Origin of the sequence: Pseudomonas lyxosi (genome assembly GCF_047758685.1) — a bacterium.
GTDB lineage: Bacteria > Pseudomonadota > Gammaproteobacteria > Pseudomonadales > Pseudomonadaceae > Aquipseudomonas > Aquipseudomonas lyxosi.
The window spans coordinates 3,808,587-4,256,772 of sequence record NZ_CP180481.1; the positions used below are offsets into that span (position 1 = coordinate 3,808,587).

425 protein-coding genes and 15 pseudogenes (2 of these 440 only partly in view) are annotated in these 448,186 nt (G+C 58.2%); 223 read left to right on the top strand and 217 right to left on the bottom strand.

All coding sequences use genetic code 11. The features are described 5' to 3' along the window. The 4 genes from ACMXYI_RS17475 to ACMXYI_RS17490 form a co-directional block, all read right to left on the bottom strand. On the bottom strand, positions 1 to 297 hold the beginning of the coding sequence (locus ACMXYI_RS17475) for an NADP-dependent oxidoreductase (RefSeq protein ID WP_415768291.1). The gene continues 702 nt to the left of window position 1, outside the view; 297 of the gene's 999 nt are visible here — the first part of the coding sequence; it begins with the start codon at positions 295 to 297; the stop codon falls past the left edge of the window. Between the two features lie 68 nt (positions 298 to 365). Further along, positions 366 to 1,235, bottom strand: a complete 870-nt coding sequence (locus ACMXYI_RS17480) for an alpha/beta fold hydrolase (protein WP_415768292.1) — start codon at positions 1,233 to 1,235, stop codon at positions 366 to 368. Between the two features lie 84 nt (positions 1,236 to 1,319). Continuing rightward, positions 1,320 to 2,108 carry an SDR family NAD(P)-dependent oxidoreductase gene (locus ACMXYI_RS17485; protein WP_415768294.1) on the bottom strand — a complete coding sequence of 263 codons (789 nt, stop codon included), beginning with the start codon at positions 2,106 to 2,108 and terminating at the stop codon, positions 1,320 to 1,322. A gap of 53 nt (positions 2,109 to 2,161) precedes the next feature. After that, a complete protein-coding gene (locus ACMXYI_RS17490; RefSeq protein ID WP_415768295.1) occupies positions 2,162 to 3,262 on the bottom strand; it encodes an alkene reductase in 1,101 nt (366 codons plus the stop codon). Between the two features lie 149 nt (positions 3,263 to 3,411). Between ACMXYI_RS17490 and ACMXYI_RS17495 the strand changes: the two genes are divergently transcribed. Next, the gene (locus ACMXYI_RS17495; RefSeq protein ID WP_415768296.1) at positions 3,412 to 3,999 is read left to right on the top strand and encodes a TetR/AcrR family transcriptional regulator; all 588 of its coding nucleotides are present in this window, start codon (positions 3,412 to 3,414) and stop codon (positions 3,997 to 3,999) included. A 70-nt stretch (positions 4,000 to 4,069) separates the two neighbouring features. Here the strand turns inward: ACMXYI_RS17495 and ACMXYI_RS17500 are convergent, their stop codons facing one another. Both ACMXYI_RS17500 and ACMXYI_RS17505 read right to left on the bottom strand, forming a co-directional pair. Continuing rightward, complete coding sequence (locus ACMXYI_RS17500) at positions 4,070 to 4,699, bottom strand: LysE family translocator (RefSeq protein ID WP_415768297.1); 630 nt, start codon at positions 4,697 to 4,699, stop codon at positions 4,070 to 4,072. 113 nt (positions 4,700 to 4,812) lie between these two features. After that, positions 4,813 to 5,055, bottom strand: a complete 243-nt coding sequence (locus ACMXYI_RS17505; RefSeq protein WP_415768298.1) for a hypothetical protein — start codon at positions 5,053 to 5,055, stop codon at positions 4,813 to 4,815. Positions 5,056 to 5,262: 207 nt separating this feature from the next. Here ACMXYI_RS17505 and ACMXYI_RS17510 point away from each other — a divergent pair, with 207 nt between their 5' ends. Further along, the gene (locus ACMXYI_RS17510; protein WP_415768299.1) at positions 5,263 to 5,604 is read left to right on the top strand and encodes a hypothetical protein; all 342 of its coding nucleotides are present in this window, start codon (positions 5,263 to 5,265) and stop codon (positions 5,602 to 5,604) included. A gap of 131 nt (positions 5,605 to 5,735) precedes the next feature. On the opposite strand, the pseudogene ACMXYI_RS17515 reads toward ACMXYI_RS17510, so the two are convergent. Together ACMXYI_RS17515 and ACMXYI_RS17520 are read right to left on the bottom strand one after the other, a co-directional pair. Beyond that, positions 5,736 to 5,990, bottom strand: a pseudogene (locus tag ACMXYI_RS17515) (GNAT family N-acetyltransferase); the annotation flags it as partial. 84 nt (positions 5,991 to 6,074) lie between these two features. Next, entirely contained in the window at positions 6,075 to 7,028 is a 954-nt protein-coding gene (locus ACMXYI_RS17520) for a diiron oxygenase (RefSeq protein ID WP_415768300.1), read from the bottom strand. Positions 7,029 to 7,227: 199 nt separating this feature from the next. Between ACMXYI_RS17520 and ACMXYI_RS17525 the strand changes: the two genes are divergently transcribed. From ACMXYI_RS17525 to yiaY, 3 genes are all read left to right on the top strand, one after another. After that, positions 7,228 to 8,184 (top strand): AraC family transcriptional regulator, encoded by a 957-nt coding sequence (locus tag ACMXYI_RS17525; protein WP_415768301.1) that lies wholly within the window; start codon positions 7,228 to 7,230, stop codon positions 8,182 to 8,184. Between the two features lie 155 nt (positions 8,185 to 8,339). Continuing rightward, entirely contained in the window at positions 8,340 to 9,086 is a 747-nt protein-coding gene (locus tag ACMXYI_RS17530) for a tetratricopeptide repeat protein (protein WP_415768302.1), read from the top strand. Positions 9,087 to 9,453: 367 nt separating this feature from the next. Then, complete coding sequence (gene yiaY, locus ACMXYI_RS17535; RefSeq protein ID WP_140679976.1) at positions 9,454 to 10,602, top strand: L-threonine dehydrogenase; 1,149 nt, start codon at positions 9,454 to 9,456, stop codon at positions 10,600 to 10,602. Between the two features lie 129 nt (positions 10,603 to 10,731). Here yiaY and ACMXYI_RS17540 read toward each other — a convergent pair whose 3' ends face one another. Further along, the gene (locus ACMXYI_RS17540) at positions 10,732 to 11,094 is read right to left on the bottom strand and encodes a winged helix-turn-helix transcriptional regulator (RefSeq protein WP_201180193.1); all 363 of its coding nucleotides are present in this window, start codon (positions 11,092 to 11,094) and stop codon (positions 10,732 to 10,734) included. 112 nt (positions 11,095 to 11,206) lie between these two features. Here ACMXYI_RS17540 and ACMXYI_RS17545 point away from each other — a divergent pair, with 112 nt between their 5' ends. The 4 genes from ACMXYI_RS17545 to ACMXYI_RS17560 all read left to right on the top strand — a co-directional run bounded on the left by ACMXYI_RS17545 (position 11,207) and on the right by ACMXYI_RS17560 (position 13,589). Beyond that, positions 11,207 to 11,941 carry an SDR family NAD(P)-dependent oxidoreductase gene (locus ACMXYI_RS17545; protein ID WP_415768303.1) on the top strand — a complete coding sequence of 245 codons (735 nt, stop codon included), beginning with the start codon at positions 11,207 to 11,209 and terminating at the stop codon, positions 11,939 to 11,941. A gap of 72 nt (positions 11,942 to 12,013) precedes the next feature. Continuing rightward, complete coding sequence (locus ACMXYI_RS17550; protein ID WP_415768304.1) at positions 12,014 to 12,613, top strand: NADPH-dependent F420 reductase; 600 nt, start codon at positions 12,014 to 12,016, stop codon at positions 12,611 to 12,613. An 83-nt stretch (positions 12,614 to 12,696) separates the two neighbouring features. Next, positions 12,697 to 13,125, top strand: a complete 429-nt coding sequence (locus tag ACMXYI_RS17555; protein ID WP_415768305.1) for a nuclear transport factor 2 family protein — start codon at positions 12,697 to 12,699, stop codon at positions 13,123 to 13,125. Positions 13,126 to 13,172: 47 nt separating this feature from the next. Continuing rightward, positions 13,173 to 13,589, top strand: coding sequence for a nuclear transport factor 2 family protein (locus tag ACMXYI_RS17560; RefSeq protein ID WP_415768306.1), 417 nt, complete (start codon positions 13,173 to 13,175; stop codon positions 13,587 to 13,589). A 60-nt stretch (positions 13,590 to 13,649) separates the two neighbouring features. Here the strand turns inward: ACMXYI_RS17560 and ACMXYI_RS17565 are convergent, their stop codons facing one another. After that, positions 13,650 to 14,102: a winged helix-turn-helix transcriptional regulator gene (locus ACMXYI_RS17565; RefSeq protein WP_415768307.1), complete on the bottom strand. Its 453-nt coding sequence runs from the start codon at positions 14,100 to 14,102 to the stop codon at positions 13,650 to 13,652. 161 nt (positions 14,103 to 14,263) lie between these two features. Here ACMXYI_RS17565 and ACMXYI_RS17570 point away from each other — a divergent pair, with 161 nt between their 5' ends. The 5 genes from ACMXYI_RS17570 to ACMXYI_RS17590 all read left to right on the top strand — a co-directional run bounded on the left by ACMXYI_RS17570 (position 14,264) and on the right by ACMXYI_RS17590 (position 17,910). Further along, a complete protein-coding gene (locus ACMXYI_RS17570; RefSeq protein WP_415768308.1) occupies positions 14,264 to 14,899 on the top strand; it encodes an NADPH-dependent F420 reductase in 636 nt (211 codons plus the stop codon). A gap of 52 nt (positions 14,900 to 14,951) precedes the next feature. Then, positions 14,952 to 15,893 (top strand): SDR family oxidoreductase, encoded by a 942-nt coding sequence (locus ACMXYI_RS17575; RefSeq protein ID WP_415768309.1) that lies wholly within the window; start codon positions 14,952 to 14,954, stop codon positions 15,891 to 15,893. A gap of 73 nt (positions 15,894 to 15,966) precedes the next feature. Next, the gene (locus tag ACMXYI_RS17580) at positions 15,967 to 16,587 is read left to right on the top strand and encodes an NADPH-dependent F420 reductase (RefSeq protein WP_415768310.1); all 621 of its coding nucleotides are present in this window, start codon (positions 15,967 to 15,969) and stop codon (positions 16,585 to 16,587) included. 90 nt (positions 16,588 to 16,677) lie between these two features. Further along, positions 16,678 to 17,094 carry a nuclear transport factor 2 family protein gene (locus ACMXYI_RS17585; protein ID WP_415768311.1) on the top strand — a complete coding sequence of 139 codons (417 nt, stop codon included), beginning with the start codon at positions 16,678 to 16,680 and terminating at the stop codon, positions 17,092 to 17,094. A 237-nt stretch (positions 17,095 to 17,331) separates the two neighbouring features. Continuing rightward, the gene (locus ACMXYI_RS17590; protein WP_415768312.1) at positions 17,332 to 17,910 is read left to right on the top strand and encodes an eCIS core domain-containing protein; all 579 of its coding nucleotides are present in this window, start codon (positions 17,332 to 17,334) and stop codon (positions 17,908 to 17,910) included. On the opposite strand, the gene ACMXYI_RS17595 is transcribed toward ACMXYI_RS17590, so the two are convergent. From ACMXYI_RS17595 to ACMXYI_RS17615, 5 genes are all read right to left on the bottom strand, one after another. Continuing rightward, positions 17,879 to 18,589: a class I SAM-dependent methyltransferase gene (locus tag ACMXYI_RS17595; protein WP_415773908.1), complete on the bottom strand. Its 711-nt coding sequence runs from the start codon at positions 18,587 to 18,589 to the stop codon at positions 17,879 to 17,881. The two genes, ACMXYI_RS17590 and ACMXYI_RS17595, sit on opposite strands and share 32 nt — an antisense overlap. Before the next feature lie 83 nt (positions 18,590 to 18,672). Continuing rightward, positions 18,673 to 19,365, bottom strand: a complete 693-nt coding sequence (gene arsH, locus ACMXYI_RS17600; RefSeq protein WP_415768313.1) for an arsenical resistance protein ArsH — start codon at positions 19,363 to 19,365, stop codon at positions 18,673 to 18,675. An 11-nt stretch (positions 19,366 to 19,376) separates the two neighbouring features. After that, positions 19,377 to 19,847 (bottom strand): arsenate reductase ArsC, encoded by a 471-nt coding sequence (locus ACMXYI_RS17605; protein WP_415768314.1) that lies wholly within the window; start codon positions 19,845 to 19,847, stop codon positions 19,377 to 19,379. 29 nt (positions 19,848 to 19,876) lie between these two features. After that, the gene (locus ACMXYI_RS17610; RefSeq protein ID WP_415768315.1) at positions 19,877 to 21,160 is read right to left on the bottom strand and encodes an arsenic transporter; all 1,284 of its coding nucleotides are present in this window, start codon (positions 21,158 to 21,160) and stop codon (positions 19,877 to 19,879) included. Between the two features lie 23 nt (positions 21,161 to 21,183). Then, positions 21,184 to 21,531, bottom strand: coding sequence for a metalloregulator ArsR/SmtB family transcription factor (locus ACMXYI_RS17615; protein WP_415768316.1), 348 nt, complete (start codon positions 21,529 to 21,531; stop codon positions 21,184 to 21,186). 209 nt (positions 21,532 to 21,740) lie between these two features. Between ACMXYI_RS17615 and ACMXYI_RS17620 the strand changes: the two genes are divergently transcribed. Further along, a complete protein-coding gene (locus ACMXYI_RS17620) occupies positions 21,741 to 22,313 on the top strand; it encodes a hypothetical protein (RefSeq protein ID WP_415768317.1) in 573 nt (190 codons plus the stop codon). A gap of 52 nt (positions 22,314 to 22,365) precedes the next feature. Here the strand turns inward: ACMXYI_RS17620 and ACMXYI_RS17625 are convergent, their stop codons facing one another. After that, positions 22,366 to 22,665 carry a hypothetical protein gene (locus ACMXYI_RS17625; RefSeq protein ID WP_415768319.1) on the bottom strand — a complete coding sequence of 100 codons (300 nt, stop codon included), beginning with the start codon at positions 22,663 to 22,665 and terminating at the stop codon, positions 22,366 to 22,368. A gap of 223 nt (positions 22,666 to 22,888) precedes the next feature. Here ACMXYI_RS17625 and ACMXYI_RS17630 point away from each other — a divergent pair, with 223 nt between their 5' ends. The 6 genes from ACMXYI_RS17630 to ACMXYI_RS17655 all read left to right on the top strand — a co-directional run bounded on the left by ACMXYI_RS17630 (position 22,889) and on the right by ACMXYI_RS17655 (position 30,773). Next, positions 22,889 to 23,911: a helix-turn-helix transcriptional regulator gene (locus tag ACMXYI_RS17630; RefSeq protein WP_415768320.1), complete on the top strand. Its 1,023-nt coding sequence runs from the start codon at positions 22,889 to 22,891 to the stop codon at positions 23,909 to 23,911. 324 nt (positions 23,912 to 24,235) lie between these two features. Then, positions 24,236 to 26,104, top strand: coding sequence for an amidohydrolase (locus ACMXYI_RS17635; protein ID WP_415768321.1), 1,869 nt, complete (start codon positions 24,236 to 24,238; stop codon positions 26,102 to 26,104). 18 nt (positions 26,105 to 26,122) lie between these two features. After that, positions 26,123 to 27,865 carry an amidohydrolase gene (locus ACMXYI_RS17640; RefSeq protein WP_415768323.1) on the top strand — a complete coding sequence of 581 codons (1,743 nt, stop codon included), beginning with the start codon at positions 26,123 to 26,125 and terminating at the stop codon, positions 27,863 to 27,865. 112 nt (positions 27,866 to 27,977) lie between these two features. Continuing rightward, the gene (locus tag ACMXYI_RS17645) at positions 27,978 to 28,718 is read left to right on the top strand and encodes a TorF family putative porin (protein WP_415768324.1); all 741 of its coding nucleotides are present in this window, start codon (positions 27,978 to 27,980) and stop codon (positions 28,716 to 28,718) included. 50 nt (positions 28,719 to 28,768) lie between these two features. Beyond that, positions 28,769 to 30,181: a purine-cytosine permease family protein gene (locus ACMXYI_RS17650; protein ID WP_415768325.1), complete on the top strand. Its 1,413-nt coding sequence runs from the start codon at positions 28,769 to 28,771 to the stop codon at positions 30,179 to 30,181. A 133-nt stretch (positions 30,182 to 30,314) separates the two neighbouring features. Continuing rightward, positions 30,315 to 30,773, top strand: a complete 459-nt coding sequence (locus ACMXYI_RS17655; RefSeq protein ID WP_415768326.1) for a GNAT family N-acetyltransferase — start codon at positions 30,315 to 30,317, stop codon at positions 30,771 to 30,773. A 15-nt stretch (positions 30,774 to 30,788) separates the two neighbouring features. Here ACMXYI_RS17655 and ACMXYI_RS17660 read toward each other — a convergent pair whose 3' ends face one another. After that, positions 30,789 to 31,649, bottom strand: coding sequence for a phosphotransferase (locus tag ACMXYI_RS17660; protein ID WP_415768327.1), 861 nt, complete (start codon positions 31,647 to 31,649; stop codon positions 30,789 to 30,791). 130 nt (positions 31,650 to 31,779) lie between these two features. Beyond that, positions 31,780 to 32,457, bottom strand: a complete 678-nt coding sequence (locus tag ACMXYI_RS17665) for a hypothetical protein (protein WP_415768328.1) — start codon at positions 32,455 to 32,457, stop codon at positions 31,780 to 31,782. 769 nt (positions 32,458 to 33,226) lie between these two features. On the opposite strand from ACMXYI_RS17665, the gene ACMXYI_RS17670 reads away from it, so the two are divergent. Both ACMXYI_RS17670 and ACMXYI_RS17675 read left to right on the top strand, forming a co-directional pair. Beyond that, positions 33,227 to 34,075, top strand: coding sequence for an exonuclease domain-containing protein (locus ACMXYI_RS17670; RefSeq protein ID WP_415768329.1), 849 nt, complete (start codon positions 33,227 to 33,229; stop codon positions 34,073 to 34,075). A 104-nt stretch (positions 34,076 to 34,179) separates the two neighbouring features. Further along, on the top strand, positions 34,180 to 34,764 hold the full coding sequence (locus tag ACMXYI_RS17675; RefSeq protein ID WP_415768330.1) for a hypothetical protein: 585 nt from the start codon (positions 34,180 to 34,182) through the stop codon (positions 34,762 to 34,764). Between the two features lie 22 nt (positions 34,765 to 34,786). Here ACMXYI_RS17675 and ACMXYI_RS17680 read toward each other — a convergent pair whose 3' ends face one another. The 4 genes from ACMXYI_RS17680 to ACMXYI_RS17695 form a co-directional block, all read right to left on the bottom strand. Continuing rightward, a complete protein-coding gene (locus tag ACMXYI_RS17680; protein ID WP_415768331.1) occupies positions 34,787 to 35,401 on the bottom strand; it encodes a hypothetical protein in 615 nt (204 codons plus the stop codon). 75 nt (positions 35,402 to 35,476) lie between these two features. Then, the gene (locus tag ACMXYI_RS17685) at positions 35,477 to 35,833 is read right to left on the bottom strand and encodes a DUF6572 domain-containing protein (protein WP_129436843.1); all 357 of its coding nucleotides are present in this window, start codon (positions 35,831 to 35,833) and stop codon (positions 35,477 to 35,479) included. Positions 35,834 to 35,860: 27 nt separating this feature from the next. Beyond that, on the bottom strand, positions 35,861 to 36,253 hold the full coding sequence (locus tag ACMXYI_RS17690) for a hypothetical protein (protein WP_046052545.1): 393 nt from the start codon (positions 36,251 to 36,253) through the stop codon (positions 35,861 to 35,863). Further along, positions 36,240 to 37,376 (bottom strand): polymorphic toxin type 44 domain-containing protein, encoded by a 1,137-nt coding sequence (locus ACMXYI_RS17695; protein WP_415768332.1) that lies wholly within the window; start codon positions 37,374 to 37,376, stop codon positions 36,240 to 36,242. Before ACMXYI_RS17695 ends, ACMXYI_RS17690 begins: the two co-directional genes overlap by 14 nt. A gap of 694 nt (positions 37,377 to 38,070) precedes the next feature. Here ACMXYI_RS17695 and ACMXYI_RS17700 point away from each other — a divergent pair. Further along, positions 38,071 to 38,430 (top strand): DUF6124 family protein, encoded by a 360-nt coding sequence (locus ACMXYI_RS17700; protein ID WP_140679954.1) that lies wholly within the window; start codon positions 38,071 to 38,073, stop codon positions 38,428 to 38,430. Between the two features lie 210 nt (positions 38,431 to 38,640). Continuing rightward, positions 38,641 to 38,982, top strand: a pseudogene (locus ACMXYI_RS17705) (isochorismatase family protein); the annotation flags it as partial. Between the two features lie 255 nt (positions 38,983 to 39,237). On the opposite strand, the gene cls reads toward ACMXYI_RS17705, so the two are convergent. The 3 genes from cls to ACMXYI_RS17720 all read right to left on the bottom strand — a co-directional run bounded on the left by cls (position 39,238) and on the right by ACMXYI_RS17720 (position 42,527). Continuing rightward, entirely contained in the window at positions 39,238 to 40,644 is a 1,407-nt protein-coding gene (gene cls / locus ACMXYI_RS17710; RefSeq protein ID WP_415768333.1) for a cardiolipin synthase, read from the bottom strand. Positions 40,645 to 40,807: 163 nt separating this feature from the next. After that, the gene (locus tag ACMXYI_RS17715) at positions 40,808 to 41,368 is read right to left on the bottom strand and encodes a YSC84-related protein (protein ID WP_415768334.1); all 561 of its coding nucleotides are present in this window, start codon (positions 41,366 to 41,368) and stop codon (positions 40,808 to 40,810) included. Positions 41,369 to 41,624: 256 nt separating this feature from the next. Then, positions 41,625 to 42,527: a LysR substrate-binding domain-containing protein gene (locus tag ACMXYI_RS17720; protein WP_415768335.1), complete on the bottom strand. Its 903-nt coding sequence runs from the start codon at positions 42,525 to 42,527 to the stop codon at positions 41,625 to 41,627. Between the two features lie 106 nt (positions 42,528 to 42,633). Here ACMXYI_RS17720 and ACMXYI_RS17725 point away from each other — a divergent pair, with 106 nt between their 5' ends. The 3 genes from ACMXYI_RS17725 to solA all read left to right on the top strand — a co-directional run bounded on the left by ACMXYI_RS17725 (position 42,634) and on the right by solA (position 46,589). Continuing rightward, entirely contained in the window at positions 42,634 to 44,031 is a 1,398-nt protein-coding gene (locus ACMXYI_RS17725) for an MFS transporter (RefSeq protein ID WP_415768336.1), read from the top strand. Continuing rightward, on the top strand, positions 44,028 to 45,302 hold the full coding sequence (locus ACMXYI_RS17730) for a glucarate dehydratase family protein (RefSeq protein ID WP_415768337.1): 1,275 nt from the start codon (positions 44,028 to 44,030) through the stop codon (positions 45,300 to 45,302). Before ACMXYI_RS17725 ends, ACMXYI_RS17730 begins: the two co-directional genes overlap by 4 nt. A gap of 108 nt (positions 45,303 to 45,410) precedes the next feature. Further along, a complete protein-coding gene (gene solA, locus ACMXYI_RS17735) occupies positions 45,411 to 46,589 on the top strand; it encodes an N-methyl-L-tryptophan oxidase (protein ID WP_415768338.1) in 1,179 nt (392 codons plus the stop codon). Here solA and ACMXYI_RS17740 read toward each other — a convergent pair. Both ACMXYI_RS17740 and ACMXYI_RS17745 read right to left on the bottom strand, forming a co-directional pair. Next, positions 46,579 to 46,881 (bottom strand): DUF7693 family protein, encoded by a 303-nt coding sequence (locus tag ACMXYI_RS17740; RefSeq protein ID WP_415768339.1) that lies wholly within the window; start codon positions 46,879 to 46,881, stop codon positions 46,579 to 46,581. The two genes, solA and ACMXYI_RS17740, sit on opposite strands and share 11 nt — an antisense overlap. Positions 46,882 to 46,947: 66 nt before the next feature. Then, complete coding sequence (locus ACMXYI_RS17745) at positions 46,948 to 47,517, bottom strand: acyl-CoA thioesterase (protein WP_415768340.1); 570 nt, start codon at positions 47,515 to 47,517, stop codon at positions 46,948 to 46,950. Positions 47,518 to 47,622: 105 nt separating this feature from the next. On the opposite strand from ACMXYI_RS17745, the gene ACMXYI_RS17750 reads away from it, so the two are divergent. The 3 genes from ACMXYI_RS17750 to ACMXYI_RS17760 all read left to right on the top strand — a co-directional run bounded on the left by ACMXYI_RS17750 (position 47,623) and on the right by ACMXYI_RS17760 (position 50,156). Then, positions 47,623 to 48,588, top strand: a complete 966-nt coding sequence (locus ACMXYI_RS17750) for a GlxA family transcriptional regulator (protein WP_415768341.1) — start codon at positions 47,623 to 47,625, stop codon at positions 48,586 to 48,588. A gap of 38 nt (positions 48,589 to 48,626) precedes the next feature. Continuing rightward, a complete protein-coding gene (locus ACMXYI_RS17755) occupies positions 48,627 to 49,016 on the top strand; it encodes a c-type cytochrome (RefSeq protein WP_415768342.1) in 390 nt (129 codons plus the stop codon). 78 nt (positions 49,017 to 49,094) lie between these two features. After that, positions 49,095 to 50,156, top strand: coding sequence for a sterol desaturase family protein (locus ACMXYI_RS17760; RefSeq protein ID WP_415768344.1), 1,062 nt, complete (start codon positions 49,095 to 49,097; stop codon positions 50,154 to 50,156). A gap of 64 nt (positions 50,157 to 50,220) precedes the next feature. On the opposite strand, the gene ACMXYI_RS17765 is transcribed toward ACMXYI_RS17760, so the two are convergent. The 4 genes from ACMXYI_RS17765 to ACMXYI_RS17780 all read right to left on the bottom strand — a co-directional run bounded on the left by ACMXYI_RS17765 (position 50,221) and on the right by ACMXYI_RS17780 (position 53,782). Further along, complete coding sequence (locus tag ACMXYI_RS17765; RefSeq protein ID WP_415768345.1) at positions 50,221 to 51,936, bottom strand: amidase; 1,716 nt, start codon at positions 51,934 to 51,936, stop codon at positions 50,221 to 50,223. A 181-nt stretch (positions 51,937 to 52,117) separates the two neighbouring features. Then, complete coding sequence (locus ACMXYI_RS17770) at positions 52,118 to 52,546, bottom strand: nuclear transport factor 2 family protein (RefSeq protein WP_415768346.1); 429 nt, start codon at positions 52,544 to 52,546, stop codon at positions 52,118 to 52,120. A gap of 147 nt (positions 52,547 to 52,693) precedes the next feature. Continuing rightward, positions 52,694 to 53,266 carry a chorismate mutase gene (locus ACMXYI_RS17775; protein WP_415768347.1) on the bottom strand — a complete coding sequence of 191 codons (573 nt, stop codon included), beginning with the start codon at positions 53,264 to 53,266 and terminating at the stop codon, positions 52,694 to 52,696. Between the two features lie 153 nt (positions 53,267 to 53,419). Then, positions 53,420 to 53,782, bottom strand: a complete 363-nt coding sequence (locus ACMXYI_RS17780; protein ID WP_415768348.1) for a hypothetical protein — start codon at positions 53,780 to 53,782, stop codon at positions 53,420 to 53,422. Positions 53,783 to 54,019: 237 nt separating this feature from the next. On the opposite strand from ACMXYI_RS17780, the gene ACMXYI_RS17785 reads away from it, so the two are divergent. The 4 genes and pseudogenes from ACMXYI_RS17785 to ACMXYI_RS17800 all read left to right on the top strand — a co-directional run bounded on the left by ACMXYI_RS17785 (position 54,020) and on the right by ACMXYI_RS17800 (position 58,959). Then, a complete protein-coding gene (locus ACMXYI_RS17785; protein ID WP_415768349.1) occupies positions 54,020 to 55,693 on the top strand; it encodes a hypothetical protein in 1,674 nt (557 codons plus the stop codon). A gap of 25 nt (positions 55,694 to 55,718) precedes the next feature. Beyond that, positions 55,719 to 56,162 (top strand): annotated as a pseudogene (locus ACMXYI_RS17790) (cupin domain-containing protein); the annotation flags it as partial. Between the two features lie 22 nt (positions 56,163 to 56,184). Next, positions 56,185 to 56,709: a hypothetical protein gene (locus ACMXYI_RS17795; RefSeq protein ID WP_415768350.1), complete on the top strand. Its 525-nt coding sequence runs from the start codon at positions 56,185 to 56,187 to the stop codon at positions 56,707 to 56,709. Positions 56,710 to 57,057: 348 nt separating this feature from the next. Further along, on the top strand, positions 57,058 to 58,959 hold the full coding sequence (locus ACMXYI_RS17800; protein WP_415768351.1) for a potassium transporter Kup: 1,902 nt from the start codon (positions 57,058 to 57,060) through the stop codon (positions 58,957 to 58,959). A 33-nt stretch (positions 58,960 to 58,992) separates the two neighbouring features. Here ACMXYI_RS17800 and ACMXYI_RS17805 read toward each other — a convergent pair whose 3' ends face one another. After that, complete coding sequence (locus ACMXYI_RS17805; protein ID WP_415768352.1) at positions 58,993 to 59,487, bottom strand: PaaI family thioesterase; 495 nt, start codon at positions 59,485 to 59,487, stop codon at positions 58,993 to 58,995. Positions 59,488 to 59,550: 63 nt separating this feature from the next. Next, positions 59,551 to 61,149 carry a winged helix-turn-helix domain-containing tetratricopeptide repeat protein gene (locus ACMXYI_RS17810; RefSeq protein WP_415773910.1) on the bottom strand — a complete coding sequence of 533 codons (1,599 nt, stop codon included), beginning with the start codon at positions 61,147 to 61,149 and terminating at the stop codon, positions 59,551 to 59,553. A 239-nt stretch (positions 61,150 to 61,388) separates the two neighbouring features. Here ACMXYI_RS17810 and ACMXYI_RS17815 point away from each other — a divergent pair, with 239 nt between their 5' ends. From ACMXYI_RS17815 to ACMXYI_RS17830, 4 genes are all read left to right on the top strand, one after another. Continuing rightward, a complete protein-coding gene (locus tag ACMXYI_RS17815) occupies positions 61,389 to 62,141 on the top strand; it encodes an SDR family oxidoreductase (protein WP_415768354.1) in 753 nt (250 codons plus the stop codon). Positions 62,142 to 62,183: 42 nt separating this feature from the next. Further along, a complete protein-coding gene (locus tag ACMXYI_RS17820; protein WP_415768355.1) occupies positions 62,184 to 62,597 on the top strand; it encodes a cupin domain-containing protein in 414 nt (137 codons plus the stop codon). Positions 62,598 to 62,692: 95 nt separating this feature from the next. After that, on the top strand, positions 62,693 to 63,790 hold the full coding sequence (locus tag ACMXYI_RS17825; RefSeq protein WP_415768356.1) for an HlyD family secretion protein: 1,098 nt from the start codon (positions 62,693 to 62,695) through the stop codon (positions 63,788 to 63,790). After that, positions 63,787 to 65,382: an MFS transporter gene (locus ACMXYI_RS17830; RefSeq protein ID WP_415768357.1), complete on the top strand. Its 1,596-nt coding sequence runs from the start codon at positions 63,787 to 63,789 to the stop codon at positions 65,380 to 65,382. Before ACMXYI_RS17825 ends, ACMXYI_RS17830 begins: the two co-directional genes overlap by 4 nt. A gap of 8 nt (positions 65,383 to 65,390) precedes the next feature. On the opposite strand, the gene ACMXYI_RS17835 is transcribed toward ACMXYI_RS17830, so the two are convergent. Then, positions 65,391 to 66,245 carry a LysR substrate-binding domain-containing protein gene (locus tag ACMXYI_RS17835; protein WP_415768358.1) on the bottom strand — a complete coding sequence of 285 codons (855 nt, stop codon included), beginning with the start codon at positions 66,243 to 66,245 and terminating at the stop codon, positions 65,391 to 65,393. A gap of 147 nt (positions 66,246 to 66,392) precedes the next feature. Here ACMXYI_RS17835 and ACMXYI_RS17840 point away from each other — a divergent pair, with 147 nt between their 5' ends. Genes ACMXYI_RS17840 through ACMXYI_RS17855 form a run of 4 tightly spaced genes read left to right on the top strand, consistent with a single transcriptional unit; the run spans position 66,393 to position 70,617 of the window. Continuing rightward, positions 66,393 to 67,445, top strand: a complete 1,053-nt coding sequence (locus ACMXYI_RS17840; RefSeq protein WP_415768359.1) for an agmatine deiminase family protein — start codon at positions 66,393 to 66,395, stop codon at positions 67,443 to 67,445. A 4-nt stretch (positions 67,446 to 67,449) separates the two neighbouring features. After that, positions 67,450 to 68,358: an N-carbamoylputrescine amidase gene (gene aguB, locus ACMXYI_RS17845; RefSeq protein WP_415768360.1), complete on the top strand. Its 909-nt coding sequence runs from the start codon at positions 67,450 to 67,452 to the stop codon at positions 68,356 to 68,358. Between the two features lies 1 nt (position 68,359). Then, the gene (locus ACMXYI_RS17850; protein WP_415768361.1) at positions 68,360 to 69,463 is read left to right on the top strand and encodes an extracellular solute-binding protein; all 1,104 of its coding nucleotides are present in this window, start codon (positions 68,360 to 68,362) and stop codon (positions 69,461 to 69,463) included. Further along, positions 69,460 to 70,617, top strand: coding sequence for an agmatine deiminase family protein (locus tag ACMXYI_RS17855; protein WP_415768362.1), 1,158 nt, complete (start codon positions 69,460 to 69,462; stop codon positions 70,615 to 70,617). Before ACMXYI_RS17850 ends, ACMXYI_RS17855 begins: the two co-directional genes overlap by 4 nt. Before the next feature lie 38 nt (positions 70,618 to 70,655). On the opposite strand, the gene phnE is transcribed toward ACMXYI_RS17855, so the two are convergent. From phnE to ACMXYI_RS17875, 4 genes are read right to left on the bottom strand one after another with little or no spacing between them, the layout of a single operon-like run. Further along, a complete protein-coding gene (gene phnE / locus ACMXYI_RS17860; RefSeq protein ID WP_415768363.1) occupies positions 70,656 to 71,423 on the bottom strand; it encodes a phosphonate ABC transporter, permease protein PhnE in 768 nt (255 codons plus the stop codon). Then, positions 71,420 to 72,247, bottom strand: a complete 828-nt coding sequence (locus tag ACMXYI_RS17865; protein WP_415768364.1) for a PhnE/PtxC family ABC transporter permease — start codon at positions 72,245 to 72,247, stop codon at positions 71,420 to 71,422. The genes phnE and ACMXYI_RS17865 overlap by 4 nt, the downstream gene beginning before the upstream one ends. Continuing rightward, the gene (locus ACMXYI_RS17870) at positions 72,241 to 73,038 is read right to left on the bottom strand and encodes a phosphonate ABC transporter ATP-binding protein (protein WP_415768365.1); all 798 of its coding nucleotides are present in this window, start codon (positions 73,036 to 73,038) and stop codon (positions 72,241 to 72,243) included. Before ACMXYI_RS17870 ends, ACMXYI_RS17865 begins: the two co-directional genes overlap by 7 nt. Next, positions 73,035 to 73,886 carry a putative selenate ABC transporter substrate-binding protein gene (locus ACMXYI_RS17875; protein WP_415768366.1) on the bottom strand — a complete coding sequence of 284 codons (852 nt, stop codon included), beginning with the start codon at positions 73,884 to 73,886 and terminating at the stop codon, positions 73,035 to 73,037. The genes ACMXYI_RS17870 and ACMXYI_RS17875 overlap by 4 nt, the downstream gene beginning before the upstream one ends. Before the next feature lie 214 nt (positions 73,887 to 74,100). Between ACMXYI_RS17875 and ACMXYI_RS17880 the strand changes: the two genes are divergently transcribed. Then, a complete protein-coding gene (locus ACMXYI_RS17880; RefSeq protein ID WP_046052594.1) occupies positions 74,101 to 74,409 on the top strand; it encodes a panthothenate synthetase in 309 nt (102 codons plus the stop codon). A gap of 45 nt (positions 74,410 to 74,454) precedes the next feature. Here the strand turns inward: ACMXYI_RS17880 and ACMXYI_RS17885 are convergent, their stop codons facing one another. From ACMXYI_RS17885 to ACMXYI_RS17905, 5 genes and pseudogenes are all read right to left on the bottom strand, one after another. Continuing rightward, positions 74,455 to 74,943: a GNAT family N-acetyltransferase gene (locus ACMXYI_RS17885; RefSeq protein ID WP_415768367.1), complete on the bottom strand. Its 489-nt coding sequence runs from the start codon at positions 74,941 to 74,943 to the stop codon at positions 74,455 to 74,457. 94 nt (positions 74,944 to 75,037) lie between these two features. Next, a complete protein-coding gene (locus ACMXYI_RS17890; RefSeq protein ID WP_415768369.1) occupies positions 75,038 to 75,841 on the bottom strand; it encodes a 2OG-Fe(II) oxygenase in 804 nt (267 codons plus the stop codon). Positions 75,842 to 75,924: 83 nt separating this feature from the next. Continuing rightward, positions 75,925 to 76,734, bottom strand: coding sequence for a glycosyltransferase (locus ACMXYI_RS17895; protein ID WP_415768370.1), 810 nt, complete (start codon positions 76,732 to 76,734; stop codon positions 75,925 to 75,927). A gap of 239 nt (positions 76,735 to 76,973) precedes the next feature. Continuing rightward, positions 76,974 to 77,110 (bottom strand): annotated as a pseudogene (locus ACMXYI_RS17900) (integrase); the annotation flags it as partial. Positions 77,111 to 77,127: 17 nt separating this feature from the next. After that, a complete protein-coding gene (locus tag ACMXYI_RS17905; protein ID WP_415768371.1) occupies positions 77,128 to 78,624 on the bottom strand; it encodes a methyl-accepting chemotaxis protein in 1,497 nt (498 codons plus the stop codon). A 296-nt stretch (positions 78,625 to 78,920) separates the two neighbouring features. Between ACMXYI_RS17905 and ACMXYI_RS17910 the strand changes: the two genes are divergently transcribed. After that, complete coding sequence (locus tag ACMXYI_RS17910; protein ID WP_415768372.1) at positions 78,921 to 79,391, top strand: anti-virulence regulator CigR family protein; 471 nt, start codon at positions 78,921 to 78,923, stop codon at positions 79,389 to 79,391. Positions 79,392 to 79,441: 50 nt separating this feature from the next. On the opposite strand, the gene ACMXYI_RS17915 is transcribed toward ACMXYI_RS17910, so the two are convergent. Next, the gene (locus ACMXYI_RS17915; RefSeq protein WP_046056812.1) at positions 79,442 to 79,876 is read right to left on the bottom strand and encodes a GFA family protein; all 435 of its coding nucleotides are present in this window, start codon (positions 79,874 to 79,876) and stop codon (positions 79,442 to 79,444) included. Positions 79,877 to 79,919: 43 nt separating this feature from the next. Continuing rightward, entirely contained in the window at positions 79,920 to 80,861 is a 942-nt protein-coding gene (locus ACMXYI_RS17920) for a carbon-nitrogen hydrolase family protein (RefSeq protein WP_415768373.1), read from the bottom strand. Positions 80,862 to 80,964: 103 nt separating this feature from the next. Here ACMXYI_RS17920 and ACMXYI_RS17925 point away from each other — a divergent pair, with 103 nt between their 5' ends. Beyond that, the gene (locus ACMXYI_RS17925) at positions 80,965 to 81,648 is read left to right on the top strand and encodes a winged helix-turn-helix transcriptional regulator (RefSeq protein WP_415768374.1); all 684 of its coding nucleotides are present in this window, start codon (positions 80,965 to 80,967) and stop codon (positions 81,646 to 81,648) included. Positions 81,649 to 81,736: 88 nt separating this feature from the next. Further along, positions 81,737 to 82,219 carry a hypothetical protein gene (locus tag ACMXYI_RS17930; RefSeq protein WP_415773911.1) on the top strand — a complete coding sequence of 161 codons (483 nt, stop codon included), beginning with the start codon at positions 81,737 to 81,739 and terminating at the stop codon, positions 82,217 to 82,219. 351 nt (positions 82,220 to 82,570) lie between these two features. Here ACMXYI_RS17930 and chrA read toward each other — a convergent pair whose 3' ends face one another. The 4 genes from chrA to ACMXYI_RS17950 all read right to left on the bottom strand — a co-directional run bounded on the left by chrA (position 82,571) and on the right by ACMXYI_RS17950 (position 87,155). Continuing rightward, positions 82,571 to 83,929 carry a chromate efflux transporter gene (chrA, locus tag ACMXYI_RS17935; RefSeq protein WP_415768375.1) on the bottom strand — a complete coding sequence of 453 codons (1,359 nt, stop codon included), beginning with the start codon at positions 83,927 to 83,929 and terminating at the stop codon, positions 82,571 to 82,573. After that, positions 83,922 to 84,866: a chromate resistance protein ChrB domain-containing protein gene (locus ACMXYI_RS17940; protein WP_415768376.1), complete on the bottom strand. Its 945-nt coding sequence runs from the start codon at positions 84,864 to 84,866 to the stop codon at positions 83,922 to 83,924. The genes chrA and ACMXYI_RS17940 overlap by 8 nt, the downstream gene beginning before the upstream one ends. A gap of 941 nt (positions 84,867 to 85,807) precedes the next feature. After that, complete coding sequence (locus ACMXYI_RS17945; protein WP_415768377.1) at positions 85,808 to 86,362, bottom strand: hypothetical protein; 555 nt, start codon at positions 86,360 to 86,362, stop codon at positions 85,808 to 85,810. 52 nt (positions 86,363 to 86,414) lie between these two features. Then, a complete protein-coding gene (locus tag ACMXYI_RS17950; RefSeq protein ID WP_415768378.1) occupies positions 86,415 to 87,155 on the bottom strand; it encodes a Mut7-C RNAse domain-containing protein in 741 nt (246 codons plus the stop codon). Between the two features lie 215 nt (positions 87,156 to 87,370). Here ACMXYI_RS17950 and ACMXYI_RS17955 point away from each other — a divergent pair, with 215 nt between their 5' ends. The 3 genes from ACMXYI_RS17955 to ACMXYI_RS17965 all read left to right on the top strand — a co-directional run bounded on the left by ACMXYI_RS17955 (position 87,371) and on the right by ACMXYI_RS17965 (position 90,888). Further along, positions 87,371 to 88,660 carry an NAD(P)/FAD-dependent oxidoreductase gene (locus ACMXYI_RS17955; protein WP_415768379.1) on the top strand — a complete coding sequence of 430 codons (1,290 nt, stop codon included), beginning with the start codon at positions 87,371 to 87,373 and terminating at the stop codon, positions 88,658 to 88,660. 257 nt (positions 88,661 to 88,917) lie between these two features. Beyond that, positions 88,918 to 89,931 (top strand): response regulator, encoded by a 1,014-nt coding sequence (locus ACMXYI_RS17960; protein WP_415768380.1) that lies wholly within the window; start codon positions 88,918 to 88,920, stop codon positions 89,929 to 89,931. A 3-nt stretch (positions 89,932 to 89,934) separates the two neighbouring features. Continuing rightward, complete coding sequence (locus ACMXYI_RS17965) at positions 89,935 to 90,888, top strand: sensor domain-containing diguanylate cyclase (RefSeq protein WP_415768381.1); 954 nt, start codon at positions 89,935 to 89,937, stop codon at positions 90,886 to 90,888. 166 nt (positions 90,889 to 91,054) lie between these two features. On the opposite strand, the gene ACMXYI_RS17970 is transcribed toward ACMXYI_RS17965, so the two are convergent. From ACMXYI_RS17970 to ACMXYI_RS18000, 7 genes are all read right to left on the bottom strand, one after another. Further along, on the bottom strand, positions 91,055 to 91,987 hold the full coding sequence (locus ACMXYI_RS17970) for a transporter (protein WP_415768383.1): 933 nt from the start codon (positions 91,985 to 91,987) through the stop codon (positions 91,055 to 91,057). Between the two features lie 307 nt (positions 91,988 to 92,294). After that, positions 92,295 to 93,308 (bottom strand): acyltransferase family protein, encoded by a 1,014-nt coding sequence (locus ACMXYI_RS17975; RefSeq protein ID WP_415768384.1) that lies wholly within the window; start codon positions 93,306 to 93,308, stop codon positions 92,295 to 92,297. A gap of 347 nt (positions 93,309 to 93,655) precedes the next feature. Next, positions 93,656 to 94,708 carry an alpha/beta hydrolase family protein gene (locus ACMXYI_RS17980; protein ID WP_415768385.1) on the bottom strand — a complete coding sequence of 351 codons (1,053 nt, stop codon included), beginning with the start codon at positions 94,706 to 94,708 and terminating at the stop codon, positions 93,656 to 93,658. 308 nt (positions 94,709 to 95,016) lie between these two features. Then, positions 95,017 to 98,217: a glycogen debranching N-terminal domain-containing protein gene (locus tag ACMXYI_RS17985; protein WP_415768386.1), complete on the bottom strand. Its 3,201-nt coding sequence runs from the start codon at positions 98,215 to 98,217 to the stop codon at positions 95,017 to 95,019. 599 nt (positions 98,218 to 98,816) lie between these two features. Continuing rightward, a complete protein-coding gene (locus tag ACMXYI_RS17990) occupies positions 98,817 to 99,260 on the bottom strand; it encodes a PRC-barrel domain-containing protein (RefSeq protein ID WP_149631315.1) in 444 nt (147 codons plus the stop codon). Positions 99,261 to 99,923: 663 nt separating this feature from the next. After that, positions 99,924 to 100,370, bottom strand: a complete 447-nt coding sequence (locus ACMXYI_RS17995; RefSeq protein WP_415768387.1) for a GNAT family N-acetyltransferase — start codon at positions 100,368 to 100,370, stop codon at positions 99,924 to 99,926. A 368-nt stretch (positions 100,371 to 100,738) separates the two neighbouring features. Beyond that, positions 100,739 to 101,872, bottom strand: a complete 1,134-nt coding sequence (locus tag ACMXYI_RS18000; protein ID WP_415768388.1) for an aminotransferase class V-fold PLP-dependent enzyme — start codon at positions 101,870 to 101,872, stop codon at positions 100,739 to 100,741. Positions 101,873 to 102,545: 673 nt separating this feature from the next. On the opposite strand from ACMXYI_RS18000, the gene tnpB reads away from it, so the two are divergent. The 3 genes from tnpB (at position 102,546) to ACMXYI_RS18015 (ending at position 105,154) form a co-directional block, all read left to right on the top strand. Then, the gene (gene tnpB, locus ACMXYI_RS18005; protein ID WP_140682487.1) at positions 102,546 to 102,881 is read left to right on the top strand and encodes an IS66 family insertion sequence element accessory protein TnpB; all 336 of its coding nucleotides are present in this window, start codon (positions 102,546 to 102,548) and stop codon (positions 102,879 to 102,881) included. A gap of 61 nt (positions 102,882 to 102,942) precedes the next feature. Next, on the top strand, positions 102,943 to 104,547 hold the full coding sequence (gene tnpC, locus ACMXYI_RS18010) for an IS66 family transposase (protein ID WP_415768389.1): 1,605 nt from the start codon (positions 102,943 to 102,945) through the stop codon (positions 104,545 to 104,547). A 289-nt stretch (positions 104,548 to 104,836) separates the two neighbouring features. Further along, positions 104,837 to 105,154 (top strand): hypothetical protein, encoded by a 318-nt coding sequence (locus ACMXYI_RS18015; protein ID WP_415768390.1) that lies wholly within the window; start codon positions 104,837 to 104,839, stop codon positions 105,152 to 105,154. Here ACMXYI_RS18015 and ACMXYI_RS18020 read toward each other — a convergent pair. Next, positions 105,114 to 105,524, bottom strand: coding sequence for a (R)-mandelonitrile lyase (locus tag ACMXYI_RS18020; protein WP_415768392.1), 411 nt, complete (start codon positions 105,522 to 105,524; stop codon positions 105,114 to 105,116). The two genes, ACMXYI_RS18015 and ACMXYI_RS18020, sit on opposite strands and share 41 nt — an antisense overlap. 169 nt (positions 105,525 to 105,693) lie before the next feature. Here ACMXYI_RS18020 and ACMXYI_RS18025 point away from each other — a divergent pair, with 169 nt between their 5' ends. Both ACMXYI_RS18025 and ACMXYI_RS18030 read left to right on the top strand, forming a co-directional pair. Then, positions 105,694 to 106,605, top strand: a complete 912-nt coding sequence (locus ACMXYI_RS18025; protein ID WP_415768393.1) for a LysR family transcriptional regulator — start codon at positions 105,694 to 105,696, stop codon at positions 106,603 to 106,605. A gap of 105 nt (positions 106,606 to 106,710) precedes the next feature. Continuing rightward, positions 106,711 to 107,745 (top strand): LLM class oxidoreductase, encoded by a 1,035-nt coding sequence (locus ACMXYI_RS18030; protein ID WP_415768395.1) that lies wholly within the window; start codon positions 106,711 to 106,713, stop codon positions 107,743 to 107,745. Positions 107,746 to 107,762: 17 nt separating this feature from the next. Here the strand turns inward: ACMXYI_RS18030 and ACMXYI_RS18035 are convergent, their stop codons facing one another. Next, positions 107,763 to 108,689: an enoyl-CoA hydratase/isomerase family protein gene (locus ACMXYI_RS18035; protein WP_415768396.1), complete on the bottom strand. Its 927-nt coding sequence runs from the start codon at positions 108,687 to 108,689 to the stop codon at positions 107,763 to 107,765. Positions 108,690 to 109,680: 991 nt separating this feature from the next. Between ACMXYI_RS18035 and ACMXYI_RS18040 the strand changes: the two genes are divergently transcribed. Together ACMXYI_RS18040 and ACMXYI_RS18045 are read left to right on the top strand one after the other, a co-directional pair. Next, positions 109,681 to 110,832, top strand: coding sequence for a polymorphic toxin type 44 domain-containing protein (locus ACMXYI_RS18040; protein ID WP_415768397.1), 1,152 nt, complete (start codon positions 109,681 to 109,683; stop codon positions 110,830 to 110,832). 82 nt (positions 110,833 to 110,914) lie between these two features. After that, complete coding sequence (locus tag ACMXYI_RS18045) at positions 110,915 to 111,232, top strand: hypothetical protein (protein ID WP_415773913.1); 318 nt, start codon at positions 110,915 to 110,917, stop codon at positions 111,230 to 111,232. Between the two features lie 562 nt (positions 111,233 to 111,794). On the opposite strand, the gene ACMXYI_RS18050 is transcribed toward ACMXYI_RS18045, so the two are convergent. Further along, positions 111,795 to 112,463 (bottom strand): polysaccharide lyase family 7 protein, encoded by a 669-nt coding sequence (locus tag ACMXYI_RS18050; RefSeq protein ID WP_415768398.1) that lies wholly within the window; start codon positions 112,461 to 112,463, stop codon positions 111,795 to 111,797. Positions 112,464 to 112,806: 343 nt separating this feature from the next. Here ACMXYI_RS18050 and ACMXYI_RS18055 point away from each other — a divergent pair, with 343 nt between their 5' ends. Further along, the gene (locus ACMXYI_RS18055) at positions 112,807 to 113,898 is read left to right on the top strand and encodes a DUF3616 domain-containing protein (RefSeq protein WP_415768399.1); all 1,092 of its coding nucleotides are present in this window, start codon (positions 112,807 to 112,809) and stop codon (positions 113,896 to 113,898) included. A gap of 161 nt (positions 113,899 to 114,059) precedes the next feature. Here the strand turns inward: ACMXYI_RS18055 and ACMXYI_RS18060 are convergent, their stop codons facing one another. From ACMXYI_RS18060 to ACMXYI_RS18070, 3 genes are read right to left on the bottom strand one after another with little or no spacing between them, the layout of a single operon-like run. Further along, the gene (locus ACMXYI_RS18060) at positions 114,060 to 114,542 is read right to left on the bottom strand and encodes a GNAT family N-acetyltransferase (RefSeq protein WP_415768401.1); all 483 of its coding nucleotides are present in this window, start codon (positions 114,540 to 114,542) and stop codon (positions 114,060 to 114,062) included. Between the two features lie 48 nt (positions 114,543 to 114,590). Next, entirely contained in the window at positions 114,591 to 114,953 is a 363-nt protein-coding gene (locus ACMXYI_RS18065; RefSeq protein WP_415768402.1) for a DUF6463 family protein, read from the bottom strand. 3 nt (positions 114,954 to 114,956) lie between these two features. Then, complete coding sequence (locus ACMXYI_RS18070; RefSeq protein ID WP_415768403.1) at positions 114,957 to 115,898, bottom strand: LysR family transcriptional regulator; 942 nt, start codon at positions 115,896 to 115,898, stop codon at positions 114,957 to 114,959. Positions 115,899 to 116,077: 179 nt separating this feature from the next. Between ACMXYI_RS18070 and ACMXYI_RS18075 the strand changes: the two genes are divergently transcribed. Next, entirely contained in the window at positions 116,078 to 117,088 is a 1,011-nt protein-coding gene (locus ACMXYI_RS18075) for a zinc-dependent alcohol dehydrogenase family protein (RefSeq protein WP_415768404.1), read from the top strand. 203 nt (positions 117,089 to 117,291) lie between these two features. Here ACMXYI_RS18075 and ACMXYI_RS18080 read toward each other — a convergent pair whose 3' ends face one another. The 3 genes from ACMXYI_RS18080 to ACMXYI_RS18090 all read right to left on the bottom strand — a co-directional run bounded on the left by ACMXYI_RS18080 (position 117,292) and on the right by ACMXYI_RS18090 (position 119,345). Continuing rightward, positions 117,292 to 117,741, bottom strand: coding sequence for a hypothetical protein (locus ACMXYI_RS18080; RefSeq protein ID WP_415768405.1), 450 nt, complete (start codon positions 117,739 to 117,741; stop codon positions 117,292 to 117,294). 248 nt (positions 117,742 to 117,989) lie between these two features. Beyond that, positions 117,990 to 118,460, bottom strand: coding sequence for a hypothetical protein (locus ACMXYI_RS18085; protein ID WP_415768406.1), 471 nt, complete (start codon positions 118,458 to 118,460; stop codon positions 117,990 to 117,992). Positions 118,461 to 118,739: 279 nt separating this feature from the next. Further along, positions 118,740 to 119,345 (bottom strand): hypothetical protein, encoded by a 606-nt coding sequence (locus tag ACMXYI_RS18090; RefSeq protein WP_415768407.1) that lies wholly within the window; start codon positions 119,343 to 119,345, stop codon positions 118,740 to 118,742. Positions 119,346 to 119,843: 498 nt separating this feature from the next. On the opposite strand from ACMXYI_RS18090, the gene ACMXYI_RS18095 reads away from it, so the two are divergent. Continuing rightward, positions 119,844 to 120,188 (top strand): cupin domain-containing protein, encoded by a 345-nt coding sequence (locus tag ACMXYI_RS18095; protein ID WP_123366411.1) that lies wholly within the window; start codon positions 119,844 to 119,846, stop codon positions 120,186 to 120,188. A gap of 11 nt (positions 120,189 to 120,199) precedes the next feature. Here the strand turns inward: ACMXYI_RS18095 and ACMXYI_RS18100 are convergent, their stop codons facing one another. After that, positions 120,200 to 121,153 carry a LysR family transcriptional regulator gene (locus tag ACMXYI_RS18100; protein WP_415773914.1) on the bottom strand — a complete coding sequence of 318 codons (954 nt, stop codon included), beginning with the start codon at positions 121,151 to 121,153 and terminating at the stop codon, positions 120,200 to 120,202. Between the two features lie 124 nt (positions 121,154 to 121,277). Between ACMXYI_RS18100 and ACMXYI_RS18105 the strand changes: the two genes are divergently transcribed. Both ACMXYI_RS18105 and ACMXYI_RS18110 read left to right on the top strand, forming a co-directional pair. Continuing rightward, the gene (locus ACMXYI_RS18105; protein WP_415768408.1) at positions 121,278 to 122,018 is read left to right on the top strand and encodes an AzlC family ABC transporter permease; all 741 of its coding nucleotides are present in this window, start codon (positions 121,278 to 121,280) and stop codon (positions 122,016 to 122,018) included. Beyond that, the gene (locus ACMXYI_RS18110; RefSeq protein ID WP_415768410.1) at positions 122,015 to 122,341 is read left to right on the top strand and encodes an AzlD domain-containing protein; all 327 of its coding nucleotides are present in this window, start codon (positions 122,015 to 122,017) and stop codon (positions 122,339 to 122,341) included. Before ACMXYI_RS18105 ends, ACMXYI_RS18110 begins: the two co-directional genes overlap by 4 nt. Here ACMXYI_RS18110 and ACMXYI_RS18115 read toward each other — a convergent pair. After that, positions 122,318 to 123,013, bottom strand: a complete 696-nt coding sequence (locus ACMXYI_RS18115; RefSeq protein WP_415768411.1) for an FMN-dependent NADH-azoreductase — start codon at positions 123,011 to 123,013, stop codon at positions 122,318 to 122,320. The genes ACMXYI_RS18110 and ACMXYI_RS18115 overlap by 24 nt on opposite strands. 106 nt (positions 123,014 to 123,119) lie before the next feature. Between ACMXYI_RS18115 and ACMXYI_RS18120 the strand changes: the two genes are divergently transcribed. Next, the gene (locus ACMXYI_RS18120; protein ID WP_415768412.1) at positions 123,120 to 123,974 is read left to right on the top strand and encodes a LysR substrate-binding domain-containing protein; all 855 of its coding nucleotides are present in this window, start codon (positions 123,120 to 123,122) and stop codon (positions 123,972 to 123,974) included. Between the two features lie 114 nt (positions 123,975 to 124,088). Next, a complete protein-coding gene (locus ACMXYI_RS18125; protein WP_415768413.1) occupies positions 124,089 to 124,652 on the top strand; it encodes a histidine phosphatase family protein in 564 nt (187 codons plus the stop codon). A 415-nt stretch (positions 124,653 to 125,067) separates the two neighbouring features. Here the strand turns inward: ACMXYI_RS18125 and ACMXYI_RS18130 are convergent, their stop codons facing one another. Next, positions 125,068 to 125,340 carry a hypothetical protein gene (locus tag ACMXYI_RS18130; protein WP_046056783.1) on the bottom strand — a complete coding sequence of 91 codons (273 nt, stop codon included), beginning with the start codon at positions 125,338 to 125,340 and terminating at the stop codon, positions 125,068 to 125,070. Between the two features lie 656 nt (positions 125,341 to 125,996). On the opposite strand from ACMXYI_RS18130, the gene ACMXYI_RS18135 reads away from it, so the two are divergent. The 9 genes and pseudogenes from ACMXYI_RS18135 (at position 125,997) to ACMXYI_RS18175 (ending at position 138,623) form a co-directional block, all read left to right on the top strand. Further along, positions 125,997 to 126,809: a hypothetical protein gene (locus ACMXYI_RS18135; protein WP_415768414.1), complete on the top strand. Its 813-nt coding sequence runs from the start codon at positions 125,997 to 125,999 to the stop codon at positions 126,807 to 126,809. A gap of 135 nt (positions 126,810 to 126,944) precedes the next feature. Further along, positions 126,945 to 127,136 (top strand): annotated as a pseudogene (locus ACMXYI_RS18140) (integrase); the annotation flags it as partial. A 272-nt stretch (positions 127,137 to 127,408) separates the two neighbouring features. Next, a complete protein-coding gene (locus ACMXYI_RS18145; RefSeq protein ID WP_415768415.1) occupies positions 127,409 to 128,962 on the top strand; it encodes a YaaC family protein in 1,554 nt (517 codons plus the stop codon). Between the two features lie 185 nt (positions 128,963 to 129,147). Then, a complete protein-coding gene (locus ACMXYI_RS18150) occupies positions 129,148 to 133,533 on the top strand; it encodes an NACHT domain-containing protein (protein WP_415768416.1) in 4,386 nt (1,461 codons plus the stop codon). Between the two features lie 168 nt (positions 133,534 to 133,701). Then, on the top strand, positions 133,702 to 135,060 hold the full coding sequence (locus ACMXYI_RS18155) for an MATE family efflux transporter (protein ID WP_415768417.1): 1,359 nt from the start codon (positions 133,702 to 133,704) through the stop codon (positions 135,058 to 135,060). Positions 135,061 to 135,086: 26 nt separating this feature from the next. Beyond that, positions 135,087 to 135,530 carry an arsenic resistance N-acetyltransferase ArsN2 gene (gene arsN2, locus ACMXYI_RS18160; RefSeq protein WP_415773915.1) on the top strand — a complete coding sequence of 148 codons (444 nt, stop codon included), beginning with the start codon at positions 135,087 to 135,089 and terminating at the stop codon, positions 135,528 to 135,530. 626 nt (positions 135,531 to 136,156) lie between these two features. Further along, the gene (locus ACMXYI_RS18165) at positions 136,157 to 136,804 is read left to right on the top strand and encodes a hypothetical protein (protein WP_415768418.1); all 648 of its coding nucleotides are present in this window, start codon (positions 136,157 to 136,159) and stop codon (positions 136,802 to 136,804) included. A gap of 192 nt (positions 136,805 to 136,996) precedes the next feature. After that, on the top strand, positions 136,997 to 137,692 hold the full coding sequence (locus ACMXYI_RS18170) for a phosphoribosyltransferase (RefSeq protein WP_415768419.1): 696 nt from the start codon (positions 136,997 to 136,999) through the stop codon (positions 137,690 to 137,692). 190 nt (positions 137,693 to 137,882) lie between these two features. Further along, positions 137,883 to 138,623 (top strand): transporter substrate-binding domain-containing protein, encoded by a 741-nt coding sequence (locus ACMXYI_RS18175; protein ID WP_415768420.1) that lies wholly within the window; start codon positions 137,883 to 137,885, stop codon positions 138,621 to 138,623. 127 nt (positions 138,624 to 138,750) lie between these two features. On the opposite strand, the gene ACMXYI_RS18180 is transcribed toward ACMXYI_RS18175, so the two are convergent. Then, complete coding sequence (locus ACMXYI_RS18180) at positions 138,751 to 139,506, bottom strand: SDR family oxidoreductase (protein ID WP_415768421.1); 756 nt, start codon at positions 139,504 to 139,506, stop codon at positions 138,751 to 138,753. A 206-nt stretch (positions 139,507 to 139,712) separates the two neighbouring features. On the opposite strand from ACMXYI_RS18180, the gene ACMXYI_RS18185 reads away from it, so the two are divergent. From ACMXYI_RS18185 to ACMXYI_RS18195, 3 genes are all read left to right on the top strand, one after another. After that, a complete protein-coding gene (locus ACMXYI_RS18185) occupies positions 139,713 to 140,282 on the top strand; it encodes a YceI family protein (protein ID WP_415768422.1) in 570 nt (189 codons plus the stop codon). A gap of 95 nt (positions 140,283 to 140,377) precedes the next feature. Next, positions 140,378 to 141,250 carry a helix-turn-helix domain-containing protein gene (locus ACMXYI_RS18190; protein WP_415773916.1) on the top strand — a complete coding sequence of 291 codons (873 nt, stop codon included), beginning with the start codon at positions 140,378 to 140,380 and terminating at the stop codon, positions 141,248 to 141,250. A 119-nt stretch (positions 141,251 to 141,369) separates the two neighbouring features. Continuing rightward, the gene (locus ACMXYI_RS18195) at positions 141,370 to 142,641 is read left to right on the top strand and encodes a YbiU family protein (RefSeq protein WP_415768423.1); all 1,272 of its coding nucleotides are present in this window, start codon (positions 141,370 to 141,372) and stop codon (positions 142,639 to 142,641) included. Between the two features lie 56 nt (positions 142,642 to 142,697). On the opposite strand, the gene ACMXYI_RS18200 is transcribed toward ACMXYI_RS18195, so the two are convergent. Beyond that, positions 142,698 to 145,748, bottom strand: a complete 3,051-nt coding sequence (locus ACMXYI_RS18200; protein WP_415773917.1) for an Ig-like domain-containing protein — start codon at positions 145,746 to 145,748, stop codon at positions 142,698 to 142,700. Between the two features lie 381 nt (positions 145,749 to 146,129). Between ACMXYI_RS18200 and ACMXYI_RS18205 the strand changes: the two genes are divergently transcribed. Continuing rightward, complete coding sequence (locus tag ACMXYI_RS18205; RefSeq protein WP_415768424.1) at positions 146,130 to 146,852, top strand: GNAT family N-acetyltransferase; 723 nt, start codon at positions 146,130 to 146,132, stop codon at positions 146,850 to 146,852. Between the two features lie 252 nt (positions 146,853 to 147,104). On the opposite strand, the gene ACMXYI_RS18210 is transcribed toward ACMXYI_RS18205, so the two are convergent. Continuing rightward, complete coding sequence (locus ACMXYI_RS18210; protein ID WP_415768425.1) at positions 147,105 to 148,235, bottom strand: P1 family peptidase; 1,131 nt, start codon at positions 148,233 to 148,235, stop codon at positions 147,105 to 147,107. A 226-nt stretch (positions 148,236 to 148,461) separates the two neighbouring features. Next, positions 148,462 to 149,565 (bottom strand): polyamine ABC transporter substrate-binding protein, encoded by a 1,104-nt coding sequence (locus ACMXYI_RS18215; protein WP_415768426.1) that lies wholly within the window; start codon positions 149,563 to 149,565, stop codon positions 148,462 to 148,464. Positions 149,566 to 149,676: 111 nt separating this feature from the next. On the opposite strand from ACMXYI_RS18215, the gene ACMXYI_RS18220 reads away from it, so the two are divergent. Continuing rightward, entirely contained in the window at positions 149,677 to 150,453 is a 777-nt protein-coding gene (locus ACMXYI_RS18220; protein ID WP_415768427.1) for a helix-turn-helix transcriptional regulator, read from the top strand. Here the strand turns inward: ACMXYI_RS18220 and ACMXYI_RS18225 are convergent. Further along, entirely contained in the window at positions 150,437 to 151,378 is a 942-nt protein-coding gene (locus ACMXYI_RS18225; protein WP_415768428.1) for a class I SAM-dependent methyltransferase, read from the bottom strand. The two genes, ACMXYI_RS18220 and ACMXYI_RS18225, sit on opposite strands and share 17 nt — an antisense overlap. A gap of 166 nt (positions 151,379 to 151,544) precedes the next feature. On the opposite strand from ACMXYI_RS18225, the gene ACMXYI_RS18230 reads away from it, so the two are divergent. The 6 genes from ACMXYI_RS18230 (at position 151,545) to ACMXYI_RS18255 (ending at position 155,115) form a co-directional block, all read left to right on the top strand. Beyond that, positions 151,545 to 152,165 carry a cytochrome b/b6 domain-containing protein gene (locus ACMXYI_RS18230; RefSeq protein ID WP_415768429.1) on the top strand — a complete coding sequence of 207 codons (621 nt, stop codon included), beginning with the start codon at positions 151,545 to 151,547 and terminating at the stop codon, positions 152,163 to 152,165. After that, positions 152,162 to 152,947: a molybdopterin-dependent oxidoreductase gene (locus ACMXYI_RS18235; RefSeq protein WP_415768430.1), complete on the top strand. Its 786-nt coding sequence runs from the start codon at positions 152,162 to 152,164 to the stop codon at positions 152,945 to 152,947. Before ACMXYI_RS18230 ends, ACMXYI_RS18235 begins: the two co-directional genes overlap by 4 nt. A gap of 68 nt (positions 152,948 to 153,015) precedes the next feature. Further along, positions 153,016 to 153,357, top strand: a complete 342-nt coding sequence (locus tag ACMXYI_RS18240) for a pentapeptide MXKDX repeat protein (RefSeq protein WP_415768431.1) — start codon at positions 153,016 to 153,018, stop codon at positions 153,355 to 153,357. 182 nt (positions 153,358 to 153,539) lie between these two features. Then, positions 153,540 to 153,947 carry a response regulator gene (locus ACMXYI_RS18245; RefSeq protein WP_415768432.1) on the top strand — a complete coding sequence of 136 codons (408 nt, stop codon included), beginning with the start codon at positions 153,540 to 153,542 and terminating at the stop codon, positions 153,945 to 153,947. Between the two features lie 175 nt (positions 153,948 to 154,122). Continuing rightward, positions 154,123 to 154,335, top strand: a complete 213-nt coding sequence (locus tag ACMXYI_RS18250) for a DUF1059 domain-containing protein (protein ID WP_415768433.1) — start codon at positions 154,123 to 154,125, stop codon at positions 154,333 to 154,335. A 111-nt stretch (positions 154,336 to 154,446) separates the two neighbouring features. Further along, on the top strand, positions 154,447 to 155,115 hold the full coding sequence (locus ACMXYI_RS18255) for an HAD-IA family hydrolase (protein ID WP_415768434.1): 669 nt from the start codon (positions 154,447 to 154,449) through the stop codon (positions 155,113 to 155,115). 10 nt (positions 155,116 to 155,125) lie between these two features. Here the strand turns inward: ACMXYI_RS18255 and ACMXYI_RS18260 are convergent, their stop codons facing one another. Then, complete coding sequence (locus ACMXYI_RS18260; RefSeq protein WP_415768435.1) at positions 155,126 to 155,785, bottom strand: methyltransferase family protein; 660 nt, start codon at positions 155,783 to 155,785, stop codon at positions 155,126 to 155,128. A gap of 121 nt (positions 155,786 to 155,906) precedes the next feature. Next, positions 155,907 to 156,854: a GlxA family transcriptional regulator gene (locus ACMXYI_RS18265; protein ID WP_415768436.1), complete on the bottom strand. Its 948-nt coding sequence runs from the start codon at positions 156,852 to 156,854 to the stop codon at positions 155,907 to 155,909. Positions 156,855 to 156,977: 123 nt separating this feature from the next. On the opposite strand from ACMXYI_RS18265, the gene ACMXYI_RS18270 reads away from it, so the two are divergent. Continuing rightward, positions 156,978 to 157,769, top strand: coding sequence for an SDR family NAD(P)-dependent oxidoreductase (locus ACMXYI_RS18270; protein ID WP_415768437.1), 792 nt, complete (start codon positions 156,978 to 156,980; stop codon positions 157,767 to 157,769). 67 nt (positions 157,770 to 157,836) lie between these two features. Then, complete coding sequence (locus ACMXYI_RS18275; protein WP_415768438.1) at positions 157,837 to 158,769, top strand: pyridoxal-phosphate dependent enzyme; 933 nt, start codon at positions 157,837 to 157,839, stop codon at positions 158,767 to 158,769. 52 nt (positions 158,770 to 158,821) lie between these two features. Here ACMXYI_RS18275 and ACMXYI_RS18280 read toward each other — a convergent pair whose 3' ends face one another. Next, positions 158,822 to 159,139 (bottom strand): DUF2388 domain-containing protein, encoded by a 318-nt coding sequence (locus ACMXYI_RS18280; RefSeq protein ID WP_415768439.1) that lies wholly within the window; start codon positions 159,137 to 159,139, stop codon positions 158,822 to 158,824. 753 nt (positions 159,140 to 159,892) lie between these two features. Between ACMXYI_RS18280 and ACMXYI_RS18285 the strand changes: the two genes are divergently transcribed. The 5 genes from ACMXYI_RS18285 to ACMXYI_RS18305 all read left to right on the top strand — a co-directional run bounded on the left by ACMXYI_RS18285 (position 159,893) and on the right by ACMXYI_RS18305 (position 164,398). Further along, a complete protein-coding gene (locus tag ACMXYI_RS18285) occupies positions 159,893 to 160,261 on the top strand; it encodes a DUF6124 family protein (RefSeq protein ID WP_415768440.1) in 369 nt (122 codons plus the stop codon). 205 nt (positions 160,262 to 160,466) lie between these two features. Continuing rightward, positions 160,467 to 161,405: a cyclase family protein gene (locus ACMXYI_RS18290; RefSeq protein ID WP_415768441.1), complete on the top strand. Its 939-nt coding sequence runs from the start codon at positions 160,467 to 160,469 to the stop codon at positions 161,403 to 161,405. 203 nt (positions 161,406 to 161,608) lie between these two features. After that, positions 161,609 to 162,397, top strand: coding sequence for an SDR family oxidoreductase (locus ACMXYI_RS18295; protein ID WP_415768442.1), 789 nt, complete (start codon positions 161,609 to 161,611; stop codon positions 162,395 to 162,397). Between the two features lie 44 nt (positions 162,398 to 162,441). After that, the gene (locus ACMXYI_RS18300) at positions 162,442 to 163,557 is read left to right on the top strand and encodes an NAD(P)/FAD-dependent oxidoreductase (RefSeq protein WP_415773918.1); all 1,116 of its coding nucleotides are present in this window, start codon (positions 162,442 to 162,444) and stop codon (positions 163,555 to 163,557) included. Between the two features lie 244 nt (positions 163,558 to 163,801). Continuing rightward, entirely contained in the window at positions 163,802 to 164,398 is a 597-nt protein-coding gene (locus tag ACMXYI_RS18305; RefSeq protein WP_415768443.1) for a DinB family protein, read from the top strand. Here the strand turns inward: ACMXYI_RS18305 and ACMXYI_RS18310 are convergent. Both ACMXYI_RS18310 and ACMXYI_RS18315 read right to left on the bottom strand, forming a co-directional pair. Continuing rightward, on the bottom strand, positions 164,319 to 165,239 hold the full coding sequence (locus ACMXYI_RS18310; RefSeq protein WP_415768444.1) for a LysR substrate-binding domain-containing protein: 921 nt from the start codon (positions 165,237 to 165,239) through the stop codon (positions 164,319 to 164,321). The two genes, ACMXYI_RS18305 and ACMXYI_RS18310, sit on opposite strands and share 80 nt — an antisense overlap. A 202-nt stretch (positions 165,240 to 165,441) precedes the next feature. Next, positions 165,442 to 166,341: a LysR substrate-binding domain-containing protein gene (locus tag ACMXYI_RS18315; RefSeq protein WP_415768445.1), complete on the bottom strand. Its 900-nt coding sequence runs from the start codon at positions 166,339 to 166,341 to the stop codon at positions 165,442 to 165,444. 118 nt (positions 166,342 to 166,459) lie between these two features. Here ACMXYI_RS18315 and ACMXYI_RS18320 point away from each other — a divergent pair, with 118 nt between their 5' ends. From ACMXYI_RS18320 to ACMXYI_RS18330, 3 genes and pseudogenes are all read left to right on the top strand, one after another. Beyond that, complete coding sequence (locus ACMXYI_RS18320; RefSeq protein ID WP_415768446.1) at positions 166,460 to 167,476, top strand: aldo/keto reductase; 1,017 nt, start codon at positions 166,460 to 166,462, stop codon at positions 167,474 to 167,476. Between the two features lie 2 nt (positions 167,477 to 167,478). After that, a complete protein-coding gene (locus ACMXYI_RS18325; protein ID WP_415768447.1) occupies positions 167,479 to 168,276 on the top strand; it encodes an SDR family NAD(P)-dependent oxidoreductase in 798 nt (265 codons plus the stop codon). Between the two features lie 27 nt (positions 168,277 to 168,303). Then, positions 168,304 to 168,713: pseudogene (locus tag ACMXYI_RS18330) on the top strand (SRPBCC family protein). Positions 168,714 to 168,836: 123 nt separating this feature from the next. On the opposite strand, the gene ACMXYI_RS18335 reads toward ACMXYI_RS18330, so the two are convergent. Both ACMXYI_RS18335 and ACMXYI_RS18340 read right to left on the bottom strand, forming a co-directional pair. Beyond that, positions 168,837 to 170,144, bottom strand: coding sequence for a sensor histidine kinase (locus tag ACMXYI_RS18335; RefSeq protein WP_415768448.1), 1,308 nt, complete (start codon positions 170,142 to 170,144; stop codon positions 168,837 to 168,839). After that, positions 170,141 to 170,881: a response regulator gene (locus ACMXYI_RS18340; RefSeq protein WP_415768449.1), complete on the bottom strand. Its 741-nt coding sequence runs from the start codon at positions 170,879 to 170,881 to the stop codon at positions 170,141 to 170,143. Before ACMXYI_RS18340 ends, ACMXYI_RS18335 begins: the two co-directional genes overlap by 4 nt. A 305-nt stretch (positions 170,882 to 171,186) precedes the next feature. On the opposite strand from ACMXYI_RS18340, the gene ACMXYI_RS18345 reads away from it, so the two are divergent. The 3 genes from ACMXYI_RS18345 (at position 171,187) to ACMXYI_RS18355 (ending at position 173,092) form a co-directional block, all read left to right on the top strand. After that, positions 171,187 to 171,450, top strand: a complete 264-nt coding sequence (locus tag ACMXYI_RS18345) for a DUF2790 domain-containing protein (protein ID WP_415768450.1) — start codon at positions 171,187 to 171,189, stop codon at positions 171,448 to 171,450. Positions 171,451 to 171,498: 48 nt separating this feature from the next. After that, a complete protein-coding gene (locus ACMXYI_RS18350) occupies positions 171,499 to 171,711 on the top strand; it encodes a hypothetical protein (protein WP_415768451.1) in 213 nt (70 codons plus the stop codon). Positions 171,712 to 171,880: 169 nt separating this feature from the next. Continuing rightward, positions 171,881 to 173,092, top strand: a complete 1,212-nt coding sequence (locus tag ACMXYI_RS18355; RefSeq protein WP_415768452.1) for a cytochrome c biogenesis protein DipZ — start codon at positions 171,881 to 171,883, stop codon at positions 173,090 to 173,092. Positions 173,093 to 173,101: 9 nt separating this feature from the next. Here ACMXYI_RS18355 and ACMXYI_RS18360 read toward each other — a convergent pair whose 3' ends face one another. Further along, positions 173,102 to 174,094, bottom strand: coding sequence for an AraC family transcriptional regulator (locus ACMXYI_RS18360; RefSeq protein WP_415768453.1), 993 nt, complete (start codon positions 174,092 to 174,094; stop codon positions 173,102 to 173,104). Between the two features lie 194 nt (positions 174,095 to 174,288). Here ACMXYI_RS18360 and ACMXYI_RS18365 point away from each other — a divergent pair, with 194 nt between their 5' ends. Together ACMXYI_RS18365 and ACMXYI_RS18370 are read left to right on the top strand one after the other, a co-directional pair. Next, positions 174,289 to 174,558, top strand: a complete 270-nt coding sequence (locus ACMXYI_RS18365; RefSeq protein ID WP_415768454.1) for a DUF4242 domain-containing protein — start codon at positions 174,289 to 174,291, stop codon at positions 174,556 to 174,558. 38 nt (positions 174,559 to 174,596) lie between these two features. After that, positions 174,597 to 175,409, top strand: a complete 813-nt coding sequence (locus ACMXYI_RS18370; RefSeq protein WP_415768455.1) for a class I SAM-dependent methyltransferase — start codon at positions 174,597 to 174,599, stop codon at positions 175,407 to 175,409. 137 nt (positions 175,410 to 175,546) lie between these two features. Here ACMXYI_RS18370 and ACMXYI_RS18375 read toward each other — a convergent pair whose 3' ends face one another. Further along, entirely contained in the window at positions 175,547 to 176,473 is a 927-nt protein-coding gene (locus ACMXYI_RS18375; protein ID WP_415768456.1) for a universal stress protein, read from the bottom strand. A gap of 154 nt (positions 176,474 to 176,627) precedes the next feature. Continuing rightward, positions 176,628 to 177,602, bottom strand: coding sequence for an aliphatic sulfonate ABC transporter substrate-binding protein (locus tag ACMXYI_RS18380; protein ID WP_415768457.1), 975 nt, complete (start codon positions 177,600 to 177,602; stop codon positions 176,628 to 176,630). 335 nt (positions 177,603 to 177,937) lie between these two features. Between ACMXYI_RS18380 and ACMXYI_RS18385 the strand changes: the two genes are divergently transcribed. The 6 genes from ACMXYI_RS18385 to ACMXYI_RS18410 are packed head-to-tail and all read left to right on the top strand — an operon-like array spanning position 177,938 to position 185,436. Beyond that, complete coding sequence (locus ACMXYI_RS18385; RefSeq protein WP_415768458.1) at positions 177,938 to 178,879, top strand: aliphatic sulfonate ABC transporter substrate-binding protein; 942 nt, start codon at positions 177,938 to 177,940, stop codon at positions 178,877 to 178,879. A 33-nt stretch (positions 178,880 to 178,912) separates the two neighbouring features. Continuing rightward, positions 178,913 to 180,238 (top strand): LLM class flavin-dependent oxidoreductase, encoded by a 1,326-nt coding sequence (locus tag ACMXYI_RS18390; protein ID WP_415768459.1) that lies wholly within the window; start codon positions 178,913 to 178,915, stop codon positions 180,236 to 180,238. Between the two features lie 29 nt (positions 180,239 to 180,267). Next, complete coding sequence (locus ACMXYI_RS18395; protein ID WP_415768460.1) at positions 180,268 to 181,341, top strand: ABC transporter substrate-binding protein; 1,074 nt, start codon at positions 180,268 to 180,270, stop codon at positions 181,339 to 181,341. Continuing rightward, on the top strand, positions 181,328 to 182,326 hold the full coding sequence (locus tag ACMXYI_RS18400) for an ABC transporter permease (protein WP_415768461.1): 999 nt from the start codon (positions 181,328 to 181,330) through the stop codon (positions 182,324 to 182,326). Before ACMXYI_RS18395 ends, ACMXYI_RS18400 begins: the two co-directional genes overlap by 14 nt. Then, the gene (locus tag ACMXYI_RS18405) at positions 182,320 to 183,114 is read left to right on the top strand and encodes an ABC transporter ATP-binding protein (RefSeq protein WP_415768462.1); all 795 of its coding nucleotides are present in this window, start codon (positions 182,320 to 182,322) and stop codon (positions 183,112 to 183,114) included. Before ACMXYI_RS18400 ends, ACMXYI_RS18405 begins: the two co-directional genes overlap by 7 nt. Positions 183,115 to 183,165: 51 nt before the next feature. After that, complete coding sequence (locus tag ACMXYI_RS18410) at positions 183,166 to 185,436, top strand: molybdopterin guanine dinucleotide-containing S/N-oxide reductase (protein WP_415768463.1); 2,271 nt, start codon at positions 183,166 to 183,168, stop codon at positions 185,434 to 185,436. A gap of 24 nt (positions 185,437 to 185,460) precedes the next feature. Here ACMXYI_RS18410 and ACMXYI_RS18415 read toward each other — a convergent pair. Beyond that, a pseudogene (locus tag ACMXYI_RS18415) lies at positions 185,461 to 186,906 on the bottom strand (methyl-accepting chemotaxis protein); the annotation flags it as partial. Between the two features lie 525 nt (positions 186,907 to 187,431). On the opposite strand from ACMXYI_RS18415, the gene ACMXYI_RS18420 reads away from it, so the two are divergent. Beyond that, positions 187,432 to 187,941 carry a hypothetical protein gene (locus ACMXYI_RS18420; RefSeq protein WP_415768464.1) on the top strand — a complete coding sequence of 170 codons (510 nt, stop codon included), beginning with the start codon at positions 187,432 to 187,434 and terminating at the stop codon, positions 187,939 to 187,941. A gap of 68 nt (positions 187,942 to 188,009) precedes the next feature. Here ACMXYI_RS18420 and ACMXYI_RS18425 read toward each other — a convergent pair whose 3' ends face one another. The 4 genes from ACMXYI_RS18425 to ACMXYI_RS18440 form a co-directional block, all read right to left on the bottom strand. Further along, on the bottom strand, positions 188,010 to 188,657 hold the full coding sequence (locus ACMXYI_RS18425; RefSeq protein ID WP_008156932.1) for a helix-turn-helix domain-containing protein: 648 nt from the start codon (positions 188,655 to 188,657) through the stop codon (positions 188,010 to 188,012). Next, positions 188,654 to 188,815 (bottom strand): hypothetical protein, encoded by a 162-nt coding sequence (locus ACMXYI_RS18430; RefSeq protein WP_415768465.1) that lies wholly within the window; start codon positions 188,813 to 188,815, stop codon positions 188,654 to 188,656. The genes ACMXYI_RS18425 and ACMXYI_RS18430 overlap by 4 nt, the downstream gene beginning before the upstream one ends. Positions 188,816 to 189,010: 195 nt before the next feature. Beyond that, entirely contained in the window at positions 189,011 to 189,451 is a 441-nt protein-coding gene (locus ACMXYI_RS18435) for a hypothetical protein (protein WP_415768466.1), read from the bottom strand. 179 nt (positions 189,452 to 189,630) lie between these two features. After that, positions 189,631 to 189,831 (bottom strand): hypothetical protein, encoded by a 201-nt coding sequence (locus ACMXYI_RS18440; RefSeq protein ID WP_415768467.1) that lies wholly within the window; start codon positions 189,829 to 189,831, stop codon positions 189,631 to 189,633. 196 nt (positions 189,832 to 190,027) lie between these two features. Here ACMXYI_RS18440 and ACMXYI_RS18445 point away from each other — a divergent pair, with 196 nt between their 5' ends. The 3 genes from ACMXYI_RS18445 to ACMXYI_RS18455 all read left to right on the top strand — a co-directional run bounded on the left by ACMXYI_RS18445 (position 190,028) and on the right by ACMXYI_RS18455 (position 192,925). Beyond that, a complete protein-coding gene (locus tag ACMXYI_RS18445; protein WP_415768468.1) occupies positions 190,028 to 190,258 on the top strand; it encodes a hypothetical protein in 231 nt (76 codons plus the stop codon). Between the two features lie 319 nt (positions 190,259 to 190,577). Next, positions 190,578 to 191,732, top strand: coding sequence for a hypothetical protein (locus ACMXYI_RS18450; protein WP_415773919.1), 1,155 nt, complete (start codon positions 190,578 to 190,580; stop codon positions 191,730 to 191,732). Between the two features lie 74 nt (positions 191,733 to 191,806). Further along, a complete protein-coding gene (locus tag ACMXYI_RS18455) occupies positions 191,807 to 192,925 on the top strand; it encodes a glycosyltransferase family 61 protein (protein ID WP_415768469.1) in 1,119 nt (372 codons plus the stop codon). Positions 192,926 to 192,957: 32 nt separating this feature from the next. On the opposite strand, the gene ACMXYI_RS18460 is transcribed toward ACMXYI_RS18455, so the two are convergent. Together ACMXYI_RS18460 and ACMXYI_RS18465 are read right to left on the bottom strand one after the other, a co-directional pair. Further along, entirely contained in the window at positions 192,958 to 194,175 is a 1,218-nt protein-coding gene (locus tag ACMXYI_RS18460) for a DUF3422 domain-containing protein (RefSeq protein ID WP_415773920.1), read from the bottom strand. Between the two features lie 153 nt (positions 194,176 to 194,328). Beyond that, complete coding sequence (locus ACMXYI_RS18465) at positions 194,329 to 196,008, bottom strand: thiamine pyrophosphate-binding protein (RefSeq protein ID WP_415768470.1); 1,680 nt, start codon at positions 196,006 to 196,008, stop codon at positions 194,329 to 194,331. A 300-nt stretch (positions 196,009 to 196,308) separates the two neighbouring features. Here ACMXYI_RS18465 and ACMXYI_RS18470 point away from each other — a divergent pair, with 300 nt between their 5' ends. From ACMXYI_RS18470 to ACMXYI_RS18485, 4 genes are all read left to right on the top strand, one after another. Continuing rightward, entirely contained in the window at positions 196,309 to 198,318 is a 2,010-nt protein-coding gene (locus ACMXYI_RS18470) for a putative bifunctional diguanylate cyclase/phosphodiesterase (RefSeq protein ID WP_415768471.1), read from the top strand. Positions 198,319 to 198,470: 152 nt separating this feature from the next. Beyond that, on the top strand, positions 198,471 to 198,737 hold the full coding sequence (locus ACMXYI_RS18475; protein ID WP_415768472.1) for a ParD-like family protein: 267 nt from the start codon (positions 198,471 to 198,473) through the stop codon (positions 198,735 to 198,737). Further along, entirely contained in the window at positions 198,734 to 199,525 is a 792-nt protein-coding gene (gene map / locus ACMXYI_RS18480; protein WP_415768473.1) for a type I methionyl aminopeptidase, read from the top strand. Before ACMXYI_RS18475 ends, map begins: the two co-directional genes overlap by 4 nt. A gap of 157 nt (positions 199,526 to 199,682) precedes the next feature. Then, complete coding sequence (locus ACMXYI_RS18485; protein ID WP_415768474.1) at positions 199,683 to 200,696, top strand: GlxA family transcriptional regulator; 1,014 nt, start codon at positions 199,683 to 199,685, stop codon at positions 200,694 to 200,696. 21 nt (positions 200,697 to 200,717) lie between these two features. Here the strand turns inward: ACMXYI_RS18485 and ACMXYI_RS18490 are convergent, their stop codons facing one another. Then, the gene (locus ACMXYI_RS18490; RefSeq protein WP_415768475.1) at positions 200,718 to 201,278 is read right to left on the bottom strand and encodes a hypothetical protein; all 561 of its coding nucleotides are present in this window, start codon (positions 201,276 to 201,278) and stop codon (positions 200,718 to 200,720) included. Positions 201,279 to 201,751: 473 nt separating this feature from the next. Here ACMXYI_RS18490 and ACMXYI_RS18495 point away from each other — a divergent pair, with 473 nt between their 5' ends. Beyond that, positions 201,752 to 202,627 carry an alpha/beta fold hydrolase gene (locus ACMXYI_RS18495; RefSeq protein ID WP_415768476.1) on the top strand — a complete coding sequence of 292 codons (876 nt, stop codon included), beginning with the start codon at positions 201,752 to 201,754 and terminating at the stop codon, positions 202,625 to 202,627. On the opposite strand, the pseudogene ACMXYI_RS18500 reads toward ACMXYI_RS18495, so the two are convergent. Both ACMXYI_RS18500 and ACMXYI_RS18505 read right to left on the bottom strand, forming a co-directional pair. Beyond that, positions 202,601 to 203,245 (bottom strand): annotated as a pseudogene (locus tag ACMXYI_RS18500) (metallophosphoesterase); the annotation flags it as partial. The gene ACMXYI_RS18495 and the pseudogene ACMXYI_RS18500 overlap by 27 nt on opposite strands. Continuing rightward, positions 203,212 to 204,423, bottom strand: a complete 1,212-nt coding sequence (locus ACMXYI_RS18505; RefSeq protein WP_415768477.1) for a diaminopropionate ammonia-lyase — start codon at positions 204,421 to 204,423, stop codon at positions 203,212 to 203,214. The pseudogene ACMXYI_RS18500 and the gene ACMXYI_RS18505, both read right to left, overlap by 34 nt. Positions 204,424 to 204,562: 139 nt before the next feature. Between ACMXYI_RS18505 and ACMXYI_RS18510 the strand changes: the two genes are divergently transcribed. Further along, on the top strand, positions 204,563 to 205,030 hold the full coding sequence (locus ACMXYI_RS18510; RefSeq protein ID WP_415768478.1) for an Lrp/AsnC family transcriptional regulator: 468 nt from the start codon (positions 204,563 to 204,565) through the stop codon (positions 205,028 to 205,030). A 38-nt stretch (positions 205,031 to 205,068) separates the two neighbouring features. On the opposite strand, the gene ACMXYI_RS18515 is transcribed toward ACMXYI_RS18510, so the two are convergent. From ACMXYI_RS18515 to ACMXYI_RS18525, 3 genes are all read right to left on the bottom strand, one after another. Continuing rightward, the gene (locus tag ACMXYI_RS18515) at positions 205,069 to 205,455 is read right to left on the bottom strand and encodes a DUF488 domain-containing protein (RefSeq protein WP_415768479.1); all 387 of its coding nucleotides are present in this window, start codon (positions 205,453 to 205,455) and stop codon (positions 205,069 to 205,071) included. 16 nt (positions 205,456 to 205,471) lie between these two features. Continuing rightward, positions 205,472 to 206,191 carry a phosphatidylcholine synthase gene (pcsA, locus tag ACMXYI_RS18520; protein WP_415768480.1) on the bottom strand — a complete coding sequence of 240 codons (720 nt, stop codon included), beginning with the start codon at positions 206,189 to 206,191 and terminating at the stop codon, positions 205,472 to 205,474. Between the two features lie 247 nt (positions 206,192 to 206,438). Next, entirely contained in the window at positions 206,439 to 206,864 is a 426-nt protein-coding gene (locus ACMXYI_RS18525) for a GNAT family N-acetyltransferase (RefSeq protein ID WP_415768481.1), read from the bottom strand. A gap of 171 nt (positions 206,865 to 207,035) precedes the next feature. Between ACMXYI_RS18525 and ACMXYI_RS18530 the strand changes: the two genes are divergently transcribed. Beyond that, positions 207,036 to 207,761: a tellurite resistance TerB family protein gene (locus ACMXYI_RS18530; protein WP_415768482.1), complete on the top strand. Its 726-nt coding sequence runs from the start codon at positions 207,036 to 207,038 to the stop codon at positions 207,759 to 207,761. Between the two features lie 227 nt (positions 207,762 to 207,988). On the opposite strand, the gene ACMXYI_RS18535 is transcribed toward ACMXYI_RS18530, so the two are convergent. Beyond that, positions 207,989 to 208,441: a cupin domain-containing protein gene (locus ACMXYI_RS18535; RefSeq protein ID WP_415768483.1), complete on the bottom strand. Its 453-nt coding sequence runs from the start codon at positions 208,439 to 208,441 to the stop codon at positions 207,989 to 207,991. Positions 208,442 to 208,635: 194 nt separating this feature from the next. On the opposite strand from ACMXYI_RS18535, the gene ACMXYI_RS18540 reads away from it, so the two are divergent. The 3 genes from ACMXYI_RS18540 to ligD are packed head-to-tail and all read left to right on the top strand — an operon-like array spanning position 208,636 to position 213,615. Further along, on the top strand, positions 208,636 to 210,021 hold the full coding sequence (locus ACMXYI_RS18540) for an iron-containing redox enzyme family protein (RefSeq protein ID WP_415768484.1): 1,386 nt from the start codon (positions 208,636 to 208,638) through the stop codon (positions 210,019 to 210,021). 10 nt (positions 210,022 to 210,031) lie between these two features. Beyond that, positions 210,032 to 211,027, top strand: a complete 996-nt coding sequence (locus ACMXYI_RS18545; RefSeq protein WP_415768485.1) for a methyltransferase — start codon at positions 210,032 to 210,034, stop codon at positions 211,025 to 211,027. Then, on the top strand, positions 211,024 to 213,615 hold the full coding sequence (gene ligD, locus ACMXYI_RS18550; RefSeq protein ID WP_415768486.1) for a DNA ligase D: 2,592 nt from the start codon (positions 211,024 to 211,026) through the stop codon (positions 213,613 to 213,615). The genes ACMXYI_RS18545 and ligD overlap by 4 nt, the downstream gene beginning before the upstream one ends. 119 nt (positions 213,616 to 213,734) lie before the next feature. Here ligD and ACMXYI_RS18555 read toward each other — a convergent pair whose 3' ends face one another. The 3 genes from ACMXYI_RS18555 to ACMXYI_RS18565 all read right to left on the bottom strand — a co-directional run bounded on the left by ACMXYI_RS18555 (position 213,735) and on the right by ACMXYI_RS18565 (position 215,479). Then, a complete protein-coding gene (locus tag ACMXYI_RS18555; protein ID WP_415768487.1) occupies positions 213,735 to 214,409 on the bottom strand; it encodes a DUF3313 domain-containing protein in 675 nt (224 codons plus the stop codon). A 146-nt stretch (positions 214,410 to 214,555) separates the two neighbouring features. Continuing rightward, positions 214,556 to 214,837, bottom strand: a complete 282-nt coding sequence (locus tag ACMXYI_RS18560; RefSeq protein ID WP_415768488.1) for a DUF3303 domain-containing protein — start codon at positions 214,835 to 214,837, stop codon at positions 214,556 to 214,558. A 240-nt stretch (positions 214,838 to 215,077) separates the two neighbouring features. Next, the gene (locus ACMXYI_RS18565) at positions 215,078 to 215,479 is read right to left on the bottom strand and encodes a hypothetical protein (RefSeq protein ID WP_129436701.1); all 402 of its coding nucleotides are present in this window, start codon (positions 215,477 to 215,479) and stop codon (positions 215,078 to 215,080) included. Between the two features lie 118 nt (positions 215,480 to 215,597). Here ACMXYI_RS18565 and ACMXYI_RS18570 point away from each other — a divergent pair, with 118 nt between their 5' ends. The 5 genes from ACMXYI_RS18570 (at position 215,598) to ACMXYI_RS18590 (ending at position 218,433) form a co-directional block, all read left to right on the top strand. Beyond that, positions 215,598 to 216,368: a DUF2092 domain-containing protein gene (locus ACMXYI_RS18570; RefSeq protein ID WP_415768489.1), complete on the top strand. Its 771-nt coding sequence runs from the start codon at positions 215,598 to 215,600 to the stop codon at positions 216,366 to 216,368. A gap of 1 nt (position 216,369) precedes the next feature. Further along, positions 216,370 to 217,035: a hypothetical protein gene (locus ACMXYI_RS18575; protein ID WP_415768490.1), complete on the top strand. Its 666-nt coding sequence runs from the start codon at positions 216,370 to 216,372 to the stop codon at positions 217,033 to 217,035. 47 nt (positions 217,036 to 217,082) lie between these two features. Further along, complete coding sequence (locus ACMXYI_RS18580; RefSeq protein WP_415768491.1) at positions 217,083 to 217,475, top strand: GFA family protein; 393 nt, start codon at positions 217,083 to 217,085, stop codon at positions 217,473 to 217,475. A gap of 33 nt (positions 217,476 to 217,508) precedes the next feature. Then, the gene (locus tag ACMXYI_RS18585; protein WP_415773921.1) at positions 217,509 to 217,967 is read left to right on the top strand and encodes a metallophosphoesterase family protein; all 459 of its coding nucleotides are present in this window, start codon (positions 217,509 to 217,511) and stop codon (positions 217,965 to 217,967) included. 85 nt (positions 217,968 to 218,052) lie between these two features. Beyond that, complete coding sequence (locus tag ACMXYI_RS18590; protein ID WP_415768492.1) at positions 218,053 to 218,433, top strand: RidA family protein; 381 nt, start codon at positions 218,053 to 218,055, stop codon at positions 218,431 to 218,433. A gap of 81 nt (positions 218,434 to 218,514) precedes the next feature. On the opposite strand, the gene ACMXYI_RS18595 is transcribed toward ACMXYI_RS18590, so the two are convergent. Both ACMXYI_RS18595 and ACMXYI_RS18600 read right to left on the bottom strand, forming a co-directional pair. Further along, positions 218,515 to 220,092, bottom strand: a complete 1,578-nt coding sequence (locus tag ACMXYI_RS18595) for an aldehyde dehydrogenase (NADP(+)) (protein ID WP_415768493.1) — start codon at positions 220,090 to 220,092, stop codon at positions 218,515 to 218,517. Between the two features lie 6 nt (positions 220,093 to 220,098). Then, positions 220,099 to 220,725 (bottom strand): isochorismatase family cysteine hydrolase, encoded by a 627-nt coding sequence (locus tag ACMXYI_RS18600; RefSeq protein WP_415773922.1) that lies wholly within the window; start codon positions 220,723 to 220,725, stop codon positions 220,099 to 220,101. Here ACMXYI_RS18600 and ACMXYI_RS18605 point away from each other — a divergent pair. Further along, positions 220,715 to 221,107, top strand: a complete 393-nt coding sequence (locus ACMXYI_RS18605; protein WP_415768494.1) for a winged helix-turn-helix transcriptional regulator — start codon at positions 220,715 to 220,717, stop codon at positions 221,105 to 221,107. The two genes, ACMXYI_RS18600 and ACMXYI_RS18605, sit on opposite strands and share 11 nt — an antisense overlap. Here ACMXYI_RS18605 and lipA read toward each other — a convergent pair. The 6 genes from lipA to ACMXYI_RS18635 form a co-directional block, all read right to left on the bottom strand. After that, positions 221,082 to 222,098, bottom strand: coding sequence for a lipoyl synthase (gene lipA / locus ACMXYI_RS18610; protein ID WP_415768495.1), 1,017 nt, complete (start codon positions 222,096 to 222,098; stop codon positions 221,082 to 221,084). The genes ACMXYI_RS18605 and lipA overlap by 26 nt on opposite strands. Positions 222,099 to 222,350: 252 nt before the next feature. Then, positions 222,351 to 223,607, bottom strand: a complete 1,257-nt coding sequence (gene glyA / locus ACMXYI_RS18615; protein WP_415768496.1) for a serine hydroxymethyltransferase — start codon at positions 223,605 to 223,607, stop codon at positions 222,351 to 222,353. 142 nt (positions 223,608 to 223,749) lie between these two features. After that, a complete protein-coding gene (gene gcvP, locus ACMXYI_RS18620; protein WP_415768497.1) occupies positions 223,750 to 226,605 on the bottom strand; it encodes an aminomethyl-transferring glycine dehydrogenase in 2,856 nt (951 codons plus the stop codon). Positions 226,606 to 226,615: 10 nt separating this feature from the next. After that, on the bottom strand, positions 226,616 to 226,993 hold the full coding sequence (gene gcvH, locus ACMXYI_RS18625; protein WP_415768498.1) for a glycine cleavage system protein GcvH: 378 nt from the start codon (positions 226,991 to 226,993) through the stop codon (positions 226,616 to 226,618). A gap of 281 nt (positions 226,994 to 227,274) precedes the next feature. Next, positions 227,275 to 228,783, bottom strand: coding sequence for a sigma-54-dependent transcriptional regulator (locus ACMXYI_RS18630; protein ID WP_415768499.1), 1,509 nt, complete (start codon positions 228,781 to 228,783; stop codon positions 227,275 to 227,277). Positions 228,784 to 228,840: 57 nt separating this feature from the next. Beyond that, positions 228,841 to 229,755, bottom strand: a complete 915-nt coding sequence (locus ACMXYI_RS18635; protein WP_415768500.1) for a LysR family transcriptional regulator — start codon at positions 229,753 to 229,755, stop codon at positions 228,841 to 228,843. 151 nt (positions 229,756 to 229,906) lie between these two features. On the opposite strand from ACMXYI_RS18635, the gene speB reads away from it, so the two are divergent. The 4 genes from speB to betA all read left to right on the top strand — a co-directional run bounded on the left by speB (position 229,907) and on the right by betA (position 235,812). Next, positions 229,907 to 230,911 carry an agmatinase gene (gene speB, locus ACMXYI_RS18640; RefSeq protein WP_415773923.1) on the top strand — a complete coding sequence of 335 codons (1,005 nt, stop codon included), beginning with the start codon at positions 229,907 to 229,909 and terminating at the stop codon, positions 230,909 to 230,911. Positions 230,912 to 230,938: 27 nt separating this feature from the next. Then, positions 230,939 to 232,447, top strand: coding sequence for an aldehyde dehydrogenase family protein (locus ACMXYI_RS18645; protein ID WP_415768501.1), 1,509 nt, complete (start codon positions 230,939 to 230,941; stop codon positions 232,445 to 232,447). Between the two features lie 105 nt (positions 232,448 to 232,552). Beyond that, a complete protein-coding gene (locus ACMXYI_RS18650; protein WP_415768502.1) occupies positions 232,553 to 234,121 on the top strand; it encodes a purine-cytosine permease family protein in 1,569 nt (522 codons plus the stop codon). A 2-nt stretch (positions 234,122 to 234,123) separates the two neighbouring features. Beyond that, complete coding sequence (gene betA / locus ACMXYI_RS18655) at positions 234,124 to 235,812, top strand: choline dehydrogenase (protein ID WP_415768503.1); 1,689 nt, start codon at positions 234,124 to 234,126, stop codon at positions 235,810 to 235,812. A 92-nt stretch (positions 235,813 to 235,904) separates the two neighbouring features. On the opposite strand, the gene ACMXYI_RS18660 is transcribed toward betA, so the two are convergent. Continuing rightward, positions 235,905 to 238,190 carry an Orn/Lys/Arg decarboxylase N-terminal domain-containing protein gene (locus ACMXYI_RS18660; protein ID WP_415768504.1) on the bottom strand — a complete coding sequence of 762 codons (2,286 nt, stop codon included), beginning with the start codon at positions 238,188 to 238,190 and terminating at the stop codon, positions 235,905 to 235,907. 2 nt (positions 238,191 to 238,192) lie between these two features. After that, the gene (gene potE / locus ACMXYI_RS18665; protein WP_415768505.1) at positions 238,193 to 239,596 is read right to left on the bottom strand and encodes a putrescine-ornithine antiporter; all 1,404 of its coding nucleotides are present in this window, start codon (positions 239,594 to 239,596) and stop codon (positions 238,193 to 238,195) included. Positions 239,597 to 239,780: 184 nt separating this feature from the next. On the opposite strand from potE, the gene ACMXYI_RS18670 reads away from it, so the two are divergent. Then, entirely contained in the window at positions 239,781 to 240,110 is a 330-nt protein-coding gene (locus ACMXYI_RS18670) for a hypothetical protein (RefSeq protein ID WP_415773924.1), read from the top strand. A 102-nt stretch (positions 240,111 to 240,212) separates the two neighbouring features. On the opposite strand, the gene ACMXYI_RS18675 is transcribed toward ACMXYI_RS18670, so the two are convergent. After that, positions 240,213 to 240,929, bottom strand: coding sequence for a glycosyltransferase family 25 protein (locus ACMXYI_RS18675; protein WP_415768506.1), 717 nt, complete (start codon positions 240,927 to 240,929; stop codon positions 240,213 to 240,215). 316 nt (positions 240,930 to 241,245) lie between these two features. Here ACMXYI_RS18675 and ACMXYI_RS18680 point away from each other — a divergent pair, with 316 nt between their 5' ends. After that, positions 241,246 to 241,899 (top strand): peroxiredoxin, encoded by a 654-nt coding sequence (locus ACMXYI_RS18680; protein ID WP_415768507.1) that lies wholly within the window; start codon positions 241,246 to 241,248, stop codon positions 241,897 to 241,899. A gap of 3 nt (positions 241,900 to 241,902) precedes the next feature. Here the strand turns inward: ACMXYI_RS18680 and ACMXYI_RS18685 are convergent, their stop codons facing one another. After that, a complete protein-coding gene (locus ACMXYI_RS18685; RefSeq protein WP_415768508.1) occupies positions 241,903 to 242,073 on the bottom strand; it encodes a hypothetical protein in 171 nt (56 codons plus the stop codon). 377 nt (positions 242,074 to 242,450) lie between these two features. Here ACMXYI_RS18685 and ACMXYI_RS18690 point away from each other — a divergent pair, with 377 nt between their 5' ends. The 5 genes from ACMXYI_RS18690 (at position 242,451) to ACMXYI_RS18710 (ending at position 247,490) form a co-directional block, all read left to right on the top strand. Then, entirely contained in the window at positions 242,451 to 242,948 is a 498-nt protein-coding gene (locus tag ACMXYI_RS18690) for a hypothetical protein (protein WP_415768509.1), read from the top strand. Between the two features lie 459 nt (positions 242,949 to 243,407). After that, the gene (locus ACMXYI_RS18695; RefSeq protein ID WP_415768510.1) at positions 243,408 to 243,965 is read left to right on the top strand and encodes a polysaccharide biosynthesis/export family protein; all 558 of its coding nucleotides are present in this window, start codon (positions 243,408 to 243,410) and stop codon (positions 243,963 to 243,965) included. An 86-nt stretch (positions 243,966 to 244,051) separates the two neighbouring features. Further along, positions 244,052 to 245,107 (top strand): hypothetical protein, encoded by a 1,056-nt coding sequence (locus tag ACMXYI_RS18700; RefSeq protein WP_415768511.1) that lies wholly within the window; start codon positions 244,052 to 244,054, stop codon positions 245,105 to 245,107. Between the two features lie 20 nt (positions 245,108 to 245,127). Then, a complete protein-coding gene (locus ACMXYI_RS18705; RefSeq protein ID WP_415768512.1) occupies positions 245,128 to 246,690 on the top strand; it encodes a GumC family protein in 1,563 nt (520 codons plus the stop codon). A gap of 68 nt (positions 246,691 to 246,758) precedes the next feature. Beyond that, entirely contained in the window at positions 246,759 to 247,490 is a 732-nt protein-coding gene (locus ACMXYI_RS18710; protein ID WP_256657768.1) for a CpsD/CapB family tyrosine-protein kinase, read from the top strand. A gap of 44 nt (positions 247,491 to 247,534) precedes the next feature. On the opposite strand, the pseudogene galE reads toward ACMXYI_RS18710, so the two are convergent. Beyond that, positions 247,535 to 248,510: pseudogene (galE, locus tag ACMXYI_RS18715) on the bottom strand (UDP-glucose 4-epimerase GalE). A gap of 242 nt (positions 248,511 to 248,752) precedes the next feature. Between galE and ACMXYI_RS18720 the strand changes: the two are divergent. Beyond that, a complete protein-coding gene (locus ACMXYI_RS18720; RefSeq protein ID WP_415768513.1) occupies positions 248,753 to 250,399 on the top strand; it encodes a phosphoethanolamine transferase in 1,647 nt (548 codons plus the stop codon). Between the two features lie 64 nt (positions 250,400 to 250,463). Here the strand turns inward: ACMXYI_RS18720 and ACMXYI_RS18725 are convergent, their stop codons facing one another. Further along, on the bottom strand, positions 250,464 to 253,088 hold the full coding sequence (locus ACMXYI_RS18725) for a glycosyl hydrolase family 5 (RefSeq protein WP_415768514.1): 2,625 nt from the start codon (positions 253,086 to 253,088) through the stop codon (positions 250,464 to 250,466). Positions 253,089 to 253,093: 5 nt separating this feature from the next. After that, on the bottom strand, positions 253,094 to 254,617 hold the full coding sequence (locus ACMXYI_RS18730; protein ID WP_415768515.1) for an O-antigen ligase family protein: 1,524 nt from the start codon (positions 254,615 to 254,617) through the stop codon (positions 253,094 to 253,096). A 95-nt stretch (positions 254,618 to 254,712) separates the two neighbouring features. Here ACMXYI_RS18730 and ACMXYI_RS18735 point away from each other — a divergent pair, with 95 nt between their 5' ends. The 12 genes from ACMXYI_RS18735 to ACMXYI_RS18790 all read left to right on the top strand — a co-directional run bounded on the left by ACMXYI_RS18735 (position 254,713) and on the right by ACMXYI_RS18790 (position 266,537). Further along, entirely contained in the window at positions 254,713 to 256,089 is a 1,377-nt protein-coding gene (locus tag ACMXYI_RS18735; protein WP_415768516.1) for an oligosaccharide flippase family protein, read from the top strand. 139 nt (positions 256,090 to 256,228) lie between these two features. Then, positions 256,229 to 256,423, top strand: coding sequence for a hypothetical protein (locus tag ACMXYI_RS18740; protein ID WP_415768517.1), 195 nt, complete (start codon positions 256,229 to 256,231; stop codon positions 256,421 to 256,423). After that, the gene (locus tag ACMXYI_RS18745; protein WP_415768518.1) at positions 256,420 to 257,889 is read left to right on the top strand and encodes an FAD-dependent oxidoreductase; all 1,470 of its coding nucleotides are present in this window, start codon (positions 256,420 to 256,422) and stop codon (positions 257,887 to 257,889) included. The genes ACMXYI_RS18740 and ACMXYI_RS18745 overlap by 4 nt, the downstream gene beginning before the upstream one ends. A gap of 142 nt (positions 257,890 to 258,031) precedes the next feature. Next, positions 258,032 to 258,649: an acyltransferase gene (locus tag ACMXYI_RS18750; protein WP_415768519.1), complete on the top strand. Its 618-nt coding sequence runs from the start codon at positions 258,032 to 258,034 to the stop codon at positions 258,647 to 258,649. Continuing rightward, positions 258,642 to 259,598, top strand: a complete 957-nt coding sequence (locus ACMXYI_RS18755; RefSeq protein ID WP_415768520.1) for a glycosyltransferase family 2 protein — start codon at positions 258,642 to 258,644, stop codon at positions 259,596 to 259,598. Before ACMXYI_RS18750 ends, ACMXYI_RS18755 begins: the two co-directional genes overlap by 8 nt. 8 nt (positions 259,599 to 259,606) lie before the next feature. Continuing rightward, positions 259,607 to 260,131, top strand: coding sequence for a serine O-acetyltransferase (locus ACMXYI_RS18760; RefSeq protein ID WP_415768521.1), 525 nt, complete (start codon positions 259,607 to 259,609; stop codon positions 260,129 to 260,131). Between the two features lie 43 nt (positions 260,132 to 260,174). Next, positions 260,175 to 261,152 carry a glycosyltransferase gene (locus tag ACMXYI_RS18765; protein ID WP_415768522.1) on the top strand — a complete coding sequence of 326 codons (978 nt, stop codon included), beginning with the start codon at positions 260,175 to 260,177 and terminating at the stop codon, positions 261,150 to 261,152. Between the two features lie 7 nt (positions 261,153 to 261,159). Further along, entirely contained in the window at positions 261,160 to 262,095 is a 936-nt protein-coding gene (locus tag ACMXYI_RS18770; protein ID WP_415768523.1) for a DUF535 family protein, read from the top strand. 75 nt (positions 262,096 to 262,170) lie between these two features. Continuing rightward, positions 262,171 to 263,373 (top strand): glycosyltransferase, encoded by a 1,203-nt coding sequence (locus tag ACMXYI_RS18775; protein WP_415768524.1) that lies wholly within the window; start codon positions 262,171 to 262,173, stop codon positions 263,371 to 263,373. Next, complete coding sequence (locus ACMXYI_RS18780) at positions 263,370 to 264,557, top strand: glycosyltransferase family 2 protein (protein ID WP_415768525.1); 1,188 nt, start codon at positions 263,370 to 263,372, stop codon at positions 264,555 to 264,557. The genes ACMXYI_RS18775 and ACMXYI_RS18780 overlap by 4 nt, the downstream gene beginning before the upstream one ends. Then, entirely contained in the window at positions 264,557 to 265,312 is a 756-nt protein-coding gene (locus ACMXYI_RS18785) for a WecB/TagA/CpsF family glycosyltransferase (RefSeq protein ID WP_415768526.1), read from the top strand. The genes ACMXYI_RS18780 and ACMXYI_RS18785 overlap by 1 nt, the downstream gene beginning before the upstream one ends. A gap of 82 nt (positions 265,313 to 265,394) precedes the next feature. Continuing rightward, the gene (locus tag ACMXYI_RS18790; RefSeq protein ID WP_415768527.1) at positions 265,395 to 266,537 is read left to right on the top strand and encodes a hypothetical protein; all 1,143 of its coding nucleotides are present in this window, start codon (positions 265,395 to 265,397) and stop codon (positions 266,535 to 266,537) included. 16 nt (positions 266,538 to 266,553) lie between these two features. Here the strand turns inward: ACMXYI_RS18790 and ACMXYI_RS18795 are convergent, their stop codons facing one another. The 5 genes from ACMXYI_RS18795 to ACMXYI_RS18815 form a co-directional block, all read right to left on the bottom strand. Next, entirely contained in the window at positions 266,554 to 267,978 is a 1,425-nt protein-coding gene (locus ACMXYI_RS18795; protein ID WP_415768528.1) for an undecaprenyl-phosphate glucose phosphotransferase, read from the bottom strand. A 416-nt stretch (positions 267,979 to 268,394) separates the two neighbouring features. Beyond that, positions 268,395 to 269,579, bottom strand: a complete 1,185-nt coding sequence (locus tag ACMXYI_RS18800; protein WP_415768529.1) for an acetyl-CoA C-acyltransferase family protein — start codon at positions 269,577 to 269,579, stop codon at positions 268,395 to 268,397. A gap of 224 nt (positions 269,580 to 269,803) precedes the next feature. Next, complete coding sequence (locus ACMXYI_RS18805) at positions 269,804 to 270,244, bottom strand: helix-turn-helix domain-containing protein (protein WP_415768530.1); 441 nt, start codon at positions 270,242 to 270,244, stop codon at positions 269,804 to 269,806. A gap of 4 nt (positions 270,245 to 270,248) precedes the next feature. Next, the gene (locus ACMXYI_RS18810) at positions 270,249 to 270,572 is read right to left on the bottom strand and encodes a DUF4258 domain-containing protein (protein WP_415768531.1); all 324 of its coding nucleotides are present in this window, start codon (positions 270,570 to 270,572) and stop codon (positions 270,249 to 270,251) included. A 198-nt stretch (positions 270,573 to 270,770) separates the two neighbouring features. Continuing rightward, a complete protein-coding gene (locus ACMXYI_RS18815; RefSeq protein WP_415768532.1) occupies positions 270,771 to 271,028 on the bottom strand; it encodes a DUF2790 domain-containing protein in 258 nt (85 codons plus the stop codon). A gap of 331 nt (positions 271,029 to 271,359) precedes the next feature. On the opposite strand from ACMXYI_RS18815, the gene ACMXYI_RS18820 reads away from it, so the two are divergent. Then, positions 271,360 to 271,581, top strand: a complete 222-nt coding sequence (locus tag ACMXYI_RS18820) for a hypothetical protein (protein ID WP_415768533.1) — start codon at positions 271,360 to 271,362, stop codon at positions 271,579 to 271,581. 17 nt (positions 271,582 to 271,598) lie between these two features. Here the strand turns inward: ACMXYI_RS18820 and ACMXYI_RS18825 are convergent, their stop codons facing one another. Continuing rightward, positions 271,599 to 272,501, bottom strand: a complete 903-nt coding sequence (locus ACMXYI_RS18825) for a LysR substrate-binding domain-containing protein (protein ID WP_415768534.1) — start codon at positions 272,499 to 272,501, stop codon at positions 271,599 to 271,601. Positions 272,502 to 272,650: 149 nt separating this feature from the next. Here ACMXYI_RS18825 and ACMXYI_RS18830 point away from each other — a divergent pair, with 149 nt between their 5' ends. The 5 genes from ACMXYI_RS18830 to ACMXYI_RS18850 all read left to right on the top strand — a co-directional run bounded on the left by ACMXYI_RS18830 (position 272,651) and on the right by ACMXYI_RS18850 (position 278,550). Further along, on the top strand, positions 272,651 to 273,952 hold the full coding sequence (locus ACMXYI_RS18830; protein ID WP_415768535.1) for an NAD(P)/FAD-dependent oxidoreductase: 1,302 nt from the start codon (positions 272,651 to 272,653) through the stop codon (positions 273,950 to 273,952). Positions 273,953 to 274,003: 51 nt separating this feature from the next. Next, positions 274,004 to 275,092 carry a polyamine ABC transporter substrate-binding protein gene (locus tag ACMXYI_RS18835; RefSeq protein ID WP_415768536.1) on the top strand — a complete coding sequence of 363 codons (1,089 nt, stop codon included), beginning with the start codon at positions 274,004 to 274,006 and terminating at the stop codon, positions 275,090 to 275,092. Positions 275,093 to 275,554: 462 nt separating this feature from the next. Then, on the top strand, positions 275,555 to 276,526 hold the full coding sequence (locus tag ACMXYI_RS18840; RefSeq protein WP_415768537.1) for a tripartite tricarboxylate transporter substrate binding protein: 972 nt from the start codon (positions 275,555 to 275,557) through the stop codon (positions 276,524 to 276,526). Next, on the top strand, positions 276,523 to 277,017 hold the full coding sequence (locus tag ACMXYI_RS18845; protein WP_415768538.1) for a tripartite tricarboxylate transporter TctB family protein: 495 nt from the start codon (positions 276,523 to 276,525) through the stop codon (positions 277,015 to 277,017). Before ACMXYI_RS18840 ends, ACMXYI_RS18845 begins: the two co-directional genes overlap by 4 nt. A 24-nt stretch (positions 277,018 to 277,041) precedes the next feature. Beyond that, complete coding sequence (locus ACMXYI_RS18850) at positions 277,042 to 278,550, top strand: tripartite tricarboxylate transporter permease (protein WP_415768539.1); 1,509 nt, start codon at positions 277,042 to 277,044, stop codon at positions 278,548 to 278,550. A gap of 53 nt (positions 278,551 to 278,603) precedes the next feature. On the opposite strand, the gene ACMXYI_RS18855 is transcribed toward ACMXYI_RS18850, so the two are convergent. From ACMXYI_RS18855 to ACMXYI_RS18865, 3 genes are all read right to left on the bottom strand, one after another. Then, positions 278,604 to 279,023 (bottom strand): organic hydroperoxide resistance protein, encoded by a 420-nt coding sequence (locus ACMXYI_RS18855; protein WP_415768540.1) that lies wholly within the window; start codon positions 279,021 to 279,023, stop codon positions 278,604 to 278,606. A 236-nt stretch (positions 279,024 to 279,259) separates the two neighbouring features. Further along, on the bottom strand, positions 279,260 to 279,766 hold the full coding sequence (gene msrA, locus ACMXYI_RS18860; protein ID WP_415768541.1) for a peptide-methionine (S)-S-oxide reductase MsrA: 507 nt from the start codon (positions 279,764 to 279,766) through the stop codon (positions 279,260 to 279,262). Positions 279,767 to 279,845: 79 nt separating this feature from the next. Beyond that, the gene (locus ACMXYI_RS18865) at positions 279,846 to 280,247 is read right to left on the bottom strand and encodes a GFA family protein (protein WP_415773925.1); all 402 of its coding nucleotides are present in this window, start codon (positions 280,245 to 280,247) and stop codon (positions 279,846 to 279,848) included. Positions 280,248 to 280,384: 137 nt separating this feature from the next. On the opposite strand from ACMXYI_RS18865, the gene ACMXYI_RS18870 reads away from it, so the two are divergent. Beyond that, positions 280,385 to 280,945, top strand: coding sequence for a nucleotidyltransferase family protein (locus tag ACMXYI_RS18870; RefSeq protein WP_415768542.1), 561 nt, complete (start codon positions 280,385 to 280,387; stop codon positions 280,943 to 280,945). A 112-nt stretch (positions 280,946 to 281,057) separates the two neighbouring features. Here ACMXYI_RS18870 and ACMXYI_RS18875 read toward each other — a convergent pair whose 3' ends face one another. After that, a complete protein-coding gene (locus ACMXYI_RS18875; RefSeq protein ID WP_111448695.1) occupies positions 281,058 to 281,489 on the bottom strand; it encodes a nuclear transport factor 2 family protein in 432 nt (143 codons plus the stop codon). 239 nt (positions 281,490 to 281,728) lie between these two features. Here ACMXYI_RS18875 and ACMXYI_RS18880 point away from each other — a divergent pair, with 239 nt between their 5' ends. The 6 genes and pseudogenes from ACMXYI_RS18880 (at position 281,729) to ACMXYI_RS18905 (ending at position 286,478) form a co-directional block, all read left to right on the top strand. Further along, positions 281,729 to 282,415, top strand: a complete 687-nt coding sequence (locus ACMXYI_RS18880; protein ID WP_415773926.1) for a DUF72 domain-containing protein — start codon at positions 281,729 to 281,731, stop codon at positions 282,413 to 282,415. A gap of 122 nt (positions 282,416 to 282,537) precedes the next feature. Continuing rightward, complete coding sequence (locus tag ACMXYI_RS18885) at positions 282,538 to 283,170, top strand: CDP-alcohol phosphatidyltransferase family protein (protein ID WP_415768543.1); 633 nt, start codon at positions 282,538 to 282,540, stop codon at positions 283,168 to 283,170. Then, positions 283,157 to 283,756, top strand: a complete 600-nt coding sequence (locus ACMXYI_RS18890) for a lysophospholipid acyltransferase family protein (protein ID WP_046049021.1) — start codon at positions 283,157 to 283,159, stop codon at positions 283,754 to 283,756. Before ACMXYI_RS18885 ends, ACMXYI_RS18890 begins: the two co-directional genes overlap by 14 nt. Further along, entirely contained in the window at positions 283,753 to 284,700 is a 948-nt protein-coding gene (locus tag ACMXYI_RS18895; protein WP_134418514.1) for a phosphatidate cytidylyltransferase, read from the top strand. Before ACMXYI_RS18890 ends, ACMXYI_RS18895 begins: the two co-directional genes overlap by 4 nt. A gap of 164 nt (positions 284,701 to 284,864) precedes the next feature. Beyond that, positions 284,865 to 285,620 (top strand): annotated as a pseudogene (locus tag ACMXYI_RS18900) (MCP four helix bundle domain-containing protein); the annotation flags it as partial. A gap of 132 nt (positions 285,621 to 285,752) precedes the next feature. Continuing rightward, the gene (locus ACMXYI_RS18905; protein ID WP_375154737.1) at positions 285,753 to 286,478 is read left to right on the top strand and encodes a methyl-accepting chemotaxis protein; all 726 of its coding nucleotides are present in this window, start codon (positions 285,753 to 285,755) and stop codon (positions 286,476 to 286,478) included. Positions 286,479 to 286,669: 191 nt separating this feature from the next. Here ACMXYI_RS18905 and ilvD read toward each other — a convergent pair whose 3' ends face one another. Beyond that, the gene (gene ilvD / locus ACMXYI_RS18910) at positions 286,670 to 288,352 is read right to left on the bottom strand and encodes a dihydroxy-acid dehydratase (protein ID WP_415768544.1); all 1,683 of its coding nucleotides are present in this window, start codon (positions 288,350 to 288,352) and stop codon (positions 286,670 to 286,672) included. Between the two features lie 386 nt (positions 288,353 to 288,738). Between ilvD and mqo the strand changes: the two genes are divergently transcribed. Continuing rightward, complete coding sequence (gene mqo, locus ACMXYI_RS18915) at positions 288,739 to 290,385, top strand: malate dehydrogenase (quinone) (protein WP_415768545.1); 1,647 nt, start codon at positions 288,739 to 288,741, stop codon at positions 290,383 to 290,385. Between the two features lie 116 nt (positions 290,386 to 290,501). Here mqo and ACMXYI_RS18920 read toward each other — a convergent pair whose 3' ends face one another. The 6 genes from ACMXYI_RS18920 to ACMXYI_RS18945 form a co-directional block, all read right to left on the bottom strand. Continuing rightward, positions 290,502 to 290,780, bottom strand: coding sequence for a hypothetical protein (locus ACMXYI_RS18920; protein ID WP_415768546.1), 279 nt, complete (start codon positions 290,778 to 290,780; stop codon positions 290,502 to 290,504). 136 nt (positions 290,781 to 290,916) lie between these two features. Next, positions 290,917 to 291,735, bottom strand: coding sequence for a diaminopimelate epimerase (gene dapF / locus ACMXYI_RS18925; RefSeq protein ID WP_415768547.1), 819 nt, complete (start codon positions 291,733 to 291,735; stop codon positions 290,917 to 290,919). 331 nt (positions 291,736 to 292,066) lie between these two features. Next, positions 292,067 to 294,322: a catalase/peroxidase HPI gene (katG, locus tag ACMXYI_RS18930; protein WP_415768548.1), complete on the bottom strand. Its 2,256-nt coding sequence runs from the start codon at positions 294,320 to 294,322 to the stop codon at positions 292,067 to 292,069. 378 nt (positions 294,323 to 294,700) lie between these two features. Continuing rightward, on the bottom strand, positions 294,701 to 296,737 hold the full coding sequence (locus ACMXYI_RS18935; protein WP_415768549.1) for an LTA synthase family protein: 2,037 nt from the start codon (positions 296,735 to 296,737) through the stop codon (positions 294,701 to 294,703). 32 nt (positions 296,738 to 296,769) lie between these two features. Next, positions 296,770 to 297,384, bottom strand: coding sequence for a hypothetical protein (locus tag ACMXYI_RS18940; protein WP_415768550.1), 615 nt, complete (start codon positions 297,382 to 297,384; stop codon positions 296,770 to 296,772). Next, positions 297,381 to 298,679 carry a sialidase family protein gene (locus ACMXYI_RS18945; RefSeq protein WP_415768551.1) on the bottom strand — a complete coding sequence of 433 codons (1,299 nt, stop codon included), beginning with the start codon at positions 298,677 to 298,679 and terminating at the stop codon, positions 297,381 to 297,383. The genes ACMXYI_RS18940 and ACMXYI_RS18945 overlap by 4 nt, the downstream gene beginning before the upstream one ends. Before the next feature lie 468 nt (positions 298,680 to 299,147). Between ACMXYI_RS18945 and ACMXYI_RS18950 the strand changes: the two are divergent. The 3 genes and pseudogenes from ACMXYI_RS18950 to ACMXYI_RS18960 all read left to right on the top strand — a co-directional run bounded on the left by ACMXYI_RS18950 (position 299,148) and on the right by ACMXYI_RS18960 (position 301,809). Beyond that, positions 299,148 to 299,800: pseudogene (locus tag ACMXYI_RS18950) on the top strand (DUF2238 domain-containing protein). A gap of 122 nt (positions 299,801 to 299,922) precedes the next feature. Then, on the top strand, positions 299,923 to 301,143 hold the full coding sequence (locus ACMXYI_RS18955) for a helix-turn-helix domain-containing protein (protein WP_415768552.1): 1,221 nt from the start codon (positions 299,923 to 299,925) through the stop codon (positions 301,141 to 301,143). A gap of 36 nt (positions 301,144 to 301,179) precedes the next feature. Continuing rightward, entirely contained in the window at positions 301,180 to 301,809 is a 630-nt protein-coding gene (locus tag ACMXYI_RS18960; protein ID WP_415768553.1) for a Vgb family protein, read from the top strand. Positions 301,810 to 301,825: 16 nt separating this feature from the next. On the opposite strand, the gene ACMXYI_RS18965 is transcribed toward ACMXYI_RS18960, so the two are convergent. Next, positions 301,826 to 302,686, bottom strand: coding sequence for a CAP domain-containing protein (locus ACMXYI_RS18965; RefSeq protein ID WP_415768554.1), 861 nt, complete (start codon positions 302,684 to 302,686; stop codon positions 301,826 to 301,828). Positions 302,687 to 302,859: 173 nt separating this feature from the next. Here ACMXYI_RS18965 and ACMXYI_RS18970 point away from each other — a divergent pair, with 173 nt between their 5' ends. Next, on the top strand, positions 302,860 to 303,267 hold the full coding sequence (locus tag ACMXYI_RS18970; RefSeq protein WP_415768555.1) for a hypothetical protein: 408 nt from the start codon (positions 302,860 to 302,862) through the stop codon (positions 303,265 to 303,267). On the opposite strand, the gene ACMXYI_RS18975 is transcribed toward ACMXYI_RS18970, so the two are convergent. Further along, positions 303,215 to 304,105, bottom strand: coding sequence for a DMT family transporter (locus ACMXYI_RS18975; protein ID WP_415768556.1), 891 nt, complete (start codon positions 304,103 to 304,105; stop codon positions 303,215 to 303,217). The genes ACMXYI_RS18970 and ACMXYI_RS18975 overlap by 53 nt on opposite strands. A gap of 82 nt (positions 304,106 to 304,187) precedes the next feature. Here ACMXYI_RS18975 and ACMXYI_RS18980 point away from each other — a divergent pair, with 82 nt between their 5' ends. The 3 genes from ACMXYI_RS18980 (at position 304,188) to ACMXYI_RS18990 (ending at position 307,498) form a co-directional block, all read left to right on the top strand. Beyond that, positions 304,188 to 305,519, top strand: a complete 1,332-nt coding sequence (locus ACMXYI_RS18980) for a PLP-dependent aminotransferase family protein (RefSeq protein ID WP_415773927.1) — start codon at positions 304,188 to 304,190, stop codon at positions 305,517 to 305,519. Between the two features lie 126 nt (positions 305,520 to 305,645). Then, positions 305,646 to 306,062 carry an organic hydroperoxide resistance protein gene (locus tag ACMXYI_RS18985; RefSeq protein ID WP_415768557.1) on the top strand — a complete coding sequence of 139 codons (417 nt, stop codon included), beginning with the start codon at positions 305,646 to 305,648 and terminating at the stop codon, positions 306,060 to 306,062. 173 nt (positions 306,063 to 306,235) lie between these two features. Beyond that, positions 306,236 to 307,498 carry an epoxide hydrolase family protein gene (locus ACMXYI_RS18990; protein ID WP_415768558.1) on the top strand — a complete coding sequence of 421 codons (1,263 nt, stop codon included), beginning with the start codon at positions 306,236 to 306,238 and terminating at the stop codon, positions 307,496 to 307,498. Between the two features lie 59 nt (positions 307,499 to 307,557). On the opposite strand, the gene ACMXYI_RS18995 is transcribed toward ACMXYI_RS18990, so the two are convergent. Continuing rightward, positions 307,558 to 308,346: an alpha/beta hydrolase gene (locus ACMXYI_RS18995; protein ID WP_415768559.1), complete on the bottom strand. Its 789-nt coding sequence runs from the start codon at positions 308,344 to 308,346 to the stop codon at positions 307,558 to 307,560. Positions 308,347 to 308,843: 497 nt separating this feature from the next. Here ACMXYI_RS18995 and ACMXYI_RS19000 point away from each other — a divergent pair, with 497 nt between their 5' ends. Further along, positions 308,844 to 309,788: an aldo/keto reductase gene (locus ACMXYI_RS19000; RefSeq protein WP_415768560.1), complete on the top strand. Its 945-nt coding sequence runs from the start codon at positions 308,844 to 308,846 to the stop codon at positions 309,786 to 309,788. 5 nt (positions 309,789 to 309,793) lie between these two features. Here ACMXYI_RS19000 and ACMXYI_RS19005 read toward each other — a convergent pair whose 3' ends face one another. Beyond that, positions 309,794 to 310,456: a glutathione S-transferase family protein gene (locus ACMXYI_RS19005; protein WP_415768561.1), complete on the bottom strand. Its 663-nt coding sequence runs from the start codon at positions 310,454 to 310,456 to the stop codon at positions 309,794 to 309,796. A 147-nt stretch (positions 310,457 to 310,603) separates the two neighbouring features. Here ACMXYI_RS19005 and ACMXYI_RS19010 point away from each other — a divergent pair, with 147 nt between their 5' ends. After that, positions 310,604 to 310,975, top strand: coding sequence for a nuclear transport factor 2 family protein (locus ACMXYI_RS19010; protein WP_415768562.1), 372 nt, complete (start codon positions 310,604 to 310,606; stop codon positions 310,973 to 310,975). Between the two features lie 44 nt (positions 310,976 to 311,019). On the opposite strand, the gene ACMXYI_RS19015 is transcribed toward ACMXYI_RS19010, so the two are convergent. Next, on the bottom strand, positions 311,020 to 312,411 hold the full coding sequence (locus tag ACMXYI_RS19015; RefSeq protein WP_415768563.1) for an aldehyde dehydrogenase family protein: 1,392 nt from the start codon (positions 312,409 to 312,411) through the stop codon (positions 311,020 to 311,022). Positions 312,412 to 312,511: 100 nt separating this feature from the next. Between ACMXYI_RS19015 and ptrR the strand changes: the two genes are divergently transcribed. Next, on the top strand, positions 312,512 to 313,396 hold the full coding sequence (ptrR, locus tag ACMXYI_RS19020) for a putrescine utilization regulator PtrR (RefSeq protein ID WP_415768564.1): 885 nt from the start codon (positions 312,512 to 312,514) through the stop codon (positions 313,394 to 313,396). A 37-nt stretch (positions 313,397 to 313,433) separates the two neighbouring features. Here the strand turns inward: ptrR and ACMXYI_RS19025 are convergent, their stop codons facing one another. The 4 genes from ACMXYI_RS19025 to ACMXYI_RS19040 all read right to left on the bottom strand — a co-directional run bounded on the left by ACMXYI_RS19025 (position 313,434) and on the right by ACMXYI_RS19040 (position 315,549). Then, positions 313,434 to 313,895 carry a MarR family winged helix-turn-helix transcriptional regulator gene (locus tag ACMXYI_RS19025; protein ID WP_415768565.1) on the bottom strand — a complete coding sequence of 154 codons (462 nt, stop codon included), beginning with the start codon at positions 313,893 to 313,895 and terminating at the stop codon, positions 313,434 to 313,436. 134 nt (positions 313,896 to 314,029) lie between these two features. Then, positions 314,030 to 314,470 carry an Ohr family peroxiredoxin gene (locus tag ACMXYI_RS19030; protein ID WP_415768566.1) on the bottom strand — a complete coding sequence of 147 codons (441 nt, stop codon included), beginning with the start codon at positions 314,468 to 314,470 and terminating at the stop codon, positions 314,030 to 314,032. Positions 314,471 to 314,579: 109 nt separating this feature from the next. Continuing rightward, entirely contained in the window at positions 314,580 to 315,032 is a 453-nt protein-coding gene (locus ACMXYI_RS19035; protein ID WP_415768567.1) for an Ohr family peroxiredoxin, read from the bottom strand. Between the two features lie 76 nt (positions 315,033 to 315,108). Beyond that, entirely contained in the window at positions 315,109 to 315,549 is a 441-nt protein-coding gene (locus tag ACMXYI_RS19040; RefSeq protein WP_415768568.1) for an Ohr family peroxiredoxin, read from the bottom strand. Positions 315,550 to 315,786: 237 nt separating this feature from the next. On the opposite strand from ACMXYI_RS19040, the gene ACMXYI_RS19045 reads away from it, so the two are divergent. After that, a complete protein-coding gene (locus ACMXYI_RS19045) occupies positions 315,787 to 316,794 on the top strand; it encodes an Ldh family oxidoreductase (RefSeq protein WP_415773928.1) in 1,008 nt (335 codons plus the stop codon). A gap of 33 nt (positions 316,795 to 316,827) precedes the next feature. Here the strand turns inward: ACMXYI_RS19045 and ACMXYI_RS19050 are convergent, their stop codons facing one another. The 15 genes from ACMXYI_RS19050 to ACMXYI_RS19120 all read right to left on the bottom strand — a co-directional run bounded on the left by ACMXYI_RS19050 (position 316,828) and on the right by ACMXYI_RS19120 (position 332,344). Then, entirely contained in the window at positions 316,828 to 318,408 is a 1,581-nt protein-coding gene (locus tag ACMXYI_RS19050; RefSeq protein ID WP_415768569.1) for an aldehyde dehydrogenase (NADP(+)), read from the bottom strand. Positions 318,409 to 318,626: 218 nt separating this feature from the next. Next, positions 318,627 to 320,024, bottom strand: a complete 1,398-nt coding sequence (gene abaF / locus ACMXYI_RS19055; protein WP_415768570.1) for a fosfomycin efflux MFS transporter AbaF — start codon at positions 320,022 to 320,024, stop codon at positions 318,627 to 318,629. A 72-nt stretch (positions 320,025 to 320,096) separates the two neighbouring features. Further along, entirely contained in the window at positions 320,097 to 321,014 is a 918-nt protein-coding gene (locus ACMXYI_RS19060; RefSeq protein ID WP_033056590.1) for a dihydrodipicolinate synthase family protein, read from the bottom strand. A 138-nt stretch (positions 321,015 to 321,152) separates the two neighbouring features. After that, positions 321,153 to 322,181 carry a trans-3-hydroxy-L-proline dehydratase gene (locus ACMXYI_RS19065; protein ID WP_415768571.1) on the bottom strand — a complete coding sequence of 343 codons (1,029 nt, stop codon included), beginning with the start codon at positions 322,179 to 322,181 and terminating at the stop codon, positions 321,153 to 321,155. 134 nt (positions 322,182 to 322,315) lie between these two features. Next, positions 322,316 to 323,038 carry an amino acid ABC transporter ATP-binding protein gene (locus ACMXYI_RS19070; RefSeq protein ID WP_008157200.1) on the bottom strand — a complete coding sequence of 241 codons (723 nt, stop codon included), beginning with the start codon at positions 323,036 to 323,038 and terminating at the stop codon, positions 322,316 to 322,318. Beyond that, entirely contained in the window at positions 323,031 to 323,681 is a 651-nt protein-coding gene (locus ACMXYI_RS19075) for an amino acid ABC transporter permease (protein ID WP_008157201.1), read from the bottom strand. Before ACMXYI_RS19075 ends, ACMXYI_RS19070 begins: the two co-directional genes overlap by 8 nt. 10 nt (positions 323,682 to 323,691) lie before the next feature. Beyond that, complete coding sequence (locus tag ACMXYI_RS19080) at positions 323,692 to 324,357, bottom strand: amino acid ABC transporter permease (RefSeq protein ID WP_008157202.1); 666 nt, start codon at positions 324,355 to 324,357, stop codon at positions 323,692 to 323,694. Continuing rightward, positions 324,350 to 326,128 (bottom strand): cis-3-hydroxy-L-proline dehydratase, encoded by a 1,779-nt coding sequence (locus ACMXYI_RS19085; protein WP_415768572.1) that lies wholly within the window; start codon positions 326,126 to 326,128, stop codon positions 324,350 to 324,352. Before ACMXYI_RS19085 ends, ACMXYI_RS19080 begins: the two co-directional genes overlap by 8 nt. A 10-nt stretch (positions 326,129 to 326,138) precedes the next feature. Then, the gene (locus ACMXYI_RS19090) at positions 326,139 to 326,957 is read right to left on the bottom strand and encodes an ABC transporter substrate-binding protein (RefSeq protein ID WP_008157204.1); all 819 of its coding nucleotides are present in this window, start codon (positions 326,955 to 326,957) and stop codon (positions 326,139 to 326,141) included. Positions 326,958 to 327,207: 250 nt separating this feature from the next. After that, positions 327,208 to 327,957: an AraC family transcriptional regulator gene (locus tag ACMXYI_RS19095; protein WP_415768573.1), complete on the bottom strand. Its 750-nt coding sequence runs from the start codon at positions 327,955 to 327,957 to the stop codon at positions 327,208 to 327,210. A gap of 74 nt (positions 327,958 to 328,031) precedes the next feature. Then, positions 328,032 to 329,288 (bottom strand): FAD-dependent oxidoreductase, encoded by a 1,257-nt coding sequence (locus tag ACMXYI_RS19100; RefSeq protein WP_415768574.1) that lies wholly within the window; start codon positions 329,286 to 329,288, stop codon positions 328,032 to 328,034. Continuing rightward, positions 329,285 to 329,521, bottom strand: coding sequence for a (2Fe-2S)-binding protein (locus ACMXYI_RS19105; RefSeq protein WP_415768575.1), 237 nt, complete (start codon positions 329,519 to 329,521; stop codon positions 329,285 to 329,287). The genes ACMXYI_RS19100 and ACMXYI_RS19105 overlap by 4 nt, the downstream gene beginning before the upstream one ends. Continuing rightward, positions 329,514 to 330,629 carry an NAD(P)/FAD-dependent oxidoreductase gene (locus ACMXYI_RS19110; protein ID WP_415768576.1) on the bottom strand — a complete coding sequence of 372 codons (1,116 nt, stop codon included), beginning with the start codon at positions 330,627 to 330,629 and terminating at the stop codon, positions 329,514 to 329,516. Before ACMXYI_RS19110 ends, ACMXYI_RS19105 begins: the two co-directional genes overlap by 8 nt. Further along, the gene (locus ACMXYI_RS19115; RefSeq protein WP_415768577.1) at positions 330,626 to 331,558 is read right to left on the bottom strand and encodes a 4-hydroxyproline epimerase; all 933 of its coding nucleotides are present in this window, start codon (positions 331,556 to 331,558) and stop codon (positions 330,626 to 330,628) included. The genes ACMXYI_RS19110 and ACMXYI_RS19115 overlap by 4 nt, the downstream gene beginning before the upstream one ends. Positions 331,559 to 331,672: 114 nt before the next feature. Continuing rightward, a complete protein-coding gene (locus ACMXYI_RS19120; RefSeq protein ID WP_415768578.1) occupies positions 331,673 to 332,344 on the bottom strand; it encodes a GntR family transcriptional regulator in 672 nt (223 codons plus the stop codon). A 177-nt stretch (positions 332,345 to 332,521) separates the two neighbouring features. On the opposite strand from ACMXYI_RS19120, the gene ACMXYI_RS19125 reads away from it, so the two are divergent. After that, positions 332,522 to 333,325: a hypothetical protein gene (locus ACMXYI_RS19125; RefSeq protein ID WP_415773929.1), complete on the top strand. Its 804-nt coding sequence runs from the start codon at positions 332,522 to 332,524 to the stop codon at positions 333,323 to 333,325. Between the two features lie 42 nt (positions 333,326 to 333,367). Here ACMXYI_RS19125 and ACMXYI_RS19130 read toward each other — a convergent pair whose 3' ends face one another. Further along, a complete protein-coding gene (locus ACMXYI_RS19130; RefSeq protein ID WP_415768579.1) occupies positions 333,368 to 334,111 on the bottom strand; it encodes a hypothetical protein in 744 nt (247 codons plus the stop codon). A gap of 246 nt (positions 334,112 to 334,357) precedes the next feature. Next, the gene (locus tag ACMXYI_RS19135; RefSeq protein ID WP_415768580.1) at positions 334,358 to 335,806 is read right to left on the bottom strand and encodes a M15 family metallopeptidase; all 1,449 of its coding nucleotides are present in this window, start codon (positions 335,804 to 335,806) and stop codon (positions 334,358 to 334,360) included. Between the two features lie 155 nt (positions 335,807 to 335,961). Between ACMXYI_RS19135 and ACMXYI_RS19140 the strand changes: the two genes are divergently transcribed. Continuing rightward, positions 335,962 to 336,123, top strand: coding sequence for a DUF2986 domain-containing protein (locus ACMXYI_RS19140; RefSeq protein ID WP_415768581.1), 162 nt, complete (start codon positions 335,962 to 335,964; stop codon positions 336,121 to 336,123). 142 nt (positions 336,124 to 336,265) lie between these two features. Here the strand turns inward: ACMXYI_RS19140 and ACMXYI_RS19145 are convergent, their stop codons facing one another. The 4 genes from ACMXYI_RS19145 to ACMXYI_RS19160 form a co-directional block, all read right to left on the bottom strand. Beyond that, complete coding sequence (locus ACMXYI_RS19145) at positions 336,266 to 337,831, bottom strand: amino acid permease (protein ID WP_415768582.1); 1,566 nt, start codon at positions 337,829 to 337,831, stop codon at positions 336,266 to 336,268. 154 nt (positions 337,832 to 337,985) lie between these two features. After that, a complete protein-coding gene (locus ACMXYI_RS19150) occupies positions 337,986 to 339,146 on the bottom strand; it encodes an iron-containing alcohol dehydrogenase (RefSeq protein ID WP_415768583.1) in 1,161 nt (386 codons plus the stop codon). Positions 339,147 to 339,149: 3 nt separating this feature from the next. Next, entirely contained in the window at positions 339,150 to 340,541 is a 1,392-nt protein-coding gene (locus ACMXYI_RS19155; protein ID WP_415768584.1) for an aldehyde dehydrogenase family protein, read from the bottom strand. 10 nt (positions 340,542 to 340,551) lie between these two features. Beyond that, positions 340,552 to 341,925, bottom strand: a complete 1,374-nt coding sequence (locus tag ACMXYI_RS19160; RefSeq protein WP_008157169.1) for a glutamine synthetase family protein — start codon at positions 341,923 to 341,925, stop codon at positions 340,552 to 340,554. 212 nt (positions 341,926 to 342,137) lie between these two features. Between ACMXYI_RS19160 and ACMXYI_RS19165 the strand changes: the two genes are divergently transcribed. Then, on the top strand, positions 342,138 to 342,455 hold the full coding sequence (locus tag ACMXYI_RS19165) for a carboxymuconolactone decarboxylase family protein (protein WP_129444989.1): 318 nt from the start codon (positions 342,138 to 342,140) through the stop codon (positions 342,453 to 342,455). Between the two features lie 8 nt (positions 342,456 to 342,463). Here the strand turns inward: ACMXYI_RS19165 and ACMXYI_RS19170 are convergent, their stop codons facing one another. Further along, on the bottom strand, positions 342,464 to 342,916 hold the full coding sequence (locus ACMXYI_RS19170) for a hypothetical protein (RefSeq protein WP_415768585.1): 453 nt from the start codon (positions 342,914 to 342,916) through the stop codon (positions 342,464 to 342,466). Between the two features lie 238 nt (positions 342,917 to 343,154). Here ACMXYI_RS19170 and ACMXYI_RS19175 point away from each other — a divergent pair, with 238 nt between their 5' ends. Continuing rightward, positions 343,155 to 343,427, top strand: a complete 273-nt coding sequence (locus ACMXYI_RS19175; protein ID WP_415768586.1) for a DUF2790 domain-containing protein — start codon at positions 343,155 to 343,157, stop codon at positions 343,425 to 343,427. Positions 343,428 to 343,490: 63 nt separating this feature from the next. On the opposite strand, the gene ACMXYI_RS19180 is transcribed toward ACMXYI_RS19175, so the two are convergent. The 5 genes from ACMXYI_RS19180 to ACMXYI_RS19200 all read right to left on the bottom strand — a co-directional run bounded on the left by ACMXYI_RS19180 (position 343,491) and on the right by ACMXYI_RS19200 (position 349,807). Continuing rightward, positions 343,491 to 344,429 (bottom strand): LysR family transcriptional regulator, encoded by a 939-nt coding sequence (locus tag ACMXYI_RS19180; protein ID WP_415768587.1) that lies wholly within the window; start codon positions 344,427 to 344,429, stop codon positions 343,491 to 343,493. Positions 344,430 to 344,702: 273 nt separating this feature from the next. Further along, positions 344,703 to 345,653 (bottom strand): aldo/keto reductase, encoded by a 951-nt coding sequence (locus ACMXYI_RS19185; protein WP_415768588.1) that lies wholly within the window; start codon positions 345,651 to 345,653, stop codon positions 344,703 to 344,705. A 23-nt stretch (positions 345,654 to 345,676) separates the two neighbouring features. Further along, entirely contained in the window at positions 345,677 to 347,167 is a 1,491-nt protein-coding gene (locus tag ACMXYI_RS19190) for an efflux transporter outer membrane subunit (protein WP_415768589.1), read from the bottom strand. A gap of 19 nt (positions 347,168 to 347,186) precedes the next feature. Next, positions 347,187 to 348,671, bottom strand: coding sequence for a DHA2 family efflux MFS transporter permease subunit (locus ACMXYI_RS19195; RefSeq protein ID WP_415768590.1), 1,485 nt, complete (start codon positions 348,669 to 348,671; stop codon positions 347,187 to 347,189). Continuing rightward, a complete protein-coding gene (locus ACMXYI_RS19200; RefSeq protein ID WP_415768591.1) occupies positions 348,671 to 349,807 on the bottom strand; it encodes an HlyD family secretion protein in 1,137 nt (378 codons plus the stop codon). The genes ACMXYI_RS19195 and ACMXYI_RS19200 overlap by 1 nt, the downstream gene beginning before the upstream one ends. Before the next feature lie 226 nt (positions 349,808 to 350,033). Between ACMXYI_RS19200 and ACMXYI_RS19205 the strand changes: the two genes are divergently transcribed. Both ACMXYI_RS19205 and mug read left to right on the top strand, forming a co-directional pair. Next, on the top strand, positions 350,034 to 350,660 hold the full coding sequence (locus ACMXYI_RS19205; RefSeq protein ID WP_415768592.1) for a TetR/AcrR family transcriptional regulator: 627 nt from the start codon (positions 350,034 to 350,036) through the stop codon (positions 350,658 to 350,660). An 8-nt stretch (positions 350,661 to 350,668) separates the two neighbouring features. Further along, on the top strand, positions 350,669 to 351,190 hold the full coding sequence (mug, locus tag ACMXYI_RS19210; protein ID WP_415768593.1) for a G/U mismatch-specific DNA glycosylase: 522 nt from the start codon (positions 350,669 to 350,671) through the stop codon (positions 351,188 to 351,190). On the opposite strand, the gene yghX is transcribed toward mug, so the two are convergent. Then, positions 351,187 to 352,074: a YghX family hydrolase gene (gene yghX, locus ACMXYI_RS19215; RefSeq protein ID WP_415768594.1), complete on the bottom strand. Its 888-nt coding sequence runs from the start codon at positions 352,072 to 352,074 to the stop codon at positions 351,187 to 351,189. The two genes, mug and yghX, sit on opposite strands and share 4 nt — an antisense overlap. A gap of 249 nt (positions 352,075 to 352,323) precedes the next feature. On the opposite strand from yghX, the gene ACMXYI_RS19220 reads away from it, so the two are divergent. Beyond that, positions 352,324 to 353,886, top strand: a complete 1,563-nt coding sequence (locus ACMXYI_RS19220) for an MFS transporter (protein ID WP_415768595.1) — start codon at positions 352,324 to 352,326, stop codon at positions 353,884 to 353,886. A gap of 113 nt (positions 353,887 to 353,999) precedes the next feature. Here the strand turns inward: ACMXYI_RS19220 and ACMXYI_RS19225 are convergent, their stop codons facing one another. The 5 genes from ACMXYI_RS19225 to glcD are packed head-to-tail and all read right to left on the bottom strand — an operon-like array spanning position 354,000 to position 360,442. Next, on the bottom strand, positions 354,000 to 356,180 hold the full coding sequence (locus ACMXYI_RS19225; RefSeq protein ID WP_415768596.1) for a malate synthase G: 2,181 nt from the start codon (positions 356,178 to 356,180) through the stop codon (positions 354,000 to 354,002). A 55-nt stretch (positions 356,181 to 356,235) separates the two neighbouring features. Further along, on the bottom strand, positions 356,236 to 356,637 hold the full coding sequence (locus tag ACMXYI_RS19230; RefSeq protein ID WP_008157093.1) for a heme-binding protein: 402 nt from the start codon (positions 356,635 to 356,637) through the stop codon (positions 356,236 to 356,238). A 20-nt stretch (positions 356,638 to 356,657) separates the two neighbouring features. Beyond that, entirely contained in the window at positions 356,658 to 357,875 is a 1,218-nt protein-coding gene (glcF, locus tag ACMXYI_RS19235; protein ID WP_415768597.1) for a glycolate oxidase subunit GlcF, read from the bottom strand. A 3-nt stretch (positions 357,876 to 357,878) separates the two neighbouring features. Next, positions 357,879 to 358,943, bottom strand: a complete 1,065-nt coding sequence (gene glcE / locus ACMXYI_RS19240) for a glycolate oxidase subunit GlcE (protein ID WP_415768598.1) — start codon at positions 358,941 to 358,943, stop codon at positions 357,879 to 357,881. Beyond that, the gene (gene glcD / locus ACMXYI_RS19245; RefSeq protein ID WP_415768599.1) at positions 358,943 to 360,442 is read right to left on the bottom strand and encodes a glycolate oxidase subunit GlcD; all 1,500 of its coding nucleotides are present in this window, start codon (positions 360,440 to 360,442) and stop codon (positions 358,943 to 358,945) included. The genes glcE and glcD overlap by 1 nt, the downstream gene beginning before the upstream one ends. A 234-nt stretch (positions 360,443 to 360,676) precedes the next feature. Between glcD and glcC the strand changes: the two genes are divergently transcribed. Next, on the top strand, positions 360,677 to 361,444 hold the full coding sequence (glcC, locus tag ACMXYI_RS19250; RefSeq protein WP_415768600.1) for a transcriptional regulator GlcC: 768 nt from the start codon (positions 360,677 to 360,679) through the stop codon (positions 361,442 to 361,444). A gap of 187 nt (positions 361,445 to 361,631) precedes the next feature. Here the strand turns inward: glcC and ACMXYI_RS19255 are convergent, their stop codons facing one another. Continuing rightward, positions 361,632 to 363,395, bottom strand: coding sequence for an L-lactate permease (locus tag ACMXYI_RS19255; RefSeq protein ID WP_415768601.1), 1,764 nt, complete (start codon positions 363,393 to 363,395; stop codon positions 361,632 to 361,634). Between the two features lie 171 nt (positions 363,396 to 363,566). On the opposite strand from ACMXYI_RS19255, the gene ACMXYI_RS19260 reads away from it, so the two are divergent. The 3 genes from ACMXYI_RS19260 to ACMXYI_RS19270 all read left to right on the top strand — a co-directional run bounded on the left by ACMXYI_RS19260 (position 363,567) and on the right by ACMXYI_RS19270 (position 366,250). Beyond that, positions 363,567 to 363,803 (top strand): hypothetical protein, encoded by a 237-nt coding sequence (locus ACMXYI_RS19260; protein ID WP_008151753.1) that lies wholly within the window; start codon positions 363,567 to 363,569, stop codon positions 363,801 to 363,803. Between the two features lie 98 nt (positions 363,804 to 363,901). Then, positions 363,902 to 364,285, top strand: coding sequence for a DUF1801 domain-containing protein (locus ACMXYI_RS19265; RefSeq protein WP_415773930.1), 384 nt, complete (start codon positions 363,902 to 363,904; stop codon positions 364,283 to 364,285). 561 nt (positions 364,286 to 364,846) lie between these two features. Next, positions 364,847 to 366,250: an MFS transporter gene (locus ACMXYI_RS19270; RefSeq protein ID WP_415768602.1), complete on the top strand. Its 1,404-nt coding sequence runs from the start codon at positions 364,847 to 364,849 to the stop codon at positions 366,248 to 366,250. A 57-nt stretch (positions 366,251 to 366,307) separates the two neighbouring features. On the opposite strand, the gene ACMXYI_RS19275 is transcribed toward ACMXYI_RS19270, so the two are convergent. The 3 genes from ACMXYI_RS19275 to ACMXYI_RS19285 all read right to left on the bottom strand — a co-directional run bounded on the left by ACMXYI_RS19275 (position 366,308) and on the right by ACMXYI_RS19285 (position 369,291). Further along, positions 366,308 to 367,234: a sugar ABC transporter substrate-binding protein gene (locus ACMXYI_RS19275; RefSeq protein ID WP_415768603.1), complete on the bottom strand. Its 927-nt coding sequence runs from the start codon at positions 367,232 to 367,234 to the stop codon at positions 366,308 to 366,310. 240 nt (positions 367,235 to 367,474) lie between these two features. Further along, positions 367,475 to 368,272, bottom strand: a complete 798-nt coding sequence (locus ACMXYI_RS19280) for a TIM barrel protein (RefSeq protein ID WP_415768604.1) — start codon at positions 368,270 to 368,272, stop codon at positions 367,475 to 367,477. Next, complete coding sequence (locus ACMXYI_RS19285; protein ID WP_415768605.1) at positions 368,269 to 369,291, bottom strand: Gfo/Idh/MocA family oxidoreductase; 1,023 nt, start codon at positions 369,289 to 369,291, stop codon at positions 368,269 to 368,271. Before ACMXYI_RS19285 ends, ACMXYI_RS19280 begins: the two co-directional genes overlap by 4 nt. A 212-nt stretch (positions 369,292 to 369,503) precedes the next feature. On the opposite strand from ACMXYI_RS19285, the gene ACMXYI_RS19290 reads away from it, so the two are divergent. Then, entirely contained in the window at positions 369,504 to 371,507 is a 2,004-nt protein-coding gene (locus ACMXYI_RS19290) for a sigma-54 interaction domain-containing protein (RefSeq protein WP_415773931.1), read from the top strand. A 228-nt stretch (positions 371,508 to 371,735) separates the two neighbouring features. Here ACMXYI_RS19290 and ACMXYI_RS19295 read toward each other — a convergent pair whose 3' ends face one another. Next, entirely contained in the window at positions 371,736 to 372,785 is a 1,050-nt protein-coding gene (locus ACMXYI_RS19295) for a LacI family DNA-binding transcriptional regulator (protein ID WP_415768606.1), read from the bottom strand. Positions 372,786 to 372,965: 180 nt separating this feature from the next. On the opposite strand from ACMXYI_RS19295, the gene ACMXYI_RS19300 reads away from it, so the two are divergent. The 5 genes from ACMXYI_RS19300 to ACMXYI_RS19320 all read left to right on the top strand — a co-directional run bounded on the left by ACMXYI_RS19300 (position 372,966) and on the right by ACMXYI_RS19320 (position 377,497). Then, positions 372,966 to 374,078 carry a fatty acid desaturase family protein gene (locus ACMXYI_RS19300; RefSeq protein ID WP_415768607.1) on the top strand — a complete coding sequence of 371 codons (1,113 nt, stop codon included), beginning with the start codon at positions 372,966 to 372,968 and terminating at the stop codon, positions 374,076 to 374,078. 37 nt (positions 374,079 to 374,115) lie between these two features. Then, positions 374,116 to 374,436: a MocE family 2Fe-2S type ferredoxin gene (locus ACMXYI_RS19305; RefSeq protein ID WP_415768608.1), complete on the top strand. Its 321-nt coding sequence runs from the start codon at positions 374,116 to 374,118 to the stop codon at positions 374,434 to 374,436. An 18-nt stretch (positions 374,437 to 374,454) separates the two neighbouring features. Beyond that, a complete protein-coding gene (locus ACMXYI_RS19310; protein WP_415768609.1) occupies positions 374,455 to 375,696 on the top strand; it encodes an NAD(P)/FAD-dependent oxidoreductase in 1,242 nt (413 codons plus the stop codon). Position 375,697: 1 nt separating this feature from the next. Then, a complete protein-coding gene (locus ACMXYI_RS19315; RefSeq protein WP_415768610.1) occupies positions 375,698 to 376,549 on the top strand; it encodes a sugar phosphate isomerase/epimerase family protein in 852 nt (283 codons plus the stop codon). A 507-nt stretch (positions 376,550 to 377,056) separates the two neighbouring features. Next, the gene (locus ACMXYI_RS19320) at positions 377,057 to 377,497 is read left to right on the top strand and encodes a cupin domain-containing protein (protein ID WP_415768611.1); all 441 of its coding nucleotides are present in this window, start codon (positions 377,057 to 377,059) and stop codon (positions 377,495 to 377,497) included. Between the two features lie 11 nt (positions 377,498 to 377,508). Here ACMXYI_RS19320 and ACMXYI_RS19325 read toward each other — a convergent pair whose 3' ends face one another. After that, entirely contained in the window at positions 377,509 to 378,939 is a 1,431-nt protein-coding gene (locus ACMXYI_RS19325) for an MFS transporter (RefSeq protein ID WP_415768612.1), read from the bottom strand. Between the two features lie 134 nt (positions 378,940 to 379,073). On the opposite strand from ACMXYI_RS19325, the gene ACMXYI_RS19330 reads away from it, so the two are divergent. The 6 genes from ACMXYI_RS19330 to ACMXYI_RS19355 all read left to right on the top strand — a co-directional run bounded on the left by ACMXYI_RS19330 (position 379,074) and on the right by ACMXYI_RS19355 (position 386,093). Next, positions 379,074 to 379,964 carry a LysR family transcriptional regulator gene (locus tag ACMXYI_RS19330; RefSeq protein ID WP_415768613.1) on the top strand — a complete coding sequence of 297 codons (891 nt, stop codon included), beginning with the start codon at positions 379,074 to 379,076 and terminating at the stop codon, positions 379,962 to 379,964. A 483-nt stretch (positions 379,965 to 380,447) separates the two neighbouring features. Next, on the top strand, positions 380,448 to 381,836 hold the full coding sequence (locus ACMXYI_RS19335; protein WP_415768614.1) for a diguanylate cyclase domain-containing protein: 1,389 nt from the start codon (positions 380,448 to 380,450) through the stop codon (positions 381,834 to 381,836). Positions 381,837 to 381,841: 5 nt separating this feature from the next. Beyond that, positions 381,842 to 383,170, top strand: coding sequence for a glycosyltransferase family 2 protein (locus tag ACMXYI_RS19340; protein ID WP_415768615.1), 1,329 nt, complete (start codon positions 381,842 to 381,844; stop codon positions 383,168 to 383,170). Between the two features lies 1 nt (position 383,171). Continuing rightward, positions 383,172 to 384,020, top strand: coding sequence for a hypothetical protein (locus ACMXYI_RS19345; protein WP_415768616.1), 849 nt, complete (start codon positions 383,172 to 383,174; stop codon positions 384,018 to 384,020). 6 nt (positions 384,021 to 384,026) lie between these two features. Next, positions 384,027 to 385,142, top strand: coding sequence for an HlyD family secretion protein (locus ACMXYI_RS19350; RefSeq protein ID WP_415768617.1), 1,116 nt, complete (start codon positions 384,027 to 384,029; stop codon positions 385,140 to 385,142). Between the two features lie 3 nt (positions 385,143 to 385,145). Next, positions 385,146 to 386,093: an NAD-dependent epimerase/dehydratase family protein gene (locus ACMXYI_RS19355; protein ID WP_415768618.1), complete on the top strand. Its 948-nt coding sequence runs from the start codon at positions 385,146 to 385,148 to the stop codon at positions 386,091 to 386,093. Here ACMXYI_RS19355 and ACMXYI_RS19360 read toward each other — a convergent pair. After that, positions 386,065 to 386,325: a hypothetical protein gene (locus ACMXYI_RS19360; RefSeq protein WP_046055896.1), complete on the bottom strand. Its 261-nt coding sequence runs from the start codon at positions 386,323 to 386,325 to the stop codon at positions 386,065 to 386,067. The two genes, ACMXYI_RS19355 and ACMXYI_RS19360, sit on opposite strands and share 29 nt — an antisense overlap. Before the next feature lie 296 nt (positions 386,326 to 386,621). Here ACMXYI_RS19360 and ACMXYI_RS19365 point away from each other — a divergent pair, with 296 nt between their 5' ends. Together ACMXYI_RS19365 and ACMXYI_RS19370 are read left to right on the top strand one after the other, a co-directional pair. Beyond that, positions 386,622 to 387,689: a hypothetical protein gene (locus ACMXYI_RS19365; RefSeq protein WP_415768619.1), complete on the top strand. Its 1,068-nt coding sequence runs from the start codon at positions 386,622 to 386,624 to the stop codon at positions 387,687 to 387,689. 15 nt (positions 387,690 to 387,704) lie between these two features. Continuing rightward, a complete protein-coding gene (locus tag ACMXYI_RS19370; protein ID WP_282480401.1) occupies positions 387,705 to 388,058 on the top strand; it encodes a DUF1428 domain-containing protein in 354 nt (117 codons plus the stop codon). 14 nt (positions 388,059 to 388,072) lie between these two features. On the opposite strand, the gene ACMXYI_RS19375 is transcribed toward ACMXYI_RS19370, so the two are convergent. Beyond that, entirely contained in the window at positions 388,073 to 388,267 is a 195-nt protein-coding gene (locus tag ACMXYI_RS19375; protein ID WP_008151815.1) for a hypothetical protein, read from the bottom strand. Positions 388,268 to 388,327: 60 nt separating this feature from the next. On the opposite strand from ACMXYI_RS19375, the gene thpR reads away from it, so the two are divergent. Beyond that, positions 388,328 to 388,867: an RNA 2',3'-cyclic phosphodiesterase gene (gene thpR / locus ACMXYI_RS19380; RefSeq protein ID WP_415768620.1), complete on the top strand. Its 540-nt coding sequence runs from the start codon at positions 388,328 to 388,330 to the stop codon at positions 388,865 to 388,867. A gap of 244 nt (positions 388,868 to 389,111) precedes the next feature. Here the strand turns inward: thpR and ACMXYI_RS19385 are convergent, their stop codons facing one another. From ACMXYI_RS19385 to ACMXYI_RS19405, 5 genes are all read right to left on the bottom strand, one after another. Further along, complete coding sequence (locus ACMXYI_RS19385) at positions 389,112 to 390,209, bottom strand: polyamine ABC transporter substrate-binding protein (RefSeq protein ID WP_415768621.1); 1,098 nt, start codon at positions 390,207 to 390,209, stop codon at positions 389,112 to 389,114. A 217-nt stretch (positions 390,210 to 390,426) separates the two neighbouring features. Next, positions 390,427 to 391,311 carry an ABC transporter permease subunit gene (locus ACMXYI_RS19390; RefSeq protein ID WP_415768622.1) on the bottom strand — a complete coding sequence of 295 codons (885 nt, stop codon included), beginning with the start codon at positions 391,309 to 391,311 and terminating at the stop codon, positions 390,427 to 390,429. Continuing rightward, entirely contained in the window at positions 391,308 to 392,189 is an 882-nt protein-coding gene (locus tag ACMXYI_RS19395; protein ID WP_415773932.1) for an ABC transporter permease subunit, read from the bottom strand. The genes ACMXYI_RS19390 and ACMXYI_RS19395 overlap by 4 nt, the downstream gene beginning before the upstream one ends. 29 nt (positions 392,190 to 392,218) lie before the next feature. Beyond that, positions 392,219 to 393,361, bottom strand: coding sequence for an ABC transporter ATP-binding protein (locus ACMXYI_RS19400; protein ID WP_415768623.1), 1,143 nt, complete (start codon positions 393,359 to 393,361; stop codon positions 392,219 to 392,221). Positions 393,362 to 393,575: 214 nt separating this feature from the next. Then, positions 393,576 to 394,337, bottom strand: coding sequence for a gamma-glutamyl-gamma-aminobutyrate hydrolase family protein (locus ACMXYI_RS19405; protein ID WP_415768624.1), 762 nt, complete (start codon positions 394,335 to 394,337; stop codon positions 393,576 to 393,578). Between the two features lie 280 nt (positions 394,338 to 394,617). Here ACMXYI_RS19405 and ACMXYI_RS19410 point away from each other — a divergent pair, with 280 nt between their 5' ends. The 5 genes from ACMXYI_RS19410 (at position 394,618) to ACMXYI_RS19430 (ending at position 401,189) form a co-directional block, all read left to right on the top strand. After that, entirely contained in the window at positions 394,618 to 395,994 is a 1,377-nt protein-coding gene (locus ACMXYI_RS19410) for a glutamine synthetase family protein (protein WP_056745147.1), read from the top strand. A 184-nt stretch (positions 395,995 to 396,178) separates the two neighbouring features. Beyond that, on the top strand, positions 396,179 to 397,669 hold the full coding sequence (locus ACMXYI_RS19415) for an aldehyde dehydrogenase (protein WP_415768625.1): 1,491 nt from the start codon (positions 396,179 to 396,181) through the stop codon (positions 397,667 to 397,669). A gap of 52 nt (positions 397,670 to 397,721) precedes the next feature. Beyond that, entirely contained in the window at positions 397,722 to 399,020 is a 1,299-nt protein-coding gene (locus tag ACMXYI_RS19420; protein ID WP_415768626.1) for an NAD(P)/FAD-dependent oxidoreductase, read from the top strand. Between the two features lie 530 nt (positions 399,021 to 399,550). Further along, the gene (locus ACMXYI_RS19425; protein WP_007895886.1) at positions 399,551 to 400,099 is read left to right on the top strand and encodes a cupin domain-containing protein; all 549 of its coding nucleotides are present in this window, start codon (positions 399,551 to 399,553) and stop codon (positions 400,097 to 400,099) included. A gap of 586 nt (positions 400,100 to 400,685) precedes the next feature. Beyond that, positions 400,686 to 401,189, top strand: a complete 504-nt coding sequence (locus ACMXYI_RS19430; protein ID WP_415768627.1) for a hypothetical protein — start codon at positions 400,686 to 400,688, stop codon at positions 401,187 to 401,189. 141 nt (positions 401,190 to 401,330) lie between these two features. Here ACMXYI_RS19430 and ACMXYI_RS19435 read toward each other — a convergent pair whose 3' ends face one another. The 13 genes from ACMXYI_RS19435 to ACMXYI_RS19495 all read right to left on the bottom strand — a co-directional run bounded on the left by ACMXYI_RS19435 (position 401,331) and on the right by ACMXYI_RS19495 (position 414,565). Continuing rightward, positions 401,331 to 401,666, bottom strand: a complete 336-nt coding sequence (locus tag ACMXYI_RS19435) for a GrlR family regulatory protein (RefSeq protein WP_415768628.1) — start codon at positions 401,664 to 401,666, stop codon at positions 401,331 to 401,333. Positions 401,667 to 402,013: 347 nt separating this feature from the next. Beyond that, positions 402,014 to 402,907 carry a hypothetical protein gene (locus ACMXYI_RS19440; protein ID WP_415768629.1) on the bottom strand — a complete coding sequence of 298 codons (894 nt, stop codon included), beginning with the start codon at positions 402,905 to 402,907 and terminating at the stop codon, positions 402,014 to 402,016. Between the two features lie 203 nt (positions 402,908 to 403,110). Then, complete coding sequence (locus ACMXYI_RS19445) at positions 403,111 to 403,692, bottom strand: hypothetical protein (RefSeq protein WP_415768630.1); 582 nt, start codon at positions 403,690 to 403,692, stop codon at positions 403,111 to 403,113. A gap of 139 nt (positions 403,693 to 403,831) precedes the next feature. Next, a complete protein-coding gene (locus ACMXYI_RS19450) occupies positions 403,832 to 405,484 on the bottom strand; it encodes a hypothetical protein (protein ID WP_415768631.1) in 1,653 nt (550 codons plus the stop codon). Positions 405,485 to 405,801: 317 nt separating this feature from the next. Continuing rightward, positions 405,802 to 406,095 carry a fructose-bisphosphate aldolase gene (locus ACMXYI_RS19455; protein ID WP_415768632.1) on the bottom strand — a complete coding sequence of 98 codons (294 nt, stop codon included), beginning with the start codon at positions 406,093 to 406,095 and terminating at the stop codon, positions 405,802 to 405,804. A gap of 567 nt (positions 406,096 to 406,662) precedes the next feature. After that, a complete protein-coding gene (locus ACMXYI_RS19460; protein WP_282482392.1) occupies positions 406,663 to 406,881 on the bottom strand; it encodes a PLD nuclease N-terminal domain-containing protein in 219 nt (72 codons plus the stop codon). A 51-nt stretch (positions 406,882 to 406,932) separates the two neighbouring features. Continuing rightward, positions 406,933 to 407,322 carry a VOC family protein gene (locus tag ACMXYI_RS19465; RefSeq protein WP_415768633.1) on the bottom strand — a complete coding sequence of 130 codons (390 nt, stop codon included), beginning with the start codon at positions 407,320 to 407,322 and terminating at the stop codon, positions 406,933 to 406,935. Between the two features lie 185 nt (positions 407,323 to 407,507). Continuing rightward, the gene (locus tag ACMXYI_RS19470) at positions 407,508 to 408,923 is read right to left on the bottom strand and encodes a purine-cytosine permease family protein (protein ID WP_415768634.1); all 1,416 of its coding nucleotides are present in this window, start codon (positions 408,921 to 408,923) and stop codon (positions 407,508 to 407,510) included. A gap of 376 nt (positions 408,924 to 409,299) precedes the next feature. Next, positions 409,300 to 410,448, bottom strand: coding sequence for an acetylornithine deacetylase (gene argE, locus ACMXYI_RS19475; RefSeq protein WP_415768635.1), 1,149 nt, complete (start codon positions 410,446 to 410,448; stop codon positions 409,300 to 409,302). Beyond that, complete coding sequence (locus ACMXYI_RS19480) at positions 410,445 to 411,122, bottom strand: DUF1028 domain-containing protein (RefSeq protein WP_415768636.1); 678 nt, start codon at positions 411,120 to 411,122, stop codon at positions 410,445 to 410,447. Before ACMXYI_RS19480 ends, argE begins: the two co-directional genes overlap by 4 nt. Positions 411,123 to 411,378: 256 nt before the next feature. Further along, positions 411,379 to 411,795, bottom strand: a complete 417-nt coding sequence (locus ACMXYI_RS19485; RefSeq protein ID WP_415768637.1) for a RidA family protein — start codon at positions 411,793 to 411,795, stop codon at positions 411,379 to 411,381. Positions 411,796 to 411,819: 24 nt separating this feature from the next. Then, positions 411,820 to 413,130, bottom strand: coding sequence for a flavin-containing monooxygenase (locus ACMXYI_RS19490; protein ID WP_415768638.1), 1,311 nt, complete (start codon positions 413,128 to 413,130; stop codon positions 411,820 to 411,822). A 160-nt stretch (positions 413,131 to 413,290) separates the two neighbouring features. Continuing rightward, complete coding sequence (locus ACMXYI_RS19495) at positions 413,291 to 414,565, bottom strand: flavohemoglobin expression-modulating QEGLA motif protein (protein WP_415768639.1); 1,275 nt, start codon at positions 414,563 to 414,565, stop codon at positions 413,291 to 413,293. Between the two features lie 149 nt (positions 414,566 to 414,714). Between ACMXYI_RS19495 and ACMXYI_RS19500 the strand changes: the two genes are divergently transcribed. The 3 genes from ACMXYI_RS19500 to ACMXYI_RS19510 are packed head-to-tail and all read left to right on the top strand — an operon-like array spanning position 414,715 to position 418,078. After that, a complete protein-coding gene (locus ACMXYI_RS19500; protein WP_415768640.1) occupies positions 414,715 to 415,377 on the top strand; it encodes a hypothetical protein in 663 nt (220 codons plus the stop codon). Positions 415,378 to 415,419: 42 nt separating this feature from the next. Then, a complete protein-coding gene (gene ppk2 / locus ACMXYI_RS19505) occupies positions 415,420 to 416,241 on the top strand; it encodes a polyphosphate kinase 2 (protein ID WP_415768641.1) in 822 nt (273 codons plus the stop codon). A gap of 49 nt (positions 416,242 to 416,290) precedes the next feature. Continuing rightward, entirely contained in the window at positions 416,291 to 418,078 is a 1,788-nt protein-coding gene (locus ACMXYI_RS19510) for a SulP family inorganic anion transporter (protein ID WP_415768642.1), read from the top strand. A 17-nt stretch (positions 418,079 to 418,095) separates the two neighbouring features. Here the strand turns inward: ACMXYI_RS19510 and ACMXYI_RS19515 are convergent, their stop codons facing one another. Together ACMXYI_RS19515 and ACMXYI_RS19520 are read right to left on the bottom strand one after the other, a co-directional pair. After that, positions 418,096 to 418,464 carry a DUF5064 family protein gene (locus ACMXYI_RS19515; protein WP_415768643.1) on the bottom strand — a complete coding sequence of 123 codons (369 nt, stop codon included), beginning with the start codon at positions 418,462 to 418,464 and terminating at the stop codon, positions 418,096 to 418,098. A gap of 194 nt (positions 418,465 to 418,658) precedes the next feature. After that, on the bottom strand, positions 418,659 to 419,024 hold the full coding sequence (locus tag ACMXYI_RS19520; protein ID WP_415768644.1) for a hypothetical protein: 366 nt from the start codon (positions 419,022 to 419,024) through the stop codon (positions 418,659 to 418,661). A 134-nt stretch (positions 419,025 to 419,158) separates the two neighbouring features. Here ACMXYI_RS19520 and ACMXYI_RS19525 point away from each other — a divergent pair, with 134 nt between their 5' ends. Together ACMXYI_RS19525 and ACMXYI_RS19530 are read left to right on the top strand one after the other, a co-directional pair. Then, the gene (locus ACMXYI_RS19525; RefSeq protein WP_415768645.1) at positions 419,159 to 419,638 is read left to right on the top strand and encodes a VOC family protein; all 480 of its coding nucleotides are present in this window, start codon (positions 419,159 to 419,161) and stop codon (positions 419,636 to 419,638) included. 221 nt (positions 419,639 to 419,859) lie between these two features. Further along, the gene (locus ACMXYI_RS19530) at positions 419,860 to 420,336 is read left to right on the top strand and encodes a GNAT family N-acetyltransferase (RefSeq protein ID WP_415768646.1); all 477 of its coding nucleotides are present in this window, start codon (positions 419,860 to 419,862) and stop codon (positions 420,334 to 420,336) included. Here ACMXYI_RS19530 and ACMXYI_RS19535 read toward each other — a convergent pair whose 3' ends face one another. Beyond that, a complete protein-coding gene (locus tag ACMXYI_RS19535) occupies positions 420,337 to 420,762 on the bottom strand; it encodes a hypothetical protein (protein ID WP_415768647.1) in 426 nt (141 codons plus the stop codon). A gap of 199 nt (positions 420,763 to 420,961) precedes the next feature. Between ACMXYI_RS19535 and ACMXYI_RS19540 the strand changes: the two genes are divergently transcribed. After that, positions 420,962 to 421,333 (top strand): PH domain-containing protein, encoded by a 372-nt coding sequence (locus ACMXYI_RS19540; protein WP_046049313.1) that lies wholly within the window; start codon positions 420,962 to 420,964, stop codon positions 421,331 to 421,333. A 65-nt stretch (positions 421,334 to 421,398) separates the two neighbouring features. Then, on the top strand, positions 421,399 to 421,821 hold the full coding sequence (locus ACMXYI_RS19545; RefSeq protein ID WP_415768648.1) for an HD domain-containing protein: 423 nt from the start codon (positions 421,399 to 421,401) through the stop codon (positions 421,819 to 421,821). Between the two features lie 303 nt (positions 421,822 to 422,124). Here the strand turns inward: ACMXYI_RS19545 and ACMXYI_RS19550 are convergent, their stop codons facing one another. Further along, the gene (locus ACMXYI_RS19550; protein WP_415768649.1) at positions 422,125 to 423,801 is read right to left on the bottom strand and encodes an MFS transporter; all 1,677 of its coding nucleotides are present in this window, start codon (positions 423,799 to 423,801) and stop codon (positions 422,125 to 422,127) included. 188 nt (positions 423,802 to 423,989) lie between these two features. Continuing rightward, the gene (locus tag ACMXYI_RS19555) at positions 423,990 to 424,781 is read right to left on the bottom strand and encodes an NAD(P)H-dependent oxidoreductase (RefSeq protein WP_415768650.1); all 792 of its coding nucleotides are present in this window, start codon (positions 424,779 to 424,781) and stop codon (positions 423,990 to 423,992) included. Positions 424,782 to 424,866: 85 nt separating this feature from the next. Between ACMXYI_RS19555 and ACMXYI_RS19560 the strand changes: the two genes are divergently transcribed. Next, entirely contained in the window at positions 424,867 to 425,760 is an 894-nt protein-coding gene (locus tag ACMXYI_RS19560; RefSeq protein ID WP_415768651.1) for a LysR family transcriptional regulator, read from the top strand. A gap of 4 nt (positions 425,761 to 425,764) precedes the next feature. Here the strand turns inward: ACMXYI_RS19560 and speF are convergent, their stop codons facing one another. Both speF and ACMXYI_RS19570 read right to left on the bottom strand, forming a co-directional pair. Continuing rightward, entirely contained in the window at positions 425,765 to 427,948 is a 2,184-nt protein-coding gene (speF, locus tag ACMXYI_RS19565; RefSeq protein ID WP_415768652.1) for an ornithine decarboxylase SpeF, read from the bottom strand. 137 nt (positions 427,949 to 428,085) lie between these two features. Continuing rightward, positions 428,086 to 428,973, bottom strand: coding sequence for a serine hydrolase domain-containing protein (locus ACMXYI_RS19570; protein WP_415768653.1), 888 nt, complete (start codon positions 428,971 to 428,973; stop codon positions 428,086 to 428,088). A gap of 297 nt (positions 428,974 to 429,270) precedes the next feature. Between ACMXYI_RS19570 and ACMXYI_RS19575 the strand changes: the two genes are divergently transcribed. Further along, a complete protein-coding gene (locus ACMXYI_RS19575) occupies positions 429,271 to 430,059 on the top strand; it encodes a DeoR/GlpR family DNA-binding transcription regulator (RefSeq protein WP_415768654.1) in 789 nt (262 codons plus the stop codon). A 10-nt stretch (positions 430,060 to 430,069) separates the two neighbouring features. On the opposite strand, the gene ACMXYI_RS19580 is transcribed toward ACMXYI_RS19575, so the two are convergent. The 3 genes and pseudogenes from ACMXYI_RS19580 to ACMXYI_RS19590 all read right to left on the bottom strand — a co-directional run bounded on the left by ACMXYI_RS19580 (position 430,070) and on the right by ACMXYI_RS19590 (position 431,717). Next, positions 430,070 to 430,321, bottom strand: a complete 252-nt coding sequence (locus ACMXYI_RS19580; protein ID WP_415768655.1) for a MoaD/ThiS family protein — start codon at positions 430,319 to 430,321, stop codon at positions 430,070 to 430,072. Continuing rightward, positions 430,318 to 430,494: pseudogene (locus tag ACMXYI_RS19585) on the bottom strand (cyclic pyranopterin monophosphate synthase MoaC); the annotation flags it as partial. The pseudogene ACMXYI_RS19585 and the gene ACMXYI_RS19580, both read right to left, overlap by 4 nt. A gap of 332 nt (positions 430,495 to 430,826) precedes the next feature. After that, positions 430,827 to 431,717: a LysR family transcriptional regulator gene (locus ACMXYI_RS19590; RefSeq protein WP_415768656.1), complete on the bottom strand. Its 891-nt coding sequence runs from the start codon at positions 431,715 to 431,717 to the stop codon at positions 430,827 to 430,829. A 288-nt stretch (positions 431,718 to 432,005) separates the two neighbouring features. Between ACMXYI_RS19590 and moaB the strand changes: the two genes are divergently transcribed. Together moaB and ACMXYI_RS19600 are read left to right on the top strand one after the other, a co-directional pair. Next, a complete protein-coding gene (gene moaB, locus ACMXYI_RS19595) occupies positions 432,006 to 432,545 on the top strand; it encodes a molybdenum cofactor biosynthesis protein B (RefSeq protein WP_415768657.1) in 540 nt (179 codons plus the stop codon). Then, positions 432,542 to 433,746 (top strand): annotated as a pseudogene (locus ACMXYI_RS19600) (molybdopterin molybdotransferase MoeA). The gene moaB and the pseudogene ACMXYI_RS19600 overlap by 4 nt, the downstream one beginning before the upstream one ends. Positions 433,747 to 433,925: 179 nt before the next feature. Here ACMXYI_RS19600 and ACMXYI_RS19605 read toward each other — a convergent pair. Further along, positions 433,926 to 434,825, bottom strand: a complete 900-nt coding sequence (locus ACMXYI_RS19605; RefSeq protein WP_415768658.1) for a bestrophin family protein — start codon at positions 434,823 to 434,825, stop codon at positions 433,926 to 433,928. A gap of 5 nt (positions 434,826 to 434,830) precedes the next feature. Then, positions 434,831 to 435,820, bottom strand: coding sequence for a GTP 3',8-cyclase MoaA (gene moaA, locus ACMXYI_RS19610; protein ID WP_415768659.1), 990 nt, complete (start codon positions 435,818 to 435,820; stop codon positions 434,831 to 434,833). Between the two features lie 331 nt (positions 435,821 to 436,151). Here moaA and ACMXYI_RS19615 point away from each other — a divergent pair, with 331 nt between their 5' ends. The 4 genes and pseudogenes from ACMXYI_RS19615 to ACMXYI_RS19630 all read left to right on the top strand — a co-directional run bounded on the left by ACMXYI_RS19615 (position 436,152) and on the right by ACMXYI_RS19630 (position 439,352). After that, positions 436,152 to 438,476 (top strand): FdhF/YdeP family oxidoreductase, encoded by a 2,325-nt coding sequence (locus ACMXYI_RS19615; RefSeq protein ID WP_415768660.1) that lies wholly within the window; start codon positions 436,152 to 436,154, stop codon positions 438,474 to 438,476. Between the two features lie 135 nt (positions 438,477 to 438,611). Then, positions 438,612 to 438,917 (top strand): annotated as a pseudogene (locus ACMXYI_RS19620) (cytochrome ubiquinol oxidase subunit I); the annotation flags it as partial. Further along, the gene (locus ACMXYI_RS19625; RefSeq protein WP_415773933.1) at positions 438,905 to 439,210 is read left to right on the top strand and encodes a hypothetical protein; all 306 of its coding nucleotides are present in this window, start codon (positions 438,905 to 438,907) and stop codon (positions 439,208 to 439,210) included. The pseudogene ACMXYI_RS19620 and the gene ACMXYI_RS19625, both read left to right, overlap by 13 nt. After that, a complete protein-coding gene (locus ACMXYI_RS19630; RefSeq protein ID WP_008151525.1) occupies positions 439,197 to 439,352 on the top strand; it encodes a DUF2474 domain-containing protein in 156 nt (51 codons plus the stop codon). Before ACMXYI_RS19625 ends, ACMXYI_RS19630 begins: the two co-directional genes overlap by 14 nt. Before the next feature lie 70 nt (positions 439,353 to 439,422). On the opposite strand, the gene ACMXYI_RS19635 is transcribed toward ACMXYI_RS19630, so the two are convergent. Beyond that, the gene (locus tag ACMXYI_RS19635; protein ID WP_415768661.1) at positions 439,423 to 440,274 is read right to left on the bottom strand and encodes a CAP domain-containing protein; all 852 of its coding nucleotides are present in this window, start codon (positions 440,272 to 440,274) and stop codon (positions 439,423 to 439,425) included. Positions 440,275 to 440,449: 175 nt separating this feature from the next. On the opposite strand from ACMXYI_RS19635, the gene ACMXYI_RS19640 reads away from it, so the two are divergent. After that, positions 440,450 to 441,070: a cell wall hydrolase gene (locus ACMXYI_RS19640; RefSeq protein ID WP_415768662.1), complete on the top strand. Its 621-nt coding sequence runs from the start codon at positions 440,450 to 440,452 to the stop codon at positions 441,068 to 441,070. 132 nt (positions 441,071 to 441,202) lie between these two features. On the opposite strand, the gene ahr is transcribed toward ACMXYI_RS19640, so the two are convergent. Then, complete coding sequence (gene ahr / locus ACMXYI_RS19645) at positions 441,203 to 442,234, bottom strand: NADPH-dependent aldehyde reductase Ahr (RefSeq protein ID WP_415768663.1); 1,032 nt, start codon at positions 442,232 to 442,234, stop codon at positions 441,203 to 441,205. A 278-nt stretch (positions 442,235 to 442,512) separates the two neighbouring features. Between ahr and ACMXYI_RS19650 the strand changes: the two genes are divergently transcribed. Beyond that, on the top strand, positions 442,513 to 443,415 hold the full coding sequence (locus ACMXYI_RS19650) for a universal stress protein (RefSeq protein ID WP_415768664.1): 903 nt from the start codon (positions 442,513 to 442,515) through the stop codon (positions 443,413 to 443,415). A 614-nt stretch (positions 443,416 to 444,029) separates the two neighbouring features. Here ACMXYI_RS19650 and ACMXYI_RS19655 read toward each other — a convergent pair. Next, a complete protein-coding gene (locus ACMXYI_RS19655; RefSeq protein WP_415768665.1) occupies positions 444,030 to 444,584 on the bottom strand; it encodes a YdeI/OmpD-associated family protein in 555 nt (184 codons plus the stop codon). 181 nt (positions 444,585 to 444,765) lie between these two features. Between ACMXYI_RS19655 and ACMXYI_RS19660 the strand changes: the two are divergent. After that, positions 444,766 to 446,124: pseudogene (locus tag ACMXYI_RS19660) on the top strand (transketolase-like TK C-terminal-containing protein); the annotation flags it as partial. 127 nt (positions 446,125 to 446,251) lie between these two features. On the opposite strand, the gene ACMXYI_RS19665 reads toward ACMXYI_RS19660, so the two are convergent. Together ACMXYI_RS19665 and ACMXYI_RS19670 are read right to left on the bottom strand one after the other, a co-directional pair. Beyond that, positions 446,252 to 446,929, bottom strand: coding sequence for a DUF3313 domain-containing protein (locus ACMXYI_RS19665; RefSeq protein WP_415768666.1), 678 nt, complete (start codon positions 446,927 to 446,929; stop codon positions 446,252 to 446,254). Positions 446,930 to 446,980: 51 nt separating this feature from the next. Continuing rightward, positions 446,981 to 448,186 carry the 3' portion of an OmpP1/FadL family transporter gene (locus ACMXYI_RS19670; RefSeq protein ID WP_415768667.1) on the bottom strand. 63 nt of this gene lie beyond the right edge of the window, so only the last 1,206 of its 1,269 coding nucleotides appear in the window; the start codon falls outside the window, past its right edge — the gene reads right to left on this strand; it ends in the stop codon at positions 446,981 to 446,983.

Below are 448,186 nucleotides of genomic sequence, written 5' to 3' on the forward strand. Positions count from 1 at the left end.
GGCGAACGTCCCGATCCGCGCTTCGGACGGGCGAGCGTAGACTTCGTCTCCCGGTTTGAAGCGTTTTACTTGCGAACCGACCTCAAACACGACGCCGGCCAGATCATTGCCCAGCACCAGCGGAAACGAATAGGGCAGGATCAGCTTGAATTCGCCGTTGCTGATCTTCGAGTCCAGCACGTTGACGCTGCTGGCGTGCACCTCAATCAGGACGTCGTCGGCACCCACTGCGGGGGCGGGCACGTCGCCAATGCGCCCGGTGTTCTTGCCATAGCGATCAATTAAAAATGCCTTCATCGTGATGCAGCTCTTGTCGGTTGGAAGGAGGGTAGCCGGTGCGGTTGCGGTGTTGCTGCGCCGCGATGTCAGGCGTCGAGGAACGCCAGTGCCTTGGCCACAAAATCAACGTAGTGCTGGAAAATGCCGCCGTGGCCAGCATCTGCATAAATAATCAGTTGTGCGTGGGGGATGCGGTTGGCCAGCGCAATCGAGTTAACGCTGGGCACCATGATGTCGGTGTCGCCGTTGACGATCAGCGTCGGCATCCGCAAGCGCCCGAGGTCTTGGGGTGCCTGTTTGCCCCACGCGGTGATGGCTTTCAACTGCCGCAGAAAAGCGCTGGGCGACGGGCCTTTGTCGCGATTTTTTTTGCGTTCTTTCAGGCGTTGCAAATACTGCGAGGCGGCTCGGCGGCCATTGGGCGTCGAAGTGAAGAACAGGTAGAACTTGGGATCGCGCAGGGTCAGCAAGCCTTTGAGTATCAATGGCCACGACACCGAGCCGACCTTGTCGATACCGCTGCCACCGGCCGGCCCGGTGCCGGTGAGAATCAAACGGCGCACCAAGCCCGGCGCCTTCAGGGCGATGTCCTGAGCGACGAAGCCGCCGAGCGAAAAACCGAGCACGTCAACGGTCTCGAACCCCAGCTCATGTATCAGCTGGAGGGCATCGTCAGCCATTTCACCGACCGTCAGTGGCGCGATTGCGCCAGAGCCGCCAATGCCGCGATAGTCGGTGGCAATGACGCGTCGTGTTTGTGCCAGGCCATCGATGATCGCGGGGTCGAAGTTGTCCAGCACCGCACCCCAATGGTTGAACAGTACGAGGGGCACGCCGGTCCTGGGGCCGATGTCGCGATAGGCGAAGGGAATGCCGTTGACCCTGATCGACTGATTCGCTGCGTTGACGAATGACGTCTGCGAACCTGCGGGGTTAATTGTATTCGTGGGCGTCATGTCTACTCCGAACAGAGGGCCGCAGTCGATGCAGTGCCTTGGGCGCCTGCATCGAATCCCGTACGGGTGTTCGCTACAAAATGATCACTGTTGGGTCTGGTAGCGCTGGGCAACCGCAGACTGGCGGATTTGCTGCAGCAGACCCTGACGTGCGGTCTGCAGGTCATCCCAGCGTTCTGCTTCGTGCAGCGGCGGGATCGTCACCGGCTCACGACGATCGAAACCGACCAGTGCGGCATCCACCAGATCGCCCACTTCCATGATTTCGTTCAAGGTGTTGATGTCGACGCCGGAGCGATCCCATATTTCCGTGCGTGTGGCGGCCGGCAGCACGGCCTGTACGTACACGCCCAGGGGCGAAAGCTCCAGGCTCAGGCCTTGGGAAAGGAACAGCACAAATGCCTTGGTCGCACCGTAGACCGACATGCCGAACTCCGGCGCCAGGCCGACCACCGAACCGATGTTGATGATCGCGCCTTCGCCTGCTTTGGCCAGGCGTGGGGCGATGGCGCTGGCGAGCCGCACCAGCGCCGTGGTGTTGAGGGCGACCAGTTGCGCAACGCTGTCGGTGCTTTGGTTGATAAAGTTGCCGGACAGAGCAGCGCCGGCGTTATTGACGAGGATGCCGATACGGACGTCGTCGCGCAGGCGGCTTTCAACGGTTGTCAGATCGCCGAGTTGGGTCAGGTCCGCCTGAATGACATCGATGGCGACTTCGTGTTCGCTGCGCAACCGGGCGGCAAGTGCGTCCAGACGTGCCTGGTCGCGGGCGACCAGTACCAGATCGTGGCCGCGTTGCGCGAAGCGTTCGGCGTAGACGGCGCCAATGCCGGTGGAGGCGCCTGTGATAAGAACGGTAGGGCGAGTGCTCATGGGCTCATCTCTCTTTCAGGATGTGAGAAACAGAAAACGCGATCACTGATCGCTCAGCTTGCGGTGGCGCTCGATTCAGCCAGCGTCGGGTAGTCGATATAGCCTGTCGCACCGCCGCCATAGAGGGTGGCGGGATTGAAGGCGGATAACGGTGCGCCACGCTTGAGGCGCTCCACCAGATCCGGGTTGCCAATGAACGGGCGACCGAATGCGATCAGATCAGCCTGGTTGTCGGCGAGCCTTGCAGTCGCCAGGTCCAGGTCATAGCCGTTGTTGGCGATGTAGGTGTTTTTGAAGCGTTGGCGCAGTGCGCCGAAATCGAATGGCGCCACGTCGCGCGGGCCACCGGTTGCACCTTCGACCACGTGCAGATAGACGACGCCGAGGGCGTTGAGTTGATCGACGACGTGATCGAATTGCGCCTGCGGATCACTGCTGGAAACGCCATTGGCCGGCGACACCGGCGACAAGCGCACCCCGGTGCGATCCGCGCCGATTTCATTGATGACGGCCGCCGTCACTTCGAGCAACAGGCGCGCACGGTTTGCAATCGAGCCGCCGTAAGCGTCGGTGCGCAAGTTGGCGCCGTCCTTGAGGAATTGATCGAGCAAATAGCCGTTCGCGCCGTGAATCTCCACGCCATCGAACCCGGCGGCGATAGCGTTTAACGCGGCCTGGCGGAAATCGGAGACGATTCCCGGCAGTTCGCTGATGTCCAGCGCACGTGGCTCGGAGACGTCTTCAAAACGGTTGTTGACGAACACTTTGGTGGCGGCGCGCAGCGCAGAAGGGGCCACAGGAGCGGCGCCGTTTTCTTGCAGATCAACGTGTGACACGCGGCCGACATGCCACAGTTGCAGAAAGATTTTTCCGCCCTTGGCGTGGACGGCATCGGTCACTGTGCGCCAGCCATCTATTTGCGCCTGTGTGTAGATCCCGGGGGTGTCTTGATAACCCTGACCCTGTTGGGAAATCTGCGTGGCTTCGCTGATCACCAAACCTGCGCTGGCGCGTTGGCTGTAATAGGTGGCCGCGAACTCGCTTGGCACAAAGCCTTTACCTGCGCGGTTGCGCGTCAGCGGCGCGAGGACGACGCGGTTCGACAGCGTGAGGGCGCCAAGCGTGTAAGGGGTGAACAGATTCTGGTCGGTCATCTGGTATGTCTTCCGTGCCTGTTGGTGGAGGTCGGTGGTGTGTGCAATTAGGATGATGATCGAAATCTAAGCTGTCAACGGTTTTGATTATGACCAGCATCTATGTATCATTGGGCGCATGATTTCCCAGTGAACATGAGGTATTGCACGTGAGAGTGACCAAGGCCCAGGCGCAGGCCAATCGAGAGCACATCGTTGAAACGGCCTCTGAGCTGTTCCGTGAGCGCGGCTTTGACGGCGTCGGTGTGTCGGATCTCATGGCGGCCGCCGGCTTCACCCACGGAGGTTTCTACAAGCATTTCGGCTCGAAGGCCGACTTGATGGCCGAAGCCTCGGCCTGCAGTCTTGGCAAGTCGCTGGCAGGCGCCCAAGCGCTCGACGTTCCGGGATTCATCAACGCCTATGTGACGAGAGAACATCGGGACGGACGTGGCAGCGGTTGCACCATGGCCGCGTTGTGCGGCGACGCGGCGCGCCAATCGGACGATGTGAAAACGACGTTTGCCGAAGGGATCGAGCACACCCTGCAAACCCTGGGAGACAAATATCCGACAGGGCCGGATGCTGCGCCGGGTGAGGGGAGAAGGAAAATGATCGACCTGCTGTCTCGAGCTGTCGGCGCGATTATTTTATCGCGTGCCTGCCCGGATGATTCCGCGCTGGCGGATGAAATCCTCGAGGTGTGCGGCGCTGAAATGTTTGCTTCGTTGCCGGACGATGAAGGGACGGCGGTGTAGAAGGGCGGCTCATTCAAAGCGTTGTATTCGGTAGAACCTCTAGCTATTGAGCGATATCGATGCGGCTGCTTTAGCCTGTCCGGTTCAGCGCCAGCAAACGCGCCGCCAGCGCCGTCATGACGACAGCGAAGCCATACGCACCCAAGCGCCTGGAGATTATGCCTGCGCGCAAGTGCCCATGCAGCTGCCCGGCACAGACGCTGAGCAGGGAATGAAAGATCAAGGCGATCAGCGCAAGCAACACACCCAATACCATCAGTTGCAGGGTGACACTGCTGGCTCCCAATGTGACGAATTGCGGCAGGAATACCATGAAGAACAACAGTGCCTTGGGATTCAGCAGGCTGTTGAGGGTCGCCCGGATAAAGATTTTGCGCAGCGATGCCAATGCTGGTTGAGCGTCAGCATCCGCCGGCGGAGTACTCAATGCCTTCCACGCCAGCCACATCAGATAACAAGCCCCGGCCCACCGCAGCAAATCAAATGCCGGCGTCCAACTCATCACCAACGCACCGAGCCCCGCGCTAACCATGGCGGTCATCAGCACGTCGGCCAGGGTGATTCCCAATGCTGCGGCGAAACCGGCACGCCAGCCATGGGCAACGGCATGGCTGGTGACGATGGCCATGTTCGGACCAGGCACGATCAACAACAGCAGGGCGGCGACAGTGAACAGGTAAAGGTTGGTGGCGTCCGGCATAGCGCAGATTTCCCTGGATGAGAGACAAGGCTAACCGTAGTCGTTGGGTTGAAGCAGATACAGTGGGGATGGACTTGATAGCTATAGTCAGGTGTGTGGAGGGGAAGAGTCGGTCAGGACGAAAGCCACGTATTCACTACCCGCCGATCCAGTTCTTCCCAATCCGCCATGCCCAACACCCGCGTGGTATTCAACCCACGCAAATAACCGCGCAACTGATTGGCGGTGGTCCGCGCAAGCTCTGGGTCGGGCGCGTGTTCGCCCAACAATACGGTTTCGTACTGGACCAGGTACTCGGCTACCCGGTCACGAAAATCGGGCAGAACGGCGTCGCGGATCAAGTCAAAAGTTCTCAAGGAGCAATCCTCATCCATCTTTTCCAGTGGTGATTGAGTGTGTATCCGTGTGCGCGGCGCACAACTATTGCTAGAGGTAATAGTGACCATCATGAAACGCAAGTTCTACTTTGATGGCAATAGCCGGAAAATCCCCCTCCAACGACACACTACTCACGAAAATTCGGGTGATGTGATGAACGAACCTTTATTTTCAGGATGAGACCGATGCGTCTTTTATTTGTGCCTGCCCTGGCCATTGGCGCTTTGTTGCTCGCCGGTTGTGCCTCCGCGCCGAACGACCCGACCCTGACCTTACAGACCAGTAAGACCCCGGCCCAATACGCTGAGTGCGTCGTGCCGAAATTGCAGGGCAACGCGTTGAACCCGACCGTTTCGCAGACCCAGCGCAGCTACCGGATCGTGGTACCGAGCAAAGTCTCGGCGGACAACGTGCTGGAAGCCTACAAGGCCGGGAACGGCGGCAAGGTGTTCATCTACGAGCGGCACTTGCTGGTCTCGAACTTGTTGCCTTCAAGTTTTGAGCGCGCCGCACAGGAATGCATCTGACCCTGGCCCGTAAACGCTTTCTACAGAGCTCCTTTGGTTGGCCGCAACCAACCAGTTTTTTGCCCCGCACCGCATTCGGTAGCGGGGCTTTTTTTGTCTGGGTGACTCGTATCGACCCAACTTTCAATCATCTAAATTGAAAGGCCAAACCGATACTCCTGGTCAGTCCCTGCTTGCCGGGATACATGTTCGATCAGGAAGCCACAGCGCTTGAGGACTTTTGCCGAGCCGATATTTTCAGCGTACACGTTGGCAACCAGCTGTTTTAGGTTCCAACGCAACTGCGCCTGCTGAATCAGATGCTTCACCGCCAGCGTTGCCAGTCCTTGCCCGCAAGCACTTTGAGCAATCCGATAGCCGACTTCTGCCGACCGCGCGGAATCGTCATGGCTGCCATCCTCAATCAATCATTTTCCGCACGTCATCCCACCGTCGCGCGACCGACGCGCGGTCGGTCGCCCCCTTGTTGATCAATTGCCCATGATGGGTGCCAGTGCGGTCTGAATCCTGGACATCTGTGCTGGTGTTGTCATGCGCGTAAGCAGCAGGCCAAAGTGTGGATGCTGCACGCCCGAGATAATGTATTGCCAGCGGTAGGCGCTCAGCACGGAGGCTTTGATTTGCGCTGTCTCATCGACACTGAATGATCGTGAAACATTGCGAATAAAGTAGTCGGCATCGGATGCCGATTGTGCCTGCAGGATTGCGTCGACGGCCGCCACCAGCGCAATCAGATCGTTCACTGCCTGGTCGCGTTCGGCTGGCGAGAGTTTCGCGTGCTCTGCCTTCCACTCCAGTTCATCGAGTACGACGTGCCGGCTTTCATCCTTCCAGTGAAATTTGAAGACATCCTTGAAGAGTGGGCACAACTCCTCGCGCGGGGCGATGCTTTGCACGTAGTGCGTCTGAACAAACAGCTCGATATGACAGGTCAGCGCCAGTACCGACCAAGTGCTGGCCGCCAGTACCGCGCGCGCCACATCGTTTGGATCGGCAACTTGACGATATCCCGCTGGCAATTGCGTACCCATCATCGTCTCAATGCGCCGGAACAGCTCCTGATGCTTGATCTCGTCGTTGGAAAAGCGCACCAGCGCTTCGAGTGCAAGCAGATCGTCAAATACATGGGCCCGACCTTGATCGAGCATTTTGGCGCTGATAAAACGCTCGACCAGGCCAAAAATATACGCATAGGTTCGGCCCTGAATCTGGCTGAGCAGGCGCGCCTCGTCCGCGGCGAGAAAGGTCAGGCGGTCGATCTGCGATAGTCCGTCGGGCAAGAATTTGCGCGAGAAGTCGAAGCTGCGGTCCTGTAGCAAATCGCGATCGATCTGCCATTCCGCTTTCTTCGATGATCTGACGATTTGAGCGTAACGGGCGGCGTTGCCCGAATCTGAGCTGGGTAGGGTAGCGGCGGTGTTCATATTGATCTCCGGCTTCCGTGGTCGAGTTGGAATGGGCCAATTACGGTTAACGCGAGAGTCAATGACCATCGGTGAAGCGTCTGGGGATCGTCTCGATCACTGTGTCCGCGTTGGTGCTAATCTGGGCCTTGCAGTTCAGGCGGTGAATGACCAGTGCGCCTGATTACATGCTCCGGACTCCGGAAAGGAGGGCTGGCAATTGTTGGATGCGCTTTCTGATGTCTTGCGTGTGATTCGGCTGTCTGGAGGGGTCTTCCTCGAGGCGGAGTTCACTGCACCCTGGTGCGTCAGCGGAAGAATCTCTGCAGACGATTGCAAACCGTTCCTGGCGGCACCTCGACATATCATTGCGTCGCATTTTGTCGCGGCGGGGCACATGCAATTGCGAATCGACGATGGCGCCACCCTCGACGTACGGGCAGGCGAACTGATTCTGCTTCCTCGCAACGACGTTCATACTTTTGGCAGTGATCTAAGCATTGCACCCATGTCGGCGCGCGAAGTTATTCAGCCGCCGGAAGTCGGCGGCATTTCACGAATCAAGTACGGCGGGGGCGGCGAGGCCACACAGTTATTGTGCGGATTCCTCGGCTCTGAAACACCGTTCAGTCCGTTGCTTTCGTCGCTGCCATCCTTATTGAAGTTAGACGTGCGCGCGACGGCTTCGGGAGCCTGGATTGAAAGCTCATTCCGTTTCGCTGTCAGTGAGATCGCGGCGGGGCGCGTCGGCTCGACAACGGTCATCGCCAAGCTATCCGAATTGCTGTTCGTCGAAGCCGTCAGCCAGTATGTCGCGAACCTCCCGGCTGAGCGGCGCGGGTGGCTGGCGGGTTTGCGAGATCCGCATATCGGGCGCGCATTGGCGCTGCTCCATGCTCGTCCAACCGAGGGCTGGACGGCAGAAGCCCTGGCGCTTGAAGTGGGCATGTCGCGTTCGGTATTCGCGGAGCGATTCACGGCATTGGTCGGACAGCCACCGATGCAATACCTGACGCTCTGGCGTATGCACGTGGCGGCTCAACACCTGCGCGAAGGTCGCGGTAATGTGGCGCAAATCGGCTTTGCTGTTGGCTACGAATCCGAAGCTGCGTTCAGTCGCGCATTCAAACGCCAGTTCGGCACATCACCCGGCACCTGGCGCAGACAATCAGCATGAGAAGGCTGCGGATTTCACGCCATCGCAGTGGCCGTTGCAACGGGAACTTCAGGGTACTGGCCAGGTCAACAGGGGCCCTGTTTCGGCGATGCCGAGCAGCGCTGGTGGCCTGTTTTACGGCAGTGCCGTCCTAGATCAGCCGAGTCCGCCCCCTGATGCCAACCAAGAGTTTTCTGCCAGGTCTCATCCTGGCGTTCTGCGCCGTCGCGTCGCTTTGCTCGGTTGCTGCCGAGCGAAAGGCGCCATCGCAAAGTAACAGCGCATCAACCACGCTAATCGAAACCGCCTCGCGGCAGTATGAAAATGGCCAGTTGGACCAAGCCGCTGCCACGCTGGAGCGTGCCCTGCATATCCAGCCGAACAATCCCGCGACGCTGCATTACCTTGGTGTGTTGCGTCTTCAGCAGGGGCAGTACCAGCAGGCTGAAACGTTGGCGGCGCGCTCGAACATGCGGGTTGGTCCTAACGTCGAGTTACGCAACCGCAACTTCCAATTGATCCAGGCGGCGCAGCAGGCCAAGGCTTCGAGTACCACACCCAACGCCAAAGAGGACCTGGTCGCAGTACAGAAGGGGCTCGAAGAGGAGGCCAAAAGGCGCCGCGAAGCAGAAATGGCCGCTGCTGAACAAGCCGACACTGGCAACTTCGCTGGCGCAAAGGCAGAGAGCGTATCGGATTCACCGACGGCTGGCAGGCCACGGCCCGAAGGAGAATTGCCAGTGGCTTCCGTCGAGCCAGAGCCCGCGTACGATGAGGTTGAGATTCCCCGCGGCCATTGGCCGCCGCCGGGTAAATGCCGAATCTGGTTTCCTGATCGCCCGCCCGGGCATCAGCCCAAACCCGGCAAATGCAAGAAGCTGCGATATCGGGTTCCGTCAGGAGCCTACATGGTGCGCGGTTGAGTTTCTGAGTGTCCTTTTGGCCGGTCAAGTTAACTGACTGGCATTGGGGCAAGCCCGGCTCCCACAGGTCTCGCGCCGGACTTGTCGGCGCGCATTACCTCCCAGTACTAAAGGAGGTGCCAATGAAAGCTAAAGGACCATTCCAGTCTGGCGTCATAGGGTTAGGCTCAACCCCATGATCAAAAGATACCGGCTGCGATGGCCCATCCACCTCTGCATCTTAAAACACTGTTCGCCTGAACACTTGATGCAGCACGTCCTCCGCTGAACTTCGTCAATGATGACAATCAGACCCGCCTCACAGCCTGCGATATGAGTAGAAGACCTCACCGGATTTCCGGGTTTCCAGAATAAAAGAGGATTTATCATGAGCAGCACCTTCTTCATTCCATCCGTGAACATGATGGGCATTGGCAGTCTCGACGAAGCGATGCTCGCAATCCGCAAATATGGTTTCCGTAAAGCCTTGATCGTCACTGATGCAGGTCTGGCCAAAGCCGGCGTGGCCGCCAAGGTAGCCAGCCTTCTGGCCCAGCAGGACATCAACTCCACCCTGTTTGATGGCGCCAAACCGAATCCGACGGTCAGTAATGTCGAGAAAGGCCTCGAGCTGCTTGGTCGTAGCGATTGTGATTTCATTATTTCCCTGGGCGGCGGTTCACCCCATGACTGCGCCAAGGGCATTGCCCTGTGCGCCGCCAACGGCGGGCACATCAGTGATTACGAAGGCGTGGATCAATCCGCCAAGCCACAGATGCCGTTGATCGCGATCAATACCACCGCCGGAACGGCGAGTGAAATGACCCGTTTCTGCATCATTACCGACGAAGTCCGGCACGTGAAAATGGCCATCGTCGACCGTAACGTCACCCCATTGTTGTCGGTCAACGATCCTTCGCTGATGGCAGGCATGCCCAAAGGCCTGACGGCCGCAACCGGCATGGACGCGCTGACCCACGCTATCGAAGCCTACGTGTCGACTGCGGCAACGCCGATCACCGATGCCTGTGCACTCAAGGCCGTGGAATTGATCTCGGCCAACCTGCGCACTGCCGTTGCCCAGGGTGACGACATGACCGCCCGGGAAAATATGGCCTACGCGCAATTTCTTGCCGGCATGGCCTTCAACAATGCATCGCTGGGCTATGTCCACGCCATGGCGCACCAACTGGGTGGGTTCTACGACCTGCCCCACGGTGTTTGTAATGCGATCCTGCTGCCCCATGTCGCCAGCTTCAACGCCAGCGTATGCCCGGCCCGGTTTAAAGACATCGCCAACGCAATGGGGGTCGACACCCAGCATCTGGATGCGGAAAAAGGTGCCGCTGCAGCCATCACCGCCATCCGCAAACTGTCTTCGGATGTCGGTATTCCGAGCGGCCTCGCCGAGCTGGGCGCCAAGGCCGACGATATCCCGATCCTGGCAACCAATGCCATGAAGGATGCCTGCGGCTTTACCAATCCGCGTCCTGCCAATCAGGACGAGATCGAGCAGATTTTCCATACCGCGATGTAACCGATGTGAAGTGACGCCAGCCAGATCAAAAGCCCCGCCTTCGGTTGAAGTGCGGGGCTTTTTTTGGTTCTTCACGGGTTACTCGACTTTGAACCCCGGCAAGCCCTGTAGCTCACCATTCCTTGAGCGCTAGGGCAAAGTGTCGCGCTTGGCGAAGATGCTTGCCATTTCCGCCGCGTTCTCGGTTCCCCAGGTGCACAGCGGGATGATCGCGTCAGCCAGGCTGCGACCGAGCGGGGTCAGCGCGTAGTCCACGCGCGGCGGCACTTCCTTGTAGTCGGTCCGCGCCAGCACGTGATCGGCTTCCAAATCCTTCAATTGCTGGATCAGCACCTTGTCGCTGACGCCTTGGACCAAGCGCTTGAGTTCGCCGTAGCGCTTCGGGCCGTCGCGCAGGAAAAACAGGACCAGCGGTTTCCACTTGCCCGAGATGATGCGCAGCGTGGCGTTGAGCCCGCAGCCGGTGCCGCAGATTTCAGAAGTCGTCGTCATTTTTTGATACTTACCTAAAAGTGCATACTTGTCGTTAGGTTATTAGGCCCGCATCCTTGGCCTCAAGCAAGCAGTTCCCTGCTTCCGTACACGCCAAGGAAAAATGAACGTCATGACCAGACTGAATGGAAAAACCGCCGTGATCACCGGCGGCGCTACGGGCATCGGCCTCGCCGCTGCAAAACGCTTCATCGAGGAGGGCGCCTTCGTCTTCATCTTCGGCCGCCGGCAGGAAGTGCTCGACGCAGCTGTGGCCGACCTCGGGCCCAATGCTCGCGCAGTGAAGGGCTCGGTCTCGGATGAGGCCGACCTCGACCGACTCTACGCGGCGGTGAAGGCCGAGCGCGGAACCCTCGACATCGTTTTCGCCAATGCCGGGGCGGGAGGCCCGCTTCCGCTCGGCAAGCTCACTGCCGAGCACATTGACGAAACCTTCGACACCAATGTGAAGGGTACGATCTTCACTGTTCAGAAGGCGCTGCCGCTGATGGGCCAGGGCGGTTCGATCATCCTGACCGGATCGAGCGCCGGCACCACGGGCGCCCCGGCATTCAGCGTCTACAGCGCGAGCAAGGCGGCAGTGCGCAACCTCGCGCGGACTTGGGCGGAGGACCTGAAGGGCACCGGCATCCGGGTAAACGTGCTGTCGCCCGGGCCGACGGCGACCGAACTCGCGAAGGCAGCGCTGGGCGAGGAGGGCATGAAGGTCTTCGCCTCGATGAATCCGCTCCAGCGCATGGCCGATCCGGCGGAGATCGGAGCGGTGGCTGCCTTTCTCGCGTCGCAGGACAGCAGCTTCATGACCGCCAGCGAGGTCGCCGTCGACGGCGGCCTAGCGCAAATCTGACGCGCTACGCCCTACGGCGCTCCATTAGATCGTCAGGAGCGCCGTAGGGCTCGGTAAACCCCAGGAGAATATATGAGCTACGCAATTATCGGCTTTGGCAATATCGGCCAGGCGCTGGCCAAGGCATTTGCCCGCAACGGCATCGAAGTCTCCGTGGCAACGACGCGCGATCCGGAAAGCTTCGCACCCGCCGCGGCCGCGATCGGACCCACGATCATTCCCAAAACACTGGCGGAAGCGGTCAAGGCGGACATCGTCTTTTTGGCTATCCGTTTCGAGTCGCACCCGGATGTCGCTAAGGCGTTGCCGACCTGGAAGGGGAAGACCATCATCGATGTGACCAATGCCTACGGCGTGTCCCCTGAGGAACTGGGAGGAGAGCCTTCTTCCAGAGTCGTCGCGCAGGCCTTTACTGCTGGACGACTGGTCAAGGGCTTCAACCATTTGGGCGCCGGCGTCCTTGGCCAGGATCCGGCCGTACAGGGTGGCAGGAGAGTCGTGTTCCTGGCGAGCGACGATGACGGCGCCGCAGCGGAAGTGGGTGCGCTTGCAGAAAATCTAGGTTTCTCGCCGATCAAACTGGACGGGCTTTCGGAAGGTGGACTGCTTGTGCAGGCGCGCGGAAATACCTGGGGTCAACTGATCTTCAAGGACTTGGTCAAGTTCGACTGATGAATCGCGATCGCCAATTTTGAGGCGGTCCTGGCCACAACTTATGTGACCAGGTAAGTGCTCAATAATGAAGGAGAGGAATGATGATGCTTAATAATGAAAAAATAGTCAGAGAGCTCTGCGCCGCCGCGGAAGGGCAAGGAACGGATATCGAGAAGTTTGTTTCCATGTTCTCTGAGGAAGGATACATGTGGGATATGGCATCCGGCATGAAGTTTCGCGGGAAAGCCATTGGTGAGTCTATCGCGGGGATGGTCAGTGCGTTCCCCGATGTCCACCGTGAGATATTTAACATCCATGTCGCGGGAGACGTCGTCGTTGTCGAACTCGCGATTCGGGGAACGCACAAGGGTGATCTGCCTCTTGCTTCAGGGACACTGGCTCCCACGGGCAAGACGATAGATGTCCCGTCATGCGATGTTTTCCACCTCGAAGGCGGGAAGGTCAAATCTTTCCATTGCTACAACGAGGCTTCTGCGATGCAGCAACAACTTGGCCTCGTCCCCGGCTGAAAGACGGACACTACACGATCCTCTGTAAGAGTAATGGAGAAGTCTTTATGAGCATTCAAGAGAATATCCAGATTGTGAAGGACTTTTTTGCAGCAATGGGCGGCGGCGATAGGCAAGGTCTGCTGGCGTTGTCTGCCGAAGATATCGAGTGGATCATTCCGGGAGAAGGTTGGCCGCTGGCCGGCACGCACCGCGGGCACGCGGGATTGGCAGACCTGCTTCAGAAGGCTTCCGCAGAGATGGAAGTTTCCTCCCCGCAGCCCCCCGAGTTCGTGGCGCAGGGAGACCGGGTTCTGGTAGTCGGTTTTGCTACGGGGAAAGTCAAAGCCACGAACAGGACGTTTGAGGATTATTTTGTCTTCGCCATCACTGTTCGCAATGGCAAGCTGACGAACATCCGAGAGTATGTCGACACGCAAGCACTGGCGCGGGCCTCAGAGATGGGCTCAAGCCCTCGGACCTGAGTCATCGGAACCGATACCAACTCATTTGCGCGCCGTGACAGGGCGCGTTTGCCGCCTTGTTCATCCCCCGCTCTCAGGAAAGATGCACCCGCCATTGCGGACCAGCGCCTTCACTTCCTCGCTCACCTGCATGGGGTTTTGACTTAATCGAGCAACTAAATCCTCGTGGCGCCGCACGTACGACTTCGAATCATGCTTCGCGCTCCAGAGCACAATGTTGATCACAATTGGAATGAGGTCCAGGCCCTTCTCGGTCAATGTGTAGAAGTCCTTGCGCCTGTCGTCGGGGCTGGGCGCCTTCGAGAGAACGCCTTGCTCCTCAAGAAAGGCAAGTCGGGAAGCAAGAACATTGGTCGCGATTCCCTCTTCCGATTTCAGAAACTGGCCATACGTCTTCTTTCCAACAAAAACGATGTCGCGAATGATCAAGAGCGACCACCGGTCGCCGAAAATCTCCACGCCGTAGTTCACCGCGCAATGGGATCGAAAGTCTTCTTTAAGAGTTGTCTTCATGGCTGGATCTTAGCATCGCTTGCATGTCGCAAGTAAAACTCCATAGTTCACTTGCGTTTTGCAAGTAAAGCGACCAGCATGGATCGCACGTTGAATGAGTTCGCCGGATCGCACCAGCAGCCTTGGAATGATCAACCCCCATATTTGCAAGGAAACTGCGCATGAGCACTATCAGCATTATCGGCTCAGGTGACATGGCCGCAGCGATCGGCGGTCTTGCCGCCAAAGCCGGACACACCGTCGAAGTGATGAGTCGTGACACCGCCAAGGCGGGGGCGCTGGCCGAGCAGATCGGAGCCGGCGCCACGACAGGAACGTTCGGCGCAGCCCCCGCCGGGGATATTGTCATCCTGGCGGTTCCCTTCTCAGCCGTTCTCGACGTGGTGAAGCAGTACGGCGAAGAATTGGCAGGCAAGCTTCTTGTCGACATCACCAACCCCGTCGCCCCCGACTTCACAAGCTTTGTGACCCCTGAGGACAGTTTCGGCGCACAGGAGATCGCCAAAGCCGCCCCTGCCGACGCCGAAGTCGTCAAGGCGTTCAACACCCACTTCTCCCACGTCCTGGCCGACAGTCCTGTCGAGGGCCACCCGCTGGACGTGTTCATCGCCGGGGACGGCGCGCTGGCGAAAGCACGCGTCTCGGCGTTCATCGAGAGCCTCGGACTGCGCCCGATGGACGCTGGGCCGCTGCTCATGGCGCGAACGCTGGAGCATGCCTGCCTGCTGTCGCTGGGCCTCATCGCCCACTCCGTCAAGCACACCAACTTCTCAATCGGGGTCAGCCTTCTCGGCTGAGTGCACCCGTAGCACCACTTCTCGCATCACATCACTCACAAGGAGCATTAACATGCGCGTTTTCGTCACTGGAGGGACCGGCCATTCCGGTCCGTATATCATTTCCGACCTCATTGCAGCCGGTCACGAGGTCACTGCGCTTGCCCGGTCGGACAAGTCCGCAGAGGCGGTGTCTGCGCTTGGCGCCAAGGTGCGTCGCGGCGACCTCGATGATCTCGACGGGTTAAAAGCGGCGGCAGCGGATTCCGACGGTGTCATTCACGTCGCGCACAGGCAAGACCTGCTTCCCACCGGAGGCCTCGACGCGGTGGCTGCCGCGGAGCAGGCGATCATGCTCGCATACGGCGAGGCACTGAAGGGGACTGGAAAGCCGCTGGTCACGTCTGGGAGCATCGGCTCGCCGGGTTGGGAACATCTCGGCCGTCCAGCAACCGAGGAGGATCCCACCCTCTCTGGCGGCGAGAAGTTCAAGGGCACCTTGCGAGTTCGTAACATCGTCGAAACGACCGTACTCGGTCTCGCCAAGCAAGGCGTGCGGTCCTCGGTCGTGCGGATTCCTACCATCATGCACAGCACCACCGACAACGCCGGCTTCCTCCCGATACTGATCGGACTTGCGAAGGAGAAGGGCGTCGTAGGCTATCCCGGTGACGGCAAGAACAACTGGTCGGCCGTGCACGCCCGCGACCTCGCCGCCGTGTTCCGTTTGGCACTGGAGAAGGGCCCTGCCGGCAAAAATTGGCACGCGGTTGCCGACGAGGCTATTTCGTTCCGCGAGATCGCCGAGGCCATTGGCAGCCGTCTGGGCGTGCCGGCCGTGAGCATTCCCGCAGACGTACTGATGCTGCCGGGATACTTTGGGTTCCTCGCGAATCTGGTCACGCTGGACCTCCCGGCGTCCAACCTCATCACCCGCCAGACCCTCGGCTGGGAGCCTGCTCAGCCCGGCCTGCTCGAGGACCTGGACAACGGCCATTACTTCCCTGCCGACTGAGTTCAGTTGAGCAGGCAGCCGGGTCGCAACTGGCCCGCAACGAGAAATACTCTAATTCACGAGGAGACTGCACATGAGCACTATCAGCATCATCGGCTCAGGAGGCATGGCTGCGGCGATCGCCGGTCGTACCGCCAAAGCTGGATACACCGTTGAGGTGGTCAGCCGCGACCCCGCCAAGGCGCAGGCGCTGGTCGATAAACTCGCAGCCGGCGCGATCACAGGGACGTACGGGGACACTCCGACCGGCGACATCGTCATCCTCGCCGTGCCGTACACCGGTGCGGCGTCGGTGGTGGCCGATTACGGGGACGCGCTCGACGGCAAGGTGATCATCGACATCACCAACACGGCCTCTCCGGACCTCACGGGCCTCGTCTGTCCCGCCGGAAGTTCTGGTGCGCAGGAGATCGCCAGGATCGCCCCCGCCAGCGCGCACATCGTGAAGGCATTCAACACCCTCTTCGGCCACGTCCTTGCCAAGGGAGGCCCCCTCGACGCGTTCATCGCCGCCGACGATCCGCAGGCCAAGGCGCGCGTCTCGACGTTCATCGAGAGTCTCGGGCTGCGTCCGTTGGATGTCGGTGGCCTGCACATGGCCCAGACGCTCGAGGCGCTCGGCCTGATGATGATCGGCCTGGCCAAAAACGGCGCCGGCACTTGGGACATCGCCTTGAACGTCGATATCGGCTGAATCACCGACACCACGCCCCTCACCGGCAGGTCAACAAGGTATCTGATTAGAACGGACGCGATCAGATGCGAGAGAAACGGAGATATTTCGATGAACACACAAAAGAATGTCCAGGTTGTTAAGGACTTCTTTACAGCAATGGGTCGCAGCGATAGGCGAGATCTACTGGCGCTGACTTCCGAAGATATTGAATGGATCATTCCGGGCGAGGACTGGCCGCTGGCTGGCACGCATCGCGGGCACGCGGGATTGGCAGATCTGCTTCAGAAGGCTTCCGAAAAGATGGAAACATCAGTCATGGAGTTCCACGAATACGTGGCGCAGGGAGACCGGGTTCTGGTCGTCGGTTTCGCCAGGGGGAGAATCAAAGCCACGAATAAAACGTGGGAGGACGATTGGGTCTTCGCCATTACTGTGCGAAATGGAAAACTGACGAACATCCGGGAGTATATCGATACGCAAGCACTGGCGCAGGCCTGCGAGATGGACGCGGGCTCCAGGCCCTGACCCATCGAGATCGATAACACACGAAACTATTCACAAAGTCAGCGAATACGTTTGAACAGCGACAAAGCCTTGCCGAAGCGCCAAGCTGAGGGGCATCGATCTTTCAGCACCATCGGTGCCAAGTTGTTCGTCGTGGATTAACTTTGGGGCGCTTGGTTCGGGACTACGCTAAAGCCATGCGGATCGTCGATCAATGGTGGCCCACTGTTCGCGCTGCGTCCGTCCCTGGAGCGCCCAATGTCGCCCATCACCACGCGCCTGGTGGCGCTGTTTGTTCTTTGCCTGACGCTTGAAGTGCCAGCCCAGACCAACGCCTGCCCACCTGGCGAGAAACAAGTGTGCCTGGACGGCTGCATCTGCCTGCCAGACCTGGTGCCTGATGGCATCTACCAGATCGCGGCACCTGCCCTGGCGCTGTGGCTGACCCAGGCCCGCGCTGAAGCAGCCAACGCCGGCATCCAACCCATTCCACCGCACATCCGGGAACAACTGCTGCGCTGGTACGACCCCAGCGTCCTCGACGCCGCGCGCTACAAAGTGAGCAACAACGGCCAATTCAGCGCCGCCAATGCCATGCTGCAAAACCCCGATGTCGGTGCCGTCACGCTGATCGACATCATCCTCTTCCGGGACGCTCAAGCCGCAGAACAGGACGTCGTGCTCTGGGCTCACGAATTAAAGCATGTGCAGCAGTATCAGGAATGGGGGGTAGAAGGATTTGCCCAGCGGTATACACAGGATTTCAATGCGGTGGAGGCGCCGGCTTATGCCATACAGGCTGAGGTCAGACGGTTGGTGCGGGAAGGGAATTACTGATGAGTAGCGAACCCCGCTGCTCGGCGACCAACAGCAATGACTGTGGCACAGGACTTTGCGGGTGCTGCGGCTCCTGCAGGGCGGCTAGCTGAAAACCGGCCATGTCCAGCGCATTGAGCCAACTGGACAAGGAGCGGAAATACCACGGCATGGGTTGCCATTGCCCCTTGAACCCGGCGAAGGTCTCTTCCCGCCAACCATCCTGATAGTCGCCCGCCGCCACGGTCCACGGATGCAGCGTCTGGATCACCAGCGCGCCGCCAGGGGCGAGCAGGGCGTTCATGGCGGCGAGCAGAGGGATGATGTCCTGGTGCAGCAGGGCGAAGTTGGCGCAGACAAGGTCGTAGTCGCGGCCGATGCCCACCTTCGCTTCCACCAACTCTTCATAGCTCGCCAAATGCACCCGCGAAGAGCCCGCCGCCCGCGCCGCCTCGACCAGCGTCGCATCGCCATCCACACCGACTGCCTCGATGCCCCGTTCAGCCAGCGCACGCAACAGCCAGCCCTCGCCGCAACCCAGGTCGAGCACGCGCTCGGGCTGGCGGCCCAGCACCGCCAGCAGGATTGCCTGGTCGGTGACCTTGAGGCGGCTTTCGATGGCGCCGGTGCGGATGGCTTCGATCCAGGGTTGGGCGTTGTGGTGCCAGCTTTGGAGAAGGGCGGATTCGGGGGCGGGCATATCGATGTCCGGAGTGGGTGGTTGGATGGAAGGATAGGACAAGTGCGGGTGGATCGCAGACGCTTTTGGCTTCATCCCAGCTTTCAAATCGACCGTTGATTCACCCGCTGAGTCAGTTCTTCCGCTGACTCCTTGCGTTCGGAGTAGCGATCAACCAGATCCGGGCGCTCGCGCAGCAGCAACGTGAACTTCACCAGTTCTTCCATGACGTCTACCACTCGGTCATACAGCGAGGATGGTTTCATGCGGTTGCCTTCGTCAAACTCCAGAAAAGCCTTCGGCACGGAGGATTGATTAGGGATCGTGAACATCCGCATCCAGCGTCCCAGCACGCGAAGCTGATTCACCACGTTAAAGGATTGGGAACCGCCGCTGACCTGCATGACCGCGAGCGTTTTCCCTTGGGTCGGGCGAACAGCGCCCAGGGCCAGCGGCACCCAGTCAATCTGGGCCTTGAATACGGCAGACATGGAGCCATGGCGCTCGGGTGAACACCAGACCTGTCCTTCAGACCATTGCATCAGCTCAAGCAATTCCTGAACTTTCGGGTGATCGCTGGGGGCGTCATCCGGTAGCGGTAGTCCCGATGGATTGAAGATCCGCGTCTCTGCACCGAAGTGTTCGAGCAGACGGGCCGCTTCTTCGACCAGCAGCCGACTGAATGACCGTGCGCGGGTTGACCCGTACAGCAACAGGATTCGTGGTTTGTGTCGGCCGTCGTCACTGGCAATGGACTGAATCAATGACGCGTCGAGATTAGGCAGTGAGTGGGTCATGGGGGGCTCCGTTACAGTGTGCTGATGCGGTCGAGTTCGCGTTTCAGAGCATCGCGATCAAGTTCGGCGAAGGGCAGGGCGAGGAACGCCCGGCAGCGAGTTTCGATGCGTGCAAGCGTCGAGTGGAATGCAGCGGCGACGGCCGCCTCATCACCCTTTACCTCTGATGGATCTTCCAATCCCCAATGGGCCTTAAGGGCCGGTCCGAAATAGACCGGGCAGGCTTCACCGGCGGCCTTGTCGCAGACGGTGATGACAATGTCCGGCGGGTTGGCCTCGAAGGCATCATTGCCTTTGCTGCTTAACCCGTCGATCGCAATCCCGGCCTCTTGCAACGTGGTCAGGCTGCGCGGCAGAACCTGCCCTTTGGGGAAGCTGCCGGCGCTGACCGCCTGGAAACCTTGCGGTGCGAGATGATTGAACATCGCTTCGGACAGAATGCTGCGACAGCTATTGGCGGTACACATGAACAGAACGCGCATGGCGACTCCTCTTTCCAGACGGGCAGGTGTTAAACGCCCAGGCGCAAGGCCAGGGCAGATAATGTGATGAACAGAATGGGCAGCGTCAGAACGACACCCACCTTGAAGTAATAACCCCAAGTGATGCGGATGCCCTTGCGTTCCAGAACATGCAACCAGAGCAGTGTTGCCAGGCTACCGATAGGCGTGATTTTCGGGCCCAGATCAGAGCCGATGACATTGGCGTAGATCATGGCCTCACGCACCACGCCGGTAGCGTCACTGGCCTGGATCGACAGCGCACCCACCAACACCGTAGGCATGTTGTTCATGCCGGATGACAGCAACGCCGTGAGAAAACCAGTCCCCAACGCGGCGCCCCACAGGCCGAAATCGGCAAAGTAGTTCAGGGCCACTGTCAGATAGGTTGTCAGGCCAGCGTTTTTCAGCCCATAAACGACCAGGTACATGCCCAGCGAAAAGGTCACGACCTGCCATGGCGCTTCACGCAACACACGTCGGGTTGAAATCACATGCCCACGCGCCGCAACGGCGAACAGCATCGCGGCACAGACCGCTGCAATGACACTGATCGGAATGCCCAGAGGCTCCAGCGCAAACAACCCAATCAGCAACAAACCCAGAACCATCCAGCCGACGCGAAACGTCAGCGGATCTCGCACGGCACGCCGTGGATCTTGTAGGTCATCCAGTGAATAGCGTTCGGGTATGTCGCGACGGAAAAACCAGTACAGCACGCCAAGAGTGGAGCCCACGGCAACAAAATTGACCGGGACCATGACCGAGGCGTATTCGCTGAAACCCAGGCCGAAGTAGTCGGCTGAAACGATATTGACAAGGTTCGACACCACCAGGGGCAGGCTGGCCGTGTCGGCAATGAAGCCTGCCGCCATGACAAACGCCAGGGTGGACGCGGGCGAAAAGCGTAATGCGAGCAGTATTGAAATTACGATAGGGGTCAGTATCAGTGCCGCACCGTCATTGGCAAACAGGGCGGAAACGGCTGCGCCCAGTAGCACCGTAAAAGCGAACAGGCGACGACCATCGCCCTTGGCCCAGCGTGCCACATGCAGGGCGGCCCACTGAAAGAAGCCCGCCTCATCAAGCAACAAGCTAATGATGATGACCGCGATAAACGTAGCGGTGGCGTTCCAGACAATGGCCCACACCAGCGGAATATCGTCCAGCGTCACGACACCTGCAATCAGTGCAAGAGCAGCCCCCAAGGAGGCGCTCCAGCCGACACCCAGTCCCTTGGGCTGCCAGATGACCAACACAATGGTGACGAGAAAAATGGCGAACGCAGTAAACATGAGCAGTCTCGACGGGTGATGGGTCAGCAGCAGGCGGCAGTGTTGATAGGGCGGTCGCCCATCACTTTGAGTCGAGTGCTGTTTTCCTCAAGCCAGTCGGCGTTGGCTTCCAGGGTCGTCTCAAGAATGGTGCGAACCCACTTTGGCAGTTCGGGGTTGAGCCGGTAGTAGACCCACTGACCCTGACGGCGGTCGAGAAGTAGACCGCATGCCCGGAGCTGGGCCAGGTGGCGAGATATTTTGGGCTGACTGTCGTTCAGGGCACAGACCAGTTCGCAGACGCATAACTCCCCCTCACGGGTGATCAGTAAGGTGGCCCGCGTGCGAGTTTCGTCAGACAGGCATTTGAATACGGCGGCAGGGTTCAGCATGGAGGGGCTTCAATACATGTGGTTGTCCGAATATACGGTTATCCATATGTATTGAGCAAGCCACAACAGATGGACGTCAGTAAGGCGACCTGTCGGAAGTGACTTTGCAAAGGGGCTCATCTTGAAAACGCAATTGCAAATTTGTATCATTCGTTTTCAATTCAGCGAAGCAGGGAACGCAGCGCCAAAACAATAATAAGGTCAAGGCAATGCTCAAAATGCTTCTCGTATACGGTCATCTGCTTGCTACGTGTATTGCCCTGGGGAGGGTGTTGCAGGCGGATCACAAGCTTTGGAGTTGGCGCAAGGAAATACCGGACCAGGCGAGGCTTGAGTACCTTGATGAAACTCAGAAGATCGTCTGCCTCGCACTGCTGGCCCTTTGGGCAAGCGGACTGTTGCTGGTGCTTCAGGGTTATCTCGATGAAGGCGACGCGTATCTGCTCAATCAGAAACTCTGGGCCAAGGTAACTGTCGTCGCGCTGCTTAGCCTCAACGGTGCATTGTTGCATCGAGTCGGCTTCCCGTTGCTGCAAAAGGCTCCATTCGTCGCACTGCGCAGTGCAGGCCGAACGCGGCTTGCCTTGTTGGGTGCGCTTTCCATGAGCGGTTGGTTATTCGCCGCTTTCCTGGGGGTGGCTAGAGCCTGGAACCACGTGTTGCCTTATCTACATGTGATGGGCGCATTCGCCGCGTTCTCGTTACTGGCTTGTTGCGTGGCACTTGCAGTCGCCGGCAGGGCGGGCAGTGTCGGTGCGCAAAAATCCTCGGTACCGGGGTAGCTATCAATAAGTGGTTGACCGCGAACCAAGCGGCCCGCTTCACTGCCCTCTATTAATTTTTGCACTCCGCCAACACCACTTTGCAGGTATCGGGCGTGCCACCGGATCGGCCGGCATAGCGTATGCAATTATCCAGGGATTTTTTGCGAGCCATGTTCAAGGTGGTGCCCCAAGCCAGGCCGCCCTCGCCGGCAGTGGGTAGCGCTTTTGCATAGCAGCTGTCGCCTATGCTTGAGGCCGAATAGCGAGCCGTCGCAGCTTTGCCTGCACATCCCGCTGCCAGCGCCAGGTTGATGGCGAGCAGGGAGGGCAGGATCCATGACGAGCATTGGCGTGCTGTTTTTCCGGTCATCCCATCTCCCCTGTATCAAGAGGCTAGAGGCATGTTTGTGGTCGTGCTTCATTCAGATTAGACGGTGTTGTGCCTGCCCCTGGGCCGGTTTAGCGGAATTAGCGCATTTGGGTCATTCTTGCAGACAGCCGGAGTAAACCGTACGACAGCGCTCGCTGGACGCCATAACCGCGCCTATGGCATCGTCAAAAAAATACGCCATGTAGTAAACAGGATGAGAACAATGGAGGAGGGTGATGAGGTCGGCGCCAAGGCGTCGATGGCCACGCTGACAGCGTTCAATCGCTGCGTGTTGCACCTGGGTCGGCTTGCTCGAGACCGCGGGGCATCCCAATTCATCGCAGACGGCTTGCAGGCCTTCCGCCAACTGGTGCCCTTCGCTTCGGCATGGTGGGGCGAGATGTCGACATCAGACGCCAGTACTCCTCCTCAAAGCTGGATGCACGGGCGGATCAATCTGCCTGAGTCGTTTGCCGTCGAATGGCACAAAGTGGCGGTCAGCGACAGATTTTCCCAGGAAACCTTAAGTCACCCCGGGGAAGTTGTGCGCGACAGTGGATTCACCGATCCCTGCGAAGAGGTGAACGATTTCGCACGGCGGCACGACCTCTACCACCTGATGTGCATCACGTTCGAGCTCCCTGAAAGCGGCTTGATGTTCTTCGTCTGTCTCTACCGTGGCCTTCATGCACCGGCTTTCAATGACAGCGAGGCCGGGTTGTTTTCAGCGTTCTGCGACCATCTGTTGCAGCTGTGGCGGTTTCAGGTGCAGGACATGATTCGCTGCGACACGGGCAACGGGGCGAGTGACTTCGGGGTCGTCCGGATGGACGGCAGTCTGCTGTATGTGGGCGCAAGTCTATGCGCCGCCATTCAGCGCGAGTTGCCCGGCTGGAGTGGTTCAATGCTTCCCGTTGATGTCATCGCGCAACTGCAAAAAGCGCCGTGTGTGATTCGCCTCGGTCGTTGTGCGCTGACGCTGAGTCCTAACGCCGAGCACGTCATCCTGTCACTCGAATCACAGTCGCGCGGGGCGGTGTTGGCGCCACGCGAGCGCACGGCTGCGATGCTGTTCGCCGCCGGTCATTCCTATAAGGAAATTGCCAAAATCCTTGCACTGAGTCCGGCCACAGTGCGCACCTATCTGCGCAACTGCTACTTGCAACTCGGCGTGAAGAGCAAAGTGGAGCTGGGTTCTGCCCTGCGTTCACCGACCTCGCTTGCGGAAACTACACGTCGTAATTAAGCGCAGCGCCTTAAGCCATAACGCATACCTTGTAGCAGCTGCCGAAGGCTGCGTTCGGCTGCGCAGCAGTCGTGAAGTCAGACTATGCGGTGTACCAGACTCACCGCGCACTTAGGGTTTACGACTGCTACGCAGCCGAACGCAGCCTTCGGCAGCTGCTACAAAGCATGCGTTGCTGCTCAACTGCCCGGTATTTGCCTTACCCCTCCTCATTTGTGGAGGTCCATCCGACCGCCGCGCTCTATAGGGTATGCCCTGCATATCAGGGGCTTGCGACCGTCCGTTCGGGCCACTTCCAAAACTATAAAAATAGAGGTGAGGCAGTTGAAACTTTCCAGGCTATTTATCGCCGTTGCCGCGACAACGGCATTTTCCTGTGTGGCGCTGGTGGGGTGTCAGACTCACGCTTCGACAGGCGCCGACATGGTCATGCGCAACGGCTATGTCTACACCGTCGACGGCAAGAATTCCGTGCAGCAGGCGATCGCCGTCACGGGCGGGAAGATCGTTTATGTCGGCAGCGATGCAGGGGTTTCCTCGTACATCGGCACGCAGACACAGCTGATCGATCTTGCCGGCCGCATGGTGATGCCGGGCTTCATCGATGCGCACATGCATCCGGGAGATGGCGGCCGCGCCATGACCTTGTGCGACCTGAAATACCAGACGATGACCCGCAAGGTTTTCCAGGAAACCATTCAGGCGTGCCTGGATGCCGACAAGGACAAGGGCCCCGATGTCTGGCTCGAAGTGGGCAGCTGGGACCGCATTGGCATGACCGGACTCGACGGCGACCCCGACAAATCGACACTGGACGCGCTCAAGACCAACCGTCCAATTCAAGTCCGTTCCACCGACTTCCATACGGTGCTGACCAACTCTCGCGGCCTGGCGGTCGCCGGCATCAACAAGCAAACGGCCAATCCTGGTGACGGCAAGTACATGCGCGACAGCGCCGGCAACCCGAACGGCATCTGCGAAGACGGAGCCGCCGAGGCCATGGCCGCCGTGGTGCCGCCCGCCACCGACGCAGAGAAACTCAATCAGACCCGCGCGGCGCTCGACGCCATGCGCCAGCAAGGCATCACCAGTTTCTTCGATGCCTTGTCGGGGCCGGAAAACGGCAAAGCGTTTACCACCCTGCAGCAGTCGGGTGAGCTGACGGCCCGGGCCTTGCTGGCGATCAAACTCGACCCTGCGGCCGCCACGGCAGACCCGGCGAAGACCATCGCCGACGCCAAGGCGTTGGCTGATACCTACGATCAGGGCGAAGCAAAAGTAGCGCCGGGCGTGAGCATGCGCCACGTCAAATTGTTCATGGACGGCATCATCAACGCGCCGGCGGACACGGGTGCAATGTTGACGCCATACCTGCGCAATGCCGGCACCGATACGGCGCCGAAGTGGACACCCGGCAAGAACACCGGTGAGCTTTACTTCCCGCCGCAAGTGCTCAACCCGCTGCTGCTGAAAGCCGTTCAGGCCGGCCTCGATCCGCACCTTCATGCCACCGGAGACCGCGCGGTGCGTGACTCACTGAACGGTATCGAATACGTGCGCCAGCAATTGCCTGGCAATGGCTTCCGCCCGGCCATTACTCACAACGAGTCGGTGGACCCTGCCGACTATGCGCGCTTCAAGGCGCTCGACGTGACTGCGAACATGTCCTTCCAGTGGGCCCAGCAAGCGCCGTCCACGGTTGACGGCACCAACGAACATCTGGGGGCTGCACGATTTGCCCGTATGGAGCCATCGGGCAGCATCGCCCGTGCCGGCGGCCGTGTGGCGTATGGCAGCGACTGGCCCGTCGATCCGCTTGACGAGTTCCTCGCGCTGAAGATCGGTGTCACCCGCTCAGGCGATCCGCTGAACCCACACAGCTACGGCCCCAAGTATGCGGGCAGGCTGAATGCCGACCCGGCGCTGTCGCGCACTGAAGTGCTGCGCACCATCACCATTAACGCTGCCGAGCAGCTGAAACTGGACGCTGTTGTCGGTTCGGTTGAGGTGGGCAAGTTCGCCGACTTGATCGTTCTGGACAAGAACTTCATGCAGGTCCCCGAGGAGGAATTGGCTCGAAATAACGTGCTGCTGACGGTCGTGGGCGGCCAGGTCGTGTGGGCCAAGGCGCCGTTCGTTGGCCTTGATCCGAAGGCGTTGTCCCAGGCATCAGCCGCCCGTCCTGCCCAATAAAAACAAGAGAGTGTTCCGATGCAGCGATTTATTCCAAACCTGTTGGCCGCAGCCCTGGCTTTTTCTTCGGTGCAAGCCATGGCCGCCGCTGATCTTGTGTTGTTCAACGGCAAGGTCTTCACCGCCGAACCCGGTCAGGAACTGGTCCAGGCGGTGGCCGTGCAAGACGGCAAGATTCTCAAAGTGGGCAGTAATGCCGAGATCAACGCCCTGGGCGACACCCGCACGCAACGGATCGATCTGGCGGGCAAGGTGCTGATGCCGGGAATGATTGATACCCACAGTCACCCGGTGGTGGCGGCCTTCAACAGCATGGGTGCCAACCTGCTGGATGAAGTCAAACCGTTGCCGGAGCTTGAACAGTGGATCATCGAACAGGATCAGGCGGGCATTGCTCGTGCCGGTGACGTGATCAGCATCGCCGGGGTGAGTTCGGCCTATTGGGAGAAGAGCCGTGAGCTGGGCCAGCGCTTCAATCAGGGACGCTGGGCGGATCAACCGGTGGTCCTCAGCGGGATCGACGGGCACACCGGCTGGGCCAACAACGCCATGCTCAAGCGCCTGAAAATCGACGCGACACTGGTAAAAGGCCTGTCGGAACAGGACCGCAGCTTTGTGGGTCACGACGGGGATTTCACCCCCAATGGTTATTTTGCCGAGTCTCGCTGGGACCAGGTACGCAGCCAGATCCCCGCGCCCAGCGACGAGATCATGTTGAAAGCCGCCCGCGAGGCGGTGAAGGTCAATAATCAATACGGCGTCACCGCCTGGATGGACGCGGCGGCGAATGCCGGCAGTGGCGATTCGCTGTTCGATTTCAAGGCAACCGAGCAGAGTTACGGCGTGCTGCCGCTTTACCGCGAACTGGCGGAGAAGGGCGAGCTCAATGCCCACGTCGCCGCGCTGCTGTTGGCCAACCCGAAAAGCCGACCGGCCGACCTGGAAGTGCTGGCCAAGGTCATGAAGAAATTCGAGGGTGTGCCCAACCTGAGTTTTCCTGGCATCAAGGTATTCGCTGACGGCGTTCTCGAGTTTCCGGGGCAGACTGCAGCGGTCATCGTTCCTTTCAAGAACAGCCATAAAAACGGTCAACTGCTGATCGACCCCGCGCACTTCGGTGAGTTGGTCGTGGCAGCGGAAAAGCGCGACTGGATCGTGCACATGCATGCGGTCGGCGACCGTGCGGTGCGTGAATCACTCAATGGTTTTGCCTATGCGCGCAAACTCAACCCGACACCGGTGGCCCATAGCATCAGCCACCTGCAACTGGTCAACCCGAAAGAGTTTGCGCGCTTCAAGCAGCTTGGCGTGATCGCTTCCATGCAATTGCTGTGGGCCACCGGCGAGAGCTACACCGTCGAACTCGTCAAACCCTATATCAGCGCGTTTGCTTACGGTTATCAGTATCCCGCCAAGTCCTTGCATAACGCAGGTGCGGTCATCGCCGGAGGCAGTGACTGGCCGGTGTCCAGCCCCAATCCATGGAACGCCATCGCTCAGGCCAGCACACGCAAAGGGCCGCTGGGTGTGTTGAATGCCAAGGAAAGCATCGATCGCCAGACCATGTTCTACGCCTACACGCTCAATGCCGCCAAGGCCCTGCGCCTGGAGCAGCAGATTGGTTCGCTGACACCCGGCAAACAGGCCGATCTGATCATCCTCGACCGCGATGTCTTCAAGGTCAGCGATGAAGAACTGTTCGACACCAAGGTCCTGAAGACTTTCTTCGCCGGCAAAGAGGTCTACGCGCCCGCGTCCTGACCCTCCGTTCACCCGCACCACGCAACAGACGCCTGGCTCCTCGTACGACGAGGGGCTCGGCATCGCCATGCCTGAAATTACCCGCACCTCCATATAAAAATAAGAGACTTGTATGAACGCACGCTCAGTATTGACCCTTGCCACGCTTGTATTGGCACCCCTGACCACCCAGGCACTGCCACTCAACGATGACTTCAGCCTGGACATGACCCTGGGAGTCTTCAGCGACTACCGCACCCGTGGCATTTCGCAAACCCTGGGGGATCCGGCGGCTCAGGCCGGCGCCACGCTGATGCACAGCAGCGGCCTGTACGTTGGCGCCTGGACCTCGAATGTCGATTTCGGCGGCGAGTTCAAGACGCGGCAGGAACTCGAGTATTACGCGGGCTACTACTGGCAGGCGACCGAGGCCATCAGTCTCGATCTGGGGTACATCAAGTACGACTACCCGAAAGAGGGCCAATTCAACCTGAGTGAGGTCTACGCCGTCCTTGACGTTTATGGCGTGAAGCTCGGCGCTTACTACTCAAAAGATACGCCGAACTTCTTTGGCGAAGACCAGGACACCCTCTACACCTACCTCAGCTACAAAATCGAATTGCCGGCCGAGATCGGCCTGGACCTGCGCGTGGGTCGCAACGATGTCAAGGATCCGGCTTTCTGGTCCGCCAGCGGCGAAAGCCGTGAGGTCTACAGCGAGTGGGAAGCCAAGTTGACCCGTGATTTCGTGGGCGTGACCTGGGGCCTTAGCTACATTGATACCGACCTGTCGAAAAGCGAATGCACGAGCTGGTACGGCTATGGTGATTTGTGCTCCGCCACGGTGGTTGCCAGTGCCAGCAAGGCGTTCTAAGCGTTCGGGCCCACCCCATAAAAACAAGCGCCTCAAAGGAAAACACCGTAATGACCAAGGTCAGCGATAGTCAGCAGCGAAGTCCCCTGATCGAGACACGTTCGATCGATTACATTCCCGAGGCCGAGCGTCATGGCAGCCTCTACAGCCAGTTCACCCTGTGGCTCGGCGCCAACCTGCAGATCACGGCGATCGTCACCGGCGCCCTGGCCGTGGTGCTGGGCGGCGATGTGTTCTGGTCGCTCATCGGCTTGCTGATCGGCCAGGTGCTCGGCGGCGCAGTGGTTGCCCTGCACGCGGCACAAGGACCGAAGCTCGGCCTGCCGCAGATGATCTCCAGTCGTGTGCAGTTCGGGGTCTATGGGGCGGCCATCCCGATTGTGCTGGTGTGCCTGATGTACCTCGGTTTCAGCGCCACCGGTGCGGTGTTGTCGGGGCAGGCGATTGCCCAATTGATCCATGTCAGCGACAGCGCCGGCATCCTGATTTTCGCCTCCTGCATCGCATTTCTGACGATCTTCGGTTACCGGGTCATCCACCTGGTCGGCCGGGTGGCCAGCGTGCTGGGCATCATCGCCTTCGTCTATCTGTTTACCCGGTTGATGACCCTCAACGATATCGGCCTGTTGCTGGAAAACCGTCACTTCGGCTGGAGTACGTTCCTGCTGGCGGTGTCGTTATCCGCGTCCTGGCAGATCGCCTTTGGCCCTTATGTGGCCGACTACTCACGCTACCTGCCGAGCAAGACCTCCTCGTGGAAGACGTTTACTGCCGTCGGGTTTGGAACGGTGCTTGGCGCCCAGGCGTCCATGGTGCTGGGGGTGTTTGCAGCGGCGTTGGCCGGTGCGAACTTCCGCGGTCACGAGGTGGCGACCATCGTCGGGTTGGGCAGTACCGGTGTGATGGCGTCCCTGCTGTACTTGAGCGTGGTGTTCGGCAAGGTCACAGTGTCCACGCTCAACGCTTATGGCAGCTTCATGTGCGTGGCCACCATCATCAGTGGTTTTCGCAGCCGTCTGGAGATTTCCGCCCGCCAGCGCATGGTGTTTGTGTTGGTGATTGTCGCGGCATCTACCACGCTCGCGCTGTTGGGGCAGTACTCGTTTCTCAACACTTTCAAGTACTTCATCCTGTTTTTGCTGACCTTCTTCACACCGTGGAGCGCGATCAATCTGGTGGATTACTACTTCATCAACAAAGAGCGCTATGACATCCCGGCGTTGTCCGACCCGGCGGGCCGTTATGGCCGCTGGAACATGCGCGGGATCAGCGTGTATGTCGTGGGCGTGTTGATCCAGTTGCCCTTCGTCGATACGCACTTCTACTCCGGGCCGATGGTCGCGCAGCTCGGCGGTGTCGATATTTCCTGGATCGTTGGTCTGGTGGTGCCGGGTATTCTTTATTACGGGCTGGCCAGGACATCAATGCCGGCGGTGGCCCTGAGCGGAACTGAAAGGCCTTAAGGAGGAAATCGGAAATTTGGGTGAGCCCAAAAAGATCGCAGCCTGCGTACGCCATCCCTTGTAGGAGCTACCGCAGGCTGCGATCTTTTGATCTACATTTCTCATCAAATCAATCCGCAAGGAGACGATCAACATGGACATCCAGGCCCTGCGCGCCGACGCATCCCACCTCGATAAAATCGCAGGCCTGTTCGACGCCTATCGAGGCTTCTACGGCCAGCCGTCGAACCTGCCGCAGTCTCGCGAGTTCATCGCCGAGCGCATTGCCCGGGACGAATCCGCGATTTTCTTCGCCCTGGCACCCAGCGGCGAGGCGCTGGGTTTCGTCCAGTTGTTCCCGACGTTCTCCTCCATCGACGCGCACCGCACCTGGCTGCTTGGCGACCTCTTCACAACACCCGCCGCCCGAGGGCAAGGGGTAGGCACGTTGCTGATGAACACCGCGCGAGCCTTTGCATTGTTGACCGGTGCCAAAGGTATGGTGCTGGAAACGGCCACGGACAATGTCGGCGCGCAACGGTTATATGAATCCCTGGGTTATGTGCGCGACACGGGTTACTACACCTACTGCCTCGATTTGAAACAAGGCTGAGTCAACCGCTGTCGGTTACCTCAACTCGTGCAGGAATGCAGCTTGGGCCTTGGGGCACGTGAGGATGCGGTAACGCGTGCTCCGGGAAACACCACGGTCTCGAAAGCGCTCATACACCGCCTGGAAAACCTCACGGTTCAATTGCGGGTGCTGATGCTTCAGGTAGCGTTCACAGCACGCGTTGTAGTGTTCAACCGATATGAACTTGTTGAACCAGAAGCGATAGAAATAACCCAGCAGAAACCCCAGGCTGAAGTCATGATCCAGCACCGAATGCGCGCAGCATTCGAAATCGATCAGGCGCAGCCTGCCATCGGGGCCAATCAGGATGTTCTTGGGGTGCGGGTCCATGTGCACAAACCCCTCGACCAGCGTCTGCCCAAACAGTTGGAAAATGTCCGACAGCAGCGTTTGCGCCTGCTCGGGTTGGGCGATCAGTCGATCATCGACGCTGCAATGATTGTCGAAAAAACTGACCAGCAAATACTCTTCCTTGAGAAACGGAAAACGTCCGACGTGGCCGAATGCAGCCACTCTGGGCGATGACTCCGACTTGGCGGACACAACGGACAGGTTGATGAATTCGTTGGTCAGGTCATGCAGCCCGAACACACGCTTGAGGCCCAGGAAATTCTGCAGCTGCTTTTTCCAGTGGGTCAGGCGGTTGTGTTTCAACACCCATTTGCGCTCACCTTCGAGCAGGAACACGCTGCGGGTTTCCTCGGGAATATCCAGCAAGGCATGCTGATCCGGCTCGGCAAAAAAACGCTGAAGCAAAGTCACCAGTTCGTTCTGATCAGACGGATCGAAATGGAACGTGACGCCAGCAATCTTTTGCTGATTCAGAGGCGAAGTAAGGTGTCTGAGGTGACGCATGTAAAGTCCCTGCTAAATGCTTTGCGGTCCATAAAACGCCGGCAATCGAGCGCGACGCTTTGTCGTTATCGGCAGGGCGCTGCAGACCCTTACACGCAGGGTTGATTTTTTATTGCTGGGTTGGTTGCACCTACGTCGCATCGGTGCTTTCCGAGACGCCAAAGGTTGACTTGCCGTAGCCCAACAGGACGGCACCGCGTGGGTGGTTGAGGCGGTATTTATCGGCGACTTTGGCCAGCACCTGGCCCAGCGAGTAGTCGGTGCCGGCCAGCGGCGTGGCCTTGGAGCGGGTCCAGCCGGGGCTAACTTCGACTAGCAGCAAGTCGCCCAGGTCTTTGGGTTGGGTGAATGTGGCCATGGGCTGTTCTGGTTGGCGGGCGGTGTCGGCGAGGCTGTCGATGGCCCACGACGGGGCGACCTGGTCGGCGGTGTCTTTGTTGAATCGGCTGATGAGCCATTCGCGGAAGCGGCGCCAGCGGTCGGCGCTGAGGTAGTGGCCGTGGTCGCTGAATTCGATGGCGCCTTGTTCGTCGTCAGCGAGTTCGATGGGGCGTAGGCCTTTTACTGATGGCGGTTGGGCGCCGAGGAACCCGACGTGGCGCAGGTAGTAGACACCGGGCACGGGGTTGTTGGCGGCGTCTGGGTGGTAGAACGAGGCGGAGATTTTTTTGTAGCTGCCTTTGGCGATTTGCTCGGCGAAGGTGGCGTCGACTTGTTGGGGTTCGGCGATCAGGCCTTGGGGGGGGGCGGATAAGGATTTGACCCAGCCGGCGGCCGGGGCGTCGTGCTGGGGGTGGCCGATGACCATGGGGGCTTCGTGGAGCGATGGGTTGTAGGCGGCGACGGTGGCGGTTAGGTCGATTCGGTGAAGTTGAAGCTGGTGCCACACATGGCGGTGTGGGTTTGAAGATGTGGAGGGGTTTCATGGTTGAGCACTGCACTGGAGTAATGAGCAGAGCGTGGGCTTGAAAGTGGCTTGGGGCTTTTAATCGGGTTTAAAGGGTTTTGGGTGGGAGTGCCAGGCGAGATTCGCGGCGGGTGTGATGGTTTTGATGAGCGAGATGAGATGGGAAGTGATGATGAGGGGAGCCAGTGCTGCGCAATGCGGCAGGCTGGCTTTATAAAGCATTTACGTCGTGTTCTTTGCTCAACCGTGACCCGCGACACGCAGTGTACCGTTGCTTGTGCCTTCTAAGACGACAGTGTAAAGCCTTCGGGTCTGGTCTTGGTCTGAGCTATAGCTAACGGGGTGAGCCATTGGTTTCAGTGGTGGAAACTGGCCGATTACTGCTGGTTACAATGGACGGCTGTGACCCGAAGCGGGCCGTGATAGAGGGCACGAGTCGGCCAGAAGTGGACGGTGGACACGGTGATGGCAAATGGGTAGGGTCACTGGCGCTGCTTTCGACTCTAGTAGCAGGGCTTGCCGTCATCCATGTCGCGTTTCTCCCTGAGCGATGTCTCTTATGCCGCGACCACCTCTAAGCTAGACAAGGACTTGCAGGACGACAAGGAACGTTATACGACACGCCATCGCGACAAGAAACGCGACATGGCATGTCGCCTAAGGAGGCACCATGGATTTCGTAGTCATTGACGTTGAAACCGCCAATCCAGACCTTGCAAGCATCTGCCAAGTTGGCATCGCCGTTTTCTCAAACGGACAATTCTCAGAGTCATGGAGCACGCTCGTTAATCCAAATGACTACTTTGATTCTCACAACGTTTCAGTTCACGGCATAAATGAGGAAATGGTTGCATCGGCACCGCATTGGATAGAAGTACATGATCGCCTGAGAGCCAATTTCTCTAATCAAATATTGGCTAGCCATACGCCATTCGACAGAACTGCAATTCGTAGGGCATGTGAAAAGTATTCAACAACCTCACTTGATTGCCAGTGGCTTGATACGGCGCGAGTTGTTAGGCGCACTTGGCCTATTTTTTCGCAGTCTGGTTATGGGCTTGCAAATGTTGCCGCTCACTTCGGCATAAGCTTCAAGCATCACGATGCAGAAGAGGATGCGCGTGCTGCGGGTGAAATATTACTTCGAGCAATTCAGGAAACTGGTTCAAGTGCTGCCGATTGGTGCTCTTTGGCATTGCGACCAACTGCTTCATTATCATCCTCCGAGGTTCGCACCGCCAATCCAGACGGCCCACTATTCGGTAATGTGGTTGTGTTCACCGGAGCACTTTCAATACCGCGCCAAGATGCTGCCAATGTTGCATCGTTAGCAGGCTGCGATGTCGCAACTGGCGTCACGAAACATACCACTCTGCTTGTTGTCGGCGACCAAGACATTCGCATGCTGGCTGGCGCAGAAAAGAGCGCTAAGCATAGGAAGGCCGAAGAACTCATGGCTAAAGGCCAGAAAATTCGCATACTCGGGGAAAGCGACTTTGGCCACCTCATTGGTGTGTAGTCGTCATGAGCCATATGGCGCATAACAAGTCATTCAAGGATCGACGTTTTTTGGAATGCACCAATACGTACCCTTAACTCCAAAGCTAGGCCCAAGAGGATTACATGGACAAACTCATATCACTGGTTTCAAGCCTAGAAGCAGCAATTCGCTACCTTCTGAGTGGCGCTGTGATTGTGACCATATGGGTAATGAGCCTGAATGATCCTTGGACCATCTTACAATTGGCTCTGTCCAATCAAGTTCCCACTGCATTGTGTGTGGCTCTTATCGGATTTACAGTTTTCTCAATCTACCGACTCGTTCTGTGGGTTGTTTTCGATTTTATAGCTTGGAAACTCAACGCGTCGGCACCGGCAGAGTATTCTGTGGATGGTGTTAGCTATGCCAAGCCATACGCTAAGTTTCTTCGCTGGAGGCACTCAGAAGACTTGCCTCAGTCGCTTAGCGGCTATCTAACCTACCGCTGGTCTGTCGCACATTTCGCCCTTGTTTCCGGACTGGCAGGTCTCGTCGCAGCACTCATTGGACAAAGCAATTCCGTTATGGTCGACCTACGATGCTGGGTATTGCCCGCTTCACTTATCGTCGCTGTGTTCGGCCTCTGGCAGATTTTTTTTCTTTACCGGGTGGAAAGGGAGCTGTGTCGTGATCGCATGCCAGTTGCGGCGGCGCAAGAGCCTAGCTAGCGGTTCAAGCCATCCGCTCCGCTCACTCGGGACGGGCTAAAGCCTGCCCCTTAACTTGAACGTTATGAATGCCTGCAAAGGGTCGTTTTCTGCCTCTCACGACGGACAGAAAACGGTCAAGAGCAGTTACCCAGCGACTACAAAACCAGGGCCGATTCAGCTTTAGCAAAACATCTCTGTCATTCAACGCGATTTCTATCACCTGCTCTGGCGATAATCTCTGCGAGTAACTGACATCGTTGAAGTATTCGTCTGGCCAGAAAATCAAATCGGAGATGCGTTCACTGGGTATATTGATTGCCAGCATGTTCAGCCAAAAATCGATGTCTTGTTCAGCCCCATCGCTCTCCATTACCCTTCGAGCCAGCTCTATAAGTTCACCCCTCGTTACATCTGCTACGGACCGCTCAAACGGTGCTGCTAAGATCTTGCGAACCCAAGTCTCATGGCCTTGGCCTCCATAAATACCCTGAAAGTCGATGAACCCAAGCTCTGTCATCGCCTCTCGGTTGAATTCCGACAACTGGCTCAGCGTCTGCTCAGGGTGTCCGCAATCAATTTCTTCAGCGAGTTTCGTTAGTCGAGCAACCATGGATTCATCAAGTGCAGGCGGCGTTAACTCAGTACGAAGCTCCATTTCATCTCCCAATTCGCTTGCTGTTCCTTGAATCTCTGCGAAGCCGAAAACGTTCAGACAGAGACATTGGCGTGATCACATATTACGTATTGCTTCGTCCGCTTTAAGCTCGAATTCAAAACCGATGCCCACTTCTTCTAGAGTCTCTGTGACACGGCCAATGAAGAGCTCTGCTTGCTCTGGTAACTCATACAGGCCAAGAACACGAATGATGGGATGTTTACCCAGTGCACCGGGAATTTCGGTGTAAATCTCACCGCTTTCGATGAAGGCGATGTACGTGTTGATTTTCTCTTGCAGCAAGAGCAAGTGTTCGCCTTGTTCAGCTTTACCACCCCATTCAAGGTGATCAGTGATAACGAGCACCAGGTCGTGTAGCTCTCGCTTGGGAATTGCCCAGAAATCGATCACACGTGGATTTGTTATGGACATTTATGCCCCCTATGGCTTGGCTAAATCCTACTTACAAACTTTCAATCGCTCTCCATCAGTGCCACTGCCTTCACTGGTGTCAATCTCGCCATTACGGTCAATATGAATTTCCGTTGTCGGCCATTGGGGCGTAATGCTGACGCAACGGTTCAGGCCCTTCGCATTCCACCAGTCGAGACGCATGAAGAACTCATCGTCAGGAAAGATATGTCCTACATCACCCATTGTCTTTCCGGGCAGCAGTTCACCGCGAACGATGGTGTGCTGTGTGTTCAGGACGTAACTAATTTTCTTGGTACCGTCTTTTGAGTAGAAAACGACAACTCGCGGTATAGCTACGTACCAGCACGCCACAGCACCAATAAGAAACAGCCCTATCCACCGCCCAATATGTCGTGGTCGCTTTTCACTTGCAGGCATGTTTTTGAACCCCTGTACCCCAGTCAGCAATTGGCACTGCCAACACTTTGTCCATGATGATTTGTGCAGTGACACCGCCGTTCGGATACTCCTTGTAGAGTTCCATTCCGAGGATGATCGACACCCTATCAGGAGCATCGTCCCATGCTCGCATCCCTTCGACGCCTTCCGTTCTTCGTGGGCCATCAAACCTCTTAGGGTCTTTGAGGAAGCGCCAACTGTCTGAGCCTATTTGCTCAACTCCAGCGCCGTCCAATTGCACGCTGTCAGAGAGTCCACCGGCTAAGCCGACATACCCATAATGGATGTTCGACCAGATGTCGTAGTAGAAGTCATACGCCCCTTGTTTGTGCCAAGGTGCACCAAACAGTTTGGCCAATTTGGGCTTGTGATCCCAATCCTGACCCTGACCCACCTGTTTCGTCCAGATGGCGAAAGCCATCGCCTTTTTTCCAAGTGCCATGTTGTAAAACTGGGGGTCTTGCCCTAGGCGCAGGTAGAGCGGAAGCTCCATAAATTTCTTGGTTTCCGCCTCAGGATCGAAGCTGTTTAGTTCTTTCATTTCCAAGACTGCTGGGTCTTTGATATTGCGGTTCATCTCATCGGCGATGTAATCGGCCAGTTGCTCCATCATGTCAGGGTCTTTGCACGTAGTAGGTGCTTCCGGCTCTGTCTTCGCTTCGGGTTTTTCGGTGCTGGCTTGCGGATCTACCAAGGCATTCGCCGCCAGAGCCTTCTCTTTCAAATTTGGATCAGCGAGCAAGGTCGCCATCTTTTCATCGTCCACGGTGCCATCTGGGCGGAAAGCTCCCAGTGCCATGAAGTTGATGATGGTTGCACCGCCAGCATCGCCCATGACAAACCCGCCACCTACATCACCTGACCCGGTGATGATGGTTCCGCCATGGCTGGTAGGACTGCCAATGTGGGCCATAGGACGGCCATTCACTTGAATCGATGGAAACCCTGTGGTGGTTACGGCGCCACAACCACATGTATCGCCAACACGTGCGGAGCCCATAAAGTTGATATTTACGTCGCCACTGGCGGAGGCAATCGGGGTGGTGCCATGGCCGGGCAAAGGGCAGACATGCTTGTCACCCAGTCGTGCAGAAGAAATCATGTATCGTCCTTGAGTCGTTGCGAGGAGTTCCAGCTTGGGGCTGGGGTAGTCTGACTTTATCGGGAAGCTCAAACAATGGCTGCAAGACAAATCCCAAAAGTCTTGCTGAAAACCTTCCGTGTTCCGTGTCAGTTACTTTCCATAAACGATACCGGGTCGTGGTGAACCGTCCCTAGTTTCGTAGACGCATCCGACTAACTCCTTTTGGCCGGAATCAGACTGATTCAAGAGTTCGCGCTACCCACCACACCTGCGACGCTCAACCTTAAAAATGTCGGATGCGTCCACGATTTTCTCAAGGTTTTACCTCGCGCAAGAAGCGTGCATCAGATTATTAAACATCTCCATAGGGTGCTTGTTTAAGCGCCCTCAAGGTTACGTCCTGAAAGCTACAAAACCTTGCGCCGTTGCCTACGGCTGCGCCAGAATCCGCCGGCTTGTGCGCCTTGGGGCCACTCGGTAACTTGATTCCTGTCACTGCTCATCAGTGATCGGGTTTAGCAGCCCGTGAACAACCTAAGTCGTACGACGCTTCTATCAGTCAGGTTTTGCGCCTGCATTTTGATGGTAGCTGTACGCAGGGCGCCCTTGGGCGCGCCGGCTTCTTAGGTTTCCCGGTCTGCTAACCTGCGTGCAGCTGCCACCCTCTTCGTTTAGCAGCAGGAGGGTTGGCACACCATTAGGAACCTAAGATATGTTCAAGGTCACACCCAACCCACCGGACACCGATCCGGTTTCCCCGTACGAACCCGATTCAAAAAAACTCAACGAAGCCGCCGAGCGGGCTCTCAATTACCACTTCCCGTCAATTGCCGACATCAAAGCCACCCCGCGAACACGCAGCACCCTGTTTTACGTGGACCCAGAGGCCACGACCGAAACCCTGGCGGTTTTTCTGGTCGAAACCCTGGCCTCGGTTGATGTGATGGTCCACGAGTTGGCGGACCTCTTGGAGGGTTGCTCGCGCTATTCCCTGTTGGGCATTTCCAACAGCGTCATGGTGGCTGAAATCACGGCAAACCGATTGCTGGATAAAATTGAACCACCTGCGTAAGTGCGGTCTGCTGGGGTGAGTGGGTAACTGACGTTGGGTTGGGCAGTTGTTCCCTTTTGGGGGCCGCTGCGCGGCCCAGCGGAAGTACGGTCCTTCGCCACAGGTTCCCGGTGTTTGTTGCCGCTGCTGGCCGGTGATTGGGTTTTGTGTCAGGTCCGGGATGCCGCGTAATCGTTCATCGCGAGCAAGCTCGCACACAGGTATTGCGACGACTTCATGCCCGAGTACAAGCCCTACATCCTCGACGGCAAAACCATCATTGCTTCACCGCACAAGGTTTACGGCCCGGAAACCAATGACCTGGCGCTGCAGCTGTGCAAGCACGGTGTGTCGCAAATCATATTGGCGGGCATGGCGGCGAACCTGTGCGTCGAGTCGCATCTGCGCGAACTGCTGGAGCTTGGCTTTGAAGTGGCCGTGGTTCGGGACGCAACCGCAGGCCCGACCACCCCCGAAGGTGATGGCTACCTTGCCGCACTAATCAATTATCGCTACATCGGCAATGCCCTGTGGAGCACGGCGCAAGCGGTTGAGTTTCTAAAGGCAAAATAGGTCAGGCGCGACCAGGCTGTGCCTCGCGATATGGGGTGCAGCCTTGCCAATGCGAGACGCTCTTCGACTCTATGCAAACCCGAGAAACGACAGGATAACCACGACAATCACAATTACCCCGACGATGTAGATGATGTTGTTCATGAATTCCACCTCTCAACCTGAATTGAATTGCGACGCGAGGGTGTACAAATACAAGGTAGTGCACCTTTGCTCCCACTTCCATTAGGCAGCACAGTTCCCGCGCCACTCGACTTATAGCCAGTATCCCCAGAGTCGCCCCATCTGCTCCTTGGCTCTTACTGCGATCGAACGGCGCTGCCACGTTTCCAGCTTGATTTCGTTCGACTTGGCCAGGTCAGCCATGAATGCCGCCTGCATCTTTTTTCCAAACCCGGTGCCCAGCACAACGGCGTTGACTTCATCGTTGTGCACGAAGCTGCGCCAGTCGAGGTTGGTGGAGCCGACACTCGACCACACGCCATCGATGACGGCAGTCTTGACGTGGAGTAGCGCATCACCGCGTTCGTAAAGCTTGACGTTGGCCTTCAGCAGTTCGCTGTAGTAGGCGCGTCCGGCATGGAACACCAGCCACGAATCGGTGCTACTGGGCAGCACCAGCTTGACGTCGACGCCACGTGCTGCCGCCTCCTTGAGTGCCGCCAGCAACTGCGGATCGGGCACAAAGTAGGCGTTCGTCAGCCATATCTCGGTCTGCGCACTATGCAGCGCCGAAATCAGCGTGGCATAGATCAGGCTGAACGGCTCGTCTGGCGAGCTGCCGATGGCGCGAATCACCTCGGTGCCTTTGCGCTCCTGTGGCGGAAAGTAGTGGCGAGGCGCGAGTGGTTCACCTTTCTGGGCCGTCCAGGTTCCGATGAACAGCTTCTGCAGGTCCGAAACCACGGGCCCCTCGATGCGCAAGTCGGTATCGCGCCAGGGCAAATCACCATTGGGACGAGTCTTCGAGTGAGCGCTGAACGAGCCCCCTGAATAGACGCTGCTGATGTTGATCCCGCCGAGAAAGGCAACACGGCCGTCCACTATCAACAGCTTTCGGTGATCGCGCTGGTTCACGTCCCAGCCCACTTTGGCCGTCGCCGGGTTGACTGGGTTGTACTCCAGCACTTTGATGCCCGCGTCGGTCAATCGAGAGAAAAACGCTGAGGGTGTTCCAAGTGTTCCGACGCTGTCACGGATCAGATTGACCTGTACGCCTTTCTTTTGCTGAGCGATCAGTGCGGCGGCGAAACGCTGGCCGACTTCATCATCGTCGAGGATGTAGGTCTCCATGTTGATGTGGTCGCGCGCAGCTTCAATGGTTTTGATCATCGACTGGTACGTGCTGGGACCGTCCTGCAGCAAGTCGACCTTGTTGCCTTCCGTTAGCGGGCTACCGGCAACGGATTCTTCGATTGCGAGGTGCACATCAAAGATATTGGTCTCTGCGCCGCTGGCCTTGAGTCGGTCGAGAATGGCTTTGCTGCGCTCAGCTGACAGAGGTCCGTGTATCCCGTCGAGTTGCACTGGCGCAGAGGGAGCGCGAGCCATGTCCGGCACTATCCTCGGCAAAGCACTGGAGCCAATCACAAATGTCAGGAGCACAACCACGCATAGCACCAGAGCAATACATGCACCCTTACATCTGGTTAGAAGATTCATCAGGACCCCTCTTGGTGAGGACGGTGATAGCGCTCAACAACCCAATGGTTTCGCCGTGCATCCTGTCCCAAAGGGGCGTCTTGCCTGGTACACAAGACGCCTTGGTAGAGGGGGCACCCACGCGGCACGCTTCAAAAGATCAAACCCCTTGAAGGGCAGGCTTTCAGCGCTTGATCAGGGAAATCTTCGTTCCCTCGATGCTGACCCCGGCCATTAACCCTTGCTGGTCGAATATGAACGCGTAGGCATCGTCCTTGAGTGTCGAACTCGACAGATTCTTCGCGACCCCTGAGTCAACCACGACAACGGTTGGCCCCACGCCGACTTCCCAGCCCTTGGTTTCACGAACATAATTCACGGCTTTGTCAGTCATCAGGAACAACGCATAACCGTACGATTGGGCGCCTGCCTGCAGCCCCCATGACCCCGTTACGGAGTTGTAATAACTCTCCACTTTCGAGCCCTTCATCAGCACGCCTTCGCCATAGCTGCCACCAAACACAAGGCCGGCCTTGATGATTTTCGGGAAGACCAGCACCGCTTTGGCATTCTGCGAAATGGTTTTGGCAAAGGGTGTGGTCTTGTAAAGCGTTTGCAACGCTTGATGGGAGTCGGCATTCAGGTCCTCGGCAGTTGCCGCACCTGCATTGTTCAGGAGGCTCGCTGATGCCAAAGATGCTGTCGCGAGGAAGATCGATAGGAAGAAGCGCATTGACTGAGTCATTTTCGTACTCCGGTAAGGGAGCAGGGGATGGGAGCAGCAGTCAGCGCCTGCACCAGACAGGATCCGAACCTACTGAACGTTATCCGGCGCACCCTGATGTGTGTGAATTGCAAAACGTCGCTTTTGAATGAACCAAGGCCAAGGCCTTTGATCAGTCGCGATGCCATCAGTTGGTTGGACCACTGCGCAACGGCCGGGTTCGTCGTCTGAGGCAAAGTGGTCGATGGCCCCAAAGAAACGCCAGGCAACGACAGACTCAAACGCCCCATCCCTCCCGCACAGCCCTGCGAATGCCTTCCAGCAACATCGCAAACGCCGGGTTGTCATTGTTCTCGCGCCAGATCAAATGCAGCTCGCTCTGCACCCCTTCACCCAGATCGATATCGCGAAACACCACGTTCTTGAACACCACGCTGGTGGCGCAGCGAGGCACCAGGGCCAGGCCCATTCCGGCGTTGACCAAGGCCAGGATGGTCAACGATGAGCCCAGCCATTGCACGTATTCCGGGGCGACGCGGGCAGAGCGGAGCATGCCGGTCAGCAGTTCGTTGAACGGTGGGTAGGCGGCGTGGGAGTACATCAGGAACGGCTGCGCATCGAGGTCTTTGACCGAGACGGCTTCTGCGCTCGCCAGTCGATGGTGGCTGGGGACGGCCAAGACAAACGGCTCGCGCACCAGGCATTCGGTGGCATAACCAGGCTCCAGTAACGGCGCGCGAACGATGCCCAAGTCGATACGACGGGCACGCAAGGCTTCATGCTGCTGGTAGGTGTTCATCTCCGTCAGGTCGATTTTCACATGCGGCTGTTTGAGTCGCGCTTCAGCGATGACCTTGGGCAGGAATTCATACACCGCGCTGCCGACGAAACTGATATTGACCGAGCCGATGTCGCCCTCGGCGAAACGGCGGGCGGTGACGGCGGCTTGCTGGGCGCGCTCCAGCAGGTTCTGCGCTTCGATGAAGAAGGCGCGGCCGGCGGCGGTCAGGGCAACGCTGCGGGTGGTGCGGGTGAACAGCTCGACACCCAGATGATGTTCCAGCAGTTGAATCTGTCGACTGAGGGGCGGTTGAGTCATGTTCAACCGTTCGGCGGCCCGACGGAAATTCAGTTCGGTCGCCACCGTGGTGAAACAGCGCAGTTGAGTCAGTTCGAACATTGATCTAATCCAGGTATCAATCGAATGCCAAGTTAGATTAGACGGGATCAATACCTGCGTCCATCATCGGCCTGTCCCTAAAAAAACAATGATTGGGAGTTGCCCCTTGAATACCGTCCAGAGTCCGCCGGACCCGAATGTACTCGCCCGCGCTGCGGCCAAGGTGAAACGCCATGTGCTGCCGCTGTTCGTGGTGATGTTCATCGTCAACTACATCGACCGGGTCAACATCGGCTTCGTGCGCAGCCACATGGAAACCGACCTCGGCATTGGCGCGGCAGCCTACGGCCTGGGCGCCGGGTTGTTCTTCATCGGATACGCGATCTTCGAAGTTCCCTCCAACATGCTGTTGCAGCGCTACGGCGCTCGCGCCTGGCTGACGCGCATCATGTTCACTTGGGGCGCGGCGGCGATGGCCATGGCGTTTGTGCGCGGCGAAACCAGCTTCTATGTGCTGCGTTTTGTTCTCGGTGCAGCCGAAGCAGGCTTTTTCCCCGGCATCATTTACTACTTCACCCAATGGCTGCCGTCGACCGAGCGCGGCAAGGCCATGGCGATCTTCCTCAGCGGTTCGGCCATCGCCTCGGTGATCTCTGGCCCCGTCTCCGGCGCGCTGTTGAATGTCAGCGGTTTCAGCCTGCATGGCTGGCAGTGGATGTTCTTGATCGAAGGCTTTGCCTCGATCGTGCTCTGTGGGTTTGTGTGGTTCTGGCTGCAATCCCATCCGCGCGAGGCGAAATGGCTGAGCGCCGAAGAAAAGGATGCACTGGTTGACGCCATCGCGCTGGAACAACAGGCCCGCGAAGCCACACAGACCGTCAAGCCGTCGATGTTCAAGCTGCTGGCCGACAAGCAGATTGCGCTGTTCTGCTTCATCTACTTTTCCATCGCCCTGACCATCTACGGCGCCACGTTCTGGCTGCCGAGCATGATCAAAAAAATGGGCAACCTCGGCGACTTCCAGGTGGGCCTGTTCAACTCGATTCCGTGGATCATTTCGATCATCGCGATGTATGGCTTCGCCGCCATGGCCAGCAAATGGAAACACCAGCAAGCCTGGGTGGCCTTGACCCTGGTGATCGCCTCGTTCGGCATGTTCATGTCCACCACCGGCGGGCCGATCTTCGCCTTCGTCGCCATCTGTTTTGCCGCCATTGGTTTCAAGGCTGCCTCGGCATTGTTCTGGCCGATTCCGCAAGGCTATCTGGATGCTCGCATCGCCGCCGCGGTGATCGCCTTGATCAACTCCATCGGCAACCTCGGCGGTTTCGTCGCCCCGACGGCGTTCGGTTTCCTGGAGCAAAAAACCGGCTCCATCGAAGGCGGCCTCTACGGTTTGGCGGCCACGTCACTGGTCGCGGCGGTGGTGATCTTCTTCGCTCGCACGGCACCTCGGGGCGATGCACGCCACTTGCTGGCCGGCAAACCTGCCGCCGACGCGGCACCACAAAAATCTATAAGTCACCCAGCTTTGAAACCTGATCCAAAGGGAGCCGCTTCTTGAAAATCAAACGAGTCACCGTCACCCCAATCGCTTTCCGTGATCCGCCACTGCTTAACGCCAGTGGTATCCACGAACCCTTTGCGCTGCGCTCGATCATCGAGATTGAAAGCGACAACGGCTACATTGGCCTGGGTGAGAGCTACGGCGACGCCCCGGCGCTGCTGATCCAGCAACAACTGCAAGACCAGCTGATCGGCCTCGACCCGTTCAACCTCAATCAGCTGCGCCGCATCGTGCAGGCCACGGTGGCGGCGAACAAACCCGCGAGCATTGCCGGTGCGGAACTGGCGCCGGGCTCCCATGCCAGCAAAGCGGTGAGCAACGCGTATTCGGCGTTCGAAGTGGCGTTCCTGGATTTGCAGGCACACTCGTTGAACGTGCCGTTGGTGGACTTGCTCGGCGGGGCGATTCGCGACGAGATTCCGTTCAGCGCCTACCTGTTCTTCAAGTACGCCCAGCACGTCGATTCACCCTACAAACCCGACAGTTGGGGCGAAGCGCTGAACGAAGAACAGATCGTCGCCCAGGCGCGGCGCATGATCGAGGCCAACGGTTTCAAGAGCATCAAGCTCAAGGCCGGCACACTCCCACCGGAGCACGAAGTGTCGTGCATCAAGGCGCTGAAAAAGGCCTTCCCCGGTTACCCGTTGCGCATCGACCCGAACGGCAACTGGTCGCTGGAAACTTCGATCCGCATGGCCGAACTGTTGGGCGATGACCTGCAATATTACGAAGACCCGACGCCGGGCCTCGACGGCATGTCCGAACTGCACAAGCGCACCGGTCTGCCGCTGGCGACCAACATGGTGGTCACCGATTTCGATGAGTTCCGCCGCAGCGTGGCGTTGAACAGCGTGCAGATCGTCCTCGCCGACCACCACTACTGGGGCGGCCTGCGCGACACCCAGGCGCTGGCGAAAATGTGCGACACCTTTGGCTTAGGCGTGTCGATGCATTCCAACTCGCACTTGGGCATCAGCCTGATGGCGATGGCCCATGTTGCTGCCGCGGTGCCCAATCTGGATTACGCCTGCGACACGCATTACCCGTGGCAGGAACCGGATGAAGAGGTGATCAAGGGCGGCAAAATACCCATCGTCAATGGCTGCGTGAGAATCACCCGCGCGCCCGGGTTGGGCCTGGAGCTGGATCACGACCAACTGGGCAAGTTGCATGACCAGTACTTGACGTGCGGCATTCGTCAGCGCGATGACGTGAAACAGATGCAGCGTTACAAGCCGGAGTGGAAGGCGGTCAAACCGCGTTTTTGATCCGGTGATGTGCCTCCCCGGAATACTGAAAAGCCCTGGCAACCCAGAGGAGCAATCCTTGGCCTATGCTGGTGGCTTTTCAACGAGCCGTTTTCGGCGGGGGCATAGATGGATCTTCGGTGTGAAGTAGCGGTTCTCGGCATGGGCGCAATGGGCGCGGCCACCCTGTATCAACTGGCGAAATCCGGCATCAAGGTGATTGGCGTCGACCGACATCATCCTCCCCACGATCAAGGTTCAAGCCATGGCGATACGCGCATCACCCGGCTCTCGGTCGGGGAAGGCGCCGAGTATCTGCCCATCGTCCGTAACGCTCACCGAATCTGGCGCGAGCTCGAAACGCTGTCCGGTGAGTCGCTGTTCGAGCAGTGTGGCGTGCTGGTCATGACCTCCAGCCCCACGTATGACGCTGACGATAAAAGTGACTTCACCCACAGCACCCTTCATCTCGCGAACACCTATGACATCGAGCACGAGGTGTTGTCGGCGGGACAGATTCGTCAGCGATTCCCGCAGTTTTCTCCGGTGCTGGACACGGCAGTCGGCTACTTCGAGCCGAGCGGCGGTTATGTCCGGCCTGAGCGCTGCATCATGGTACAACTCAAGCTCGCCGAGGAGCTGGGCGCGACGCTGCTGAAGGGCGAAACCGTCATGCAAATCACCTCGGACGAGCAGGGTGTCACCGTCATTACCGATCAGCGAACCATCCTCGCCGACAAGGTCGTGATCAGCGCCGGCATGTGGTCCAAGGGCTTGCTCGGCGAGCCTTTCGATCGGTTGCTGCGGGTGTGTCGTCAGAAGCTGTTCTGGTTCGAACTGGAGGAGAACGCCCGGTTCGCACCGCTGTCACCGACCTTCATTTATTCTCACGGGCCAGGCGATGAAGACTCTGTCTATGGTTTTCCACCGTTGCCCGGCGAGGGCAGCCTGAAGGTCGGCACCGAGCAATACCGCGAAGAGACTTCACCCGACACGCTGGACAGAACCGTCAGCGACGCCGAAGCGCGCGAGATGTTCGACACCCATGTGCGCGGCAAGATGGCGGGCGTCAGCTCGCGGGTCGCCAAGTCGGCGGTGTGTGCCTACACCGTCACACCGGACGGCAATTTCATCATCGACGAGCACCCGACACTGAAAAATACCCTGGTGGTGTCCGCTTGTTCGGGGCATGGCTTCAAGCATTCCGCTGCGCTGGGCGAGGCGCTGGCGCAGTGGTGTGTGCGGGGCAGCAGTGATCTGGATTTGTCGGCGTTTTCGTTGAAGCGGTTTGAAGGCGTTATTGAGTGAGTGCAGTGCTCAGGCGCTCGATCTGCGCCAGCTCCCAGGTGCTGAGCAGACTGACCGGATCGGTGCCGTAACGTTGCCAGCTGTCGAACACGCCCACGCGGCCGTCCGGGCTCTGGCAACGTTGGCAGTGGCGCAAGTGATTGCCGTCGAAGTCGAGGGTCAGACGCCAGCCCTCGATATCGACTTGTACCTGGCACGGCTCGGGTTGTTCGTCGAGGCGCTTTAGAAGCCGAACTTCCAGCGCGGCGTCGCGCAATTGCTGGTAAACCTCGCGGGCGGTCAGGGGCGGCACTGATGTCTCCGGTGAAATCGTGGCAAGCGTAGATTCGGGGGGCACAGGATAGCGGGAGCGTCGAATTTATTCGACGGTCTGCGGGCGCCGGGCAGGCTGTCCTTCTTCCTCTCGAAGCTCACGGCTCATGTCGTTGCAGCTTTGCGACCAGTCTGTCAGCCACGCCGGCATCGACGGCGACTGTTCAGCCAAGCCCAGCTCCCGGGCGTACTCGCCAGGTGCAACGGTGCCTTTGGCAGAGCGGAACAGACCCCGCATCACCACGACACCGACCACGCGTCCCTTGCTCACGAAGCGGTGCTCCATAAAGCTCCACTTATTGTCCCAGCCGAGCATCCTGGTGTGAATCTCGAACGTTTCGAACAGCTTCAGTTCACGCCGGAACTTGCCCCAGGTGTCGCCAACGATAGGCACGGCCTTATTGCGCAGCGCCACCCGGAATGCGCCGCTGCGCAACACGTAGTCCATGCGTCCTATATCGGCCAGGGTGAAATACCGGCCATTGGTAACGTGTCTGTTGAGGTCGAGATCAAGCGGCCAGACGCGCATGTGGACGACGGTGGTGGCCAAGGCGTCAACCGGCTTGCGCCATGGACGACGGAACAGCATGAGGAAAAGTCGGAACCAGAGATTCATAAGTACGCCGATGATTGAGTGACGCGTGCACTTTAAGGAGGAAGGATCGGGTAAGGTAGGTGCGCAAATGACATTTTTCATGCGAAAAGCGCAATAGGATCATTTATGCACGTCACGCTTTTACTGGCGGATCAATGTTCCGCCGCCAGCGCCACGATGGCCCTGGAAGTGCTCAGCGCCGCCAACCTGTTCGCCGACACTGCCGGTGCGCCTTTTGAGGTGGTCATCGCCTCGCTTGATGGCGCCGATGTCGCCGCGTGGGGAGGGCAGACACTGCGTGTGGACCTGTCCACCGTCGAGATCCCGCGAACCGATCTGGTGCTGATCCCCGGATTCCTCTTCACCCTGAAGGACGCCTTGCCGGCCTTTTCAGCTTATGGGCCGTGGCTGCGTTATCAGCATGCGCAGGGGGGCGTGGTGGCGTCGATGTGCACGGCGGCGTTCATGCTGGCCGAAACAGGCCTGCTGGAGGGCGTTCGTGCCACCACGCATTGGGCCTTTGCAGACCTGTTTCGACGTCGGTATGCCGAGGTCTGTCTGGACGAGACGCAGATCCTCTGCGAGGACAATCGCGTGATCACTTGCGGGGGCGCGAGTGCCGCCATGGATCTTCTGCTGCACCTCGTGCGCCGCTTCGCTTCTCTGGAACTGGCGCAAAAGTGCAGCAAATACTTGCTGGTCGACGCTGTGCGCAGCGAGCAATCGGTGTATGTCATGTGGTCATTGCCGAAGAACCATGGGGATGGCGACATCCTGCGGGTACAACACTGGCTGGAGGAACACTTCGATCAGCCGCTGCTGATTGATGACGTCGCCCAGCAATTCGGGTTCGGTGTCAGGAACTTCAAAAGGCGTTTCAAGGAAGCCACCGGTTACACACCCATTACCTACCTGCAAACCCTGCGTCTGGAGAAGGCAAAACAGCTTCTTGAATCCACCCGCATGACACTCGACAGCATTACTTACGCCGTGGGCTACGAAGACGGTAATTCGTTCCGTAGACTGTTCCGCCAGCGAGTGGGTTTGCTGCCAGCGGCGTACAGGAAAAAGTTTCAAGTGAGTGCGTGTTGATTCACTTGCGCCAAGCCACAGATGATTGGGAGCAAAAATTGCAGAAAGCCGCCGTACTCACCTTCGCCCTGATGCTCAATTCAGGGGTGTTCAGCGCACAAGCACAGGCCGCCGGCGATGCTGAAGCGGGTGCGACACTGTTCAAGCGGATATGCGGCGGCTGTCATCAGGTCGGGGAGTCGGCACGTGGTTCATTCGGGCCGCAGCTCAATGGCATTTTTGGACGCCCTTCGGGCAGCACCACGGATTACCAGTATTCCGATGCGATGAAATCAGCCGGTATCGTCTGGACCCGCGAAACGCTGACTGCGTACCTTGAAGCTCCAAAAGAAGTAGTGCCCGGCACCCGCATGATTTTCTGGGGGCTCAGCGATCCGGAAAAGATTGAAAACCTGTTGGCGTACCTTCAGACGTTTCAGCCGCAGTAGGACATTCGCCAGGCGCGGAACACCCGGTGGTTCTGATCTGATTTACAATTCCCCCTTTTGACGGTGGGGCAGCCGTTCATGGATGTACTCGCGTTTCTGTATGACTACCTGATCAACTGGGTGATCGAGCCAGTCACGGATCAGTTCCTTGGCATTTTCGATCTGAACGGCCGCTTCAGCATCGTGTTTCTCTGCGTGTCCTACAGCATCGCCTACAGCCTGTACCGCTTCAGAAAATATCGCGGGCTGACCGACGCACGTTCTTTCTGGCAGTTCATCGGCGGGCACCGGGTTCATTTTCATCCCTCGGCGTTGCTGGATTACCGGTACTACTTCGTGCGGGCCATCCTGAAGGTCGCGCTGGTGCTGCCCATTGTTGGCCTGGTCGATCCGTACGTCCTGCGTTCCGGCGACTACATCTCGTTTTTCAACAATCTTTGGGGCGCGCGCGTGCAGGTGGGGGAGAACCTCTCACTTTCCTTGCTCTACGGGATGGGCGTGTTTCTGGTGCAAGACTTCATCCATTACTGGGGCCATCGCGCCTTTCATTCCCGGTATCTATGGGCGTTCCACAAAGTCCATCATTCCGCGCCCGTCCTGGTACCAGCGACGGCAAGCCGGATTCACTTTGTGGAAAAAATGGTCGAAAAACTGACTGACACCGTCTTTCTCGGCGCTTTTGCCGGGGTCTTCTGGTACGCCTGTGGCGGGGAGATCAGCCGGTACACCTTGTTCGGTGTGACGTATATGGTCTTGATCCTCAATGCCTTGGCGGCCAATTTGCGTCACAGCCATGTCTGGCTGTCTTTCGGGCCCGTGGTCGAGCATGTGCTGAACAGCCCGGCACAGCACCAGATTCACCACAGTGACGCGCCCCGACACTTCAACAAGAATTTCGGTATCAACCTGTCACTCTGGGACTGGATGTTCGGTACGCTCTACGTCACACACTCGACGCCCGAGCCTATTCAGTTCGGCACCGGCAAGCAGGATCACGACCGTTACCTGACGCTCTATAGCCTGATCGTCACGCCCTTTGTGGACATCGCCCGCAAGTTTCCCGCCAGGCGTGCCATGGAATGGCCGTCGCGTTTCGCCGAAAAACTCTCGTTGACGCTCTTCCGTCGACGTTGGCGCTGAATTCCGCGGCGACGTTCAACCAGTGGACGGGATTGGAGCGTGTAAAGCTGCAATCCCGCTCTTTCTATTGTTGGTCAACCGGCAAGGGTGGGGTGCGAGGCGGGATCATTCGTTTTGACCCCATCGATTCGAACGCCGAAGCCAGGCGCAGCAGCGTCGAATCGTCATAGGCACGACCGGCGAATGTCAGCCCGACGGGCATGCCGATGTCCGGCATGACGCCCATTGGCACCGTGACTGTGGGGACGCCCAGGTGCCGGATGGCGAGGTTGCCGTTGGCGACCCAAACGCCATTGCTCCACGCGATATCCGCAGACTTCGGATCGACATCGGCATTCGCCGGACCCACGTCGGCAACCGTCGGGAATAGCACCGCATCGAGCCCCAGCCGATCCATCCAGTCCTCAAGATCGATTCGACGCGTCTGCTCAAGTCCGCGCAGTCCGTCAGGCACGGTGGTGATCTGGTCCCACGGTGTAATGCCGCGTTCGGCCATCTTCACGTATTCGTCCATGCCTGCGGCCAGGTCGTCCTCCCGGTTGGGGAGAGTGCCCGGGTCGTGGGGGAAGATCAGCGGTCCGTCGACATCGGCCAGGCGGTTCAACTTGGGATCGCCATTGGCCCGCAGAAAATCATCGAACGCCCAGGCCGACAGGTCCCACAACTCATGATGCAGGAACTCTTTGGATACCAGGCCCCGCGTAAATACGGTCGGCGCACCCGGGCGATCACCCTCGCAATTGGAGACCAGCGGGAAATCGACTTCGATGACTTCGGCCCCAGCGGCTTCGAGTGCTTTGCGTGCCTCTTCCCAGAGCCCGATCACGGAAGGGCGGGTGATGATTCGCTGCCCCGTCGGACCACCGATGCCAGGCGCATCGCTCGTGCCCGCATCCGGATCGGCGTTGATGTACATCCGCGGAACACCAAAGCGCTTTCCTGCCAGTGCATCGGAGTTCACGGCCAATTCGGCATAGGAAGCGGGGCGCACCGAAGCGACACTCGGAATCGGCACCCAGGGCTGCATCCGCCACAGATCGCCACGGGTGTCGGGATCATCCGCCACCACCACATCAAGGACCTCAAGGAGGTCGGCCATGGTTCTGGCAAACGGCACGACAACGTCCATCGTCGGCGTCAACGGCCAGTTGCCGCGAACCGAGATCACCCCGCGCGAAGGCGTATAGGCACACAGACCATTGTTCGATGCAGGACCGCGTCCGCTCGACCAGGTTTCTTCCGCGAGACCGAATGCCGCGAAGCTGGCGGCAGTTGCCGTACCGGCGCCGTTCGATGAACCCGAGGCGAAGGGGGCGGTGAGATAGTCAGCGTTGTACGGGCTTTCCGCACGGCCGTAGACCCCGCGCTGCATGCCGCCGTTTGCCATGGGCGGCATGTTGGTCTTGCCCATGCAGATCGCGCCAGCAGCGCGAAGCCGTTCGATCGTGAACGCATCGCGATAAGCAATCAGGTTCGCGAAGGCCGGACTTCCCGAGGCAGCGGTGAGTCCCTTGACCAGGTAACTGTCCTTGGCCGTATAGGGAATGCCATCGAGCGGACCCAGCGTCTCGCCCTTGGCCCGACGGGCATCCGACGCCTGCGCCTCGTTCAGCGCCTCGGGGTTTCGAACCACCACCGCGTTGAGGGCGGTGGGCGTGTCGGGACCGTCGTAGGCATCGATCCTGGCGAGATAGGCCTGGACCAGCTCAACCGCAGTGGTTCGGCCAGATTCGAGCGCAGCACGCAGTTCGGCAATGGAAACTTCGGTGACCTCGATCATGCTGTTACCACCGTCTGCTGATGGGCGACGCGATGAATGTTTCCATCACACTGAATGTTGGGCTCAGGGACATCACTAATCTCAAAATGGGTATTCATCGGTGTTCTCGTTGCGCTGCTTTACGCGCTCTATTTAACACCAAGCCGGGAGCAGAGGCATCGCCCAAGACGATGCAACGTCTTCAAGCTTTGCTGGCCGCCAGATAAGCGCCAAGGCGTTGTCCCATTTGCTCGCCCAAGGCTTGCAGGCCACTCAAGGGACGGACCATCACCTCAAACTCAACGATTTTCCCTTGTTCGTTGAACCGGATCATGTCGATGCCCTTTAACTCTTTTTCGCCGACTTTGGCGCTGAACTCCAGGACGACGTTCAGCCCGTCTGCGGTCGACAGTTCCCGGTGGTAGACAAAGTCCTCAAATACCTCGACGACCGTATTGAGAATCATCGATACCACGGCTGCACCCGGGTAAGGCGTGTGAGCCATCGGGGAACGGAATATCGCCTGTGGGTCCAACAAACCGGGCAAGGCGCTCAAGTCTCGCTTGCTGATCATGTCGTGCCACTGGTTCAGGGATTCTGCGGCTTTTGGATGCAGTTTCAGTTCAGACATTTCAACTCCGATGGTTTGCCGTGTGACATTCAATAGTGCCGCCAAGGCTGACTTGCGACCCTGCGGGTGCACTAAAAGTAGCTCACAAAGAAAATCCCGGTTGATCAGGCCGGGCTTCTTTTCAGAGACCGCTTTAAAACTACTCTGTCACTGATCAGCGACACACAGTTCCCCGGTGGCGCGGATCAGTGCCTGACCATGCAGGCCATCCTTGATCAGGCTGGATCGTTCTTTGGCTAGCCAGTCCGCGCATTGCGGGTCTTTGCGGTAGGGCGCGAAGGCGGCGTATTGCTGTAACAGACGGTTTTGCAGCTCATCGAGTTGTGGCCGGATTTGATTGGCGAGGTCTGGCCGCGGCGTGTCAGGCGCCTTGCCAGCCGCTCGCCATTGGGCCACCAGCCCGTACTGCACCAGCTTGTTGGCTTCAATCTGTGCGGCGATCAGTTCGGCTATTTCATCCGGGTCCAGTTTGCGCTCAACGGCCAGCTTCCTGGCGTTGGCAATGACTTGCGCTTCCCGGGCACTGTCCTGGATCGGTTTGCCACTGTCCCACTTGGTCAGCGCCACAAGATCAGCAATGCTCAGGCGTTCGTTCAACGTTACCAGCAGCGGTTGCAAGCTATCGGGCGCCGGGGAGGGCGCGCTGGCCTGTGCGCTGCAGGCGAGTAAGCCGAGGACGACGCAGGTCAGCAGTTGCGGTAAGCGTGGGGAGTGGAGCATGGGCAAACCTCATTGGGTACGGGACTCACAATCAGGTGTTATGTATCACAGGTGCGGCGGAGTCATTAAGCAGGGATCGATTTATTTTGTGCACGAAAAAGCCCGGCTTGTCAGGCCGGGCTTTTCGTTGAGTGCTTCGGTAAAGCTATTCATTTATGCCGCGCGGTTTTCGATCAAACGATCCGAGCCGCCTTCGGCAACGCGGTTTTCGATCAGACGATCCGAACCACCTTCAGCGACGCGGTTTTCGATCAGACGATCCGAGCCACCTTCAGCCACACGGTTTTCGATCAGGCGGTCGGAACCACCTTCGGCGACACGTTTCTCGATCAGACGATCGGAGCCACCTTCAGCGACGCGGTTTTCGATCAGGCGGTCGGAACCACCCTCAGCCACACGACTTTCAATCAGACGATCCGAGCCGCCTTCAGCGACAACCGGGTGAGCAGAGGCTGCGGCGAAAGCGTTAACTGCAAAAACCGAGAAAGCGATGCTGAGGAGGATTTGGCGTTTCATGATGGTGTGCTCCGGGGTGTAGTTGTTGGGTATGGCGCTGATGTTACGCCGCGGATTTTTTAAGAGAACTCCATTGAGTTGATGGTGACTATCGACGCCGGCAATGATCCTCCTGTCGTCGGCTGTACCGCTCAGCCAGAACCGCAGGGGTATGCTGGACCTCTTGAACTGTCGAGGCTCTCCAGGTCCGCAAGGATTTCCTGCGCGGTTCCCTGCTCTGGTCGAGAGGATAAATCGATGCACGACTATTACGATTTGGGCACCTACAGCCGCCCGGTGACGACCCAATCGTCCCAGGCCCAGCGCTGGTTCGATCGTGGCTTGGTGTGGTGCTACGGCTACAACCACGACGAATCCATACGCTGTTTCCAAAAGGCGATCGAACACGACCGCGATTGCGCGATGGCCTACTGGGGCATCGCCTACGCTTCGGGCCCCAACTACAACAAGCGTTGGGATGCCTTCATCGAACAGGAGTTGAAAGAGGCCGTGGCCCAGGCCCGACTGGCGACGCAAACCGCGCTGGCGCATATCGACGGCGCAACACCGGTGGAACAGGCGCTGATCCGGGCGCTGGAGCAGCGCTACCAGGCCGATCAGGCCACCAGCCTCGACCAACTCTTCACCTGGAACGATGCCTATGCGGCGTCCATGCGCGATGTCTACACAGCCTTTCCCGAAGATCCCGATGTCGTTGCGCTGTTTGCCGAAGCGTTGATCGACCGCACACCCTGGCAATTGTGGGATCTGAAAACCGGTAAACCGGCGCCGGGCGCCGACACGCTTGAAACGGTGGCCGTGCTGGAACGGGCGCTACGGCGGATGGAGCAGCACGGCGATGCGCCGCACCCCGGCGTGCTGCACATGTACGTCCACACCCTGGAAATGTCGCCCTACCCGGAACGGGCATTGCGCGCCGGCGATGTCTTGCGTGACCTGGTGCCGGACGCCGGACATTTGCGCCATATGCCGTCGCACATTGACGTGCTCTGCGGTGATTACCGTGGGGCCATGGTCACCAATAGCCGGGCGATTCTGGCCGACGGCAAATACCTGGAACAGGAAGGGCCGCTCAACTTCTACACCTTGTATCGATGCCACAACTACCACTTCAAACTCTATTCGGCGATGTTCCTCGGGCAATACCAACCGGCCCTGGAAGCCGCCGATCAACTGATGTCGAGCATCAGGGAAGAACTGCTGCGCGTGGAGCAACCGCCTATGGCTGACTGGCTGGAAGGCTTCGTGTCGATGAAGGTCCACGTGCAGATTCGCTTCGGCAAATGGCAGGACATCCTCGCCACATCGCTGCCGAACGACCAGGCGCTGTACTGCGTGACCACGGCGATGCTGCATTACGCCAGAGGCGTGGCGCATGCGGCCACCGGGTATATCGCCGCCGCAGAAGCCGAACAGCGACTATTCCTCGAAGCCTGGACCCGAGTGCCGGACACACGCTACCTCTTCAACAATAAATGCACCGACATTCTGGCGGTTGCCGCAGGCATGCTGCGCGGGGAAATCGAGTACCGTAAAGGCAATTACGACGACGCCTTCGCCCACTTGCGCCAGGCACTGTCTCTGGACGACAACCTGCCTTACGACGAGCCATGGGGTTGGATGCAACCGGTCAGGCATGCATTGGGCGCGTTGCTTTTGGAGCAGGGCAGGGTAGAAGAAGCGTTTCAGGCCTATCGAGCCGATCTGGGACTGGACAACACCCTCAGCCGTGCGTCCTGGCATCTGGACAATGTGTGGAGCCTGCACGGCTATGTGGAATGTCTGAAACGGCTGGGCCTGGATGCCGAAGCTGCAGCTGCCCAGACGCGCCTTGCTCTGGCCATGGCCCGGGCGGATGTGGAGATTAAGGCCTCGTGTTTTTGCCGTGTTGGGGCGGGGTGTTGTCAGTGACGCTCGAAAGTGCCGGAGATTGCCTATGGATCGCTTGTCTACGTTGTTGTCGCAGTTCGGCGTGCGCGTAAGCCTGTTTTACAACGGCAATCTTTGCGGCATGGCGTCATACGATGGCGCTGACCAGCGCGGGCATATTCACCTGCTGCAGGCAGGTAGCGTCACTTTGCAGGGGGCTGATCGCAAGGACTTGCTGCTCACCCAACCCAGTCTGATTTTTCTGCCACGCCCAAGTCGGCATCAACTGTTCGCGGGTGAGCCCGAGGGGGCTCAACTCTTGTGTGCGTCAATGAAGTTTGAGGGCGGGGTCGATAACCCGCTGTCCGCTTCGTTACCCGATTGTCTGGTGCTGTCCCTGGATGAGCTACCGCTGCTGGCCGATACATTGAAATGGATGTTCAGTGAGGCGGCAGGCGGACATTGTGGCCGGGAGGCAGCGCTGGATCGCTTGTTCGGCCGGAACATAATCGCCAGCCGCCCTGAGCGCATAAATGGCAGAGGTGGTTGGACTTGAAAACGCCTCGCTGGCGCTCGGGATCGGCGCGTCACTTGCGGCGGTCGCACTGTGGGTCTGGTTTGGGCTGGCCAATCAAAAAGCACTGATAAAAAGGCCCGGGATGAATGCCTGGGTCTGGACCGCCATGATGATTGGAGGCAGCCTGCAAACGCTCCTGTTCATCCCGGTAGGTACGGCCATGGATGTGTTCAACGCTCCCATGCTCGGTTTCGGGCAAAGCGCTTTCAGCCACCTCTACTTTCCCGCTTTTGTACTGGCGGCCGTTGCGTCGATTGGCGGCGCATGGGCCTGGACCATCGCCTCTCAGCGCCTTCCCATGACACTGGCCAGCCAGTTGCTGTCACTGGAAATGGTCTTCGCTACCTGCCTGGGGTTGCTGTTCTACTACCGGTGGCCCACGGCGCCTGAAGCGCTGGGCATCACACTGATTGTCGTGGGGGTCGTTAAAGCTATTGGTGCGTTCCATGGCGGCGCCGGGAAAGTTGCTGTGGCTCTTTGAGGATGCTGAGCGGTGAGAATGCGCAGTGAGTTTCGATCTGGTTTTGAGCGTAAATCAGCCCTACAACGTTTTCACACAGCCTGGACCCATCGCATAAATTCACAACGTTTAGGTTAAAGGGGCCAATACATGGTTCCGACCGAAGCGGACGATTTGAACCGCTTGTTAAATATGGCATTACTCGCCCAAATTTTTACGATTTCTTTACGGTAGGTGTTTTTACCCGCAACGATACTGGCCGCGATTTTTTAGATCGTCCATGTGCCAAGCATTTCCAATGGCCCTGGCAAATCGTAATGCCCAAGGATGGCATGCACTTCCTCCCCCGCAATCTGAGAGAAGCGACCCTTGAGTGAAACAGAGACCAGTGCACATGCAGATTCCCAATCCAGAACGTCAGGAGTGGGCTTGCTCGTCGCCGCTGTCGGAGTGGTTTACGGGGACATTGGCACCAGCCCCCTCTACACGCTGAAAGAAGTATTTTCCGGCCACTACGGAGTCCAGGTAAATCACGACGGAGTGCTAGGCATTCTGTCGTTGATCTTTTGGTCACTGATCTGGGTGGTCTCGATCAAATACGTTCTGTTCATCCTGCGTGCCAACAACCAGGGCGAAGGCGGCATCATGGCGTTGACGGCGTTAGCTCGACGCGCGGCAGCACCTTATCCGCACATGAGCAAGGTACTGGTACTACTCGGCCTGTTCGGTGCAGCGCTTTTTTACGGGGACAGCATGATCACCCCGGCCATTTCGGTGCTCTCTGCGGTTGAGGGACTTCAGCTAGCGTTTGACGGAATCGAGCACTGGGTTGTGCCCTTGTCAGTGATTGTGCTGGTGGCGCTGTTCTTGATACAGAAACATGGCACGGCTCGAATTGGCATCCTGTTTGGTCCGGTCATGGTGCTGTGGTTTGTGGTGTTAGGTGCGCTTGGGATTTACGGTATTTTGCAGCGCCCCGAAGTGCTGCAAGCACTCAATCCTGCTTGGGCGGTGCAGTTTTTCGTGGTTCATCCGGGTATGGGCGTCGCGATTCTGGGTGCCGTCGTGTTGGCATTAACCGGGGCTGAAGCGCTGTATGCCGACATGGGGCACTTTGGACGCAAGCCGATATCTCGTGCCTGGTTTATTCTCGTGCTGCCCGGTCTGGTGCTCAATTATTTTGGCCAAGGCGCGTTGATCCTGGGAAACCCGGAGAGCGTGCGCAACCCGTTTTATCTGCTCGCGCCTGAATGGGCACTGTTACCGATGGTCGCGCTCTCCACACTGGCCACGATCATCGCTTCTCAAGCCGTGATCTCCGGTGCTTTCTCCCTGACTCGCCAGGCCATCCAGCTGGGTTACGTCCCTCGCATGTTTATCCAGCATACCTCCAGCCAGGAGCAGGGGCAGATCTACATCGGTACGGTTAACTGGGCGTTGATGGTTGGTGTCGTGCTGTTGGTGATTGGTTTCGAGTCGTCCAGTGCTTTGGCCGCAGCTTATGGCGTCGCTGTGACGGGGACCATGCTGATTACCACCATCTTGTCCTCGGCTGTCGTCCTGCTCCTATGGAAAACGCCGCGCTGGTTGGCCATCCCGATGCTGCTCGGATTTTTGCTGGTAGACGGTCTGTATTTCGCGGCCAACGCACCAAAGATTTTTCAGGGCGGTGCGTTCCCGGTGATTGCCGGCATCGGCCTGTTCATTCTGATGACGACCTGGAAGCGGGGCAGGAAGATTGTTGTTGAGCGGCTGGATGAAACCGCGCTTCCTCTACCGCTATTCATCGGCAGCATCCGTATGCAACCTCCCCATCGCGTACAAGGCACGGCGGTGTTTCTGACGGCCAGGGCCGATGCTGTTCCTCATGCGCTGCTGCACAACCTGCTGCATAACCAGGTATTGCATGAGCAAGTGGTATTGCTCACCGTGGTGTCTGAAGACAGCCCTCGCGTCAGTGCTGACCGGCGGTTCGAGGTTGAAGCCTATGGTGAAGGCTTCTTCCGGGTCAGTCTGCATTTTGGTTTTGTCGAGGAACCTGATGTCCCCTTGGCGTTGAGTCTCTGTCACTTGGCTGAGCTGGATTTCAGTCCGATGCGAACGACCTATTTCCTCAGCCGAGAGACGGTGATCCCGACTAAACGCATAGGTATGGCCCGTTGGCGAGAAAGCCTGTTCGCATTTTTGCTCAAGAACGCCAATAGCAACCTGAAATACTTCAAGTTGCCGTTGAATCGGGTGATAGAGCTGGGTACTCAGGTCGAGATGTAAAAAATGATCAAGGAGCCCGGACTGGCGGACTTGCTACCGACTATGAGCAACGGCTGCCAGTTGCTCGGTATCTACGCGAACAAAAACGGAGTCTCCAATAGCCGTCAGCACATCCCCCGCGTAGACCTCGCAGATGACGCGAGTTTTGCGTCCGACTTCACCTTCGACTTTCGCGCGCAAGGTCAGCGGTACACCCATCGGTGTCGGTTTGATGAACTTGATGCCAAGGTTGCCAGTGACGCAATTGATGCGGGGGAGGCTCCCGACTTCGCGGTGTTCCATACGGTAGTGATAAGCCATCGCCGTCCAGTTTGAATGGCAATCAACCAGCATCGCTATCAGCCCGCCGTAAACCAGATCCGTCCAGCCGCAATACTTGGCATCAGGCAGGTGCTCGGCCATGACATGCACGCCGTCCTCATGCCAGAAGCTCTTGATATGAAGCCCATGCGGATTACTGCTGCCGCAGCCGTAACAAACGCCTTCAGGTGCGGCGGTGTCTTGCAGGGAGGTGTCGAGCCTGGACATACCGTGGTCATCCTCAAAAATGTGAACCAAACCGTCGGATTTTAACGCTGCAATCGGCCGCGGTCACTCGGGTAAACCGGCCAGCCGCAGTCCATCCGCGAAGCGCGATAGATCCTCGGGCCGTTGGATGGGCAGCCAGTCCTTCAGGTTGGAGACGCGCAACGAGGGTTCCAGCTCGTGCAGGCGCTGTATTGCCTGCTTCGCTTTGTCCATTTGCCCGGTGAGCGCATGACTGGCTGCCATCAGGGCAACCGAGGGCAGAAGGGTGGGCAGGTTCCCCAGCGCCTTCTCCGCCCAGGCCGAAGCGGCGTCGAAGCGCCCGGCGAAGAAATACGCGAGCGCCATTCCCACCTGCATCCGGAACATTTCCGGATCCAGCGGACTCAAGCGAACGGCATGGCTCAAATGCTCAATCGCTTCGTCTGTTTCACCGCGCAGTGCGCGCAGGATACCGCCCAGGTACCAGGCGGGGGCGAGGTTGGGATTGAGCAGGCGTGCCCTGTCGAGCAGGGCTATGCCGCCATCGACATCGCCAGCGAGATGGGCAAGCGCATGTCCGCCTCGCGTCAGTGCCACCGCATCATCCCGGCCGAGTGTCACCGCCAGCCGCGCAAGCCGTACGCCTTCGGCGATCTCTCGAGTCCGATCGCCCATCCAGCCATTCAACTTGCGCCAGAAGTGACACCAGGCCGCCATGCCATAGGCCGATGCAAATTCCGGATCGAGCTCGATGGCCTTGTAGAACAACGGCAGCGCCTCGTCGATGGCTTCCCGGGTGCCGCTGTGCAGTTTTGCCATTCCGCGCAGGTAGTAGTCGTAGGCGTCCAGGCTTTCCGTCGGTTTGCGCTTGGCGCGTTCGATTTCCGCCCGTTCCAGCTGCGGCGAGATGGCGCCGACGACGCTTTCGGCGATTTGATCCTGCAGTTCAAAGATGTCGTCGAGCAGGCCTTCGAAGCGCTCCGCCCAGATATGCGTCCCGGTTGTTGCGTCGATGAGCTGCCCGGTGATGCGTACCTTGTTTCCGGACTTGCGCACGCTGCCTTCCAGCACGTAGCGCACGCCGAGCTCCTGGCCGACGCCCTTGATGTCCACCGCGCGACCCTTGTAGGTGAAGCTCGAATTGCGTGCGATGACGAACAGCCAGCGGATACGCGACAGGGCGGCGATGATGTCCTCGACCATGCCGTCGGCGAAATACTCCTGCTCCGGGTCGCCGCTCAGGTTGTGGAAGGGCAGGACGGTAATGGAGGGTTTGTCCGGGAGGACGAGCGAGGAGGGAGGTGTTTGCTTCGGGTCCACGGGCGCGATTTCGCCGATGCCAGGCCCGTCAGGCTGTCGTGCTCCGTCGATCTCGGCGACCTTGATCTCGCCTACGAAGCGGTAGCCCTTGCGGGCGACCGTGCGCACCAGACGCTGTTCCTCGCCGGTATCGCCGATGGCCTTGCGCACCGCATTGATGTGGCTGGTGATCGTCGATTCCGAGACGATCCGGCCGTTCCACACCGCCTTGAGCAGGTCGTCCTTGCTGACGACGCGATCGCGGTTGTTGACGAGCTGCAGCAATAGATCGAAGGCCTGTGGCCCGACGGCCACGACTTGCCCGCGCAAGGTCAGTTCCCGGCGCTCCTGATCGAGCACGTAGTCTTCAAACACAAATGGCAAGGTGCGGATCCCCTGGTCGAGCGCCCTCGACTCCGTGTCCGAGCTGGCGATTGGTACGTGGTGCCGATAATACGGCAGCGCGTAACTCGCTGCACCGTCCAGCAAGCGGCTTCTTTGGACGAAAAACCAAGCTTGTCCGAAGACAAACTCAAGGCCGGCACAAGGACTTCCCTCGCGCGCGCGGGCACTCTCTTTTCACATCGACAGCAATGGTTGCCGTCGAGAAATGGAGAGAACCCATGAAGATCGTCGTCATCGGAGGCACCGGCCTCATTGGATCGAAACTTGTGCAGAACCTCCGCGAGCGCGGCCATGACGTGCTCGCCGCCTCGCCCAGTACGGGCGTGAACAGCATCACCCGCGAGGGCCTGGCCCAAGCAATGGATGGCGCTGAGGTTGTCGTCGACGTGGCGAACGCGCCGTCGTGGGAAGACCAGGCCGTCCTCGATTTCTTCGAAACGTCGAGCCGTAACCTGCTGGCTGCGGAAGCTGCCGCCGGTGTTCGCCATCATGTTGCCCTGTCGGTCGTCGGTAGCGAACGGCTGCCCGAGAACGGGTATTTCCGGGCCAAGGTCGCGCAGGAAAACCTCATCAAGGCATCCGGCATGCCTTACACGATTCTGCGTGCTACGCAGTTCTTCGAGTTTGTCGGCGGCATCGCGCAGTCGGCCACCGTCGGCGAGGAGATTCACCTGTCGCCGGCGCTGATCCAGCCGATGGCGTCCGACGACGTGGTGGCGGCGTTAACCGATGTCACGCTCGAAACGCCGGTCAACGGCACGGTCGAAGTCGCCGGTCCCGAGGCCATGCCGCTCGACGAACTGGTCAGGCGCTTTCTGCGCGCAACTCAGGACAACCGCAAGGTTGTGCCGGACGTGCACGCGCGCTACTTCGGCGACCTGCTCGACGATCAATCGCTGACCCCCGGCAAGTACTCGCGCCTGGGCACTATCCGCTTCGAAGACTGGCTCGGTCAGTCGGCGGCCGGGTAACGATTCGCGCCATCACCTCCCCACTCACGAAGGAGCAATGTCATGGTTACACGATTCGTATTAGCCGCTGCCTTCGCAGCGCTCTCGATCAGCGCAGTGTCGGCCGCTGAGCCGCCCGCCGGCAAGGTGACGGTCGTGTTTGACCGTCCCATTCCCAACATCCCTGGCAAGAGCATGAAGGGCGTAGTCGTCGAGTATGGGCCGGGCGCCGCGTCGCCGGCCCACACCCATCCGAAAACGGCCTTCATTTATGCAACGGTCCTGGAGGGCTCGTTTCGCATCAAAGTCAAAGGCGAGCCGGAAAAGATCTACAACGTCGGCGAAAACTTCGTAGAGGAACCGGGCTCCGTGCACGAAGTCAGCGCCAACGCCAGCGACACCCAACCCGCACGCCTGCTGGCCGTGTTCGTCCTCGACACCGATGAAACGCCGCTCGTTACACCGATCAAAAAGTGAGCCGGTCACGCGCTCATGAATGCACGACAGCCCGGCGGCAGACCACTGCCGCCCGTGGCTGCTGTAGTCCCAGGCATTGAACAGGAAATGACAACATGAATTCGCTTCAGGACAAGGCCGCCATTGCCACCGGCGCAAGCGCCGAGATCCCTGTCGTGGTGGCACGGCAAAGCAAGAGAAAGAAGATCGGCATCCTGCTGTGCATCGGTGCCGTGGTGGTCCTGGCTGGCGGATGGGCTATGGCGCTTTTGAGCGGTGCGACCTCCACCGATAACGCTTATGTGCGCGGCGACGTCACCTCGCTCGCCGCAAAGGTTGCCGGCTATGTCACTGCGGTCCAGGTCGAAGACAATCAAGCCGTCCGGGCCGGTGACGTCCTGTTCCGTATCGATGATCGGGACTATCGCGCACGGCTGGCGCAAGCCGTGGCCAATGTCAGCGCTGCCCAGGCTCGCCTGACCCATGTCGATGCGGAAACCCAGCTTCAGCGTGCCCTGATTCGACAGGCCGAAGCCCAGAGACGCTCGGGCGTGGCCGAGATGAATCTGGCGAACAAAACCCATGATCGCAGCCGCAAACTCATTCTCAGCAACGCGGTCAGCCAAGCCCTCGTCGATGAAAGCGATGCGGCACGATTGAGAGCCGAGGCGACGGTATCCGGCGCTTCCGCAACGGTCGAGGCGCAACAGCAACGCATCACCGTCCTCGTGGCGCAGCGCGAAGCTGCCGTTGCTGCGGTGACGCAGGCGCAAGCCGCACGAGATCTCGCCCAGATTGATCTCGACAGCACCGTGGTACGCGCGCCGGTTGATGGCGTGGTCGGTAACCGTCAGGTTCGCGTTGGCCGCTTTGTTACGACGGGTGTTGCCTTGCTCGATATCGTGCCGGTCAACGACGTATGGGTTGTGGCGAATTTCAAGGAAACCCAGCTCGAACAAATCCGCCCCGGTCAGCGCGTGCACATCACGGTCGACGGCTACCCCAACGGGGCACTTGAAGGCGTGGTCGACAGCTTTGCACCGGGTAGCGGGTCGGCGTTCAGCTTGCTCCCCACCGACAACGCGACCGGCAACTTTGTGCGTGTCGTGCAGCGCGTTCCGGTGAAGATCCGGCTTGTCCACAACCCGTTGCCGGGCCGCATCGTGCCGGGCCTGTCCGCGCGAGTCGAGGTTGCGCACGGGGAGGGATCATGAACGCAGATGCCAGCGCGACGCGGAGCAACACCAGCGCTATGACCGGTGTCTTGCTCATGGTGGGCATCGTGCTTGCCACGCTGACGGAGGCGATCGCCAGCACCGTTCTGTCGCTCGGACGCGGCGACATCATCGGCGACACCTATGCAACGCCTGATGAGTTCGCCTGGCTGGATATCGGCTACACCGCGCTCAAGCTGATCGGGTTCATGACCGCGCCTTGGCTGCTGACGCGTTTTAATCCGCGTCATGTGATCATCGGCTCAACCCTGGTCATGGGCATGGCATGCGGCATTGCCGCCATTACGGCTCGGCTGGACCTGCTGATCGCGCTTCGAATTATTCAGGGCTTCGCTGGCGGCATCCTGCTGGTCGGGGGGCAGGCGATCATATTTCGCGCCTTTGCGCGATCTCTCCAACCCATCCTTCAAGCCCTGTTTGCCATGGGCGCCGTTGTCGCGTCCGCGACGCTCGCCCCGGCCCTTCAAGGGTGGTTGATCGATAGCCAATCCTGGGCTTGGATTTTCTTCAGCGTTGTTCCGGTGGCTCTGGCGGCGACTGGATTTCTGCTGATCGCAGACGGCCCGATGCCAGCCAAGTCCCGGCACCGTCCGTTTGACTGGGTCGGCTTCGCGCTGATCTCTGCCACGTTGTTCTGCTTCACTTACGTTCTCAGCCAGGGCAGCCGATGGGACTGGTTCGAAGAGCCTCGCATCGTCTGGCTGAGCGTGATCGGCATAGCCGCGCTGCTGGCATTTCTCGGCCAACAAGTGTTGGCCAAAGGTGAAGGTCTGCTCGACTTCACCCTGTTCAAATCGAGCGATTTTTCCTTCGCCTTTATCGTCAGTTTTGTCGCCGGCGCTGCCTTGTTCGGAAGTGCGTTTTTGATCTCGGCATTCGCCCTGTCGGTCCTCGCGTTCACGCCTACCGATGCCGGCCTGCTCCTGTTGCCCAGTGGCGGGTTGTTTATCGGCGGACTCCTCATATCGGCTTATCTCATGCAGGTCCGCCGTGTTCCGCCGGTCGCCACAGTGCCCTTTGGAATCCTGATGATCATGGTTGCGATGTGGATGTTGTCCGGTTCGACCAGCGAAAGCGGCACGGACGACATGATGGCAGCCATCCTGTTGCGCGGTCTGGGCCTTGGCTTCCTGTTTCTATCGATCACGCTGATCGCTTTCAGCGACCTCAACAGCCGCAACCTCGCCTGCGGAATAGGCCTCTTCAATACGGGGCGCCAGTTGGGCGGTCTGATGGGCGTCGCAGGACTCCAGACACTGATCGACCATAACGTCTTCGCCAATGCCATGGTCCTCGGCGCCCATATCACCCCGGGAGGGGCCGCGGTCATCGAACGGTTGACGACCACGACAGCCATGCTAACGGCGAAAGGGATGGATGCAGCGGCCGGCGGCCGGGCAGCGGTGAGCCTCCTGGGCCGGGTCGTGTCAGGTCAGGCCACGGTGATTGCCTTCGACACAGCATTCATCGCTGTCGCCCTGCTTTTTGTCGTCGCCGCCCCCATGCTGGTTGGCATCAAGATCGGACTTTCGAAATACGCGAAAGTACGCGCTACGCGAACTCTAGCGTGAGGCTTCACTCAGTCCAGGCTACCCAGCAGCCACTCACTGAAGCTTCGCGCCAGCGCATTGTTCTCACTGTCACGATGGGTCAGCATGGCCCAGTTCGGGCCGCGAATGGTTTGCTCCACCAAGGGTTGCAACAATCCTTGGGCGCGCGCCTGCCGACTCAATAACTGGCTGACCAGGGCGATACCGAGCCCCGCGCACGCGGCGTCCAGCAGCAGGCCGGGGTCGGAGAAATTCAGCCCCTGATCTTTCTGGCCCACATCGATGCCAGCTTCCACCGCCCAGTGACTCCAATCCATTTCCCGCTCGCCATGAAGGGTGGTGCGCTGTTCCCGTGGCAACGCCAACAGGTTCGGGTGACACGCCGGATAGAGTCGGTCGGCGTGCAACACCTTGAAGCTGCACTCGGCTTGGGAACTGATGTCATCGCGCACGGCGAGGTCGATGGTCTGGGTGGTCATGTCCGGGACTTCATCGGTACTGAAAATCCACAGGTCAACGTCCGGATGCTCGCGGCGAAAATCCCCCAAGCGTGGCAGCAACCAGTGACGGGCGAACGCCGGGGTGGTGTTGAGGACCAGTTGGTTGGGTTTCTGGTACTGCCCCAGGCGGCGAATACCGACGGCCAGTTGTTGCAGCATTGCCTGGGTGGTGCTGAGCAGGTCGTGACCGGCATCGGTCAGGCTGACGCTGCGTCCACTGCGAAAGAACAAGGGTTGTTCCAGGTACGCCTCAAGGCTGCGAATCTGCTGACTGATCGCCGATTGGGTGAGGTGCAACTCGGCGGCCGCCTTGTGGAAACTGCCCAGCCGGGCGGCGGCTTCAAAGCCGCGAAGGGTGCTGAGTGGCGGCCAGTGTTTGAGCATATTGATAAGTTCCTCTAATCATTTGTCTGCAAAATCCATCGTTTGTTTGCCTGATTTTACGGCCGTAGCATGCATGCCAGAACCACCCAAGCAGTTTTGTTGAACACAATGGCTTAACTAAAAGGGCTTTTTATCATGCAGCATGTCATGCAGCAGAATGAAATTCGAAACAGTGGTTGGATGATGCCGGCCGAGTGGGTCAGGCACGCCGCCACCTGGATGGTCTGGCCGCACAACACGGCACTCTGGGAGTCCGGTTGGGGCGTGACATTGCCTCTGGTGCAAGAGGACTTCGCTCGCGTCGCCAACGCCATCGCCCGTTTCGAACCGGTGAAACTGGTCGTTGACCCTTCTGCTATCGCCAGCGCCAAAGCGTTATGTGGGCCTAACATCGAATTGATCGAGCTGGCGGTGAACGACAGTTGGTGCCGGGACTCCGGTCCGAGTTTCGTCTGCCATCCGCAACACGGCCTGGCCGGGGTGAGCTGGCGCTTCAACGCGTGGGGCGGTAAGTCGGCCCATGATCTGGACGAAAGCCTGGCGCGTCGCGCACTCAATCACTTGGGCGTGGAGTGTTTTGGTACCGCGCTGAGCAATGAAGGCGGGGCCATCCATGTGGACGGCGAGGGCACGTTGATCACCACCGAGTCGGTGTTGCTCAACCCCAATCGCAACCCGGGCATGAACAAGGCGGAGATGGAGGACATCTTCACGCGACTGCTGGGTGTGAAGAAGACGATCTGGCTGCCGGGGGATCCGGACTATGTGACCGGCGACGTGACCGATGGCCACGTCGATGGCGTGTGCGCGTTCGCCCGCCCTGGCGTGTTGCTGGTGGACGCCACCCACGACCAGCACTCGGTGTATGCCGAAGTGGCCCGCGAGAACCGACGTGCTCTTGAACTGGCCACCGATGCCCAAGGCCGACAGTTCGAGCTGATCGAATTGTATGAAGCCACCGAAGCCGTGGACACGGACGCTGAAGTGTTCTGCGCCTCCTACACCAATTTCTACATCGCCAATAACGCCATCATCATGCCGGCCTACGGCATTGATGCCGACAACGTGGCGGCCGCCGTGTTGGCTCAGGCGTTCCCCGGGCGCGAAGTGGTGCCGGTACGAATCAATCACCTGGCCCATGGCGGTGGCGGTGTGCATTGCATCACCCAGCAACAGCCTGCCTGGCCGGTGGAGGGCTGATGCCATGACGCTTCTGACCATCGCTACCACCCAGATGCCCTGCAGCTGGGACCTGCAACACAACCTCGATCAGGCTGAGCAATTGGTGCGCGAGACCGCGGCCAAAGGCGCCCAGGTCATCCTGTTGCAAGAGCTGTTTGCCACGCCGTATTTCTGCATCGAGCAAAGCTACAAGCACTTGGCGCTGGCCGAAGAATATCGATACAGCCCTGTGCTCAAGCGCTTTGCCGCATTGGCCAAAGAGTTGGGCGTGGTGCTGCCGCTGAGCTGGTTCGAGAAGGCCGGCAATGCCTACTTCAATTCCTTGAGCGTGGCCGATGCCGATGGGCGCTTGCTGGGTGTGTATCGCAAGACCCACATTCCCAACGCCATCGGCTATCAGGAGAAGGAATACTTCAGCCCCGGCGATACCGGTTTTCGTGTCTGGGACACGGCGTTCGGGCGCCTGGGTGTAGGGATCTGCTGGGATCAGTGGTTCCCCGAGACCGCACGCTGCCTGGCATTGATGGGCGCGGAAGTCTTGCTGTTTCCCACCGCCATCGGTTCTGAGCCTGGCTGCGCGACGCTGGATTCCCGTGACCACTGGCAGATGACCATGCGCGGGCACGCCGCCGCCAACCTGCTGCCGGTGGTGGCCGCCAACCGAATTGGTCGCGAGGTGGCTACCACCGATCCTGCCCTGCAAATGAGCTTCTACGGCTCGTCCTTTATCTGCAATCACAAGGGCAAGTTGCTCGCCGAGGCCGACTGCGACAGCACCGGCGTGCTGGTCCACAGCCTGGACCTGGCGGCCATGGCCGAAGAGCGCTTGAGCTGGGGCATTTATCGCGATCGCCGTCCGGACATGTATGGCGCGCTGTTGACTCAGGACGGTCGTCACACCCATGCACGCTGGAAGACTCAAGAGGTTTGATATGCACGCAATCAAAAAGCTATTGAGCGGCACCTTGGGCCTGGCGCTGGGCTGTGCCTTGCCGGCACTGCACGCGGAAGAGAAAACCCTCAGGCTGTACAACTGGGCCGACTATTTTGCCGAGGACACGCTGGCCAAATTCACCGCCGAAACCGGGATCAAAGTGATCTACGACGTCATGGATGGCAGCGAGACGCTGGAAGCCAAAATGCTCGCCGGCGGCAGCGGTTATGACCTGATCTTCCCGGGTGACACCGTCGCCGAACGCTTGATGCGCGCCGGCAGCCTGCAACCGCTGGACCGGTCCAAACTCACGGCCCTGGATGACATCGAACCCGGCTTGCAGAAGCTGCGAACGCATTACGAGTATTCGCGTCAGGCTACCGTCCCCTACACCTGGGGCACCATCGGCCTGACCTACAACGCCGAGCAGATTAAACAGCGTTTGCCGAATGCTCCGGTCAACAGCCTCGACATGTTGTTCAAACCGGAACTGGCTGCCAGATTTGCCGACTGCGGCATTTCGATGATCGACTCGCCGGACGAAGTGCTGGCAGTCGTACTCAATTATCTGGGCCGCGAGCCACGCAGCGCCAAGCCTGAAGACCTGGCCGCAGCGAGTGATCTGCTGCTGAAACTTCGGCCGTACATCCGCAAGTTCCAGTCGCAGCCGGTCACCGACCTGGTGAACGGCAACCTGTGCCTGTCGCTTGGTTACAGCGGGGACATGACGCAGGCGCAACGGACGGCGGATTCCGCCGGCAAGAACGCGATGTTCCAATACCGTATTCCCCGTGAAGGCACCACGGTGTGGATGGACGCCATGGCGATTCCGGTCGACGCCAGACATCCAGAGTACGCCTATGCCTTCATCAACTTCGTCATGCGCCCGCAGAATATGGCTGCGATCAGTAACTTCACCGGCTACCCCACCTCCAATGCCAAGGCGCGTCCGAGCGTCGATGCGACCATGCGCAACAACCCGGATATTTACCTCGATGAAGCCACTTATGCGCGGCTGATTCCGGGCAAGGATATTCCCCAGTCCGATATGCGGGCGCGCATGCGCACCTGGACCAAGTTCAAGACGGCCACCGCGAAGTGACTTCAGACAAATATTCCAGGGATCAACACACGTCGACGCGTCGTGAGTTCATCAAGCAAGTATCGGTGGTCGCCGGTTTGGGCGTGGCAGCGTCTATCGGGCTTGGCCTGACACCCCTGCGCACGCAAGCGGCTACCCCAGGCAGTTGGCGTATGCCGGATGAGGGCGACAGGCATCAGCGGGCCTTCATCGCCTTTGGCGCACAGGAAGCGATCTGGGAGGATTTCACCCCCGACGTACAAGCAGCTATTGGTCTGATCGCTCGCACCCTCGCGCGATATGAGCCGGTGACTGTGTTCTGTCGTGAGCGTGAACGGGAGCTGGCCGAAGAACACTGCGGCACGGCTAACATCACCTACGTCGCCAGCGAACTCGACGACATCTGGATGCGCGATATCGGCGCCAACTTTGTCATTAATGGGCAAGGCGGGCTCGGCGCCGTGGATTTCAACTTCAATGGCTGGGGCAACAAACAGCAGCATGGCGAGGATGCACAACTGGCCGCTTTGGTTGCGAGCACCGTGGAAGCCGGACATATGCGCAGCGAGTTGGTGGGCGAGGGCGGTGGTATCGAAGTGGATGGTCACGGCACGGGGATCATGACCGAAAGCAGCTGGATCAACGCCAACCGCAACCCCGATTGGAGCAAGGCCGAGATCGAGCAAGAGCTGAAAGCGCGCTTGGGCTTGCGCAAGATCATCTGGTTGCCGGGGATCAAAGGCAAAGACATCACGGATGCCCATGTTGATTTCTACGCCCGTTTCGTCAAGCCAGGCGTTGTGATCGCCAACCTCGACAACGACCCTCAGTCATACGATTACAGCGTCACGCGTGCCCATCTGGACATCCTTAAAAATGCCACGGATGCCGATGGCCGCAAGCTGCAGGTGCATACCGTGTCGCCACCACTCAACCCACGAAAGAGCAAGTTCAGCCGCAACAACCCGGACTTTGCCGCTGGCTATATCAACTATTTCGTGATCAACGGGGCGGTCATTGCGCCCGAGTTTGGTGACAGGGCGGCAGACTCCAAAGCCTTTGATTTGTTGTCTCAACTCTACCCGGACCGTGAAGTGGTACAGCTCAACATCGACGCGATCTCTGCCGGTGGCGGCGGTATCCACTGTGTGACCAGTCACCAACCGTTGGCTTAGTCTGGATCAACGCTTTGTCATCCGGTTCTGCGAAGCCTTCAGGCCTTGACCCAGCGTTGACGGCTCCAGCTACTCAATGTGTCGACGGCAAATACCAGCAACAGCATGGCCAGAATGACCGTGCTGGCTTGAGCTTCCTGGAACAGGCTGAGGCTGACATAGAGCATTTGCCCCAAACCACCGGCGCCGACAAAGCCGAGCACACTGGCCATGCGGATATTGTTTTCCCAGCGGTACAGGATGTAGGCCAGTAGCTGTGGCAACAGGTTGGGCAGTGATCCGTAACAGAACGCCCATATGGCATTGCTGCCCTGCAGGCGGATGGCTTCGGCCGGTTCGGGTGGGGTGTTTTCCAGCGCTTCGGCGAATAGCCGGCCGAGCACGCCGGTGGTGTGCAGGGCCAAGGCCAGGGTGCCGGCATTGGGGCCGAGCCCGGCGGCCAGGACCATCAGCGCAGCCCACACCAGTTCCGGAACCGCGCGCAAAGCGTTGAGCACCAGACGCGACGCGCTCTGCAAAGGCCAGCCGAAGCGCCCGGCCGCAGGCAATGCCAACAGCAGGCCGAATACCGCCGCGAGCAGGGTGCCAAGGGCGGACATGGCGATGGTTTCCAGGGCGCCGTGGCCGATGGCTTGCAGATGGCCTGCGCTCAGGTCCGGGCTGAGAAAACGCTGCGCATAAGCGCCCATCTGCTTCAGGTTGCCGCTGCCACCCAGTTCGCCGAGGTCGATGCCCAAGTAGATGAACGAGGCGACCACCGCGGCGCCGATGCACAGGAGCAGCGCCAGGTTGATCAGGCGATTCATGCCAGCCTCCAGCGCAGCAGGCGGCTGAGTTGATCGGCGAGCAGTACTAGGACAAGAAACGTCAGTAACAAACTGGCCACTTCACCGCCGGCGAACATGCGCAGCGACAAATCCATTTGCTGGCCCAGACCGCCGGCACCGACGAAGCCCATCACCACCGAGGCGCGGATTGCGCACTCCCAGCGGTACACCGTGTACGACAGCAGCTCCGCAGCGACATTGGGCAGGATCCCGTAGAAAAAGGCCGCGAGCCGGCCGCTGCCAGCCTGCAGCAGCGCGTGGGCCGGGCGTTGATCGACCGACTCGAAAATTTCCGCGTAGACCTTGCCCAACATGCCGCTGTAGGTAATGGCGATGGCCAGCACCCCGGCCGTCGGACCGAGGCCGACGGCGCGGACGAACAAAAGCGCCCAGACGATTTCCGGCACGCTGCGCAGGAAGATCAGTAAACCGCGTACCGGCCAACGCAGCAGTTGGCCCCAATAGCCCGGGTGGCCGGCACGGGAGGCGGCAGACAGCGACAGAGCCCGACTGGCCAGCAGGCTGGCGGGGACGGCCAACAGCAACGCGAGGGCCATGCCGGCCGTGGCGATAGCCAGGGTCTGCAAGGTGGCTTGCATTAACAGCTCAATGAATTCCTCGCCATGGGCCGGTGGCCAGAAGGCTGAGACGAACCGGCCCATCTCGCTCTGACTGTCACTCGCCACCAGCACACTGAGGTCCAACTCGCTGAAGCGGATGCCCGGCCACAGCAGGGCAAGGGCCAGCAAGGTGAGCAGCAGGCGGGGCCGGGTGGCCGGATCTCGGGTATCACGGGTCAGCATCGGGGAATCTGCACACTCAAGGGCGCCGGAGCAATCGGTGGGGATTGCAGTTGTTCGTTGGCGTAGAGCTTGTCGAGCAACTCGCGGTCGACTTCGCTGGCCGCAAGGTCGAACAGGATCTGTCCATCACGCAAGCCGATGATGCGCGAAAAGTGCGCCAGGGCCAGCTCCACCGCATGCAGGCTGGCGACCAGGGTGACATTGTGCTGCCGGGCATGGCGACAGAGCACCGAAAGCGTGTGCTCGGCCAACACCGGGTCCATGGCCGATACCGGCTCATCGGCCAGTAACACTTCGGGCGCTTGATACAACACGCGGGCAATGCCCACGCGCTGTAGCTGCCCACCGGACAGTTGCTGACATTGCGCGAACAACTTGTCGCTGAGGTCGAGCCTGGCCAATGCCGCGCGTGCGCCCGGAATATCCACCGGATGCAGCAAGTTCAGCAGGCTCTTGCCCAGACCCCATTGACCCAGCTTTCCAGCCAGAACCGCGGTGACCACGCGCTGGCGCGGTGGCAGCGGGGGTGCTTGATGGATCAGGCCGATGCGCGCGCGCAGACGCTGACGCTGACGGGCAGACAGCTGCCAGGCGCGCTCGCCGAACACCTGCAGCTCACCGTTGTCCGGTCGCAGGGCGGTGGCCAGCAGGTTGAGCAGACTCGACTTGCCCGCGCCGGACGGACCGATGATAGCGACCTGTTCGCTGCCACCGATGTGCAGGTCCACACCACGCAACGCCTCGACGCCGTTGGCGTGGGTAAGGCTGACCTGGGTCAGATGCAACGTCATTTGAGCAGTTCGGCGGCGCGTGCGGCTTCCTCGATGCCCTTGTAGTTCTCGGGTTTGGTTTCGATGAAGCGGCTGGCGGCCTGCAGATCCAGAATCTCCTTGTCCTTCGGATTCGCCGGATCGAGCGCCAGAAAGGCTGCCTTGATCTTGGCCGCCAGCGCTGGGTCGAGAGTCCCGCGCACCGTCCAGTTGTAGTCGTAGTAGGCCGGGGTGGTTGCAAACACTCTGACCTTGGTGGTGTCGACCTTGCCGGCGGCGACCAGTTTTTCCCATACGCTGGCGTTAAGTACCCCGGCGTCCACCTTGCCGGCCTGGACCCAGGCGACAGTGGCGTCATGGGCGCCAGAGTAGCCCACGCGACTGAAGTACGTTTCCGGTTTGATGCCGTCTTTCAGCATGAAATAGCGCGGCATAAGACTGCCCGACGTGGAGGACACCGAGCCGAAGGCAAAGGTCTTGCCCTTGAGATCGGCAAGTGATTTCACGGCTGGGTCGGCGGTGATGAACTTGCTGGTGAACTGGGCGTCCTGTTCGCGCTGTACCAGCGGAATGGCATTGCCGGTTTTAAGACGAGCCTGCACGAACGTGAAACCGCCCAGCCAGGCCATATCGATCCGGTCGGTGGCCAACGCCTCGACCACGGCCGGATAGTCGCTCACCGGCACGAACTCGACCTTCATGCCCAATTGTTGTTCCAGGTAGGTGCCCAGCGGCTTGAACTTGCGCAGCAGTTCGGTCGGGGCTTCATCGGGAATCGCGCTGACTTTCAGGGTGTCGGCGGCCTGCGCCAACAGGGTGCAAAAAGACAGCGTCACGCCGACAGCCAATGCCAGGGTACGGTTGAGCATGAAAATTCTCCGGTGCATTAAGGCAAAAATGTCGATACGCCAGGCGCAAGCTGGTTGCTGCATGGCGCTTTGTGAGGGTAGACGAAATGGAGCGAAATTGACCGCTTTTGGCCGCCCTGTTTCATGACCGCCTGTAACCCTGCAAGAGGGTTAGCTCACGCTTCGCTATTCTTGAAGAGACTACAAGGTTGCAAGTTGAACAGAGGATTGAATGATGAGGATGTTACTGATGGTCGAGTGCCCAAATGAACCCTTCAACTCCCTTGTCAAAGCCGGGAAGGTGGGCGAGGTTATCGAGCGCATCCTGACCAGCATCAAACCGGAGGCGGCGTACTTTACCGAGCAAGATGGCAAGCGTGGCGGGATCTTTGTGGTCGACGTACAAGACCCCTCCGACATCCCCGCTTTTGCGGAACCCTTTTTTCTCAACTTCAACGCCACCTGCAAGTTCCGTATTGTGATGAGCGCACAGGATCTGCAAAAGTCTGGTCTGGAGACGCTCGGGCAAACGTGGGCGTGCTGAGAGGCCATTTGGGGTCGGTATTGGCGACCCTGATCCGTCTGTTAGTCAGTTCCGTACAGTCCACAGCATGGTCTGAACCCTGATATGCGGATGACTGGCCAACGGTTCCCATTCATCGATGAAAGAGAAACCCTGCTTCAGATAGAAGTTCGAGGCTCTTGCATTGTCCGGGGAGACGTCCAGAAAAACGCGATCATGCCCTTTGCCGATCGCGCGAGATTTCACCGCCTCAACAAGCTGAGCGGCCACGCCAGAACCACGTGCAGCGGGTTCAACCCACATTCCGATCAGGTTATAGCGATTCGCTTGACTGACCACCCCGGCACCGATCATCCCCACCGGTTTATCGTCCTTGATGGCCAACCAGAATTCTGGTCCGGCAGCTGACGAGGCGCGTTCTTTCCACTGCTCGTCACTGTATTGAGCGGCCGTTTGGTAACTCACACCAAACGCTGTCGGCGTGTCCAAAAGCGCAGCGAGACGGACTTGCTTCAAAAACATCCAGTCTTTGGCTTCCGTCAATCGAATGTCCATGATCTTCCTTGAAGATGGCGAAACTTTATCGTCCCGTGGATTCAACCGGTCGATGCAACAGACCGGCTAAATCTTTCAGCGGGTGTTTCGTAGTTTAGTTTTTCTTCTTGATTAGTTTGCCCATGTAGTACTTTAGGCTGAAACGATCTTTGGGCCTTGGCTTGTAGTGGGTTTTGTTTCTTTGTGCGGGATCGACCACCATGGTTCCTGCGGTGTAGTAATAAAGCGCTATAGACCTGCGCGTGATGTGCTCTGGCGTTGTTAAAGGTTCTGGATGCCCATGATTACTGTCTTTGTCTGTATTGAAAATGACACATCGATTGTAAATGGGCAGGACTTTCTTAAGACAGGTCTTCATGCCGACATCCCAAAGTTCAAGGTTGCCGCCGTATTCCTCTCGCCAGTCTTCATTCAGATAAATGATGATATTCAGTCTGCGCTCAACATTAAGCTTTTTGTTGAGCCTGAAGTCCGAGTGTACCCCCAGGAAACCACCACTTTTCGTTTCATGCAGGCCGCCACCAGCAAAGTAGGGGTCGGGTATCAAACCTTCGATGCCTGTGAGCTTTTCAAGAAACTGCAACATGGGGGCCGAGTTAAAGGCGTTGAAAATAGTCTTCAAATAAGGGGTGCATTCGTTGGGACTGATTTGACGTTTTCGTTGACCTTTATAGCCGCGCTCGTAGAGCATTTCGTTGTTGGTTGGCTCGATTGGGAAGTGCGAGCAGATACTCGCAATCAGCGCTTCATCCAGGAAATTATCGATGACGATGTGCGGAAATGGCGTGGCCTGAATATAGCTACTGGCCAATGAGGAACCCAAGGCGCTGGCGGCGTTCTGGTCGAAATCAAGCTCCGGAGAGAGGGTCATAGGTAGTGCTTGAGTGATGGGTGCCATTGCCGCTCCAATAACTTGATATAAAGACTTGTGGGTGACTTCAAGCAGAGTCCAGCGCACTGCTCGTTGTGTCTCTTCGAAGTTTAACTTTTGCTGTCTTCTTGTTTCAGGCGCTTAAGGATATCGTTGTACATTTTGGTTCGTCTATGAGTCTTTTCATAGCCGCCAGCCGCTGCGACAGTACCGGACTGCATGTGATCCAGATAACTGAAGATTTTACGCGGTGATAACATTTCAACGACATAGCCAAGCTCGGTCATGCGGTCTTGGAGGGTGTAGCCTGGCACGCGATCATCCATCGAAAAATGCATGTTGTGCTGTTTGATAAGTTTGCAGTTCCATAATGTACAGAAACTCTTCAGGTAGACTTCTCTGTACGGTTTTGGCTCTCTGGAACGTAATCCCACGGAGATTTTCAGACGTCTGAAATGGTGTTTGAATAGTCGTGAGCTAAAGCGCCAAAGCGTTCTCGTGGTACCACGGTTTAATTGCTCGACACAACCGACGGCTACGACTTTTTGGTTGTTCAAGCATTTATTCAGCATCATCGGAAAGACATTTTTATCGAAAACAAATGTGTCGGTGTGCATCAGAAATAAATAATCAGTTTCAACTCGCTCCAAAACCAGGTCAAGTGCTTTGCCATGCGCGATATGCCCAGGTTCTGGTTCGGTAACAGAGCGCTCGATTAAATTGATCCAGTCAAGAGTTCGTAAGTACTCGGTGCTTTCATCGGCGGAATAGTTGTCAACGACCCATATTGGGACGTTATGGCTGCCCACATGTTGGTGTAGTAAGTCTAAGCATATCTTGGTGATTTCTGGTGTTTTGTAATTGACTATAACTATGCTGAAGGTTTTAGAATTGTCAGCCAGGAAACTCGTGTTATTCATCGTTCAGGCGCCCAATGATATTGCATGTTATTGTAGGAATAATTAAATCTGCATACAGCTTTCGCTTATTTGTCTGCGCAAAATTTTGCGTGACTATGGAGCGCAATTTGTTAAGCCGCTTTGTCATACATAATAACCATAGCTTACTTGGGCCTGATGGAGAGCAGTATGTGCGGGCCTCATCGTATAAGGATCTGCTCTGTCGGTAAACATCCGCGACTTAATTCGTTACAGGTTCCCCCGCTAGCTATCTCCCGCACACGCAGCCTGGTTAGTCGCAGGCACGTAGATTACTGTCGATCAGATCCCGTGTCTTTTCTGCGAGCTGGAGTCTTACCCGTATGGCCCAGATATCTCTGACTCGGAGTGGGGGCCTTCACTCCGCATTGAGCCTTACTGATGAAACGTGCGACCCAGTGCATCCAGGCGAACGGCAATGGGTGGCAAGCGTTGGCTGCTCAGGGCAAGGGTTTCGACATCGTCTGCGGTGTTTTGCGCGATGCTCTGCACGGACTGCAAACGCCCGACCACTTCGCGGCTTGCCGTGGATTGTTCGCGGGTGGTGGTGACAATGCGCCCATTGAGTTCATCGATATGGGAGATGTCGCTGCCCACCGCCTGCAACATCGCGGCCGCCAGCTGACTGTCTTCGACACAGCGCTCCACGCCTTCACGGCTGTCATGCATGGCCTCGACGGCTTTGCGGCTGCCTTGCTGCAAGGCCTCGATGATCGTCCTGATTTCCTTCGTGGAAAGGGCAGTGCGCTGCGCCAGGCTGCGCACTTCATCGGCCACAACAGCAAAACCTCGGCCTTGCTCGCCGGCGCGAGCGGCTTCGATGGCGGCGTTGAGGGCCAGCAGGTTGGTTTGGTCAGCAATACTGCTGATGACCTCCAGGACAGTACTGATTTGCTCCGCCTGTCCCGCCAGCACCTGCACGGTTGAGTGGGTGCCTTTCAGGCGCGACGCCAACTGAGTGATTTCCTGCTGCGCGCGGTTCACACTTTCCTGTCCTTGGATGATTTGCACACTGGCCTGGCCGGCATGTTCAACGGCATGCTCGACGTGAACGGCAATATGCCCCATCGCGTCCCCCATCCGCTGCATCGAACACGTCATCTGGGCAATTTCCGTCAGCTGATGCTTAGCCCCTTTTTCCAGCGTGTTGCTCGCCTTGGCCAGCTCCTGGCCCAGCTCACCCAATCCGTGAGAGTCGCGAACAACCCCGTCAACGAGGGCGGTAATCTGCATCAGGAATTGATCGAAACGATCCGCGAGCGATACATGTACCGTGGCCTTGTCTCCCTTGCCAGCATCGACGGCGAGCTGGGACGTGGCCGCGAGCATCTTGTCCAGCATGTCCTGGCTCTCCACCGCTTCGGCCTGACTGTGCACGGCCAGATAGAGCAGGGCGACCGTCTCCATGACCACATAGAAGGCGTGAACGAACACCATCGTCCACCCACCATGATGCGCCATGACGTAGACCGGAAAACCTTGATGCTGCAGCGCATGGAAGACCACGTGATGAATGGCGATCGTGGCAGCGGCGACCAGAATCGGTAGCCAGTCGCGATAAAAAGTCAGTACCGCCAACAAAGCGAAAATACCAAAGTGGGATTCAATGACGCCCTCGGCCTGATTGATATGCAGCGCGGCCATGACCATCAAGCCAATGCCCAGGCAACACCGCATCCATCGCGTGCCGCCCATTGCGCGATAAAGCACCGTTAGCAGCAGACTCGTGCCGCCACCCACCAAAAACGCCTGAATAAACGTGTCGTGCCAGAAAGCCAGCCCCAACGCGAAGAGGAACATCAGCCAGATCAGGCCCAGCATGATTCGGTCGGCTTTGCGGTAGTGGTCAAGAAAACGAGGGGGGAAGGGCATTCACGTTTACTCCATGTAATTGAGTCGGAACAAGGCAGGTCATTCCGGCATGTCGAGGCATACATGAGAAATCGTGAAGAGAGTAGCCGTTTGCCATCACGCCTCCCATGTTCGACGGTGAACACGGGAAACAATGTCAGAAATAGAGGCAAGTAATGCTGAAGTGACGCGCAGTACGACAGTTCCGTTGCAAACCGGCCGTGGGGACTTGGGTGTCGATGGAAGGAAATGGAACCCACATCACCGATAACGTCTAAATTCCAGAGAGAAGTCCCGCCACCCTGAAGGAACGACTCATGCTCAGATCTCGCTCATTGATTGCAGCTATTACATGCCTTGCGCTGGTTTCCGGTTCAGTGACTGCATTGGCCGATCCTGGTAATGGAAAGGGCCAGGGAAACGGCAAGGGACATCCACAAAACAGCCAGGTTCATGGCAACCAGGGAGGTCAGGGAGGCAAAGGCAAAAATGCAGGGGGCGGCGATTGGGATAATGGCCCAAGCATCAATCACGGAAGCATTCTTGGGATTATTGGCGGGTATCGGGACTACTGGAGCCCCGGACCTGCATTGCCACCCGGCATTCAAAAGAACCTCGCGCGAGGTAAGCCGCTTCCACCCGGGATTGCCAAAAAACTGGACGGCCGGTTGATCGGCAGGCTGCCTCATTATGAAGGGTATGAATGGCAGCAAGTTGGCACCGACTTGATACTGGTCGCGCTGGCAACCGGGCTCATCTATGAAGTGCTCAACGGTGCTTTTGATTAATGGGCATGATCCCTATGCCCATTTGAAGGTGGCAGCCGGCGCAACCCCCGCTATTCGTCCACGCTGATGCCCGATCCCCCTAGTTCGTTGGGGACATCCTTCAGCTTGGGCAATCCATCCTTGATGCGCAGCACGGTCTCCTGATAGTGGACGTGAACGCCTGGCGAATACGCGAGATCCGGGATGACTGCGGCATACACATCGATCAGCCCCATCCCCGGGTGTTCAGTGAAGATGTGCCCGCCGCACGTCTTGCACCACTTGCGGTAACTGCGCGGTGTCTTGTTGTAGGTGCCGATGTTGTCAGCACCCCGAGTCACTTGCACCGCCTCGGGTTTCCACAGCGTGAAGGCATTGACCGGCCCTGCTGACCAATGCCGACATGACTCGCAATGGCAATAACCCATCCCGACCGGCTCGCCACTGACGGTGAACTCGACTGCGCCGCAAAAACAACTGCCTTTGTAAGACCGTTCAATGCTCATGGCGTGACTCCTTGATCAATGGTTTGGGCGATACCGCCGGACTTCATTCGTCGATGTAACGCACCGCAGTCGCCGGCGTGCGCCGCACCTGCAGTTCGAAAATGTCAGGGCGCGCGTAATGCCCGGTAACGTCGAGCGCCCGCCGCGCCGGCGCCACGAGTGCGACGTCGATGTCCGCATACAGAATGCCTGCCTCTCGGTGTAACGGACCGGCCACGATCCGGCCTTGAGGACTGACCACTACCGAGTCGCCGTCGTTGATCCATTCATCCGGATCGGGAAACAGTTGCGCACGCGCCGGGAAGTCGTCGGGAATGTCACTGCCGCGCAGCACGGTGCCGCTGCCGAGCACCCAACAGCGGCCTTCGAGTGCAATGTGACGCATCGTGCTGATCCAGCCTTCGCCCGTGTCGTACGTGGGAGCGACGTAGATTTCCACCCCTTGGGCATACAGTGAATAGCGTGCCAGCGGCATGTAGTTTTCCCAGCAGATGAGCGTACCCAGGCGGCCGACCGGTGTATCGATCGTACGCAACCCGGAGGCATCACCGAAGCCATGCACCATGCGTTCGGGATTGGTTGGCATCAGCTTGCGGTGGCGGTTGAGCACTTCGCCGTTCGTGCCGATAACGACTACGCTGTTGTAGAGCGTGCCGCCTCCATTCCGCCGGTCGCATTCATCAATACCGCACACGATCGTCACGGCGTGAGCCCTGGCGGCCTCGCACAATTGGCTTAGGTCACCGTTTGCGATATCGACGGCGTTGGCCAGCAACTGCGTGTGCAACTGGCCGATTACAGCCCCGTCCTTACCCGCCGCCAGCCGCCAGATCCACGACGGGTAACCGGGAATGTACGATTCGGGCAAAACGATCAGCGAGGCTGCCGCTGCCGCTGCCTCGGCGACCGATTGCACGGCCCGGGCGATCGTCGCGCTGCGATCGAGCAGCACGGGCGGGCGCTGAATGATGGCTACCTTGGTCATGGCGTGCTCCTTTGGTATTTGGCTTTCGAGGTTTCAGCGTGCGCGTGGCGAAGTGGCGGGGCTAGTTCAGAATCTGAAGCGTTGTAATTGCGGAGCCAAGGCAATGGACGAAAGCTACGGTCAGTTCTGCACGGTCGCGCGCGGTGCTGAAGCCCTGTGCGAGCGCTGGACACCCTTGGTCGTGCGCGAGTTGCTGTGCGGCAGCAAGCGCTTCAATGAACTGCACCGCGGCATGCCCCGGATGTCCACCAACCTGCTCGCCCAACGGCTGCGGCATTTGGAAGAAATCGGCGTCGTGCACCGCACGGCCACCGGCAAAGTCTGGGAGTACAGCCTGACCGAGGCGGGCGAGGAGTTGCGCCCCATCATCATGGCGCTAGGGCATTGGGGCGCGCGCTGGATCGGCAGTCGCCTTCGCGATGACGAACTCGACGCAGGCTTGCTGATGTGGGACGTGCGCCGGTTCGTGCGCATCGAAACGTTCCCGTCCCGACCGGTGGTCATCCAGTTCAAGTTCCGCGACGCTCGACCCGGCGAGCAAGCGTGGTGGCTCGTGGTTGAACAGGGTGTGGCAGACCTGTGCCGCGACGACCCCGGCCGCGAACTGACACTCGTCGTGGACTCCAGCGTGCGCGCGTTGACCGAGGTGTGGACGGGCGACCGCACACCGCGGGAGGTTCTGCAGTCGCGAGAGCTGCGGGTAGATGGCGCGGTGAAGGATGCGGAAAGCTTGTGGCGCTGGCTTGGCACGAGCGCGTTCGCGGGTACCCGGAGCGCTGCACGCTAGCGCGGGCAGCATCCGTCGGTCGCAGGCCTTGAACTGTCTGCGGCTTATTGCGTCATAAGACTCGCGATATCAACCTATGGAAGCCATCATGCTTTTAAAGAATAAGAGTCTCGTTGCTGTAATGTCCTGCGCCCTGATGCTTGCAGCAGCCCCATTACTCCCTGCTGACCTGTCCATCATGAACTCCGCCTATGCGAAAGAGGGTGGTGGTGGTGGTGGTGGTGGTAATGGGGGCGGCAACGGCGGTGGTAATGGCGGTGGCCACGGCGGCGGTGTAGGCGGCGGTCACAGCGGTTCAGATCACGGCGGCTCTAACAGTAACGGCCGCGGCAATGGACTGAGCAGCGATCATGCCGGCAAGGCTGTTCGCGACCGTGGTGAAAGCGGAAACCACTACGGCAGTGTTCGCAATAGTGATAGCGGTCATGGCCAAACGACTTCAGGCATCGCCCACTCCAAAGATACTCGCGGCTTAGACAAAGCCAGAGCAGTCTCGACCACGACACCAGGCGATCACAACACGAAAGGGTTGAGCAAAGCCGGGACATCGGTATCGAAAAAATCGCACTGATCAGCCATAACGGCTGATAGGGAAGTACAGACTCAACTGCAAAGCTTGCCGCACGTTCGAGCTCAATTGGACTTCTTCGGTGGGTAGTTACCGCGCAAGCCCCCGGACTGGGTGCCTGATTTACCGGGCAGGGCAGGCACTACCGGGCGAGATCTGGGTTGGGGGTTGGAGCGGCTCCGGGGTTGAGGTTGTTTGCTCAATGTTTGCCTCCCGACTTTTCAGGGTTTCGCGAAAGCTTCCTGATAAAGCTTAGCTGCTGGCTGCGATGGTCTAAAACGGGCGCCCGACAAGGCGCCCGTTTTCGTTTGTTCCGCTGCTTGAGTCCGTAAGCGTCGACCGATTACATCCTCTTTAGCGCAGCAAATGCACCGCCAAGCCGACAAGCGCGCAAGCCATCAGCACCTGAATGACGCCCCGTTTGAAGCGGAACAAGGCAATTGCCGCCAAAATGGCGATCATTGCAGAGGGCCAGTCGAGGTTGCTGCTGAAGCCTTGTGGCCACAGCACGTGATAGCCGAAGAAACACGCCAGATTGAGGATCACTCCAACCACCGCCGCTGTGATTGCGGTAAGCGGTGCAGTGAACTTGAGTTCGTTGTGGGTCGATTCCACCAGCGGGCCACCGGCGAGGATGAACAGGAACGAGGGCAGGAAGGTGAACCATGTCACCAGGGTGGCCGCGACAGCCCCGGCCAGAAACACCTGATCGGCGCCGAACACTTGTGAGACGTACGCTCCAACAAAGCCGACGAAGGCCACCACCATGATCAGCGGCCCCGGTGTGGTCTCCCCCAGTGCCAAACCGTCGATCATCTGAGTCGGGGTAAGCCAGCCATAGTGACCGACCGCACCTTGATAGACATACGGGAGGACTGCATAGGCCCCGCCAAAAGTAAGCAACGCGGCCTTGGTAAAGAACCAGCCCATCTGGGTCAAGGTGCCTTCCCAGCCAAAAAGCGCGGTCAGGATTCCCATCGGCAACGCCCATAGCGCTGCGCCGATGAGGGCCAGCAGCGCCAGTTTCATCCAGCTGAACCGGGCATGTTCGGGGGACGGGGTGTCGTCATCGATCAAGGCTGGGCCAAAGGACTTTTTGGCGGCGCTATGGCCCCCGGCTCTGAACTTCTCAGGCGCCAACCGCCCTCCGACATAGCCGATTAACGCTGCCCCTAATACGATCAGCGGGAAAGGAACATTGAACGCGAAGATCGCGGTAAATGAAGCGGCTGCTATCACCCACAGCCAATTATTCTTCAACGCCCGAGTGCCAATCCTGTGTGCCGCCTGGACCACGATGGCCGTCACGGCAGGCTTGATCCCATAGAAGAGGCCGGCCACCACAGGCACTTCGCCGAACGCGATGTACATCCACGACAAAGCGATGAGGATGAACAGTGAGGGCAGCACAAACAACACTCCGGCGATCACTCCACCCCAGGTTCGATGCATCAGCCAGCCGATGTAGGTCGCCAATTGCTGAGCCTCTGGCCCGGGCAGCAACATGCAATAGTTGAGCGCATGGAGAAAGCGTCGTTCGGAGATCCAGCGCCGACGTTCTACCAGTTCCTGGTGCATGATCGAAATCTGTCCTGCTGGCCCGCCGAAACTGATGAAGCCGAGCTTCAACCAGAACCAGAATGCCTCACACAAGCTGATCGCCTCCGGCCTCGATAGATCCTCTTCAGTCGTTGATGCCAACACCTTACTCATTGGGTTGTTCCTCTTTCACAAACTCGGCGAGCAGGCCGTCGAAGATGGCGCTGGCAGCAGCCAGTAATTGGTCGTCATGGGTAATGGTTTCGCGCAGTCCTGCCAGCACACGCTCGATGCCGGCAGCCTCCAAAGGCTGGATACCGCCGATATCGAGGTAGTGCACCAAGGCCGCGATGCGGTTCAGGCCGGGTTCTTGAAGCTCAAAACTGGCTTGCAGGGTTTCGAAGGTCACGCGATTGCCGACATGACTGAAGGTCGCACCATCGAAGTCGAAGCCCAGCGCGTCTGCCGGACAGTCATGTGGAGTACTCAACCAGAGGATCCGGGCTTGAGGATCAATGAAGCGCCGAATCAACCAGGCACATGCCAGACGGTCAACCCACGGGCGCTTGCGTGTTGCCCAGACACGACGTTGATAGTCGCCACGGTTGAGTGCCGTTATGGGCTTGTCGCGGCTATGGGGTTCATCCGCAGACAACGCTCTGCTGACAGCTGTCTCAAGCTCCTGCAAGGCTGAATCAATCTGCTCCTTGGGCTTACCTGGAAAATAATCGATGTGGGTGAGCTGATCGTAGTTTTTGCGCAGCTTGCGAATTTGTTTGGTGGTGGCCAATGCGTTTTCAGGATTGAGCTGCCCACGGCACTCTTCAATCTCTGCGCGTAGCTTGCTGTAGTCATCGCTTCGGTCGAACAACTCGACAAAGCGCTCACCCTCCGGATCGACCACGGGCAGGATGTAAACGGTGCCATTGATAGAAAGGATGTCGCGCTCGACAGACGCCAGAGCTTCACGACAGACACCGGTGTCAGGCAACAGATACGCACCATCGCGCAGAACCGCCGCACCTGAGGCTTTCAGAGCACGCCAGGCTCGCATGCGCTCGGTGGCATTCGCGGTGGGTAAAGCGAGAATCAGTGTTAGCCAGTTTCTCATGTAGGAAGCGCTATTTATTTTGTAGTTGTTATTACATTAGCTGTGGTTTTGGCGTTTGGAAAGCCATCCTTAAAATCTGCATTCTTAATTTTGAAGTGAAGGCCGGCAATCCGATGGATGCTGGCGCACCTCTTTGTTTGCGGACACAAAAAACGGGCGCCTTCACGGTGCCCCGTTTTTGTTTATTCCGCTGCTTGAGCCCGTAAGCGTCAGCCGATCATATCCATCAAGTCGCAACCTATCGCGTAACGGAATGGTCAGCAGCGGGTTGCAATCGGCCAAAAGCAACCAGTGGATGGAGCGATGGAAAATGAGAGCTAAGCTTCCTTCTACTGTCAGGCTTATTGGGCAGATTGGGCTTTCCGTCCATGGCGTATAACCGCCTTCAGCGGTCACCACGCCGTTACAACATCCTGTCTGATCAGAAGGCAAGCGAGAGGACAGGGAATGCGGTCCACCAACCCCGCGAAGGCGCTATCACCCCACTGCGGTCTATTTAGAGTTAGCCCTTCACAACAGCCTCGGAGGGGAGCCAATGAAACGCTTCGTAATGCTCATAGCGATCTCTTTGCTTACCACTGCTTGTCAGAGCACAAATGATAACGGCATCACCCGACTTGACAATTGTGTCTGCTATAAATCGTCCGAGGGACAACAATTGCAATCATCGCAGATGGCATGGAAAGACCCCGAAACGTTGCAGAAACAATTCTCACATTGCATTTGCCGAGCCTTAATTGACCTGAAGAAGGTCAGTGATCCCAGTATATATTTCGTGCCCGGCACCGAAATAAGAACGGAACTGAAATAAAATACGTGTTGTGGTCTAACAGAGAGTGTGGCTTGCGAGCCACCCGTTCCGTATTCAGGGTGCGCTTTGGTGTTTGCGATCACTCACTATAGGTAGTGTGGCGTGCGAAACAGGCCGGAACTGTCTGGGTTCAACGTCCATATTCAACGTAGGGGGCCAAGTAGAAATCTTGCGTATCCCAGTTGATTCGATAAATCACTTCTTTCCTTGGCCTGATGTTGGTCGCGACAGTTTTGATCGCGACACCAGCACATAATCCAGACTCGGCGAGCCCGGTGCCGAGGTTCACTTCACCGGCAGGCAAAACGAAAGAGGCCTTCTGACCGGGAGCTATCTTGGCTGCGCGCTGACCATCAATGTAGAACACGACGTCACATCCCGCACCGACAAACCCGTCATCCCGGAAAACGGTCAGGCGTCCCGGATCTTGCGTACCCTGGCTTTTGAACGCGTACATCTCATTGGCCGGCACTGGCCGCGCTTCAGAAACCCGCATAGGTGATGTTGCGCAACCGCCCAAGGCCAGCAAGAGTGCCCCCGTTGCGATAATCCTTCGCATAATTTTCCCCTCCTGAAAAAGAGCGAATGTATCAGAGCAGTCATACTGCTTTGCTTCATAAAGCCATTCGCCAAAAACACCATCGCCAAGTACTACCAAGAGTGTCTGCTTTTGGCCGTTATCCACCTGATGCAATAGCCCGTTATGCCTGGTAACGCAGCCGGCCCGATGCGCTCGACTATCGGTACAGCAGAGGTGCCAGCAGTGCACACATGCCGCGCCAGTGCGAACCTTCCCAGTAAACCCGTTGGCAGGCGTCGCAGCGCAAGAAGTGCGAATAGAGGGCGCCAACGCGTGGCGGCACCTGCGACCGGGCCAGTTCCGGGCTGATCTCGTGCAGCGGCAGGTTGCAATGAAGGCACAGGCTGAATGGCCGCGCGCTACGCGCCAGGTCGAGGCGCTCGTACAATTCGCGCAACTGCAGGGACGGTTTCAGGGCATGCACGTAACAGCCGTGACTGATAATCCGTCGCTTGAGCAGTTCGCGGTCGCGGGTGAGCACGATGCGCCCTTGATGCGCAGCGATCTCGGCGATCTCGCCATCCTCGAAGCCATTGTCGTAGAGGGTGTCGAAGCCGCTCATGCGCAGCAGGTTGGCCAGCCCGCCAAGGTGCGCATCTGCGACGAAGCGCAGCACCCGTAAAGGTTGCGCACGAACCTTGAGCAGCGGGCTGATGTCCAGCGCTTCGAACTTGGGATACACCGCCAGCCGGTCACCGTCGAAAATCACCCGCTCCAAGCCCACCGACTCGCCGTTGAGCAGCACCAACTCGACCTCGGTGTGCGGTATCCCGAGCGCCTCGATCATGTGCTTGACCGTCGCCGCCCGCGCGCACTCGCAGGTGAATGACTGCCGCCGCCGTTCGGCCGGCAGGAAATCGTTGAGCTCCTCGTAGAAGCGGAAGGTTGCAGTGGTCATGTTGAACAGTATGGCAGGGCTGCAAGGATGAGCGAGTCTGGGCCGGACATCTTCTCCGGCAGGCACCAAACTACAATCAGGCCTATGACATACGCGTTCAGCAGGACATTATTCCCAACACCGCCCACACCGGAATATCGGTTGTGCCCTACGTCCAGGACTTTCAATTGCAACTAGGCGATTGAATCAAAACGTCGTCGAGGCCACATGAATTTATGAGCACTCATTACCAGCAAACCTTTTATGAAACCACGGCCGACATCACCACCTATCCCGCCCAATCGGGTCGTGTAGATACTAAAGTGTGCATTCTCGGTGGTGGCCTGGCAGGCCTGTCCACCGCACTCGGGTTGGCGGAGCGTGGTATCAATGACGTCGTTGTTCTGGAATCTCATAGCCTCGGTCATGGTGCCTCGGGTCGTAATGGCGGCTTCGTCTTTGGAGGCTACAGCCTGGGAAACGCTGACCTTCTGGCCGCCCTTGGCATCCAAGAGGCGCAGCGCCTTTACAGGCTAACGCTTGATGCCGTTGAGTTGATCCGTAATCGTGTCAAACAATACGGTATCGATTGTGACCTAGTTGACCAGGGGGTGATTCTCGCCAATTGGTTCAACGACCCGTCAAGACTTGAAACACCGCGAAAACTTATGAGTGACGTCTACGGGGTTGATTGGGAATACATGCCGCCAGGCCAGTTGAAAGAGATACTCAAGACTGAGCGCTATTTCGGCGGCCTGCTGGAGCGCAACGCTTTCCACTTTCATCCTCTCAAGTACGTGTACGGCATTGCTCGCACGGTGGATGAATTCGGTGTGCATATCCATGAGCAATCATCCGCCCTGAACATCGAGAAGCGTGGAAAGAAATATGTTGTGCAAACCGAAGGCGGGGAAGTGCATGCCGAGCATGTCATCTTTTCCTGTGGCGGATACGCACGCGGCGTCTATCGCCCGGTCGAGCGTGCTGTGTTACCCATTGCCACCTATGTCGTTGCAACCGAACCTCTCGGGGCTCGCTTGAAAGAAGTTATTGACTGTGAATCAGCGGTCTACGACACGCGGTTCGCTTTTGATTACTACCGGCCGCTTCGCGACAGCAGGATTTTATGGGGAGGGCGGATTTCGGTGCTCAATCGGAGCCCGGAAGCGATCGCCAGTCTGCTCAAAAAAGATCTTTTAGCCGTATATCCCCAGCTGGAAGGTGTAGAAATCCAATATTCCTGGGGCGGGTTGATGAGTTATGGCCGGCATCAAATGGCCCAGATTGGCCAGGATGAAGCAGGCGTCTGGCACGCCGTTGGTTTTGGTGGTCATGGCATGGCGCCGACGACGGTGGCGGGCGAGGTTCTGGCTGACGCTATCGCCAAGTCCATTCCGATTCCCGACGGTTTCCGCAAGTTCGGGTTGACCCGTACTTTTGGTCTGGCCGGTCTGGTCGCCGCGCAAATGACCTATACCGCATGCGAAGCGCGAGATGCTTTCGACGCTCTGCGCCTTAACAAGTAACGGCAACGACAGTAACGCTATCGGCGACACGACCTGTTTTGAGTTTCATGCGTGTCGTCTCCGCCATTAGCCAGATGATGGGCCAGCAGAGGACTCAGAACCACCGAATAGCGCCCGGCGTACGTGAAGCGCCGGTGTTGGCGAGTCAATAGTCATTGGCTCGGACGTCGCGCTCAACAAAACCCTATTTATACGGTGGTCTTTGTTTGCTTATGGGGCATGATGGGCCGTAGTGCTTTCCCTGATGTTCAACGCCGATGAGTGCCTATCTTTTGTCAGTGATTCCCCTACTGGTATGTGACGACTCCAACATGGCCCGTAAGCAGGTGTTACGGGCACTGCCGGCGGACTGGCCGGTTTCGGTCACCGAGGCCGGTAATGGGCGCGAGGCCATGGATGCCATACGCCGGGGTTTGGGGCAGGTGGTGCTGCTCGACCTGACCATGCCGGAGATGGATGGTTATCAGGTATTGAGCGCCTTGCGCGCCGAAGGATTAAAGGCGCAAGTCATCGTGATCTCCGGTGACATTCAGGAGGAAGCGGTGCGCCGCGTGCGTGAACTGGGCGCGCTGGCGTTCCTGAAAAAGCCTTTCGACGAAAACGAGTTGCGCCAGACACTCAGTCAGCTGGGGCTACTGACGGAAACCGGCCAGGCGTCGTTGGGGAGTCGTCCGGCAGCGAACACGGTCATCAGTTTTCACGATGTGTTCCGCGAAACGGTCAACGTTGCCATCGGCCGGGCGGCCGCCCTGATAGCTAAAGTATTGGGCGTCTTTGTGCAGTTGCCAGTACCGAACGTGAACATCCTCGAAGTCGGCGAGTTGCACATGGCGCTGACTGATGCCAGCAGCTGCAAGGAACTCACGGCCATCTGCCAGGGTTTTATCGGCAGTGGCATCGCCGGCGAAGCCCTGCTGATGTTTCACGACTCGGAAATCGCCGACATAGCGCAACTGATGCAGCGTCAGAGCACCGATTATTCGGACCTGGAAATGCTGCTAGACCTCTCCAGCGTTCTGATCGGTGCTTGCCTGAGCAGCATTGCCGAACAGATCGATGTGGTGTTTTCTCAAGGCCACCCGCAGATCCTCGGCCAGCACGCGACCATCGATGAGCTGATCCGGGTCAACCACAAGCACTGGAAAAAGACCTTGGCAGTGGAAATCAGCTACAGCCTGGAAGGGCACAATATTCGTTTCGACCTGTTGTTGCTGTTCACGGAAGACTCAATCGAGCGATTGACCCACAAACTCGCCTACTTGATGAACTGAGCCATGAACGATCCTATCGATCTGAACGAGTTTCACTGGTTGCTCGCGATTGTCCAGAACATCGACGTCGGTGTCGTAGTGCTCGACCGCGACTATTGCGTGCAGGTCTGGAACACCTTCATGGAGAACCGCTCCGGGGTGCAGCCCAAGGACGCTCAAAATCAGAATTTCTTAAATCTGTTTCCCGAAGTCGACCGTCAATGGTTCAGCCGCAAGGTGGAAAGCGTCGTTACCCTGGGCACGCCAGCGTTCACTATCTGGGAGCAACGCCCGTATCTGGTGCGGTTCAAGAACTACCAGCCGATCACCGGCCAGGAAGAGTTCATGTACCAAAACACCACGCTGTTACCGCTGCGCTCCACCGACGGCAAAATTAACCATATTTGCCTGGTGATCTATGACGTCACCGACGTCGCCACCAACCGGCATCAGCTCCAGGCCGCCAATGCACAATTGCAGCAACTCTCCAGAACCGATCGGCTGACGGGCCTGTACAACCGCGGCCATTGGGAAGAAAGCCTGAAAGTCGCCTTTGCTCGGCACCAGCGTTATGGCAATGCCACCAGCCTGGTGATGTTGGATATCGACCACTTCAAGCGGGTCAACGATACCTATGGTCACCAGGCGGGCGACAAGGTCATCGAGGAAGTCGCCAGGCTGATCCACGAGCATGTGCGCGAAACCGATGTGGCTGGGCGTTATGGCGGTGAAGAGTTCGGCGTGGTGCTTTCGGACACCGACAGGGCCGGTGGACGGGTTTTCGCCGAGCGTCTGCGTAAGGCAGTCGAAGGGCTGGAAGTGCTGCACAACGGCCAGAGCATCCGTTTCACCATCAGCCTGGGGGTGGCCGACCTGAGCCAGCCCTCGATCAACCACGCCGACCTGATCGCCTGGGCGGACCATGCGCTGTTTGCGTCGAAGAAGGCCGGGCGCAATCGGGTGACGGTGTATGAGTAGATAGATCGTAGTGCCTGGTTTTACGACTGCTGCGCAGCTGAACGCAGCCTCGCATGCTGTTCGGTGACCGCTTTGGCCGATTGCTGACTGTCACAAATGGCAGGTAACAAGCATCAGACAAAAGTCTCACGAACGCATAAATGGAATGTAGCGTAAGTCCTGAGTTTCAAAGCCCTCCGCCGAAGCGATACTGCCAGACTATGCCAATAGCATCGTATTCGCTGCCGGTACGGGTATGCGCACTTTCACTCGCAAACAGCTTTAGCGAGTTATTTCGATTCAACGGCAGCGAGAGGGTGCCCCCATAGCGTGTATTTTCCTGAAAGTCGTGGTTACCGATCCCATCGACTGAAGTACCCCCTCCAGCGGAGTAGGTCCCATCCAGCGAGGCCCAGACACCGTTGCTAAAGGCATAGATAAGATGCACCTGTGCCTGGTAAGTCGGGTTCTGGGAAAATGTTCGGTCGCCAAGGTACTGGTCATTGTCGGTGTAAAAGGTTCCCGCACCGGATAATTCCAGGGTCACGGGTCCCAGGCGCTTGGAAATCCCAAGTTCGGGCTTGAATGACCAGCGGTTGTTGCCGAGATTTACCAGCTTATTGGAGTCGTATTGGCCAAGTGGCGCCGTAATTGCCAGGCTGGCGCCGATAATCACATCCTGTTGATAGCTGGGGAACTCAGCCAGGGACATCGCCGGGGCGCCATATAAATTGACCGAGAACCGGAATCTTGGATCTATCAACCCAGTAACATTTCGCTCCTTGGGTTCACCAGCGAACAGAGCTGAGCCCGTCAATCTGGCTTCAGGCACGACGATATCGAACTTCCCGGAGCGGCCCCAGACGTCCAGGGACCTTGCAAAGGCAAACACGACAGTCTTGATGTTGAGCTTGGCATCCTGGAGTGGGACTGAGGGGTTGGCGGTCACGCTACCATGGAGATCGCTGTAGCCCATGAGCAGGAAATTGATCCCGACCGGCGTATTGGCGTAGGACCTGGGTTCGAGATCCTCTGCGACTGCACAGGGGGCGACTATGATGAGCGAAGCGGATGCGAACCGAGCCAGCCTGACGACGCAGAGTTGGTGTTTCATCCACATTCGCTCGCTTCCTGTCAGGACCTCAGGCTCTATGTATTGTTGTAGTGCATCTGCATACGTTGAGCACTTATAGCTGCCGCCAGCATTGTGCGACCGCACTTACTGTTTGATCGGATGCTCCTGGTCGATCAGTGACTAGGCGTACTGTTTAACGGATGAGGGTTGCCTCACTGGTTTCGTGGACCGCTCGAATTCTTTTAACAAAACGCTGCAAGAGACAGATCGTCTGGGTTTCTGAGACGAAATCGACCATCCGCTTTTGGCCGGAATTGCTTCCTGTCGTGCAGGACCGCAATCAACTGTGGACTCAACCGACCGATGTAACAGGTTGGCGAGCTACTTTCTTGGCAAATCTCTTACCAAAAGCAATCCACCATTTTTCATAATAGAAGGTCGAGATATGCGCGGTGATAAAAATGGCGGCGAACAACAAAGGGCGCTTCAAATATTTTATGACGGTATCTCCGCTACCCAGCCAGGTATGTATTAGCAGCGGATGAACAACGTAGAGAGCGTACGAGATGGTGGCGATATAAAATAGAGCGCGATTATTCAGGATCTGGGCAATTCGTGTCTGGCTATTGAGTAACGTGCTCCCCACCATTGCGGCGGCAAGATAGGGGCGGAAGTAGTTCATGAAGCCCGCATCGGGATGACAGGACAAGACAAACAGGAGGCATAAAAATATTTGTGCGATCCCCGTTTGTGTCGGAAGTTTGGCAAGGATGTTGCCCAGTCTATTGTTGTATATCAGTGCAAGTATGCATCCGGAAAGTATTTCATCAATGCGGTAATAAGTGTTGATTGCGACATGGACATCATTCATGACTCGGTACATCGTGACGGCGATGCAGAGACAAGGGATTAGCACTACCCACTTGTTTCTCATCAGAACTACCAGCAAAGCGATGGCGAAATAAAACTGGACCTCCATGCACAAACTCCATAGGTGGCCGTTTACACTGCCCAGCCACATAGGCGGCCAGTTGGCAATGAACAGAAAGTTTGCGATGTAGAAATCCGAAGTGCTGTTCATGACAGGTAAAGCAATGATCATGTACAACCAGGCGAGAGGTACAACCCGAAAGATTCTGCGGATTAAAAAATCAACGACGCTGCTGTTATTGAGCAGAAAATTTGTTATCAGGAAACCCGATAGCGTAAAAAATATAGCCATTCCCATAACGCCTGCGGCGGCATTGAATTGCCAAGGCTTTGGGCCAAGTGGTAGCAGGTGGCACGCTAGGACAAGCAAGATGCTTATGCCGCGCCATCCATCAAGTATGCTGAATCGAGAACCCGCTTCGGAACTACTGTTCATATTTTCATCCCGCTCTTGGGTCGATAGAGGGCATTCAATAATGGCAGTGCTGCGTCTGAATACTGTCTGAATTCATATAAAAACCCAGTAGTTGCAGCGGTGAAAAACTCAAGAAATCAGACCATTTAAGCCTGTAGTCTAGGACACCTTTTGCACTTTACACTTCACGCCATGAAAAAATTCCAGTCGCAAGGAGTTCGCTAAATGACTGGGTTTTTGACGTTGTTTGTTTGACGTTGCTTGATGGCATGGCGCTAAGTGAATCGCCCACTTTTGGTAGATACCCTGACCGGCGGCATTCGGCCGAAAGCAGCTGTTCGAGCTGCGGCAGGTCTCGTACCACGATTTTACAAACTGCCTTCTTTGTAGATAGATGACGGAAGAAACTCTGCTATCAGCGATGTAATTTGCTGTTGAATCACTCCACGCGGGCGAGCGCTGTCGCCATCCCGGCAAATGATGCCATCGCCTGGTACATCTTCTTCGAGCAATGCCTCCGCGCCAGGTTTGCACACCGACAAGAAGCTGAAGTGGCTTGCGTCGCTGATTTCGACGTAACGGCTTGACGCCGCAGGCAGGCGTTTGGCCAGGTTGGCAGACTCCAACTCGGCGGGAAGATCGTGCGACGGTACGCCGGCAGCGATCACCAGCGTTGGTACCGGCAGCGCGGCCAGGCTTTCATCGGTCAGGCCCCGTGAAAGGCCCAGGTCCAAGGTAACCACAGCAGTGACGCGTTTATCGCGCAAATCGGCGGCCAACGCGGCCTTTGATTCTGAGGTGCTTGCAGGGTTTATCTTTCCATAGACGGTGCAACTTGCTAACTGCGAGTGGGCTTTGCAGTCATGGGCGAAGCGGTCTGGATCGAAACGAGCACCGGCTATCTCCAAGGCGGTCAAGCCGCCGAGTGAATGGCCCACTACTGCAATTCGGTCATTGGCGACCAAGCCGAATTTTTCAGGTTGAGTCGTGACGCTATCAATGGCTCGGCGCACATCAACGGGCCGCTGCCATAACTGCGCCGCTGCTTGAGGGCTACGGTCATGAGTGGTGGTGCCAGGGTGATTGATTGCGGCGACGATGTAACCCCTATGAGCCAGAGCACTGGCAAGCCAGATCTGGTTGCTCCAGTTACCTCGGTACCCGTGGGAGAGCACCAACAATGGATGCTTGCCAGCAGCGGGCGGCGCGTTACGAACGGCAGAAGCCCCGACGAACACCACGTCATCGCCGATCAATTGCGTGGCGGCGGTAGTTGCACTGGGGTACCAGACGACCATCTCCAGTGCGCGGTTATTGTGCGAGTCCGCCAGTGTGGAAGAGTGGAAGCCGACAGGGTTCTCGTCAGCGAGTGCGATAGTAGTCAGACAGGTCAACAAAAGGGCGCCAAAAGCTATTTTCAATGTCGTTTCTTCCTTGATTAGACAAATGCATAGCAACCTGAACCCGCCGTTAGGCGTATCCACCTTTGTACGGAGTCGAAGCTAATGTGGCTGCATATAAGCACGGACATTAAAGCCCACAGCCGAAAGCTGTCAGTCACGAATGACCCCGCAGACGACCGTCGAACCGCTTTTCACCTTTCGGGGAATCGCCTTTACAGACGCGTACCCATCTCGAAAGCACGAGTCTCAAACCCGAACTCTGTGTACAGTGCTACGCCGGTTTTTGTCTGATTGCGGGGAGGCAATGCGCTCATCGCATCGGTGCTCTAACTGGTACTCATTATCCGAACAGGGCCATGACGGTTAAGGACTTCGATCATAACGTTCTTTCCCGAACGCCTCAGCATCACATCAGCCGATTCCGCCCCCACTGCCAGACGCTGAAGGGCTATGGTGTCCAGAAATGCCGGAAGTATTGGCTCGTCAAACATGATGTTGAGTTTCGTAGGACTGAAGCTAAGTCCCAGGCACGACTGAATCATCGAAAGCGGCGCCGCAGCAGCCCACGCCTGCGGCATGCAGGCGACTGGATAAAACGTCGGCCCTTGGGTGCGCTGCCGGGGAAAGCCGCAAAACAGTTCCGGAAGTCGGCGAAGATCAATGTACGTGGACGCGGCAAAAATCCCTTCGAAAATCCGCGCTGCTTCCCGACGAAAGCCGTAACGGGCAAACCCAGCCGCGATCAAGGCATTGTCATGGGGCCAGACGGATCCGTTGTGATAACTCATTGGGTTATAGCGTGGCTGCGAGGACGCGACGGTTCTCACGCCCCAGCCTGAAAAAGAGGAGCGGTCCATCAACGCCGCCACGACCGATGGCGCACGTTTGCGGTACGCGATGCCGGCGAACAGCGCATGGCCCGCATTGGAGGTGCGCACTCGACAGGGCATTTTGTTGCCGTCCAGCGCCAGGACATACGTGCCCAGTTCCTCGTCGAAAAATTGAGCATCGAACTGCCGGCGCAAGTGTCGGGCCTTTTCTTTCAAACGTAGAGCCTGGTCTGGCTCGCCAAGCCGTCGTGCAATTTGCGCGGCACCATTCAAGGCGCCATAGACGTAAGCCTGCACTTCAACGATCGCAATCGGGCCGACGGCCAATCGACCATCCGCATGAAACACCGAGTCATGGCTGTCCTTCCATCCCTGGTTGATCAGACCCTCGGCGGACTGCCGACCATATTCGACAAAACCGTCACCGTCGCGGTCGCCATACTCCTCAATCCAGGTCAGCGCTGCCTCGATGTTTGGCCAGAGTTGGCGGAGTGTATCCAGGTCATTGGTCCTTTCCAGGTAGGCCGCGGCCAACATCACAAACAACGGCGTGGAGTCGATGCTGCCGTAGTAACGCCGGAATGGCACCTCACCCAACTCAGCCATTTCCCCGAGCCTGACTTCATGCAGGATTTTTCCGGGTTCGGCATCGGCGCCAGGGTCGACGGTCGTCGCTTGATTGGCCGCCAGATGCCCTAACACGCCTCGCGCTATACCGGGGTCGAGCCAGAGCATCTGCCACGCGGTGATCAAAGCATCACGCCCAAAGACTGTGCTGAACCAAGGGATGCCTGCGTACGGATACAAGCCCTGTGGGGTTTTGGTCATGAGCATGTACAGGTCGGAAACGCTCCGACTCACCGCTTCGTTGAACACGTCATGAGACGTCACGACCGAGGCTGCGCGTGAAGAAAATGTGCGCGACTGTCGCCGGGCATCGCGCAGTGAAACGAAAAACCCGTGACGCACTGAATAGGGTGGGTTTTGAACGCCGCAATTGATATCCATGAACAATGACTGGATTTGACCGGGCGCCAATTCGATGTCGAACAGTGCCTGGTCGCAGGAAAGACAGGCTGGCAACGGGTCAAAGCGTAGTCGGGTGGTGCGCCGTTTGTGGTCCAGCCCGGTGTAGGAGAGAACGACTTGCTCACCCGCAATGTCCGCCCGATGCGCTTCTCCGCGTTGCGGACGCCGAGCACCGCGAACCTCGAACAGATCCTTGAAGTCGGCCACGAATTGAATTCTAAGTTGCAGACGATGTGGGTATTCGTCGAAGTTGCGCAAGGTCAGCCGTTCGTAACATGATCCTTCCCATAAAAAACGTGAGCGTCGCAGATGGATCAAATCATGGTGCAAGACTTTTTGGCCCTGAGCGTTGAACAGATCGGCGTTGGTAAGATCGCAAGTGAGCATCGCGTTATCGTCGCGCAGCGTGGAGCTGAGCAACAGTGGTCGCGTCCCGTTAAGCGTCAGATAGAACCCCGACAGATGCCGGGTATCGGTATGGAAAAGCCCCTGCGGGCTTTCTTCTGTAACCAGTACATCCCCATTCGGGTCAAATATCGCAAAAGTATCGTTATGTTTAAGGGTGCGTAAGCGCAACTCTTGCAACGACGCGGAGGCGGGAACATCGAAAGGCGTGTTGGGTTGACCCGTCGTGTGGCCCGTCGTCAGATGACGATACAGCTCCAGATAATGGTTGGTCATGCACTCGACCGTGAACCGTTCCTCGAACGCGGCCCGAACTCTGCGACGATCAAGCGCTTCCAACCGCTGGATAGCCGCTACCGCGCCCTCGATGTCGTCGACAATGTAACCGGACACTCCGTCATCAATCACTTCCGGGACCGCACCATGACGAAAGGCAATGACAGGCGTCCCACACGCCATGGCTTCGATCATCGCCAGGCCGAACGGCTCAGGCCAATCGATGGGGAAAATTAGCGCGCGGGCATTGCCAAGAAAATTGGCTTTTTGGTGATCATCGATCTCACCGATAAATTCGACGTTCGGATGCGTCGCGATCAACGGGGCAATGACGTCGTCCCAGTAAACCTGATCCGCCTTGTCTACCTTGGCCGCGATCTTCAACGGCAGACCCGCCCTGGTGGCAATTTCGATGGCGCGGTCCGGACGTTTTTCGGGAGAAATACGGCCCAGGAAAGCCAGATAGTCGCCTTTGGGCTCAGAGGTGAACGCTAAAAGATCGGCTGGAATCCCATGATAAACATTGCCCATCCAATTGACGTTGCCGATCAACGGCGCGCGTTGGGCTTTTGAAATCGAGACCAGCGGTACTTCGGGAAAATGGCTGTAAAACGATTGGTAGTCTGCGATATCCAGACGTCCGTGAAGCGTGGTTACACTGCGGCCGGCCAAGCGCCGAATTAACGGAAAATGATAGATGTCGACATGAAAGTGCATCACGTCGAATTGATCCGCCTGTCTGATCACTTGATCCAGCATCAGGATGTGATGAGGAATCGCATCCTTAACGCCCGGGTCCAGTCGCAAGGCTCGCTGCGACCCCGGTTCAAGGCGTGCCGAAGTTTGTGAATCCCCGCTGGCAAAGAGCGTTACATCGTGCCCTTGCCGAACCAGTTCTTCAGTCAGGTAAGAAACAATCCGCTCAATGCCGCCGTATAGGCGGGGCGGACAGCATTCGGTAAGCGGCGCAATCTGAGCGATCCTCATGGAGATGATCTCCGTTATTGAGTCGAATGAAAAAGCCTCCTGTGCCTTAGCTTCTTACGATTCCCTTTGCTCGCTTTATCCACGATTGATGGTACACCCACCGCGACAGTTCAATTCGATATGACGCCTTCAGCGTTCACCGGTCGCAAATCACTTTCATGGTGGTGACTAATGGGTGACGCGCGGCGCGAGCGTTCCGCACAGCTTCCGGATAGGACAGAAGCGATACATGTCAATCATCAGGGTTGCTCGGCCGGTAACGTTCCTAAGGCACAATCACTCGCCAGTTCGTCAGTGTTGTCGGGGTTGTCACCTTCTGGGGTCATCCATATGAGGAGAGTGTCAACTTATGGCCGTTCTCTGCCTCATACCTAGCAGTTATAGCTACCCAGTTTGGCTGTTCTGATGTGGGCGAATTCAGACGCCGCACTGCGGGTACGATGCGGCTGGGACCTAGCCTTGGATTCGATGGCGGTCAGCAGAATCCACCCTAAACCCTTGTTGCTTCGACAAACCTTTTTTCACCGCAATGCGCGCCGTTGTTTGCTCGGCGCGCATCACTCTTCGTTTCGGATATGGACATTAGCTTTGTCGATACTTTATCTCCGAACAGTATCGTAATCGTAGGGTTTAGTTCCATAGAAAGAATGGATTTCTGTTGCCCAAGACTCGTCGGCCATATTAGGCCAACTGTCCTTGTCAAAACCTGGTGCATTTTCCAAGCGTTCTTTCTCTACGTTTAGTACGAAGCGCTTATTTACTGTATCGAGTGTCAATGCGTTCCAAGGTACCGCAAACAGTTTTTCTCCCATGCTAAGAAAGCCACCAAAAGATAGAACAGCATAACTCACTCTACCGCTTCGAACATCCAGCATGATTTCCTTAATATCTCCCAAGTCTTCTTCATTATGGTTATAAACATCATTTCCAATGAGAGTATCTGCCCCCATCAGATCGGGGCCAGGCCCCTGTTCTTCAGAGCCGGCATCTCGTAGGAGGTTGGTTTTGTACATGCCATAGGTATCGCGATCTTCGTAGTTCATTACTATCTCCTATCAACAATCGTCAATCAATCAGAAAAATGTACCCACCGCCTTGATGGCTGTATTAGTGGGAGTCACCCGCTTTCGAAAAAGTTGAATTTTTTTTTCTGCATGACGACGAATGGTAAGTTGGGGTAAAAGTCAATGAGCTTTTAATCAGTGCGCTATCCATGTGTGATGTTTGTTTTTGTTTTGGGCATTAACCAGATCGATATCATAGATGTGTGGATGAAGCGATTTCTGAATATGACAACTGGTTTACATTTGACTTTATAAATATGACGATTAAGTTTGGGTCGCTACTGCGAACAAACTTATTTGAAGGATAGTTAATATAGGGGAAAGTCCAGCAAAATCTGGAGCAGGACATAAAATTGGCAGGTGAATGTCTGCTTCTGGCCGAGGCTGTGTAAAAACGTTTTTCAGCGCGACAGGCACTCAAAACCGGACTGGAAATCGCGCTTCTACGCAAAATCCACATCTGCTGACGTGCCGATAAATTTCAGATTTAACGTAGACGCGCACACCTTAATTTTGGCGAAGCGTTTTTACACACTCTGGGCCGATTGCGGACTTTCGCGAAGGGCTGCAGCCCAAAGCAGCCATTCACAGGACGCTTCTGCATGCATGAGTGGAGCCGTGCGTAGAAGGACTATCCATTAGTCATTTGATATGTCGATAGACCTTTGTTGTTCGGATCGAGAATCCTGCCCCCTCGTATAAACGATGGGCAGACTCACGATCTGGATTGGAGGTTAAATCCAGAGTTCTCGCGCCGAGGTCATGGTTTTTTTCTATTGCTGCTTGTATGAGTGCTTTGCCGATCCCTTGACCTCGAGCACTGGCATCTACTACGACGTCTTCGATCCAGGCACGAACGCCTGTCGGAATGCGAAAATGAATTAGGGTTAGCGCCCCCAAAATGCTTCCTCCACCTGCTGCTTTCACTACCAATAAATGGGAGCACTCTGAATCCACAATCTGCTTCAAATCTTCCATTGTCATCGCTTGAGCGTTTTTGGAAAGCTGTGGGAGAAGGTCATTCAAAGATCTGAGCAGCATAGGATCGGTTTCTTGAACCACCTCGACAATAGCGGATTGGTTTGTCATCAGAGATCCTCAAGTGAAGGGGGGTGAAGCTTCGATGGTTCAATTCGACACATTACCCAAGCGTCTGCGAGTGACCGCTTCTGGCCGATTTCTGCCTGTCGCTATCGTCAGCTTTGGGTCGATCCAAGTCATACAGCCGCCAATCATCCGCCCCGTGAAAGGCTTCGTTGGAAACCTTTTCTGATAGCGCTGAAGGGTGCACGTGTCAGTAAGACGCGTGCACGGGCTTTCCCTTATGGTTCTAACATGACGTCCGGGCGACCAGCGTCATATTCGTCGAAGATCAACGCCATGGGCCGGCAGTGCCCAGGGCAGAATGCCTTCCTGGAATTCACAAGTTTGGTATGTGCTGCGGGCAAGATGAGGGCTTAGTTAACCATCACTTCGTCCAGTGCCTGCTCGAGGATGCTGACGGTGCGCTCGATATTTTGCAGCTTTTCGAGTCCGAACAGACCGATGCGGAAGGTCTGGAAGTCGGCCGGCTCGTCGCATTGCAACGGCACTCCGGCGGCGATCTGTAGGCCGTGGTTGGCAAATTTCTTACCACTCTTGATGTCGGCATCATCGGTGTAGCTCACCACTACGCCAGGGGCCTGAAAGCCGGCTGCGGCCACGCTTTTGATGCCTTTGCCGGTCAACATTGCGCGCACCCGATCGCCCAGCGCCTGTTGTTCGCCGCGGACCTTTTCGAAACCGTAGGCTTGCGTCTCTTTCATCACTTCGTTAAATCGTGCGAGGGAATCGCTGGGCATAGTCGCATGGTAGGCATGTCCGCCCTGTTCGTAGGCCTGCATGATCTGAAGCCACTTTTTCAGGTCGCAGGCGAAGCTGCTGCTATGCGTCTGTTCGATGCGTTCGAGGGCCAAAGAACTGAGCATCACCAGGGCGCAGCAAGGGGAGGCGCTCCAGCCTTTCTGCGGTGCGCTGATCAGCAGGTCGACTGCACATTTCTGCATATCAACCCAAAGCGTGCCTGAGGCGATGCAGTCCAGCACGAACAGGCCACCCACTGCATGCACGGCGTCGCCGACGGCCCGCAGGTACTCGTCGGGCAGGATAATCCCTGATGAGGTTTCAACGTGGGGGGCGAAGACAATCTGCGGTTTCTGCGCCTGAATGGCTGCCAGCACTTCGTCCAGAGGGGGTGGGGTGTAGGCAGCCTGGCGACCAGTGTCGACCGGTCGGGCTTTCAGCACCGTGGTGGCCGCCGGGATGTTGCCCATCTCAAGGATCTGGCTCCAGCGATAGCTGAACCAGCCGTTGCGTATCACCAGGCATTGCTGGTCGGTGGCAAACTGTCGCGCCACCGCTTCCATGCCGAATGTGCCGCTGCCCGGGACCACCGCAACAGCCTGGGCGTTGTAGACCTGTTTCAGGGTCCTGGAAATGTTCTTCATCACGCCTTGAAATGACTGCGACATGTGGTTGAGCGAGCGGTCGGTGTAGACCACTGAGTACTCGACCAGCCCCTCGGGATCGATACTGGGATATAGCTTTGACATGGGTGACTCCTTTGGCAGAGATGTCAGTGGTATCGACCCTGCCCTAAGCCTTGGCAAATGACAAGATTGCTCGGGATTGAATTGCGACTTCTGTCGAGCGGCTGGCATCATCAGGTCGATTACTGGACGTAGCAATGCTCGCAGGTGGCTGCTGAGTTGTGGAAGGGTGGGCCTTAAAGGTTCCTACCTCCTTACGTTCGGTCGATAACGACCAGTTACGAAGGGCAGCAGCCGACCCATAACTGCCAGTCAACGATCGATTTCCAGGAAGGCTTTACCCCCACTGTACCTGGGATTTGATTAGCTACGCTTGGTGTATGACAAACAGCACGGACGGTGGCGAACATGCAAAAAAAGCTGTTTCTTTTCGATGATTTCTCAAAGAGTTGGCGGTTGATCAAAAGCTTGGTGTGTTCCTTATTTTTGTTGTGCGTCATCTGGGAGACGGCTTACGCAGCAAAGCGTTCCTCCGAATCGAGACCGGAGTTGTCGGCTGCCTTGGTGGGACGATATGTGGATAGTGGAATCTGTCGTAATGAGGAAGAGTGCCGTGCGTCACAGGTAATGTTGGATCGCGGTGGGAGTGATGGGTTTAATATAAATTTTTACCGAGTATCTAATCGCCAACTTCCGATCCTGAAGGCTGCGCCCGCTTTGTCCGTGGACTCGCGCAATGATTCGCGTCGATGCCATCTGGCTCGCCACCGAGCCCATGGATATGCGTGCCGGCACTGAAACTGCGCTGGCCAGGGTGATTGCGGTGTTCGGCGCGGCGAAGCCGCACTGCGCTTATCTGTTCGCGAACCGCCGCGCTACTCGTATGAAAGTGCTGGTGCATGACGGGATTGGCGTCTGGCTGGCTGCTCGCAGGTTGAATCAAGGCAAGTTTCACTGGCCAGGCATTCGACAAGGCTGCGAGATGGAGCTGGATACTGAGCAACTTCAGGCCTTGGTGCTCGGCCTACCTTGGCAACGCGTTGGGGCTGGCGGTGCAATCACACTGCTTTAACACCCGCCATTAGCCCATTAGTCTATCGCCGCGAACGGCCTGCTCTGGCAAAGTTCGCGGCATGACGTCCTCACCCAACCTCGACCAAATGTCCCCCGACCAACTGCGTGCCCTCGCGGTGCAGTTGCTGTCCCAGGTTGATTCTCTTGGGCAGCAAGTCGACAGGATGGGCAAAAAGAACGATCGCGACCAAACCATCATCGAGCAACTCACCCACGAAATCGCCTGGTTCAAACGGAACAAGTTTGCCAAGCGCAGTGAACAATTGAGCCCTGCCCAAGGCAGCCTGCTCGACGACCTGCTCGACACCGACATCGCGGCCATTGAAGCCGAGCTGAAAGCGTTGAATCCGCCGGCTGCGCCGGCCGAGCCACGCAAGCAGCCAAAGCGTGTTCCTTTGCCTGCGCAGTTTCCGCGCACCGTGATTTATCACGAACCAGACAACACCCAATGCGCCTGCGGCTGCCAGCTCCAGCGGATCGGCGAGGACGTCAGCGAGAAGCTGGATTACACGCCGGGCATGTTCACCGTGGAGCAGCATGTGCGCGGGAAATGGGTCTGCCGCGAGTGTGAAACGCTGACTCAGGTACCGGTTCCGGCCCAGGTAATCGACAAGGGCATCCCGACCGCAGGGCTGCTGGCTCACGTGATGGTGGCCAAATTCGCCGACCATTTGCCGCTGTATCGCCAAGAGAAAATCTTTGGCCGCGCCGGCCTGGCTATCGCCCGCTCGACACTGGCGCAATGGGTTGGCCAAACCGGTGTGCAGCTCCAGCCCTTGGTCGATGCGCTGCGCGAAACAGTGCTTGCTCAAGGCGTGATCCACGCTGACGAAACGCCGGTGCAGATGCTCGCACCGGGCGAGAGGAAAACCCACCGTGCTTACGTCTGGGCCTACTGCACCACGCCTTTTTCGGCACTCAAAGCTGTGCTTTACGACTTCAGCCCAAGCCGTGCGGGCGAACATGCACGCAACTTTCTTGGCCAGTGGAATGGCAAGCTGGTTTGCGACGATTTCGCCGGCTACAAAGCAAGCTTCCAGCAAGGCATCACTGAAATCGGCTGCATGGCCCACGCCCGCCGCAAGTTTTTCGATCTGCACGCGACGAACAAAAGCCAACTGGCCGAGCAGGCGCTGCACTCAATTGGCGGGTTGTACGAAATTGAACGGCAAGCGCGGGAGATGACCGTTGAAGATCGCTGGCGAATACGGCAGGAAAAAGCGGCGCCCGTTATCGACGCACTGCATACCTGGATGATGGCCCAGCGCGACCTTGTGCCCGAGGGGTCGGCTATCGCCAAAGCTCTGGATTACAGCCTTAAGCGCTGGACGGCACTGACTCGATATCTCGAAGACGGCGCTGTACCCATCGATAACAACGCGGTCGAAAATCAGATAAGGCCGTGGGCACTTGGACGCTCGAATTGGTTGTTCGCAGGTTCGCTGCGCAGTGGCAAACGGGCGGCGGCGATCATGAGTTTGATCCAATCGGCGCGGCTCAACGGGCATGATCCGTATGCTTATCTGAAAGACGTTCTGACGCGCTTGCCGACGCAGCGGGCGAGTGAAATCGAAGAGCTTCTACCTCATAAGTGGAGCGAATCACACTCGGACTGGATTGGTGAGCGCTACGTCTCGAATAGGGCCATTCCAAGCGATGGGTGAGAGTAGGAATACTACGATAAGAAAAGCTACCTGGGACAGGTAGAACGGCTCCAGCCACTGCTGCTTCAATGCGACGTAAAAAGTGTTATGAGTTACGTCGACCAAAATAATCGCTACCGTAAGCACGATTCCGGCTCTTGGTTTGATGAAAAGTAGCAGTGCTGCAAGCGGGTCAAAAAACGTAAGCGCCCCCCAGAAAATACGGCTAGCCAAGTAAGTGCTAGGCCCGTATCCGTAGTCCCAGAGCAATCCATGCGAAACGTCTGCACGGATGTGATTAGCGGTTGCGATGAAAAGGCAGCATGCGAACAAAATTCTGACGGCGAATGACAATCTTGGCATAGCGTTATCTACATTCGTGATCTACGCCCTGCATGATAGCGGGATCGATCAACGGCGCCAGCAGTTGCAATGGGAAGGTGTGATCGCTGAACGCTTACCTATCTTTGGAAAAAATGACGCCACGATCGGCCGCTTTTTTGGCCGATTGATGCCTGTCGCGAAGAGACAAATCGGCCTCCTGGGCGAGACACTTTTGTATCTCGCGATGCAACAGACTGATCAAATCATTCGCCAGGCGGGCCGACGTTATATTCCTCGTCGGTGACCTTTTCCAACCATACGACGCTCACACCATCCAGCGCTTCCTGGACCCCAATGTGAGTCATGGAGGTGGTGGCGCTTGCACCGTGCCAGTGTTTGTGGCCCGGCGGGCACCAGATGACATCGCCGGCACGAATTTCGACGATCGGTTCGCCTTCACACTGCGTCCAGCCGCAGCCTGCGGTGACAATCAGCGTCTGACCCAGCGGATGGGTATGCCAGGCGCTACGTGCACCGGGTTCAAAGGTGACGCTGACGATGGAAGCCCGGGCCGGTTCAGGTGGGGAGTTAAGGGGGTCCATACGGACAGTGCCCGTGAAGTACGCTTCAGGGACTTTTATCGATGGCTGCGAGCCTACGCGCTTGAGGATCATGGTCAGTCCTATTGATAAATGAACAGGGGCAGGGGGGCGCAAGGTAATGCAAGGCAATACACTCAAGAGCATCTTCCAGGCGCTTGTGGTTTTGTGACATGACCTGCTGGACAGACGATTATTTTCGCCCCCGCATACAACCTATGCAGGTCCTGGAGTAAAGCTACCCATGGAAGCCAACCGATTTGGTGACATCGCTGCATTTGTCTGCGCCGTGAAGGCTGGCAGCTTTACCGCAGCGGCGGCCTCACTCGGTCTGACCCGATCGGCAGTGGGGAAAAGTATAGTTCGACTGGAAAGCCGAATGGGCGCACGGCTTCTCAATCGCACGACACGCAAACTGAGTCTGACTGACGAGGGGCAGGTAGCCTATGAGCGCTGGCGCCAGATCCTCGAAGATCTGGATGAAGTGGACGCGACCATGGCCTTGCGCCGTGGGCGACCAACCGGCACTTTTAAACTCACTGCACCACTGTCCTTCGGTCAGCGCCACATTCTGCCGATTCTGGATGCTTATCTGAAACAATGGCCTGAATTACGGGCGGATGTCTGGTTTACCGATCGCTTTGTTGATCTGGTCGAAGAGGGCATCGACATCGCCATACGAATCGGTACGCCAAAAGATGACTCACAATTATTGACCCGTACCGTGGGTTGGCAGCAGTTCGCAACGTGTGCATCGCCTGCTTATCTGGCCCGTTGCGGTGTACCGCAAACGCTGGCTGAACTGGTCGGACATGACACCATCGCTTTATTCAGTGGCGAGCGGCCTATCGCCTGGCATTACCAGACACCTGCCGGCCTTCATCTATTCGAGCAGCCCGGGCGGCTGAACATCGACAGTTCAGAAGCGATGCGTGAAGCGGCGCTGGCAGGCATCGGCCTGATTCACCTGCCGACCTACATTACGGGTAACGACCTGCGCGAAGGCACGTTAGTGGAAGTACTGAAACCCTACCGCGCACCTCCCGATCCCATCAGAGTCGTCTACACAAGCAAGCGTCACCTGTCGCCCCGCGTTCGAAGGTTTATTGATCTGTTGATTGAGCATTGGGAAACGGGCGTGCCTTGGGAAACATAACGACATTGGGGACTCAGTGGACCGTGTAATGGTCGTGAGCAGCTGTTTATCCAGCCTGAGGATTCAATAAACATGTCAGCCATCGTCACTCACGGGACTGCCATCATGACTATCGCCACACACCTCACGCCGCAGGCGCAACCTGTCACCTTACCGACGGCCCATCCCTCGCTTGAACGTCACCCTGGGTTTCAACGCTTGTTTCAACCAGAGGCGCTCACGATTGGCCTGATCTTGCCCCTCGAAACCCACGCCGACCGACCGGCCCCGACCATGCGTGGCCACCTGGAGATGGCGCAGCGTGCCGAAGCGCTTGGTTTTGGTGCCTTATGGATGCGTGACATCCCTTTCTACGATCCAGGCTATGGTGATGTGGCGCAGATCTTTGAACCACTGGTCTACATCGGCTACCTGGCCGCGGCCACCCGCAGCATCGTCCTGCGCACCACGGGTATTGTGCTGCCTACCCGTGATCCCATGTATCTGGCCAAGCAAGCGACGTCCCTCGATCAACTCAGTGAAGGTCGCCTGGTGTTGGGACTTTCTTCGGGCGATCGATACAGCGATTACCCGATGCTGGGTATCGATTATGAATCCCGTGGCGATCGCTACCGTGATGCCTTTTCGGTGTTTCGAACCCTGATCGAGCAGAGCTTTCCCCGTTTCCGGTCCGAACGATTCGGTGGCTCTCCCGGAAGCCTGGATCTGGTGCCGAAAGCGCTGCATGGCCGCGTCCCCTCAATCGCGGTCGGCCAGGCGCAACAGAGCATTGAATGGTTGGCTCAGCACCTTGATGGCTATCTTGCCGGTGTTCAAAGTCCAGAGCGGTTGGCATCGTTGGGCGAGAGCTGGCACGCCACCGTGCGGGAGGCAGAGAATCGCGACGCCTTCAAACCATTGGGTCTGGGTGGCTATTTCGATCTCAGCGACAACCCGGATCAGCCCTTCCAGCGCATCCAGGGTGGCTTCCGGGCGGGGCGCAACGGCCTGCGCAATTACCTTGAGCAAGCGCAATCTGCCGGTGTCTCGCATATTGCGCTTAACCCCAAGGTCAGCCGTCAACCCTATGACGAAATCCTCGACGAACTCGGCGAGTACGTTCTGCCGCACTTCCCGTCACATCCAAAACGCACTCTGTGAGGTTATGGAATGCAGGATTATTTCGACTCCTCACCTAAGGTGCCGGTGTAATGGGCCAACCGTTTCTCGACATCCGCTTTCTTTTGCAGACCAAGCTCCATCAGCTGTTTGATCCGTGCCTGTGCCGCCGGGCGTTTAACCGAGCCGATGAAACCATCCCATTCGGCGGCAATGGCTTCATTGGGTGGCAGGCTGGCCGCGTCGACCAGGTGCTTGATGTCGGCAATCGACTGTTTGTCGAATCGAGCGATGCGGCGTGCCATGGTGTCGACGAATTTGTCGAGTTCGGCATCGGGTAGTGCGCGATTGACGTAGCCATAGCGCTCGGCGAGTTCGCCATTGATATCGTTGCCGGTCAGCAGCACTTCCAGCGCACGGCCACGCCCCATCAGACGTGGCAGGCGCGCCATGGGACCACCTCCGGGCACCAGGGCGGCGCCGATTTCCCATTGCGACAAGATGGCTTTCTCTCGGCTGGCAAAACGCATGTCGCTGGCCAAGGCAAGCTCGCTGCCGACACCGGTGGCACGACCGCGAATCGACACGATCGAGACCACCGGCGCCTTGCTCAATCGCACCAGCATGTCGGGCAGCGGTGGCAGGCCAGTCGGGCCGTTGGGCAGGCTGGTGGTATCGGTCAGCGGGGGCACGAAGTCATAGTGGGTCAGGAAGAAATCCGGAACGTCGCTGTCGAACACCACCACGACCAGTTTCGGATCGGACTCAATGGCGGTCACCACCTCGTTCAATTGCGGCATGGTTTCCGGGCCATAGATGTTGTACGGCGGGTTATGGAACGTGACTCGCCAGTATTGGGGCGTGACGCGCGTGAGCTTGATTTCCTGCTTGTCCGCGCTGGTGGGGGAAGCTTCACCAGCGAGCGCCGCCCCCGTCGTTGCCATGCTGGCGAATATCAATGCAGCCGTGAGCAAATGAAGTCTCATGAGAACATCTCCAGGGGTTGCCTGATAGCATGTGGGTTCCCGTTTGAGCAGCCGTTGCGGTTTGCTTAATAATCGGAGCGCGCTAAAAATCCCCGCATTGCTCGGTTCCTTCACGGGTAAACACATGAACATGATTTTCGTGCGGAGCCGGGAGGCGGCAAGGCACGATCGGGGGTAGGGACAGGAGGCGGCAGTATGCGAGGCGGTAGGTGGGTTGATCTATTGCGAGACACTCGGGATCAACAGTTGGCCGGAATATGTCGTCTTTCGTCGGTAGCTCCGACCCTTCAAGCGTAGCAGCGCCTCTTCACTTAGCCAGTCACATAATCAGATGGGATCGGCCCTGTTGAAAAGGTCTTCAGCGACCTCAACAGTCGAAACCTCGGCAGCGGAATAGGCTACGAACCGTAGCGTGAGACAGCCCACGCCAACTGGCGCAGGATCGGTCTTGCCCTGGCGAATGCATCATTTTCGGGGACGAAATGGCGTCCGGCCTGACAACCTGGCCACCCCAGTACGAATTGCAGCGGGTATCGGTTTAAACATCCTGTCTTGAAACCCAGTCTAGTGCTGGGGTTAGTTGTTTTTGGAGGCAGCAGTGAGAGGTGGCCGGTCTTGCTTGGTGATTGCATGCAGCTCGGCGAATGTCTTCATTTGGCCGGAAACGGACCTAGGACGGGTATCCGCTTTTGGCTGTGAGGTGCCCGTAATCTGGATAAAGGTTGACCGCCAGATTTGTGTTTAATCGCCAAATGATTGCGGACTCCTCTTTGCGCTGGCTCGTTATCCAGCCCACTATCAGTGAACTACTGATGCCTACGGCGACTAAAGCTGTGAAGGGCGAGCAGGCTTAAGTCTCGGGCAAGCGCGTGACACGCGTTCAGATTTTTCCTACAGGCCATTCACCATCACATGCGTTAATCTCGCGGCGCCTACAAAATGCTCTTCGCCTCCACTGACGGGGGCTTGTTATGCACAACAAGGACGACGAATGATTTCCTCTGCTCGATTGGGTGACAAACATGTCTGCCCAATGCCCGGTCATGGCACCACCCCGATTGCCTCTGCCTCCGCTGACACAAACATCAACTTCATGGGTTCTGCTCGCGTGGGCGATACCTGTGGGTGTGGCGCTGTTATCACGACAGGGTTTCCGTCCATCCAAGTGAACGGGCGTCCTATGGCTCACTTGGGCAGTCCTACCAGCCACGGCGGAACCATCATCACTGGGTCAGGCGATGTCGGTGGCGGCTTTGTCATGGGGGATGGTGGTGGTGCAACAATCATCAACTTCATGGCGCTCGGAGCATTCCGGCCAGATGGCACTGTGGACGATGAGAAAATGGCCACACTGCTGGCTGATCCAAAGCTGACAGAGAAGGCAACCGCTGCAAATGCTCTTGTAGACCCTAAGGCCGCTGCTAAACGGCCGGACGCGAAGCCTGAACCAGGAGCGGAACCCGCCGTTTGCAATCATCCCGACGAAATGGAAGGGCTGGCCAACTACATCGCTGATGAGATGAGCCGAAACATACAGAGCCCGGAAGTTTTAAGGATGCAAAGGCTTAACAACTATGATCCCACTGCGGCAGACAGGGAGCCTCCACAACTCTCAGGCTTGGGCGGACCAGCGGCCCGCGCCCTGAGCAAGTACAGAGACACAGCTACATCGTGGGTAATCTGGGCAAGTAAAGTGGGCCCAAGGATGGATTGGGATCACAAGCCGAAGCTTCGTAAGCTGTTTGTTGGCCTGCACCATAAACAGGGGGCTTACGAGTACTTTTACGACATCTGGTCGAACATTCACTATGGATACGTAGGAATCATAGGTGGCTTGTCAGAGAGCGAGCTACTGGATGGCGCTGGCGCTGCACAATTTTTGTCGGACGCCGCTACCAAAACTGGCGAGATGAGCAAGCCTGAAGCGGAGAGAGTGCATCCCGGTCCACATACTACGGCGAGTCCATGGACTGAACCGCGATCATGGGACGACGTTGCCGATAGAGTATCCATTGAAATTGGGATGAAACTCGCTAAACAGCATCCCACAGGGGGAGTAACCGCGAAGATGATCATGGATGAAATGTTAGCAGTACCACCAGAGAACTGGGGGGATGGAATTCGTGCCCACAAATGCCAGTAAGCGTCGGACATGGTACATACGGATACTGTGGATACCTGTGTTGTATTTAGTGGTCACTCACTGGGACATAGCTTTGCCGACCGTGAATGTTCACTACTCGAAAGCTGGGCGAGATGAGTTCCGGTACATCTGGAACGTCCAAGACCGGATTTACAAAGGCGGAATGCTTCCTGGAGGCGGTGCGGTTGATAATGGGGTGCTCTTCCCTGACGACGAATTCTTCATGGAGTTTTCGTGGTGGAGCAAAAAAGAAGGGCGTAATCATTGCATCAGCATCGCGCCGAAGTGGCCCAACACCGACATCTACCTAGACGCAGACGGCAACATCGACATGCGAAAAGAGAGCGGAACTGATGCAGACAGATTGAAAGAGTGTCAATGGGACCGAGCCAAGCCTTAGATGCATGCGTTGCTGGCTGAAAATAAGCTAGCGGTTCGCCCACACCAAAGGACTGTCATCCTGCACGGCGATAAAACGGAGGATGTGGGCGAGCGAGTGAACTCTATACTATGAGTCGTAGTTGATTTAGTAGGCACCTCCGACCGGCAGCTAATGGCCGATAGCTGCCCATCGCGAAATGGTGCAAATCGACCGAGCCCTTAAGGTTAGTTAACTCAATCCAGCACCGGGCGCAGGAAAGAGCGTTCATAATTCAGGATAAATCTTCTCTGGGTAGCCTCCGCCACCCATCTGATGCATTCCTCGTCCCGCTCGCCTTCTTTGCGATAGTGAACGTGATCGCACCATGTAAGGATGCGTGCCGCCACCTTCGACACCCGCCTGTGATAGCAGCGTATCCCACTGTTTGCGCACGCATGGTTTTGAAAGGCTTCGAGGGCATCTGCCGCCCGTGCTGTTGAGTTCACTGACAGCTAGCCACTTGGTAGCCGATCGACGAGGAAATCCACTAAAGTCTTCACCCTTCGGATCGGCGTGCCAACGGTAGTGCCTAAAGAAGCAACTAAATGTTGTGTTGGATCTCCAGCATCCTGAACGTCACTTTTCCGCCCTCGGTGGGATAGCCTGTGTTGTCCTGCACATACGCACCCGCTTTGAAATACAGTGGTTTGGTCTTCCAGCTCGGGTCGATGGTGGTTCTCCAGTTGTATCCTGCTGCGCTGATGCCCAGCGCGCCCTTCGGGCTGAGGTGGATCTGGTAGGAAAAGTTGCGGTCGAGCGGCACACCCGTCGCAATGGTAATGACCTGGCCCTCTTCATCGTCGGGGCGCATGCGCACCTTGGCGACAATGTTTCCCGTCGAAGACGACGTTTTGTATTGGTATTCCAGCTTCACCATGGGGTTATTGCTGTCCTTGTTGTGAATCTGACCAATCACGATCTTGCCGGTGCTGGGCACCTGATTGACGGTCACACTCGCCCGCAGAATGTTATCCGCCGCTGAATACTGCCAGTTGCGCAGCGTTCCATCGCTATAGGTTTCCCGCAACTCGCTGCGCGGGTATATAGCGTTGGCCGTCCTGGAACCGGTCACAGGTGCCCAGAAGAAAAGGGTAGCGGCTTCAGAACTGAAATACTGGTCCTTGAAGCCTTGCGCCAGTCGAGGCGTTTCTATCGTGGCCGGTGGGCTGCCTTCAGGGATGCTCAAATTCCAGGTGGCGAGATCGATCATGTCAATAATCCTGTATGCGGGGAATGTTGCGGCCACAGTTGCGCTCGAACCAACGCTATTGAGCTGTGTCAATTGGGTCTGCTGATTAGGAAATCCGTATGGCGGTAGATTGACGTCAAATGTTCGTCGAGATGGTTATTGCAGGCTTTGTGCCTGCCGGGGTCACCGTTCGTCGGCTATTTTGGGAGTTGATGGAACTAATTCGGATTGCTTGGCTAAGGGGCCTAAGCCATCAGCGGTGGACGGGTCGGCCAGGACGAGTGCATGCTCTGGACGAAGAGCACACGCAGAAATCCGGTTCTGAATAACCGGCGCGCAGCGCCATAAAGACAGGAAACCGCTCATGAGCCACCGAAGCAATTTTGCGCTGTTGAGCTTTGATCCGGCGTTTGCGTCGTTGCGCGATGGCCTTTCGGTCGTTCAGCAGATTGACGACACACTCTGGGTGGCGAACGACGAAACTACGAGCCTGGAACGCCTGAAAATCCAGGATGCTGCGCCCGGCGGCGTCGTAAGGTGCGACGAGCACCAATCGTTTCCGCTCCTGGAATATCTGGATCTGCCCATACCGAAACAAGACGCCGAGATCGATATCGAGGGCTTGGCCTATGCCCCTGACAGTGGTTACCTCTGGGTGGTGGGCTCCCATAGCCTGAAGCGCAAGAAGTCCGAGGCCGGCACTTCTGCACGGAAGAATATCAAGCGCCTGTCGACGGTAGAGGCGGACGGCAATCGTTTTCTGCTGGCCCGCATCCCTGTGGTGCAGCAGAACGACAGCTATGTACTCGCCAGGAAAGTGGATGCCGATGGACGTACAGCGGCGCGGCTGCAGGGCAACGAAGTTGGTAACGACCTGACCGCGGCCATTGCTGAAGATCCTCAGCTACGCGACTTCCTGCGTATCCCGGGTAAGGACAACGGCTTCGATATCGAAGGGTTGGTGATGATCGGCTCGCGCCTTCTGCTGGGGCTGCGTGGACCGGTGCTACGCGGCTGGGCCGTGTTGTTGGAGATCGAACCCGAGCTGAACGACGCCTCGTCTGACACGCTGGTGCTGAAGAAGATCGGTCCGGATGGGCGCCGCTACCGCAAGCACTTCTTCGCGCTCAATGGCCTGGGATTGCGTGACCTGTGCACCCGCGGTGACGATCTGCTGATCCTGGCGGGCCCCACGATGGAGCAGGACGGTCCGGTAACGGTCTTCCGATGGCGTGGCGGTTTCGCGTCCGACGAGGAAAGCGTGGTCTTCACCGATCAATTGGAGAAGCTGCTGGAGGTGCCTTTCGGGCAAGGCAACGATCACGCTGAGGGCATGTGTCTGTTCCAATCGGGCGAGCAGCCTGGAGAGGTTCTGATGATCGTCTACGACTCTGCGGCGCAGAGTCGTAAACACGGCGATACGGATGTGGAAGGGGACCTGTTCATCCTGGATTAGCCACGCACATAGACGTCAACGCGGCCTGTAGATCAGTTTGCCTGGGGCTTCATTGTCTTCGGTTACTGGATGGCCCGGACCGCTTCTGGCCGAAAGTTGTCAGTTACGAATGACCCAGCAAAAGTCCCTCGAACCTCTTTTCACCTTTAGGTGAATCGCCTTTACAGACGCATGCCCATCTCGAAAGCACGAGTCTCAAACCCGAACTCTGTGTACATGCGAGCAGCACGTGCATTGAACGGCCAGACGGACAACCTCAAGTCCTGAGCATCATTTTCGATTGCCCAGTCTTTAACGAGTTGAATAAGCCTGCGTCCAATACCTTTCCCCCAAAATTGCTCGGCAACACATACCGATCCGATGCGAACAACGTTCAGCGGTTGCATCAGTGGCCCAGAGCTTGCCGACAGGCTGGCAGTAATGAAGGCTGCGGCCTGGTGACCGACATTCGCGATGAATACAACCTGACCCGGTTTCTCGAAAAGACCTGACCAGTGAGGAAGGTCGCGCGAAAAGTCTTGGGTGGCAGCCGCGTAAATATCGGGACGGGCAGCGTGGTGCACCGCGTTAAGCAATTGTCCCAACTCACAAATGCTCAATGCGTCTTCTACCGTTGCAGCTCGGTAAGTAATGGCTTCGTCCATGATGTGCAACTCTCCTTGATTGTGTGGGTGGTTCGCAGCGCTCGTTTGTCAGGCGTACAAGCCATACCCTGCCGCGATGATCAGCGGAGAAACCAGCAGCGTTGCCCAGAACCCCGATTTTGGAACAGCAATGACGCAAATGATCGAGATCATAAGCACATAGATGCCAACAATTTTAAGTAGCGCGAGATCGCCAACGGCTACGGCGTGAATCGCTGTCTGCCCTGCGAGCATAAAAAGCGGCCCCAGCATGGTGAACCAGAGGGCAGTACGCCGATCTTCGTGCGCTTTGAATTGGTCAACGAAGCCAGAGTCTACAGCGGCGGCGAATGCTGTTTTGAACTTGATAATACCGAAAGGAATATGGAGGACGCCCAAGGCGAAAAGGGTCCATGCGACGATGTTTGACATGTCTTACATGCTCCGTAACGGTGAGGTTGGATATTGTTCCAGCCAGTCTGGATGGAGCTGCGGAAAGCGCTCTTGCAACCATTCAATAAAAACCTGCACCTGCGGCGCCAAGTGCGTCCGGCTTGGGTATAGCACCGACACAGGACGAGGGGCAGGGCGATAGGGTTTTAGAATCTCCACCAGGGCACCGCTGTTCAGGTACTGGCTTACCGCAATGCCGGGCGCTTGAATGATTCCGAACCCTGCCACGCCACATTGCACGTATGCGTTTGACTCCGTAACGGTGATTCCAGCGTTGCTGGTATAAGTCCTGTCCTTGCCCCCAACCGAGAAGTGCCACGGCAGTGTCCTGTTGCTTTGTCCGGACAGGAAGTTGACGCCTTGATGTGACTTCAATTCCTCCAGCGTTTCGGGTTCGCTGTGCTCATGAAGGTATTGGGGGGCGGCGCAAGTCACCATTGTCGCTACACCAACAGGGCGCGCGATCAAGGTTGAGTCCGGCAGATCGCCGATGCGCAACACGCAATCAACGCCTTCTCCCACCAAGTCAACGGTCCTGTCTGTGACGCCAAGAATCACGTTGATTCCCGGGAAGTCTGCGGTGAACACTTTCAGGCTGTCCATGAATTCAACTTGAGCGAAAGCGGTCGGAATATCGATACGAAGCCGTCCACCAAGGGTGGCTCTGGATCGATCAAACATTGAGGTCGCGGCAGAGACGCTTCCGAGAATGTCCTGCACACGCTCGTAGAAACGCTCACCCTCTGCTGTGAGCGTCACTTTCCGCGTAGTCCGCTGGAACAAGCGCACACCCAGTGACATTTCCAGTTCCTGGATATACCGGGTGACTTGCGGACGCCCAATGTCCAGCGACTCGGCGGCTTTGGTGAAGCTTCCCAGTTCGGCAAGCCGGGCGAACAGTCGCATCGATTGAAGCAATTCCATGACCTTCTCTCTAAAGCCTGTGCTGATTTATCTCATACGAACCCGACGATTGTTGCCTATAAATACAACAAACATGTCATTTGAAGTGCATTTATTGCGCACCGATAAAAGCCAATCATGGGTTCAAGGCACAAGAGATCCAGTTCGTGCCACCACTGACTACTTTTTTGGAGAGCGCAATGAAGGCTTGGTTATTGAAAGATTTCGGACTCGACAACCTAGAACTGGGTGACGTTTCGACCCCTGATCCAAAGGCTGGCGAGCTGTTGGTAAAAGTCGGCGCCGTCTCGCTTAATTTCCGCGACAAAGCCATCGTCGATGGCATTTATGAACCTCACAAAGTTCCCAAGCCGCTGATCCCTGTCAGCGATGCCGCCGGCACTGTGGTTGCGGTCGGCGATGGCGTTACCCGTTTCAAAGTGGGTGATCGGGTCAATTCGCATCTGTATTCCCGATGGCTCGACGGTGAACCAGGGCCGCATGAACCCGAATACTGCTTCGGCTCCCCGCTGCCCGGCGGGTTGGCTGAATACATGATTATCCACGAAGACAGTGCAGTTCGTGCTCCTGACAATATGAGCGACGAGGAGGCGGCCACATTGCCCATTGCTGCGCTCACGGCCTGGTACTCGCTCGTCGACTTCGGGCAGATTCAGCCAGGGCAAACCGTGCTGGTTCAGGGCACCGGCGGCGTGTCCATTTTCGCTGTACAGATTGCTACGGCGCTTGGCGCGAAAGTCATCGCGACGTCCAGCAGCGACCAGAATCTGCATACCGTGAAGGGCCTTGGTGCCGTGGCCGGGATCAATTACCGAAGCACGCCAAACTGGGAAGAAGAAGTGCTGAAGCTGACCGAGGGCAAAGGCGTCGACCTGCTGCTCGATGTGGCTGGCGGAAGCGGCATCAATCAGTCAGTCGCGGCCACCAAGGCAGCCGGTCGCATCGCGCAGATTGGATTTTTGACTGGGCAAACCGTCCAACTGAATCTGATGCCGCTCATCTTTCGCCAGACAACCATTCGTGGTATCGCCGTAGCACCGCGCTCGTCGTTTGATCGAATGAATGCATTCTTGAACGAACACAAGATTCGACCTGTCATCGATTATGTCTATCCATTTGAACAGGCACGAGAAGCCTACGAGCATCTTGCCAGGGGGGCGTTTGGGAAAGTGGTCATCAAGATTGCTTAATAATTTCAAGGCGCCGAACAGGCGCCTTTTTTCATCACTGAGGCGCAGTGAAAATCCAATCGTAATCGTCTGCTTCTGGCGGATAACAGCCTGTCGCGAAGGGCGGCAATCGACCCAAATCTGACGATGGCGACAGGCAGACTTCGGCCAAAAGCGGAAACAAGACGCCATGCTGGGCAGGTTTAGGAATATGCGCGGGCTTTTTACATGAAAATGACGAGCACTATTGTGATGTTTGCAACTAATCCCCAGAGCTGGAATGTAATGCTGCGTAGAAATTGCCGGCTTGCCGGTGCTGCATTTGTACGATCACAAAAAGAGGTCACTGTTCCGGCTATCCAGAGGCCCGGGTAAGTGAACCAATAAAACAGCCAAGCCAACGCTTCCGGATGCGGGCGCGCGTGAACCCAGAGGTAGAAAAGCAGCAAGTAGTCAACAGCGACCATCATCGCGCCGATCTTGGCAGCCGAAGAAGCACCAAGCGCGTGCATCAGCCCCAATGTGAGTAACCATGGCCCCGAATACCAAATGAACCTCCCAAGCGTCCCCATAGAGCTTGGATCCGCCATAAGAACGCCTAGAACCACGAAAAAAAATAGACTGCCAAAAAATGCGATGTGCCAACCACTATTAACACCTGAAGCAAATCGCATTCACGCCTCTCGTGGCATAAGCTCTTCTGAATATCTCCACTTGTTGTAACACATCAGGGTGAGCCAACACACGCTGCTGAATTAGGCGCGTCCAGTTATACCGAGACACGTAACATGGGATGCTTTGGTTTGAAAGCGGGCTCAGGTTGTACACCTGCTTTTGGCCGATTGCTTCCTGTCGCGGAAGGGCTGTAATCGACCCAAAGCTGTCCTTCAAACCATCTCATTTAAAGTAAAGGTATGGTCCATCACGCCTTTTTCTTAATAGCGCGAATGGCTGCCATGTAAGCGCTGTTTCCGATTCCGATCTGACCCCAGACCTCGCGGCTTTCTCCTTCCTGGCGGTCGTATTGTTCATCCGCATCCCACAGTGAGAGGATTTGGTTTGGAAACCAGTATTCATATGAGGTGAAATCATGAGGGCCAGAATTATCTGAAGCAGCCATCAATGAAAACACTTCGGTGGCAGAGCGCGCGAAGACATCGATGCCCTTGAACACGAACGTGAAATTCGGGTTTCCGCAGACACCAATAAACCAGACTTCATCGCTTGGCCCGTAGGAAAGCTGCATGCAGGATTCGCAAAAATAATCAACGCCGTCGTGGGAGTTCTCGAGTGGGAATCCAATGGCAGCCATTGTTTGCCTCGCTACAGCGCGTGGTACGCCAAGCCGCACGGGACCAATGGCTTCGAGTGGTGAGATTTCAAAAACAGGCATCTACTGCGCTCCATAAAAGCGAAAAGCCTAGCTAATAGTTCAGTGCCATTACCAGTACTAACGCAACCTTCTCAACGACTGCTTTTGGCCGTTTGTTGCCTGTTGTGAAAGGCAGATATCGACCCAATGCAGCCCTTCTTTTTCATTGCGTCTGTAACTGTCGGCAGCCGACTGTCGGCTCTCGACAGGCCCGGCGCATCGGGCTTGCATTGGATTCTTGCGCTGCAATTGCTGCTGGGACTGTTTCACTCGAAAGGTCAGGTCAGGTCAGGTCAGGACTTAGGATCCGGCTGAGCGATTCTTTCCCTGCGTACACGGATTAAAAATCTGGTAAATACTCTCGCTGGATCCTACATAGGTTTTGGTACCTGGAACCGCCAAAGCCGAGTAATTCTTGCGATCGGTGACCTGAATAAAATTCCCTTGCGCAGCCGTGAAGCTCTCAGTGTTTGGCGGCACTAGCACGCTCAGGAACTGGGCTTTCTTATCGATGGCCAAGGCACCTCCCACGGTAATTGGCGCCAGCATGGCGGCCCAACGTTCACTGAATAGGTAGAAGGTATCGGCTGCGGCTCTGCCACTTTGCAGGTGGGCACACTGCACATCGCTGGCGTTGATGACTTCAGCTTGCTGGTAGATGCCGCCCTTATAGAAGGCCAGCACTAGCTTGCTCTTGGTCAGTACACCCAGGCCTTGCTTGGGTCTGCACACTTGCAAATCACCATAGGGAGATAAACACCAGTTGGTTTCGGTGATAGTGACGATTTCGTCTGCTCTGAGCTTCAGATCGCGTTCAATATTGGCGCGGGCTTCCGGGGTTTCGTAAGGGATGGCGCATGCGCTCAATAGAGCTGCGAGGGTAAGGGCGAGTAGCGGGGTTCTCATCAAGCGTCCTTTGCTGCTGGAAGGTACATGTAAATGACGAATATTTTTTGCAAATTTCTTCCTTCAACACTCTACGAGTCAAGCAATCGCGAGAGCAGGAGAAAATAGCCGTCGTTGAGATTGGGTTCTGAGACAAGAACATCAAAGCGGACGATGTGATCGACAAACTCTGGCCGCTGATGGCGGCTGAGCAGATCCTCAACCGGTCACGCACCGGGAAAATTATACAGATCGCGCTGAGTTTAAAGAGCTGTTGGAGAATCTACTAAAACTCGTCGTTTGAATTTCTCGACAGCTAGCGCGACTGAGATCCATTTTGAGTCAGACGCCGCGTCGTGCGCTGACGTCCAAAAAGCAGCTATCGTGAGAGTCCGCTTTTGGCCGATAACAGCCTGTCGCGAAAGGCGGCAATCGACCCTTTGTCGCCTCCCGACTGATCACACCTTTTTAGGGTCTCTACTTCTAGTCAGACCCTGTACGTACAGAGGGGAGCGCGCGATGAGCAACGAACAGGCGGCACCCGAGACGAAAGGGGTCACGGTGAAGTTACTGGCAACGATCGACCTGGGTCCTGAGATTGAGGGTATGGCAGGGCGCCAACTTAGAATGCGCCGGGTGACCATCGAGCCTGGAGGCGTCTTCGGGCCGATTCACAACCATATAGACCGACCAGGCACCGTCTACATTCTGCAAGGAACGATCACTGACCATCGAAATGGAGTCGCCACGGATTATGGGCCGGGAGTGGGCTGGCCCGAGGACAGGAACACCACACACTGGCTTGAGAACAGAGGCACGATTGCGGCGGTGGAGATCTCGGTTGATATTGTCAGGCAAGAGTAAGTTCATTTACTTCACTTGAACTGAGCAACCAGCCAATCCTTCAATCGCCCACACGCCGGATCTTCTGCCTTTTTCTCATTAATCATCAAATACTGAACCGATTCCCTGAGCGTCAGTTCCTCCGTCACCGGCCGAACCAGGCGCCCCTGCTGTACTAGATGTCTCACCAAATGATCCCAGCCCAAGGCGATACCTTGATCATCCAGCGCCATTTGCACGAGAAGGCTGTAGTCATTGCTGCTGAAGTAGTGCGGGGTTTCCGAGGCCGGGATCTGTAGGTCATGGGACTGGAAAGCGAACCACACATTCCAGTCGACCTGTTCTGACAGTTGGGAACGGCCATAAGGGTTCAGATCCAGCAATACGCTGTTGCGCATGCCCTCCAGGGTGCTCAGTTCTGGATGAGCCTCCAGATAACGAGGCGTGCACACGGGATAGACGACTTCATTAAACAAAGGTATTCGCAGATAACCGGGGCGCAGATCACTGTTCTTGGTGATGAAGATATCCGGATTTATCCCGGGCTCCATCACCAGAAAATGCTGGGTGGTGATGATATTCAGGTCGACATCGGGATTGGCACTGAAGAAGTCTTTCAGTCGGTGGGATAGCCAAAGCGCCGACAACGCGGGTGAGCAGCAAAGGGTGAGGGTGCGCTTATCGCTTTTTTCCCGGCGGATTCTTTCGGTTGCTTGAAAGATGTTGAGCAGCGACAGCTGTGCAGCATCGAAGAGTGCGGTGCCCGACGCTGTCAGCCTGACTTCCCTCCCGGTGCGGGTGAACAACTCAGTCCCCAAGTAGAGTTCAAGCTCGCGAATCTGACGGCTGATCGCCGCTTGCGTGACGCACAACGCCTCGGCGGCCCGGGTAAAGTTTCGATACTTGGCGGCGGCCACGAAGGATCTCATGGCCTTGAAGGACGGCATTGAGAGCAGGGCCTGATCAGGCTGGGAGCTTTTAGCCATAACAAAAACTACCTGTTTTCTCGAAAAAAAAGTCGGTTCTGCCCATCGGGCTCCGGGTCCACACTCTACCGCACGATGGGTCGCAATCGAACCGGCGGCGGGAAGACAAAAACAAGGAGACGAAATGCGGTACCAATCAGGAAGAGAAGCGTTCATGCAAGGTGTCCGGGCGCTCATTCCATTGAGTCCCGGTGTTGTTCCTTTCGGTTTATTGACGGGGGTCATGGCGATCAACATGGGCATGTCGCCCGGCACGACCATGGGCATGACGCTGCTGTTCTACTCTGGGTCCGCTCAGATGGTTGCACTGCAACTGCTCCATACGGGCGTTGTACCGCTGGCGATTGTGGTGACGGCCCTGGTCATCAACTTGCGCTTCATCATGTACAGCGCGTCGCTGGCTTCCCATCTGCACCACTTGCCCCGGCGCTGGACATGGCCGCTGTCCTACATGCTTTCTGATCAATCCTACGCGCTGTGCAGTCTCAAGCTTTCCTCTGGCGAACTGGGTCAATTCGCACACCACTACTATGCCGGCACCGCCGCTGCGATGTGGCTGTCGTGGCAATTGTCGGTATTGGCGGGCATCTACCTGGGCGCAAGCATCCCCGAGACCTGGTCATTGAGCTTTGCCATACCCCTTTCGTTTCTGGCGCTTCTGGTTCCCGGCATACGCAGCGCGGCGAGCCTGGCCGCCGCCTCGGTCGGCGGGCTGATCGCCGTGTTGGCGGTCAACATGCCCTATAACCTTGGGCTGATAACCGCTTCCATCGGCGGTGTCATGGCGGGTCTGTTGATCGAGAGTGTTCGCAAGCGCCCATTGAGCGATGCGCTGACCCATGACGTCGAGAGGGAGACACCATGAGTGATCTAGCCTTGTGGGGGATGTTCCTGGCGGTCGGTTTGGGAACGTTCGCGATGCGTCTTTCCTTTGTCGAACTGTATGGCCGGTTGCGCATTCCGTCAGTGCTGAGTCGGGCCTTGCTTTACGTACCGGCGAGTGTGCTGGCGGCCCTTGTACTGCCCGCTGTGGTGTACCCCAATGGGCAGGGTGAATTCGTATTGAATAACCCCCAGATACCCGCCGCCATTATTGCGGCCTGGGTCGCCTGGCAAACTCGCAATACTGTCCTGACGCTGGCGGTGGGTATGGGAGGGCTGTGGCTATGCAAGTTTTTCGGTTTGTAATGAGTCGATGTGCAGCCGAGGGGCCTGAAGCGTCAGCGACAAACTGTCTGCCAGGCTCCTGGCCTGCTGAGTCGCGTCCTCACGTGCGCGCCGATCAACGTCTTCCCCCAGGATGGTTTTCTCCACAATCACCGAATGCACATCCGTGACGCCGATAAATTTCAGCCAGGCTTCCACGTAGGGCTTCTGGAAGTCGAAGCGCTCCGCCGGTGTGCTCGACTGCGCCGAAAAATCCAGGCCGCGGGCGTACATCACCACGGCGAGTTTGTTGTGCAGCATGCCTTCCAGACCACGTTCCGGGTCAACGCTGAACAGGATGTCTTTCTGCGATACCAGGTCGATGAAGTGCTTGAGTTTGTACGGGATGCTGAAATTCCACAGCGGTACGGACATCACGAGAACATCCGCGCGGTGCAGATGACCTGCCAACTCTTTTAACGTGCTCCAGGCGTCTTGTTGTGCGGGGGTCAACGGCGTGCCATTGAGCCCGGCGTATTTGGCCTCCATTGCCAGATCATCGAATTCCGGCAGAGCCATGTTCCAGAGGTCGAGGGTGATGATTTCGGTGTCCGGGGTGTTTGCTTGATAACGCGCAATGAAGCTGCGGGCGACTTCAAGGGAAGCCGAACGCTGCTTGCGTGGAGAACACTGAATATGGAGAAGAGTCGTCATGGCACACCTTGAATGATGGGGAGGCAGGGCAGGTGGGAGCATTGCAACATAGTTGTATTTGAAATATAAATCGTAAATTCCAACTCGATTGATCGCGTATAAAACTATGTTCGATGCTCTGCTGCTCAAGACATTTGTCACCGTCGTCGATGAAGACGGCTTCAGCCGTGCAGCCCAGAAGCTGCACCTGACTCAGTCGGCGGTCAGTGGCCATGTGCGGCGATTGGAAGAACAGGTTGGTAAACCCCTGTTGACGCGCACCACCCGTTCCCAGCAACTGACGGCCGATGGCGAGCGCCTGGTCTCTTATGCGCGCACGATCCTCGCGCTGAACCGTGATGCCTGGACCGACCTGACACGCACGCCGTTTCACGGGCGGCTGCGGATCGGGGTGTCCGAAGATTTTGTCGAGTCTCGATTACTGCGCACTGTTCAGGATTTCGCAGCGCAATACCCCGGCATGAAGATCGAGGTGCAGGTGAACATTCCGGGTACGTTGCTGGCGTTGATGAAGCAAGGGCATCTGGAAGTGGTCATCGGTTCGCTGTGCGAAACCAGCGAAACGGGGCTATTGCTATGGCAAGAACCGTTGGTTTGGGCCTGGTCCGCGCAACCCGTCGCCCGGTTACCCACGCCGTTGCCGCTGGCCCTGTTCCCCGAACCGTGCCCTTATCGCGAGGTCGCGCTGACGAGACTGGCGCAGGCGGGGATCGCCCAACGCACGGCGATGTTGTGCAGCAGCACCGCCGGGTTGCGGGCGGCGGCACTGGCAGGCTTTGCGGTAGCGCCCATGCCACTCAGTCAGTTGGGGCAAGGATTGGCGGTTATTGGGGCTGAACAAGGGTTGCCGGAGTTGCCGGATGCGCAATGTCGGCTGTTCACCTCGCCTGACGCGGATCAGGCGATTGTGGCTGCGGTGACTCAACTGATTGTGGAGTATTGCTCTACGCGGAGGGCTTGATTGTTATTTCAAGGGCTTGCTTGAGCGTCTCGGGTAGCGGTTATTATTGCGCCCCGCTAAACAGGATTGCTCAGGCACGAGCATTCCGTTCGCTAAATCAAGGATGTGATTCCAGTGAGCAAAGAAATTATCTTAATGCGTCATGGTCAGCCGAATCTGGCTACGCTCGACAAGGTTTCAGCACTTGGTATGAAGCGCTGGATTGAGCAATACGACTTATCCGAAATTGCGGACCAGCCTGCCCCTAAAGCGAGTTTGGAACTGGCCGCTACCGCCAAAGTAATTGTCTCAAGCAGCGCGCCCCGTGCGCTCACATCTATCCGGGCCTTGGGCCTTCAACCCACCATCGTGGATGAGATTTTTTGCGAGGCACAGTTACCCTATGGACGATGGGCACTGCCGCGACTTTCACCCTTCACGTGGGCATTTATTCTTCGTATTTTATGGTTGTGCGGTTTCTCCGGAAATGTTGAGTCTGCCCGCAAGGCGAGGGTGCGGGCCATTGAGGCAGCACAACGACTTCAGTCCCTAAGCTGTGAAGGCTCAGTTCTTCTGCTCGGTCATGGATTCATGAACCGAATGATCGCAAAGCAGCTGGAAGCTGCTGGATGGACTCGCCACACAAATACCGGCAATCGATACTGGAGCGCTGCGACCTACCGAACGAGTCATGGTTGAGGCATATATTTTGATTAGCCAAATGACGGATATTGCCTGGCGCGTATTCGCCAGACGCTGACCGTCCGGTGGATGCTGCGCAGCTCTTTGTTTGCGGACACGAAAAAACGGGCGCCGTCATGGCGCCCGTTTTCATTTCTTCCATCGCCCTAACCATGGCCGACCGCACATAGCGGCTTTTTACCGTATGAAAGGCTTCACATTTTATTTCACATACTGACTTGATGAAGAGGCGCTAATTTACTGGCCTCCAGAGGTTTTGTAGGCTCTTAAAACAAAAATATCTTCACATTTTATTTCACATATTTTTTGTGAAATGACTTCGGTCAATGGACTCACGAAAGGATCCGTCAGCCGCTTACGCACAGATCGCAATTACAGAAAAACGGGCGCCCATTGAGGCGCCCGTTTTTACTTACTCCTTCACCTGCGCTCGTAAGCGTCGACCGATCACGTCCATCAAGTCACAGCCGTCGCGTAACGGAATGACTAACAGCTGAGAAAAGTCTTTCAACACCACCGTGTCGCAACCGAGTTCGGCGCGGTAGGCGATGTTTTCCAGCACCTGCGTGACCGTGCGGATGCGGTAATCGGCCATGGCTTGCAGGACGTCGAGTGGGGCTTGAGTGTCGATGAGCAGGGAGGCCGGGATCAGGTCGATTCCGGTGAGGGGCATGTATCTTTCCATAGGTGAGATCTCGTTCAGTTAGATGAGACCGCCAACAGATCGTCGCCAAACGAATAGGGTGGCAGTTGCGCGCAGGTTGGCGAACCGGGAACGAGTAACCGGCAGACCCGAAGGTCTCCCGCGCGCAACCGCCATAGTACAGCGGTTTTGCAGTTGCGACGACGCCTGCAAATGAGCAGGCGGCCCTCGCATTCGTATCTCGGGTCGCCAAACCCGAATCGCCATTTCGGGCGACGAGATGGACTATAGGCCTCATCAGAACAGCGGGAAAGGTGAGGGATTCCGAGGTTTGTGTAGGAATTTTTATGGTGGTCCTAGGACCGTTTCGCCCCTTTCGCCGGCAACTGCTATCGGCCAAGAGCGGACGCTCGATCTAGGGCTGCGTCGGCCAAAACAGACATTGAGGTCATGCCATCTTTGTCTATGGTGAAATTTTCAAAATCTGCGAAAGCAGGTGGGGCTAGTCGATTCGTGTTTTGATACTGTTATGCCTCCGCAAGCGACTAGCAATCAGTGCAATTTGTCACGATATCCTGAGTCGGGCATTGACGCTGCCTATCCTTAGGTATGTTCTTTATGCCAGTAAATGAAAGTCTCAAGAGCGCGACATCACTTCCTAGCCTGTCGTTGAACTAGTGTATTCAGGATCTGAAAAAATGGAAATTCACCACTACACGCGAGCATCAACACTTCCGTTAATCTTACAAAGCGGCAAGCTCCGGTTCACTAGAGCTGACCACTTGGATGACCTTGCGGAGTTACCTTTTGAAACTTTTCACTTGTCGCGGCAGGCATACTTTATAAACTCTTGGGTCAAATCAGCTGTTGAGAAATCGGGGCAGTGGTATCGGTACGCTGATCAGCACCGAGGCGTCCGCGTGAGCTTCAAAGGTTCCCCATTCCCGCTGACAAAGCTGCGTCTTGAACTTAGTCGTCCATGTAAAACTAAGGACGGTGAGCTAAAGACGTTGGGTTTTAGACTCAATCGAGTGCCAGCACCATTCACAAGAGGAACAATGTTCGGCAAAGGCTTTGTGCTTATGCCATGGGTGGACGAGGAGTCCTTCGGTGGCGACGTTCTATATGTTGAAGATCCTGCTGCCTATGTTAGGCAGTTCGTTTGCTCAACTCCGGAAATGACTGAGATTACCGGAGGCTCCAGGCTAGCCCGGGTAAAGGCCACTCATTGGGAAGATCAATCTGAGTTTCGGTTTACCCTGATGGCCATACAAGGACCAAACCTAATCTATCAAGACGATCCTGATCAATATGAGAATGAGCTCCTCAATCTGATGGAACAGTGGCATTCCTTGGGAACAGGTGCGGCAGCGCCAGAGGTTCCTTTTATCGATCTGCCAATAGATACCTTGATGCTTGACCGTATGACAGTAACGTTGGGGTCAAATATTAGCGATGAGGATCGCAAGGCTGTATTGCATTCGATCCAGCGATATGCACCAAAGCCATAGTTTCAGAAAGCGCGATACAGGCACGGTGAATCCGGAAGAGCCGCACACAAATGACCGTCAGCTATCGGGCGGATAGCGACCATCATTCACTGCAACTGATCCATCCTTGTCCTCCCTCAACGTAGAGGACGAGCCATGAACAATATTGCTACATACGGCCATCAGCCTTGGAATAAGGGAAAGCTTGTCGGGCAGAAAGCCCCGCTCCGAGTCAGAGATATCTGGGCCATCCGCGTAAGACTTCAGCTTGCAGAGAAGACACGTAATTTAGCGCTCTTCAACTTGGCCATCGACAGCAAGCTGCGTGCCTGTGACTTCACCAAGATAGCCCTTGAAAGCACTCAGATACCTGGGAATCTAGGTCGATGATGCCCTGGAAATGGCGGAACAGACGGAAGTCTGACCATCTAGTGACGGTAGATGCTAGAGCGTCGCTATCCGACCCAAAGCAACCTGTGATGATGGAGCAAGGCTCAGATGTTCAGAAGTCCCGGGAGTTAGGGAATCAAAAAATGGAGCATTTCTCGGTATCTATGGAAGCATATGCGTTGTCAGTCTGGTGACCTCTTTCTGATAATGTAGTTTTTTGATGTCGGGATTTGATCGACTTCGAGGCCCAAAAAATTCTAAAAGACGGAGAAAAGGCGATGGCAGGAAGCGGAGTAGAGCTGCGAATGGGGATTTTGCGGGACACCGCTAATCAACAGATCCTAAAGCCTTTGTTATCTCATGGGTGGACTGCCACAATCGTCTCAGAGTCTGAGGCAGGAGAGTATTTGTTGGTTAATGCTGAGAAGGCCGGCAGCTCACATGCCGTGGCCCTCATGTATAGCTCCGCAACGGATAATCGACACTACAAGGTGTTAGATAACAAAGTTAGCCATATATTTATCAATGGGCAGCTCTATCTTGTTGAAAGCTTCGCATTCGGCATATCAACTCCTGTGTCATCCGTGGGTGACTTTTTTCCCCTGCTTGTTCAATGGAATAGAGAGGTCGCCCCGCCAAAACTAATTAAAAACCTCAAATGCTCTAGTGGGACGATAAGAAGGATCGTTTCGGAAAGCCCTCTGGCGGGGATCTGGTCGCATATGGGCCAGTTTTCAAGTTTAGAGCTGGCGAAAAAGCTGGTAGCAAGGCGTGCAGAGATTGAAGGAGTTGAGTTGACCCACACTCAGATTCAATCTAAAGCATCTGGTATCGCGTTTTCGGTGAGTAACGCCGCTGACTACTACAAAGGGGCGCCTTACGAAAGTCTGAACAAGAGGGTCTTAAGTCTATATTACGGTACCCTAAGTCTAGCTTTCGCAGAGATGCTCGCTACACCCCATGGTCCCGCTGACCTTGATGAGCTAGAGGGTATGACTAAGCAGGGGCACGGGCTTTTTGCTTTGGCTTCCGAAACAGGGAATTTTAGTGACCTAACCGTAGGAGTGCTGGCAACTGGCTTCTACCCGCAATGGGCTAGTTTTCTAGGGTATGACACCTCCGCTTATCCGAGAGCCAAGGCCAAAGCCGCGGGAGATCTTGAGAATGCTGCTAAGTATCCTGCACAAAGTTTCGCGTCGATGGCAGTGCTACTGTCAGCGATCCCTGAACTGGGGGATTTATTCTTGCAGGTTTACGAGGATGAGCCTGCATGGGTTATCCCCCATGTAGACACTGCATCTCTTCATAGCCAGCGAGGAACCTCGGCATCAAGTAGTTACATCTTCCTATCAAATCACTTTCGGCGAGTTTCGGAAGCTAGGATTGCCTCTCAGGACTGGCCTTTCGCAGAGCTGACGAAGGTGAAAGATAAAGATCAAGAGAGCCAATATCGAGTTCGAGTAGATCATCCGGGACTGAATTACTGGTATGAACCGCTGCTTTTACATCGAAGCCCTTACCTGCAAAGCCCCGTGTTAATTATGCCGGTGCTTGGCGGCGTACAAGATTACAGAGCAATCGCTCTGGCAATTTTGTATTCGCTCTCAATACTTGTGAGGTATATGCCAGGGTCGTGGCGACGGGTAGAAGGTGGGGATTGGGATCAACATCTAGGCGTAATGCGCGCCACTCTGGATGTGTTCGAAAGGGTTCTCCCTCAAGAGTTCCTGGAAAGTATCTCTGGCGAGCGTGTCCACACCAGTTTGCCAGGAAGTTTAATCTGACCATCCTAAAGTGGAAAACAGGGTGCTATTTGGCCAATTGGGAACGATTCCAATTGGCCAGTTTTCGCCTTTCACTCTGCTCGTTGAAACTGAATGCAACTGGGCACACACTGAGTTTTTGCGTCTCAAGACCATTGGCTATATCACATTTGGTAGAGCTGTAAATTTTCACTCCAGAATTTTGAATGTCTATGCGCGACGATTTCCGGGCCCAAACCATTCGTAATCTTGCCGCTCGTGTGGGCTACCACTGCTCGAATCCATCCTGTATGCGCTCGACATCCGGCCCAGCATTAACTGAGGAAGGGACGGTCAACATCGGTGTCGGCGCGCACATCGCAGCAGCGGCACCGGGAGGGAAACGTTACGATCCCAACATGAGTTCGGCCGAGCGCAGCAGCCCCTTGAATGGCATCTGGATGTGCCAGAGTTGTTCAAAACTCATCGATTCCGACGATTCGCGTTTTACGGTCGCACTGCTGCACGAATGGAAAAACACGGCGATACAACGGGCGCTGGATGCGATCGCCGGTGGCGAACCGCTAGGTTCTATTAGGCCTGCTGAACTGCTCGACGATGCAGACCAGGATTTTCTTCGGGGGCTCAATCTTCCAACCGTTGAAGCGATCGATGCGGTCGGAGGCCGACTTCGTACGGCGACATTAAGAGACATCCAAGGATTTCGTGCTGCACCCGGTCAACCCGCGCGAACCATTGCGCTAACGCTAAGGCTTGAGGGCAGTTCCACACCTCAAGTGACATTTGAAAGCTTTGCGCGACTTGTATCGCTTGCTGAGCCGGTTGGCGTTGTCGCGGTAGGTGGCACGGGGAAATCGACCACGCTTTTACAGCTAGCAGAATGCATGGGCAATCAGGAAGGTTTGATTCCTTTGCTTGTCCCCTTCGGTGAGTGGTCTGACCGACAGGAAGACTTTTTCGATTTCGTCCTGCGTCGTAACGCTTTCTATGGCATCCGGCGAGAACACTTGATGCAACTGGCTTACCACGGGAATCTTGCTCTGCTGTTGGATGGCTGGAATGAGCTGCCAGCCGATGCTCGGTTGCGAGCAACTCGTGACCTAAAGGCGTTACAGCGTGACTACCCGCAACTCGGCATTGTCATCAGCTCAAGACGTCAGGCTCTACCGGATGTTCGGTCGATTATCGTGATCGATCCTCTTTCCGATGAGCAACAGCTAGAGATCGCGCAAGCGGTGAGGGGGGATGAGGGCGTTGGTTTTGTGGATAGGGCATGGCGAACGCGTGGTGTGCGCGAGTTAGTGAGCAATCCACTTTATCTAAATGCCTTGCTGACGTTGCCGACAGGTGCGGAATTCCCGGTAACGAAGGAAGCGGTGTTGCGCATGTTTGTGCAGCAGAATGAGAGCGCACCTGAGAAAGTCGAACGTTTGCAGCGAGATGCTCTTGGTGAACATAACGCTTTTTTGATTGGGCTCGCGGTCGAAGCAATTCGTGGTGCGAATACTATAGTCGCCGACACCAGCGCCAATCGCATCATTTCAGACGTCACGACGTGTCTTATCGCCGCTGGACAAATTGGCTCAGCACCGCAACCCCGTTCAATTGTTGATGGGTTAGTTGCTGCGCACTTGCTGGTTCGCTCGACTGGCACCGACGGAGCTGTGAGTTTCCAACATCAGTTGTTCCAAGACTGGTATGCGTCTTTGGAAGTAGGACGTGTGATGCTTGAAGCGTCAGCAGGGGATGCGGATGCGCTCAACAGGCTGCGCGAACAAATGCTCAATTGGCCGAGCTGGGAGGATTCGGTCCTCTTCGCATGCGACAGAGTTTCACGTGAAGGCGAAGAAGGAGCTCGGGCGGTCGCAGTTGCGGTGAACGAGACGCTGAAAATTGACCCGGTTTTGGCTGCGGTAATGCTCGAGAGAGCCGATGATTTGGTATGGCGGAAAGTACGCGATGAAGTTCTTATTTTTATCGAGCGTTGGCACAGTCCGGGAGAACTTGATAGAGCGGTGCGATTCATGGTCGCCTCTGGCAAGCCCGATTTCGCGCAAGCAATTTGGCCGTTTGTGTCAAATACAGAGCGTCAAATTCAGTTCGAACTGTTCGGATTAATTGATCGCTTTCACCCCAGTGTCCTTGGCGTCGATAGCGCGATCCAGTTGCGTGAGATGCCTACGGCCCAGCGACTGATAGCTTTCCCTGAGATCGCACGCAATAGTGGATTCGATGGCTTGGAACTAGTGGCTGAACTGGCTGTTTCCGAACCTGATCCGGAGATCGTTGTTGCTGTCGTAAAGGCTCTGGCGTTCCGCCGAGCGGACCGGCATGTGAACCTAATTCTGGAGACTGCTTCGGATGCGGTTTGGAGATCAATTGCGCAGGAGGGTTTCCCAGACCACCTCACAGACGTGCAGCTTGATGCTCGCCTTATGAGTCAGCGCGAAACGGCCCGCATTGCTGGCGCTACGCCAGGGCGACTGCTTGAGTGGATCTTGCAAGAGAGCCCAGAGGATGCGGAGTTCCAGATTACGCAGCTAATTGGGACGGCCGAGTTCGAACCCAATGGCGGGGGGATCGAGCATGCAGTGATGACTTCGTTCTTTAAGTATCCGTTCGCTGTTGCTGCTGGGCTTGTTGCCAGAGTCGCCGCGGATTTACCACTTCCTTATCACATAGAAGACTATCTCAATCAGACGCCACTGATCGATTCAGGACCGGTTGCTGAGGCGGCTATCGACCCACTCACCTCGGAGCGTCGTTTAAATGCTGCGGCGGCCGTCATTGGCCCGGTCACCATCGCTGGGCTCTTCGAGCAGTTATTTGTAATAGATAGCCAAGTGGAGGCGCTTGGGCGATACGATGAGCAATTGTCGAAAGCCCATCATCGATTGGTAGGTGCGCTATCCGGTACACGGCAAAACGCCTTTGCACAGGTACTTGTATCCAAATCAGAGGAGGCTGACTATCGTCGCATCGGCTTACTAGCTGATGTCCTCGCCCGTCATGGCCGGGGCGGAGGTGATACGAAGCCTCCGTTTGACGATGAACATCGCTCGAATTTGTCTCGAGTCGTTCGCACTTGGATGGACACACTACAAGCTGCACCTCAGCTACCCCGTAATGTTGCATCCGAGGTGGCTCGAGCCGCTGAAAGAGTTGCGGATGCAGAGTTGGCGGAACCTCTGCTAACTCTCATTGAGCGTGACTTGGTCGAATATGAGATTGCACGCTCTGGTTGGCTTCAGGCTGGGGGACGTGGAGGTGTGATCCCAATGGGGCATTCGTTGATGTACACCCGGGCCTTGGCAGCTATGCATGATGCACCTGCCGTCGCAGTCCTCATTCACGGGTTGAGTGACTTACGCTGGGGCAAGGAGGCAGCAGGGGCGTTGCTGGAGATCTGGCTGGTCGATCATTCCCCATCAAATAAACCGAACTTCAATCGGTCGACCGATTACTCGCATCATCTGATCCGGAGGGCGGAGCGCGTCACGCAACGCCCTGCGACGTCGGATTTCGCGGAGGCGGTCTTTGCTGTGGCGATGGATTTCGGCGTTGCTTCAAAGACCGATGCTGAGCAAAAGCATGCTCTCGTCCTTGGCGGTGTGGGTCTCGCTTTACCGCATGGAGCAAAGCGATCAGAAATAGATTTGCTTCTGTCGCTTCCTCAGCCGACACCGTGCAAGCATCGCTTACTGGTAAACGCTGCTCGCGCAGGCGAAGTTATTCCCTCTGCGATACTGATGGAAGGTGTGCAGGCGCTACTCTCCGAAGCCCGGGAGCAAAGATGGCGACTTGACGAGGATCGTGGGGAGTTGATGGGGTGGATTGATCTATTCCCTTTTTCCGACAGTCCAGAACGGGTACACGATGCCATTTTCATGTTGTCGGATCAGCACCGCAGCCCTAACGCTTTACGGCGTCTGTTGGAGACCATTCCCCAAAGTCCCGCCAATACTGCGTTTGTCATGCTCGAACGTCTGGCCGCTGACATCCCCGAGTTTTTGCGTGATTCCCAATGGACAGGCGCGATGTTGAAGTTGAACACTCAAGAGGCGGCTGTTGCTGTGCTTGAGCATCTTAGCGAGGGCCGAATACCAGCAGGGGATGGCTTCCACCTGTCGTCTGAGTTAACCAGGCTTGCCAATTTGCTCCCTGATTTTCATAGGATTCTGATCGAGCGCTACCTTGCACTGCCACCCGGGAACACTCGCCGTGTTCTCGAAATGGCAATGGATGACTTACCTGGTGAAGACAACTTCATGGCACTTTTTGAAGGTAACGTCGAAGCCCCTCATCCTTTTCAACATCTGGGTAGGGCGCTAAGAAATCTAGCTGTTGCTAGGCGGCCCTCGGAGCAATGGAGGGGAGCCTTTGAAGAGTTTGGATTGCCATTGACAGGGATACGTGCACGACTATTCGCAATGCTGCCTGTCAACGATGCATGCTCACGGCTGGCCAAACAGTGCTTGCTGGCGATTGAAGAGTACCGAGACGAAAAGGGGCGGATTAATGACGAGCCACGGCATCCGGATATAGCGACGGGCCGAGCATGGCCGCCGGAGGCCGAAACTCAATCCGTGTGATGCGACTTTTGAGTCAGACTACTAGTGGGTTGCCGGCTCTACCTTAATAGACATGGCCGAAAGCAAACATTACTCACGCTACCCAAATCTGCAAAATCGAATCAGGTGGTGCCCAGTCCCCTAGCGTAGAATTTCCAAAACACGAGCCCACCCCGAGACGGACCCTCAATGCAAACCCCCGCCACCCAACACCCCCTCTGGAAAACCTACCTCCTTTTCCTGGCCCCCATGGTCCTCTCCAATTTCCTCCAATCCATGTCGGGCACCATCAACAGCATCTACATCGGCCAGATGCTCGGCACCCAAGCCCTGGCTGCCGTGTCCGGCATGTTCCCGATCGTGTTCTTCTTCATCGCCCTGGTCATCGGCCTCGGCGCGGGTGCTGGCGTGCTCATCGGCCAGGCCTGGGGCGCGCGTGAACCGCATCTGGTGAAAACCATCGCCGGCACAACCTTGCTGTTAGGCGCAATGATCGGCCTGACAGCAGCCGTACTCGGCAGCGTGTTCGCAAGGCCAGCACTGGAAGGCTTGGGCACACCGGCCGACGTTATCGACGACGCTGTGTCCTACGCCCACGTGATGATGTGGATCATGCCGTCGCTGCTGGTCTACGTGCTCTTCACCCAACTGCTGCGCGGGGTGAGCGATACGGTGTCGCCGTTGATTGCGTTGGTGGTGTCGACGTGTATCGGGTTGGCGCTGACGCCGGCGTTGATTCGCGGTTGGTTCGGGTTGCCGATGATGGGGATTCAGAGTGCGGCGTATGCCGGGTTGGCGGGTAATTTGTCGGCGATGGGGTGGCTGGCGTGGCGGTTGATTCGCAAGGGGCATCCGTTGGCGCCGGATCGGGAGATGTTTGCGGCGATGCGGCTGGACCTGGTGATTCTCGGCAAGGTGTTGCGCATCGGGTTGCCGACCGGGTTGCAGATGGTGGTGTTGTCGGTGTCGGAGCTGGTGATTCTGGCGCTGGTGAATCAGCACGGTTCGCAGGCGACGGCGGCGTATGGCGCGGTGACGCAGATCGTCAATTACGTGCAGTTCCCGGCGCTGTCGATTGCGATCACGGCGTCGATCCTCGGTGCTCAGGCGATTGGGGCAGGGCGCCTTGAGCGCATGGGGCCGATTCTGCGCACGGGGCTGTTGATCAATGTGTGCCTGACCGGTGGGTTGGTGGTGTTGGGTTATCTGTTGTCGCACTGGTTGCTGGGGTTGTTCCTCACGGATGATTCCACCCGGGCGAAGGCGGAGCATTTGTTGCACATCATGCTGTGGAGTCTGTTGGTGTTCGGCTTCCAGGCGATTGTCGGCGGCATCATGCGCGCCAGCGGCTCGGTGCTGGTGCCGATGGCGATTTCGATTGTGTGTGTGGTCGGGGTGCAGTTGCCGGTGGCGTATGTGCTGGACGGGCACTTCGGGTTGCAGGGTGTGTGGATGGCGTTTCCGGTGGCGTATCTAGGGATGCTGGTGTTGCAGACGGCGTATTACAAAATGGTCTGGCAGCATCAGAAGATTGAGCGGTTGGTTTAGGCGGGCAGGAGGTGACGGTGCTGAACATGCAGATGATTAAAGTAGACGACAACGGTCTGGATCAGCTCCGTGATGCTCTGCGTCAGGCAGTATTGCCCTGCGATGATGTCGGCGAACCAGGCCGACAGTTTTACCGTTTCGAAGTGGCGGGGAAATGGGTGGCTTTTGGAGGGCTGGAGGGTTCGGCTCCCGACCTGTTGCTTCGTTCAATGGTGGTGTGTGAAGCGCGTCGTGGAGAAGGGTTGGGCCAAGCCGTGTTACTTGTATTGGAACAGTGTGCGGCCTCGCAAGGTGCGCTTCGACTGCATTTGTTGACCCAAGGGGCTGCCGGTTTTTTTGCCGCCAATGGTTATGAACAGTTCGACAGGCAGGCGGCACCTGTTGCCATCACCCAAACAGCCCAGTTCAAACATCTATGTCCGGCGTCTGCGAGCTATCTACGTAAAACATTAAGTACGCCGGTTGCATAGTCCGTTGATGTTGCTCTAACAACTCATCTTAAAACGACAACTTTGGCTCCCGTATTGGCGCTGGCGATGTTGTCATCCCTTCCTCGACGAGTGGAATGGTAAAAGTATGACTTTTTAGTGTGGGCAGGTCCCAAATACGAGCAGCCGCGCTAATGCACTTTTCGTAAGTAACCTAACAACTAATGGATCCAATAAACACTATTGGAAGCCCCTGTAATTCACCAGCCCAGTTGTCATGGGGCTGACAGGGAAGTTGATACGTTAGTACCGGCGTGTGGGGCGTTCACAATAACCGCCGTTTGTCGGTGGACTGCTCAAAAAATGAACATTCCAGGATCCCTGGCCTCTGATCCTGCAGCACGTCACCCAAGACCTGCTCCTGCAGCCGCAGAAAAGAAGTGGAAAATTAACCTCATGTGCATTGAATGCTATGGGGATTTTTTTACCCGAAATTCAGGAGGCAATAAATAAGCCGGTCATTGATTTGCCAGGCGAATCAATGGGCTAAGCAGTGCCAAGTCTATGAGTTGGCATATCTTATAAAAGTAAGATCGCGCAGGGTTTAGAAGAGTGGAATGCCCTGTTAAATACCGATCTGTACTATCGAATAAGGTGGAGAAAGTACCGTGGCGATAAATACAATTATGAGCCTGCTTGAAAATAAAGAATGTATGGAGTTTTTGCGTTTGGGCGTTATTTACGTTCATTTAGTGTCGTGTTGTGTGGCCATTGGTTTGGTATTGACCAGTGATATTGCGATGGTTAGAGACTTGTTAAAACGGAAAACATTCACTGAGCATGATAATGCTCACATGGAAAGTCTTCAGAAGTCTGTCGTCACTGCATTGATAGCGTTGTGGGTGACGGGTGCCGCTATCATCGGTATTGATTACCTGGAAAAAGGTATGAATTACTTTATGAATCCAAAGCTTCACGCCAAAGTGATTATTGTCGTGTTGCTGAGTTACAACGGCCTCTTGTTGCATCGCCTGGTATTGCCCGCGTTGCAAAAGGCCGGCTCGTTGCTCAATCTTGGCTTCAGCGCACGGATGATGGCGCTGTTCTGCGGCTCGCTGTCGGCCGTGTCCTGGATGTATGCGGCCATGCTGGGTGTCGGGCGCCCGTTGGCCTGGAAATACTCCCTTTCCGAACTGTTGATGGCGTATCCGGTACTGATTGCACTGGGTTTCCTGACGATGCTGGTGTTGACGCAGCGTTTGAAACTACAGAACTCCGTCGTTGTTTCTCCACGGACAGTAGCGAGCGCATGTTAGGCCTTGTCTAGTCCTGAAACAGGTTTACACCTGTTTCACCCTGACGCCCGATGCACCGCATCGGGCGTTTTGTATTTTAAAGACAGGCGCGTGCGTCGTGCCTGAGCTTGATGTCAGCCACTGTCAGACCGACAATCCTGAGTGACCGCATGATGCGAACCGACAGGCGTGATCGCCTGGGGAGGTTTTCAAATGAGTCCCTCATCGCCCACCATCCTGCAGGACCGGGCGGCGGCCGGTCGACGGCTGGTGGAGCCGCTGCTCCAATACGCGCATCGACCCGATGTCATCATCCTCGCCTTGCCCCGTGGCGGTGTGCCGGTGGCCTATGAAGTGGCCGCTGCCCTGGACGTTCGTCTGGACCTGATGCTGGTCCGCAAGCTAGGCGTCCCATCTCATCAAGAGTTCGCCATGGGCGCCATCGCCAGCGGCGGCATACAAATCCTCAATGAACATGCGCTACGGGTTCATCCGATTGACCCGGCCACGTTCGATGATGTCGTCGCACGGGAAACCCGGGAGCTGCTACGCCGCGAGCAGGTTTACCGGGGAACCCGCGCGCCTGTGCAACTCAAGGACCAAGTGGTGATCCTGATCGACGACGGCATCGCGACAGGCGCCTCGATGATGGCGGCGATCCAGGCGGTGCGTGTGCACGCGCCGTCTTGCATCGTCGTCGCCGTGCCGGTGGCGCCGATTGAGACGGCGGAGGCGCTACGCAGTGAGGTGGATGAGCTGATATGCCCGATCATTCCCGACTGGATGATGTCGATCAGTCGTTGGTACATGGACTTTACCCAGACCTCGGATGCCGAGGTCATCAAGCTGTTGCAGCGGGCGTGGCTGCGAGAGTCCGACTCCGCGCAGCAGCGCTCCGGTCATCGTTGACAAAGATCAGAGTCCTCACTGGATAACGCGTTGCCCGGCGTGCTTCACTCAGCGTCCTCAAGTCAAGGATTCTTCCGTTGCGATACGACCTCGCGAGCCTGGACCTTTTCATCACGGTGGTGGAGCTGACGCCGGCCGGGCAGTCGATGTTGTTTTATGCGCGGGAGCAGGTTTTTTAATGGAGCAAATGATGAGTGCTATCACCCCCGCAGTTCTTGAAGATCTCGCCCCGCACGGCGTCCTTCGCGCCGCGATCAATTTCGGTAATCCGGTATTGGCTCAGCAGGGCCAGGATGGCTCGCCACAAGGCGTCTCCGTCGCATTGGCCAAGGCACTGGCGCAAGAGCTTGGCGTGCGTCTGGAGATGGTGACGTTCGATGCCGCCGGTAAAGTGTTTGCTGCGCTGGACGAGGGGGTCTGGAACCTTGCGTTCCTTGCCATCGAGCCCGTGCGCGAGCAACAGATCGCGTTCAGTGCGCCCTACGTGATCATTGAAGGCACTTACCTGGTAGCGGCCGATTCGCCCTTCATGGCCGTCGAAGATCTCGATCAGCCAGGGTTGCGGCTGGCGGTCGGCAAGGGCGCGGCTTATGACCTGTTCCTCGCGCGCACCTTGAAACACGCGCAGCTGGCGCGGGCGGAAACCTCCGCGGCTGCGGTCGACCTGTTCTTCGACAAGGACCTGGATGCCGCGGCGGGTGTGCGCCAACCGTTGCAGAAAGTAGCCGATGCAGACCCGAGTTATCGCGTACTTGAAGGGGCCTTCACAGCCATTCGCCAAGCGATGGCTGTGCCTCGAGATCGAGAGGCAGGTGCTGCTTATGTGAGGGCATTTGTGGAGCGCAAAAAAGCAGAAGGGTTCGTGCACGCGGCACTGAAGGCCAGCGGTCAGGCGGATGTCACGGTGGCGCCGCAGGCTTCGATCTTTTGATCCGCTGATATTGACTCTGTCCCGCAGCCCGTTTTGCTTGCAAGCCATTGCCTGTGAAGGGTGACCCCTGACCGCGAGAGCGGGTTCAGTTTCGCTGGACCCGCTGATCATCATCGCTACTGGCGACTCAAGAGGGATGCGCGATCTCTAGCCAATCTTCAAACCGGGTCGCTCCAACAATGGGGTTGTCGCCTGGCGTGAGGGACTTGTCATTGATCGGGGCGCCGAAGTAAGGAACCGTGTCATCCGAAACGGCTTCGCGCGGGTCCTTGGTATGTTTCAGGTACTCACTCACGAACTCGACAATAGGTCGGCGATCCGGCCCGGCCACTTCCACGGTCTGATTGATCGGCGCTTTTTGAGCGATAGCCGTCAGTGCGGCCGCGACATCCACCGAGGCCACCGGTTGCAACGCGGCGGACGTTAAATGGATGGTGTTGCCGTCTTCGCGACCCGAGTAAGCAATGGCACCAATGAACTCGAAGAACTGCGTGGCGCGCAGGATGGTGTAGGGAACCCCCGAGGCCTTGATGAGTTTTTCCTGGGCCATCTTGGCCCGGAAATAACCACTCTCGAGCATTCGTTCGGTGCCGACGACTGACAGGGCAACATGGTGTTTGGTGCCGGCTACCTTCTCGGCAGCGAACAGGTTATGCCCGGCGGTCTCAAAGAAATGCAACGCCGCGTGATCCTCGAAGGAGGGGGAGTTGGCCACGTCGACCACCACGTCGGCGCCCTTGAGCGCGTCCGCGAGGCCCTCGCCGCTGATGACGTTGATGCCGGAACTCGGTGACGCTGATATGACTTCATGCCCCAGGTCCTGGAGGTTCTTGCAGACTTTGCTGCCGATCAGCCCGCTTCCTCCGATGATGACGAATTTCATGGCCGGTCTCCCGATGCGGTGTGTTGGGACCGTCATTAAACACCCGGACAGCGGCCCTATCGGGGCGGACATTTGCGTGGGCCGACAGGTGGTCGGAAGTCTGAGCGGCAGGTGGAATTAACGGCGTTTGTTTGCTTTAGTCCACCTATCGCTGGCATACATGTACGGCGCCTGAGCTCATGACGGGATCCCAACCGGAGAATCCCATGAAGCATCGATTCCCGACCTGCGCCGTGTTGGTGGCCGCCCTTGCATTCGGCGCGTTGCCTTGCGTCCAGGCGGTGGAATACACGCAGGTGAATGAAACCGCCAGCACGATTTCCTTCACGTATAAACAGTTCTCCTCGCGGGTATACGGTACGTTCCGCAAGTTCGAGGCCACGCTTGATTTCGACACGGCGAACCCGTCGGCAGGCCGGGCCGCGCTCACCATCCAGCTCGACAGCATCGATGCCGGAAGCAGCGACGCCAACAGCGAACTGCAAAAACCAGCCTGGTTCAACACGGCAACGTATCCAGTGGCGACGTTTGAATCGACCGGCGTAAAGGTACTGGGCAATAACCGTTACTCGATCACCGGCAAACTCACGCTCAGGGGGATCACGCATGTAGTGGAGGTACCGGTCCTCCTGAAAACCGACAACGCCATCGGGATCTTCGATGGCCAGCTGACGCTTAAGCGCAGCGACTTCAAAATCGGTGAAGGTGAATGGGCTGACGGTGTCGTCTCCGACAAGATCAATATCCGGTTTCGCATGGTTGCACCGGAGCAGTAACATGCGTGCGGCCCCCCAAAGTGGTCATCGCCGCTGAACCGGAGCCCATCCGCCATGATCGGGAAGTCCAGGGCATGCAAATGCCAACCCAGCCTATGAAGCCAAGTTTCGAGAAAGTCCCCACGTCCGTCGATGCGTCCTGGTCAATGCTGAACCGTCGGTTACCCGACGACATTCCGTTCGAGTGGCACCATCACCCGGAATACGAATTGACCCTGACGCTCAATAGTCGCGGTCATCGCTATGTGAGCAGCGACGTGCGGCTGTACGACGATGGCGACCTCGTGCTGTTGGGACCGAACGTGCCGCACAGTTGGTGTTCGGGTGAGTTGATCGATCCGGCCAAGCCACATGTCGCGCTGGTCATCTGGTTCTCCCAGGCGTGGGCCGATTCGCTGGTGGCGCTGTTTCCGGAGATGGTTTCGCTGCAAGCGCTATTGACGAGCGCCCAGTGCGCCGTGCATTTCAGTGATGAGGTCTCAAAGGCATTGCGGCCGTTGATTGAAGCGATGGTCGAGCAGCAAGGGCCTGAGCGTCTGGTCTCCCTGCTACAGGTATTGACCCGGTTGTCCCGGGACACCGCCGCCCAGAAAATCATCCCCGGTGAGATGACCGAACCGGTGAGCGCGGCGAGTGAGGATGAGCGTCTGCAACGGGTGCTCAATCACATCCACGCTCACTACGCCGAGCCAATGACCATCCCCGAATTGGCCGACCTCGCCTGCATCAGCGTCTCGGCGTTTCATCGCATGTTTCGACGCCATACCCACTGCACCGCGCTGGACTACATAACCCGGCTGCGAATCGGCCGGGCCTGTTCGTTGTTGCTGCAAGGCAATACCCACATTTCGCTGATCTGCGAGACGGTGGGTTATTCATCGCTGGCGCTGTTCAACCGCCAGTTCAAGGCTCAAAAAAGCCTGACGCCGAGCGCGTTTCGCAAACTTCATGGGCATCATTTCCGCTAGTTGCTCCCACCCGTGACGCCACAATCGTATTGGTGAACGCCGCAAAACCCACTGAGTCGAGAAAGGCGAGAGTGGTGTAGTGCCTCTGGTTTTTAACCAACAATCACCAGGTCGCCACCATGAGCAAGTATCACGCCTTCGAAAGTGCAGTGCTTCCAGAACACTACCCAGACAACATCGTGCGGATGAAGCGCGCCTTGCGTGCGCAAATAGGCGACGTGGACGCGCTTTTCGCCGAGGTCAGTGCGTTTATCGAAGCCGAAATCGCTTCGATCAAGGCACAACAAACCCAGGCCGGCAGTGCCTGGCCAATCCTGGAGTACCGGGCCATTGCCGACGGCGCGGTCACGGGCGACGAGTTAGCGATGATCAAGCGTCGTGGCTGCCTGGTCATCAAAGGGCACTTCCCCACAGAGCAAGTCGCCGCCTGGGACAAGGGCTTGCTGAATTACCTGGATGACAATGTTTTCGACGCGATCTATCGGGGCCCGGTCGATCAGTTCTTTGGCAACCTTGACGCGTCGCGCCCCGAGATCTTTCCCATCTATTGGTCCCGCTCGCAAATGCAGCTGCGCCAGCACGGACGCATGGCGACGGCGCAATCCTTCCTCAACAGGCTCTGGAAAACCCATTCCGAGGGCCGGCAATGGTTCGATCCGGACGTGAATGCGCTGTATCCCGATCGAGTCCGCCGGCGCCCACCGGGCACCACCTCAAAAGGGCTCGGCGCCCATACGGATTCGGGGGCGCTGGAGCGCTGGTTGCACCCGGCTTACTTGAAAGTCTTCGACAAGATCTACAGCAACGACTTCAAGTCCTACGACCCTTGGGATGCGGCCTATCGCACTGAAGTCGACGAGTACGCCTACCAGGACACGGTGAAGTGTTCGGCGTTCCGGACCTTTCAGGGCTGGACGGCGCTCTCCGATATGAAGGCTGATCAAGGCGTGCTGCATACGTTGCCCATTCCCCACGCCATGGCTTACTTGCTGCTGCGACCGTTGCTTGACGATGTGCCGGAAGATGAACTGTGCGGCGTTATGCCCGGCAAAGTGCTGCCGGTCTCGAAACAGTGGCATCCCTTGCTGATCGATGGCATGAGTCCGATTCCGGACGTTGAGGCCGGTGATTCCGTCTGGTGGCATTGCGACGTGATTCACAGCGTCGCACCGGTGCAAAACCAGCAAGGCTGGGGGAATGTGATGTACGTACCCGCTGCACCGATGTGCCCTAAAAACCGGCGTTACGCGCAGGATGTTTTCAACGCCTTTTGCGCCGGCGTCTCGCCGAGTGATTTTCCGCGGGAGGACTATGAACAGCATTGGAACGGAACGTTTGGGGTCGATGAGTTGAATGACATTGGGCGGCTGGGTTTGGGGCTTGGGAAGTAAGCGCCCGTCGTGCAGTTCCTCCCCCAAGAGGAACTGCACAGCCGACCGATCTCCCTTTAGTGCGCCGCTATCGGCACCGCCGCCGTGCTGACGGCCACGGACACGGTCGCTGGTTTTTCCGAGACCGCGCCCAGCTTATCGCTGGCTCCGTAGGTGAAGGTTGCCGTGAACGGCGCAGCGACGATGGCCGGTGGCGTGTAGATCACACGAATCCCGTCGGTGCTGACCGTGCCCTTGCCGGCGTCCGGTTGGCTCAGACCCACCACCTTGAGCGGCAGGTTGCCGTCGGGGTCGGTGTCGTTGGCCAGCACGTTGATGGTCAGCGGCAGGCCTTTGTTGCTGGTGGCGCTGTCAGGGTTGGCCACGGGGTTCTTGTTTTTGCTTTCGTCATTGCCGGTGCGGAAAGTCGGCAGCGCCACGGAGTTCACGTAGGTGACACCGTCCCAGCCAGGCAGGGGCGTTGGCATCAACTGGAACTGACCCGGATGCTCGACATCCCAGCGTAGCAACATCGAGGTGTCCTCATGCTGGGTGTTGTGGCAGTGCTCCATGTAGGTACCGGCGAACTCGCGGAAGCGGAGCGCCACGTCGACATCCACTGAACTGTCGATGCCTTCGCCGATGCGAAGGACGTCCTTGCGCGCCCATTTCTCCCATTCCGGCGGCGCCTTGCCGTCGCGGCTGAGGATGACCCCTTCTTCGAAATGCACGTGCACCGGGTGGCTCCAGCCGTTGCCGCCATTCTTGAGCTTCCACACTTCGAGTGTGCCGTCTCCGGAGAACCCGGCATTGGTCGGACCGGTGGCCAATTGCGGCGCGGCACTGATCCGGCGAGGGTCCATGTTGTAGCCAATACCGCCGTCAGTCTTGATCGTCCACGGTGCTTCATCGGTGCCGTCGGAACGGCCGAAAATGAACTCGCGATGCCGCGCCACTTTGAGTTTGGCCTGGTCGCTCGGGTTGTCGCGGTCGATGGGCAGCGGGATCATTTTTTTGCCAGCGGGTTTGCCCGGTTTGGCTGGCTCATAGGCCACCGGGTCCAGGCTCTGATCCTGGCCGGCGTAGGGCTGCACAAGCAGTTGCAGAAACTTGCCCACCACGGGGTCGCCTTTGTCCCATTGCGGACCTTTGCTGGTTTGCTTGATCACGGCTTTGTATTTTTCGGACAACACGTCCGCCAGCGCCAGTTCGTCCTTCTCCGGACCCTTGCCCGTGCGGTGTTCCATCAGGTTGACGAAGTAGATTTTGTCGCCGGTTCTGATGCCGTTTTTCGCAAAGTTGATGATGATGTCGAAGCGCTCGGAAACGCCTAGCGTCGGCAGGATTGCATTGTGGTCTTGCCGGTCGCCATCGCCATCCAGGTCCATGCTGCCGTCGAAGGGCACGGCGTGCTCCAAGAGGTTGCCGTCGTTGGCAATCAGGTGGAGCGGCACTCGGTTGTAGGACACCCCGGATCCTGCAGGTCCTGGGAATTCACCGCCATTGCCGCTGATTTCACGCACCACGGCAAACTTGAAGAAACGTGACACCGAGCCGTTCAAGATGCGGAACCGATAGCTGCGCGCCCGGACTTTCAAACGGGGTTGGTACTGCCAGTTGACCAGCATCTGATCCCCGAGAAAGCCGTCGGTGTTGAACGGGTTGAACCACAACTGACCGGCCTGATCCCACGCCTTGTCGGCGACCACCAGGTTGACGTCATAGTCGCGGTTGCCCCACGGCAACGCCGAGCCACTGGGAAGTCGCAGGTTGACGCCGTCATTCACCGACTCATTACCGCGGTCCAGGGCGCTGTAGTAGTTCATCATTGTCGCGTTGCCCTTGTAGACGTTCTGCGCGGTGAAATCGAGCATGTGGTCGTGGAACCAGTGGGTACTCATGGTTTCGCGCCAGTCGCCACGGATCTTGATGCTGCCATTTGCACACGTCTTCAGGCCCGGGTTGGCATCGTTGACGTACAGCGTTTCGCCCGGCGAGCAGGGGAACGCTGCGCGCGGATCCTGCGCGGTGGTGTTGATGGTGTCGTAACCGGCCAGTTGCAGCGGCCAGCGATAATCGTAGTACTGCCCCGGAAAGAAGAACGCATTGGCATAGCCGTCGCTTTCGGCGGGGGAGTGACCGTTGTGTTCGTGGGTGGTGATGGTGTGCAGACCGAAACCGGCGTTGGCCGCAGGGTCGATCGGCAGGGCGTTGTAGTGACGCATCAGCAACGGTTGGCCGTTGCGGACCATCAGCAATTTGGGCGGCACAGTGCCGTCGAAGGTCCATAGCGAGTTGTGATTCTGCACCGGCATTCTGAAATGAAAACGCGCGTCGATGCCCCGTGTGGTACCCGCTGTTGCCGGGACGTCCGAGGTTTGGTAATAGAGCCCGCCAGGCGCGAACTCACCGTTGGCGTAGTTGTGCAGTTGCTTTCTGTCGCGCAGGCCCTGGTTGGTCCGTACGCCCATTTGCACGGTCTTGAACTGGACCTGAGGATAAAACTCGTTCCAGCGCTGATGCGACCAGCCTTTTCCCGGCGGCCGACCTTCGGCGGGCGAGCCCACCGGGTGGCGATTGAGGAAGGCTTCGATCTGCGCCTTCCACGGGTTGCGGTCCAGCACATTGGAAAACTGCGACGGGAACGGAAACAACCCCGGTTGGCGCATGAACGCTTCGATCGCGGCACTCGACGGACCGCTGCGGGCGACGTTGTTCGGATCCTGCTGGGGCGCCGGGCCGGTGGTGGGCACCGGGAATGTCAGGAGCGGTGGCGGGGTGGTCGGGTCGAGTTTTTCCGAACCGAACTCTTCGAACAGCAGCAGTTGCTGGGTGAACGGTTGGGCCCCAAACAAGGGGCTGGGTTTCCCATTAGTGGGGAAGTTGAACGACGTCTGCAAGTTCGGCGGCAGCACGTTGTCGGCCCGCGGTGTGTTTCTGTCGCCGAATGCACCATTGGGCAGGGCCAGTGCGCCTTGATTGGCCGCCGGCAAGGTTTTCAGTGCCTCCAGCGCCGCCTTGGGATCGGCGGGCTGATTGGCGAAGGCCGAGGGGTCCGCCGGTGGCGGAGGCCCGAAATCATCGAGCGGTGCAGCACTGGCCGTGGTCAGGCTGAAGGTGATTAGCATCACGGAGAAGGCTCCCGGCCCGCGAAAGAAGACGAGTGAGTTGTGCTCCGGTGCTGCGATTTTCATGGTTTTCCCCTCGCACCATGCCCAAATGGCAGCTGCGTTGCAAAGGCCGATGCAAAAGCCGAGCCATACCCGGATATGAGGAGAAAACTATTAATAATCAGTAAGTTGAATTGAATCTATGCCGTCGACAGTTAAAAGCAGCGCTTGCAGATGGGGGATATTCCTCACTGTCGGGGAACGATCATCAAGGCCAGGTTGATCGTTCCCACGCAGAGCGTGGGAACGATCGTGCTGCGGCGCTCGCTGCCTCGGCACGTTATGATAGGCACGCCCGCGAACACACTCTTCACGTCCGCCCCAGAATCAGAGCCACGAATGCCCCAGATCACCCATTTCAAAACCCCGTGCCCGGAGCACATCAATAGCCAGATCCTGCAAATGGTGGTCGATTACCTGACCGACATCAGCATGGTCGCTATCGCGCCGAGCAACCTGTTGTACAACGTGTACCAGTACGCGATCGGCTACGAGGTTCACCTGTATCTGGAAGCATTGAACGGGGCGAAAGGGATTGCGGTGGAGTTGCTCGTCGCGACCGACGAAGACGACCCGGAGAAGGTCGTCGGCTTCTTGCTGTACCTGCCGGTCAAGGACGATCCCGATGCCTGCGGTGTTGCGTATATGGCGGTGAGTGCCAGCCATCGACGCCAAGGTATTGCCCGGCGGATGCTGCAGGAAATGGTCGGCCGCTACCCGCATGCCGAGCTGACGTGCGCGGTGGCCAAGGTGCCGTATTTTGAGGCTATGGGGTTTCAGGTAGTGGGTGTGCGCGCGACTCAAGTACTGATGAACACCCGCAACCACAGCACCGATGGCTTGATGGCCGTGCTGGACGTGGCGTCGATCTACAGCTCGCTGGAGGTGCGGCAGATTCATACATACCTGCTGCAAAAACACGGCAAGCGAGCGATGCTCGATGCGGAAAAACAACGTGACCGACATCTGGACCAGATGACGCGCAAGGCGAATGAGTTTGTGCGCGAACGACTGGGTGACGGGGCGGTGCCAGCTCTTTCGCCTCGACTGCGGTTGGTCTAGTCGCTTCGACTCAACGTAAAAAAAGCCCTTGGTGCGGACAACGCGCCAAGGGCTTTTTCTTGTCTGGAATTCGTGCAGATAAAAAAGAGCCTCAAAGCTCTTTGATGGGGAGGAAGTAGAGCCCTCGAGGCTCAAGATGCGCATGAAACAAGTGGTGAGCTTGTTGGGGGTTCAGTTCACTCACCACTTACGCAACGACTTGAGCAAACAAGTGGCTGCGTAGAATCATCGTAGAAAGATGGGGTTTCACACTCAAGTACCGCTAGTCGAATCACCCGGCCAACCCGCCCGACGCAAGGCGTTGAGCAGCGTCCCGGCATCCAGTCCCGGCACCACATGGCCATTGCCTTCGGCGGTGTCGGAGGCCAGCAAGGCATTGATGATCGCTTCCTCCACCGCCTCGGTGGCGGCCAGGAACAACTCGCTGATGTGGTCGTTGTTGACCATGCTCAGGTTGTCGGTGGTCGGCGCACGTTTGCTCTCGTAAGCGGCGGGCGGAACGTGCTGGTTGCCGGTGGCGAAGGCGATGAAGATGTCTCCGCTGTGGTCTTCATTGCCGCCGCCGGTGCGGGCAAGGCCGAGGCTGGCGCGCTGCGCGAGGCGCGTGCACTGGTGTGGCAGCAACGGCGCATCGGTGGCCAGGCAGACGACGATCGAGCCCATGCCCGGATGCGGCAAGGACGCCTTGAGGAACGGCGAGTCGGCCTTTTCCATGTAGCGCCCGACCGGGTAACCGTCGACGCGCAATTCGTTGCGGATGCCATGGTTGGCCTGGACGATGGCGCCGACGGTCCAGCCGCCCTGAGTACTGTTCAGGCGTCGCGAAGCGGTGCCGATCCCACCCTTGAATTCGTGGCAGATCATGCCGCTGCCGCCACCGACGGCGCCTTCGATGACCGGGCCACCCACCGCCGTGCGCAGCGCTTCGGCCACATGTTCAGGCTTCACGTGGAAACCGTTGATGTCGTTGAGCAGACCGTCGAAGGTTTCCAGCACCACTGGCATGTTCCAGTAGAGTCGCCCGTCATCGGGCTGGTTCTGGCGATCCAGCGTCACCAGCGCATCGCGCACCACACCCAGGCTGTGGGTGTTGGTGAAGGCGATCGGGCTGGTCAAAAGGCCTGCTTCGCGAATCCACTCAAGCCCCGTGGCATCACCGTTGCCGTTCAGGACATGGACGCCGGCAAAGCACGGTTGCAGGCTGGTGGAACCGGCACGCGGCTCGATCACGGTGACGCCGGTCAGGATGTCGCGGCCGTTCGCGGTGCGTCCTCGCACATTGCAGTGGCCGACCCGTACGCCGGGCACATCGGTGATGGCGTTGAGGGGGCCGGGTTGCAGTTGGCCGAACTGGATGTTCAGGTCGCGGGCACGTGGTTTCATCGTTTCTCTCATCTTCAATTTATTCAAAAAAGTTATTGGCTAACGCAATCCCTGTAGCAGCTGTCGAGCTTGCGAGGCTGCGTTCGGTTCGGGCCGCGTTCGGACGAAGCAGTCGCAAAAACTGAGTACTCGGTACTTCAGGGGAATCGCGTTAACCGGATTCACGACTGCTTCGCAGTCGAACGCAGCCTCGCAAGCTCGACAGCTGCTACAGATTCCATAGGGATCACTGACCGTTTTTGACTTTGCTCCAGATCCGCGTCCGTACGCGCTCGGTGGCGGGCGGCAGAGGCTGAAGGGTGAATAACGTGGCCATGGCTTCGGCCGACGGATACACGGCAGGATTGTTGCGGGTCGCTTCGGCCACCAGTGGCGTCGCGCTGCGGTTGCCGTTGGGGTAGGAGAGGTGATCGCTGACCGGCGCGATGACGTCGGGGCGCATCAGGTAATCGATGAAGGCCAAACCCTGTTCCGGATGTGGCGCGTCCTTGAGCAACACCAGGGTGTCGAACCACACAGGCGCACCTTCTTTCGGCAAGCTGTAGGCGATCTTCACGCCGTTGTTCGCCTGCTCGGCATTGGTCTTGGCTTCCAGCATCGCGCCGGACCAGCCCACCGCTACGCAAATGTTGCCGTTGGCCAGGTCGCTGATGAATTTGGACGAGTTGAAGTAGGCGATGTGCGGGCGCAGCTTGAGCAGCAGTGCTTCGGCCTTTTTGTAGTCCTCGGGGTTGGTGCTGTTGGGTGGCAGGCCGAGGTAGTGCAGGGCAACCGGCAGCATCTCTGCCGGCGAGTCGAGCATGGCCACGCCACACTGACCGAGTTTGGCCAGGTTCGCTTCGTTGAACACCAGATCCCAGGAATCCACCGGCGCCTTGTCGCCCAGCGCGGCGCGGACCTTGTCGATGTTGTAGCCGATGCCGTTGGTGCCCCACAGATACGGCACGGCGTACTGGTTGCCCGGGTCGTTGTTGGCCAGTTTCGCCAACAGATCGGCATCCATGTTTTTGAAATCAGGCATCTGAGCGTGGGGCAGAGGCGCAAGGGCGCCGGCCTTGATCAGGGTCGGCAAGCTGAAGTTGCTGGCCACCACCACGTCGTATCCGCTGCGGCTGGTGAGCAATTTGCCTTCCAGTACTTCGGCGCTGTCGAAGGTGTCGTAGACCGGCGCAATCCCGGTGTCACGCTTGAAATCCTGCAGGGTCGTAGGGCCAATGTAGTCATACCAGTTGTAGACGTGAACCGTCGGGCCCTCGGCGGCAACCGCCGACAGTGAGACCGACAAACAGGTGCCCAGTCCAAGATTGATATACGAGCGGTGACGACTCATGATGCGGCACTCCTGGCCTGCTGCAGGCCGGTGATGATCAGGTGCTTGCAGCGTATCGGCCGGGAGTGGACTCACCCATTCCCATCATGGGTTACTCGAAAGGGGTAGGGCGTGGACGCGTTGTTGAAAGAGTTACCGGTGCACCAAGGGCTGGCGCGGGTATTTGGTGCCTTGGGGCAGGACGGGTTCTGGCGTGCGCTGGTGGACACGCTGCGGCTGCTGGTGCCGATGGACAACGCGTTGGTCGCGGTGATGCGGGCCGGGCGGGTGCCGCGCCTGTTGATCGACTTCGACTCAAAGGGCGGTGCTACCGAGCAAGAAGAACTGGCGGATTACAGCGCCGGCATGTACCTGCTCGATCCGTTTTATCAGGCCGCCTGTGCCGGCATTGCCGACGGCTTGCACAGCCTCGAATCGGTGGCACCCGACCAGTTCCAGCAGAGCGAGTACTACCTGAGCTACTTCCGCACCGTGGTGGGCGGTGACGAGTTGCAGTTCATGGTCAACGTCGAGGGCGCCGTACTCGGTTTGTCGTTGGGACGCTCGACGCGATTCACGCTTGAGGAACAGGGCCGCCTGCTTTGCGTGCGCGATTGGGTGCTGGCGGCGATGCGCCGTCACCTGCAATTGATGCCGCCGGAAGGACCGGCAACCGAGGCGGTGGCCGGGGATCTGGCGACCCTGCTGGATCGTTTCGATGCGCGCCTGTCAGTGCGGGAAATCGAAACGGCGCGGTTGATTCTTCAAGGCTTCTCAAGCAAGGCGATTGCTCAGCAACTAGGGATCTCCCCGGAAACGGTGAAGGTGCACCGGCGCAATCTCTATCACAAGCTCAAGGTGAATGGGCATGGCGAGTTGTTTGCGCTGGTGCTCAATCCTCCAGCCTGAACACCAACGCCTTCAACCCACATTCAACATCGGCGTCTGGAAACTCCGGCGGATTGTCCAGCCGTTGCTCGAACCGCAGGCTCGGTGCTTCGCGGGTGACGCCGTCGATGAGGAAGTCCGCACCGAACGCCGGATCGTTCATGCACGCCAGCACCGTACCCTGAGGGCTGAGCAATTCCGGCAGTCGGCGCAGCACGCGCTGGTAGTCCTTGGTCAGCAAAAAACTGCCTTTCTGAAAGGACGGTGGGTCGATGATCACCAGGTCGTAAGGGCCCTTGCCGATCACCTTGCCCCAGGATTTGAACAGGTCGTGACCGAGGAACGTCACCTTGCTCAGGTCGTGGCCGTTGAGCCGATGATTGTCGCGGCCACGGCTCAGGGCCGGGCTGGACATGTCCAGATTGACCACGTGCGTCGCACCCCCTTCGATGGCGGCTACCGAGAATCCGCAGGTGTAAGCGAACAGATTCAGCACACGCTTGCCCTGGGCATTGGCCCGTACCCAGTCGCGGCCATAACGCATGTCGAGGAACAGGCCAGTGTTCTGCTTGCGGCCCAGGTCCACCCGGTAATGCAGGCCGCCCTCGGTGATCGTCATCTCGTCGATCGCGTCCCCCAACAGCCACTCGGTGGTGCTTTGCAGCAGGTAGCGATGTTGCAGCAAGAGCGTGTGCGCGCCGGATTGCGTCCACGCAGGCGATTGCGTGACGTCCATCAGCTTCTGTTTCAACGCTTCCAGCTGCGACGCTTCGGGTTCCTTGAACAGCGACACCAGCACCACGCCTTGCAACCAGTCGACAGTCAATTGCTCCAGCCCCGGCCAGCACCGGCCACGGCCGTGGAACAGCCGGCGGGTTTCTGCGGCGGCAGTTGCCAGGGCCGTCAGTAAATGGTCGTGGAGGGTGGAGAGAGCGTCAGCGTTCATCGGGCAGGGCCAGCAATTTGGTGGGGCGGCATTTTAACCACAATTGCGGCGGGAGCACCGCCGTCAGGCGTCGAGAGTTATCACGTTTAATTTAACTTTACGTGAGGATTTGGCGATCTGTAGGCCCACATACTCGGCTCCAACGATCAACCGCCGGGAGCCGAACATGTCGCAGTTAGCTGCTTCACCCACAGTCAGCACTCATCCCCGCTGGCTACGGCTGACCCATTGGCTGAACGCCTTGGCGGTGTTGGTCATGGTCACCAGCGGTTGGCGAATCTATAACGCTTCACCGCTTTACGACTTCAGTTTTCCCAAAACGATCACCTTGGGTGGCTGGCTCGGTGGCGCATTGCAATGGCATTTCGCGGCGATGTGGTTTCTGGCCGTCAACGGTCTTGTCTACCTGATCATCAACCTCGTCAGTGGTCGTCTGAAACGACGCTTTTTCCCGGTGTCGCCCAATGGGGTTTTGCATGACCTGTGGGCGGCATTGCGGGGCCGATTGGGGCATGCCGATCTGAGTCATTACAACCAGGTGCAACGGGTGGCGTACCTGTTCGTGATGGTCGACATCACGCTGCTGGTGATTTCCGGGCTGGTGCTGTGGAAGTCCGTCCAGTTTCCTCTGTTGCGTGAATTGCTGGGCGGTTACGAAGGCGCGCGGCATGTGCACTTCATCGCGATGTCGCTGTTGGTGGCCTTTGTCGCGGTTCATCTGGTGATGGTCGCGCTGGTTCCCAAGACGTTGTGGGCCATGATTGTCGGTCGCAAGGAGGTCGTATGAAAAAGCGCATTCAAGGCTCAGGGCTGGACGAGTCATCCATCCTGACAGACGCCAGAAAGATCCTAGCACCACAGATCGAAGACCGCTCACGTCGCTCGTTCCTGATGCGCAGTCTGACCCTCGGCGGCGTGGCCATGTTGTCCGGCTGCAACATCACCGATAACAAAAGCGTCGAGACCGCGTTGTCCTCGATGTCTCGCTTCAACGATCGGGTGCAGGGCTGGTTGTTCAACCCCAATGCCCTGGCACCGACTTATCCCGAGTCGATGATCACCCGGCCGTTTCCTTTCAATGCCTTCTACGGCATCGATGAGGCGCCGACGGTGGAGGAAGAGAGTTATCGACTGGAGGTGACCGGGATGGTCGCCGACAAGCGCAGCTGGCGCCTGGAAGAACTGCGCGCCATGGCGCAGACCGAACAGATCACCCGGCACATTTGCGTCGAAGGCTGGAGCGCGATCGGCCGCTGGGGCGGCGTGCGATTCAGCGACTTCCTGAAGCGGGTCGGTGCCGACTCGGATGCCAAATATGTCGGCTTCAAATGCGCGGACGACTACTACACCAGCATCGACATGGCCACCGCACTGCATTCGCAAACCTTGTTGACGCTGACCTATGACGGCACGGTGTTGCCTCGCGAATACGGCTTCCCGATGAAGCTGCGCATGCCCACCAAGCTGGGCTACAAGAATCCCAAACACATTCAGGCGATTTTCGTCACCAACACCTATCCGGGTGGCTACTGGGAAGACCAGGGCTACAACTGGTTCGGTGGCAGCTGACGGCGCCTGGCCACATCACTGCGCAGCTCGCGCTGCGCTTCGCAACCTGTGCTTCAAGGAGTTTTATCATGAAAAAGTTAGCGACCACCGTACTGTCCATGTGCCTGGCGTTTGGCGCCGCGAGCGTGTTTGCCGCCGATGCTACAACCAATAACGGCATGAGCAACGACAGCATGAGCAAGGATTCAATGTCCAAAGACGCCATGCACAAAGACACGATGAAAAAGGACGCCATGTCCAAGGATTCCATGAGCAAGGACGCGATGAAAAAGGACGCCATGTCCAAGGATTCCATGAGCAAGGACGCGATGAAGAAAGACACCATGTCCAAGGATGCCATGAACAAGAATGGAATGAAGAAGGATGCGATGTCCAAGGACACCATGAAAAAAGACGCTCCGTCGTACTGATCCGAACACCCTTCTTTCGAGGCCAGACCCTGGTTTTCAGGCGCCCATACAGCGCTGTATGGCGCCTGATTCATCGCCCGATTGCATCAAAAATGAATTTCCGCGAAGTCCGCTGCTCATACCTGATAAGCAGCGGATTTAAGCACGCGAAATCATTTAGGCAATCAGGGAGTGGCACAGTCATGAGACCAATATCGACGGAGGGCGATCATCTCCCTGACGGGTTGATTCTTGTGGTTGAGGACGACCCGCTGATCCTGGAGTTTCTCTGTGAAATTCTTCAGGACGAAGGTTTTGTGGTCGAACCGCATGTCAGCGCAGACGCCGCATCAGCGTATCTGGAACAACACTCCGAGGGCGTCCGTCTATTGCTCACGGACATCACCATGCCGGGCAAACTCAATGGCGCGGACCTGGCCAATCTGTTTGGCGACCGCTGGCCGGACAAACCGATCATGATCATGTCCGGTTTCGAAACGCCGGAAAGCGCCGGGGTCAGGCATTCGGTGTCGTTCATCAAGAAACCGTGGGCGCTTGGGCAGTTGCTGGACTGTGTGGAAGGTGCCTTGAAGTCGAAACGTACCCTTTAGAACCTGCGGCACATCAGACCACTACAACCTTTCACGATGCGCCTTGTGGCGGGCCTATACTTCAAGAGTCGGCACACTCGGTGCGACCTGCAATCGTGTTTGATGGATGGGGTGACGCGTCGAGTGATCGTTCACGCAGGCCACGGCCTGCCTTCGTCGTAGGGAGGAGAAGATCATGGCGCGTAAATACATCGACTGCCGCGAGTTTCCAAGCGAGGCCAAATGCTCGGTCGCACTGTCCGCAGACTCTGAAAACGAACTGCTCGAAGCCGCCGCACAGCATGCGGTCAGTGTTCACAAGCACACCGACTCACCGGAACTGCGTGCTCAACTGAAGACGATGTTTCACGACGGCACCCCGCCTGTTGAAGCACCGCGTCCCGCTTAGCAGGAAATCCTCTTCAGGAGTTGCCGAAGGCTCGGGCCGCGCTCGGCAGCTCCTCGCAAATGCTACATTGTTCGGCGAACCCGCCTGGCACTTGCGAGAGGTAGCTCCCCCTTGTCTGCTCAAGAATCTGTCTTCAACACCCCGTACCGCGCTTTTCTGTTCGATATGGACGGCACCGTCCTCAATTCCATCGCCGCTGCCGAGCGGATCTGGGCGGCCTGGGCCTTGCGCCACGGCGTTGATGTCGTCTCATTCCTGCCCACCATCCATGGCGTTCGCGCCATCGACACCATCAATCGCCTGGCGTTGCCCGGGGTGGATGCCGAGGCTGAAGCGGCGTTCATCACCGAGGCGGAAATCGAGGATGTCGAGGGGATCATCGAAGTGCCAGGCGCGGCGAATTTCCTGAAGTCGCTGCCCGCCAACCAGTGGGCCATCGTCACCTCGGCGCCGAAGGCATTGGCGCTGCGGCGGATGGCCGCGGCGGGCATTCCGCAGCCTTTGGTAATGGTCACTGCCGAAGACGTCAGTGCCGGCAAACCCGATCCCGCGGGCTATCGACTGGCGGCCAAGCGCTTGGGCGTTGAACCGGCCGATTGCCTGATTTTCGAAGACGCCACCGTGGGCATTCTCGCCGCCGAGGCGGCGGGTGCGGGCCTGATCGTGGTGACCGCGACCCACGACCATCCGCTCCAGACCCCGCATACCACGCTCGCCAGCTATGAGTCGGTCGTCGCCCATCTGGATCACGACGACAAAATCCGCCTGCACACTATCTAATGTGGATTGACTAATAAACCCCGGGAATCAACCGCCAACTTCGGGCGCAGTAAGCCTCGTATTCGCTGCCGAACTGCGCCCTTAACAGCCCTTCTTCGGAGTGAATGCGGGCGATCAGCGGGATCAGCGTCACCGCGGCCAGCAACAGGCCAACGCCGGAGCGAAAGGCCAGTGCCCAGCCCACAGCAGTGATCATCAGCCCCAGGTAACTGGGGTTGCGCAAGGTGTGATAAATCCCGTCGGTGACCAGCGTGTGCCCCGGCTGAATCGCCACCAGTCCACTGAAACGCTTGCCCAGCACAAACACCGGCCACAGCCGCAGCGTGCCGCCGATGATGAACAACAACGCCCCGAGCCAGCGCACACCTTCGCCACCAAAGGTCCAGAAGTCGATCCGGTCGGTGTAGGCCGGCAGGTACCCGCTCAATAGACCGATCACCCCGAACGCCGGCAGCACCCAGCGATTCGCCCGGTCTTCACGTTCGCCGGAACTCAGGTTGACTTCAGTGAACAAGGACGCGATGGCCATCACCAAAGTGGCCAACACGATGACCACCAGCGGTGCATGAGAGAAAAACGCCGAGAATCCGCCAAGTCCCCACACCGCGAGCCCAAGGTAGGCGAGGGTGGAAACAACGGCGAAAAACGCCAGTTTGGCCGAGATTTTCATCTGCACCTCCACAAACGGACCTGACACCGTTCATTGTAGGAGCTGCCGAAGGCTGCGATCTTTTGATCTTGAGCGGTATTGAGGACGACCAAGATCAAAAGATCGCAGCCTTCGGCAGCTCCTACGTAGAGGTGTCGGCCCTGGCATTACGCCGAATCACCTGCGGCGGCTGCCCGAACGCCCGAAGGAAGGCTTCGCGCATGCGGCGGCAGTCGCTGAAGCCGGATTCTTCGGCGATCTGATCGAGGGTCAGGCGCCCGCATTCCAGCATCTGCCGTGCCGTTTCCAGGCGCAAGTTTTCGATGGCTTTGGCCGGTGATTGACCGGTTTCCGCCCGGAAGGCCCGGCTGAATTGCCGAGGGCTGAGGCGCGCGACGTCTGCCAGTTGCTCCACCGACAACGTCTCGGTGAGGTGTTCTCGCGCATAGCCGAGAACAGTTTGAATCCGGTCGGATTTCGCTTCCAGTTCCAGCAGCGCCGAGTGCTGCGACTGGCCGCCCGCGCGGCGGTGGTACATCACCAGTTTCTGCGCCACGGAACGGGCCAGAGCAGCGCCGTGATCCTTTTCGACCATGGCCAGCGCCAGGTCGATGCCGGCGGTCATCCCGGCAGACGTCCAGATCGAACCGTCGACGACGTAGATGCGGTCTTCTTCGACCTTGATCGACGGAAACCGCGCTTGCAGCTCCCGCGCATAAGCCCAGTGGGTGGTGGCGCGCCGTCCGTCGAGCAAACCGGCCTGGGCCAGGACGAACGCCCCGGAGCAGATCGACGCCGTGCGCCGTGCGGTTTTAACGTTTGCGCGCAGGTAGTTCAGTACGCCCTCGGGTGCCTGCTCGAGGATGGCATCGCCGCCCACCACGATCACCGTGTCGAACACCCGCTCACCAAAGGCCTCGGTGCCGACGCTCAGCCCACCGGAAGCGCGCAATGTGCGGCCGTCTTCGGACAGTACGCTGACGTCATAAAGCGCCTCGCCGGCGCTGAAGTTGGCGTACTCGAACACCGGCATGGCCGCCAGCGCCATGGACTGGAACCCTTCAAACACTACAAATGCCACGGAAGTCATCCAGATGTCCTCAAAAGGTCATGTCCGAAAAACGTACTTTAAACGTCATTTGAGACGAGCGTTAGACCATTTATAACGGTTCACACCCGGCGAAGTTATCGCCTCACTGTGAAGGAAATCGACATGGCTCTCTCATCCAAAGGTACCGCGCTGATCACTGGCGCTTCTTCGGGCATCGGCGCGGTGTACGCCGACCGTCTCGCCCGGCAGGGTTACGACCTGATTCTGGTCGCCCGCAGCCAGGCAAAACTGAACGCCCTGGCCAACCACCTGAGTAACGAAACCGGTCGTGCCGTCGAAGTGGTCGCTGCCGATTTGAAAGACAAGGCCGACGTGCGGCGGGTCGAAGAAATTCTGCGCTCCGACGCCAGTATCACCCTCTTGGTCAACAACGCCGGGGTTGGCGCTGTCATGCCGCTGCTCGGCAGTCCCGTGGATGACATGGAAGACATGATCACCCTCAACGTGACCGCGTTGATGCGCCTGGCTTACGCGGTGGTGCCAGGCTTCGTCGCTCGCGGCACCGGGACGGTGATCAATATCTCCTCGATCGTTGCCATCGCGCCCGAAATTCTCAACGGCGTATATGGCGGGACCAAGGCGTTTGTCCTCGGCCTGAGCCAATCCATGCACCGCGAGCTGGCGGACAAAGGCATTCGGATCCAGGCCGTATTGCCCGGCGCGACCGCCACCGACTTCTGGAGCGAGGCCGGCAACCCGGTGGAAAACCTGCCGCAAGAGATCGTGATGTCGGCCCAGGACATGGTCGATGCCGCGCTGGCGGGCCTGGCGCAAGGCGAAGTCGTGACCATTCCGGGCCTGCACCAAGACGACCAGTGGGATGCCTACGAAGTCCAGCGCCAGACGCTGTCAGGCTTGTTCGGCAACTCCACGGCAGCACCGCGTTATCGCTGAAGCGGTAGCCGCCGGGCAGGGTGAACTAAGCTTGGATAAGGACCGTTCACCCTTAAGGAGCTTCACCATGCTTCACATCAGAACACCGTTGATTCTGCACCCGGGCCTGTCGACGCCGGCCCGGCGGATCTGGCTCAAGCTGGAAAACCTGCAACCCAGCGGCTCGTTCAAATTGCGTGGCATGGGCCTGTTGTGCAGTCAGGCAAAAGCGCAGGGCAAACGCAAAGTCGTCTGTCCTTCCGGCGGCAACGCCGGGTTCGCCACCGCCGTGGCTGCTGCCAGCCTGGGGTTGAAAGCCTGCATTGTGGTGCCGCACACCACGCCGGAAACCACCCGCGCACGGATCAGGAAAACCGGCGCCGAGGTGATCGTCCACGGCAAGCTCTGGGACGATGCGAATCAACGGGCGAAGGAACTCTCGCAAGGCGTGGACACTGAATACGTGCCGGCCTTCGATCATCCGGTGTTGTGGGATGGGCACAGCACGATAGTCGATGAAATCCTCGAAGACTGTCCTCAGGTCGATGCAGTGGTGACGTCGGTCGGGGGCGGTGGTTTGCTGGCGGGGATCCTCACCGGGTTGATTCGTCATGACCGCATGGATTGCCGGATCATTGCTTGCGAAACCCAGGGGGCGGCCTCTTTTGCGGCCGCGGTCGAAGCCGGGCATCCGGTCAGACTGCCGCGGATCGACACCGTTGCCACTTCGCTTGGCGCTGCTCAGGTGGCCGCCTGGCCGGTGCAGCACATCCTCGATTTCCCCCACGAGTGCGTGGTGCTCAGCGATGACGAGGCGATCATGGGCGTGGTGCGTTACGCCAACGACCTGCGTCAGTTGGTCGAGCCGGCGTGCGGCGTTTCGTTGGCAATTGGATACCTGGACCATCCGGCGATTGCCGAAGCCCATGATGTGGTGATAGTGGTGTGCGGCGGCGTGAGCATCAGCGCGCAACTGGTGGCGGGTTGGGCGCGATTATCCACCGGTGCTGAAGCAAGGTAGGGCTGCAAACGCTATCCGGGCGCTGCAAGCCCCACCGCTACTTTTTCAGCCTTTATTTGCCCGCAGCAACGCCTTCCTGGACGAGGATCGCCCTGGCCAGATCTTCGTCGCTGGCGTTGAGGCCGGGATTTTCCTGACGAATCTGCTTCAAGTAGGACTCCAGATAAACACCACGAATCGCGCCGCCACTGGCAACGAAGCTGGAGGCGTCATCCCGGGCAGGAATCATGAGTTTGTGGTCCTTGAAGGTCGAGTACAACGATGCGGAAACCCCAGCCGAGGTGGCGACATCTTTTGCATCTACATCGGCCATGGCTGAACCAACGGGCAAACAAAGCACTAGTGAAGAGATGATAATCAGACGGCGCATGACGGTGTCCTCTGAAAGCGTGAAGCAAAAAAGGAAGTACCTCATCTGTAGGATGCGTGGCGGCCGTCAGGAGTTCCCTGCCGAAGCGTTATCAGTTCAATGCCTGCGCCTGAAAAAGCTCAACCCTCGCCGCGCAACCCCTTTAGACCGCGAAGCTAAAGCAAAGGAATGCTGTAGCTCACGATCAAGCGATTTTGATGGGCCAGTTAGATGGATGCTGGATGAGCCGCCGTCATCGTCGGAACGCCGCCCGGAGCAAGCTCGCTCCCACATTTTGTTCGATGTTGTTCGCGAGATTTGTAGCCGACACGGAACCCTGTGGGAGCGAGCTTGCTCCGGGCGGCGTTCCGACGATTGCGTCAGCCGGCACACCGCATAAACACGTTTAACGACATGCGTTTAAAGACACTCGGTGTTACGTCATAAGCGGCTACAACACCTTGCGTCGTTACCTACGCGTACGCCAGAATCCGCCGGCTTGTGCGGCTGTGGGGCGGGCTATATCGTTTCCCGGTCACTGAAAAACAGTGATCGGGTTTGGTAGCCCGCTTCGAAAAACGGTCGCATGGCGACACCTATGCAGTCTCTTTTTTTGGGACTCGGCTTTATATGGTGGGCATGCGTGGGGCTCCTTTGTGAGCGCCGGGTTTCCCGTTTTCGACCGGTCTACCAACCCACGTATGGCCGCCACCCTCGTTTGGTAGCGAAGGTGATGGCTCTTCAAACTCAATATTGAAAATGGGAGCTTCATCTATGTTCAAAGTCACACCCAACCCCCCGAATACCAGTCCGTTACCCTACGACGCCTTTCTCGATCTTGACCCCAAGAAAATGAAAGAGGCGGCCGATCGCGCACTCAGCTTCTACCTCGACCCCGGGGCGTCGAAAACGCAGATACCGCCCCGCAAGCCCAGCACCATTTTCACCATCGACGCAGCGGTGGATGACGAAACGTTGCTCGTCGAGGCCTGCGAATCGTTGGCATCCGCCAGCGCCATGGTCAACGATCTCACCGACGTAACGGACGGCCCGCGACGGCAAACGATGCTGGTGCTGCAACGGGTGATCATGTTGGGTGAGTTAGCGGTCAATCGCGTACTGGATAACCACAAGCCTGGGTAGCAGCCAGGCACTGTAGGAGCAAGGCTTGCCCGCGATGAACGATCACGCGGCGTGTCAGGCCTGACGCCATCGCGAGCAAGCTTTGCTCCTACAGCACTCGCATTACTCGTGACAATCCAGAACAAATGTATTGCCCGTTCCTGTCTGTTTCCCCACAGAAGGGCTGCGTACCTTGGGTCCACTGCAACCTCACAAGGACCCCCTCATGCTCAATCGATTGGTACTGCCGTTTGCCCTGTTGTTCACCCTCAATGCCGTCCACGCCGCGGATGCCGAGAAATGGTATCCGTCAAAATACGGCGCCAACGATGAAATCGGCGCGCTGAACCTGCTCAACGCGGAGTCGGTGATCAATGCTTCGAAACTGATCAAGACCGGCAAAACCTATCCCTTGGCCGTGCCCATCGACAAGTCGTTGCCGGCGTTCCGTCATCGCAGTTTTCACCTGACCAACATCCAGCCGGGCGAAGCGGGCGGCACCACGATGGGGCCGAACAAATTCACCTTCAACGATGAACTGGTGGTGGGCTGGACCGGTGTCGGCACCCAGCTCAACGGCATCGGCCACATCGGCATCGACAACGTCTACTACAACGGCAATCGCGCCGCGGATTTCGTGACCGTTGAAGGGGTGAAAAAGCTCGGCATCGAAAAGGTCCCGCCGATCGTCACCCGTGGCGTAGTGCTGGACATGACTGCCGTTTACGGCAGCGCCATCGTGCCGGAGAATACCGAATTCAGCGTTGCCGACATTCAAAAGGCACTCGACCTGCAAGGCATCAGCATTCAGAAGGGCGACGTGGTGCTGTTCAACACCGGTTGGCTGGAGCTGTTGGGCAAGGACAATGAGAAATTCCTCGCCGTGGAGCCGGGCATCGGCATGGAAGCGGCCAAGTGGCTGGTGGACAAACAGATCGTCGCGTTCGGCGGTGACACCTGGGCTTCGGAAATCTACCCGGCCAAAGACGGCCAGGAATTCCCGGTCAACCAATTCATGCTGGCCAAAAACGGCATCTACAACCTTGAATTGATCGACAGCCGAGCGCTGGTGAAAGACAAGGCGTGGGAATTCATGTTCGTGCTGGGGCAGCCGCTGTACAAGGGCTCGACCCAGGTCAACATCAACCCGGTCGCGATTCGTTGATAGTGATTGCTCGCCAGTCGAGGCGAAAAAGCAATTCGGTCAGTCCCTCTATCTCCGGGCGGTCACGTTTCGGGAGGGCTAGGGTGAGGGCTGGTTCTCGAGCCTGATGAAAAGGCAAAGAACGCCTCGTCCTCACACCCCAACACAGTGCTAACTTAAAACATACGCAGCCGTTCCCCCTAACAACCAACAGGAGCAATGTCATGGATTTGGCTATTTCGGGGCGCTGGGCAATCGTCTGCGCCGCCAGCAAGGGCCTGGGCCTGGCCTGTGCGCGAGCACTGGCGAAGGAGGGCGTCAATCTGGTGATCAACGCCCGTGGCAACGAAACCTTGCAGGCCGCCGCCGATGAATTGCGCCAACTCGCACCGAGCATTGAAGTGCGCACCGTGGCCGGGGATATCAGCGCGCCGGCAGTGCGCGAGCAAGTGTTGGCAGCGTGTCCGCAGGTGGACATCCTGGTCAATAACGCTGGCGGTCCGCCGCCGGGTGACTTCCGTGATTGGCAGCGCGAAGACTGGTTGAAAGCGTTGGATGCCAACATGCTCACGCCCATCGAGCTGATCAAGGCCTGCGTCGATGGCATGGCCGAGCGCGGTTTTGGGCGCATCGTCAACATCACGTCGGGCGCGGTGAAGGCACCGATCGATGTGCTGGGCCTGTCCAACGGTGCCCGCAGCGGGCTGACCGGTTTCATCGCCGGGCTCGCGCGTCAGTCGCGGCTGGCCGGGCACAACGTGACGATCAACAATCTGCTGCCAGGCCCGTTCGAGACTGAGCGTTTGCACAAAACCCTCAGTGCCGCCGCCGAAGCCAACAGCACCACGGTCGAGAGCATCAGCGAGCAGCGGCGCAAGCATGTGCCGGCCCAGCGTTTCGGCCAGCCCGACGAGTTCGGCGCCTACTGCGCGTTCATCTGCAGCGCCCACGCCGGCTTCCTCACAGGGCAAAACCTGTTGCTGGACGGCGGCAGTTACCCCGGTACGTTCTGATCGATTATCGGGAGGGGGGCTGGCGTGAAATGAGCGAAGGGCAGGTGAGCGTCGATATCGAATGTGTGGTGGTCGGGGCCGGAGTGGTCGGGCTGGCGGTCGCCAGAGCCCTGGCCCGCAGCGGGCGGGAAGTGATCCTCGTCGAGGCGGGCGAGGGCATTGGCGTGGGCATCAGTTCGCGCAATTCGGAAGTGATCCACGCCGGCATTTACTACCCGAGCGGCAGCCTCAAGGCGCAAGTGTGCGTGGAGGGCAAACAACGCCTTTACGCCTATTGCGATGAACGCGGCGTCGATTATCGGCGGCTGGGCAAGCTGATCGTGGCCACCGATGACGGTCAGTGCGCGGCCTTGCGGACGTTGCTGGAGCAGGGCCGGCGCAATGGCGTCGATGACTTGCAATGGCTGGACGCCGAACAGGCGCGGGAACTTGAACCGGCAGTGTCCTGCGTCGCTGCGCTCTGGTCGCCGTCCACCGGGATCGTCGATTCCCATGCCCTGATGCTGGCGCTTCAGGCAGATGCCGAGGCCAGCGGCACGTCGCTGGTTTTTCATACGCCGCTGGCGTCGGCCCGTTGCACCGAGCAAGGTTTCGAACTGCAGATGGGCGGCGCCCAACCGATGGTCTTGAGCTGCCGCGAGTTGATCAATTGCGCCGGATTGTCTGCGTCTGAGGTGGCGAGCCGGATTGAAGGCTTGCCGTCGCAGCACGTTCCTGAGGCACGATTGTGCAAGGGCAGCTATTTCAGTTTCAGCGGCCGGGAGCCGTTCCGGCATCTGGTGTATCCGGCGCCGGAAAGTGCGGGGTTGGGTGTGCACATGACGCTGGATCTGGGCGGCCAGGCGCGCTTCGGGCCGGACGTCGAATGGGTCGATCACGTCGATTACCGTGTGGATCCACGCCGAGCCGATGGCTTCTACGAGGCGATCCGGCGTTACTGGCCGGCATTGCCCGATAACAGCCTGCAACCGGCCTACAGCGGCATCCGCCCAAAAATCACGGGCCCGACCGAACCGGCGGCCGACTTTGTCATCAGTGGTCCGGCGGAGCATGGTGTGCCGGGGCTGGTGAACCTGTTCGGTATTGAATCGCCGGGGCTGACCAGTTGCCTGGCGCTGGCCGATCGGGTGGTGGAACGTCTGACTCCGCATTCCTTGTAGCAGCTGCCGAGCAGCGCGAGGCTGCGTTCGGCTGCGCAGCAGTCGTAAATCCTGCGAACTCGATTTATCTGATACACCGCGGCGTATGGTTTGACGACTGCTGCGCAGCCGAACGCAGCCTCGCGTTGCTCGGCAGCTGCTACACCGGCTGCGTCGTGACGAAGTGCCGGTTATCAGCCGTTGCAATGCCGCTCGCCCTGAGGGCTATGCTTGGCAGTGCGCCCATCACAATGGGAGACCTCCGATGATTAACGTACGCACTGCCCGCATGCTTGCCGATTACAAGCGCTGGGCCAATCAACGCCTCTTTGACAGCCTGGCCGCACTGCCGCCGGGTGAGGTCAATAAAGAGCGCGTGTCGGTGTTCAAGAACATGATCGGCACCCTGAACCACATCTACGTGGTGGACTGCATCTGGCGGGCTCACCTCGAAGGCCGAGGGCACGGCTTCAAGACGTCACACGATCTGCTGCACCCCGACCTCGCCGAGCTGCGCCTGGCGCAAAAGGACATCGATCACTGGTACTGCGACTGGAGCGAACGGCAGACCGATGCCTCGCTGGATAAACCCGTCGAGTTCAGCTTTGTCTCAGGGGAAAGCGGCATCATGAGCGCCGGCGCGATACTGATGCATGTGGTCAATCACGCCAGTTATCACCGCGGCTGGGTGATCCAGATGTATTTCGAGATTCCGGTCATGCCGCCGGTCACTGACTTGCCGGTGTACCTGCGCGAGACCGACCCCGAGTATTTCCAATCGATTAATGCCCCGGCAGCGGCGCCGACATGTGTTGGGCAATTCGCGAGCGCAACCAACGTTCTGCCGGATCGTTATCGTTGACCCCGTTCCAGACCATGGACAGTTCGGACAGGTTGATGTCAAACGGCGGGTCGTCGGCACGCAACTGGCTGCTGCCTTCGATCAGCGCGCACGCCGCGTAGTCCGGCACCGTGGCGAGCATATCGGTGCCGGCCAGCAAGGCGCGCAAGCCGGCGAATTGCGGCACCGCCAGCACCACCCGGCGTGAGCGGCCGATGCTCGCGAGGTCGTTGTCGATGGCACCGGTCAAATCCCCGGAAAACGACACCAGCGCGTGCGGACGTTCGCAGTATTCATCCAGGGTCAGGGTGCCGGGACGATTGTCGCCGCGCAGGATCTTGACGCTCAGGTCACGCAACTTCTTGCGCTTGGCGTTGGCCGGCAGCTCCGTGGTGTAGCTGATTCCGACGGAAATCTCCCCGGAGGAGAGCATCGATGACATCAGCAGGAAGTTCACCCGACGCACCACCACCACGACGTTCTGCGCCTCTTCGCGTATTTGCTTGAGCAGCGGCGGAAACAGGCCGAACTCGGCGTCGTCGGACAGGCCGATGCGAAACACATCGCGGCTGGTAGACGGGTCGAAATCCTTGGCCCGGCTGACCGCACCGGAGATGGTGTCCATCGCCGGCTGCAATTCCTTGAGAATCGCCAGGGCCCGTTGGGTCGGCTCCAGCACGCGACCGTTACGCACCAGCAGCGGGTCGTCGAACAGGTCGCGCAACTTGGCCAGTGAGGCACTGACGGCGGGCTGGCCGAGAAACAGTTTCTCCCCGGCCCGGGTCAGGTTCTTTTCGAACATCAGGGTTTCGAAAATCACCAGCAGGTTCATATCGACGCGGCGCAGATCGTTGCGGTTCATGCGGGCTTCTCGCTGGGTTTCGGGATCTTTTCAGTAAAGCACCAAACCCGAGTGAGCAAAAAATCGAGGATGTTTAATCGACGCAGTAACCGATCGTTCCCACGCTCTGCGTGGGAATGCCTCAAGGGACGCTCCGCGTTCCAGCTCTCGAAAGGGACACGGAGCGTCCCGGGCTGCATTCCCACGCAGAGCGTGGGAACGATCATGCGGCTGGGCCTGGTTCGGTCAGCACTTTCCTGAACGTCTCCACCAGCGGTCGCAAATTGATCCGGTGCCACGCGGCCCACAGCGGCGTGGTGAAGGAGATCCACGGCACTTCCCGCAGCACCACGCCGGGCGGTGCGTTGCGGCTCAGGCCTTTCTGGATCATCGCGATGCCCAGCCCCGATGCCACCAATCCTAACGCGGTAAACGGTTCAGTGGCTTCCATGCGAATGTCCGGGGTGAAGCCGGCGCGGATGCAGGCGCTGACGAAGTCGTCGCGGCTGGCGGCGTCCTGGCGGGGTTGCACGCCGATCCATTCCTGATCGGCCAGGTCCGCCGGGGTCAGTATTGTGTGGTTCGCCAAAGGATGGTGCTCGGGCAGGGCCAGCAGCATCGGATCGTCCAGCACCTGAAAACCCAGCAGGTCCGGGTCGTCGGCGACGGGCGGTTCGCTGACCAGAGCGATATCCAGACTACGCTGACGCAGGCCTTCGAGTTGTTCGGCAGAATTGAGGTTGTACAGCGCGACGTGCACGTTCGGCCGGTCGACCCGCAGCACCCGCAAGGCATTGGGCAAGACGCCGGCGTGCATGGCGTTTTCGATGTAGCCGATGCACAAGCCGCCTTCTTCGCCACGACCGAGGCGCTTGCCCAGGGATTCCAGACGATTGGCGTGGGTCAGCAGGGCACGGGTTTCGGCCAGGAAAGTCTGGCCATCGCGGGTCAGGCGAATGCGCTGCTGGCTGCGTTCAAACAGGGTCAGGCCCAGGCGCTCTTCGAGCTGGGCGATCTGCCGGCTCAGGGGCGATTGGGAAATGTGCAGGCGTTCGGCGGCGCGACCGACGTGTTCTTCTTCGGCGACGGCGACGAAGTAGCGCAATTGGCGGATGTCGATCATATCAGACCTATCAGGACTCAAGTGCTGCGGATTATGTCTTGGACGGTCCGATCATCGCAATCTAGCATCTGCTCAACGGTCACCTCTGCTGACCTCTGAAACTGACGAGGATTGAATCATGAGCTTGAAAGACAAACTGCCCGGCGCGCTGGGTTTCGGTACCGCCCCATTGGGCAACATGTTCCGCGCCATTCCTGAAGAAGAGGCGATGGCCACCGTCCACGCCGCCTGGGATGCCGGTGTGCGTTACTTCGACACCGCGCCGTTTTACGGTTCGGGCCTGTCGGAAATTCGTCTGGGCACCGCACTGGCCCAGTACAACCGCGACGACTATGTACTCAGCAGCAAGGTCGGCCGAGTGATTCTCGATGAGATCGAAGACGCCGCGGCCCGTGACTTGGGCGAGAAGAGTGGGGTGTTCGAACACGGCCGCCCGAACAAGATCGTCAACGACTACAGCGCCGACGCCACGATGCGCTCCATTGAAGACAGCCTCAAGCGCCTGCAAACCGATCGTCTGGACATCGTCTGGGTGCATGACATCGCCCAGGACTTCTACGGCGATCAATGGCTGGAATACTTCAATCAGGCCCGCACCGGCGCCTTCAAAGTGCTGACCCGTTTACGTGAAGAAGGCGTGATCAAGGGCTGGGGCCTGGGCGTGAACAAGGTCGAACCGTGCGAACTGACCCTGGATCTGACCGAAGCCCAGCCGGACGGTTTTCTGCTGGCGGGTCGCTACACGCTGCTCGACCACGATCGTGCCTTGCAACGTCTGATGGACGCAGCCTTGGCGCAGAACGTCGAGATCGTGGTCGGTGGTCCTTACAGCTCGGGCATTTTGGCTGGAGGTACACACTTCGAGTACCAGAAGGCCAGCCCGGCGATCATCAATAAAGTCGAGCAGATCAAACGCATCGCTGCCGCGCATGGTGTCGACATCAAGGCAGCTGCGTTGCAGTTCTCGTTGGCTAACCCGGCCGTGGCGGCGGTGATTCCGGGGTCCAGCCGTCCGGACCGGATTGCTGAAGACGTTGCGGCGATGTCGGTCGTCATTCCCGCTGCTTTCTGGCAGGCGATGCGCGACGCGAAACTGGTGTCCGAACGTGCGCCATTGCCAATCATTGGAGGTTGAGCATGAAAATCGATCTGACTGGAAAACTCGCCATTGTCAGCGGCAGCACCGCCGGCATTGGCCTGGGCATCAGCAAGGCGCTGGCCGAATCCGGCGCCACGGTGGTGGTAATCGGCCGCGAGACGGCCAAAGTCGAACAGGCGCTGGCGAGCATTCGCCAGAGCGTGCCGGACGCGCAGTTGCGTGGCCTGACTGCAGACCTCGGCACGGCCGAAGGCGCCGAGTTGTTGTTCGCCGCCGAACCGCGGGCGGACATCCTGGTGAACAACCTCGGGATCTTCAACGACGTGGACTTTTTCGACACGCCGGACAGCGAGTGGACGCGGTTTTATGAGGTCAACGTGATCTCCGGCGTGCGCCTGTCACGGCATTACGTGCCAGACATGGTCAAGCAGGGCTGGGGGCGGGTGATCTTCCTGTCCTCGGAATCCGGGATCGCGATCCCGGCCGACATGCTCAACTACGGCGTGACCAAAAGCGCCAACCTGGCGGTATCCCATGGTCTGGCCAAGCGGCTGGCGGGCACCGGGGTGACGGTCAATGCAATCCTGCCTGGCCCGACGTTGACCGATGGGCTGGAGCAGATGCTCAAAGACGCCACTGCCAAATCGGGGCGCAGCGTTCGGGAAGAAGCTGACGCCTTCGTGCGCAAGGCCCGGCCGACCTCGATCATCCAGCGTGTGGCGGATGTCGAGGAAGTCGCGAATCTGGTGGCTTATATCGCCTCGCCGCTGTCTTCGGCCACTACTGGCGCGGCGTTGCGAGTCGACGGCGGCGTTGTCGACAGCATGGCGATTTGAACCTTATTGATTGAGAGAGAATATTTCATGGCTACAGCATCAGCATTCATCGACATCCCGGCGACCGCCGACCAGGTTTGGCAATTGATTGGCGGCTTTAACTCGCTGCCGGACTGGCTGCCGTTTATTCCCAAAAGCGAGCTGAGTGAAGGCGGCCGGGTGCGTAGCTTGCAAACGGCGGATGGGGCGGTGGTGGTTGAGCGGTTGGAGGCGTTTGATAACGCTGGGAAGACTTACAGTTATTCGATTTTGCAGGCGCCGTTTCCGGCTACTGACTATCTGGCGACTATCAGTGTGAAGCGCAGGGGCAGGGCGCGCGAGTGACTTGGTCCGGGCGGTTTGCACCTGTCGGTGTGAGCGACGAGGAAGTGGTGGCGCTGTTTACCGGTATCTACCAAGGCGGCCTCGAGGCCCTGCGCGCCAATTACCCGGCCTGACCCTGAACTGATCGTTCCCACGCTCTGCGTGGGAATGCAGCCCGGGACGCTCCGCGTCCCATTCGAGAGCTGGAACGCGGAGCGTCCCTTGAGGCATTCCCACGCAGAGCGTGGGAACGATCATCACACTGCTTGACGCGGTAATTTGAGCTCCGCGCACAACCCCCCCCCCTCACGATTACTCAACGTCAACGATCCCCCGATCGCCAACGCCAACTGCTGTGCAATCGCCAACCCCAACCCGGTCCCGCCGGTGCTGCGGTTACGTGAGTTCTCCACGCGATAAAACGGTTCCATCACCTGAGCCAATTCTTCCTCGGCAATCCCTGGCCCGCGGTCCATCACCTTTACCGACAAACTGCCGTCAGCCTTCGACTCCACCCACAACTCGGCGGCGCCAGCGAACTTCAGCGCATTGTCCGTCAGGTTCACCAGCACTCGCCGCAAGGCGTGCGGCCGGGTGTTGATCACCGCGTCACTTTTACCGCCGAGCTGAACGTCTTTGCCCATGTCCTGATAGTCAAACACCAGGCTGTCGAGGAACGAGTCCAGATTGGTGCGGCGACTTTCCTCGGTGGCGCCATGAACGCTGCGGGCATAGGCCACGCCTTCGCGCACCAGGTGTTCGATCTCGCCAAGGTCATTCCAGAGTTTGTCCTTCTCGGTGGAGTCGTCCATGAATTCGGCGCGCAGTTTCATGCGGGTGATAGGGGTTTGCAGGTCGTGGGAAATCGCCGCCAGCAGTTGCATGCGTTCCTTCAGGTAAGCGGCAATGCGCGCTTGCATCGAATTGAAGGCCATGGCGGCATGGGCGACTTCGGTCGGGCCTTTTTCATCCAGGTGCACCGCGTGGGTGTTGGGGTCCAGGGTCTCTACCGCTTGGGCGAGGCGGGTGAGGGGGCGGATGGCGATTCTCACGGCCAGCCAGGTGCAGATGAGCATCAGTGCCAGTTGCCCCAGCAATACGATGGGTAACCACGGCGACAACGGCACCATCGAGGGTCGCACGTCGATGGTCACCGGGCTGCCGTCCGCCAGTTTCAGGTGGACCTGAAAATGTTTATCCGGCCCGGGGATGTCGGTCATCGTCATCGGGTAATCCTTGCCGATGGCCTCTTTGATCGACGTCATCGCTATGGGTGAATCGCTCATGGGCGTGCCCGGCGAGCCTTCGTTCAACAAATAGCGGTAGTTACGTCGATCCAGTTGTTGCAGCCAGCTCATGCGTTCTTCGGCCGGCAAGCGGTCGAGGATGGCGATGGAGGTCGAGACGTCGGTTTCCAGATTGCCCAGCATGGTGTTCTTCGTGCTTTCGTACCGCTCGTAGTACTGCGCGCCGAAAGACAGCGCCTGCGCGAGAATCAAGCCGATCAGGAAGATCAGCGACAACCGCGAGGCGAGGGTGCGGGGCCAACGAACGGTGAAGTTCATGATGGCGCCCCGAGGACTTCCACCGGCAGGGAGAACACATAGCCTTCGCTGCGCACGGTTTTGATGCAGGCCGGTTCGCGGGCATCGTCCAGCAAGCGCTGGCGCAAGCGGCTGACCAGCAAGTCGATGGAGCGGTCGAACAGGTCGGCATCGCGGCCTTGGGTCAGGTTCAGCAGTTGATCGCGATTGAGCACCCGCTGAGGATGATCGAGGAATACCCGCAGCAACCGATATTCCGCGCCACTGAGCGCGACCATCGTGCCGTCTTCATCGAGCAAGTGCCGGGCCGAGGTGTCCAGCCGCCATCGCCCAAAGGCCAGCAAGCGACCGCTTTCGGTGACCACCAGGTTGGGCGGCAGCATCCGTGTGCGGCGCAGCACGGCGTTGATGCGGGCGAGCAATTCACGGGCAGCGAACGGCTTGACCAGGTAATCGTCGGCGCCCATTTCCAGGCCGATGATGCGGTCGGTTTCATCGTTGCGCGCGGTGAGCATCAGCACCGGCGTGGCCTTGTGTTTGCCGGCGCGCAACTCACGGCACAGCATCAGGCCATCGTCGCCCGGCATCATGATGTCGAGCACGATCAGGTCCACCGGCGTGGATTCCAGGAACGTGCGCATTTGCCGTCCATCCGCCACGACGGTGGTGCGCAGACCGTTTTTCTTGAGGTAGTTGCCTACCAGTTCCCGGATCTCGCGGTCATCGTCCACGATGAGAATGTGATCGACGTGTTCCATTTGGCCAGGCCTCTGTAGATGGGGGATGTCGCGCAGTCTATCGAGCCTTGGCCCGCTCGCCCGCAGTCCTTTGTATTGCAGTGTATCTGGCATGTTGGTGGATACACGTGGACGCAAAAACACTCATTTTCAGGGCTTTTGTATCGCTCTGTATCCCGGCCCGGTTTGGATACGTACCGATTTACACGCGCCTGTTCCCGACACAGTCGGGATACCTCGCGAGCTTCTAATAGGTTCCATCGAGGCAAGCCAAGTCGCCTCGGCCCAATCAACGATTGCCCTATTGAAGCCTTGAGGAAACCACCATGAACACCAAAGCCGTCTACGCCGCTTGCCTGTTTGCCGCCCTGAACATCTGCACCCTGTCGGCCCGAGCCGAAGCCGATATCTCCGCTAAAACCTACACCTACGGCACGCACCTGGACATCAAGAAAGTGGTGTCGCTGAAACAGGACGCCTCGACTTCCTGTGGGGTTGTGGATGCCCAGCTGACTTACCTGGATTCCCATAACAAAACCCAGGTTCTGGACTATCGCAAATTTGCTGATGGCTGCAACTCAGACAACTGAGTCCTGCGCTGACCCATTGCCCATCCCAATTGAAACAGGAAGAACATCATGAACAACGTCACCCGTTTTTTGACTGCCATTGCCTTCTCCGCGGCTGGCGCCGCTGCCCATGCCAACGCTGCTGTTGAACAGAAAAGCTGTGGCAGCGCGACTTGCTTTCAGCTGACGCCGGTGGCGGAGAAGGGTGGGAACGCCTTTCTGGCAGAGGATGGATCGAGCCGTACGCCGCAGGGGCAGCAGCTGGAAAACCAGACGGCCTGAGGCCAGAACACGGTTTTGTGAACACCACCGATCCCTGTGGGAGCGGGCTTGCCCGCGATGACGGCAGCACATTCAAAATCTTTGTGACTGCCAGACCGCCATCGCGGGCAAGCCCGCTCCCACAGGGGATGTGTGTAAACCGCCGCACTCAACTTTTCAAGGTGATCCCATGTTTCTCATCGCTTTCCTCGGCGGCATATTGACCGTCCTCAGCCCTTGCATCCTCCCGGTCGTGCCGTTCCTGTTCGCCGGTGTTAAACGCACACGTTCCTCGATCCTGCTCACCCTCGGCGGCATGGTCGTGACCTTCGCCCTGATTTCCAGCCTGGCCGTGGTCAGCAGCGAGTGGGTGGTACACGCCAACAACACCGGTCGCCACGTAGCGCTGATCGTGATGGCGCTGTTTGCCCTGTCGCTGATTTCCGCCCGTGTCGGTGACTGGCTGGCCCGTCCCTTCGTGGCGCTGGGCAACCGCCTCGATCCGGACACCCGCAAAATGTCCGGCCCGCTGGGTTCGGTCATGATCGGCGTGGCCACCGGTCTGCTCTGGGCACCGTGTGCCGGGCCGATCCTCGGGGTCATCCTCACGGGCGCCATGCTGCAAGGTGCAAACGCTCAAACCAGCCTGTTACTGGTGGCGTACGGCCTGGGCAGCGCATTGTCCCTGGGCACCTTGATCTTCGCCGGTCGGGGCCTGGTCAATCGCCTGAAAGCGTCGATCCCGGTCACCGGTTGGCTGCGTCGTGGGACGGGTGTTGCGGTGCTGGCGGCTGCGGCGGTGATTTCCACCGGCGCCGATAAAACACTGCTGGCCGGCACCTCGTCCGAAGGCGTCAGCAGCATCGAGAAAAGTGTGTTGGAAACCGTACCGAAAGTCGTCGATTACTTCGTCAGCAAGGTCAACGCAGACTCGTCCATGGACAACGCCAAAGGCGCCATGCCGTCCATTGCCGGCGCAGTGCAATGGCTTAACTCGCCAGCCCTGACCAACGAGTCCCTGAAAGGCAAAGTCGTGTTGGTGGACTTCTGGACCTACGACTGCATCAACTGCCAGCACACCTTGCCGTACGTGAAGGACTGGGCGAAGAAATACGAGAAGGATGGTCTGGTGGTGATCGGCGTGCACACCCCTGAATACGGTTTCGAGCGCATCATCGACAACGTCAAGGATCAAGTGAAAAAGCTCGGCATCACCTACCCGGTGGCGATCGACAACAACTACGCGATCTGGCGCAACTTCGACAACCAATACTGGCCCGCTCACTACCTGATCGATGCCAAGGGTCAGGTGCGTTACACCCACTTTGGTGAAGGCAGTTACGAGACTCAGGAGAAAGTGATTCAGCAGTTGCTGGAAGAGGCTAAAGCACCCGCTGCGTAACGCTTCAAATCAATGGCTCACAGGCCCCGCGCCGTGGGCCATTGGTTTTTTCTCCTGATTGCGCCGCCACGCCGCCGGTGGCGCTCCATACTCTCGGCGAAACGCCCGACTGAACGCCGTGTCAGTCTGGTAGCCCACCTCTTCGGCAATCCGCATCAACGAACTGTTACTGCTGCGTAACAGGTTGGCCGCCAGCAACATCCGCCATTGCGTCAGGTACTGCATCGGCGAACTCCCCACCAGTTGCTGGAAGCGCTCCGCCAACACCGATCTTGAAGTGCCGGCAGTGCGCGCCAGTTCATCCAGCGTCCAGGCGTGACACGGTTTTTTGTGCAACGCATTGAGGGCGGCGCCGACAATCCGGTCGCCCACACCCGCCAGCCAACCGGTGCGACCTTCGCCCTGTTCGTGCATGTACAGGCGCAGCACCTCGATGAACAACACTTCGGCCAGTTTCGCCAGCACACCTTCGCCGCCGGGGCGGGGCGAGCGCGCTTCGGCCAGCGCATAACGGACCGACGATTCCAGCCAGATACCGGCATTCGAGCCGCGCACATTGACCCGGACCACCGCCGGCAACCCGGTCAGCAACATGCCGGCCAGACGGGTATCGCACGCCAGATAGCCGCACACCAACCGTGTTACCGCGCCGCCACCGCCATAGCTCAATTGCCGTGGACGGCGCGCCAGCACCACGTCCAGCCGCGCACCGGTGGCGGGTGGGAGCCCCGGTTTAGAGCTCATGCGGTGGGCATCTCCCTGGGGGAAAACCACCACATCGCCGGCCGTCAGCAGGAGCGGGGGATCATCACCCAGTTCGACATAACACTCGCCTTCGGTGATCAAGTGGAAGATCACCACGCGTTCGGCGCCGGGCTCCAGAAACGGCGCCGTCGTGTCGGCGCTCGGCGATTGGTAGCACCAGGGGGCAGTGAACCTGGCATTGATGAAAATCGCGCCGACCAGGCGGACGACGCGCAGCGTCTGGGACAGGGCGTCCATGGTGGTTTTCCCGTGTTGGCGGGCAGCTTTGGGTGGTGAGCTTGATTGTGAGCCAGTCGCGGCGGAGCGTGAAATCTCCGGACGATCGGGCAGGGTTGGCCGACGATCGGGCAGGACGCCAGCGTTGCCCGGCGCGATAGTTGACTCACAGGGTCTGCCGACCCTGTCATCAATAACAAGAATGAGAGGTTGCCATGCCTAAGTTCGTTATAGAACGCGAAATTCCGGGTGCTGGAACACTGTCAGAAAGGGATTTGAAAGCCGTCTCGCAAAAGTCGTGCAGGGTCTTGCGCGATCTGCCAGAGGTGCAGTGGCTTCAGAGTTACGTCACCGGTGACAAGCTCTACTGCGTGTACATCGCGCCGAACGCAGAGCTTATCCGGGAACACGCCAGGCTGGGTGGTTTCCCTGCCAACAGCGTTTCCCAGGTCGTGAACATTATCGATCCCACGACGGCGGAATAAGCCGGGCCTGCATTCCAACCCGCAACGGAGCGGAATTCATGAGTACACCCATTGATCTTACTGCCTTGAAAAACCGTCAGATGGCCGCTTGGGCCAGTGGCGACTATGCCGTGATCGGCACCAAGTTGCAGATCGTCGGCGAAGAGCTCGCCGAAGCCTGCGACGTGCTCTGCGATGAACGCGTGCTCGATGTGGCCGCCGGTAACGGCAATGCGACACTCGCTGCCGCGCGCCGTGGATGCCACGTCACCTCCACCGACTATGTGGCCGCGCTGCTGGAGCGCGGCGAGGACCGGGCCAGGGCAGAACACCTGGAAGTCATCTTCCAGGTGGCCGACGCCGAGGCGCTGCCCTTTGAGGACGCCAGCTTCGATGTCGTGCTGTCGACCTTCGGTGTGATGTTTACGCCGGACCAGCCCAAGGCCGCCGCGGAACTGGCGCGGGTCTGTCGTCCCGGAGGGCGGATCGGCCTGGCGAACTGGACGCCCGAAGGGTTTGTCGGCCAGATGTTCAAGACCCTCGGCCGCCACCTGCCGCCACCGCCGGGCGCTCAACCGCCTTCGCAGTGGGGCACCGAAGCCTGGCTGCACTCGCACTTCGACGAGCGCGACTTCCTGGTCCAGGTCACTCGCAAGCACTTCAACTTCCGCTACCGCTCGGCCGCGCACTTCATCGATACGTTCCGCACCTGGTACGGCCCGGTCCACAAGGCGTTCGCGGCGCTGCCTCCCGAGGGTGCCGAGGCTCTGGAAAAGGACCTGACCGAACTGTTGAACCGCTTGAACCGGGCGGGAGACAAGTCGCTGGTGGTGCCGAGTGAATACCTTGAGGTGGTGATTACGCGGCGTTGACCTCATTCACCTGCCTGAAGAGGCCACTGTAGGAGCTGTCGCAGGCTGCGATCTTTTGATCTTCACGGTTTTGCGTCGAACAAAGATCAAGAGATCGCAGCCTGCGGCAGCTTCTACAGGGGCTGCGTGTATCGCAGCTATTCATCCAGCCGCTCGGTGTACACCACCCAAACGCTGCACGGCATTTTGTACAGCAGATGCTCCACCGTACTGCCGATCAGCCGGCCCATGCCGCGATGGCCGATCCGGCCCATGACAATCACGTCAACGTCATAGGCATCGGTATAGCGGGTGAGGACCTTGGCCGGGTTGCCCATGATCATGTGCCGCTGCTCCGGCGCGATGCCGTTGCGCTCGGCCAGGTCGTTGAAGGCATCCTCCTGGTAATCGAATACGGTCTTGGCTTTGCCCGAGGAGAAAAACGCCGACCCGTTGTCGAAGCCGAATTCGTCGGCGCTGATGGATGAAAGGTCATAGGCGTAGACCACATCGAGCTCGGCATTACAGGCGCTCGCCAGTTTCGCCGCCTCGTGAAGGATTCGGTCGTTGAAGGTTTTGTAATGGTCATCGCGATGAAAAGGGTCGACCGCCGCGACGATCTTTCGCGGCAAGGCGTGCACGGCGTGGCTGACGAAATGCAGCGGCACCGGGCATTCGCGCAACAAATGCACATCGAGCGGGGTAAACATCAGCCGCGACAGCAGCGATTCGTGCTCCAGCGCCTTGATCAGCACATCCATCGGCTGCTCTTTGAGGTGAATCAGAATTTCCTCCAAGGGGCGTTCGACCCAGGCCACTTCGGTGGTGACGTGCACACCGATTTTGCGCAAGGGGCGGGCCTGTTCCTCAAGCCATTGGCGGTGGCGCTCGACGTAGCCCACGCGCACCTGTTCCAGGGCCTTTTCGTTGACCAGGCTGGCGGTCGCCAGGCCTTCCAGATAATCGAAGGCGACGATGTGCAGCGCGGCGTCTTCGGCCTTGGCCAGCGCGGCGGCCCTGTCGAAAGCGGGGCTGTGTTCCATCAGCGGTGATGCAACCAGCATGAAGCGGGATTGACCAGACATGACGAACCTCCCGTGGATTAGCCGCCCGACGTGCGGCTCGTGCGACGTACATCCAGTCTCTAAGTATTGACCATGATCAACCTCCCGTCCGTAGCACCGACGCAGACATTCTGCGGGGTGAATGCCCTGTGGCTATAACGCCCTGCGGTTGCCCTCACGGCTTCCAGATATCGACGTCTTTCGCATCGACTGCCTTGGGCAACAAACCCGCGGCAAAAAAAGCATCGGCGATTTTCTGCTGCTCACCCAGTTGATCGCCTTTCACCGGCTGGACCTGGTAGCTGCGATGGGTGTTCGCCGTCTCGACGGTGTCCAGATCAAGGTTGCCCCACAATGGGCTGAGTATTTGCGCCGCGTCACGTGGGTGGGTTTTTACCCAGTCGCCCGTCTTGTGCAGTTGATCGTAAACCAGCTTGAGGACGTCGGGATGCGCCTTGGCGTAGCTCGTACTGGTCAGGTAATAGCGTTTGTAACTGGCCAGGCCGGCACCGTCCGCCAGGGTGCGCGTTGGCAGTTGACGTTGCGCGCTGGTGAGGAAGGGTTCCCAGGTGACCCAGGCGTCGACCTTGTTGTTTTCGAAGGCTGCTCGGCCATCGGCGGGCGACAGGTAGGCTGGCTGGATGTCCGAAAACGCCAGGCCTGCTTTGTTCAGGGCGGCGATCAGCAAATAATGGGAGCCGGCCGCCTTGGTGACCGCGACTTTCTTGCCTTTCAAATCCGACAGTTGCTTGAGGGGCGAGTCCTCGCGCACGACGATCGCCTGGGCGGAAGGCGAGGGCGCTTCCTGCGCAAAGTAGGTCAGTTTGGCCTGCGCGGCCTGAGCAAAAATCGGCACCGTATCCGCCACGTCAGCGCTGATATCGACGTTGCCGACATTCAGCGCTTCCAGCAGTGGCAAACCACTTGAAAACTCATGCCAGCTCACATCGATGTTCTTCTGCGCGAGGGTTTTTTCCAGCGTACCTTGGGTTTTCAACAAGGTGATGAGGGTCGATGACTTCTGGTAACCGATTCGTACCGTTTCCCGGGCCTGGGCCGGGAAGGCGAACGACAAGGCCAGTGCAACGACCAGACCGGCCAGGACCGGACGACGGAAATTCGCTTTAACGTTTTGGGTGGATTTCGACATGGCACGCTCGGCATTCAGCAAAGGGAAGAGCTATCTGCCATGAATCATATGGTTCTAAAAAATATTCGATAAATAATTTTTAGGAATTAGCTTAGGGGTTTCATATATTCGATTAAGGAATAAATAAATCATTATATATTCCTTTTGTTGTTGGCTTGGGTGGTGCAGGATCGAACCCGTTATAACCCTATAATTATTTGATTCTTTCATAATTACTTGTCACTAATATAATCAAAGTTGTTTTCTGGCGCAGCCTCGGAGCCTCGCCGGACGCAACATTGCTGACTCGATTTTTTGTGCAGCCTCTTCGAAACCCACTCATACCAAGGCCTTTCATGAAGTTGAAAAAACTCATCGTCGCCGCCAGTCTGTTGTTCGCCGCAGCGGGGGCTCATGCACAACAAGCCATCGATATCAGCTACCAGCGTTCCTCGACCTTATGGATTCTGCTCAAGCAGAACGGCCAACTCGAAGAGCGTCTGAAACCCTTGGGCTTCACCGTCAACTGGCATGAATTCAGCACCGGCCTGCTCAGCTCGCTGAACGCGGGCAGTGTCGATTTGCATGCCGACGTGGCGGATGCCTTCGCGCTGTTCACCCAGGCTGCCGATGCGCCGCTGACCTATTACGCCCGGGAAAATCCGTCGTCCAGCGCGCAAGCGATCATCGTTCAGCACAAGTCGACGATTCATAGCGTCGCCGATCTGAAGGGCAAGACCGTCGCGGTCTCCAAAGGCTCGGGCAGTAACTTCCTGCTGATTTCGGCGTTGAAAAAAGCCGGCCTGACCCTCGCCGACATCACACCGCGTTACCTGGAAGCACCGGATGGCGGGGCGGCGTTCGCCAACGGCAGTGTCGATGCGTGGGCCATCTGGGACCCGTTCCTGGCGACCCAACAGCGGGAACATCACGTGCGCGTGCTGGCCGATGGCAATGACGGAGTAGCCAACTACAACCGCTTTTACCTGGCGACCACCAAGTTCGCCAACGCACACCCGGAGGTGCTGCAAGTCACCTTCGATACCCTGCGCGAGACCGGGCAGTGGGTCAAAACGCACCCGCAAGAGGCCGCGAAGATTCTCGGGCCCGTGTGGGGCAACATTCCGCCCGCCACGGTGGAGCTGGCGAACACTCGCCGCAGCTACGACATCGTCCCGGTCAAGGTCGATGAACTGGCCGAGCAGCAACGCATCGCCGACACCTATTACGCAGCGAAACTCACGCCCAAGCCGCTGAAGGTGTCCGACATCGCGGTCTGGACTCCGAAGACGAAGTAAGCACGACCACTTCCAGCCCTTTGGAGCATTGCCATGAGTCGTCAAATTCACTTGTCTGCTTTCTTGCTGACCGGGCCGGTCATCCACAGTCACGCGGTGTGGCGCCATCCGGACACCGTTGGCAATTACCTTGAGCCCGAGTACTACGCGCGGGTTGCAAAAGTCGTGGAGGAGGGGTTGTTCGACTTTCTGTTCTTCGCCGATCGCCTCGCGGTCGGTGACCAGATGGGCGGCTCCCGGGATCTGGCCTTGCGTTATGGCGCCCAGGACGCGACACGCCTGGACCCCTTGCCGATCCTGTCTTACCTGATCGGGCAAACCAGCAAGCTGGGCCTGGGCGCAACCCGTTCCACCACGTATTACGAACCGGCGCATATCGCCCGGGAATTTGCCACCCTGGATCACCTGTCCAAGGGCCGTGCCGCATGGAATATCGTCACCTCGATGAACGACAGCGAAGGGCGTCTGTTCGGCAAGGACAAGCACCTGGAGCATGACCTGCGTTACGACCGCGCCGACGAATTCGTCGAAGTGGCATTGAAACTGTGGCGCAGCTGGGGACCGGACGCGCTCAAGCTGGACCGCGAAACCGGGGTGCTGGCCGACCCGTCGAAGATCCACTCGGTGCAACACCAAGGTGAGTGGTTCAAGGTCGAAGGACCGCTGAACATCCCGCGCACGCCACAAGGGCGACCGGTGCTGATCCAGGCCGGTTCGTCCGGTCGTGGTCGGCGTTTCGGGGCGCGTTGGGCCGAGGCGATCTTCACCATTCACCCGCATTTGAGCGCCATGCGCGCCTTCCGTGACGACGTGCGGGCGCAGGTCGTGCAACAAGGGCGCGAGGCCGACAGCTGCAAAGTGCTGACGGCGGTCATGCCGTTCATTGGCGGCACCGAAGCCGAAGCGCGGGCCAAGCGTGATCGGCATAACGCCCTGGCGCGCCCCGAGTTGGGGCTGGTCACGCTGGCCTCACAACTGAATGTCGACCTGTCACCGTTTCCGTTATCCGCGACGCTGGCCGAGATCGCCCAATCGCCGCTGATCCATCCGGCCGCCGCCGAAAAGCTGCTGATGCAAGGCGCCGAAACCACGCTGGAGCAACTGGGGCGGATTTTCGCCAGCAGCGTTCGCGTACCGCAACTGGTGGGCACCGGGGCACAGATTGCCGATCAACTGGCCGAGCTGTTCCTGGGCGAAGGCTGCGACGGCTTTGTGATCTCGCCGGGTTACCTGCCGGGATCGTTCAGCGAATTCGTCGAAAGCGTGATTCCCCATCTGCAACGCAAAGGCTTGTTCCGCCGCGCTTACGAAGGCTCGACCTTGCGTGAGCACCTGGGGCTCGGCGAGCTGAAGGACTGAACTCTTCTACCAACCAAAGGGATATTTGAATGGATGTTTTCGATCGATTGACCCGTCGTCACCTGCTGGGTCTGGCCAGCGTCGCCCTGGCGAGCCCACTGCTGATGTCGTTGCCGCGCTCCAGTCGGGCTGCCGATGAACATGCAGGACACGCTGTCGAAACCGGCGCCGAGCCCACCGGCACGGGCGACTTCATCCGCCTGGACACACCGCGCGCGCTGAAACTGGCGGTCAACCTCAATGCGGTTTGCCTGGCGCCAGTGGTCATCGCCCACGGGCAAGGCTTCTTCAAGAAACACAACCTCGATGTCGAGCTGGTCAACTTTGGTAACTCCACCGAAGTGCTGCTCGAAGCTATCGCCACCGGCAAAGCCGATGCCGGGGTCGGCATGGCGTTGCGCTGGCTCAAGGCGCTGGAGCAGGGCTTCGACGTCAAGCTCACCGCCGGTACTCACGGCGGTTGCCTGCGCTTGCTCAGTGCGGCCAATGGCAACGTGCTCAAACTCGAAGACCTCAAAGGCAAATCCATTGGCGTCACCGACATGGCCAGCCCTGACCGCAATTTCTTTTCGATCCTGCTGAAAAAACACGGCATCGATCCGGTGCGTGATGTGGACTGGCGACTGTACCCGGCCGACCTGTTGGGCACCGCACTGGAGCGCGGCGAAGTTCAGGCGGTCAGCGGCAGTGACCCGTTCATGTACCGCCTTATCAAGTCCGGCAAAGCCCAGGAACTGTCCACCAACCTGGTCGAGGAGTACGCCAACCTCAGCTGCTGCGTCGTCGGCGTCACCGGCAAATTGGTGCGCGAGGAAAAACGCCTGGCGGCGGCCCTGACCCAGGCGATTCTCGAGGCCCACGATTACTCGGTGAAAAATCCTCAGGCTGTGGCCAAGGGTTTCCAGGCCTATGCGCTGAATACCTCCACCGAAGAAGTTGAGGCGATCCTGCACGACCATACCCACGGTCATCATGCCGTTGGCGCGCTACTGACCAAAGAAATCACCACTTACGTCACCGACCTGCAAACCGTGGAAGTCATTCGCCAGAGCACCAACGCCGGCGAGTTTGCCAAGGAGATCACCGCCGATGTCTTCAGCTGAGATTTCGACACTGGCCGCACCGGCGACGCAGCGGGCTTCCAGGGTTTGGCGACAAGGTGCGGTCGCGGTGGCGGCGTGGGTGGCGGTCGCGCTGTTGATCAGCTATTGGCCCAATGCCGCGCGCACTTGGCCGATGACCCAGGGCTTGGCGAATCTGTGCCTGGCCGTGGCGGCATTGGTCGGTCTGTTGGGCATCGTCGGTCACTGGTCGGTAAAGGTCGCCACGCGTATTCGTGCCGCGGGCGCCTGGTTGATCGCGTTGCCGATTCTGCTGGCTATCTGGGAACTGCTCACCGCCAAGCTAGGTTTGCTGCCGGTGCCGTTCTTCGCACCACCACAAGCGTTGCTCGCGGTGTACGTGGAAGACTGGCCGCGTCTGGCGGACAGCTTGCTGCATTCGGCACTGTTGCTGGGGACGGGGGTGGCGCTGGGTGCCGCGACCGGTTTTGTGGCCGGGGTGGCCATCGGTTGGTCGAGCAGCATCGGCTACTGGTTGCACCCGGTGTTGCGCATTCTCGGGCCGGTGCCTTCGACGGCATTGTTGCCACTGTGCTTCTTTCTGTTTCCCACCAGTTGGAGCGCCAGCGTGTTTCTCATCGCATTGGCGACCTGGTTTCCGGTCACAGTGCTGACGTGGTCAGGTGTGGCCAGTGTCGATAAAGCCTATTACGACGTGGCGCGAACTCTGGGCGCCAAGCAGGGCTTTCTGATTTTCAAAGTGGCGATCCCGGCGGCGTTGCCCCATGTGTTCGTCGGTTTGTTCATGGGGTTGGGCGCCTCGTTCTCGACCCTGGTGGTCGCGGAAATGATGGGGGTCAAATCCGGCATCGGCTGGTACTTGCAGTGGGCCCAGGGTTGGGCGGCCTACGCCAATATGTACGCGGCGCTGTTGATCATGGCACTGGCTTGCTCGGGGTTGATCTCCGCGCTGTTCCTGATCCGTGACCGGCTGTTGGCCTGGCAAAAAGGAGCGATGAAATGGTAGCGCAGGCACACACATCAACTGCCCCGGTTTCGGCTGGGCTGGCGTTGCGCATTAACAATCTGAGCCACGGTTTTGCCCTGGACGGTCAGCACTTGCCGGTACTGGAGCGGGTTTCCCTCGACGTGGCACCCGGTGAATTCGTCGCATTGCTCGGGCCTTCGGGCTGCGGCAAGTCCACGCTGTTGCGACTGGTGGCAGGGCTGGAACCGGCCGACGCCGGTACGGTGCTGGCCGATGGTGCACCGATTACCGGCCCGGACCCGAGCCGGGTCGTGGTATTCCAGGACCCGACGCTGTACCCGTGGCGGCGCGTGTGGGACAACGTCGCCCTTGGCCTGGAAGCCCAAGGCCTGCTCAAAACCCATTCCGCCAAGGTCGATGCAGCATTGGAGAAAGTCGGCCTCAGCCCGTTTGCCCGGGCGTATCCGCGGCAGTTATCAGGCGGCATGGCACAACGTGTCGCGTTGGCCCGGGCGCTGGTTAACGAACCGCGCCTGCTGATTCTCGACGAGCCGTTGGGCAAGCTGGATTCGCTGACCCGCATCACCATGCAGAAGGAACTGATCGACTTGTGGCAACGCCAGGGCTACACCGCGCTGCTGGTGACCCATGATGTTGAAGAAGCCTTGCTGTTGGCCAACCGAGTGATCGTGTTCAGTGACCGGCCCGCTGCGATCAAGGCACAACTGACTATCGAGCGACCTTATCCGCGTCATCGCGACGATCCGTATCTGGTGGACTTGCGACGCCAGATCATGGGCTTGCTCGGGCTGGGTGAGAGTTGGTAGCAGGGGGGTTATTCTCAGCCAATAAAGAGGTATCAGGGAGTTCATCGCACCATGAGTTTCACTTCCATGCATTGGGGGGCGTACCGCCCGCAGGTCGTCGACGGAAAACTGCACGCCATGGTCCCGGTGGAGTGGGACCCGGATCCATCGCCCATCGGTGCTTCGGTTCCCGAGGCCATAACTTCGCCGACACGGATCATGCGCCCGGCCGTGCGCCGCAGTTATCTCGCTGAGCCCGGTGCTCACCCCGAGCTGCGCGGTCAGGAACCCTTCGTCGAAGTGTCGTGGGACGTCGCGCTGGACCTGGTCGCCAGGGAGTTGAAACGGGTCAAGGCCGAGCACGGCAATCAGGCTATCTTCGGTGGCAGCTATGGCTGGGGCAGTGCCGGGCGCTTTCATCACGCGCAAAGTCAGTTGCACCGCTTCCTCAATCTGTTCGGCGGCTATGTGTTCAGCATGGACAGTTACAGCCTTGGCGCCGGACGGGTGTTGATGCCGCACATCGTCGGCAATATGGATTGGCTGCTGGCAGCGCACACCTCATGGAAAAACCTGGCGCAGCATTGCGAGCTGTTCGTCGCCTTCGGTGGCCTGCCGGCAAAAAATGCCCAGACCAGCCCCGGCGGCGCCAGCGAGCATCTGTTGTCCCGCGCACTGGAAGCGATGTCCGAGGCCGGCGTGCAATTCGTCAACGTCAGTCCCTTGCGCGACGATCTGACCGGGCCGAATAACAATCAATGGCTGCCGGTTCGCCCCGGCAGTGACACCGCGCTGATGATGGCGTTGTCTTACGTGCTGGTCAGCGAAGGTTTGCACAACCAGGCCTTCGTTCAGCGCTACACCGTCGGCTACGAGAAATTTCGCGAGTACCTGCTCGGCCATGTCGACGGCCAGCCCAAAGACCCATTGTGGGCGCAGGCACTGACGGACATTCCAGCGCAGCAAATCACCGAACTGGCGCGACGCATGGCCAGCCAACGCACGATGATCAACATTGCCTATTCCCTGCAACGCTCGGTACACGGCGAACAACCGTTCTGGATGACCGTGACGCTGGCCGCGCTGCTCGGGCAGATCGGCCTGTCGGGGGGAGGCTTCGGCCTGGGTTATGGCTGCATGAACAATACCGGCAGCGGTCGCAAAGCGTTTTCCGGGCCGCGCTTTTCCCAAGGGATCAACCCGGTCAAGGATTTCATTCCGGTGGCGCGGGTGACCGACATGCTCCTCAATCCGGGCGCGCCGTTCGACTACAACGGCAAGCAACTGCATTACCCGGACATACGCCTGGTCTATTGGGCAGGCGGCAACATCTTCCATCACCACCAGGACCTCAACCGTTTACTGGACGCCTGGAAGCGTCCCGAAACCATTGTTGTTCATGAGCAGTTCTGGACGGCCCAGGCCAAGTACTCGGACATCGTGTTGCCAGCGACAACGGCCCTGGAGCGCAACGACATTGGCAGCTCCGCATCGGACCGCTTCATGATTGCCATGCAACAGGCGATCGAGCCGGTGGGTGAAGCCCGGGACGATTATTCGATCTTCGCGCAGGTCTCCGAGCGCCTGGGTTTCGGCCAGACCTTCACCGAAGGACGCGACGCCGAGGCCTGGCTGCGTTTTACCTATGACGAGTCCCGGGGCAGGGCGCAGGATCATGGGATTGAGCTGCCGGACTACGACACCTTCTGGCGAGACGGATTGTTCGAAATCGCTTATCCCGACACCGATACCGTCTTGCTCAAATCCTTCCGTGACGACCCGGATGCGAACCCGCTGCCGACGCCTTCGGGACGGATCGAAATCTTTTCCGAATGCATCGCCGGTTTTGGTTACGCCGATTGTCCTGGTCATCCGGTATGGCTGGATAAACCGGTGACGCAGTTCCCGCTGCAGTTGCTATCGAATCAACCGAAAACCCGCCTGCACAGTCAATACGATCACGGTGCCTACAGCCGATCTTCGAAGATCCAGCAGCGTGAACCGCTGACCCTCAACACCGAGGATGCGCGCGTTCGAGGCCTTGTCGAGGGTGACGTGGTCAAGGTGTTCAACGAGCGTGGCGCCTTTCTGGCCGGAGTGATCGTCTCGGACAGGATTCGCCCCGGTGTGGTGCAAATCGCCACCGGGGCCTGGTTCGATCCATGGGTGCATGGCGAGCGAAGCAGCCTGGAAAAACATGGCAACCCGAACATGATCACGGCCGATGTCGGGGCTTCAAGTCTGTCCCAGGGCTGCTCGGCGCAAACCGCTTCGGTAGAGATCGTGAAGTGGGATCAAGCGTTGCCGCCCATTACGGCGTTTGAGCCACCGTTGATGGTTTGATGAGACTTTGCTTCCCAGGATCATTTAGAAACTGAACCGCTGCAGAATAACGCCCAGTCCGTCGGACATCGCCTTGAGTTCCTGGGTGGTTCGCACGATTCCGTTTTGGGCTGTGGCGTTCTCTTCCACACTTTGCGCCACTCTTTCGACGTTGCAGGCGACCTGTTCACTGGCGGCACGCTGTTCCTGCAACGACAACGAAATGAAGCTGACGGCCGCAAGGGATTCGTCCAGTGCACCCTTGATCCTGCTCATTGAATCGCCAGCGCTTTCGACCAGCTTCTGGCCATGGGTCACGCGCTCACAACCGGCGGCCATGCTGTCTTTGGCTTTGACCATGCCGTTTTTGATGGCATTGACCAAGGCAACGATTTCCGTGGTGGATTGCGCTGTGCGGGCGGCCAGGCTGCGCACTTCATCGGCGACCACGGCAAAACCACGACCTTACTCGCCCGCGCGTGCCGCTTCGATGGCGGCATTGAGGGCCAGGAGGTTGGTCTGTTCGGCGATGCCCCGAATCACCCCGACAATCAGGCTGATGTCGTTCGACTGGATCGCCAGTTGATCGATGTCCGATGAACTTTGTGCAACCAGGTCGGCAATCTGCCCCATTTCCTTGATGGACGCTTGCATCACCGCCAGGCCTTCGCCGGTGATTTCGCCCGCCTTCTGCGCAGTGCTCTGGGCCTGTCGAGCATTGTCGGCGATGTGAGTGATGCTCACGGAAAGCTCTTCCCCCGTGGCCGCCATGGAGGAGGCGGTCTCGCTTTGCAGTGCAGCGCTGCTCAATCCCTGTTCGGAGGACGCAGACAATTGCAGCGTGGCACCCTCGATCTGCTCGGAGGCCTGGCTGATCTTGCCAATCATGTCGCTCAGACTGTGGCGCATTGCCTGGACAGAGTGCAGAACGCCAGTCGACGGCTGTTGCGGATCACGCTGCGTAGCGGCCAGTTTCCCGTCGGCGATGTTCGAACTGATGGCGGCAAGTTCTGCAGGTTCAGCGCCGAGTTGGCGGCCCAACAGTCTGGTGAAAAAGAACGTATAGGCGGCGCCCGCGATCAGCGCCAATACCAGAATCAGCAGGCTGGTTCTGAGGTTGGAGGTGTAGGCGATCTGGTTCTGTTCGAACTGGTTCTTGGCTTCCACCAGTTGAACCTCGATCAACTCGGAAAATTTGTCTGACAAGGGGTCAATCAGCGGATACAACTGCTCGGTCGCGAACCGTGCCAGACCCGCGTCGTCGTTCTGGCGCAGCAGGCCCAGCAAGTTTTGCAATGGCCCGCGGGTGGCTTCCATCAACGGGTTGATTTGCGCGATCAGGCGCGTTTCTGCCGGAATCAGTTGCGTCGCTTTATAGGTTTGCCATGTCTGGTCGATTTCCTTCTGGGCCTGCTCGATTCGGCTCAGTGACTCAGCTTTGGTGAAGTTGCCATTGCGCGCCTTGTGGGTGGCGTCGACGATGTTCACGGCATCCATAGTCCGGTATTCCTAGATCATTTCATTCAGGAGAGCGATCGAGAGGTCAGAGTCTGTGGCTTCAGTGCGCAACGAAGGCACATTGGTATCATTTTCTGTATGGACGAAAAAAACCGCTGCGTTACCGGTGTGTATTTACGAATTTGCGACGTTCGATCGTTGCCAGGATCGCAGCGTGCGCCAGGCTGCCATTTTTTGGGGAGTTGGGTGACGAGTCACTGACATTGAGTCGCTGAACTAAAAAAACCGCACCCTGTTTAGATCGATTATTTCTTTCGGTTATTTATATAGCTGTTGTTCGCATATCCATAACCCACAAAGCCGCGTCATGGCTGTGCAGGTATTCGTGATGACAGCGGCTTGTTCGTTGTAGCAGCCATTGTTGCCCTGAAGGCCACACTAGGGTGGTTCCAACATCTATTTTTGCTGTTCGGTCATCATCTTGCCGGCTCTGCGTCAGTCCTTAGAATCGGCTCCATCAGCTTCGTCCAACTATTCGATGATTCAGGGAGCAACACCATGATGAACGCCATGCAGATGCAAATGCCGATGAACACCTCCATGCCAATGATGCCGATGATGGGCATGCCGATGATGATGGCGACCATGTCGTGCGAAATGATGGACGACGGCATGATGTGCAAGATGATGCCGGCGGCTGGCATGGACATGGCCATGTTCAAGAACAGCGCTGAAATGATGCAGATGATGATGAACTGCGGCATGCCGATGATGATGCATTGCGGCAACATGAGCATGATGTGCATGTCCCAGGCGAGCATGGCCATGCCGATGATGAGCACCATGATGCCAATGCCGATGATGGGCATGCCGATGCCATCGATGAAGTGCGTGATGGAATGCACGCTGATGGCTGACTGCATGATGTGCAAAATCATGCCGATGGCGGGCATGAACATGGACATGATGAAAAACTGCTGCACCCTGATGATGAAAATGATGAACGACTGCAGCATGCCGATGATGATGAGCTGCAATGGCATGCCGCTGATGTGCTGCACCTGCTGATCGTCTGAGCAGGCATCAAAACGCCCGGCTAATGCAGATTAGCCGTGCTCCTACAGTTTCGGTGTCGTTCAGTCCAGGCGTTCCGGGTACGTCACCACCAGATAGGCCACCGCCTCGCTGTCGGCCGGGTTGCGGTAGCGGTGGGGCTGGTCGGCATAGAACAGGATCGAATCGCCGGTGGAGAGCAGGTAGCGTTCGTCGTTGACGCTGATTTCCAGCACGCCCTGAGACACCACCAGGTTTTCCTGTACGCCGGGGCCATGGCCCTCGGAGACGTCTTCGCCTAGCGGGCTCAGGCGCAGTTCGTAAAACTCCGATTGGCGCGCTACGTCGAACGGGAACAGCGCGCGGCTGACAAAGGCGCCGCTGGCACTGACCAGGCGTTTGCTCTGGCTGGCCGACAGCACCGCCACCCCTTCGAAGGCCCGATGCTCAAGAAACGCGGCCACCGACACCTTCAAGCCCTTGGCGATTTTGCACAGCACCTTGATCGACGGCACGCTGCGTCCGGATTCGATCTGCGCCAGCATGGCCCGGCTGACACCGCACTGTCTGGCGAGGGCGTCGAGGGACAGGTGACGCTTGCCCCGCAGACGTTGCAGGTTCTGTGCGACGCGTTCGCAGATCGGGTCTTCTTCCAGTGGTTCCAGGTTATTCAAATCCAGCACGGGTTCGTCGGCGCTCGCCAGAAAGCGCGAGGGTTGCTGCGCGTTCATGCGTGACGCGTCTCGGTGGCTTTAGCGGCTTGCACCCACTGAAAAGCCTGTAAACCTGCATTGAGTGCATACATTTCCCACATGGCCCGCGCCCGTTGCTGAGCCTGTTTGCGTTTGCGGTAGCTGGCGAAGTCGATGAGGTTGTCAGTCGGATTCATGGGGCACTTCACTGTGGTGATGAATGACGGGATGAAGTGAGAGTACGCGGATATTTTTATAACGATAAATACTGATTTTGTATTTATTAATTCTTTTTGGTTCTTATTAAGACAGCGCATCAACTCGAGTGAGTGGCGGATGGGTGCAAGTGTTGGTCTTTGGCCGCAGGGTGGGGCGTAGGGCACTGTTGAACACTAACTGCACATGACGCTAACGGCCTTCGCGGCGCGTTGCAGTTCTTGTTTAACGTCGACCGGTATCCGCTGTTTCACGAGTCGTTGTTCGAGGAATGTCTGATCGCCTCGGGTATCAACCTGAGCGTCAATAGCCGCATCCTCTGCTTCTATGGTGGCCGCGTGAGCCTCTATGACCGAGTCGACTTCAGCGTCGCTCTTGGCGGCGTCGAGCGCACCAATGAGTGTCGCCACTTCGTCTTCTTCAGCCTTGCCATAGGCTTCTACAGACAGTCCGGCAGCCAACGCCCGCGCCCGGATTTCCACGCCTTTCAACGTCTGCTTGGCCTGTCCGCACAGCATGTCGTGTTTTTGGCTTTCGACGATTTTCCATTGGAAAAATCCATAGGTCATCGTGCCGATAATCGCAACGGTGATACCACCGACCAGGATCAATTTCATGGCTACAGTCGTGAGTCCGGGGGTTGAGAGTTCGGTGGCCATCGCTTCGTTCTCTATCAGGAAATGAAAGCGTAGCACCGGAACCGATCCAGCCCAGTCCAAAGTCAATGCAAATGCATTGACGAAGGAGAGGAGCGGCGTGTCTTCAAGATTATAGCCTCACAGCCCTCGGCATCCTGCTAGTTACCGTCCGCCACTTTGCGTTCTATCTCCGCTATTTTCCGACTGAGCTCCTCAGCTTCCTGCTCCTTGGTTCGAGTTGAAGAGGGCGTAACGGTTTCATCCACATCTTTGGCGTCCGTGTCCCTGTCCTCAAGATCTCTTTCGGCGTTTGACGTTGCGTCCGGTTCGACGTCGTTGACACTGTTATCGCTGTTCATATCACTGACCTCCATTGACCTGAACATTGGATTCGATGCCATGGCTTGAGTTCGAGATTTTTTGTCGGCGTCGATCAGCTTGGGCAACTAAACGTACCGGCGGTCAGACTGCCTGAATTTTCACTGGTGACGGTACTCCACCGTCCAAGGAGCAGCTGCTCCTTAATAGCGGTGTAATCCGCCGGGGGAACATGTAATGCCATCGGTCGAAGATTTCAGAATCCAGTCTCACGCTTTCCTGATCGAGCTGGACGCTGCAACGATGGGCATGATGACGCTGGTCTCTTCCAAATGTGTTTCAGGACCAGAATGGGAAGAGGCGACCAAACGGCATCACGATGCTTACGAGATTTGGAATGCCTTCCTTAATGTCTCTGCTTCACGCGCTGACGTCGTCACTCCGTTAAATACTTCGGGCGCTGACTAAGGACGATTTGGGGGGCATTCCACGTCAGTTAACAGGGTGCTTCCATTCCTCGACGGCCGGGACCGGGGGGGCGATCGAGAACGCCATACTGACGGCGCTTCTACTGGGTCTGGAAGAAAAATTGGCGTCATGAAATAGACGGCGGGCGCCACCCTCATGTCGCTTGCAAAGTCGCTACCTTGATCTTTACTAGTCACTGAACGTGAGAGCGTTCCTCATTAAATATGTCTTTTATATCAAGGTTTAAGCACGCCTCTTGAAGTTCCGCCTTGATCTTTTTCTGATCTACCCAAAAGAAAGCTCAAAGGATGACGAAGAAATGAAAGAGAACTTGGCGGCAGTTATCCGCAAACTCATATCTCCGTCAATGCGGTATGAGATAAGAAACGCTTTGAACTGGTTGCGAGACATCCTTGGACGTGCGTGTTTCTGGCGCTGGGAAATTGCCAGGTTCAGAGTGCAGAACGAAAGTCCTTACGAAATCCTTTATATCGGAAGGAAAAAGAAGCGGGAGATGGCCAAGCTTCTCATAAGGGGAAAGACTCAAGGTGATTCCCCTATGGTCGACAGTGAACCGGAACCTGGCGCGTCGAGTCATGTGGTAGTGGTCAGTGAAATGCCGACCTCGGGGGCCTTGTATGTGCCCTTGTATCTGAGCGCCGTCGTACCGCTGGGGCGATCCATCGAGGAGATCACCACAAAATACGATAGCGAATTGCGTCGAAATATACGCAAGAACCGACCACGCTACCGAATGGTCCAGACGCTGTTGGATGAAGACATTGAAAAGGCAGACAGGGAAATGCTTCGACCTTATGCCACGGCAAGGCAAGGTATCCATGCTGCGCAATTTGCCACGCAGGAGGTTTTCAGGATCGCCAAGACTGTCGGCCGGCTCGACCTGATCATGCTGGAGGACGAGGTTGTTGCATGTCACCTTGGCTGCGTAATAACCCGGGGCGGAAAGCGTTACTGGAGCACGCTGCGTTTTGGATATACCGAGGCGATTTTTTCAGATGCCAAAAGACTGCGTGAAGTGAACTCGATTACCACCTTCATGGCACTTGAATGGGCGATAGACAATGGCTTCGATTATTACGACATCGGTCTTTGCCTGGCACGGCCAGACGACGGACTTCTGAAATGGAAAAGAAGGCGCGGCGGTGATATTGATTCCCTGGGGAACCACGCTTATATGTTTGTCCGGCTGCCCAAGACAGGTACAGCCAAATTCCTCTGGGACACGCCGCTATTCGCTGTCGAAGGAAAGGAATTGACCCTTCATCTTGGCTTGCCGGACGGGCCAAGCGATGAGGAGGTCGCCAGCCGTTATCATGAAATGGTATTTGGCGGGCTGCACAAGATTTATCTTTATTGCGCCAAGAGTTCTGGCGAACAGTTTCTCGAAACCTTGCGTAGTCGCTACGCCAGTTTGCAGACCCCACCCATTATGAAAAGGATTGCATCCAGCTGAGCAATTTCCACGACTGAAATAAATAGTGCGCTTCGCGTCTGGCTATTGACCCTGTCCCGCAGGGAGGACTCTTCATGGAAAGCGATGTCTCGCAAATAAGCACTTCGACCACTGGCAATCGGAAAAAATGGACCCTTGCCGCCTACAGGTATATGGCAAGAAAAAGACTCGCACGTAAGGCGGAGATCAGCTTGAAAAGCCTGGCGGTGAAAACCTGGGATGTTGCTCCGGGTGGGATATCGCATTCTCCGCCGGCTTTCTTCCTGCCCAATCAAATGGACCGTGTGACAGGATGGGAGGCGAAGCGCTTTTATCCTTTCGAGCATCCCGCTCGCACAATGGAAGGGCTGGGCGACGTAGTGCAAGGCCCGACACGTGGCTACCTGATCAAGGATGTCTGGCTGATCGATGGCGCGCTCTACAAGGACAATGCAAGTTTCTGGTTGTCTCTCAAGCCTGGTATGTTTCCGCGAATTCTCGTGGAAAACGAGATCGAGCGCGGTGCCGCCTACTGCACGCAAAATGGAAATACATGGTTTGGTACATGGTTGATGGAAAACTGCCCGACCTATTCATTGGCATGCGATGAAGGCGTCCCGATAACCACCGCGCCATCCGCCAGGTTTCCTCTATTTACCCAGGCCCCCGCCTATGAGGACTGGTTTGATATGAAGCCGCTTCGCTTGAGCAGTGCGTTTTTTCGTGAACTCGTGCTGTTCGACGATGTGAGCAACAATCAAAGCAGGCATTTACGTTTCCGTGCCATGGGAGAAAAGCTACTGTCGCACGTGAGCTATGAGTCTCACCCTGGTGTGTTCATTCTCCGGGGTGGCGACGGTGACTTGCGCTTTTTGCGCAATGAAATGGAGCTCGCTGAACATCTGCGCAAGACCAGGGGTTTTCGCATAATCAATCCTTTGAAAACCGATGTCCCGACCATAGTGGCGACGTGTGCCGGGGCGCGAACCGTGATGGGGGTCGAAGGGAGCCAGCTTGTACATGGTGTCAATGTACTGCCGCAGGGTGGTTCGTTGCTGGTACTGCAGCCACCGAATCGTTTCGTCAGCTACTTCAAGTACCTGACGGATCGCGACAATCAGAATTTTGGCTTTGTGGTCGGAACGCCAGAGGGCGATGGCTTCAAAATCGACATTCAAGAGGTTGAGCGCACACTGGACCTGCTCCCATCCTGATGGGTGATGGCGCCTCCCTGCGATTCACCGTATCAGTGTTCTTTGACTTTCTTGATGCGGAAAATAATCAGCGCAAGGATCGCGATCGCGAGGGGCGTCATGGCCAGCATGGCGTCCCGTGGGGCCACCTCGGCGCCGAGCAGGTGCAACCCTGAGTAGCCGAGCTTGAGCAGGTTCAGCAGGTAGTAAGTAATGGCGATAATCGACAGACCTTCGACGGCACGCTGGATCTTGATCTGGGCGTCGGCGCGGGCGTTCAGGCTTTTGAGAATTTCCGAGTTCTGTTCTTCCATTTCCACCTGAACCCGGGCTTGCAACAGGTCGCCCAGGTTGGCCACGCTTTTGGCCAGGTGCTCCAGGCGTTGTTCGGTGGCGGTGCAGTACCTGACGGTGGGCTTGAAACGGCGTTCGATGAACACCCCGAGGCGTTGGCAATCGCCTACGTGACTTTCCCGCAATTCGCCCAGGCGTTCGTACACGAGTTGGGCATAGGCCTGAGTGGCACTGAAGCGGTGGCGGGTTTTCGCGGTACTGCTGACCACTTGGGCTGACAGGTTGGAGATGTCCGCCAGCAGGGCTTTTGCGTTGCCGCTGTCAGCGTCGGCGTTACGCTCGGAGAGGGTGACCAAGGTCTTGTCAAAGACATCGAGTTGCGCGCTCAAGGTCTTGGCCGTGGTCAACGACAGCGAGGCCATCATGCGGTAGGTCTCGATTTCGAGCAGACGGCGGATCATCCGACCTTGGCGGTAAGCGTTGAGGCGCCGGTTGACGAACAGGATGTGGTTGTTGCCGTCCTCGCTGAGACGAAAATCGCTCCAGACCACCGCATCGCCACCACCCACGCAGGAACCGCACGGGTCCTTGAAGCCGTAGCCAGCGAGGTCCAGGCCGGCTTCGCCACGCACTACGATCTGCACCGAGTTGATCAGCTGCGGCAAATGCGCTTCGACCTTTTGCGCCAGCACCTCGGGCAGCGATGTCCAGGACAGGTCATCGCAGGATGAAGTGACCACCAGGGTCAGGGTGAAGAACTCGGCGTGGCGTTCCCATTTCAGGGCGTGGCCATCGAGTTGGGTGATGCCCTGGGCGGCATGAGGATCGATCGGGGTAGGGCAGCAGTGCTCCAGCAGCGCATTGCACTCCGGTTCCCCGCCAAGGAAAGCCAGATGAAACACATGGGCCGGTTCGTCGAAGTACAGTGACGGACGCGCGTGCAGTTCGTTGTGCAGGGTTTGTCTTTGCGGATGCATGCTGTTCAGGCCATTGATCGACTGCTGTTGTAGGTGGGACAGGTCGATGAACTCACGAGTCACAAGCAGCAATCCATGGTTTTGCGCGGAACAATCAAAAAAAGGCGCCTTCTACAACGTGAATTCGGCGCCCAAAACTGAAGCAATTGCCGCTCACTTTTTGCTTGATTGCTCTCTGATCTGAGTCAGGCTGAGTCGAGGGGTCAATGCTTCAGGGTCGACTCTGACCTCAATCAAGGATGGTCGGGACATTTCGAGGCAGCGTTCAAACGCTGGCGCAAATTCCGACGTGGCGGTGACCACCTCGCCATGCAGTCCATAGGCCTGGGCGAGTGCGGCGAAATCCGGGTTGCGCAATTCAGTGCCTGACACGCGTCCAGGGTAATTGCGTTCCTGGTGCATTCTGATGGTTCCGTACATTCCGTTGTTGATCACAACGAAAATCACATTGGCGCCATATTGCGCTGCAGTCGCTATCTCCTGGCCGTTCATCAAGAAGCAACCATCTCCTGAAAACGAAACCACCACTCGGTCCGGGCACGTCAGTTTGGCGGCCACAGCGGCAGGAACGCCGTAGCCCATGGAGCCATTGGTCGGGCCTAGCTGGGTGCGGAATTGGCGGAACTGATAGAAGCGTTGAAGCCAGACGGCATAGTTTCCGGCGCCATTGGTCAGGATCGCCTCGTCCGGAAGTCTGCGATTCAACCACTCAATGATTTCCGCCATTTGCACATCGCCAGGGGAGGGCGAGTGTTGCAGATTTTCGCGGTAGTTTTTGTTCAGGGTGCGCGTCCATTCACTCTCTATTTGGCTGGTCGCCGCCGGAAGTTTTGCGGCTGATTTGGCAAAGGTCGACATACTGCTGTTGATCGCTAACGCAGGTTGGTAAACCCGTCCCAACTCCTCGATGCCTTGGTGAACATGGATCAAGGTTTGCTTCGGTACCGGGATGTCCAAGGCAGCATATCCGCCCGTTGAAACCTCACCCATTCTGGAGCCCACGACCAACAGCAGGTCGGCGTTTTTTACCGCTGAGGACAGCTGCGCTGACGCGGCGAAACCAAGATCACCGACATAATTTGGGTGTCGATTGTCGAACAGGTCCTGGCAGCGAAAAGAGGCGGCAACCGGGATATTTTGCTGTTCAGCAAAAAGCCGGATGTCGTGCACTGACTCGGTGTCCCAACCGCTGCCACCCAGCACCATCAATGGCCGCTCTGATTGCTCAAGCAGTTGCTGCATGGCGGCCATTTGCTCGGCTGCCGGCGTCATCAATACACGTTTGAACGGCCCGGCATCACTGACTTCCGCCATTTCGGTCAGCATGTCTTCCGGCAGCGTGACCACGACAGGCCCAGGCCTGCCATTGACCGCTCGGTGGAACGCCTGGCTGATCAGTTCGGGAATTCTGCGGGTGTCGTCTATTTGCACGACCCATTTCGCCAAGGGGCCAAACATCTGGCGAAAATCAACTTCCTGAAAGGCTTCGCGATACTGCTGATCGCGAGCGACCTGGCCAATGAACAGAATCATCGGCGATGAATCCTGGAACGCAGTGTGAACGCCAACCGAGGCGTTCGTTGCACCCGGGCCTCGGGTCACGAAGCAGATGCCTGGCTCTCCAGTGAGCTTGCCGTAGGCTTCTGCCATATAGGCCGCCCCCCCTTCCTGGCGGCACACCACCAGATCGATTTCATCTTGCACGTCATGCAATGCATCGAGCACCGCGAGGTAGCTTTCTCCCGGAACACAAAAAGCTCTTTTGACGCCATGGATGCGTAAGGCATCCACCAATATCTGACCTCCGCTACGACGAGAAATGGTTTTATTCATTGTTATCTCCTGAGTCGAATGGTGCGGTGTGAAAGGGTGAATCGGGCTCTTTCTGACAGGTACTGACTCGATCAATTGGAAGAACAACGGCTAATGTCTGCGCCACGAATTCTGAGCATCATCGAGTGGGGGTACAAACGATGATTGCTCAGCACTTCATTCCCTCAGCTATTGAAGTCCCTTGGGTAGGCGCACAGCCACTATTGAATAAACAAGGTCAGTTTCGTTTTCGACTAAGCTCAAGGTTTGGTGGATATTGCCAGGAAGAATGGAAGCAGCCACGTCTACATGAGGTAGCGCATGAGCAATTTACCGCCAGCAAATCCAGAGCATCCCGAAGCCTTTGCACGTGTCATCGCCGTATCCAGGCTTATACATTGGAGTAACACCATACCCAGCAGGTGGGCGCGCTATGGTCTGGTCGTCGTACTGCTGACAATCAGCGGCTTTGCGGTGTGGTCTTCAATCACCACCGGGCGCCTGGGGCAGGAGGCGATCGCCTCGAGCGTTCTGTCCGACCACTACACAGCGGCGGCGACCGCGGTGGCTGCCGCCGAGTCGCTGGAGCGCCTGTATCGCTTGGAACCGGGGCCGCAAGTGCTTCGTCGCTTCAATCAAAACGTGCAGGTGCTGACGCATGCACTCGAGCGTATTCGCCACTCCGGATCGTCTGTGGACCGCCTCCTTGTCGAGGAGGTTCGCACGGCACTGATTCTCTACCTGGAAAGCGTCAACAAGTTGTTCAAGGCCGTTGACGGTGGGAATGAAGCCGAGGTACGCAGGATCGACAATGACGAGGGCGACCCGCGGTTTGAAAAGATTGAAAGAGTCGTTTTGCAAGCCGCTGCCGATCACCACGAGGAGTCTATCGTGGCGCTGGAGAAGCTGCGCACACGGGAGGCTTTCAACGCCAATAGCACGCCAATCGTTTTTATCGCCGGGCTGCTTCTCGCTGGCCTGTTCGCCCAAGTGCTGCGGCGCACACGTGTCGAGCTCGACAGTCAACGCAAGGACGCCTTGCACGCGTCGCTGCATGACAAGCTCACCGGACTGGCTAACCGGACCCTCCTGGCTGACCGTTTCGAGCAGGCACTGCGCCTTGGTCGCCGACAGGGGTCAACCACGGGCCTGTTGCTGATCGATCTTGACCGATTCAAGGACGTCAACGACACCCTGGGGCACCACTACGGGGACAGCCTGCTCGACCAGATCGGCAAGCGGCTGATCAGCGAGGCGCGGGAAATCGACACGGTCGCCCGGTTGGGAGGTGATGAGTTTGCGATTCTGCTTCCCGCCGTCGAAGGCCTGGAGGGGGCATTGAAAGCAGCGCAACGGCTGCACACCGCGATTACCGCATCGTTCGAAATCGACGGGATCGAACTGGATGTCGAAGCCAGTTTTGGGGTGGTGGTTTCGGGTCTGCACGGCGACGATCCTTCGACGCTCATGCAGCGCGCCGACATCGCCATGTATGCGGCCAAGAAGCAGGGCAAGGGCATACTCGCCTACGACCCGGGAGGGGATCGACGCTCTCCGGAACGCCTGGCCATGCTCGGCGAATTGCGCCGAGGTCTGGATCGCGGCGAATTGTTCCTGGAGTACCAGCCCAAGGTCAGTCTGAGCACAGGAGAAGTCACCGGCGTCGAGGCGTTGGTGCGCTGGCAGCATCCGGTGCGCGGCCGCGTGAATCCGGATGAGTTCATTCCGTTTGCCGAACTCACCGGGATCATCGGCTCCCTGACTCAATACGTGCTGAACCTCGCGCTGTCTCAAGTGCGGGCCTGGGCCGATGCCGGGATATGCATACCGGTTGCCGTGAACATTTCTGCACGCAACCTGCTGGACGACAAGTTGGTGGCTCAGATCGTCGATCTGCTTGAATACCACAAACTGACCCCGAACATGCTCGTACTCGAAGTGACCGAGTCCGCCATCATGCTCGATTCCGATGCTGCTCGTACCATCCTGACGCAGCTGCATACGCTGGGCATCCATATCGCCATCGATGATTTCGGCGTCGGCTATACCAGTCTGGCTCAGTTGAAGGATTTGCCCATCAGTGAACTCAAGATCGACAAATCCTTTGTACTGGCCATGCAAAGCGATCAAGCCAATGAGTTAATCGTACGGAGCGTTGTCGATCTTGGTCACAATCTTGGCATGGCGGTCATCGCCGAAGGCGTAGAAACATCCGACGTGCTTGATGCACTGTGCGGTTACCACTGCGACATGGCCCAGGGTTTTCACGTCTGCCGACCGGTAAGCGCCGAAGCGTTCATGCAGTGGTATGAAGAGCGAGAGCGCAAGTAGTTCAGCAGCCTCTCACCGATTCGGGGTACATCCGCTGATATTGACCAACCGCGACCAGCGACCTCAGCGCACCCGTTCTGTCCATGAAATTGCAATTTCACACGACTACCGACTAATATACGATCCATATACATTTCATATTGGATTGAGCAGTGGGTATCGTAAAAATTTCAGAAGCCATGCACGAGAATCTGCGCGTCGCCAGCGATGCGTTGAGTCGCTCGATCAACGCCCAAGCCGAGCACTGGATGCGCATCGGGATGCTTGCGGAGTTACATCCCAACCTGGACCACAGCGACATCTGCCGCTTGCTGATTCGTGCCGAACTGGCTGGCGGCCTCGATGTAAAACAGCTGTGCGCACTCGCCGATTATTCGCAAAGCACCCAGGTTGATGCAGCATCAGGAGCCAAGCAATGAAGGCCAATGTTGCTATCAATACCCCGGCAGAAATAGCCATGTCTCGTGCTGCGGGCACGCTGGCCGCCGAGGTCCTGGCCATGATTGCTCCGCATGTCAAAGCGGGGGGCACCACCGACGAACTTGATCGGCTCTGTCACGACTACATCGTCAACGTGCAGAAAGCCATTCCGGGCAATGTCGGCTATCACGGCTTCCCGAAAACCGTGTGTACCTCGGTCAACCAAGTGGTCTGCCATGGCATTCCTTCGGCCACGCCACTAAAGGATGGCGACATCGTCAATATCGACATTGCCGTTATCAAGGAGGGTTGGTACGGCGACACCAGCCGCATGTACTTCGTGGGTGAGCCCGGCCCGGATGCCCGGCGCCTGGCAGATACGACCTATGAAGCGATGTGCGCCGGTATTCGCGTCGTCCGCCCCGGCGCTACGCTGGGTGACATTGGCCATGCCATTCAAAAGGTGGCCGAAAGAGACGGGTTCAGCGTCGTGCGCGAATACTGCGGTCACGGTATCGGCAAGATTTATCACGATGAGCCGCAGGTGCTTCACTATGGCTTCCCAGGCCAGGGCCTGACACTGAAAGCCGGCATGATCTTCACCATTGAGCCCATGTTGAACGCTGGCAAACGCCATGTGAAAACCCTGGCTGATGGTTGGACCGTGGTCACCAAAGACCACTCACTCTCGGCTCAGTGGGAGCATATGGTGGCGGTCACTGACGACGGCTTCGAGGTTCTGACTCGTTGGCCCGATAGTGTCGATGGGTATGCCGCCATCGTTTAGGCGCGGCTTGCGAGTGATTCAAGGCTGCGTCACGGCTTTCAGCTGGCCTGATCAATCGCAAAATGGCGCTAGTGGTTTTGAAACTTCTACAGTTAGCATTGAGGTTTATCAACGCACCCAATGACCGGTTGGGTTACGTAACCGAGTAGGCCGAACATTGATCGAACGACGTCAATTTAGCGGAGGCATGAAGGGGAAGAATCTCCGCTATCTGAATGAGAACCCCAACGAGAAAACTCAAATGGTTCGGGCAGGATTTCTGTTGCTTGAGCATTTCTCGCTGCCCGCATTCACGCAAGCACTGGATACGATTGTCACCGCGAATCTTCTGCGACCCGGGTTGTTCTCTTCCCGAACGTTCGGTTTGACCGATGAGGAAGTCATCAGTGACCTGGGCCTGGTCATTCGCCCGGATGCCCGTTTCGATTGTTCAGCGATCCACGACCTGGATCTTCTGGTCATTTGTGGCGGCTACAGGACAGAACTCAAAGCGACGGATGAACTCATCTCCCTGTTGAGGGCTGCATCAGACCAGGGTGTCAGTCTGGCCGGGTTGTGGAATGGCGCATGGTTCCTGGGAAGGGCAGGCTTGCTTGACGGATATCGTTGCGCGATTCACCCCGAACATCGCCCCGCGCTCGCGGAAATCTCCAAGGCGACGCATGTCACCAGTGAGCCCTACGTCATCGATCGAGACCGGCTCACGGCTTCCAGTCCCTCGGGGGCATTCCACATGGCGCTGGACTGGATCAAAGGCTTGCACGACAAAGCCCTCGTCGAGGGTATCGAGGACATCCTGGCTTTCGAGGAGTCGCGTTATCGGCGCATAAAACCGACTGAAAATGTCTGCGTGAGTGCGCCATTACGCGAGGTGGTGAAGCTGATGGATGCCAACCTCGAAGAGCCTCTGGAGTTGGAGCAGTTGGCCGTATATGCAGGCCGATCGCGTCGACAACTCGAGCGCTTGTTCAAGGAGCAACTGGGCACAACGCCGCAACGGTATTACATGGAATTGCGGATTACCGAGGCGCGTCGGTTGCTCCAGCACACGGAGCTGTCCCAGGTAGACGTGTTGGTTGCGTGTGGCTTTGTATCGCCCAGCCACTTCAGCAAGTGCTATAGCTCGTACTTCGGATACAGGCCTTCCAAGGAAACGCGACTGGTCAAATAGCACTGCTTCTTGAGTCTGTGCTTACGGACGGCGGCTTGCCCGGTAGGTATGTCGCAAAGCAATCAACATAAACAGGGTGATCAGGCCGAAGGCCAACCCACGAGTAATCGCCGCTTTAACCAATGGCACAGGGTTGTCTTGTTGGCAGGCTGCGCTATCGGCTTCCGCGACGGTGATTTGCCCGTAGTCTGTCAGGTGCCGCTTTTCGCCATTCAGGATCGCCGACTGTTGCTCCAGATCCAAAGTCTGATACTTCCAGAGCGTTGGCGATCCTTCTCGGCAATAGGTGAACGTTTTCGGGTTTGACGCAGCAATGATACAAGCGTCGTTGATGCCCCGTTTTTTCAGCGTTTCAGCAGCCGACCTTGTGAAGTCCAGGTCCAAGACGGGAATAATCCCTGTGGCAGACGCCGCGACCGAAACCAAAAGGCTGCCCGCGACGCAGATGGTTGAAATTTTCAAGGCAGGGTTCCCCTTGTTGATTTTTTGTTTTTGTGTTTGCGCGCGGAGCGTGGCCAGCCTGCCTTTAAAGAAGCTTGGCAATAAATAAGCCAGCCAGCTCTGGCGGGCGAAAGTCCCCAACCTTGGGGGGATTCCTGAAAGTGGGGTGGTCTGCCTCAGCACCAGCGCTCGCCTACCAAGCCCTGTCAGGCATAAACACTCGACATTCCGCAAAGATGGCCAGGTACCGCAAAGGTCCCAAAGCAAGGCCTGGGCCAATAGCCAAGTTCGACCATCACGCCGTCTCCGACGCAATAACTTGTCTGCGTTCTTGCAGACGAGGAAATCCCTGCTTAACTCTGAACATATGGTCAGTCAGTGACTATTTGGTCACGGTAACCATCCGAGCACCCTCGCGCTGTTGTCGCTTGTCCGTGTTGCCAGATTAAGCCCGAGGAGGCCTATGCGTTGTCGCTTGAAAATCACCCTGAGTTATTAATGTATTGGCCTGGCATTTCGCTGTCAGGTCCACGTGTTCTGCTGTCTGCGATAGGGCCCTGTGGGCATCCCAAACGCTGTGCGCTTAGTCCAATGGGTTCAAGGAAGTAAATGTCATGATGCCGAAAACTGCCATCGTCGAGATCTGCGGGAAGTACAAGGTTTATACCGAGCACTATCTCAACACTGCCGCTGACAAGACCATCATTCTGGTCAATGGCTCACTGGCAACGACCGCATCTTTTGCCCAAACGGTGCGTTACCTGCAGCCGCGATTCAATGTGGTTCTCTACGACCAGCCCTACGCCGGTCAGTCAAAGGAACACAACCTCCACGGCCAACCGATCCGAAAGGAAGACGAGGCCGCGATACTGCTGGATTTAATCGAACACTTTGGTGCGCACCACGTGCTGTCCTTTTCCTGGGGCGGTGCGGCCACCTTGCTGGCGCTGGCTCAGCGGCCGCGACGAATCGAGAAGGCGGTGATCAATTCATTCGCAGCGCGTATCAATACACCGATGCGCGACTACCTGGAGAGCGGCCTGAACCATCTTCAGGCTTGTGACCGCCTCAATGTCGGTCGCTTGATCAACAGCACGATTGGCAAGCACCTGCCATCGCTGTTCAAACGCTTTAATGACCGCCACGTCAGAAGCCTGGACGAGCACGAGTACAGGCAGATGCATTTCCACGTCAATGAGGTGCTGACCCAAGACACCCATTGCTATGTCGCCTGTGCCGCTGCCATCGAAATACCGCTGCTGTTTGTCAACGGCGAATGGGATGAGTACACCTCGGTCGAAGACGCCCGGCTGTTCGCCGATCATGCGTCTCAGTCCCGGTTCCATACCATCAAGAACGCCGGGCACTTCCTCGATATGGAACATGTCGCGGCCTGGCAAGAAACCCGGCAGGCCTTGCTCGGTTTTCTGGACCCGGCTTCCAGGAGGCAGGGCCGCGTTGCCTCAGATATCCAGGTCAATCACGTATGAGCCATTGAATTCCGGATTTTCATTAATGCCATTTTTTGCATAGCCCCGGGCGTTGCAAATGACGCGAGTTTTACCCACTTGGTAGTCAAAGCTCCCATGGGTATGGCCATGCAGCCAAAGTGCCGGCTGCCAGACCTTGATCCGGTCTTCGAGGTCTGAAACAAAACTCGCGTTAATCGGCGAACGCTCAAACAGCGGGCCTATGCTCAACCGTGTCGGTGCAAAATGCGAAACCACCACCGTGGGAATGGTTCTGTCGCGGGTGAAGCAGTCTTCCAGCCAGGCGACGGTCTGTAAGAAAATCAGTTGGGAAATTGCCGGGCTGAACAGGTCTGGAAAATCTGGCGAGATTTTTATGTGGGTGAAGTCCCGCATGAGCTTCGTAGCCAGATCAACACCCTGTGCCCGATCCTCCGCAGAGTCGAAAAGTCGATAGTCAGACCACAGCGTGCAACCCAAAAAACGCACGCCGTTGTGAAGATACTCCGAGCGTTCCAATACGTGGATCTGTGTACCTTCCGACAACCTGTTCAAGTGCTCGCAGGTAGAGATCAAGTCGCTGCCATAAAACTCGCCGCCACACCTTATTTTCGTTGCAGCCAGAGGTGCTGGCGTTGCAGCACCGATTGAGCCGTCTCTCCCACCAGTTCGCTGTAAACGGCAGGAGCGGTGGCGCCTTCGGTGCTGATGAGCAGAATCCGTGAAGACTCATCAAGGCCTGCTTCAGCAGCGAGGTGTGGCGACTTGAGCAACTGGATCAGCCCCGCGAGCCCGGCCACCGCCGACTCACCGGCCACCAGCGGAACGTCCCGATCACTGCCCCGCGCAAGCATGCGCATGGCGCTGACGGCATCCTCATCTTCAATCGTCATGAAATGGTCGATGCTGTTCTGCAGGAACTTCCAGGCCAGAGGTGAAGTTTCACCGCAGGCCAGCCCGGCCATCACCGAATCCACCGAGCCTTGGGTTTTCGCCGCATGGCCGGCGAGGGCGCTTTGGAACAGGCAGTCGGCCTGTTGCGGTTCGACGACGATCATCGCCGGTCGTGCAGCGCCGTAAAGCTCCCAGAAATAACTGGCGAGGCCCGCCGCCAGACCACCCACGCCGCCCTGAAGGAATACGTGAGTGAAGCCTTGGCCATCGACCTGCTCAACGATTTCCGCGGCGATAGTGCCGTAGCCTTGCATCACGTCCCGGGGAATGTCTTCGTAGCCCTCGTAGGAGGTATCGGACACCACCTGCCAGTCGTGCTCGACGGCCAGCGCTGCGGCTTCTTCAACCGATTCATCGTAGTTGCCGGGGACTCGCACGATCCGTGCGCAATAGGCGGCGATGGCCTGTTCCCGTTCGATGCTGACGTTGGCGTGCAGCACGATGACGCAACGGCAACCGACGCTTTGTGCCGCAGCGGCGAGGGCGCGGCCATGATTGCCGTCGGTGGCGCTGATCACCGTAAAGTCCTTCAAGGCGTCGCCGTAGTCGCCCATCAGCAGGCCCCAGGGTTCGAAAGGGTGTTCGGGGAACAGCCGCAGGATTAACCGCACCAGGGCAATCGGTGCGCCCAGTGCCTTGAAACTGCCCAGCTGCGAACGGCTCGACTCATCCTTGATCAGGAGCCCGGCGATACCGAGATGGGCGGCCAGGTCGGGCAGGCTGAACAAGGGTGTGCCGGCGCGGTTGAGGGTGTTCCAGTTCGCCAGCCAGGTGCGGCTTTCGGCGGCTGTCTGAATGTTCAGGATGGCCTTGAGGTCATCGGGGTAGGTATTACGGCGGGCGTTGGGGTTGGCGATCAGCATAGTCGGCTCCAAGTGGTGGGCAGCGGAGTGAAATAATATCTCGCGGCTGTCACACTCATTTCTTGAAATCGGCATCGTCGACGCACTTCCATTACCCATTCATGCGGTTTACATCAATTTTATTGCGAGTCCCCTCACCATGAGTCTCGATGCCTTCGACCTGAAGCTGATTGCCGAAGTCCAGCAAGATGCCGGCCTGTCCCAGAGCGAACTGGGCGCGCGGGTCAATTTGTCCTCGGCCGCCGTTAACCGCCGCCTTAAACGCCTGACTCAGGATGGCTTCATCAAAGGCACTGTGGCTGTGGTGGATCAGGAGAAACTCGGCTACCCGCTGACCATCGTCGCCCAAGTCGAAGTGGAGAGTGAGCGTCTGGATCTGCTGGACGCCATGAAGCGCAGCTTCGCCAACTGCCCGCAGGTGCAGCAGTGTTACTACGTGGCCGGGGAGTGGGACTTTGTGCTGGTGCTGGCAGTGCGCAACATGGAGCAGTACACGGAGTTGACGCGTGAGTTGTTTTTCGAGAACAACAATGTGAAGCGGTTCAAGACGCTGGTTTCCATGAGCAACGTCAAGGTGGGATTACAGGTGCCGGTGGAGGTTGCCTGATCTTGAGCGGTCAATGTCCCAGTCGCCTGCGCCAGCGACTATTTGAGCTGCGCACCACGTGCTTCTAACAACTCCCGCAATACCGACCGATGGCAATGCGCTTCATTTTCGCAATAACAGCCAATGGCCATTGACGTTTGATGGGACAACGCCGCCAACAAATCGAGTAATTGGCTGGGCGCCGGGTGGTTCATTTCAGTCTTGAACTTGCGCTTGAACACTTCCCACGCCTTGTCGTCTTCCGCCACTTTGGCTTCTGCGACCAATTCTGCACTCGGAGACAGCAGCGGCTGCCACACGTCATAAAAATCACGACTGGCAAACTCGGCCTTGGGCACGCCACGCGGTGGGCGACGTACCGTGCCCAGGCGCAGGCCTTCATTGGCTGCGCGCGGTGAACCGAGGCGCACAATATGGATGGGCATGGTCGATGTGTTCCCCTTACCCCCGCGTGTTTTCGAACCACTCCAGCGCCGTGCGCCAGATGCAGATCCCCAGGAAGTAAGCCGACATCAGTAGCCAAAGCCCCATCACCAGCGGGTTGATCACCGGATGGTTGACCACCAGCGACAAACTGCACAGCAGCCAGATGGCCGTCACGGCGATGTTGATCGGCATGAACTTGCGTACGCGGAACGGGTGGAGGAACTTCATCCGGGTCACGGTCAACAGCGCCAGGCCGATGATGGTGAGAAAAGTGATCCACGGCGACGGGGCGATAATGTAGAGGCACAGGGCAACCACGTTCCAGGCGGCGGGGAAGCCCTGGAAGTAGTTGTCCTTGCTCTTCATGTTGACGTTGCAGAAGCAAAACAGCGACGAGACCAGAATCAGCGACACGGACAGCAGCAGTGTGTAGTCCGGCAAGGGGATGTAACGATAAATGAACAGCGCGGGGATAAACACGTACGTCAGGTAGTCGATGACCAGATCGAGGATCGAGCCATCGAAACTTGGCAGTACCGACTGGACATTGACCTTGCGTGCCAACGCGCCATCCAGCCCATCGACGATCAGGGCGACGCCCAGCCACAGCAGGCAGTTTGTGGCCTGGTTTTCCAGCAGTGCGAGGGTCGCGAGGAAGGCGGTGACCACGCCGGTGGCGGTAAAACCATGGGCGCCCCATGCTTTGAGCCTGGCGATGTGTAAGGTCGATATCACGGGGGCGTTCTCCAGAAAGTGAAGCAAGCCTGTTATCACCCTTCAATTGGGGGTGTCGGCAAACCAAGTCAGGTTGCATGTATCGACCGGGTATCCGGGGATAAGGTTCACCATCTGTAAATCTTAGCTGGGCCGCAAAAAAATACCCCGGATAAATCCAGACGTATTAAATGAAACATCGGCGCAGGGCGACAGCTTTTATTCAAACGCGGTAATCGGCGGATGGATCGACTGTAGACAGGCTCATTCACAGCGCCTTGCTCATGAACACCCGACTCGTGCCTGGCGGGTCGCAAGGCACTTCGCCGAAGCGCTGCCAGCCGTGTTTTTCATAGAACTGCGGGGCCTGGAAACTGAGGGTATAGAGCACCGCCGAGCGGCAACCGCGACGACGGCCTTCGTCCTCGTACGCGTTGAGCAGCCGAGAGCCGAGCCCGGAGCCGCGCAGTGACTCGGGCAAGTAGAAAAGATCGAGAAACAGCAGACCGAGCGACGTACGCCCGGTAATACCGCCCAGCACTTGATGGGTATCCGGATCACGGACCGTTACTGCCAGCGACTGGCGGTCGTTGATGCCGGTCATCTGATTATTGAAGGCACTCAGCCCGGCGCTGAGTACGTGCTCGACTTCAGGTTCGATGACGTCGCTGACGACAATCAGGTGGCGGTGCATGTGTTCGTTGATCCTGTGGGCATCGGGTTAGCGAGGGTAGAACACTCGCAGCCGATGGTCATCAGGGTCAAGGGCAATAAGGGTTTCATGTCAGCCAAACGGTGGTGGCGCATTTGCCGGCGAGGACTATCGTTGCCTGACTGGACCACTCCAACCGATGAGGACATCGTCATGAACACCAGCGATCTGCTCGAACAATTATTAAGGGCCGGCCAGGGCTCAGCGTCGCAACAGAGTGGCGGTGGCGCGTCGGCCCAAGGTGGTCTCGGCGGTCTCGGTGGGTTGCTCGGCGGCCTGTTGGGCGGTGGTGCCGGGTCGAGCGCCGGGGGCGGTGGCCTGGGTGGTTTGCTCGGTGGTCTGCTGGGCGGTGGCACCGCCATGGGCGGTTCGACCCAGACTCGCTCGGGTGGCGGCACCAACTATGCGGCGCTGGCTTCGCTCGGAATGATGGCATTCCAGGCCTATCAAGCCTGGCAACGCAGCCAGGCCTCGGCGCCGCAACAGGCACCGCGCACTGTCGACCTGTTGTCCGGCCCGGAAGTCGAGGACCACAGCCATGCGATTCTTCGTGCATTGATTGCGGCGGCCAAGGCCGATGGCCGGATTGATGACGCCGAGAAGCAGATGATCAGCACCGAAATCGGCCGCCACACCGACGACCCAGAGCTCCAGCAATGGCTGGATGACGAAGTCGCGCGGCCGCTGGACGCCGCCGATGTGGCGCAGTCGGCCACGGATTCCGGCATGGCGGCGGAGATGTACCTGGCCAGTGTGATGCTGGTGGACGATCAGCAGGACGCCGAACGCGGCTATCTGGATGAACTGGCTGCGGCACTGAGTATCGATCCGGAGCTGCAAGTGCATCTGGAGCAGCAGGCCAAAGGTGGCGTGGCCTGATCATAAAAAAACGGTTTAAGAAGGCTGATGCCAATCATTTAATGAACGACACAACCCGTAGCAGCTGGCGAAGCCTGCGTTCGGCTGCGCAGCAGTCGTGAAATCAGACGATGCGGTGTTTCAGGAAGACCGCAAACTCAGGTTTTACGACTGCTGCGCAGCCGAACGCAGGCTTCGCCAGCTGCTACATTACCCAGCGAAGGCCTTTTTTTTCGTTAGTCTGGCCTCTACAGGGGTTCAGGCGCTTTCGGCACCAGAAACGTAACCCCGAAACTCTCGGCGATCTCCAGTATCCGCGGCAAATCCTGCGGCACTTTGAGTTGATCCAGCGCGGCAAAGAACTGACCTCCGCGCGGATCAGACACCACACCAATCATCTTCGCCGTCGCGCTGATGTTCTTGTAAGCATGAACAGTCCCACCGGGGATATGCACATAACCCCCGGGGAAAACGGTGGTGGCCTTGCCCGCAACTGTCACTTCCACCTGCCCGTCGATGACGTAGAACGCTTCGTCCCAAGGGTGAAAGTGCGCAGGCGGCCCGCCGCCTTGCACGCCTTCCTGGATATGCATTTCAAAAGGTTTGCTCAGATCCCCGCCCGCAAGAATGGTGATGGCCTCACCCACGACACTGACCGGGTCGGGTTTTTTTTCGGGCTCGATGACATGAACCGTTCGCATGATTGCTCTCCGAAGGATGAGTCCACACCCGCTGAGTATATTCACTTGATCTGGCGCCGGGTGCCGCGTCACAAGCCCGTCTGTCCGGGGGATTTCAACGCCGATGGAATTTTCTTCCGGGGGTGTCGCTCTGCTGATGTAGAGACGTGCTGATTCAGCGTCCTGCCACTGGCCTCAGACCGAGAGACACGCCCATGACTGCCCTGACACGACTTGAATCCCAGCCGGCTCACGAACGTACGAGCCTGACCGCCGGCAGCATAAAACCTGTCTATGAACAGTTATTGCTGAGCGACGATATCGAACACCAGCGCGCACTCGGTAAAACCTTCCTCGAGGCTCAACTTGCGCAGGCAACGGACCTGCCTGAGGACATGCCGCGAGACCTGTCGGCCCTGCAAACCTTTGTCGAACAGCACTGCGCCGACGTGGCTCGCCAATACGCCGACTACCTGCAAGCGCGCAAGGACGGCGGGCCTCGGCAGTTCTTCACCAACAAGGCGCACGCATTGTTTTTCCTGCAAGCCGTTGCCCCGACCAAACTGGTGGACGGCGCGTGGCTGTATGGCCTGCTGCGGCACTGGCATGACCCGCGTTTCGAAGGGCTGATTTGCACCTATCTGGAAGAGTTGGGCGACGGCAACCCGGCGCAAAATCATGTGGTGATTTACCGCAAGCTGCTCGCCGAACATGGCTTGCTGGACAACGCGTTCATCCCGGACGAGCGTTACCTGCAAGGCGCGGTGCAATTGGCGCTGGGTTATTGCAGCGACGATTTTTTGCCGGAAGTGATCGGCTACAACCTCGGTTATGAACAACTGCCGCTGCATCTGCTGATCAGCGCCTATGAACTCAGCGAACTGGGCATCGATCCGTATTACTTCACCCTGCATGTGACCATCGACAATGCCAGCACCGGCCACGCGCAAAAGGCCGTGCAGTCGGTGCTGCAATTGTTGCCGGTGGAAGCCGACCGTGAAGACTTTCTGCGCAGGGTTGCGCTGGGGTATCGGCTCAACGATCTGGGGCAGGGCAGTCGCGCGATCATCGAATCGTTCGACCTGTACGGCGAATTGCTGAACATGCTTGAACGCAAGCGCCCGTTTGGTCAGCACATGCATTCCGACTACTGCCGGTTTGAAGGCAAGACCGTCAATCAATGGTTGTCGTCGCCGGAGCAGTTGCCAGGTTTCCTCATCGCGATGGAAAACAAGGGCTGGATCAAGCGTCACCAGGACCCGCAAGCCAGCCGTTTCTGGCAATTGGTCGAGGGCGACGGCGCGGCCATGTTCGGGGTGTTCAGCCCCTACGAAAAACAGCTGCTGCACGACTGGATTGCCGGGAACTGGCGACCTGAGCGAGCGCCGGCAGCGGTTCGACGCGGTAGCAGTGTCGCGACCGAACCACCAGTGCCCGTCAATGACCCAGATGTCCAAAGCCTGCACGCTACACTTAAAGGGCTTACCGCCGACGAGCAAATGCAAGTCTTGATTCCGTGGTTGTCCGCCCATCGGCACGCCCACCCCGCTGGCCTGATGGCCACGCGACGGTTCATCGAACTCAAATCCGGTTTTCGATAGGGAGCCCGTCATGAATCAGGAAGAACACCTTAGCGCCGCCGATCTGGCCTTGTTGCAACTGGGGCGCCGGTTGCAGGCCGACGGTTACCGTTTCATCACGCCAACGCCACTGACCCATCAGCGGGTCAATGATCGCTCCTTCGGGCAAAGTGCCCGGACCCTGCGCGAAGTGTTCGGCTGGTCGCGGTGGTTTGAGCCCGGACTGTTGTCGGTGGATGAGCAGCGGCAGTTGCAACAGGCGGGCGTCCTCGAGGAATGCAATGGTCGACTGAAAAGTCATGTGCGCTGGTCAAGCCTCGATGACCTGTTGTTCGTGCATTCGGGTTACCCCACTGACGCCGCTGACGCGGTGTTCTTCGGCCCCGACACTTATCGTTTTGCACAACTGATTCACGCCCATCTGCAACAGAGCTTCGCGCCGATCAGGCGCGCCGTGGACATTGGTTGCGGCGCTGGCGTTGGAGCGATCGTGATTGCCCGCGCCCGCCGTGAAGCCGAAGTGCTGGCCGTCGACATCAACCCGTTGGCGTTACGCATGACGGCGGTCAACGTCGCGCTCGCCGAGGTGGCTAACGTCAGCATCGAGGCCAGCGACGTGCTGCAGGACGTCGACGGCCACTTCGACTTGATCGTCGCCAATCCGCCCTACATGGCCGACCCGGCCGAGCGTGCTTACCGGCATGGCGGCGGCGCGCTGGGCGAGCAATTGTCGTTGCGCATTGTCGAGCAAGCCCTGCATCGATTGGCCCCCGGTGGGTCCCTGGTGCTGTACACCGGCGTGGCGATGATCGATGGTCTCGACCCGTTTCTGGATGCGGTGACTCCGTATCTGGAATCGCCGATGTTGGGCTGGACTTACCGCGAACTCGACCCTGACGTGTTCGGAGAAGAACTGTTGACCCCTGGCTATCAGCGGGTGGAACGCATTGCCGTCGTCGCCCTGATTGTCACGCGTATCGGCCCCGGCATCGGGGGCACCGTCACCTCGTCAGCAGGTGCGCCATGACCAGGAGCCTGGACGATTACAATCGCATGCGCGATTTCTCGGAGACCTCTGAACCGGCCGCCGGTAAATGTTCGGGCAAAAAAACCGCGAAAGACCATGCCTTGCAGTTCTGCATCCAGAAGCACGACGCCTCGCGCCTGCATTACGACTTTCGCCTGGAACTCGATGGCGCACTGAAAAGCTGGGCAGTGCCCAAAGGCCCGTCACTGGACCCCAAGGTCAAGCGCCTGGCGGTGCACGTCGAAGACCATCCAATTGATTACGCAACGTTCGAGGGCAGCATTCCCGAAGGGCATTACGGCGCTGGCGATGTGATTGTCTGGGATCGGGGGGTGTGGATTCCTCAGGACGATCCGGCCAAGGCGTACGCCAAGGGCAAGCTCAAATTCGAGCTAAAGGGCGAGAAGCTCGGTGGCCTGTGGAACCTGGTGCGCACGCACATGCCGGGCAAACAGGAGCAATGGTTTCTGATCAAGCATCAGGACGGCGCGGCCAAACCCGAAAGTGATTACGACGTGGTCGCCGCCGAGCCCGACAGCGTGCTCAGCGACCGGACTATCGTGGCCAAAAAGCCGAAGACCGCTGCAAAACCCAAACCGGTCAAAAAACCCGCCACCTCGGCGCGCAAGGAAAAGTCGGCGTCATTGACGGGCGCCCGCAAAGCCAAATTGCCGGAGCTGCTCAAACCGGAACTGGCGACGCTGGTCGAAAAGGCCCCGGGCGGCGAGTGGAGCTATGAGATCAAGTTCGATGGCTATCGGATCATGGCGCGCATCGACCACGACGAGGTCAAACTGTTCACCCGCAACGGTCACGACTGGACCCATAAACTGCCCGCACAAGCGGAGGCGTTGGCGGCGCTGGGTCTCGAATCCGCCTGGCTCGACGGGGAAATGGTGGTCGCCGACGAGCAGGGTGTACCGGACTTCCAGGCCTTGCAAAACGCCTTCGATTCGGGCCGCAGCGGCAACATCGTTTACTACCTGTTTGACATGCCTTACCTCAACGGCGTGGACCTGCGCGAAGTGCCTGTCGAGGAGCGAAGGGTTGCGCTGTCGACCGTGCTCAACCCCAACAAAGACCCGCTGCTGCGCTTCTCCGATGCCTTTAGTGAAGAACCGGAAGCCCTGCTCAATAGCGCCTGCCAAATGCAGATGGAAGGGCTGATCGGCAAGCGTCTGGGCTCGCCTTACGTGTCGCGACGGAGCAGTGACTGGATCAAGCTCAAGTGCAAGCATCGGCAGGAATTTGTGGTCGTCGGTTTCACTGACCCGAAAGGCTCGCGCAATGCCTTCGGTGCGCTGCTGCTGGGGTTGCATGACCGCGACAGCGGTGAGTTGCGTTACGCGGGCAAGGTCGGCACCGGGTTCAACGAGACGACGCTCAAGCGCATTTACGAGCAACTGAAACCGTTGCAAACCAAAAAGATTTCAGTGGTCAATCCACCGAGCGGTTTTGACGCCAAGGGTGTGCACTGGCTCAAGCCCACGCTGCTGGCTGAGGTCGCTTATGCCGAAATGACCAAAGAAGGTTCAGTCCGTCATGCGGTGTTCCATGGCCTGCGTGACGACAAACCTGCCGAAGACATTACCGAGGAGCGTCCGAAAGCCGTGAAGACTTCAGCCGCGAAAAAAACCACTGCCGAAAAACCTTCCACCCCTGCCAAAGAGAAAGCCGCGCCCGCGCCCTCACAAATCGGCCTGGGCGAGGGCAAGGTCCGCATCACTCACCCGGACCGAGTGATCGACGCCAGCAGCGGCACCACCAAAGTGCAACTGGCGGAGTATTACGCCAGCGTTGCCGAATGGATTTTGCCCGAGCTCAAGGACCGGCCCGTGGCGCTGGTGCGCGCGCCGGACGGCATCGCCGGCGAACTGTTTTTCCAGAAGAACGCCGAGCGCCTGGCTATTCCGGGGATCACCACCCTGGACAAGGCACTCACCGGCCAACCGGTGATGATCATCAACAACGTCGAAGCCCTGATCGGCGCCGTGCAGATGAGCACCGTCGAGTTGCACACCTGGAACGCCACCTCGGACAACCTCGACAAACCCGACCGCTTCGTCCTCGACCTCGACCCGGACCCGGCGCTGCCCTGGAAAAGTATGGTCGAAGCCACCCAACTGACCCTCTCGGTACTCGATGAACTGGGGCTCAAGGCGTTCCTCAAGACCAGCGGCGGCAAAGGGATTCACCTGGTGGTGCCACTGACTCGCAAGCTGGGTTGGGATGAGGTGAAGGACTTCAGCCACGCGATCGTCAGCCACATGGCCAAGTTGCTGCCGGAGCGTTTTTCCGCCGTGTCGGGCCCAAAGAACCGGGTCGGGCGGATCTTCATCGATTACCTGCGCAATGGTCTGGGCGCCACGACCATCTGCGCCTACGCCGTGCGCACCCGTGAAGGGCTGCCGGTGTCGGTGCCGATCTTTCGCGAAGAGGTGGGCGAGCTCAAGGGGGGCAATCAGTGGAACGTGCACACGGTGCATGAACGCCTGGCCGAGGTCGGTGATGAGCCTTGGAAGGATTTGAAGAAAACCCGGCAGTCGATTACTGCCGAGATGCGGCGGCGGGTAGGGATGAAAAAATAGCGGTTGGGGTGAACACTATCGGTGTAGGAGCTGGCGCAGCCTGCGATCTTGGCGACGGTTGTTACACCGACAAAATCAAGATCAAAAGATCGCAGCCTGCGGCAGCTCCTACGGGGGTGTTACTTGATAAATGCTTGTAGATCACTGGTCAGCTTGTCGATCGCCACTTTGAAATCCTTGGTGGTGATCTTCTGGCTGGCGTTTTCCAGTGTGCTGCCGAAGACTTTGCGCACGACTTTGGCCACAGTCTGGTTGTTGCTGGCGTCGACAAACTCGGCTTCGATGAACAGTGTGGTGTCCTGATCGCGATGACCACTGGCAGCGGAAACACCCCCCACGACGGCGGCAACCGGCACCACTTCATACCATTTCATGCCTTCGTTTTCAGCGTTCACCCCGGTGATCGCCGCGCGCATGATCAGGGTTTTTGAACCGGCCGGCGCTGATTTTTCGCTCGACACTACCCGATATTTCTGGCCCAGCACGCCTTTGGCCTTGCTGGTCATGTAGCTCTGCAACTCGTCCAGGGTTTGCCGGTTAACCCGCTCATTGGGCTTGGGCGCCGGGTAGAGCTCCAGCTTGTTGAAGACCACGGTGTTATAGGCATCCGGATTCCAGGACGGGCTCACCCAGCGCATGGCTGTTTCGCCGCTGGTGGTGGTGACCTGCTGCAAGTTGTTGTAGTTGGACAGGAAGCCGGAATACTGCTCACGCTCGGTGACTTTCGAGGTGCAACCGCCGAGCAGCAGGCTGGCCAGCGCAGCGCCGATAAACAGCTTTCGGGACAGATTCATTGTGGTATGTGCTCCATGGATTTATGTCGGTGACCTGATTCAGAGCATAGGTGGCCGGCCGCAATGCGCCAGAATTCGCCCATGGGAAAATAAAAGTTCGTGCGAGGAGGGCATGAGGCGGCGAGCCCGGCTCGCCGCCCCAACAACTATTGCTTGCCGACAGCGGCCGCAAGCAGCGGGGCTATCTGTTCATCGGTCAGTGCCGCCTGGACCTCCATGGTCATGAGGTCGCTCCATTCCAGCACCCACTTCTGAATGGCTGCCGGATCACTGGCCTCTGCCACGCCAAAACCGGATGCACCACCGACGGCGTGCCAGCGTCCCAGCATTTTGACGCCAGCGGGTGGAGCCCCCCCGGTCTTGAGGAACCGCTCGATCGCGCTGTTACGATTTGCCGAACTGATAGACCAATTGACTATGAATAACATTTGCCACCTCCTGCTACGGATTGGCACCTGTTGCTCTTCGCGCACCTGGTTGGTGCCGAGACCACGATCACGCTTGAGTTTCCAGCTTCATCCCTGACTGGCTTGAAACCATTGCTCCCATGAGAAGGCATAGCAGCGGGCCAGGCTCTGCGTATGACCGCTGATCCTGTTTCGTTGCCTTTTTATCAGTCCGTGGATGACGCCTGTATCACCAACGATACAAGGTTCATCAGGCTGATTTCACGCGTCGCGCAACAGGTCGTTGGCGTTGAGCAGCTCGTAGGCAATCTCCGGGCGCTTCTCCAGTGCGCGGCGAATCGCGGCCGGGATCGACTGGCGGGTTTTGCGGCATAGCCCCGGTTGTTCGCCGAGGTTAATACCGATACCGCGCATGGTGCGTACTTCGTTGAAACTGGGAACGATGTCCACGCGGATGCCCAACTGCTCGTACATTCGCTGTTGCAGGCGTTCCAGATCACTCAGGCTCTGGAGGTTTTCCAGGCGTTCGACCAGGCGCTTTTCCTCTGAACGGGTCAGAAACAGGATGCGCACGTCCGCCCCCGGTGTTTCCAGCAGCGGGTCACGCCCGCAGTCGCAGGCGCCGGGTGGGCAGGGTTGGCGGATCGGAGGCGTGGTGGTCATGGGGTTCAATCATAGAGTGGTCCAATCGGGTTTGCCCATAGGGCTTTTTGCCCTTCTGGCGAACGGGTCACGTCGGGTCTAGGCTTAAGAGTCGTGCACAGGCCCAGGAGCGGGTTCAATGAAAGCCAACGCGAGCGTTTTCTGCCTGTTGTTCACCCTGGTGCTGGCCCCGGGCGCTCGTGCCGACGATCCGCCAACACCGGACGCCACCCCGACGATCAACCCGCAAGTCGTCGATAAACTCATCGATATGGGTACCTACCTACGCAGTCTGCCGACGTTTCAGGTCGACGCCGAAGTGTCCCGGGATACCGTTCTGGAGTCTGGCCAGAAGATCAAGACCGAGGCCTCTACTGTGTTGAAAGTGGTGGGTCGCGATCGGATGTATGCCAAGACGGAAGGCGATGTTCGAACGCGAGAGTTCTTCTACAACGGCAAGAAACTGACCCAGTATTCGCCGTTTCTCAAGTACTACACCACCGTGGATGCGCCGCCTGAAGTCTCCGATACGCTGCACTTGATAGAAAACCATTACGGGATTCAGGTGCCCATGGAGGACCTGTTTCTGTTTGGCAGCGATCAGGCACAGATCGATGCGCTGAAAGAGGCGCTGTATGTCGGCCCGTCGACGATCAAGGGGCAACTGTGTGATCACCTCGCCTTTCGGCAGGAGGGTGTTGACTGGCAGTTGTGGATCACCCGATCCGACAAGCCACTGCCGTGCAAACTGGTGATCACCACCACCGATGAACCGGGTTTTCCGGAATACAGCGCGGTGTATCGCTGGAACCTGAAACCGGCCATCAAGGACTCGATCTTCACCTTTGCACCGCGCAAGGGCGATGTGGCGATTCCTTTGAAGAAAGCCAGCGGTCAGGGAGGGGAATGACATGAACAGGACGATGTCGTGGAGCCTGTTGTTATCGCTCGTAACCACCTCGGTACTGACGCTGAGCCTGGTCACTTATGTGGATGCCCGACCCCAGCGCGCCCAAGGGCACGCCAGGGCATCAGTCAATCGTGCGCCGCCGCCCTCGGCCCAAAGGGCTCAGCGCATCAACACCGGCAATACCGCGCAACGCGCTACCAACGTCAATGCGGGCAATCGGGCCAATGCTGGCAACAGAGTCAATTCTGGAAACCGGGCCAATGCCGGCAACAGAGTCAATTCTGGAAACCGGGCCAATGCCGGCAACACAGTCAACTCTGGAACTCGGGCCAATACCGCAAACACGGTCGGCAACCGAACCAACGTCAACAACAGCAACCGTAACGTCAACATCGACAACAGCCGTGACGTGGACATCGACGTAGACGGGAATGGTCGCTATGGCTACGACGATCACTACCATCCGATCGCCACGGCGGCGGCCGTCACCGCAACGGTCGCGGTGACAGCAGCGGTGGTCGGATCGATCTTCACGCCTGCGCAACTGCCCCCCAGTTGCGTGCAAGTCATCCAGTACAACACGGCTTACATGCAGTGCGGTTCAACCTGGTATCAACCGCAGTATCAGGGCAGCGATGTGACTTATGTCGTGGTGAATGCGCCTTGAGTCGGGGGGATCATCTTCCGACCGCTTGATTTCAGAGGAGACGCAGCATGGAGCGATTCACGGGTGGTTGCCTGTGCGGCAACGTCCGAATTGAGGCGTCGGGACTCCCGTATCGGGTCGGCCTTTGTCACTGTCTCGATTGCCGCAAGCATCATGGGGCGCTTTTTCATGCTTCCGCGATATTCCCTCAGAGTGCGGTGACGATCGAAGGCGAAACACGCGACTACGCCGGGCGGTTTTTCTGTCCCCGCTGCGGCTCGTCGGTTTTTTCGCGCACCGACGACGAAATCGAAGTGAACCTGGGGGCCCTGGATGCCCCTGACCAACTGATGCCAACCTACGAAAGCTGGACCGTGCGTCGCGAGTCCTGGTTGCCGCCGTTTCCGCTCACGAGACGATACGAGCGAGATCGTGACGCCACGGGTCGGTTTGAGGAGTAGGTGCCGATGCTTGAACCGGTTCTGGAGCGCTGCATGAAAGTGGGCGTGATTTCCGATACCCATGGCTTGCTCCGCGCCGAAGCCCTCGCTGCACTGCAGGGTTGTGAACGGATTATTCACGCGGGCGACATCGGCAGCCCCGAAATCCTCGATCAACTGGCATCAATAGCCCCGTTGCACGTGGTCCGCGGGAACAATGATCTGGACGCCCCTTGGGCGGAAAATCTCGCTGACTGCCTATGTTTCGACCTGAACGGATGGCAGGTCTTTCTGGTACATGACAGTGCCGATGTCCCAGCCGTGCTTGATGCAGGCATAAAGCTGGTGATCACCGGCCACTCGCACAAGCCCCGCATAGAATGGCGCGGCGAACAGCTACACCTCAATCCCGGCAGCGCGGGACGCCGGCGCTTCAAGCTGCCGGTGACGCTGGCTCTGCTTGAGGTGCATGAGACCTCAATTGAGCCGCGTCTGATCTCGCTACTGGAATGACCTTTCCCTGGATTGTAGTTTTTGCTGAGTTTTCCAGCCGCTATATACTCGACGGCCCCTTTACCCCTTCAAGCAAGAGATCCCCATGGCAAACCACGACATCACCTTCCTCCCCGACCCTGATCCGGAATCCATCTCCTCGGATGTCGCCGGTTTCGGCGGTCTACTGGTCTCCACTCAGATCCCCACCCGCGCCGACGGCAGCCTGGAACTGGGCGACATTACCCTGCAGAGCGAATGCACCCTGCAGGCACTCAAGGTTGCGCTGGAAAATGCCGGCAGTTCCATGGACCGGGTTCTGCATCTGACCATCTACCTCACCGATATGGCCGACCGCGCCGCGTTCAACGTGGTCTACCAGCGCTTCTTCGCCAAGCCCTGGCCGGTTCGGGCCGCCGTTGGCATGGCCTCCCTGGCGGTTGAAGGCATGCGCGTGGAAGTCACTGCGATGGCGGCCAAGGGCTAAGTCCGCGGACTTGTCCGACGGTCCCGCTCAACGAGCGGGCGCCACCGGGCGGGTTGGCAAAGACTGCGTCAAGGCTGGCTTTTATTGGCCGTCTACGAGGCGAGGCAGCCCCAAGGGATTAACCTCGCGCAATGACTCAGGCAATAGCGCATCAGGAAAACCCTGGTAAGACACCGGGCGCAAAAAGCGTTCAATCGACGTCATGCCAACCGAGGTGAAGCGGCTGTCCGACGTTGCCGGAAACGGTCCACCGTGGACGGTGGCGAAAGACACCTCCTGAGGATGCGCGAAGGCGTTGACAACGATTCGCCCGGTGCGCCGCTCCAGGACCGGCAGCAAGCGATGAGCCAGTGGCATATCGCGCTCATCAAGCTGTATGGCGGCGCTGAGCTGGCCCTTGAGCGAGCGAGCGACGGCGAGCAGTTCATCCTCATCCTTGACGTTCACCAGCAGTGCTGAAGGACCGAATACTTCTTGCGCAAGTACCGTCTCGGTCAGGAAACGTTGGCCGTCGACTTCATGCAACACCGATCGGCCATCAAAATCCGCACTGCAAGCCAAGCCTTCGGCGACGCGATTTGCACCGACGCTCTCCATTGCGGCGAGGCCGCCCAAGTAGGACGCATGAATACCCGGCGTCAGCATCGTGCGCGCCGATGCTTCGGTGACGCGCTTGACCATGGTGGCGCGCAGCGCTTCAAAACCAGCTCCATTGATCGCGATAAGGAGGGCGGGTCTGAGGCAGGCTTGCCCCACATTGACCAGCATGCGCTCGATAAAGCCATCACCGATTTGCGCTCCACGCGCAGCCAGCGCATGGGACAGGATGAACGTGGGGTTGACGCTGGTCATTTCGGTGAACACGGGAATGGGATCGGGGCGTTGCTGCGCACGCCGGTACAGCGCCATGCCGCCACCCTCCGAGCCGGTGAACGTCACGGCCTTGATCAGCGGATGATCGACCAAGGCTTCGCCGATTGTGTTGCCACTGCCACTGCCACTGCCACGCACCATCGAGAAAACACCCTCAGGCAGTCCGTTCTCTTGCAACGCCTTGCGGATGGCACGCGCCTGAATTTCTGATGCGCCTGGGTGAGCGTTATGCGCCTTCACGATGACGGTCGCGCCTGCTGCCAACGCTGAAGCGGTATCGCCACCTGCGACCGAATATGAAATGGGAAAGTTGCTCGCACCGAAAATAGCCACCGGGCCGATCGCCATTTTCTGAAGTCGATGATCCATGCGTGGGCGAGGCTGACGATGAGGCTGCGCCGGATCGATGGCCAACTGGAGAAAGCGTCCTTTGCGTACGACCTCCGCGAATTGGCGAAACTGGGTGGCGGCTTTTGCCGCTTCGCCCTCAAGCTGAGCCTCAGGCAGGCCCGTTTCGAGCGCGGCCCGTGCGGCAAGCTCATGGCGGACAGCGTCGAGATTGTCGGCAATGCTTACCAGAAATGCCGCGCGCCCGGCGAGCGAGGTATGGCTGTAACGGTCGAGTGCCTCCTCGGCGAGCGTCGCAGCCTGGTCGACTTCCGCCACGCCACCGAACGCGAAATCCGGTTCGATCAACTGGTTGGTTGCGGGGTTGAGCGCCTTCATCGTCCCTTCAGTGGCCGGGACTTCGTTTGCACCAATGATGAGGTTTCCAGTCAATTTCATAGTGTGTTACCCCTGCTGTGCCAGGGACGCGATCAGCTCGTCCGTCGCCACAATGGCGTGGGCGAACGTGGGACCGTTGAGTTCATGCGCGGCATGCATCATTTCCGGTTTGAAGGCAGCGGTCGCATCACGCACCAGTGTGACGTGGTAACCGAGTTCCACGGCGTAGCGCGCTGTTGCCTCGATGCAGGTATTCGCCAGCAGGCCAACGATGATCACGTGCGTGATGCCTTTTTGCTTGAGGCGAAAATCAAGGTCGGTATTGGCAAAGCCGCTCGAGCCCCAATGTTCCTTAACGACGATGTCGCCATCCTTTGGCGCGAAATCGGGGTGCCATTCGCCGCCCCATTCCCCGCGTGCGAAGTGATGCATGTGCATGACCTTGCATTGGGTGGGGCTTGGATGATCCCAGCCTTCGTAGTCGCCTTGCTCCCAACGGCGGTGCGGTACGATGACCACCGGAATATCGAGTGCACGGACGGCGCGGTCGAGGGCGCGCAGATTGTCGAGCAGGCCGACTTGCTCGGCAATCGGTTCGATCAAGGGGTAGACCTTTCCGCCTTCCGACAGGAAATCATTGTAAGGATCGACCAGCAGATACGCGGTTCTGTTGAGGGGATAAATGGCCGAGATCCAGGCGCAGACCGGAGGAACCCCGCAAATGATCGCGGCGCGCCTGAAAAATATGGAGGCTGATGGACTCGTCGCACGCCGTCCTTACAACGAGCGGCCGCCACGCTACGAATATCACCTCACCCCGAAAGGGCAGGCCTTCTATTCTGTGGTGCTTGCACTGCGCGCCTGGGGAGAAACCTGGTGCAAGTCGCCGGAGGAGGGGCTGGCAGTCGTTTACACCCACAAAACCTGTGGCCAGCCCGCAGGGCTAGGGCCGCTTTGCGAACATTGCGGCGAACTCTTGCGCCGTGAAGAGCTGATCAGCGAGCCGAGCGCCGCCTACATCGAAGAACGAAACGCACGGCGTGAGGCTTTCAAAGGGGGGCGAATCCAGCAGTAAGGAGGGAATCCACAGTGTTCGTTGCTCCCTTAACTTGTTGGTCTGCATGGTAGGACGAGCGCACCAGAGGACCGGAGGCAACGTTCTTGAAGCCCATCCGCGTACCTTCCTCGGCGAACCAGGCGAACACGTCCGGGTGCACGAAACGCTGGACCGGCAAGTGACTGCGAGACGGTTGCAGGTACTGGCCGAGGGTGAGCATGTCGACATCGTGCTCACGCATGCGCTGCATGACTTCGATGACTTCCTCGTCGGTCTCGCCAAGGCCCAGCATCAGGCCGGATTTGGTGGGTACACGCGGGACCATTAGCTTGAACTTCTGCAGCAGATCCAGCGACCACTCGAAATCCGAACCCGGCCGCGCGGCTTTGTACAGGCGCGGGACGGTCTCCAGATTATGGTTGAACACATCGGGTGGCTCAGTGGCGGTGATCGCCAGGGCAACGTCCATCCGGCCACGATAATCCGGCACCAGGGTTTCCAGCTGCACGCCCGGCGACAGCTTGCGGATTTCGCGCAGGCAATCGACGAAATGCTGGGCGCCGCCGTCGCGCAAGTCGTCGCGGTCCACCGAGGTGATCACCACGTACTTGAGTCGCAGGTCGGCGATGGCCACGGCGAGGTTCATCGGTTCGTCGGCGTCCAGCGGTTTCGGACGGCCGTGGCCGACATCGCAGAACGGGCAACGGCGGGTGCAGATGTCACCCATGATCATGAAAGTCGCCGTGCCACCGGAAAAACACTCGCCGAGGTTCGGGCAGGAGGCTTCTTCACAGACGCTGTGCAGCTTGTGTTTGCGCAGCAGCTGTTTGATCCGGTCGACCTCGGGGGAGATCGGTATGCGCACGCGAATCCAGTCGGGTTTGCGTGGGAACTCATCGGTCGGGATGATCTTGACCGGAATTCGCGCGACCTTTTCTGCACCGCGCAGTTTGACCCCGACTTGCATTTTTACCGGGCTTTTGCCGGTCGATTCCACAACTTCGCTCATGTCATTTTTCCTTTTTCGCGACTGGGGGGCGGCCCGCACTTTGTAGCAGCTGGCGAAGCCTACGTTCGGCTCTGTAGCAGCTGTCGAGCTTGCGAGGCTGCGTTCGGCTGCGCAGCAGTCGTAAAACCCAAGTGCGAGGTTTTTTTGAAACACCGCATCGTCTGATTTCACGACTGCTGCGCAGCCGAACGCAGCCTCGCAAGCTCGACAGCTGCTACAGATCGCGTTGTGGACCAGCCCTCCCGCTGCAGATCAGTCGCGGTAGACCGGGAAATCGCTGCACATTGCAGCGGCTTGCCGGGCGACGTGGGCCTCGACATCGGCATCGCCGAGGTGATCGAGAATGTCGCAGATCCAGCCTGCCAGCTCGATGCTCTGGGCTTCCTTGAAACCGCGGCTGGTGATCGCCGGCGTGCCGATGCGCAGGCCGGAGGTCACGAACGGCGATTGCGGATCGTTCGGTACGGCGTTCTTGTTCACGGTGATACCGGCACGGCCTAGGGCGGCGTCGGCGTCTTTGCCGGTCAGGCCCTGACGAATCAGGCTGACCAGGAACAGGTGGTTGTCGGTACCGCCCGACACGACGTCGTAGCCTCGATCAATGAAGACTTTAGCCATCGCCTGGGCGTTGCGGATCACTTGCGCCTGATAGGTCTTGAAGGCGGGCTCCAGCGCTTCTTTGAAGCACACAGCCTTGGCGGCGATCACGTGCATCAACGGGCCACCCTGACCGCCGGGGAACACCGCTGAGTTGAGTTTTTTCTCCAGTTCCGGATTGGCCTTGGCCAGGATCAGGCCGCCACGCGGACCGCGCAGGGTTTTGTGGGTTGTGGTGGTGACGACATCGGCAAAGGGAATCGGGTTCGGGTACAGACCGGTCGCCACCAGCCCGGCAACGTGGGCCATATCAACAAACAGGTAAGCGCCGACCTTGTCGGCAATCGCCCGGAAGCGTGGGAAGTCCAGGGTCTTCGAGTAAGCGGAGAAGCCGGCGATGATCATTTTCGGCTGATGCTCGACGGCCAAGCGTTCGACTTCGTCGTAATCGATCAGCCCGGTCGTGGTGTCGATACCGTACTGAACGGCGTTATACAACTTGCCGGAAAAACTCACTTTGGCGCCGTGGGTCAGGTGGCCGCCGTGGGCCAGGCTCATGCCCAACACGGTGTCGCCGGCTTGCAGCAACGCCAGATAGACCGCTGCGTTCGCCTGGCTGCCGGAGTGCGGCTGGACGTTGGCGTAATCGGCGCCGAACAGCTGTTTGGCGCGGTCGATGGCCAGTTGTTCGACCACGTCGACGTGTTCGCAACCGCCGTAATAGCGCTTGCCCGGATAGCCTTCGGCGTACTTGTTGGTCAGGCCGCTGCCTTGCGCTTCCATCACCCGTTGGCTGGTGTAGTTTTCCGAAGCGATCAGCTCGATGTGGTGCTCTTGCCGTGCGTCTTCGGCGTTCATCGCCGCCAGCAGTTCGTCGTCGTAGCCTTTGATCTGGTCGTGCTTGCTGAACATGGTGGAGTCCTCTTTTTTTGTTCTCTGGATGAGCTGACCCGTAGGAGCAAAGCTTGCTCGCGATGAACGATGACGCGGTTCATCAGGCGGACCGTGAAACGGCTATCGCGAGCAAGCTTTGCTCCTACAGGGGGTGGTGATTTCAGGCGTCCTGGTAGTCGGCAATCGACGGGCAGGCGCAGATCAGGTTGCGATCACCGAACACGTTGTCGACGCGACCGACGGGCGGCCAGTATTTGGCGTCGATCAAGGTTTCGAGTGGGTAAACGGCTTGCTCACGGCTGTACGGATGCGTCCACTCGCCGACGATTTCCGCCGCGGTGTGCGGGGCGTTTTTCAGCGGGTTGTCGTCCTTGTCCAGGGTGCCGTTTTCCACCGCGCGGATTTCTTCGCGGATGCGGATCATGGCGTCGCAGAAGCGGTCCAGTTCTTCCTTGGATTCGCTTTCGGTCGGCTCGATCATCAGCGTGCCGGCGACCGGGAACGACATGGTCGGGGCGTGGAAGCCGAAGTCGATCAGGCGCTTGGCGACGTCATCGACACTGATGCCGCTGCTGTCTTTCAGCGGACGCAGGTCGAGGATGCATTCGTGTGCCACCAGGCCGTTGCTGCCGGTGTAGAGCACCGGGTAATGCTCTTCGAGGCGGCGGGAAATGTAGTTGGCATTGAGGATCGCCAGTTGCGACGCGCGCTTCAGACCCGCGCCACCCATCATCCGAATGTACATCCAGGTGATCGGCAAAATGCTCGCGCTGCCGAACGGTGCGGCGCAGACCGCGCCTTCCTTGCGCTCCATCTGCGCGTGGCCCGGCAGGAACGGGGTCAGGTGCGATTTCACGCCAATCGGGCCGACGCCCGGGCCGCCACCGCCGTGGGGGATGCAGAAAGTCTTGTGCAGGTTCAGGTGCGACACGTCGCCGCCGAACTTGCCCGGGGCGCAGAGGCCGACCATCGCGTTCATGTTGGCGCCGTCGATGTACACCTGGCCGCCGTGGTCATGGATGATGCCGCAGATTTCGCGGATGCCTTCTTCGAACACGCCGTGGGTCGACGGGTAGGTGATCATCAATGCCGCGAGGTGTTCGCGGTGCTCGATGGCCTTGGCGCGCAGGTCTTCGATGTCGACGTTGCCGCGGGCATCGCAGGCGGTGACGACCACGCGCATGCCGGCCATGTTGGCGGTGGCCGGGTTGGTGCCGTGGGCGGACGAGGGGATCAGGCAGATGTCGCGACGGTCTTCGCCACGGCTCTGGTGATAGGCGCGAATCGCCAACAGGCCAGCGTATTCACCCTGGGAACCGGCGTTCGGTTGCAGCGAGATCGCGTCGTAACCGGTGGCGGCGCAGAGCATCGCTTCCAGCTCAAAGGTCAGTTGCTGGTAGCCGGCGCTTTGCGCGGCCGGGGCGAACGGGTGCAGGGCACCGAATTCGGCCCAGGTCACCGGGATCATTTCGCTGGCGGCGTTGAGTTTCATGGTGCAGGAGCCCAGCGGGATCATGGTGCGATCCAGCGCCAGGTCCTTGTCCGCCAGCTTGCGCAGGTAGCGCATCAGCTCGGTTTCCGAGTGGTAACGGTTGAACACCGGGTGGCTGAGGATCGGCGACTGGCGCAGCAGCGCGGCCGGGATGGTGCTGTGCACGGTGGCAGCCAATGCCGCGAAGTCCGGCAGGTTTTGGCCGTCGGCCAGCAGGGCCCACAGGGTTTCCACGTCCGCTTGCGAGGTGGTTTCGTCGAGGGACAGACCCAGACGTTCGGCATCGACCACGCGCAGGTTGATCTGCTGGGCACGGGCCTGGTCGTGCAGCTTGGCGGTGTTGGCGCCGGTCTTGAGGGTCAGCGTGTCGAAGAAGCTGGCTTGCTCGACGTTCAGACCGATGGTTTTCAAGCCTTGGGCCAGAATCGCGGTCAGGTGATGCACGCGATTGGCGATCTGCGTCAGGCCTTTCGGACCGTGGTACACGGCGTACATGCTGGCGATGTTGGCCAGCAGCACTTGCGCGGTGCAGATGTTGCTGGTGGCCTTCTCGCGACGGATGTGTTGCTCGCGGGTCTGCATCGCCAGGCGCAGCGCCGGCTTGCCGAAACGGTCGACGGAGACACCGACCAGACGGCCCGGCATGTCGCGCTTGAACGCATCTTTAGTCGAGAAATAGGCGGCGTGCGGGCCACCGAAACCCAGCGGCACGCCGAAGCGTTGCGCGCTGCCGATGGCCACGTCGGCGCCGAACTCGCCCGGCGGGGTGAGCACGGTCAGGGCCAGCAAGTCGGCGGCGACCGCCACCAGCGCGTTAGCGGCGTGGAAGCGTTCGGTCAGTTCGCGGTAGTCGAAGACGTCACCGTTGCTCGCCGGGTATTGCAGCAGGGCACCGAAAAACGGCGTCACGTCAGTCAGTTCAAGTTCATCACCCACCACCACGTCGATGCCCAGCGGCTCGGCGCGGGTGCGCAGCACGTCGAGGGTTTGCGGGTGGCAATGCACCGAGGCGAAGAAGGCGTGGCTGCCCTTGTTTTTGCTCAGGCGTTTGCAGAAGGTCATGGCTTCGGCGGCGGCGGTGGCTTCATCGAGCAGCGACGCGTTGGCGATTGGCAGGCCGGTGAGGTCGCTGATCAAGGTCTGGAAGTTCAGCAGCGCTTCGAGGCGGCCCTGGGAAATTTCCGGTTGGTACGGGGTGTAGGCGGTGTACCAGGCCGGGTTTTCCAGCAGGTTGCGCAGGATCGGCGACGGCGTATGGGTGCCGTAGTAGCCCTGGCCGATGTAGGTCTTGAACAGCTGGTTTTTGCCGGCGATGGACTTGATCAAGGCCAGGGCATCGGCTTCGCTCAGGCCGTCTTCGAGGCCGAGGACGCTGGTGCCCTTGATGCTGTCCGGAATGACGCTGGCGCTCAGGGCTTCCAGCGAGTCGAAGCCCAGGCTATTGAGCATGGCTTGCTCGTCGCCGGCGCGCGGGCCGATGTGGCGGGCGATGAATTCATTACGGGTGTCGAGGAAGTTAGTCATGCAGAAGTCCTCAAGCGTCGTCGTGGGTCAGGCGCTCGTAAGCGGCCTGGTCGAGCAGGGCTTCCATTGCGCTGGCATCGCTGGGGCGCATACGGAAGAACCAGCCCTCACCCAGTGCGTCTTCGTTGATCAATTCGGGAGAGCTTTCCAGCGTCGAATTCACCTCGACCACTTCGCCGTCCAGCGGCATGTACACGCTGCTGGCGGCTTTCACCGACTCCAGCACCGCCACCTCATCGCCAGCGCCGAAGGTGCGCAGTTCAGGCACCTGAACGAAGACCACGTCACCCAACGCTTGCTGGGCATACGCGGTGATACCCACGGTGATCAGGCCATCGCGCTCAAGACGCAGCCATTCGTGATCGACGGTAAAACGCAATTCGCTCATATCAACTCCTCATTGTTCAGACTCATCCACTGCTGGTGGCGGATGGCGATGGGCAGGCTCGTGTCGGGCAACGAGCTTGGCTTGAGGGTTGATAGCAAGGGTGGTGCCAATCCGATTAAATCGTTATAAATCAATAGTTTTAATAATATTTCTGGATAATCGACGGAGTGAGTCCGTATTGAAATCAATACAGGTATGCACGGAGGAGGGGACTTAGTGCGGGCCAGGCGAGACGAAAGGTTTTGTCTTGAATTCGATACGCTGTATCGATTTGCAGACAGTCAGGGTTTTCCGGGAATGCCGTACTTACGCAGCCGGATAGCGATCGCACTGTGGGAGGTTTGCAGACGTGCCGCCAGTAACCGGCTGGAGGGATAACTGCTGTAGAGCTGTTCCAGCAGGTTCTTTTCAAACCCTTCGACGGCATCCTCCAGGCTGCCGACCTCACCGTCGTTTTGCCGCTCCACCGCCGTTCTGGCGATGTCGAGGTCGTCAATGTCCACCAGCGGATTTTCGCAAATAGCGGCGGCGCGAAAAATCACGTTTTGCAGTTGCCGCACATTGCCCGGCCAACGGTTACCGAGCAGCGCCGGATAGGTCCCGGGCGCCAGTCGACAGACCGGACGCTGGATTTGCGCGCACGCCTGCTGCATGAAGTGGTTGGCCATCAACAGGATGTCGTGGCCGCGCTCGCGCAACGGCGGTACTTGCAGATTAAGCACATTCAGGCGGTAAAACAGGTCCTCGCGAAAGCTGCCTTCGCTGACCATTTTCTCCAGGTCACGGTGAGTCGCGCTGAGGACGCGCACGTTGACCCTGACCTCACGATCGCCACCCACTCGACGGAAGCAGCCATCGCTTAAAAAACGCAGCAACTTGGCTTGCAAGTAGGGCGACATTTCGCCGACTTCGTCGAGGAACACCGTGCCCTGGTCGGCCAGTTCCAGCAGGCCGAGTTTGCCGCCGCGCTGGGCACCGGTGAAGGCGCCAGCGGCATAGCCGAACAGCTCGCTTTCGGCGAGGCTCTCCGGCAGTGCCGCGCAGTTCAGGGCCAGGAAGGGTGAGTCATGCCGTGTGCTGATCGCGTGGCAGGCACGCGCCACCAACTCTTTGCCGGTGCCGGTTTCTCCCTGAATCAGCAGCGGTGCGTCGAGCGTTGCAACGCGCTGGGCGCGGGCCTTGAGGGTCCGAATCGCCGGTGACTCGCCGAGCAGCGCATCGAAACCTTCGGCATGATCATGATGCAGCGCCGAGAGACGCTCACCGATGCGGTTCGGCTGATACAGAGTCAGCAGGGCGCCGGCATCGGTGATCGGCATGGCGTCCAGCAGCAGCGTCTGGCCACCGAGGCTGACCTCGTGCATGGGCAGGCGAAAACCGTGTTCGATCAACGTCTGTTGCAAAGAGGGATCATCGAAGAGTGCCGTCAACGGCTCACCGGCCGGTTCACGGCCACAGAGTGCGATCAGCGCCGGATTGGCCAGCAGCACATGACCGCGCTCATCCACCGCCAACACCGGGTCGGTGCTGGCCGCCAGCAAAGCATCGAGTTGCAAGCGTCGGCGCTGCCCCGGGAGGATGTCGACCATCGTCACCGCTTGCACGCCCCGCACCCCAAGAAAAGCCTCGCGCAACTCTTCCAGAACATCGGCGCCGAGGGTCGGGGCATCGATGTAAACGTTGGGTGGCACCATCTCGACGGCATCCAGATTGAAACGGCGCCCACCGAGCAGGGCCAGCACTTCCTGGGTGATGCCGACGCGGTCGATGAAGGTGACGTGAATGCGCATAGGGTGGCCTGCAAGGGTTGCGAACAGAATGAGTATGACCGGCACGCGCCGTGTCTGTCAGGTGTTGCCGGTGGTGCGCGAACAGGCGGCCAGATCTTCGAGAAAGGCCTGAAGGATCGGCGGCGGGGCAGTGCCGCGTCGGGTGATCACGTCGAACGGCGACATCAGTTGCAGGCTGGTGGGCGCCAGTTGGTGCATCTCGCCGGTCTTGACCCACTGAGCGGCGAAGTGCATCGGTAGAAAGCCCAGATAGGCGCCGGAGATCAGCAGAATCGCCAGCGCTTCGATGTTGTCCACCGTGGCCGCAGCCTTGCTGACGCCCAGGTGTTCCAGGTCGTATTGCTGCATGTAGCCCCTGACCACAATCCGACTCGCGGCGATCTCTTCGAGCAATTCGTCGCCCTCGGCCTTGCTGCCATACAGCGGATGCCGCCGCCCGCAATACAACCCCAGTGCTTCCTGATACAGCGGCGAGTGCAACAGCCCCGGAACGTAGATCGGGAAGTGCCCGATGGCCAGGTGCAGTCGGCCGTCGAGCACGCGTTCTTCCAGTTCCGCGGGGGTGCCGACGTACACGTTCAGGTGCACATCATGCCCTCTGGATACGAAGCGTTGGGTGGTTCGCGGCAACGGTGAATCGGGATCGGTAATGGTGGTGTCGATGATCCCCAGATTGAGCTTGCCGCTGATGTGCTGCTTGAGCACGTCAGCGTCCATGCAGAAATTTTCGACCGCCGAGAGCAGACGCTGAGTGGCTTCGTGGATCGCCACGCCTTGCTCGGTCAGGCGAAAGCCGCTGCGCCCGCGTTGACAGAGTTTGACCCCGAGTCGGGTTTCCAGATGAGTCATCTGTTCGCTGATGGTTGACTGGCCGGCATTCAACGCCGCCTGCGCGGCAGAGAAACCGCCACACCTGACAATCGTGGCAAACACCCTGAGCAGTTTCAGATCGACATCGTGCAGCTGGATCACCTTGAACCTCCGGCGTGTGGATGCATCGGTAATGCCGATATGAGTATCTGATGTTTAGCATTTTTTCCACGAAAACCTGCGCCCATAGTCATTCCAACGGCGGTCGCCTTCCAAGTCCGCTAGCTGATAACAAGAATTGGAGATGCCTGAAATGTCGAACAACGGTTATGAATCCGGTCGCCTGAACCTGCCATTCGTGGGTCACTGCACCTTTGGCAAATCCCCGGTGTGCACCGATTGGGATGCATTGGATGCGGACGTGGCGGTCCTCGGCGTGCCCAACGACATGGGTACCCAGTGGCGTTCCGGCGCACGCTTCGGACCACGCGGCATTCGTGAGGCATCGACCCTGTTTTCCTTCGGCCATGCCGGCGCCTACGACCACGAAGATGACGTCATGTACCTGACCGCCGCCGACGTGCGCATGGTCGACGTCGGTGACGCCGACATCGTGCACACCGATATGGTCACCAGCAACGAGAACACCGAGTACGCCGTGCGCAAGATTCTGGATGCCGGTGTCATGCCGGTTGTACTCGGTGGCGATCACTCGGTTCACGCCCCGGTGATCAAGGCGTTCGAGGGCCGCGGCCCGATCCACATCATCCACTTCGACGCACACCTGGACTTCGTCGACGAGCGCCACGGAGTTCGCTACGGCCATGGCAACCCGCTGCGTCGCGCGTCCGAAATGAACCACATTGTCGGCATGACCCAGATGGGTATCCGCAACGTGTCGTCGTCCAATCGCGACGACTACGAAGCAGCCCACGCGGCCGGCTCGAAGATCCTTTCGGTCCGTGATGTGCGCCGCCTCGGCGTGGAAGGTGTGCTGGCGTTGATCCCGCAGAACATCAACTACTACATCACCATCGACATCGACGGTTTCGACCCGTCCATCGCCCCTGGCACCGGCACCCCAAGTCACGGCGGCTTCCTCTATTACGAAGTGCTGGAAATCATCCAGGCCCTGGCCAAACGCAGCCAAGGCAACATCGTTGGCATGGATCTGGTCGAGGTTGCACCGGTCTATGACCCTTCCGGCATGACCTCGATTCTGGCGGCGCAACTGCTGCTCAACAGCATCGGTTTCATCTTCCACGAGCGGGCTAAAGCTCGGCAAGTCACGAGCGAAACCACCACGGCCACGGCGTGATCTGACCGCCGCACAGAGGGTATGAAAATGGACACGATCGTTAAGCAGTATTTGCAGAAATTCGGTGTATCCGAAGCCACCCAGACCTTCCTCAGCAAGGTTCAGAAAATGTTCATCGGTGGCGCCTTTGTCGAGGCCAGTGACGGGCAGACATCCGATGTTATTGAACCGTCGACCGAGGGCCTGATCACCCGCATTCCGATGGGCACTACCGAGGATCTGGACCGCGCCGTGCAAGCCGCCCGCGCACAGTTCGACGGTGGCGCCTGGCATCAGGCCAAACCGGCAGAACGCGAGCGGATGATGCAACGCCTGGCGGACCTGATTGAAAGCAACGCCTTTGAGCTGGCGGAAATCGAATCGATCGACATGGGCAAGTCAGTCGCCTTCGCGCGGGATGTCGATATCCAGGGCACCGTCGATACACTGCGTTATTTCGCCGGTTGGGCGACCAAGCTGCATGGCCGGACCGTTGAGCCGTCGTTGCCCGGCAACTACCTGGCCTATACCCGCAAGGAAGCGGTAGGTGTGGTCGGCGCCATCGTGCCCTGGAACTTCCCGCTGCAAACCATGGCCTGGAAGCTCGGCGCGGCGCTGGCAACCGGTTGCACCGTGGTGGTCAAACCCGCCGAACTGACTTCGCTGTCGGCCTTGCGCTTTGCCGAACTGGTGCAGGAAGCCGGCATCCCGGACGGGGTAATCAACATCGTGACCGGACGCGGCAGCGTGGTCGGTGCGGCGATGGCCACGCACCCCGGTATCGACAAGCTCACCTTCACCGGCTCGACCCCGGTCGGCCGTACCGTCGGCCGCGCCGCGCTGGACGAAATGAAGCGACTAACCCTCGAACTCGGAGGAAAATCACCGGTAATCGTATTGGCCGATGCCGACGTGCCGGCCGCCGCCCAGGCCATTGCCAACGGCGTGTTTTTCAACTCCGGTCAGGTGTGTGATGCCGGTACTCGCGCCTACATTCATCGCAGCATCTACGACGAATTCCTGCGCGAACTGATCGCCTACACGCGCACGCTGAAAATCGCACCGGGTCTGGATCCAGACTGCTTCATCAGCCCGTTGGTCTCGGCGTTGCAGAAGGAGCGAGTGACCGACTACATCGAAACCGGCAAGCAAGAGGGCGCCGAACTGGTCTATGGCGGCCAGCCTGTCGAGGGCCCCGGCTTCTTCGTCGAGCCGACCATTTTTGCCCATTGCCGCAACGATATGCGCATCGTCCAGGAAGAGATCTTTGGGCCGGTGCTGGTCACCGCACCGTTCGACGATGAAGAAGAGGCCCTGGCCCTGGCCAATGACTCGCCTTACGGCCTGGCGGCCGCACTGTATTCCAATGACCTTGGAAAGGTGCACAGCCTGATCCCGCGGTTGAAAGCGGGTTCGGTCTACGTCAACGCCCACGGCACTCTCGACCCGTCAATGCCGTTCGGTGGCTACAAGCAGTCCGGGTTCGGCAAGGACCTGGGCGCGGAGCAGCTCGATTACCTGCTCGAAACCAAGGCGGTCTGGATCACGCTCCCCTGAGTCATGGCTGACTCAACCCCTGTGGGAGCTCGCTCCCACAGGTGCGTCGTTTACCCAAAAGAACGCAGTTATCTCGTCATGATCTTCCAAAAATAAGAGTACATCATGAACATTGACGCCAAAGCCGCCCCAAGCGTGTCTCTCCTCGACGACAAACCTATCGTCGAAGGGCATTCAATCGATTTCATCCCGGAGAACGAGCGCACCGACAAACTGTCGAGCCAGGGACCGTTCTGGTTCCTCGGCAATTTCACCTTCTTCACCATGACCATTGGCTTCGTCGGTCCGAGCGTCGGCCTGACCGCGCTCTGGACCACACTCGCCGGCACGCTGGGCATCATGTTCGGCACGCTGTTCATGGCGTTTCACGGTTCGCAAGGCCCGCACCTTGGCCTGCCGCAGATGATCCAGTCCCGTGCGCAGTTCGGCTATCGCGGTGTGATCCTGGTGCTGCTGGCGACGCTGTTTGTGTTCGCCGGTTTCAACATCGTTAACCTGGTGTTGATGATGCAGGGGCTGCACACGCTATTCGGCTTCAACCCCGCGGTGATCGCGGTGGCGGTGACGATACCGGCGGCGGTGTTGGCGATCCTCGGGCATGACTGGATGCACCGCAGTTTCAAATGGGCGTTGTACCTGTCGCTTCCGCTTTACGGCCTGGTGACGTTGGCGGTGTTGATGGGCTGGGTTCCCGATGCCGCGGTGCCGGTACTTGCGGCCGGCGAAGTGGCCCCGGCGCCGCTGGGCTTCAACTGGACCGGCTTCATCGCCCAGTTCGCGGCAGCGGCGAGTTACAACATCGCTTACGCCCCGTATGTTTCAGACTATTCGCGTTACCTGCCGAAGAACACCTCCAGCGGCAAACTGATCGCGGTGGTGTTCCTGGGTGCCTCGTTGTCCGGCGCATGGATGATTTCCGTGGGTGGCTGGCTGGCCGATCACCTGCACTCAACTGATGTGCTGGTGGCCCTTGGGCAAGTGGGCAACACGGTGTCGCCGCTGATGGGGACCGTGGTGGTGGTCGTCACGATCCTGGCGTTCCTGCCGGTCATTGCGATGAATATCTACAGCGCGAAGTTGACCACGCTGACCTGCGTCGACTCGATCAAACACATTGAACCGACCCGCAAGGCACGCATTCTGGCGATTGGTTTTGTGATCCTGCTGCAACTGGGCGTGGCCCTGAGCATTCAGAGTTCGGGCAAAGGCCTGTCGGTGTTGGGCATCTACCTGGTGGTGATGCTGTACTTCCTGGTGCCCTGGACCTCGGTCAACCTCACCGACTACTTCTTCGTCCGCAAGGGTCGCTACGCCATCCCGCACTTCTTCATGCCCCACGGCAACATCTACGGCAGCTGGGGCCTGCGCGGCATCGCGGCGTATGCCATCGGCTTCATCTCGATGATCCCGTTCTTCTACATCTACGACGGTGTTGAACAGCGTGAGGTCTATGTCGGCCCGCTCGCCAAAGCGCTCGGCAGCATCGACATCGCCTGGCTCGTCGGGCTGATCGTGTCGGGGCTGGTGTACTACTGGTTCAGCCGCTCGATCGACCTCAAGCGCGAAGAAATCGTCATCCAGCACATCGAAAAAACATCCCCGCAATACACCACCGGCGACACGTTGACCAAGCCGTCGTTGCCCGTTTTCAACAAATCGGCGGTCCGGAGATAATCATGGCTACGCAAAAGTACGACTACATCATCATCGGCGCCGGCTCGGCAGGTTGTGTGTTGGCCAACCGCCTCAGCGAAGACCCAGCCACTTCAGTTCTGGTGCTGGAATTCGGCGGCAGCGATCGTAGTGTGGTGATCCAGATGCCGAGCGCGTTTTCGATCCCGATGAACACCAAGAAGTACAACTGGCGCTACGAAACCGAGCCGGAGCCGTTTCTCAACGGACGTCGTATCCACTGCCCAAGGGGCAAGGTGCTCGGTGGCTCATCGTCAATCAATGGCCTGGTGTACATCCGTGGCCACGCCTATGACTTTGACGAATGGGAGTCGCTCGGTGCAGAGGGTTGGGGCTATCGCAATTGCCTGCCGTATTTCAAGCGGGCCGAGCATTACGAGGAGGGTGGTGACGGCTATCGCGGCAGCACCGGCCCCTTGCACACCACCAACGGCAATCACATGAAAAACCCGTTGTACGGGGCTTGGGTCGAGGCCGGCGCAGAAGCAGGCTACATCAAGACCGAGGACTGCAACGGTTACATGCAGGAAGGTTTCGGCGCGATGCACATGACGGTGAAAAACGGCGTGCGTTGCTCCACGGCCAACGCTTACCTGCGTCCGGCCATGGGGCGTCCGAACCTGACCGTGATCACCCATGCAATGACTCGTCAGATCATCCTTGAAGGCAAGCGAGCCGTTGGCGTCATGTATGACCACGAAGGCCAGACCCATCAGGTGTATTGCAACCGTGAGGTGCTGATTTCCTCGGGTCCAATCGGTTCGCCGCACCTGTTGCAACGCTCCGGTATCGGCCCGGCCGAGGTTCTGCGCAAAGCCGGAATTGGCGTGCGCCATGACCTGCCGGGAGTAGGGGAGAACCTGCAGGATCACGCCGAGGTGTACATCCAGTTCGGCTGCAAGGAACCGGTGACGCTCAATAGCAAAATGGACCCGCTGAGCAAACTGTTGATCGGCCTGCGCTGGCTGTTGTTCAAGGATGGACTCGGCGCCACCAACCATTTCGAGGCCGGTGGTTTCATCCGCTCGGACAAGGGCCTGCGCTGGCCGGACATTCAGTTCCACTTTCTGCCCGCGGCCATGCGTTATGACGGCAACAAACCGATCAAGGGCCATGGCTTCATGGTGCTCACCGGGCCGAACAAACCGAAGAGTCGCGGTTACGTTCGGGTGCGTTCCGCTGACCCTTACGAACATCCAGAGATTCAATTCAACTACCTGCAACGCGAAGAGGACCGCGAAGGCTTCCGCCGCTGCATCCGCCTGACCCGCGAGATCATCGGCCAGCCGTCGATGGACCGCTTCCGCGACGGCGAGATCGCGCCCGGGCCACAGGTGAATACTGATGAAGAAATCGACGCCTTCGTGCGTGAAAACCTCGAAAGCACCTACCATCCCTGCGGCTCGTGCCGCATGGGCGAGGATGAGATGGCAGTGGTTGATTCCGAGCTGCGTGTGCGGGGCATCGCGGGTTTGCGGGTGATCGACTCGTCGGTGTTCCCGACCGAGCCAAACGGCAACCTCAATGCGCCGACCATCATGCTGGCCGAGCGGGCCTCCGATCTGGTTCGTGGGCGCACCATGCTGCCGGCGTCCGATGCGCCCGTCGGGCTTGTCCAGGATTGGGAAACCAGCCAGCGATCATCGTTGCCGGGGCGCAATGTCAGGGTTTGAACCCGACGGGTTAACCGCTCAGGAGAAAACATGTAAAACGGGCGCCTTCAGGGCGCCCGTTTTTTTACTTCGCAACACGTACAGGTGCTAGCTCATTTCAACACCAGCAAGCTATAAACTCCGCCCTCGCTTTCGATCCCGTGGGTGTCATGGGTGAAACCCGGGAAGGATTTGTCGAAGGCTTCCAGCGCCTTGAGATAGGCCAGCAACGGCCCGTCCGCAGGACCGGCGTTTTCACCCGGCATCAGCAATGGAATGCCCGGTGGATACGGCACGATCCCTGTCGCGGCGATACGCCCGGCGGCTTCTTCGAGTGTCACCCGTTCGATGTCGTTTCTGACCAGTTTTTCGTAGGCCTCCACCGGGCTGAACTCGGCTTTCGGCAGTGTGCCGAACGCCTGGGCCATGTTGGCGGTGGTTTTGTGTTTCTTCATGGCGGCGAAGATTTCGTCGGCCAGGTCCTTGAGGCCCATGCCGGCGTAGCGAGTCTGGTTGGCGGCCAGCAGATCCGGCAGGCACAGTTCCAGTTCGACGTTGTCGTCATAGTCGCGTTTGAAGTCGAGCAGGGCATTGAGCAAGGTGCCCCATTTGCCTTTGGTGATACCGATAGAGAACAGGAACAGAATGGTGAAGTCGGTGGTTTTCTCGACCACGATGCCCTGACGTCCCAGGTAGGCCGTGAGCACACAGGCCGGGATGCCCGAGTCGAGCAGGTTGCCGTCGTCGCCCATGCCGGGGCTGAGCACCGAGACCTTGATCGGGTCGAGCATGCAGTAGCCTTCTTCGATGTCACCGAAGCCGTGCCATACCGCGTTGGGATGCAGTACCCAGCAGTTCGGCTCGGTTTTCAACAGCACCGGGTCGACTTCATGGAACGGCACGGTGGCCGCGCCAACCTGCACGGTCGGCGGCTGCCAGCAGGTAAAGAACCAGTCATCCTTGCTCAGCATCTCGTTGTGCATGCGCGAGACGACCTGGCGGAAACTGATGGCTTCTTCGATCGATTCGGTGGTGAGGATCTGCCCGCTGGGCGCTTCCATCATCGCCGAGCTGACGTCGCAGGAGGCCATGATCGCGTAGTTGGGCGAGGTCGAGGCGTGCATCATGTACGACTCGTTGAAGCGCCCGTGTTCGATCGGGTTGCGGCCGTTACGCACGTGAATCATCGAGGCCTGGGAGAGGGCGGCCAGCAACTTGTGGGTCGACTGGGTGGCGAACACGGTCGGCTTCGAGTCGTCGTGATCGTCCGGGCTGCCGTGCATGGCGTGGCGCTCGCGGTACAGCGGGTTGAAACGCGCATAACCGTACCAGGCTTCATCGAAATGCAGACGATCGACGCTTTGCCCCAGCAACTCTTCGACGCGGGTGACGTTGTAAGTCAGGCCGTCGTAGGTGGAGTTGGTGATGATGGCGTGGACGGGTGTCGGGTCGATGCCTTGCTTGACCAGCGGGTTGCTGGCGATAGCGGCTTTCACGCCTTCGGCGCTCAGGGTTTGCGGCAGGATCGGGCCGATGATGCCGTAGCGGTTGCGGGTCGGCACCAGATAAGTCGGAATCGCACCGGACAGGGTCATCGCATGCTCGGCGGACTTGTGGCAGTTGCGGTCACACAGGGCGATCTGATTGCGCGTGACGCTGGCCATGAGGATGACGCGGTTGGACATCGACGAGCCGTTGGTGACGTAGTAGGTGCGGTGGGCCCCGAAAACCTTGGCGGCGTAGCGCTCGCCCTGGCCGATGGGGCCGCTGTGATCGAGCAGCGAACCGAGTTCGCCGACCGAAATCGACAGGTCGGAACGCAGCAGGTTTTCCCCGAAGAATTCGTAGAACGCGCGCCCCGCGGTGCTCTTCAAAAACGCTGTGCCGCCGGCATGTCCAGGGGTGTGCCACGAGTATTCATAGGTTCGGGAAAACTTCACCAACGCCCCGAACATGGGGGGCAATGCGGCTTGGCGATAACGTTCGATGGCCGCCAGGATGCGCCCACTCAGAAAGCGGCTGGTGTCCTCGGGCAACCAGATGAAGTCGTCGGCGTGTTGCATGACCACCAGCGGAATGCTCGACGCGGTGCTGCGGTCGCTAATCAAGAAAACCGGCACCCGGGTGTTGCGTTCACGCAGGCTGACCAGCAGTTGGATGCATTCCTCGTGGCCTTCGCTTTTGTCCATTTCCCAACTGAGCAGTACGCATTGAATGGCCGGGTCCGAGCGCAGGATCGACGTGGCGTCGCTCAGGGTTTCCGACGCCAGCACCCGGACGGCGCGTTCCTCCACATCGTTGATCAACTGATCCAGGGCGCGACCAAAGACGGTGCGTTTGTCCGGCGGGCTGCTGACCAACAGCGTGAGCATTCCGAGCGAATGTCTATATTCCGTCATGATCAAGCCTCCACTCTGACTGCTTGCAAGTTATTGACCGGCACCGGCTCGCCCGTGATGTGCTGAGCGCTGACGGTCTGTGTCGGTACGCTGTTGTTGAGCGCTTCGAGGCGGATCAGACGGTTGTTGACGAAGCCGAACAGCGTGTATCCGAAGATGGTCGCCACGCCGCCGAGCATCAGTGCCTGCGCGCCCGAGCTGTACAGCGCCAGGTAGCTGTAAGCCGCTGCGACCCACGCAATGATGTTGGTTATCAGCGCCGTGCCCGCCGGAACGTTGGAGACCTTTTGAATGGTCATCAACGCGGCCATGGAGAGGATGTAGGGCACCAGGTTGGTGACCACCGCGAGGTTGACGAGGGTGTCGAACTGCTTGCTCAGGTCAGGGCTGATGGTGAGAAAAGCCAGCGCCGTCTGCACTGCCAGCAGCACCAGCATGCCGACAATGGGTGTTCCGGCCTTGTTGGACTTGGCAAAGATCGACAGAAAATAACCGGTGTCCGCGGAGCTTTTGTAGACCTGCGCAATGGTGAATTGCCAGCCCAGCAGCGAACCGATGCACGCCATTACCATCGCGGCCATCACAATGTCGCCGACCAGAGGGGTGAACATCTTGGCAAAGACCAGCCCGAACGGTGCGGTGGAGGAGGCCAGTTCCGGGTTATCGACGATACCGGCGATGACGTTGGTGGAGACGATGTAGATCACCGCTGCGCCGAGGGTGCCGCCGAGTACCGCAATCGGTACGTTCCTCTCCGGATTTTCCACGGCATCGGTGTTGGCGCACGCCGACTCCAGGCCGAGGAATGCCCACAAGGTGATCGCCACCGATGCACCTGCGGCTTCGAACCAGCCCATGTTGTGGGGGTTCCAGCCGGCGGCGTAGACACTGCTGTCGAACCAGAACCAGCCAATGGTGGACACCAGCACCACCGGCGCTATCACCCCCCAAACCGTAATCGCACCGATCCGGCCGGTAATCCGCGCGCCGCCGAAGTTGGCGAACGTGGTGATCCACAACAGAGCGATGGTTGCCAGACCCACTTGCAGTGAACCCAGTTCAACATGGAACAGCTCCTGGATATAGCCGACCGCGGTAATACTGATCGCCACGTTGGCAATCAACAGCGAGAGGCCATAGGTGTAGTTCGTGATGTAGTTGCCCGCCTTGCCGAAGGTGTATTCGGCATAGCCGCCCATGCCCCCGGTCTTTCGGCTGAGCATCCCGCAGCGCGCAAAGGCATAGGCCAGCGCCAGGGAGCCAGTGGCCGTGATCAGCCAGGAAAGGATGGAAATTCCGCCGACTTCGGCAAGTTTTGTGGGGAGCAGCACAATGCCGGAGCCCAACATGTTGACGGCTGTCAACATCGTCAGTTGCCCTACTGTCATTTTCTTTGCGGCTGACATTCCGTTGCCTCATTGGTTGGCGGGAAAGAGTGTTAGCTATAGCAAAGGATTGAAATGCCGCAAGAAACGTCCGTACGACACGGAGAAAACAAGCTATAGCGCATTTAAGGCATTTTGCTGGCCCCGAAGACTGAAACTTTTGACCAAAATCAATTTATTTTCAGTTAGTTGGGATCGAATGCAAATGCGGAATGTGATGGTTGCGCTGATTTCGTTAGGCCTGGCGAGCGTTGCTGCTTCTGTCCAGGCCAAAGAACTGGCCTCGAATGATCGTTACCTTTGCAGCTGGGGCGCAGGTACCGCGGCGAGAGCCCAGGAACTCAAGCTGTCCGGGGTTTCACTGTATGCAGCGCGGCAGAAGTTACGTACCTACAAGTTCAGCAAGCCGTGGATGCACATGATGGCGATGGGCATTACCGAGCAGACCTATGACAGTAATTCGCGGATGAAGCCCGCAGCCCTGCGCGAGAGCTTTTACGAGGAGTGCGTCCGGTACAAGTTGGCGCGCAAATGAGCAGGGCGGTCCGCCACAATCACCCGGACACGGCTCCTGCGCCGTGCCGGGTTGGTTACGTCAGGCATTGGGTACTTCAGACCTTCCCTGATAGAGAGAAAACTATCGGGTTCTTCTCAGGTTTTTTGCCTTTAACCTCCTGAGCATACCCATTACCGGCCGCAGGAGAGGCACCCGGTCAAAGATGGAAAGCTCATGCAGGTCCGTCCGCGAGGGCCTTTGATAGCCACAATTCCACGTAAAGTAGTAAGCCAGTATGTCTTTATTCTTATGAATAAGCGTATTGAGAGCAGCGTCATAATGCATCGGACCTCCGTCGGGATGTCCCGGTGGCCGCTCCAGAATCTGGAATAAAAAATCCCTCAATTTTCCAAAGCATTTCCCGTTTACAGCATAGAAATGGGCCAGATGTATTGGCCGGTCGACTGCCTTCCAAGCGGGCAAGTTTGAATTTTCTTCAAACGGATGCCCAAAATAGACGATGTCCCACTCCATACCTTCCAGAGACTCGATCGCCTCCCTCCCATATTGAGAAATATTTCTGGAAAACTGTATGTCGTCCTCCATGATCAAGATGTTTTTCAAGTTCAGGCGCATAGCCTCTTCCAGCACCCCCAGATGACTCAAAAAGCAGCCTCTGACGCCGACGCTCGGGAAGCCATTTCCCTCACTGGGCGTAACAGCCTCAAAAAAGCCTATTTTTTCATCATCAATGTGAAAGCCGTTGCGAGTGAATTCTTCAACTGTTTCTAAACGGCGATCCTTTCTTGACGAGATATTGATGATTCTTACTCGATCAAAATATTCGATCACATTCATCTGTCAGGTCCTTAGCGCAGACAATCAGGGCAGTTGGATTGGGGAACCCGCAGATTTCGGAAAAAATCGTACGTAAGCACTGCCGACAGGAGGCCATCCCTTACGTCTTCTGGGTTGTGTCCGTTTTCTCTATCGACCCCGGATTGCAGTATAGGCAGCATTTGCGGATGAAGTTTCAGTCTCGTAAATCCGCGTGCAGCACCAGTTCGAGAGGAGGGCGCCAGCCCTTCGGCGGGGTGCAGAGCGAAGTCTTCAAGGTCTCCTATACTGGGTCGTTCCGATAGTTTCCCTACCCTTCACAGCGAGGAGAACGCACATGACTGTTCGTATTGGCGACGAAGCACCGGATTTCACCGCCGAAACCACCGAAGGCACGCTCCATTTCCACGAATGGATTGGCGACAAGTGGGCCATCCTGTTCTCACATCCGAAGGACTTCACCCCGGTCTGCACCACTGAACTCGGTTATATGGCCGGGCTCAAGCCGGAGTTCGACAAACGCAACACCAAGGTTGTCGGCCTCAGCGTCGACCCGGTCGGTAACCATCAGACCTGGGCCAAAGACATCGAAGAAACCCAGGGCCATGCGGTCAACTACCCCATGATCGGCGACGAGAATCTGGTGGTGGCCAAGCTCTACGACATGATTCACCCGAACGCCGGTGGCGGCGCTCGTACTGCCGTAGACAACGCCACGGTGCGTTCAGTGTTCATTGTCGGCCCGGATAAAAAGATCAAGGCGATGCTGGTCTACCCGATGAGTGCCGGGCGCAATTTCGATGAAGTGCTACGGCTGCTCGATGCTATCCAGTTAAACGCCAAGCACACGGTTGCCACGCCGGTGAACTGGCGTCCGGGTGAGGATGTGATCATTCCTACGTCGGTATCCGACGACGACGCAAGGAAGAAGTACCCGGATGGCTTCAAGACGGTGAAACCTTATTTGCGTACGGTGGCGCAACCGAAGTAATGGTCATTCATTCATCCTGTCTTCAATCGCGATACCTTTTACGCGCATTGCATTGATCTGCTCGGCGCGGGTGCCAGGGAGGTTGAACAGGGTTCCCTGGCGCAGCGCCGAGACTTCTACAGTGTTCAGGACTGGGAATGCACGGGGAGCCTTTACCTGCCATGCCGTCTTCATGCGTCAAAAACTCTCACCAGTCGGGTACTTTCAGAAAGTTGCCGATAAACCCCGCCTTTACAGGCGTCGTCGGCGGTCGAGCCCATGCCATTGCCCAGGTGCCTCGTTGCCCGGTGTAGGGCGCTGCGCCGGGTCGTGGGCTAGCATCCTGATGCGGGCTGACGCCCATGCGTGAGACTATTTCACATAGATAGAATTCACTGGGCTGACGTGCTTGTTGTGGCGTTATTTTGACGCCACCCTCCCTAAAATGAAATTTCAATTTATTATTGTGACGAGCTATTGACGTAATGGCGATGTGCTTATAGGCTCAATTTAGCCGATACAGATTCCTTCAACCGACAAAAGAATAACCCCCTACGCAAGGAGGCGGTGTTATGCGCTCAACACTTGTCATTAAATTTGTGTTGTTGTCTGTGACCCTGAATGGTGCAGTCGTTGCTAGCGCTCAGGCGACCAGTTTGGCCTATGAAATTAGTCGCATAGGCAGCGCTTGCGAGGAGTTAGGGCCTCAACTTTGTACGGCTCTCAAAGAGCATACGGGTGGCGCACTGCTTACTGTTGGAAAGGGCCTTGGCTTGCCTTCATTGATCACTGATATTTACGTTGATGATGCCCATTCTGCGAAAGTTAACAGTGTCATACATCAAGCTGACTCGGGCGTGGATGTATCCGTCAATTCTTCTTCGCGTGACGGATTAATGGCGGCGGTTGACAATAAGCCATTCAAGATTGATTCATCTCTCCAGGATAAAAGTCTGGTGGGGGTATCTGATATCAACCATCCCAATGCAGTACCGCTTTCTGCGGCAGCATGGTTATTTTCTTCCGCCTTGTTTGGTTTTATTGTGGTCGCCAATCGACGGAAGATATAGGTGGTAGTTAACGTTTTTGGCAGTAATGGTTATTTAGACAGTCACTTTGGTGGCTGGGTAGACATACAGCTTTATGTATTGTTTTTGCGGGTGATGTCAGTCTTGCAATGATACTTGGTTTGTAATCGTTGATATCAGTTAGTTGCGCTGGCAAACGCAATCATAACCAGGTTGACAGTGTCGCAGTTGAGCTGGCTCAAGCGGGCATGGTGTAGTTAATATTGGCGCGGAATACATCGGGGGTGAATTGCTTGCTCCAACCTATTGTTAAATAACACTATTTTGCTGTTTTGCACTAACGTTCCGGTTTCAGGTGTGTTGCATTGGCGGAAATGACCGCCCAAAAGCTCAAGGTGATTGCTGTTTAGTAGTTTCTTTGGCTTGAAATAGGCTAGAGTGATTTGACTAGGTTTTTTTGTTCTAAACTCTTTGCATGGCTACTTAGACGGAGGGATCCCGATGTTCCGTTCATTGATACCTGTGCTGTGCGCGCTGGCCGTTTGGCCCAGCATTTCCAATGCCGTCGAAAACGATCCGACTTACCGGCTGAGTCCGGGAGATAACCTTTCTGTTTCCGTGTGGGGCGAAGACAAGCTCAAACAGGATGTACGCGTACTCCCCGATGGCAGCATTACCTTTCCGCTGGCAGGGCAGGTCAATGTTTCGGGGCTTGATGCCTCCGCTGTCGCGAAGCTAATCGCTCTCAAGCTTGAGGCTTTCATCCCTGATCCGCAGGTGAGCGTTGTCGTCACCGGCACCGAAGGTAATCTCGTCTACGTTCAGGGCAAAGTGCTGAAACCCGGCAGCGTGCATATGTCAGGTCAAACGTCAGTGCTGCAGGTAATAAGCATGGCGGGCGGGCTCGACAAATTCGCTGATAAAGACGACATTAAGGTCGTTCGGCTCAATGGGGCTAGACAAGAGATCCTGCGCGTCGACTATAGCGAGTTGATGTCAGGGAAAGACATGACCACCAATTTTCTACTTAGAGCCGGCGATACGCTGGTCGTGCCTTAGCCTTGCGCGAGGCACTAGGGATTACTTTGCTTGGATTTCGAACTACCGGGGTTGCGACGGCAATCCTGGCTTTGTCGTGTTCGGACATGGCCTATGCTGCGACTTGGCAATCAGCAATAGCAGTGCCTTCGACGGTCGAGTACGACAGCAACCCACTGCTGCTCACGAGTGATGAGAAGGGGGTGACCCGTACCATCATCGCCCCCGATTACAGCCTCGTGGGTACTTCCGGACGGGATGAGTTCCAGTTCGGTCTCGGGGTAAATGTCGTGCGTTCGTCGGATACGTCCATCGTTTCGGACCGTGAAGACCCCAGGTTAAGGTTAGGGTGGCAGCGCGAAACCGAAACGGGTGCTTTTGGACTCACGGCCAGATATGAAGAAAACTCTACGCTTTCCACGGTGGTTCAGGAAACCGGCGTAGTTGCCTCTGATGGCACGCAAAAGATGTATTTGGTGGGCGGCAACTGGAGCACTGCTCTCAGCGAGCGAAGCACCCTGGTTAACGAGACTGACTACACTCATGTCACTTACGATATTGCTTCACTGACCGACTATGACGAGCTGGCGACCCGCTTCAGCTGGAACTATGCATGGAGTGAGCAGGTCGAGCTGTTCACCCGTCTTAGCGTGAGGCGCTATGAGCCGGAGGAGGGATCTGCGGTGGCTTCCTCAAACAGCTACACCCCAACGGTCGGCTTGAATGTCCAACTCTCCGAGCGGCTTAAGGGGACGGCCTATGCGGGTCTCAACCAAGTCTCCGGCACAGGTAGCGGCCCCAAAGGCCAGGGCGGTTTAATGTTGCAATATGCCGGTGAGCGTATTGATACCAGCATCGACGCCAGTCGTAGCACTCTCGCCAGCGGGGACGGTGGTTTCGTCGAGGTTGATGCCCTGAGGGGTTCATGGAGCTATGCCGTCGATGAGACCCGGCGCACCGGTTTCGATGCCTCCTGGCAAGACTCCAAAGGCCGGACGCCTAATACCCTGCAAAATTACAGTGCCTGGTTTAGCCAAGAACTCTCGCCTTTTTGGATTGCGCGCCTATCCTACACATACAAACAACGCCAGCAAGATGGCTTGCCGGATGCCACTGCAAACGTCGTCGGGCTGACGCTGACTTATAGTTATCCCGGTCTCTGACATTCAGCTGTGTGAGAAATATGGCCTCTGACTACGAAATGTCGTTCAACGACTACCTAGCTATCATCAAGCACCATGCCCTGCTGTTGATCCTGAGTTTCGTGGTCATACTCGGCGTGTGCATAGCGGTAGCGATCTCTCTCCCGCCTACCTACGAGTCATCCGGCACGATTCTGGTGGAGTCTCAGCAGATTTCGCCAGACCTGGTGGCGGCCAACAACAATACCTTTGCCGATGAGCGCATCGAAGTCATTCGCCAGCGCGTGATGACCCGTGAGCATCTGGAAGGGATCATCAACAAATACAATCTTTTTGCTTCGCAAAGTCGGCAACTGAGCGTTACCGAGAAGATCGAAGAAATGCGCAACGCGATTGTGGTCTCCCTGGTCAGTGCTGCCGTTAAGGGGCGCGGAGAGGTGACGATTGCTTTCCGTCTTTCCTTTGAGCACAGGCAGCCAGAGATTGCGAACAAAGTTGCCAAGGAGCTGGTGACGCTGTTTCTGGATGAAAACATCAAGCAGCGCACCGAGCGCGCCAGTGAAACGACAGAGTTCCTGACGCAGGAGGCGGACAAACTCAGGGTGGAACTGGAAGCCCTTGAGAACCGGTTGGCGGACTTCAAACAGGCACACAGCAACGCGCTGCCCGAGCATCAGGAGCTGCGCATGAATATGTTGACGCGCGCCGAAACCGAGCTTAAAGAGGTCGACCGTGACTACAAAACTGCCCGTGAGGAGTTGCGCTTCAATGAGTTGGAACTTTCCGCCGCGAATGCCGGGCTAGCGACCAAGCCTGGGGCTCCCGGTGCGGCAGTTGATAAACCACAGGATCTGGCTAGCCTCAAAGCGGAGTACACCAGGCTGCAGTCGCTGTATACGCAAGCCCACCCCGACGTGCGTGCCGTCAAACGCAAAATCGCTGCACTTCAGGCTGGCAAAGGTGCTGATGGTGCAGCGGCATCGGTCAATCTGGACGTTGCCAAGGCCCAGGCGCGGATCTCCGCAGCAGAAGCACGTATCAAGTCGCTGGCCGATCAAAAGCAACAAATACTCGGAAAAATAGCCGAATACGAGGCACAAATTATTGAGACGCCGCAAGTCGAGCGTGGCTTGGTCACGGTGATGCGTGACCATGATAACGCTCGTAAAAAATATGAGGAGATTCGCACGAAGGAAATGAGTGCGAAAATTTCCGAAAGCCTGGAGCAGGAAAACAAAGCCGAGCGTTTTGTTCTACTGGAGTCACCGCTGATGCCCGAAAAGCCGGTGCGGCCGAACCGTAAAAAAGTAGTTGCCATGGGCTTCTTGCTTGCCCCGGTGGGTGCTGGCGCGCTGGTGATGCTCCTCGAGATGATGAGTCAGCGTGTGCGCGGTGCCCAGGCCTTGGCCAGCGTGCTGGGTAGACGCGTATTGGTTTCCATTCCCTACATTCACACCAAGGCTGAACTGGCACGCCGCAGGAAATGGCGAATGCTATTGATCGTCTGTGGAGTCGCGACAATCGCGATCTTTCTGGTGCTCCTGCACTTCCTCTACATGCCTCTGGATCTTCTGATGTTTAAAGCTCTGGGCCGGTTTGCATAAGGAATATAGCCATGGAAATAATCAATCCCGATACCGAAAAAGCCGAGCAACAGACCTCGTCAAAAGCCATGACACCGACCGCGCAGTCCACAGGTCTGAATGCACTCAGTTATGTGCAAACCAAGGTTGTACCTTTGCGACCAGATCACCTTGAGCGCAACCGCATTGTGGCTTACAACAAAAACTCGAGTATGGGCGGGGCATTCGATCTGCTGCGTACACAAGTGCTAAAAATCATGGAAGAAAATGGCTGGCGCACGCTCGCCATCACCTCGCCGACTCCAGAGGCAGGCAAAACGGTGTTGGCTATAAACCTGGCAATGAGTATCGCGCATCACACGACCAAGACGGCGTTACTGGTGGACTTCGACTTGCGTCGTCCGAAGGTGGGTGAGTATCTGGGTCTGCCGATGGATAAATCGCTTAATGAATTGTTGGCAGATGAAGCTGAACTGCAAGAAGTACTGGTCAATCCGACCTTGCCGCGCTTTGTGGTCCTGCCGACGCGTGAGCCGATTCCTCTTTCCACCGAGGTGTTGTCATCGCCTGCAGTGAGCCATTTGATTGCTGATCTGCGCGAGCGCTACAACTCACGCATCGTGATTTTCGACTTGCCGCCGTTGTTGAGTTCGGATGATGTGATTAACGTCTTGCCCAGGTTCGACTGCGTCCTGCTCGTTGTCGCCAATGGATTGAACAGCAAGAAAGAGATCGAGGAAAGCCTGCATCATCTTGGGACCGCCAATCTGATTGGCACGGTGTTGAACAAAGCCGAGCGCGAAAACCGCTCTTACTACTAGAGCATCACCCGCAGGAGATCGGCGCTATTGGCTAGCGCCGACGCTCAGTGCCAAGGGTACTTCTGCTCCCAGCTCCAGGCGTGCGCCACTATCTGTTCAAGTGAGCCAAATTGCGGTTGCCAGCCAAGTAATGTGTTGGCCCTTCGGGGATCGGCCACTAGGCGTGGTGGATCACCCGCGCGACGTGGCGCTTCGCTGACAGAGATATCCTGGCCGGTCACGTAGCGCGCGGTATCTATCACCTGCTGTACTGAGAAACCTTGACCGTTACCGAGGTTGAACGCCGTGCTTGCCCCCCCTGCCAGCAGATAATCCACGGCGAGCGCGTGAGCGGCAACGAGGTCGAACGTGGACGTAGTCGCGAATGCAAGTGCCGTCAGGCGTGTCGTAATCACGGCCATAGACGGTGATGGTTGCGCGCCGTCCGGAGGCGGCTTGCAGGATCAGGGGCAGCAGGTGGGTTTCCGGTTCATGGCGTTCACCTAACTGTCCTTCAGGGTCTGCTCCGGCGGCGTTGAAGTAGCGCAGGCAAACCGATTTCAGCCCGTATGCGCGGTCGAAATCTTCAAGCATCTGCTCCACCATCCACTTGCTGCGACCATAAGGGTTGATCGCGACCTTGGGATGCTCCTCGTCGATAGGGACATACACCGGGTCACCGTAGACGGCGGCGGTCGAGGAGAAAATGAAGTTTTTAACCCCGGCGCGAACCATCGCCTGGAGCAGCGTCAGGGTGGCGGCGAAGTTGTTTTGATAGTACTTGGCAGGTTCAGCGACGGATTCGCCCACCTGTATAAAGGAGGCGAAGTGGAACACGGCATCGAAGTGGTGTCCCGCAAACAGGGTGTCCAGCGCCTGTTCGTCGGCTATGTCCAGTTCGACCAATGTCCCGCCCCTCAACGCACTGCGATAGCCTGTTGAGAAATTGTCTGCCACCACAAGATCGTGGCCTGCACTCAGTAGCTGCTTCACCATGTGCGAGCCGATATAACCCGCGCCACCCACCACCAAAAATTTCATCCTGATCTCCGATTTCCTGGGCGATTGCTGTGCAAGCACCGATTGAAACGTCAGTGCGATCCGCCTGACCATTACATTAAAGGACAAGTTGGATTTTTCGCTACAAGCTTGCTGGCAATAGCCGAGACTCGCTACGTTTGGAGCGCCAAAGGAGAGAATATTTCGAACAAGATACAGCGAGCGCGCCAATTGGAGCTACCCTCTGAGGAGGCATTTGGGCATCCTGCGAGAATAATTATCAAATGAAAAACTCTGCCAAAGTTATCGATTACTCATTGAAAATATTTAAAGCAGAGTGGCCAAATTTAGTCTTGTGGTCATATCTGCTATCACCGTTGATTATTAGAACGCTAACAAACTATCAATACTCTAAAATTGATTTATTGGTCTTTTACACCCTTGGCATGTCGGTGTTGTGGCTTTTGGCAATTCGATTTATTTCATCCAATCAATTCAAGGTTCACCTCATTCTACTGCCATTCTATTTGGTAGCAGCTGTTGATCTCTTTTTGGTTTTGAATTTCAACTCGAGATTAACAGCTGCCTATATATTTATTGGCTTGACAAACCATCAGGAGGCAAGCGAATTTCTACCGACCTATTGGCAGCCCATCAGTATAGTTTTGGTGATTTTCATATTTTGCTATGGTGTTGGATTAATTGGCCTGCATAAGCGCGAATTATATAAAAACAAAGGTATTTTTGTTTTGGTTGTCAGCGCTTTGCTAGTGGGGTATGGGGCGTATTTTTATAAAACCGTCAAACTTAATTCTTTCGGGAAATCTGCAGTCATGGATCTCCTTGCAAAAGATCAAAGTACTCCAGCAGGTTATTTGTCGCAAGTTGCCCTTACTGCAAACTTGTATTTTGGGACGGAGGAGCTGATCAAGCGCCGTCGGGAATCTGATGTAAAAATAACCAGCATGTCGGATCAATCAAATATAGAAACTATTGTTTTTGTAATCGGTGAGTCATCGCGGCCGCACAACTGGTCCCTCTACGGTTATAACAAGGACACCACCCCGAATCTCGGTAAGCAGGCGGGGATTTTCAAGTTTAATCAGATCTGTACGACAGCCCCCTATACCTCGTTCGCGGTTCCTTCAATGCTGAGCCTTGAGCCTATATCGGATTGGGACGCCATTGCGTCAACCAAATCATTGGTGGGTATATATCGCGCAGCCGGGTACATGACCTATTGGTTGTCTGTTCAGGAGGTTGATAGTTTTGGCGGAATAATTCCACAGATAGCTGCAGAGGCACAATACCGTCAATATTTTGAGAGAAGCTATGATGGAGCATTGATTTCAGAATATGAAGAAATACTAAATAAAAGCGATACAGGAAAGAAAGCCATATTCATTCATGTCAAGGGTAGTCATTTCGAGTATTCCCGCCGGTATCCGGAAAATTTCGATAAATTCAAGCCGTCAACAGACAGCTTCAAAGACAAAATTACCGCAGAATATGATAATAGTATTTTGTATACGGACTGGCTGTTAAGCACAATTATTGATCGGTTGAAGTCAAGCAAAAAGCCATCTGTCTTGTTTTATTCATCGGATCATGGTGAGAACATGATGGATGACAGTCGAGGGCTCTTGGGTCATGGAATTGGCAATAAATATGATCTTCCTGTTTCGGCATTTATCTGGGCATCCGATAATGTTTCAAGCCAACAAACGCTTAAGCTTTTAAAGTTGAAGGAGAGAGAAAGTCAGAAAGTAAGCGTATCCTCCTTGCCTCATACTCTTTTAAGTATCACAGGGGTTTTAACGAGCAAGTATAAAAGTTCGGATGATTTATTAAGTGATGATTTTGTATCGTCGAAATGTCCACATCTGCTCGGCGCAGGCTATGTTCCATCGTTTGATTTTGACGCCCTTTGAATAGCCCTCGCGGAACAACACCGCAAGGTGTTGTTCCATCAGGTTGAGGTCGGCTGCGCATCGCCTAAGGTTGTGCTTGCGTGACGTCTTTTTTCAAGAACAACCAGTTCGACGCCTGCAAGCCGTCGAACTTGATTGTATAGCGGCCATCAAGGTAGGTCGCGGGCAGCTTCTTCATTTGCCTCAGAATGCCGTGGGTGAACAGTGTCAAGCCTTGCGGGGCCTGGATGGTTAGCGTGCCCTCGAGGGGCTCAACGTAAAAAGGTATTTTGTCGCCGTCCTGGGGGATGGCACGGGTGCCTAACGAAATCAGTAAATCCTGTGATCGACCCAAAGGCGCGTCGTCCAGACTTTGCACCACCACACTGGCGTTGGCGGTCTTCACTTGCACCTTAATGTTGCCAAGGCTGATCGACTCGCCGCCGATCCAGCCGGTAGCGGCCTGGGTACGCGGTGTATTGATGGTGTAGATGCCTTGTTTCCAGTTGCGCTTTAGCTCGCCCGTGTCGGTCGTGGACTCGATGGCATTGGCGTCCAGCAGCGACTGGTCAGGGTCATGAAATTCCTGTGCATTGCTTGGGATAACGCTCTGTTGCAACCAAGGCAATTCAGGCGTCTGTGGCATCGCGATTTCCAGCTTGCCTTTCTCCATGGCTGTGCGCAGGAAAGCAGAGTTGGCCGGTGTGATCATTTGGTTGAACAGGGTGCCTGGCGTCGGCGCGAAGACGTAGGTCGTTGTTGCTTCGCGAACGTCTGCACGGCGATAAAGCAAGGCGGCGGCGGGCAGGGTGGCCAGCATTGCAGGGTCGTTATAGGCGTGCCAGTTGTTGGCACTCATCCCTTGGCCCCCCAATGGCTCCTGACTGTAGGCATATTGCATCAGTGCATCCCAGCCTTGGTGGCGGGCGGTGCCGGCGATATAGAGTGGCAGCGAGTGACGGTCTGGTATCGGGAAGGGCTCATTGTTCCACTCGGTGACGGTCAAGGGTTTGCCGATGACCTGGCCGGCGGCAATCCAATTCACTATGCCGTCGCTGTAGAACGGGTTTTTCTCGACCTGTCCCGAGCCACCGTAGCTATGGACATCTATTACGTCGCCGGCAGTAAGGGCCGGCAGGGAGTTCAGGCCATTGCGGCCCCAGCTACTGGTCGTGGCGATGGGGACCTTCACGCCTATTCCACGCAGGTGTTGAATCATGTCGACGTTGAAACGTCGCTCCAGATCGTTAAGGAACATCTTGGAGGGGCCTGGCTCCCAGGAGCGCCAGGTCTGGTCTGCAGACAGATTGTGCTGTTTGGCAAAAGCCTCGGCCTCCGCCATGTAGACGCGGTTGTGCTTGGGCAAATTCTTGTCTGGCAACAGGGCGTTGCCAAAGTGGTTGGTGACGTCGTTTTCGTTGGTAATCAGTACGGCGGCGATCGCGGGGTCGTCTTTGTAGGCGAGACCGGTATAGCTGTTTACATGGGTCAGGTAGTCTTCGGCAAAGCGCTTCATGGCTTTCTGAATGGTGAGATTCACATAGGAATAGCCCTTGAGATAGGTAAAATTCTGCTCTTCTTTTGGCAACTCATCGAAGCCATAAATGTTGTCGTTTTCAGTAAAGACTCGCTGGACGTGCAGATCGAGCCACACATAAATGCCTTCGTCTTTCAGGCACTTGATCCACCAGTCGATTTTTTTCTGCGATTCCGGGCTCAGTTGCTGGGTGCTGCGCGTGACCCTGCCGTCGCCAAAGATGTTCGGCAAGACCCATGGCGAGTCATGGTGGTGCAGTCGAACAAGATTGAAGCCCAGTGCCGACAGGCGTTTGGCCTGCAGCTTGATTGCATCGTCTGACGTTTGGAACAGCGTGTAGGCCGAAAGGTTGGTGCCCCAGAAACGCGCCGCCGTGTTGTCGGCAAATAGCAATTGCTCGCCGGAGGCTTTGATGAAGCCGCGCTTGCCTGCAGGTTTTTCCTGAGCGTTGAGAAAGGACAGGTCGACCGGTGAGGTTTTCCAGTCGAGCTTGTCAGTCGGCCAGCTCTTTGGGTCCGACAACCCGAAACGCTCGGTAGTGGTCGGGCCGATCGCTACATCGCCAGAAACGCTCAAAGTGGCTGTGAAATCCAGGCGGCCAGGTTTGATCGTGTTCTTGAAGAAAAAAGCACGCACCTCGGATTTACTGCCCGGTTCCAAGTACACACTCGCCAGTGCGGGCTCGAAGCGCATTTCGATGCGTCGCCCTTGTGCATTGCCCCAGGTCCAGCCGCGGTTGTCGGGTAGCAAAGTGGGCTCACCCATTTCTCCAGCAAAAAGAGCGGGGTCGAATTCGAAGACGATGCCGCCACCTGAAACGCCAGACTTCCCGCTGTGTGCATCCACGGAAAAGTTCCAGGTCAGCTTTTGCTCGTCTTGCTTCTGAATCTGTGCAGTCAAGTCGAAATCCAGCGCTTTGTTTTTACCTGCAAGGGAGTACCGATAAGGGGTATTTACCTTGAATTCGGTCTGCAAATACGTCCAGTCCCAGTTGCGCCCAAAGAACGAGAATGTCGTAGCAATTGCCGGACTGCCTCCACGCTCCATCATTGGCAGGCCGTTGCGCTCATCCACACTGACGACCCAGTCCGACGCCCAGGTACGAAACGGCCAAATAGCAAAAAACAGCAGTGGCAGGAGCAGTATCCGGGGGCGACGAAACAACTGGACCATGGGTTCTACCTGAGTTGGAGGTGGGCGCTCGCCGTGACGGCCGTCGAGGTCTGTTTGAGCCTGCGTGCCATCTGAGCGTAGGCCACGCCCAGTCCGGCCACCGACCAATACACCACGGGGATTACCGTGATACTGCTAACGGTAACGATGGTGATCAGGATCCCGGCCAGTGTCGCCAGAAGTGCACGTCCGAGTCGGCGTGCCTCATCGTCTTCGTTGGGGAACGAACGCATCCCCTTGCGGATGCCCTGCAGAACACTGGCGAAAAAAACCACGAAAAGCGTCAAGCCAATCAAACCGAACGACAGCGCGATGCCGATATAGGTGTTCACGATATCGATGATCCCCTGGCCCTGAATCATGGACTGCATTTCCGGTGTGCTGCGGAAATTGAAAGAACCCAGCCAAGGGTTGCGCTGGATAACGATCACGGCGTTATCAATCAAGCGCTGCCGGTAGGTGATATTTTCGACTTCCACCGTGCCGATAAACGGTAGCAGATCAATGACTTTTTGCCCGCCCGGCACGACGGCCAGCAAGGGAAGGGCGAGCACCCCGGCGGCGGCCAGCAGCATCAGGCGTTTGATCGCTTTACGGCCGGTGCCGATGAACACGACGATGATGACGGCTGCACCGATCCAGGGGCCGCGCGACAGCGGCGCGAACAGACCACCGGCGAGCAACAGTGCGCCGAGGATGCGCTGCAATTTGCTACGTACATCCTCCTGCAAGTACAGGTAAAAGCCAATGGCCACGCTGATGACGAAGCCCAGCGCAATGGCCTGGCCGGTCGTGGCGCTGGCGCGTAATGAGCCACCTCGGCTCAAGTAGCCGGGATCCCATTGCATGCCCATGGCGAAGACAACCCCGCTGTACAGCTGCCAGTGCTTGGAATATTCGAAGAGACCTATAAGCGACAGCACCATGGCGGCGAGTACAAAACCGAACAGAGCATCCTTGAAGTCGCTGAGGTTCTTCAGCGCCCGGCTGGCAACGTAGTAAGGCAAAAAAACTTCGAGGAACATGTAGAGCATTTGGCGCAAGGTGTCAGTGACGGTGGTTTCACGCAGGAAAAGCAGACTCGTCAGCAGGAGGTAGGCGGCTAACAGTTTGTCAGGCCAGGTGCGCCCGAAAGTGATCGTGTCGGCGCGCTTGCGCAGAGCCAGAAAAGCCGGAAGCAACACGCACAGTGCCAGCAGACGAATATGGTTAAGGGCAAAAAAATAGTTGATCAGGCCGAAGCCCGGAATCTCCGACGTGGCCGGCGGGATGAGAAACACCAGAAGGAAAAATAGCGCCACGGGATTGCGTTCGCGATTTCGTGCGAAGGACAAAACGATCGCGGCAATGCCTGCGTACACCCAGAAACTGTGCGAAAAAAATGCCAGTAGCGTCAATACGAACCACAGATTGCGCCGACGAGTGAAATTACGGTCGGGAATCAGGTCTGCTGCTGGTCGACGTGCCATGGCAAAAACGATACCAGCAAGGACCAGAATGACGATTAACGCTCGGAAATGCTCAGGCATGGATGATTGGACTTATTGATTGATGAGCGACGGCTAGTGGAATGGCCAAACGCGACTATAGTTCCTTTTGAGCCATTGAGTCCGGGGATGATGTTATGTCGTTAGTTGAATTGTCGCCAACGTCGGGCCTTCGTAAGCGAGCGATCTCTGCCGGGGCATGGAATCTGGGGGCGCTGGTTACGTCTCAAGCCTTTCGCTTGGGCGGCAACCTGATAATGGCCCGTCTGCTGATGCCGGAGATGTTCGGCATCATGATGATCGCCATCACTGTTTCTCTGGTTCTGCACATGCTTTCCGATGTCGGCTTGCGCCAGAACATCATCCAGAGCCCGCGTGGCGACGATCCGGTATTTCTCAATACCATCTGGACCGTGCAGATCGTGCGCGGCTTTATCCTTTTTGCTTCGACACTTCTCCTCGCGGCCCTCGCCTGGTATGCACAGACCATTAATCTGTGGTCGCCCAATTCCACCTACGCCGCACCCGAGTTGCCGCTGGTGTTGGCCGTGACCGGTTTCTCGGCAATCATCGTTGGCTTTCAGTCGACCAAAATCGACCTGGCAGTGCGCGCTTTCCAGCAAAAGAAAGTGGTGCTCACCGAGTTTGGGTCTCAGGTCGTCGGGCTGGTGGTCATGCTGGCCATCGGTTACTTCACCCGGTCCATCTGGTCGCTGGTGATTGCAGGTCTGGTCCAATCGATGGTCAACACGCTGCTGGGGCATCTCTGGTTTGAGGGCCCTTCTAACCGTCTGCAGTGGGAGCGTTCTGCGCTCGATGAATTAGTCGGCTTCGGCCGTTGGATCCTGTTGTCGTCGGCAGTGGGCGTATTGGCCATGTACGGTGATCGTGTCTGGTTCGGCGGCAGCATGACGCCCGCTGAACTGGGCGTTTACTCCATTGCCGTGCTGATTTTGGGAGCTGTTCAGCTTGCGTTGCAAAAGATAGTCGGGTCCGTGGCCTTGCCGGCTTTCAGTGAGGCCACAAGAACTAATGACACCGTACGGCTCCACGCTTTGTACTACCGCTTGAAATTGATGCTCGATCTTGCCTGCCTGTTTCTCTGTGGACTGTTCCTGACCGGCAGTCCACTGCTCATCAGCGTCTTGTACGATGAGCGTTACGCTCAGGCCGGCAACATGATGGCCATTCTTTCACTTTCTTTTTTCACAATGCGCTACGGGCTGGCGCATCAGGTCTGGATTGCCTTGGGACTCACCAAGTACCAGGCCATGGATAACATTATTCGCGTGGTCTCGTTGTGGGTGCTGCTGCCTCTGCTGCTGGCGATTGGTGGGGTCAAATATGCGATTTGGGGCGCTGCCCTGTACACGTTTCCTACGCTTGTCCTGGTTTTTTATGTCAATTGTCGTCTGGGGCTGTTCAGTCTCAAGCGAGAACTGGTAGTGCTGCCAATGCTGGCGGTGGGGGCTTTGTGTGGGGAATTATTGACGGGTCTTTTTAAATGGCTTTGATCTGATCTATTTCTCTTGATGTTTCCAAAGCTGTGGCACAGCGTCGCCATTGAGGAATTGATGGCGGTCGCCAAAAAATGTGGCCTTGATATGTAGTTGAAAATTCCAACGTAATCTCGGTGTCGTGGAGCTTTGAATCATGAGAAAAACTGATTTGAATACCTCTGTGATGGGGCGCAGAGGCTTCCTCCAGGCTTCTGCTCTATTGAGTCTTGGGGGGCTCATGTTCGGATTTTCCAAAGCCGTTGCCCGACCTTCTGCTGCTAAATCCGAGTTTGTTGTCATCAACGGATGGGTGCTGCCTGCCCGGCATTTTCGGCAAACACAAGCATGATCAAAGACTACCAATCGCAGAAAGAACTCCGCGACCACTATGACGTCTGCATCATAGGCGGGGGGCCGGCCGGCATTACGCTGGCCTTGCGTTTGGCCGGTAATGGCCGGCGTGTGGTGCTTGTCGAGGGCGGCGGGCACGAGTATTCACCGGCCTCGCAGAACCTCTACAACGTCTCATCGTCAGGCCTCGAGGTCTACGCTCATGAAACACGCCTGCGCTTTCTTGGCGGGACCTCCAATCACTGGGCCGGGCGATGCCGTCCATTCGAAAAGTCGGACTTTGCCGTAGGCCCTCCGGTGCCCGTGCCCGGTTGGCCCATCGCGTTTTCCGAGATCGAGCGCAATCTGTCGGCGGCCATGGATATTGTCGATCTTCCGCCGAACTCCGGATTCAAGGCTATCAACGCGACTTTGGACGGCACCGACTTTGAAGCTGATCGTTTTCTGCTAAGCCCGCCGACGCGATTTGCACAAAAATATGCCAGGGAACTGAATGAGACCGAGGGGCTGGATGTCTTCATCCATTGCAATTGCGTCGATCTTGAGTTCGACAGCAAGACCGGCCGCATAGCAACGATAGTCGTCTCGGACTACGAGTTGCATCGAGAGCGAGTCAAGGCAAAACAATTCATTCTGGCGACAGGCGCGATCGAGAATGCCAGGCACCTGCTCAACAGCGAGTCTCTGGCCGCTGGCGGTATCGTCACCAAGGATGGTTTCGTCGGCAGATGCTTCATGGAGCACCTGAACGTCGAAATGGGAAACTTCATCCTGAAAGACGGGCAGGGTACAGGTGCTCGGCAAGAGTACTTCACGACCGATGCATTCGTGATGGAGCACAAGTCAGGTAAAGGGAATGTGACGGCCACGCTTGTAGCTGAAGTGAAATCCTATGGGCGAATGGCCTCCATCAAGAGCTTTTTCGAGAACCTCGTTTGCGAAGTGGGTGCGGAGCGCAAGGTTGAATTTATTGCCAAGTTCGATTGCCCTGGAGATGGGGTGCTTGGCACGCTGATTGAGCAGTTTCCCAACCCCAATAGCCGCATCTCATTGCTCGACGAGCGAGATGCGCTAGGGATGAGGAAGGTCAAGATTCATTGGGAGCTGACTCCTGCAGACAGGGAAACCGTCAAGTCCATAGGGCTCGAAGTGGCAAAGTGTTTTGCCGACACAGGGCTGGGCTTCGTCAAGTTGGAAGAGTGTGTGTATGACGTCGATTTGCCACTGAAGCTCAATCCCCATGCTCATCATATGGGGACCACGCGGATGGCGACTTCGCCTGAGTTTGGTGTGGTCGACGAGAACTGCAAAGTGTTTGGTGTTGAGAATCTTTACGTTGCGGGCAGCAGTGTTTTCGCTACAGGCGGTGCCTGTAACCCCACGATGCCTCTTTTGCAACTCGCTCTAAGGCTGGCAGATTATCTCAACCATCAGATGGGGCCCGGGGTGGGCAGATATTCATGAAGGGTGGGGAGGGGAGCATGTGTGGATTATTTGAGTGTTGGGTTTTAGGGAAGCGTCTACGCTTAGGGTAGTGGTAATGAAGAATCAGGGTGTATCTAACTCTGGCACAGATGTCTATCGCTGAATTATTGAGGCTAACAGGATGATTGGTCTACTAAAACGTACTATTGCTTATATTGCAAAAACAACGGGGCATGGGACCTCTATCTATAAAAAGTTCTGTAAACCGAACGGGTATGATTGGGCTAAACATATGGTTCGGTGGGGGGGGCTGCACTCCATCGGTAAAGGTGTATGGATCAATCCTGCTGCCAACATAACTGACCCTTCGCTAGTACGACTTGGAGATAATGTAGGTTTATCGTGTTGCACGCTGTTCGGCCACGATGGAGTAGTTGGCATGCTCGAGGTGCGCTATGGTAAAAAACTTGACTCTGTCGGCGCTATCGACATACGTGATAATTGTTTTATCGGCTATGGCTCTATCATCATGCCGCGTGTGACTATTGGCCCAAATTCGATTGTCGCAGCCGGTGCTGTAGTCATAAAGGATGTTCCTCCTGGGGTAGTGGTTGGGGGTAATCCAGCCAAGGTTATTTGTACGCTGGATGAGGTGTTGGCGAAAGTCGAAGAGCGTAGCGCCACTTATCCGTGGATTGACCTTATCAGGCAGCGCAGTGGTGTATACGACTCGGCACTTGAACCGAAGCTTATAGCAATGAGAGCGCAACACTTTTTTGGCGAGCAACCCAATGGTTAGTGCTCCCCTTGACGTGTTGGTAGTTAATTACAATACAGCGGCGCTGTTGCAACCGATGTTTAATGCGTTACGCCAGTCAAACAGTGTGGGTCGCACGCGCTATTTGGTGGTGGACAACGCCTCTGCCGATAATTCGCTGGAGTGTCTGGCAACTATCTGTCCAGAGGCGTTGCAACTGGCCAATGAAAATAACGTGGGATTTGGTCGTGCCAATAATCAATTGGTTGAGCACCTGCAGGGCAAGTATGCGTTGCTGCTCAATACCGATGCCTTCGTTTCTGCGGATACCCTGAGCAAGACCCTCGACTACATGGAGACTCATCCTGATTGCGGTGTCCTCGGCGTTCGGTTGGTTGGACGAGAGGGCGATTTACAGCCCTCCTGTCGCTATTTCCCGACGCCGTTGAATATCTTCCTCGGGCGTACAGGGCTTGAACGCTTTTTCCCTATGGTGAAGAGGGTCGACGACATGGCCTGGGATCATGCTTCGGTGCGTGAGTGCGACTGGGTGCCCGGGTGCTATTACCTGATCCGCCGTGAAGTCATCGACCGGGTTGGCTTGTTCGATCCGCGCTACTTCCTTTACTTCGAGGAGATAGATCACTGCAAACGCGTTAAACAGGCCGGCTGGAAGGTCGTTTACTACCCGCATACCACGGTGGTGCATATCGGCGGTGAAAGTGCCAAGTCTGTCGACAAACTCAATGCGGCTAGTCGTCAGCTACCCACGTTACAAATCGAAAGTGAGCTTTTGTACTTCCGCAAGCACCACGGTCTGCCTGGTTTAGCCTCACATATGCTACTGGTGAGTCTGGGTGATCTGATTTTGGCGCTCAAGGCGATATTGAAAGGCCGCGGTCTGGCCGCTTTAGGGACGTGTTGGCAGCATACTCGTGTGACCTGGGCTCTGCTGCGTGATACCAAATTCGCTAGCCAACCAACACGGTAGAGCCAGTTATGTTCGAAAACATACGTGCGGACTTGCATGCATACGCCGGAGATTGGGGGGCTCAGGGGTTTTGGGTGATGGTGGTTTATCGCTTTGGGCGCTGGCGTTACGGTGTGCGACCGGCACTGTTACGCAAGTTGTTTTCCTTTATATACAAAGTGCTCTTCAAACTGGTGCAGATCGTCACGGGTATCGAGCTGCCGTGTGAGGTTGTGGTCGGGCGCAACTTCGTCATCGATCATTTCGGCGGAATCGTGATCAGTGGCTATGCGCAGTTCGGCGATGATTGCCGTATTCGCAATGGCGTCGTTGTGGGTCTCAAGAATGTGAGTGAGCCGATTGCTCCGGTGATGGGTAACAATGTTGATATCGGTGCTGGGGCCAAGGTGCTGGGCAATATCCGCATTGGTAACAATGTCGTGATTGGTGCCAATGCTGTGGTGCTGACCGATGTACCAGACGACTCGGTGGCAGTGGGCGTGCCTGCGACTATCAAGAAGAGGAAGTACGCAGAATCGAGGGAATTCTCATGAACCACCCGATGGATTACTTCAATTGCGTCGCTGAGTGAACGCCATGGCTATGGGTATGGGTGTCGTTGTTATCGGTCGCAACGAAGGCCTACGGCTTGAGCGTTGTCTGACTTCCCTTGTCGGTTCGGCGCAGAAGGTTGTTTATGTCGACTCTGGATCAACGGACGGTTCAGTGCAGATGGCACTGAGGCTTGGGGTCGAGGTGGTCGAGTTGGACATGACCGTTCCCTTCACTGCAGCGCGTGCGCGCAATGAAGGATTTGCCTGCATACAACGCTTATTGCCGGCGATGCGTTATGTGCAGTTCGTCGACGGTGATTGTGAGGTTGTCGGCGGTTGGCTGCCCCGGGCGCTCGCCTTTCTTGATACACATCCTGACGTCGCGGTGGTCTGTGGTCGGCGCCGTGAACGTTTTCCGCAGCACTCTATTTACAACTTACTGTGTGATTACGAATGGGATACGCCGGTAGGTGAGGCCAAGGCATGTGGTGGCGATGCGCTGATGCGGGCTGACGCCTTTGCCGAAGCGTCCGGGTTTCGACCGGGCCTTATTGCCGGGGAAGAGCCTGAATTGTGCGTGCGTCTGCGTGGGAATGGTTGGAAGGTCTGGCGTCTGGGTGAGGAAATGACCTTGCACGATGCAACCATGACGCGGTTTGGCCAATGGTGGCGGCGTACCCTGCGCGGTGGTTATGCCTTTGCCGAGGGCGCATTTTTGCATGGGGCCGCACCGGAGCAACATTGGTTGCGTGAGTCGCGCCGTGCCTGGTTCTGGGGATTGGGTGTCCCGCTGGCGACGGTTATCGCGAGTTTGGTGTTGGGATGGTTTGGGCTGCTTGTGCTGCTGGTCTATCCATTGCAGGTCGTGCGCCTCGCCCGCGGGGGCGATAGATCCACGCGCGAAAACTGGCTGCGGGCTTTCTTTCTCGTGCTGGGGAAATTTCCCGAGATGCTCGGGCAAGTCAAGTTTCTACTGAACAGATTCGGTGCCGGCAAGACGGCGTTGATCGAATACAAGTGAGACTTATATGAATAATTGGGTGATATTAAAGAGCGTGTTTTTTTTACATGCCGGGTATTCTTTAAGGGCGTTGAATAATAAATTTAAAATGTTGGTTCTGGTTGCAAAAAACTGGTCCGAGCTGAAGTTGTTTTGCGGGCGGATGTCGAACGCCTTGGGTAAGTCCGGTGTTGAAAAATTAGGCGGGGATTGTGTAGGCGTTGTTCATTGGCCATACATCAGTAAAAGCTGGAGTCCCAAGAATAAACTTAGTGTTTTAGCCTCGCATTACGAAGTGGTGACCAAAAGCTGTCCGCAGCTATTGCTGTTGGGGCGAAGTGACAGTTTGCTGCTGAGTGATTTGTCGGAGTTTGCGGCTGGTTGTTCCCTGGTGCTGGATCGTCCCTTCTGGTTTATGCGTGAAGGGGAGTTGGTGCTGAACTTGTTTCAGGGGGATCTGCGCATTGCTTCAATAGCCTTCACCTTGTGTCGCACGGACACTGAGTTATGTATTTTTATCGGCGCCGTTCAAGGGATACATAAAGGCGTCGAGAGTGAACTGTCGTTGAGTATCTACAGGGACCTGACTAAAGACTTTGAAGGCCTTCGGCCAAGAAGCTTTCTGATCGAAGTTATTAAATACATTGCCATCAATATCGGTGTTGAAAAAATTTATGCGGTAGGGGATGGGTATCGCCACCACCGTCATCCGTATTTTGGCGCTCACAAAGCTCTGGAGTTGGCGGCAAATTATGATGTGATCTGGTTAGAGCATGGAGCGACTCCATCAGAGCGCGAAGATTTTTTTGAGATTCCCATGATGCTGTCCAGGAAACCGCTCGACAGTATTGCTTCAAAAAAACGTGCCATGTATCGCAGGCGCTATGAGTTGCTGGATGACACCTTTAAAAAGATAGACAGCGTGTTGATAGGTAGTTATAGCAACAGCCGTGTGGCTAGTTGACGTTCCTGATACCTGTACTACTGTGGGATTACTTGCAGTAATAATCCACCGCAACGACAACTAAGTCTGGTTCCTATGCGTATTGCTTATTTCATCAATCAATACCCCAAAGTCAGCCATAGCTTCATTCGTCGCGAGATTTTGGCGTTGGAACGTCAGGGTTTTGTGGTGCAGCGCATTGCCCTGCGTGGCTGGGATGCCGAATTGGTGGATGCCGAGGACGTGTCCGAACGCGATAAAACCCAGTATGTGTTGCAGGGCGGAGTCAAAGAGCTATTAGTGCCTGTGCTTCAGGTGCTGCGCGCCCAGCCGCGACGTTTTTTTTCGGCGCTGTGGCTGGCGCTACGCATGGGCCGGCGTGCCGATCGCCCCTGGCCATACCATTTGGTTTATTTGTCTGAGGCGTGTCGCGTGCTGACCTGGTTGCAGGCGTTCGGGGCCGAGCATGTGCATGCGCATTTCGGCACGAACTCAACCGAGGTGGTCATGCTGGCCAATGTACTCGGTGGGCCGGCGTACAGTTTTACCGTGCACGGCCCGGAAGAGTTCGACAAACCGCAGTTTATTCATTTGGGCGAGAAAGTCCGGCGCGCAGCCTTTGTCGCTGCTATCAGTTCTTATGGGCGCAGCCAGCTGTTTCGCTGGGTGGCTCATGCACACTGGGCAAGGGTAAAGGTGGTGCATTGTGGGCTGGAGCGGGCGTTTCACGACGTGCCAGCGGTTGCCGTGCCATCCGCGCCGCGGTTGGTTTGCGTAGGTCGTTTGTGTGAGCAGAAGGGTCAGCTTTTGCTGCTTGAAGCCGCCCGCATCCTGGCAGCTCAAGACGTGGAGTTCGAAATAGTACTGGCGGGCGATGGAGAAATGCGCGCGGAAATCGAAGCCCTTATTGCACGGCATGGCTTGCAGGCGCGGGTGCGAATTACCGGCTGGATCAGCAGCGATCAGGTGCGGGCGGAGATTCTTGCGGCGCGGGCCTTGGTGTTGCCGAGCTTCGCCGAGGGGTTGCCGGTGGTCATCATGGAAGCCATGGCGTTGCGCCGGCCCGTACTGACGAGCTATGTGGCGGGCATTCCCGAGTTGGTGCGACAGGGGGAGAACGGTTGGTTGTTTCCCGCTGGAGCGGTGGATGAGTTGGCAACGGCGCTGGCGGACTGCCTCGCGCAACCTGTCGAGGTGTTGCAGCGGATGGGCGAGGCGGCTTATCAGAGAGTGCTGGAGCGACACGACATCGATATCGAAGCGGCCAAGTTGGCTAATTTGTTTAGGGCGCAAGCATGATCACATTACTTGGTTGGCTGTTCAGCTCACTGCTCATATTCATCCTCTTGCCGGTGTTGGTGCTGTTTGTGCAGGTGCTGATGGCCTGCCTGCCTGCACGGTCACGCTCGTCGGCGCAAGGATCGCGACCGCGGGTGGCGGTGTTGATACCGGCACACAATGAATCCTCGGTCATCGTCGCGACGTTAAATAGCATTCGGCCGCAGTTGCTTTTGGGTGATCGCCTGGTGGTGGTGGCGGATAACTGTTCTGACGATACGGCTGCGCTGGCCCGCACGGCGGGCGCCGAGGTGGTGGAGCGCAGCAATGATCAGCAGCGTGGCAAGGGTTTTGCGCTGGACTGCGGGGTGCGTCATTTGGCGAGCGATGCGCCGGACGTCATGATTGTTATCGATGCGGATTGCCAGGTGGCCGCGGGGTCTATTGAGCGTTTGGCAATCTGTTGCATCGACTCAGGGCGGCCAGCGCAAGCACTTAATTTAATGCGTGCTCCAGCAGGTTCCGGGCTAAAAGTGCGGCTTGCCGAGTTTGCCTGGTGTGTGAAGAATCGGGTAAGGCCGCAGGGTTGGACCCGACTTGGTTTGCCCTGTCAGCTAATGGGCACGGGAATGGCTTTCGTCTGGCGGGATATGACGTTGATCAATTTGGCCAGTGGCCACATCGTTGAAGATTTGAAGATGGGCCTGGATTTATGCCGAAGCGGCAAGCCGCCTGTGTTCTGCCCCGATGCTTTGGTAACCAGTTACTTTCCGCGCAGCGATGAAGGTTTAACTACCCAGCGTACGCGCTGGGAACATGGTCATCTAGGGGTAATCCTTGGGGATACGCCAAAGTTGTTGGTGGAATCGATTGGCCAGCGTAACTGGAGTCTGCTGGCGATGACGCTCGATTTGCTGGTCCCTCCGTTGGCCTTATTGACGCTGGCCTTGGCGGCGGCATTTGGTCTGTCATGGTTGGTATTTATGCTGTCGGGAGCTTTGGCGCCAGCATTGATAGCTTCTTGCGGGGTGGCAATATTGGGGGTGACTATCTTGCTGGCATGGAGCCAATTTGGTCGCGGGATTATTTCTTTTTCAGCCTTGTTGTATGCGCCGTTCTACGCGGTGAAGAAAATCCCCCTGTATATCGGGTTTTTGCTTAAGCGCCAGGTTGAATGGGTGCGTTCGAAGCGAGATGACAGCTAATGCGTGCTTTATCCTGGCAGCACAGCTGGCAAACGATTACCCGGAAACTCAGGGTGGTCAGCGATGTTGATGACGAGCAAGCATTGATTGACGCGTTATCCAGACCTGATGCGACGACAGTGCTCGGGTTCGCCAATGCCCACGCCATGAATCTGGTGGCGGCCAATACCGACTACTTCAACGCGCTGCTGGCTGTGGACGTGTTATTACGGGATGGCTCCGGCATGGGCATCCTGTTTCGTCGCCTCGGTCGGGAGCCGGGACTGAATATGAATGGCACCGATTTCATTCCCAAATTGCTGGCCGCGTTCAAGGGGCGGCGCGTGGCTTTCTGGGGCACAGAAGAACCCTTTCTAGCCAACGCGGTGCAGCGGAGCGAAGCGCTATTTGCGGTCAATGTAGTCTCTGCTCACCATGGTTTCGCGCCGGTGGATGCTTACATAAATCTTGCCCGGCAGTTTCAGCCGGAACTGGTTGTGTTGGGTATGGGCATGCCCAGGCAAGAAGCCGTTGCTGCCAGGTTAGCCGTCGGTGGCGTGCCCTGTCTGGTCGTGTGCGGAGGGGCGATTCTGGATTTTCTCGGCGGCAAGGTCACTCGTGCTCCGCAATGGGTGCGTCGTCTCGGTTGTGAGTGGGTGTTCAGGTTACTAGGTGAGCCAAAGCGTTTATTCAGACGCTATGTGGTGGGTAATCCGATGTTCTTGTTGCGCACATTGATCTACAGGGACAAAGGAAAGGTCACGTGTTCAAAATAGATGGCGGATTGTGTCAGTGTCGTAATCAGGGTTCATCGCACTAAAGTCAAATACCCCTTCCTTGAATTGTGCTGATAACCAAATGAAAAAACACATAGCAGAATTGATGCGTAAGTTCATATCTCCTTCGATGCGATTTGAGCTAAGGAAAGCGGCTGCCTGGCTGCGGGATATACTTGGGCGAGCCTGTTTTTGGCGCTGGGAAATTGTCAGGTTCAGACTGCGGGAAGACAGCCTTCACGACATTCTCTATGTAGGCAGGAAAACACAGCGGGAGTTTGTGAAGGTTCTACTGGGCGCTGAATCTCAAGCGGTTGATAGTCAGTTGAAGTTGGAGACGTCAGACCGGACGGTGTGGGTCAGTGAAATGCCGACCTTGGGTGCATTGTATGTGCCTCAATATTTGAGTGCCGTCGTTCCGCTGAGCAGATCAATTGAGGATATTACGGCCAGATACAATACCGAGTTACGTCGAAATCTGCGCAAAAACCGGCTGCGCTATCGTATGAAACAGGCCTTGAACGACGACGAAATTGAAATCGCAGATCGGGAAATGCTTAAGCCCTATGCCAGAGCAAGGCATGGCGCATCCGCCTCTCAAATTGAATCGCATGAGGTTCAAAGGGTGGCAAAAAATGCCGGGCGGCTCGATCTGGTACTGCTGGAGGATGAAATTGTTGCATGCCATCTTGGGTGCGTCATTACCCGGGCAGGAAAACGCTACTGGAGCACGATCCGTTTCGGCTATCCCGATGTTGTATTTTCAGATGCCAAGAAGTTACGTGAAATCAACTCGATTACCACGTTCATGGCGCTTGAATGGGCGATAGAAAATGGTTTTGACTACTACGATATCGGCACTTGCCTGGCACGCCCGGACGATGGACTTCTTGAGTGGAAGAGAAGGCGTGGCGGTGATGTTGATACGCTGGGCAATCACGGCTATTTGTTTGTTCGACTGCCCAAGGTGGGCGCAGCGCAATTTCTTTGGGAGACGCCTCTATTTGCTGTCGAAGGCAAGAAGTTGACACTTCATCTTGGGTTGCCGGACGGCCCGAGTGACGAGGAAGTCGCTAATCGATATCGCGAAATGGGTTTTGGCGGCCTATTCAAAATATACCTCCATTGTTCCAGGGAGCCGGGAGAAGCGCTTCTCGACACCTTGCGTAGTCGCTACGCTCATCTGAAGTCACCGCCGGTCCTGGAAAGTATCGTATCCATCTGAACGCACTCAGGAATGGCTAGTAGGCATGCTTGCCGGAGAAGGCAAACACCGTTCGTACAAGGATGACGAAATCGAGCCAAAGCGACCAGTTATTGATGTACTCGATGTCCGAGTCAACGCGTCGGATCATCTGCTCTATGTCCCTCGTTTCACCACGATAGCCACGTACCTGAGCCAGGCCTGTGATGCCCGGCTTAATGTTGTGACGCGCAAAGTAGCCAGAGACATCGGGCGAGTACTGCACATCGTGTTGAATAGCGTGCGGGCGAGGCCCCACCAGAGACATTTCCCCCATCAAAACGTTGAACAACTGCGGTAGTTCATCCAGGCTGGTCCGCCGAATAAAGGCGCCAACCCTGGTCATGCGCGGGTCATTCTTTTGCGCCTGCTTGACGACGCCGTCTTCCGGCTGATGGACGACCATGCTTCTGAACTTCCAGATCCGGAAAGCCTCTCCACTCCACCCCATGCGCTGCTGACGAAAGAATATGGGGCCGGGGCTATCGAGCTTGATGGCAATGGCGACGGCTACCAGGACTGGCGCTGCAAGAACCAAAATGAGAAAGGCCAGGACTTTGTCCTCAAGGTTCTTCAGAAACAGACGCATGCCCATCAGCGGAGTTTCAGACAAGGTCAGCACGGGAATGCCGGCAATCTCGCGAACACTGTGGTTGATCAGGCGCAACGAGAAAATGTCAGGCACCCAGTTAACAGAGATGTGTTTATCGAACAGCCTTAAATAAACATCCTGGATGACCTCCGAGCCACCCAGAGGGGTCACGAAATAGACGGTACGAATGGCATGTTTAACAACTAACTCATCAAGGTCGGAGATATCGCCCAGTATCGACAGACGTTGCGCGCCCTCCAGACTTTCCTTTCCCCGATCATCGTCCGCGCCAATCAACACACAGCCGACTATGCGCTCACCGAGCCAGGGATTATTGCTGATTTTCTTGTGAAGATAGCTGGCCAGTTCGCCCGAGCCAATGATGAGCGAGTTTTCCAATTGAGTGGAGTGGGCCAAAAACTTCTTCTGCATCTCGCGTGTCGCGAGGTGCAAAAGCAACTGAGCAAAATATCCAACAACAAATAACTGCCCGACCAATAAACGCGAGTACTGTTCGCTTTGCTTGGTAAGAAAGGCCATGGCAACAAGAAAGCCAAACGTGGCAGTCCACGCCTTTAAAAGCTTGAAGGCTTTGACGGTAAAAACAACATTGCTGCGGTAAATGGCATAGTGGTCGTATACGACGGCCAACGCCCCCAGTAGCAACAGGAGCAGGATGACATAGGACTGTGTTATGAAGCCGATATGATAATTGATCAAAAACCACGCAACGCCCGTCACTGCAACACAATCGAGACCAGCCTGAATAACGATACTGGTACTGCTTCTTCGCTGGAGAACGGAACGGGTACTGTTGGGCTCAAATATCATATTTAGACCTCATGTCTGCTGCCCCTCGCGTTCGATGATGACGCGATTCAGTTCATGCTGCCCTCGCTTGAGAGCGTTGGCGTCACCGTGATTAGCCTCCCACCTTCGAAATTGCAGGCTTTGGGAGCATGTGGCGACGCGTGCTATCACTTTAGCAGTGCTGTGAAATCATTCACTGAATCTGCGTAGTTCTGAGTAGTTTAGTAGAACCTCCGGGCCTGAAAAAATGAAGCCCATCGAGATACCGACCGGCCTGCAGTAAGGTCGTGCCTGGTCAGCATCGGGTATGGGGCGCGAGTGTGGTCGCGCAGTGATCGAGGCTTACACCGAGCTGAAATCGGAGTGCATTGCGCACAGATTCCATCGCGGTAAAACGAGACGGCGCCCACAATGGGCGCCGTCTTCGTTTGGGGCGATCAGACGCGTTCGAACAACACGGCGATGCCTTGGCCGCCGCCGATGCACATGGTTGCCAGGGCATAACGACCCTGAACACGGTGCAGTTCGTGAATCGCCTTGGTGGCGATAATCGCACCGGTCGCGCCCACCGGGTGGCCCAGAGAAATCCCCGAACCGTTCGGGTTGACCTTCTCCGGGTCGAAGCCCAGTTCCTGCGCCACGGCACACGCTTGGGCCGCGAATGCTTCGTTGGACTCGATGACATCCAGGTCGGCAACGGTCAGGCCGGCGCGTTTGAGGACCAGGCGGGTGGCGGGAATCGGTCCCAACCCCATCAGCTCTGGCTCCACACCGGCATGGGCATAACCGACCAGTCGGGCGATGGGCTTGAGGCCTTGGTCGAGAACCATCTGACCCGTGGCCATGATCAATGCACCGGCACCATCATTGAGACCGGACGCGTTGCCGGCGGTGACGCTGCCGTCTTTTTTGAAGGCCGGTTTCATCTTGCCCAATTGCTCGGCATTGACCTCGGCGCGGACATGCTCGTCCGTCGCAAACGTCACGGTACCTTTGCGGGACGCCACTTCGATCGGCACGATCTGGTCGGTGAATCGCCCTTCAGCAATCGCCCGGGCTGCCCGTTGCTGGCTGAGCAGCGCCAACTCATCCTGAGCCTGACGAGTGATGCCATAGCGCTCGGCGATGTTTTCCGCAGTAATGCCCATGTGGAAACCGCCAAACGGGTCTTGCAGAGCGCCGAGCACGTAGTCGATGGCTTGCATATCGCCCATGCGTGCGCCCCAGCGCGCCTGCGGCAAGATATAGGCCCCGCGGCTCATGGATTCGACGCCACCCGCCAGCGCAGCCCCGGCATCCCCCAACATCAAACTTTGAGCGGCACTGACAATGGCCTGCAAACCAGAACCGCAGAGGCGGTTGACGTTGAAGGCGGGCGTCTCTTTCGGCAGGCCGGCATTCATCGCCACGGCACGAGAGAGGTAGGCGTCACGTACTTCCGTCGGGATCACATGACCCATCACCACGTGACCGATGTGTTCAGGTGCCAGACCCGAACGTTCAATGGCGGCGCGGCAAACGTCAGTGGCCAATTGAATGGGCGGCACATCTTTTAGCGAACCGCCAAAGCTGCCGATAGCCGAGCGGACGGCGCTGATAACAAAAATGTCGGATGGGTTCATGCGGGTTCCCCTGAAACAGTTCTGGACTCAAGTGTGCTTTCGCACTGTTATATGGGGGTGAGTCTAGACACAGCGATGAGTTTGACCTATGCCAAAACTGCTCAAGGGGGGTGGCGTTTTTGGCCATTTCAGTTGAAGTCGCTTTTTGATCCGTCTGATCCGGTCAAAAGCGCAGAAAAGAAAAAAGCCCGGTACACGTCCGGGCTTTGTAATTCAGGTCTTTGTCAGGCGCACGTTTGGTCTTGCTTGTGCCATCCATCTTCAAACTGAAGGTTGAGCTTATGAAGCTCATGATCCAGTTCGTTGATCGAGTCAATGGCGGCCATCAGATCCGCCTCGCCAGTCTTGGCTTCCAGGTATAGCCCGCGCAGGTAGCGATCATTTACAGTCGGAATCTTGTCAGTCTTTTCCCAGATCGCCACCGCTTGGGAGGTCAGCCCGACAATACTGGCCAGTCTTTCTTGAGACAAACCCAGCTCTTTACGCAGGAACCGAAACTCTGCACCGGTCAGAGCTGCCGGTTTTTGCGCAATCGTCTTGCCGATAAAATCGTGAAGACCCTCGACATCCGTGATAGCAACCGCCTCGCCATAGGCCGTTTCTTTCATCCTGTAGCCGTTGCTAAGCCAGACGTTCGGTAGCCCGCTCTCAACGTAGTGGTACATCAAATTATCTCTCCCTTTGCATCGTGGTCACTATGACGAGATATCTCCCGTCTTCGTCGACATCGATTGCGCCGACAATTTGGAGGGGTGACCCAGCCCTGAACCATGAAATAGTGAATCTCCAATCGCCCCCGGGTGCTTGATAGGGGCCATCAGTGACCTGTCCTCTGTGGAGGCAATCCATGACGTCAGGCATGGATATCTCTCGCTCAATCATGCGAGACCGTGCGTGCTTAGAGTAAAAAACACGCTCAGATCTTTGCGAAAGCTCCCTAATGATTTCCAAGGCTTTCTTTTTGGACAGCGGAAACGGCAGTAGGTCGCTCATGGTTATCTATAGTATTTATAGGTCGCGACAGACTAAAGCTCAAGCGCCAATTGTCAAAGCAGGGAAATAAAATGAGACATGTAGCGGAGCCGCGACGGGCAGATTCAGCTCATACGAAAGGCCGGTCGCGGCGGCGGGCTACAGAGGTCAGCCAGTGGCGCCAGTGCAGCCCGATCCTCTGTGAGTACAGGCGACTGATCAGTTACCACCAAGGCAATCCATGCCCTGTACCTGGTAATCCAGCACGTGCTTGCGACCCTGATGGTCGAGGTAAATCAGCTGCGCGGGGACGATGCCGCAATCTTGCGTGATGATATTGCTGGACAGGTCTTTGGCGATATCCAGGGGGACGAAGAAACCGGTCTTGTCGTGGATGACAGGTTGGGCAGTCTGCGTATCGGCAAACGCCGAACCGGTGACGAGGAGGGCCGCAAAACCGAGGATTAACATTTTCATGATGATTCCCTCTATTCAGAGGCGGGTTGGCTGCCGATGGGTTGCCTGGCAGTGAATTCAGGTTAACCAGGCGATCCGCACAGCCGACCCACAGTTGAATGACAATTTTGTAATGAAACGGCGCCGAAGTTACGGTTGGCGACCGGCGGCTTCGAGGATCAGGTCAGTGTTTTCTTTGTATGAAGTGAGGGTGCTGGCTACGCTGACAACTCAATGACAAGTTTGTAATGCACGGCGCGACTGGCTTTATGCCTGACGGCCGTATGTCGGGAGCGAGGAACGCCACCCATGAAAAAACTTCCAAATGAAGACTGTCTTTGGGAGTTTGAGCATGAGTGATGATCAAAAGAGCGAAGCCCTGGCGGCCTGGTATCAGCTCCTGAACGTGCCCGAAATCCGGATGGATGTTGAAGAGCAATATGACGAGTTGCTCAAGGCTGCCGATGAGATGGAGCGCGCCGGACTCATCAACAGCGTTGAATGGCGCAAGCTGGTTCAAGAGGCGAGCGCTGCTTTTGCCAATGCGACACAAGGGTTGGGGCGCGGAACGTAGTGTTCAAACCCTGGTGGTCAAACTTCGCCTGCCGGCTGTTCGGCCTGTTGGGCAAACCACTGCATGATCAGCGAACAGGCTGGATGAGCGGCGGCGGAAGGTTGCAGGTTCAAAGCGTAAATGCCGCGGGTCTTCAAGGGGTGGCCGAACGGAACGACGAGCACGCCTCGCTCAAGTGATTCGCCTGCGAGGGTCAGGTCAGTCATGGCGACCCCCAGCCCTCGCGCCGCCGCATCGAGCGCCAACTCGTCGAGGTTGAAGGGGATGTGGCGGTAGTCCTCGAGTGACTGGCCGCCATTGGCTTGCAGCCACCGGAACCAGTCATGTTTGTCCGCCGAGCGATGCAACAGCGGGAAGTGCACGAGATCGGCCACAGACTCCAACGGCTGGGAGGTGCTGCCCAGGCCTGGGGCGCACACCGGCACCAGCGCCTCCTCGAACAACGTCAGGCAGTCAGGATCGCGGGACGGCTCTGGCAGATAGAGGATGTAGGCGTCGCTGTCGATGGCCGGTTCCACCACTTCCGTGGCCACGGTTTCGATCGACAGCGAAACCTGCGGATGACTTCGATAAAACTCGCTCAACTTTGGCAGCAACCATCGAACCGCCAGCGACACATGCATGCGAATGCGGAAGGGTCGTTTCTGCGGTGTCAGCCGATCTTCAAGGGTTTTCAGTTGCGCCAGGATACTTCGGGCGGTCGCAAGTACCTGTTCGCCTTCCGGTGTCAGTCGAACACTGCGGCTATTCCTTACGAACATAGGCAAGTCGAAGTGGCTCTCCAACTGCTGGATTTTTCGGCTCACTGCGCTTTGGGTCAGGCACAGCTTTTGCGCCGCTTGCGTGAAGCTGCCCGAGCCTGCGACCTCGACCAGCGCCTGCAAGGCCTGGAGAGAAGGAACGTGGTGAATTTTATCCATGCGTTTTTTGAATGACTCGATGATTTTATAACGTTGGTTGTATCACTACAGGCCTTATAGATTCTAGCTCTAGCCAGCACCAGCCGGAAATACTCATGCGATGACGTCATGTGCGGTGCTTGCAGAACGACAGGCAGATGAGGTGATGCATGACCAATGTATGTGGCTGGATTGCGCAGGCGGGGAGTTCTCCCGCTCGCGATGCTCTCAAAGGCACGAAAAAAGCCGATTGGCTGATTGTCGGTGCCGGTATCACCGGGCTGTGCGCCGCTCACACACTCGCTGAAATGCACCCTCAGGCGCGGATCATAATTGTCGACAGACAACGGGCCGCACAGGGCGCCTCGGCGCGCAATTCAGGTTTCGTGGTGGGTCACGAACATCCGGCCAAGGATGAGCTGATCGGCAACCCGGGGTTTGCCGGTTTTGAAGTCGATACCTCGATTTCCCGTGCCGCCAGTGACGAAGTGCGCCGGCGCATTGCTCGTCTGGGGATCGAATGTGAATTCAGGGAGTCGGGCTACTTCTTCGCCGTCAACGATCCCGGCAAGTTGACCGATGTCGCCGCCAAACTGGCAACGCTACGCGCTGTCGGCGCCTCTGCGCACTTTCTGGAAGGTGAGCAGCTCAGCAATAAACTGGGCACCTCGCATTACCAGGCCGCGATCTGGTGCGGCAATGGCAACGCACTGCTGCAACCGGCGAAATACGTGAAGGGCCTGCTGGATACGCTGCCGGCCAACGTGACCCTGTTTGAGAACACCGATATCACTGGTCTGGAGCGCTTGGGCAAAGGGCGTATTCGCGCCAATGGCACCGATGGAAGCATCGAGGCCAGACAAGTCCTGGTGTGCCTGAACGCATTCATCCCGCGCTCCGGAATAGAAGACAGCGGGACGTTCCCGATGGAACTCAGCGCCAGCCTCACACGACCGCTCAGCGACGCCGAGTTCAAGTCCATCGGCGCGGTTGAGCCTTGGGGCGTGCTGTCCACCCGGCCCCTGGGCGCCACGGTGCGATTGACTCCGGACCGCCGCGTGATGATCCGCAACACGGCGGAATACCGTTCTCGGGATTTATCCGACAGTGAGCTGCTGCACCGTCGCAAACACCATGTGCTCGGCTTGCAACGCCGCTTCCCGTTCTTGAACGAGCAGGACATTCAATACACCTGGACCGGACACTTGAGCGCTTCACGCACCGGGCAACCGTATTTTGCCAAGGTCGACGAAGGTGTGTTTGCGGTGGCCGGCTGCAATGGTTCGGGCGTCGCACGCGGCACCCTTTGGGGACGCTTGCTCGCCGAACTGGCATCGGGTGCCAGCTCGCCCATCCTCGAATCGGTGATGCGCAGGGCCCAACCGGGCTGGCTGCCGCCGCGGCCCTTGCTCGATATCGGTGCCATGCTTCGAATGCGCGTGGAGGCGGTCAGGGCCAAAACAGAAATCTAGAACACCCGGCGATCAAAGAATAAAAACTCATCAAACACACGGTGATTGAACATGCGCGTCAATAACATTTCCCTGATGGTCGTGCTGACGACGTTGTCGGCAGCCACTTACGCCGACGAAGTCGTCAATATTTCAAACTGGAACGGCTACATCGCCGACGACACCTTGACCACGTTCACCAAGGAAACGGGGATCAAGGCAACGTACGACATTCACGACAGCAACGAAGTGCTGGAAACCAAACTGATGACCGGCAACACCGGCTATGACGTGGTGAGCCCTTCGAACCATTTTCTGTCTCGATTGATCAAAGCCGGGGCGGTTCAAAAACTCGACAAAAGCCAGCTGCCCAACTGGAAAAACCTTGACCCGGCGTTAATGAGAAAACTTGAGGTCAATGACCCGGGCAACCAATACGGCTATCCGTACATGTGGGGCACGGCGGGTATTGGCTACAACGTCGAGAAGATCAAGGCGATCTTCGGCGACACCGATGTCACCCATTCCTGGAACCTGTTTTTTGATGAAAACAACATCAAAAAGCTGAGCCAGTGCGGCGTGGCGATTATCGATAACCCTACGCAGATCCTGCCGATCACCCTGAATTACCTGGGGCTGCCGTCCCATAGCCACGAGCCGGCGGACTACAAGAAAGCCGAGCAGGCGCTGCTCAAAATCAGACCTTACGTCCAGTATTTCCACGCCTCCAAGTACATCAGCGACTTGGCGAACGGCAATGTTTGCGCAGTGATCGGTTTCAATGGCGACATCGTGCAGGCGGCCGCGAGCGCCAAGGAAGCCAACAACGGCATCGACATCGCCTATTCGATCCCTGACGAAGGCTCGACGCTGTGGTTCGACATGGTGGTCATGCCCAAGAGCGCGCCGCACGAGAAGAATGGCTACGCCTACATGAACTACCTGCTGACACCTCAAGTCATTGCCAACATCAGCAACAGCATCCATTACGCCAACCCCAACCTTGCGGCGGATGAATATGTGACTCCGGTAGTGAAGCAGGACCTGGCGATTTACCCGCCGACACGTGTGTTGGACAAGTTGTTTACCGTCGAGGAACTCCCAGCGGCCATCGCACGGTTGACGACCCGCCTGTGGACCAAGTTGAAAACCAACACATAACAACATCGGCACGACCCTTGGGGGCGTCGCATCAGGCGCCCCTCAGGAGTACAGACTTAATGCCTAATGTCAGTCAGTTAAGCCGCAATGCAATCCGTAGCAGCTGGCGAAGCCTGCGTTCGGCTGCGAAGCAGTCGTGAGTCCAGCTAACGCGGTGCGCCTGACGCACCGCAGTTGCTGATTTTACGACTGCTACGCAGCCGAACGCAGGCTTCGCCAGCTGCTACATTTCAGCGTGCCTGGTGAGTTGTATTTCGGCCGTGCGTATCACTTCGGGCACTCAGGCAATCGGCGAGAATTCGCGGAAAGTGTCCAGGTCTTATTCCAAGAGATTCTTCGTTGTATGTCATCCCCCTAACCATGGCCTACGCTTATCCCGAGATGGATATTCATTGATCAGGGTTTATTCCTGATCGACGTTCAACGGGTGCCCATAAAAACAAAAGTCTCGGGAGACAACTTATGTCCGCTTTGTTCCGTCGATTCAGCCGCTGCATCGCAACGGCCGTTACCGCAGCTGCGCTCGCGACACCGGCCTTTGCGCTGGACACCGTCAAGTTCATGGCCCCGGGTTCTGTGGGTGGCGGCTATGACCAGACCGCCAGGGTCCTGGGCAAAGCCTTGATCGAGGCCAACACGGCCAAATCCACCACCTTCGAGAACAAGGGCGGAGCAGGGGGGACGTTGGGGCTGGCGCAGTTCGCCAACAGCACCAAGGGCGATCCGAATGCGCTGCTGGTTGTCGGCGCGATCATGGTCACTGCCATTGAACAGAACAAACCGCAAATCACCTTGAAGGACGTAACGCCGATTGCCCGGCTGTTTACCGAATACAACGTGATTGCCGTGCGCAAGGAGTCTGAATTCAAAACCCTGGAGGACTTGCTGAAAGTCTTCAAAGACAAGCCGACCAGTATTTCCTGGGGCGGTGGCTCCAAGGGGTCGATCGATCACATCGGCATTGCCGAGTTGGCCGCGAAAATGGGTGTCCCGGTCAACAAGGTGAATTACGTCGCCTTCGCGGGTGGGGGGGAAGTCGTTGCTCAGGCATTGGGCGGGCAGATCAAGGTGATCACCGGTGGTTATGCCGAGCTTGGCCAATACATCAGGAACGGCCAGTTCCGAGTACTCGCCATCGGCGCGCCAGAACGCATTGAAGGCATCGATGCGCCGACCCTCAAAGAGAAAGGCTACGACGTGACCATCGGCAATTGGCGCGGTGTTTACGGTGCAGCGAACCTCACGCCCGAGCAGCGTAAAGAAGTGATCGACGCTGTCGTGGCCGCCAGCAACAGCAAAGTCTGGAAAGACAATATCGACACCAACAAATGGTCACCCAACGTCCTGACCGGTGATGAGTTCGGCAAATTCGTCGACGAAGAGCATGTGCGGCTGCGTGCGATGCTGGTCGAGGTCGGGCTGGTTTCGAAATGACTCAGCCTCGCGCAATCGTGCCGGTGCAACTGGCGATCGGCGCCGGAGTGATTGCCATCAGCGCTGTGTTGGCGGTGGGCGCATTCCGGTTTCCACCCGAGATGGGCTTCGTCATCCTGGGAGCCCACGTCTATCCGTACGCCGTCGCGATGTTCCTGGGCGTTGTCGGTCTGTTGCTGTGTTATCAGGCCGTCACCGGTGGTTTTCGCGAGCTGGCAGATCACAGCGACGAAGCTGCCCAAGCGCTGCCCGGCGGCAAATCCGGCGCAGCCTGGGTGACGGCGGGACTTGTGGGGGTGGCCGTACTGATTAACCTCATCGGCTTCGTATTGGCCGCCGGGCTGCTGTTTGCCTGTTCGGCGCGGGGTTTTGGCAGCCGTCGGCCGGTGAAAGACCTCGCTATCGGCATTGCCTTGACCCTGCCGATTTACTGGCTGTTCAACGCCGGGCTAGGGGTTTCCCTGCCGCCCCTTGTCAATGCCTGGATCTGACCCAGGCCGAAGGAGGTAATCAAGGTGGAAACTCTCGCGAACCTGGCCATTGGTTTTTCCGCTGCGCTGACACCGATCAATTTGATGTGGGGCTTTATCGGCTGCTTGCTCGGCACCGCCATTGGTGTCTTGCCGGGTATTGGGCCGGCGCTGACGGTAGCGCTGCTGCTGCCGATCACCGCCAAGGTCGATCCTACGGGCGCCTTGATCATGTTCGCCGGTATCTATTACGGCGCGCAGTTTGGCGGCTCGACCACCTCTATCCTGCTCAATACGCCCGGTGAATCGTCCTCCATGGTCACGGCCCTGGAAGGCAATCTCATGGCGCGCAACGGCCGGGCAGGACCGGCCCTGGCAACGGCCGCGATAGGCTCATTTGTTGCCGGCACCATCGCGACGGTGTTGCTGACGTTGTTTGCCCCTATTGTTGCCACGCTGGCGCTCAAGTTTGGTCCTGCCGAGTATTTCGCGATTCTGGTGTTGTCCTTTACGACGGTGTCTGCGGTACTCGGCGCTTCGATGCTGCGCGGTTTTGTCTCGCTCGGGATTGGACTGACCATCGGCTTGATCGGCCTGGACTCAACCTCGGGCATTGCCCGCTACACCTTGGCGGTGCCGGAGTTGGTTGATGGCATCGAAGTCGTGCTCGTGGCAGTCGGGTTGTTTGCAGTGGGTGAAGCCTTGTACAGCCTGCTTTATCAGAAAGAAGAAGCGTCCGGTCGGCACCGCTTGACCTCGTTGTGGATGACGCGCTCTGACTGGAAACGCTCGGTTCCCGCCTGGCTACGGGGCACGTTGATCGGTTTTCCATTCGGGTCGATTCCGGCCGGTGGCGCTGAAATTCCGACGTTCCTGTCCTATTCGGCGGAACGCAAATTGAGCAAGTACCCGAAAGAGTTTGCGGGCAACAAGGGCGAGGGGGCGATCGAGGGGGTTGCCGGTCCCGAAGCGGCCAACAACGCGAGCGCGACGGGTTCTTTGGTGCCCCTGCTGACGCTCGGCATTCCGACGTCCGCCACCGCGGCGATTCTGTTGGCCGCGTTTCAGAACTACAACCTGCAGCCGGGGCCGATGCTCTTCCAGACGTCGGGGGAACTGGTCTGGACCCTGGTGGCTTCGCTGTATGTCGGCAACGTGATCCTGTTGGTGTTGAATCTTCCGTTGGTGGGCCTCTGGGTCAAACTCCTGCAGATTCCCCGGCCGTACCTGAACGCCGGCATTCTGGTGTTTGCCACCATCGGCGTGTACGGCATGCGTCATTCTTCCTTCGATCTTTTGCTGATGTTGGCGATCGGTTGGGGCGGGGTATTGATGCGTCGTTTCGATTTCCCTGTCGCGCCCGTGATCGTCGGCATGCTGCTAGGGCCGATGGCTGAAAAGCAGCTGCGCAATGCGTTGTCCATCAGCGAGGGAGACTGGCTGGTGTTTGTGACGCAACCGATATCGGCCGCGTTCCTCGCGCTGACGCTGCTGGTGCTGGTGGTTCCGCACCTGCTTCACGCCCGCGGTATCAAGTTGCATGAGGACGATTGAGCGAATTGGCCAGCGCAACCTGCCGGGAAGGCAGGCTGCGTGGGGTGTTGCTGTTAAACCAGATTGATCGTGACGTCGATGTTGCCACGGGTCGCCTTGGAGTACGGGCACCGCTGGTGGGCGCCATCCACCACGGCCCGTGCAACAGCAGGGTCCAGGCCCGGAAGGCTGACATTGAGGCGCGCCTGGAGGAAAAAGGCGTCTTCGGTCTTGCCCAGGTCCACTTCGGCATCGACGGCAACGTCGCTCGGCAGGGTCACCTTCAGTGCGACAGCCGCCTTACCCATTGCACCGATGAAACAGGCCGACCAACCGGCGGCCAGCAGCTGTTCGGGATTGGTGCCGCTCCCTGACGAGCCAGGCGCGGAAAGCTTGACGTCCAAACGTCCATCGTCGCTTCGCGCCTCGCCGTTACGGCCTCCGGTCGTGTGGGTCTTGCCGGTGTAAAGCACGGTATCGATTTCATTGATCATGAGGTGGTTCCTGCTTAGGGGGTGGATTCTTTCGCCTGTGTTCATCGCAGAACGCCAGGTTGGCGACGCCACCCACTTTTTCACCTTCATGTACGGCGTATGTGTCCTGATTCAGTGATTGTGTATCGCTGTGTAAGATCGCCCGCGAACATACAGAGCGATACAAATCTGCCGGCCGGAGCTGGAAATGACGGTCAAACGTTGGGCCTCCACAACAGGCTGGACCGGCCGAGACATCACCCTCGTTTAGGCAGTTTCCAGTCTGGCCGAATGAAATGGCAGGTGTAACCGTTGGGATAGCGTTCGAGGTAATCCTGATGTTCCGGCTCTGCTTCCCAGAACGGGCCTGCGGGCACGATTTCCGTTACGACCTTGTCGGGCCACAAGCCAGATGCATCAGCGTCGGCCACCGTGTCCTCGGCCACCTGCTTCTGTTCATCGTTGAGATAGAAGAGTGCCGAGCGATAGCTCATACCCACATCGTTGCCCTGACGATTCTTCGTCGTCGGATCGTGGATCTGAAAGAAAAACTCGAGGATCTGGCGATAGCTGATCTGGTCCGCATCGAACACGATCTCGATCGCTTCGGCGTGCGTGCCATGGTTGCGGTAAGTGGCATTGGGCACATCACCGCCCGAGTAGCCTACCCGCGTGGACACCACGCCGGGGTAACGTCTCAGCAAATCCTGCATGCCCCAGAAGCAGCCACCGGCCAGGATGGCAGTGTCAGTTCGCGTCGTCATAGTACGGTCCCTCCCATCAGTGAATTTGGGATCAGGTAACAATGTACCTCATGTGCTTTCGCTTTTTGGCCGAAAGCGCTCACTCCGTCCGTGACCAGCGATCTTCGATTGCGTACCACGGCGCTTTCGATGCAACGCACACATGTTTCTGTTTTTCACTCAGAAACGGCGTATCCAGCGTGCCTATCGCCACGGACATCCATTCCGAAAACTCACCTTTGGAATCAGACCAGAACAGCGAAGAGCCGCACTCGCCACAGAACTGTCGGGCGACGCCTTCGGACGAGTGATAGGTTTTGAGCTTCTCGTCCCCCGCAACGATCGTAATCGCTGATCTGGGCGCGCTTGCATACGTCGCGAACGCTGCCCCGTGACCCTTGCGACATTGGCTGCAATGGCAATGGGTAACCGCTTTCAGCTCAGTGGCCACTTGATAGTTCACTGCGCCGCACAGGCAACTTCCGTGGTGAAGTGCATCCATGTTCATCGTTTCTCAGGTGTCGGTCGCGTCACTGTAGCGGTCTGCCGAGTTGAGTGAAACCCAGGTACCCGGTCTTTCGTCAGGCGGTTTTAATGTATCGTCAGCCCCCAGGATTTGATCCATCCCATGGAGAGAGCATGACGTTAACCGCTGAAACGTTGATTAAGATCGCGACGGCCAATCCGGCAAATGCCGAGATTGCCCGGCGCTTGCCTTCACTCGGCCTGGACCAATGCATGTTGACGGCGGGCTGCCTTTTTCAGACGGTCTGGAATCATCAAGCCGGGCTTCCCGCCGCTTGGGGCATCAAGGATTACGACGTTTTCTACTTTGATGAAGACGTGTCGTGGGAGGCCGAGAATGAAGTCATCGTTGCCGCCCGGAAGCTCTTTCACGACGTCGACGTAAACATCGAAATCAAGAACCAGGCACGGGTTCACCTTTGGTACGGTCAGCGATTTGGCAGGGCTTATCCCAAGCTTCAGTCGGCAAAGGATGGCATCGATCGGTATCTGATTGCGGGGACGTGTATTGGTCTGGATGTGGTGACCGGCGAGGTGTATGCGCCTTACGGTTTGAGCGATGTCGAAGAAGGGCTTTTACGGATCAATCCGGTGAATCATCAGCCCGATCTGTTCGGTCAGAAGGCCCGGAGTTATCAGGCTCGCTGGCCTTTTCTACGGGTGGTCGCAGTTTGAATCGGCAGAATTTCCGCCGCGCACTCGCGGTTCAACGGTCGTCTTGCAGTAAAAGGAGAGGGCAGGGGGCACCGTAACCTGGCTTACCGGTGCCCCCTTCGTTACACAAAAATCAGAACTTGAACGCTTGTCGACCGACCAGCAACCAGTGGCCTTTCTGTTTTTGCCAGATCTGGAAGTTCTCGATTTCGGTTGGCACCACTTCAGTGCCCTTGAGCGCTTGTGCTGAGAAGTGATGGCGCACCAACGCTACGTCACCCGATATGGTGATGGTCTGGTTCTGCATCTCCAGGGTTTTGAACGCGCTTTTGCCTGTTTCGATATCGTCGATGAATGCTTTCTTGTCCTGGATCTTTCCGCTGGAGTGCCCGTAGGTCAGGTTCTCGGCGGTCAGCGCCTTCAGTTCGGCAATGTTCTTGTGCAACATGGCTTGCGTCAGGTGATCGACGGCTTGCGCAACATCCTTGTCCGCGGAAGCAGGGGCGGCGGCTACGTAGCCACTGAAGAGGCACAAAAATCCAATCAGCAGTTTCACTTTTTTCATGGGTGTTTCCTTGTTGTTGTGGGTCGTCAGAGCGAGAGTGAAAGTGTCACTCATCGGTCGTCGTACAACCTAGCATGCGGCCAAGGAAAAAACGAACTTGCGTTGAGGGCTTGTCTCGAAGTTAAAGGTCGGGACGCTGTTCCGAAAAAAGAAGGTAAAAACTCTTGGCCGGGGCGACGCTGGGTTCGTTGTTTCACATCGGTTGTGCGGGCTGGAACCTGACTCGTGAGCACTGGCCGATGTTTCCTGCCCACGGCACGCATTTGCAGCGGTATGCCTCGCAGCTGACGGCGGTAGAAATCAACAGCTCGTTTTATCGACCGCATCGACCACAAACGTATTTACGCTGGGCGCAGTCGGTACCGGTGCCGTTTCGGTTTTCGGTGAAGGTGCCCAAGCTCATCACTCATGTGCAGCGATTGCAGGGTTGCGAGCAGCTGCTGGACGAGTTTCTTTCCCAGTGCACGGCGCTTGGCGATTCGTTGGGTTGTCTTCTGGTTCAGTTGCCGCCTTCGCTGGCTTACGACGAGGGCACCGCCACACAGTTCTTCCTGGCTTTGCGGCAGCGATATGCAGGGGCCTTGGTACTCGAGCCTCGGCATGAAACCTGGCTGAACGCAGATGCTCTACTGGTGGAGCAGAAAGTCGGGCGAGTCGCGGCTGATCCGTCGCCGATGCCAGGTGGTGGGACACCGGGCGGCTGGCCTGGCATTCAATACTGGCGGCTGCATGGCTCGCCACGCATTTATCACAGTGACTATGAGCCGGATCGATTGCAGGCGTTGGCGCAGCAAATGCAAAAAGCGGCGCAGGCGGGGATCCCCACCTGGTCCATCTTTGATAACACCGCCAGCGGTTTTGCACTGGGCAATGCCCTGGTTTTGCAGGCGCACATCGACGAGTTCGGTATTGCTTGGGGTTCCTGATCGCTCATGAAAAACCCAAAAACCACAACCGAAGCAAAGTCTTCATTTGCTGGGTGTAGTCAGCGCGACTCGCCACTACAATGCGATCTGTAGTAACTCATCATTTATAGGGATATTGGCTAGTGGATGACAACAGAAGGCCCATCAAGACGCGCTCTGCGGGCTGGGCAAAACGCATCACCGACATTCTGGTGAAAAGAGACATTTCCCCCAATCAGATATCCGTCGCCAGCATCGCCTTCGCGTTTGCCGGCGTCGTGGCGCTCAATATCGATAGCGGTGTCATTGGATCAATCTTCTGCGCGGTCGGCATTCAGTTGCGCCTGCTGTGCAACCTCTTCGACGGGATGGTGGCGATAGAGGGCGGCAAGAAGTCCGACATCGGCAGTCTCTACAACGAATTTCCGGACCGGATAGCCGACAGTTTGCTGATCGTCGGGTTGGGGTATGCCATTGGGCAATCCGACCTCGGATGGTTTGCTGCCCTGGCCGCTGCACTGACGGCTTATGTCAGGGTGTTCGGCGGCTCGATTGGCCTCAAGCAGACCTTCATCGGCCCTATGGCCAAGCAGCATCGAATGGCCGTAATGACCGCAGGACTGCTGCTGAATGCCGTCGAAGTCAGCGTTTATGGCACCCACTACGTACTGTTGATCGCGCTCGCTGTCATCGCCATTGGGTCAGTCGCAACCTGCGTCACACGAACGCTGGCGATCGCCAAGCAGCTGAAGGGGACCGACCATGTGGATCAGTAATGCGCTGATTTCTGTTCTTCGACTGCTGATTGGCGTCACCGCCAGGTGGGAGAGCCCACCGGATCTCACGCGTCAGCGAATCTATTTCGCCAATCACACCAGCCACATGGACACCTTGGCCATCATTGCGGCCCTGCCGCCCGAGGCCAGGTTAAATGTGAAGCCGATCGCCGCTGCCGATTACTGGGGAAAAAACCGGTTTCTGTCGTACATCTCCCAGAAAGGCCTGAATGCCGTGTTGATTGACCGTAAACCGGCGCCCGGTAAAAACGCGCTGGAGCCCATTTTCGATGTGGTGCAGGCGGGTCATTCGATCATCTTCTTTCCGGAAGGCACTCGATCATCCGAGGCACTGCCCGGGGAATTCAAATCAGGTCTTTTCCGGCTGGCCGAGACCTTCCCCGATGTCGACCTGGTGCCGATCTACCTGGAAAACCTTCATCGCTCGATGCCCAAAGGCAAACACGTCCCTCTGCCGATCATCTGCACGATCCGAATCGGCAATCCGATGGAAAGGATTGCTGGCGAGGATAAACAGGTGTTTCTGGAACGCGCGCGTAACGCCATTGTGGGGCTGTCGAAATGAGTCTTGAAGCAAAGTTCTTGTGGTTCTTTTTTGGATTGGCGTGCTTGCTGGCGATTGCTTCGCTGGCCGGTCGACTGCTGGCCCGGCGGGCCAAAACAGAAGGCGCTGTCTCGACCATCGAAAACCTCAATCAGCGCGTGAATGCCTGGTGGGGGATGGTCATCATCTTCTTCGCTTCCTACCTGCTGGGCGGCAATGCAACGGTCGTCCTGTTCGGATTCATCTCACTGTTCGCGCTCAGGGAGTTCATCACCCTGACACCGACCAGGCGAGGTGACCATAACGCCCTGTTTTCGGCGTTTTTCATCCTGATCCCGCTGCAATACATTCTGATCGGTACGCACTGGTATTCGATGTTTACGCTGCTGATTCCGGTGTATTCATTCCTGCTGCTACCGGCGATTGCGGTGCTGAGCCAGGACACTGACGGCTTCCTGGAAAGGACGGCAAAAATCCAGTGGGGCGTGATGATCTGCATTTATTGCATCAGCCATGCGCCCGCGCTTTTACTCCTGGATCTGGAAGGATTCACCGGCCAAAACGCGCTGCTGCTGTTCTATCTGGTGTTCGTCGTTCAGTTGAGTGACGTGTTGCAGTACGTGTTCGGCAAGCTCTTCGGCAAGCACAAAGTTGCGCCGCTGGTGAGTCCGTCAAAAACGGTCGAAGGTCTGGTCGGTGGCGGCCTGTCTGCAACGCTGATTGGCGGCTGCATGTTCTGGATGACTCCCTTCAGCTTCTGGCAATCGCTGATGATGTCGTTCGTCATCGTGGTGATGGGCTTCCTCGGTGGTCTGGTCATGTCAGCGATCAAACGCAGTTTGAGCGCCAAGGACTGGGGAACCATGATCAAAGGTCACGGCGGCATGCTCGACCGGATGGACTCGATTTGCTTCGCAGCACCGATCTTCTTTCACCTGACGCGCTACTTCTTCTCCGCTGCCTGATTCGGGCGCCTTCAAAACCGAAAAAAATACCGCATGTCGTAAAAGACATGCGCGTATGGATATTCGCTTCATTAACCACTCGTGCCAGTCGATAACCTTTTCAGCAAACCAATCCGCAGTTGGCTTTACGCCACTGACAAACGTGCTGAGAGAGGATCCACAGAGTGTCCATAAAATTACGTTTGATTCTGCTGATTGGCACCGGGCTGATTACCGCGTTGATCATGAGTCTGGTCAGTTACCTGGGAAACACCCAGATGGCTGAGGCGGTGAATGACAACGAGGTCAGTATGGCCGTGCTGCGCAATCACCTCGAAGCCGACATGATGCACGACGCGTTACGCGCCGACGTGCTGTCCGCGATGTTGGTCGGGTTGGGTAAAAGCACCAGCAGCAAAGCCGAGGTGCGCACCTCCACCGAGGAGCATGCGGCGCATTTTCGTGAAATGCTCGGTGAAAACCTCAAGCTGCCGGTCAATGACACCCTTAAAGCGGGCCTGAACAAGATCAAACCCAGCCTCGATACCTACATCAGCGCAGCCGAACGCATCGTCGCGCTGGCGCTGGAAAATCCGGAAGCCGCGCAGCAACAACTGGGCAGTTTCAGTAGCGTATTCAGCCAGCTGGAAGACCAGATGGCCGCCCTCAGCGAGCTGATCGAAACCAACACCCAACAGACCAGTGTCGGCACTCAGAAAGTCATCAGTAACGCCAACTTCACCCTCGGCGGCGTCCTGATCGCCAGCCTGTTATTGCTGCTGGCCCTCGGGCGCGGGGTGATGCTGAGCATCATGGGGCCGTTGAAAACCGCCAGCCGCATCGCCGACAGCATTGCCCATGGCAACCTGAGCGAACCGATTGTCGAGCCCACTCACAACGACGAAGCGAGCGCCCTGATTCGCAGCCTCGCGACCATGCAGCGTGATCTGCGCGGCATGATCGAAGCCGTGCGCAGCAACGCCCATGGCGTGAGCGGTATGAGCGAGCAATTAAGCAGTGGCTGCCACGAAGTGGCCGGCAGCAGCCAACAGCAAAGCGTAGCCGCCAGCACCATGGCGGCGGCGGCCAGCGAAATGACCGCGAGCATCGAGGAAATCACCCGGCATGCCGAGCGTGCGCTGAACATGGCCAATCAGGCCGAGGCACTGGCCAAGGATGGCGGTCGTGTGATCCATCAGGTGGTCAACGACATGGACGGTATTGCGCGTTCGGCGCAGCAATCGGCCCAGGTGATCCGCACGCTGGACAAGGAGTCCGAAGGGATTTTCAGCATCATCCAGGTGATCAAGGGCATCGCCGACCAAACCAACCTGCTGGCGCTCAACGCCGCGATCGAAGCCGCTCGTGCCGGTGAGCAGGGCCGTGGATTTGCCGTGGTAGCCGACGAAGTGCGCAGCCTGGCGGGACGCACCAGCGCCTCCACCCAGGAAATTGCCACGATGGTCTCACGCATCCAGCAAAGCACCCGCGAGGCGGTGACCAGCATGGAGGCGGGCGTGGCGCAGGTCGACAAAGGCATGGCCGTAACGGCTGACGTCGAGCGCGCCATCCGCGAAATCCTCGACGCCACGTTGAACACCACGCAACTGGTCAACGACATCACTCGCACCATCGGTGAGCAGAGCCTGGCCAGCAATGAAATCGCCCATCAGGTCGAAATGATTGCCGGCATGTCCGAAGGCAACAGCAAGGTCATTGGCCGGACTGCCTCGACCACCGATGAGTTGTCTACCCTGGCGGGCAAGCTGTCGCAGTCGGTGGATCGGTTCAGACTTTAAGCCATAACGCGGCCTGTAGCAGCTGTCGAGCTTGCGAGGCTGCGTTCGGCTGCGCAGCAGTCGTAAGGTCAGACAATGCGGTGTGTCAGATTCACCGCGCACTCAGGGTTTACGACTGCTGCGCAGCCGAACGCAGCCTCGCAAGCTCGACAGCTGCTACAGAGCCGGACGCAAGCTCGCGCGTGAAACGCCTAGAGATACTTGTCCGTAACCGCGCCTTCCGAAGCGCTGGACACGGTCTTCGCGTACTTGGCCAGCACTCCGCGTTTGTATTTGGATTCCGGGCGCACCCAACGGGTCTTGCGCTCGGCCAGTTCGGCGTCGGAGACATCGACTGTAATCTGCCGTGTTTCGGCGTCGATGGTGATTTTGTCGCCATCTTCAATCAGCGCGATTGGCCCGCCATCAAAGGCTTCGGGCGTGATGTGGCCCACCACAAACCCGTGTGAACCGCCGGAGAAACGGCCGTCGGTGATGAGCGCAACATCCTTGCCCAACCCTTTGCCCATCACCGCCGAAGTCGGCGAGAGCATTTCGCGCATGCCGGGGCCACCTTTTGGTCCTTCGTAGCGGATCACGATCACATCGCCGGCTTTTACTTCACCGTTGAGGATACCGGCCAGCGCACCTTCCTCGCCGTGATAGACCCGCGCCGTGCCTTCAAAGCGCAAACCTTCCTTGCCGGTGATCTTGGCCACGGCACCGGTGGGCGAAAGGTTGCCGCGCAGCACCACTAAATGGGAGTCCTTTTTGATCGGTTGGTCGAAGGGCAGGATCACGTCTTGTCCCTCGGGATAGTCGGGCACGTTTTCCAGGTTTTCGGCCAGGGTTTTACCGGTGACCGTCAGCGCATCGCCATGCAGCATGCCGGCGGCGAGCATGCGCTTCATCAGCGGCTGAATGCCTCCGATCGCGACCAGTTCACTCATCATGTATTGACCGCTGGGACGCAGGTCGGCCACCACCGGGGAAACCTTGCCCAGCTCGACGAAATCATCCAGCGTCAGCTCGACATCCACGGCATGCGCCATGGCCAGAAGGTGCAGCACGGCATTGGTCGAGCCGGCGAGGGCGATCACCACCCGAATCGCATTTTCAAAGGCTTTGCGGGTCATGATGTCGCGCGGTTTGATGTCTTGTTTGAGCAGCTCCATGACCTGCTGACCGGCGCGGAAACTGTCCGACGCCTTGTCGCTACCGACGGCGTCCTGAGAGCTGGAGCCGGGCAGGCTCATGCCCAGCGCCTCAATCGCGGAAGCCATGGTGTTGGCCGTGTACATGCCGCCACAGGAGCCAGGGCCTGGAATCGCCACTTCCTCGATTTGCTTGACCTGAATCTCGCTGATATCCCCCCGCGCGTTCTGACCCACGGCCTCGAACACGGAGATGATGTCGGTGTGGCCGGCGCCCGGCCGGATGGTGCCGCCATAGACGAAGATGGAAGGGCGATTCAGCCGCGCCATGCCGATCAGGCAGCCCGGCATGTTCTTGTCACAACCGCCCACGGTCACCAGGCCGTCAAAGCCTTCGCAGCCGGCCACCACCTCAATGGAATCGGCGATCACTTCCCGCGACACCAGCGAATACTTCATGCCTTCGGTGCCATTGGCGATGCCGTCGGAAATCGTGATCGTGTTGAAAATGACACCCTTGGCACCAGCGGCATTCGCGCCTTTTTCGGCTTCAATCGCCAGTTTGTCGATGTGCATGTTGCAGGGCGTGACCATCGCCCACGTGGAGGCGATGCCGATCTGCGGTTTCTTGAAGTCCTCGTCCGTGAAACCCACGGCGCGCAGCATGGATCGTCCCGGCGCGCGTTCCACGCCATCGACCACTTGGGAGGAATATTTGCGCAAATCGTTTTTGTCGCTCATGACTGCTCCTCACAGGCTCGTCGAGAAAATCACGATGAGTATAGTGGGCTCAGCGCTCCTGCCCGGACTATCAAGTCGGGAACAGACGCGCGGGTTTGCCGTGTCGTGATATTCTTCGCCTAACTTGCTTTGACCTATTCAGTTTGCGCGTCCTCGAGACACGCCAACAGAATCACTGTCGCTCAAGTAGCTGAAGCCAATAAAGATAAAAAGTCAGTTCAGTAGGGACATATAAACTGAGGTCGATGGAGACACGTCGGCCTTGTGTGCCCACCCTCCAATCCTTATGAGTGCGGAACCCACAGCATGCTGCCTGCATGCCGTGAACCAGGGGCCTCAAGCGTGGGGATGGAAGGGCGGATGGCGTTTTATCATAGGTGCTACACATGTTTAAAAAAATGAACACGGCCCTGCTGGGGCTGGCTTTGTCGATGGGGATCGCGTCCGCGCAAGCGGAAGAGGCAAAGAAAGTCGATGTGCTGCTCATTGGCGGCGGCATCATGAGCGCGACACTTGGTGTTTGGCTCAATGAGCTGGAACCGGGTATGTCGATGGAAATGGTCGAGCGCCTCGACGGCGTCGCCCTGGAAAGCTCCAATGGCTGGAACAACGCCGGTACCGGTCACTCCGCCCTGGCCGAGTTGAACTACACCCCGGAAGACGATAAAGGCAACGTTCAGATCCCGAAAGCCGTTGAAATCAACGAAGCCTTCCAGATCTCCCGTCAATTCTGGGCCTGGCAGGTTCAGCAAGGCGTGCTGAAAAACCCGCGTTCGTTCATCAACTCCACGCCACACATGAGCTTTGTGTGGGGCGATGACAACATCAAGTTCCTGAAAAAACGCTACGAAGCCCTGCAGGCGAGCCCGCTGTTCGCCGGCATGCAGTACTCCGAAGACCCGGCTGTGATCAAGAAGTGGGTTCCGCTGATGATGGAAGGGCGTGACCCGAACCAGAAAGTCGCGGCCACCTGGTCTCCGATCGGTACCGACGTGAACTTCGGCGAGATCACCCGCCAGTTCGTTGCGCACCTGCAAACCACGCCAAAATTCGACTTGAAACTGTCTAGCGAAGTGCAAGACATCACCAAGAACGAAGACGGCAGCTGGCGCGTCAGCTACAAAAACCTGAAAGACGGCACCAAAACCGAAACCGACGCCAAGTTCGTGTTCATCGGCGCGGGCGGCGGTGCACTGCACCTGCTGCAGAAGTCCGGCATTCCTGAAGCCAAGGAATACGCAGGCTTCCCGGTTGGCGGCTCGTTCCTCGTGACCGAGAACCCGACCATTGCCGAGCAACACCTGGCCAAGGCCTACGGCAAAGCCTCCGTTGGCGCACCGCCGATGTCGGTTCCGCACCTGGACACCCGTGTCCTGGACGGCAAGCGCGTCATCCTGTTTGGCCCATTCGCGACCTTCAGCACCAAGTTCCTGAAAGAAGGCTCGTACCTGGACCTGCTGACCACCACCACCACGCACAACGTGTGGCCAATGACCAAAGTCGGCATCAAGGAATACCCGCTGGTCGAGTACCTTGCCGGCCAACTGATGCTGTCTGACGAAGACCGCCTCAACGCCCTGAAAGAATACTTCCCGAACGCCAAAGCCGAAGACTGGCGCCTGTGGCAAGCCGGCCAACGCGTGCAGATCATCAAGCGTGATGAAGCTGCCGGTGGCGTGCTGAAGTTGGGTACTGAGATTGTTGCCTCGCAAGACGGCACCATCGCTGGTCTGCTGGGCGCATCGCCGGGCGCTTCGACCGCTGCACCGATCATGCTGACCGTGCTGCAGAAAGTGTTCAAAGACAAGGTTGCTTCGCCAGCCTGGCAGGAAAAGCTGCATCAGATCGTGCCTAGCTATGGCACTCAGTTGAATGGCAGCCCTGAGAAAGTGGCTGAGGAGTGGGCTTACACCGCCAAGGTGTTGCAGCTGACTCCGCCGCCGGCGATTGGTCAGGTGGTGGCTCCGGCTGCTGCTCCGACTGCTCCGGCGAAGGCGCCAAAAGCTAATGCTGCGACTGATATGGCTCTGTAACTAGAGGCCAAATCAAAAGCCCACTGAACCGGTGACGGTCAGTGGGCTTTTTTGTGGGCGGAATTCAGTTCTTACAGGTTACGTAACACTAAGGCCGAAGCGGGTGGACCGCTAACTCAGTACTGCGTTGGTTTTTTCTCAACGTCCTTAGAACCGCTAGAGGTGGCCGCATCTTTGTCCGTCTCTTCCGATTCGGCACCGGAGTTTGAACCCGCAGCTTCCTCACCTTTTTTGTTGGCCTTGTCCTCCTTGGATTCAGAGCCCTGAGCGTGGTTGATGCCGGGAAGCGCGGCAGGTGGCACAGCAGATTCTCCAGCCGTCTTTTCGGCAGCCAGTGCGAAAAGCGAGCAGGCGAACAGGCCCGCGATCGTGAGAGCAGCAATTGTCCTGTTCATCATTTAGGCCTGCCATGTGAGGGGTGTACAGCGTTGGAAAAACCGCGAAGGGGAAGGTGCTGAGGAGCTGACAAACGGCAGGGAGGAAAAGGTTCTTCGTCGTGAATGATTAACGCCTCTGGTTACGATATAGCAGCTATAAGCCTCGCAATAAGCTATCCATGATTCTTCCCGAAAAAGTTGTCTCGACCGGTCCGATGAGAAAGACCGGTCCCACGCCATCCCATTGAACCGTTACGGTTCCGCCATCACATTCAACCTCAACGGAATCGTCTAGCAAACCACGACGAATTCCGTTAACAGCGGCACCACAAGAGCAGGAACCTGAACCGAGCGGAACACCACCCCAGCGCTCCCAGATGCGCAACCGAATGTGCTTTCGGTTAATGATCTGGACGAAATGCACGTTCGTCCTGAGGGGGAATAGGGGATTGGTTTCGATTGTCGGGCCGATTGTCGCTATATCAATGGCCGTTAGATCATCCACAAAATAGGTGCAGTGCGGATTTCCCATGCTGCAAGCTGTTGGGTCACCAGCAAGAGGCAAAGCAGCTGTATCCAGTTCCATTGCTAGGGGAATATCCGACCAGCCGAAACGCGGCTCCCCCATGCTGACGGAAATTGCGCCGGTGGAAGTTCGTTCGCAAGTGAGTAGACCGCGGTTGGTTCGGAGCGCTATCGAAGTGGTATTTGATTCGCGCATCAACATATCCGCGGCGCCCCGCGTTGCGCTGCCACAAACATCCAGCGTGGAGCCATCTGCATTCCAAAACATCAAACGCGCATCTGCATCATCACAATCGAGCACCACCGCGAGTTGATTGAATCCCACACCTCGGTTTCGATCACCCATTCGCCGAGCCAGGGTACTTGTCATTGGATTGGCCGCGTTTCGCGAGTCCACAATAATGAAGTCATCGCCATTGGCGTGCATTTTATGAAAGCTCAGCGGCATAAATAGATCCTGGTGGAATTGACGTTTAAAGGCGATCTAGCCCCGATTCGGTGTTCTGATCCGTATTTTCCTGAGCTATCTGCATCTGTAACGCACACAGCCGTCGGCTCACAATAACGGCACGCTCCGCAGTCGCGGAAACCGCTGCACCGCAAACTCATAATGTAGGAGGCCCAATGGGCAAGATGGCGATTTTCCTGGGTGGATTTCTGGTGTTGACCATTTTGATTGGTGCCCTGGCCACGATTTCTCCCGCGTAGTCCTTTCTGCGATCAAAAAGCACAACGCCTCCACAGTGGGAGGCGTTGCAGTTTCAGCACTACCGCTCGTGTTACTTAACGTCGAAGCGATCCAGGTCCATCACTTTGGCCCAGGCGGCTACGAAGTCTTTGACGAACTTCTCCTGCGCATCAGCGGTTGCATAGACTTCGGCCAACGCTCGCAACTGCGCATTTGAGCCGAAGACAAGGTCGACACGGGTGCCGGTCCACTTCACTTCGCCGGTTTTGCGATCGCGCCCTTCAAACTGCTCATTCGCCTCCGACACCGGTTTCCATTCCACGGCCATATCCAGCAGGTTTTTGAAGAAATCGTTGGTCAACGCTTCCGGCTGCTTGGTGAATACACCGTGCTTGGTTTGCCCGACGTTGGTGTTCAGCACGCGCATGCCGCCAATGAGCGCGGTCATTTCTGGTGCGGTGAGTGTCAGCAGTTGCGCCTTGTCGATCAACAGCTGCTCGGCCGCTACGCTGTATCTGCCTTTGAGGTAGTTGCGGAAGCCATCGGCGATGGGTTCGAGGAAGCCGAAAGACTCCACGTCCGTCTGCTCTTGGGAGGCGTCCATCCGTCCTGGTGTGAACGGCACTGTCACGGTTTGACCGGCATTTTTCGCCGCCTGTTCGACGCCCGCGTTACCGGCCAGCACGATCAGGTCTGCCAGCGAGATCTTCTTGCCGCCGCTGTTGAACTCGCTTTGGATGCCTTCGAGTTTCGCCAGCACGTTCCCCAGTTGGTCAGGCTGGTTGGCCTGCCAGAACTTCTGCGGGGCCAGACGCAAACGCCCACCGTTGGCGCCGCCGCGTTTGTCGGAGCCACGGAAGGTCGAAGCTGCCGCCCAAGCCGTAGATACCAGCTGCGAGACGGTCAGGCCCGAGGCGAGGAGTTTGCTCTTGAGTGCGGCGACGTCACTGTCGTTGACCAGGGCATGGTCGACCTCTGGAATCGGATCTTGCCAAATCAGCTCTTCGCTCGGCATTTCCGGGCCGAGGTAGCGGGAGAGGGGACCCATGTCGCGGTGGATCAGCTTGAACCAGGCGCGGGCGAACGCGTCGGCCAACTGGTCTGGATTGGCCAGGAAGCGCCGCGAAATCGGTTCATAGATCGGGTCGAATCGCAGCGACAGGTCGGTGGTCAGCATGGTCGGATTACGACGTTTGGACGGGTCGTGAGCATCCGGAATGATGCCGGCGCCGGCGTTGTTTTTCGGTATCCACTGGTTTGCACCGGCCGGGCTTTTACTCAGTTCCCACTCGAAGCCGAACAGGTTCTCCAGATAGTTGTTGCTCCACCGGGTGGGCGTGGTGGTCCAGGTTACTTCCAGGCCGCTGGTGATGGTGTCAGGGCCCTTGCCGGTGCCGAAGCTGTTCTTCCAGCCAAAGCCTTGGGCTTCGAGGCCAGCGGCTTCGGGCTCGGCGCCGACATTGTCGGCAGGTCCGGCGCCGTGGGTCTTGCCGAAGGCGTGGCCGCCGGCGATCAGTGCCACGGTTTCTTCGTCATTCATCGCCATGCGCGCGAAGGTTTCGCGGATGTCCTTACCCGCAGCGACCGGGTCGGGGTTGCCTTCCGGGCCTTCCGGGTTCACGTAGATCAAGCCCATTTGCACGGCGGCGAGCGGGTTCTCCAGAAAGCGCCCCTGGTCGGTGCGGCTCTCCTCGTTTTCCCCAGGCTCAGCTACGAGTGGGCCTTCGCCAGGCTCCTGCATGGGCTCGTTTTTCTTGCCATAGCGGGTGTCGCCGCCCAGCCACTTGTTTTCCGAGCCCCAGTAGACGTCCTCATCCGGTTCCCAGACGTCCGGACGACCGCCGGAAAAGCCGAAGGTCTTGAAGCCCATGGACTCCAGCGCGACGTTGCCGGTGAGGACGATCAGATCCGCCCAGGAAATTTTACGACCGTACTTTTGTTTGATCGGCCAGAGCAGCCGCCGCGCCTTGTCGAGGCTGACGTTGTCCGGCCAACTGTTGAGCGGCGCGAAGCGTTGCTGACCGGAACCGGCGCCACCACGACCGTCACCGGTGCGGTACGTACCGGCGGCGTGCCAGGCCATGCGAATGAAGAGTGGCCCGTAGTGACCGAAGTCCGCCGGCCACCAGTCCTGGGAATCGGTCATCAACGCAGTCAGGTCTCTTTTGACCGCTTCAAAGTCCAGGCTTTTGAATGCTTCGGCGTAGTTGAAGTCCTCGTCCATGGGGTCGGACAGGGACGAGTGCTGATGGAGGATCTTCAGATTCAGTTGATTCGGCCACCAGTCGCGGTTTGTCGTGCCACCGCCAGCGGCGCCAATGAACGGGCATTTCGATTCGTTTGCCATGTGTGAGCTACCTTTGGTCGTATTCATCCGGCTATCCGGCCCAAGTGGGCGTTAAACAGCAACGGGCGAAACCAATGACACAGGCTGCAGGGCCAGCAGTTTGATCAACTGATTGTTTTGATCACACGGGAATTCTGAACAGCGGCAATCGAGTTGCCTGCACGGTGGCCTACGGCAGGTTTAGTCAGGCTTCTGACCCATTCCTATCTCCTTATCAGCTCTTGACCGGCCGGCTTATGGTGCCGGCGCTCGAATAAGGTTAGACCCCAGTTGGGAAGTCAGCTAATAGGGGGAGTATTGGGTCGTGATAGGCAGAGTCTTTTACTGGCGTCACGGGCAGGTCCCGCGTCTATTTGAAGCATAGACGCGGGAAAGTCGTTACTTACGCACGTTCTGGTACAGCATCAACCTTGAGGTTTCATGCATGGCGCGGGTCAGCTGCGACAGGCGCTTGAACTCTTCAGGGTTTTGCTCGGCGACGTTGTCCAGCGGCGTCGGTGAGGCCAGGTCATGCAGACTTGGCGAGCTGCCGTCATGCTCCATCTGCACCATATAGTGCTGGGTGACGCCGGCAATCAGCGGGAACGTACCTTCGCGCAATACCAGCGGCACCACGCGTTCACCCTCGGGCGCAGGCTGCTGAATGTCACGGCCCATGCCGCTGTTGCGAAACTCAAGGCCGGCCATGCCCGCCACGGTAGGCAGCAAGTCCACCAGGCCGACCGCTTCCTTGACCTTACGCGTCCCCAGCAAACCCGGTGCGTGGATGATCATCGGTACCGCGTTGCTTTCCAGACCCAGTTGCTCGTAGGCCGGCGCCAGGAACGGGATCTGCGCGATACGGGTGTTGTGGTCGCCAAACAGCACGAAAATGGTGTTGTCGTACCAGCCGCCTGCTTTGGCGATTTCCATCAAGCGACCGATGTTGAAGTCCAGCAAGCGCACGGCGTTGTACTGCTCGACACTGCGCGATCCTGCGGCCTGCACTTCCTCCAGGGTAGGGTGCTTGACCTCGAATCCATCATTGATCTTGGGAATCGTGAAGGGACGATGGTTGCCGGCCGTCTGCACATAGGCGAAGAACGGTTTGTCCTTGGGCAGTGCTTGCAGGATCTGGTCGGTTTCCTTGAACAGGTCCAGATCGGAAATCCCCCAGACATCCACCACCGGGGACTTCCAGTCCCGCTCTTCGAACAGGCGAACGCCGTCGATGCTTTGCCGGATCAAGGCATTCATGTTGGCCCAGCCGGAGTTGCCGCCGATGGTGTAGATCTTGTCGTAACCGGTGAAGGCGTTGATCAGTGTGTTCTGCTTGGTGATCAACGGATTACGCGTCGCGGTTTCCTGTCGAGTGACGTCAGGCACACCGCTAATGCTGGCCCAGACGGTTTTTGCGGTCCCCGTCACCGGCACATAGAAGTGCTCGAAGAACCAGCTCTGCGTGGCCAGACGATCGATGTTCGGCGTCGGATTGATCGGGTTGCCGTAGGCCCCGACGGCGCTGGTGCCCAGCGATTCGAGCATGACGAACATCACGTTCGGCGGCCGCGAGCCCGGTACTTTGTAAGGTTGTGGCGCCTGGTGACGGACGAAGTCAAGGGTTTGCGGGTCGGGTTTGTCCACGCCCAGGTAGTTGGCCATCACCGCGTAGTGTTCGCGCACCTGCGCTTCGTCATAGCGCGACTGGCCGACTTTGACCGTGTCGTAGAGGAACAACACCGGGTTCAGGCCCAACGCAGCGATCTGGTTATTGCCCGAGAAAAACGCATCGCTCCAGCGCAGCGGGACCGGGTTTTCAAGGTTCATGTTTTCGACACGACCCAAGATGCCCAGCAGCACCACCACGACCATCAACGCGCCACCCAATGTCGCGGAGAGCCGGCGAATGGCTTTGTGAGGGCGATCCAGCGTCACGCGCTCCAGACGCACCAGGGCCAGTGTCACCAGCGCGACCGTTGCCAGCCAACCCAGTGAAATCCAGATCACCGGGTAGGTCTGCCAGACCATGTCACGGGATATTTGCGCATCCTCGATGAAGCGCAGCACGGTGGCGTTGATCCTCACGCCCAGGTAGGCGTAATGACCAAAATCGATGATGTAAATCAGCAGCAGGACGCTCAGGGCCGCGACCAGATACACGCGCGCGATCCGGCGAAGCAGGCGGCTGCCGACCAGGTTCCAGCGAGGAGTCCAGGCCAGCAACGCCAACGGCAACATCGCCAGGATGGCCAGGCGCAGATCGAAACGAAAGCCGATCCCCAGGGTTTCCAGGACGTCATTTTTGTCGATCAGGGCGTTGGCGTCGAAACCGGAATAGCCGAAAAAAAACATGACCCGAAGCACAGCAAACAGCGCGAACGTAATCGCTGTCGCGCCCAGCCAATAATGTAAACGTCTCGAGTGCAACCAACCCATCCATGTTCCCCTGTTAATAAAGTCGTTAAATCTCAAACGGAACTGGACACATCGCCCACGGCACCGCGGCGCTTGGTTGCCCGGCGATACGTCCAGCGTATGGCAAGCATCAGCAGGGCCAGGCTGCAATACAGACCCAGCAGCGGATCAACCAGGTAATCCCAATAGTTTTGCGAAGGTTTGATCCCGGCAATGAAGGCCAGGGTCGCGCTGGCCAGCATCACGACCGCCAGGCTGTTGCGCAGGTAAAACAGGCCCAGTGTCAGCACGGCGACGAAAATCAGCATGGGGCGTGGGCTGTAGCCAAACCGATAGGGGTCCAGATCACTCATGCCCAGGGTTGCCGGGTACAGCACCAGGGCCATCGCGGCGAAGAGGATCAATACGCCGGTTTTGCCCCGTGCAGGCGGCAGGATGTCCAGCCGACGCAAGCAGCTCCACGCCATGAACACCATGGAGGTGATCGCCAGGTCATCAATGTAGCTGCGCATATAGGCGGCCAACGACAACCCGTCCAGCGGTATGAAGCTGGCTGCCAGCAATGCGGCCAACAGTGCGATCCGCCAGGTCCTGGGCAAGCCGAAAGAAGGCAGCACCAGGAAGATGATCATTGCGAAGCTGGCATGGGCTTGCCACAGGCTGATCATTTGCGACGCTCGTTGAGCCAGGCATCGTTGAAGGTGACGTGCTTGATGAAGGTGTTGTTCCAGGAATAAACCAAGTGATACATCCCGTCGGGGCTGCGGATGAAGTACGGGTATTCATATTCAAACTCACACCCCTGGCTTTTACAGACACGGTTGTCGAGGTTGTCCAGGAACTGTGCTTCCAGCGGTTGACGAAGCGCGCCGCTGGAACCGCGGAACTCCTTGCCGATGATTTCCTTGTAGGCCTCGGGAGAAAACGGAGCGCCTTCGGGATCAGGTGACTTGTCCAGGTCCCGCAACGAGCGCCAATCGTCCATTTTCGCGTCGGTCCCATAAAGACTCAGCTTGAAGCGCCCCTCCTGCAGGTCGTTGAGCGCCACCAGCAACCCATGTTCGGGCGTCGCGACGGCGGCCAGAGATGAGTTCGGATTCGAGGGATCGAGCGGATAAGGTTCGCTCCAGGTTTGACCGGCGTCTTCGGTGCGGGTCGCCAGCACACGGTGGTGGGTGTCGCCGGCATAGCGCAGCAAGGCGATGCCGCGCTGGCCGTCCAGCGGAACCACCGTGGGTTGCAATGAATTATTGCCGTAGCTGATGCGGAATTTGTCGATCACATTGCCGTCTGCGCTCAAGTAGAGGTACTCGGCAAACTTGCCCAGAAACTCGTGGTAGACCGGTAAGCCGATGGAGCCGTCGGCATGAAACACCGGTGCTGACCGGACCAGCGTGCTGATGTTCAGAAAGGGTGAGGTGATCAGTTGGCGCGGGGCCGACCAGCTTTCACCGAAGTCGTCTGACACCATCACATTGACCGCGCTGCCGGCCCAGCCGCCCATGGACACGGACACGTAGAACAACCACACGCGATTATCCGGCGCGAGGGCAACCACCGGGTTACCCAGCTTGCGAATGTATTTTCGCGTGCCCTGTTGGGTCGAATCCCGAGTCGCCAATACCTTTTCAGCCCCCCACTCGCTGGTTTTCGGGTCGAAACGGGCGGAGCGCACCTGCACATCGGCCGCGCCTTCGCGGGAGCCGGCGAACCAGACCGTCATCAGGCTACCGTCGGGCAAGGCGGTCACCGCCGAGGAATGCACGAAATCCACCAGCCCGGACGAGGCGAAGCGGCTGGTATAAATGGGCTTGGCCACTTTACCGGCTACGGCCATCACTGGACTGATCAGGGCAAAAGAGGAATGCGTATTGGCGGGGTTGAAGAACCATGCGGCGGCAAAAAGGCAAGAGAGCGCAAGGTATGCACCGAGGGCAGGAAGGCTGGGAAGTTTGATGCGCATAATTAAGACTTTGGCATCTCATGGCCCGATAAAGCGGTCAAGCTAACACTCGCTAGTACAAGATCGGGTTTAATGAGTTTCTAATTTGTAAGCATTTATTTGCAGCGTGCTGGGTTGTCGATGATCCAAGTCTGATTGAGTGGCTGAGACTACCGGATTAGAGGTTTTCACTTCGGCCCTACGGGACTTGCCGGGCATTTCCACCGTTGGTCGCAAAAGCCGGACCCAAGCCGTGGTGAACCTGGAAAGGAAACTTCTATCCATCCCCTGCAAAAAGGGCTCTGAGTATTTTCTGGGCCGGATTTAGCTTGGGTCTCTTCGCGGGCGAGCTTGAACTGGTCAAGCAATTCCGGACACCGGTTACGGTTTTTATGCTGCCTTTTGTCGAAGTGCCTGAACCAGATTCGCGATCGGTTGATCCATGTAGAAGGACTCAGGCGCCATTCTCCGATGTGAGGAACTCAAACCATGCAGCCCAAGGCACACCTGCAATACGACCTGACGCTGCTGATGCTGTTTGTGTTGATCGTCGTGTGTCGGGTTATTCACCCCGCAGCCGAGTGGATTGGGCACTGGAAAACCTGCTGGTGCTATTCCTTGTGGGAGCGCTGGTGGCTGTCTCCGGCCGGTTTCGCCTGTCTGCTGTTTCCCTCAGTCTGGTATTCGTTTTCCTGTGCATTCACGAACTGGGTTCTCACTACACCTATGCCAAGGTGCCGTACGACCAATGGTGTTCAGCCTTGACCGGGGTCAGCTTCGATAAAGCGCTGGGGTTGCATCGCAATCATTTTGATCGGCTGGTCCATCTGAGCTATGGGCTGCTGATGGTTTATCCCATTCGAGAAGTGCTGGTGCGCCTGACGCCGTTGCGGGGTTTCTGGCTGGTGTTTATGGCGTTGAACATCATTCTGTCGACGTCGGCTATTTACGAACTGGTGGAATGGATCGGTGGCGCCTACCTGGGCGACGACACCTCGCGTGCCTTCATCGGCGCGCAGAACGATCCCTGGGATTCACAGAAAGACATGGCGCTGGCGGTGGCCGGGGCCTTCGTCAGCGAGTGTGTGGTTTTGCTGTGCCAGCAAAAGCGCGCCGTTCCTCAGGCCGAGCAACCGTTTTAAATCACCCGCTAAGAAAAACCGATACCCGCTGGCCGCTGGCGGAGCCTTCGTGATGGGTCATCGTGAGATAGACTCAACAGCGAACATCCGACGGTGGGAGTGACAACGGTGGCGGGATTGCGATGGACTCGCTGATCACGGCCGCAGCGCAGGCGCTGGCTGCGGGTGATCCGCTCGGCGCGCTGGACCGGGTCGCGTTGCGCGACGATGCGCCGGCGCTGGCGTTGCGCGGGATTGCGATGGCGCAACTCGGCGATCTGGTGCGAGCCAAGGCGCTGGTGCAGAGGGCGGCGCGGGCCTTCGGGCCGAAGGAGGCCTTGGCTCGGGCGCGCTGTGTGGTTGCCGAGGCCGAGATCGCGCTGGCCTCCCGGGAGTTGGGCTGGCCGGTGAAGGCACTCGAGTCGGCGCGGGTGACGCTTGAGGCGCACGGCGATCGAGTGAACGCTGCTCATGCGCGGTATCTGCAGATTCGGCGTTTGCTGCTGATCGGGCATCTCGAAGAGGCCGACGTGCTGCTCGCCGAGCTTGATCCCGCGCCATTGCCGCCGGCATTGCGCACCGCCCACGAACTGGTCGTGGCGGGGATCGCGATGCGACGACTCGAGACGAACAAGGCGCGGTCTGCACTCACGAGGGCCGAGCACGCCGCGCGCGACGCCGATATTCCTGCGCTGACGGCCGAGGTGGAAAACGCGGCCCTTGTCCTGGACACGCCCGTCGCGCGTTTGATTGCCTATGGCGAAGAACGGCCTCTGTTGCTGGAGGAGGTTGAAGCGTTACTCGCGTCCACGTCGATGGTCGTGGACGCCTGTCGCTACGTGGTGCGTGGCGCCGGCATGTCGGTCTCCCTCGCCACACGCCCGGTCTTGTTCGCCCTCGCACGGGCACTGGCCGAAGCGTGGCCGGCCGACGTGTCGAGGGAAACGCTGATTGCCCGGGCCTTTCGTTTGAAGCACGCCGATGAGTCACTTCGCGCGCGGTTGAGAGTCGAAGTCGGGCGACTGCGTGCGGCGCTTAAACCCTTGGCCGGCGTGACGGCTACCCAGCGCGGTTTTGCGTTGGTTTCTCTGGTTGCCTCTGACGTTGTGGTGCTGGCGCAACACGTCGAAGAGAAGCACGGGTCGGTGTTTGCTTTCCTCGTCGACGGTGAGTCGTGGTCGAGTTCGGCCCTGGCACTGGCCCTCGGTGCCAGCCAGCGCACGGTGCAACGGGCACTCGATGAACTGGCCCGCGCGGGCAAGGTGCAGTCGTTCGGTCGCGGCCGGGCACGTCGCTGGATGACGCCGCCGGTGCCGGGTTTCGCGACGACCTTGTTACTCCCGGTTCCGTTGCCGGGTGACTAGGATGAACGCCACCCACCCGTAACGAGGAATGCCAACATGAAACAGTCAGCAGCCAAAATCGTTCGTGAATATGGACCCTTTGCCGGTGTCGACAAGGTGCATGGCGTCACCTGGGACGGCCAGCACGTGTGGTTTGCCACCGGCGACAAACTCAACGCCCTGGACCCTGAAAGTGGCAAGACACTGCGCTCAATCGATGTCGCCGCCCATGCCGGCACCGCCTTCGACGGGCAGCACCTGTTCCAGATCGCCGAGGACCGTATCCAGAAAATTGACCCGCAGACCGGCCGTGTACTCGCGACTATTCCGGCGCCTGGCGGCAGTGACTCAGGGCTGACGTGGGCAGAAGGGACGCTGTGGGTCGGCGAATATCGGGATCGCAAGATTCATCAGATCGATCCCGAGACCGGCGCGATTCTGCGCACCCTTGAATCCAACCGCTTTGTCACCGGGGTGACCTGGGTCGAGGGGCAGCTGTGGCATGGCACCTGGGAAGAAGACGAGAGTGAGTTACGCCATATCGATTCGACCACCGGCGAGGTGCTGGAGAGCGTGAAGCTGCCGGCCGGCGTCGGGGTGTCGGGGCTTGAATCGGATGGCGGCGATCAGTTTTTCTGCGGCGGCGGTGGCAGTGGGAAGGTGAGGGCGGTGCGGCGCCCCAAATGAGGCGCCGCTCAATCACTCACGGCGCGCCAAACAACATCGTCCAATAAACGCCTTCATCGCTACGCGCGTCCGCCGCATAGGCTGCGCCCATCTGGGTAAACATCGGGTTCATCAGGTTGGCGCAATGCCCCGGGCTGGCCAGCCAGCCCGACATGGCCTTGCTCGGTGAGCCCTGGCCGGCAGCGATGTTCTCGCCGATCTGCCGGCCACGGAAACCAGCGGCTCTGGCCCGGTCTGCGGGCATGTCACCGTCGGGGTCCTGGTGGGCGAAGTAGTTGCCGTAGGCCATCGCCTTGCTATGCCCTTGCGCCGCAGCGCCCAAGGCTGCGTTCCAGGCCAATGGCCGTGCGGCGGCGAAGCGCTGACGACCGCAGAGGCGCGGCTTTGAGCGTGCCGCATTGACCTGTGCCAGCAACGCTTTGCTGACGGCTCGCGAATCACCCACACGACTGTCCAGCACGGGTTGCGCCAGTACCACCTGCCACTCACTCCGGGCGCGACTGACGCCAATGTCGGCATATTGGGTATCGAGCAATGCCCCGCAGTAATCACTCTGGAGCATGTCGAAGGCCTCATCGGCATCCTGCGCACCGACCACACGAATCGTGCGCACGGTCACCGCCTGATAGCCGGACGCTTTCAATCGATCGCGCAAACCGCCGCCATAGCCGATCGGCAAGGCCAGGTTCGACTTCAATGCCAGCGGCGATAACGCTCGACCCGCGCGCCCCAAGCAGCGATCGGGGTGAGCGCGGTAGTCGTTGATGGCTTCCACCAACTGCCTTTCGGCACCGGCGTGGGCGGGGTTGGCGAACAGGGAAAGCAGAGGAATGAAACAGAGCGAGGCAACGCGAACGGACAGGACGGTTTGGCGCATGGATGAATAGCTCTGAGCGGGCAAGTGGAATTCACGGCTCGGCTATGACTGGCGCTTCAACACATGGTTCACGGGCGAAAGAGACATATTTGCGCTGGACGCAGTGCGTCCGCCAAAGAGGACATGGAGGTGTCGTATGATGGCTTCTTTTTACCCGTCACAAGGACGCAATCATGCCGCTAAGCAAACGCGATCAGGCGCACATCGAGCGTCGCCTGGTGGCCACCCTGACCGAGGCGTGTGAGACGGCCAAAGTGGAAATCCTTGGGTTCTGCTGGCTGACCCACGAGATCGATTACGACCTGTTTCCCTCCAGTCTGCGGGTCATCTGGGTCTTCGATACGCAGGCCAACAAGGATCAGGCGCTGGCCAGTGGGCAGGGTGAGCGCATGCTCGAGTTGACCGCCATAGCGTTAAGCGAAGCGGATGTTCCCGTCAGCCCGGTATCGGCCCATGTGCAGTTCGATTCTGAAGAAGAATGCCAGCGCGCCAATGGCGGTAACTGGCAGCAACGCTTGTCGCGCCCGCTTACTTCGAAAACTTCTTCGCTCCGGCCACGCAAAGGATCACCGCGACGGTAACCCCCAGCATGCCGATGCTGACGTGTTCGTGAAGCAGGGTGGCCGCCAGCGCCAAACCAAAAAACGGCTGCAGCAGCTGAAGCTGGCCGACGGCGGCAATCCCCCCTTGGGCCAGCCCGCGGTACCAGAATACGAAACCGACCAGCATACTGAAGATCGATACGTACGCCAGGCTGAACCACGCGGATGGGGTGATTCCCGAGAACGAGGCAGGAGCAAGAAACCAGGTCAGCGGGACCATGACGGGCATCGACAGGACCAATGCCCAAGAGATGACCTGCCAGCCCCCCAGTGTTCTTGAAAGCTTTGCACCTTCTGCATAACCCAGCCCGCAGGCGAGGATGGCCAGCAGCATGAGAATGTCGCCGGTGGGCGAAGCGGTCAGGCCTTGCGAGACAGCAAACCCCACGACCAACGCGCTGCCCAGCACCGAGAAGAACCAGAACACCGGCCGTGGACGCTCCCCGCCACGCAACACACCGAACACCGCCGTGGCGAGTGGCAACAGGCCAACGAAGACGATGGAATGCGCCGACGTCACGTACTGAAGCGCCAGCGCCGTCAGCAGCGGAAACCCTACTACAACGCCCATTGCCACGATCGCCAAAGGCATAAGCTGATGCTTGGCGGGCCGTTTTTCTTTGAACAGAACCAGCATGCAAAGCGCCAGAAGCCCGGCAATCGCCGCTCGGGCAACGGTCAGGAACACCGGGTCGAACTCCAGCACGGCCAACCGTGTGGCCGGCAGCGAGCCGCTGAAAATCAGCACGCCGATGAACCCGTTGAGCCATCCGCTCGCGGTCTTTTCCGTCATTGGGTTTTGCAGGGTCCGTTCCATCTGAGGGCACTCTCAATTTGCAGAGATCCATCGTATGATCGACGATCACTACAATCAAAAAATTGTCATGGATACATCTGACATGCCTCGCTCACGGTACAAGTCATTAGTGGATGCTTTGGCGGCTGACATCCGGTCAGGCCGATTGTTGCCGGGCACGCGCTTGCCGACGCATCGCCAACTGGCGGCAACAGAAGGGCTGGCATTGGTGACCGCCTCTCGGGTCTATGCAGAGCTCGAAGCCATGGGCCTGGTCAGCGGCGAGACGGGGCGAGGCACGTTCGTGCGGGAGACGTCGTTGCCGCCTGGCCTGGGTATCGACCAGAAAAACATTGCCGTTGGAATGACCGACCTCAATTTCAACTATCCCTCGCTGCCAGGGCAGGCAGAACTCTTGCGAAATGCGCTGCGCCAGCTCGCCTTGGGCGGTGATCTGGAATCCCTGTTGCGCTACCAGCCACACGCCGGGCGTCTGCATGAGCGCGCCTCGGTGGCGCGCCATTTGCTCGCCCGAGGGCTGACGGTGGATGTCGAGCAAGTGTTGATGGTCAGTGGTGCCCAGCATGGGCTGGCCGTGACGATGATGGCGCTGCTGCAACCCGGTGATGTGATTGCAGCGGATGCGCTGACCTATTCAGGATTCATCGTGCTGGCCGAAGCCCTGCACCTTGAAATCGTGCCCATTCCCGTGACCGAACAGGGACCTGATCTGGAGGCGCTGGATCGTCTGTGCCGGAGTCGTCGTGTGCGGGCGGTGTACTCGATGCCGACGCTGCACAATCCGCTGGGATGGGTGATGAGTGCCGATCAGCGCGAGTCGCTGGTGACGATTGCACGCAGGCACGACTTGCTCATCATCGAGGACGCCGCCTATGCCTTTCTTGCCGAGAACCCACCTGCACCGTTAGCGCAACTCGCTCCCGAACGGACCGTTTACGTTTCAGGGCTCTCCAAGAGTGTGGCCACTGGACTGCGCGTAGGTTTCGTCGCAGCCCCGGCCGAAAAAGTGCCCGCGTTGGAGCGAACAATCAGGGCGACCACCTGGAATACCCCGGGCGTGCTGACGGCAATCGCGAGCACGTGGCTCGACGATGGCACCGTCATGCAACTGGAAACTGAAAAACGCCGGGATGCACAGGCCAGGCAAACCATGGCCGCCGAAGTGCTGGCGGGCCTTCCGTGCATTCGTCATCCGTCGTCCTATTTTCTTTGGCTGCCTTTGTCTGAAGATGCGAGGGCAGACCAGATCGCTGCGGCGCTGCTGCGTGAAAAAGTGGCGGTTTCAACCGCTGAGCCTTTTGCCACTTCTGCTCATGTACCGCATGCGATTCGCTTGGCGCTGGGGTCGGCAGAGATGGGCGCACTGCGTGAGGCGCTTGAAAAAGTTAAGTGGGTGATTGGGGCTTATTCTTAGCCCGAAGTCGCCCACCGCCATCTATATTGAAAGGTCCAGTCCGCTGCGGGTTACGCAAGAAGGACTGGTCGATACGCTCACGGAGGGCAATTTTTTTCATCCAGCATTTTCAATCAGGAGATCATCATGACCCAGATCGAAAAAGTACTGTACACCGCCAAAGTCCACACCACCGGTGGGCGGGACGGCGCATCACGCAGTGATGATGGACGACTCGACGTCAAGCTTTCGTCCCCCGGCACCAAGGGCGACGGCACCAATCCGGAGCAGTTGTTCGCCACCGGGTGGTCAGCCTGCTTCATCGGTGCGATGCAGGTCGCTGCCGGCAAAATGAAGGTCACGCTCCCGCCTGACCTGGCCATTGACGCCGAAGTTGACCTGGGCACCAACGCAGGCGGTTACCTCCTGCAGGCTCGCCTCAACATCAGCCTGCCGGGAATGGACCGCGAAACAGCCCGAGCGCTGGTGGATGAAGGGCACAAGCTGTGTCCATATTCCAAAGCCACGCGGGGCAACATCAACGTTGAAATCAACCTGATCTGAGCCGGACCTGTTACGCAATATGGGCAAGGTATCGCAAGGGTGAAGCTTGGCGTTTCGCCCTTGCGATATGGCTCACGTGCCCAATGTCTTCTCTGACTGGCTGGTAAAGCGTCTTCGGTGACCGATAAGCGCAAACTCATCACTCATCGTGACCCTCAACTGAGGTAATGAAGATGAAGCCACTATTCGCGGTTGTTATCGCTACCCTCGCGCTTTGCGTCTCGGCCTTCGCCAGCGCCGCTGATTCCCCAACCATTCAACCCTTCCACGCCAATGTGGCGGACAAGGAACTCGTCGATCTGCGCAACCGTCTCGCGGCGACCCGCTGGCCGGACAAAGAGACGGTTTCCGATCGATCACAGGGCGCACAGCTGGAACAGCTGCAGGCGCTGGTTCGCTACTGGGGCACGAGCTACGACTGGCGCAAGGCCGAGGCGCAGCTCAATGCCCTGCCGCAGTACGTGACCACCCTCGACGGGGTCGATATCCACTTTATCTGGGTGCGCTCCCCCCACCCGAACGCTTTGCCAATGATCATGACCCACGGTTGGCCAGGCTCGGTGTTCGAGTTCATCAAGGTCGTCGGTCCGCTCACCGATCCGCCCGCGCACGGGGGCAATGCGGCGGATGCGTTCGATGTGGTGATTCCGTCCATTCCTGGTTACGGCTTCTCTGGCAAGCCGAGTGGTATCGGTTGGGATCCGGACCACATCGCCCGGGTCTGGGCGCAGCTGATGCAGCGCCTCGAATACACGCACTACGTGGCCCAGGGTGGCGACTGGGGCGCGCCCATTACCAGCGCGATGGCGCGCCAGGCGCCGGCCGGGTTGCGCGGTATTCACCTTAACCTGCCAGCCACGATACCGGCGGAAGCGAGCGCGGCGCTCGCTGTTGGCGGACCGGCGCCAGCGGGATTTTCCGAGGAAGAACGCGCGACCTATGACGCCGTCGCCACGCTCGTCAAACAGGGAAACCTGGCGTACAGCGCGATGATGGCCGCGCGGCCGCAGATGATCGGTTATGGCGCGACGGATTCACCGGCCTTCCTCGCGGCGCTGATGCTCGTGCATCCTGGTTTTGCCCGGTGGACATACGGCGCCGACCCCCAACAATCGCCGACGAAGGATGAAGTGCTGGACGACATCACACTCTACTGGCTGACGAATAGCGCTGCTTCGGCAGCAAGGCTCTACTGGGAGAACATGGGGCGAAGCCCACTTTCTTCGGCCGCACAGAAGACCACCGAGATTTCGCTGCCGGTGGCCGTCACGGTGTTTCCAGAGGATGTCTACTGCCCGCCGGAGTCGTGGGCACGGCGCGCCTATAGCAACCTGATCTACTTCCACCAGGCCGACAAGGGCGGCCACTTTGCGGCTTGGGAACAGCCGCAGCTGTTTACCGAGGAACTTCGCACGGCGTTTCGATCGCTGCGCTAAGTCACAAGGCGCGCACTTCGCAGAAGCATGTGTCTTCTAGGCGCGGTGGGCACCGCCACTCACAAACCATCGCCCAACACCTTGAGGTACTCGGGACTCTCGGATATCGAGTTGTGCCCCGTACCCGGTATGACCTTCAGCGACGCCACCCCCTTGGCGAAATGCGTGAAGAGCCGCTCGGTGCTGGAACGCGGTATCACTTCGTCGTGCTCAGCCGCGATCAACAGCGTCGGCACCGTGATGTGGGCGGCGTACTTCCAGGATTCAAAGGTGTCCTTGAGCAACCACTTCACCGGGAAGATGGGGAACTGCCGGGCGGCGAGTTCTTCAACACTGTTGTAGGGCGTGATCAGCACCAGACGCGCCGCCGGGCGTTGGCTGGCGAGGCGCACGGCGACGCCCGAGCCGAGGCTGCGACCGACCACCGTAATGTGTGGATGGGTGGCGTAGACCAGGTCAAACAAGGTCAGGGCGTCGCGCGAAATCATCTCCTCGGAGGGCGATCCGGAACTGCCACCGTAGCCTCGGTAGTGCAGCAAGTAGACGGCGTGACCGGCAAAGGCTGCGGAAAACGAAGGCAGGCTCCGGGAGACGTCCTCGGCATTTCCACCGAAATAGATCAACGCTTTGGCCCCCTCGTGCGGCCTGAAGGACACCAGCACCTGAGCGTCGTCGACGGACAACGTGAGCAGCGTTGCCGAGGTGCCGACAGCGCGCGGTTGCGGGAAGTAGATGAGGGCGCGCTGGAACACAAACAGCGCAGCGCAGAGCGCCAGATACACGACGGCGATGATGACGACGATTGACACCAGGATTCGTGGCATTCGGCTAACTTTAGTGGGCGGCATTGACGGCTCTGGCCGGAAGACGGCTATCGCTTGATCGCTGTCAGAGTGTAGTAGACCGATAGCGTCACGCACCGGGAGGGCACCCATGCCCATCGCTGCCAAATGGCTCAACGTTCTGCCGTCCGAAAGAGCGGCTAATGCCGTTCAGTTAAGCCAAAACGCGATCCTTGTAGCAGCTGGCGAAGCCTGCGTTCGGCTGCGAAGCAGTCGTAAAACCTAAGTTTGCGGTGTTCCTGAAACACCGCATCGTCTGATTTCACGACTGCTGCGCAGCCGAACGCAGGCTTCGCCAGCTGCTACAAGGATCGTGTTGCGGCTTAACTGATTGGCATTGGGCACTGAGGCTGGGCTTTGCTTTCCATTTCTGCGTGCGGGTGCTGTTGGAGGTTGCGGTGCTTGTGTCGCCGGTAGCTATGCTGATGTGGCTAGCCTCGTGCGTCCGGCGCGAGAAGTGCTGTGGACCGTGGCTGACAGCAAAAATGTGGAAGGACAATTCCATGAGCCACACTGATGGGTACACGCGTCGAAAAATACTCACGCTGGCTGCCGGTGCTTCGGCGGTTTTCACCTTCGATCCGGCTTTCGCAGCATCCACGCCGTCGACCGAAACAGGAGGCAAGAACATGCTGACCCGGGCCATTCCATCCAGCGCCGAACTACTACCGATCGTTGGGCTGGGCACGTATCGCGGTTTTGATGTCGAGCCTTCAAGCCCCGCCTACAAGCAGCTGCCTGCGGTGCTGCGCGCGTTGTTCGAGAAGGGCGGGAAGGTGATCGACAGTTCGCCGATGTACGGTCGCGCCGAACAGACGACCGGTGAGCTGTTGTCGATTCATGAACCGCGCTCGCCGGCGTTTCTGGCCACCAAGGTGTGGACCCGTGGCCGCGAAGAAGGCATCGCGCAGATGGAACAGTCCTTCAAACTGCTGCAGACCGACCGGATCGACCTGATGCAGATTCACAACCTGCTGGACTGGAAAACCCATTTGCCCACGCTGCGCAAATGGAAGGAAGAAGGGCGCATTCGTTACATTGGCATCACCCATTACACGGCGTCGGCGTATGACGAAGTGGAAGCGGTGCTCAAGGCCGAGCCATTGGACTTTTTGCAGATCAACTATGCCCTGGACGATCGCGGCGTCGAAAAACGCATCCTGCCGCTGTGTCGCGAACGAGGCGTGGCGGTGATCTGCAATCGGCCTTTCGGCGGTGGTGATTTGCTCGCCCGCTTGAAGGGCAAGCCGCTACCGGGGTGGGCCGCGCAAGTGGGGATCACCAGCTGGGCGCAACTGGCGCTCAAGTTCCTGCTGACGCATTCGGCGGTGACCTGCGTCATCCCCGGCACCGGCAACCCGCGTTACATGGCGGACAATGCCGGGGCAGGTTTCGGTCCAATGCTGACGGGGGCGCAGCGCGAGCAGTTGATCGATATTGTCGCTTAGGCGCGCTAGCGAAACCGCTCCGGGATGGCTTCGGCAAACGGATACATCGAGAAGTAGGGCCTGGCTTCGTCGATGACCCGCTGGACGGACGGTCTGCTCGTGAGCCTGTCGAAATAGGCTTTCAGGTGACCGTAGTCGTTGGGAAACGGCTCGAGCGTACTGGCATAAAACAGGGCCGGGGCCGCGGCGCAATCGGCCAGGTTGAAATCATCACTGGCGAGCCAGATTCTGGAGGCCATCTGGTGATCGAGCATGCCGTACGTCGTCTGCAGTGTGGAACGTTCTCTGCTCAAATCGCCGTGAGTGCCGCGCAGGCGATCAAACACGATCTGTTGCAGCGGCGCCTGGAGATAGTGGTCGCAGACACGGTCCCACAGACGGACCTCCAGTGCGGTGTCCCAATCGTTGGGAACGAGTGGATGTTCACCGGCATAAAATCGGTCCAGGTATTCGATGATGATCGTGGTCTCCGCCACGTTGCGCTGGCGAGCGTGGTCGCGGATGACCGGGAACTTGCCGAGCGGCCACAGCGCTTGCAGCTCTGCTCTGTCTGCATCGTTCGCAAGATCGATGATCCGCTTCTCGAATTCGACAGCGTTTTCATAGAGCGCGATGAGCACTTTGTGGCAGAACGACGACAGCGGATGGTAGTAAAGAGTCAGCGACATCTCTCAGCTCCTCGAAAGGCAGGTGACCCCCATCATCATAGTCGCCGTCCGGGGCGGTTAAGCGCGCGGTGCTAGACTTTCAGGGTGGGATGGATGATCGAATAACCTGATCCGGCGGTGCGATGGTGAGAACGCTGGAGGTATGACATGACGACTCAACTGCTGGCTAAAGAACACATCAACGTGGTGGTCCGCAATTATGTAGAAGGCATGGTGTTCGCTGATGAAGCCTTGCTGCGACAGGCCTTCCATCCTTCTTGCCGCATCATTGGTCATTACGAAGGAAAGCTTGAATGGGCATCCCTGGAGGAATTTATCAGCGCGATCAAGGCCGAGGGGCCGGCAGCCAAAGAGGTCAAACCGTTTTGGGAAGTGCTCAGCATCGATGTCACGGGCGATGCCGCCGCGGTAAAAGTCACTGATGATTATCTCGGCATGCGATTTACCGATTATCTCTCGCTACTGAACATCAATTACCGCTGGATGATTGTGAACAAGCTGTATTACCTGAACGAATAGCGCTTGAGCCCGGGAGCCAAAAGCTCCCGGGCATCGTTATGCGATCAGTGCCGATCCAGCCACACCGTCTGGGCATTGCAGAACTCGCGCACACCGAAATGCGAGAGTTCACGGCCAAACCCGCTTTTCTTCACGCCGCCGAAGGTGACACGTGGGTCGGAGGCGCAATAACCATTGATGAACACACCACCGGTTTCCAGTTCACCGGCCATCTGCTCGGCAAGCTCGACGTTGCGTGTGTAAATGGTTGCAGCGAGGCCGAACTCACTGTCATTCGCCAGTGCCAACGCATGCGCCGCATCGCGCGCGGTGATGATCGAGGCCACCGGGCCAAACAGTTCCTGTTTGAACGAGGTCATCTGGTCGGTGACATCACCGAAGACAGTAGGCTCGTAAAAGTTGCCAGGGCCTTCAGCCTTCTTGCCACCCATCAGCAACGTCGCGCCTTCTTCCAGGGTATCGCGCACCTGTTGATCCAGTTCATCACGCAGATCAAAGCGAGCCATCGGCCCGATGTAAGTGTTGGCGGCCAGTGGATCGCCGACCACCAGTTTTTGCGTGGCTTCGACGAACTTGCGCGTGAATTCCTCGACGATGCCTTGCTCGACGATCAAGCGTTTGGCCGCCGCGCAAACTTGCCCGGTGTTCTGATAACGGCCAATCACCGCGGCTTTGACCGCTTCGTCGAGGTCGGCATCGTTAAGGACAATGAACGGATCGGAGCCGCCCAGTTCCAGCACGCACTTCTTCAACGCCGCACCGGCTTGAGCGCCGATGGCGATGCCGGCTCGCACGCTGCCGGTGAGGGTGACTGCCGCAATGCGTGGATCGGCGATCGCGGAGGAGACACCGTCTGGCGTGACATTGATCACCTCGAAGACGCCTTCGGGGAAGTCGGCTTGCTTGAAGGCTTCCCGCAACAGATAAGCGCTTCCCATCACGTTGGGCGCATGTTTGAGCACGTAGGTGTTACCGGCGATCAATGCTGGAACCGCGCCACGCAGGACCTGCCAGATCGGGAAGTTCCACGGCATCACCGCGAGAATCGGGCCGAGCGGGCGATATTCAATGCGCGCTTTTCCACCTTCAACCAGCGTCGGTTCAGCGCTCAGCATCGCCGGGCCGTGTTCGGCGTACCACTCGCAGAGTTGCGCGCACTTTTCGATTTCGCCGCGCGCCTGAGTGATCGGCTTGCCCATTTCCAGGGTGATCATGTTCGCCATCGCAGCGGCGTTGTCGCGCAATGCCTGAGCCAGGGTGATCAACAACTGTGAACGTTGATCAACCGGTTTGCTGCGCCAGGCGCGAAACCCGGCAGCAGCGCGGGACAGGGCGGCGTCCAGTGCCGATGCGGATTCGAAAGGGTAGTGGCCGATCTGCTCGCCGTTGGCGGGGTTGATCGAAATGGCATAGGTGAGGCTGGAAACTTGAGTCATGGCACCGTCCTGCTAGGTGGGGATGCGCTCAGGTTACGGTGGCGTTTGTTTTCTGGAAACTGAATAATACTGAGCATATCGTTCACGTTTGGAGAATGCCTTGGATCTGGTTCAGCTGGAAATTTTCAAAGCCGTCGCCGAACACGGCAGCATCAGCGCGGCGGCTCAGCACATCCACCGGGTGCCGTCGAACCTGACGACGCGGATCAAGCAACTGGAGCTGGATCTGGGCGTGGACCTGTTTATCCGCGAGAAAAGCCGCCTGCGCCTATCGCCGGCCGGCTGGAGTTTTCTCGACTATGCCCGGCGCATCCTCGACCTGGTCCAGGAGGCTCGCGCGACGGTGGCGGGCGAAGAACCGCAGGGATCGTTTCCGCTGGGGTCACTGGAGAGCACCGCCGCGGTGCGTATCCCTGAGTTGTTGGCCGCATATAACCAGAAACACGCCAAGGTCGAGCTGGATCTGTCCACCGGACCTTCGGGGACCATGATCGACGGGGTGTTGTCGGGCAGATTGGCGGCAGCGTTTGTCGATGGACCGGTGCTGCACCCGGCACTGGAAGGCGTGCCGGCGTTTGAGGAAGAGATGGTGGTGATCGCACCGCTCAACCATTCCCCCATCCACCGTGCGCGGGATGTTAATGGCGAAAACATCTATGCCTTCCGCTCCAATTGTTCCTACCGACACCACTTCGAAAGCTGGTTCGCCAAGGACGCGGCGGTGCCCGGCAAGATTTTCGAAATGGAGTCCTATCACGGCATGCTGGCGTGCGTCAGCGCCGGTGCAGGCTTGGCGCTGATGCCCCGCAGCATGCTCAACAGCATGCCCGGATGCACTACGGTGAGCGTCTGGCCGTTATCGGAATCGTTCCGCTATTTGCGCACCTGGCTGGTATGGCGCCGGGGGACGGTGTCGCAAAGTCTGACCATGTTTGTGCGCTTGCTGGAGGAGCGCGGGGTGGTGCGGGATGACGTGGCGCGCTAGTTCGCGCGCTTGAGAATGTCCAGATCGGCGTGCCGGCTCATTCCCCGGCTTTCGTCGACTTGATCAGATTGTTGCGCAGCTTCACGATCGCCTTCTGCATGGTCGTGAACTCGTCGAGCGTCAGGCCCGTCGCGTCGGCGAGGCCCATTTCCGGTTGGCTTTCGCGCAGCTGTCGGCCGTTCTTCGTCAGGCTGATCCGCACCTGGCGCTCGTCCTCGGGATCGCGCTGCCTTTGCAAAAAGCCCATCGCTTCCAGCTTCTTCAGGATTGGGGTCAAGGTGTTCGATTCCAGAAACAGCTTCTCGCCCAGGCTGCCGACGGTCTGATCGTCTTCCTCCCATAGCGCGACGATGGTGATGTATTGCGTATAGGTCAGCCCAAGCTGCTCGAGTATCGGCTTGTAAGCCTTGCCGAAGGCCAGGTTGGTGGAATAGACCGCAAAACACAGGAATTCGGAGAGCTTCAGGTTATCGGGGGCGGTGTTGTCGGTGGGTTTCATGTACATCCTCGTTGGCCAAAGACGGATGGCTCGCAAAAAAACGAAATATACCTCGTATGCGATTGTGTCGGAACGACTCTAACTGACGGTGGCGACCGGTTCGACGGCGAAAGTCGAACCGGTCGTATGGTGCATCACGCTGTCAGGGCGTTGATGACCACGTCGATATTGCCGCGCGTTGCCTTCGAGTACGGGCAGATTTGGTCTGCGGCGTGCGCCAGCTCCGTCGCGACGTCTTGCGTCAAGCCTGGCACGCGAAGAGTCAGCCGGGCCTGGAGGAAGTAGGCCGGACCGGTCTGGCCCAGATCGACTTCAATATCAATGGCCAGATTGGGCGGCAGCGTCACCTTCATATTTTTCGCCGCCAGCTCGACGGCAGCGGTGTAGCAGGCCGACCATGCGCCGGCGAAAAACTGCTCTGCCGTTGGGTGCGGCACGATGGCTGCGAACTCGTGTGCCAGTCTAGGGTTTCCAGGTGACGAGAGCTGGATGGAGAGGCCGCGGGAAGAGTTGTCACCGTCGCTGAACGTCGTGTGGGTTTTGCCTGTGGCCAGGACTTTTTCGATCTTGCTCATGGTTGAGTCCTCAACGTTGTGTTGGGTTTGTTATTCGTATGCGCTTAAAGCGCATGCGATATTAGTGGCGTACCGACCCTGCCGATCGATAGCAACGCCGCGCGGTGCGTCAAGCCGTGAGGACGTTCAGGGCCACGTCAATGTTACCCCGCGTCGCTTTCGAGTACGGGCAGATTTGATCGGCGGTGTGCGCCAGTGTCGTCGCGATGTCGTGGGACAAACCCGGCACGCGCAGGGTCAATCGAGCCTGAAGGAAGTAGGCCGTACCGGTTTGACCCAGATCGACTTCGATGTCGACGGACAGGTCAGACGGCAGTACCACGTTCATCTCACCGGCCACCAGCCCGACGGCGGCGGTGTAGCAGGCCGACCATGCGCCGGCGAACAGTTGCTCGGCAGTTGGGTGCGGCTGGGTGGCTGCGAACACGTGGGCTGGCTTGGCGTTGCCAGGCGTCGACAGGGTGATGTCGAGACTGCCGTCATGGCCGCGCGAGGTGTTGCCAGCGTCGCTGACGGTGGTGTGGGTTTTGCCGGTGGCCAGTACTTTTTCGATCTTGCTCATGATGATTTCCTAAGTTCTTACTGTTTTCGTATGCGCTTATATCGCATGCGACATATTTAATGGATTAAAGCGATCTTCACGCCGTCAGGACATTCACTGCCACGTCGATGTTGCCCAGCGTCGCTTTCGAGTACGGGCAGAGTTCGTGTGCGGCGTGCGCCAGTGCGGTTGCGACGTCGTGTGCCACGCCCGGCAAGCGGACAAAGAATCGAGCCTGAAGGAAGTAAGCCTGACCGGTCTGGCCCAGATCGACCTCGATGTCGACGGACACATCGGCCGGCAGCACCACTTTTTTCGCCTTGGCTATGTGTTCGATGGCGGAGATGTAGCAGGCCGACCATGCACCGGCGAACAGTTGCTCGGCGGTCGGGTGCGCTTGGGTGGCTGCGAACACGTGGGCCGGTTTTGCGTTACCTGGCGACGACAGCTCGATGTCGAGGTTGCCGTGGGCACGGGTCGCATCGCTGAACGTGGTGTGGGTTTTGCCGGTAAACAGTACTTTTTCGATCTTGCTCATGGAATGAATCCTCAACGTTTCAATAGGTGGTGCTTGTCTGTCGTATACGTTTGTATCGTATGCGATTGAAATAATACTCGCGCAGAGCTCAATCGGTGTCAAGGGGTGGTGCGCGGCCCAGCCGACGAATGGTCGGGTTGCCGGGGTATGCCGAATTCGTCGTCGACCGGGCCTAAAGCGATCAAGCCGTGGCGTCTGGAATGGGCCAGTCTGGGCGGTCTGTCCAAGGAGTTGATGATGAAACGACTGTCCCTGGCCGAAGCTCGCGAGCTGGCCGAATCGATCTTGCTGCACAACGGTTTCAACCTTGCCCACGCTCAGGCGGTGGCCGCCACGGTGATTGCCGGCGAGCGCGATGGCTGCGCCTCCCACGGTTTGTACCGGGTATTGGGGTGCGTGAACTCGCTCAGGGCCGACAAGGTGGTGGCCGATGCCGAGCCACGGGTGATCGACCAGGCACCTTCGATCGTGCGGGTCGATGCGGCGGGTGGTTTTTCCCAGTTGGCGTTTCAGGCGGGTCTGCCATTACTGGAGGAGAAAACCCGGGCAAGCGGGATTGCGGCTCTGGCGATCAATCGCTGTGTGCATTTTTCCGCCCTGTGGGTCGAGATCGAGCAACTGACCGCTGCCGGCCTGGTGGCGCTGGCATGTAATCCCAGCCATGCCTGGGTCGCGCCGGCGGGAGGCAGTCAACCGGTGTTCGGCACCAATCCCATTGCGTTTGGTTGGCCGCGCTCGGGCAACGATCCGTTTGTGTTCGACTTCGCCACCAGCGCGATTGCCCGTGGCGAAATCGAGTTGCATCGACGTGCCGGCAAAGCGATTCCCGAAGGTTGGGGCGTCGATGCTGACGGGCAGCCGAGTACCGATGCGAACGTGGTGCTCGATACCGGCGCGATGCTGACGTTCGGCGGGCACAAGGGCTCGGCGCTGGCTGCCATGGTGGAGTTGATCGCCGGGCCGTTGATTGGTGACCTGACCAGTGCCGAATCGCTGGCGTACGACGCGGGCAGCAAGTCGTCGCCGTATCACGGCGAGCTGATCATCGCCCTCGATCCGCGACGCTTTCTCGGTGAGGCCACCGAGCAGCACCTGGCCCGTGCCGAAGTCATGTTCCAGAGCATACAAGGGCAGGGCGCACGCTTGCCGTCGCAACGGCGTTACGAGGCGCGAGCACGCAGTTTGGTGGAGGGCGTGCAGATTCCCGAAGCCTTGTACAACGACTTGAAGGCACTGCTGGATTGAAGGGAGACGGGCGCCAGTGGCGCCCGCTTGGTTTTACAGCGGGTCGCGGTGGCTGCTGCCATCGACCAGACGGGCGATGCCCAGCGGATTGGCGTTTTTCAAGGCATCGGGCAAGAGCGCATCCGGGCAATTCTGGTAGCACACCGGACGCAGGAAACGCTCGATGGCCAGGCTACCGACCGAGGTGCCACGGGCATCGGAGGTGGCCGGGTAGGGCCCGCCATGCACCATCGCATCGCAGACTTCGACACCGGTCGGGTAACCGTTGAACAGTACCCGGCCGACTTTCTGTTCAAGTAGCGGCAGCAGTTCGTCATGGGTTTGCAGGTCACCGGCTTCGGCAATCAGCGTGGCGGTGAGTTGACCGTGCAAGCTGTGCAATGCCCGTTGCAGTTCGGCCTTGTCGGCCACTTCCACCAGCACCGTGGTGGGGCCGAACACTTCTTCCTGCAACAGATGATCGCCATTGAGCAGCAGGCTGACGTCGGCCTTGAACAGTTGCGTCTGGGCCTGTTTGCCCTGTTGTTCACGACCGGCCAGGTGGCTGATGTGCGGATGCGCGTGCAGCGCCTGCACGCCCTTGGCGTAGCTGGTTAACGTGCCGGCGTTGAGCATGGTTTGCCCCGGCTGGTCGGCCATTACCGTGCTGAGCGATTCAATAAATGCGCTGAATTCAGGGGAGCGCATGCCAATCACCAATCCGGGGTTGGTGCAGAACTGGCCGCAGCCGAGCACCACGGACGCGGCAAGTTCGCTGGCGATTTTCTCGCCCCTCAGTTGCAGCGCTTCGGGCAGTACCAGCACTGGATTGATGCTGCTCATTTCGGCGAACACCGGAATCGGCTGAGGCCGTGCGGCGGCCATGTCGCAGAGGGCGCGACCGCCCTTGAGCGAACCGGTGAAGCCGACCGCCTGGATCGCCGGATGCTTGACCAACGCTTCGCCGACACCCGCGCCGTAGATCATGTTGAACACACCCTTGGGCATGCCGGTTTGCTCGGCGGCGCGGATGATTGCATCGGCCACGAGCTCGGCAGTCGCCATATGCCCGCTGTGAGCCTTGAACACCACCGGGCAACCGGCGGCCAGGGCGGCAGCGGTGTCGCCACCGGCGGTGGAGAACGCCAGCGGAAAATTGCTCGCACCAAACACCACGACCGGGCCGACGCCGATCCGGTACTGGCGCAGGTCCACCCGTGGCAGCGGCTGACGTTCGGGCAAGGCGCGGTCGATGCGAGCGCCATAGAAATCACCACGGCGCAGGACTTGAGCGAACAGGCGCATCTGACCGCTGGTGCGACCGCGCTCACCCTGAATACGCCCGGTCGGCAGTGCCGTCTCGCGGGTTACCACGGCAACGAACTCATCGTCCAGTGCATCCAGTTGCGCGGCAATGGCCTCGAGAAATTCCGCGCGCCGGCTCGCCGGCAAGTTGCGGAAGGCCGGGTAGGCGGCAGCCGCGGCCTGGGCAGCGGCGTCGACTTCCTCAATGGTGGCTTGCGTGAATGAGTAGGGCAGCGCTTCACCGGTGCTGGCGTCATGGCTTTGCACGCTGATGTTGCCAGCGGCACTGCGCGCACCGCCGATGTAGTTGTGGCCGATGATGTGGGGCATGAATAACTCCTGTCGGAATGTGAAGCTAAATACGTTGCCAGGTGCAGCGCATGACCTGTAGCAGCTGCCGAAGGCTGCGTTCGGTGCGGGCCGCGTACGGACGAAGCCGTCGTAAAACCATGCAACGCGGTGTCTCAGTCACACCGTGTCGCCAGTCTTGACGACCGCTACGCGCTCGAACGCAGCCTGCGGCAGCTGCTACAGGTTGTGTATTGAGGTCAAGCCAGAGAATCACCCCGACGTGCAGTGGCGGGTTCGGCGGTGCCCAAGGCGGCGATGCGCGCAGCGGATTCGCTATCCACCAGGTGCAGCGACTTACCACGGGTTTCCCGAGTCAAACCGACGGCGACAATGGAGATCAGCGCGGCACAGACCAGGTACCAGGCGATCGGTGTCGAGCTGTGGTACTTGTTGAGCAACGTGAGGGCAATCAACGGCGCCAACGAGCCGGCGAAGATCGGTGCCACCTGATAGCACAGGGACAACGCGGTGTAGCGCACGTGGGTCGGGAACATTTCGGCCATCAGCGCCGAGTAGGGCGCGTAGGTCATCGACTCGATCGCCAGGCCCAGGGTGATTGCCCCGATGATCAGCCAGTTGTTGCCGGTGTCCATCATCGGGAAGCCGACGAAGCCCCAGAACGCGGTGAGGATTGCACCCGTCAGGTACACCGGTTTACGCCCGACCAGGTCGGACAGATAACCCATCAGCGGGATCATGAAGAAATGCAGCAGGTGCGCGCCGAACATCAGAAACAGAATCTCTGAAGTGTCCTTGTGCACCACCAGCTTCAGGTAGGTAATCGAAAAGGTTACGACGGTGTAGTAGAGGATGTTCTCGGCAAACCGCGCACCGATACCGACCAGCACCGCCCGCCAGTGATGGCGCAGCACTTCGACCACGCCAAGCTGTTGTTGCTTGTTTTGCGCCTGACGGGCCTGGGCTTCCTTGAAGATCGGCGCGTCATCGACGCTGGTGCGAATCCAGTAGCCGATCAGCACCACCACCGCCGAGAACCAGAACGCTACACGCCAGCCCCACGCGAGGAATTGTTCCTCCGACAGGTTCGACGACAACAGCAGCAACGCGACGGTCGCCACCAGGTTACCGGCCGGCACACCGGCTTGCGGCCAACTGGCCCAGAAGCCTCGACGATTGTCCGGACAATGTTCGGACACCAGCAGAATCGCACCGCCCCATTCACCACCGAAGGCGAAACCCTGGATCAGCCGCAGCAGCACCAGTAACACGGGCGCGGCGTAGCCGATCTGGTCGAAGCCGGGCAGGCAACCCATCAGGAATGTGGTGATGCCGACTACCACCAGGCTCAATTGCAGCAGGCGTTTGCGGCCGAATTTGTCACCGTAGTGACCGAACACCAAGCCGCCCAATGGGCGGGCGAGGAAGCCGACGGCATACAGGGCGAAGGCGGCGAGGATGCCATCGATCGGGCTGTCGGTCTGGCGAAAGAACAGTTGGCCGAAAACCAGTGCCGAGGCGGTGCCGTAGAGGAAGAATTCATACCATTCGGCGACGGTGCCGGCCATGGCGGCGGCCACGACACGCTTGAGTCCCGAGGGCGTGGTTGCGCGGGCGGAGCTGTGAGGATTGGACATGCTGACGTTTCCTGTAGAGGCGCAAAGACAGGCAGCCGGGCCGGGTCCGCAAAGGACCCGCCCGGCAATCACTCAGAGACCGACGTCCGGCAGTTCCGGACGATTGGCCAGGGCCTTGGCCATGATCTGCTCGACGAAAACCCGATCGGCTTCCGGCAGGGCCAGGCGTGGCGGACGGGTCAGGGCGCTGCCGCGACCGGCGATGGCTTCGCACAGCTTGATGCACTGCACCAGGTCGGCACGGGCGTCGAGGTGCAGGATCGGCATCAGCCATTCGTAGATCGGCATGGCTTCGGCGAAGCGACCGGCCTTGGCCAGGCGGAAGATGGTTTCGCCTTCTTTCGGGAACACGTTGGACATCCCCGAAACCCAGCCTTCGGCGCCCACGGCGATGCTTTCCAGCACCACGTCATCAAGGCCGGCGAACAGCACGAAACGGTCACCGACTTCATTGCGCACGTCGATGAACCGACGGGTGTCGCCGGAGGAATCCTTGAAGCACACCACGTTGTCGCAGTCGGCCAGGGAAATCAGGATGTCCGGGGTAACGTCGTTTTTGTAGATCGGCGGGTTGTTGTAAACCATCAGCGGGACGTCGGCGTTTTTCGCCACGTAGCGGTAGTGCTCGGCGGTCTCGAACGGCTTGGAACCGTAGACCAGCGCCGGCATCAGCATGACCCCGTCGACACCGACCCGGCGCACGGCGTTAGCGACTTTAGCCGCTGCGATACTGGTGAATTCAGCCACGCCGCAAATCACCGGCACGCGACCGCGGGAAGCGTCGACCGCGACTTCAGTCACAGCGATTTTTTCTTCGGCGGTCAGCGAGGTGTTTTCCCCCACCGAACCGCACACCACCAGGCCCGACACGCCGTCACGGATCACGTTGGAAATCACCTGGTGGGTTTTTTCCAGGTTGATGGAGAAGTCGTCGTTGAATTGAGTGGTCACCGCGGGGAAGACGCCACTCCAGTTAATGCGCTTGCTCATTGTTGCCTCCGGTTCGTTAATTGTATTTCGTATACGATATTGCAAATGAAAAGACTCGGCCAGTGCTTTTTTCAGTTACGAGGGGGTTTTTACTAGCCGTTTGTCAGAGTTTTTTGGTGAGGGTTTGTAAGGTTGTGCTCAGGCCCCAGGCCAGGTGTCAGACAGTCGATAGCCTTGTGGCCACGGATCGCTCGGATCGAGCAGCAATTGGTGGGTACCGGTGATCCAGGCCCGGCCGGAAATGCACGGGTAAATCGCCGGGCGTCCCGCCACTTCGGTCAGCGAATCGATGCGGCAGTGGAACTCGGAACCGATGATCGAACGGCCGATAAAACGTTCGCCGACCTGCATCAAGCCCTTGGCCTGCAGCACCGCCATGCGCGCCGAGCAGCCGGTGCCGGTCGGCGAACGGTCGATCTTGCCGGGTTGAATCACCACCGCGTTGGCGCCGGTGGCGATGCCATTTTCATAGACGAGGGGAGCCGCGATCTGGCAGAAGGAAATGTGCGACCACTCAGGGTTCAGCGGATGGACGAAGCCCAGTTGTTCGTTGGCCGCGCGGGTGATTTTCAGCCCGACCTCGACCAGATCCGCCGCTTCATCAGGACGAATGGAAAAGCCCAGGCGCTTAGCATCTGCGATCACAAAACTGTCGCCGCCGTACGCGGTGTCGACCTGCAATGAGCCGACGCCTTCGACTTCGATCCAGGCGTCGAGGCGGTCAGCGAAGGAGGGCACGTTCTTGATTTCCACCCGTTCGACCTTGCCGTCACGGCAGTCGGCCACCGCTTCGATCAGCCCGCCCGGCGCTTCGAGTACCAGCCGGGTTTGCGGTTCGGTCATCGGCAGGATGCCGCTGTCGAGCAACACGGTGGCCACGCACAGCGAGTTGGAGCCGGACATCGGTGGGGTGTCAGCCGGTTCCATGATGATCCAGGCCATCTGCGCCCGAGGGTCCTTGGCCGGCACCAGCAGGTTGACGTGGCGGAACACCCCACCGCGAGGTTCGTTGAGGACGAAGTTGCGCAAGGTCTGATCCTTGGCAATCCAGCGCGACTGTTCCCACACAGTGGCTCCGGGCGGTGGTGCAACGCCGCCGACGATCACGTCGCCGACTTCGCCTTCGGCGTGGCAGCTGACTACATGGATGACTTTCGATGAGCGCATTGTCTGCTCCTTCTATTGCCTGTTGAGGCCTCATCGCGGGCAAGCCCGCTCCCACAGGGTTTGATGGTGTACACAAAGTTGGTGGCCGACACAGATACCTGTGGGAGCGGGCTTGCCCGCGATGGGGCCATTAGTTATTTCACTGATTTCAGGAAGGCCGCAGTTTCCGCATGCACCGGGTTGCCGATGACCTGATCAGGCGAGCCGATCTCATGCACCAAACCATTGCGAAAGAACGCCACGCGGTCGGACACATCGCGGGCGAAGCGGATTTCGTGGGTCACCAAAACCATGGTCATGCCGTCTTCGGCGAGCATGCGCATGGTGTCCAGCACCTCGCCTACCAATTGCGGATCGAGGGCCGAAGTGGCTTCGTCAAACAGCATGTAGTCCGGCGACATGGCCAGGGCGCGGGCGATCGCCATGCGCTGTTGCTGGCCGCCGGAGAGCTTGCCGGGAAAGGCCTTGAGCTTGTCGCCCAGGCCGACGTGGGTCAGTTGCTTGACCGCCAGTTCCTCGGCTTCGGCCTTGCTCTTGCCCAGCACTTTGCGTGGCGCCAGCATCACGTTTTCCAGCACGGTCAGGTGCGGGAACGCGTTCCATTGCTGGAAGACGATGCCGATTTTCTGCCGCAGACGGTTGAGGTCGGTGGCGCTGTGATGGACCTCGACACCGTCGACGCGGATGTTGCCTTTCTGGATCGGCTCCAGGCCGTTGATGCACATCAGCAGGGTCGATTTGCCCGAGCCGGAGCCGCCGATGATCGACACCACCTCGCCCTTGTTCACCGTCAGGTTGACGCCCTTGACCACTTCGAGGTTGCCGAAGGATTTGTGTACGTTGTCGATCTCAATCATTTTCTTGCCACCTTCTTTCCAGACGAGCGCCGAGGCGAGCGACCACCAGGCTCATGACGTAGTAGATGAGGCCCGCGATGCACAGCACCAGCAGCGGTTCCTGAATGCGGGTCACGATGGTTTGCGATGCGCGCAGCAGTTCGACGATGCCGATCCACATCACCAGCGCGGTGTCTTTCATCACGCTGAGCACCAGGTTCAGCCAGCCGGGAAAGGCCACCCGCGTGGCCATCGGCAGGACGATCCAGCGCAGGTCCTGCAGGAAACTCAACCCCAGGGACCGACTGGCCCGGCGCACAGTGAACGGCACCGAAAGCACGCCGCTGCGCACGATCTCGGTGAAGTACGCGGCGGCGTAGACCCCGAGCACAATGCAACCAACGCTGAAGGCGCTGATGTTCAAACCGACGATGCTTTTCAGCGAGTTGAACAACACAAACTGGATCAGCAACGGCACGCTGCGAAACACGTCCAGCACCCACGCCAGCGGCAGACTGGCGCGCGGCAACAGCGCCCGCAGCAAGCCAAACAACAGCCCGGCGAAGGAGCCGAGGATGATCGACCAGAACGTGAGTTTCAGAGTGACCCAGGCGCCATCAAGCAAGAACAACAGGTCATTCCAGGAAAAACTGGTGGTCAACATGGTCTCCTCCTCAGTAACGGAACAGCCGCCAGGCCATCAGCCGGGCGACGGCGACGATCGCCTTGGCAATCAGGTAATACAGTGCCGCGGCGATGGCGAAATATTCGAAAGTGCGGAACGTCTTGACGTTGTAATCCTGGGTCACGCCGGTGAGGTCATTGTTCAGCCCGACGATCACCCCCAGCGACGTCATCAACACCGCCCAGACCATCTGGTTACTCAACGGGTAGAACACGATCCGCAGCAGCTGCGGGACGATAATCATCCGGTAGGCCTGGAAGGCACTCATGCCAAGCGAGCGCGCGGCGCGAACTTGCGTGCCGGGCACAGCCTTGAGGCCACCGCGAAAGTTTTCCGCCAGGTAGCCGGCGTTGTTGAAGGTGATCCCGGCCAGCAGCGCGAACCATGAGCTGACATGCAAATCCAGCGAGCCGAGGCCGAAGTACAGGACGTAGATCTGGAACAGCGACGGGGTGTTGCGGGCGATCGATACCCAGCCGTTGCCGATGCCGCGCAACAACGGCTGTTTGGTTTCGCGCATCACCGTCAGGGCCAGGGCAATCAGCACGCCGAAGATCATCGACAGCGCGGCGGTCTCGAAGGTGACCCAGGCGCCGGCCAGCATGTCCGGCAGGGCGCGCAGGGTCGCGCGCCATTGGAAGGTGTAATCAAACATGCGCGGGGCTCTCCAGGGAGGCGGCCGATTGCAGCCAGGCCGGCAAACGACCACTGGCCGTGGCGCTGCAGGCGGCGTCGACGCATTCGGCGAGGTTGGCGAAGTGCACCTTGCGGCCTACCAGGCCGGGTGCGTAATGGGCGTACTTGCCCGAGTTGGTCATCAAGGTTTTGGCCGTCAGCGGGATCACCGGCTCGCCGAGCATGCACCAGCAGGTGTCGGTGACCAGGGTCGCGCCGAAGGCTTCGATCACCGCGATATGCCCGGCCTCGCGGGCCTGTTCCTGCACCGCGCGACCGCAGGTGATGGCAAGCACGACTTCGGGGTGTTTGTGCCGACCCCGGCACAGCCGCGCCAGATGCGCGAATTCGCTGAGGGAGAAATGCGGGTTGCCCAGCGAGACCACATCCACCCGACTGTCGCGGGCACTGTTGAGCTCGCGCCAGCTGAGCAGCAAATCCTTCAGGCGGATTTTTTCCACCGGCACATCGGCTTCCGCCTCCAGCACCTGCGTCGGGTCGAGTGCTTCCGGGGTCACCCCGGCGATATGGAACAGCGGCGCGGCGGAGGTGGTAGCGAAAGCCGCACCGAAGGCTTTCAAATCGTCCAGGCTCGGCTTGCTCTGTTCCAGTCCCAGCACCAGCGGAATCCGGCTGCCGGCCAGGGCACCGATGTGGTAACCGAGCAGCGGGTAGAAGGCGTCGTCCAGTTCGCGCAAAACCGGTAATTCGATTTGCAGTCTCGCTTTACGTTGCGCGTCCAGATGGCAGCCAATCAACGGCGCGCGGCCGGTCAGAGCGATGCAGATATCCAGGTAGTCCGGGTATTTCAGGGTACGTGCGCCGAGCACGCTGTTGGCATACACCACGGCGTTGGATTCGGCCCAGACGATTTGCTCACCGGCCTTCGGCGCGCTGTCGAGCAGGTAGGGCGCGCAGGTGAAACTTAGCTGCGCGCCCATCGCCATGTACGCATCGCCCAAGGCACTGGCTGGTACGCCGAGTGCCGGATCAATACCCAACTCGCGCCAACGGCGCTGGTCGACAGAAATCGAATTGAGGGTGGTCGGCACCCGTACTTTTGCTCCCCACTGCACCAGTTGTTCGGCGAAGCGCAGGCTCGCAGGTCCGGTATAAATGCAGCCGTCGATGTGTGCCTGGGTGACGTCCACCAGACTGCGCGCACCTTGCAGTTCAGCCATGCGCAGGACGATCTGCATGGCCACTTGGGCAGCCTTGCCATGCTCGCCGTCGAGCAGTGCCTGATCGTGTTCGGTGAGTTCGATAGCGGTGTTTTTTTCTGCTGTCTGCAACGGACCGTCGAGTGCCTGCCAGGCATCGCCCGGCAGCTGTTCGAACACGGTCACCGTTGAGGCTTCGACCCGAGCAAAGGCCTTGCCGCGCAAGGCGGTGAAGGCCTCCCCGCCGATGCACAGCACCGGCAGGGAACGCTCGAAAATGGTCTGTGCCACGAGCACACCCAGGGTCAGGATCTCATCGGGTTCGGCCAGCACCAGTGCGGCCGGCGCATGACCGTTGCTGATCAGTTCCATCAGCACACTGCTGCCGGTGCACGAGCCGCGGCCACTGGGAATCGCCAGCACCCGGCCGGCCAGATGTTCGCCGCTCAGTGGGTGGTGACGGTCGATGACCTCGCCGCTGTACGGATCGACCCCGCCCCAGAAACTCAGCCCGACATCGGCGAACAGCAAGGCGCCTTGTGCGGCGCCGGCGACCAGGCTGCGACCGGTCAGAGAGGTTGGCCTAGGCATGCCGGACACCTCAGTAATAGACCTTGGGTACGGTCAGGTCGGTGGGTGAAATCTCGGTGCCGACCCATTTGGTGAACAGCTCGTTGTAGCGGCCGCTGCGCACCTGCTGATTGACGAACAGGTTGAGGTAGTTGAGCAGGCCATACTCGTTGCGCTTGGCGCCCAGGGACACGTAGTCGATGGTGTACGGCGCGTTACCGGCGATTTTCAGGTTCTTGTATTTACCCGACTTGATCGTCGCAGCGGCCACGGTGTTGGTGACCACAGTGGCGTCGATGTGGCCCTGGGCGACCGCCAGCAGCGTGTCGTTCTGCGATTGATAGGCGCGGAAGGTGCCGGTGCCCCAGTTCTTCACGTCTTTTTCCAGGGCGATGGCTTCATAGGTGCCGCTGGTGTTGCCCAGGGCTTTGCCCTTGATATCGGCGAAGCTGTTGATGCCAGTGTTGTCGCGGGTCAGCACCACCATCTGGAAGGCGAAGTACGGCACGGTGAGGCCGACAGTCTTGGCCCGCTCCAGGGTGTCGGATGTGGACGCTACGATCACGTCTGCACGCCCGGAGACCAGCGCCGGAATTCGATCGGGGAAGGGCGTTTCAACCACTTCGGCGTCGACCCCGAGGATCTTCGCCAGGTCGCGGCAATAGTCCACGTCGAAACCGGCCGGGTTGTTACCTTCATCGCGAAAACCCATGGGCGGGAAGTCCAGGGTCACGGCGCAGCGCAGCTTGCCCGAACCAATAATGTCGTCGAGTTTGTCGGCCTGGGCGGTGGCGATAAAGGAAGTACTGAGAACAGCGCTGAGGGCTACGGCAAATGCGGGGTTTTTCATAGAGGCCTCGTTGTCGGAAAGTGCTGTTGGATATCGTATTGTGAATTTCGTATACGATATGTGATTAGCAATGAGCGTGCCTGTTTCCGAACAGGGGCGAGAATTAATCGCCAAGCCTTGAGCTAAAGGTCTTACAAGATTGTGGGAACAGGGCGTAGGAGAAGAACGCCTCGGCGGGCCGTATCAGGCGGTGTTACAGAAGGGAGCAGTGGGGACTCCGGGCGCCCCTTAAAGGAACACTCGCCCGGGTTCAGCGACGGCTTTCTCGATACTGACTTGGCGCCAGACTGGTCAAGGCGCGGAACTGCCGGCTGAAGGCGCTGTGGTCGGTGTAACCGCAGCGCAGAGCGATCTCGGTGATGGGCAGGTCGGTGTGCAGTAACAGTCGGGAGCCTTCTTCCAGGCGCGCCTTGTGAATCATCTGCCGTGGGGTGAGCTGGAACACCCGTTTGCAATGGCGCTCCAGTTGCGCCACGGAAAACCCGGCGATCGCGGTCAGTTCGGCAAGGCTGATAGGGCGGGCGAAATGGCTGCGGATATGCGCGTCCACCGCCGCGAGTTTCTGGAACGCCGGATGGCTGGACTGTGGCGTTTGCAGGTCGCGGGAGATGCCGGCCAGACCGACGATCTGACCTTGCAGGTCGCGCAGCGCGATTTTGTGGGTCAGGCACCAGACCGGCTGGTTACCGTAATACAGGTGCAGTTCGAGTTGGTCGGCCAGTTCGCGGCCGGTGGACAGCACGCGACGATCTTGCTCGGTGTACAGCGGGCCGAAGCGCTCGGGAAAGACCCTGTCGGCGGTGCGCCCGAGCAGCTCGTCACTGTGTTTGAAGCCGCAGCGTCGGGCCAGGGTCTGGTTGACGAAGGCGTAGCGGGCCTCGCTGTCCTTGATGAAAAACACCACGTCCGACAGGGTGTCGAGCAACGCCGCGATCGGCTGCAGACTGCTCAGCAGGGTGGGCAGGTCGCAGGGTTTGAAGGTAGTGAGCGAGGCATACATGGCGCTGGGCGTCTGGAGGCAATGCCCGGGATCATAAAGACTCGGCGACGGACCCGAAAGCCCCGGGCCGGCATTCAGGCCTGCGGGGTGTCGTCCAGGCACAACAAGGTCTCGATCCGCGCCGGACTGAATGGCGGGCGTGGTGCCGAAGGTTGCCAGCCGAACAGGTGCTGCAACGCGCCGCCACACACCCGGCCCTGGCAGGCGCCCATGCCGCAGCGGCTGGCCAGTTTGGCCTCACGCCAGTCAGTGTGCCCGGCAAGCAAGCCGTAAGGCACGTCTTCACAACGGCACACCAAGGTGTCGGGTTGTGCCAGCGACTTGAGTTGCGGATCGAGAGTGAAGGCTTTGTTGAGGGCGTTGGCGAAACCCTGCCAACGCGCACGCCGAGGCCACAATGCTCGGGCCGAATCCAGTTCACCGACCGCAGCGTGACCGGCGATGGCGCCTTCGACCAACGCCAGTTCACTGCCACCGAAACCGGTGCATTCACCCGCCGCGTAGTGATCGGCGTGGCGAGTGGCCTGCCAGGCATCGACGGCGATTGCCTGATCTTCAAGTTCGCAGCCGAGGGCCTGACCGAGTTGGGTATTGGGGATCAGACCGAAGCCACAGGCCAGGCGATCACATGCCAGTTCGACGATTTTTCCTTGCTGTTGCAAGCGCACACCTTCCAGCCGCTCATTGCCCAGGGCGGCCAGTACATGGGTCCCGGTACGGTAGTGGCGGTCGAACAAGGTGACCGACTGCATCAGCTTGTTGGGCCAGCGTGGCAGTTGCGCGGCGAAACCGGCGACGGCGGCCCCGCGGGCTTGCTCGGCGATGTGCAGCACCCGGGCGCCGTTGTGTTTTGCGGTGGCGGCGCTGGCCAGCAATAACGGTCCGCTGCCGGCAATCACAATGCGTTCGTCGTGCACCGGCAGGCCGCCCTTGATCAGTGCCTGGAGGCCACCTGCGCCAGTCACGCCGGGCAGTGTCCAGCCGGGGAAGGGCAGAAGCAACTCGCGGGCGCCGGTACACAGAATCAGTTTGTCGTAACCGATCAACCAGCCTCGATCGGCGTCTTCGACCAGCAGTTGTTTCGGCCCGGCGCAGGCGATCACCCGCGTGCCCGAGTGGCGGCGGATGTTGCTGCACGCCTCCAGTCGCTCGCGCATCTGACGCGCCGGGTTCGGCAGGTTGGCCTGAGGCCCGTCACGCCAGATTTGCCCGCCCGGTAGCGGGTTGTCATCGAGCAGGACGATGCGCGCACCGCTCGGCGCTGCGGCGAGCGCGGCGGCCATGCCGGCGGGACCGGCACCGATGATCAGCAGGTCGGCGTATTCGCTCATGCTTGAGTCTCCACGTGCATGCCGTCACGGCACAGCGTCTGGCAGGCCAGGCGCCGGTGACCGTCGATGGTCACCCGGCATTCCTGGCAAATGCCCATGCCGCACAGCGGGGCGCGGCGTTGGCCACTGACCGATGTGCGCGTGCAGCCATCGCCGCTCAGCGCCAGTGCTGCGGCGACACTGGTGCCTTCGGCAACCCGCAGGGCACGTCCGTCCAGCATCAATTCAGGCATAAACGGGCTCTCCGAGAAATCGTTGCGGCAGATACGGTTGCGCGGCCAGTGGCGGCGTTTCGTCGAACAGCTGCGCGACCAGCAGGTCGGCGGTGCCGGGGGCGGTCGTCACGCCGAGGCCCTCGTGGCCGACCGCCAGCCATAAACCTTTGCGTTGTGGATGCTGACCCACCAGCGGCAAGCCGTCGGGGCTGGCAGCGCGAAAACCGGTCCAGGCGCGGATGCTGTTGAGCTGAGCCAGACCCGGCATGTAATCGGTGGCACGCCGGAGCATTTTCGCCAGCATCCAGCCCTCGACTTGCGGGTCGGTGGTGCCAAATTGTCGCGAGGCGCCGATGAACAGTTGCCCGGTCGGCCGGGGCTGAATATTGCACGCCGTCGATGGGCCAGTGGCGTTGTGGGCGCTGGTGACGTAACCGAGTTCCACCAGGGTGTGGGTGACTTTTCCGGGGTAGCGGTCGGTGATCAGCAAGTGGCCTTTCTTCGGTTCGATCGGCAACTCCGGGCACAGCTCGTTGGCCTGGACACCGTTGGCCAGAATCACCGCTTCGGCGCTCAGCCAGTGGCCGTCGTCGAGTCGCACGCGGTTGCCGTCCACTTCGCTGACCCGCGCCCGGCGTTGGCTGATGTTCGGTGTGTCGAGCATCCAGTTGGCCGTCGCCGGCGCATAAAGAATGCCGTCACCATTGATCAGCAGTCCGCCTTCCAGGCCCTCGCGCAGTTCCGGTTCGCGTTGGTGCAAGGCACTGCTGGAGATCAATTCGCAAGCCACGCCTTGGGCCTGCAAGTTCAGGTATTTGCTGTGGGCGACGGCCATTTCTTCAGCATTGGCGGCCAGCCAGAGGGTGCCATTGCAACGGTAGGCGCAGCCGTCGGGCAGGGCCGGCGCCAGTTCGCGCCAGCGTTGCAGGGAATATTGACTGAGGGCCAGTTCGGCCGGGTTGTCGTCGAGGACCAGCAAGTGGCCCATGCCCGCCGCCGTAGCGCCGGGCAGGCCTGCATCCAGCACCAGCACGCGCAAGCCGCGACTCGCCAGCGCCTGGGCACAGGCAGCGCCGATGATGCCGGCGCCGATCACGATCACATCGGCCACCAGGCCCTCGTTCACGGACGAATGCCCCAGGCGAACGGGTCGTCCTGTTCGATGATCAGGCTGGCTTCGGCGCTGATAAAGGCGCGGCCGCGAATGGTCGGCACAATGCGCTCGCCCTGAAGTTCGTAGGAACCCTCGAACTCGCTGCCGATGACACTGGCCTGACGCCAGATCTGTCCCGGCTGCAATTTGTCGTCGGCCGCCAGGCACGCCAGTTTGGCACTGGTACCGGTGCCACACGGAGAGCGGTCGTAGGCCTTGCCGGGGCAGAGGACGAAGTTGCGGCTGTCGGCCTGCTCGTCATCGGCGAACAGCTCAACATGGTCGATCAAACCGCCGTCTTCGCCGCGGATCCCCTGAGCCTCCAGTGCTTGCTGCACGGCGAAGGTGTAGGCGGTCAGCGTATCGAGGTTATCGCCCGCAACGCGCAGGCCATGCTCGGCAATCAGGAAAAACCAGTTTCCACCCCAGGCAACATCGCCGGTCACTTGACCGATACCCGGCACCTGCAGCGACAGCGCTTTGCGGTAACGGTACGCCGGCACATTGCGCACGCTGACCGAGTGGTCTTCGTGCAGCGTCGCCTGCACCGTGCCCACCGGGGTTTCGATGCTGTGCACCCCAGGGCCGATCTTGCCCAGATGCGCCAATGAAGCCACCAGGCCGATGGTGCCGTGGCCACACATGCCGAGGTAACCGCTGTTGTTGAAGAAAATCACGCCGGCACAGGCGTTCGGGTCCACCGGCTCACAGAGCAGGGCGCCGACCAGCACGTCACTGCCCCGTGGTTCCAGCACGCAGGCAGCGCGCCATTGATCATGCTGTTCGGCCAGCCGCTGTCGACGGTCGGCCATGCTGCCGGTGCCCAAATCGGGAAAGCCGGCGGTCACCAGGCGGGTCGGTTCGCCGCCGGTGTGGGAGTCGATCACGGTGATGCGTTTCATGGGATGGCCACGTCCGTTCAGATGAGTGAACGAAAGAGTGGCCTGTGCGAGGGTTTGCCGGCTTGATGGTTTTATCCAGTGTCGATGACGAAATTGGCACAGTGCGGCGAGCGGTCAGTGGCTGTGAGGCAGGTGTTCGAACAGGGTCTTGCAGACGCCGGCAATGTGCTCGTCGAGCAACTTCACCGCCAGGTCCACGTCACCGGCGCGGCACGCCGCAAGGATTTCCCGGTGTTCATGATCGGCGCGTTCCTTGCCGGCCGACAGGCTCATCTGCATGCGCAGGTAGCGCTCCAGCTTGTCGTTGACCGAGCGGATCAGGCTGACCAGAAACGGTCGTTGCGCCGGTTCGTAGAGACAAGCGTGCAGTTCCCAGTTGAGTTCGGCCCAGCGCCCCACGTCATCTTCGCCGATGAACTCCTGGCAGATACGCTCGGCGCGAGCAAAGGTTTCTTCGGTCATGTTCGGAATGGCCAGGCGCAGCACCTTGTCTTCGAGCAGCATGCGCACTTCGAACATCTGCGCCAGTTCCGCATCGGAAACCCGCGTGACCATCGCCCCGCGATTACGCTGGAACATCACCAGGCCTTCAGCCTCCAGACGCTTGAGGGCTTCGCGCACCGGAATCTTGCTGACGTTGAACTGGCGGGCGATATCGTCCTGGCGAATCGGCTCGTCCTCGGCGAAATGCCCGGCGACGATGGCGTCACGCAGATGACGGGTGATGATTTCCGACGTCGAAGGCGAATTGCCAAGGTCGGGAGCGTTGAGTTTTGTCAGGGCCACGGTCGTGATCGTTCGGAATGAATTGCAGATATGGTATACGAATTTTCCCTGAGTGTTCCTTCGGCAATGGCCTTCCCGATCCGATGGCAACTGCTACGCTACTTTCTGGCAGCGCTCGAGTCGTTCATGGCCATCGAGGTGGCGGGCGACAGGCGGTTACCTGCATGGAGGCAGGCTGTGGTGATCAAGCACATTGGCAATGCAAGTGCAGACATCGTTCCCGAACCTCTCGCTCGGGAAGAGGTGGAGCGGGTGCTCGCGCAGTTATTAGCCAGCCCGTTGTTCGCCAAGTCACGGCGGATGGGCAGCCTGCTGCGCTTTCTGGTCGAGTACGACCTCCAGTTCTCGGACATCCCCCTTACCGAGCACGCCATCGGCATCGCGGTGTTTCGCCGTGATCCGACGGTCTATAGCACCGGCGATGATCCGGTAGTGCGGGTGCAGATAGGCCGATTGCGGCGCAAGCTCGCCAGTCATTACGCCACGTTTGGCCAGCAGGATCCGGTGCACCTGAGCATACCGGCCGGTTGTTATCGGCTGGCGTACCAGCGACTCAGGCTCAAAGGCATCGCTATTCGCCATCCTGTCCTGCAACTCCAGCCGTTTACCTGCATCACCCGCGACGGCGACGACTTTACCCAGGGCTTGTGCGAAGAGTTGAGCTGCAGGCTGTTCGAGTCGTTTGAACAGACTCAAACCCGCGCCAGTCATGTACTGATGAAGGTGCCGCGAAGTAGCGTGAAAACACCGGCCCAGGGGCGGACGGGGCGGGGCAGCTATTCGCTGGAAGGCAGCGTACGGGTGGAACCGGCCCGTGTCCGGACCTCGGTACGTTTGATTGATGTCGCTCAGGGGCGCATTCGCTGGTCAGAGCAATTCGATCGCAATCAACCCTATGGCATCGCCACTCAGGAAGATCTGGCCGAGTCCATCTGCCGGTCGTTGACCGGATATTTCGCCAGGGGTGGCAGTGACGATTGACGAACAGAGGGGCAACCACAAGGTTGCCCCTGGATGCTGGCGTTACACGACAGTCCAGCTACCGCCAGAGTAGAGGCGGGTCGCACTGTTATCGAAGGTCAGGTCCACTTCGACCGCTTGGGACCGCGAGGTGCTGAACATGGTGCTGGTCTGCACGTTCTGTTCGAACCACACCAGAATGGTCTCTACGGGGGTTAGCACGGTCTGGCCGGTGACTACTTGTGCCGAGGCCACGTAGATGGGCGTGCTGATCTGCTTGCCATCGATGCCCGTGGACAATTGGCTGAGGCCGGGGTGGATCGCACCGTAGTTGTTCACCAGGGTGATGGAGATGTCGGGGCCACCGCTCGTCGCCGAACCCAACAGGCCGGCATTGTCGAGTATCGACTGTTGGCCTAGCCCGATATTGACGAGGTTGGTCGACACATCTACCTGCACGTTGGCCTGGAAAGAGTTGGCGCCGAATAACTGATACTGGGGCGTCCAGCTGAAAGTGCTGTTGCTCAGGTACTGGACGTAAGACTGCCAGACCACGTTGTAGGCTTCATTGCCGACCTTCTTGGCAAAGCACAGCTTGTAGCCTGATTGTTTGAGCAGGGTCAGATCACCGGCGGCGATCTGGATCTTGACCGACTTTTGGGTGGCCGCCAGGGTCGACGTCAGCACCTTGCTGTAGTCGCTGGTTTTCAGGGCCGTTGGGGCGACGCTCTGGAACGACTTGAAGGCCTCTTGCACGTCATTGTGCAGCTGCTGGCTTTGTTTGCTGACTGCGTTTGACTGACTCATGGTTTCCTCTTCCTTGGTTGAGTGTTGGGCAATCAATGGGCAGCGGGCTTCTGATGTGTCACAACCCTGTAAGCACATTGACGGCTTAACGGTAGGCGGGTCGCGCCGTGCGGCGAAGTGTCTTGGCGTTACAGTCAGGAGGGGCATTGGCGCCGGTGCGGATCAGGAAGTAACAGCCTGCGTAACGGTGTTGTATCAAACGGGGCGGCTGCCTGCCGGCCATCGCTCAGGTGGGCGTCGACGCTATCAACGTTCGGGGAGGTTCCAGCTTTCGCGTATTTTCTCGTATTCCACCTCGGGCATTTGAATCAACAGAGGGGACTGGCGAGGGTCCAGCCAATTGAACAAGCGAGAAATATCCGCTTGATCCATGGCCGTGCAACCCAGCGTCGACGAGGTGGGACCGCGCCAGATGTGGAAGAAAATGCACGAGCCCGAGGCGGGGGACGCCGGCGTATTGTGTTCGATGAAAATGCCTTTCCGATACATGTCGTCATCGCGACGCATACGTTCGGAGCTGTTCCAGTCTTTCGAAACAGTCGCTCCATCGACCAGCTCGTTATAGCGGGCGGAGTGGCTGTCATCCACGCATTCGATGGTCGGGGTCAGCGCAAGGTAAGGCAGTCTGGTGTCGGCCGTGCTGTCGTAGCCAAACGCCGTCCCCAGTTTGAATACCCCGGCTGGCGCTTTTCCATCGCCTTCACGTTTGACCGGACCTTCGCGTTGCTCAACGCTGCTCAGACCCTTGCCCCACGCCAGCCCGCTCTTGCCGACCACTACCGGAAACGCTGCTTCGTATTTTCGAAAGGTGTTCCCCTGCCGTTCATAGCGCTGGGCCGTGCCCTGGATGTCAGTCCAGTTTTTTGTGGTGACCACAATCAGCTGATTGGCGGTGTCGAGAACGTCGCGTGTACCCAGAGGCGTGATGGGGAAGTCCATGACGTTCTTCGGCGAACCTTCGCCGCTGTAGGTGAAGTGCCACCATTCCTTGGAGTACCCGGTAAACCCTTCTTTCTCCATGGCCCTGCTGAGCTTCTGGCGATTTTCCCTGGCGGCAGCGCTGATCGTAGGGTTGTCGGTATGCGCTCGCTCATCGAAGCAATCGAAACCGGTGCCCATGTCGAGCGCGCCGTCGCGCCAACGCTGGCCATAAGGGGCCGTGCAATCGACTTGCCCGGCTGAAGGCGTCCAGGTAGCGGCGGGCAGGGCATCGGGCCCGGTCAGTGTCAGATCCACGGTTGAGCCTTTGGAGTGGTTCGACACCCGGGCCACGTAACCCAGGCGCCAGAAGTCCTGCTTGTCCACGCGCGGATAGAACTCGGCTTTGCGTGGGTTACCCGGCTCTGTCGCAAAGCGCCCCATATCGGCAACGGCACGGCTCGGTCGATAACAGTCAAACACCTTCAAACCGTAGCCTTGCGCTTTCAATGCCGTTTGTACCCGAGCGAGGGCTTTGGCGGCGTCCAGCGACAACAGGCACTCCTCAGCGTCGTAACCGTCGAGTGGGTGCCCGGTGAAGTTGTGAGCGCTGGCATAGCGAATGTCTTGCTCAATGCCCGGATCAATCGTACGCAGATAAACCATGTTCTCGGGGCGTGTCTCTGCAGCGGCCATGCCGGGCACGACAATGCTCAGGCACAGCATCGAAAGCAGTGTCGAGGAGGGCAGGGGCAGGAGGGTGCAGAGACGGGGCATGCGAGGCTCCAAAGAGGTCGATTCTCAAGCCGGATCAGGCGATGGGTCAAGCCGGTGACAGTAGCAACGCAGGACTCGCACCGGGGCCGCTTCTGCTTTTTTGCGCAAACCGCTAGCTGATATCATCCAGGAACTTACAAGCGGGGTAGAAAAACATGAATCGTCGTAAAAAAATACAGCAGCTATTAAAGGCCCACGCCAAAAAGGCCAGTGCCAAATTGGCACCGGCAAGCAAGTCTAAATACATCAGTAAAGCTGACCGATTGAAGCTGGCTGCTGAATCCGGTGACGACTCAATCATTTCTGCTGAGAGCTGATCCAGGTAGCTTGAGCGCCGCTTCACTTAGGCAATCTGTAGGAGTTGCCGAAGGTTAGGGCCGGGTTCGGACGATCTTTTGGGGCCGCTGCGCAGCCCAGCGGGAGCAAGCTCCCTCGCCACAGGTTACTCAACTTTAGCGATCAGCTTCCAGCCCGTTTATTCAACGCCTCTTCAGCCGCCGCAATTTCAGCCTGACGCTTGACGATCATGTCGCCAATCGGCGGACCCTGGAAGCGGCGAGCTTCAAAACCGAACCAGACGATGGCCGTCAGCACCAGAAAACCGATGGTGATGTACAGCGCCCAATCGTTCGGTGGCTGGATGCCGATGACGAAAATGATCACCATCGAGAGGATCGAGAGGATGGCGAACACGGAGTACCAGAAGCGCCCCATGTTCCACGGCCCCATGGTTGGCCATTTCGACGTGCCGAAGGTGAACAGGCCCAGGATGATGGGAATGACGAAGGAGAAGAACAGGAAGATCACCGTGCAGGACACCACGATGGTATAGACCGGCGTTTCACCGATGGATATCACCGACGATCCCCAGACAAACAACACCGCGAGGGTGGCACCGGTCCAGATCGCCGCCACCGGGCTGCGAAGGGTCGGCGAGACCGAGGCCAGCGCTTTGGAGAAGGGCAGGCCGCCGTCACGGGAGAACGCGAAGATCATGCGTGAGACCGAGGTCACGGTCGCCAACCCGCAAAGGAATTGGGAGATGAAAATCGCCACATAAAGCGCCAACTTCACAGTCGGATTGACCTGGGTGTCCATGGCCCAGAAAAACACGGTCCAGCCATGCTTCGCTGCCTCGTCCATGCTCGGCAGCATCAGCACAAACGAACTGAGCATGACCCAGCCGAACAGCAGCGACCAGACCACCGACATGACCATGCCGCGTGGCACCGACATGGCGGCATTTCGGGTCTCTTCCGAGGTATGCGCAGAGGCGTCATAGCCGGTGATGGTATAGATCGGCAACAGCAGGCCGAGCATGAAAATCCAGCCGTTCGACACCTGTGGCCAAACGCTTCCGCCAGCCTCGCCGGAATAGTTGCTGAAGGTCCATAACCGGGCGAACTCATAACTGGGTGCAGAGATCAGGCAGACGATGGTCAGCGCGAGCGCCGTAGCGAAGATCAGATAGCCCGAGAAGTCGGTGAGCTTCGCGGTCAAGCCGATACCCAGGTGGTTACACAAGGCCTGGAGGCCGGTCAGGATCGCCAGGAAAATCACCCGGGTCGTGGTGGTGTCTTCCATTCCCAGGGCCGGTCCGAAGGCGCCGAAAAAGAAGTAATAGGTACCGACGTTGATCGCGCCGAGCACGGTGACCAGCCCGAGCAAGTTGAACCACGCGGTCAGCCATCCGGTGAAGCGGTTGCCGAGAATCGAGCCCCAGTGATAGAGGCCGCCAGCGGTGGGGTAGGCCGAGGAAATCTGCGCCATGGCCATGGCGAAAACCCCGGAGATCAGGCAACCGATCGGCCAGCCGATGCCGATTGACGCACCGCCTGCACCCGAGGTGCCCTGGGCGAGTGAGTTGATACCACCCGAGAGGATGCAGATGATCGAAAAGGAAATGGCAAAGTTGGAGAAAACGCCCATGCGTCGCGAGAGCTGCTGGGCATAGCCCATGCTGTGCAGCACCTTGACGTCATCGTCTTGCGGCGCGCTCGTGCCGGGCTGGCTTGCTGGATTCATGTTGTGTGCCCCTTAGGTTTTGATACGCATCCGTCCGGGTTTTACGTCGCCGGATGGGCTGGCCTTCAACCCCTTGTCGTACTGCTCCTGTTTCTTGCGGATAAACCCTGTCCATGCTGTGCGTTCGCACCTTGACCATGGACAGACAACTGCTCTACAGACGGCCGTGATACGCCGCTTCGAAAATTTCTGCCGCGCCATTTCGGGTCAATGGCAGCGGATTGCCGCCGGCGCAGGGGTCGACAATCGCCATGTCCGCGATCAGGTCGGCCTGCCGGTCATCCACCCCCAGCTCAACCAGCGTATGGGGCACGCCGATGTCCTTGCGCAACTTGAGGACGAAGGCCAGAAAACTGTCGAAGCCGGGCGAGGGCAGGCGCAAATAAGCCGCGAGGCGGGTGATGCGTTCCTCGATGGCCGGGCGATTGAACTTCAGGACATAGGGCATGAACGTGGCATTGGTCATGCCGTGATGGGTGTCGTACAGGGCGCCCACTGGATGTGAGAGGGCGTGCATCCCGCCCAGACCTTTCTGGAAAGCGGTAGCGCCCATCGCGGCAGCCGCGAGCATTTCCGCTCGCGCCTCCAGGTCCGAGGGGGTGTGTACGGCTCGCACCAGGGCATTGGCGACCAGGCGCATGCCTTCCACCGCAATCCCTTCGGCCATGGGGTGAAAACCGGGGGCGCAATACGATTCCAGGCAATGCGAAAACGCATCCATGCCGGTTCCCGCGGTGACTTTGGCCGGCATGCCGACGGTGAGGGCCGGGTCGCTGATGACCACGCGCGGCATCATCTTCGGGTGGAAGATGATGCGTTTGGTGTGCGTACGCTCATCGATGATCACCGCCGCACGGCCCACTTCGGAGCCGGTGCCCGCCGTGGTCGGCACTGCAATGATCGGAGCGATGCTGCCTTCGTCGGCGCGGGTCCAGTAGTCGCCGATGTCTTCGAAATCCCACACCGGTCGGGTCTGGCCGCTCATGAAGGCGATGAGCTTGCCCATGTCCAGGCCACTGCCACCGCCAAAGGCGACCACGCCATCGTGTTTACCGGCGCGCCAGGCGTCGAGCCCGCCCGCCAGATTGGCTTCGACCGGGTTGGGTTTAAGGTCACAAAACAGCGCGACGCCAAGGCCGGCGGCGCGCAAGGCTTCCAGCGCTGCGGCGGTGATCGGGGCACGCGCCAGGCCACTGTCGGTGACCAGCAGCGGTCGCTGGATCCCTTGACTGCGGCAGATCTCGGCGAGCTCGGCAATGCGGCCGACACCGAAGCGGATGCTTGTGGGGTAATTCCAGTTCGCGGTCAGGCTCATGGCTCAGATCTCGTGGCGCAAATGGAAGGATTTCGCGCGGGTCAGATTTTCATAACCCAGGCGCGACAGCGTGACGCCGCGCCCGCTGTTCTTCACCCCGGTCCAGGCCAGGGCCGGGTCCAGGTAATCGCAGCGGTTCATGAACACGGTGCCGGTGTCGATCTCGTTGCCCAGACGTTCGGCGGCGGCAAGGTCTTGCGTCCAGATGGAGGCGCTGAGCCCGAACTCACTGTCGTTCATCAAGGCGATGGCTTCGTCGTCGCTGGCCACCGGCATGATGCCGACCACGGGACCAAAGCTTTCCTCGCGCATCACCGACATTTGATGGGTGACGTCGACTAATACTTGCGGCGCGAGGTAGGCGCTGCCCGGTGCGTCGGCAGAAAAATCCTTTGGATTGATCAGCGCCCGAGCACCTTGGGTCAGTGCATCGGCGATCTGCCCGCGAACGAACTCAGCGGCACTCGGTGTCACCAGCGGACCCAGTGTGGTGGCTTCGTCCAGCGGGTTGCCCAGCACGTATTGGCGAGTCAGTGCGACGAAGCGTTCGACAAACGCCGGATAGATTTTTTCATCGACATAAATGCGCTCCACGGCGCAACAACTTTGTCCGGAGTTGAAGAAACTGCCATCCACCAGGTTTTCCACCGCGTGTTCGAGGTTGGCGTCTGCCCGGACGTAGGCCGGGTCCTTGCCACCGAGCTCCAGGCCCACGCCGAGGAAACCTCCGACGGCCGCGTGTTCCATGGATTTGCCGGCTTCGACCGAGCCGGTGAAGTTCACCTGCTGCACGCGTCCAGAGGCAATGATCGCTCCGGTATAAACATGACTGAGCAGCAGGTTCTGGAATAGCCCTTCGGGCAGATGGGCACGGCGAAAGGCCTCGGCGAACCGTTCACCCACCAGCAGTGTTTGCGACGCGTGTTTGAGGATGACGCTGTTGCCGGCCATCAGCGCTGGGATAATTGTATTCACCGCCGTCAAGTAGGGGTAATTCCAGGGTGCGACGACCAATACCGTACCCAGCGGCTCGCGTTTGATACAGCGTCGAAAGCCGGCGACAGGCGTGGGCTCAAGCGCTGCCAACGCTTCAGGCGCAATGGCGATCATATGCCGGGCACGCTCTTCGAAACCGCGCAGTTCGCCAGCGCCAAAACGCACCGGTCGGCCCATCTGCCAGGCCAGTTCTGGCACGATGTCAGCCTTCATGGCCAGCATCGCGTCCACCGCGGCGCTGCAGAAGGCGGCGCGTTCGCTCAGTGGTCGGCGTTTCCATTGCGCCTGGGCCGCTTCGGCAGCCGCCAGCGCCTGGTCGATTTGCGCCGCATCGGCGCAGCGGCGTTCGGCATAGACCCGGCCATCGACCGGGGAGATGAGTTGAATCGTTGAAGTCATGATGGCGGTCTCAATAGCGCTCAAACCCGCGCTGCAGTTCCCAGTCGGTGATCCGCCGGTCGTACTCTTTCTGCTCCCATTCGGCGGTGTGCACGTAGTGGTCGATCACTTCATCGCCGAACGCCTCGCGCAACATGGTCGAGCCCTGGAGTGCGGCGCAAGCTTCGCGCAGGGTCTTCGAGACTTCAGGCAAGTGTTCGTCGACGTAGGCATCGCCCTCGAAGGGCGGCGCGAGGCTGAGCTTCTCGTCGATACCGGCCAGTCCCGCCGCGATCAACGCGGCGAAGGCCAGATAAGGGTTGAGGTCGGCGCCGCCAATGCGACATTCGATGCGGATGGATTTGCTGCCTTCTGCGCACAAACGAAAGCCCGCAGTGCGATTGTCCCGACTCCACACCGCCCGGGTCGGGGCAAAGGTGCCGGCCTGAAAGCGCTTGTACGAGTTGATGTAGGGCGCGAGAAAACAGGTGATGTCGTTGGCGTATTTGAGCTGCCCGGCTACCCAGGAACGCATCAGTTTCGACATGCCGAACTCAGCCTTGGCGTCGAAGAACAGCGGCTTTTTACCGTTCTTGTCCCACAGCGAATTGTGGATGTGGCTGCTGGAACCGGCGGCGTCATAACGCCACTTGGCCATGAACGTGATCGCCTTGCCCTGCAACTGCGCGATCTCTTTGCACGCGTGCTTGATGATGACGTGGTGGTCGGCCATGGTCAGCGCATCGGCATAACGGATGTTGATCTCTTCCTGGCCCGGCCCCCATTCACCCTTGGAGTTTTCCACGGGAATGCCGCTGGCCTGCAGATGCTTGCGAATCGCCCGCAGCACCGGCTCTTCGCGGGTGGTCTGCAGGATGTTGTAGTCCTCGATGTAGTGACCGGCTGTTTTCGGCTTGTGGTAGTTGCGCTCGTGGATCGCCTCGTAGCTCTCGTCGAACAGATAGAACTCCAGTTCCGAGGCGAACATGCCGGTGTAGCCGCGCTCGCGCAGTCGCTCGACCTGCTTTTTCAGGATCGCCCGCGGGCTGTGCGGCAGGTCGCGCCGATGGTGATGATCGAGCACATCGCAGAGCACCAACGCCGTGCACTCAAGCCAGGGCACCCGTCGCAACGTGGCCATGTCGGGTTTGAGCACAAAGTCGCCATAGCCTTTGCTCCAACTGGCCGCGGCGTAACCCGGCACCGGCTCCATGTCGATGTCGTCGGCCAGCAGGTAATTGCAGCAGTGGGTTTCTTCATGGCCGCTGTCGATGAAAAACTCGACCTGGAATCGTTTGCCGACCAGTCGGCCTTGCATGTCGACCATGCAAACAAGAACGGTATCGATTTCGCCGGAGGCGGCGGCACGCTTGAGTTGATCAAAACTGAGGAGGGGCTCGGTCATCACGTAGTCCTGCGTGAATTGTTTGGGCCTGTCTGAGATAGCTGTTGCAGACGCTCTCCAGAACAAACCAAAACCTGCAGACGCGAGCATCGTGTGCAATAAGCTGCTGTAAGCGTAGCCTACTGTTGCAGTGTGCAAGTTTCGCAAATCGCAGCCTGATGACTCAGGCGCAAAGGCGAGAACAGATCGCCCTCCAACGCGAGGAAACAAACATGACAAAGAAGAAAACGCACAACACCTACCAACGTCTCGAACAGCAGTACCCGGATTACCTGGCTGCTGTGGAGGCCTTGGGTACAGCGGTGCGTCATACCGGCCCACTGGAAGAGATCGTTGTCCAGCTGATCCAGCTCGGTGCCGCGGCGGCCATCCGCTCTGAGGGCGCGGTGCACAGTCATACCCGACGGGCATTGGAGGCGGGCGCCACGCCAGAGCAGATCCGTCACACGCTGATCTCACTGACCAGCACGATCGGTTTCCCTACCGTCGTTGCGGCCATCAGTTGGGCGGATGATGTGATTGAGACGTGAAAGAGAGGCTATTTCCCTGAGCCTTTCTGCCTGATATCTCCGCAAAAAATATCGACGTTGCCACTGTCCGGTGCACTTCGCACGACGATGGAGTACTCACCGGAAAGCAGGACCGACATTGCGACTGGTGCGCTTCTTGAGAAAGCCCAGCCGCGTATGGCCTGGCGTTCGGTGGTGACATGATCATTCATGGCGTAAGCGACTGGCCCGGGTTGCTGGCAGCTGCCTTTATAGATGAAGGTGAAGAGGCGCAAGGGCAGAGACGCTCCGCTTGGCGCACCACTGATGAAGAAACTGAACCCGGTTTCTTTGCCCCAGTCGGCCAACGTTACATTGCCGATCTGACCGGTGTTCTGCCGCGTGGCCACCAAAGGAACGCTCACGCCATGGTTTGATGAAGTGGTGCAGCCGAAAAGGCTTGCGGCGACCATTAGCGCTGCAAATGAGTTACTGCGCTTCATTGCCAACCTCCTGTGCTGAAGAACTGCAATGAGAGATTATCGGGTATAGCTCATTAATCGCCTTCCTGGCGTTGCCTGTTCGAAACCCTCCATTCATGCGGAATCTGGCAACAGTGTTTGTCCAGTGGGCTGCTGTTTGAGGGAGGGGTAAACACCTAGCATCGTCTCTACCCAGTGAGCAAACAGAGTCAGTGTCAACCCGCTCACGAGGTTAACTTTTGACGAAAGGGTGAATACGATGAAAATCTCAAAACTTGTGATGTTTCTTGCGCTCGGCGTTTTAGGTTCACAGGCCTTTGCAGGCGAAAGCCATTCAACTGCCGCGGACAGCAAGTTGCCTGTTGAAACCTACACTTACGACACGAAGCTGGATATCCAGAAAGTCATTACGGTGACCGATATCCCTGACCAGTGCGGGCCAGTCCCGGCGCAAATGACGTATGAAGACTCTCACGGTCAACGGCATATCCTGCAGTATCAAGTCATGGGCACTGGCTGTTCAAATGGTTGAGTCGTGGGTGGAAGATGGAGGGTCGACACTCCATGCCTGCCACACTCGTCATTTAAGAGCTTGTTATCGTTTCCTCGGCGAGCCCGTGATTGTTTCATCGGATGCCAACAAGCCTGGAATATAACTTTTAAGAAACTCCACCCATGTCTTGATCTTTGCATCCACGAACTTTCGTGATGGGTAGATTGCGAACAAATTCAACTCTTCAAGATGATAGTCGGGTAGTACCCGCACTAACGTACCCGCCCTGAGTCCATCGACTGCCGAAGCAATCGGCTGAATGCCGATGCCCATCCCGTTCGTAATCGCGATGGTCATGCCATCGGCGGTGTTGATGTGCAAGGGGGACAGTGGGATGTTGACGGTTTCCATGCCTTCGGGCCCCTCAAATGCCCAGTTTTCAGCCGGCATGACGGTATTCACAATTCTCAGGCAATCATGTGAGCCAAGCGCACTCGGGGATTCCGGGTGTCCGCGTTTCTTCAGGTACGCAGGCGAGGCACAGAGGATGCTGTAGGTCATGCCGAGCCGCTGAGCGACAAACCCTGAATCGGGTAAATCCCGCGCCAAGACAATCGACATGTCATAGCCTTCTTCCAGCAAGTCCGGGAGCCGGTTGGTTAGGGTCAGATCAAACATCACCGAGGGATGAGTCTCTCTATAGCGGGCGATGGCATCGATCACGTAATGATTGCCAATGGCTGACATCGCGTGAATTTTCAGCCGGCCAACGGGCAGGGTGTGAGCGGTGCCCGCTTCTTCGTCCGCTTCGCGCATTTCATCCAGAATTTTCTCGCAGCGTTGCAAGTAGCGCAGACCGGCTTCGGTCAGCGCCAGGCGTCGGGTTGTGCGGTTAATCAGGCGAGTTTGAAGCCTGGCTTCCAGACTCGAAACAGCTTTGGACACGTTGGTTGTTGTGGTGTCCAACACCTCAGCCGCCGCGGTAAAGCTTCCGCTCTGAGCGACCGCCACAAAAAAACGCATGGTTTGGAAAACGTCCATCGTTTCCACCTCAAGGGAATGGATAAAAAGGGCGGCCCTGCAACAAGACCGCCCCCTAGTGGTTTATGCCAATCAGTTAAGGAACGACACAATCCGTAGCAGCTGGCGAAGCCTGCGTTCGGCTGCGAAGCAGTCGTGAAATCAGACGATGCGGTGTTTCAGGAAGACCGCAAACTCAGGTTTTACGACTGCTGCGCAGCCGAACGCAGGCTTCGCCAGCTGCTACGGATCGCGTTTTGGCTTAACTTATCGGCATTACCCCTTAGTGGTGTATTACTTTTTCTGCGGAATAAATCCAGGTACACCCGTTTCTACTACTGAGTTGAATCGAACCCGGGTCGTAATGTCGTCCTGGATTTCACGCATGGCCCTGTGTGGCAGGGTAGAAATATCAATGTTTTCCCGGATATGACTCGGTGTAGCAGACGTGGTCAGGAAAGCGACTCCCCGCTGTACCGACCAGGCCAGTGCCACTTGAGCCGGGGTCTTCTGTATGCGCTTGGCGATCCCTGTAATCACCGAGTCTTCCAGTACGTTCGGCTCCATACCGTGGCCGAGTGGCGCAAAGGCAAGGACGATAATTCCATGCTGCTGACAAAACTCAAGCAGTTCCCATTCAGGCAGATAAGGGTGGGATTCAACCTGCACGACGGCGGGTTTTATCCGGGCCACTGCCACGATCTCTTTTAAACGCTCCAACGTGATATCAGACAAGCCGATGGATTTGCAGCGGCCTTCATCCACCAGGCGCTCAAGTGCCCGCCAAGTCTCTAATAACGTCACGCCTGAATCGTAGATGACTCGACCGTGCTCATCTCTCGGGTCCTGATCATCACCGGGTAGAAAGGCAAACGGCGTATGGATCAGATAGCAGTCGATGTAATCAACTTGAAGACGTCGGCAACTTGCCTCAAAAGCAGGTTCGACTCGCTCGGGACGATGGTTGGTGTTCCACAGTTTCGTGGTAATGAACACGTCCTCGCGTTGGACCTTACCCGCCTCAATCACTTCCTGCAGGGCAACGCCGACCCTCTCTTCATTTCGATAACGTTCTGCGCAATCGAAATGGCGAAAGCCTGCTTCCAGCGCGGCCTTGACCGCTTGTGTTGTAACGCTGAGATCCCGGAACAGCGTGCCAAAGCCAACGGCCGGCATCTCACCCGACCCGTGGATCAGAGGGAATCGGGTATCGCGAAGGGCATCGTGAAAGGATTCGTAAGGCATATCTTTGACTCCAATATCTGGCTCTATTGATAGGAAGGTTTCTGGTCTTCGCGACTGGCTACTCGTTGCTCAAATACACCGACGGAATTACCGCCGAGCGCCACGTACAGGCGCACCGTGTCGAGATACTGCGCAGTCTTCACTCTGATTTGACCCAGCAACGCTTGCTGGTAAGCACGTTCCGCCTCCAGCACCTGGAGAATGCTGTTCTCGCCTTGCGCGTAGGCTTGTTGGTTCAACCGAAAGCTCGTTTCTGCCGCTCGCAACGCGTCCTCCTGGGCCAGGTTTTCCTCGGCGTCATGATTGATCGCTTGCAGCGTGTCAGCGACCTGACCGAACGAATTAATGACGGTCTGCTGGTAGCCAGCGAGAGTTGCCTTGTAGCCGTCGACGGCGGCCTGACGTTCAGCTTTGAGCGTTCCGCCATTGAAGATGGGCGCGGTCAGCCCCGCAGCGAAGCCCCAGAGAGCGGCGCCGCCATTGCCTGAAGCCGCCTGTGCAAGCGACGCGGACAGTTCGACATGGGGATAGAGGTTGGCTGTCGCCACGCCAACCGCGGCGCTGGCCATGTGCAGTTCTGCCTCTGCTTGCCGTACGTCCGGCCGGTCGTGGGCCATTTCGGAAGGCAGGCTGACGGGCACGCTTGCCGGCAACGCAAACTCAGCGAGCGTGAAGTCAGGTGCGATCCAGTCAGCCGGGCCTTTGCCCGTCAGAATCGAGAGCGCATGGCGTGCTGAATCACGCTGCTGAGCGAGAGGCGGCAACAGCGTGCGGTCCTGAGCGAGCCGCGTCTCGGCCAGTGAAACATCGATCTGCGTGGTGCTGCCATTGGCGTGCGCCATGCGCACCAGTTCGAGGTTCTTTGCGTCATTGGCCAGCAGCTTCTCGACGGCCTGCATCTGTGCGTTGGCGGAGGCAAGCAACAACGCCTGGCTCGCGACATCGCCCGTCAGGGTCAGGTACGCCGCTTCGTAGCGATGCTTCTGCAGATCGGTAAACGCCTGCTGCTGTTCGACCTGCCGCTTGTTACCGCCGAAAACGTCAAGGTCGAAGCCAACCCGTGGCCCGATCGCATAGAAATTGGAGATAGAAGGCTCTTTCGCGGTGTGTACCCGTTGGCGGCCAGCCTGAGCACCAAAATCGACCTGCGGATACAGCGCACCTTCCGCCGCAGCGACGGAGGATGCCGCTTGCCGGATCGTCGCGTCCGCAGCTACGAGCTCAAGATTGCCGTCGATGGCGCGACGGACAAGCTTGTCGAGCTTCGGCGAACGAAACGCAGACCACCAGTCACCGTTGACCTTCTTGCCCAGGTCAATGCGCTGTTCGCCAGGCTTGTTGCTGCCTTGGCCAAGACGCTGCTCGGCCTGTTGATCGTAGTGCTGCGACAGGCTCGGTGGCGGCATTTGGTAGTCAGGGCCGACGGTGCAGGCGGTCAGGAACGCAAGAGCCGACACCGCACCGAACGTGGTTTTGAACATCTGTCTGTTGATGAAGCGCGCATGGGATTTCATTTGGCAAACTCCACGAAAACTAGTTGGTCGGAACGGGCTTGCGAAGAAAGACAACCAGTGGGCTGACCACCAGCATCGCGAACATCAAAATCTTGAACTGGTCGATCACCGCGATAAAAGCTGCCTGGCCGGTGATCATTTCGTTGAGCCCCGCCAGTGCTTGCAGGGACGTCGGTGCGGAGTGTGCAGCGGCGCGATACGGCGTCAGGTTGCTGGCCAGCGCCATGTGCATCGCTTGCGTGTTGTTGAAGAAAAACAACTGCACAATCGCAACGCCGAGGGTGCTGCCGTACACCCGTGACAGATTGAACAGACCGGTGCCTTCCGGGCGTAACGTCGGGTCGAGTGTGCTGAACGCAACCTTGGTCAGCGACGGCATCAAGATGCCGATGCCAATGCCCTGGATCGCACCCGCCACCGCCACCGGCGACCAATCCATCAACGGCGAGTAGCCGAGCATCAGCCAGTTGGCATAGATCACCACGGCGACGCCTGCCGCCACGAACAGTCGACGGTCGAAACGCTCGGGAACACGACTCATCAACAGGAACGCACCGACCAACCCGATTCCGCGCGGAATCGTCAGGGAACCCGTGGTGTCAGGCGGGTAGCCGAGAATCTCGTCCAGCATCGGCGAGGTCAGCGCCATGGTCGACAACAGCACGAAACCCACGGCGAAAAAGATGACCGTCGACAGCACGAAGTTGCGGTCGTTGAACAAACGCTTGTTGAGGAAATGCACCTTCGCGGTCAGCACATGCACAGCGAACAGGTAGAGCCCCAGTGCACAACCGATCGCTTCCAGCCAGATCTCGGTCGAGGAAAACCAGTCCAGGCGTTCACCACGGTCGAGCATCATTTGCAGGCTGATCAAACCCAGCGTGAAGCTGCCGAAGCCAAAGAAGTCGAACGACGGACGTTTCTCGGCTTTTTTCTCGGCCAGCAAAAGCGCCATGACGAGGAAGATAAACGCCGATAACGGAAGACTGATGTAGAAGATCGGGCGCCATCCGAAATGTTCGCCGAGCCAACCGCCAATGCTCGGGCCGCTGACGATGCCGAACAGCACGATGGCCGTCCACGTCGCGCCGAATTTCGCACGCTTCTCGAGTGGCAATGTCTCCAGCGAAATCGCCATCGACAGCGGTGCCAGCACGCCACTCGCCAGGCCTTGAATAATGCGCGCGCCAACGAATTCCAGCGGCGTTGTTGCCTGTGTTGCGAGCAGCAAGCCAAGGACGAAGAAGGCCAGCGCGGCTTGATAAACCCGCTTCAAGCCATAGCGCCCGGCGAGCCACTGCGCAATCGGCATCGTGATGGCGCTCGCCGCGAGGTACGAGGTGAATATCCAGCCAGCCTGGTCGTCGGTCATCGACAGGCTGCCCTGAATCAACCTGAGTACTGCATTCGGAAGCGGCAGGTTCGCCGACTGCATATAGGTAGCGAGTAACGCGGCGAACCTTAATGTCCCCGCACCTTGGGGTCCGGCATGATTGGCGTTCATCAGAAGTTACCTGCGGTCAACAGGGCTTTGAGCGGATGCCACCAAGGCGTGCGATACCCGGTATCGACCTTGACCGTGGCGCTGGTACCCGAGAAAAGCGGCAGGGCAGGGTCCACCTCATCGAGTTCGAGTCGGACCGGCACCCGCTGCAAAACCTTGACCCAGTTGCCGGTCGCGTTTTCAGGCGGCAGCAGGGCGAAGTCCGACCCAGCACCCGGGCTCATGCTGGTCACGTGGGCTTTGAAGACGCGATCAGGATACGTATCGATCCTGATGGTCGCGTCCTGGCCTGGACGCATGTGGGTCACGTCGGTTTCGCGGAAGTTGGCCTCAACCCAGATCTCGCGATCGGACAGCAGTGCAAACGCCGGCGCACCGTTGTTCACATAGTTGCCCACCTGCAAGTCGTCGACCTTGGCCACGATGCCATCGTCCGGCGCATACACCGTCGCGTACGAGAGATACAGCTGCGCCTCGTCGAGCTGAGCCTTGGCCTCGCGCACCGTCGGGTGGTTATCGGCTTCGATGTTTGGATTGCCGTTCAAGGCAACGACCGTGCTGGCGATCTGTTGTTCGACCGACGCTATTCGTTGCCGGGCAACTTTAACGTCAGTGTCGGCGCGCTCGTAAATCGAGCGCGAGACAAACTCTGTAGCGACCAGCGCCTTCTTGCGGGCAAAATCCCGTTGGTCGAAATCGGCCGACTCTTTGGCCGATTGCAGTTCCGCCTGCTGCTGGCGGTAGCTGGCCTTGAGGCCATCGATGCGCAGCCGCGCGACGCTCAACTGTGCTTCTGCACGATCAACGGCGATCTGCAGCGGTTTCGGGTCGATCCGAAACAGAATCTGGCCCTTGTGAACGGGCTGATTGTCCTCGACGGCGATTTCGACGACTTGCCCGGAAATGCGCGCGTTGATTGATGCCTTCGCCACTCGGGCGTAAGCGTTATCGGTCGAAACAAAAGGCTCGCCCGCCACATAGTGGGCGTATCCAACCGCAGCGAAGAGGAGAGGGAGACCCACCATCAGCACTGGCCGTAACTTCTCTTTTAACGGCTTTTTGATGGGCGAGTCAGACGGGTTCGGCCCTGGATGCTCGAAGGTCTGTGTAGCTGGGATGTCGAACTGTTTGGTCATGATCGAATGCACCTATTAACCGGGAAGTCGGGCTAACACCCACAAAAACAGCCATACCGTGTGGCGGTCAGGAGGATCGCTCCACCGCCTCTGTTTCGTCGCCGCAATACCCTGTTCGAGCTCCGCTACAACAAACCTGCAAACCAAGGAATTTCTGGTTCCTTAATTTTGTGCGATGGTGTAAGAATATCGCCTGACTAACCTTCCTTCAAGGATTTTGTACGACATGGCACAAAAAAAGATTGCAGAGGGCAAAGGCCGCGGCCGCCCACGCGCGTATGACCCGCAGACAGCGCTGCTGCAGGCGCTTGATGTTTTCTGGAGTACCGGATATTCCGGCGCTTCTCTGGACAGCATCGCCACGGCCGCCGGCATGAATCGGCCAAGCCTCTATGCGGCATTCGGTGACAAACACGCGCTCTATATCAAAGCGCTGGAGCAGTATTGGGAGTTCGCCGCTGCGGCCATGCACGAGGCGCTGACGGACAACGAACTGACATTGAGCCAGGCGTTGATGCGGTTTTATGAGGGGCAGTTGTCGATCTACTTCTCGGGCGACGGCCAGCCGCGCGGCTGCTTTGCAATCGGCACGGCGACGACCGAAGCCGTCGAGGATTCTGAAATACGAGACGTGCTGTCGGACCGGCTCAGCAGGCTCGATGCCGATCTCGAAACGCGTCTGCAAGCGGCAATCGATTCCGGCGAGTTGAAAAGCGATGTCGACCCGGCCGCCCTTGCTGTACTCGCGTCATCCCTGTTGCATAGCATTTCGATACGTGCGCGGGCGGGCAAATCCCGCGCTGAATTGACCGAGCTTGCACTCAGTGCGGTCAACGTGATTTGCGGTGGGTGAGGTTTACGGTGAGTGAAGGACTTGAAGACATTCTTGCCGAACAGCTAGCCGTGATTTTTTGTGGCATCAATCCAGGCATGACTGCCGCTGCCCAAGGCCATCATTTTGCGGGCAGGGGTAATCGCTTCTGGCGCACGCTGCATCTCGCCGGCTTTACGCCTGAGGAGGTGCGCCCGGAAAACGATCGGACCATCTTGCAGTATCAGTGTGGATTAACGGCCGTGGTGGAACGGCCGACGGCGCGGGCGGATCAGTTATCTGCCCATGAATTCATCGCTGCCGCTGCGGACTTTGAACAAAAAATCGAACGCTATGCGCCACGCTTTGTGGCGTTTCTCGGTAAAGCGGCGTATTGCGCGCTGTCTGGCCAACGAGACATTGCGTGGGGCCTTCAGCCAAAGACCTTCGGCAATGCCTCGGTATGGATCCTGCCCAATCCCAGTGGGCGAAATCGCGCGTTCACCCTTGATCAACTGGTGGGCGCGTACCGCCAACTCTATTTAGCTGCAGGTGAGCAACCTCACCTTTAAACCAGATACCGCCGAAACCACCCCAGCGTCCGGTCCCAGGCCAGCTTCGCCGCGGCCTCATCGTATCGAGGCGTGGAGTCGTTATGGAAACCATGGTTGGCGCCGGGGTAGATGTAGGCTTCATAGGTCTTGCCCGCAGCTTTCAGCGCCTTCTCATAGACGGGCCAGCCTTCGTTGATGCGCGTATCCAGTTCGCCGTAGTGCAGCATCACCGGCGCCTTGATTCGGGCGACATCCTTGGCTTCTGGCTGGCGGCCATAAAAGGACACGCCAGCCGCCAGTTCCGGATAAGCCACGGCCGCCGCATTGACGACGCCACCGCCGTAACAGAACCCGGTGATGCCGACTTTTCCGCTGGTCGCGTTATGCTTCATCAGCCACTCGATGGCGGCGAAAAAGTCGTTCATGAGCTTTTCCGGGTCGACAGTCGCCTGCAACTCCCGGCCTTTGTCATCGTTGCCGGGATAGCCGCCCACCGACGTCAGGCCATCAGGGGCGAGGGCGATGAAGCCTGCCTTGGCCACACGCCGCGCGACATCTTCGATGTACGGGTTGAGCCCGCGATTCTCATGCACAACCACCACCGCCGGCACCTTGCCGGTGGCTTTCGCCGGGCGCACCAGATAGCCACGGACCTGCCCGTTGCCCTTGGGGGAGGGATAGGTGATGTATTCGGCAACAATGCCCGGGTCAGTAAATTCAACCTGCTCGGCGAGCGCATAATTCGGACTCAGGGCGGCGAGGAGCGCGCTCGCGGTCAAACCGCCCAAAGTGAACAACGCCGCCCGATCCAGAAACTCCCGCCGGTTGATCTTGCCGTGGGCGTAGTAGTCGTACAGTTCGAGCAGTTCCGGAGCAAAGTCTTTCGCAGTGAGACGGGTCATCTGTGCGCTTCCTCCGCCCGAGATTGTTTGGGGCGCGTGCTTTTTTGGGGGGGCGGACGGAAAAGGGCTTCAGCCCATCAGTGCCATCAAACAATATGAAACAAATAGCCGATTGAGTTGTGATGTGACGAAATTATAGAAGTGTTCTGCTTTCCCGCGAGAAAGGTTAATTTTTCTTACGTTGAAAGTCGCTTTCTTAAACCCTCGCCATGGAAGTGCGCAGGGTTCATTTCACGGAAGCATTGAAAAATGTCCCGTGTTTTTTGGGTAATAAGGAGCATTCAAGCAATGCCGTTAATAAGTGAGACAACGCAACACAACGCAAAACGATGGTCAGCCCTAAGCGTGCTGATGCTGCCAGTACTACTGGTGACCGTAGACAATACGGTGCTTGGATTCGCGTTACCAAAGATCGCCGAGGCCCTGAGTCCGAGCGCTAGTCAGCAGTTATGGATGATTGATGCCTATTCGCTGGTACTGGCAGGATTACTGGTGTCGATGGGTAGTCTGGGCGATCGAATCGGTCATCGAAAGTTATTACTGGCCGGGTCTTTGGGGTTTGTCATTGTGTCGGTGCTGACAGCCTATTCCCAAACGGCCATGCAACTGATTGCCGGGCGAGCTTGCATGGGGATTTTCGGTGCGATGTTGATGCCCTCGACGTTGGCATTGATACGTTCGGTGTTTCTGGATCGAGAGCAGCGCAGAGTCGCTGTCGCGATCTGGGCAACAACGCTGACGGTAGGATCAGCACTCGGTCCTTTGGTCGGTGGGGTTTTGCTGGAGTTTTTCAGCTGGGGCGCGATTTTCCTATTGGCGATACCTGTATTGGTGCCGTTGTTGGTATTGGGGCCGGTGTTGTTGCCCGAGTCCGAGAAAGACTGTTCAGGGCCACTGGATCCGCTAAGTATCCTGCAATCGATGGTTGCCCTCAGTGCCATCGTTTACGGCATTAAACACAGCGCCAGTAATGGTCTCGACTGGATGGCGCTGACAGCATTTGTAATCGGCATGGTTGCTGGGTGGATGTTTGTGCATCGGCAGTTACGTCTGTCTGTGCCGCTGATGGATCTGAGTCTGTTCCGAAGTAGCACCTTTAGCGGCTCCGTACTAATCAATCTGATGAGCCTCGCGTTCCTCGTCGGCTTTGTATTCTTCACCACTCAGTTCTTACAAATCGTCCTTCAGATGTCACCGTTGAATGCCAGTTTTGCGTTAGTACCTGGTCAGATCATGGCGATCGTAGTGGGAATGGCAGTCGTGCCTATAGCGCGGCGAGTACCGGTGCATGTGCTGGTACCAATTCTGATGGCGTTTGCCGGGGCGGCGTTTTTGTTGGTCGCCAGCATCGGCAGCAGCCTGACCATTCTGGTGGTGGCTTTTGCCTTGTTGAACATTGGCGTGGGCGCGATCGCGACGGTGTCCAACGATGTGATTTTGTCGGCTGCACCGCCGGAAAAGGCGGGTGCGGCGTCGGCCATTAGTGAAACGGCCTATGAGGTGGGTGTGGTTTTGGGGACGACAGTGCTCGGTGGTCTCGTGACTGCCTACTATCGCGGTGCATTGCAGCTTCCGGGCTTTTTGAGCGAGGTGCAGACGATGCTGGCGAGTGAGACGCTATCGGGTGCTAATCATGTGGCGGTGCAGTTGTCGCAAGATCAAGCACAAGCGCTGATGACGCAGGCTGGAAGTGCTTTCGAGGGTGGAATTAATCTGGTTTCGTGGGTGACCTTCGGTTTGGCACTCATGGCGATTTTAATTGCCTGGCGCGCTCTGCGGATACCGAAGACGAAGCTTGCTGAAGGGCAGTGATCGAAAACGAACGTCGGGCCGTTTGCCACACGGCCCGACTGTTTCAGTGCTCGCAGTTACCAAGCAGGTTCCAGGTTTCACCCTGTCTGCTCAGACTCTGTTGTTCCCTCTGTTTACGCCCTCGATTGCTTGTACGCGCGCCGGAATTTATGCAGCAGCGGTTCGGTGTAACCATTAGGTTGCGCGCCCCCCTCGAACACCAGTGCGCAGGCCGCTTGAAATGCAACCGACTGCTCGAAGTCCGGCGCCATAGGCGTGTAGATCGGATCACCGGCGTTTTGCTCATCCACGACCCGCGCCATGCGCTGCAATATCTCGACGGTCTGATCCTTGGTGATCACCCCGTGTCGCAGCCAGTTGGCCATGTGCTGGCTGGAAATGCGCAAGGTCGCGCGATCTTCCATCAACCCCACGTTATGGATGTCGGGCACCTTCGAGCAGCCGATGCCTTGTTCAACCCAGCGCACCACATACCCCAGCAAACCTTGCGCGTTGTTTTCGACTTCCTGACGAATCTCATCGGCCGACCAGGATGGGGCGGTGACGACCGGCACGCTGAGCAAACCGTCCAGAAGTGCCGGGCTGGCGCCACCGAAGTCCGTTGTTTCAAGGGACTCCTGCACCGAGCGCACGTTGACCTGATGGTAATGCAGCGCGTGCAAGGTGGCAGCGGTCGGCGAGGGCACCCACGCGGTATTTGCGCCTGCTTTGGGGTGGGCGATTTTTTGCTTGAGCATATCGGCCATCCGGTCCGGCATGGCCCACATGCCTTTACCGATCTGCGCCCGCCCGCGCAATCCACAATCCAGACCGACGAGCACGTTGTTGCGCTCGTAAGCTTCGATCCACGCGGTGTTTTTCATGTCGCCCTTGCGCAGCATTGCGCCCGCTTCCATGGCGGTGTGCATCTCGTCGCCGGTGCGATCCAGAAAACCGGTGTTGATGAACGCGACCCGCGAGGAGGCTGACGCGATGCAGGCCTTGAGGTTGACACTGGTGCGTCGCTCCTCGTCCATGATGCCCATTTTCAGGGTATGACGTTCGAGTTGGAGCAGCTCTTCGATACGGCTGAACAACTGTTCGGCGAAGGCCACTTCGGCGGGGCCGTGCATTTTCGGTTTGACGATGTAGACGCTACCGGTCCGGGAATTGCCGCGGCGTTGCAGGTCATGCAGGGCGATCAGGCTGGAGATGACGCCGTCGAGAATGCCTTCCGGAATTTCCAGTCCGCCGTTGTCGAGAATCGCCGGGCTGGTCATCAGGTGCCCGACGTTGCGGATGAACAGCAACGACCGCCCGTGCAGCGACAGTGAGCTGCCATCGGCCGCGGTGTACTCGCGGTCCGGGTTCAGCCGTCGTGTGATGGTTTTACCGTTTTTCTCCAGGTCCTCTTTCAGGTCGCCCTTCATCAAACCCAGCCAGTTGCGGTACACCTGCACCTTGTCGTCGGCGTCGACCGCCGCCACCGAATCTTCACAATCAATGATGGTTGAGAGGGCTGCTTCAATCAGCAGGTCCTTGACGCCGGCGGCATCAGCCTGACCGATGACGCTCTGGCGATCGATCTGAATCTCGACGTGCAGATCGTTGTTTTTCAGCAGAATGGCCGTGGGATCAACGAGCGAGCCCTGGTAGCCGATGTACTGCGCGGCGTTCGATAAACCGGTTTGGCTGCCGTCATTCAAGGTCGCCTGCAGTGTTCCGTTGTCAATCTGGTAAAGCGCCACCGCTGCATGTGAGCCGCTGCTCAAGGGAAATGCCTGATCCAGAAACGCCCGTGCGAAGGCGATGACTTTCGCCCCACGCACTGGATTGTAAGCCCGACCCGGTTCGGCGCCGCCGTCATTGGAAATCACATCGGTGCCGTACAGCGCGTCGTACAGCGATCCCCAGCGCGCATTCGCGGCATTCAGCGCATAACGCGCGTTGACGGCCGGGACGACCAGTTGTGGTCCGGCCTGCACACTGATTTCCGTATCGACATTGTCGGTGCTGACCTTGACGTCTGCGGGTTGCGGTTGCAGGTAACCAATACCGCTCAGGAAGCTGCGATAAGCCGGCATGTCTGTCACCGGTCCCGGGTGGACGCGGTGCCAAGTGTCCAGTTCGGTTTGCAGGCGATCACGTACAGCCAGCAGCGCGCGGTTGATAGGTGCCAATTCATGCACCAGTGCGGCGAAACCACTCCAGAACGCTTGAGGGTCCAGGCCGGTTCCCGGCAGCACGTCCAGATCAACGAAACGTTGCAAGACAGGCGCGACCTTGAGGCCTTGGCAGTTCACGAAATCGGTCACTTTTTGCATTTCCATCACACAGTGTTATCGAGCGCTAAATCGCGCCCGGCTCAATTCAGTTCAGGCATTGCGCCCCGGCCTTGGCCACCTGCGCGTCCTGCTCGGCTTTGACACCGGACACCCCGACCGCGCCGATCACCTGGCCGTCGACGATGATCGGCACGCCGCCCTCAAGGGACGTCAGCAATGGCGCCGACAAAAAGGCGTGGCGCCCACCATTGACCATCTCTTCATAACCTTTGGATTCGCGCCGACCGAGGGCCGAAGTGCGGGCCTTTTCGGTGGCGATGTAGGCGCCAATCGGAGCGCATCCGTCGAGGCGTTCGAGGGCCAGGGGATGGCCGCCGTCATCGACAATCACGATGGTCACGGCCCATTGGTTGTTCTGCGCTTCGGTGCGTGCCGCCGCGAGGATTTGGCTGACTTCGGTCTGGCTCAGTACGGCTTTGCTTTTCATGGGGAATCTCCAGTACTCGGTTAGGGCAAGGCGGCTTCGACCAGTTCGATCCAGTGCCTGACAGGGGTTCGGCCCGCACCATCGAGGTGGGACTGACAGCCGATATTGGCCGTGACAATGACTTCGGGGTGTCCGCTTTCCAGCGCATTGAGCTTGTTGTCGCGCAGTTGCCGGGACAGTTCGGGTTGGGTCAGCGAATAGGTGCCCGCCGAGCCGCAACACAGGTGACTGTCGGCAACAGGCGTGAGGTTAAAGCCCAGACTCGTGAGAATCGCTTCCACCGCACCGCCCAGTTTCTGCGCGTGCTGCAAAGTGCAGGGGCAATGAAAGGCCAGGCGCTGGGTGCTGTGGACACCGAGCTTTTCCAGCGGCTCGTCGCGCAGCACTTCGACCAGATCCTTGGCCAGCGCACTGACCTTTTTCGCCTTCTCGGCATAGGCCGGGTCGGTGCTGAGCAGGTGACCATAATCTTTGATGAAGGCACCGCAACCGCTGGCGGTTTGCACGATAGCCTCGGCACCGCTTTCAATGCTCGGCCACCACGCATCGATATTGCGGCGGGCGCGATCCAGGCCGGCGGCCTGAGCGTCGAGGTGATAATCCACGGCGCCGCAACAGCCCGCCTCGCGGATCGGTGTGACGCTGATGCCCAGTCGATCCAGCACCCGCGCGGCGGCCGCGTTGGTATTGGGCGACAGGCTCGGTTGCACGCAGCCTTCGAGTATCAGCACCTGCCGGGTGTGGCGAGTGGTCGGGCGCGGCTTGGCCGGATAGACGCGGCGAGGCAACTTTATCTGCAAGGTGTTGGGCAACAACGCCCGGAACACCTGACCGCTGCTGACCAGTCCTTTGAACAGCGCGGGATTGGGTACGACGCTGCGCAACCCCTCGCGCAACAAGCGCTGACCGAACGGGCGCGGCACCGCCGCATCGACCACCGCCCGGCCGATGTCCAGCAAGTTGTGGTAGTCGACGCCGGAAGGGCAGGTGGTTTCGCAGTTACGGCAGGACAGGCAGCGATCCAGGTGTTGTTGGGTCTTTTGCGTGACTTCGTTGCCCTCCAGGACCTGCTTGATCAGGTAGATGCGGCCCCGCGGTCCGTCCAGTTCATCGCCCAGCAATTGATAGGTCGGGCAGGTGGCATTGCAGAAGCCGCAGTGCACGCACGTGCGCAGAATGCTTTCGGCTTCTTCCGCGCGGGGCAGTTGGCGGGCGTGTTCGCTCAAGGTGGTCTGCATGGGTCAAAGCTCCGCGTACAGGCGCCCGGGGTTGAAGATGCCCCGGGGATCGAGTTGTTGCTTCAAGTTCCGGTGGTAGCGCATCAATGCCGCAGGCAACGGTTGGAACGGGCTGTCGATCAGGCCATGGGTATAGCAGGTCACATGTCCGCCGACTTCTTCGACGATCGAGCGAATGAACGTTGCCTCCGCGTCGGATTTGAGCCAGCGCTGCGCACCGCCCCAATCGAGCAGCTGAAGCCCAGGCAGGGAAAGCCGAGGCGTGTTGTGAGGGACGGACAGGCGCCAAAGTGCCTGGTCCTCATCGAAGAAGCTCAATCGATGTTCGTTGAGATCCTCCCAGTACGAGGCGTCGAGCAACTCGCCGCCCAATCGGTCATGAGCCGCCGCCACCGAGCCTTCGCCCCCCTCAAGCCGCAGGTGCAGGCGCTGCCCATCGTGGCACGCAGCGCTGATCGGCAGCGGCTGTTGCCCCCATTCGGCGAGGCGCAGCAAGGCGCGATCGCTGTCCATTTCCAGGCTGATGCTTAAGGTTTGACGCGGCTTGGGCAGGACCTTGAGCGAGACTTCGGTGACCACGCCGAGCGACCCGTAGCTGCCGGCCATCAAGCGCGACAGGTCGTAGCCGGCGACGTTTTTCATGACTTCGCCGCCAAAGCGCAAATGCTTGCCGTGGCCGGTGATGACCCGTGTCCCGAGGACGAAGTCCCTGACGGATCCGGACCAGGGACGCCGTGGCCCCGACAGCCCGCTGGCGATCATGCCGCCGACCGTCGCGCCGTCGCCGAAGGAGGGCGGTTCACAGGGCAACATCTGCTGCGCCGCGTCCAGCACCTCAGCCAGTTCTGCCAACGGGGTGCCGCAGCGGGCGGTGATCACCAGCTCGGTCGGGTCGTAGCTGACGATGCCTCGGTGGCTGCGCGTGTCGAGCACTTCGCCCGCCACGATGCGCCCAAGAAACGCCTTGCTGTTCGAGCCTTGAATGCGCAACGGCGTAGCGTTTTGCAACGCCTGGTTGACCTGTTCCAGCAGCGAGGCGCTGTCGTCGATATCGTGTTCGCTGCGCATCAGAAACGCTCCAGTTCAGGGAAGGGCAGCTGACCCATGTGAACATGCATGGCGCCAAACTCGGCGCAGCGGTGCAGCGTCGGAATGTTCTTGCCGGGGTTGAGCAAGCCACTCGGATCGAAGGCGGCTTTGACGGCATGGAACACGGTCAGCTCATCGCTATTGAACTGTGCGCACATCTGATTGATTTTCTCCCGGCCCACGCCGTGTTCACCGGTAATGCTGCCGCCGACCTTCACGCACAATTCGAGGATCTTGCCGCCCAGGGCTTCGGCGCGATCGAGTTCGCCCGGTTGATTGGCATCGAACAGAATCAGCGGGTGCATGTTGCCGTCACCGGCGTGGAAAACGTTGGCAACCCGCAGGCCGTACTCGGCCGACAACGCGGCGATCGCCTGCAGCACACCGGGCAGCTCGCGGCGCGGAATCGTCCCGTCCATGCAGTAATAATCCGGTGAGAGACGGCCCACCGCCGGAAAGGCATTCTTGCGTCCGGCCCAGAAGCGCACGCGTTCGGCTTCATCTTTAGCTTGCCGAACTTCGGTCGCGCCGGCCTGTTCCAGCACCTGGCGCACGCGGTCGCAGTCATCGTGGACATCGGCTTCAACACCATCGAGTTCACACAGCAGGATGGCTTCGGCGTCGACCGGATAACCGGCGTGAATGAAGTCTTCGGCGGCGCGAATGGCCAGGTTGTCCATCATTTCCAGGCCGCCGGGGATGATGCCGGCGGCAATAATGTCACCCACCGCGCGGCCAGCCTTTTCGACGGAATCGAACGCCGCCAGCAGCACTTTGGCGGTCTGGGGTTTGGGCAGCAGTTTGACCGTGACCTCGGTGATGACACCGAGCATGCCTTCGGATCCGGTGAATAACGCCAGCAGATCGAAGCCCGGAGAATCGAGCGCCTGGGAACCCAGGCTCAGGTGTTCGCCGTCGACGGTGAGGATGTCGACCTTGAGCAGGTTGTGCACGGTCAGCCCGTACTTCAGGCAATGCACGCCACCGGCGTTTTCCGCCACATTACCGCCGATAGAACAGGCGATCTGCGAGGAAGGGTCCGGCGCGTAATACAAGCCAAACGGCGCTGCAGCCTGGGAAATCGCCAGATTGCGCACCCCCGGCTGAACCCGAGCCGTGCGGGCAGCGGGGTCGATGTGCAGGATGTTGTTGAAACGCGCCATCACCAGCAGCACGCCTTTTTCCAGCGGCAATGCACCGCCAGACAAACCGGTACCGGCACCACGGGCGACCACCGCGACCTGCCGCTCATGGCAGAGCCGAAGCACGCCTTGCACTTCGTCAATGTGACGCGGCAGCACCACCAGCATGGGCGTGGTGCGGTAAGCAGAAAGTCCGTCGCATTCGTACGGTTTGAGCTCTTCCTGTTGATGCAGGACTTCCAGATCCGGCCACTGCGTGTGCAGGGCTTGCAGCAAGGCAGCTCTGTCGACATCAGGCAGGACGCCGTCGACGCGTTCATCGTAAAGAATGTTCATAGTCGGTTGACGACCCTCAGTTGTTTTTATAGGAGGTCTGTGTCCGTTTACCACTGACTTGCATCATTGGCCTGAGGCGTTCTACTGTCTATGTGTTGTTTGGCTGGTCGAACCAGTTTTTTATTCGATGATTTTTTATGCGTTCAAAAAAACGTTTTTAAAACATAGGCTTAAGTTTGTGTTTGAACATTTGTGGTTTTGGCAGTGGGACTGGTCATACCAGTTGGAGAGTCGATGGACAGCGCAGAAACGAGCCGTAATCCACAAGTCGCCGACGTGGTCTGTGAGCGCATAGAACGGCTGATCGTGGACGGGGTACTCAAGACCGGGCAGCTGTTGCCCTCGGAGCGTCGCCTGACCGAAAAACTCGGCGTTTCCCGCACGGCACTTCGCGAGGGTCTGAAGCTGTTGCGCGCTCGCGGGATTATCAAGACAGAGCAGGGCAAAGGCTCATTTGTAGCCGACCTTTCGGGTCACGGTGCCGCGTCGCCGCTGATGCACTTGTTCAGCTCACAACCCCGCACGCTCTACGATTTGTTCGAAGTCCGCAGCCTGCTCGAAGGTGAGTCCGCACGTCTGGCGGCGTTGCGCGGAACCGATGCCGATTTCGTCCTCATCACCCGCAGCTACGAGGCGTTGCTTGATGCCCACAGCCGTTCGCTGGAGGCGTCCGAACACGCCCGACTCGATCATGCGTTTCACCTGGCGATTTGCGAGGCCTCGCACAACCCGGTGCTGGTGCAGACCTTGCGCTCGCTGACGGACTTGCTGCTGAACACGGTGTTTGCCTCGGTCAATAACCTCTACCACCGCGAACCGCAAAAGCGTCAGATCGACCGTCAACATGCGCGGCTCTACAACGCCGTCACGGGCCGTATGCCGGAACAGGCGCGCAAAGCGGCCATCGCGCACATCCAGAGCATCTGCGAAAACCTCAAGGAAATCGAAAGCGAGGAACAACGTTTGGTTCGGGCCACGCTGCGACTTGAGGGGTGGACGTAAGGCCCGGGCGGTGAGCCCGGGCTACATTGATCGTTCCCACGCTCTGCGTGGGAATGCCGCCGGGGACGCTCCGCGTTCCGCTCGCGACGCAAGACTTGAGTCCTGCGCACTGGTGACGCGGAGCGTCACGGGATGCATTCCCACGCGGAGCGTGGGAACGATCAGATGGCTGACAGGTGTGCGTCAATCAATGCCCGCCGACCACCATATGACTGAACGGCGCCACATACGCCTGCAACGTCACCAAACCACCGACCAGGATCGCCAGGATGATCGAGTGGAAAAACACATAACGCAGGATTTCCCCTTCATGCCCGTACCAGCGAGTGGCGGTGGACGCCACCACGATCGACTGGGCGTCGACCATCTTGCCCATGACCCCGCCGGAACTGTTGGCGGCAGCCATCAACACCGGGCTGATCCCCAATTGCTCGGCGGTCACCCGTTGCAAGCCGCCGAACAGCACGTTTGACGCCGTGTCCGAGCCGGTCAAGGCCACGCCGAGCCAGCCGAGCAGGGTGCCGAACATGGGGTAGAAGATTCCCGTCGCGGCGAAGGCCAGGCCCATGGTCGCGTCGAGGCCTGAATAGCGGGTGAGGAAGCCCAGGGCAAGCATCGCGACGATGGTGATCAGCGAGTAACGCACGACCCAGATCGTTCGCAGGTACTGGTGGATCAGTTGCGGAATGGAGTAGCCCATCAGCAACCCGCCGAGGATCGCCGCGAGCAGGATGCCGCTACCGGTGCTGGTGAGCCAGGTGAACTTATAGACCGCGTCCTCGGTTTTAGGCGCGGGCACCACGGGCGGGACCTTCTCGATCTGCTGGTGGATCGTGGTGAAGGTCACGATCGGAGCGAAGATCGGGTTCGCTTCGCGCATCGGTTTGCCCTGAGGGTCGAGCTTGGCCGAGTGGGTGGCCGGATCAATCGCCGGGCGGGTATCGAACATGTTTTTGAAACCCTGGGTGCCCCAGGCGAACACGAACACCGTGAGGATGATCCACGGCATCCACGCGCGCATCACAGCAGGCTTGGCATCGCTGGCAAAGGTCGCGCTGGCGACGGGTTTTTCGTCATGCTCTTCGGCTATTTTGGAGTTGTCGACGCGCCCGGACAGTGCGGCGGAGGTATGGATGGTGGCCGGTTTCCAGACCCTGAGGAAACCGGTCAGGCAGGCCATGGAAATCAGTGCGGCGATCACATCCACCAGCATCGGCCCGTGGTAGTTGGACACCAGGAACTGCGGCACGGCGAAACTGACCCCGGCCACCAGAATCGCCGGCCAGATTTCCAGCATCTTGCGCCAGCCGGCGAAAGCCCAGATCAACCAGAATGGCACGATCACCGAGAAGAACGGCAATTGCCGGCCAACCATCATCGACAGTTCCATTTCATCCAGGCCGGTCACCTTGGCCAGGGTGATGATCGGCGTGCCCAGCGCACCGAACGCCACGGGCGCGGTGTTGGCGATCAACGCCAGGCCAGACGCGGCCAGTGGCGAGAAGCCCAACCCGATCAGAATCGCCCCGGTCACCGCCACCGGCGTACCGAAGCCTGCGGCCCCTTCGAAGAATGCACCGAAGCAGAAGGCAATCAGCAGTAATTGCAGGCGTCGATCGTCGGTGATGCGCGCCAGGGAATCCTGCAGCACCTTGAACGAGCCGTTCTCGGTGGTCAGCCGATGCAGGAAGATGATGTTGAGCACAATCCAGCCAATGGGCAGCAAGCCGTTGGCGGCGCCGTACAGTGCGGCCGAGCCGGCCATGTTCGCCGGCATGCCGAAGGCGAAGATCGCGATCGCCAGCGCAGACGCCAGGGCCATCAATGCGGCCAAATGCGCCTTGACATGAAAAAACGCCAGGGCTGCCAGCATCACCACGACCGGCACTGCTGCCATGAGGGTTGAAAGTATCGGGTTACCGAACGGATCGTAGATTTGCTGCCAGACCATGTTCCACCTCTGCTTTTTATTGTTGGGAGTGCAGACCCCGTGGGGCGGTGGCTTCTAGTATAGGTGGCATTACGCCGCTGTCCTGGCAGGCCTTTGAGTGGGCCGCACTGAGCTAACATGGCCAATGGGTAAATGCGCTACTCGGACTTCAACGACGGGAGAAATGCAGCCATGACTGAACGCCATATGCACCACAAGGAAACGCTGTCGAACGGATGCAAGATCGAGGTCAAAGCCGAGATATTGAAGGACGGCTCACTGGGGATGTTCATCGGTGTTTACCGGCCGGACGGCACGGCCATTTTTGAGGACCACGATCCAAAACCGCATCTGCTGGACATGGAGGCTGCCTTTGACTGGGGGATCGAAAAGGCCAAGACCCTCGGCAACAGTCAAAAAACGCTGTAAAGCCCGGTTTTGGACACCCTCATGAAGAAGGCGACAACCACCATGAAGAAAGAGCGGTCGGTGCAAAAGAGGAAGAGGGCGCAGATTCGGCCTCTCAGCTGATAGACGCGAGAATCAAGGAGCTGGGAGATTGGCGGGGCGAGACGCTCGCTCGGGTCCGAACGTTTATCCGGCAGGCCGACCCCGACGTGGTCGAGGAATGGAAGTGGCGGGGCGTTCCAGTGTGGTCGCACGCCGGAATCATCTGCACCGGTGAGACCTACAAGCAGGTCGTGAAGCTGACGTTTGCCAAGGGCGCCTCGCTGGAAGACCCTTCAGGCCTCTTCAACGCCAGCCTCGAAGGCAACACCCGACGTGCCATTGATTTGCATGAGGGCGACAAGCTTGATGAGAAAGCCTTGAAGGCGCTCATTCTCGCTGCCGTGGCGCTCAACGCCTCGGCACGCGCAACGGCTCGCACCAAACCGACTGCGAAATCCTGATTCGTCTACGCCGACCTGCCCGTCGAAATGCACGCTGACGAGATGAACGCTATCGATGTCTCTCGTCATGGGCTTGCGAAGTGTGTTGTCGTACAACAATGCTAAGTCATCAAACCATCCATACCCTGCGTTTAACACCCGAAACTTCAGAAGGCTAACGGCCCCGCAACCGGCAGCATGTGTACAACATCGCAATGTTAACGGGCAGCCTTTGTCGAGACGAACGGCAATTTTTCAGATTGACAGCCCGGTATTGAACTCGATATAAAAGACACGGTTGTACGACGACAGACGATCATCGACTGTTAAACACTAAAAATAAAAACGAGTGTCGGCCCCATCATGAATTCAACCCGCCTGCGCATCTCCCAGAATGCCGCTTCTTATGGTTCGACCTGCTCTTGCCAAATGTCCTACTCCAGCTGCTGAGCATGGAGTACCCATTTTCGAGCCCGCAATACCGTGGCGTGTACCCATCGCGTTTTGGCGATGCTTCACGACACAATTGATCTCGCTTGAAACCGAGAGATCATCACCATAATCCAACAATAAAGTGATGCCATGAATCTGAACGAGCCCATCAATCCGCAACGAATCGGCCAGGCCGTCGGCAAGTACCGCTGGACGATTTGCGCGCTGTTGTTTTTTGCCACCACCGTCAATTACCTGGACCGTCAGGTACTGAGTCTGTTGGCGCCGGATCTGTCGACACAATTTGGCTGGAGTAACACCGATTACGCGAACATCGCCTCTGTCTTTCAGTTTGTGTACGCGATTTCCATGCTGTTCGCCGGCCGCTTCGTTGACAAGATCGGCACCAAGAAGGCCTATGTGGTAGCGATCTGCATCTGGTCGACCGGCGCGATCATGCACGCCTTTGCGGAGCCGATGGGCGAGGGTATTGCCGGCATCAGCAGCGCCTTGGGCCTTGCCGTCATCCCGGTTTCGATCGCAGGTTTCATGCTGGCGCGCGCCGTGCTGGCGATCGGCGAAGCGGGTAACTTCCCGATCGCGATCAAGGCCACCGCCGAATATTTCCCGAAGAAGGAGCGTTCCTTCGCCACCGGTATCTTCAACTCCGGCGCCAACGTGGGCGCGATCCTCGCACCGATCAGCGTGCCGCTGATTGCCGGCCTTTGGGGCTGGGAAGCGGCGTTCATCGTGATCGGTGCGTTGGGCTTCGTTTGGGTGGCGGTGTGGATTGCGCTGTACGAAAAACCGGAGCAGCAAAAACGCCTGTCGGTGCAGGAACTGGCCTACATCCGCAGCGATCAGGGCGCGCAAGCGCTCACCGCCACAGACTCGGGTGCCGCCGCTAAAAAAGTATCGTGGTTCAAGCTGCTGACCTACCGCCAGACCTGGGCCTTTGCCTTCGGCAAATTCATGACCGACGGCGTGTGGTGGTTCTTCCTGTTCTGGCTTCCGACCTATCTGTCGGCGCAATACGGCATGAAGGGCCAGGCCATCGTGTTGCCGCTGGCCGTGCTGTACAGCATGACTATGGTGGGCAGTATCGGCGGCGGCTGGTTCCCGAGCTATTTCATGTCACGCGGCGACGCGCCGTATGACGGTCGTATGAAAGCCATGCTGGTGATCGCTTTCTTCCCGCTGCTGGTACTGCTGGCGCAGCCATTCGGCTACATCAGTTTCTGGGTGCCGGTGCTGCTGATCGGCGTGGGTGCATCGGCGCACCAGGCGTGGTCGTGCAACATCTTCACCACCGTGTCTGACATGTTCCCGCAAAAATCCATCGCTTCGGTGGTCGGCATTGGTGGTTTGGCCGGCGGCTTGGGCGGCGTCGTGATGACTAAGACTGGCGGCTGGGTGATCGACCATTACAAACTGATCGGCGATATCCATACCGGCTACATGATCATGTTTGCCATCTGTGCGCTGGCCTATCTGGTGGCGTGGAGCGTGATGAAGGCGCTGGTGCCACGTCATAAGGAAATCACCGATCTGTAAACGGTGACGCGCATGGCCTGCTGACTTCCCGTCCGCAGGCCATGCGCCCGTTTGACGTTACTTGTAGCGTTGCTCAAAGACGGCCACTTGCTCCGGCATGATCAGCTGGAAGGGCACCCAGACATCCGCCTCGACCGGCTCCCCTTTGATCATTTTGATGGCCGCTTGCAGCGCGCTCGTTGCTTGCGCTTTGGGGTCTTGAAATACCGAGGCGACGAGCATCCCGCGCTTGATGGCCGCCAGGCCGTCAGGCAGCCCGTCGATGCCGACAATCGCAATCTCGCCCTTGGCTTTGCCGGCTTGCTGCAGTGCCATGGCGGCGCCGATGGCCATCTCGTCATTGTTGGCCACGATGGCATCAAAACTGGTGCCTGCCAGCAGCCAGTTACTGGTCAGGTCCATCCCTTTGCTGCGCTGCCACTCGGCACTTTGTTGTTCGACGATCTTTATCCCTGGATAGTCCTTGAGCACCTGTTTCACACCTTCAGTACGGTCGTGCGTGGCGTTTTGCGTCAGTTCACCCATGATGATCGCGATGTTGCCTTTGCCCCCCAACTTGTCGGCCAGGTAGCGCATCTGCAGTTGCCCGGCCTCGATGTCATTGGACGCCACCGTGACCACGCCTTTGGGCAAAACGCGCTCGTCCGGGTGGCGGTTGACGTAGACCAGCGGTGTCTTCGCCTCGACGGCGGCGCGCGTCATGTTGGCGGTGGCGGCGGTGTCTACCGGCAAGACGATGACGGCATCCACTTTCTGGCTGAGAAAGCCCTCGACCTGATTGAGCTGGCGAACCACATCGCCTTGGGCGTCCTCGAACTGGATCTGGACGTTCTCCTTCTTGGCGGCCTCTTCGAGGCCGCTGCGCACGTAGGTCATGAAGTTGTCGTCGACCCTGGCAATGCTGACGCCGATGCGATAGTCGGCGGCGGCCCATTGGCTGAAGAGTAATAACAGCGTGGCAAAAAGCAGTGTGCAACGACGCATGGTGGTTTTCCTTTTGTTGTTATGAGTCGACATTCATCAAGACCAGTCAGTTAAGCCGTAATGCGATCTGTAGCAGCTGTCGAGCTTGCGAGGCTGCGTTCGGCTGCGGAGCAGTCGTGAATCCGGCTGATGCGATCTGCCTGACGCACCGCAGCTTCTTGTGTGACGACTGCTTCGCAGCCGAACGCAGCCTCGCAGGCTCGACAGCTGCTACAAAGAGTGCATTGCAGCTGAAATTGCTTAACTGACCGGCGTTAGCGTGAAGGCCTGTCGAAAGCGTTCCAGTGCCGCTTCGCTGTCGCCACTGGCCCAGCCCTCGAGCCCGACGACTCCGGTGTATCCCATGCCGAACAACGCTTTGGCAATGGCCGGATAATGGATTTCACCGGTGCCCGGTTCCATGCGGCCGGGCACATCGGCAACCTGGATTTCCCCGATGGCGCTGCCGGCGCGCTGGATCAGTTCGATCAGGTTTCCTTCGCCGATCTGCGCATGGTAGAGGTCCAGGTTCATCTTCAAATGCGGGCTGCCCACGGCCTCGATCAACGCCAGGGTATCGTCGGCGCGAGCGAACGGGGTACCGGGGTGGTCCACCTCGGTATTGAGGTTTTCCAGCAAGAAAACCCGGCCTGCGTCTTCGCCCAGACGGGCGATTTTTTCCAGGGTCTTGCAGGCGCTCAACCACATGCGTCCAGTGGTGAGGGCCTCGGATTTGACCGGCAAGCCTTTGTCGCCCAGGCCAGTGCCATGCAGGTTCAGGCTCGGGCAATTGAGTTGGGCGGCGACGGCCAGCGATTCCCGTGCGCTGTCGAGCAGGTGCTGGATGTCTTCGGGATCGGTCAGGTTGCCCGAGATGTAACCCGTCATCGAGGTGAAATCAGCGCCGGTGGCGACAAGGGCTGGAATGTCTTTCTGCGTCCAGTCCCAGAGTTCGGCGCTGAAGCCCAGCGCGTGAATCCGTTTGACGCGTTCGGTGAACGGCAGGTCGAGGAAGACCATCTCGGCACTGATCGCCAGTTTGAACGGTATGAAACTCATGAGCGGGCTCCTTGCACGCGCACCGCTTTGCCTTGCTGGAAGGACTCGATACACGCACGGGCAATGGCCAGTGCCGCCCGGGCATCTTCGCCGCTGGCGAGGGGTTTTTCGCCGGTGCGCAGGCAGTCGACAAAGTGGTTGAGCTCGGCCACATAGGCGTCACGCAGCAGGTCGGTGTCCAGGCGTTGGGTGTCGGCCTGGATGCCATTGGCCAAATAGCGAACCAGGTCAGAGTCATTAACGCTGCCCATGGTCAGCATGCCGGCGCTGCCGAACACTTCCCCCCGAACATCGTAGCCATAGACCGCCTGGAAATTGGCCTCGGCCGTGGCGATGGCGCCATTGTCGAAACGGATCGTGACCACGGCGGTATCGAGGAAGCCCTTGTCCTTGAAGTCCGGTGCGATCAGGGCGTCGGCCATGACAAAGACTTCAACCGCTTCGGCGCCGGGATTCAGGTAGCGCAGGGTGTCGAAGTCATGGATCAGGGTTTCGAGAAAGATCACCCACTGCGGCGAGGCGGCCGGATTGTTCAACGCCGGGTCGCGAGTCAGCGAGCGCAGCAATTGCGGCGTGCCGATCCGGCCGGCGACCACGTCCAGGTGAGCCGTTCGGAAGCTTTTGGCAAAGCGCCGGTTGAAACCGACTTGCAGCGTCACCCGTGCATCGGCAGCCGCAGCGATGGCGCGGTCGGCTTCGTCGAGGGTGATGGCCATCGGTTTTTCACAAAACACACCTTTGCCGGCGCGGGCCGCACTGATCACCAGTTCGGCGTGGCTTCGGGCAGGGGCGGCGATCAACACGCCGTCGATTTCCGGGTCATCGAGCAATTGCTGTGGGTCGGTATAGACCCGCTGCACACCCAACTCTGCCGCGAGGCGGGCGGCCTGGCCGGGTGTCGGGTCGGCGATGGCGGCCAGGCAGGCACCGGGAATGTGCCGGGCGGCAGTTAGACCGTGAAAGCTGCCCATGCGGCCAGCACCGATGAGACCCAGGCGAATGATCTTGGACGTACTCATGAAATGACTCCCTTTTTATTGTTGTTCAATGACTCGACAGCAGGAATGTCCTCGCTGGTACAGAGCAAGGAGCAAGGGCTGTGCCAAAATTCAAGTAATTGATATTTAAGGAAGTATTCAAAGCTACTGGAAATAAGTGTTCATTCTGATGACATGTCTATACTGACATGTCGAAAATATGAACATAGGAGCGAACGGTGATCCCACAGCCAATGGCCTTCAGCGTGCAAGACCTCGATTACATTACGGCGCTCGGTCCGGCGTCGTTAAACGAAGGGCCGATCGCTGAGCTGGAGCAGGCCTGGCTGGCGTGTCTGAACGGTCGCACCGATCGACCTGCCGGGGTCAGGCAGATTATTTGGGACTCCTGGTTGCGCAGCGTCAGTGCCGGCCTTGATCCCGATGACGGCCAATACCGATTTGTCGCCCCCGACGTGCTGGCCGCAACGCTGGCGGCCAATCGTGTTCTGATCACGGCGGCGGCGGAGGTCATGCGAGGGTTGCTGGCTTACAACCCCAGGGGCCATATCAATCTGACCGATGCCGGAGGGACGACGCTGTATTTCTGCGGCCTCGATCTCACACCGGTGGGCAGCCGACTGCTGGAATCAGTTCAGGGCACCAACTGCACGGGGCTGGCGATTGCCGCAGACCGCTTGGTGTATGTGCTGGCCGAGGAAAATTTCGGAGTCGGCCTGCGTCGGCGGCGCATGCACTGTGCCGCTGCGCCGATCAGGGATGCGCAGGGCCGGACACTGGCCATGCTGACCCTGACCGCCGAGCCGGGCTGGTTTCATTTCCATACGCTCGGCACCGTGCAAGCAGCGGCCGAAGCGGTCTCGCGGCAGATGGCGCTGCAAGCATTGCTGGAAGAACAACAAACCGTCCTTGAAGTACTCAACGAAGGACTGGTGGTGCTGGATGAACGGGGCTGCATCAAGGCGCTCAACCGTTATGCCCGCCAATTGTTTCGCGTGGGCCGGGATCTGCTGGGCAGCCCGTTCCAGCGTCTGGGCCAGAGCGAACTGACCGATGAGATTCTGCTGCGCGGCGGGGAAGGGCAGCAGCATGAAGGGATAAGAGATCTGGATTGCACGTTTGAGCTGCATGATCGCAGCCACCTGGCGTGCCTGGTATCCGTGTGCTCGCTGGAGCAGGGTGGGCGCATTGTTTCGTTGCGCGAGAACCGGCGCATCCGGGAAATTACTCGCCGAATCATCGGCACCCAGGCCAGCTACACCTTCGAGACCATTCAGGGCAGTTCGCGCGCCATACAGGACGCGTTGCACCTGGGGCGGATTGCCAGTCGCAGTGATTCGACCACGCTGATCCTGGGTGAAAGCGGCACCGGCAAAGAGCTCTTCGCCCAGGCGATCCATAACGCCAGTGATCGTTGCAGCGGTCCTTTTGTGGCCGTCAATTGCGGGGCGATTCCGCGCGATCTGGTGCAGAGCGAGCTGTTCGGTCATGTCGAAGGCGCCTTCACCGGCTCGGCCCGCGGAGGCTCTGCCGGGAAGTTCGAATTGGCCGATGGCGGAACGATCTTTCTCGATGAAATCGGTGACATGTCGTTTGATGCCCAGGTCAGCCTGCTGCGCGTCTTGCAGGAAGGCGAGGTGACGCGCGTGGGCGCGAAAAAATCGCAGCAGATGAACGTGCGCATCATCGCCGCCACCCACCGCAACCTGAGTCAGGCGGTGGCCGAGGGTGCTTTCCGCGAGGATCTTTACTACCGGCTCAACGTCCTGAACCTGACGGTTCCGCCGCTGCGGATGCGCCACGAGGATGTGCCGTTGCTGGCGCGACATTTTCTCAGCCGCTGCGCCCGCTCACTGCGCAAATCGGTGCAGGGCATCTCGCCGGAGGCGCTGGATATTCTGTCGGCCTACCATTGGCCGGGTAATGTTCGCGAGCTGGAAAACACCATTGAACGGGCGACCAACCTGGCCGTTACCGAAATGATCCAGCTGGCTGATCTACCGCTTGAAATCAAGCAAAGGCAACGGCCGTCGGCGCCGGGAAATGCACCCGAACCCCGGGCCGCACTGGACCTTGGTGCCCATGAAATGAATGCGATCATTGCGGCCCTGAAGGATACCCGCGGCAACATCCGCCTGGCCGCCAAACAGCTGAACGTTTCTCGGGGTGGGCTGTACAACAAGATGAATCGGTTCGGGCTGAGTGCCGATGCTTTCCGTGTGGGAGCCAACCTCTGATGGGTAATGCTGTTCACTTAAGCCGTAATGCGATCTGTAGCAGCTGGCGAAGCCTGCGTTCGGCTGCGAAGCAGTCGTAAAATCAGCAATTGCGGTGCGTCAGGTACACCACGGCAGCCGGACTCACGACTGCTGCGCAGCCGAACGCAGCCTTCGGCAGCTGCTACAAAGAATGCGTCGCGGCTGAAATTGCTTAAGTGAACAGCGTTAACCTTTGATGGGGTGAGTTCAGCCTCGAGTGTTCTCCGAGGTGACGATCTGCAACGGAACATGGATGCGATGCCGGGCCGGATCGAAGTCCGGCGCGGTTTGCAATTCCACCAGCAAATCGACCAGCGCTGCCGCCAGCAATCGCGGCTGGGAATCGATGACCAAACTGATCAAACCCTGCGATAAAGCCTGGCGCGACAGCTCGGTCGACTCCTGCAAAATGCAGCACAGCGACGGCCGCTTTGGTAGCTGCGACAGGGCACTGATGATCCCGTCACCGCCACCACCGACCACGCACAAACCCCGCAAATCGTCATGCCGTGCCAACAGTTCCAGCGTCGCTTCTTCGGTGATGTCGCAGTTGTCCAGGTTGATCACCGCTTCAAGCAGCCGCAACCCCGGTGCATGCTCCGTCAGGTAACTGCGCAGCCCCTCCACCCGCGCCTGATGGCCAAGAAAACGGTGGCCGCCGAGCAACACCCCGACGCTGCCTTTGCGTGCACCACAGGTGTGAGCCATCAGCCAGCCCATGGTGCGCCCGAGCTCAAGATTATCCTGGCCGACGTAAGGCTCATTCGCGGCCTCATCGATGTCGGACAGCAGGGCAATCACCGGCACGCCGGCCTCTCTGATCTGGGCGATAGCGGCGTTAATCATCGGGTGAGCGAAGCTGACCACCGCCAGACCATCGCACTGCACCGCCAGTTGTTCGATTTGAGCAACGATGGCGCTCGGTGTGCGATCGAATACGTACTCGAACTGACAGCTCAGGTTGGCGCCGGCCTGACGCTGTGCTGCATCGGTAATGGCGGCGGCAACATTGGAATAGAACGCCTGGGCGGTACCGAGCAAGAGGATGCCGAAACGATAGCTGGGACGCCGCTCGCGGATCCGCTGACCGATCAGCCGGGCGGCGAAATAACCGACGGCTTCGGCGGCCTGGAATACCTGCTCCGCGGTGGCCGGGCTGACCGGCGCCCTGGCGTTGAGTACCCGGTCCACGGTGGCGACACTCAAGCGAGCATGCTCGGCGACCGTGGCGATGGTTGGGCGTTTAGTGTTGGTCATGACGGTTCCCGAAAACGCCTTGATAGAAAACTATCAAGCCTTGCTGGGCCTGGATGATAGCTTGATAGGGATTGTATTCAAGGGCTTGAGGGTAATCTTTGGGCTCTCTATCTTTTCTCCAACGATGTGATCCCGTGTCGAAAAGTGCCTAAAACCATCAAGCTTGCGGAGAACAATAAAATGCCTGAACAAAACGCAGCCTATGAAAACCGCGGTAAACCCGTGCCTCGGGATTATCGATTGATCGGTCCCGAAGCCGCCAAGGCGGCGCAAAAAGGTTTGGTGTCGGCCAACTGGTACCAATCGCCTGTTTCTCGTAAACGCATGAAGGAATTGATGCAGCGCCGCGACGGCCCGGCCTTGCGCGATACCGCAATCTGGTTGCTATCGATGGTCGTCACCGGCTTCGGTGGTTACGGGTTCTGGGGCTCCTGGGCCTGCGTTCCATTCTTCTTCGTCTATGGGCTGCTTTACGGCACCGCGTCCAATGCCCGCTGGCACGAAGCGGGTCACGGTACGGCGTTCAAAACCCGCTGGATGAATGATGCGGTCTACCAGTTGTCGAGCTTCATGTTCATGTTCGAACCCCAGGTCTGGCGCTGGAGCCATGCGCGGCACCACACCGACACCATCATCGTCGGCCGCGATCCAGAGATCGTAGAGCCGCGTCCGCCGAGCCTGATCAACATGGTGCTGAGCCTGTTCAGAATGCCCTACGCGTTGAAGACGATGGGGTCAGTCTGCCGGCATGCAGTCGGGCGGATGGATGAAGAGGAGCAGACGTTCATCCCGGAATCCGAGTGGCCCAAGGTGGTGAGAGACGCGCGCGTCTGGCTGGTGATTTATGGGCTTGTCGTGGGCGCTGCGCTGCATCTGCAAAGCTGGTTGCCGCTGATGTTTATCGGTCTGCCAACCCTGTACGGAGGCTGGCTGTCCTACCTGTTCGGTCTGACACAACATGTTGGTCTTGCTGAAGACGTACTCGATCATCGCAGCAACTGCCGCACGATTTACATGGGCCCGGTGATGCGCTTCATGTACCTCAACATGAACTATCACCTTGAGCATCACATGTATCCGATGGTGCCGTTTCATGCGCTGGCGCAGCTTCACGACGAAATCCGCGACGACTGTCCGCCGCCGTATACCAGCCTGTTCGAGGCCTTTAAGGAAATCCTCCCGACCATCTGGAAGCAGCGCAAAGACCCGACGTATTTCATCCGTCGCCCTTTGCCACAGCGCGCTGAACCTGCCGCAACCGCCCGGGCGGAAGCTGAAGTAACGCCGGCCTGACACCTTCCTGGCTGTACCCCTAACAAGAGAAAACACCATGACCGATCAATGGATCGATGTCTGTGCCGTGGGCGAGATTAATGAAGAAGACGTCATTCGTTTCGACCATGGCCCGCACACCTATGCCGTCTACCGCTCCGCCGACGACGAGTTCTTCGCCACCGCGGGCCTGTGCACCCACGAATCCATTCACCTGGCCGATGGCCTGGTGATGGAACATGTCATTGAGTGCCCCAAGCACAACGGGCGTTTCGACTACCGCTCCGGCAAAGCCCTTGGCGCACCGGTGTGCGTCAACCTCAAGACCTATCAGGTGCGGGTCGAGGCGGGGCGTGTCCTGCTCGCCATCACGGTTTGATTGCAGGGAGTCTGTGCCATGAATTCTGCCAATGCTCCACTGGTCATCGTCGGCGCCGGGCATGCGGGTGGCCGCGCCGCGCTGACCCTGCGTGCTGAAGGTTATAGCGGTCGCCTGGTTCTGATCGGCGACGAGTCTCACCCTCCGTATGAACGTCCGCCGCTGTCCAAGGGACTGTTGCAGGGCACGGTAGATCTGGCGGGCTACAGCTTGTGCGACAACACTCGACTCGCCGAACTGGACATCGAACACCTCGCCGGTAATCCGGTGAAATGCCTGGACCCGCAGCAGCATCGTCTGCAGTTGGCCGACGGTAGCTGGCTGGCCTATGCGCGTTTGTTGCTCGCGACGGGAGGGCGCTCGCGGCGACTGGCTTCTGTGCCCGAGCATCTGGGCAACGTGCTTTACCTGCGGACCCATGATGAAGCGCTGGCCCTGCGCGCTTCGTTGCGGCCCGGTGCTTGGTTGGTGATCATCGGCGGTGGTTTCATCGGACTCGAAGTCGCCGCGACCGCCCGTGCCTTGGGTTGCACGGTGACTTTGCTCGAGGCCGGGCCGCGTCTGGCCGGTCGGGTGTTGCCTGAACGGCTGTCCAGCGTCCTGCTGGAACTGCATCGCCGCCAGGGTGTGGATGTCCGCTTGAACGTGGTCATCGAGGCGGTGCAAGGCAGCGCTTGCGTCGAGGCGGTGCAACTGGTCGACGGTCAGCTTCTGCCCTGCGACCTGGTGGTCGTGGGTATCGGCATGCAACCCAACATTGAATTGGCGGCAGCCGCTGGGATCGAGGTCGGGCAGGGCATCCGTGTCGATGCCCAGCTGCGCACCAGCGCGCCTGACATCTTTGCGGCGGGCGATGTCTGTGAATTTCAGCTGCACCCGCAAGGCGATTTCCAGCGTCAGGAAACCTGGCGCAACGCCGAGACCCAAGGCCATCACGCCGCCCTGAATCTATTGGGCGGCGAGCAGCCCTTCGAGGTCATTCCCGGTTTTTGGTCTGATCAGTACGACTGGGGGCTGCAGATCGTGGGTGTGATCTCGAACGCCGAACCCACGGCGAGCCGGGCAACCCCGGAGGGCGGTTTCCTGTTGTTCTACCTCGATGCCGAGCAACGTCTGCAAGGTGCTTGCGGCTGGGGCCAGGGCAATAGCGTCGCCAAGGACATCAAGTTGTGCGAACGGCTGATCGCCAACCATAACCACCTCTCGGTGGACGCGCTGGCCGATGCCGGTGTCCCGCTCAAACTACTGCTCAGGAGCTGACATGCGTGAATTTCTGGTATTTCAGTCCCTGTGGGCCATGCAAGATCATCGCGGCCAATGCGACCTTCCACTGGACGCGCAGCTGGAGAAAATCGCCGCCGCCGGTTTCGACGGGATCACCGACCATTTCTGGGTCGCGCAGCATGCCAAACGCCTGAGTAGCGCCTCCAAGGCGCAGGGCCTGCAAATTGAAGGTCAGCTGTTCCCTCGGACGGTGGATGATCTGGCGGCGGCGATTGATGTCGCCTCCTGCTACGGCTGTCACCACCTCACGCTGCAAGCCGACGTCAGGCCGCGCACGCTGACGCAAGCGATCAAGCTGATCGAAGGCTGGCAGCGTCTGGCCGAACAGGTGGACTTTCCCATCCTGCTGGAAACCCACCGTTATCGTCTTACCAGCGACCTGTTGTTCACCCTCGACATCCTCGCTGAAATGCCCGATCTCAAACTGTTGGCCGACTTGTCCCACTATGTCGTGGGCCGCGAACTGCCAGAGCCAGCCAGCGCCGAGGACGACGAGCAGATCCATACCATCCTGCGTCACAGTTGGGGTTTCCATGGTCGTGTCGCCAACGGCGAACAGGTCCAGGTGCCTTTAAGCTTCGCTCAGCATCGACCCTGGCTGGAGCGTTTCCTGGGCTGGTGGCGCTATGGGATCGAGGATTGGCTGGCCCGACCGAACACGCCTGCCAGCCTGTCCTTTACCTGTGAGCTCGGTCCGCCGCCGTATGCCATTACGGGTGCCGATGGAGGCGATATTACCGATCGCTGGGCCGAGGCGTTAATGCTGAAGGAGCTGATGCGCAAGGTCTGGAAGGAGTGTCAGGTGACGGCACCCGGATTGACCCAGTGAGAAGCGTCACTGGCGATAGCATTTTTCCATCCAGCCACGCTTGCCACAGGAAAAAATCGTTCTAAAAAAGCCCACCTTGTGTTTTGGACTTTGGACTACTCTTGAACATGTAGGTGAAGACGCAGACTGATGCGCAAGCGGATGGCGAGGAAACGTGGGGCGCGTTCCGAAGGGTACACGGTTAGAAAGATCTCCGCGCTGAGATCCAGCCCTTATGCCGTGTGAAGCAGGACAGCACAAAACTGTTCTGTGGGAAGCCTGATAAACCTTGTAAGCCGGAGACCAGCACCGGCCACCTACTCGATTCACAAAGCCCGCCCTGTGCGGGCTTTTTCGTGTCCGCAGGATCCGTTTGTATCGGAACGTATCCCACGCACCTGCAGCTACCTTCGCATACAAAACCAAGGCATTGGCGACACTTGCGCGATACATGGCGGCCTCCAAATAGGGCCACCGCATCCGCGGCAACCTCCGCGCGCATTCCCGCGCACAGATTGGAGAAATGCCATGTCCCGTTTCAACCACCGTATCTCCGCTGGCATGCTCGGCGTCGCCGTTGCCGCGGCACTTACTGCCTTCGCGGGCCTCGCTCAAGCTCAAGAGGCGCCTCCAGCAAAAAGCTGGCAGGCGGGTCTTCACCGCACCGATCTGCTGCGCCAGGATCTCGACGTCGCCGGTCGTGAAGTGATCCAGGTCCGCGTTGATTTCGAACCGGGTGTGGTGTCCCCCAAGCATTCGCATCCCGGGGTGGAAGTGGCTCACGTGATTGAAGGCACGTTTGAATATCAACTCGAGGGTCAGCCTCCTGTAACGCTCAAGGCTGGCGATTCCTTGTACATCCCCGCAGGCACTGCGCACGTCGCGAAGAACGTCGGCGCGAGCAAAGCGTCGGAGCTGGCGACGTACATTGTGAAGAAAGACACGCCACTGGTCGTGCTGGAAAAGTAAACGGTGTCGGGTTACCGGCGGTTATGACGCATTGCCAGCGCGCGGCTTCCCAGCGCGATGGCCAGTGCGACAGCGATCAGCACCAGCGCCACGGCGAAGGTGATCCGCAGACCGCTGGCAACCGCTTCGGGTCGCGCCGTTGCAATGTCGACCGAGGCCGATGCGAGCGCGAACACCGCGCCCAAGGCGGACGCCCCCGTGATGAGCCCCAGATTGCGCGACAGGTTGAGCATGCCGGAGATGACACCTCGCTGGTCCGGCTGAACATCCACCATGACCGCCGTGTTGTTGGCTGTCTGGAACAGGGCATAGCCGATGGTTATCACGACCATGGGCCCGATGTAGCCGCCGATGCCGAACGTCTCTGGCAATACCGACAGCGTAAGGCATCCGGTCGCCATTGCCAGGAGCCCGGCGAGGGTCATGCGTTGGGCGCCAAAGCGGTCGGCAATACGGCCAGCGGGCACACCCGTCAGTGCCGCGACAAACGGCCCGACCGACAAAACCAGTCCAACCAGAGCGGCATCGAGCCCCAGCCCATGGGCGAGATAGAAGGGCCCGACCACGAGTGTCGCCATCATCACTGTCGCGACGAGCAGGCTCATGGCGAGGCTGCCACTGAGTACGGGATCACGGAACATCGCCAATCGAATCAACGGCGAGGTGACTCGAGCCTCGGCGAACACAAAGAGGCAGACGCCGCCGCCCGCCGCCAACAGCAAGGCGATGTTGATCGGCCCGAAGCTGCCTCGGCCAAGGGTCATGGCCAGCGCATAAGCGGCGAGCGTCAACGCCAGCAGCAGTGTGCCCAGCGGGTCGAAACCGGTGCGATCGGTCTTGGGCTTCTGGCGATCGGCGGGCAAGTAACGATGCGCGAGCACCAGCGTCAGCAAGCCCAGCGGTACGGTGATGAGGAAGATCGCCTGCCAGCCAAACCCGTCAATCAGCAGGCCACCGAGCGACGGCCCCATCGCGGTGCCAATCGCCGACATCGTCCCGAGCAAGCCCATGGCACTGCCGGTTTTTGCCTTTGTAACCGTCTCGCCGACAAAGGCCATGGTCAGCGCCATCATGATTGCCGCACCGATTCCCTGCAGCGCCCGGGCGCCAATCAGCAGCCAGAGCGTGGGCGCCAAGCCGCACAGGGCCGACGCCAGGGTGAACACGCCGATGCCGGTCAAGAGCAGCCGCCGACGGCCAGTGATGTCACCGAGCCGCCCGACACTGACAATCAGGGTGGTAATGGCCAGCAGGTAGGCGAGGACGATCCACTGCACGTGCTGGAAGGAGGCGTTGAACACCTGGGCCAAGGTCGGCAAACCCACATTGGCGATGCTGGTGCCGAGCGAGGACAGCAGCATCGACAGCGAAAGACTGGCCAGCGCCCACCGAACCGACAGTGTCTGTTGCGCACGCTCTGCGATTGCACTGAGTGATTTCATGCTGTTCCTCTTTTCTGGCCACTCCCGAAGCGGAGCTATCAGAAATCTACGCCCCGGCCTAACATGGCGGAAGACGCACCGTTTGCACTTGATACGTGTGTTCAACGCCATATCACTCTGCCGAGAGGCGATGCATGTCCACTCCCGATCTCAACTTGCTGATCACCCTTGATGTGCTGCTCGCCGAAGGCAGCGTGGCACGCGCCGCCAAGCGCTTGCGCCTGAGCCCGTCGGCCATGAGCCGGGCACTGGCGCGATTGCGTGAAACCACTGGCGATCCGCTGTTGGTCAGGGCCGGGCGGGGGCTGGTGCCCACCCCGCGAGCGCTCGAACTGCGCGAGCGGGTCAGTCAGCTGGTGCAGGACGCAGAAGCGGTCCTTCGGCCTGCCGAGCAACCCGACCTCAGCCAGCTGAACCGCACGTTCACGCTGCGCACCAGTGAAGGCTTTGTCGAGAATTTTGGCGCGGACCTGATTGCCCGCGTCGCCGAGCAAGCCCCTGGCGTGCGGCTGCGCTTCATGCACAAACCCGACAAAGACAGCGCGTCACTGCGCGATGGGACGGTCGATCTGGAAGCGGGTGTGGTGGGGACAGCCGCTGGCCCGGAGTTGCGTACCCAGGGCTTGTTTCGGGATCGTTTTATTGGCGTCGTGCGACTGGGGCATCCACTGAGTGAAGGCGAGATAACCCCCGCACGTTATGCGGCAGGCAGCCACATCAGCGTCTCTCGGCGGGGGCTCGACAAGGGCCCCATCGATGAAGCCCTTGAGCTTCTGGAACTGGAGCGGCACATAGCAACAATCGTTGCAGGCTTCTCCACTGCGCTGGCGCTCGCCCGGGCAACCGACCTGATCGCCAGCGTTCCCGAACGCCACACCGCCAGCCTGCGCACCGGCATGCACAGCTTTGCACTGCCGTTGTCTCTGCCGGCGTTCACCGTCGCCATGCTCTGGCATCCGCGGCTGGATGCCGACCCTGTGCATCGCTGGTTGCGGGGTTGCCTTCGAGAGGTTTGTTCTGAGTAAAAAATTGTCAGATTTGATCTAATGTTCATTATTGAAACTATGATGTTTCATGTGCGTAACTATTGCATGATTATTCTGGTTATATAAATGAATTTTTTTGGTATAAAAATACCTTGAACTTATTTATATATAGGCGGTAGCTGCAAGGCTTTGGCGTAAATGGGAATTAACTGCTGATACCATTAAATGGCGCAACGCTATCAATGGTGGCCATTAACTAGTAGTGAGTATAGTTGTAATGCCTGAGTTACTTAGTGTGTATAACCTGATGAAATATAGATAATTATTTTTTATGGGTGGTCAGGCTCTTTATCGAACTGCAACGCGGTGAATAAGGCGGGATCCAATTAACGGTAGTGGCGAAATATTGGCGGCCGATATATCAAAAAATAACACCATAATAATACTGACGTTTTTCTGATGCGGTGCTAGTGTTTCTAACTCTTCTTAACCGTACTTGTCTGTCTGCAGAGGCTGTGCGTCATGCCGACTCCAACTCCACGGATTGCGATACTGGGTAATAGAGTTCCAAGCGTGAATCTTCCGGAGCTTGAACACTTCGCCGAGCTAGGCAGCTTGTTGGCTGCACCCCCATTTGATGTCCTGCTGCTGGACCTGCCAGCGGTTTATGCCGGGCGGGTGCTTCGAAAGTTGCGCGCCATTCCCCCGTATCGCTACAGCCTCATTTACTGTTGCCGTGATCAGAACGGCTGGTGTGAAGCCTTGGGTGATGGCGCGTGCCCTGCCGATTCCAGCGAAACAAGAACCCTCTGGGGGGTGTGGCGAGAACGCTACAGGTTGTTCAAACGGGGTTCTGCCCCCGAGCGTTTTGAAAGTCGGGTGCTTTCATGGTTGTGGTTGCGTGACAGCGCTCACATCTATGCCCTTCGAGACCCGGAGGTGCCTCAGCATTATCGCTATCCATTGCTGGATGCCCTGGCGGATAACGAGCAGGTCAACTCGTTTGTCTGGCTCAGTTTGATGGTGCAACAGGACTGGCTGGAGGAGGGGGTTCTGGTCGATCGCGTTCGCCTCTGCTCGGAGTGTGGCTCGGGCCGGCTCAATTACATTGATGTGTGTGCCGAATGTCAGTCCCTGGACATTTCACGGCAGCCTTCATTGCACTGCTTTACCTGTGGGCATGTAGGGGCACAGGAATCCTTTCTCAAAGACGGGGTGTTGTTGTGCCCCAACTGCTTGAACCGGTTGCGCCATATCGGCAGTGATTACGACCGCCCGATGGAGAACTATCGCTGTCGCTCATGTCAGGCGTTTTTTGTCGATGCCGACGTGCAGGCGCGCTGCCTGGATTGCGGCCTGTCACACACGCCTGACAAGTTGCGGGTACGCGAGGTCAGAGATTTCCGCCTGGCCGAGGCCGGCCGTTTCCGCTGCCGCCAGGAGTTCAGCGATCAAACGGTCCATCACTTCGGTCGACTCAATCTGTTAGGCGGCAAGGATTTCTATGACCTGCTGACCTGGCAGATGCAGGTCGTACGCCGCTACCAGACGCCTGCCTTCTCACTGCTCGGTCTGCGCTTCGTCAACCTGGCCGGTACGTTGACTCGCCTGGGTGAACACCACGGCCATGCCTTCATCGATAGCGTGGCCGATCGATTGAAGGAAACCGTCAGGGATACAGACCGCTGCTCTCGAAGTACCGAAGAGTACTTCTGGATCATGCTTCCCCATACCGATGGCAACGGCCTGGAGACTGTCAAGCAACGCTTGGGCCGGGTCGCCGAGTTGTTTTCAGCACCGGAGGTCAGCGACATTTCCTTGCGTGTCGTCAGCATCACGGCGCCCCAGGATCTGCTCGAACAAGAAGATGGCGAACTACTACTGGCCCGTCTGGCCAGTGAGTTGGCGTGACCGCCATGAGCCCTTTCCTGGAGCAACTCCTCAGCGCACTCAGCGCGCTCATGGGCCCGGATGGTTTGAGCCGGGTGTTTTTCATGCTTTTCCCTTTGTTTCTGATCTTTGAATTGCCCTTGATGATCATGGTGATGCTGGGGGTATTGCGCTGGTTCACACGTCGGCGCACCCGTGTGCCGAAGATCAGTGTCTATCGGCCCAAGGTCTCTTGCATCATTACCTGCTACAGCGAAGGGATGGATGTTCAGACCACGCTTTTAAGCCTGTGCGAGCAGACGTACCCCGGCCACATCGAGATGATTCCGGTGGTGGACGGGGCCACGGTGAACCAGCCGACGCTCAGCGCCGTGCGCAGTTTCAGCGTGGATCCGCAGTTGTACCCCCGGCGTCATTTGCGCCCGATCGCCAAATGGCAGAGGGGCGGGCGGGTGTCGTCACTGAACGCCGGCCTGTCGCTTGCCAGCGGTGAAATCGTGATGGCGCTTGATGGCGATACGTCCTTCGACAACAACATGGTCAGCTCCATCGTGCGCCATTTCGAGGACCCGTCGGTGCCTGCGGTCGCCGGTAGCCTGCGAGTGCGCAATGTCTGGGCTTCGTGGGTGACCGCGATGCAGGCGCTGGAATACCTGTTGTCCATCCACATGTCGAAAATCGGCTTGGCCGAATGGAACCTGGTCAATAACGTATCGGGGGCGTTCGGGGCATTCCGCCGCAGCTTTCTGGTGAAAATCGGCGGCTGGAACACGCACACCGCGGAGGATCTGGACCTGACGTTGCGCATCAAGAGTTACTTCAAACGACACGACTTGAGGATTCCTTTCGAGCCGGAAGCGATTGGACACACCGATGCACCGTCGACGCTCAGTCAGTTTCTGATGCAGCGCTTGCGCTGGGATGGCGACCTGTTTTTTCTGTACATCAGAAAGCACAACCACAACATCAACCCCAGGTTGTTGGGCTGGCCGACCTTTCTGATGATCCTGCTCAGCGGCTTCTTTTTTCAGCTGGTGCTGCCGTTCCTCATCTTCAGCTACACCTTGCTGGCGTTATTTGTTCTGCCGGGCAAGACGCTGTTGTTTCTGTTTGTACTGATCTATGCGCTGTACCTGGTGATTACTGCCATGTTGTTCGGCGCCATGCTGTTGATGGTGTCCGACCGACCTGCAAAGGACATGGTCCTGGGATTGTTGGTGCCTTTCTTCCCGCTGTTCATGCTACTCCTGAGGTGCTGGAGCGCAGTGGCCATGCTCAACGAGATCTTTCGCCGGGGCCACGAAGAAAGCTCGATGGCACCGTGGTGGGTGCTTAAACGAGCCACGAGGTTTTGATATGCGATCGATACTTCTGCTGCTGACGCTGTCGTTGCCCCCGACGATACTGGCCGCACAACCCCTTTCGGCTCAGGCGGTGGGGACGCCGTCGAGCCAATGGTCCCAGGCCAGTTATGTCTGGGACAGCGAAGCGTTGCTCGATCCCGATCAACGTAAGGCAGAGCTCGAGCAACTGCGTAAAGCCGGGATGGACAAGATCTACCTTGGCCTCAAGTCCGCCCAGTTGAAAGACCTTGCCACGACGCGCCAACGGTTGGAGCAATTGCTGCAGGACGCGGCCGGCAAGGGAGTGCAAGTCAGCCTGTTGCTCGGCGATCCGGCCTGGATCGAGCCGCAGGAACGCCATCAGCTCACCGATTTACTGGCGAAGCTGAAGGGGCTTTCATTCACCAGCCTGCACCTGGACCTGGAACTCGAACAACTGGGCGTGCCGGTCCCGGATCAGCGTTTGAAGGACTTGCTCGACACCTTGCGCGCAGCCTCGGCAGCCAGCCCATGGCCGGTAGAAATCTCCAGCCATCATCGTTGGTTTGCAGAGGCAAAACCCGGGAAAACCTGTCTGCCGTGTGCGCTTCCCGAGGCGGGTGTGCGTCAGGTCAGCCTGATGATCTACACCCGTAACCCGAAAAACAGCGCACGAATGGCAGAGCAGATCGCCCAACGCTGGCCTGATTTGCAGTTTCGCCTGGCGCAAAGCACGGAGCCGCAACTGGATGCCACAGAATCCTGGGCCGGCGCGTCGACTGAGCAGTTGCAGCACCAGACCAGTGTCTGGCGCGAACAGCTGCAACCACGGGGAATTGCCGGCATTGACTGGCAAGCCTGGCGAGACTTTCCAAAACGGTGAGCCGTCATGAAGATTCGATTCGATAGTCGCAAAGAACTGAGCCCCACCCAGGAACACGGTTTGAGCGTTCTCTATGCACCGGGCAAGCGCATGGCGTTTCGCGTGCGTTGGTATTTGATCCTGTTCCTGGTCGCGAGCCCCTTGATCTGGCTGGGAGGGAAGCTGACTTACGGCATGGTGATGATCGACGCACCGGCGCAATTGCGCCTGCCGATTCTTGAGGTGCGCGCGCGGGATGCCGGTCGGGTCGATCAGCTGTTCGTCATGGCCGGGGAGCAGGTCCAGATCGATCAGCCGTTGGTCAGTCTCGACAATCCCGAATGGCGTGCGCGGCTCTCTCAGCTCGCCGCGATGCCGACCAAAGCGGTGCCCACCACCAACACCAAACTGGACACGAGGGAGCGTCAGCTGCTCAGGACCCGAGTGAGCAGGACGGAGGAACGTGTGCAGGTGCTTGAAGACCTCGTTGAATCAGGCGCCGTCTCTCGTGGAGAAGTGCTGGCCGCCCAATCCGAACTCGACGCTTTTAAAGCCGACCTGTTGGCGTTCGAGCGCCGCGAGCAACTGGCTCGTCAGTCGCCGTTGAGCGTTGAGCGCGAGATTATTCAACAGACCGCCGAAAAACAGTGGTTGAAAACGCGCCTCGCCGCCTTGTCGGTCAAGGCTACGCAGAGCGGTCGAATTGCGGAGGTGTTGGTCACGCCCGGTGAAAACGTTGGCGCCGGTACGCTGTTGATGCGCCTTGAACGGCTGGAAGAGCCTCTGCTGTGGATTTATCTGGAACCGCTGAATATCAGCTACGCCGCGATTGGCCAGCCGCTGCGCGTGCGCATGCCCGATGGCGAGTGGCTGGCGGCGCATGTTGTCCAGGCCGTCGACAGCGCCGGTCGCACGCCGACGGTGTTGCGTGGGCCGTTCGCTGCCAGCGAGATGGGCTTGCAGGTCGCCGCCCGGTTTGATCGCCCCCTGTCGCCGCGCTGGAGAATCGATCAACTGCCGTTGAATGTGCGCTTTCCGACCGACTGGCAACAAATGCTCAGTAACAGCCGTGAGTTCATCGAGCAAATAGGCGACTTCATTGCAATGGATCGAACACCCACCACTGCACCGGGGAGTAAATAAATCATGACTGCAGAACGAATTCTAGTGACGGGCGGTGCCGGTTTCATCGGTTCGCACCTGGTCGAAGCACTGCTGGAAAGCGGTTATAGCGTTCGGGTTCTGGACGATCTTTCCAGTGGGAAACTGTCGAACTTGCCGATTGATCGCTGCCATTTGACCCTGGTGGTGGGGGATGTCGCCGACGCGCCGACGGTGGAGCGAGCGATGAAAGACTGCAGCGCGGTGGTGCATCTGGCTGCAGTGGCCTCGGTGCAGGCGTCGGTCGATGATCCGGTGGCGACTCACCAAAGCAATTTCGTCGGTACGCTGAATATCTGCGAAGCCATGCGTCAGGCCGGCGTAAGACGGGTGGTTTACGCGTCCAGTGCGGCGATCTATGGCAACAATGGCGAGGGCATGGCGATTACCGAGGACACGCCCAAGAATCCGCTGACCCCGTATGCCGCCGACAAACTGGCCAGCGAACACTTCCTTGATTTCTATCGCCGCCAGCATGGTCTCGAACCGGTCATTCTGCGGTTTTTCAATATTTACGGACCCCGTCAGGACCCTTCATCGCCTTACTCCGGTGTCATCAGCATTTTCAGCGAGAGGGCGCAAAAAAAACTCCCCATCACGGTTTACGGTGATGGGGAGCAAACAAGGGACTTTGTTTACGTCAATGACCTTGTAAAGGTCCTGGTACAGGCGGTCAGTGAGTCAGAGCCGATTATCGAACCGGTCAATGTCGGGTTTAACCGATCCACCAGCGTTAACGAATTGGTGACGACGTTAAGCGAACTCCTGGGACGACCTGTGACGTTGCACCACGACGCGGCGCGTTCCGGTGATATCAAACATTCACGCGCCGACAACAGTCGCCTGCTTGAGCGTTTTTCCTTGAACTCGCCGACCTGTTTTACCGAGGGTCTGGGGCAGCTGCTCAGAAGTATTGATTCCGGCGGGCGGTAGCGGCGAGCTCGGTCGCCAGCAGGTGCTCCTCCAGCACATCGCTCAGGAACCGGAACTGATCATTGAGCCCGATCACTTCATTGTTGAAGTGATTGGCGGCGGACGGCATCAGCAACGCCTCGAAGTTTTTGTCGAACACCAGTTCGAACGTTTTGCGGGAAACGAATGACTGGGAATAGTAGTTGTTGCCGAACACCGCAAAGCTTACGGCCAGGGTCACGGAGTGAATCATGACGTGCGCTCCTCGGACAGGACGTACCAGGAAAAAACGCTCAGTGTGACGGCCGTCAGGGCCAGGCAGGTCAGGAGATGGATAATCATGATTCGCCCCTCCGATGCGGGGTTTTGCGTTGGGTTAAGGCCGATCCTACGCTGACGGTTTTCGAGCGGAAGGCATTCGCGGCGATGGTGAATATCGACATAAGTGATGGTGGGATCATCGCCGACTGTTCCGGCCCCGGGGTGGGCAGACACCTATACTCAGGCATATAGCCCTTGATCTGATTTCAACCCGAGAGAACCGCGATCTTGAACGTGCGTTCGCTGATCGTCGCCCTGTTGGTGGTGTTGGCGGGATGCGCCACGCCTGTGCGTGCGCCAGTGGAAGTGGTGCCGGTGATTGTTTCCCAAAGCACCTGGCAGATGGTCGACCAGGAGATTGTCGCGGCGTCGCAATCGGCCACCGAGCAGACCAAAATCTACGCGCGGGGTGCCATGGATTACTGGCGAACGCGGGTCTATCAACTGACCGAAGAGAACTTCATTCCCTGGTTCAGCAGTTACTGGACTCAGGAATGGCTGTCGATGAAGGTCAGCTGGTACACCCTCAGCGCCAAGGGCGAGCAAGATGCCTCGGCCAAGCGCCTGGCCGCCTATCTGCTGGAGCAATACCAAAAGCGTGTGCTGGCGCCGGTCGCGGTGGAAATCGATCCCGACGCGATTCTCGGCCTGGCAACGGCGTTCTACGTGGACATCCTTCAGGAAGAACTGCAGAAAATCTCCCAGCGCCACGGCGTGCCGATGGCCCAGCTCAATGGCCGAATCCAGAAAATCCCCGCCATCGCCTTGGGGCCGCCTCCCGCCAGAGACGCCTCGCTTTACCAGGTCGTGCACACCCAACCGCTGAACACGCTGCCGGCTTATGCGGCGCTGATCGAGAAAATCCACAAGGCGGGCGGCGACAAGGGCGTTGATTCGACAGACACCGCCATGGCGCCGGTGGCCAAGCGCGCCAGCAAACGGATGGAAGCCGAAATGGTCCCGCGAGGTGCGGCCAGTGCAGTGGCCGCTGCAGCGGGCAAATTGGCCGGGGGCTTGATTTCTGTAGGTGTGGCGGGGATTCGCGCGATTATCCAGGCCAATGATCGGCCTGACAGCGAGGCACTGATTCGCAGCAGTCTGGGTAACACGTTCGACAAGGCCTGGCTGAAGCTGGTGCAAAACCCGACCACCGGCGTGATGGCCGGTACGTTGTACATGGCGGCGCAGATCGAGGGCAATCTGGCGGGGAGCGTCGAAGTACCGTCGGTCAGTTCGGGCAGCGGCTCTGTCGATTGGGGGCCGACGGAATCGACTAACCAGCAGATCACCCCATAACCAAGGAGAACGACCATGTCCTACGTTGATGGCTTTATCGCTGCCGTACCTACCGCCAACCGCGAAAAATTCAAGAAACACGCCGAAACCGCCGCTGTCATTTTCAAGGAAAGTGGCGCCCTCAGCGTCGCCGAATGCTGGGGCGACGACGTCCCTGACGGCAAAGTGACCTCGTTTCCGATGGCAGTAAAACTCAAGGAAGACGAAACCGTGGTGTTTTCCTGGATCATCTGGCCCGACAAGACCACCCGCGATGCAGGCATGGAAAAACTCATGACCGATCCGCGCATGCAGCAGGACGTCAACCCGATGCCGTTCGATGGCCAGAGGCTGATCTTTGGCGGGTTCGAAATGATCGTAAAAGCCTGAAACCAACGACAGGATCACTCTGGCGTCGGGGTGGTCCTGCAACTCTTGCGATTACGAATCTCGCTGTCCGTCGGCCGCTCTTTGATGAACTCGAAGCGCGGCTCACCTTCGTTGTAATGAACCAGCCAGCCCCATTCCAGCTCGGACTCATCCTGACCGGGTTTCGGTGGCACGGCCCACCATGGTTCCTTGCTGATGATCTCGCGCATGGCCCCCTCCAGTTGAATCGTTTGGATGAACTATAACTTGGATGTCAGGAGGTGCCAGAGATGAGCGACGAATCCCATGAGCCGTTAAAACGACTGTTTTTTGCCCTGAACTGCACACCCGAGCAACGTCGGGCCATTGCCCAATGGCGCAGCGCACTTGAGCTCAGGAGCGGACGCCCGGTGCCGGTGGAAAACTTTCATCTGACGTTGATGTTTTTGGGCGCTGTCGAGGTGGCGAAAATCGCCGATATCTGCACGGCCGCCGCCAATATTCGAACGCCGGGTGTGCCTTTGAGGGTTGCGCTTGATCGGCTGGATGTCTGGCGCAGGGCAGGGGTGTTGGTGCTCGCTCCGGAGCAGGCATCACCGGAGTTGCTTCGGCTGGTGTATGCGCTTGAGCAGGCCATGCTGCCATTCGGGTTTGAGGATTCGCCGAAGGAGTTTCGGCCGCATCTGACGCTGATGCGTGATTACCGAGTGCCGGTGCCAGAGTCCGCGACGCCGCCCGAGTTCTATCTGCGGGCCGATCATTTCACCCTGTTCGAATCCCATAAGGGCCGCTACCGAGCGCTGGCCGAATGGCCACTCGTTCCCTCATAAAAAAAGGCGCCCGAGGAGGGCGCCCAAATTCACCTTAACCGAGGAAGCCAGGTGAGGCCGTTCTGCAGATAGGAGTGCAGCGGTGGTAAGGCGCTGCGTGAACGGAAATCGTTGGCATCGATCGTTCCCACGCTCCGCGTGGGAATGCAGCCCGGGACGCTCCGCGTCCCCTCCAGAGCCGAACGCGGAGCGTCCGAGGAGGCATTCCCACGCAGAGCGTGGGGAACGATCAGTGCCGAGTGAATTATTTGCCGAGCTTCACCCGCGTCCAGCCCCGGGTCATCACCCGCTGAACGCCGATCGGCATATCGGGAATGGCATACAACGTCGCCATCACAGCCTGCGACGGATACGACCCCGGATCATCCCGAATCGCTTCATCCACCAACGGCGTGGCCGCCGCGTTGGCGTTGCTGTAGCCGATGTTGTTGGTGATCTCGGCGATGATGTCCGGGCGCATCAGGAAGTTCATGAACAGGTAAGCGTTCTCGACGTTCGCTGCGTCCCGAGGGATCGCGACCATGTCGTAGAAACTGCCCGCGCCTTCCTTGGGAATGCTGTAATCGACCTTCACCTTATCGCCCGCTTCTTGGGCGCGAGCCTTGGCTTGCAGCACATCGCCGGAGTAACCGACAGCCACGCAGATGTTGCCGTTGGCCAGGTCCGAGATGTATTTCGACGAATGGAAGTACGCCACCGACGGACGAATTTTCATGAACAGCGCCTCAGCTTCGGCGATCTGATCTTTGTCCTGAGAATTCACCGGGTAACCCAGATAGTGCAGGGCGGCCGGGAGCATTTCGGTCGGCGAATCAAGGAAACTGATGCCGCAGGCTTTCAGCTTCGCGGCGTTTTCCGGTTTGAACAGCAAGTCCCAGGAATTGGTCGGCGCATTGCTGCCGAGCACTTCCTTGACCTTCTCCGGGTTGAAACCGATGCCGATCGAGCCCCACATGTACGGGAAGGCGTGACCGTTATTCGGGTCGCTGGCGGCAGCGTTTTTCAGCAGCACCGGGTTGAGGTTCTTCCAGTTCGGCAGCTTCGACTTATCCAGTTCCTGATAGACGCCCGCCTTGATCTGCTTGGCCAGGAAACTGTTGGACGGCACAACGATGTCGTAGCCGGACTTGCCGGCGAGCAGCCGTGCTTCAAGGGTTTCATTGCTGTCGAACACATCGTAGGTCACGCGGATGCCGGTCTCGTCTTCGAACTTCTTGACGGTGTCCGGGGCGATGTAATCCGACCAGTTGTAGACGCGCAGTACCTTGTCATTGGCCTGGGCGCCGGTGACAATCGCGCCCAATAAGGACAGTGTCAGCAGAGTCCTGCCAAACATTTTCATCGGTACAACTCCATTCTTTTTTATTCAAATACGCAAAACAATTGCAGTCTTCGCGCACCCCGTGTAGCAGCTGGCGAAGCCTGCGTTCGGCTGCGAAGCAGTCGTAAAACCTGCGAATTCAATCTTCCTGAAAGAACCGCAGTGTCTGAATTCACGACTGCTTCGCAGCCGAACGCAGGCTTCGCCAGCTGCTACAAAGTGTGCGTGTTGCCGGCCCTTAGGCCGTCGCTTCTACCATTTGCTTTTTAGGTTGCTGCCAGGATTCGCTGGCGGTCTGGTCCATCGCTTCCTGGATCGCACGTTTACGGGTGGCTTCGGCACGGCGGCTGAAGAACCAGACCATGAAGGTCACGATCGATACCGCCAACAGAATCAGGCTGGCCACGGCGTTGATCTCAGGCTTCACGCCCAGACGCACCGCCGAGAACACTTCCATCGGCAGGGTCGTGGAACCGGGGCCGGACACGAAGCTCGCCAGTACCAGGTCATCCAGCGACAGGGCAAACGACATCATGCCGCCGGCCGCCAGTGACGGCGCGATCATCGGAATGGTGATCAGGAAAAACACCTTGAACGGCTTCGCCCCGAGGTCCATGGCCGCTTCTTCGATGGACAGGTCCAGCTCACGCAAGCGCGCCGAAACCACCACCGCGACATACGCCGCGCAGAACGTGGTGTGGGCGATCCAGATGGTGACGATGCCACGTTCCATCGGCCAACCGATCAACTGCGCCATGGCCACGAACAGCAGCAACAGCGACAGACCGGTGATCACTTCCGGCATCACCAACGGCGCCGTCACCAAACCACCGAACAACGTGCGGCCCTTGAAGCGCGTGACGCGAGTCAGCACAAACGCTGCCAACGTCCCCAGCGCCACCGCAGCAATCGCGGTGTAGCAGGCGATTTCCAGCGAGCGCACCACCGAACCCATCAGTTGCGAGTTATCGAGCAGGCCGGCGTACCACTTGAACGACCAGCCGCCCCATACGGTTACCAGTTTCGAGGCGTTGAACGAGTAGATCACCAGAATCAACATCGGCAGGTAGATAAACGACAAGCCGAAAATCAGCATGAACTTTGAAAATCCGAAGCGTTTCATCCCCGTGCCTCCATTTCTTTGGCCTGGCTGCGGTTGAACAGCAGAATCGGCACAATCAGGATCAACAGCATCACCACCGCCAGGGCAGACGCCACCGGCCAGTCGCGGTTATTGAAGAACTCTTGCCACAGCACGCGACCGATCATCAGGGTCTCCGGGCCGCCCAGCAGTTCCGGAATCACGAACTCACCGACCACAGGAATGAACACCAGCATGCAACCGGCGATGATCCCGTTCTTGGCCAGCGGCACGGTAATTTTCCAGAAGTTGTTGAAGTTGCTCGAACCCAGGTCCGAAGCGGCTTCCAGCAGGCTTTGATCGTGCTTGACCAGGTTGGCGTACAGCGGCAACACCATGAACGGCAAGTAGGCGTAAACCACGCCGATATACACGGCAGTGTTGGTGTTGAGGATTTCGATCGGGTGATCCGTCAGCCCGGTCCACATCAAAAAGCCGTTGAGCAGACCGTTGTTGCTGAGGATGCCCATCCACGCATAGACGCGGATCAGGATCGCGGTCCAGGTCGGCATCATGATCAGCAACAGCAGAACGTTTTGCGTTTCCTTGCTCGCCTTGGTGATCGCGTAGGCCATCGGGAAACCGATCACCAGGCACATCAGCGTGCTTAAAAACGCGACCTTCAACGAGCCGAAGTAGGCCGAGATGTACAACTCATCTTCGGTCAGCAGCGAGTAGTTGCCGATGTTCAGCAGCAACTGAAATTTCTGCTCGGCGAAGGTGTAGATCTCTGAGTAAGGAGGAATGGCCAGGGCCGCTTCCGAGAAGCTGATCTTCATCACCAGGAAGAACGGCAGCATGAAGAACAGGAACAGCCACAGGAAAGGAACCCCGATGACGAGCTTTCGACCACTCGGCATCAGCCGCATAAACTGTTGATTGAGTGTTTTCATGAGCGCAGTACCACGCCGCTGTCGTCTTCCCACCACACGTAGACTTTGTCGTCCCAGGTCGGACGCGCGCCACGGCGTTCGGCGTTGGCCATGAACGACTGCACAACCTTGCCGCCAGGCAGCTCCACGTAAAACACCGAGTGACCGCCGAGGTAGGCGATGTCATGCACCTTGCCGCTGGACCAGTTGTAGCGGGTATCCGGTTTGGTGGTGCTGACCAGCAGTTTTTCCGGGCGGATGGCGTAGGTGATCGACTTGTCCTGCACCGAGGTGCTGACGCCGTGACCGACGTAGATCTTCTGCTCCAGATCCGGGCTGTGAATGATCGCGTGACCTTCAAGGTCCTCGACCACGGTGCCGTCGAAGGCGTTCACGTTGCCGATGAATTCGCAGACCATGCGGCTGACCGGCGCTTCATAAATGTCCACCGGGCTGCCGATCTGCGCGATCCAACCCAGGTGCATGATCGCGATGCGTTGGGCCATGGTCATGGCCTCTTCCTGATCGTGGGTCACCATCACGCAGGTCACGCCGACCCGCTCGATGATTTCTACCAACTCCAGTTGCATCTGCGAACGCAGCTTTTTATCCAGTGCGCCCATCGGTTCGTCGAGCAACAACAGCTTCGGACGCTTGGCCAGAGAGCGAGCCAACGCAACACGTTGACGCTGACCGCCGGACAACTGATGGGGTTTGCGTTTGGCGTACTGGGTCATGTGCACCAGTCGCAGCATCTCTTCAACGCGGGCGTCGATTTCGCTGGCGGACAGACGATCCTGCTTCAAGCCGAAGGCGATGTTCTGCGCCACCGTCATGTGCGGGAACAGCGCGTAGGACTGGAACATCATGTTGATCGGCCGTTCGTACGGCGGCATGTCGGTGATGTCGACACCGTCGAGCAAAATCCGTCCTTCGGTCGGGCGCTCGAAGCCTGCGAGCATGCGCAGCAGGGTCGATTTGCCGGAGCCGGAACCGCCGAGCAGGGCGAAGATTTCCCCTTGATGAATCTCAAGCGAGACATCGTCCACCGCGGTGGTTTCGTCGAATTTCTTGGTGACGCGGTCGACTTTCACCAGCACCTTTTTCGGTGACTGGTGACCTTCAAGAGCCTTCCTGTAGATGCTGGAGGCGTTTGCCATGTGAAACTCCCAACAGGTTTCAGTCGTCGGGCCAACGCGGCCTGACTTAATAGTTGATTGCAAGCCAGCACTGGGCGGGCTTATTCGGCGCCGCCGTCCTGGCTGCCTGGTGGTACTTGTTGTTATCGCGTTTGTTGTTGTCGTGAGGGACCGGCGCGCAAAGACACGCCCGCCTGACTCACGGGGGCAGTAAATTGATTAATCGAGTGTTAAGTCAGCGCCTGTTACGTAACGCCGCCCGTTGACGGCACGCGTCGCCAAACGCCTGGAAAATACTCAAGTAGGGCGGATTCGAAAGCACCTGCCATTCCGGGTGCCACTGCACACCGACGGCGAAGGTCGGGCTGTGTTCCACCGAGATCGCCTCGATCAAACCGTCCGGCGCAATCGCTTCCGCACGCAGGCCGGGAGCCAGTCGGTCAATGCCCTGGCTGTGAATCGAATTGACCTGGAACACCTGCGGTAAATCCAGCGCCTCGAACACACCACCCGGTTGCACGTTGACCGCATGAGCCGGTGCGTACTGCACGGCCAGGTCCGGATGATTCGCTTCCCGGTGATCCAGCATGCCGGGCAGTTCGTGGACCTTCTGATGCAGGCTGCCGCCGAACGCCACGTTCATTTCCTGAAAGCCCCGACAGATGCCGAGCACCGGAACGCCCGCCGCAATGGCTGCACGCAATAAGGGAAGGGTGGTGGCGTCCCGTTGCGGATCGTGATCCGTGCCGGGGGCGCTGTCGGGGCCTTGATAGTGGAAGGGTTCCACATTCGAGGGCGAGCCGGTCAGCAGCAGACCGTCGAGCTGCGCGAGCAGGTCATCGATTTCGGTCAGATCGCCTAAGGAAGGAATGACAACCGGCAGCCCCAAAGCCGCGACGCTGACAGCATGCAAGTACTTGTCGCCGCTGACATGGTAGGGGTGCAGGCCAATCTGTTTGACGCACGCAGTAACGCCGATCAATGGCTTGAATGCCATTTTTATCACCTCGAAGTTTCACACTTGAACGAGCTTTTCCGGAGCTTAGCCTTGTTGATTTTAATTAACAACTCTCATGTAAAAAATTCTAAACGCCGCACGTCCGATCTTCAGGATTTACACGGTGCGTAAGACTGATTTGGCACTCCCGTGCCCAAGAAAGGCCCGAAAATAAAGGTTGAGAGGTCAAGTGTTCGCTATTGACTTCACTTTGCCGTTCGGGTTGACTGGGCTCGCAACAAGGTAGTGAACATAATAATTAACAGCTAATAGGTGCATCATGTCGGTCCCTCTGCGTACCGTTCAACTCAACGAAGCAAACGCATTCCTTAAGAAATATCCTGAGGTTTTGTACGTCGACCTTCTGATTGCGGATATGAACGGTGTGGTGCGCGGCAAGCGCATCGAGCGCACCAGTCTTCATAAGGTTTACGAAAAAGGCATTAACCTCCCGGCGTCGCTATTTGCTCTGGACATCAACGGTTCTACGGTGGAAAGCACCGGCCTGGGTCTGGACATCGGCGACTCAGACCGAATCTGCTTCCCCATCCCGGATACGCTCAGCATCGAGCCCTGGCAGAAGCGCCCGACCGCGCAACTGTTAATGACCATGCACGAACTCGAAGGCCAGCCGTTCTTTGCCGACCCTCGCGAAGTGCTGCGTCAGGTCGTGAGCAAGTTCGATGCAATGGGCCTGACCATTTGCGCCGCGTTCGAACTCGAGTTCTATCTGATCGACCAGGACAACGTGAACGGTCGTCCGCAATCGCCACGCTCGCCGGTGTCTGGCAAGCGTCCGATGTCGACCCAGGTCTACTTGATCGACGACCTGGACGAATACGTCGATTGCCTGCAAGACATCCTCGAAGGCGCGAAAGAGCAGGGCATTCCTGCTGACGCCATCGTCAAGGAAAGCGCCCCGGCGCAGTTCGAAGTGAACCTGCATCACGTCAATGACCCGATAAAGGCCTGCGACTACGCGGTGTTGCTCAAGCGTCTGGTGAAAAACATCGCCTACGACCACGAGATGGACACCACGTTTATGGCCAAACCGTATCCGGGCCAGGCGGGCAATGGTTTGCACGTACACATTTCGATTCTCGACAAAGAAGGCAACAACATCTTTGCCAGCGAGGATCCCGAGCAGAACGCCGCACTGCGTCACGCGATCGGCGGTGTGCTCGAGACCCTGCCGGCGCAGATGGCTTTCCTGTGCCCGAACGTTAACTCGTACCGTCGCTTCGGCGCGCAGTTCTATGTGCCGAACTCGCCGAGCTGGGGCATCGACAACCGTACCGTTGCAGTGCGTGTGCCAACCGGTTCGCCGGACTCCGTGCGCATCGAACACCGCGTTGCGGGCGCCGATGCCAACCCGTACTTGTTGATGGCGTCGGTACTGGCCGGTATTCACCACGGCCTGACCAACGAAATCGAGCCGGGCGCACCGGTTGAAGGCAACAGCTACGAGCAGAACGAGCAGAGCCTGCCGAACAACCTGCGCGATGCACTGCGCGAGCTGGACGACAGCGAAGTCATGGCCCGTTACATCGACCCGATGTACATCGACGTGTTCGTGGCGTGCAAGGAAAGCGAGCTGGCCGAGTTCGAGAACTCTATTTCGGACCTTGAGTACAACTGGTACTTGCACACCGTCTAAGACAAACAACACCGATCAACTGTGGGAGCGAGCCTGCTCGCGAAGACGGCGGCACATTCAACACTGATGTCGCCTGACACACCGCTTTCGCGAGCAGGCTCGCTCCCACAGGGGACTGCATTTCAACTCCCTGGTTGAGCGGCATTCAGTCCCACTACTTATTCCTCTGCGTCGAGTCACAACCATGACAAACACTCGCAGCGACTGGGAGCAACGCTTCCAGTCCCTTACAATCGAAGGCCGCGCATTCATCGACGGCCAATACTGCCCGGCACTCAGCGGCGACACCTTTGAATGCATGAGCCCGGTCGACGGTCGCTTCCTGGCCAACGTCGCCAGCACCGACGAAGCCGACGCCAATGCAGCCGTCGCCGTCGCGCGCCGCACCTTCGAATCCGGCATCTGGGCCAAACTCGCCCCGGCCGAACGCAAGCGCATCCTGATTCGCTTCGCCGACCTGATCCTGGCCAACCAGGAAGAACTCGCCCTGCTCGAAACCCTCGACATGGGCAAGCCGATCAACGATTCCATGAACATCGACATCCCGGCGACCGCCAACGCGATCCGCTGGAGCGCCGAGGCCATCGACAAGATCTACGACGAAGTCGCCGCCACACCCCACGACCAACTCGGCCTCATCACCCGCGAACCCGCCGGTGTTGTCGCCGCCATCGTGCCGTGGAACTTCCCGCTGATCATGGCCAGCTGGAAGTTCGCCCCGGCCCTCGCGGCCGGTAACTCGTTCATCCTCAAGCCTTCGGAAAAGTCGCCACTGACCGCGATTCGCATCGCCCAACTGGCGCTGGATGCCGGCATCCCGAAAGGCGTGTTCAACGTCCTGCCAGGCTACGGTCACACCGTCGGCAAGGCGCTGGCGTTGCACATGGACGTCGACGTGCTGGCCTTCACCGGCTCGACCGCGATTGCCAAGCAACTGCTGATCTATTCCGGCCAAAGCAACATGAAACGCGTCTGGCTCGAAGCAGGGGGGAAGAGCCCGAACGTGGTGTTCGCCGACGCGCCGGATCTGCGCGCGGCAGCACAAGCGGCGGCCGGTGCGATTGCCTTCAACCAGGGCGAAGTCTGCACCGCCGGTTCGCGCTTGCTGGTGGAGCGTTCGATTCGCGAGCAGTTCATTCCGCTGTTGGTGGAAGCACTGCAAGCCTGGAAACCGGGGCACGCTTTGGACCCGGAAACCACCGTCGGCGCGGTCGTCGATCAGCGTCAACTGGACAACGTGCTGCGCTACATCCAGGTCGGCAAAGACCAGGGCGCGCAACTGATCGCGGGCGGCAGCCGCACCCTCGAAGCCACCGGCGGCCTGTACGTGGAACCGGCGATTTTCGACGGCGTGACCAACGCCATGACCATCGCCCGCGAAGAAATCTTCGGCCCGGTGCTGTCGCTGATCACCTTCGACACCGAGGAAGAAGCGCTGGCGATTGCCAACGACAGCATCTTCGGCCTCGCCGCAGGTGTGTGGACCAGCAACCTCAGCAAGGCTCACACCTTCGCTCGCGGCTTGCGCGCCGGCAGCGTCTGGGTCAACCAGTACGACGGCGGCGACATGACCGCGCCGTTCGGCGGGTTCAAGCAGTCGGGTAACGGTCGGGACAAATCGCTGCACGCGTTCGACAAATACACCGAACTCAAAGCGACCTGGATCAAGCTCTAACACCTCTACAACGGCGGCCGCCGGCAGGTGCCAGCGGCCATCGGAGAAACCTATGAAACAAGACTCTGTTAAACAAAAGCATGTAAACAGCTACTACGCCGCCACCCGCAACTTCACCGGCGACTTCCCGGTGCTCGAACAAGCGGTGGACTGCGACGTCTGCGTGATCGGCGCCGGCTACACTGGCTTGTCCTCGGCGCTGTTCCTCGCCGAAGTCGGCTACAGCGTCACCGTGCTCGAAGCCGCCAAAGTCGGTTTCGGCGCCAGCGGTCGCAACGGCGGCCAACTGGTCAACTCCTACAGCCGCGACGTCGACGTCATCGAAGAACGCTACGGCGACAAAACCGCCGAAGTCCTCGGCAGCATGATCTTCGAAGGCGCCGACATCATCCGTCAGCGCATACAACACTACGACATCCAGTGCGACTATCGCCCGGGCGGCATCTTCGCCGCGTTGAACAAAAAACAGCTCAAAGGCCTGGCCGAGCAGAAAAGCAGCTGGGAACGCTACGGCAACAAGAACCTGAAAATGCTCGACGCCGCGGACATCAAGCGCGAAGTCGGTTGCGACAACTACGTCGGCGGCCTGCTCGACATGCAGGGCGGCCACATCCACCCGCTGAACCTGGCCCTCGGCGAAGCCTCGGCCATCATCGGCCTGGGCGGCAAAATCTACGAACAATCCGCCGCAGTGGAAATCACCTACGGCGAACCGATCACCGTGCGCACTGCCAAAGGCGTGGTCCGCGCCAAGTACCTGCTGATCGCCGGCAACGCTTACCTGCCGCAAGACCTCGACAACCGCGTCACGCGCAAAAGCATGCCGTGCGGCTCGCAAATCGTCGTCACCGAACCGTTGTCCGAAAAGGTTGCGCGCAGCCTGATCAAAAACAACTACTGCGTCGAAGACTGCAACTACCTGCTCGACTACTACCGCCTCACCGCTGATAACCGCTTGCTGTACGGCGGCGGCGTGGTCTACGGCGCCCGCGAACCGGACGACATCGAACAACTGATCAAGCCGAAAATCCTCAAGACCTTCCCGCAACTGAAGGACGTGAAAATCGACTACCGCTGGACCGGCAACTTCCTGCTGACCATGTCCCGCATGCCGCAATTCGGCCGCATCGAGAAAAACGCCTACTACATGCAAGGCTACAGCGGCCACGGCGTCACCTGCTCGCACCTGGCCGGCAAACTGATCTCGGAAATGATCCGCGGCGACGCCGAACGCTTCGACGCCTTCGCCTCGCTCCCGCACATGCCAATGATCGGCGGCCGCACCTTCCAGGCCCCCCTCACCGCCATGGGCGCTGCGTACTACGCGCTGCGTGATCGATTCGGCATCTAAGCGACACCATCCCTGTGGGAGCGAGCTTGCTCGCGATGAAGCCATATCAGTCGCCATCAATGTCGCCTGACAAATCGCCATCGCGAGCAAGCTCACTCCCACAGAGATCCACGGCATACACAAAATCCGTATACAACCAGGACACAAACTGTGGGAGCGAGCCTGCTCGCGATGAGGCCATACCAGTCACTATCAATCCCAACTGACACACACCCACAGAGATTTGTGGCATACACCGGCTCGACAAACTCCACCGTCCAAATGTGGGAGCGGGCTTGCCCGCGAAGAGGCCCCATCAGTCACCAACAACGCCGACTGACACACTGCTATCGCAAGCAAGCCCAGGCCCTCAAAGCAACCCCAACAACCTTTTTACCCAACCATTTGTCGAACCTGCTGAGCAACCCCACCAAACGTGATTTAATACCCGCCTTTCAAATTTCCGGGACAGGGAAGCGGTGTTTTTCGCGGCCAAAAGTCGCCCGCCATCCACCCCCATAACCCTTAAGTATTCCTCGCATAAGGCTGTCATGGACACGGGCTCACGACTCAAATTAGTACGCGAAAGCTACAAGCTCTCCCAGCGCGAGCTGGCCCGGCGTAGCGGCGTCACCAATGCCACCATCTCCCTGATCGAACAAAATCGCGTCAGTCCCTCCGTCAGCTCCCTCAAAAAACTGCTCGAAGGCATTCCTATGTCTTTGGCGGACTTCTTCACCTTCGACCAACCACCTCGCGAGCATCAATACGTGTTCCGCGCCAATGAACAGCCGGATCTCGGGCGTCATGGGCTGCGGTTGCTGCTGATTGGCGCTTCGGTGCCGAGTCGGCAGATGCGGTTGTTGCGCGAGCAATACGCGCCTGGGGCGAGTTCGGGGGAAGAGCCGATTGTGCATTCGGAAGGGGAGGAGTGTGGGCTCGTTACCCGTGGCACCGTTGAACTGACGGTTGATGGGCAGATTAGTGTGCTGAATGCTGGGGATGGGTATTACTTTCCGACGACGTTGCCGCATCGGTTTCGGAATATTGGGGCGGATGAGGCGGAAATCATCAGTGCGAACACGCCGGCGAATTTTTGACGTTGAAAGTGGTGTCCTCACTAGTCTGCGGGATACTTATATGGGGCGGTGATAATTAGTCGTATGTACAAATGTTTCGAGGGTGTTATGACAGAAAATAGATACGATTTTCAATGCAGTCAGTACGTCCAGAATGCGGACGGCAAGATTAGTCATTACATTCTGCAAGTGACTGACGTTGCCGATGGTGAGACGGAAGTGTTTTCTGTAACTCCTGAGATTTTAGCATCTCCCACCGCAATGAAGATTGCTCTCCTGAGTCGGAAAATTATTTATAACGTAACATTGAATAAGCATAACGATATGCTTCGAGAATTATTCGATGCTCCACTCGACGCTGTAAGTAGTGCTCCGTGTACGTGAGCAAAAAGGATGCTGTTTATTGGCCGCTTATGTAAAAAAGATCTTGATGTGTGTAATCAATGTCAAAGCTTTAAGCATTGATTGAGCTGAATAACACAGTCGCATCGCCGGATTGATTGTTGAGTGGCCGCGGAGTAGCTTGAGGGAATTCTCTCACCATTCCGCTCAAAAAAAGAGAAAAATAACTCGCTTCTGATTTTGTTGTCAAATTACAAGGATGCATATGAATCCAGAGTCTATAACTACTAGCCAATTATTAGGCAGCTTCACGGCTAGGCATTGGTTTTACACAATTACGGCCATTGTAAGCGCGTTAACATTGGTGGCGACCCTGGGCGCCTTTTATGGGAAGTACGAATCTTCTGTTCAATTGGCCGAACTAAAAGGGCAGTTGGACAAAGTTGATATACAACTCAGGATGACCGAGTCCGAGAGAGATGACGCGGTGAAGCGTGGGAAAGAATGGAGTTCTGCGTATAAGGAGTTGGAGGTTAATTACAAAGCGCAAAGTGAAAAAATTTCTGATTTGAGTTTAAAGGTAGGGCGTTCTAATAACGATGACTTTATTCATCAACAAATAGTTGCGACTCAAGAGCAGATAGATGCAATAAGGTATGTAATAACTAGTGATATGTCCTCAGGGTACCGCGCAATCAAACTTAATGAAGTTGAGGCGCTCCAAGAAAGACTCAAGGGTTATCAAGTTCAGCTTGAAAACTGCAACTAGATTTTGAGGGCAAAAAGGGGCCAGGCCTGTGAGGAAAAAGATGCGGATCTATTTAAACAAAACATCTGTAAAGGGAAAGGTGACAGATCTATTTGTGAGTAGTTCTGTCGACCTTTTTTGTCAAATGGGCAGATAAGGTGTTTAGGATGCGTCCGAGATTTTTTTGCCAGTAATGTTTATGGTGAGTTGAGGGTGACCGACGACAGATCCTTTCAATGCGAAAGTACCGCCCTCGTAATCAACAGAGCCTGACGCCTCAAGTTCATAATTGTCTATTTTGACGACGTTTGTGTTTCCTTCCCGCCATTTGTTGATGGTGAACTTAGATTCAAATGGGCCGGAAGTCTTGGGGATAGGACCTCTGTAAAGATAATTTGCATCACCACCGTTCACGGCACCATCTTTTACGACGATGAGGCCGTCACCATAATCGCCCGTACTGGACTTGAAGTCGACATGGAAAATTCCTTGGGACATGATTCATTCCTTCTGTTAAAGAAGCCTAATCATAGTACTCAATTGAAATATTGCCAGTTTCGTTTGAGAACGATCAAAAATTGTAGCTAGGTTAATTTTTGGCCCCCCCTTCCCAGCATGAGGCATTGTGGTGGATAGACTGCAGTTTTTTCGTTAAGTAGAAAAGGTGACAGATCTTTTTAATAACTAGATCCGTCACTTTTTTATCACCTTTTTTCGATTGGAGCTGAGAGACGGTCGACTGGTTGTGACTGCTTCTGGCTGATGGATAGGTCATCGTACTGAATTATTAAAGTGATGTATTTATTTAAGCATTAATTTTTACCGCTTTATCTTTGGATGGCTGATCAACATTGTTGTGCGCCGGATACCATCTTAAACCAAAGCCGTCCGCTCGCTGAGTTTAAACAAAATTCTTTAAATACTTGATCAAGTGAAAATACAATATGACCATTTATGTGTTGTATGGAAGGGCATTTGCAGAAAAGTATAGTGTGGCTTCCCTCGCTTATGTAAGGGTCGAGCTTGTTTAGTTTTTTAGTTGCAGCGGCGCTGGTCAGATCATGATAGGTGACTTGGGCCGAGATTGGTTTTCCATCGTAGCCGATGGCTAGGATATCTAAATCCTTTAAAGTTCGACCTACTGACGCCAAGGTATAAAGAACTCGTGGAAGCCCCAATTTTAAGGATTCATCAGTTCTTAAAAATTCCATGCACATGACTTCCTGAAGATCGGGCGTTAGGCTGCCCACATCTCTGCTAACTTTCCCAGAGACTAGACTTTTGACTCTCGAACCAACCTTTTTCCATTCGCAAAGGGTTCCTTGGCGGGGCTGAACAGAGGTAAGGGATAGCCCTTCAAATCCAGAAAGATTTCTCACATTATGAACCTTTAATACTTTGAGTCGGGCGTCGCGTCCTGCTTGTCTATTTTTATCCCCCCACTTTCCATTAAATATTTCAATGGCTGTATCTGGTTCTATATATCCGATTTTTCCGCCAGGAAAGCCCCTGTAGCATCCAAATATAAACCCTCCTTCTTTACCAATTTTTTGGAGTCTAGCCAAAGTATGACGCGCATTTCCTGGGTAATCCTTAGGCTCAACGCTAAACGAGTCTCGGTCTTGACGTGAGTTGTCATGCGGATAGTGTATTCCGATGTAGTCATTATCCCATAGGGACTGCAATGTTTCTTTATCAACGTCCAGTTCGGACGAGTGGCGTACAAAATATGTTTTCATACACTAGTCTCGTTACCTTGAGAATAAAATTTCAGGTTTAGAAGGGGGGGCGCCAAACAATTTTTAATTGTGGCGTGTCGACTTTGCTGGCACTAAAGTAACTCCCAGGTGTGGTTGTCCAGTGTGAGTGTTTTTTTTTGTTGCTGATTTAACTTTTATATTTATCTATTGTCTTTTTCTGTAATTCAAGTTCGGCCACCTTTTTAATTTGGATCCAGAGGCGAACTTGATTTAATTAGATTTTGTGCTGGACGGCGAAACTCGCATAGTTCCCATGCAGATAGGCTTCTCGGAGCTGCAATCTTACGAAGAGAGGTAATTGCATCTTTGTACTCACTAATGGAGTCATTTCGTGTCCAGTTGTAATTGATTCCAGCTAAATCACGAACTATACCATCTAGTGGGCAATGCGGTGGCTCTGATATAACATCGGCTACCCAAAGGTATTTTAGATGAAGATTGACTAATTTTTGTGAGATGCCGATTCTAAATCGGCCGTTAAATAGAAATGATTTCAGCTCTGTGGATAACATATCTGCTGTGTTGCAAATTAGGTGTATGTGTTGGTCTTCGCTAACAGTCTGCTCGGAATAGTATATTTCTATATCTCGAAGAGTTTTTCGGATAGTATTCTGCACAGGAGTTCGCTGGTGCGCCTTTTTCGATTTGCAGTAAATAGGCCAAGCAGAGTCGCGTGTTGAAAGCGCAGATTTCATAGTCAGTAATCCAAGCTCGTAACGTAGGAAGTTTTTCTTGTCAAGGGTGAAGTTGTTTGCTGTTCTCATGATACCTACTGCTGGTGATGAAAAAGTAAAAAATAGATCTGTCCCCATTTCGGTATTAAACTTGCACTATAAACCAATCTGATTAGCTCAAGGCAGCTTCTCTAATAAGAAGAAGCCGCCTGGAGAAAGAACAAGCTAATTACAAGGCAAGCGCGTTAAGTTCATCTTTGTAAGATATCTTTGGCGAGTACAAGTTGTGAAAGGCCCTGCCTATTGCGCCAGAGAATATTACAAGCTCTGGATTTCGGCTGCCTCCCATTAGAATGTGGCTCATCGCAATTCCGGGGTAGGGGTCAATATAGTAAATTTCCTTTATACCTAATTGATAAGCTTTTTTGGAACATAACTCACATGGGCTAGCTGTCGTAAATAGTTTTCCATTTTCAACTCCCCTACCACCATATTTTGCAATTTGTAGAAAGGCATTTTCTTCTGCATGAAGAGATCTTGTATGAACTTGATTATCCTTGCCGGTAAGGTTGTTGTATTCATCCTTAAAGCAATATGAAATATTTCTACCTGTCTTAGCAACTTTTACAAATTTTTCATTCCCAACTCCAACCGCGTTGATGAATTTAACATCGATTTTTTCATACTCCGAGTAAGCGTCTTGATCATAGCCATCCGTCAGATCAAACCGATTGCGTAGACTGCAAGGAACCTGTCCGAACGGTGTATCGTTCCAGCCGACAGACTGGACCGAAAAATTAACATCAGTAACAACAGCGCCTACTTGTCTGGAAATGCACCCTGAATTAAGTTTTGCTGTATACGCAATTTGCATGCAACGTTCTAAAGGGGTTGGTGTTACCAATCCTGGCCTGACCATAAGAGCAACAAAAGTTAATAATTGGTCCGCTAGCGAGTTGAAGTTGGAAACCATATTTCCGGAGTCAGGGTTGCTCACGTGCAAGTCTGCTCGCTGCAGGCAGGCTTTAATGTCTTGTTTAACATAGGCCTTTTGATCAGTAGCATCCAGCTTGCCGTACTCTTCATCGTCAACAACTTTTATTTGAGTATCAGTATACCCAAGCCCACGCAATCGACGCTTCCGCTCGTCATCATTGCAAGACACGGCCATGAGGTAAAAAGAAGAGTATCTATCTTGGAAATATATAGCCTCAAATGGATTTCTTATTGCATCAATTACTATGAATGTTTTATCTCCTTCAATCCGTGCTTTACGAATTTCCTTAATTATTTTATTGATTCGCTCAGCCAGCGAAAAGGATTTGCCACTAACCACCTCTTCAGAGGTGACATTACCCGAGTTTCGTAGATTACTTCCGATAAGCTGAAACAACTTAACATAAGCGGCTCCGCCCATCACATCTTTAAGCTCGGCGTTTTTTTCTGGTAAGAACTCTGTATAAAATCTCCGCAAAGAGTTAATGTCGGCAATAACAACTGATTGGTCACGAATGCTTTTAAGAACTTCCGTGGTTTTTCGAGCAATGTCATGTTCTAAACTACCTGACCTTCCTATAAAAACCCCTGACTCTTCAATACTAACCTCAGAAAGCATCAGTAATAAAACGGTGCTGGCTTGAATCGTTACAAAAGGCTCCCAATTATGTTCAAAGCAACTTAGAACTACCTTCTGCTTCCTTTGGTTATTATCTTTAGGGTTGTGGCCTGAAAAAAGAGAGTGTCTTATGTCTTTTTGTTTACTTGAGAGAATATTGGCCACTGTAGAACAACCACTACCAGTACGGCCGGTCAATCCAATAACAACAAAGTCGTCATCATCGCCATATATTTTTGAGATTGTATCTTGAAAATAATTATCCATTTTATGTCCCCTCATCCATCAAATCTATTTTTATTGATTACGACGGTACACTAGGGGGAATCAAAATGCCACTACGCCAATGCATCCCCTTAACCTTAAGGGATATTGATTTCTGCCTCATGCCTAGGGGGGGCAGGCTGAATTTGCGGAGCTGAATCGTCTCGCATTTCGTAGACATTGTGATCGACTGCTCTGGCCGATTGCCGCCTGTCACAATCCTCTGAATGCAGCTCCCGAGATCACAAGCTGGAATTACAGCATCTGATCAAGCAATAAAAAACCCGCAACAATGCGGGTTTTTATCGGCTGCAATGTAGTTACTGCCCTTTGCGAGTGTCAAACCCACGCTGTTCAATCACCCGAAACACATCGCTCACGTCCTGGATCATGATCCGGGCGATGTTGGTGACGGTGTTGATGTCGTTTTCGGCGTAGTCGGGGAGACTGGTGCAGGCCATGAGGTTGAGGTACTTGAGAACGGCGCTGAGGCGTTCGCTGACGCAGTTGTGGAGTTCGCGGAGTGGGGCGTCGCTGTCGATGAGGAGGACGGGGTATTCGGTGGCGAATTGGGACATGGGGGTGAAGCGGCGAGGCGGGTTGTTCATGGTCATAGGTAGGTCTCTATTAACGTAAATAGAAGCGCCACCTTTTTGCTGCGAAACAATTGGGTGGCAGCTGTACGCGGGTTCGCAGACCGAGAAATGACCTACACCCGGCAGACTCGAAAGTCTCCCACGCACAACCGCCATGAAATGTAACGCGGGCGAATTTTGCCAGAGTTCTCATTCGACGGTGTAGGTCATCTTCTGTAGGGCTGCGAAACCCAATCGCTAAATGTGGTCAGCGACAGGTCGAATATAGGCGCGCATTTTGGTGCTCACAACCGGGCTGTAGGACGGTTGGGCGCTTGTTGTGACAAGGCTGAATGCCACTGTTTTCGGGCTTGTCGCGGTGATTCGGGCCGTGTGGAGTGCCTTGGGAAATGGGGTGCAGGTTTTGGGGCCGCTTCGCGACCCAACGGGGATAAATCCCCTCGCCACAAAGGGTAAGTTCCTACACGAATTTCGGACGTCAGGTTTTTTAGAATCGGGTGGTCAGAAACAACAAAGCCCCGAATCATCGGGCTTTGTTCCTTGCGATTGTGCAGTACCAAAATCCTTACCGCACAGCATCCAACGTCATTGTCTGGCCTGCGGTGAATGCGGGTTGGGATCGGTGTGTTTCGGTCCCGCCAGTGCCCACGCTATCAGCCCGAATAGCGGTACAAACACGATTACCACCATCCATACGAGTTTGTTGCTGGATTTGCCTTCGGCTTTGCGCACTTTGTTGATTGCCCATAACTCGACCAGTACGAGTATTGCGGCGAGTACGATCCAGATGGTTTCGGTTTGCATTGGTCACCCTCCTGATAGTCATTCAGTTAGGTAGGCAGTGGTGGGCAGGGTTCATTTTATCGGTGTGCAAAGTTCTACCAGCGTCCCGTCCGGGCAGCGCACGTAGGAGACGGTTTGGCCCCAGGGTTTTAGGGCTGGGGCCGTCAATTCGGTAGCGCCTGCGTTCAAGGCTTTGGCGTGGGCGGCGGGGACGTCGTCGGTCACCATGCCAACTTCGATGCCTAGCGGTTTAGCGGAAGAGTGAGCAGAGACGTGGCCGCTGCTGAAGTTCATGGCGGCGAGTTCGTCGGCGGCGAAGGCCAGGGCGGTTTCACCGGTTTCGAGTTCGCCGTAGGTGCCTGATTCGTGGAGGAAGCGAGTGGCGAGGCCGAAGGCGGAGGAGAAGAATTGGAGGGAGGCTGGGACATCAGGGACGTAGATGATCAGGTAGCCGAATTTCATGTGCGAACATTCCTTGTTGGGACATTGAGGTTGGGGAATGTAGCAGATCTGGTTGGCGTGTTTTGTGAGGTTTTTAAGGACTGTGCAAACGGGTTTGCTCGCGAAAGGTGTGACAGTCGACATGGATGTTGAATGTCATGGCCTCATCGCGAGCAAGCTCGCTCCCACAGGGGATTGCATTCCAATTACAGGCTGTTGGCCAGTTTTCCGGTTGAGAGGCGGCGCTTGTAGGCGGTGTCGCGGTTGGCTAGCCAGTAGTAGAGCGGGGAGGTGATTAGCAGGCCGACTAGCCAGGACAAGTCAGCCCCATTGATGTGCTCCGAAATCGGCCCGACATACAGCGGCGTATTCATAAACGGAATCTGCACCACGATCCCGATCGCATACGCCAACAACGCCTGCGGGTTGTACCGTCCGTAAATCCCGCCATCCACCTTGAAGATCGAGCCGATGTCGTACTGACCTTTGTGAATCGCGTAGAAATCGATCAGGTTGATCGCGGTCCACGGCACCAGCACGACGAGCAGCACCAGCACCATGTCGACGAAGTGGCCGATGAAGTTGGCGGAGGCGCCGACGGCGGCGAAGCAGCAGGCGGCGAGGACGATGATGGAGAGGACGGCGCGGCTTTTGGCGGTCGGGATCCAGCGGTAGGCGAAGGTTTGGATCAGGGTGATCAGTGACAGTACGGCGCCGTAGAGGTTGAGGGCGTTGTGGCTGATGACGCTGAGCAGGAACAGCACGAGCATCAGCGGGCCGATGGAGCCGGTGGCGAGTTTGACGGCGTCCATGGTGTCCATGCCGACGGGCGTGGCGAGGACGGCGACGGCACCGAAGATGAACGAGAGGCTGGAACCGAGCACGGTGCCCAGGTAAGTGGTCCAGAACGTTGCGGCCACGGGCACGTTGGCCGGCAGGTAGCGCGAGTAGTCGGAGACGTAGGGCGCGAAGGCGATTTGCCAGAGCGCGGCGAGCGAGACGGTGGCGAGCCAGCCGGAGATGTTGAAGCTGCCGCGGGTGAGGAAGTCGGCGGTCTGCACGTGGGTGAAGATGTAGCCGAAGCCCAGCACGATGCCGGCGCCGAGCACCCAGGTGCCGATGCGGTTGAGCACGTGGATGAAGCGGTAACCGATGATGCCGATGATGCCCGAACCGAGGGCGCCGATGACGATGCCTACCGGCACCGGCACGCTGTCGACTACGCCGTGCAGGGATTTGCCGGCGAGGACGATGTTGGAGGCGAAGAAGCCGATGTACATGATGCCGGCGATCAGCACGACTAGCAGCGCGCCGAGGGAGCCGAACTGGGCGCGGCTCTGGATCATTTGCGGAATGCCCATCTGCGGGCCTTGCGCCGAGTGCAGCGCCATCAGCACGCCGCCGACCAGGTGGCCAACGAGGATGGCGACGATGCCCCACACCAGGTTCAGGTGGAACATTTGCACGCCTAGGGCGCCGGTGACGATGGGTAACGGCGCGATGTTGCCGCCGAACCAGAGGGTGAACAGGTCCCTTGTCTTTCCGTGACGATCTTCGGGCGGTACGTAGCCGATGGTGTGTTTTTCGATGAGCGGGGCGGAGGTTGCTGCTGCGGTAACCATGACGGACTCCAAGGCAAAAGTGAGTACGTGGACGTACTTCGGTGAGCGCCACGCGGGGGCGACGCTTTTCTTGTTGGAGTTGATGATGTGCGGTGGGGAGTGAGAGATAAATTAGTAAGTTTGTGGGTATAGACGCTAAAAAATGTATGTCGGTTGGGGAGGCTGTAGAGGCTGGTATTACGACGCCCACGCGCGAACGCAAGCCCGCCGGATGGGGCTTGCCGGTCGCAAACTTGTAGCAGCTGGCGAAGCCTGCGTTCGGCTGCGAAGCAGTCGTAAACCCTGCGCCCGCGGTTTTCCTGATGCACCGCGTCGTCGGATTTTGCGACTGCTGCGCAGCCGAACGCAGGCTTCGCCAGCTGCTACAGGGATTGGGTTAACAGATCGATTGCAGCATTCGATGGAGCATGGCGTCGCAACCGTTCAATTGCACCAAGCTGACAAACTCGTCCGGTTTGTGGCCTTGATCCATGCTGCCGGGGCCGCAGACGACGGTGGGAATGCCTGCTGCGTCGAATAGACCGCCCTCGGTGCCGAACGCTACGGTTCCGAACTCTCGGGAACCGGAGAACGCAGCAATCAACTCAGCCGCTTCGCTGTGCGCATCGGTCGCCAATCCGGGATACGCCGACAACTCGCTGAAGTGAATCTCACTCTGCTCACTCACGGCACGCATGCGCGGCAACACCTGCTGCTCGGCATAGGCCTTCAGCTCCTGCGCAACAAGGCTAGGGTCATGCGAGGGCAGGGCACGGATTTCAAAGTCGAAGCGGCAATCGGCAGGGACGATGTTCAACGCCTTGCCGCCAGAAATCACGCCGGTTTGCACGGTGCTGAACGGCGGATCGAAACGCGTGTCGTGATACTCGGGCGCTTTGAGCCGGTTGCCAATCCGTCCCAGTTCACCGATCAGTTCGGCGGCGTATTCAATCGCATTGACCCCAAGCGGCGCGTACGCCGAATGGCACGCTTCACCATGAATATCGCAACGCATCGCCAGTTTGCCTTTGTGGCCCAGCACCGGTTTGAGCTCTGTCGGCTCGCCAATGATGCAGAGCATCGGTTTGACCGGGCGCTTTTCCAATTCCGACAGCAACGAACGCACACCGAGGCAGCCGACTTCCTCATCATAGGAAAGCGCGATATGCACCGGCAGTCGGAGCGGGGCGTTCACCAGCGACGGGACCAACGCGAGCACGCAGGCGATGTAGCCTTTCATGTCCGCCGTGCCGCGACCGTACAACTTGCCGTCGCGCTCAGTGAGTTCGAACGGCGCAACGGTCCACGGCTGGCCGTCGACGGGCACCACGTCGGTGTGCCCCGACAGCACGATGCCCGGCCGGTCCGCCGGGCCAATGGTTGCGAACAGGTTGGCCTTGCTGCGCTCATCGTTGTAGACCAGCTCGCAAGGCACGTCGAAGCGTTCGAGGTAGTCGCGGACGAACTCGATGAGATGCAGGTTTGATTCGCGGCTCGTGGTGTCGAACGCCACCAACGTTTTCAGCAAATCGAGGCTGTTGCTCATCGGTCGTCTCCGGCGACACCGTAGCCAGGGGATTTGTCGGGGGCCAGGGCGCGGTCGATGTAGTCCTGAACCTGTGGGCGATAGGCGTCCCAGAGTTTCTCAAGCTGGCCAATCGGGTCGTGATCCGCCCAATCCACCCGCAGGTTGATGATCGGCCAGGTCAGCTCGCCGACCACCACCATCGCCGCCGAATGCACCGGCCCGGCTTCGCCGCCTGCCGCGATTGCTGCTTTCATGGCCGCGAGCAGGCGGTCGGTCAGTTGACCTTCGCCATGTTCGAACGCCTCGACCATGGCCTCGATCACTGAACGGTCTGCCAGCATGTTGCCGGCAGCGACGCATTGATCGCCGGACACGGCGTTGTGGTTGCCCAAGGTCTGCGCGCCGCTGAAATGCGCGGTGCGGCCTAGATGGTCAATCGCGGTGATCTGGCGATATTGGCTGTAGCCGTTGCGGGTCAGGACTTTGTCCAACGCCTCGGCCGGTGTAAGGCCTTGTTCCATGAGGGCGAGGGCTTCGGGGCCGAGGGAGGGCAGGGTGATGTTTTGTGTGGAGACGGCGCCGACACCCGGCAGCAGCCAGGGGCAGCGGGCGCCGACGGCGATGCTGGAGGAACTGATCGCAATGCCGAACTGACCGGTTTCGGGGCAACGGGCGGCGATGGAGAAGGTCATGGGTTTTGCTCCTTGTATTGCCTTGGCAAAAGGGTCGTCTGTGCGAGCTGCTTCGCAGAAAGCTCTGGCACCTGCAGCAACGCAATCTGTAGCAGCTGGCGAAGCCTGCGTTCGGCTGCGAAGCAGTCGTAAACCTGAGCACGCGGACTACTTGTTACACCGCATCGGCTGATTTCACGACTGCTTCGCAGCCGAACGCAGGCTTCGCCAGCTGCTACATAGAACGGCGTAAGTCCGTGACTCGGTCTACCTGTGTTTACTCAGGAATCACCGCAATCACATCAATCTCCATCAACCACTGCGGTTGCCCCAACGCCGACACCACCAACCCGGTCGAAATCGGAAACACCCCTTTAAGCCACTTGCCCACTTCCTGATACACCGGCTCGCGGTAACGCGGATCGATCAGGTAGGTGGTGGTTTTCACGATGTGGCTGAGGTCGCTGCCGGCTTCTTCCAGCAGCTGTTTGACGTTGCGCATCGCTTGCTCGGTTTGCGTGCGCGGATCACCGAGCCCCACCAGGTTGCCTTCGAAATCGGTGCCGACCTGACCGCGAACATAAACGGTGTTGCCGGCCCGGACGGCTTGGCACAAATCATTGTCCAGGCTCTGGTTCGGGTAGGTTTCTTTGGTGTTGAACATGCGAATGCGGGTATGGGTTGGCGTGGACATTTGAAGCTCCTAAAGAAAAATGGCTCAAGCGCTGACAGTTGCTTTATGGGCGACCGGGACGGTTTCAGCCTCGCGTTGCGCGGCGTCGTGGTAGTCGAGGTATGAACGCTGGATGGCGATGTGATCAGCCACGTACTTGGCGTCGTGCCAAACGCCCCAGATGAACGAAGACCCGCGACGCGACTGCCACGGCAGGCCGAGGAAATACACGCCAGCTTCGCTCGACACGCCGCGCTGATGCGCCGGCTTGCCGTTGTCGTCGAAGGCGTCAACCTTGAGCCAGCTGTAATCCGTAGCAAAACCGGTGGCCCAGATGATCGAGGTCACGCCGGCCTTGGCCAGGTCGAGCTGAAGAATCGGGTTGGTTACGCATTCCGGATCGGAAAAGGTAATGCGCGCTTCAGGCTCTTCTGGCAGGTCCAGGCCATTGCGCTCGATGTAGGCATCGGCGGCATTGAGCAGCGCCAGGTAGTTCTCATCGCCGCGCGCCAGGTTCTCGGCAAGGTTCGGTTGAAAAGTCGCTACGCCGCCGTTGAACGATTGGGTCAAACCCACCAGTGTCATGCCGCGATGGGCCAGCCCACGGAAGTCCACCGTACGGCCGCCATGCGCGCCGCTCACCGCGATGGTCACGTGTTCCCGACCAGGTTTCATGGCCGCCTGATCCCACTCGCCCAACACACCCAACCACCAGCAGAAATCACGGTTGCGATAGGCGCGAGGAGGGCGATCGTGTGCGCCGACCGAGAGGTAAACCTTCTTGCCGGCACGCTGCAATTCATCGGCGATCTGCACGCCCGACGAACCGGCACCGACCACTAGAACCGCGCCTTCGGGCAGTTGCGCCGGGTTGCGATAGTCGGCGGAGTGGATCTGCAGGAATGGCTGATCTTTCGGCGCGATTGGCGGGATGACAGGGCGCTGGAATGGCCCGGTGGCGGCCACCACGCGGTTGGCCTCGATCACGCCTTCAGAGGTTTCAATGGTGAAGCCCGGCCGACCGACATTGCGCTCAACCTTCAGCACGTCCACGCCGGTGCGGATCGGGGCGTTGAATTTCTTGGCGTAGGCTTCGAAGTAGTCGGCGACCCGCTCTTTTGGGGCAAAGTCGTCGGGGCTGAGGTCGTCGAAATCGAGACCGGGAAACCGGTCGTGCCAGGCCGGACCGTTGGCTACCAGCGAGTCCCAGCGCCCGGTGCGCCAGCGTTCGGCGATACGGTTGCGCTCCAGCACCAGGTGCGGCACCCCGAGTTTGCTCAGGTGTTCACTCATGGCCACGCCAGCCTGACCGGCGCCAACAATCAGCGTATCTGTTTTTATTTTTTCAGTGGTCATCTCAATACCCTTCGAAGTTGGATTTAGGTCGGTAACGGCCTGCCATTTCTTGGGGTCAAGACTAGGGATCACCCTGGTATCGGTAAAATATTATTAAGCTGGCATTTGAGTATAAATAACTGATGCAGAGCGTTTGGTTCGATGGCTTTCCCTTTAAACGCTAGGCGCTGGCATCGGCTTCATGCTCGTCGGCGAAGGCCATGAGCACCTCCAGATCGAGTACATCCAGCTTGATTCGGGAGATAAAAGCGGAGAACGCCAGGTTGGCGGCGAGCAGACGCAGATCGGAGGCCCAGGCCGGGACATGGACCGGCCCCTGGAGCCAGCCGGACTCGAAGAGCGGCGCCAGGCGAACGGTATCCCCCAGGCTGAGGCGCCCGGCGAACAGATGGCCCACCAGTTCCGGCCGGTTGTCGCGGATCGCGATGCGCAACAGGGTATGCACGCCGAGCAAACCGGTCAGGTAGGCGGCATCCTTGGTGAAAGCCGAACCGCCGCGCAGGTCGGCGCCGCGGAACACCCGCTGGGTCGAGCGAAAGGACTCCTCTTGCGACTGACCCGCCGCGAGAAAACCTTCGAATACCTGGATGAAATCGGCGCCATCCAGCGCCTGCTGGACGGCGAGCACGCGCAGGGCGAGGCGGCGCAGGCGGTTGATGTCCATGCTGCCGGTGAACAGCTCGGCCAGGGTGGCGATGCCCTCCTGAGTCTGAGTCGTACGTGGCGCCCCCAGGCCCAGGCTTTTGAGGTTGGGTTGCAGCGCGCCGTTTTGTGCCGTGGCGACATGCACGAAGGCTTCATGCTGCAACAGCTGGTTCTTGTCCAGTTCCGAGAACAGGGCGCTGGCACGCAGGCGGATGCGACTGGCCCCGGCGATGGCCTTGGCGGCCAGGGTCGGATCGAGCACGACGGTGATCCGGCCCGGGCCGAAGAAACGATCAAGTTCCGGCTGCATCCAGGCGGCGAAGACATCGGCCGGGATTTCGGCCGGGCTCGGTGGAATCCGCGCACCGCCCAGAAGGGCGTCGGTGGTCTTGAGGAAGAATTGGGCCGCGTCCAGCATGCTCAGTTTCAGGCGTGTGTAGTAGAAGTCCGGGCGTCGGTACAGCGCTGACGAATACTGCGTAAAGGCGGGTGTGCCGATGGCACCGAGCATGTGTCCCGCCGTGGCATAGCTGCGCGCCGTCATGGCGAGGTGGCGCCCGGCCGGATGGCCCTCATCGCAGCGGCCGATAAAGGCTTCGAGGGCGGCGATGTCGGCGCTGTGGTCGCGCGGGCGCAGCTCGACCTTGGGCAGTTCTGCCTGCCCGGCGCGCCAACGTGTCAGGAATGCTTCTTCGACCCCATCCGGCCAGGCCAGGGCATCCAGCACGCGGATCTTGCGGGCCAGACCGGGCAGGGCGGCATCGAGTTCGGAGAGGGACGTGGCGCTCACAGAGATCTCCTTGGGAAACAAGGTTCAATCGCAAAAGTTTAGTCGTTGTCGATGCATTGCGTGGTGAGAGGTCAAGTCTGAACTAAGCTTTCTGGCACGGCTGAAAACCAGGACCACGCTGACACAGCCGCCGTGGCGAGGATGAGCGCATGCAAAGCACTGGAGAGCAAAAGCGGGCCCGTGTTCTTGATCCGGTCGATCGTGTCACGGAGGTCATCTTCGGCCTGCTCATGGCAATGACCTTCACCGGAACCATCAGCGTGGCCACGTCTGGCCAGGAGACGGAACGCACGATGATGATCGCCGCGCTGGGTTGCAACCTCGCCTGGGGCCTCGCGGACGCCGTGATGTATTTGCTGCGAACCCTGATCGAGCGCACGCGCAACCGTACGCTTCGCACCAACCTGCTCGGTGCGACGGATGCAGCCGCCGGGCAAGCGCTCATTGCCGAGGCGTTGCCCCCGCGTCTCGCAGCAGCGGCCGGCCCTGAAGAGCTGGAATCGTTGCGTCGTCGCCTGGTCGATTATTCATCCATGCCGGTACAACCGCGCCTCGGTTGGGATGATTTCAGGGGTGCTGTCGGCGTTTTCCTGTTGGTGGTGTTATCGACATTCCCGCTTGTCGTGCCGTTTCTGTTGCTCGACCAGACAGCGCTCGCCGTGCGCCTGTCTAACCTGGTCGGTCTCGGGGTGCTGTTCAGCGCCGGTTGGATACTCTCGAAGTACGCCGGTGCAAAACCGTGGCAAGGCGGTCTTGCGACGGCAGTCACCGGCGCTGTACTGATCACTGCGATCATCGCGCTCGGCGGATGAGCAGATTGCAACCCTACGCTGTTTATTGGTGAGGTCTGGATCATGGCAAAGGACAAGAAAAAAGCCCCTAAGAGTAAATCTGCTGAAAGCCCGAAACTGAAAAACAAGGATTACCTTGAGCAACTGCGCACCCTGCACGTCGAACTGGTCAAGTTACAGGAGTGGGTAAAAGCCAAGGGCATCAAGCTCTGCATCGTCTTCGAGGGGCGCGATGGCGCTGGCAAGGGCGGAACGATCAAGGCGATTACCGATCGCGTCAGCCCGCGTGTCTTTCGGGTGGTGGCGCTAACGGCGCCGACTGATCGAGAGAAAAGCCAGATGTATGTCCAGCGTTACCTGCCGTACTTGCCCGCGGCCGGCGAAGTGGTGATCTTCGATCGCAGTTGGTACAACCGGGCGGGTGTCGAGCGTGTGATGGGGTTCTGCACCAAACAGCAGGTTGCCAGTTTCCTGAAGACAACGCCTCTGGTGGAGCGTGCAATCGTCGACTCGGGCGTGATCCTGCTCAAGTATTGGCTGGAAGTCAGCGAAGACGAGCAGACCCGCCGGCTTCAGGAGCGCATCAAGGATGGGCGCAAAATCTGGAAACTGACCCCAATGGATCTCAAGTCATACAGCCGATGGTATGACTATTCACGTGCGCGTGACGACATGTTCAAGGCAACCGACAGCGATCATGCCCCATGGCTGGTGGCCAACTCCAACGACAAGCGGCGGGCGCGCCTTAACATCATCACCGATTTGCTCAGCCGTATCCCGTACAAGGATGTAGCGCGCGAGGAGGTGATATTGCCCAAACGGCAGAAGCCAGGCGGCTATCGCGACCCGGATTATCCGCACCGGCGAGTGCCCGAAAAATTCTGACGGACACGTTTAAGCGAGTCTGCGCTGTACACCTATAGGCCACAGCTCTATGAGCGATTCGGATTCTTCGCCTCCCGTCCCGGAACCGGGCCGGATTGCACGCCGCAATACCGGCGACGAAACCGGCTGGGGCCGCTGGCTTCCTGGGCTTCGCACGCTGCGCGGGTACCAGATTGCCTGGTTGCGTCACGACATCATGGCCGGGCTGGTGCTCACCACGATGTTGGTTCCCGTCGGCATCGCCTACGCCGTGGCATCGGGCGTACCCGGCATCTATGGCCTCTACGCGACCATCGTTCCGCTACTCGCTTACGCATTGTTCGGGCCTAGCCGGATTCTGGTGTTGGGCCCGGATTCCTCGCTGGCCGCCGTTATCCTGGCTGTCGTCCTGCCCCTGTCGGGCGGCGACCCGCATCGCGCCGTCGCCCTTGCGGGCATGATGGCGATCGTTTCAGGCACCGTGTGCATCCTGGCGGGCATCATGCGTTTGGGCTTCATTACGGAGTTGCTGTCCAAGCCGATCCGCTACGGGTACATGAACGGCATCGCGCTGACCGTATTGATCAGCCAACTGCCCAAGTTTTTCGGTTTTTCGATTGAGTCCGACGGCCCGCTGAGAAACATATGGGCTATCGCTACCGCGGTGATGGAAGGAAAGACTAACTGGACCGCGTTCATGATCGGCGCAGCCACCTTGGTCGTGATCCTGCTGCTCAAGGGCTTCAAGCGCGTGCCGGGCATCTTGATCGCCGTGGCAGGCGCGACCGTCGCCGTCGGTGTGCTGGACCTTGACGCGCGTGCGGGGGTGTCGGTCCTCGGTGTTCTTCCACAAGGTTTACCTGCGTTCGCCATCCCCTGGATCACCCGCGCCGATATTGTCCCCGTGCTCATCGGCGGTTGCGCCGTCGCCCTGGTGTCGTTCGCCGACACCAGCGTGCTTTCTCGTGTCTATGCGGCACGGACCCGTACCTATGTCGATCCGAACCAGGAGATGGCGGGGCTCGGTTTTGCCAATCTGGCGGCTGGATTTTTCCAGGGCTTTCCGATCAGCAGCAGTTCGTCACGCACGCCTGTGGCCGAAGCAGCAGGCGCCAAAACCCAGTTGACCGGGGTTGTCGGTGCGTTGGCCGTTGCCCTGTTGCTGGTGGTGGCGCCGAACCTGTTGCAGAGTTTGCCCAGCAGCGCATTGGCAGCGGTCGTGATCGCGTCGGCCATCGGCCTGATTGAAGTCGCCGACCTGCGACGCATTTATCGCATCCAGCGCTGGGAGTTCTGGTTGTCGATCGTCTGCACCGTCGGCGTGGCCGTGTTCGGTGCGATCGAGGGCATCGGCCTGGCCATCGTGATCGCCGTCATCGAATTTCTGTGGGATGGCTGGCGGCCGTATTCCGCGGTGCTGGGGCGAGTCGATGGCATCAAGGGCTACCACGACATCCAGCGCTATCCGGACGCGCACCTGATACCCGGCCTGGTCCTGTTTCGCTGGGATGCGCCGTTGTTTTTCGCCAATGCCGAACTGTTCAATGACCGAGTGCTCAGCGCAGTGGCGTCGTCACCTACGCCAGTGCGCTGGTTGGTCGTTGCGGCGGAGCCGGTCACCAGTGTGGACGTGACCTCTGCCGACATGTTGGCTGAGCTGGACGAAACCTTGCACGCGGCAGGCATCAAGTTGTGCGTGGCCGAGATGAAGGACCCGGTCAAGGACAAACTGAAGCGATTCGGGCTTTTCGCGCGACTTGGCGAAACGTCGTTCTTTCCAACAATAGGCGTTGCAGTCGACAGCTATCTCGTGATCCAACCGGGGGATTGGGCAGGTCGGCAGGACGAGGATGACTGAGCAGCATCGTCTGACACTCAGCGACGGTCTTTCTCAGCGTTATCCAGATCGACTGGATCGCCTGGCTGGACGCCGAGTTTGTCGCGAATATCCTCGAACATCGCGTCGTATTCCTTGTGTCCGCGCATGATGAGACTGGCATTGGCGGGCACGCCATGCCTGGCCGCAGCCTTTGCCACGCGGCTGGCGAAGTTGAAGGCCGTGTCGCGGTGCATATCGAATTCTTCAGTGAAGCTTTTACCTGATACCGCTCCGTCCATCTTGAAGTGCATCAGCATGCCTTCCTTGGGGTCGCGACGGACTTCATAGAAGACATCAATGTTGTATTCCGGGACTCCGGGAGTGCCAGGAGCATTAGTACGGTTCAGGTGACCGGGCTTGAACATGAGAGGCTCCTTTTCGGGTGGATGGCTACCTTCTTGGAATTGACTGGATTCGAGGTTTCCAATCCAGGGGAATCGCATTAATGGAGCGTGTTCCATAGCGTGGTGCTATCAATTTGCAGCAGCGAAAAATCTTCCCTTAGAGCTTAGGTGATCGCTCGGCGTTGGACGCGCAATTATCAAAAAATCCTTAACCGCTACGCGGAAAGCTCGACGTAGCTAGACTCCCCACCTCCCGTCGCGCCCGACAACCAACCCCATACGAAGGTCAGAGTGGTACGCCCTTCGTGATCAACGCCTACCGTGCCACGCGACCAGCCGGCAAGCATCTCGCCATCCGTAGTCAAGCAATGATAAAGAAGCTCAATGGTATCGGGGCCTGTCGCGCGCCCGACTTGATGACCCATGCGGATCCGGCCGCCTTGGTAAGTGCTCGAAATGGCATTTTCCTCGACATGGTAATGAAACACTGTGCCTGCACCGGATAGCCCTTGGGCGTTGTTCGCTACCGTAAATCGGCGATTGTTCAAACGCTCGTTGATTTGAGAAAAGAGAATTTCCATAAATGTCGCGTCCTTTAGTCGAGATGTTCCATTCCAGTCTTCGATTATCTTAAGCCGGTTTGTTGCGACTGATGAAGACACTGCTTTGGCCGCTGCTAAAATGCACGTCCTAGTCCCCGTTCTGGAGAACCAAGATGATCAGCAAAAACACCATTTGTCTGTGGTACGACGGCACCGCGCTGGACGCTGCAACGTTCTACGCCGAGACGTTTCCCGACAGCGCTGTGGGAGCTGTCCTTCGCGCGCCTGGCGACTATCCGGCGGGCAAGCAGGGCGATGTCTTGACGGTCGAGTTCACGGTGATGGGTATCCCTTGTCTCGGACTGAACGGGGGCTCGGGGGTCAAGCACAACGAGGCTTTTTCGTTCCAGGTGGCGACCGACGACCAAGCCGAAACGGATCGCTTGTGGAACGCGATTGTCGGAAATGGCGGCCAGGAAAATGTATGCGGCTGGTGCCAGGACAAGTGGGGAGTGTCATGGCAGATCACACCACGCGTTCTGACCGCCGCGATAACCAATCCTGATCAAGCAGCGGCCAAGCGCGCGTTCGACGCCATGATGGAGATGGGAAAGATCGACATCGCTGCGATTGAAGCGGCTGTTAAGGGTTAACCAACGCTGCTTGGGACCGGGCGATTGACAAGCCACTTCTCCAACAACACTATCTGCCCATGACCTACACACCTTGCACGTACATGATGTATTCCTCCATGACCGCTTCCGGCGGGCCATGAGGTCATGCGTGCTTAGAACCTGACGTACTCACCAAGGCCCCGCCAGAAATGGACGGGGCTTTTTAGTTCTCCGTCCGCCGATGGTTAACGGAGATTGCAATGTTAGAGATCAAACGAGCCCATCACGGCGATTGCCGGACGGCATTCGACATTCGCCGTCAAGCGATACGGCATCAGTGCATCGGCGCCTATACCCTGCAGCAAATGAACGTCTGGACGGCAGGGGCAGCCGAGGACGGATATTGCGACCTGATGGAAAAACACTTTTATCTGGGGTGTATTCAGGGAGAGCCCGTGGCGACAGGCATGCTTGATCTGGAGAGGCGTGAAATCGGCGCGATCTTTGTCTTGCCTGGCTTTATGCAGCGAGGCATTGGCAAGCGCATTCTGGATTATCTTGAGTGCCTGGCGCGGGATCTGGGGCTGGAGGAAGTTAATCTGGACGCCACGTTGAACGCCGCTCACTTCTACCGGCGATGCGGTTTCGTCGGTGAACAGACGGCTATTTATCATTCGCCCTCCGGTCTGCAACTCGCTTGCATTCCGATGGTGAAGGCGTTTTGCGTTCTTGAGTGACTACTGCGCTTTCCAGTGACCTCCACCCGACTCGCAATCAATTTTCGCCTGACTCAAATGCTCAGCGCCGTAGTAATACGTAGTGACCTGAGCATTGTTGGGAATATTCAGCGATGTGCTGTTCTTGTCCTTGCTGGTGGAGTGAGGATTGGCCAGCGATTCTTGCGTCAACGTGGCGATGCACGTGGCCTGAGAATGATCGGCGCACTGTTCGACTTTTTTCTTGGTGCTGGTCAGCATGTCTTTGCTCTCGTTGCTGCATGACCAATCGATGGCGTTCACCGGCATGCCTTCGTACTCATAGCAGCTATGCGTTTCGACCACCGGCACGGAAGGGCTTTGAGAGCGGGTCAGCACGTCACAGCCTTCAGCCATGACCAGGGTGGGACTCAGGCTGACAAGCAGAAACAGCAGTCTACTGTTCATCGGGATTTCCTCTCCAATGGCGCCTTGTTTGATCAAAGATCAGCGCTGATAGGGTTTCGAAAACGCGACGAGGCGCAGGGTTCCATTGGTTTTTCAGATCCGCTGTGGGAGGGGGCGCAAAAAGCTCAGGCCCGATGGTATGCTCGCCGCGCCACGCGCTGGCAATCCAGGGAACACTCTTTAAGGAAGGGGATGGCGGATGATCGATTTCAACAACAAAGGCTTTTTCAAACTCAAGCAAAACAACGAGTACGCGGAGCGAGTCACCGCGCTGCTGCTGGACGGCGAGCAGGTCATTGATGCCTATAAATCCATGCGCGACGGCGTGGTGTTTACCAACAAACGAATCATTGCGGTGAACGTGCAAGGCATCACCGGCAGCAAAAAAGACTTCACTTCGTTGCCTTACAAAAACATCGTCGCTTACTCCGTGGAAACCTCGGGCACCTTCGACCTGGATTCTGAGCTGGAAATCTACTTCTCGGCGCTGGGCAGAGTGAAGTTTGAATTCACCGGGAGGACGTCGATGGTCGAGATTTCCAAACTCATCTCGCAGCATCTGTTGGGCTGAACCCGGATTTTCACGGTCATTGCGGCGAACTCCAATGCGAGCGCCGATTACCCAGGGAGAACGACATGAGCCAGACACTGGAACGCGCCATTGCCATCGCCGCCACCGCGCACGAGGGCCAGGTCGACAAGGGCGGAAACCCTTACATCCTGCATCCGTTGAAAGTCATGTTGCGGGTCACGACGCTGGAAGAACGCATCGTCGCGGTGCTGCATGACGTGGTCGAGGACTGCGGCATCAGCCTTGATGACCTGCGCAAGGAAGGCTTCAGCGAAGCCATTCTGACCGCCATCGAGTCGGTCACTAAAGTACCGGGTGAGTCCTATGAAGCCTTCGTCGAACGCGCGGCGCAGAACCCGATAGGCCGGGTGGTGAAACTGGCAGACCTGGAAGAGAACAGCGACTTGTCGCGGATCGCGCAGCCGTCGTGGGAAGACCTGGAGCGCGTTGAAAAATATCGGCGGGCGATCGGCGTGTTGCGTTCCTGACGAGCCGAACAAATAGATCAATTGCGCCCCGCACTGTGTAGCAGCTGGCGAAGCCTGCGTTCGGCTGCGCAGCAGTCGTAAATCCTGAACACAAGGTTTTCCTGAAGCATCGCATTGTCTGGACATCACGACTGCTTCGCAGCCGAACGCAGGCTTCGCCAGCTGCTACACAGTACGAGTTGCGTTACTGAGCAATAACATCAGTGCGCGGGGAAGGAACCCCGAAGCCATTTTGGATGAGCGTAGACCGTTTGATCGTCTCTGGATTGCCCTCTCCCCGGCAGGAGAGGGCAGGTGCCAGCCTTAGGTGTGATGAATTTCCCGATCCTTGGTTTCCGGCAGGAAGAACGTGCCAAGAATGGCTGTCATCACGGCGATGACAATCGGGTACCACAGGCCGTAGTAGATATCGCCGGTGGCCGCGACCATGGCGAACGCCACCGTGGGCAGAAAGCCGCCGAACCAGCCGTTGCCGATGTGGTAGGGCAGCGACATCGAGGTGTAGCGGATGCGCGCCGGGAAGAGCTCCACCAGCCAGGCGGCGATCGGGCCGTAGACCATGGTCACGTAGATCACCAGGATGGTCAGGAGCAGCAGCACCATCGGGTAGTTGGTCTTGGCCGGGTCGGCCTTCTCGGGGTAGCCGGCGTCCTTGAGCGCAGTACCGAGATTGGCGGCGAAGACGTCGTTCTTGGCCTTGAAGTCGGCAGCCGGCATGCCGGTGCCCTCGAAGCTCTGGATCACTTTCTCGCCAATGCGCACTTGCGCAACGGTGCCCGGCTCGGCCTTCACGTTTTCATAGGGGATGGCCCGCTTTGCCAACACCGTCTTGGCGAGGTCGCAGGAACTGTTGAATTTGGCCTTGCCCACCGGGTCGAACTGGAACGAGCACTGGTCGGGATCGGCGACCACCTTGACCGGGTTCTTCTCCTGCGCGATGAATACGTCGGGGTTACCGTATTGGGTCAAGGCATGGAAGATCGGGAAGTAGGTCACTGCCGCCAGGATACAGCCGGCCATGATGATCCCTTTGCGGCCGATACGGTCGGACAGGCTGCCGAATATGACGAAGAACGGCGTGCCGATCAGCAGGGAGCCGGCAATCAGCAAATTGGCGGTCTGCGCTTCGATCTTCAACGTCTGCAGCAGGAAGAACAGCGCATAGAACTGCCCGGTGTACCAGACGACGGCCTGGCCGGCAGTACCGCCAAGCAGGGCCATGATCACGATCTTGAGGTTTTCCCAACGGGCGAAGGATTCGGTCAGCGGTGCCTTGGAGGACTTGCCTTCGGCTTTCATCTTCAAGAACACCGGCGACTCGCTGAGTTGCAAGCGGATGTACACCGAGACGATCAGCAGCAGGATCGACAGCAGGAACGGAATCCGCCAGCCCCAGGCCTCGAAGGCTTCTGTGCCGAGGACCGTGCGGCAGGCGAGGATCACCAGCAGCGAGAGGAACAGCCCAAGGGTTGCAGTGGTTTGAATCCACGAAGTGAAGTAGCCGCGCTTGCCTTTCGGCGCATGTTCCGCCACGTAGGTCGCCGCGCCGCCGTACTCACCACCCAGGGCCAGGCCTTGCAGCAGGCGCAGGCTGATCAGGATGATCGGTGCTGCCACGCCGATGGTCGCGTAGCCGGGCAAAAAGCCCACCACGGCGGTGGAGACACCCATGATCACGATGGTGATGAGAAAGGTGTGTTTACGCCCGATCATGTCACCCAGCCGGCCGAACACGATGGCGCCGAAGGGGCGTACCGCGAAGCCCGCGGCGAACGCGAGCAGCGCGAAGATGAAGGACGTTGTCTCATTGACGCCGGCGAAGAAGTGCTTCGCGATGATCGCAGCGAGAGACCCATAAAGGTAGAAATCGTACCACTCGAATACGGTGCCCAGGGACGAGGCAAAAATGACCTTGCGCTCCTCCTTGGTGATCCCGTGGTGGGGCGCGCTGCCCGTGGATGTGTTGTCGATTGCGGCCATGAGTCTTCTCCGTCGTTCTTGTTATAGGCCGGAGTACCTCACTACCTTTTTTGCCGCACCCAGGCCCTGGGGCTGATGTCGTCGGATTACGGATTGCGCGAAGCATGCACACAGGCTGACGGCCTCGCATCGCTGCAAGGTTTCCTGAAGCATAATCGGCTTCTCGCAGATATCCACTGCCATCACGCTCAACCCCGGGCTGATTCGCCAATGTGAGCCGAAAACCCGAACTCATCCGCAGCAATCTCATCGCGCAACGTCAGTTGCGGAATCTCATACGCCCCCGAATTTTGCGGACGAAACGCGATGGGCTGCGTCGTCCAAAGGTCATCCAGCCGCTGCCCAAGTGCGTCACACGTCGCTGAAAAGCGTGCGTCGTCCATTCGGCCAGTGCGATAGATCATGAACGGTGGCAACACGTCGAAACCGGGATAGAACAACACGCCGTGCTGGATCGGGAATAACAGATCATCGATCGGGCCATTGATACCCCTCGGGCTGTAATGAGACTCCCAGCCGCCCGCGGTCACGACCAGCATCGCCCGCTTGCCCGCCAGTGTGCCTTCCCCGTAACGGTCACCCCAGCGCGCGTCGGAATGTTCCCCCACGCCATAGGCGAAACCATAGGCGTAGACCCGCTCCACCCAGCCTTTGAGGATCGCCGGCATCGAGAACCACCACAGGGGAAATTGCAGGATCACGGCGTCCGCCCACATCAGCTTCTCTTGCTCACGCGCGATGTCGTGTTTTTGCAGGCCTTGCTCGAACGCACGCTTGGAGTCCAATGACGGATCAAAGCGCGAGTCGGTGGGCCGGCCGAGGCTGTCATCGGCATCCAGCGAGGCTTTCCAGTTCATCGCGTACAAGTCTGAAACCTGGACCTGGTGGCCGGCAGCTTCCAGCCGTTCGACGGCGAAGTCTTTGAGCGAGCCGTTCAAGGACTTGGGTTCAGGGTGGGCATAAACGAGCAAAACATTCATCGCAGAGTCTCCGGTGTCTGAAGGCTGCAGGATCGGATGTTGATCGGTATATTGGAAATGAATAACCAATATGCCAGGTATTGTGATGAATAATCTGCGGCGCCTGGACATCAACCTGTTGCTGACCCTTGATGTCCTGCTCTCGGAACACAACGTGACCCGCGCGGCACAGCGACTGAATCTGTCGCAACCGTCGGTGAGTGTGCATCTGGCGAAACTGCGCGATATTTTTGGTGATCCGCTATTGCTGCCGGGCCCACGGGGCATGCGGCCCACCGCTCGGGCCGATGAGTTGCGCGAACCGCTGCGCCAGGCGCTGGAAGCACTGGAGCGCGCGGTGTCGCCCGCGGACGCTTTCAACCCGGCCGAGGCGCAACAGACGTGGAAGGTCATGGCGTCCGATTACGGCGAGTCGACCATCCTGTTGCCCGCATTGGCCGGTCTGCGGTCGGCAGCACCGGGCACGCGCTTGGCGGTGTTTGATCTGGTGCCGCCACGACTGGCCAAACAAGCGGAGCAGGGCGCCATCGATCTGGCCTTTCATACCAGCGAGGACTCGCCACCCGGTTTGCATCGCCGGGCACTGTTCACCGAACGCTATGTGCTGGTGGGGCGTGCCGACCATCCGCGTCTGCAAAAGCGGCCGACACTGGCGCAGTTCTGCGAGCTCGATCATGTGATCGTGTCGCCCGATGGCGGCGGCTTTCACGGCACCACTGACGGGGCGCTCGCTGAAGTCGGACTGACGCGTCGGGTCGTGCTGTCGGTTCCGCACTTTCTGTTTGTCCGCTCGGTGCTGGAGAGCACGGACCTGGTGGCGATGCTGCCAGCACGGCTGGTTCGTGACACAAACGGGCTGGCAGTGGTCGAGCCGCCGCTGGAGGTGCCGGGTTACGAAATGAGCATGCTCTGGCCGGAGCGCTGCCATCGCGATCCGGCGCATCAATGGTTGCGGGCATTTATTGTGGGGGCGGTTTGAAGACTCAAGTCTTGATCACGTACCCATAGGCTCGAATGCGACCACCTTCCTGTTTCAAGTACACGCCCTGCAGTTCGGGGGTGAAGCCAGGCAGTGAGTTGATACCTTCCTCCAGCGCCAGGAAGTATTTGAGCACCGCACCGCCCCATATTTCCCCGGGCACCACGCAGAGCACGCCGGGTGGATAGGGAAGTGCCCCTTCGGCAGCGATGCGACCCTCCGCGTCTGCCAGCGCCACCAGTTCGACGTTGCCACGGATGAATTCGAACTGCGCTGCCTGCGGATTCATCGCCTTTTTCGGGAAGTGTTCCTTGCGGAACATTGCCTTCTGCAATTGCTGGACGTTGTGGGTGCGGTAGAGGTCGTGCATCTCCTGGCAGAGTTGGCGAATGGTGTAGTTGCGATAGCGCTCCTCGTGTTGCGCATAGATGGCCGGCAACACCCGGCTCATCGGCGCGTCATCACTGATGAAGCGTTCAAAGCGCGCGATCTGTGCGGCGAGATGAGTCATCTTCGCCCAGTCTTCGGCCGGGGTGAGCAGGAACAGAATCGAGTTCAGGTCGCACTTTTCCGGAACGATGCCATTCTCGCGCAGGAAGTTGGCGAGGATGCCGGCATGGATACCGAAGTCGGTGTAACTGCCATCGACCGGGTCGATGCCTGGCGTGGTGAACAGCAACTTGCAGGGGTCGATGAAGTATTGCTTGTCAGCGTAACCGCTGAAGGCATGCCAGCGATCTTTCGGATGGAATTCGAAAAACCGGATGTCGTTGGCGATGTCTTCAGTCGGATGGTCCTGCCATGGGCGACCGTCAATGGTGTCCGGCACAAATGGGCGGACCATGGTGCACGCTTCCAGAATCAATTTGCGCGCGTCGATGCCGAACTTCACACAGTCTTCCCACAGGCGCAGGCCACTGCGCCCGGAATGGATGCGCGCGTTCACATCCAGTGAGGCGAACAGTGGGTAAAACGGACTGGTAGAGGCTTGGGCCATGAAGGCGTTGTTCAGCCGTGCATGGTTGCAATAACGGGCCTGGCCCTTGATATGGCGATCTTTCTTGTGGATCTGCGAAGCCTGGGAAAACCCCGCCTGCTGTTTGTGTACCGATTGAGTGACAAAGATCCCGGGATCGTTTTCATGCAGATCCAGCAGCAATGGCGAGCAATCCTTCATCATCGGGATGAACTGTTCGTAGCCCACCCACGCCGAGTCAAACAGGATGTAGTCGCACAGTTTGCCGATGCGATCGACGACTTGTCTGGCGTTGTAGATGGTGCCGTCATAGGTGCCCAGCTGAATGATCGCCAGACGAAACGGCCGCGGCAGTTGGGCCTTGTCCGGCGCAACTTCGCTGATGAGTTCGCGCAGGTAATCTTCTTCGAAACAATGGGCGTCAATCCCGCCGATGAACCCATAAGGGTTGCGCGCGGTTTCCAGGTATACCGGGGTCGCCCCCGCCTGGATCAACGCACCCTGGTGATTGGATTTGTGGTTGTTGCGGTCGAACAGCACCAGATCGCCAGGCGTGAGCAGCGCGTTGGTGACCACCTTGTTGGAGGCCGATGTGCCATTGAGTACGAAGTAGGTCTTGTCGGCGTTGAACACCTGCGCTGCGTGTTTTTGCGCCAGAAGTGCCGGGCCTTCGTGGATCAGCAAATCGCCGAGTTTGACGTCGGCGTTGCACATGTCGGCGCGAAACAGGGTCTCGCCGAAGAAGTCGAAGAACTGCCGGCCAGCCGGGTGTTTGCGGAAAAACTGGCCGCCCTGGTGGCCAGGGCAGGCGAACGTCGCGTTGGCCGATTCGGTGTAGTGCTTGAGCGCATCAAAGAAGGGCGGCAGCAGACTTTCTTCATAGGCTTTTGCCGCGGTCTCCAGTTGGTTGCCATGGTATTCGGCGTTGTTGCGCGAGGGGTCAAAAATGCCATTCACCTGAAGCAGAACATCTTGCAGGTGCTTGTAGACGTCCCGGGCGCGGTTGCCGGAACCGGGGGAGGCGACGAGAAAAATGGGGATGTCGAAACCGGTACGCTGCAGGGCGTCCAGGGCGCCCGCCATCACATCTTCCACAGAGAACACCGCAACCGCGACATCGGTGTAGTCGGTTTGATTGAGCGGAATCACTTCTCGGGAGGTCTGGAAACAATCGAACGCGGAATCACTGGCGGCTATTTTCAGGGCTTTCATGCGGGGGAATCTCCTAGCGGACAGTCACTTGTCGGCTTTTTTCAAGAGATCAATTTAGCGAGGGCGCCTTCAAGGTTCCCTGATCCAAATCATGTCGCCACTGGTTATAGACCATGCGGGTAAGGGTTACGGCTTTTCTACCGGATTTTGCCAAGGACTGCCGACAGGCGTTCGACCACTTCTGTTTCGGCAACCCCTTCGTCGGCGCCTTCATGAAAGACCGCGCAACTCGCTGCGTTTTCGCCATCAACACAGCGATAGACCGCCACTACGCTGCCTGGACCGGCGCCAGTGTGTCCGCTCAACGTCAGATCGCCCATGACCAGACCCTGCATCAGGCCGAGACCGTAGCCCGGGGAAGTCCACGGGCGACCGGGAATCGGGCCGCCGAGTACGCGTGCCGTTTGCATCGCTTGCTGCAGTGCGTTTGGCAGAAGGTTGGCGGCCAGCAGGCCGTCCAGACAAAGGGCGGCTTCCTCTAGCGTGCCGACAAGTAAACCGTGATAGACCCAACCGGGGTCGTAGGTTGGCGCGCTCCCCATGTTCACACCGTCCAGATCGGCTCGCGTTTTGGCGAGGCGTACGCGGGTTAAACCGAGGGGGACGAACACACGCTCGGCCAGCGCCTCTTCAAGCGTGCGCCCTGTCACGCGTTCAATCAGTCGCACGACATACAGATAGCCGACATTCGAATAGCGCCAACCGCCCCCGGGTGCGTAGCGCAAACGGGTGGCATCAAGGCGTTGCAGCATGTCATCGGCCGACCAGGGCGTCTCATGGCGGGCCACGGCGTTGTGGTAGTCGGCGAGTTCGCCATAATCCGCCAGCCCGGCCTCATGCCGCAGCAGCTGGCGCAGCGTGAAGGGGCCTTCAGCAACGGTATCGTCCAGGTTGATCAACCCGTCACGCACCAGTGACAGCGCGGCAGCAGCGAGCACGGTTTTGGTAAAACTCCACCAGGGCACCGTTGTATCCGGCCTTTCAGGCGTAATGAGAGCGCCGTTCGATACAAGGGAACACAGCATGAGTTGACTCTGGCTGGAGGAGGGAGCGAATGGCCCTTGGCTTCTGCTGATCAGGCGTGACCCAACGCAATCGCGAACGAGACCACGATCATGCAGGCAAAGGCAAAGTTTAGATTCATGAAGTTTTCATCCAAAACATTTGTGATGGCGCCATCTTGAACAAGTCACAAACAAATAAAAAATTCGGCTTCATGATTTGAATCATCGAAACAATTGATGTCTGGGTGGTTTGTGTTTATCCCGCGATGTGGCTAGTCTCGCACAAACACGCAATTACACGCAAAAGCGGGCAAAAACATGCGCGACTCACACTCCGCCGCCGAACTCCCTCATCTGCGTCGGCAAAAAATCCTGTTGATTCTCGAACGTGACGGCAAGGTCATGGCGGGCGAGCTGAGCCAGCATTTCGCGGTGTCCGAAGACACCATTCGCCGGGATCTGGCGGAGCTGGCGACCGCCGGGCTGGTGCAGCGGGTGCACGGCGGGGCACTGCCGCGGCCCAAGGATACTGGCAAGGATTATTTCACCCGCGTCAGCGAAACCGATGAGGTGAAAACACACCTGGCGCAACTCGCCGCACGTCAGGTACACAACGGCCAGATTGTGATTTTCGATTCGGGGAGCACGACGCTGCAGATCGCCCGATCTCTACCGTCGGACATTGCCATTACGGCCGTCACCGCCTCGCCGATGATCGCGATCACCCTGGCCGAATACAAAGGCATCACGGTGATTTTGGCCGGCGGGCAACTCAATCCCGCGACCATGTCGGCCAGCGGACATGAAACCCTGCGGCTGATTGAGGGCATCAAGGCTGATCTGCTGTTCACCGGCGTCTGTGCGATTCACCCGGAAGTCGGCATCAGCTCCCTGCATTTCGACGAGGTGCCGGTCAAACAGGCGATGCTCGCCAGCGCCTCCCATGTCGTTGCCGTCACCACCGCCGACAAACTGGGGGCGGTGGAGCCGTTTGTAGTTGCGCCGTGTCAGCGTATTCATACCCTGATCACCGAGCGTCATGTGGCGTCGGGCAATGTCGAGGACTATCAAAAACTCGGGATCGAGGTGGTGCAGGTGGAGGCGTGACCATCATGCTTCAGCCCGCGGTCACCGGTGGAAAAAAGGCGATCTCGTCAAAGTCCTCGATCGCCTGATCCGGATGGCACAGCTCCTGGTTCAGGGCACACATCAAGTTGCTTTCACCGAACACCTCTGCCCAGACACCGCCACGTGCGATCAGCAGTTGGCGGACGTCGTCGATGCTTTTGAGGGTTGCCGTCAATGGCAGCTTTTCACCGCCAAGGTTCAGTTGCTCGCGATAGCGAGCGAAGTAACTGATCAGAATCATTGCGCGTCCTCCCACTGGAATTTCCCCGAACGGCCACCGTGTTTGCTGAGCAGACGGATCTCGCCGATGACCATGCCGCGATCCACCGCTTTGCACATGTCGTAAAGGGTCAGCGCAGCCACACTGACGGCGGTCAGTGCTTCCAGTTCGACGCCGGTCTGCCCTTCGAGGCGCACAGGCTTTGAGCGACCATGTTTGCGTGGCCCAGGCTGTCGAGGTGCGTCAAGCCGTTGGGTGGAATTGGCGGGGTGTCTGTCATGGAGAACTCCTGCGCTCACGTGAGCGATCATCGTCTGAAGGCTTTGGCGCAGGTGCATTGGTGTAGGTTAGTTCACTTGATTGTTTAACTTGGCACACCATGATTAATTCCTGCAGCACTGAATTAAGTTCAGGCTACGGATATTAAATAAGAGCGTCCAATCGCTTGTTCTGATTCAGTGATTGGTTGCGTCGATCACCCTGTCCAAAAGTATGTAAGTGACTGGTTAGTTGGAAATAACAAGTGTCAGCTCTTTGGAGTGAATAGCAGCCTGGCTTCAGCAAAACATTTCTCGGCAATGGCCGACCGAGGCTCGGTTTTGCGCATGACCAGGCCCAGAGGAGCAAGCACACTGGCATCCGGCAGGTTGATGAACGCCAGATGTTCGATGGGCTCTTCCAGGCCGCTGTCCAGCGGCATGATGGCGCAGCAAAAACCTTCGTGAATCGCCTGGAGCAACTGGTACGTCGAATCGCTTTCCAGTATCGGCTGCGGGTTGAGCCCACGGCTGCGGAAGCTCAGATCGATGGATTTTCGATAGTGCATGCCGTTGCTGATCATCCCCAGTGGCAGTTCGGCGGCGTCTTCCCAGCTCATTTCAGTGCCTTCGAAATGGAAATGCCGCGTGTCGTACAGCAGACCGACGCGGGTCTCGCCGATTTCGAAAGACTCGAAATAGTTCGGGTTGACGTGATCGAGGTAGCACACGCCCAGGTCTAGTTGATTGTTGCCAAGGCCTTCGATGATCTCGTCTGAGCTGAGCGAGGACAGGCTGAATTTGATCTCGGGGAAGCTGCGGTTGAGGCCCTGAATGTAGCTGACGGGATTAAAACTGCTCAGCGGCACCAGGCCCAGACGCAAGTTGCCGACCAATTGGCCACGGCATGCGGCGGCTTCAGCGAAGAGCCCGTCGTGGGCGGCCAGCAATGTTTTGGCCCATGCCAGCACACGTTCACCGGCCTGGGTAAAACCCTCGAAGCGCTGGCCCCGGGTGACCAGCACCAGGTCCAGTTCATCCTCCAGGTTGCGCAAGCGCATGGACAGGGTCGGCTGAGTGATGTGACAGCGCGCGGCGGCCTGCCCGAAGTGCCGGGTCTGCTCCAGTGCGATCAGGAACTTGAGTTGTTTGATGTCCATGATGGCACCTGCTGACGGTGAGAGGTAAGTATTGACTCAGGTGCCGAAGACACAAGGCTGGCTGATGGCGTTAGGCGCAGACGATCTCACTGTCTTTCTCGTGCGTCCAATCAGCTGTTTTTAAGGGGTTATCGATGGGCTCTATCACCGGTGGATTATTTGAATTTAATACACACTATTTTTCGATAGAGGCGCTCGATAGTGTGGTTGGTTAGAGTGATTAGACACTCAGCGTTTAAGCCCTTTAGTCTCCGGTAGTTATTTAATTTATATCGGCCGGAGAATGACATGAGCGTGAAATCGGATGCGTTGTTTATACCGTTGAATATTGCCGTGCTGACCGTCAGCGATACCCGTGAATATGCCAATGACACGTCCGGGCAATTACTGGTCAGCCGCTTGCTGGAAGCCGGGCATACCCTGAGCGAGCGAAACATGCTGAAGGACGACCTGTACAAAATCCGCGCGCAAGTCGCGCACTGGATTGCCGATGAGGGGATTCAGGTGGTGCTGATTACCGGGGGCACTGGATTCACCGGCCGCGACAGCACGCCTGAGGCGGTGGGCTGTTTGCTGGATAAACAGATTGATGGCTTTGGTGAGTTGTTCCGGGCGATTTCCATCCTCGACATCGGCACGTCCACGGTGCAGAGCCGGGCCTTGGCCGGGCTGGCCAACGGCACGCTGGTGTGCTGCCTGCCAGGTTCCACAGGCGCTTGTCGCACGGCGTGGGAAGGCATTCTTGCCGAGCAACTGGACGCCCGTCACCGACCGTGCAATTTCGTGCCGCACCTCAAGCCTGTGCAAGCCTGCGGGTCACGGGGATGAGTCGGTCAGCGCTGATGCCGGTGGAAGAGGCCATTGCGCGGTTGCTGGAGATGGCTGAGGCGCAACGTCTTCAAGACAGCGAGCCGGTACTTTTGAGCGAAGCCCGGCAACGGGTGCTGGCCAATGATTTGCTGGCGACCCTGGACCTGCCGCCCTGGCCGAACAGCGCCATGGATGGTTATGCCCTGAATGTGAATGACTGGCACGGCGAGCCACTGGCCGTGTCGCAGCAGATTTTTGCCGGCCGTGCCCCCGAAGCGTTACGCCGGGGAACCTGCGCCCGCATCTTCACCGGAGCCCCAGTACCGCAGGGGCCAACTGTGTGGAGATGCAGGAGAACACGCAGGTGCTGGACGACGGCCGCGTCAGTTTCAAGCAGCCGCTGGCGGAGGGTGACAATATCCGCCCGCAAGGCCAGGAGAACCGTGCTGGGCAGGTGCTGCTGCTTGCTGGCAAGCGACTCGGCCCTTTGGAGTTGGCCGTCGCTGCGGCTCAGGGCCGCACCCATGTGCACGTCGTGCGGCGGCCACGGGTCGCCTTGCTCTCCACCGGTGATGAACTGGTCGATCCGGGAATGCCGCTCAACCCCGGCAGCATCTACAACAGCAACCGCACCTTGTTGAGCCATTGGCTGAGTGCATTGGGTTGCGAGGTCATCGATGCCGGCATTCTTCCTGACGATGCCCGGCAGACGCGCCTCAAGCTCGAACAGTTGCAGCACGCGGCGGACTTGATTCTCACCACGGGTGGCGTGTCTGCGGGTGACGCCGATTGTCTCGGGCAGGTGTTGCGTGAATGCGGTAAACCGCTGCTCTGGAAGCTGTCGATCAAGCCGGGCAAACCGTTGACCGTGGGCCATTTTGGCACCGTGCCCGTCATCGGCCTGTCCGGCAACCCGACGTCGGCGCTGGTGACGTTTGGCTTGTTGGCGCGGCCTTATGTGTTGCGGATTCAGGGTGTTGAGGACGTCACTCCATTGAGCTTCCCGATCAGCGTCGGTTTTGCCTGGCCGAAACCGGGCAGCCGCCGAGAGTACCTCAGGGCGCGGTTGGAGGCGGGTCGGGCGGTGCTTTATCCGAACCAGAGTTCAGGCGTGTTGCTGGGCGCGTCTTGGGCGGATGGGCTGGTAGAGATTCCAGAGGGCTGCACGCTGGAAGTCGGCGACACGGCGCGGTTTATTCCCTTCAGCGAACTGTTCTAAAAAACGTAACGCAGTCTGTAGCAGCTGGCGAAGCCTGCGTTCGGCTGCGAAGCAGTCGTGAAATCAGGCAATGCGGTCCTTCAGGACTACCTCATGCTCAGGTTTTACGACTGCTGCGCAGCCGAACGCAGGCTTCGCCAGCTGCTACAAGGTGTGTGTTGCAGCTGAAATGACTTCCATCAGCTCAACACATAGTCCACCGGTTCCAGCTGCGGTGGCAGTTGCGTCACGCCCAGTGCTGTCAGCACATCCCGTTCGACGCTGCGCACCAATGCATCGGTGGGCAGGTCGTTTTCATCGCGACCGAACGGGTCTTCCAGCTCATCGCCAATCGCATCCAGGCCGAAAAAGGTATAGCTGACAATGGCGGTGAAAATCGGTGTCAGCCAACCCAGTGGCTCGGCCATCGCGAAGGGCAGCAAAATGCAGAACAGGTAGATGGTCCGGTGCAGCAGCAAGGTGTAGGGGAAGGGCAGCGGCGTGTGTTTGATCCGTTCACAGACCGCTTGCACCTGGGTCAGGCGGGTCAAATGGTTGGCCATGAGCGTATAGCGCCATTCATTGATCGCGCCTGACTCGGCGAGCGCCGAACACTGTTGGCCGACCTGCAGCAGAATCCCCCCGCTGATATCCGCCGCGTTGTCCTTGGGCATGGGGTTCAACCATTCACCACTGGCCGCCAGTTCGTTTTCTTTACGCAGTTTGGCATTGAGCGCATGGGCGAAGCCGCAGAGGTTGCTGAGGATATTGTGTCGCTCGTTCGCGTCCTTGATGACCTGGGTTTCGCGCACCATCGAGCGAATGTCCACCAGCATGTCGCCCCAGGCTTTGCGCGCTTCGTACCAGCGGTCGTAGCAGGCGTTGTTGCGAAAACTCATGAAGATCGACAACGACAAACCCAGCAGGGTGAAGGGCGTTGCACTGACCTTGGAGAAATAGCTCGGGTGCAAGGTTTCGATGAGCACGATGGCCGAGGCGAGCAGCGTTACCAGAAGGCTGCGCCAGGCAATTCGCTTGGCGATCGAGCCCTTGAGTGAAGTCAGGACCCCGATCAGATTGGGTTTGGGTCTAACGATCATGGTGTTCAGCCGCCCGTCATGTTCATGAAGCGAACCACCTGGACATCGTCGTTCACTTCGAAATTGTGCCGATAGGGTTTGAGTTTCATGGCCTCGATAATGGCTTTTTCCAGGCGCTCGGGATGGCTGCGCAAAACGGCCTTGAGGTCGACGGAGTGCTCATTGCCCAGACACAGCAGCAGACGACCTTCCACCGTCAACCGAACCCGATTGCAGGTGCCACAAAAGTTGTGGCTGTGGGGGGAAATGAACCCCAGACGAATTTGCGGTGCCTCAGCCAGGCGCCAGTAGCGCGAAGGGCCTTGGGTCGACTCGGCGGACTCGATCAAAGTGTAGCGCTCGGCGATCCGTTCACGTACCTGGTGGCTTGCGTAAAACGACTCCGCGCGGCTGTGTTCACTGATGGTGCCCAACGGCATTTCTTCGATGAAAGAAATGTCGAGGTTTCGCTCGATGGCAAAGCTCACGAGGTCGTTGATCTCGTGGTCGTTACGGCCCTTCATCACCACGCAATTGAGTTTGGTGTGGCGAAATCCCGCGGCGTTGGCCGCGTCGATGCCTTTGATGACCTGCGCCAGATCACCGGTGCGCGTCAGTTCACGAAAGCGTTGCGGGTCCAGGCTGTCGAGGCTGATGTTGAGCCGTTTGACCCCGGCCTCGAACAACGGAGCTGCAAGTTTGCCCAATTGCGAGCCATTGGTGGTCATGCACAGTTCGCGCAGGCCGGGCAGGGCGGCGATCTTTTCGCACAGCTGCACCACCCCCGGACGAATCAGCGGTTCGCCTCCCGTGAGGCGGATCTTGCGGGTGCCCAACGCCACGAAGCTTTCGGCCAGTTGGTAGATTTCTTCCAGGGTCAGTACCCGTTGGCGTGGCAGAAACTGCATGTCTTCGGCCATGCAATACACGCAACGGAAATCGCAGCGGTCGGTTACAGACATCCGCAGATAGTCCACACGCCTGGAGAACCCATCGATCAAGACTCGCTCTGACATGACATTCTCGCCTGCATCCGTGAAATGAGTATTCCGCTATTAACGGAGTTGTTGAGCGCAGGCTAAGAGCAACTAGAGAGGGCGTCCAATCACTATTAATGACCGGCTGATCGACAGCATCGATGAAGGATTTATTTAGGCAGATAAAGTTGTTTTATATATGTGCAGCGGACTGATTAATAACGAAAAAAACTCATGATAGATGTCCTCGATAATGTGGTCGTAAATAGCGATTAGACAATATTTAAACCCCGTTCATATTCTTTCTCCGTCAATCGAACAAAGACCTGAATCAGGTCGAAGCCTGTGTGCATTGTCACGGAGAATCACCATGTCTCAAGTCGACCGTTACAAACCCTACAAAGGCGCCGCCGCCGGTTGGGGCGCGTTGATCAGTGTCACCAAGAACTGGTTAAGCAGTGAAAATGCCCTGAAAAACATCCGCGCCATGCTCAAGACCAACCAGAACGGTGGCTTTGACTGCCCTGGCTGCGCGTGGGGTGAGTCGCCGGAAAGCGGCATGGTCAAGTTCTGTGAGAACGGCGCCAAAGCCGTGAACTGGGAAGCGACCGGTCGCCTGGTCAACCCGGCCTTTTTCGCCAAGTACAGCGTCTCGACGCTGTCCGAGCAGAGCGATTACTGGCTGGAGTATCAGGGGCGACTGACCCATCCGATGCGCTATGACTCCGCCACCGATCATTACGTGGAAACCACGTGGGACGAAGCGTTCGCCCTGATCGCCCGGCACCTCAATGCGCTGGAGTCGCCGGATCAGGCCGAGTTCTACACCTCGGGCCGGGCCAGTAACGAGGCGGCATTCCTCTACCAATTGTTCGTACGGGCCTACGGCACCAACAACTTCCCGGACTGTTCCAACATGTGCCACGAAGCCAGTGCGGTCAGCATGGGCGAAAGCCTGGGCGTGGGCAAAGGCACCGTGGTGTTCGACGATCTGGAGCATGCCGACGCGATTTTTGTCATCGGCCAGAACCCCGGCACTAATCACCCGCGGATGCTTGAACCGCTGCGCGAGGCGGTCAAGCGCGGGGCGCAGGTGATCTGCATCAACCCGCTCAAAGAGCGCGGGCTGGAGCGTTTCCAGCATCCACAACACCCGATCGAGATGTTGATGAACGGCTCCGAGCCGACCAACACGGCCTACTTCCGTCCGGCGCTGGGCGGGGACATGGCGGTCATGCGCGGCATGGTCAAGTTCCTCTTGCAGTGGGAGCGCGAAGCGCAAGCCACCGGTGGTGAGCCGGTATTCGACCATGCCTTCATCGCCGAACACACCTCGGGAATGGACGCCTACCTGGCCGAAGTCGACGCGACCACCTGGGCGCACATCGAGCAGCAGTCCGGCATGACCCTGGCCGACATCGAACTGGCCGCGCGCATGTACGCCAAAGCCAAGCGCGTGATCATGTGCTGGGCGATGGGCCTGACCCAACACACGCACTCGGTGCCGATGCTGCAGGAAGTCATCAACCTGATGTTGCTGCGCGGTAATGTCGGTCGTCCCGGCGCTGGCCTGTCGCCGGTTCGCGGTCACAGCAACGTGCAAGGCGACCGCACCATGGGCATCAACGAACTGGCCCCCGTCGAATTGCTGGATGCACTGGAAAAACGCTTTTCGTTCAAACCACCGCGCGCGCATGGCCACAACACCGTCATGGCGATCGGCGCGATGGAGCAGGGGCTTTCAAAAGTGTTTATCGCCCTGGGCGGCAACTTCGCTCAGGCCACCCCTGACACGCCGCGTACCCATGCGGCCTTGCGCAAATGCGACCTCACGGTGCACATCGCTACCAAACTCAACCGCAGCCATTTGGTCACCGGGCGTGAAGCGCTGATCTTGCCGTGCCTGGGCCGCACCGACATCGACGTGCAGGCCGAGGGACCGCAAGGCGTGACCGTGGAAGACACCTTCAGCATGATCCACATCTCCCATGGCCAGTTGAAACCCAAGTCGGTGCACCTGCGTTCGGAGCCGGCGATTGTTGCCGGGATCGCCGCGGCGACACTGGGCAAGCATCCGATCGACTGGAACTGGGCCATTGGTGACTACGGCCGCATCCGCAACATGATCGCCGACACCATTCCCGGCTTCGAGGATTTCAATCAACGCTTGCTGCACCCGGGCGGTTTCCATATGCCGAACGACGCGTCGAATCGCCTCTGGAAAACCGCGACCGGCAAAGCCCGATTCATCCCGAGCGTGTTACCGGAGCATCTGATCAGCGAAGGCGTGCGCAACCTGAAAGTGAAGCCGCATCTGATCTTGCAAACCATGCGCTCCCACGATCAGTACAACACCACGCTGTATGGTCTGGACGACCGCTATCGCGGGGTTTACGGCATGCGCGATGTGGTGTTTGCCAACGAGCAAGACATTCGCCGACTCGGTTTCGAAGCGGGGCAGAAAGTCGATCTGGTGGCGCTCTGGGACGATGACCGCGAACGTCGGGTCAGCGGTTTCACCTTGATCGCCTACGACATTCCCGCCGGTCAGGCGGCCGCGTACTACCCGGAGACCAATCCGCTGGTGCCGCTGGAAAGTTACGGTGACCGTACGTACACCCCGACTTCCAAGTTCGTCGCCATCCGGCTCGAGCAAGCGGGCGCGAGTAACGTGATTACGTCTTCCGTCGCGTAGTTCAAACCGGGGCGGTCAACCACGCCGCTCCGGTTTCACCGAAAACCTTTCGACATGTGTTGGCTGCAGGCCTTACGGCCTGGCGGTGGCCCGACCGTGTGCCGCATTTTTTCAGCATCGATGAGGATATTCATCATGTTTAACCTGGAGGCACTGGACCTGGCGCGAATTCAATTCGCGTTCACGGTTTCGTTCCACATCATCTTTCCCGCCATCACCATCGGTCTGGCCAGTTTTCTGGCCGTGCTTGAAGGGCTTTGGCTCAAGACTCACAACGACACTTACCGTGATCTCTACCATTTCTGGTCGAAGATCTTTGCCGTCAACTTCGGCATGGGCGTGGTCTCGGGGCTGGTCATGGCCTACGGCAGTTCGCCGGCGGCACGCTGGACTGGCTGGCACCGTTTCCGCTGTTTTGCGGTTTCGGTCTGGTCGTCGCTTACGCACTGCTGGGCAGCACCTGGTTGCTGGTCAAGACCGAGGGCATGCTGGAATCGCGGATGCGCCTGTTCACCCGACCTCTGGCCGGGCTGTTGTTGGCGGTGATCGGGGTGACCTGCGTGTGGACGCCGGTTCTGCGCCCGGAGATTGCAACGCGCTGGTTTGCCCATGCGCACCTGGCGGTGTTCGGTTTGATCGGGGCCTTGTTCATTCTCCCGATCATCCTGATGTACACCTGCTGGAGCTACTACGTGTTCCGCGGCAAAGTGAGGATCGGCGATGGCTACCATTAAATCGCGTCAGCCTGAACCCGCGCGCTGGTATCGGCGCCTCGGGTGGCTTGTGTTGATCTGGCTGGGCAGTGTGCTGGCGTTGGGTGTTGTGGCGGGGGCATTGCGATTGTTGATGCAGGCGGCCGGGATGAGTACCCACTGACGATCGCCACAAAAAGAAACCCGGAGCCCCATGACAGGGCTCCGGGTTTTTTCTATTGAGCGTCCCGAACTCACTGCGCCCCGAACATCGCCGTCCAGTAAATCCCCGGGTCACTCTTCGGATCGACCGCATAGGCGGCGCCCAACTCCCGGTAATTTGGGTTCATCAGGTTCGCGCAGTGACCGGCGCTGGACACCCAGCCATCGACCACCTTGCGCACGGTGTCTTGGCCGGCAGCGATGGTCTCGCCGACCTGCCCGCCGCTGTAGCCGGCCAATTCAGCCCGATCACCCGGCATGCGGCTATCGCGGTCCTTGTGATCGAAGTAATTGTTGTTGGCCATCGACCGGGCGTGCTCCTCGGCCGCCGTCGCCAGTGCGGCGTTCCAGGCCAATGGCGTGGCGGCGGCAAAGGATTGCGTGCCGCACTGGCGCGGCTGACTGCGTGCGATGTTGAGCTCGGCCAGCAGCTTCTGGCCTTCCGCCTGCCAATCGCCCAGGCGAGCGCTCAACAGTGGACGTGCCAGCACGATGTGCCACTCACGGTCCTGGCGGCTGACGCCGACATCGACGAATTGCGGGTCCAGCACGATCTGGCAAAAGCTTTCCTGAATGGCTTTCATCGCCGACGGCGCATCGCGCGGCCCGGACAGGCTGATCGCCTGTACATTCTTCATCGGATAACCCGCGCTGGCCATTGCCTGCTGCAGATTGCCGACGCTGTTGGCGTTCAGCGCCAGCCGTGGATCGCCGGCCAGCGGTGGCAGTTCCTGCGATACCTGACCTGCGCAGCGCTGCACCTGGCTGCGGTAGAGGTTGATCGAATCGATCAGTTGTTTCTCGTCGGCCGCCAACGCGTTCATGGCGAACAACATCCCCAGTGACACCGTGGCAAGACGCATAGCAGATGATTTGACGCACATGGAAATCCCCTTGAGCTGACTGCGCCCATGATGCGCGATTTCACCCCCGCGAGCACAATGACTTTTCACGCCCGAAGACAGTTTTTTTGTCCGTCTGCTGGAATGAATTCTGGCAACTACAATCAAGCAAAGTCGCCAGTGCGGCGTGCTTCCGGTTCCGTCCGAAGGGTCGATCATGCGAGTTATCTGGATAGCCACCTGCTTCGCAATAACCCTTCTCGCCGGCCAGGCCATCGCATCTGAGCAGGAGCAAAAAAAGGAAGTGGCTGAGGACAAGGCCGAGGTCCTTGAGCATAAAGCTGCGGAGAAGGGTACCGATGTACCGGTGCCCAGGTCAGAAGCCATCACCACCTCGGAAGTTCAGGCAGTCGATCCCGCCGGTGCGTCGCCGCTGGACGATGCAATCACCTGTATGGCCCGCTCCATCTATTGGGAAGCCAAAGGCAAATCGTCCGCCAACATGGAAGCCGTCGCCAGTGTAGTCATGAACCGCCTGGGCCATGAGGGCTTTCCGGACACGGTATGCGCCGTGGTCAAGCAGGGTTCTGAAACCAAAAATTGTCAGTTTTCGTGGTGGTGTGATGGACGCTCGGATCAGGTCCAAGAAGAAACCCAATACACGATTGCCAAGGAAATCGCGCGCAAGGCGCTCAACAAGCAACTGAACGACCGAACCAACGGCGCGATCTATTTTCACGACAGGAAGGTGAAACCCGCTTGGGCCAGGAAATACATCAAGACCACGGAGACTTCGATGTTTCTTTTTTATAAGCCGCGGGGTGGGTCGGCGAAGTAGGGGGGCGTTTTTTGCCAGCGTCGTTCAAGTCGTGAAGGCTGCAACCTTGTTCCCAACCTCGAGTCGGTGAAGGGGACTGCTGTAATAGCGGCAAATGAAGGCGCGTGCGGCGTTACCCGACGCGCCAGTCTGTCATTTGCTGGCGTCCAGCACGACGCGGTAACGCGCCTTGCCACTGCGCAGGTGATCGATGGCTTCGTTGACCCGGCTCATGGGAAAGCGCTCAACCTGCGGCAGGATCTGATGCCGTGCGCAGAATTCCAGCATGGTCGCCGTGGTACCGGGTGAGCCGACCGGCGAGGCAGACAAGCTCTTTTGTTGGGGAATCAGGTCGAACACGTGCACTGGAATAGCGGTGGGCACTACGCCAACAAAATGCAGGCGTCCCTTACCGCGCAGGGTTCCAAGCATGGCCGGCCAGTCAAGGTCGGCGTTGGCGGTGACCAAGAGAAAATCCAGTGTGCCGGCAATGGATTTCAGCGCATTGCTGTCGGTCGAGGCGACTACGTTGTGCGCGCCCAGGCGTCTGGCTTCGTCCTGCTTGCTCAACGACGAGGTAAAGGCCGTGACTTCGCAGCCCCAGGCGTTAAGGAAGCGCAGTGCCAGATGACCGAGGCCACCGATGCCCACCACACCGACCCGGTCAGTGGGTTTGACGTCGAATTCCACCAGCGGATTGAACACCGTCGAGCCGGCGCAGAACAGTGGCCCGGCCATGGCCGGGTCGAGTCCGCCCGGTATCGGAAGGGCCCAGGCCCAGTGCGAACGCAGGCGGTCGGCGAAGCCGCCGTTGCTGCCGATGATGGTGGGTTGGACTGTGCCGCATAGATGGTGGGCGCCGCCGATACACGAGGAGCAATGCATGCAACTGCCCTTGTACCAACCAATGCCCACCCGTTGTCCTACTTCGAGCCCGCGCACCTGCGCGCCCACTCGCACGATACTGCCGACCACCTCGTGGCCGGGGATAAAGGGGTATTGGCTAATGCCCCAATCGTTATCGATCAGCGACTGGTCGGAGTGGCAGACGCCGCAATATTCCACGGTGACTTCCACCTCTTCGTCCCCCAATGGACCGGGATCGTAGCTATAGCGCTCCAGTGGAGCGCCGGCCGCCGTTGCGGCCCAGCCGGTGAAGGTCGTGAGTTCGGTGCTATCGCTCATTGGGTACCTCCAGATCAGGAGTGAGGTAATGGCAACTCAGGTGTCGCGACGGAACCAGGAAAGTGTAGCGTATCGCTTGCCGTCGTCTCGGTTACCCAACGGTCGCATTCGACCGATTCTGTTGAAAAAGTCGACCCGGCCAAGTGGGGGATCGATGGAATCCAGGCGTATATTGATAGTGTCGATCCAGATAGTTGAGGCGATAGTAAATCGTCGGTGGTGTGACAGGCGAGAACGCTGGGGGGAGCTAGATATCCCGGAACGTTTGGAGGTGTTACATGAGCCAATATCAACGACTCTTTCTGATAGCCGGTCCAGGCATGCGTCATACCCCGGCGTTGGAGCGAGCTGTCGCCATTGCCGAAGCCACTGGCGCAGCGCTGCACATCACGGTGTTTATCGAAGACTCCAACCTCTTGGGTTTGAAGAGCGCGGGTGCACGTTTTCGTGAGGCCTGTCAGCAAGAGAACGAAAAATGGTTGAAGGATGAGGTCGATCTAATACGCCAGCGCGGGGTGATGGTGAGTACCGAAGTGCTTGTTACGCGAACCGCGCTGCAAGAAATACTTCAGCATGTGGCAGAAATGCAGCCGGATCTGGTTATCAAGGACGTGCAACACGAGTCAGCGCTCAAACGCGTTTTCATTACGCCTCTGGATTGGCACCTGTTGCGCGAATGTCCGGTGGCTGTGCATCTGGTCAGCGAAATCAGGTGTCCACTTCCGCGGGTGGTAGTGGCGGCAGTCGATCCGTCACAACCTGAGACTCAGATCACTGGCATCAACGACCGCATCATCCAGGCGGCGAACGGATTGTCTATGCAATGCAGCGCGGAACTGCATCTGCTGCATGCCTACGATCTATCGCAGACACATATATCCGACGCAGGCGCTGGTGCAGTGACGATGCCAGGTTTCAGCAACGATGTGCGCAAGTCACTGCAAAAGTCATTTATCGCATTGGCCGACCACTACGGTGTGCCCACTGAGCGACAACACTTCGTTGAAGGGCCACCTGGCAAAGCGCTGGCCGACTTTGCAGCGCATCACCGGGCCGATGTGATCGTCATGGGAAATGCGCATCGCAAGGGACTGGGCAAATGGGTGGGCAGTACGACGGAGCATGTTCTGTATCGAGTGCCCTGCAACATTTTTGCCGTTACGGGGTCTGCGGATCAGTGAATGTATTCGCTATTAAAAGACTCGCAAGGAGCGCCTCAGCGACTGGGGCGTGATTTTTTGAGGGCGCGTGTTGAGATCTCCCGGGAGGTATCGCCATCGGTTGCCGCCAAAAGCTCAAATCAAACGGCGTATGCCGACATGCCAGCAGTTTGTCCGCCGGTTGCTCCTCGCCGACTCCGGTCATCCGCGACCAGCTGCGATCGACCCATTGCAGACATTCATAACAATTAAGCTAAAGGGCCGGCTTTAGCCGGTCCCGGTGAACGAAGCGAACGATTTGAACGCATTGTCAGGGGGTACTTTCTGTGGCGCTGGTACCCTGAAGCCGCTCTAGGCTACTTAGCTTGTGGACTAACAGCCTAGCCCCACTATCATCGACGAAGTCCTCATACAGGACAGTGTTGTCTCGGAAGTGATTGTCGAGGCGATTCAGGACGTCTCTTAGTGCTGCGAGCATATTCTCGACTGCGGCTCTGCTGATGCCGCTGAGAGGATTGGAGTTTCGGTTGCTGAGGTAGTTGTGATCTTGATGTGCTATACGCTTGTTGCGAGTCCAGTGAGCGAAGCGAGCGGTGTTGAGCACCTTGTTAGGCGTATTCAACGGAATGTTCCATTTAAAAATTTTCTGCCTCGGGCGCACGGAAGGCCTTACTGTAGTAGCCAGACTGGTCGAAACAGCAAACTTGCTTCTTGCCGGATGCAAGCATATCGCAGGCATCACCAATTCGTTTTGCGCGCGTCTTAAGTTGCTTGGCTGAAGTAATCCAGTGTATCCAGTCTACTCGTGCGATGGTCGTCGTATTGTTCCAAACTTTACGAGCCTCAGGAGTGGCTGCCAGTGCCTCCTGAAAATCTGGTGGGATGTCAGGCTCGGGTTCCTTCTTCACAGGGGTTATCTCTAGCGTAACGATATCCCCAACGGCCGCGCCTGCGGCTTCGTGTAACTCTCTACTTACCTGCAGCCAATGGCTCAGCTGACCATCCGGCTCAAGGGTTGCCTGGAAATGGTGCCCATTGATTGTGCCTTCAACTGTCGTCCTTCCTCGCCTCGGAAGCTGTTCACTCGCGTCTCTTGGCAGTACTACGAACGCCCACGACGTATCATTATCAGGCTTTGCCGGACGAAGCAGCTTTGCTTCGAATCGGGATTTCACATCGATTGTTGTCATTGCAACTCCTCCAACTAATACGCCTAACTACTATTTGGCGACATCACTGTCGCGTTTAAACGCGACAGTGATGTCGTATAACGTTCCTTGTCGTCCTGCAAGCCCTTGTCTAGCCTGGAGAAAATGCAGCAAACGCGACATAGCCCAAGGAGAAACGCGACATGGATGACGCCGAGCTCAGCTGCGCTTTTTTAAACCAGCTGACGATAGCCGCGAAATGCGTTATCTGCATCAGCGGCGACAGTCTCTTGGTGGTTACATGCCGGTGCGCAATCGTACGGCCGCCGCCGTGCCGGTGCCTCCGATTGCAAGCTATGCCAGCTTCGTCACTCAGGCCGAAGGCAAGGAAATGTCTACCACCATGACCTTCGTACGGATGCTCAGCAGCCTGCTGAAGGACAAGCAACTGGGCCCGCGCATTGTGCCGATTGTCGCCGACGAAGCGCGCACCTTTGGTATGGCCAACCTGTTCAAGCAGATCGGTATCTACTCCAGCGTCGGCCAGCGTTACGAGCCCGAAGACATCGGCTCGATCCTCAGCTACCGTGAAGCCACCGACGGGCAGATTCTCGAAGAAGGCATTAGCGAAGCCAGCGCCATCAGTTCCTGGGTTGCTGCGGCCACCAGCTATTCGGCCCATGGCCTGCGTATGCTGCCGTTCTACATCTACTACTCGATATTCGGCTTCCAGCGGGTCGGCGACCTGATCTGGGCCGCGGCTGACCAACGTTCCCGTGGCTTCCTGTTGGGTGCCACGGCTGGGCGTACCACGCTCGGCGGTGAAGGCTTGCAGCATCAGGACGGCACCAGTCACCTGATCGCCGCCACTGTACCCAACTGTCGCGCCTACGATCCGGCGTTCGCCAGCGAGTTCGCGGTGATTCTTGACCATGGCATGCGCCAGATGCTCGAACAGGACGTCGACGAGTTCTACTACGTGACCCTGATGAATGAAAACTACCCGCAACCGACTTTGCCCGAGGGGATTGAGCGGGCGATCATTCGCGGCATGTACTGCTTCATTGAGCAGCACCCGGCTACTCCGAAAGGCAAGGTGCGCTTGCTCGGCTCGGGCACTATCCTGCGCGAAGCACTGGCCGCCGCCGAGTTGCTGGCCAACGATTGGCAAATTGAAAGCGAGGTGTGGAGCGTCACCAGTTTCAGCGAACTGGCTCGTGATGCGCGAGACGTCGAGCGCTGGAACCGGCTGCATCCGCAAGCCGACGTCCGCACCAGCCATCTTGGCGAATGCCTGCCCAGCGGCGCGCCGGTGGTGGCCGTGTCTGACTACGTGCGCGCGTTGCCGCAACTGATCGGCTCGTACTTGCAATCACGCTATACCGTACTGGGCACCGATGGGTTTGGGCGAAGCGATACCCGTGCGGCGTTGCGCGACTTTTTCGAAGTTGATCGCCATCACATCGTGTTGGCAGCCCTCGCTACCCTTGCCGACGAAGGCACGGTTGATCGACAACTATGCGCCGAGGCGATCAAGCGCTATGACCTGGATTGTGAGAGCCAGGCCTCGTGGACCTGCTGATACGTACCTCCATTTTTTTGGCGTCGGCATAGGCCGAGTTATCTTCGATTAGCTGAGGCGGGCATTAGCCCGCTCTCTGCTTGAGGCTTGTTCAACCGCCAACGTGTGTTGTCGGTTGAAACAGGGCTCAGCTGCGGATGAACGCCCAGAGATCGGCATTCAATTTGTCGATTGCGGCCTTAAAGTCTTTCGTGGTGATTTTCTGGCTTTCGTTCGACAGCTGGCTGCCAAATACCTTGCGTACGACTTTGGCTACGGTCTGATTGGTTTTCGCGTCGATAAACTCGGCTTCGATGAACAGGTTAGTGTCCTGATCCCGGTGACCGGTGGCTGCCTGCGTCGCCCCGACCACGGCCGCGACCGGCACCACTTCATACCATTTCATGCCTTCGTTGGAGGCACTCACACCGGTGATAGCTGCGCGCAGGATCAGGGGTTTTGACTCGGCCGGTGCTGCGCTCTCGTTCGACACCACCCGGTATTTCTGGCCCAGCACGCCTTTGGCCTTGCTGGTCATGTAGTTCTGCAATTCGTCCAGCGTCTGCTGGTTGACCCGTTCGTTGGGCTTGGGCGCCGGATAGAGTTCCAGCTTGTTGAATACCACCGTGTCGTAAGCATTTGCGTTCCACGATGGACTCACCCAGCGCATGGCCTTCTCGCCGCTGGTGGTGGTCACTTCTTCCAAGTTGTTGTAGTTGGGCAGAAAGCCGGAGTATTGGTCTCGTTCCGTAACTTTCGATGTACAACCAACGAGGAGGAGCCCGAACAACGCGGCGCCGATAAGTGATTTTCGGGACAAGTTCATAGTGGTATGTGCTCCTTGGATATAATCGTTTTTTTTTTCGTTAGCCTTACGTCAGAATCGCCAGGTCATGTTTCCGGTCAAGGCTTGAATCCAGGCGTTGTCGAACTGGCCGGAAGTTCGAGTGCCCGACACGGATTTGGTCTGATCCACCGGCTGGTCGCCGAGCCAGGCCATGACCCAGCTAACGTTGACATCGGTGTCCTTGTTCAGAGCATAGGTGGCCCCCGTTGCAATGCGCCAGGATTCGCCCATGGGCACGGTGAAGGTACGATTGCTGTCCGAGACGGCGCTGCTGTCATACGCCACACCGAAGTTCCACAACAGTTGCTCGGTGGCCTGGTATTGCGCGCCGAGGGAGAGATGCCAGGTGTCCTTGAAGTTGGCGTCGACGGTTCTCGATTGCGATCCCAGCGCCGTGGTGTCGACCTGAACGGCGATGTCACCGAACTCCGACCAGTCCTGCCAGTTGACCGACGCCAGTAACGCCCATTGCCGGTCGAGTTGCTGGAACAAACTCAGGGTGACGGTTTGCGGCACCGTCATACCCAGTTGGGTGTTGGTGCCATTGACTCGCTCCAGCAACCGGCCATCGCCCTTGACGTCCAGCCCGTCTTCGAATTCAAGGTCGATCTTGCTGGTGTAAGTCAGACCGATGCGCGTGCCGGGTTGCGGGGCGTAAATCACGCCCACGTTGGCGCCAAAACCCCAATCCTTGTCCTTGTACTTGAACTGCCCGTCGCTGCGGTCGGTGAAGCCGAACGGCGAGCGGTCGATGGCGGTCTGTGCTTGCAACATGCCGTACATGGCTCTCACGCCTAGCCCCACTGACCACTGCTCGTTAAAGCGGTACGCCACGCTCGGCACCATCGACAAACCAAGCAGGCTGGCGTTCTGCGCGAAGTAACGCCCCGACCATTCGTTGTCGTAATTGACCGCCAGCCCGAAGTCGCCGTACTGGCCGAAGCCGACACTCCAGTGGTCATCCAGTTCATGGCTGATGAAGAAGCTGCCACCGGGAATCGGATCGAGAGCGTTGCCACTGCCGCTGCCCGTGACGTTGGTATCGGAATCGCGGTCAAAGGTCAGGTCGCCATAAAGCACCTGCAAACCGCCGGTGATCTGCGTGCCCGGCAGGTAACTCATGCCCGCCGGATTACTGGCGATGGTCGAAGGGCCTTGAGCGCGGGCGGCGGCACCGGCATTGGCCAGGCCGGTGTTATCCGTGCCGATTTCGTAGAGCATGATGCCGCCAGCCCA

What these genes read in the sequence shown, in the direction of transcription:
- ACMXYI_RS18815 (WP_415768532.1), bottom strand. Translation starts at nt 271,028, where the DNA reads ATGAAAATGTTAATCCTCGGTTTTGCGGCCCTCCTCGTCACCGGTTCG.
- ACMXYI_RS18410 (WP_415768463.1), top strand. Translation starts at nt 183,166, where the DNA reads ATGAGTTTCACTTCCATGCATTGGGGGGCGTACCGCCCGCAGGTCGTC.
- betA (WP_415768503.1), top strand. Translation starts at nt 234,124, where the DNA reads ATGGCTACGCAAAAGTACGACTACATCATCATCGGCGCCGGCTCGGCA.
- ACMXYI_RS18960 (WP_415768553.1), top strand. Translation starts at nt 301,180, where the DNA reads ATGAAACAGTCAGCAGCCAAAATCGTTCGTGAATATGGACCCTTTGCC.
- solA (WP_415768338.1), top strand. Translation starts at nt 45,411, where the DNA reads ATGGATCTTCGGTGTGAAGTAGCGGTTCTCGGCATGGGCGCAATGGGC.
- ACMXYI_RS19295 (WP_415768606.1), bottom strand. Translation starts at nt 372,785, where the DNA reads ATGACCAACACTAAACGCCCAACCATCGCCACGGTCGCCGAGCATGCT.
- ACMXYI_RS19535 (WP_415768647.1), bottom strand. Translation starts at nt 420,762, where the DNA reads ATGAACAGTAGACTGCTGTTTCTGCTTGTCAGCCTGAGTCCCACCCTG.
- tnpC (WP_415768389.1), top strand. Translation starts at nt 102,943, where the DNA reads ATGACGTCCTCACCCAACCTCGACCAAATGTCCCCCGACCAACTGCGT.
- ACMXYI_RS18395 (WP_415768460.1), top strand. Translation starts at nt 180,268, where the DNA reads ATGGATGTTTTCGATCGATTGACCCGTCGTCACCTGCTGGGTCTGGCC.
- ACMXYI_RS19140 (WP_415768581.1), top strand. Translation starts at nt 335,962, where the DNA reads ATGAATCGTCGTAAAAAAATACAGCAGCTATTAAAGGCCCACGCCAAA.
- yghX (WP_415768594.1), bottom strand. Translation starts at nt 352,074, where the DNA reads ATGACCCGTCTCACTGCGAAAGACTTTGCTCCGGAACTGCTCGAACTG.
- ACMXYI_RS17795 (WP_415768350.1), top strand. Translation starts at nt 56,185, where the DNA reads ATGGCAGAGGTGGTTGGACTTGAAAACGCCTCGCTGGCGCTCGGGATC.
- ACMXYI_RS18465 (WP_415768470.1), bottom strand. Translation starts at nt 196,008, where the DNA reads ATGAATAAAACCATTTCTCGTCGTAGCGGAGGTCAGATATTGGTGGAT.
- ACMXYI_RS19270 (WP_415768602.1), top strand. Translation starts at nt 364,847, where the DNA reads ATGAATCTGAACGAGCCCATCAATCCGCAACGAATCGGCCAGGCCGTC.
- ACMXYI_RS17540 (WP_201180193.1), bottom strand. Translation starts at nt 11,094, where the DNA reads ATGACGACGACTTCTGAAATCTGCGGCACCGGCTGCGGGCTCAACGCC.
- ACMXYI_RS17670 (WP_415768329.1), top strand. Translation starts at nt 33,227, where the DNA reads ATGGATTTCGTAGTCATTGACGTTGAAACCGCCAATCCAGACCTTGCA.
- ACMXYI_RS17615 (WP_415768316.1), bottom strand. Translation starts at nt 21,531, where the DNA reads ATGCTGAACCCTGCCGCCGTATTCAAATGCCTGTCTGACGAAACTCGC.
- ACMXYI_RS19540 (WP_046049313.1), top strand. Translation starts at nt 420,962, where the DNA reads ATGATCGATTTCAACAACAAAGGCTTTTTCAAACTCAAGCAAAACAAC.
- ACMXYI_RS18135 (WP_415768414.1), top strand. Translation starts at nt 125,997, where the DNA reads ATGGAAATTCACCACTACACGCGAGCATCAACACTTCCGTTAATCTTA.
- ACMXYI_RS18840 (WP_415768537.1), top strand. Translation starts at nt 275,555, where the DNA reads ATGTCCGCTTTGTTCCGTCGATTCAGCCGCTGCATCGCAACGGCCGTT.
- ACMXYI_RS19500 (WP_415768640.1), top strand. Translation starts at nt 414,715, where the DNA reads ATGCAAAGCACTGGAGAGCAAAAGCGGGCCCGTGTTCTTGATCCGGTC.
- ACMXYI_RS18340 (WP_415768449.1), bottom strand. Translation starts at nt 170,881, where the DNA reads ATGGAACACGTCGATCACATTCTCATCGTGGACGATGACCGCGAGATC.
- ACMXYI_RS17825 (WP_415768356.1), top strand. Translation starts at nt 62,693, where the DNA reads ATGAATTCGCTTCAGGACAAGGCCGCCATTGCCACCGGCGCAAGCGCC.
- ACMXYI_RS17550 (WP_415768304.1), top strand. Translation starts at nt 12,014, where the DNA reads ATGAGCTACGCAATTATCGGCTTTGGCAATATCGGCCAGGCGCTGGCC.
- ACMXYI_RS18400 (WP_415768461.1), top strand. Translation starts at nt 181,328, where the DNA reads ATGTCTTCAGCTGAGATTTCGACACTGGCCGCACCGGCGACGCAGCGG.
- ACMXYI_RS19030 (WP_415768566.1), bottom strand. Translation starts at nt 314,470, where the DNA reads ATGAGCAAGATCGAAAAAGTCCTGGCCACAGGCAAAACCCACACGACG.
- ACMXYI_RS18810 (WP_415768531.1), bottom strand. Translation starts at nt 270,572, where the DNA reads ATGAGCGACCTACTGCCGTTTCCGCTGTCCAAAAAGAAAGCCTTGGAA.
- ACMXYI_RS19445 (WP_415768630.1), bottom strand. Translation starts at nt 403,692, where the DNA reads ATGAGAACAGCAAACAACTTCACCCTTGACAAGAAAAACTTCCTACGT.
- ACMXYI_RS19460 (WP_282482392.1), bottom strand. Translation starts at nt 406,881, where the DNA reads ATGCAAACCGAAACCATCTGGATCGTACTCGCCGCAATACTCGTACTG.
- moaA (WP_415768659.1), bottom strand. Translation starts at nt 435,820, where the DNA reads ATGTCAGAGCGAGTCTTGATCGATGGGTTCTCCAGGCGTGTGGACTAT.
- ACMXYI_RS17880 (WP_046052594.1), top strand. Translation starts at nt 74,101, where the DNA reads ATGAGGATGTTACTGATGGTCGAGTGCCCAAATGAACCCTTCAACTCC.
- ACMXYI_RS17580 (WP_415768310.1), top strand. Translation starts at nt 15,967, where the DNA reads ATGAGCACTATCAGCATCATCGGCTCAGGAGGCATGGCTGCGGCGATC.
- ACMXYI_RS17530 (WP_415768302.1), top strand. Translation starts at nt 8,340, where the DNA reads ATGCCAACCAAGAGTTTTCTGCCAGGTCTCATCCTGGCGTTCTGCGCC.
- ACMXYI_RS18770 (WP_415768523.1), top strand. Translation starts at nt 261,160, where the DNA reads ATGAATAATTGGGTGATATTAAAGAGCGTGTTTTTTTTACATGCCGGG.
- ACMXYI_RS18050 (WP_415768398.1), bottom strand. Translation starts at nt 112,463, where the DNA reads ATGATCGATCTCGCCACCTGGAATTTGAGCATCCCTGAAGGCAGCCCA.
- ACMXYI_RS18680 (WP_415768507.1), top strand. Translation starts at nt 241,246, where the DNA reads ATGACTGTTCGTATTGGCGACGAAGCACCGGATTTCACCGCCGAAACC.
- ACMXYI_RS18445 (WP_415768468.1), top strand. Translation starts at nt 190,028, where the DNA reads ATGCCATCGGTCGAAGATTTCAGAATCCAGTCTCACGCTTTCCTGATC.
- arsN2 (WP_415773915.1), top strand. Translation starts at nt 135,087, where the DNA reads ATGCAGATGATTAAAGTAGACGACAACGGTCTGGATCAGCTCCGTGAT.
- ACMXYI_RS18315 (WP_415768445.1), bottom strand. Translation starts at nt 166,341, where the DNA reads ATGATCGACATCCGCCAATTGCGCTACTTCGTCGCCGTCGCCGAAGAA.
- glyA (WP_415768496.1), bottom strand. Translation starts at nt 223,607, where the DNA reads ATGTTCAGCAAGCACGACCAGATCAAAGGCTACGACGACGAACTGCTG.
- ACMXYI_RS18820 (WP_415768533.1), top strand. Translation starts at nt 271,360, where the DNA reads ATGAGTGATGATCAAAAGAGCGAAGCCCTGGCGGCCTGGTATCAGCTC.
- ACMXYI_RS17925 (WP_415768374.1), top strand. Translation starts at nt 80,965, where the DNA reads ATGGACGAAAGCTACGGTCAGTTCTGCACGGTCGCGCGCGGTGCTGAA.
- ACMXYI_RS19615 (WP_415768660.1), top strand. Translation starts at nt 436,152, where the DNA reads ATGTCTCAAGTCGACCGTTACAAACCCTACAAAGGCGCCGCCGCCGGT.
- ACMXYI_RS19320 (WP_415768611.1), top strand. Translation starts at nt 377,057, where the DNA reads ATGTCCCGTTTCAACCACCGTATCTCCGCTGGCATGCTCGGCGTCGCC.
- ACMXYI_RS19105 (WP_415768575.1), bottom strand. Translation starts at nt 329,521, where the DNA reads ATGCCTGAATTGATGCTGGACGGACGTGCCCTGCGGGTTGCCGAAGGC.
- ACMXYI_RS18025 (WP_415768393.1), top strand. Translation starts at nt 105,694, where the DNA reads ATGGAAGCCAACCGATTTGGTGACATCGCTGCATTTGTCTGCGCCGTG.
- ACMXYI_RS18285 (WP_415768440.1), top strand. Translation starts at nt 159,893, where the DNA reads ATGTTCAAAGTCACACCCAACCCCCCGAATACCAGTCCGTTACCCTAC.
- ACMXYI_RS19640 (WP_415768662.1), top strand. Translation starts at nt 440,450, where the DNA reads ATGCGAGTTATCTGGATAGCCACCTGCTTCGCAATAACCCTTCTCGCC.
- ACMXYI_RS19485 (WP_415768637.1), bottom strand. Translation starts at nt 411,795, where the DNA reads ATGTCCACGCCAACCCATACCCGCATTCGCATGTTCAACACCAAAGAA.
- ACMXYI_RS17490 (WP_415768295.1), bottom strand. Translation starts at nt 3,262, where the DNA reads ATGACCGACCAGAATCTGTTCACCCCTTACACGCTTGGCGCCCTCACG.
- ACMXYI_RS19470 (WP_415768634.1), bottom strand. Translation starts at nt 408,923, where the DNA reads ATGGTTACCGCAGCAGCAACCTCCGCCCCGCTCATCGAAAAACACACC.
- ACMXYI_RS18265 (WP_415768436.1), bottom strand. Translation starts at nt 156,854, where the DNA reads ATGACTTCCGTGGCATTTGTAGTGTTTGAAGGGTTCCAGTCCATGGCG.
- ACMXYI_RS19315 (WP_415768610.1), top strand. Translation starts at nt 375,698, where the DNA reads ATGCGTGAATTTCTGGTATTTCAGTCCCTGTGGGCCATGCAAGATCAT.
- ACMXYI_RS19570 (WP_415768653.1), bottom strand. Translation starts at nt 428,973, where the DNA reads ATGCTGTGTTCCCTTGTATCGAACGGCGCTCTCATTACGCCTGAAAGG.
- tnpB (WP_140682487.1), top strand. Translation starts at nt 102,546, where the DNA reads ATGATTCGCGTCGATGCCATCTGGCTCGCCACCGAGCCCATGGATATG.
- ACMXYI_RS17960 (WP_415768380.1), top strand. Translation starts at nt 88,918, where the DNA reads ATGAGTGCCTATCTTTTGTCAGTGATTCCCCTACTGGTATGTGACGAC.
- ACMXYI_RS18775 (WP_415768524.1), top strand. Translation starts at nt 262,171, where the DNA reads ATGCGTATTGCTTATTTCATCAATCAATACCCCAAAGTCAGCCATAGC.
- ACMXYI_RS19065 (WP_415768571.1), bottom strand. Translation starts at nt 322,181, where the DNA reads ATGCGCTCATCGAAAGTCATCCATGTAGTCAGCTGCCACGCCGAAGGC.
- lipA (WP_415768495.1), bottom strand. Translation starts at nt 222,098, where the DNA reads ATGAGCGAAGTTGTGGAATCGACCGGCAAAAGCCCGGTAAAAATGCAA.
- glcE (WP_415768598.1), bottom strand. Translation starts at nt 358,943, where the DNA reads ATGCGCAGCGAACACGATATCGACGACAGCGCCTCGCTGCTGGAACAG.
- ACMXYI_RS18420 (WP_415768464.1), top strand. Translation starts at nt 187,432, where the DNA reads ATGATGAACGCCATGCAGATGCAAATGCCGATGAACACCTCCATGCCA.
- ACMXYI_RS19405 (WP_415768624.1), bottom strand. Translation starts at nt 394,337, where the DNA reads ATGGCATTCAAGCCATTGATCGGCGTTACTGCGTGCGTCAAACAGATT.
- ACMXYI_RS18970 (WP_415768555.1), top strand. Translation starts at nt 302,860, where the DNA reads ATGCCGCTAAGCAAACGCGATCAGGCGCACATCGAGCGTCGCCTGGTG.
- ACMXYI_RS18040 (WP_415768397.1), top strand. Translation starts at nt 109,681, where the DNA reads ATGATTTCCTCTGCTCGATTGGGTGACAAACATGTCTGCCCAATGCCC.
- ACMXYI_RS19450 (WP_415768631.1), bottom strand. Translation starts at nt 405,484, where the DNA reads ATGGATAATTATTTTCAAGATACAATCTCAAAAATATATGGCGATGAT.
- ACMXYI_RS19230 (WP_008157093.1), bottom strand. Translation starts at nt 356,637, where the DNA reads ATGAAAAGCAAAGCCGTACTGAGCCAGACCGAAGTCAGCCAAATCCTC.
- ACMXYI_RS19260 (WP_008151753.1), top strand. Translation starts at nt 363,567, where the DNA reads ATGACTGAACGCCATATGCACCACAAGGAAACGCTGTCGAACGGATGC.
- ACMXYI_RS19665 (WP_415768666.1), bottom strand. Translation starts at nt 446,929, where the DNA reads ATGAACTTGTCCCGAAAATCACTTATCGGCGCCGCGTTGTTCGGGCTC.
- ACMXYI_RS18365 (WP_415768454.1), top strand. Translation starts at nt 174,289, where the DNA reads ATGCCTAAGTTCGTTATAGAACGCGAAATTCCGGGTGCTGGAACACTG.
- ACMXYI_RS19050 (WP_415768569.1), bottom strand. Translation starts at nt 318,408, where the DNA reads ATGCCCCACATCATCGGCCACAACTACATCGGCGGTGCGCGCAGTGCC.
- ACMXYI_RS19085 (WP_415768572.1), bottom strand. Translation starts at nt 326,128, where the DNA reads ATGCCTAGGCCAACCTCTCTGACCGGTCGCAGCCTGGTCGCCGGCGCC.
- ACMXYI_RS18580 (WP_415768491.1), top strand. Translation starts at nt 217,083, where the DNA reads ATGGAGCGATTCACGGGTGGTTGCCTGTGCGGCAACGTCCGAATTGAG.
- ACMXYI_RS19345 (WP_415768616.1), top strand. Translation starts at nt 383,172, where the DNA reads ATGCGATCGATACTTCTGCTGCTGACGCTGTCGTTGCCCCCGACGATA.
- thpR (WP_415768620.1), top strand. Translation starts at nt 388,328, where the DNA reads ATGAGCGACGAATCCCATGAGCCGTTAAAACGACTGTTTTTTGCCCTG.
- ACMXYI_RS18805 (WP_415768530.1), bottom strand. Translation starts at nt 270,244, where the DNA reads ATGTACCACTACGTTGAGAGCGGGCTACCGAACGTCTGGCTTAGCAAC.
- ACMXYI_RS18065 (WP_415768402.1), bottom strand. Translation starts at nt 114,953, where the DNA reads ATGTCAAACATCGTCGCATGGACCCTTTTCGCCTTGGGCGTCCTCCAT.
- ACMXYI_RS18905 (WP_375154737.1), top strand. Translation starts at nt 285,753, where the DNA reads ATGGCGGCGGCGGCCAGCGAAATGACCGCGAGCATCGAGGAAATCACC.
- ACMXYI_RS17610 (WP_415768315.1), bottom strand. Translation starts at nt 21,160, where the DNA reads ATGTTTACTGCGTTCGCCATTTTTCTCGTCACCATTGTGTTGGTCATC.
- ACMXYI_RS18105 (WP_415768408.1), top strand. Translation starts at nt 121,278, where the DNA reads ATGCGGTACCAATCAGGAAGAGAAGCGTTCATGCAAGGTGTCCGGGCG.
- glcD (WP_415768599.1), bottom strand. Translation starts at nt 360,442, where the DNA reads ATGAACATTCTTTACGATGAACGCGTCGACGGCGTCCTGCCTGATGTC.
- ACMXYI_RS17565 (WP_415768307.1), bottom strand. Translation starts at nt 14,102, where the DNA reads ATGAAGACAACTCTTAAAGAAGACTTTCGATCCCATTGCGCGGTGAAC.
- arsH (WP_415768313.1), bottom strand. Translation starts at nt 19,365, where the DNA reads ATGACCCACTCACTGCCTAATCTCGACGCGTCATTGATTCAGTCCATT.
- ACMXYI_RS17975 (WP_415768384.1), bottom strand. Translation starts at nt 93,308, where the DNA reads ATGAACAGTAGTTCCGAAGCGGGTTCTCGATTCAGCATACTTGATGGA.
- ACMXYI_RS19100 (WP_415768574.1), bottom strand. Translation starts at nt 329,288, where the DNA reads ATGAGCGAATACGCCGACCTGCTGATCATCGGTGCCGGTCCCGCCGGC.
- ACMXYI_RS18865 (WP_415773925.1), bottom strand. Translation starts at nt 280,247, where the DNA reads ATGGATGCACTTCACCACGGAAGTTGCCTGTGCGGCGCAGTGAACTAT.
- ACMXYI_RS18965 (WP_415768554.1), bottom strand. Translation starts at nt 302,686, where the DNA reads ATGCGCCAAACCGTCCTGTCCGTTCGCGTTGCCTCGCTCTGTTTCATT.
- ACMXYI_RS18370 (WP_415768455.1), top strand. Translation starts at nt 174,597, where the DNA reads ATGAGTACACCCATTGATCTTACTGCCTTGAAAAACCGTCAGATGGCC.
- ACMXYI_RS18170 (WP_415768419.1), top strand. Translation starts at nt 136,997, where the DNA reads ATGAGTCCCTCATCGCCCACCATCCTGCAGGACCGGGCGGCGGCCGGT.
- ACMXYI_RS19300 (WP_415768607.1), top strand. Translation starts at nt 372,966, where the DNA reads ATGCCTGAACAAAACGCAGCCTATGAAAACCGCGGTAAACCCGTGCCT.
- ACMXYI_RS18735 (WP_415768516.1), top strand. Translation starts at nt 254,713, where the DNA reads ATGTCGTTAGTTGAATTGTCGCCAACGTCGGGCCTTCGTAAGCGAGCG.
- ACMXYI_RS18305 (WP_415768443.1), top strand. Translation starts at nt 163,802, where the DNA reads ATGATTAACGTACGCACTGCCCGCATGCTTGCCGATTACAAGCGCTGG.
- speB (WP_415773923.1), top strand. Translation starts at nt 229,907, where the DNA reads ATGTCGAACAACGGTTATGAATCCGGTCGCCTGAACCTGCCATTCGTG.
- ACMXYI_RS19095 (WP_415768573.1), bottom strand. Translation starts at nt 327,957, where the DNA reads ATGTATGCCTCGCTCACTACCTTCAAACCCTGCGACCTGCCCACCCTG.
- ACMXYI_RS18495 (WP_415768476.1), top strand. Translation starts at nt 201,752, where the DNA reads ATGATGCCGAAAACTGCCATCGTCGAGATCTGCGGGAAGTACAAGGTT.
- ACMXYI_RS17715 (WP_415768334.1), bottom strand. Translation starts at nt 41,368, where the DNA reads ATGACTCAGTCAATGCGCTTCTTCCTATCGATCTTCCTCGCGACAGCA.
- ACMXYI_RS18985 (WP_415768557.1), top strand. Translation starts at nt 305,646, where the DNA reads ATGACCCAGATCGAAAAAGTACTGTACACCGCCAAAGTCCACACCACC.
- ACMXYI_RS19070 (WP_008157200.1), bottom strand. Translation starts at nt 323,038, where the DNA reads ATGATTGAGATCGACAACGTACACAAATCCTTCGGCAACCTCGAAGTG.
- ACMXYI_RS17885 (WP_415768367.1), bottom strand. Translation starts at nt 74,943, where the DNA reads ATGGACATTCGATTGACGGAAGCCAAAGACTGGATGTTTTTGAAGCAA.
- ACMXYI_RS17970 (WP_415768383.1), bottom strand. Translation starts at nt 91,987, where the DNA reads ATGTGGATGAAACACCAACTCTGCGTCGTCAGGCTGGCTCGGTTCGCA.
- ACMXYI_RS18510 (WP_415768478.1), top strand. Translation starts at nt 204,563, where the DNA reads ATGAGTCTCGATGCCTTCGACCTGAAGCTGATTGCCGAAGTCCAGCAA.
- glcC (WP_415768600.1), top strand. Translation starts at nt 360,677, where the DNA reads ATGGACAGCGCAGAAACGAGCCGTAATCCACAAGTCGCCGACGTGGTC.
- ACMXYI_RS19195 (WP_415768590.1), bottom strand. Translation starts at nt 348,671, where the DNA reads ATGAACGCCAATCATGCCGGACCCCAAGGTGCGGGGACATTAAGGTTC.
- ACMXYI_RS18360 (WP_415768453.1), bottom strand. Translation starts at nt 174,094, where the DNA reads ATGGACGCCCTGTCCCAGACGCTGCGCGTCGTCCGCCTGGTCGGCGCG.
- ligD (WP_415768486.1), top strand. Translation starts at nt 211,024, where the DNA reads ATGACCAGGAGCCTGGACGATTACAATCGCATGCGCGATTTCTCGGAG.
- ACMXYI_RS18290 (WP_415768441.1), top strand. Translation starts at nt 160,467, where the DNA reads ATGCTCAATCGATTGGTACTGCCGTTTGCCCTGTTGTTCACCCTCAAT.
- ACMXYI_RS17690 (WP_046052545.1), bottom strand. Translation starts at nt 36,253, where the DNA reads ATGCCTGCAAGTGAAAAGCGACCACGACATATTGGGCGGTGGATAGGG.
- ACMXYI_RS18455 (WP_415768469.1), top strand. Translation starts at nt 191,807, where the DNA reads ATGGAAAGCGATGTCTCGCAAATAAGCACTTCGACCACTGGCAATCGG.
- katG (WP_415768548.1), bottom strand. Translation starts at nt 294,322, where the DNA reads ATGGCAAACGAATCGAAATGCCCGTTCATTGGCGCCGCTGGCGGTGGC.
- ACMXYI_RS19395 (WP_415773932.1), bottom strand. Translation starts at nt 392,189, where the DNA reads ATGCCGAGTGGTCGAAAGCTCGTCATCGGGGTTCCTTTCCTGTGGCTG.
- ACMXYI_RS17645 (WP_415768324.1), top strand. Translation starts at nt 27,978, where the DNA reads ATGAACGCACGCTCAGTATTGACCCTTGCCACGCTTGTATTGGCACCC.
- ACMXYI_RS19545 (WP_415768648.1), top strand. Translation starts at nt 421,399, where the DNA reads ATGAGCCAGACACTGGAACGCGCCATTGCCATCGCCGCCACCGCGCAC.
- ACMXYI_RS19355 (WP_415768618.1), top strand. Translation starts at nt 385,146, where the DNA reads ATGACTGCAGAACGAATTCTAGTGACGGGCGGTGCCGGTTTCATCGGT.
- ACMXYI_RS17685 (WP_129436843.1), bottom strand. Translation starts at nt 35,833, where the DNA reads ATGTCCATAACAAATCCACGTGTGATCGATTTCTGGGCAATTCCCAAG.
- ACMXYI_RS18235 (WP_415768430.1), top strand. Translation starts at nt 152,162, where the DNA reads ATGAAAAAGCGCATTCAAGGCTCAGGGCTGGACGAGTCATCCATCCTG.
- ACMXYI_RS18685 (WP_415768508.1), bottom strand. Translation starts at nt 242,073, where the DNA reads ATGAAGACGGCATGGCAGGTAAAGGCTCCCCGTGCATTCCCAGTCCTG.
- ACMXYI_RS17910 (WP_415768372.1), top strand. Translation starts at nt 78,921, where the DNA reads ATGCTCAGATCTCGCTCATTGATTGCAGCTATTACATGCCTTGCGCTG.
- ACMXYI_RS18270 (WP_415768437.1), top strand. Translation starts at nt 156,978, where the DNA reads ATGGCTCTCTCATCCAAAGGTACCGCGCTGATCACTGGCGCTTCTTCG.
- ACMXYI_RS18705 (WP_415768512.1), top strand. Translation starts at nt 245,128, where the DNA reads ATGGCCTCTGACTACGAAATGTCGTTCAACGACTACCTAGCTATCATC.
- map (WP_415768473.1), top strand. Translation starts at nt 198,734, where the DNA reads ATGAAGGCCAATGTTGCTATCAATACCCCGGCAGAAATAGCCATGTCT.
- ACMXYI_RS18015 (WP_415768390.1), top strand. Translation starts at nt 104,837, where the DNA reads ATGAAAAGGCAGCATGCGAACAAAATTCTGACGGCGAATGACAATCTT.
- ACMXYI_RS17625 (WP_415768319.1), bottom strand. Translation starts at nt 22,665, where the DNA reads ATGACCGGAAAAACAGCACGCCAATGCTCGTCATGGATCCTGCCCTCC.
- ACMXYI_RS17875 (WP_415768366.1), bottom strand. Translation starts at nt 73,886, where the DNA reads ATGCTCAACCGTACCCTGGCATTGGCTGTCGGCGTGACGCTGTCTTTT.
- ACMXYI_RS18070 (WP_415768403.1), bottom strand. Translation starts at nt 115,898, where the DNA reads ATGGAATTGCTTCAATCGATGCGACTGTTCGCCCGGCTTGCCGAACTG.
- ACMXYI_RS18555 (WP_415768487.1), bottom strand. Translation starts at nt 214,409, where the DNA reads ATGAATCTGTCCCGAAAGCTGTTTATCGGCGCTGCGCTGGCCAGCCTG.
- ACMXYI_RS19165 (WP_129444989.1), top strand. Translation starts at nt 342,138, where the DNA reads ATGACAAAGAAGAAAACGCACAACACCTACCAACGTCTCGAACAGCAG.
- ACMXYI_RS19425 (WP_007895886.1), top strand. Translation starts at nt 399,551, where the DNA reads ATGGACACGGGCTCACGACTCAAATTAGTACGCGAAAGCTACAAGCTC.
- ACMXYI_RS18725 (WP_415768514.1), bottom strand. Translation starts at nt 253,088, where the DNA reads ATGGTCCAGTTGTTTCGTCGCCCCCGGATACTGCTCCTGCCACTGCTG.
- ACMXYI_RS18240 (WP_415768431.1), top strand. Translation starts at nt 153,016, where the DNA reads ATGAAAAAGTTAGCGACCACCGTACTGTCCATGTGCCTGGCGTTTGGC.
- ACMXYI_RS17850 (WP_415768361.1), top strand. Translation starts at nt 68,360, where the DNA reads ATGCACGCAATCAAAAAGCTATTGAGCGGCACCTTGGGCCTGGCGCTG.
- ACMXYI_RS19360 (WP_046055896.1), bottom strand. Translation starts at nt 386,325, where the DNA reads ATGATTCACTCCGTGACCCTGGCCGTAAGCTTTGCGGTGTTCGGCAAC.
- ACMXYI_RS19090 (WP_008157204.1), bottom strand. Translation starts at nt 326,957, where the DNA reads ATGAAAAACCCCGCATTTGCCGTAGCCCTCAGCGCTGTTCTCAGTACT.
- ACMXYI_RS18955 (WP_415768552.1), top strand. Translation starts at nt 299,923, where the DNA reads ATGGACTCGCTGATCACGGCCGCAGCGCAGGCGCTGGCTGCGGGTGAT.
- ACMXYI_RS19080 (WP_008157202.1), bottom strand. Translation starts at nt 324,357, where the DNA reads ATGTTTGATTACACCTTCCAATGGCGCGCGACCCTGCGCGCCCTGCCG.
- ACMXYI_RS19465 (WP_415768633.1), bottom strand. Translation starts at nt 407,322, where the DNA reads ATGAAATTCGGCTACCTGATCATCTACGTCCCTGATGTCCCAGCCTCC.
- ACMXYI_RS19035 (WP_415768567.1), bottom strand. Translation starts at nt 315,032, where the DNA reads ATGAGCAAGATCGAAAAAGTACTGGCCACCGGCAAAACCCACACCACC.
- ACMXYI_RS18215 (WP_415768426.1), bottom strand. Translation starts at nt 149,565, where the DNA reads ATGAGTCGTCACCGCTCGTATATCAATCTTGGACTGGGCACCTGTTTG.
- ACMXYI_RS19420 (WP_415768626.1), top strand. Translation starts at nt 397,722, where the DNA reads ATGAAACAAGACTCTGTTAAACAAAAGCATGTAAACAGCTACTACGCC.
- ACMXYI_RS18785 (WP_415768526.1), top strand. Translation starts at nt 264,557, where the DNA reads ATGCGTGCTTTATCCTGGCAGCACAGCTGGCAAACGATTACCCGGAAA.
- ACMXYI_RS18560 (WP_415768488.1), bottom strand. Translation starts at nt 214,837, where the DNA reads ATGTTATTCATAGTCAATTGGTCTATCAGTTCGGCAAATCGTAACAGC.
- ACMXYI_RS18000 (WP_415768388.1), bottom strand. Translation starts at nt 101,872, where the DNA reads ATGTCAAAGCTATATCCCAGTATCGATCCCGAGGGGCTGGTCGAGTAC.
- ACMXYI_RS18880 (WP_415773926.1), top strand. Translation starts at nt 281,729, where the DNA reads ATGTTTCCTGCCCACGGCACGCATTTGCAGCGGTATGCCTCGCAGCTG.
- ACMXYI_RS19275 (WP_415768603.1), bottom strand. Translation starts at nt 367,234, where the DNA reads ATGCGTCGTTGCACACTGCTTTTTGCCACGCTGTTATTACTCTTCAGC.
- ACMXYI_RS19200 (WP_415768591.1), bottom strand. Translation starts at nt 349,807, where the DNA reads ATGACCAAACAGTTCGACATCCCAGCTACACAGACCTTCGAGCATCCA.
- ACMXYI_RS18845 (WP_415768538.1), top strand. Translation starts at nt 276,523, where the DNA reads ATGACTCAGCCTCGCGCAATCGTGCCGGTGCAACTGGCGATCGGCGCC.
- ACMXYI_RS19510 (WP_415768642.1), top strand. Translation starts at nt 416,291, where the DNA reads ATGAGCGATTCGGATTCTTCGCCTCCCGTCCCGGAACCGGGCCGGATT.
- ACMXYI_RS17650 (WP_415768325.1), top strand. Translation starts at nt 28,769, where the DNA reads ATGACCAAGGTCAGCGATAGTCAGCAGCGAAGTCCCCTGATCGAGACA.
- ACMXYI_RS18790 (WP_415768527.1), top strand. Translation starts at nt 265,395, where the DNA reads ATGAAAAAACACATAGCAGAATTGATGCGTAAGTTCATATCTCCTTCG.
- ACMXYI_RS17780 (WP_415768348.1), bottom strand. Translation starts at nt 53,782, where the DNA reads ATGAAACGCCAAATCCTCCTCAGCATCGCTTTCTCGGTTTTTGCAGTT.
- ACMXYI_RS19390 (WP_415768622.1), bottom strand. Translation starts at nt 391,311, where the DNA reads ATGAAACGCTTCGGATTTTCAAAGTTCATGCTGATTTTCGGCTTGTCG.
- ACMXYI_RS19340 (WP_415768615.1), top strand. Translation starts at nt 381,842, where the DNA reads ATGAGCCCTTTCCTGGAGCAACTCCTCAGCGCACTCAGCGCGCTCATG.
- ACMXYI_RS18250 (WP_415768433.1), top strand. Translation starts at nt 154,123, where the DNA reads ATGGCGCGTAAATACATCGACTGCCGCGAGTTTCCAAGCGAGGCCAAA.
- ACMXYI_RS18535 (WP_415768483.1), bottom strand. Translation starts at nt 208,441, where the DNA reads ATGCGAACGGTTCATGTCATCGAGCCCGAAAAAAAACCCGACCCGGTC.
- ACMXYI_RS18800 (WP_415768529.1), bottom strand. Translation starts at nt 269,579, where the DNA reads ATGAACCCATCCGACATTTTTGTTATCAGCGCCGTCCGCTCGGCTATC.
- ACMXYI_RS17655 (WP_415768326.1), top strand. Translation starts at nt 30,315, where the DNA reads ATGGACATCCAGGCCCTGCGCGCCGACGCATCCCACCTCGATAAAATC.
- ACMXYI_RS19490 (WP_415768638.1), bottom strand. Translation starts at nt 413,130, where the DNA reads ATGACCACTGAAAAAATAAAAACAGATACGCTGATTGTTGGCGCCGGT.
- ACMXYI_RS18260 (WP_415768435.1), bottom strand. Translation starts at nt 155,785, where the DNA reads ATGAAAATCTCGGCCAAACTGGCGTTTTTCGCCGTTGTTTCCACCCTC.
- ACMXYI_RS18990 (WP_415768558.1), top strand. Translation starts at nt 306,236, where the DNA reads ATGAAGCCACTATTCGCGGTTGTTATCGCTACCCTCGCGCTTTGCGTC.
- ACMXYI_RS19590 (WP_415768656.1), bottom strand. Translation starts at nt 431,717, where the DNA reads ATGGACATCAAACAACTCAAGTTCCTGATCGCACTGGAGCAGACCCGG.
- ACMXYI_RS17665 (WP_415768328.1), bottom strand. Translation starts at nt 32,457, where the DNA reads ATGGTCATCGGCCACCCCCAGCACGACGCCCCGGCCGCCGGCTGGGTC.
- ACMXYI_RS19560 (WP_415768651.1), top strand. Translation starts at nt 424,867, where the DNA reads ATGAATAATCTGCGGCGCCTGGACATCAACCTGTTGCTGACCCTTGAT.
- ACMXYI_RS17775 (WP_415768347.1), bottom strand. Translation starts at nt 53,266, where the DNA reads ATGCTCCACTCCCCACGCTTACCGCAACTGCTGACCTGCGTCGTCCTC.
- ACMXYI_RS18375 (WP_415768456.1), bottom strand. Translation starts at nt 176,473, where the DNA reads ATGTCTGGTCAATCCCGCTTCATGCTGGTTGCATCACCGCTGATGGAA.
- ACMXYI_RS19350 (WP_415768617.1), top strand. Translation starts at nt 384,027, where the DNA reads ATGAAGATTCGATTCGATAGTCGCAAAGAACTGAGCCCCACCCAGGAA.
- ACMXYI_RS17940 (WP_415768376.1), bottom strand. Translation starts at nt 84,866, where the DNA reads ATGAGAAACTGGCTAACACTGATTCTCGCTTTACCCACCGCGAATGCC.
- ACMXYI_RS17995 (WP_415768387.1), bottom strand. Translation starts at nt 100,370, where the DNA reads ATGACAAACCAATCCGCTATTGTCGAGGTGGTTCAAGAAACCGATCCT.
- ACMXYI_RS17660 (WP_415768327.1), bottom strand. Translation starts at nt 31,649, where the DNA reads ATGCGTCACCTCAGACACCTTACTTCGCCTCTGAATCAGCAAAAGATT.
- ACMXYI_RS18765 (WP_415768522.1), top strand. Translation starts at nt 260,175, where the DNA reads ATGGCTATGGGTATGGGTGTCGTTGTTATCGGTCGCAACGAAGGCCTA.
- ACMXYI_RS18060 (WP_415768401.1), bottom strand. Translation starts at nt 114,542, where the DNA reads ATGGACGAAGCCATTACTTACCGAGCTGCAACGGTAGAAGACGCATTG.
- ACMXYI_RS19335 (WP_415768614.1), top strand. Translation starts at nt 380,448, where the DNA reads ATGCCGACTCCAACTCCACGGATTGCGATACTGGGTAATAGAGTTCCA.
- ACMXYI_RS19385 (WP_415768621.1), bottom strand. Translation starts at nt 390,209, where the DNA reads ATGAAAATGTTTGGCAGGACTCTGCTGACACTGTCCTTATTGGGCGCG.
- ACMXYI_RS18100 (WP_415773914.1), bottom strand. Translation starts at nt 121,153, where the DNA reads ATGGCTAAAAGCTCCCAGCCTGATCAGGCCCTGCTCTCAATGCCGTCC.
- abaF (WP_415768570.1), bottom strand. Translation starts at nt 320,024, where the DNA reads ATGTCCAATCCTCACAGCTCCGCCCGCGCAACCACGCCCTCGGGACTC.
- ACMXYI_RS18695 (WP_415768510.1), top strand. Translation starts at nt 243,408, where the DNA reads ATGTTCCGTTCATTGATACCTGTGCTGTGCGCGCTGGCCGTTTGGCCC.
- ACMXYI_RS18095 (WP_123366411.1), top strand. Translation starts at nt 119,844, where the DNA reads ATGAGCAACGAACAGGCGGCACCCGAGACGAAAGGGGTCACGGTGAAG.
- ACMXYI_RS17930 (WP_415773911.1), top strand. Translation starts at nt 81,737, where the DNA reads ATGCTTTTAAAGAATAAGAGTCTCGTTGCTGTAATGTCCTGCGCCCTG.
- argE (WP_415768635.1), bottom strand. Translation starts at nt 410,448, where the DNA reads ATGAGCAACAGCCTCGATTTGCTGAAAACGTTGGTGGCGTTCGACACC.
- ACMXYI_RS19430 (WP_415768627.1), top strand. Translation starts at nt 400,686, where the DNA reads ATGAATCCAGAGTCTATAACTACTAGCCAATTATTAGGCAGCTTCACG.
- ACMXYI_RS18450 (WP_415773919.1), top strand. Translation starts at nt 190,578, where the DNA reads ATGAAAGAGAACTTGGCGGCAGTTATCCGCAAACTCATATCTCCGTCA.
- ACMXYI_RS17870 (WP_415768365.1), bottom strand. Translation starts at nt 73,038, where the DNA reads ATGACGTTGCATCTGACCCAGGTCAGCCTTACCCACGCCAACGGCGTC.
- ACMXYI_RS19310 (WP_415768609.1), top strand. Translation starts at nt 374,455, where the DNA reads ATGAATTCTGCCAATGCTCCACTGGTCATCGTCGGCGCCGGGCATGCG.
- ACMXYI_RS17585 (WP_415768311.1), top strand. Translation starts at nt 16,678, where the DNA reads ATGAACACACAAAAGAATGTCCAGGTTGTTAAGGACTTCTTTACAGCA.
- ACMXYI_RS19170 (WP_415768585.1), bottom strand. Translation starts at nt 342,916, where the DNA reads ATGAAGCGCAGTAACTCATTTGCAGCGCTAATGGTCGCCGCAAGCCTT.
- ACMXYI_RS19400 (WP_415768623.1), bottom strand. Translation starts at nt 393,361, where the DNA reads ATGGCAAACGCCTCCAGCATCTACAGGAAGGCTCTTGAAGGTCACCAG.
- ACMXYI_RS17605 (WP_415768314.1), bottom strand. Translation starts at nt 19,847, where the DNA reads ATGCGCGTTCTGTTCATGTGTACCGCCAATAGCTGTCGCAGCATTCTG.
- ACMXYI_RS18700 (WP_415768511.1), top strand. Translation starts at nt 244,052, where the DNA reads ATGGCCTATGCTGCGACTTGGCAATCAGCAATAGCAGTGCCTTCGACG.
- ACMXYI_RS19075 (WP_008157201.1), bottom strand. Translation starts at nt 323,681, where the DNA reads ATGTTGACCACCAGTTTTTCCTGGAATGACCTGTTGTTCTTGCTTGAT.
- ACMXYI_RS18355 (WP_415768452.1), top strand. Translation starts at nt 171,881, where the DNA reads ATGTTTCTCATCGCTTTCCTCGGCGGCATATTGACCGTCCTCAGCCCT.
- ACMXYI_RS19530 (WP_415768646.1), top strand. Translation starts at nt 419,860, where the DNA reads ATGTTAGAGATCAAACGAGCCCATCACGGCGATTGCCGGACGGCATTC.
- ACMXYI_RS18310 (WP_415768444.1), bottom strand. Translation starts at nt 165,239, where the DNA reads ATGAACCGCAACGATCTGCGCCGCGTCGATATGAACCTGCTGGTGATT.
- ACMXYI_RS17570 (WP_415768308.1), top strand. Translation starts at nt 14,264, where the DNA reads ATGAGCACTATCAGCATTATCGGCTCAGGTGACATGGCCGCAGCGATC.
- ACMXYI_RS17955 (WP_415768379.1), top strand. Translation starts at nt 87,371, where the DNA reads ATGAGCACTCATTACCAGCAAACCTTTTATGAAACCACGGCCGACATC.
- ACMXYI_RS18575 (WP_415768490.1), top strand. Translation starts at nt 216,370, where the DNA reads ATGAACAGGACGATGTCGTGGAGCCTGTTGTTATCGCTCGTAACCACC.
- ACMXYI_RS18940 (WP_415768550.1), bottom strand. Translation starts at nt 297,384, where the DNA reads ATGATCAGCCTGTGGCAAGCCCATGCCAGCTTCGCAATGATCATCTTC.
- ACMXYI_RS19040 (WP_415768568.1), bottom strand. Translation starts at nt 315,549, where the DNA reads ATGAGCAAGATCGAAAAAGTACTGTTTACCGGCAAAACCCACACCACG.
- ACMXYI_RS17485 (WP_415768294.1), bottom strand. Translation starts at nt 2,108, where the DNA reads ATGAGCACTCGCCCTACCGTTCTTATCACAGGCGCCTCCACCGGCATT.
- ACMXYI_RS19525 (WP_415768645.1), top strand. Translation starts at nt 419,159, where the DNA reads ATGATCAGCAAAAACACCATTTGTCTGTGGTACGACGGCACCGCGCTG.
- ACMXYI_RS18075 (WP_415768404.1), top strand. Translation starts at nt 116,078, where the DNA reads ATGAAGGCTTGGTTATTGAAAGATTTCGGACTCGACAACCTAGAACTG.
- ACMXYI_RS18080 (WP_415768405.1), bottom strand. Translation starts at nt 117,741, where the DNA reads ATGCGATTTGCTTCAGGTGTTAATAGTGGTTGGCACATCGCATTTTTT.
- ACMXYI_RS17675 (WP_415768330.1), top strand. Translation starts at nt 34,180, where the DNA reads ATGGACAAACTCATATCACTGGTTTCAAGCCTAGAAGCAGCAATTCGC.
- ACMXYI_RS19025 (WP_415768565.1), bottom strand. Translation starts at nt 313,895, where the DNA reads ATGAAACCCACCGACAACACCGCCCCCGATAACCTGAAGCTCTCCGAA.
- ACMXYI_RS19325 (WP_415768612.1), bottom strand. Translation starts at nt 378,939, where the DNA reads ATGAAATCACTCAGTGCAATCGCAGAGCGTGCGCAACAGACACTGTCG.
- ACMXYI_RS18090 (WP_415768407.1), bottom strand. Translation starts at nt 119,345, where the DNA reads ATGAGAACCCCGCTACTCGCCCTTACCCTCGCAGCTCTATTGAGCGCA.
- ACMXYI_RS18875 (WP_111448695.1), bottom strand. Translation starts at nt 281,489, where the DNA reads ATGAAAAAAGTGAAACTGCTGATTGGATTTTTGTGCCTCTTCAGTGGC.
- ACMXYI_RS18295 (WP_415768442.1), top strand. Translation starts at nt 161,609, where the DNA reads ATGGATTTGGCTATTTCGGGGCGCTGGGCAATCGTCTGCGCCGCCAGC.
- ACMXYI_RS18275 (WP_415768438.1), top strand. Translation starts at nt 157,837, where the DNA reads ATGCTTCACATCAGAACACCGTTGATTCTGCACCCGGGCCTGTCGACG.
- moaB (WP_415768657.1), top strand. Translation starts at nt 432,006, where the DNA reads ATGAGCGTGAAATCGGATGCGTTGTTTATACCGTTGAATATTGCCGTG.
- ACMXYI_RS18205 (WP_415768424.1), top strand. Translation starts at nt 146,130, where the DNA reads ATGCCCCAGATCACCCATTTCAAAACCCCGTGCCCGGAGCACATCAAT.
- ACMXYI_RS18380 (WP_415768457.1), bottom strand. Translation starts at nt 177,602, where the DNA reads ATGTCGAAATCCACCCAAAACGTTAAAGCGAATTTCCGTCGTCCGGTC.
- ACMXYI_RS18325 (WP_415768447.1), top strand. Translation starts at nt 167,479, where the DNA reads ATGAAAATCGATCTGACTGGAAAACTCGCCATTGTCAGCGGCAGCACC.
- ACMXYI_RS19655 (WP_415768665.1), bottom strand. Translation starts at nt 444,584, where the DNA reads ATGACAACAATCGATGTGAAATCCCGATTCGAAGCAAAGCTGCTTCGT.
- ACMXYI_RS18570 (WP_415768489.1), top strand. Translation starts at nt 215,598, where the DNA reads ATGAAAGCCAACGCGAGCGTTTTCTGCCTGTTGTTCACCCTGGTGCTG.
- speF (WP_415768652.1), bottom strand. Translation starts at nt 427,948, where the DNA reads ATGAAAGCCCTGAAAATAGCCGCCAGTGATTCCGCGTTCGATTGTTTC.
- ACMXYI_RS18525 (WP_415768481.1), bottom strand. Translation starts at nt 206,864, where the DNA reads ATGCACCGCCACCTGATTGTCGTCAGCGACGTCATCGAACCTGAAGTC.
- ACMXYI_RS19175 (WP_415768586.1), top strand. Translation starts at nt 343,155, where the DNA reads ATGAAAATCTCAAAACTTGTGATGTTTCTTGCGCTCGGCGTTTTAGGT.
- ilvD (WP_415768544.1), bottom strand. Translation starts at nt 288,352, where the DNA reads ATGAGCGACAAAAACGATTTGCGCAAATATTCCTCCCAAGTGGTCGAT.
- ACMXYI_RS18430 (WP_415768465.1), bottom strand. Translation starts at nt 188,815, where the DNA reads ATGAATCCGACTGACAACCTCATCGACTTCGCCAGCTACCGCAAACGC.
- ACMXYI_RS18180 (WP_415768421.1), bottom strand. Translation starts at nt 139,506, where the DNA reads ATGAAATTCGTCATCATCGGAGGAAGCGGGCTGATCGGCAGCAAAGTC.
- ACMXYI_RS17965 (WP_415768381.1), top strand. Translation starts at nt 89,935, where the DNA reads ATGAACGATCCTATCGATCTGAACGAGTTTCACTGGTTGCTCGCGATT.
- ACMXYI_RS19580 (WP_415768655.1), bottom strand. Translation starts at nt 430,321, where the DNA reads ATGATTCTGATCAGTTACTTCGCTCGCTATCGCGAGCAACTGAACCTT.
- ACMXYI_RS18945 (WP_415768551.1), bottom strand. Translation starts at nt 298,679, where the DNA reads ATGCGCATCAAACTTCCCAGCCTTCCTGCCCTCGGTGCATACCTTGCG.
- ACMXYI_RS18755 (WP_415768520.1), top strand. Translation starts at nt 258,642, where the DNA reads ATGGTTAGTGCTCCCCTTGACGTGTTGGTAGTTAATTACAATACAGCG.
- ACMXYI_RS17480 (WP_415768292.1), bottom strand. Translation starts at nt 1,235, where the DNA reads ATGACGCCCACGAATACAATTAACCCCGCAGGTTCGCAGACGTCATTC.
- ACMXYI_RS18690 (WP_415768509.1), top strand. Translation starts at nt 242,451, where the DNA reads ATGCGCTCAACACTTGTCATTAAATTTGTGTTGTTGTCTGTGACCCTG.
- glcF (WP_415768597.1), bottom strand. Translation starts at nt 357,875, where the DNA reads ATGCAGACCACCTTGAGCGAACACGCCCGCCAACTGCCCCGCGCGGAA.
- ACMXYI_RS19370 (WP_282480401.1), top strand. Translation starts at nt 387,705, where the DNA reads ATGTCCTACGTTGATGGCTTTATCGCTGCCGTACCTACCGCCAACCGC.
- ACMXYI_RS19280 (WP_415768604.1), bottom strand. Translation starts at nt 368,272, where the DNA reads ATGAGTTTCATACCGTTCAAACTGGCGATCAGTGCCGAGATGGTCTTC.
- ACMXYI_RS19185 (WP_415768588.1), bottom strand. Translation starts at nt 345,653, where the DNA reads ATGCCTTACGAATCCTTTCACGATGCCCTTCGCGATACCCGATTCCCT.
- ACMXYI_RS19045 (WP_415773928.1), top strand. Translation starts at nt 315,787, where the DNA reads ATGAAACGACTGTCCCTGGCCGAAGCTCGCGAGCTGGCCGAATCGATC.
- ACMXYI_RS17695 (WP_415768332.1), bottom strand. Translation starts at nt 37,376, where the DNA reads ATGATTTCTTCTGCACGACTGGGTGACAAGCATGTCTGCCCTTTGCCC.
- dapF (WP_415768547.1), bottom strand. Translation starts at nt 291,735, where the DNA reads ATGCCGCTGAGCTTTCATAAAATGCACGCCAATGGCGATGACTTCATT.
- ACMXYI_RS18835 (WP_415768536.1), top strand. Translation starts at nt 274,004, where the DNA reads ATGCGCGTCAATAACATTTCCCTGATGGTCGTGCTGACGACGTTGTCG.
- ACMXYI_RS19575 (WP_415768654.1), top strand. Translation starts at nt 429,271, where the DNA reads ATGCGCGACTCACACTCCGCCGCCGAACTCCCTCATCTGCGTCGGCAA.
- ACMXYI_RS17760 (WP_415768344.1), top strand. Translation starts at nt 49,095, where the DNA reads ATGGATGTACTCGCGTTTCTGTATGACTACCTGATCAACTGGGTGATC.
- ACMXYI_RS18605 (WP_415768494.1), top strand. Translation starts at nt 220,715, where the DNA reads ATGGCCGAGATCCAGGCGCAGACCGGAGGAACCCCGCAAATGATCGCG.
- ACMXYI_RS17950 (WP_415768378.1), bottom strand. Translation starts at nt 87,155, where the DNA reads ATGACCACTGCAACCTTCCGCTTCTACGAGGAGCTCAACGATTTCCTG.
- ACMXYI_RS19630 (WP_008151525.1), top strand. Translation starts at nt 439,197, where the DNA reads ATGGCTACCATTAAATCGCGTCAGCCTGAACCCGCGCGCTGGTATCGG.
- ACMXYI_RS19010 (WP_415768562.1), top strand. Translation starts at nt 310,604, where the DNA reads ATGACGACTCAACTGCTGGCTAAAGAACACATCAACGTGGTGGTCCGC.
- ACMXYI_RS17680 (WP_415768331.1), bottom strand. Translation starts at nt 35,401, where the DNA reads ATGGAGCTTCGTACTGAGTTAACGCCGCCTGCACTTGATGAATCCATG.
- ACMXYI_RS17560 (WP_415768306.1), top strand. Translation starts at nt 13,173, where the DNA reads ATGAGCATTCAAGAGAATATCCAGATTGTGAAGGACTTTTTTGCAGCA.
- ACMXYI_RS18920 (WP_415768546.1), bottom strand. Translation starts at nt 290,780, where the DNA reads ATGAACAGGACAATTGCTGCTCTCACGATCGCGGGCCTGTTCGCCTGC.
- ACMXYI_RS18470 (WP_415768471.1), top strand. Translation starts at nt 196,309, where the DNA reads ATGAGCAATTTACCGCCAGCAAATCCAGAGCATCCCGAAGCCTTTGCA.
- ACMXYI_RS17595 (WP_415773908.1), bottom strand. Translation starts at nt 18,589, where the DNA reads ATGCCCGCCCCCGAATCCGCCCTTCTCCAAAGCTGGCACCACAACGCC.
- ACMXYI_RS19115 (WP_415768577.1), bottom strand. Translation starts at nt 331,558, where the DNA reads ATGAAACGCATCACCGTGATCGACTCCCACACCGGCGGCGAACCGACC.
- cls (WP_415768333.1), bottom strand. Translation starts at nt 40,644, where the DNA reads ATGAATCTTCTAACCAGATGTAAGGGTGCATGTATTGCTCTGGTGCTA.
- ACMXYI_RS19635 (WP_415768661.1), bottom strand. Translation starts at nt 440,274, where the DNA reads ATGTGCGTCAAATCATCTGCTATGCGTCTTGCCACGGTGTCACTGGGG.
- ACMXYI_RS18830 (WP_415768535.1), top strand. Translation starts at nt 272,651, where the DNA reads ATGACCAATGTATGTGGCTGGATTGCGCAGGCGGGGAGTTCTCCCGCT.
- ACMXYI_RS18195 (WP_415768423.1), top strand. Translation starts at nt 141,370, where the DNA reads ATGAGCAAGTATCACGCCTTCGAAAGTGCAGTGCTTCCAGAACACTAC.
- ACMXYI_RS17905 (WP_415768371.1), bottom strand. Translation starts at nt 78,624, where the DNA reads ATGCCCTTCCCCCCTCGTTTTCTTGACCACTACCGCAAAGCCGACCGA.
- ACMXYI_RS18225 (WP_415768428.1), bottom strand. Translation starts at nt 151,378, where the DNA reads ATGAACGCTGACGCTCTCTCCACCCTCCACGACCATTTACTGACGGCC.
- ACMXYI_RS17890 (WP_415768369.1), bottom strand. Translation starts at nt 75,841, where the DNA reads ATGGCACCCATCACTCAAGCACTACCTATGACCCTCTCTCCGGAGCTT.
- ppk2 (WP_415768641.1), top strand. Translation starts at nt 415,420, where the DNA reads ATGGCAAAGGACAAGAAAAAAGCCCCTAAGAGTAAATCTGCTGAAAGC.
- ACMXYI_RS18120 (WP_415768412.1), top strand. Translation starts at nt 123,120, where the DNA reads ATGTTCGATGCTCTGCTGCTCAAGACATTTGTCACCGTCGTCGATGAA.
- ACMXYI_RS18825 (WP_415768534.1), bottom strand. Translation starts at nt 272,501, where the DNA reads ATGGATAAAATTCACCACGTTCCTTCTCTCCAGGCCTTGCAGGCGCTG.
- potE (WP_415768505.1), bottom strand. Translation starts at nt 239,596, where the DNA reads ATGTCAGCCGCAAAGAAAATGACAGTAGGGCAACTGACGATGTTGACA.
- ACMXYI_RS19015 (WP_415768563.1), bottom strand. Translation starts at nt 312,411, where the DNA reads ATGACTCAAGTTTCCAGCCTCACCTATGCCATTTCGATCAACCCCGCC.
- ACMXYI_RS19330 (WP_415768613.1), top strand. Translation starts at nt 379,074, where the DNA reads ATGTCCACTCCCGATCTCAACTTGCTGATCACCCTTGATGTGCTGCTC.
- ACMXYI_RS18980 (WP_415773927.1), top strand. Translation starts at nt 304,188, where the DNA reads ATGCCTCGCTCACGGTACAAGTCATTAGTGGATGCTTTGGCGGCTGAC.
- ACMXYI_RS18890 (WP_046049021.1), top strand. Translation starts at nt 283,157, where the DNA reads ATGTGGATCAGTAATGCGCTGATTTCTGTTCTTCGACTGCTGATTGGC.
- phnE (WP_415768363.1), bottom strand. Translation starts at nt 71,423, where the DNA reads ATGAATCGCCTGATCAACCTGGCGCTGCTCCTGTGCATCGGCGCCGCG.
- ahr (WP_415768663.1), bottom strand. Translation starts at nt 442,234, where the DNA reads ATGAGCGATAGCACCGAACTCACGACCTTCACCGGCTGGGCCGCAACG.
- ACMXYI_RS17510 (WP_415768299.1), top strand. Translation starts at nt 5,263, where the DNA reads ATGCGTCTTTTATTTGTGCCTGCCCTGGCCATTGGCGCTTTGTTGCTC.
- ACMXYI_RS19375 (WP_008151815.1), bottom strand. Translation starts at nt 388,267, where the DNA reads ATGCGCGAGATCATCAGCAAGGAACCATGGTGGGCCGTGCCACCGAAA.
- ACMXYI_RS17920 (WP_415768373.1), bottom strand. Translation starts at nt 80,861, where the DNA reads ATGACCAAGGTAGCCATCATTCAGCGCCCGCCCGTGCTGCTCGATCGC.
- ACMXYI_RS17620 (WP_415768317.1), top strand. Translation starts at nt 21,741, where the DNA reads ATGCTCAAAATGCTTCTCGTATACGGTCATCTGCTTGCTACGTGTATT.
- ACMXYI_RS17630 (WP_415768320.1), top strand. Translation starts at nt 22,889, where the DNA reads ATGGAGGAGGGTGATGAGGTCGGCGCCAAGGCGTCGATGGCCACGCTG.
- ACMXYI_RS19150 (WP_415768583.1), bottom strand. Translation starts at nt 339,146, where the DNA reads ATGAGCCTGACCGCGAACTGGAATTACCCCACAAGCATCCGCTTCGGT.
- ACMXYI_RS17750 (WP_415768341.1), top strand. Translation starts at nt 47,623, where the DNA reads ATGCACGTCACGCTTTTACTGGCGGATCAATGTTCCGCCGCCAGCGCC.
- ACMXYI_RS17700 (WP_140679954.1), top strand. Translation starts at nt 38,071, where the DNA reads ATGTTCAAGGTCACACCCAACCCACCGGACACCGATCCGGTTTCCCCG.
- ACMXYI_RS19285 (WP_415768605.1), bottom strand. Translation starts at nt 369,291, where the DNA reads ATGAGTACGTCCAAGATCATTCGCCTGGGTCTCATCGGTGCTGGCCGC.
- ACMXYI_RS18130 (WP_046056783.1), bottom strand. Translation starts at nt 125,340, where the DNA reads ATGGAAAGATACATGCCCCTCACCGGAATCGACCTGATCCCGGCCTCC.
- ACMXYI_RS18435 (WP_415768466.1), bottom strand. Translation starts at nt 189,451, where the DNA reads ATGAAATTGATCCTGGTCGGTGGTATCACCGTTGCGATTATCGGCACG.
- ACMXYI_RS19000 (WP_415768560.1), top strand. Translation starts at nt 308,844, where the DNA reads ATGAGCCACACTGATGGGTACACGCGTCGAAAAATACTCACGCTGGCT.
- ACMXYI_RS18675 (WP_415768506.1), bottom strand. Translation starts at nt 240,929, where the DNA reads ATGAATGTGATCGAATATTTTGATCGAGTAAGAATCATCAATATCTCG.
- ACMXYI_RS19190 (WP_415768589.1), bottom strand. Translation starts at nt 347,167, where the DNA reads ATGAAATCCCATGCGCGCTTCATCAACAGACAGATGTTCAAAACCACG.
- ACMXYI_RS18385 (WP_415768458.1), top strand. Translation starts at nt 177,938, where the DNA reads ATGAAGTTGAAAAAACTCATCGTCGCCGCCAGTCTGTTGTTCGCCGCA.
- ACMXYI_RS19005 (WP_415768561.1), bottom strand. Translation starts at nt 310,456, where the DNA reads ATGTCGCTGACTCTTTACTACCATCCGCTGTCGTCGTTCTGCCACAAA.
- ACMXYI_RS18740 (WP_415768517.1), top strand. Translation starts at nt 256,229, where the DNA reads ATGAGAAAAACTGATTTGAATACCTCTGTGATGGGGCGCAGAGGCTTC.
- ACMXYI_RS18795 (WP_415768528.1), bottom strand. Translation starts at nt 267,978, where the DNA reads ATGATATTTGAGCCCAACAGTACCCGTTCCGTTCTCCAGCGAAGAAGC.
- ACMXYI_RS19155 (WP_415768584.1), bottom strand. Translation starts at nt 340,541, where the DNA reads ATGACTTCAACGATTCAACTCATCTCCCCGGTCGATGGCCGGGTCTAT.
- ACMXYI_RS17835 (WP_415768358.1), bottom strand. Translation starts at nt 66,245, where the DNA reads ATGCTCAAACACTGGCCGCCACTCAGCACCCTTCGCGGCTTTGAAGCC.
- yiaY (WP_140679976.1), top strand. Translation starts at nt 9,454, where the DNA reads ATGAGCAGCACCTTCTTCATTCCATCCGTGAACATGATGGGCATTGGC.
- ACMXYI_RS17545 (WP_415768303.1), top strand. Translation starts at nt 11,207, where the DNA reads ATGACCAGACTGAATGGAAAAACCGCCGTGATCACCGGCGGCGCTACG.
- ACMXYI_RS18585 (WP_415773921.1), top strand. Translation starts at nt 217,509, where the DNA reads ATGAAAGTGGGCGTGATTTCCGATACCCATGGCTTGCTCCGCGCCGAA.
- ACMXYI_RS18650 (WP_415768502.1), top strand. Translation starts at nt 232,553, where the DNA reads ATGAACATTGACGCCAAAGCCGCCCCAAGCGTGTCTCTCCTCGACGAC.
- ACMXYI_RS18995 (WP_415768559.1), bottom strand. Translation starts at nt 308,346, where the DNA reads ATGCCGCCCACTAAAGTTAGCCGAATGCCACGAATCCTGGTGTCAATC.
- ACMXYI_RS17840 (WP_415768359.1), top strand. Translation starts at nt 66,393, where the DNA reads ATGCAGCAGAATGAAATTCGAAACAGTGGTTGGATGATGCCGGCCGAG.
- ACMXYI_RS17815 (WP_415768354.1), top strand. Translation starts at nt 61,389, where the DNA reads ATGAAGATCGTCGTCATCGGAGGCACCGGCCTCATTGGATCGAAACTT.
- ACMXYI_RS19180 (WP_415768587.1), bottom strand. Translation starts at nt 344,429, where the DNA reads ATGGACGTTTTCCAAACCATGCGTTTTTTTGTGGCGGTCGCTCAGAGC.
- ACMXYI_RS18595 (WP_415768493.1), bottom strand. Translation starts at nt 220,092, where the DNA reads ATGAAATTGACTGGAAACCTCATCATTGGTGCAAACGAAGTCCCGGCC.
- ACMXYI_RS18245 (WP_415768432.1), top strand. Translation starts at nt 153,540, where the DNA reads ATGAGACCAATATCGACGGAGGGCGATCATCTCCCTGACGGGTTGATT.
- ACMXYI_RS18335 (WP_415768448.1), bottom strand. Translation starts at nt 170,144, where the DNA reads ATGAACTTCACCGTTCGTTGGCCCCGCACCCTCGCCTCGCGGTTGTCG.
- ACMXYI_RS18545 (WP_415768485.1), top strand. Translation starts at nt 210,032, where the DNA reads ATGAATCAGGAAGAACACCTTAGCGCCGCCGATCTGGCCTTGTTGCAA.
- ACMXYI_RS18530 (WP_415768482.1), top strand. Translation starts at nt 207,036, where the DNA reads ATGAACACCAGCGATCTGCTCGAACAATTATTAAGGGCCGGCCAGGGC.
- ACMXYI_RS18710 (WP_256657768.1), top strand. Translation starts at nt 246,759, where the DNA reads ATGACACCGACCGCGCAGTCCACAGGTCTGAATGCACTCAGTTATGTG.
- ACMXYI_RS17640 (WP_415768323.1), top strand. Translation starts at nt 26,123, where the DNA reads ATGCAGCGATTTATTCCAAACCTGTTGGCCGCAGCCCTGGCTTTTTCT.
- ACMXYI_RS19220 (WP_415768595.1), top strand. Translation starts at nt 352,324, where the DNA reads ATGTCCCGTGTTTTTTGGGTAATAAGGAGCATTCAAGCAATGCCGTTA.
- ACMXYI_RS17985 (WP_415768386.1), bottom strand. Translation starts at nt 98,217, where the DNA reads ATGAGGATCGCTCAGATTGCGCCGCTTACCGAATGCTGTCCGCCCCGC.
- gcvH (WP_415768498.1), bottom strand. Translation starts at nt 226,993, where the DNA reads ATGAGCGAATTGCGTTTTACCGTCGATCACGAATGGCTGCGTCTTGAG.
- ACMXYI_RS19480 (WP_415768636.1), bottom strand. Translation starts at nt 411,122, where the DNA reads ATGACCTTCTCCATCGCCGCCCGTTGCCCCGAAACCGGTCAGTTCGGC.
- gcvP (WP_415768497.1), bottom strand. Translation starts at nt 226,605, where the DNA reads ATGACTAACTTCCTCGACACCCGTAATGAATTCATCGCCCGCCACATC.
- ACMXYI_RS19455 (WP_415768632.1), bottom strand. Translation starts at nt 406,095, where the DNA reads ATGACCATGAACAACCCGCCTCGCCGCTTCACCCCCATGTCCCAATTC.
- ACMXYI_RS17590 (WP_415768312.1), top strand. Translation starts at nt 17,332, where the DNA reads ATGTCGCCCATCACCACGCGCCTGGTGGCGCTGTTTGTTCTTTGCCTG.
- ACMXYI_RS18350 (WP_415768451.1), top strand. Translation starts at nt 171,499, where the DNA reads ATGAACAACGTCACCCGTTTTTTGACTGCCATTGCCTTCTCCGCGGCT.
- ACMXYI_RS18660 (WP_415768504.1), bottom strand. Translation starts at nt 238,190, where the DNA reads ATGACGGAATATAGACATTCGCTCGGAATGCTCACGCTGTTGGTCAGC.
- ACMXYI_RS19555 (WP_415768650.1), bottom strand. Translation starts at nt 424,781, where the DNA reads ATGAATGTTTTGCTCGTTTATGCCCACCCTGAACCCAAGTCCTTGAAC.
- ACMXYI_RS18975 (WP_415768556.1), bottom strand. Translation starts at nt 304,105, where the DNA reads ATGGAACGGACCCTGCAAAACCCAATGACGGAAAAGACCGCGAGCGGA.
- ACMXYI_RS17765 (WP_415768345.1), bottom strand. Translation starts at nt 51,936, where the DNA reads ATGATCGAGGTCACCGAAGTTTCCATTGCCGAACTGCGTGCTGCGCTC.
- ACMXYI_RS17820 (WP_415768355.1), top strand. Translation starts at nt 62,184, where the DNA reads ATGGTTACACGATTCGTATTAGCCGCTGCCTTCGCAGCGCTCTCGATC.
- ACMXYI_RS18855 (WP_415768540.1), bottom strand. Translation starts at nt 279,023, where the DNA reads ATGATCAATGAAATCGATACCGTGCTTTACACCGGCAAGACCCACACG.
- ACMXYI_RS19550 (WP_415768649.1), bottom strand. Translation starts at nt 423,801, where the DNA reads ATGGCCGCAATCGACAACACATCCACGGGCAGCGCGCCCCACCACGGG.
- ACMXYI_RS18320 (WP_415768446.1), top strand. Translation starts at nt 166,460, where the DNA reads ATGAGCTTGAAAGACAAACTGCCCGGCGCGCTGGGTTTCGGTACCGCC.
- ACMXYI_RS18895 (WP_134418514.1), top strand. Translation starts at nt 283,753, where the DNA reads ATGAGTCTTGAAGCAAAGTTCTTGTGGTTCTTTTTTGGATTGGCGTGC.
- ACMXYI_RS17915 (WP_046056812.1), bottom strand. Translation starts at nt 79,876, where the DNA reads ATGAGCATTGAACGGTCTTACAAAGGCAGTTGTTTTTGCGGCGCAGTC.
- ACMXYI_RS18345 (WP_415768450.1), top strand. Translation starts at nt 171,187, where the DNA reads ATGAACACCAAAGCCGTCTACGCCGCTTGCCTGTTTGCCGCCCTGAAC.
- ACMXYI_RS17520 (WP_415768300.1), bottom strand. Translation starts at nt 7,028, where the DNA reads ATGAACACCGCCGCTACCCTACCCAGCTCAGATTCGGGCAACGCCGCC.
- ACMXYI_RS18565 (WP_129436701.1), bottom strand. Translation starts at nt 215,479, where the DNA reads ATGACCACCACGCCTCCGATCCGCCAACCCTGCCCACCCGGCGCCTGC.
- ACMXYI_RS18515 (WP_415768479.1), bottom strand. Translation starts at nt 205,455, where the DNA reads ATGCCCATCCATATTGTGCGCCTCGGTTCACCGCGCGCAGCCAATGAA.
- ACMXYI_RS19160 (WP_008157169.1), bottom strand. Translation starts at nt 341,925, where the DNA reads ATGACCGAGCCCCTCCTCAGTTTTGATCAACTCAAGCGTGCCGCCGCC.
- ACMXYI_RS18460 (WP_415773920.1), bottom strand. Translation starts at nt 194,175, where the DNA reads ATGCATCCGCAAAGACAAACCCTGCACAACGAACTGCACGCGCGTCCG.
- ACMXYI_RS19290 (WP_415773931.1), top strand. Translation starts at nt 369,504, where the DNA reads ATGGCCTTCAGCGTGCAAGACCTCGATTACATTACGGCGCTCGGTCCG.
- ACMXYI_RS18935 (WP_415768549.1), bottom strand. Translation starts at nt 296,737, where the DNA reads ATGGGTTGGTTGCACTCGAGACGTTTACATTATTGGCTGGGCGCGACA.
- ACMXYI_RS17770 (WP_415768346.1), bottom strand. Translation starts at nt 52,546, where the DNA reads ATGTCTGAACTGAAACTGCATCCAAAAGCCGCAGAATCCCTGAACCAG.
- ACMXYI_RS18200 (WP_415773917.1), bottom strand. Translation starts at nt 145,748, where the DNA reads ATGCTAATCACCTTCAGCCTGACCACGGCCAGTGCTGCACCGCTCGAT.
- msrA (WP_415768541.1), bottom strand. Translation starts at nt 279,766, where the DNA reads ATGACGACGCGAACTGACACTGCCATCCTGGCCGGTGGCTGCTTCTGG.
- ACMXYI_RS17720 (WP_415768335.1), bottom strand. Translation starts at nt 42,527, where the DNA reads ATGTTCGAACTGACTCAACTGCGCTGTTTCACCACGGTGGCGACCGAA.
- ACMXYI_RS19435 (WP_415768628.1), bottom strand. Translation starts at nt 401,666, where the DNA reads ATGTCCCAAGGAATTTTCCATGTCGACTTCAAGTCCAGTACGGGCGAT.
- ACMXYI_RS18745 (WP_415768518.1), top strand. Translation starts at nt 256,420, where the DNA reads ATGATCAAAGACTACCAATCGCAGAAAGAACTCCGCGACCACTATGAC.
- ACMXYI_RS18030 (WP_415768395.1), top strand. Translation starts at nt 106,711, where the DNA reads ATGACTATCGCCACACACCTCACGCCGCAGGCGCAACCTGTCACCTTA.
- ACMXYI_RS17575 (WP_415768309.1), top strand. Translation starts at nt 14,952, where the DNA reads ATGCGCGTTTTCGTCACTGGAGGGACCGGCCATTCCGGTCCGTATATC.
- ACMXYI_RS17555 (WP_415768305.1), top strand. Translation starts at nt 12,697, where the DNA reads ATGATGCTTAATAATGAAAAAATAGTCAGAGAGCTCTGCGCCGCCGCG.
- ACMXYI_RS18750 (WP_415768519.1), top strand. Translation starts at nt 258,032, where the DNA reads ATGATTGGTCTACTAAAACGTACTATTGCTTATATTGCAAAAACAACG.
- ACMXYI_RS18870 (WP_415768542.1), top strand. Translation starts at nt 280,385, where the DNA reads ATGACGTTAACCGCTGAAACGTTGATTAAGATCGCGACGGCCAATCCG.
- ACMXYI_RS18390 (WP_415768459.1), top strand. Translation starts at nt 178,913, where the DNA reads ATGAGTCGTCAAATTCACTTGTCTGCTTTCTTGCTGACCGGGCCGGTC.
- ACMXYI_RS18085 (WP_415768406.1), bottom strand. Translation starts at nt 118,460, where the DNA reads ATGCCTGTTTTTGAAATCTCACCACTCGAAGCCATTGGTCCCGTGCGG.
- ACMXYI_RS18190 (WP_415773916.1), top strand. Translation starts at nt 140,378, where the DNA reads ATGAAGCCAAGTTTCGAGAAAGTCCCCACGTCCGTCGATGCGTCCTGG.
- ACMXYI_RS19650 (WP_415768664.1), top strand. Translation starts at nt 442,513, where the DNA reads ATGAGCCAATATCAACGACTCTTTCTGATAGCCGGTCCAGGCATGCGT.
- ACMXYI_RS18730 (WP_415768515.1), bottom strand. Translation starts at nt 254,617, where the DNA reads ATGCCTGAGCATTTCCGAGCGTTAATCGTCATTCTGGTCCTTGCTGGT.
- ACMXYI_RS17745 (WP_415768340.1), bottom strand. Translation starts at nt 47,517, where the DNA reads ATGAATCTCTGGTTCCGACTTTTCCTCATGCTGTTCCGTCGTCCATGG.
- ACMXYI_RS17865 (WP_415768364.1), bottom strand. Translation starts at nt 72,247, where the DNA reads ATGCTGACCCGTGATACCCGAGATCCGGCCACCCGGCCCCGCCTGCTG.
- ACMXYI_RS18505 (WP_415768477.1), bottom strand. Translation starts at nt 204,423, where the DNA reads ATGCTGATCGCCAACCCCAACGCCCGCCGTAATACCTACCCCGATGAC.
- ACMXYI_RS18155 (WP_415768417.1), top strand. Translation starts at nt 133,702, where the DNA reads ATGCAAACCCCCGCCACCCAACACCCCCTCTGGAAAACCTACCTCCTT.
- ACMXYI_RS18035 (WP_415768396.1), bottom strand. Translation starts at nt 108,689, where the DNA reads ATGAGACTTCATTTGCTCACGGCTGCATTGATATTCGCCAGCATGGCA.
- ACMXYI_RS18280 (WP_415768439.1), bottom strand. Translation starts at nt 159,139, where the DNA reads ATGCGCCGTCTGATTATCATCTCTTCACTAGTGCTTTGTTTGCCCGTT.
- ACMXYI_RS19440 (WP_415768629.1), bottom strand. Translation starts at nt 402,907, where the DNA reads ATGAAAACATATTTTGTACGCCACTCGTCCGAACTGGACGTTGATAAA.
- ACMXYI_RS18115 (WP_415768411.1), bottom strand. Translation starts at nt 123,013, where the DNA reads ATGACGACTCTTCTCCATATTCAGTGTTCTCCACGCAAGCAGCGTTCG.
- ACMXYI_RS18405 (WP_415768462.1), top strand. Translation starts at nt 182,320, where the DNA reads ATGGTAGCGCAGGCACACACATCAACTGCCCCGGTTTCGGCTGGGCTG.
- ACMXYI_RS19205 (WP_415768592.1), top strand. Translation starts at nt 350,034, where the DNA reads ATGGCACAAAAAAAGATTGCAGAGGGCAAAGGCCGCGGCCGCCCACGC.
- ACMXYI_RS17500 (WP_415768297.1), bottom strand. Translation starts at nt 4,699, where the DNA reads ATGCCGGACGCCACCAACCTTTACCTGTTCACTGTCGCCGCCCTGCTG.
- ACMXYI_RS17785 (WP_415768349.1), top strand. Translation starts at nt 54,020, where the DNA reads ATGCACGACTATTACGATTTGGGCACCTACAGCCGCCCGGTGACGACC.
- ACMXYI_RS19145 (WP_415768582.1), bottom strand. Translation starts at nt 337,831, where the DNA reads ATGAATCCAGCAAGCCAGCCCGGCACGAGCGCGCCGCAAGACGATGAC.
- ACMXYI_RS19410 (WP_056745147.1), top strand. Translation starts at nt 394,618, where the DNA reads ATGTCGGTCCCTCTGCGTACCGTTCAACTCAACGAAGCAAACGCATTC.
- ACMXYI_RS18760 (WP_415768521.1), top strand. Translation starts at nt 259,607, where the DNA reads ATGTTCGAAAACATACGTGCGGACTTGCATGCATACGCCGGAGATTGG.
- ACMXYI_RS19415 (WP_415768625.1), top strand. Translation starts at nt 396,179, where the DNA reads ATGACAAACACTCGCAGCGACTGGGAGCAACGCTTCCAGTCCCTTACA.
- ACMXYI_RS18440 (WP_415768467.1), bottom strand. Translation starts at nt 189,831, where the DNA reads ATGAACAGCGATAACAGTGTCAACGACGTCGAACCGGACGCAACGTCA.
- ACMXYI_RS19515 (WP_415768643.1), bottom strand. Translation starts at nt 418,464, where the DNA reads ATGTTCAAGCCCGGTCACCTGAACCGTACTAATGCTCCTGGCACTCCC.
- ACMXYI_RS19060 (WP_033056590.1), bottom strand. Translation starts at nt 321,014, where the DNA reads ATGAGCAAGCGCATTAACTGGAGTGGCGTCTTCCCCGCGGTGACCACT.
- ACMXYI_RS19130 (WP_415768579.1), bottom strand. Translation starts at nt 334,111, where the DNA reads ATGAGTCAGTCAAACGCAGTCAGCAAACAAAGCCAGCAGCTGCACAAT.
- ACMXYI_RS19605 (WP_415768658.1), bottom strand. Translation starts at nt 434,825, where the DNA reads ATGATCGTTAGACCCAAACCCAATCTGATCGGGGTCCTGACTTCACTC.
- ACMXYI_RS18590 (WP_415768492.1), top strand. Translation starts at nt 218,053, where the DNA reads ATGGCAAACCACGACATCACCTTCCTCCCCGACCCTGATCCGGAATCC.
- chrA (WP_415768375.1), bottom strand. Translation starts at nt 83,929, where the DNA reads ATGAGTAAGGTGTTGGCATCAACGACTGAAGAGGATCTATCGAGGCCG.
- aguB (WP_415768360.1), top strand. Translation starts at nt 67,450, where the DNA reads ATGACGCTTCTGACCATCGCTACCACCCAGATGCCCTGCAGCTGGGAC.
- ACMXYI_RS18055 (WP_415768399.1), top strand. Translation starts at nt 112,807, where the DNA reads ATGAGCCACCGAAGCAATTTTGCGCTGTTGAGCTTTGATCCGGCGTTT.
- ACMXYI_RS19305 (WP_415768608.1), top strand. Translation starts at nt 374,116, where the DNA reads ATGACCGATCAATGGATCGATGTCTGTGCCGTGGGCGAGATTAATGAA.
- ACMXYI_RS19135 (WP_415768580.1), bottom strand. Translation starts at nt 335,806, where the DNA reads ATGCCCCGTCTCTGCACCCTCCTGCCCCTGCCCTCCTCGACACTGCTT.
- ACMXYI_RS18425 (WP_008156932.1), bottom strand. Translation starts at nt 188,657, where the DNA reads ATGAACGCGCAGCAACCCTCGCGCTTTCTGGCGAGCGCCGACGAACCC.
- ACMXYI_RS17990 (WP_149631315.1), bottom strand. Translation starts at nt 99,260, where the DNA reads ATGAACTACGAAGATCGCGATACCTATGGCATGTACAAAACCAACCTC.
- ACMXYI_RS18020 (WP_415768392.1), bottom strand. Translation starts at nt 105,524, where the DNA reads ATGATCCTCAAGCGCGTAGGCTCGCAGCCATCGATAAAAGTCCCTGAA.
- ACMXYI_RS18540 (WP_415768484.1), top strand. Translation starts at nt 208,636, where the DNA reads ATGACTGCCCTGACACGACTTGAATCCCAGCCGGCTCACGAACGTACG.
- ACMXYI_RS18780 (WP_415768525.1), top strand. Translation starts at nt 263,370, where the DNA reads ATGATCACATTACTTGGTTGGCTGTTCAGCTCACTGCTCATATTCATC.
- ACMXYI_RS18175 (WP_415768420.1), top strand. Translation starts at nt 137,883, where the DNA reads ATGAGTGCTATCACCCCCGCAGTTCTTGAAGATCTCGCCCCGCACGGC.
- ACMXYI_RS18185 (WP_415768422.1), top strand. Translation starts at nt 139,713, where the DNA reads ATGAAGCATCGATTCCCGACCTGCGCCGTGTTGGTGGCCGCCCTTGCA.
- ACMXYI_RS18110 (WP_415768410.1), top strand. Translation starts at nt 122,015, where the DNA reads ATGAGTGATCTAGCCTTGTGGGGGATGTTCCTGGCGGTCGGTTTGGGA.
- ACMXYI_RS18150 (WP_415768416.1), top strand. Translation starts at nt 129,148, where the DNA reads ATGTCTATGCGCGACGATTTCCGGGCCCAAACCATTCGTAATCTTGCC.
- ACMXYI_RS18210 (WP_415768425.1), bottom strand. Translation starts at nt 148,235, where the DNA reads ATGAAACCACGTGCCCGCGACCTGAACATCCAGTTCGGCCAACTGCAA.
- ACMXYI_RS19255 (WP_415768601.1), bottom strand. Translation starts at nt 363,395, where the DNA reads ATGGTCTGGCAGCAAATCTACGATCCGTTCGGTAACCCGATACTTTCA.
- ACMXYI_RS17805 (WP_415768352.1), bottom strand. Translation starts at nt 59,487, where the DNA reads ATGTCCAGGCTCGACACCTCCCTGCAAGACACCGCCGCACCTGAAGGC.
- ACMXYI_RS18670 (WP_415773924.1), top strand. Translation starts at nt 239,781, where the DNA reads ATGCGGAATGTGATGGTTGCGCTGATTTCGTTAGGCCTGGCGAGCGTT.
- ACMXYI_RS18630 (WP_415768499.1), bottom strand. Translation starts at nt 228,783, where the DNA reads ATGCGCATTCACGTCACCTTCATCGACCGCGTCGGCATCACCCAGGAA.
- ACMXYI_RS17830 (WP_415768357.1), top strand. Translation starts at nt 63,787, where the DNA reads ATGAACGCAGATGCCAGCGCGACGCGGAGCAACACCAGCGCTATGACC.
- ACMXYI_RS18720 (WP_415768513.1), top strand. Translation starts at nt 248,753, where the DNA reads ATGAAAAACTCTGCCAAAGTTATCGATTACTCATTGAAAATATTTAAA.
- ACMXYI_RS19520 (WP_415768644.1), bottom strand. Translation starts at nt 419,024, where the DNA reads ATGGAAATTCTCTTTTCTCAAATCAACGAGCGTTTGAACAATCGCCGA.
- ACMXYI_RS18645 (WP_415768501.1), top strand. Translation starts at nt 230,939, where the DNA reads ATGGACACGATCGTTAAGCAGTATTTGCAGAAATTCGGTGTATCCGAA.
- ACMXYI_RS17895 (WP_415768370.1), bottom strand. Translation starts at nt 76,734, where the DNA reads ATGAATAACACGAGTTTCCTGGCTGACAATTCTAAAACCTTCAGCATA.
- ACMXYI_RS18230 (WP_415768429.1), top strand. Translation starts at nt 151,545, where the DNA reads ATGTCGCAGTTAGCTGCTTCACCCACAGTCAGCACTCATCCCCGCTGG.
- mqo (WP_415768545.1), top strand. Translation starts at nt 288,739, where the DNA reads ATGTTTAAAAAAATGAACACGGCCCTGCTGGGGCTGGCTTTGTCGATG.